This window comes from Variovorax sp. SG517, from assembly GCF_013376045.1.
Lineage (GTDB): Bacteria > Pseudomonadota > Gammaproteobacteria > Burkholderiales > Burkholderiaceae_C > Variovorax.
Window position 1 is genome coordinate 570,575 of the sequence record NZ_JABMJG010000001.1, and the last position, 447,787, is coordinate 1,018,361.

Annotated in this window: 432 protein-coding genes, 7 tRNA genes and 2 pseudogenes (2 of these 441 cut by a window edge); 202 read left to right on the top strand and 239 right to left on the bottom strand. The window is 68.0% G+C overall.

Annotated elements, in window-relative coordinates:
- Positions 1–300 carry the beginning of an isocitrate/isopropylmalate dehydrogenase family protein gene (locus FHT32_RS02545; RefSeq protein ID WP_176663068.1) on the bottom strand. It extends 732 nt beyond the left edge of the window, so 300 of the gene's 1,032 nt are visible here — the first part of the coding sequence; the start codon lies at positions 298–300; its stop codon lies off the left edge, out of view.
- Between the two features lie 178 nt (positions 301–478).
- Positions 479–1,150, bottom strand: a complete 672-nt coding sequence (locus FHT32_RS02550) for a hypothetical protein (RefSeq protein ID WP_176663069.1) — start codon at positions 1,148–1,150, stop codon at positions 479–481.
- Between the two features lie 292 nt (positions 1,151–1,442).
- Between FHT32_RS02550 and metG the strand changes: the two genes are divergently transcribed.
- Complete coding sequence (gene metG, locus FHT32_RS02555) at positions 1,443–3,539, top strand: methionine--tRNA ligase (protein WP_176663070.1); 2,097 nt, start codon at positions 1,443–1,445, stop codon at positions 3,537–3,539.
- Positions 3,540–3,562: 23 nt separating this feature from the next.
- Positions 3,563–3,769, top strand: coding sequence for a hypothetical protein (locus FHT32_RS02560; RefSeq protein WP_176663071.1), 207 nt, complete (start codon positions 3,563–3,565; stop codon positions 3,767–3,769).
- A gap of 14 nt (positions 3,770–3,783) precedes the next feature.
- On the opposite strand, the gene FHT32_RS02565 is transcribed toward FHT32_RS02560, so the two are convergent.
- Both FHT32_RS02565 and FHT32_RS02570 read right to left on the bottom strand, forming a co-directional pair.
- Positions 3,784–5,499 (bottom strand): enoyl-CoA hydratase-related protein, encoded by a 1,716-nt coding sequence (locus FHT32_RS02565; RefSeq protein WP_176663072.1) that lies wholly within the window; start codon positions 5,497–5,499, stop codon positions 3,784–3,786.
- A 101-nt stretch (positions 5,500–5,600) separates the two neighbouring features.
- Complete coding sequence (locus FHT32_RS02570) at positions 5,601–6,077, bottom strand: outer membrane protein assembly factor BamE (protein WP_176663073.1); 477 nt, start codon at positions 6,075–6,077, stop codon at positions 5,601–5,603.
- Between the two features lie 70 nt (positions 6,078–6,147).
- Between FHT32_RS02570 and FHT32_RS02575 the strand changes: the two genes are divergently transcribed.
- From FHT32_RS02575 to FHT32_RS02605, 7 genes are all read left to right on the top strand, one after another.
- Positions 6,148–6,354, top strand: a complete 207-nt coding sequence (locus FHT32_RS02575; RefSeq protein ID WP_176663074.1) for a DUF3460 family protein — start codon at positions 6,148–6,150, stop codon at positions 6,352–6,354.
- Positions 6,355–6,433: 79 nt separating this feature from the next.
- Complete coding sequence (locus tag FHT32_RS02580; RefSeq protein ID WP_176663075.1) at positions 6,434–7,270, top strand: ScpA family protein; 837 nt, start codon at positions 6,434–6,436, stop codon at positions 7,268–7,270.
- Between the two features lie 8 nt (positions 7,271–7,278).
- Positions 7,279–8,874, top strand: coding sequence for an L-aspartate oxidase (gene nadB, locus FHT32_RS02585; RefSeq protein ID WP_176663076.1), 1,596 nt, complete (start codon positions 7,279–7,281; stop codon positions 8,872–8,874).
- Positions 8,875–8,942: 68 nt separating this feature from the next.
- The gene (panB, locus tag FHT32_RS02590; protein WP_176663077.1) at positions 8,943–9,845 is read left to right on the top strand and encodes a 3-methyl-2-oxobutanoate hydroxymethyltransferase; all 903 of its coding nucleotides are present in this window, start codon (positions 8,943–8,945) and stop codon (positions 9,843–9,845) included.
- Between the two features lie 26 nt (positions 9,846–9,871).
- Positions 9,872–10,711 carry a pantoate--beta-alanine ligase gene (gene panC, locus FHT32_RS02595; RefSeq protein ID WP_176663078.1) on the top strand — a complete coding sequence of 280 codons (840 nt, stop codon included), beginning with the start codon at positions 9,872–9,874 and terminating at the stop codon, positions 10,709–10,711.
- On the top strand, positions 10,708–11,346 hold the full coding sequence (gene queE / locus FHT32_RS02600; RefSeq protein ID WP_176663079.1) for a 7-carboxy-7-deazaguanine synthase: 639 nt from the start codon (positions 10,708–10,710) through the stop codon (positions 11,344–11,346). Before panC ends, queE begins: the two co-directional genes overlap by 4 nt.
- A 38-nt stretch (positions 11,347–11,384) precedes the next feature.
- Positions 11,385–11,747, top strand: a complete 363-nt coding sequence (locus FHT32_RS02605) for a 6-carboxytetrahydropterin synthase (RefSeq protein WP_176663080.1) — start codon at positions 11,385–11,387, stop codon at positions 11,745–11,747.
- Positions 11,748–11,868: 121 nt separating this feature from the next.
- On the opposite strand, the gene nadA is transcribed toward FHT32_RS02605, so the two are convergent.
- The 6 genes from nadA to FHT32_RS02635 all read right to left on the bottom strand — a co-directional run bounded on the left by nadA (position 11,869) and on the right by FHT32_RS02635 (position 16,381).
- Positions 11,869–12,990 (bottom strand): quinolinate synthase NadA, encoded by a 1,122-nt coding sequence (nadA, locus tag FHT32_RS02610; protein WP_176663081.1) that lies wholly within the window; start codon positions 12,988–12,990, stop codon positions 11,869–11,871.
- 7 nt (positions 12,991–12,997) lie between these two features.
- On the bottom strand, positions 12,998–13,876 hold the full coding sequence (gene nadC / locus FHT32_RS02615; protein WP_176663082.1) for a carboxylating nicotinate-nucleotide diphosphorylase: 879 nt from the start codon (positions 13,874–13,876) through the stop codon (positions 12,998–13,000).
- 25 nt (positions 13,877–13,901) lie between these two features.
- Positions 13,902–14,963: an NAD(P)H-dependent glycerol-3-phosphate dehydrogenase gene (locus FHT32_RS02620; protein ID WP_176663083.1), complete on the bottom strand. Its 1,062-nt coding sequence runs from the start codon at positions 14,961–14,963 to the stop codon at positions 13,902–13,904.
- 34 nt (positions 14,964–14,997) lie between these two features.
- The gene (secB, locus tag FHT32_RS02625) at positions 14,998–15,462 is read right to left on the bottom strand and encodes a protein-export chaperone SecB (protein ID WP_093198195.1); all 465 of its coding nucleotides are present in this window, start codon (positions 15,460–15,462) and stop codon (positions 14,998–15,000) included.
- A 119-nt stretch (positions 15,463–15,581) separates the two neighbouring features.
- Complete coding sequence (grxC, locus tag FHT32_RS02630) at positions 15,582–15,842, bottom strand: glutaredoxin 3 (protein WP_126024726.1); 261 nt, start codon at positions 15,840–15,842, stop codon at positions 15,582–15,584.
- A 155-nt stretch (positions 15,843–15,997) separates the two neighbouring features.
- Positions 15,998–16,381, bottom strand: a complete 384-nt coding sequence (locus FHT32_RS02635; protein WP_218088087.1) for a rhodanese-like domain-containing protein — start codon at positions 16,379–16,381, stop codon at positions 15,998–16,000.
- Between the two features lie 105 nt (positions 16,382–16,486).
- Here FHT32_RS02635 and gpmA point away from each other — a divergent pair, with 105 nt between their 5' ends.
- The 3 genes from gpmA to FHT32_RS02650 all read left to right on the top strand — a co-directional run bounded on the left by gpmA (position 16,487) and on the right by FHT32_RS02650 (position 19,577).
- Complete coding sequence (gpmA, locus tag FHT32_RS02640; protein WP_093302311.1) at positions 16,487–17,230, top strand: 2,3-diphosphoglycerate-dependent phosphoglycerate mutase; 744 nt, start codon at positions 16,487–16,489, stop codon at positions 17,228–17,230.
- A 127-nt stretch (positions 17,231–17,357) separates the two neighbouring features.
- On the top strand, positions 17,358–18,800 hold the full coding sequence (locus FHT32_RS02645; RefSeq protein ID WP_176663598.1) for a S41 family peptidase: 1,443 nt from the start codon (positions 17,358–17,360) through the stop codon (positions 18,798–18,800).
- Between the two features lie 12 nt (positions 18,801–18,812).
- Complete coding sequence (locus tag FHT32_RS02650) at positions 18,813–19,577, top strand: molybdopterin-synthase adenylyltransferase MoeB (RefSeq protein WP_176663084.1); 765 nt, start codon at positions 18,813–18,815, stop codon at positions 19,575–19,577.
- On the opposite strand, the gene FHT32_RS02655 is transcribed toward FHT32_RS02650, so the two are convergent.
- Entirely contained in the window at positions 19,574–21,610 is a 2,037-nt protein-coding gene (locus FHT32_RS02655) for an AsmA family protein (RefSeq protein WP_176663085.1), read from the bottom strand. The two genes, FHT32_RS02650 and FHT32_RS02655, sit on opposite strands and share 4 nt — an antisense overlap.
- A gap of 238 nt (positions 21,611–21,848) precedes the next feature.
- On the opposite strand from FHT32_RS02655, the gene FHT32_RS02660 reads away from it, so the two are divergent.
- The gene (locus FHT32_RS02660) at positions 21,849–22,259 is read left to right on the top strand and encodes a response regulator (protein ID WP_176663086.1); all 411 of its coding nucleotides are present in this window, start codon (positions 21,849–21,851) and stop codon (positions 22,257–22,259) included.
- A gap of 40 nt (positions 22,260–22,299) precedes the next feature.
- Here FHT32_RS02660 and FHT32_RS02665 read toward each other — a convergent pair whose 3' ends face one another.
- Positions 22,300–22,932, bottom strand: coding sequence for a response regulator transcription factor (locus FHT32_RS02665; RefSeq protein WP_019656595.1), 633 nt, complete (start codon positions 22,930–22,932; stop codon positions 22,300–22,302).
- A 131-nt stretch (positions 22,933–23,063) separates the two neighbouring features.
- On the opposite strand from FHT32_RS02665, the gene FHT32_RS02670 reads away from it, so the two are divergent.
- The 6 genes from FHT32_RS02670 (at position 23,064) to FHT32_RS02695 (ending at position 26,774) form a co-directional block, all read left to right on the top strand.
- Positions 23,064–24,383, top strand: coding sequence for a CHASE3 domain-containing protein (locus FHT32_RS02670; RefSeq protein ID WP_176663087.1), 1,320 nt, complete (start codon positions 23,064–23,066; stop codon positions 24,381–24,383).
- A gap of 264 nt (positions 24,384–24,647) precedes the next feature.
- On the top strand, positions 24,648–24,812 hold the full coding sequence (locus FHT32_RS02675; protein ID WP_013543146.1) for a DUF1328 domain-containing protein: 165 nt from the start codon (positions 24,648–24,650) through the stop codon (positions 24,810–24,812).
- A gap of 54 nt (positions 24,813–24,866) precedes the next feature.
- Positions 24,867–25,244, top strand: a complete 378-nt coding sequence (locus FHT32_RS02680) for a hypothetical protein (RefSeq protein WP_176663088.1) — start codon at positions 24,867–24,869, stop codon at positions 25,242–25,244.
- 36 nt (positions 25,245–25,280) lie between these two features.
- Positions 25,281–25,661 (top strand): phage holin family protein, encoded by a 381-nt coding sequence (locus tag FHT32_RS02685; RefSeq protein ID WP_176663089.1) that lies wholly within the window; start codon positions 25,281–25,283, stop codon positions 25,659–25,661.
- Positions 25,651–26,205, top strand: a complete 555-nt coding sequence (locus FHT32_RS02690; RefSeq protein ID WP_176663090.1) for a hypothetical protein — start codon at positions 25,651–25,653, stop codon at positions 26,203–26,205. The genes FHT32_RS02685 and FHT32_RS02690 overlap by 11 nt, the downstream gene beginning before the upstream one ends.
- Positions 26,202–26,774 (top strand): bacterioferritin, encoded by a 573-nt coding sequence (locus tag FHT32_RS02695; protein ID WP_176663091.1) that lies wholly within the window; start codon positions 26,202–26,204, stop codon positions 26,772–26,774. The genes FHT32_RS02690 and FHT32_RS02695 overlap by 4 nt, the downstream gene beginning before the upstream one ends.
- A gap of 111 nt (positions 26,775–26,885) precedes the next feature.
- Here the strand turns inward: FHT32_RS02695 and FHT32_RS02700 are convergent, their stop codons facing one another.
- From FHT32_RS02700 to serA, 20 genes are all read right to left on the bottom strand, one after another.
- The gene (locus FHT32_RS02700) at positions 26,886–27,383 is read right to left on the bottom strand and encodes a BON domain-containing protein (protein ID WP_176663092.1); all 498 of its coding nucleotides are present in this window, start codon (positions 27,381–27,383) and stop codon (positions 26,886–26,888) included.
- A 95-nt stretch (positions 27,384–27,478) separates the two neighbouring features.
- Complete coding sequence (locus FHT32_RS02705; RefSeq protein ID WP_176663093.1) at positions 27,479–27,676, bottom strand: CsbD family protein; 198 nt, start codon at positions 27,674–27,676, stop codon at positions 27,479–27,481.
- 123 nt (positions 27,677–27,799) lie between these two features.
- Complete coding sequence (locus FHT32_RS02710; RefSeq protein WP_176663094.1) at positions 27,800–28,624, bottom strand: DUF429 domain-containing protein; 825 nt, start codon at positions 28,622–28,624, stop codon at positions 27,800–27,802.
- Positions 28,625–28,628: 4 nt separating this feature from the next.
- Entirely contained in the window at positions 28,629–29,510 is an 882-nt protein-coding gene (locus tag FHT32_RS02715) for a DMT family transporter (protein ID WP_176663095.1), read from the bottom strand.
- Positions 29,511–29,614: 104 nt separating this feature from the next.
- Entirely contained in the window at positions 29,615–30,037 is a 423-nt protein-coding gene (locus FHT32_RS02720; RefSeq protein WP_176663096.1) for a BLUF domain-containing protein, read from the bottom strand.
- A gap of 3 nt (positions 30,038–30,040) precedes the next feature.
- Complete coding sequence (folE, locus tag FHT32_RS02725) at positions 30,041–30,772, bottom strand: GTP cyclohydrolase I (RefSeq protein WP_176663097.1); 732 nt, start codon at positions 30,770–30,772, stop codon at positions 30,041–30,043.
- Between the two features lie 73 nt (positions 30,773–30,845).
- Entirely contained in the window at positions 30,846–31,613 is a 768-nt protein-coding gene (locus tag FHT32_RS02730) for an endonuclease/exonuclease/phosphatase family protein (RefSeq protein ID WP_176663098.1), read from the bottom strand.
- Entirely contained in the window at positions 31,610–32,086 is a 477-nt protein-coding gene (nudB, locus tag FHT32_RS02735) for a dihydroneopterin triphosphate diphosphatase (RefSeq protein ID WP_176663099.1), read from the bottom strand. The genes FHT32_RS02730 and nudB overlap by 4 nt, the downstream gene beginning before the upstream one ends.
- Positions 32,087–32,206: 120 nt before the next feature.
- Positions 32,207–34,015 carry an aspartate--tRNA ligase gene (aspS, locus tag FHT32_RS02740; RefSeq protein WP_176663100.1) on the bottom strand — a complete coding sequence of 603 codons (1,809 nt, stop codon included), beginning with the start codon at positions 34,013–34,015 and terminating at the stop codon, positions 32,207–32,209.
- Between the two features lie 40 nt (positions 34,016–34,055).
- Positions 34,056–34,688: a DUF502 domain-containing protein gene (locus FHT32_RS02745; protein WP_176663101.1), complete on the bottom strand. Its 633-nt coding sequence runs from the start codon at positions 34,686–34,688 to the stop codon at positions 34,056–34,058.
- A 15-nt stretch (positions 34,689–34,703) separates the two neighbouring features.
- On the bottom strand, positions 34,704–35,033 hold the full coding sequence (locus tag FHT32_RS02750) for an FmdB family zinc ribbon protein (RefSeq protein WP_176663102.1): 330 nt from the start codon (positions 35,031–35,033) through the stop codon (positions 34,704–34,706).
- Between the two features lie 105 nt (positions 35,034–35,138).
- Positions 35,139–36,590 carry a sodium:solute symporter family protein gene (locus tag FHT32_RS02755; RefSeq protein ID WP_176663103.1) on the bottom strand — a complete coding sequence of 484 codons (1,452 nt, stop codon included), beginning with the start codon at positions 36,588–36,590 and terminating at the stop codon, positions 35,139–35,141.
- 13 nt (positions 36,591–36,603) lie between these two features.
- Positions 36,604–38,169, bottom strand: coding sequence for a ubiquinone biosynthesis regulatory protein kinase UbiB (ubiB, locus tag FHT32_RS02760; RefSeq protein WP_176663104.1), 1,566 nt, complete (start codon positions 38,167–38,169; stop codon positions 36,604–36,606).
- Positions 38,166–38,735: an SCP2 domain-containing protein gene (locus FHT32_RS02765; protein WP_176663105.1), complete on the bottom strand. Its 570-nt coding sequence runs from the start codon at positions 38,733–38,735 to the stop codon at positions 38,166–38,168. The genes ubiB and FHT32_RS02765 overlap by 4 nt, the downstream gene beginning before the upstream one ends.
- Before the next feature lie 83 nt (positions 38,736–38,818).
- The gene (locus tag FHT32_RS02770) at positions 38,819–39,823 is read right to left on the bottom strand and encodes a Tim44 domain-containing protein (RefSeq protein WP_176663106.1); all 1,005 of its coding nucleotides are present in this window, start codon (positions 39,821–39,823) and stop codon (positions 38,819–38,821) included.
- Between the two features lie 34 nt (positions 39,824–39,857).
- A complete protein-coding gene (gene ubiE / locus FHT32_RS02775; RefSeq protein WP_176663107.1) occupies positions 39,858–40,589 on the bottom strand; it encodes a bifunctional demethylmenaquinone methyltransferase/2-methoxy-6-polyprenyl-1,4-benzoquinol methylase UbiE in 732 nt (243 codons plus the stop codon).
- 146 nt (positions 40,590–40,735) lie between these two features.
- Entirely contained in the window at positions 40,736–41,149 is a 414-nt protein-coding gene (locus tag FHT32_RS02780) for a gamma-butyrobetaine hydroxylase-like domain-containing protein (protein WP_176663108.1), read from the bottom strand.
- A complete protein-coding gene (locus tag FHT32_RS02785) occupies positions 41,149–41,592 on the bottom strand; it encodes an HIT family protein (RefSeq protein ID WP_176663109.1) in 444 nt (147 codons plus the stop codon). Before FHT32_RS02785 ends, FHT32_RS02780 begins: the two co-directional genes overlap by 1 nt.
- Positions 41,589–45,467, bottom strand: coding sequence for an FAD/FMN-binding oxidoreductase (locus tag FHT32_RS02790; protein WP_176663110.1), 3,879 nt, complete (start codon positions 45,465–45,467; stop codon positions 41,589–41,591). Before FHT32_RS02790 ends, FHT32_RS02785 begins: the two co-directional genes overlap by 4 nt.
- 159 nt (positions 45,468–45,626) lie before the next feature.
- Complete coding sequence (gene serA, locus FHT32_RS02795; RefSeq protein WP_176663111.1) at positions 45,627–46,859, bottom strand: phosphoglycerate dehydrogenase; 1,233 nt, start codon at positions 46,857–46,859, stop codon at positions 45,627–45,629.
- Positions 46,860–47,134: 275 nt separating this feature from the next.
- Between serA and ugpB the strand changes: the two genes are divergently transcribed.
- The 6 genes from ugpB to FHT32_RS02825 all read left to right on the top strand — a co-directional run bounded on the left by ugpB (position 47,135) and on the right by FHT32_RS02825 (position 54,565).
- The gene (gene ugpB / locus FHT32_RS02800; RefSeq protein ID WP_176663112.1) at positions 47,135–48,448 is read left to right on the top strand and encodes a sn-glycerol-3-phosphate ABC transporter substrate-binding protein UgpB; all 1,314 of its coding nucleotides are present in this window, start codon (positions 47,135–47,137) and stop codon (positions 48,446–48,448) included.
- 101 nt (positions 48,449–48,549) lie between these two features.
- Entirely contained in the window at positions 48,550–49,431 is an 882-nt protein-coding gene (ugpA, locus tag FHT32_RS02805) for a sn-glycerol-3-phosphate ABC transporter permease UgpA (RefSeq protein ID WP_176663113.1), read from the top strand.
- A gap of 1 nt (position 49,432) precedes the next feature.
- Complete coding sequence (ugpE, locus tag FHT32_RS02810; RefSeq protein ID WP_176663114.1) at positions 49,433–50,284, top strand: sn-glycerol-3-phosphate ABC transporter permease UgpE; 852 nt, start codon at positions 49,433–49,435, stop codon at positions 50,282–50,284.
- Between the two features lie 3 nt (positions 50,285–50,287).
- A complete protein-coding gene (ugpC, locus tag FHT32_RS02815; RefSeq protein WP_176663115.1) occupies positions 50,288–51,295 on the top strand; it encodes a sn-glycerol-3-phosphate ABC transporter ATP-binding protein UgpC in 1,008 nt (335 codons plus the stop codon).
- Between the two features lie 3 nt (positions 51,296–51,298).
- Positions 51,299–52,045, top strand: a complete 747-nt coding sequence (ugpQ, locus tag FHT32_RS02820) for a glycerophosphodiester phosphodiesterase (RefSeq protein WP_176663116.1) — start codon at positions 51,299–51,301, stop codon at positions 52,043–52,045.
- Between the two features lie 84 nt (positions 52,046–52,129).
- Entirely contained in the window at positions 52,130–54,565 is a 2,436-nt protein-coding gene (locus FHT32_RS02825) for a DUF3772 domain-containing protein (RefSeq protein WP_176663117.1), read from the top strand.
- A gap of 10 nt (positions 54,566–54,575) precedes the next feature.
- Here the strand turns inward: FHT32_RS02825 and FHT32_RS02830 are convergent, their stop codons facing one another.
- Positions 54,576–55,046 (bottom strand): Lrp/AsnC family transcriptional regulator, encoded by a 471-nt coding sequence (locus FHT32_RS02830; RefSeq protein ID WP_176663118.1) that lies wholly within the window; start codon positions 55,044–55,046, stop codon positions 54,576–54,578.
- Positions 55,047–55,310: 264 nt separating this feature from the next.
- On the opposite strand from FHT32_RS02830, the gene FHT32_RS02835 reads away from it, so the two are divergent.
- The 4 genes from FHT32_RS02835 to FHT32_RS02850 are packed head-to-tail and all read left to right on the top strand — an operon-like array spanning position 55,311 to position 58,461.
- Positions 55,311–56,237 carry an ABC transporter substrate-binding protein gene (locus tag FHT32_RS02835; protein ID WP_176663599.1) on the top strand — a complete coding sequence of 309 codons (927 nt, stop codon included), beginning with the start codon at positions 55,311–55,313 and terminating at the stop codon, positions 56,235–56,237.
- Between the two features lie 27 nt (positions 56,238–56,264).
- Complete coding sequence (locus FHT32_RS02840) at positions 56,265–57,161, top strand: ABC transporter permease (RefSeq protein ID WP_176663119.1); 897 nt, start codon at positions 56,265–56,267, stop codon at positions 57,159–57,161.
- Positions 57,161–57,955, top strand: coding sequence for an ABC transporter ATP-binding protein (locus tag FHT32_RS02845; protein WP_176663120.1), 795 nt, complete (start codon positions 57,161–57,163; stop codon positions 57,953–57,955). The genes FHT32_RS02840 and FHT32_RS02845 overlap by 1 nt, the downstream gene beginning before the upstream one ends.
- On the top strand, positions 57,955–58,461 hold the full coding sequence (locus FHT32_RS02850; protein WP_176663121.1) for a GNAT family N-acetyltransferase: 507 nt from the start codon (positions 57,955–57,957) through the stop codon (positions 58,459–58,461). Before FHT32_RS02845 ends, FHT32_RS02850 begins: the two co-directional genes overlap by 1 nt.
- 14 nt (positions 58,462–58,475) lie before the next feature.
- On the opposite strand, the gene FHT32_RS02855 is transcribed toward FHT32_RS02850, so the two are convergent.
- The gene (locus FHT32_RS02855; RefSeq protein WP_176663122.1) at positions 58,476–58,754 is read right to left on the bottom strand and encodes a hypothetical protein; all 279 of its coding nucleotides are present in this window, start codon (positions 58,752–58,754) and stop codon (positions 58,476–58,478) included.
- A gap of 113 nt (positions 58,755–58,867) precedes the next feature.
- Here FHT32_RS02855 and hemA point away from each other — a divergent pair, with 113 nt between their 5' ends.
- The 6 genes from hemA to FHT32_RS02885 all read left to right on the top strand — a co-directional run bounded on the left by hemA (position 58,868) and on the right by FHT32_RS02885 (position 64,428).
- Entirely contained in the window at positions 58,868–60,139 is a 1,272-nt protein-coding gene (gene hemA, locus FHT32_RS02860) for a glutamyl-tRNA reductase (protein ID WP_176663123.1), read from the top strand.
- Positions 60,140–60,236: 97 nt separating this feature from the next.
- Positions 60,237–61,325 (top strand): peptide chain release factor 1, encoded by a 1,089-nt coding sequence (prfA, locus tag FHT32_RS02865; RefSeq protein WP_176663124.1) that lies wholly within the window; start codon positions 60,237–60,239, stop codon positions 61,323–61,325.
- Positions 61,322–62,176 carry a peptide chain release factor N(5)-glutamine methyltransferase gene (gene prmC, locus FHT32_RS02870; RefSeq protein ID WP_176663125.1) on the top strand — a complete coding sequence of 285 codons (855 nt, stop codon included), beginning with the start codon at positions 61,322–61,324 and terminating at the stop codon, positions 62,174–62,176. Before prfA ends, prmC begins: the two co-directional genes overlap by 4 nt.
- A 30-nt stretch (positions 62,177–62,206) precedes the next feature.
- Entirely contained in the window at positions 62,207–62,536 is a 330-nt protein-coding gene (grxD, locus tag FHT32_RS02875) for a Grx4 family monothiol glutaredoxin (protein WP_176663126.1), read from the top strand.
- A 16-nt stretch (positions 62,537–62,552) separates the two neighbouring features.
- On the top strand, positions 62,553–63,062 hold the full coding sequence (locus FHT32_RS02880; RefSeq protein WP_176663127.1) for a cupin domain-containing protein: 510 nt from the start codon (positions 62,553–62,555) through the stop codon (positions 63,060–63,062).
- Between the two features lie 55 nt (positions 63,063–63,117).
- On the top strand, positions 63,118–64,428 hold the full coding sequence (locus tag FHT32_RS02885; protein ID WP_176663128.1) for a hemolysin family protein: 1,311 nt from the start codon (positions 63,118–63,120) through the stop codon (positions 64,426–64,428).
- 21 nt (positions 64,429–64,449) lie between these two features.
- Here the strand turns inward: FHT32_RS02885 and FHT32_RS02890 are convergent, their stop codons facing one another.
- Together FHT32_RS02890 and FHT32_RS02895 are read right to left on the bottom strand one after the other, a co-directional pair.
- Complete coding sequence (locus tag FHT32_RS02890; RefSeq protein ID WP_176663129.1) at positions 64,450–65,136, bottom strand: lytic transglycosylase domain-containing protein; 687 nt, start codon at positions 65,134–65,136, stop codon at positions 64,450–64,452.
- On the bottom strand, positions 65,133–66,878 hold the full coding sequence (locus FHT32_RS02895; protein WP_176663130.1) for a proline--tRNA ligase: 1,746 nt from the start codon (positions 66,876–66,878) through the stop codon (positions 65,133–65,135). Before FHT32_RS02895 ends, FHT32_RS02890 begins: the two co-directional genes overlap by 4 nt.
- A 146-nt stretch (positions 66,879–67,024) precedes the next feature.
- Here FHT32_RS02895 and FHT32_RS02900 point away from each other — a divergent pair, with 146 nt between their 5' ends.
- On the top strand, positions 67,025–67,696 hold the full coding sequence (locus FHT32_RS02900) for an RNA pyrophosphohydrolase (protein ID WP_176663600.1): 672 nt from the start codon (positions 67,025–67,027) through the stop codon (positions 67,694–67,696).
- Complete coding sequence (locus tag FHT32_RS02905; protein WP_176663131.1) at positions 67,641–68,237, top strand: CNP1-like family protein; 597 nt, start codon at positions 67,641–67,643, stop codon at positions 68,235–68,237. The genes FHT32_RS02900 and FHT32_RS02905 overlap by 56 nt, the downstream gene beginning before the upstream one ends.
- A gap of 64 nt (positions 68,238–68,301) precedes the next feature.
- On the opposite strand, the gene proB is transcribed toward FHT32_RS02905, so the two are convergent.
- From proB to rplU, 4 genes are all read right to left on the bottom strand, one after another.
- On the bottom strand, positions 68,302–69,444 hold the full coding sequence (gene proB, locus FHT32_RS02910) for a glutamate 5-kinase (RefSeq protein ID WP_126024682.1): 1,143 nt from the start codon (positions 69,442–69,444) through the stop codon (positions 68,302–68,304).
- An 89-nt stretch (positions 69,445–69,533) separates the two neighbouring features.
- Positions 69,534–70,610 carry an Obg family GTPase CgtA gene (gene cgtA, locus FHT32_RS02915; RefSeq protein ID WP_176663132.1) on the bottom strand — a complete coding sequence of 359 codons (1,077 nt, stop codon included), beginning with the start codon at positions 70,608–70,610 and terminating at the stop codon, positions 69,534–69,536.
- 71 nt (positions 70,611–70,681) lie between these two features.
- Positions 70,682–70,942 (bottom strand): 50S ribosomal protein L27, encoded by a 261-nt coding sequence (gene rpmA, locus FHT32_RS02920; protein ID WP_093057448.1) that lies wholly within the window; start codon positions 70,940–70,942, stop codon positions 70,682–70,684.
- 21 nt (positions 70,943–70,963) lie between these two features.
- Entirely contained in the window at positions 70,964–71,275 is a 312-nt protein-coding gene (gene rplU, locus FHT32_RS02925) for a 50S ribosomal protein L21 (protein ID WP_019656543.1), read from the bottom strand.
- 184 nt (positions 71,276–71,459) lie between these two features.
- Here rplU and FHT32_RS02930 point away from each other — a divergent pair, with 184 nt between their 5' ends.
- The 10 genes from FHT32_RS02930 to FHT32_RS02975 all read left to right on the top strand — a co-directional run bounded on the left by FHT32_RS02930 (position 71,460) and on the right by FHT32_RS02975 (position 81,024).
- Positions 71,460–72,452, top strand: a complete 993-nt coding sequence (locus FHT32_RS02930; RefSeq protein WP_176663133.1) for a polyprenyl synthetase family protein — start codon at positions 71,460–71,462, stop codon at positions 72,450–72,452.
- A 50-nt stretch (positions 72,453–72,502) separates the two neighbouring features.
- Positions 72,503–72,579, top strand: a tRNA-Pro gene (locus tag FHT32_RS02935).
- A gap of 117 nt (positions 72,580–72,696) precedes the next feature.
- Positions 72,697–74,430 carry a type IV-A pilus assembly ATPase PilB gene (pilB, locus tag FHT32_RS02940; protein ID WP_176663134.1) on the top strand — a complete coding sequence of 578 codons (1,734 nt, stop codon included), beginning with the start codon at positions 72,697–72,699 and terminating at the stop codon, positions 74,428–74,430.
- A gap of 26 nt (positions 74,431–74,456) precedes the next feature.
- Positions 74,457–75,686, top strand: coding sequence for a type II secretion system F family protein (locus FHT32_RS02945; RefSeq protein ID WP_176663135.1), 1,230 nt, complete (start codon positions 74,457–74,459; stop codon positions 75,684–75,686).
- Positions 75,686–76,651, top strand: a complete 966-nt coding sequence (locus FHT32_RS02950) for an A24 family peptidase (RefSeq protein WP_176663136.1) — start codon at positions 75,686–75,688, stop codon at positions 76,649–76,651. The genes FHT32_RS02945 and FHT32_RS02950 overlap by 1 nt, the downstream gene beginning before the upstream one ends.
- 7 nt (positions 76,652–76,658) lie before the next feature.
- Positions 76,659–77,270 carry a dephospho-CoA kinase gene (coaE, locus tag FHT32_RS02955; RefSeq protein WP_176663137.1) on the top strand — a complete coding sequence of 204 codons (612 nt, stop codon included), beginning with the start codon at positions 76,659–76,661 and terminating at the stop codon, positions 77,268–77,270.
- Between the two features lie 69 nt (positions 77,271–77,339).
- Positions 77,340–78,833 carry an MBOAT family protein gene (locus FHT32_RS02960; RefSeq protein WP_176663138.1) on the top strand — a complete coding sequence of 498 codons (1,494 nt, stop codon included), beginning with the start codon at positions 77,340–77,342 and terminating at the stop codon, positions 78,831–78,833.
- 161 nt (positions 78,834–78,994) lie between these two features.
- A complete protein-coding gene (locus FHT32_RS02965; RefSeq protein ID WP_176663139.1) occupies positions 78,995–80,029 on the top strand; it encodes a hypothetical protein in 1,035 nt (344 codons plus the stop codon).
- Between the two features lie 30 nt (positions 80,030–80,059).
- Complete coding sequence (gene zapD, locus FHT32_RS02970) at positions 80,060–80,815, top strand: cell division protein ZapD (protein ID WP_176663140.1); 756 nt, start codon at positions 80,060–80,062, stop codon at positions 80,813–80,815.
- The gene (locus FHT32_RS02975; RefSeq protein ID WP_176663141.1) at positions 80,812–81,024 is read left to right on the top strand and encodes a DNA gyrase inhibitor YacG; all 213 of its coding nucleotides are present in this window, start codon (positions 80,812–80,814) and stop codon (positions 81,022–81,024) included. The genes zapD and FHT32_RS02975 overlap by 4 nt, the downstream gene beginning before the upstream one ends.
- Positions 81,025–81,027: 3 nt before the next feature.
- Here FHT32_RS02975 and FHT32_RS02980 read toward each other — a convergent pair whose 3' ends face one another.
- The 6 genes from FHT32_RS02980 to secA are packed head-to-tail and all read right to left on the bottom strand — an operon-like array spanning position 81,028 to position 90,411.
- A complete protein-coding gene (locus tag FHT32_RS02980) occupies positions 81,028–82,998 on the bottom strand; it encodes an acyltransferase family protein (protein ID WP_176663142.1) in 1,971 nt (656 codons plus the stop codon).
- Positions 82,999–83,049: 51 nt separating this feature from the next.
- Positions 83,050–85,017, bottom strand: coding sequence for an acyltransferase family protein (locus FHT32_RS02985; protein ID WP_176663143.1), 1,968 nt, complete (start codon positions 85,015–85,017; stop codon positions 83,050–83,052).
- Positions 85,018–85,024: 7 nt separating this feature from the next.
- Positions 85,025–85,486, bottom strand: coding sequence for an NUDIX domain-containing protein (locus FHT32_RS02990; protein WP_176663144.1), 462 nt, complete (start codon positions 85,484–85,486; stop codon positions 85,025–85,027).
- Entirely contained in the window at positions 85,483–86,358 is an 876-nt protein-coding gene (locus FHT32_RS02995; protein ID WP_176663145.1) for an ATP-binding protein, read from the bottom strand. The genes FHT32_RS02990 and FHT32_RS02995 overlap by 4 nt, the downstream gene beginning before the upstream one ends.
- Positions 86,355–87,584 (bottom strand): bifunctional glutamate N-acetyltransferase/amino-acid acetyltransferase ArgJ, encoded by a 1,230-nt coding sequence (gene argJ / locus FHT32_RS03000; RefSeq protein WP_176663146.1) that lies wholly within the window; start codon positions 87,582–87,584, stop codon positions 86,355–86,357. The genes FHT32_RS02995 and argJ overlap by 4 nt, the downstream gene beginning before the upstream one ends.
- A 40-nt stretch (positions 87,585–87,624) precedes the next feature.
- Complete coding sequence (gene secA, locus FHT32_RS03005) at positions 87,625–90,411, bottom strand: preprotein translocase subunit SecA (protein WP_176663147.1); 2,787 nt, start codon at positions 90,409–90,411, stop codon at positions 87,625–87,627.
- 173 nt (positions 90,412–90,584) lie between these two features.
- On the opposite strand from secA, the gene FHT32_RS03010 reads away from it, so the two are divergent.
- Together FHT32_RS03010 and FHT32_RS03015 are read left to right on the top strand one after the other, a co-directional pair.
- Complete coding sequence (locus tag FHT32_RS03010) at positions 90,585–90,893, top strand: hypothetical protein (RefSeq protein WP_176663148.1); 309 nt, start codon at positions 90,585–90,587, stop codon at positions 90,891–90,893.
- A 60-nt stretch (positions 90,894–90,953) separates the two neighbouring features.
- Entirely contained in the window at positions 90,954–91,940 is a 987-nt protein-coding gene (locus tag FHT32_RS03015) for an ornithine cyclodeaminase family protein (RefSeq protein WP_176663149.1), read from the top strand.
- Positions 91,941–91,943: 3 nt separating this feature from the next.
- Here the strand turns inward: FHT32_RS03015 and FHT32_RS03020 are convergent, their stop codons facing one another.
- Entirely contained in the window at positions 91,944–93,080 is a 1,137-nt protein-coding gene (locus FHT32_RS03020; protein ID WP_176663150.1) for a pyridoxal-phosphate dependent enzyme, read from the bottom strand.
- 117 nt (positions 93,081–93,197) lie between these two features.
- Between FHT32_RS03020 and FHT32_RS03025 the strand changes: the two genes are divergently transcribed.
- Complete coding sequence (locus FHT32_RS03025) at positions 93,198–93,827, top strand: transcriptional regulator (RefSeq protein ID WP_176663151.1); 630 nt, start codon at positions 93,198–93,200, stop codon at positions 93,825–93,827.
- A gap of 12 nt (positions 93,828–93,839) precedes the next feature.
- On the opposite strand, the gene FHT32_RS03030 is transcribed toward FHT32_RS03025, so the two are convergent.
- A complete protein-coding gene (locus tag FHT32_RS03030) occupies positions 93,840–94,829 on the bottom strand; it encodes a tripartite tricarboxylate transporter substrate binding protein (RefSeq protein WP_176663152.1) in 990 nt (329 codons plus the stop codon).
- A 19-nt stretch (positions 94,830–94,848) separates the two neighbouring features.
- Positions 94,849–96,084: a pyridoxal-phosphate dependent enzyme gene (locus tag FHT32_RS03035; RefSeq protein ID WP_176663153.1), complete on the bottom strand. Its 1,236-nt coding sequence runs from the start codon at positions 96,082–96,084 to the stop codon at positions 94,849–94,851.
- Positions 96,085–96,177: 93 nt separating this feature from the next.
- Between FHT32_RS03035 and FHT32_RS03040 the strand changes: the two genes are divergently transcribed.
- Positions 96,178–97,098 carry a LysR substrate-binding domain-containing protein gene (locus FHT32_RS03040; RefSeq protein WP_176663154.1) on the top strand — a complete coding sequence of 307 codons (921 nt, stop codon included), beginning with the start codon at positions 96,178–96,180 and terminating at the stop codon, positions 97,096–97,098.
- Positions 97,099–97,111: 13 nt separating this feature from the next.
- Here FHT32_RS03040 and FHT32_RS03045 read toward each other — a convergent pair whose 3' ends face one another.
- The 3 genes from FHT32_RS03045 to FHT32_RS03055 all read right to left on the bottom strand — a co-directional run bounded on the left by FHT32_RS03045 (position 97,112) and on the right by FHT32_RS03055 (position 102,532).
- Entirely contained in the window at positions 97,112–97,834 is a 723-nt protein-coding gene (locus tag FHT32_RS03045; protein WP_256098849.1) for a hypothetical protein, read from the bottom strand.
- Between the two features lie 82 nt (positions 97,835–97,916).
- Positions 97,917–98,924, bottom strand: coding sequence for a response regulator transcription factor (locus tag FHT32_RS03050; RefSeq protein WP_176663155.1), 1,008 nt, complete (start codon positions 98,922–98,924; stop codon positions 97,917–97,919).
- Between the two features lie 20 nt (positions 98,925–98,944).
- Entirely contained in the window at positions 98,945–102,532 is a 3,588-nt protein-coding gene (locus tag FHT32_RS03055; RefSeq protein ID WP_176663156.1) for an ATP-binding protein, read from the bottom strand.
- Positions 102,533–102,636: 104 nt separating this feature from the next.
- Here FHT32_RS03055 and FHT32_RS03060 point away from each other — a divergent pair, with 104 nt between their 5' ends.
- From FHT32_RS03060 to ureG, 7 genes are all read left to right on the top strand, one after another.
- The gene (locus FHT32_RS03060; RefSeq protein WP_042578881.1) at positions 102,637–102,939 is read left to right on the top strand and encodes an urease subunit gamma; all 303 of its coding nucleotides are present in this window, start codon (positions 102,637–102,639) and stop codon (positions 102,937–102,939) included.
- 38 nt (positions 102,940–102,977) lie between these two features.
- A complete protein-coding gene (locus tag FHT32_RS03065; protein ID WP_176663157.1) occupies positions 102,978–103,577 on the top strand; it encodes a HupE/UreJ family protein in 600 nt (199 codons plus the stop codon).
- Between the two features lie 10 nt (positions 103,578–103,587).
- Entirely contained in the window at positions 103,588–103,893 is a 306-nt protein-coding gene (locus FHT32_RS03070; protein ID WP_176663158.1) for an urease subunit beta, read from the top strand.
- Positions 103,893–105,611, top strand: a complete 1,719-nt coding sequence (ureC, locus tag FHT32_RS03075) for an urease subunit alpha (protein WP_176663159.1) — start codon at positions 103,893–103,895, stop codon at positions 105,609–105,611. The genes FHT32_RS03070 and ureC overlap by 1 nt, the downstream gene beginning before the upstream one ends.
- 95 nt (positions 105,612–105,706) lie before the next feature.
- Positions 105,707–106,351 (top strand): urease accessory protein UreE, encoded by a 645-nt coding sequence (gene ureE / locus FHT32_RS03080; RefSeq protein WP_176663160.1) that lies wholly within the window; start codon positions 105,707–105,709, stop codon positions 106,349–106,351.
- Complete coding sequence (locus tag FHT32_RS03085; RefSeq protein ID WP_176663602.1) at positions 106,314–107,021, top strand: urease accessory protein UreF; 708 nt, start codon at positions 106,314–106,316, stop codon at positions 107,019–107,021. The genes ureE and FHT32_RS03085 overlap by 38 nt, the downstream gene beginning before the upstream one ends.
- A gap of 16 nt (positions 107,022–107,037) precedes the next feature.
- Positions 107,038–107,688, top strand: coding sequence for an urease accessory protein UreG (ureG, locus tag FHT32_RS03090; RefSeq protein ID WP_176663161.1), 651 nt, complete (start codon positions 107,038–107,040; stop codon positions 107,686–107,688).
- Positions 107,689–107,704: 16 nt separating this feature from the next.
- On the opposite strand, the gene FHT32_RS03095 is transcribed toward ureG, so the two are convergent.
- Positions 107,705–107,884: a DUF3606 domain-containing protein gene (locus FHT32_RS03095; RefSeq protein WP_176663162.1), complete on the bottom strand. Its 180-nt coding sequence runs from the start codon at positions 107,882–107,884 to the stop codon at positions 107,705–107,707.
- Positions 107,885–108,138: 254 nt separating this feature from the next.
- On the opposite strand from FHT32_RS03095, the gene FHT32_RS03100 reads away from it, so the two are divergent.
- Positions 108,139–109,620 (top strand): ATPase domain-containing protein, encoded by a 1,482-nt coding sequence (locus FHT32_RS03100; protein ID WP_176663163.1) that lies wholly within the window; start codon positions 108,139–108,141, stop codon positions 109,618–109,620.
- Complete coding sequence (locus tag FHT32_RS03105; RefSeq protein ID WP_371132119.1) at positions 109,617–111,197, top strand: ATP-binding protein; 1,581 nt, start codon at positions 109,617–109,619, stop codon at positions 111,195–111,197. The genes FHT32_RS03100 and FHT32_RS03105 overlap by 4 nt, the downstream gene beginning before the upstream one ends.
- 52 nt (positions 111,198–111,249) lie before the next feature.
- On the opposite strand, the gene FHT32_RS03110 is transcribed toward FHT32_RS03105, so the two are convergent.
- From FHT32_RS03110 to FHT32_RS03120, 3 genes are all read right to left on the bottom strand, one after another.
- On the bottom strand, positions 111,250–111,729 hold the full coding sequence (locus FHT32_RS03110; RefSeq protein WP_256098850.1) for a hypothetical protein: 480 nt from the start codon (positions 111,727–111,729) through the stop codon (positions 111,250–111,252).
- A gap of 208 nt (positions 111,730–111,937) precedes the next feature.
- Positions 111,938–112,549: an ATP-binding protein gene (locus FHT32_RS03115; protein ID WP_176663165.1), complete on the bottom strand. Its 612-nt coding sequence runs from the start codon at positions 112,547–112,549 to the stop codon at positions 111,938–111,940.
- Between the two features lie 343 nt (positions 112,550–112,892).
- Entirely contained in the window at positions 112,893–114,050 is a 1,158-nt protein-coding gene (locus FHT32_RS03120) for a porin (RefSeq protein WP_176663166.1), read from the bottom strand.
- A 201-nt stretch (positions 114,051–114,251) separates the two neighbouring features.
- Between FHT32_RS03120 and FHT32_RS03125 the strand changes: the two genes are divergently transcribed.
- Together FHT32_RS03125 and bamA are read left to right on the top strand one after the other, a co-directional pair.
- Positions 114,252–114,920: a nuclease-related domain-containing protein gene (locus FHT32_RS03125; RefSeq protein WP_176663167.1), complete on the top strand. Its 669-nt coding sequence runs from the start codon at positions 114,252–114,254 to the stop codon at positions 114,918–114,920.
- A gap of 87 nt (positions 114,921–115,007) precedes the next feature.
- Entirely contained in the window at positions 115,008–117,410 is a 2,403-nt protein-coding gene (bamA, locus tag FHT32_RS03130; protein WP_176663168.1) for an outer membrane protein assembly factor BamA, read from the top strand.
- Positions 117,411–117,494: 84 nt separating this feature from the next.
- On the opposite strand, the gene FHT32_RS03135 is transcribed toward bamA, so the two are convergent.
- Positions 117,495–117,668 carry a hypothetical protein gene (locus FHT32_RS03135; protein WP_256098851.1) on the bottom strand — a complete coding sequence of 58 codons (174 nt, stop codon included), beginning with the start codon at positions 117,666–117,668 and terminating at the stop codon, positions 117,495–117,497.
- Positions 117,669–117,828: 160 nt separating this feature from the next.
- On the opposite strand from FHT32_RS03135, the gene FHT32_RS03140 reads away from it, so the two are divergent.
- A complete protein-coding gene (locus FHT32_RS03140) occupies positions 117,829–119,451 on the top strand; it encodes an ATP-binding protein (RefSeq protein ID WP_176663169.1) in 1,623 nt (540 codons plus the stop codon).
- A complete protein-coding gene (locus FHT32_RS03145; RefSeq protein ID WP_176663170.1) occupies positions 119,448–120,140 on the top strand; it encodes a response regulator in 693 nt (230 codons plus the stop codon). Before FHT32_RS03140 ends, FHT32_RS03145 begins: the two co-directional genes overlap by 4 nt.
- Before the next feature lie 12 nt (positions 120,141–120,152).
- Here the strand turns inward: FHT32_RS03145 and FHT32_RS03150 are convergent, their stop codons facing one another.
- On the bottom strand, positions 120,153–120,992 hold the full coding sequence (locus tag FHT32_RS03150; RefSeq protein WP_176663171.1) for an AraC family transcriptional regulator: 840 nt from the start codon (positions 120,990–120,992) through the stop codon (positions 120,153–120,155).
- A 103-nt stretch (positions 120,993–121,095) separates the two neighbouring features.
- Here FHT32_RS03150 and FHT32_RS03155 point away from each other — a divergent pair, with 103 nt between their 5' ends.
- Positions 121,096–122,085, top strand: a complete 990-nt coding sequence (locus FHT32_RS03155; RefSeq protein ID WP_176663172.1) for a tripartite tricarboxylate transporter substrate binding protein — start codon at positions 121,096–121,098, stop codon at positions 122,083–122,085.
- A 2-nt stretch (positions 122,086–122,087) separates the two neighbouring features.
- The gene (locus FHT32_RS03160; RefSeq protein ID WP_176663173.1) at positions 122,088–123,410 is read left to right on the top strand and encodes a PhzF family phenazine biosynthesis isomerase; all 1,323 of its coding nucleotides are present in this window, start codon (positions 122,088–122,090) and stop codon (positions 123,408–123,410) included.
- Positions 123,411–123,441: 31 nt separating this feature from the next.
- Here the strand turns inward: FHT32_RS03160 and FHT32_RS03165 are convergent, their stop codons facing one another.
- Entirely contained in the window at positions 123,442–124,659 is a 1,218-nt protein-coding gene (locus FHT32_RS03165; RefSeq protein WP_176663174.1) for an acyl-CoA dehydrogenase family protein, read from the bottom strand.
- Between the two features lie 139 nt (positions 124,660–124,798).
- Between FHT32_RS03165 and FHT32_RS03170 the strand changes: the two genes are divergently transcribed.
- The 7 genes from FHT32_RS03170 to FHT32_RS03200 all read left to right on the top strand — a co-directional run bounded on the left by FHT32_RS03170 (position 124,799) and on the right by FHT32_RS03200 (position 134,849).
- Positions 124,799–126,121: an NUDIX domain-containing protein gene (locus FHT32_RS03170; protein ID WP_176663175.1), complete on the top strand. Its 1,323-nt coding sequence runs from the start codon at positions 124,799–124,801 to the stop codon at positions 126,119–126,121.
- A 64-nt stretch (positions 126,122–126,185) separates the two neighbouring features.
- On the top strand, positions 126,186–128,405 hold the full coding sequence (gene yccS, locus FHT32_RS03175; RefSeq protein ID WP_176663176.1) for a YccS family putative transporter: 2,220 nt from the start codon (positions 126,186–126,188) through the stop codon (positions 128,403–128,405).
- An 84-nt stretch (positions 128,406–128,489) separates the two neighbouring features.
- A complete protein-coding gene (locus tag FHT32_RS03180; protein ID WP_256098852.1) occupies positions 128,490–128,885 on the top strand; it encodes a hypothetical protein in 396 nt (131 codons plus the stop codon).
- 186 nt (positions 128,886–129,071) lie between these two features.
- Entirely contained in the window at positions 129,072–129,770 is a 699-nt protein-coding gene (locus tag FHT32_RS03185) for a Bax inhibitor-1/YccA family protein (RefSeq protein WP_176663177.1), read from the top strand.
- A gap of 31 nt (positions 129,771–129,801) precedes the next feature.
- Positions 129,802–130,344 (top strand): Rrf2 family transcriptional regulator, encoded by a 543-nt coding sequence (locus FHT32_RS03190; protein WP_176663178.1) that lies wholly within the window; start codon positions 129,802–129,804, stop codon positions 130,342–130,344.
- A gap of 232 nt (positions 130,345–130,576) precedes the next feature.
- On the top strand, positions 130,577–131,713 hold the full coding sequence (locus FHT32_RS03195; protein WP_176663179.1) for an efflux RND transporter periplasmic adaptor subunit: 1,137 nt from the start codon (positions 130,577–130,579) through the stop codon (positions 131,711–131,713).
- A gap of 10 nt (positions 131,714–131,723) precedes the next feature.
- Positions 131,724–134,849: an efflux RND transporter permease subunit gene (locus tag FHT32_RS03200; RefSeq protein ID WP_371132121.1), complete on the top strand. Its 3,126-nt coding sequence runs from the start codon at positions 131,724–131,726 to the stop codon at positions 134,847–134,849.
- A gap of 13 nt (positions 134,850–134,862) precedes the next feature.
- On the opposite strand, the gene FHT32_RS03205 is transcribed toward FHT32_RS03200, so the two are convergent.
- Positions 134,863–135,765, bottom strand: coding sequence for a DMT family transporter (locus FHT32_RS03205; RefSeq protein WP_176663180.1), 903 nt, complete (start codon positions 135,763–135,765; stop codon positions 134,863–134,865).
- 147 nt (positions 135,766–135,912) lie between these two features.
- Between FHT32_RS03205 and FHT32_RS03210 the strand changes: the two genes are divergently transcribed.
- The 3 genes from FHT32_RS03210 (at position 135,913) to FHT32_RS03220 (ending at position 137,789) form a co-directional block, all read left to right on the top strand.
- Positions 135,913–136,356 (top strand): Lrp/AsnC family transcriptional regulator, encoded by a 444-nt coding sequence (locus tag FHT32_RS03210; RefSeq protein WP_176663181.1) that lies wholly within the window; start codon positions 135,913–135,915, stop codon positions 136,354–136,356.
- A 182-nt stretch (positions 136,357–136,538) separates the two neighbouring features.
- The gene (locus tag FHT32_RS03215; protein ID WP_176663182.1) at positions 136,539–137,330 is read left to right on the top strand and encodes a fumarylacetoacetate hydrolase family protein; all 792 of its coding nucleotides are present in this window, start codon (positions 136,539–136,541) and stop codon (positions 137,328–137,330) included.
- A gap of 96 nt (positions 137,331–137,426) precedes the next feature.
- On the top strand, positions 137,427–137,789 hold the full coding sequence (locus FHT32_RS03220) for a hypothetical protein (protein WP_176663183.1): 363 nt from the start codon (positions 137,427–137,429) through the stop codon (positions 137,787–137,789).
- A gap of 52 nt (positions 137,790–137,841) precedes the next feature.
- Here FHT32_RS03220 and FHT32_RS03225 read toward each other — a convergent pair whose 3' ends face one another.
- From FHT32_RS03225 to FHT32_RS03250, 6 genes are all read right to left on the bottom strand, one after another.
- Entirely contained in the window at positions 137,842–138,201 is a 360-nt protein-coding gene (locus FHT32_RS03225) for a hypothetical protein (protein WP_176663184.1), read from the bottom strand.
- A 108-nt stretch (positions 138,202–138,309) separates the two neighbouring features.
- Complete coding sequence (locus FHT32_RS03230) at positions 138,310–138,693, bottom strand: roadblock/LC7 domain-containing protein (protein WP_176663185.1); 384 nt, start codon at positions 138,691–138,693, stop codon at positions 138,310–138,312.
- A 65-nt stretch (positions 138,694–138,758) separates the two neighbouring features.
- Entirely contained in the window at positions 138,759–139,277 is a 519-nt protein-coding gene (locus FHT32_RS03235) for an ATP/GTP-binding protein (RefSeq protein WP_371132133.1), read from the bottom strand.
- A 54-nt stretch (positions 139,278–139,331) separates the two neighbouring features.
- A complete protein-coding gene (locus FHT32_RS03240; protein ID WP_176663187.1) occupies positions 139,332–140,105 on the bottom strand; it encodes a hypothetical protein in 774 nt (257 codons plus the stop codon).
- 492 nt (positions 140,106–140,597) lie between these two features.
- Positions 140,598–142,694, bottom strand: coding sequence for a type IV pilus secretin PilQ (gene pilQ / locus FHT32_RS03245; protein ID WP_176663188.1), 2,097 nt, complete (start codon positions 142,692–142,694; stop codon positions 140,598–140,600).
- Positions 142,695–142,858: 164 nt separating this feature from the next.
- Positions 142,859–144,016, bottom strand: coding sequence for a porin (locus tag FHT32_RS03250; protein WP_176663166.1), 1,158 nt, complete (start codon positions 144,014–144,016; stop codon positions 142,859–142,861).
- Positions 144,017–144,235: 219 nt separating this feature from the next.
- Here FHT32_RS03250 and FHT32_RS03255 point away from each other — a divergent pair, with 219 nt between their 5' ends.
- From FHT32_RS03255 to FHT32_RS03265, 3 genes are read left to right on the top strand one after another with little or no spacing between them, the layout of a single operon-like run.
- Positions 144,236–145,285, top strand: coding sequence for a hypothetical protein (locus tag FHT32_RS03255; RefSeq protein ID WP_176663189.1), 1,050 nt, complete (start codon positions 144,236–144,238; stop codon positions 145,283–145,285).
- An 18-nt stretch (positions 145,286–145,303) separates the two neighbouring features.
- The gene (locus tag FHT32_RS03260; protein WP_176663190.1) at positions 145,304–146,068 is read left to right on the top strand and encodes a nuclease-related domain-containing protein; all 765 of its coding nucleotides are present in this window, start codon (positions 145,304–145,306) and stop codon (positions 146,066–146,068) included.
- Between the two features lie 4 nt (positions 146,069–146,072).
- Entirely contained in the window at positions 146,073–146,762 is a 690-nt protein-coding gene (locus tag FHT32_RS03265) for a response regulator (RefSeq protein ID WP_176663191.1), read from the top strand.
- A gap of 37 nt (positions 146,763–146,799) precedes the next feature.
- Here FHT32_RS03265 and FHT32_RS03270 read toward each other — a convergent pair whose 3' ends face one another.
- The 12 genes from FHT32_RS03270 to nac all read right to left on the bottom strand — a co-directional run bounded on the left by FHT32_RS03270 (position 146,800) and on the right by nac (position 156,593).
- Positions 146,800–147,642 (bottom strand): ABC transporter substrate-binding protein, encoded by an 843-nt coding sequence (locus FHT32_RS03270; protein WP_176663192.1) that lies wholly within the window; start codon positions 147,640–147,642, stop codon positions 146,800–146,802.
- 46 nt (positions 147,643–147,688) lie between these two features.
- On the bottom strand, positions 147,689–148,423 hold the full coding sequence (locus FHT32_RS03275) for an amino acid ABC transporter ATP-binding protein (RefSeq protein ID WP_176663193.1): 735 nt from the start codon (positions 148,421–148,423) through the stop codon (positions 147,689–147,691).
- 44 nt (positions 148,424–148,467) lie between these two features.
- The gene (locus tag FHT32_RS03280; protein WP_218088051.1) at positions 148,468–149,229 is read right to left on the bottom strand and encodes an amino acid ABC transporter permease; all 762 of its coding nucleotides are present in this window, start codon (positions 149,227–149,229) and stop codon (positions 148,468–148,470) included.
- A gap of 11 nt (positions 149,230–149,240) precedes the next feature.
- Complete coding sequence (locus FHT32_RS03285) at positions 149,241–149,942, bottom strand: amino acid ABC transporter permease (protein WP_176663194.1); 702 nt, start codon at positions 149,940–149,942, stop codon at positions 149,241–149,243.
- A gap of 37 nt (positions 149,943–149,979) precedes the next feature.
- The gene (locus FHT32_RS03290; RefSeq protein WP_176663195.1) at positions 149,980–150,732 is read right to left on the bottom strand and encodes an SDR family oxidoreductase; all 753 of its coding nucleotides are present in this window, start codon (positions 150,730–150,732) and stop codon (positions 149,980–149,982) included.
- A gap of 167 nt (positions 150,733–150,899) precedes the next feature.
- Positions 150,900–151,664, bottom strand: a complete 765-nt coding sequence (locus FHT32_RS03295) for a LamB/YcsF family protein (RefSeq protein ID WP_176663196.1) — start codon at positions 151,662–151,664, stop codon at positions 150,900–150,902.
- 22 nt (positions 151,665–151,686) lie between these two features.
- Entirely contained in the window at positions 151,687–152,070 is a 384-nt protein-coding gene (locus tag FHT32_RS03300; RefSeq protein ID WP_176663197.1) for an acetyl-CoA carboxylase biotin carboxyl carrier protein subunit, read from the bottom strand.
- Between the two features lie 5 nt (positions 152,071–152,075).
- Complete coding sequence (locus FHT32_RS03305) at positions 152,076–153,065, bottom strand: biotin-dependent carboxyltransferase family protein (protein ID WP_176663198.1); 990 nt, start codon at positions 153,063–153,065, stop codon at positions 152,076–152,078.
- Positions 153,062–153,718 carry a 5-oxoprolinase subunit PxpB gene (gene pxpB, locus FHT32_RS03310; RefSeq protein ID WP_176663199.1) on the bottom strand — a complete coding sequence of 219 codons (657 nt, stop codon included), beginning with the start codon at positions 153,716–153,718 and terminating at the stop codon, positions 153,062–153,064. The genes FHT32_RS03305 and pxpB (FHT32_RS03310) overlap by 4 nt, the downstream gene beginning before the upstream one ends.
- The gene (accC, locus tag FHT32_RS03315) at positions 153,715–155,070 is read right to left on the bottom strand and encodes an acetyl-CoA carboxylase biotin carboxylase subunit (protein WP_176663200.1); all 1,356 of its coding nucleotides are present in this window, start codon (positions 155,068–155,070) and stop codon (positions 153,715–153,717) included. The genes pxpB (FHT32_RS03310) and accC overlap by 4 nt, the downstream gene beginning before the upstream one ends.
- Before the next feature lie 13 nt (positions 155,071–155,083).
- The gene (locus FHT32_RS03320; RefSeq protein WP_176663201.1) at positions 155,084–155,521 is read right to left on the bottom strand and encodes an acetyl-CoA carboxylase biotin carboxyl carrier protein subunit; all 438 of its coding nucleotides are present in this window, start codon (positions 155,519–155,521) and stop codon (positions 155,084–155,086) included.
- Positions 155,522–155,654: 133 nt separating this feature from the next.
- On the bottom strand, positions 155,655–156,593 hold the full coding sequence (gene nac / locus FHT32_RS03325) for a nitrogen assimilation transcriptional regulator NAC (RefSeq protein WP_176663202.1): 939 nt from the start codon (positions 156,591–156,593) through the stop codon (positions 155,655–155,657).
- A gap of 143 nt (positions 156,594–156,736) precedes the next feature.
- Between nac and FHT32_RS03330 the strand changes: the two genes are divergently transcribed.
- Positions 156,737–157,975, top strand: a complete 1,239-nt coding sequence (locus FHT32_RS03330) for an aspartate transaminase (RefSeq protein ID WP_176663203.1) — start codon at positions 156,737–156,739, stop codon at positions 157,973–157,975.
- A 25-nt stretch (positions 157,976–158,000) separates the two neighbouring features.
- The gene (locus FHT32_RS03335) at positions 158,001–158,672 is read left to right on the top strand and encodes an RraA family protein (RefSeq protein ID WP_176663204.1); all 672 of its coding nucleotides are present in this window, start codon (positions 158,001–158,003) and stop codon (positions 158,670–158,672) included.
- A 113-nt stretch (positions 158,673–158,785) separates the two neighbouring features.
- Here FHT32_RS03335 and FHT32_RS03340 read toward each other — a convergent pair whose 3' ends face one another.
- Positions 158,786–159,721, bottom strand: coding sequence for a LysR family transcriptional regulator (locus tag FHT32_RS03340; RefSeq protein ID WP_176663205.1), 936 nt, complete (start codon positions 159,719–159,721; stop codon positions 158,786–158,788).
- 116 nt (positions 159,722–159,837) lie between these two features.
- On the opposite strand from FHT32_RS03340, the gene FHT32_RS03345 reads away from it, so the two are divergent.
- Genes FHT32_RS03345 through FHT32_RS03360 form a run of 4 tightly spaced genes read left to right on the top strand, consistent with a single transcriptional unit; the run spans position 159,838 to position 163,705 of the window.
- Positions 159,838–160,776: a dihydrodipicolinate synthase family protein gene (locus tag FHT32_RS03345; protein WP_176663206.1), complete on the top strand. Its 939-nt coding sequence runs from the start codon at positions 159,838–159,840 to the stop codon at positions 160,774–160,776.
- A 51-nt stretch (positions 160,777–160,827) separates the two neighbouring features.
- Positions 160,828–161,799 carry a tripartite tricarboxylate transporter substrate binding protein gene (locus tag FHT32_RS03350; RefSeq protein ID WP_176663207.1) on the top strand — a complete coding sequence of 324 codons (972 nt, stop codon included), beginning with the start codon at positions 160,828–160,830 and terminating at the stop codon, positions 161,797–161,799.
- On the top strand, positions 161,789–162,499 hold the full coding sequence (locus FHT32_RS03355; protein WP_176663208.1) for an SDR family NAD(P)-dependent oxidoreductase: 711 nt from the start codon (positions 161,789–161,791) through the stop codon (positions 162,497–162,499). The genes FHT32_RS03350 and FHT32_RS03355 overlap by 11 nt, the downstream gene beginning before the upstream one ends.
- A gap of 39 nt (positions 162,500–162,538) precedes the next feature.
- Entirely contained in the window at positions 162,539–163,705 is a 1,167-nt protein-coding gene (locus FHT32_RS03360; RefSeq protein ID WP_176663209.1) for a mandelate racemase/muconate lactonizing enzyme family protein, read from the top strand.
- A 125-nt stretch (positions 163,706–163,830) separates the two neighbouring features.
- Here FHT32_RS03360 and FHT32_RS03365 read toward each other — a convergent pair whose 3' ends face one another.
- Positions 163,831–164,817: a tripartite tricarboxylate transporter substrate-binding protein gene (locus tag FHT32_RS03365; protein WP_176663210.1), complete on the bottom strand. Its 987-nt coding sequence runs from the start codon at positions 164,815–164,817 to the stop codon at positions 163,831–163,833.
- A gap of 190 nt (positions 164,818–165,007) precedes the next feature.
- On the opposite strand from FHT32_RS03365, the gene FHT32_RS03370 reads away from it, so the two are divergent.
- Complete coding sequence (locus FHT32_RS03370) at positions 165,008–165,556, top strand: MarR family winged helix-turn-helix transcriptional regulator (protein WP_176663211.1); 549 nt, start codon at positions 165,008–165,010, stop codon at positions 165,554–165,556.
- Position 165,557: 1 nt separating this feature from the next.
- Here FHT32_RS03370 and FHT32_RS03375 read toward each other — a convergent pair whose 3' ends face one another.
- Entirely contained in the window at positions 165,558–165,902 is a 345-nt protein-coding gene (locus FHT32_RS03375) for a FlxA-like family protein (protein ID WP_176663212.1), read from the bottom strand.
- Between the two features lie 147 nt (positions 165,903–166,049).
- On the opposite strand from FHT32_RS03375, the gene FHT32_RS03380 reads away from it, so the two are divergent.
- Positions 166,050–166,496 (top strand): universal stress protein, encoded by a 447-nt coding sequence (locus FHT32_RS03380; RefSeq protein WP_176663213.1) that lies wholly within the window; start codon positions 166,050–166,052, stop codon positions 166,494–166,496.
- A 6-nt stretch (positions 166,497–166,502) separates the two neighbouring features.
- Here the strand turns inward: FHT32_RS03380 and arr are convergent, their stop codons facing one another.
- The 6 genes from arr to FHT32_RS03410 form a co-directional block, all read right to left on the bottom strand.
- Positions 166,503–166,898, bottom strand: a complete 396-nt coding sequence (arr, locus tag FHT32_RS03385; protein WP_176663214.1) for an NAD(+)--rifampin ADP-ribosyltransferase — start codon at positions 166,896–166,898, stop codon at positions 166,503–166,505.
- A 106-nt stretch (positions 166,899–167,004) separates the two neighbouring features.
- Positions 167,005–167,865 carry an oxaloacetate decarboxylase gene (locus FHT32_RS03390; RefSeq protein WP_176663215.1) on the bottom strand — a complete coding sequence of 287 codons (861 nt, stop codon included), beginning with the start codon at positions 167,863–167,865 and terminating at the stop codon, positions 167,005–167,007.
- Positions 167,866–167,881: 16 nt separating this feature from the next.
- The gene (gene prpF, locus FHT32_RS03395) at positions 167,882–169,072 is read right to left on the bottom strand and encodes a 2-methylaconitate cis-trans isomerase PrpF (protein WP_176663216.1); all 1,191 of its coding nucleotides are present in this window, start codon (positions 169,070–169,072) and stop codon (positions 167,882–167,884) included.
- A 27-nt stretch (positions 169,073–169,099) separates the two neighbouring features.
- Complete coding sequence (gene acnD, locus FHT32_RS03400) at positions 169,100–171,709, bottom strand: Fe/S-dependent 2-methylisocitrate dehydratase AcnD (protein WP_176663217.1); 2,610 nt, start codon at positions 171,707–171,709, stop codon at positions 169,100–169,102.
- Positions 171,710–171,738: 29 nt separating this feature from the next.
- Positions 171,739–172,902, bottom strand: coding sequence for a 2-methylcitrate synthase (gene prpC / locus FHT32_RS03405; RefSeq protein WP_176663218.1), 1,164 nt, complete (start codon positions 172,900–172,902; stop codon positions 171,739–171,741).
- A complete protein-coding gene (locus FHT32_RS03410) occupies positions 172,899–173,429 on the bottom strand; it encodes an acyl-CoA thioesterase (RefSeq protein ID WP_371132122.1) in 531 nt (176 codons plus the stop codon). The genes prpC and FHT32_RS03410 overlap by 4 nt, the downstream gene beginning before the upstream one ends.
- On the opposite strand from FHT32_RS03410, the gene FHT32_RS03415 reads away from it, so the two are divergent.
- Positions 173,413–174,834: a short-chain fatty acyl-CoA regulator family protein gene (locus tag FHT32_RS03415; RefSeq protein WP_176663219.1), complete on the top strand. Its 1,422-nt coding sequence runs from the start codon at positions 173,413–173,415 to the stop codon at positions 174,832–174,834. The genes FHT32_RS03410 and FHT32_RS03415 overlap by 17 nt on opposite strands.
- Here the strand turns inward: FHT32_RS03415 and FHT32_RS03420 are convergent.
- From FHT32_RS03420 to FHT32_RS03445, 6 genes are all read right to left on the bottom strand, one after another.
- Positions 174,806–175,780 (bottom strand): AraC family transcriptional regulator, encoded by a 975-nt coding sequence (locus FHT32_RS03420; protein WP_176663220.1) that lies wholly within the window; start codon positions 175,778–175,780, stop codon positions 174,806–174,808. The two genes, FHT32_RS03415 and FHT32_RS03420, sit on opposite strands and share 29 nt — an antisense overlap.
- Positions 175,781–175,899: 119 nt before the next feature.
- Positions 175,900–176,949 (bottom strand): ABC transporter ATP-binding protein, encoded by a 1,050-nt coding sequence (locus FHT32_RS03425; protein WP_176663221.1) that lies wholly within the window; start codon positions 176,947–176,949, stop codon positions 175,900–175,902.
- A 26-nt stretch (positions 176,950–176,975) separates the two neighbouring features.
- On the bottom strand, positions 176,976–179,213 hold the full coding sequence (locus FHT32_RS03430) for an iron ABC transporter permease (protein WP_176663222.1): 2,238 nt from the start codon (positions 179,211–179,213) through the stop codon (positions 176,976–176,978).
- A gap of 10 nt (positions 179,214–179,223) precedes the next feature.
- Positions 179,224–180,273 carry an ABC transporter substrate-binding protein gene (locus tag FHT32_RS03435; RefSeq protein WP_371132123.1) on the bottom strand — a complete coding sequence of 350 codons (1,050 nt, stop codon included), beginning with the start codon at positions 180,271–180,273 and terminating at the stop codon, positions 179,224–179,226.
- A gap of 144 nt (positions 180,274–180,417) precedes the next feature.
- Positions 180,418–181,764 (bottom strand): ATP-binding protein, encoded by a 1,347-nt coding sequence (locus tag FHT32_RS03440; RefSeq protein ID WP_176663223.1) that lies wholly within the window; start codon positions 181,762–181,764, stop codon positions 180,418–180,420.
- 1 nt (position 181,765) lies between these two features.
- Positions 181,766–182,452, bottom strand: coding sequence for a response regulator transcription factor (locus FHT32_RS03445; protein ID WP_176663224.1), 687 nt, complete (start codon positions 182,450–182,452; stop codon positions 181,766–181,768).
- 258 nt (positions 182,453–182,710) lie between these two features.
- Between FHT32_RS03445 and phnD the strand changes: the two genes are divergently transcribed.
- A complete protein-coding gene (gene phnD / locus FHT32_RS03450) occupies positions 182,711–183,721 on the top strand; it encodes a phosphate/phosphite/phosphonate ABC transporter substrate-binding protein (RefSeq protein WP_176663225.1) in 1,011 nt (336 codons plus the stop codon).
- A 45-nt stretch (positions 183,722–183,766) separates the two neighbouring features.
- Here the strand turns inward: phnD and FHT32_RS03455 are convergent, their stop codons facing one another.
- Complete coding sequence (locus FHT32_RS03455) at positions 183,767–185,317, bottom strand: amidase (protein WP_176663227.1); 1,551 nt, start codon at positions 185,315–185,317, stop codon at positions 183,767–183,769.
- Between the two features lie 149 nt (positions 185,318–185,466).
- Positions 185,467–186,459 (bottom strand): tripartite tricarboxylate transporter substrate binding protein, encoded by a 993-nt coding sequence (locus FHT32_RS03460; protein WP_176663228.1) that lies wholly within the window; start codon positions 186,457–186,459, stop codon positions 185,467–185,469.
- A 160-nt stretch (positions 186,460–186,619) separates the two neighbouring features.
- Here FHT32_RS03460 and FHT32_RS03465 point away from each other — a divergent pair, with 160 nt between their 5' ends.
- Entirely contained in the window at positions 186,620–187,534 is a 915-nt protein-coding gene (locus tag FHT32_RS03465; RefSeq protein WP_176663229.1) for a LysR family transcriptional regulator, read from the top strand.
- Between the two features lie 4 nt (positions 187,535–187,538).
- Here FHT32_RS03465 and FHT32_RS03470 read toward each other — a convergent pair whose 3' ends face one another.
- From FHT32_RS03470 to FHT32_RS03485, 5 genes and pseudogenes are all read right to left on the bottom strand, one after another.
- Complete coding sequence (locus tag FHT32_RS03470) at positions 187,539–188,780, bottom strand: dienelactone hydrolase family protein (RefSeq protein WP_176663230.1); 1,242 nt, start codon at positions 188,778–188,780, stop codon at positions 187,539–187,541.
- A gap of 46 nt (positions 188,781–188,826) precedes the next feature.
- Positions 188,827–189,351 (bottom strand): flavin reductase family protein, encoded by a 525-nt coding sequence (locus FHT32_RS34910; protein WP_256098885.1) that lies wholly within the window; start codon positions 189,349–189,351, stop codon positions 188,827–188,829.
- 459 nt (positions 189,352–189,810) lie between these two features.
- Positions 189,811–190,560: pseudogene (locus FHT32_RS35350) on the bottom strand (styrene monooxygenase/indole monooxygenase family protein); the annotation flags it as partial.
- 13 nt (positions 190,561–190,573) lie between these two features.
- The gene (locus FHT32_RS03480) at positions 190,574–191,812 is read right to left on the bottom strand and encodes a styrene monooxygenase/indole monooxygenase family protein (RefSeq protein WP_176663232.1); all 1,239 of its coding nucleotides are present in this window, start codon (positions 191,810–191,812) and stop codon (positions 190,574–190,576) included.
- Positions 191,813–191,845: 33 nt separating this feature from the next.
- Entirely contained in the window at positions 191,846–192,637 is a 792-nt protein-coding gene (locus FHT32_RS03485) for an SDR family oxidoreductase (RefSeq protein ID WP_176663233.1), read from the bottom strand.
- Positions 192,638–192,857: 220 nt separating this feature from the next.
- Here FHT32_RS03485 and FHT32_RS03490 point away from each other — a divergent pair, with 220 nt between their 5' ends.
- A complete protein-coding gene (locus FHT32_RS03490; RefSeq protein WP_176663234.1) occupies positions 192,858–193,871 on the top strand; it encodes an AraC family transcriptional regulator in 1,014 nt (337 codons plus the stop codon).
- 63 nt (positions 193,872–193,934) lie between these two features.
- Here FHT32_RS03490 and FHT32_RS03495 read toward each other — a convergent pair whose 3' ends face one another.
- The 7 genes from FHT32_RS03495 to FHT32_RS03525 form a co-directional block, all read right to left on the bottom strand.
- Positions 193,935–194,573: a Crp/Fnr family transcriptional regulator gene (locus FHT32_RS03495; RefSeq protein ID WP_256098855.1), complete on the bottom strand. Its 639-nt coding sequence runs from the start codon at positions 194,571–194,573 to the stop codon at positions 193,935–193,937.
- Positions 194,574–194,644: 71 nt separating this feature from the next.
- Complete coding sequence (locus tag FHT32_RS03500; protein ID WP_176663236.1) at positions 194,645–195,430, bottom strand: Crp/Fnr family transcriptional regulator; 786 nt, start codon at positions 195,428–195,430, stop codon at positions 194,645–194,647.
- Between the two features lie 99 nt (positions 195,431–195,529).
- On the bottom strand, positions 195,530–200,242 hold the full coding sequence (locus tag FHT32_RS03505) for an S-layer family protein (protein ID WP_176663237.1): 4,713 nt from the start codon (positions 200,240–200,242) through the stop codon (positions 195,530–195,532).
- Between the two features lie 102 nt (positions 200,243–200,344).
- Complete coding sequence (locus FHT32_RS03510) at positions 200,345–201,748, bottom strand: CsgG/HfaB family protein (protein ID WP_176663238.1); 1,404 nt, start codon at positions 201,746–201,748, stop codon at positions 200,345–200,347.
- 27 nt (positions 201,749–201,775) lie between these two features.
- Entirely contained in the window at positions 201,776–202,318 is a 543-nt protein-coding gene (locus tag FHT32_RS03515) for a hypothetical protein (RefSeq protein WP_256098856.1), read from the bottom strand.
- A gap of 52 nt (positions 202,319–202,370) precedes the next feature.
- The gene (locus FHT32_RS03520; RefSeq protein WP_176663239.1) at positions 202,371–202,655 is read right to left on the bottom strand and encodes a hypothetical protein; all 285 of its coding nucleotides are present in this window, start codon (positions 202,653–202,655) and stop codon (positions 202,371–202,373) included.
- A gap of 2 nt (positions 202,656–202,657) precedes the next feature.
- Entirely contained in the window at positions 202,658–204,085 is a 1,428-nt protein-coding gene (locus tag FHT32_RS03525; RefSeq protein ID WP_218088052.1) for an EAL domain-containing protein, read from the bottom strand.
- 439 nt (positions 204,086–204,524) lie between these two features.
- Here FHT32_RS03525 and FHT32_RS03530 point away from each other — a divergent pair, with 439 nt between their 5' ends.
- The 6 genes and pseudogenes from FHT32_RS03530 to FHT32_RS03545 all read left to right on the top strand — a co-directional run bounded on the left by FHT32_RS03530 (position 204,525) and on the right by FHT32_RS03545 (position 207,965).
- On the top strand, positions 204,525–204,788 hold the full coding sequence (locus FHT32_RS03530; RefSeq protein WP_176663240.1) for a hypothetical protein: 264 nt from the start codon (positions 204,525–204,527) through the stop codon (positions 204,786–204,788).
- 76 nt (positions 204,789–204,864) lie between these two features.
- Positions 204,865–205,341, top strand: a complete 477-nt coding sequence (locus tag FHT32_RS03535) for a hypothetical protein (protein ID WP_176663241.1) — start codon at positions 204,865–204,867, stop codon at positions 205,339–205,341.
- A 190-nt stretch (positions 205,342–205,531) separates the two neighbouring features.
- Positions 205,532–205,681, top strand: a pseudogene (locus FHT32_RS35355) (phage major tail tube protein); the annotation flags it as partial.
- A 61-nt stretch (positions 205,682–205,742) separates the two neighbouring features.
- On the top strand, positions 205,743–206,294 hold the full coding sequence (locus tag FHT32_RS34920; protein ID WP_256098857.1) for a hypothetical protein: 552 nt from the start codon (positions 205,743–205,745) through the stop codon (positions 206,292–206,294).
- A gap of 8 nt (positions 206,295–206,302) precedes the next feature.
- A complete protein-coding gene (locus FHT32_RS34925) occupies positions 206,303–206,794 on the top strand; it encodes a phage tail protein (RefSeq protein ID WP_256098858.1) in 492 nt (163 codons plus the stop codon).
- A 7-nt stretch (positions 206,795–206,801) separates the two neighbouring features.
- Positions 206,802–207,965 carry a contractile injection system protein, VgrG/Pvc8 family gene (locus FHT32_RS03545; protein ID WP_176663243.1) on the top strand — a complete coding sequence of 388 codons (1,164 nt, stop codon included), beginning with the start codon at positions 206,802–206,804 and terminating at the stop codon, positions 207,963–207,965.
- Between the two features lie 75 nt (positions 207,966–208,040).
- On the opposite strand, the gene FHT32_RS03550 is transcribed toward FHT32_RS03545, so the two are convergent.
- The 3 genes from FHT32_RS03550 to FHT32_RS03560 all read right to left on the bottom strand — a co-directional run bounded on the left by FHT32_RS03550 (position 208,041) and on the right by FHT32_RS03560 (position 210,626).
- On the bottom strand, positions 208,041–208,508 hold the full coding sequence (locus FHT32_RS03550; RefSeq protein ID WP_176663244.1) for a hypothetical protein: 468 nt from the start codon (positions 208,506–208,508) through the stop codon (positions 208,041–208,043).
- A gap of 70 nt (positions 208,509–208,578) precedes the next feature.
- The gene (locus FHT32_RS03555) at positions 208,579–208,932 is read right to left on the bottom strand and encodes a hypothetical protein (RefSeq protein ID WP_176663245.1); all 354 of its coding nucleotides are present in this window, start codon (positions 208,930–208,932) and stop codon (positions 208,579–208,581) included.
- A gap of 896 nt (positions 208,933–209,828) precedes the next feature.
- Positions 209,829–210,626: an AAA family ATPase gene (locus FHT32_RS03560; protein ID WP_176663246.1), complete on the bottom strand. Its 798-nt coding sequence runs from the start codon at positions 210,624–210,626 to the stop codon at positions 209,829–209,831.
- On the opposite strand from FHT32_RS03560, the gene FHT32_RS34930 reads away from it, so the two are divergent.
- The 3 genes from FHT32_RS34930 (at position 210,625) to FHT32_RS03575 (ending at position 212,936) form a co-directional block, all read left to right on the top strand.
- A complete protein-coding gene (locus FHT32_RS34930; protein WP_256098859.1) occupies positions 210,625–210,747 on the top strand; it encodes a DNA cytosine methyltransferase in 123 nt (40 codons plus the stop codon). The two genes, FHT32_RS03560 and FHT32_RS34930, sit on opposite strands and share 2 nt — an antisense overlap.
- Positions 210,744–210,935 carry an AlpA family transcriptional regulator gene (locus FHT32_RS03570; RefSeq protein ID WP_176663248.1) on the top strand — a complete coding sequence of 64 codons (192 nt, stop codon included), beginning with the start codon at positions 210,744–210,746 and terminating at the stop codon, positions 210,933–210,935. Before FHT32_RS34930 ends, FHT32_RS03570 begins: the two co-directional genes overlap by 4 nt.
- Positions 210,936–211,106: 171 nt before the next feature.
- Entirely contained in the window at positions 211,107–212,936 is a 1,830-nt protein-coding gene (locus tag FHT32_RS03575; RefSeq protein ID WP_176663249.1) for an NACHT domain-containing NTPase, read from the top strand.
- 26 nt (positions 212,937–212,962) lie between these two features.
- On the opposite strand, the gene FHT32_RS03580 is transcribed toward FHT32_RS03575, so the two are convergent.
- From FHT32_RS03580 to FHT32_RS03610, 7 genes are all read right to left on the bottom strand, one after another.
- A complete protein-coding gene (locus FHT32_RS03580; protein WP_176663250.1) occupies positions 212,963–214,120 on the bottom strand; it encodes an integrase arm-type DNA-binding domain-containing protein in 1,158 nt (385 codons plus the stop codon).
- 162 nt (positions 214,121–214,282) lie between these two features.
- Positions 214,283–214,367 (bottom strand) — tRNA-Ser (locus FHT32_RS03585).
- A 32-nt stretch (positions 214,368–214,399) separates the two neighbouring features.
- Positions 214,400–215,662 carry a radical SAM family heme chaperone HemW gene (gene hemW / locus FHT32_RS03590; protein ID WP_176663251.1) on the bottom strand — a complete coding sequence of 421 codons (1,263 nt, stop codon included), beginning with the start codon at positions 215,660–215,662 and terminating at the stop codon, positions 214,400–214,402.
- Positions 215,662–216,267: a non-canonical purine NTP pyrophosphatase gene (locus tag FHT32_RS03595; protein WP_176663252.1), complete on the bottom strand. Its 606-nt coding sequence runs from the start codon at positions 216,265–216,267 to the stop codon at positions 215,662–215,664. The genes hemW and FHT32_RS03595 overlap by 1 nt, the downstream gene beginning before the upstream one ends.
- 3 nt (positions 216,268–216,270) lie before the next feature.
- Complete coding sequence (rph, locus tag FHT32_RS03600) at positions 216,271–217,002, bottom strand: ribonuclease PH (RefSeq protein ID WP_176663253.1); 732 nt, start codon at positions 217,000–217,002, stop codon at positions 216,271–216,273.
- A 51-nt stretch (positions 217,003–217,053) separates the two neighbouring features.
- Positions 217,054–217,959 (bottom strand): PP2C family serine/threonine-protein phosphatase, encoded by a 906-nt coding sequence (locus FHT32_RS03605; protein ID WP_176663254.1) that lies wholly within the window; start codon positions 217,957–217,959, stop codon positions 217,054–217,056.
- 4 nt (positions 217,960–217,963) lie between these two features.
- A complete protein-coding gene (locus FHT32_RS03610) occupies positions 217,964–218,971 on the bottom strand; it encodes a serine/threonine-protein kinase (RefSeq protein WP_019656438.1) in 1,008 nt (335 codons plus the stop codon).
- A gap of 91 nt (positions 218,972–219,062) precedes the next feature.
- Here FHT32_RS03610 and FHT32_RS03615 point away from each other — a divergent pair, with 91 nt between their 5' ends.
- From FHT32_RS03615 to FHT32_RS03630, 4 genes are all read left to right on the top strand, one after another.
- A complete protein-coding gene (locus FHT32_RS03615; RefSeq protein ID WP_176663255.1) occupies positions 219,063–219,986 on the top strand; it encodes a YicC/YloC family endoribonuclease in 924 nt (307 codons plus the stop codon).
- A 23-nt stretch (positions 219,987–220,009) separates the two neighbouring features.
- Positions 220,010–220,630: a guanylate kinase gene (gene gmk, locus FHT32_RS03620; protein ID WP_093209718.1), complete on the top strand. Its 621-nt coding sequence runs from the start codon at positions 220,010–220,012 to the stop codon at positions 220,628–220,630.
- A gap of 44 nt (positions 220,631–220,674) precedes the next feature.
- Entirely contained in the window at positions 220,675–220,878 is a 204-nt protein-coding gene (gene rpoZ / locus FHT32_RS03625) for a DNA-directed RNA polymerase subunit omega (RefSeq protein WP_007835875.1), read from the top strand.
- A 93-nt stretch (positions 220,879–220,971) separates the two neighbouring features.
- Positions 220,972–223,227, top strand: coding sequence for a bifunctional (p)ppGpp synthetase/guanosine-3',5'-bis(diphosphate) 3'-pyrophosphohydrolase (locus FHT32_RS03630; RefSeq protein WP_176663256.1), 2,256 nt, complete (start codon positions 220,972–220,974; stop codon positions 223,225–223,227).
- 7 nt (positions 223,228–223,234) lie between these two features.
- On the opposite strand, the gene greB is transcribed toward FHT32_RS03630, so the two are convergent.
- The 5 genes from greB to hrcA all read right to left on the bottom strand — a co-directional run bounded on the left by greB (position 223,235) and on the right by hrcA (position 225,334).
- Entirely contained in the window at positions 223,235–223,810 is a 576-nt protein-coding gene (gene greB, locus FHT32_RS03635; protein WP_176663257.1) for a transcription elongation factor GreB, read from the bottom strand.
- 56 nt (positions 223,811–223,866) lie between these two features.
- Positions 223,867–223,943: transfer RNA gene (locus tag FHT32_RS03640), tRNA-Arg, on the bottom strand.
- Positions 223,944–224,060: 117 nt separating this feature from the next.
- Positions 224,061–224,137 (bottom strand) — tRNA-Arg (locus FHT32_RS03645).
- A gap of 81 nt (positions 224,138–224,218) precedes the next feature.
- Positions 224,219–224,295, bottom strand: a tRNA-Ile gene (locus tag FHT32_RS03650).
- A 31-nt stretch (positions 224,296–224,326) separates the two neighbouring features.
- Positions 224,327–225,334 (bottom strand): heat-inducible transcriptional repressor HrcA, encoded by a 1,008-nt coding sequence (hrcA, locus tag FHT32_RS03655; protein ID WP_176663258.1) that lies wholly within the window; start codon positions 225,332–225,334, stop codon positions 224,327–224,329.
- A gap of 31 nt (positions 225,335–225,365) precedes the next feature.
- Here hrcA and FHT32_RS03660 point away from each other — a divergent pair, with 31 nt between their 5' ends.
- From FHT32_RS03660 to rapZ, 3 genes are read left to right on the top strand one after another with little or no spacing between them, the layout of a single operon-like run.
- Entirely contained in the window at positions 225,366–226,277 is a 912-nt protein-coding gene (locus tag FHT32_RS03660; RefSeq protein ID WP_176663259.1) for an NAD kinase, read from the top strand.
- Position 226,278: 1 nt separating this feature from the next.
- Positions 226,279–227,961, top strand: coding sequence for a DNA repair protein RecN (recN, locus tag FHT32_RS03665; protein WP_176663260.1), 1,683 nt, complete (start codon positions 226,279–226,281; stop codon positions 227,959–227,961).
- The gene (gene rapZ, locus FHT32_RS03670) at positions 227,958–228,836 is read left to right on the top strand and encodes an RNase adapter RapZ (RefSeq protein WP_176663261.1); all 879 of its coding nucleotides are present in this window, start codon (positions 227,958–227,960) and stop codon (positions 228,834–228,836) included. Before recN ends, rapZ begins: the two co-directional genes overlap by 4 nt.
- A 12-nt stretch (positions 228,837–228,848) precedes the next feature.
- On the opposite strand, the gene mutY is transcribed toward rapZ, so the two are convergent.
- The 3 genes from mutY to mutM form a co-directional block, all read right to left on the bottom strand.
- Complete coding sequence (gene mutY, locus FHT32_RS03675) at positions 228,849–229,883, bottom strand: A/G-specific adenine glycosylase (RefSeq protein WP_176663262.1); 1,035 nt, start codon at positions 229,881–229,883, stop codon at positions 228,849–228,851.
- 40 nt (positions 229,884–229,923) lie between these two features.
- The gene (locus FHT32_RS03680) at positions 229,924–231,885 is read right to left on the bottom strand and encodes a dynamin family protein (RefSeq protein WP_176663263.1); all 1,962 of its coding nucleotides are present in this window, start codon (positions 231,883–231,885) and stop codon (positions 229,924–229,926) included.
- Between the two features lie 102 nt (positions 231,886–231,987).
- Positions 231,988–232,800, bottom strand: a complete 813-nt coding sequence (mutM, locus tag FHT32_RS03685; RefSeq protein ID WP_176663264.1) for a bifunctional DNA-formamidopyrimidine glycosylase/DNA-(apurinic or apyrimidinic site) lyase — start codon at positions 232,798–232,800, stop codon at positions 231,988–231,990.
- A gap of 81 nt (positions 232,801–232,881) precedes the next feature.
- Between mutM and FHT32_RS03690 the strand changes: the two genes are divergently transcribed.
- The 8 genes from FHT32_RS03690 (at position 232,882) to FHT32_RS03725 (ending at position 239,429) form a co-directional block, all read left to right on the top strand.
- Complete coding sequence (locus FHT32_RS03690; RefSeq protein ID WP_176663265.1) at positions 232,882–234,741, top strand: tetratricopeptide repeat protein; 1,860 nt, start codon at positions 232,882–232,884, stop codon at positions 234,739–234,741.
- A gap of 1 nt (position 234,742) precedes the next feature.
- Positions 234,743–235,279: a lipoprotein insertase outer membrane protein LolB gene (locus FHT32_RS03695; protein WP_176663266.1), complete on the top strand. Its 537-nt coding sequence runs from the start codon at positions 234,743–234,745 to the stop codon at positions 235,277–235,279.
- Positions 235,276–236,157: a 4-(cytidine 5'-diphospho)-2-C-methyl-D-erythritol kinase gene (ispE, locus tag FHT32_RS03700; RefSeq protein ID WP_176663267.1), complete on the top strand. Its 882-nt coding sequence runs from the start codon at positions 235,276–235,278 to the stop codon at positions 236,155–236,157. The genes FHT32_RS03695 and ispE overlap by 4 nt, the downstream gene beginning before the upstream one ends.
- Before the next feature lie 70 nt (positions 236,158–236,227).
- A tRNA-Gln gene (locus FHT32_RS03705) sits at positions 236,228–236,304 on the top strand.
- 138 nt (positions 236,305–236,442) lie between these two features.
- Positions 236,443–237,417 (top strand): ribose-phosphate pyrophosphokinase, encoded by a 975-nt coding sequence (locus tag FHT32_RS03710; RefSeq protein WP_081269883.1) that lies wholly within the window; start codon positions 236,443–236,445, stop codon positions 237,415–237,417.
- Between the two features lie 84 nt (positions 237,418–237,501).
- Positions 237,502–238,182, top strand: coding sequence for a 50S ribosomal protein L25/general stress protein Ctc (locus FHT32_RS03715; protein ID WP_176663268.1), 681 nt, complete (start codon positions 237,502–237,504; stop codon positions 238,180–238,182).
- Positions 238,183–238,268: 86 nt separating this feature from the next.
- A complete protein-coding gene (gene pth, locus FHT32_RS03720; RefSeq protein WP_176663269.1) occupies positions 238,269–238,904 on the top strand; it encodes an aminoacyl-tRNA hydrolase in 636 nt (211 codons plus the stop codon).
- A 36-nt stretch (positions 238,905–238,940) separates the two neighbouring features.
- On the top strand, positions 238,941–239,429 hold the full coding sequence (locus FHT32_RS03725) for a hypothetical protein (protein WP_176663270.1): 489 nt from the start codon (positions 238,941–238,943) through the stop codon (positions 239,427–239,429).
- On the opposite strand, the gene FHT32_RS03730 is transcribed toward FHT32_RS03725, so the two are convergent.
- Positions 239,426–239,713: a YfhL family 4Fe-4S dicluster ferredoxin gene (locus tag FHT32_RS03730; protein WP_176663271.1), complete on the bottom strand. Its 288-nt coding sequence runs from the start codon at positions 239,711–239,713 to the stop codon at positions 239,426–239,428. The genes FHT32_RS03725 and FHT32_RS03730 overlap by 4 nt on opposite strands.
- Before the next feature lie 104 nt (positions 239,714–239,817).
- On the opposite strand from FHT32_RS03730, the gene FHT32_RS03735 reads away from it, so the two are divergent.
- From FHT32_RS03735 to FHT32_RS03765, 7 genes are all read left to right on the top strand, one after another.
- Positions 239,818–240,768 (top strand): ABC transporter permease, encoded by a 951-nt coding sequence (locus FHT32_RS03735; protein ID WP_132754111.1) that lies wholly within the window; start codon positions 239,818–239,820, stop codon positions 240,766–240,768.
- Entirely contained in the window at positions 240,765–241,640 is an 876-nt protein-coding gene (locus FHT32_RS03740; RefSeq protein WP_176663272.1) for an ABC transporter permease, read from the top strand. Before FHT32_RS03735 ends, FHT32_RS03740 begins: the two co-directional genes overlap by 4 nt.
- A gap of 14 nt (positions 241,641–241,654) precedes the next feature.
- A complete protein-coding gene (locus FHT32_RS03745) occupies positions 241,655–242,644 on the top strand; it encodes an ABC transporter ATP-binding protein (RefSeq protein WP_176663273.1) in 990 nt (329 codons plus the stop codon).
- Positions 242,641–243,474 (top strand): ATP-binding cassette domain-containing protein, encoded by an 834-nt coding sequence (locus tag FHT32_RS03750; RefSeq protein ID WP_176663274.1) that lies wholly within the window; start codon positions 242,641–242,643, stop codon positions 243,472–243,474. Before FHT32_RS03745 ends, FHT32_RS03750 begins: the two co-directional genes overlap by 4 nt.
- Positions 243,475–243,589: 115 nt before the next feature.
- Complete coding sequence (locus FHT32_RS03755) at positions 243,590–245,083, top strand: ABC transporter substrate-binding protein (RefSeq protein WP_176663275.1); 1,494 nt, start codon at positions 243,590–243,592, stop codon at positions 245,081–245,083.
- Positions 245,084–245,320: 237 nt separating this feature from the next.
- Entirely contained in the window at positions 245,321–246,808 is a 1,488-nt protein-coding gene (locus FHT32_RS03760; RefSeq protein ID WP_176663276.1) for an ABC transporter substrate-binding protein, read from the top strand.
- Positions 246,809–246,976: 168 nt separating this feature from the next.
- Positions 246,977–248,389, top strand: a complete 1,413-nt coding sequence (locus FHT32_RS03765) for an amidase (RefSeq protein WP_176663277.1) — start codon at positions 246,977–246,979, stop codon at positions 248,387–248,389.
- Positions 248,390–248,398: 9 nt separating this feature from the next.
- On the opposite strand, the gene FHT32_RS03770 is transcribed toward FHT32_RS03765, so the two are convergent.
- Both FHT32_RS03770 and FHT32_RS03775 read right to left on the bottom strand, forming a co-directional pair.
- A complete protein-coding gene (locus FHT32_RS03770) occupies positions 248,399–249,025 on the bottom strand; it encodes a YitT family protein (protein ID WP_176663278.1) in 627 nt (208 codons plus the stop codon).
- A gap of 41 nt (positions 249,026–249,066) precedes the next feature.
- Positions 249,067–249,927, bottom strand: a complete 861-nt coding sequence (locus tag FHT32_RS03775) for a LysR family transcriptional regulator (protein ID WP_176663279.1) — start codon at positions 249,925–249,927, stop codon at positions 249,067–249,069.
- 112 nt (positions 249,928–250,039) lie between these two features.
- On the opposite strand from FHT32_RS03775, the gene FHT32_RS03780 reads away from it, so the two are divergent.
- The 3 genes from FHT32_RS03780 (at position 250,040) to FHT32_RS03790 (ending at position 253,743) form a co-directional block, all read left to right on the top strand.
- Positions 250,040–250,438, top strand: coding sequence for a 4-oxalocrotonate tautomerase (locus FHT32_RS03780; protein WP_176663280.1), 399 nt, complete (start codon positions 250,040–250,042; stop codon positions 250,436–250,438).
- A 195-nt stretch (positions 250,439–250,633) separates the two neighbouring features.
- A complete protein-coding gene (locus FHT32_RS03785; protein ID WP_176663281.1) occupies positions 250,634–252,004 on the top strand; it encodes a tetratricopeptide repeat protein in 1,371 nt (456 codons plus the stop codon).
- Between the two features lie 143 nt (positions 252,005–252,147).
- Positions 252,148–253,743, top strand: a complete 1,596-nt coding sequence (locus FHT32_RS03790; protein ID WP_176663282.1) for an amidohydrolase family protein — start codon at positions 252,148–252,150, stop codon at positions 253,741–253,743.
- Between the two features lie 19 nt (positions 253,744–253,762).
- Here the strand turns inward: FHT32_RS03790 and FHT32_RS03795 are convergent, their stop codons facing one another.
- Together FHT32_RS03795 and FHT32_RS03800 are read right to left on the bottom strand one after the other, a co-directional pair.
- Complete coding sequence (locus FHT32_RS03795) at positions 253,763–254,461, bottom strand: histidine phosphatase family protein (protein WP_176663283.1); 699 nt, start codon at positions 254,459–254,461, stop codon at positions 253,763–253,765.
- 31 nt (positions 254,462–254,492) lie between these two features.
- Positions 254,493–255,137, bottom strand: a complete 645-nt coding sequence (locus FHT32_RS03800; protein WP_176663284.1) for a Yip1 family protein — start codon at positions 255,135–255,137, stop codon at positions 254,493–254,495.
- A 125-nt stretch (positions 255,138–255,262) separates the two neighbouring features.
- Here FHT32_RS03800 and FHT32_RS03805 point away from each other — a divergent pair, with 125 nt between their 5' ends.
- Positions 255,263–255,970: an alpha/beta fold hydrolase gene (locus FHT32_RS03805; RefSeq protein ID WP_176663285.1), complete on the top strand. Its 708-nt coding sequence runs from the start codon at positions 255,263–255,265 to the stop codon at positions 255,968–255,970.
- 20 nt (positions 255,971–255,990) lie between these two features.
- On the opposite strand, the gene pcp is transcribed toward FHT32_RS03805, so the two are convergent.
- From pcp to FHT32_RS03840, 7 genes are read right to left on the bottom strand one after another with little or no spacing between them, the layout of a single operon-like run.
- A complete protein-coding gene (pcp, locus tag FHT32_RS03810) occupies positions 255,991–256,653 on the bottom strand; it encodes a pyroglutamyl-peptidase I (protein WP_176663286.1) in 663 nt (220 codons plus the stop codon).
- Positions 256,654–256,677: 24 nt separating this feature from the next.
- On the bottom strand, positions 256,678–257,418 hold the full coding sequence (pxpA, locus tag FHT32_RS03815; RefSeq protein ID WP_176663287.1) for a 5-oxoprolinase subunit PxpA: 741 nt from the start codon (positions 257,416–257,418) through the stop codon (positions 256,678–256,680).
- Between the two features lie 38 nt (positions 257,419–257,456).
- A complete protein-coding gene (locus FHT32_RS03820) occupies positions 257,457–258,455 on the bottom strand; it encodes a biotin-dependent carboxyltransferase family protein (protein WP_176663288.1) in 999 nt (332 codons plus the stop codon).
- A complete protein-coding gene (pxpB, locus tag FHT32_RS03825; protein WP_176663289.1) occupies positions 258,452–259,114 on the bottom strand; it encodes a 5-oxoprolinase subunit PxpB in 663 nt (220 codons plus the stop codon). Before pxpB (FHT32_RS03825) ends, FHT32_RS03820 begins: the two co-directional genes overlap by 4 nt.
- 6 nt (positions 259,115–259,120) lie before the next feature.
- Positions 259,121–259,624 (bottom strand): pantetheine-phosphate adenylyltransferase, encoded by a 504-nt coding sequence (gene coaD, locus FHT32_RS03830; protein ID WP_126025542.1) that lies wholly within the window; start codon positions 259,622–259,624, stop codon positions 259,121–259,123.
- Between the two features lie 43 nt (positions 259,625–259,667).
- Positions 259,668–260,345 (bottom strand): RsmD family RNA methyltransferase, encoded by a 678-nt coding sequence (locus FHT32_RS03835; protein WP_176663290.1) that lies wholly within the window; start codon positions 260,343–260,345, stop codon positions 259,668–259,670.
- 35 nt (positions 260,346–260,380) lie between these two features.
- Positions 260,381–261,019, bottom strand: coding sequence for a LysE/ArgO family amino acid transporter (locus tag FHT32_RS03840; RefSeq protein WP_176663291.1), 639 nt, complete (start codon positions 261,017–261,019; stop codon positions 260,381–260,383).
- 88 nt (positions 261,020–261,107) lie between these two features.
- On the opposite strand from FHT32_RS03840, the gene FHT32_RS03845 reads away from it, so the two are divergent.
- Positions 261,108–262,022: a LysR family transcriptional regulator ArgP gene (locus FHT32_RS03845; protein WP_176663292.1), complete on the top strand. Its 915-nt coding sequence runs from the start codon at positions 261,108–261,110 to the stop codon at positions 262,020–262,022.
- 4 nt (positions 262,023–262,026) lie between these two features.
- Here FHT32_RS03845 and FHT32_RS03850 read toward each other — a convergent pair whose 3' ends face one another.
- Both FHT32_RS03850 and FHT32_RS03855 read right to left on the bottom strand, forming a co-directional pair.
- Positions 262,027–263,403, bottom strand: a complete 1,377-nt coding sequence (locus tag FHT32_RS03850; RefSeq protein WP_176663293.1) for a pitrilysin family protein — start codon at positions 263,401–263,403, stop codon at positions 262,027–262,029.
- Positions 263,404–263,418: 15 nt separating this feature from the next.
- Positions 263,419–264,861 carry a pitrilysin family protein gene (locus FHT32_RS03855; RefSeq protein WP_176663294.1) on the bottom strand — a complete coding sequence of 481 codons (1,443 nt, stop codon included), beginning with the start codon at positions 264,859–264,861 and terminating at the stop codon, positions 263,419–263,421.
- Between the two features lie 29 nt (positions 264,862–264,890).
- Here FHT32_RS03855 and ftsY point away from each other — a divergent pair, with 29 nt between their 5' ends.
- Positions 264,891–266,162: a signal recognition particle-docking protein FtsY gene (gene ftsY, locus FHT32_RS03860; RefSeq protein WP_176663295.1), complete on the top strand. Its 1,272-nt coding sequence runs from the start codon at positions 264,891–264,893 to the stop codon at positions 266,160–266,162.
- Positions 266,163–266,387: 225 nt separating this feature from the next.
- Here the strand turns inward: ftsY and FHT32_RS03865 are convergent, their stop codons facing one another.
- On the bottom strand, positions 266,388–268,196 hold the full coding sequence (locus FHT32_RS03865) for a hybrid sensor histidine kinase/response regulator (protein ID WP_176663296.1): 1,809 nt from the start codon (positions 268,194–268,196) through the stop codon (positions 266,388–266,390).
- Positions 268,193–268,837 carry a LuxR C-terminal-related transcriptional regulator gene (locus FHT32_RS35360; RefSeq protein WP_371132125.1) on the bottom strand — a complete coding sequence of 215 codons (645 nt, stop codon included), beginning with the start codon at positions 268,835–268,837 and terminating at the stop codon, positions 268,193–268,195. Before FHT32_RS35360 ends, FHT32_RS03865 begins: the two co-directional genes overlap by 4 nt.
- A gap of 272 nt (positions 268,838–269,109) precedes the next feature.
- Here FHT32_RS35360 and FHT32_RS03875 point away from each other — a divergent pair, with 272 nt between their 5' ends.
- Together FHT32_RS03875 and rpoH are read left to right on the top strand one after the other, a co-directional pair.
- On the top strand, positions 269,110–269,574 hold the full coding sequence (locus FHT32_RS03875) for a DUF962 domain-containing protein (protein ID WP_176663298.1): 465 nt from the start codon (positions 269,110–269,112) through the stop codon (positions 269,572–269,574).
- Positions 269,575–269,672: 98 nt separating this feature from the next.
- Positions 269,673–270,614 carry an RNA polymerase sigma factor RpoH gene (rpoH, locus tag FHT32_RS03880; RefSeq protein WP_176663299.1) on the top strand — a complete coding sequence of 314 codons (942 nt, stop codon included), beginning with the start codon at positions 269,673–269,675 and terminating at the stop codon, positions 270,612–270,614.
- Between the two features lie 58 nt (positions 270,615–270,672).
- Here rpoH and FHT32_RS03885 read toward each other — a convergent pair whose 3' ends face one another.
- The 6 genes from FHT32_RS03885 to FHT32_RS03910 are packed head-to-tail and all read right to left on the bottom strand — an operon-like array spanning position 270,673 to position 275,816.
- Positions 270,673–271,497, bottom strand: coding sequence for a DNA alkylation repair protein (locus FHT32_RS03885; protein WP_176663300.1), 825 nt, complete (start codon positions 271,495–271,497; stop codon positions 270,673–270,675).
- Positions 271,498–271,513: 16 nt separating this feature from the next.
- Positions 271,514–272,131: an SCO family protein gene (locus FHT32_RS03890; RefSeq protein WP_176663301.1), complete on the bottom strand. Its 618-nt coding sequence runs from the start codon at positions 272,129–272,131 to the stop codon at positions 271,514–271,516.
- A 10-nt stretch (positions 272,132–272,141) separates the two neighbouring features.
- Positions 272,142–273,047: a heme o synthase gene (gene cyoE, locus FHT32_RS03895; RefSeq protein WP_176663302.1), complete on the bottom strand. Its 906-nt coding sequence runs from the start codon at positions 273,045–273,047 to the stop codon at positions 272,142–272,144.
- Complete coding sequence (locus FHT32_RS03900; RefSeq protein ID WP_176663303.1) at positions 273,044–274,267, bottom strand: heme A synthase; 1,224 nt, start codon at positions 274,265–274,267, stop codon at positions 273,044–273,046. Before FHT32_RS03900 ends, cyoE begins: the two co-directional genes overlap by 4 nt.
- A gap of 18 nt (positions 274,268–274,285) precedes the next feature.
- Positions 274,286–274,966 carry a hypothetical protein gene (locus tag FHT32_RS03905; RefSeq protein ID WP_176663304.1) on the bottom strand — a complete coding sequence of 227 codons (681 nt, stop codon included), beginning with the start codon at positions 274,964–274,966 and terminating at the stop codon, positions 274,286–274,288.
- Positions 274,953–275,816 (bottom strand): SURF1 family protein, encoded by an 864-nt coding sequence (locus FHT32_RS03910; RefSeq protein ID WP_176663305.1) that lies wholly within the window; start codon positions 275,814–275,816, stop codon positions 274,953–274,955. Before FHT32_RS03910 ends, FHT32_RS03905 begins: the two co-directional genes overlap by 14 nt.
- A gap of 27 nt (positions 275,817–275,843) precedes the next feature.
- On the opposite strand from FHT32_RS03910, the gene FHT32_RS03915 reads away from it, so the two are divergent.
- On the top strand, positions 275,844–276,074 hold the full coding sequence (locus FHT32_RS03915) for a twin transmembrane helix small protein (protein WP_176663306.1): 231 nt from the start codon (positions 275,844–275,846) through the stop codon (positions 276,072–276,074).
- Positions 276,075–276,151: 77 nt separating this feature from the next.
- On the opposite strand, the gene FHT32_RS03920 is transcribed toward FHT32_RS03915, so the two are convergent.
- The 8 genes from FHT32_RS03920 to FHT32_RS03950 all read right to left on the bottom strand — a co-directional run bounded on the left by FHT32_RS03920 (position 276,152) and on the right by FHT32_RS03950 (position 282,666).
- Positions 276,152–277,033, bottom strand: coding sequence for a cytochrome c oxidase subunit 3 (locus FHT32_RS03920; protein WP_176663307.1), 882 nt, complete (start codon positions 277,031–277,033; stop codon positions 276,152–276,154).
- Positions 277,034–277,105: 72 nt separating this feature from the next.
- Entirely contained in the window at positions 277,106–277,324 is a 219-nt protein-coding gene (locus FHT32_RS03925) for a DUF2970 domain-containing protein (RefSeq protein WP_176663308.1), read from the bottom strand.
- Positions 277,321–277,947, bottom strand: a complete 627-nt coding sequence (locus FHT32_RS03930; protein WP_176663309.1) for a cytochrome c oxidase assembly protein — start codon at positions 277,945–277,947, stop codon at positions 277,321–277,323. The genes FHT32_RS03925 and FHT32_RS03930 overlap by 4 nt, the downstream gene beginning before the upstream one ends.
- Positions 277,948–277,987: 40 nt before the next feature.
- Positions 277,988–278,101 (bottom strand): cytochrome oxidase small assembly protein, encoded by a 114-nt coding sequence (locus FHT32_RS34785; RefSeq protein WP_019656111.1) that lies wholly within the window; start codon positions 278,099–278,101, stop codon positions 277,988–277,990.
- 25 nt (positions 278,102–278,126) lie between these two features.
- Positions 278,127–279,767: a cytochrome c oxidase subunit I gene (gene ctaD, locus FHT32_RS03935; RefSeq protein WP_176663310.1), complete on the bottom strand. Its 1,641-nt coding sequence runs from the start codon at positions 279,765–279,767 to the stop codon at positions 278,127–278,129.
- Positions 279,768–279,810: 43 nt separating this feature from the next.
- A complete protein-coding gene (gene coxB, locus FHT32_RS03940; protein WP_176663311.1) occupies positions 279,811–280,989 on the bottom strand; it encodes a cytochrome c oxidase subunit II in 1,179 nt (392 codons plus the stop codon).
- 58 nt (positions 280,990–281,047) lie between these two features.
- Positions 281,048–281,524 (bottom strand): DUF2244 domain-containing protein, encoded by a 477-nt coding sequence (locus FHT32_RS03945; protein ID WP_126025562.1) that lies wholly within the window; start codon positions 281,522–281,524, stop codon positions 281,048–281,050.
- 224 nt (positions 281,525–281,748) lie between these two features.
- On the bottom strand, positions 281,749–282,666 hold the full coding sequence (locus tag FHT32_RS03950) for a biotin synthase (RefSeq protein ID WP_176663312.1): 918 nt from the start codon (positions 282,664–282,666) through the stop codon (positions 281,749–281,751).
- 41 nt (positions 282,667–282,707) lie between these two features.
- On the opposite strand from FHT32_RS03950, the gene FHT32_RS03955 reads away from it, so the two are divergent.
- From FHT32_RS03955 to FHT32_RS03965, 3 genes are all read left to right on the top strand, one after another.
- Complete coding sequence (locus FHT32_RS03955) at positions 282,708–283,433, top strand: ComF family protein (RefSeq protein WP_176663611.1); 726 nt, start codon at positions 282,708–282,710, stop codon at positions 283,431–283,433.
- A 32-nt stretch (positions 283,434–283,465) separates the two neighbouring features.
- On the top strand, positions 283,466–283,927 hold the full coding sequence (trmL, locus tag FHT32_RS03960) for a tRNA (uridine(34)/cytosine(34)/5-carboxymethylaminomethyluridine(34)-2'-O)-methyltransferase TrmL (RefSeq protein ID WP_176663313.1): 462 nt from the start codon (positions 283,466–283,468) through the stop codon (positions 283,925–283,927).
- Positions 283,928–284,054: 127 nt separating this feature from the next.
- The gene (locus FHT32_RS03965; protein WP_176663314.1) at positions 284,055–284,348 is read left to right on the top strand and encodes a DUF4148 domain-containing protein; all 294 of its coding nucleotides are present in this window, start codon (positions 284,055–284,057) and stop codon (positions 284,346–284,348) included.
- 39 nt (positions 284,349–284,387) lie between these two features.
- Here the strand turns inward: FHT32_RS03965 and FHT32_RS03970 are convergent, their stop codons facing one another.
- Both FHT32_RS03970 and FHT32_RS03975 read right to left on the bottom strand, forming a co-directional pair.
- Positions 284,388–284,858 (bottom strand): MaoC family dehydratase, encoded by a 471-nt coding sequence (locus FHT32_RS03970; RefSeq protein WP_093206665.1) that lies wholly within the window; start codon positions 284,856–284,858, stop codon positions 284,388–284,390.
- 78 nt (positions 284,859–284,936) lie between these two features.
- Positions 284,937–285,557, bottom strand: coding sequence for a ParA family protein (locus tag FHT32_RS03975; RefSeq protein WP_093304246.1), 621 nt, complete (start codon positions 285,555–285,557; stop codon positions 284,937–284,939).
- 101 nt (positions 285,558–285,658) lie between these two features.
- Here FHT32_RS03975 and FHT32_RS03980 point away from each other — a divergent pair, with 101 nt between their 5' ends.
- Positions 285,659–286,420 carry an NAD(P)H-dependent oxidoreductase gene (locus FHT32_RS03980; RefSeq protein ID WP_176663315.1) on the top strand — a complete coding sequence of 254 codons (762 nt, stop codon included), beginning with the start codon at positions 285,659–285,661 and terminating at the stop codon, positions 286,418–286,420.
- On the top strand, positions 286,421–288,289 hold the full coding sequence (gene kefC, locus FHT32_RS03985; protein WP_176663316.1) for a glutathione-regulated potassium-efflux system protein KefC: 1,869 nt from the start codon (positions 286,421–286,423) through the stop codon (positions 288,287–288,289).
- A gap of 19 nt (positions 288,290–288,308) precedes the next feature.
- Here kefC and FHT32_RS03990 read toward each other — a convergent pair whose 3' ends face one another.
- Positions 288,309–289,175 (bottom strand): amidohydrolase family protein, encoded by an 867-nt coding sequence (locus FHT32_RS03990; protein WP_176663317.1) that lies wholly within the window; start codon positions 289,173–289,175, stop codon positions 288,309–288,311.
- A gap of 102 nt (positions 289,176–289,277) precedes the next feature.
- Here FHT32_RS03990 and FHT32_RS03995 point away from each other — a divergent pair, with 102 nt between their 5' ends.
- From FHT32_RS03995 to FHT32_RS04020, 6 genes are read left to right on the top strand one after another with little or no spacing between them, the layout of a single operon-like run.
- Positions 289,278–290,051, top strand: a complete 774-nt coding sequence (locus FHT32_RS03995) for a crotonase/enoyl-CoA hydratase family protein (RefSeq protein WP_176663318.1) — start codon at positions 289,278–289,280, stop codon at positions 290,049–290,051.
- Positions 290,048–291,901, top strand: a complete 1,854-nt coding sequence (locus FHT32_RS04000) for a feruloyl-CoA synthase (protein ID WP_176663319.1) — start codon at positions 290,048–290,050, stop codon at positions 291,899–291,901. Before FHT32_RS03995 ends, FHT32_RS04000 begins: the two co-directional genes overlap by 4 nt.
- Before the next feature lie 32 nt (positions 291,902–291,933).
- Complete coding sequence (locus FHT32_RS04005) at positions 291,934–292,698, top strand: SDR family NAD(P)-dependent oxidoreductase (protein WP_176663320.1); 765 nt, start codon at positions 291,934–291,936, stop codon at positions 292,696–292,698.
- 41 nt (positions 292,699–292,739) lie between these two features.
- Positions 292,740–293,732, top strand: a complete 993-nt coding sequence (locus FHT32_RS04010) for a Bug family tripartite tricarboxylate transporter substrate binding protein (RefSeq protein WP_176663321.1) — start codon at positions 292,740–292,742, stop codon at positions 293,730–293,732.
- A gap of 27 nt (positions 293,733–293,759) precedes the next feature.
- Complete coding sequence (locus FHT32_RS04015; protein WP_176663322.1) at positions 293,760–295,508, top strand: acyl-CoA dehydrogenase family protein; 1,749 nt, start codon at positions 293,760–293,762, stop codon at positions 295,506–295,508.
- Positions 295,509–295,554: 46 nt separating this feature from the next.
- Positions 295,555–296,046, top strand: coding sequence for a MarR family winged helix-turn-helix transcriptional regulator (locus FHT32_RS04020; RefSeq protein WP_176663323.1), 492 nt, complete (start codon positions 295,555–295,557; stop codon positions 296,044–296,046).
- Between the two features lie 24 nt (positions 296,047–296,070).
- On the opposite strand, the gene FHT32_RS04025 is transcribed toward FHT32_RS04020, so the two are convergent.
- A complete protein-coding gene (locus tag FHT32_RS04025; protein ID WP_176663324.1) occupies positions 296,071–296,724 on the bottom strand; it encodes a TetR/AcrR family transcriptional regulator in 654 nt (217 codons plus the stop codon).
- A 135-nt stretch (positions 296,725–296,859) separates the two neighbouring features.
- Between FHT32_RS04025 and FHT32_RS04030 the strand changes: the two genes are divergently transcribed.
- The 5 genes from FHT32_RS04030 (at position 296,860) to FHT32_RS04050 (ending at position 300,235) form a co-directional block, all read left to right on the top strand.
- Entirely contained in the window at positions 296,860–297,297 is a 438-nt protein-coding gene (locus tag FHT32_RS04030; protein ID WP_176663325.1) for a VOC family protein, read from the top strand.
- Between the two features lie 41 nt (positions 297,298–297,338).
- Positions 297,339–297,866 carry an SRPBCC family protein gene (locus tag FHT32_RS04035; RefSeq protein ID WP_176663326.1) on the top strand — a complete coding sequence of 176 codons (528 nt, stop codon included), beginning with the start codon at positions 297,339–297,341 and terminating at the stop codon, positions 297,864–297,866.
- Between the two features lie 17 nt (positions 297,867–297,883).
- Positions 297,884–298,303, top strand: a complete 420-nt coding sequence (locus FHT32_RS04040) for a VOC family protein (RefSeq protein WP_176663327.1) — start codon at positions 297,884–297,886, stop codon at positions 298,301–298,303.
- Between the two features lie 35 nt (positions 298,304–298,338).
- Positions 298,339–299,805 carry a DHA2 family efflux MFS transporter permease subunit gene (locus FHT32_RS04045; RefSeq protein ID WP_176663328.1) on the top strand — a complete coding sequence of 489 codons (1,467 nt, stop codon included), beginning with the start codon at positions 298,339–298,341 and terminating at the stop codon, positions 299,803–299,805.
- Between the two features lie 70 nt (positions 299,806–299,875).
- The gene (locus tag FHT32_RS04050) at positions 299,876–300,235 is read left to right on the top strand and encodes a DUF1428 domain-containing protein (RefSeq protein ID WP_176663329.1); all 360 of its coding nucleotides are present in this window, start codon (positions 299,876–299,878) and stop codon (positions 300,233–300,235) included.
- A gap of 118 nt (positions 300,236–300,353) precedes the next feature.
- Here FHT32_RS04050 and FHT32_RS04055 read toward each other — a convergent pair whose 3' ends face one another.
- From FHT32_RS04055 to FHT32_RS04065, 3 genes are all read right to left on the bottom strand, one after another.
- A complete protein-coding gene (locus FHT32_RS04055; protein ID WP_176663330.1) occupies positions 300,354–301,112 on the bottom strand; it encodes a sulfite exporter TauE/SafE family protein in 759 nt (252 codons plus the stop codon).
- Positions 301,113–301,199: 87 nt separating this feature from the next.
- On the bottom strand, positions 301,200–302,045 hold the full coding sequence (locus FHT32_RS04060) for an intradiol ring-cleavage dioxygenase (RefSeq protein WP_176663331.1): 846 nt from the start codon (positions 302,043–302,045) through the stop codon (positions 301,200–301,202).
- A 135-nt stretch (positions 302,046–302,180) separates the two neighbouring features.
- The gene (locus FHT32_RS04065; RefSeq protein WP_176663332.1) at positions 302,181–303,782 is read right to left on the bottom strand and encodes a glycosyltransferase family 39 protein; all 1,602 of its coding nucleotides are present in this window, start codon (positions 303,780–303,782) and stop codon (positions 302,181–302,183) included.
- A gap of 201 nt (positions 303,783–303,983) precedes the next feature.
- Between FHT32_RS04065 and FHT32_RS04070 the strand changes: the two genes are divergently transcribed.
- Together FHT32_RS04070 and FHT32_RS04075 are read left to right on the top strand one after the other, a co-directional pair.
- A complete protein-coding gene (locus tag FHT32_RS04070; protein WP_176663333.1) occupies positions 303,984–304,913 on the top strand; it encodes a LysR family transcriptional regulator in 930 nt (309 codons plus the stop codon).
- A gap of 133 nt (positions 304,914–305,046) precedes the next feature.
- Entirely contained in the window at positions 305,047–305,520 is a 474-nt protein-coding gene (locus FHT32_RS04075; protein ID WP_176663334.1) for a DoxX family protein, read from the top strand.
- A gap of 117 nt (positions 305,521–305,637) precedes the next feature.
- Here the strand turns inward: FHT32_RS04075 and FHT32_RS04080 are convergent, their stop codons facing one another.
- Positions 305,638–306,351 (bottom strand): Crp/Fnr family transcriptional regulator, encoded by a 714-nt coding sequence (locus tag FHT32_RS04080; protein ID WP_176663335.1) that lies wholly within the window; start codon positions 306,349–306,351, stop codon positions 305,638–305,640.
- A 66-nt stretch (positions 306,352–306,417) separates the two neighbouring features.
- Between FHT32_RS04080 and FHT32_RS04085 the strand changes: the two genes are divergently transcribed.
- Positions 306,418–308,118, top strand: a complete 1,701-nt coding sequence (locus FHT32_RS04085) for an adenylate/guanylate cyclase domain-containing protein (RefSeq protein WP_176663336.1) — start codon at positions 306,418–306,420, stop codon at positions 308,116–308,118.
- 120 nt (positions 308,119–308,238) lie between these two features.
- On the top strand, positions 308,239–308,619 hold the full coding sequence (locus tag FHT32_RS04090; RefSeq protein ID WP_176663337.1) for an alpha/beta hydrolase: 381 nt from the start codon (positions 308,239–308,241) through the stop codon (positions 308,617–308,619).
- Between the two features lie 9 nt (positions 308,620–308,628).
- Here the strand turns inward: FHT32_RS04090 and FHT32_RS04095 are convergent, their stop codons facing one another.
- The 8 genes from FHT32_RS04095 to FHT32_RS04130 form a co-directional block, all read right to left on the bottom strand.
- On the bottom strand, positions 308,629–309,693 hold the full coding sequence (locus FHT32_RS04095) for a maleylacetate reductase (protein WP_176663338.1): 1,065 nt from the start codon (positions 309,691–309,693) through the stop codon (positions 308,629–308,631).
- A 172-nt stretch (positions 309,694–309,865) separates the two neighbouring features.
- Entirely contained in the window at positions 309,866–310,903 is a 1,038-nt protein-coding gene (gene rtcA, locus FHT32_RS04100; protein ID WP_176663339.1) for an RNA 3'-terminal phosphate cyclase, read from the bottom strand.
- Positions 310,896–311,750, bottom strand: a complete 855-nt coding sequence (locus FHT32_RS04105; RefSeq protein ID WP_176663340.1) for a nucleotidyltransferase domain-containing protein — start codon at positions 311,748–311,750, stop codon at positions 310,896–310,898. The genes rtcA and FHT32_RS04105 overlap by 8 nt, the downstream gene beginning before the upstream one ends.
- 29 nt (positions 311,751–311,779) lie before the next feature.
- The gene (locus FHT32_RS04110; RefSeq protein ID WP_256098860.1) at positions 311,780–312,733 is read right to left on the bottom strand and encodes a ribonuclease Z; all 954 of its coding nucleotides are present in this window, start codon (positions 312,731–312,733) and stop codon (positions 311,780–311,782) included.
- Positions 312,734–312,741: 8 nt separating this feature from the next.
- A complete protein-coding gene (locus FHT32_RS04115; RefSeq protein ID WP_176663342.1) occupies positions 312,742–313,392 on the bottom strand; it encodes a zinc-ribbon domain containing protein in 651 nt (216 codons plus the stop codon).
- A gap of 5 nt (positions 313,393–313,397) precedes the next feature.
- Entirely contained in the window at positions 313,398–313,937 is a 540-nt protein-coding gene (locus FHT32_RS04120; protein ID WP_176663343.1) for a hypothetical protein, read from the bottom strand.
- Between the two features lie 36 nt (positions 313,938–313,973).
- A complete protein-coding gene (locus tag FHT32_RS04125) occupies positions 313,974–315,203 on the bottom strand; it encodes an RtcB family protein (protein ID WP_176663344.1) in 1,230 nt (409 codons plus the stop codon).
- A 306-nt stretch (positions 315,204–315,509) separates the two neighbouring features.
- Positions 315,510–316,661, bottom strand: a complete 1,152-nt coding sequence (locus FHT32_RS04130) for a slipin family protein (RefSeq protein WP_176663345.1) — start codon at positions 316,659–316,661, stop codon at positions 315,510–315,512.
- A gap of 733 nt (positions 316,662–317,394) precedes the next feature.
- Here FHT32_RS04130 and rtcR point away from each other — a divergent pair.
- From rtcR to FHT32_RS04160, 6 genes are all read left to right on the top strand, one after another.
- Positions 317,395–318,999 carry an RNA repair transcriptional activator RtcR gene (gene rtcR, locus FHT32_RS04135; RefSeq protein ID WP_176663346.1) on the top strand — a complete coding sequence of 535 codons (1,605 nt, stop codon included), beginning with the start codon at positions 317,395–317,397 and terminating at the stop codon, positions 318,997–318,999.
- A 16-nt stretch (positions 319,000–319,015) separates the two neighbouring features.
- Positions 319,016–319,876, top strand: a complete 861-nt coding sequence (locus tag FHT32_RS35365) for a 2'-5' RNA ligase family protein (protein ID WP_176663347.1) — start codon at positions 319,016–319,018, stop codon at positions 319,874–319,876.
- Between the two features lie 4 nt (positions 319,877–319,880).
- Entirely contained in the window at positions 319,881–320,459 is a 579-nt protein-coding gene (locus FHT32_RS04145) for an exonuclease (RefSeq protein ID WP_176663348.1), read from the top strand.
- Positions 320,456–321,316 (top strand): alpha/beta hydrolase, encoded by an 861-nt coding sequence (locus FHT32_RS04150; RefSeq protein ID WP_176663349.1) that lies wholly within the window; start codon positions 320,456–320,458, stop codon positions 321,314–321,316. Before FHT32_RS04145 ends, FHT32_RS04150 begins: the two co-directional genes overlap by 4 nt.
- 10 nt (positions 321,317–321,326) lie before the next feature.
- Positions 321,327–322,265 carry an ornithine cyclodeaminase family protein gene (locus FHT32_RS04155; protein WP_176663350.1) on the top strand — a complete coding sequence of 313 codons (939 nt, stop codon included), beginning with the start codon at positions 321,327–321,329 and terminating at the stop codon, positions 322,263–322,265.
- Between the two features lie 130 nt (positions 322,266–322,395).
- Complete coding sequence (locus tag FHT32_RS04160) at positions 322,396–322,626, top strand: hypothetical protein (RefSeq protein WP_176663351.1); 231 nt, start codon at positions 322,396–322,398, stop codon at positions 322,624–322,626.
- 21 nt (positions 322,627–322,647) lie between these two features.
- Here the strand turns inward: FHT32_RS04160 and FHT32_RS04165 are convergent, their stop codons facing one another.
- Positions 322,648–323,010 (bottom strand): hypothetical protein, encoded by a 363-nt coding sequence (locus tag FHT32_RS04165; protein WP_176663352.1) that lies wholly within the window; start codon positions 323,008–323,010, stop codon positions 322,648–322,650.
- Positions 323,011–323,057: 47 nt separating this feature from the next.
- The gene (locus FHT32_RS04170; RefSeq protein ID WP_176663353.1) at positions 323,058–323,732 is read right to left on the bottom strand and encodes a TetR/AcrR family transcriptional regulator; all 675 of its coding nucleotides are present in this window, start codon (positions 323,730–323,732) and stop codon (positions 323,058–323,060) included.
- 102 nt (positions 323,733–323,834) lie between these two features.
- Between FHT32_RS04170 and FHT32_RS04175 the strand changes: the two genes are divergently transcribed.
- Positions 323,835–324,347 (top strand): DinB family protein, encoded by a 513-nt coding sequence (locus tag FHT32_RS04175; protein ID WP_176663354.1) that lies wholly within the window; start codon positions 323,835–323,837, stop codon positions 324,345–324,347.
- Positions 324,348–324,378: 31 nt separating this feature from the next.
- Here FHT32_RS04175 and FHT32_RS04180 read toward each other — a convergent pair whose 3' ends face one another.
- Positions 324,379–324,795: a hypothetical protein gene (locus FHT32_RS04180; RefSeq protein ID WP_176663355.1), complete on the bottom strand. Its 417-nt coding sequence runs from the start codon at positions 324,793–324,795 to the stop codon at positions 324,379–324,381.
- A gap of 371 nt (positions 324,796–325,166) precedes the next feature.
- Between FHT32_RS04180 and FHT32_RS04185 the strand changes: the two genes are divergently transcribed.
- Together FHT32_RS04185 and FHT32_RS04190 are read left to right on the top strand one after the other, a co-directional pair.
- A complete protein-coding gene (locus FHT32_RS04185; protein WP_176663356.1) occupies positions 325,167–325,745 on the top strand; it encodes a DJ-1/PfpI family protein in 579 nt (192 codons plus the stop codon).
- A 70-nt stretch (positions 325,746–325,815) separates the two neighbouring features.
- Positions 325,816–326,226: a ribbon-helix-helix domain-containing protein gene (locus FHT32_RS04190; RefSeq protein WP_176663357.1), complete on the top strand. Its 411-nt coding sequence runs from the start codon at positions 325,816–325,818 to the stop codon at positions 326,224–326,226.
- 9 nt (positions 326,227–326,235) lie between these two features.
- Here the strand turns inward: FHT32_RS04190 and FHT32_RS04195 are convergent, their stop codons facing one another.
- From FHT32_RS04195 to FHT32_RS04210, 4 genes are all read right to left on the bottom strand, one after another.
- Entirely contained in the window at positions 326,236–327,240 is a 1,005-nt protein-coding gene (locus FHT32_RS04195) for a tripartite tricarboxylate transporter substrate binding protein (RefSeq protein ID WP_176663358.1), read from the bottom strand.
- Positions 327,241–327,368: 128 nt separating this feature from the next.
- Positions 327,369–328,574 (bottom strand): 3-oxoadipyl-CoA thiolase, encoded by a 1,206-nt coding sequence (gene pcaF, locus FHT32_RS04200; protein ID WP_176663359.1) that lies wholly within the window; start codon positions 328,572–328,574, stop codon positions 327,369–327,371.
- Between the two features lie 31 nt (positions 328,575–328,605).
- Positions 328,606–329,259 carry a 3-oxoacid CoA-transferase subunit B gene (locus tag FHT32_RS04205; RefSeq protein ID WP_176663360.1) on the bottom strand — a complete coding sequence of 218 codons (654 nt, stop codon included), beginning with the start codon at positions 329,257–329,259 and terminating at the stop codon, positions 328,606–328,608.
- Complete coding sequence (locus FHT32_RS04210; RefSeq protein ID WP_019656175.1) at positions 329,256–329,957, bottom strand: 3-oxoacid CoA-transferase subunit A; 702 nt, start codon at positions 329,955–329,957, stop codon at positions 329,256–329,258. The genes FHT32_RS04205 and FHT32_RS04210 overlap by 4 nt, the downstream gene beginning before the upstream one ends.
- 138 nt (positions 329,958–330,095) lie before the next feature.
- Between FHT32_RS04210 and FHT32_RS04215 the strand changes: the two genes are divergently transcribed.
- Complete coding sequence (locus tag FHT32_RS04215) at positions 330,096–330,881, top strand: IclR family transcriptional regulator C-terminal domain-containing protein (protein ID WP_019656176.1); 786 nt, start codon at positions 330,096–330,098, stop codon at positions 330,879–330,881.
- Positions 330,882–331,003: 122 nt separating this feature from the next.
- Positions 331,004–332,476: an esterase-like activity of phytase family protein gene (locus tag FHT32_RS04220; protein ID WP_176663361.1), complete on the top strand. Its 1,473-nt coding sequence runs from the start codon at positions 331,004–331,006 to the stop codon at positions 332,474–332,476.
- Between the two features lie 15 nt (positions 332,477–332,491).
- Here FHT32_RS04220 and FHT32_RS04225 read toward each other — a convergent pair whose 3' ends face one another.
- The 11 genes from FHT32_RS04225 to FHT32_RS04275 all read right to left on the bottom strand — a co-directional run bounded on the left by FHT32_RS04225 (position 332,492) and on the right by FHT32_RS04275 (position 343,712).
- Positions 332,492–333,505 (bottom strand): tripartite tricarboxylate transporter substrate binding protein, encoded by a 1,014-nt coding sequence (locus FHT32_RS04225; protein WP_176663362.1) that lies wholly within the window; start codon positions 333,503–333,505, stop codon positions 332,492–332,494.
- Positions 333,506–333,604: 99 nt separating this feature from the next.
- The gene (locus FHT32_RS04230; RefSeq protein ID WP_176663363.1) at positions 333,605–334,645 is read right to left on the bottom strand and encodes a branched-chain amino acid ABC transporter permease; all 1,041 of its coding nucleotides are present in this window, start codon (positions 334,643–334,645) and stop codon (positions 333,605–333,607) included.
- Positions 334,642–335,505: a branched-chain amino acid ABC transporter permease gene (locus FHT32_RS04235; protein WP_176663364.1), complete on the bottom strand. Its 864-nt coding sequence runs from the start codon at positions 335,503–335,505 to the stop codon at positions 334,642–334,644. The genes FHT32_RS04230 and FHT32_RS04235 overlap by 4 nt, the downstream gene beginning before the upstream one ends.
- Entirely contained in the window at positions 335,498–336,226 is a 729-nt protein-coding gene (locus tag FHT32_RS04240; protein ID WP_176663365.1) for an ABC transporter ATP-binding protein, read from the bottom strand. The genes FHT32_RS04235 and FHT32_RS04240 overlap by 8 nt, the downstream gene beginning before the upstream one ends.
- Before the next feature lie 76 nt (positions 336,227–336,302).
- A complete protein-coding gene (locus FHT32_RS04245; protein WP_176663366.1) occupies positions 336,303–337,022 on the bottom strand; it encodes an ABC transporter ATP-binding protein in 720 nt (239 codons plus the stop codon).
- Position 337,023: 1 nt separating this feature from the next.
- A complete protein-coding gene (locus tag FHT32_RS04250) occupies positions 337,024–338,277 on the bottom strand; it encodes an ABC transporter substrate-binding protein (protein WP_176663367.1) in 1,254 nt (417 codons plus the stop codon).
- Between the two features lie 50 nt (positions 338,278–338,327).
- Positions 338,328–339,311, bottom strand: coding sequence for a tripartite tricarboxylate transporter substrate binding protein (locus FHT32_RS04255; protein WP_176663368.1), 984 nt, complete (start codon positions 339,309–339,311; stop codon positions 338,328–338,330).
- A gap of 66 nt (positions 339,312–339,377) precedes the next feature.
- On the bottom strand, positions 339,378–340,841 hold the full coding sequence (locus FHT32_RS04260) for an aldehyde dehydrogenase family protein (protein WP_176663612.1): 1,464 nt from the start codon (positions 340,839–340,841) through the stop codon (positions 339,378–339,380).
- Positions 340,842–340,975: 134 nt separating this feature from the next.
- Entirely contained in the window at positions 340,976–341,983 is a 1,008-nt protein-coding gene (locus tag FHT32_RS04265; RefSeq protein WP_176663369.1) for a hydroxyquinol 1,2-dioxygenase, read from the bottom strand.
- 28 nt (positions 341,984–342,011) lie between these two features.
- Positions 342,012–342,545 (bottom strand): hydroxyquinol 1,2-dioxygenase, encoded by a 534-nt coding sequence (locus FHT32_RS04270; RefSeq protein WP_176663370.1) that lies wholly within the window; start codon positions 342,543–342,545, stop codon positions 342,012–342,014.
- A 204-nt stretch (positions 342,546–342,749) separates the two neighbouring features.
- Complete coding sequence (locus FHT32_RS04275) at positions 342,750–343,712, bottom strand: LysR family transcriptional regulator (protein WP_176663371.1); 963 nt, start codon at positions 343,710–343,712, stop codon at positions 342,750–342,752.
- A gap of 159 nt (positions 343,713–343,871) precedes the next feature.
- On the opposite strand from FHT32_RS04275, the gene FHT32_RS04280 reads away from it, so the two are divergent.
- The 17 genes from FHT32_RS04280 to FHT32_RS04360 all read left to right on the top strand — a co-directional run bounded on the left by FHT32_RS04280 (position 343,872) and on the right by FHT32_RS04360 (position 361,040).
- Positions 343,872–344,975, top strand: a complete 1,104-nt coding sequence (locus tag FHT32_RS04280; RefSeq protein WP_176663372.1) for a nuclear transport factor 2 family protein — start codon at positions 343,872–343,874, stop codon at positions 344,973–344,975.
- The gene (locus FHT32_RS04285) at positions 344,942–346,471 is read left to right on the top strand and encodes a murein L,D-transpeptidase family protein (RefSeq protein WP_176663373.1); all 1,530 of its coding nucleotides are present in this window, start codon (positions 344,942–344,944) and stop codon (positions 346,469–346,471) included. Before FHT32_RS04280 ends, FHT32_RS04285 begins: the two co-directional genes overlap by 34 nt.
- A gap of 424 nt (positions 346,472–346,895) precedes the next feature.
- Entirely contained in the window at positions 346,896–347,084 is a 189-nt protein-coding gene (locus tag FHT32_RS04290; RefSeq protein WP_176663374.1) for a Flp family type IVb pilin, read from the top strand.
- A 99-nt stretch (positions 347,085–347,183) separates the two neighbouring features.
- Positions 347,184–347,366: a Flp family type IVb pilin gene (locus FHT32_RS04295; RefSeq protein WP_176663375.1), complete on the top strand. Its 183-nt coding sequence runs from the start codon at positions 347,184–347,186 to the stop codon at positions 347,364–347,366.
- A 15-nt stretch (positions 347,367–347,381) separates the two neighbouring features.
- A complete protein-coding gene (locus FHT32_RS04300; protein ID WP_176663376.1) occupies positions 347,382–347,903 on the top strand; it encodes a prepilin peptidase in 522 nt (173 codons plus the stop codon).
- An 81-nt stretch (positions 347,904–347,984) separates the two neighbouring features.
- The gene (gene cpaB / locus FHT32_RS04305; RefSeq protein ID WP_176663377.1) at positions 347,985–348,980 is read left to right on the top strand and encodes a Flp pilus assembly protein CpaB; all 996 of its coding nucleotides are present in this window, start codon (positions 347,985–347,987) and stop codon (positions 348,978–348,980) included.
- A gap of 49 nt (positions 348,981–349,029) precedes the next feature.
- A complete protein-coding gene (locus FHT32_RS04310; RefSeq protein WP_176663378.1) occupies positions 349,030–350,448 on the top strand; it encodes a type II and III secretion system protein family protein in 1,419 nt (472 codons plus the stop codon).
- Positions 350,449–350,495: 47 nt separating this feature from the next.
- Positions 350,496–351,779 (top strand): histidine kinase, encoded by a 1,284-nt coding sequence (locus tag FHT32_RS04315; RefSeq protein ID WP_176663379.1) that lies wholly within the window; start codon positions 350,496–350,498, stop codon positions 351,777–351,779.
- A 4-nt stretch (positions 351,780–351,783) separates the two neighbouring features.
- Complete coding sequence (locus FHT32_RS04320) at positions 351,784–353,106, top strand: CpaF family protein (protein ID WP_176663380.1); 1,323 nt, start codon at positions 351,784–351,786, stop codon at positions 353,104–353,106.
- Positions 353,099–354,103 (top strand): type II secretion system F family protein, encoded by a 1,005-nt coding sequence (locus FHT32_RS04325; protein ID WP_176663381.1) that lies wholly within the window; start codon positions 353,099–353,101, stop codon positions 354,101–354,103. Before FHT32_RS04320 ends, FHT32_RS04325 begins: the two co-directional genes overlap by 8 nt.
- Positions 354,100–355,062 carry a type II secretion system F family protein gene (locus tag FHT32_RS04330; RefSeq protein ID WP_176663382.1) on the top strand — a complete coding sequence of 321 codons (963 nt, stop codon included), beginning with the start codon at positions 354,100–354,102 and terminating at the stop codon, positions 355,060–355,062. Before FHT32_RS04325 ends, FHT32_RS04330 begins: the two co-directional genes overlap by 4 nt.
- The gene (locus FHT32_RS04335) at positions 355,059–356,033 is read left to right on the top strand and encodes a tetratricopeptide repeat protein (RefSeq protein ID WP_176663383.1); all 975 of its coding nucleotides are present in this window, start codon (positions 355,059–355,061) and stop codon (positions 356,031–356,033) included. The genes FHT32_RS04330 and FHT32_RS04335 overlap by 4 nt, the downstream gene beginning before the upstream one ends.
- Positions 356,030–356,509, top strand: coding sequence for a DUF3613 domain-containing protein (locus tag FHT32_RS04340; protein ID WP_176663384.1), 480 nt, complete (start codon positions 356,030–356,032; stop codon positions 356,507–356,509). Before FHT32_RS04335 ends, FHT32_RS04340 begins: the two co-directional genes overlap by 4 nt.
- 33 nt (positions 356,510–356,542) lie before the next feature.
- Positions 356,543–357,022: a TadE/TadG family type IV pilus assembly protein gene (locus tag FHT32_RS04345; RefSeq protein WP_176663385.1), complete on the top strand. Its 480-nt coding sequence runs from the start codon at positions 356,543–356,545 to the stop codon at positions 357,020–357,022.
- Complete coding sequence (locus FHT32_RS04350) at positions 357,019–357,510, top strand: TadE/TadG family type IV pilus assembly protein (RefSeq protein WP_371132127.1); 492 nt, start codon at positions 357,019–357,021, stop codon at positions 357,508–357,510. The genes FHT32_RS04345 and FHT32_RS04350 overlap by 4 nt, the downstream gene beginning before the upstream one ends.
- Before the next feature lie 14 nt (positions 357,511–357,524).
- Positions 357,525–359,591 (top strand): TadG family pilus assembly protein, encoded by a 2,067-nt coding sequence (locus tag FHT32_RS04355; RefSeq protein WP_176663386.1) that lies wholly within the window; start codon positions 357,525–357,527, stop codon positions 359,589–359,591.
- Positions 359,592–359,609: 18 nt separating this feature from the next.
- Entirely contained in the window at positions 359,610–361,040 is a 1,431-nt protein-coding gene (locus FHT32_RS04360) for a sigma 54-interacting transcriptional regulator (protein WP_176663387.1), read from the top strand.
- 122 nt (positions 361,041–361,162) lie between these two features.
- On the opposite strand, the gene FHT32_RS04365 is transcribed toward FHT32_RS04360, so the two are convergent.
- From FHT32_RS04365 to FHT32_RS04395, 7 genes are all read right to left on the bottom strand, one after another.
- Positions 361,163–362,773 (bottom strand): TolC family protein, encoded by a 1,611-nt coding sequence (locus FHT32_RS04365; protein WP_176663388.1) that lies wholly within the window; start codon positions 362,771–362,773, stop codon positions 361,163–361,165.
- Positions 362,770–364,086: an HlyD family type I secretion periplasmic adaptor subunit gene (locus FHT32_RS04370; protein WP_176663389.1), complete on the bottom strand. Its 1,317-nt coding sequence runs from the start codon at positions 364,084–364,086 to the stop codon at positions 362,770–362,772. The genes FHT32_RS04365 and FHT32_RS04370 overlap by 4 nt, the downstream gene beginning before the upstream one ends.
- A gap of 40 nt (positions 364,087–364,126) precedes the next feature.
- The gene (locus FHT32_RS04375; RefSeq protein WP_176663390.1) at positions 364,127–365,950 is read right to left on the bottom strand and encodes a peptidase domain-containing ABC transporter; all 1,824 of its coding nucleotides are present in this window, start codon (positions 365,948–365,950) and stop codon (positions 364,127–364,129) included.
- A 102-nt stretch (positions 365,951–366,052) separates the two neighbouring features.
- Positions 366,053–366,346 (bottom strand): hypothetical protein, encoded by a 294-nt coding sequence (locus FHT32_RS04380; protein WP_176663391.1) that lies wholly within the window; start codon positions 366,344–366,346, stop codon positions 366,053–366,055.
- The gene (locus tag FHT32_RS04385) at positions 366,343–369,429 is read right to left on the bottom strand and encodes a glutamate ligase domain-containing protein (protein WP_176663392.1); all 3,087 of its coding nucleotides are present in this window, start codon (positions 369,427–369,429) and stop codon (positions 366,343–366,345) included. Before FHT32_RS04385 ends, FHT32_RS04380 begins: the two co-directional genes overlap by 4 nt.
- A gap of 112 nt (positions 369,430–369,541) precedes the next feature.
- The gene (gene pal, locus FHT32_RS04390; RefSeq protein WP_176663393.1) at positions 369,542–370,045 is read right to left on the bottom strand and encodes a peptidoglycan-associated lipoprotein Pal; all 504 of its coding nucleotides are present in this window, start codon (positions 370,043–370,045) and stop codon (positions 369,542–369,544) included.
- A gap of 100 nt (positions 370,046–370,145) precedes the next feature.
- On the bottom strand, positions 370,146–374,870 hold the full coding sequence (locus FHT32_RS04395) for a hypothetical protein (RefSeq protein ID WP_256098862.1): 4,725 nt from the start codon (positions 374,868–374,870) through the stop codon (positions 370,146–370,148).
- Positions 374,871–375,184: 314 nt separating this feature from the next.
- Between FHT32_RS04395 and FHT32_RS04400 the strand changes: the two genes are divergently transcribed.
- A complete protein-coding gene (locus FHT32_RS04400; RefSeq protein ID WP_019656213.1) occupies positions 375,185–375,619 on the top strand; it encodes a DUF1841 family protein in 435 nt (144 codons plus the stop codon).
- Here the strand turns inward: FHT32_RS04400 and FHT32_RS04405 are convergent.
- Positions 375,616–376,608, bottom strand: a complete 993-nt coding sequence (locus tag FHT32_RS04405; protein WP_176663394.1) for a LysR substrate-binding domain-containing protein — start codon at positions 376,606–376,608, stop codon at positions 375,616–375,618. The two genes, FHT32_RS04400 and FHT32_RS04405, sit on opposite strands and share 4 nt — an antisense overlap.
- 118 nt (positions 376,609–376,726) lie before the next feature.
- On the opposite strand from FHT32_RS04405, the gene pcaH reads away from it, so the two are divergent.
- On the top strand, positions 376,727–377,461 hold the full coding sequence (pcaH, locus tag FHT32_RS04410) for a protocatechuate 3,4-dioxygenase subunit beta (RefSeq protein ID WP_176663395.1): 735 nt from the start codon (positions 376,727–376,729) through the stop codon (positions 377,459–377,461).
- 17 nt (positions 377,462–377,478) lie between these two features.
- Positions 377,479–378,087, top strand: a complete 609-nt coding sequence (pcaG, locus tag FHT32_RS04415; RefSeq protein ID WP_176663396.1) for a protocatechuate 3,4-dioxygenase subunit alpha — start codon at positions 377,479–377,481, stop codon at positions 378,085–378,087.
- Between the two features lie 91 nt (positions 378,088–378,178).
- On the opposite strand, the gene FHT32_RS04420 is transcribed toward pcaG, so the two are convergent.
- On the bottom strand, positions 378,179–378,871 hold the full coding sequence (locus FHT32_RS04420) for a cytochrome c (protein WP_176663397.1): 693 nt from the start codon (positions 378,869–378,871) through the stop codon (positions 378,179–378,181).
- Between the two features lie 161 nt (positions 378,872–379,032).
- On the opposite strand from FHT32_RS04420, the gene FHT32_RS04425 reads away from it, so the two are divergent.
- From FHT32_RS04425 to FHT32_RS04460, 8 genes are all read left to right on the top strand, one after another.
- Positions 379,033–379,887 carry a MoxR family ATPase gene (locus FHT32_RS04425; RefSeq protein ID WP_019656218.1) on the top strand — a complete coding sequence of 285 codons (855 nt, stop codon included), beginning with the start codon at positions 379,033–379,035 and terminating at the stop codon, positions 379,885–379,887.
- A gap of 4 nt (positions 379,888–379,891) precedes the next feature.
- Positions 379,892–380,137: a hypothetical protein gene (locus FHT32_RS04430; protein ID WP_019656219.1), complete on the top strand. Its 246-nt coding sequence runs from the start codon at positions 379,892–379,894 to the stop codon at positions 380,135–380,137.
- A 28-nt stretch (positions 380,138–380,165) separates the two neighbouring features.
- Positions 380,166–380,753 (top strand): GNAT family N-acetyltransferase, encoded by a 588-nt coding sequence (locus FHT32_RS04435; RefSeq protein WP_176663398.1) that lies wholly within the window; start codon positions 380,166–380,168, stop codon positions 380,751–380,753.
- Positions 380,754–380,829: 76 nt separating this feature from the next.
- Positions 380,830–381,696 (top strand): tetratricopeptide repeat protein, encoded by an 867-nt coding sequence (locus FHT32_RS04440; protein WP_176663399.1) that lies wholly within the window; start codon positions 380,830–380,832, stop codon positions 381,694–381,696.
- A 45-nt stretch (positions 381,697–381,741) separates the two neighbouring features.
- Positions 381,742–382,929 carry a VWA domain-containing protein gene (locus FHT32_RS04445; protein ID WP_176663400.1) on the top strand — a complete coding sequence of 396 codons (1,188 nt, stop codon included), beginning with the start codon at positions 381,742–381,744 and terminating at the stop codon, positions 382,927–382,929.
- Between the two features lie 63 nt (positions 382,930–382,992).
- Entirely contained in the window at positions 382,993–384,942 is a 1,950-nt protein-coding gene (locus FHT32_RS04450; RefSeq protein WP_176663401.1) for an autotransporter assembly complex family protein, read from the top strand.
- A 12-nt stretch (positions 384,943–384,954) separates the two neighbouring features.
- Complete coding sequence (locus FHT32_RS04455) at positions 384,955–389,025, top strand: translocation/assembly module TamB domain-containing protein (RefSeq protein WP_176663402.1); 4,071 nt, start codon at positions 384,955–384,957, stop codon at positions 389,023–389,025.
- A gap of 92 nt (positions 389,026–389,117) precedes the next feature.
- On the top strand, positions 389,118–389,426 hold the full coding sequence (locus tag FHT32_RS04460) for a hypothetical protein (RefSeq protein ID WP_176663403.1): 309 nt from the start codon (positions 389,118–389,120) through the stop codon (positions 389,424–389,426).
- On the opposite strand, the gene FHT32_RS04465 is transcribed toward FHT32_RS04460, so the two are convergent.
- The 7 genes from FHT32_RS04465 to oxlT all read right to left on the bottom strand — a co-directional run bounded on the left by FHT32_RS04465 (position 389,423) and on the right by oxlT (position 397,711).
- Complete coding sequence (locus FHT32_RS04465) at positions 389,423–389,728, bottom strand: formate dehydrogenase subunit delta (protein WP_176663404.1); 306 nt, start codon at positions 389,726–389,728, stop codon at positions 389,423–389,425. The two genes, FHT32_RS04460 and FHT32_RS04465, sit on opposite strands and share 4 nt — an antisense overlap.
- Before the next feature lie 40 nt (positions 389,729–389,768).
- On the bottom strand, positions 389,769–390,593 hold the full coding sequence (gene fdhD, locus FHT32_RS04470; protein WP_218088107.1) for a formate dehydrogenase accessory sulfurtransferase FdhD: 825 nt from the start codon (positions 390,591–390,593) through the stop codon (positions 389,769–389,771).
- A gap of 19 nt (positions 390,594–390,612) precedes the next feature.
- Complete coding sequence (gene fdhF / locus FHT32_RS04475; protein ID WP_176663406.1) at positions 390,613–393,483, bottom strand: formate dehydrogenase subunit alpha; 2,871 nt, start codon at positions 393,481–393,483, stop codon at positions 390,613–390,615.
- A 46-nt stretch (positions 393,484–393,529) separates the two neighbouring features.
- Positions 393,530–395,089 (bottom strand): NADH-quinone oxidoreductase subunit NuoF, encoded by a 1,560-nt coding sequence (locus FHT32_RS04480; RefSeq protein ID WP_176663407.1) that lies wholly within the window; start codon positions 395,087–395,089, stop codon positions 393,530–393,532.
- A complete protein-coding gene (locus FHT32_RS04485) occupies positions 395,086–395,595 on the bottom strand; it encodes a formate dehydrogenase subunit gamma (protein ID WP_176663408.1) in 510 nt (169 codons plus the stop codon). The genes FHT32_RS04480 and FHT32_RS04485 overlap by 4 nt, the downstream gene beginning before the upstream one ends.
- Before the next feature lie 241 nt (positions 395,596–395,836).
- Entirely contained in the window at positions 395,837–396,325 is a 489-nt protein-coding gene (locus FHT32_RS35370; protein ID WP_176663409.1) for a gamma carbonic anhydrase family protein, read from the bottom strand.
- Positions 396,326–396,430: 105 nt separating this feature from the next.
- A complete protein-coding gene (gene oxlT / locus FHT32_RS04495) occupies positions 396,431–397,711 on the bottom strand; it encodes an oxalate/formate MFS antiporter (RefSeq protein ID WP_371132134.1) in 1,281 nt (426 codons plus the stop codon).
- A 655-nt stretch (positions 397,712–398,366) separates the two neighbouring features.
- Here oxlT and FHT32_RS04500 point away from each other — a divergent pair.
- Positions 398,367–398,531 (top strand): hypothetical protein, encoded by a 165-nt coding sequence (locus FHT32_RS04500; protein ID WP_176663411.1) that lies wholly within the window; start codon positions 398,367–398,369, stop codon positions 398,529–398,531.
- A 78-nt stretch (positions 398,532–398,609) separates the two neighbouring features.
- Here the strand turns inward: FHT32_RS04500 and FHT32_RS04505 are convergent, their stop codons facing one another.
- The 11 genes from FHT32_RS04505 to oxc all read right to left on the bottom strand — a co-directional run bounded on the left by FHT32_RS04505 (position 398,610) and on the right by oxc (position 410,549).
- Entirely contained in the window at positions 398,610–399,533 is a 924-nt protein-coding gene (locus FHT32_RS04505) for a LysR family transcriptional regulator (RefSeq protein ID WP_176663412.1), read from the bottom strand.
- 21 nt (positions 399,534–399,554) lie between these two features.
- The gene (gene pyk / locus FHT32_RS04510) at positions 399,555–400,973 is read right to left on the bottom strand and encodes a pyruvate kinase (protein WP_176663413.1); all 1,419 of its coding nucleotides are present in this window, start codon (positions 400,971–400,973) and stop codon (positions 399,555–399,557) included.
- A gap of 3 nt (positions 400,974–400,976) precedes the next feature.
- On the bottom strand, positions 400,977–401,987 hold the full coding sequence (locus FHT32_RS04515; RefSeq protein ID WP_176663414.1) for a 2-dehydropantoate 2-reductase: 1,011 nt from the start codon (positions 401,985–401,987) through the stop codon (positions 400,977–400,979).
- A 49-nt stretch (positions 401,988–402,036) separates the two neighbouring features.
- Complete coding sequence (locus FHT32_RS04520) at positions 402,037–402,819, bottom strand: fumarylacetoacetate hydrolase family protein (protein ID WP_176663615.1); 783 nt, start codon at positions 402,817–402,819, stop codon at positions 402,037–402,039.
- 44 nt (positions 402,820–402,863) lie between these two features.
- Positions 402,864–403,763, bottom strand: a complete 900-nt coding sequence (gene sucD, locus FHT32_RS04525) for a succinate--CoA ligase subunit alpha (protein ID WP_176663415.1) — start codon at positions 403,761–403,763, stop codon at positions 402,864–402,866.
- Between the two features lie 34 nt (positions 403,764–403,797).
- On the bottom strand, positions 403,798–404,976 hold the full coding sequence (sucC, locus tag FHT32_RS04530; RefSeq protein ID WP_176663416.1) for an ADP-forming succinate--CoA ligase subunit beta: 1,179 nt from the start codon (positions 404,974–404,976) through the stop codon (positions 403,798–403,800).
- Positions 404,977–405,011: 35 nt separating this feature from the next.
- Complete coding sequence (locus FHT32_RS04535) at positions 405,012–405,329, bottom strand: hypothetical protein (RefSeq protein WP_176663417.1); 318 nt, start codon at positions 405,327–405,329, stop codon at positions 405,012–405,014.
- Between the two features lie 236 nt (positions 405,330–405,565).
- Positions 405,566–406,813, bottom strand: a complete 1,248-nt coding sequence (gene frc, locus FHT32_RS04540) for a formyl-CoA transferase (RefSeq protein ID WP_176663418.1) — start codon at positions 406,811–406,813, stop codon at positions 405,566–405,568.
- Positions 406,810–407,256, bottom strand: coding sequence for a PAS domain S-box protein (locus FHT32_RS04545; RefSeq protein WP_176663616.1), 447 nt, complete (start codon positions 407,254–407,256; stop codon positions 406,810–406,812). Before FHT32_RS04545 ends, frc (FHT32_RS04540) begins: the two co-directional genes overlap by 4 nt.
- 158 nt (positions 407,257–407,414) lie before the next feature.
- On the bottom strand, positions 407,415–408,686 hold the full coding sequence (gene frc / locus FHT32_RS04550) for a formyl-CoA transferase (RefSeq protein ID WP_176663419.1): 1,272 nt from the start codon (positions 408,684–408,686) through the stop codon (positions 407,415–407,417).
- A 33-nt stretch (positions 408,687–408,719) separates the two neighbouring features.
- Complete coding sequence (oxc, locus tag FHT32_RS04555) at positions 408,720–410,549, bottom strand: oxalyl-CoA decarboxylase (protein WP_176663420.1); 1,830 nt, start codon at positions 410,547–410,549, stop codon at positions 408,720–408,722.
- 151 nt (positions 410,550–410,700) lie between these two features.
- Between oxc and FHT32_RS04560 the strand changes: the two genes are divergently transcribed.
- The gene (locus FHT32_RS04560; protein WP_056595369.1) at positions 410,701–411,309 is read left to right on the top strand and encodes a Crp/Fnr family transcriptional regulator; all 609 of its coding nucleotides are present in this window, start codon (positions 410,701–410,703) and stop codon (positions 411,307–411,309) included.
- Positions 411,310–411,351: 42 nt separating this feature from the next.
- Here the strand turns inward: FHT32_RS04560 and FHT32_RS04565 are convergent, their stop codons facing one another.
- The 4 genes from FHT32_RS04565 to FHT32_RS04580 form a co-directional block, all read right to left on the bottom strand.
- The gene (locus tag FHT32_RS04565) at positions 411,352–412,188 is read right to left on the bottom strand and encodes a cytidylate kinase family protein (RefSeq protein ID WP_176663421.1); all 837 of its coding nucleotides are present in this window, start codon (positions 412,186–412,188) and stop codon (positions 411,352–411,354) included.
- Positions 412,189–412,204: 16 nt separating this feature from the next.
- Positions 412,205–413,737 (bottom strand): tripartite tricarboxylate transporter permease, encoded by a 1,533-nt coding sequence (locus FHT32_RS04570; RefSeq protein ID WP_176663422.1) that lies wholly within the window; start codon positions 413,735–413,737, stop codon positions 412,205–412,207.
- Positions 413,738–413,771: 34 nt separating this feature from the next.
- A complete protein-coding gene (locus tag FHT32_RS04575; RefSeq protein WP_176663423.1) occupies positions 413,772–414,293 on the bottom strand; it encodes a tripartite tricarboxylate transporter TctB family protein in 522 nt (173 codons plus the stop codon).
- A gap of 114 nt (positions 414,294–414,407) precedes the next feature.
- Positions 414,408–415,439, bottom strand: coding sequence for a tripartite tricarboxylate transporter substrate binding protein (locus FHT32_RS04580; RefSeq protein ID WP_176663424.1), 1,032 nt, complete (start codon positions 415,437–415,439; stop codon positions 414,408–414,410).
- 253 nt (positions 415,440–415,692) lie between these two features.
- On the opposite strand from FHT32_RS04580, the gene FHT32_RS04585 reads away from it, so the two are divergent.
- Together FHT32_RS04585 and FHT32_RS04590 are read left to right on the top strand one after the other, a co-directional pair.
- Positions 415,693–415,767: transfer RNA gene (locus tag FHT32_RS04585), tRNA-Arg, on the top strand.
- 653 nt (positions 415,768–416,420) lie between these two features.
- Entirely contained in the window at positions 416,421–419,246 is a 2,826-nt protein-coding gene (locus FHT32_RS04590; RefSeq protein WP_176663425.1) for a hypothetical protein, read from the top strand.
- Positions 419,247–419,526: 280 nt separating this feature from the next.
- Here the strand turns inward: FHT32_RS04590 and FHT32_RS04595 are convergent, their stop codons facing one another.
- The 7 genes from FHT32_RS04595 to FHT32_RS04625 all read right to left on the bottom strand — a co-directional run bounded on the left by FHT32_RS04595 (position 419,527) and on the right by FHT32_RS04625 (position 424,607).
- On the bottom strand, positions 419,527–419,856 hold the full coding sequence (locus FHT32_RS04595; RefSeq protein ID WP_176663426.1) for a hypothetical protein: 330 nt from the start codon (positions 419,854–419,856) through the stop codon (positions 419,527–419,529).
- Between the two features lie 60 nt (positions 419,857–419,916).
- Positions 419,917–420,663, bottom strand: a complete 747-nt coding sequence (locus FHT32_RS04600; protein WP_176663427.1) for a 1-acyl-sn-glycerol-3-phosphate acyltransferase — start codon at positions 420,661–420,663, stop codon at positions 419,917–419,919.
- Positions 420,664–420,679: 16 nt separating this feature from the next.
- On the bottom strand, positions 420,680–421,966 hold the full coding sequence (locus FHT32_RS04605) for a dihydroorotase (RefSeq protein ID WP_176663428.1): 1,287 nt from the start codon (positions 421,964–421,966) through the stop codon (positions 420,680–420,682).
- A gap of 139 nt (positions 421,967–422,105) precedes the next feature.
- Positions 422,106–423,068, bottom strand: coding sequence for an aspartate carbamoyltransferase catalytic subunit (locus tag FHT32_RS04610; RefSeq protein WP_019656265.1), 963 nt, complete (start codon positions 423,066–423,068; stop codon positions 422,106–422,108).
- Positions 423,068–423,565, bottom strand: a complete 498-nt coding sequence (gene pyrR, locus FHT32_RS04615; protein WP_176663429.1) for a bifunctional pyr operon transcriptional regulator/uracil phosphoribosyltransferase PyrR — start codon at positions 423,563–423,565, stop codon at positions 423,068–423,070. The genes FHT32_RS04610 and pyrR overlap by 1 nt, the downstream gene beginning before the upstream one ends.
- On the bottom strand, positions 423,562–423,996 hold the full coding sequence (ruvX, locus tag FHT32_RS04620) for a Holliday junction resolvase RuvX (protein ID WP_176663430.1): 435 nt from the start codon (positions 423,994–423,996) through the stop codon (positions 423,562–423,564). Before ruvX ends, pyrR begins: the two co-directional genes overlap by 4 nt.
- A gap of 11 nt (positions 423,997–424,007) precedes the next feature.
- Positions 424,008–424,607 carry a YqgE/AlgH family protein gene (locus FHT32_RS04625; protein WP_093205621.1) on the bottom strand — a complete coding sequence of 200 codons (600 nt, stop codon included), beginning with the start codon at positions 424,605–424,607 and terminating at the stop codon, positions 424,008–424,010.
- Here FHT32_RS04625 and FHT32_RS04630 point away from each other — a divergent pair, their 5' ends adjacent.
- Positions 424,608–426,107 carry a deoxyribodipyrimidine photo-lyase gene (locus FHT32_RS04630; RefSeq protein WP_176663431.1) on the top strand — a complete coding sequence of 500 codons (1,500 nt, stop codon included), beginning with the start codon at positions 424,608–424,610 and terminating at the stop codon, positions 426,105–426,107. It abuts the gene before it with no gap.
- A 70-nt stretch (positions 426,108–426,177) separates the two neighbouring features.
- Here FHT32_RS04630 and FHT32_RS04635 read toward each other — a convergent pair whose 3' ends face one another.
- The 6 genes from FHT32_RS04635 to FHT32_RS04660 form a co-directional block, all read right to left on the bottom strand.
- A complete protein-coding gene (locus FHT32_RS04635) occupies positions 426,178–432,369 on the bottom strand; it encodes an Hpt domain-containing protein (protein ID WP_176663432.1) in 6,192 nt (2,063 codons plus the stop codon).
- 186 nt (positions 432,370–432,555) lie between these two features.
- Entirely contained in the window at positions 432,556–434,862 is a 2,307-nt protein-coding gene (locus FHT32_RS04640; protein WP_176663433.1) for a methyl-accepting chemotaxis protein, read from the bottom strand.
- 45 nt (positions 434,863–434,907) lie between these two features.
- Positions 434,908–435,441 (bottom strand): chemotaxis protein CheW, encoded by a 534-nt coding sequence (locus FHT32_RS04645; protein WP_176663434.1) that lies wholly within the window; start codon positions 435,439–435,441, stop codon positions 434,908–434,910.
- Between the two features lie 19 nt (positions 435,442–435,460).
- A complete protein-coding gene (locus tag FHT32_RS04650; RefSeq protein ID WP_081271090.1) occupies positions 435,461–435,826 on the bottom strand; it encodes a response regulator transcription factor in 366 nt (121 codons plus the stop codon).
- Positions 435,826–436,224 (bottom strand): PleD family two-component system response regulator, encoded by a 399-nt coding sequence (locus FHT32_RS04655; protein WP_093205631.1) that lies wholly within the window; start codon positions 436,222–436,224, stop codon positions 435,826–435,828. Before FHT32_RS04655 ends, FHT32_RS04650 begins: the two co-directional genes overlap by 1 nt.
- Positions 436,225–436,308: 84 nt before the next feature.
- Positions 436,309–436,479 (bottom strand): rubredoxin, encoded by a 171-nt coding sequence (locus tag FHT32_RS04660; RefSeq protein WP_007838397.1) that lies wholly within the window; start codon positions 436,477–436,479, stop codon positions 436,309–436,311.
- A gap of 111 nt (positions 436,480–436,590) precedes the next feature.
- Here FHT32_RS04660 and FHT32_RS04665 point away from each other — a divergent pair, with 111 nt between their 5' ends.
- From FHT32_RS04665 to FHT32_RS04675, 3 genes are all read left to right on the top strand, one after another.
- A complete protein-coding gene (locus FHT32_RS04665) occupies positions 436,591–437,553 on the top strand; it encodes a bifunctional hydroxymethylpyrimidine kinase/phosphomethylpyrimidine kinase (protein ID WP_176663435.1) in 963 nt (320 codons plus the stop codon).
- Positions 437,554–437,649: 96 nt separating this feature from the next.
- Complete coding sequence (gene hemL, locus FHT32_RS04670; RefSeq protein WP_176663436.1) at positions 437,650–438,936, top strand: glutamate-1-semialdehyde 2,1-aminomutase; 1,287 nt, start codon at positions 437,650–437,652, stop codon at positions 438,934–438,936.
- A 5-nt stretch (positions 438,937–438,941) separates the two neighbouring features.
- The gene (locus tag FHT32_RS04675; protein WP_176663437.1) at positions 438,942–439,427 is read left to right on the top strand and encodes a hypothetical protein; all 486 of its coding nucleotides are present in this window, start codon (positions 438,942–438,944) and stop codon (positions 439,425–439,427) included.
- Positions 439,428–439,445: 18 nt separating this feature from the next.
- On the opposite strand, the gene FHT32_RS04680 is transcribed toward FHT32_RS04675, so the two are convergent.
- The gene (locus FHT32_RS04680) at positions 439,446–439,889 is read right to left on the bottom strand and encodes a hypothetical protein (protein ID WP_256098863.1); all 444 of its coding nucleotides are present in this window, start codon (positions 439,887–439,889) and stop codon (positions 439,446–439,448) included.
- A gap of 132 nt (positions 439,890–440,021) precedes the next feature.
- On the opposite strand from FHT32_RS04680, the gene FHT32_RS04685 reads away from it, so the two are divergent.
- Positions 440,022–440,744 (top strand): TetR/AcrR family transcriptional regulator, encoded by a 723-nt coding sequence (locus tag FHT32_RS04685; RefSeq protein ID WP_176663438.1) that lies wholly within the window; start codon positions 440,022–440,024, stop codon positions 440,742–440,744.
- 50 nt (positions 440,745–440,794) lie between these two features.
- On the opposite strand, the gene purH is transcribed toward FHT32_RS04685, so the two are convergent.
- From purH to dusB, 3 genes are read right to left on the bottom strand one after another with little or no spacing between them, the layout of a single operon-like run.
- Positions 440,795–442,402 carry a bifunctional phosphoribosylaminoimidazolecarboxamide formyltransferase/IMP cyclohydrolase gene (purH, locus tag FHT32_RS04690; RefSeq protein ID WP_176663439.1) on the bottom strand — a complete coding sequence of 536 codons (1,608 nt, stop codon included), beginning with the start codon at positions 442,400–442,402 and terminating at the stop codon, positions 440,795–440,797.
- Positions 442,403–442,418: 16 nt separating this feature from the next.
- A complete protein-coding gene (locus tag FHT32_RS04695; protein ID WP_093205644.1) occupies positions 442,419–442,655 on the bottom strand; it encodes a Fis family transcriptional regulator in 237 nt (78 codons plus the stop codon).
- Positions 442,656–442,671: 16 nt separating this feature from the next.
- Positions 442,672–443,736: a tRNA dihydrouridine synthase DusB gene (dusB, locus tag FHT32_RS04700; RefSeq protein WP_176663440.1), complete on the bottom strand. Its 1,065-nt coding sequence runs from the start codon at positions 443,734–443,736 to the stop codon at positions 442,672–442,674.
- A gap of 174 nt (positions 443,737–443,910) precedes the next feature.
- Between dusB and FHT32_RS04705 the strand changes: the two genes are divergently transcribed.
- A complete protein-coding gene (locus FHT32_RS04705) occupies positions 443,911–444,381 on the top strand; it encodes a YqaA family protein (protein ID WP_176663441.1) in 471 nt (156 codons plus the stop codon).
- Positions 444,382–444,396: 15 nt separating this feature from the next.
- On the opposite strand, the gene FHT32_RS04710 is transcribed toward FHT32_RS04705, so the two are convergent.
- Both FHT32_RS04710 and ychF read right to left on the bottom strand, forming a co-directional pair.
- On the bottom strand, positions 444,397–445,071 hold the full coding sequence (locus tag FHT32_RS04710; protein ID WP_176663442.1) for a glutathione S-transferase: 675 nt from the start codon (positions 445,069–445,071) through the stop codon (positions 444,397–444,399).
- Positions 445,072–445,249: 178 nt separating this feature from the next.
- Positions 445,250–446,341 (bottom strand): redox-regulated ATPase YchF, encoded by a 1,092-nt coding sequence (ychF, locus tag FHT32_RS04715; RefSeq protein WP_176663443.1) that lies wholly within the window; start codon positions 446,339–446,341, stop codon positions 445,250–445,252.
- 206 nt (positions 446,342–446,547) lie between these two features.
- Here ychF and FHT32_RS04720 point away from each other — a divergent pair, with 206 nt between their 5' ends.
- Positions 446,548–447,501, top strand: coding sequence for a sugar ABC transporter substrate-binding protein (locus FHT32_RS04720; RefSeq protein WP_176663444.1), 954 nt, complete (start codon positions 446,548–446,550; stop codon positions 447,499–447,501).
- A gap of 38 nt (positions 447,502–447,539) precedes the next feature.
- On the top strand, positions 447,540–447,787 hold the beginning of the coding sequence (locus tag FHT32_RS04725) for a sugar ABC transporter ATP-binding protein (RefSeq protein WP_176663445.1). Its footprint extends 1,354 nt past the window's final position; the window shows 248 of its 1,602 coding nt (coding positions 1–248); it begins with the start codon at positions 447,540–447,542; its stop codon lies off the right edge, out of view.

The window sequence follows — 447,787 nt, forward strand, 5'->3', positions numbered from 1 at the left end:
CGCGGGGCGCAGGTTGGCGTACAGCTGGAATTCCTCCCGCAGCCGCACGTTCGACGAGCGGTAGCCGCCGCCCGAGGGCGTTTCCAGCGGCCCCTTCAGGGCCAGCCGGGTCTTGCGGATGCTGTCGAGCGTGGCCTGCGGCAGCGGGTCGCCCGAAGCCTTGACGCCGCCCAGGCCGGCGATCTGCGTGTCCCAGGCGAAAGGCGCCTTCAGCGCGTCGAGCGCGGCCAGCGTGGCGTCGACGATTTCGGGGCCGATGCCGTCGCCGGGGATCAGGGTTGCGGGGATGGGAGTGGTCATGGTTGGGCGCTCAGGTCGATTGCGGAAATTCTTGCGGAAACCGGTCGCCCGGCGTGGTGCACATCGCTTGCCATCGGATGCGGCACGCCCGCGGGGCGATCTCCGGCGGGAATCATCCCACGGCAGGGCTCCGCGGCGTAACCAAAGCCTTATTCCCCATCGGCGTCCCGCCAGCGGCTCAACGCTCTTCCAGGCCGTCGAGTTCGTAGCTGAAGAGCGGCTCGCCCTTGGAGGTCTTCACCTGCATCTTGATGACGCCGTACTCCGGCGCGTACCAGGAGTCGACAGAATTGTCCGTTCCGCGCGAGCTCAGGTGGCAGACGTTCTCGAAGGTGCGGGGGTTGTAGTTCGGCTTCAGTTCAAGGTTCTCGAAGCCGACGAAGACATGCTCGGACTGGTACCTCTTGCCGAAGTCGAAAGCCTCGCTGCCGTCCTTCGTGGTCCTGGTGCCCTTGCCCGTCAGCTTGAAGGTGCCGCCCGGCTTGGCATCGGCCGGAACCTCGGGGAACGGCGCCGCGAAGACTTCCTTGATGACCACCTTGCTGGCGTCGCCGCCCAGGCCCGCGATGCCGTACTGCTCGGAACCCAGCCGCTGGCGGCCGGTCTCGTCGAAGTACTTCACGCTCTTGACGCCCTCGTCGATGCTCACCACGCCGATCGCTGCCTTGCCCGCAAACTGGCCCTTGACGATCCGGACCTTCGAGCGGTCGCTCAGCGTGTAGGCCACGCCGGGCTTGAGCTTGAAGCAATCGGCGAAAGACGATGCGGCGGCGATGGCGCTGCCGGTGGCCGCGGCTGCGACGGCCGTGCCCAGGATCGCCTTGAAAACGAATGACTTGTTGCTGTGCATGGGTTCCTCCCTGTTTTTGGAGCGCGGATGATGCCATGTACGCTCGACCGGTTTGTCAACTGAATGTGAGGCATCCGGCACCTTCTGGTCGAACAGCGAACCGCGGCTGACCGCACAGGCCGTGCCATAGCAACTCACCGGCCGCGATCACCGCGTGGGAGCCGATACGCCCCACTCGTTGCGGTGCGGCATGGGGTCGATGCCGCCACCGAACCCGCCCGGAAGCCGCGCGACCTAAAATGCCCGGTTCCCCCGTCAGCCACTCCCGACACTCCCGAAAGCGCCCTCCCCGATGTCCGCCCCGCGCAAGCTCTTCGTCACCACCGCCCTGCCGTATGCCAACGGCAAGTTCCATATCGGCCACATGATGGAATACATCCAGGCCGACATCTGGGTGCGGAACCAGCGAATGAACGGTGCCGACGTCAACTTCGTGTGCGCCGACGACGCCCACGGCGCGGCCATCACCATCGCGGCCGACAAGGCCGGCGTGACGCCGCAGGCCTTCGTGGCGGAGATCGCGGCCGGCCGCAAGCCGTACCTCGACGGCTACTACATCTCCTTCGACAACTGGCACTCGACCGACGCGCCCGAGAACCACCAGCTGGCGCAGGACATCTACCGCGACCTGCGCGCCAACGGCCTCATCAGCACCAGGAGCGTCGAGCAGTTCTACGACCCTGAAAAGGGCATGTTCCTGGCCGACCGCTTCATCAAGGGCGAGTGCCCCAACTGCCATTCGAAGGACCAGTACGGCGACAACTGCGAGGTGTGCGGCGCCGTGTACGCGCCCACCGAGCTGATCAACCCCTACTCGGCCCTCTCGGGCGCCAAGCCCGAGCTGCGCAGCTCCGAGCACTTCTTCTTCAAGCTGTCGGACCCGCGCTGCGAGGCCTACCTGAAGGAATGGACCGCCGCCGCCGGCCACGTGCAGCCCGAGGTGCAGAACAAGATCCGCGAGTGGCTCTACAAGGACGACGAGGGCAAGGGCGGCCTCGGCGACTGGGACATCAGCCGCGACGCGCCCTATTTCGGCATCGAGATTCCCGATGCGCCCGGCAAGTACTTCTACGTGTGGCTCGACGCCCCCGTGGGCTACCTGGCCTCGCTGAAGAACCTGCTGGACAAGCGCTGCATCGAACTCGGCGGCGACGGCATCTCGTACACCGAGTACATGGCCGACCCCGACCTGGAGCAGGTGCACTTCATCGGCAAGGACATCATCACCTTCCATACGCTCTTCTGGCCGGCGATGCTGCACTTCAGCGGCCGCAAGGCGCCCGACGCGGTGTACGTGCACGGCCACCTCACGGTGAGCGGCGAGAAGATGAGCAAGAGCCGCGGCACCGGCATCGACCCGCTCAAGTACCTGTCGATCGGCCTGGACCCCGAATGGCTGCGCTACTACATCGCCGCCAAGCTCAACGGCCGCAACGAAGACATCGACTTCAACCCCGAGGACTTCGTCGCGCGCGTCAACAGCGATCTCGTGGGCAAGTACATCAACATCGCCAGCCGCGCGGCGGGCTTCATCGGCAAGCGCTTCGGCGGCAAGCTGGGCGAGGTCTCGGCCGACGGCGACGCGCTGCTGTTCACGCTGCGCGACGCGGCCTCGCAGCTGCATTCGCTGTACGACGGCCGCGACTACGCCCGCGCGCTGCGCGAGGTGATGGCGCTGGCCGACAAGGTCAACGAGTACGTCGACCAGAACAAGCCCTGGGAGCTGGCCAAGAAGGAAGGCGCCGAGGCGCGCCTGCACGACGTGTGCACTGTGTGCATCGAGGCCTTCCGCCTGCTCACGCTGTACCTGAAGCCGGTGCTGCCGGCGCTGGCCGTGAACGTCGAAGCCTTCCTGAAGATCCAGCCGCTGGCCTGGGCCGACGCCGCGCAGCCGCTGCCCGTGGGCCACGCCATCGGCGAGTACAAGCACCTGATGCAGCGCGCCGATCCCAAGCTGGTCGACAAGCTGTTCGATGCGCCGGAACCAGCCGCTGTAGCTCCGGCTGCGGTGGAGGCCGCGGAGCTGCCGGGCGGCGAGGCCATCGCGCCCACCATCACCATCGACGACTTCACGAAGATCGACCTGCGCATTGCGAAGATCGTGGCCTGCGAGAAGGTCGAAGGCTCGACCAAGCTTCTTCGCCTGACGCTCGATGCGGGCGAGGGCAAGACCCGCAACGTGTTCAGCGGCATCGCCTCGGCCTACCAGCCCGAGCAGCTGGTGGGCAAGCTCACGGTGCTGGTCGCCAACCTCGCGCCGCGCAAGATGAAGTTCGGCGTGAGCGAAGGCATGGTGCTGGCCGCCAGCCACGGCGACGAGAAGGCACACCCGGGCATCCACGTGCTCGAACCCTGGCCGGGCGCAACGCCGGGCATGCGGGTTCGCTGATCGACTTAGAAGAAGGAATCGCCATGATCACCCTGCTGCGCCGCGCCCTCGTGCTCGCCTCGCTTTCAACACTGCTGGGCGGCTGCGCGGTGGTGACGGTGGCCGGCACGGCGGTAAGCGTTGGCGCCAGCGCGGTCGGGCTCGCGGCGGACGCGGCCATCGGCACCGCGCGCATCACGGGCAAGGCCGTGGGCGCGGCGGCCGACGCGGTGATTCCAGACAGCCAGTAAGGCTCTGGCGAAATTCAGCCCGCCATACCCAGGCGGGCTATGTGCGGCGGCGTGTGCAACGCCTTCTCCTTTCGCACGAACGCCGACCTGAGCCCCGCATGCGGCTCGCGCGCGTCGAAGAAGTTGCGGCGCATGTGGACGAGCTCCTCGTCGCGGTAGCGCTGCAGCGGCTTGATCGACTCGTCCTGCTCGCGCATCGCCTTCTTCCGCGCGATGCGATCGGCCAGCTCCGGCGATGCGGCCAGCTCCGCCGCCAGCCGGACCACTTCAGCCCCCAGTTCCTCCGGCGCGGCCTGCAGCACGCGCTGCGCCATGCCGAGCTCGACGGCGCGCCTGGCGCTCACCGGCAGCGCCGACTGCGTGAGCCGCAGCGCCTCGCTCTCGCCCACGCGGCGCGGGAGGATGTAGGTCCAGTATTCCGAGCCGTGCAGGCCCATCAGCCTGTAGTGCGGGTTGAGCAGGGCGCCGTCGCGGCACCAGACCTCGTCGGCCGCCAGCGCGAGCATCACGCCGCCGGCCGCTGCGTTGCCGCCCAGCGCCGACACGGTGAGCCGATCGGTGGTGGTGAGCACCGCCTCGACGAGGTCGTTCATCGCGTGGATGTTGGCCCACGACTCCTGGGCCGGATCTTCGGCCGCCTCGATCACGTTGAGATGGATGCCGTTGGAGAAGAAGTCGCGCACGCCGCCCAGCACCAGCACCGAGGTCGCGCGCGTGCAGGCGAAGCGATAGGCCTCGAGCAGCCGCCTGCACTGGGCGGTGCTCATCGCGCCGCCGGGAAAGGAAAAATTCAGCACGCCGACCGCGCCCTGCTCGCTGTAGCGGATGTCCGACCAGGTGCGGCGCTCGGCCGGCAGCTCGAGCGGCGCCGGCACCTCGGGCACGCCGGAAGGCAGCAGGTCGCCGAGCGCTTCGGCAGCGGGCAGCTTGTAGCTGGGCAGCCGCGAGCCGGGCTCGCGCCAGGGCCGCAGCTGCGCAATCCACACCGCGCCGTCGACGGTGGCGCGGCAGATGGCGCCGGCGCGGGTGGCGATCAGCTCGCCGGGATGGTCGCCACGCAGCTCGTCCTCGGGATGGCCGCCGTGCAGGTACCACTGCACGCCCAGCAGCTCGTCGAGCACGCCGGGCTGCGAATCGGCCGCGCGCAGTTGGCGCAGGATCGTCTCGGTGGAATCTGAAGCCCAGTCGATGCGCCGCTCGGCCTGCTTCATGAAGGGCCGCCAGCCGGCCGCCAGCGCCGCGGGCTCCTGCTTCTGCGGCTTGTGCCTGCCCGAGGCGAATCGCTCCACCGCGAGCAGCACCGCGTCGACCGCCGCGTCGGCCACCTCGCCGCGATAGAGGTCGCTCTTGCCGGCCACGGGCGGCACCTTCAGCGGCGACCACGCCCAGACATCGCCCGCGTCCATCTCGGCCACGGCTTCGAGCACGGTGACGCCCCAGCTTTCGGCGCCGCCTTGCAGCGTCCAGTCGAGCGACGATGGGCCCCGGTCGCCCGGCGGGCCTGGATGCACGATCAGGCAGGTGTGGGCACGCCAGATGTCCTCGGGGATCGCGCTGGTGAGCATCGGCGCCACGATGAGCTGGGGCGCCTGCACCCGCACGGCTTCACGCATTTCGTCGTCATTGCCGAGGGCCAGCACCACGCCGACGGTGTGGCCGCGATCCTGCAGCTCCGCCAGGACCCGTTGCGTCAGGCTGTTGAACGCGCTCGCGACAAGCAGGATGTGCATCGGACGGCCCCGGTAAGGTCGGTGACGAAATGTCAATGAATGTCAAAAATGTATCTGCATCCCCCGCTTCGGATAAGTTGACCGAAAGTTCGCACGGGTGGTCAGGGAGCCTCGGCGCCCCTGTCGGGCGAGGAACCGCTGCGCACCACGCGCTGGTCGTCGTCGAGCGTGGCGGTGAAGACCATGGCGGAGTTGGGCGGCTGCACCCAGCGCCATTCCCATTCGGTTTCGCGGCGCAGCGCATAGGGCGTGACCTTGGCGGGCTTGCCGAGCATCTTGCGCAGGTCTTCCATCATCATCCCGGGCTGCACCTTCGCGAAGTTCTCGGGCGTGAGCACCTGGCGCAGCGCGCTCATCTTTCCATCGGGGCCGATGGTGATCATGTAGTTCTTCTGGCCCGCGGGCTGGCGGTTGTACTCGAACACACGGCCGCGTCCGGGGGCGTCCCAGATGTTCTCGGGCTCACCGAAGCGCGCCCGCACATCGGCCTCGGTGGAGACGCCTTCCTCCAGCTCGCTGATGTTCTTCGAGTCGCATGCCGCGAGCCCGATTGCCGCCGCCAGGCACCCGATTGCCATGCCGATCCGCCATCCCCGAATTTGCTTCATGCCGTCCCCGGTAAAATTCGCGCCAACAAAGGTCCAGTCTATGTCCATCTTCCGCCGCCCCCACTACACCTCCGAGATCACGAACTTCATCGAGGAGATGAAGGAAAAGAAGCCGACGCTGGAGGCCGAACAGCGCGCCGGCCGCGCCCTCCTCTGGGACAAGCACCTCGACCGCGACCTGCTGCAGGAATACAGCGAAGCCCGCGTGGCCCAGCAGCCCTACGTCTACCAGACCCAGGGCAAGTAAGCCGTTCGCTGATGCCGAACTGGCAGCAAACAAGCGCCTGCGTTGCATCGGCAGCTACTGAAAAGATAGCATCACACCGATGAACGGAGACGAGGACAACGGCACGCTGGTGGTCGGCATGCCCGAGGTGGTCGACCAGGTCGCGCTCGCGAGGCTCTACGGAGAGCCGCTCTTCGCGATGCCGAAGGACCTGTACATCCCGCCCGAGGCGCTGCAGGTGTTCCTGGAAGCCTTCGAGGGCCCGCTCGACCTGCTGCTCTACCTGATCCGCAAGCAGAACTTCAACATCCTCGACATCCCGATGGCGGGGCTCACGCGGCAGTACCTGAGCTACGTCGACGAGATCCGCCAGACCAACCTCGAGCTTGCGGCCGAGTATCTGTTGATGGCCGCGATGCTGATCGAGATCAAGTCGCGCATGCTGCTGCCGCCCAAGAAGGTGGCCGACGGCGAAGAGGCCGAAGACCCGCGCGCCGAGCTCGTGCGCCGCCTGCTCGAATACGAGCAGACCAAGCTGCAGGCCGCCGCCATCAGCGCCATGCCGCAGTACGGGCGCGACTTCTGGAAGGCGCAGGTCTACATCGAGCAGTCGCTGAAGCCGCGCTTTCCCGACGTGAACGTGATCGAGCTGCGCGACGCGTGGGCCGACATCATGAAGCGCGCCAAGCTCGTGCAGCACCACAAGATCTCGCGCGAGGAGCTCAACGTGCGCGAGCACATGAGCATCGTGCTGCGCCACCTGCAGGGGCAGCGCTTCGTGGAGTTCGAGAAGCTCTTCGACGTGTCGCGCGGCGTGCCGGTGCTGATCGTCACCTTCATCGCGATGCTGGAGCTCGCGAAGGAGACGCTGATCGAGATCACGCAGGCGGAAGCCTTCGCGCCCATCTACGTCCGGCTGGCGTACTCCCCTTCCTGATTTACCCCGTGCGCGACTTCGACGTCCTCATCGTCGGCAGCGGACTGGCCGGCCTCTCCGCCGCGCTGCACCTGGCGCCCACGCACCGCGTGGCGGTGCTGACCAAGCGCGCGCTGAACGACGGCTCCAGCGCCTGGGCGCAGGGCGGCATCGCGGCCGTGCTGGCGGCGGGCGACAGCTTCGACGCGCACGTCGAAGACACGCTCATCGCCGGCGCCGGCCTGTGCGACCCCGAGGCCACGCGCTTCGTGGTGGAGCATGCGCCCGAGGCCATCGGCTGGCTGCGCGAACTGGGCGTGCCTTTCTCCGAAGAGTCCGAGGAGGCTGGCGGCGGCCTGCACCTGACGCGCGAAGGCGGCCACAGCCAGCGCCGCATCGTGCACGTGACCGACGCCACTGGCGCGGCGGTGCAGCAGGTGCTGATCGAGCGGGTGCGGCGCACGCCGAGCATCTCGCTCTTCGAGCACCACACGCTGGTCGACCTCATCACCGGCCCGAGGATCGGGCTCGACGACCCAGCCTGCCTGGGCCTGTACGCGCTCGACAGCGAAACCGACGAGGTGCTGGCCTTCCGCGCGCCGCACACCATCCTGGCGACCGGCGGTGCGGGCAAGGTGTATCTCTACACCACGAATCCCGATACGGCCACCGGCGACGGCATCGCCGCCGCCTGGCGCGCGGGCGCCCGGGTGTCGAACATGGAGTTCATCCAGTTCCACCCGACATGCCTGTACCACCCGCACGCGAGGTCCTTCCTCATCAGCGAGGCGGTGCGCGGCGAAGGCGGGCTGCTGAAGTTGCCTGAATCGGCGGGTGGCACGCGCTTCATGCCGAAGCACGACGAGCGCGCCGAGCTCGCGCCGCGCGACGTGGTGGCCCGCGCCATCGACTTCGAGATGAAGAAGCACGGCCTGGACTGCGTCTACCTCGACATCTCGCACCAGCCGGCCGCGTTCCTCAAGGAGCACTTCCCCAACATCCTGGCGCGCTGCCTGGAGCTGGGCATCGACATCACGCGCGAGCCGATTCCGGTGGTGCCGGCCGCGCACTACACCTGCGGCGGCGTGCTCAGCGACCTGAGCGGGCGCACCGACATCCCGGGCCTCTACGCCATCGGCGAGACCGCCTGCACCGGCCTGCATGGCGCGAACCGGCTGGCCAGCAACTCGCTGGTCGAATGCATGGTGTTCGCGCGCGCCGCGGCCGGCGCCATCGCCTCGGCGCCCGCGCGCGAGCTCGCCGAACTGCCCGCCTGGGACGACAGCCGCGTCACCGACGCCGACGAAGCCGTGGTGATCTCCCACAACTGGGACGAGCTGCGCCGCTTCATGTGGGACTACGTTGGCATCGTGCGCACCAACAAGCGCCTGGAGCGCGCGAGCCACCGCATCGCGCTGCTGCAGGCCGAGATCCAGGAGTTCTACGCGAACTTCCACGTCACGCGCGACCTGCTCGAGCTGCGCAACCTGGTGCAGGTGGCAGAGCTGATCGTGCGTTCCGCTCAGGCCCGCCACGAGAGCCGTGGCCTGCATTTCAGCCGCGACTACCCCTCGCTCGCCGAGCCCACCGCACCCACGGTGCTGGTGCCTCCGGCAGACCGATAACCCTCACCGTTCGTTTTTCTTCACCCAAGGATGCCCGGCCACCGACGCCCGCAGGGAGAAACCCAACCATGTCGAACATCACGCCCGCCCCCGCCGCCACCGAAGCACCGCCGGCCTCGCCCTACGGCACGCTGCCGCCGGCCTCCCCGCCCGCGTCGCGCAAGCCCGTGAGCCTGCCGCGCCTGGCCGACATGCATGCGCGCGGCGAGAAGATCGCGATGCTCACCGCCTACGACGCCACCTTCGGCGCCATGGCCGACGCGGCCGGCGTCGACTGCCTGCTGGTCGGCGACTCGCTCGGCATGGTCTGCCAGGGCCTGAACAGCACCGTGGGCGTGAGCCTGGACACCATGCGCTATCACACCGACAGCGTCTCGCGCGGCCTGCGCCGCGTGCAGGGCACGGCCTGGCTCATCGCCGACCTGCCCTTCGGCAGCTACCAGGAGTCGCGCGAACAGGCGCTGCGCAGCGCCACCGTGCTGATGCAGGCCGGCGCGCACATGGTCAAGCTCGAAGGCGGCGGCTGGACCACCGAGACCGTGCGCTTCCTGGTCGAGCGCGGCATTCCGGTGTGCGCCCACCTCGGCCTGACGCCGCAGACAGTGCATGCACTGGGCGGCTACCGCGTGCAGGGCAAGGGCGACACGGCCGGCGCGCTGCTGAAGCAGCAGGCCCATGAACTGCAGGACGCGGGCGCGGCGATGCTGGTGCTCGAGATGGTGCCGGCCGCGCTGGCCGCCGAGCTCACGGCCGAGCTGAAGCACTGCGCCACCATCGGCATCGGCGCGGGCAAGGCCACCGCCGGGCAGGTGCTCGTGCTGCACGACATGCTGGGCATCAACCTCGGGAAGATGCCGAAGTTCGTGCGCAACTTCATGGCCGACGCGCCGGGCGTGCTGCCTGCGCTCAAGGCCTACGTCCAGGCCGTCAAGGACGGCAGCTTCCCCGACGACCGCCTCCACGCCTGGTAGGCAGACAAGGAAAAGGAAACCAACCCATGTACATCGCGCACACCATCGACGACCTGCGCAGCCACCTGGCCGCCTTCGGGCGCCCCGCCTTCGTCCCCACCATGGGCAACCTGCACGACGGCCACCTGGCCCTGGTGAGGCAGGCGAAGCCGCTCGGCGACGTGACCGTGGCCAGCATCTTCGTGAACCGCCTGCAGTTCTTGCCCCACGAGGATTTCGACACCTACCCGCGCACCTGGGAGAGCGACTGCGAGAAGCTGCGAGCCGCCGGCTGCGACGTGCTCTTCGCGCCCGACGAGAAGGCGCTCTACCCCGAGCCCCAGACCTGCAAGGTGCACCCCGACCCGGCGCTGGCCGACATCCTCGAAGGCCACTTCCGGCCCGGCTTCTTCATCGGCGTTTGCACGGTGGTGATGAAGCTCTTCCAGTGCGTGCAGCCGCGCGTGGCGGTGTTCGGCAAGAAGGACTACCAGCAACTGATGATGATCCGCCACATGGTCCGGCAGTTCGCGCTGCCCATCGAGATCGTGGGCGGCGAGACCTTCCGCGCCGCCGACGGCCTGGCGCTCTCGTCGCGCAACGGCTACCTGAGCGAGAGCGAGCGCGCCGAGGCGGTGCAGCTGTCGAAGGCGCTGAAGGCGATGGCCGAGGCGGTGCGCTCGGGCGAGCGCGACCTGGGCGCCATCGAGGCGCGCGCCATGCGGACGCTGGCCGAGCGCAGCTGGCAGCCCGACTACCTGGTGCTGCGCCGCCGCTCCGACCTGCAAGCGCCCGCCGCCGGCGACGCGCTGGTGGCGCTGGCCGCCGCGCGCCTGGGCGCCACGCGGCTGATCGACAACCTCGAGATCGAGACGGCCGCCCCATGACCTACAGCGTCAAGGAAATCTTCTACACGCTGCAGGGCGAAGGCGGACAGGCCGGCATGCCCGCGGTATTCTGCCGCTTCGCGGGCTGCAACCTCTGGACGGGGCGCGAGGAAGACCGCGCCAGCGCCGTCTGCCGTTTCTGCGACACCGACTTCGTCGGCACCGACGGCACGCTGGGCGGCAAGTTCAAGACCGCCGACCTGCTCGCCGACACCATCGCCGCCCAATGGCCCGTCACCGATGCCGACCACCGGCTGGTGGTGCTGACCGGCGGCGAGCCGCTGCTTCAGGTGGACGCGGCGCTGGTCGAGGCGCTGCATGCGCGTCGCTTCCGCATCGCCGTCGAGAGCAACGGCACGGTCGAGGCGCCGGAGGGCATCGACTGGCTGTGCATCAGCCCCAAGGCCGGAGCTTCCTGGGCGCAGCAGCGCGGCCAGGAGCTGAAGCTGGTGTGGCCGCAGCCGGGCATCGACCTCGACGCCATGGCGCGCACCGGCGAATTCACGCACCGCTTCCTGCAGCCCATGGACGGGCCCGACCGCGTCGCGAACACCGAGCTGTGCATTGCCGAATGCATGAAGCAGCCCGTGTGGCGCCTGAGCGTGCAGACGCACAAGATCACCGGCATCCGCTGAGGCGGGCGCTCTTTTTTTCCGAGTTTTTCTTTTCGACGATGCGATTCACGATCAGCCAACGCTTCTTCTTCGATGCCGCCCACACGCTCAAGCGCGAGATCGAAGTGGAAGGCAGCCGCCGTATCCACGGCCACACTTACCACGCGGAGGTGTGGCTCACGGGCGAGCGCGACCCGGTGACGGGGATGGTGATCGACCTGGGCCTGCTGCGCCGCCGGCTGGAGGATGTGCGCGAGCAGCTCGACCATCACCTGCTGGACGACGTGGCTGGGCTGCATCCGCCGACGCTGGAGAACCTGTGCGTGTTCATTGCGGATGCGCTGTCGGATCTGCGGCCTTCGCTGGCGCGCGTGAAGGTGTGGCGCGAGGCGCTGGGGGACAGCTGTACCGTGGATTTCTAGGTTTTTCTCCCCCCCCCCCCCGCTGGGGGAGGGCCGGGGTGGGGGCAAGCGGCGTCAACATCGAGCGCTCTGCCTGCCCCCATCCCAACCTTCCCCCAGAGGGGGAAGGAGCAAGGCGGGGTCAGGCCGCGCCGATGCCGGCGACAAGACTCCCCGGCGCTTGCCCGTTCTTCAACCCGGCCGTGAACGCCAGCATCCGATCGATCGGCACCCGCGCCCGCAGCCCCAGCGCCGGATCGACGTGGATCTCCCCCGCGCCCGTCTCCAGCGCATTCGCCAGCTCCACCAGCCCGTTCATCGCCATCCACGGGCAATGCGCGCAGCTCTTGCAGGTGCCGCCGTTGCCGGCCGTGGGCGCCTCGATGAAGACCTTGCCGGGGTTCAGCGTGCGCAGCTTGTGCAGCATGCCGCTGTCGGTGGCGACGATGAACTCCTTGGCGTCCATGCGCTGCGCGGCGTTCAGGATGGCCGAGGTGGAGCCCACCGCATCGGCCAGCGCGATCACGTCCGAAGGCGACTCGGGGTGCACCAGCACCTTGGCCTTCGGGTACTCCTTCATGAGCAGCTCGAGCTCCAGGGCCTTGAACTCGTCGTGCACGATGCACGCGCCGTTCCAGCTGACCATGTCGGCGCCGGTCTGGCGGCGGATGTAGTCGCCCAGATGGCGATCGGGCCCCCACAGGATCTTCTGCCCCGCTGCATGCAGCGCGTTCACCACGTCGAGCGCGCAGCTGGAGGTGACGAGCCAGTCGGCGCGCGCCTTCACGGCCGCGCTGGTGTTGGCGTAGACGACCACGGTGCGGTCGGGATGCTGGTCGCAGAAGGCGCTGAACTGGTCGACCGGACAGCCCAGGTCGAGCGAGCAGTTCGCGTCGAGGTCGGGCATCAGCACGCGCTTCTCGGGCGACAGGATCTTCGAGGTCTCGCCCATGAAGCGCACGCCCGACACCACCAGCGTCTGCGCGGCGTGGTCGCGGCCGAAGCGCGCCATTTCGAGCGAATCGCTCACGATGCCCCCGGTTTCCTCGGCGAGGTCCTGCAGGTCGGGATGCACGTAGAAGTGCGAGACCATCACGGCATTGCGTTCGCGCAGCAGGCGGCGGATGCGCTCTTTCAGCGCGATGCGCTCGTCGGGCGATGGCTCGGGCGGCACGCGCGCCCAGGCGTGGCGGGTGTCGCAGACGGCGCCGGCCCTGGTTTCGGCGGGCTGCTCGTAGTCGACGTCGATGACCGTGGACGACATGGGCGGATCAGCCTTCCTGGAAACGCATCGAGTAGTCGATCGCCTTGACGTCCTTGGTCAGGGCACCGATGGAAATCCGGTCGACGCCGGTTTCGGCCAGGGCGCGCAAGCCGTCCAGCGTGACGCCGCCGGAGATCTCGAGCACCGCCTTGCGGCCTTCGCCGGCCTCGTCGTTGATGCGCACGGCCTCGCGCAGCGTGGGCAGGTCCATGTTGTCGAGCAGCACCATGCGCGCGCCGGCGTCGAGCGCCTCGCGCAGCTGGGCCAGCGTCTCGACCTCGACCTCGACGAATTCCGCCTTCGCGGCCGCGGGCGCCACGGCGCGCAGGGCCGCGGCCACGCCGCCGGCCGCGGCGATGTGGTTTTCCTTGATGAGCACCGCGTCGTACAAGCCGATGCGGTGGTTCAGGCCGCCGCCGGTGCGCACCGCGTACTTCTGCGCGAGGCGCAGGCCTGGAATGGTCTTGCGGGTGTCGACGATGCGCGCGCGGGTGCCGCGCACGGCGTCGGCGTAAAGCGCGGTCTTGGTGGCAACGGCGCTCAGCAGCTGCAGGAAGTTGAGCGAGGTGCGCTCGGCCGTCAGCAGCGCGCGGGCCGAGCCTTCGATCTCGAGCACGGTCTGGCCGGCCTCGCAGCGCTCGCCCTCGGCGCACAGCCATTCGATGCGCACCTGCGGATCGAGCTGCCGCAGCGTGGCCTCGACCCACGGGGCGCCGCACACGACGGCGGCTTCGCGCGCCAGCACGCGGGCGCGGGCGCGGCGGGCGGGGTCGACCAGCGAGGCGGTGAGGTCGCCGTCGGCGACGTCTTCCTGCAATGCGCGGGTGGCATCGGACAGGGCCAGCGCGGCCACGGCCGACGCTGAAAAATCAAAGCGAAGGCTCATGGCTCTCTTTGTCTCTGCGTTTTTCTCAGGAGGATTGACGGGGGGAAGCGGCTGCGGCACCCGGCTGCTGGAGCTGCACCGATTCCGGCACCGGCTCGCGGCCGACGAGGGCCGCCACGGCGTCCTGCGGGCTCACGCGGCCGTCGAGCAGCGCGACCACGCCTTCGGCGATGGGCATCTCGATGCCGAGGCCCCGGGCGCGCTGCACCACGGTGCGGGCGCAGTAGACGCCCTCGGCCACGTGGCCCAGCGAATCGACGGCCTGCGCCAGCGTGCGGCCCTGCGCGAGCAGCAGGCCGACCTTGCGATTGCGCGACAGGTCGCCGGTGGAAGTAAGGACCAGGTCGCCCAGGCCGGAAAGGCCCATGAAGGTCTCGGCGCGGGCACCCAGCGCGAGGCCGAAGCGCGTCATCTCGGCGAGGCCGCGCGTGATGAGCGCCGCCCGGGCGTTGAGCCCGAGCGCGAGGCCGTCGCACAGCCCGGTGGCGATGGCCAGCACGTTCTTGACCGCGCCGCCCACCTCCACGCCGACGATGTCCTCGTTGGCGTAGACGCGCAGCGCGGGGCCGTGGAAGGCGTCGACCAGCATGTCGCGCACGGCGGCATGCGGACTGGCGGCCACCAGTGCGGTCGGCCGCCCTTCGGCGACTTCCTGCGCGAAGCTGGGGCCGCTGAGCACGCCCGCTCTCAATTCAGGAACAACCTGGGCCCAGATCTCATGGGCCAGCAGGCCGAAGGATGCGGGGGAAGAGCTGTCGAGCGCGGGCTCGACGCCCTTGCACAGCCACGCCACCGCCGCAGTGGTGCCGGTGCCTCGCAGCGCCACGAGCTGCGCGCGCAAGGCCGCCATCGGCGTGGCCACGATGACGAGGTCGGCGCCGGCCTGTGCCTGGGCGATGTCGCCGGCGCGCACGGCCAGCGAGGCCGGCAGGGCCAGCCCGGGCAGGTAGCGGGAGTTTTCGCGCGCGGCCGACATGGCGTCGGCCTGGGCGGCGTCGCGCGCCCAGAGCGTGACTTCGTGGCGGGCCGCCGCGTTGACGGCGACCGCCGTGCCCCAGGCACCGGCGCCATGAACGCAGATCTTCATCGGCGTCGGTGGCTGCTACGGCTTCATGCCGCGATTACTGCGCCAGCGAGGGCGCAGCCTGGCCGGCGGCCTGGGCCTGCTGCTGCTCGTACATGGCCTGGAAGTTGATCTCGGCCAGGTGCACGGGCGGGAAGCCGCCGCGCTGGATCACGTCGGCGACGTTGCCGCGCAGGTAGGGGTAGACGATCTGCGGGCAGGCGATACCGAGGATGGCGCCCATCTGCTCTTCCGGCAGGTGGCGGATCTCGAAGATGCCGGCCTGCTTGGCCTCGACCAGGAACACGGTCTTGTCGCCGATCTTGGTCTGCACGGTGGCGGCCACGGTGATCTCGAAGATGCCTTCGGCCACGGGCTGGGCGTCCACGCCGAGCTGGATGTCGACGGTGGGCTGTTCCTGCTCCAGCAGGATCGCCGGCGAATTGGGCTGCTCGAGCGACAGGTCCTTGAGGTAGACGCGCTGGATCTGGAAGACGGGATCTTGGGCTTGCTGGTCGGCCATGGCTGAACTTTCGAGGATCAAAACAATGCCCGCCGGGGAGAGGGTCCCGCAGCGGGCTGCAGATGAGTGAACTGGCGATTATGGCCCGGCCGGAAGACGGCTCCGGGGCAGGGCCGGTTTCAGGCGCCCTGCAGCAGCGGAACCAGGCCGCCGCGGCTGTCGAGCGCCATCAGGTCGTCGCAGCCGCCCACGTGGGTGTCGCCGATGAAGATCTGCGGCACCGTGCGGCGCTGGGTGATCTCCATCATGGTGTTGCGGGCCTGGGGGTCGGTGTCGATGCGGATCTCCTCGATCTGCTCGACGCCCTTGGACTTCAGGATCTGTTTCGCGCGGATGCAGTAAGGGCAAACGGCGGTGGTGTACATCTTGACGGCTTGCATGCGCTCTACCTTGGGGAAAGTTTCATTTATTCAACTCGCTCACCGTCCCTTCGGGGAACGCCGCGGAACCGGCTTGGCCGGGCCACAGGCGTTGCCACGGCAGGGGGTCGGCGCAGCGCCACGGCGTGCGCGAAGCCTGGGGGCGAGTCCGATGTCTAGGCTTTTTCAACCGGCAGGTTAGCCTCTTTCCACGCCTTCAGTCCGCCGGAGACCGCTTGGGCCTGCTCGTAACCCAGCTTCTTGGCCATGGCCACGGCGCGCTGGGCGCGGGCGCCGGTGGCGCACACCAGCAGGAGCGGCACGTTCTTGTTCTTGACCGCGCCGGCGAGCTTTTCCTCCAGCTGGTTCAGGGGAACGTTCTTGGCGCCGATCATGTGGCCGGTGGCGAATTCCTCGGGTTCGCGCACGTCGACCAGCACCGCGCGCTCGCGGTTGATGAGCTGGACGGCGCCCTGGGCCGTGAGCGTTCCGCCGCCCGCTCCCCGCACCAGCGGCCAGGCCAGCATGGCGCCCGAGCTGAGCGCGATCAGGATCAGCATCCAGTTCGCGGTGACGAATTCGATCAATTTCACGGGGGTTCCTTGAATGGCAAACCGGGGATTTTAGAATGCGAGGTTTCGCAAGCGCAGCCAAAGGCCTCCCACATGCACAAACTGGTATTGATCCGTCACGGTGAATCGACCTGGAATCTGGAAAACCGCTTCACCGGATGGACCGACGTCGACCTGACCGAAACCGGCGTCGAACAGGCCAAGCAGGCCGGCCGGCTGCTCAAGGCCGAGGGCTACGACTTCGACGTCGCCTACACGAGCGTTCTCAAGCGCGCCACCCGCACCCTCTGGCACACCCTCGACGAACTCGACCGCACCTGGCTGCCCGTGGTGCATTCCTGGCGCCTCAACGAGCGCCACTACGGCGGCCTGCAGGGCCTGAACAAGGCCGAAACCGCCAAGAAATACGGCGACGAGCAGGTGCTGGTCTGGCGCCGCAGCTACAACACCCCCCCGCCGCCGCTGGAAGCCGACGACCCGCGCAGCGAGCGCGGCGACGTGCGCTACGCCAAGCTGTCGCCCGAGCAGATCCCGCTGACCGAGTGCCTGAAGGACACGGTGGCGCGCGTGCTGCCCTTCTGGAACGAATCGATGGCGCCGGCCATCCGCACCGGCCGCCGGCTGGTGGTGGCGGCCCACGGCAACTCGATCCGCGCCCTGGTGAAGTACCTCGACGGGATCTCCGACGACGACATCGTCGGGCTGAACATCCCCAACGGCATCCCGCTGGTGTACGAGCTCGACGACGACCTCAAGCCCCTGCGCCACTACTACCTCGGCGATGCCGCGGCCGCCGAAAAGGCCGCCGCCGCGGTGGCATCGCAGGGCAAGGGCTGAGAAGGCCCGCCAGGAGCGCCCTGAAAAAGCCCCCGTCCGGCGCTCCACCCGTGGAACCCCGGCAAACAATTTGCTTCCAAGCTGTGTATATTGGACTGACAGCCGCCGACAAGGACAACCACTCATGATGGGCCACAAACTCAAGATCACCGGCTGGGTCGCCGCCGGCGCCGTTGCAGGCGTCCTGACCACCGTCTCGCTGCAGACTGTCGCGCGCGGCTCGCTCGCGCCGCTGCCGCTCGAGGAATTGCAGCAGCTCGCCGCCGTCTTCGGGATGGTCAAGAGCGACTACGTGGAGCCGGTCGACGAGAAGAAGCTCATCTCCGACGCCATCTCCGGCATGGTCGCCGGGCTCGACCCGCATTCCCAGTACTTCGACAAGAAGTCCTTCAAGGAATTCAGGGAAGGCACCACCGGCCGCTTCGTCGGCGTGGGCATCGAGATTTCCCAGGAAGACGGCCTGATCAAGGTCGTCTCGCCCATCGAGGGCTCCCCCGCCTTCCGCGCAGGCCTCAAGCCCAACGACCTGATCACCAAGATCGACGACACCGCCGTGCGCGGCCTGTCGCTGAACGAGGCGGTCAAGCGCATGCGCGGCGAAGCCAACACCAAGGTGCTGCTGACGATCTTCCGCAAGGACGAGAGCCGCACCTTCCCCGTGACGATCGCGCGCGAGGAAATCCGCACGCAGTCGGTCCGCGGCAAGATGATCGAGCCGGGCTACGGCTGGATCCGCCTGTCGCAGTTCCAGGAACGCACCGTCGACGACTTCGTCAAGAAGATCGACGACCTGTACAAGGAAGACCCGAACCTCAAGGGCCTGGTGCTCGACCTGCGCAACGATCCGGGCGGCCTGCTCGATGCGGCCGTGGCGGTGTCGTCGGCCTTCCTGCCCGAGAACGTCACGGTGGTCACCACCGACGGCCAGCTGGCCGAGAGCAAGTCGGTCTACAAGGCGGCGCCGGAGTTCTACCAGCGCCGCTCGGGCAGCGACCCGCTGCGCAGCCTGCCGGCCGCGCTGAAGACCGTGCCGCTGGTGGTGCTGGTGAACGAAGGCTCGGCTTCCGCCAGCGAAATCGTCGCCGGCGCGCTGCAGGACCACAAGCGCGCCACCATCATGGGCAGCCAGACCTTCGGCAAGGGCTCGGTGCAGACGGTCCGCCCGCTCGGCCCCGACACCGGCCTGAAGATCACCACCGCGCGCTACTACACGCCCAGCGGCACCTCGATCCAGGCCAAGGGCATCGTGCCGAACGTGCTGGTCGACGAAAGCGCCGAGGGCAGCCCCTTCGCCGCCCTGCGCATGCGCGAGGCCGACCTCGAGAAGCACCTGGCCAGCGGCCAGGGTCCCGAAGTCAAGGACCCGGAACGCGAGAAGGCCCGCGACGAAGCCCGCAAGCGCCTCGAGGAAGAGGCCAAGAAGCCGCCGCAGGACCGCAAGGTGCCCGAGTTCGGCACCGACAAGGACTTCCCGCTCGTGCAGGCGCTCAACCGCCTGAAGGGCCAGCCGGTGCTCGTGAGCAAGACGCAGGTCATCGTCGACAACAAGGAAGAGAAGAAGGAAAACTGATCCCGGTGGCGCATGGAAGATAGCCAGCTGCTGCGCTATTCGCGCCACATCCTTCTCGAGGAATTCGGCATCGACGGGCAGGCCCGCGTCAGTGCCGGACGGGTTCTCGTCATAGGCGCCGGCGGACTGGGTTCGCCGGTGGCCCTGTACCTCGCTGCGGCGGGGGTCGGCCGCATCGTGCTGGTCGACGACGACGAGGTGGACCTCACCAATCTCCAGCGCCAGGTGGCGCATTCGCATGACCGGGTCGGTCTTCCCAAGGTGGAGTCGGCCGCACAGGCCATGCGCGCCATCAATCCCGACATCGCCATCGAAACCCACGCCCTGCGCGCCGACGAGGCCCTGCTGTCGCGCCTGGTCGCCGAGGCCGACGTGGTGGTCGACTGCTGCGACAACTTCGCCACCCGGCAGGCCGTCAACCGTGCCTGCGTCGCCCATTCGAAGCCGCTGGTGGCGGGCGCGGCGATCCGTTTCGACGGCCAGCTGAGCGTCTACGACACCCGCGACGACGCCTCGCCCTGCTACGCCTGCATCTTCCCGCCCGACGCGGACTTCGAGGAAACCCGTTGCGCGGTGCTCGGCGTGTTCGGCCCGGTGGTGGGAACCATCGGCACGCTGCAGGCCAGCGAGGCGCTGAAGCTGCTGGCCGGCATCGGCCCGTCGCTGGCGGGCAAGCTGCTGATGTTCGACGGGCGCAGCACCTCCTTCGACACGCTGCGCGTGGCACGCGACCCGCACTGCAGCGTCTGCGCGCAGCGCCATCGCCCCTCAAGCTAAGGCTGCTTCGCGCCCTTCGCCCGTGCGGCGCCCTTGGCAGCCGCCCCCGTGGGCTTATTCGCCTGCGCCACAACGCCCTGGCAGTTCGAATCCTCGCCCGGACCCGGCTCGATGGTCGCGGCCAGCGCCAGCAGCGGATTGACCGCACCCAGCGCCAGCGCGGCCAGCCCGCGCCCGGCCAGCGGACCGACTTCCAGGCCGCCCTTCGGATCGCCGAAGGTGCCGCTCACCACCAGCGGCGTGCGGATCGAGAGGATGTTCTTGCTCTTGGGCTCGGGGCGGATCACGAAATCCAGCCCCTCGGTCGCCAGGTTGGCCTGGCCGGTGGCGATGAAGACAGCGTTGGTCGTGTCCACCACGAGGGTGCGGCCGGTCATCAGGCCCTTGTTCACGTCGAACGCCAGGGCCGCGCAGCGCAGCTCGACGTTGCGATCGCCGCGCAGGATGAACTTGATGATGTCGCCGCCCACCAGCGTCGCGAACACCGGCAGCAGGTTGCCGAACTGCCCGCGTCCGGAGATGACCGCCACGTCGCCCGACGCGCCGCCCAGCCAGTTCGCCACGGTGCTGCCGGAGCCCGAGAGATTGATGCGCCCGTCCAGCCGGCCGACGCTGTTGCCGGTGGTTTCGAGCTTCGGGAACAGCCGCGCCAGCTGCATGGCCCGGGCGTCTAGCGATGCGCGGATGTCCGCCGGCTTCTTCGAACCGTCGATGCGGATCGCGCCGCTGAGCCTGCCGCCGGCCACGCCCAGGTCGAGCGGGTCGAGCGTGAGCACGCCCTCGACGAGCTTCACCTGCACGCTGCCGCGCTCCAGCGGCACATCGCGCACGTTGCGGATGCGATCGGCCGTGTATTTCACGTCGGCGTTCATGGCGCGCAGGCGCTCGAAGTCCAGCGGCGCCGTGGGCAGCACCTTGCCGCCCGGGCGCCTGACTTGGGTGACGGTGGGCGGCGGCGCCACGCCTTCCACGGTGGCGGCGGTGCGCGCCGTGGGCGGCAGGCCGATCAGCGGGCCCAGATCGTCCATGTCCATCACGTTGGAGCGCAGGTCGCCAGCCAGGTGCGGCAGCTTGCCGGACTGGTCGAAGCGCATGTCGCCCGCGATGTCGGACAGGCCCAGCCGGCCCTTGAGACCGGAGGCCTCCCAAAGCTTGCCGCGCTTGTCGAGCTTGCCGCTCAGGGTGTACGGCGATGTCTGCGGCAGCGCGATGCCCAGCAGCGGGAACAGGGCGCCCAGCGTCTGGCCCTTGATGTCGAACCTGGCATCGATGCCGTCCAGGTCCGACAGCCGGGCGACCGTGCCGGCCGCCTTCAGCTGCGTCTGGCCTGCGGCGGCACGGATCTCGATCGGGAAAGGCGGCGCGTTCGTGGTCTCGATCTGCAGCACGTTGCCGGTGCGCCCGCTGGCGGTCAGCGGCTGGCCCTTGTAGCGGCCCTTGATGCGGTAGTCCAGCGGCATCTCGCCGCGGCTGCTGTCGTAGCTCAGGTCGGCATGCACGTCGACGCCCAGGTGCTTGGCCAGGAAGTCGACCGCGCCGCTGTCGACCTGCACCTGGCCGATGGTGGGCACGGTGCCGCCTTCCGAGCTGTCCTTGCCTTCCTTGCCCAGCGCCCAGGTGCGGCGGCCGTCGGCTTCCATCTGCAGCCCCACCGTGGGCGAGGAAAGCGCCAGCCGCGGGATGACGATGCTGCTCGAGATCAGCGGCCAGAGGCGGATGTCGAAATCGGCGCGCTCGGCCTTCACCAGGTACGGATCGCGCGCCCACGGGGGATTGGCGAACTCGATGCCGTCGAGCCTGACGGTGGCCTGCCGCCACCCGAGCCCCACGTCGAGCCGCCGGGTGATCTCGAACTTGCGCCCGGTCTTCTCGCTGACGTAGCGGTTGACCGGCTCTCGCAGCACGTCCCACGGGAAGAAGGCGAGCCCCACGGCCAGCAGCGCGAAGAGCAGCACCAGGCCCGCCAGCAGCTTCTGCCAGAGCGGCCGGCCGCGCAGGATGCCGGCTTTGGTCGGTGCATTCGTCGTTGCCATGGGGCTCCTTTTAACTCGGGCGGTCGCTCGGCCGCGGTCAGCGGCAAGCCGTAGAAATCGTGAGGCATTGCCTACTGGAGGCGCCGGGAATGCGCGCGTCGGAACCCGCCTACAACCGCCAGCCGCCGAAGCTTGCATGATGCGTACAGGAGACGCAGCAAAGTCGCTCCGCAGGCAGTCGTTGCCAACGCAGGCGCGCTGAATGCGTCAGCCAACCTCAGAGGAAGAGTGGTTCGGCATGGATTCCAGATTGCAGACTTATGTTGTCGAAGACAACCTCACGATCCGTGAAAACCTCATTGGCACGCTGGAAGAACTCACCTGCACCACGGTCGTGGGCTTCGCCGAAACCGAAAGCGGCGCGCGCGCATGGCTGCTCGGACACGACGGCGAGTGGGACCTCGTCATCGTCGATCTCTTCCTCAAGCAGGGCAGCGGCCTGGGCGTGCTGCAGGCCTGCCAGGGCCGCAAGCCGGTACAGAAGGTGGTGGTGCTCAGCAACTATGCGACGCCCGACATACGGCGCCGCTGCGCGGAGTTCGGGGTCGACGCGGTGTTCGACAAGTCGAACGAGATCGACGCGCTGGTGGAGTTCTGCCTGGTGCAGGCCCGCGATCGAGCCTCGCGCGCCTCGTCCGGCGCGGGCTGAGGAAGCCGCCTTGGACCCCCTCCCTGCCCGCCGGCCGGCTTCAGTCGATCAGCTTGTTCTTCAGTGCGTAGTACGTGAGGTCGCTGTTGGAGGAGAGATTCATCTTCTCCATCAGCCGCGTGCGGTAGGTGCTCACGGTCTTCACCGACAGCGACAGCGTCTTGGCGATGTCGCCGGCGGTCTCGCCCTTGGCGAGCTTCAGGAACACCTGGAATTCGCGCTCCGAGAGCTGCTCGTGCGGGGCCGCGTCGTCCTTGCGGTCGAGCTGGCGGGCCAGCAGTTCGGCCACGGCGGGCGTGATGTAGCGCCGGCCCAGCGCGATGGTGCGGATGGCGTTGACGATCTCGATGGGATCGCACTCCTTGTTGAGGTAGCCGCTCGCGCCCTGGCGGATCAGGTTCATCGCGTAGTGCTCCTCGGGATAGCCGCTGAGGATCAGGATGCCCACGTCCGGCGCCTTGGCGCGGATCATGGCGAGTGCATCGATACCGCTTTGCCCGGGCATCGAAAGGTCCATGACCAGCACGTCCAGCTCCGTGGTGCGCACCAGTTCGATGGCTTCACGGCCGCTGGCTGCCTCGCCCGCCACGCGCAGGTCCACGTGCTCGGAGAAGAACTGCCGGAGGCCCGATCGCACGATGGCGTGGTCGTCCACAATTCCGATTTTGATCATTTGTTACTTTCGTCGTTGTGTTGCGCACCCGAGGGTCGCAACATGCCAGGTCCCTGATTGTTATCAATTATTCACGAACTTGCGCCACAAGCAGCCTTGAAAGTTTCATGCACTGGTTAGCCCCACCAAGAATGGCCGTGAGCCTGCTGCTCGCAGCACTGGCCGCGCTGGCCCTCGTCGGCATCAACGAGGCCGGCTACCGGCAGTCCACCCGCGCCCTGGCCGACATCGACGAGGCCCAGCAGGTGCGAGGCACGCTCAACAAGATCCTGCAGAACATGCTGGACGCCGAGACCGGCCAGCGGGGCTTCCTGCTGACCGGCGAGGCGAGCTACCGAAAACCCTACGACGAGGCGGTCAAGCAGGTCGACGGCCACCTCGCCACGCTGCGCCGGCTGTATGCCGACCGCCCGGCCGAACTCACCCGGCTGGCCGAGCTGTCGAAGCACGTGCTGCGCAAGGTCGCCGAGATGGACATGAGCGTGCGCCTGCGCCAGGACGGCAAGGACGACGCCTGGAAGTTCGTCATCACCACCGACGTGGGCCAGGAGGAGATGGAGGCCATCCGCGCCACGGCGGGCGAGCTGGTGAAGGCCAGCAACGCCACCCTGGGCCAGAGCCAGGCGCAGGTGCTGCGTTCGCTGCAGCTGGCGCGCATCGGTACCGCCATCGTGGCGCTGGCCGCACTCCTCGCCTTCTTCCTGTACCTGCGCCAGACGCACGTGCTGCGCTCCATCGGCGAGCGCCAGCAGGAGTCCCTGCAGCGCGAGCGCAACGCGCTGGAGGACGAGGTGCGCGAGCGCACCGCCTCGCTGGCCGAGCTGGCCACCCACCTGCAGGACGTGCGCGAGACCGAGCGCGGCTTCCTCGCGCGCGAGCTGCACGACGAGCTGGGCTCGCTGCTCACCGCGGCCAAGCTCGACGTGGCGCGGCTGAAGTCGCGGCTGGCGGACGCGCCCGACGCGATCCAGCGGCTGCAGCATCTGACCGAGCTGCTCAACAGCGGCATCGCGCTCAAGCGCCGCATCATCGAGGACCTGCGGCCCTCCTCGCTGGCCAACCTGGGGCTGGTCGCGTCGCTGGAGATCCTGGGGCGCGAGTTCGGGGAGCGCTCCGGCCTGCAGGTGGAGATGGTGCTGGAGCCCGTGACCATGGACGAGTCGCGCCAGCTCACCATCTACCGCATGGTGCAGGAGAGCCTCACCAACATCGGCAAGTACGCCGAGGCGAGCGAGGCCACCATCGTCCTCAAGAACTACGACAACCACGTGGTGGTGGAGGTGGCCGACAACGGCAAGGGCTTCGACACGCAGCGCGTGCGGCCCTCGACCCACGGCCTCGCGGGCATGCGGCACCGGGTGGAAGCCGCGCGCGGCAAGCTCACGATATGGTCCGCGCCGGGCAAGGGCACGCGGCTGAGCGCGATGCTTCCGATCGTCAAGCCGGCCTGATCGCCCTCTCGATCGTCGTCTCTCTGTCTCTCTTCTTCTCCTCTCTCTTCGCAGCCGTAGCGCAGCCGGAACTCCTGCACACCCTGCGCCGCGGCCGACTCGGCCATCTCCTACGCACCCCAACCCCGGCCGCTGACAGGTCCGGGACGGCCCCCCGCTTAAGGTTGACCCCGTGCCATCCGGTTCTTTCCCGTCGGGGGGTTGCTGGATGCGACGTTTGGACGTTTTTCAAAAACAGCGAGGCAAGCCTCGAAGGAGTTCCACATGCTGCATTACGCCGTGGTGTTTCTGGTCATCGCCCTGATCGCGGCCCTCTTCGGGTTCGGCGGCATCGCCGCCAGCGCGGTGGGCATCGCCAAGATCCTGTTCGTGATCTTCGCGGTCCTCGCGATCGCGAGCTTCCTTGCCGGCTTGCTACGACGCAAGTAGCGTCGTTACGATCAACAGGCTTGCGCATTTCACTTTTCCGGAAAGGACTTTCACATGAACACGACGACCAAGACTCCCTCGCAACTCGCCGACGAAGCGCGCCAGACCGCCCGTGACGCGGTCGAAACCACCCGCGCCTATGCTCAGAACGCGGTGAATGCGGCGGGCGAAAAGGTCCGCGACCTGCAGCGCGATTCCGAACCGGCCGTCGAGCAACTCGCAGCCCGCGTGCAGCAAGCCGTTCAGCGCGGCCTGGACGCCGCATCGACCACCAGTGCCCGCGCCCAGCGCCGCCTCGAACAGGCAGCCGACGTCACCGGCCGCTACATCTCCGACCAGCCCGTGCGCTCGGTGCTGCTCGCGGCCGCCGCCGGCGCCGCCATCACGGCGCTCATCGTGCTGGCAAGCCGCCGCAGCCGCGACGACTACTGATCCACGAAGCCTCCGTCGTCGACCGATCCCGGCACCATGCTCCATCCGATTTTTTCCACGGTGCTCGGGCATCCGGAACTCGTCGCTGAACACCTCGCCAACTACGCCGCCCTCCTTCGCCAGGAATCCGCGCAAGCGGGACGCGGCATCGCCGCTCGCATCGTCGCGGGCCTCCTGGCGGTGGCCAGCGCCACGCTGGCGCTCGGGCTGATCGGCGTGGCCGTGCTGCTCGGCGTGATGCACGGCAGCTTCCACTGGGTGCTGGTGGCCGTCCCGGCCGTGGCCGTGGTGATGGCGCTCATCTGCACTTGGTACGCGACGCGGCCTGCCAGCAGCTACAGCTTCGACGACCTGCGCTCCCAGCTCGACGCCGACCTGCAGGCGCTGCGCGAAGCCGGAGACCTCCATGGCCGCTGACCGCCATCCTCCTTCGCATCTCAGTCCGGTCCAGCGCCTGGCCCTCTCGCGCCGCGCGCTGGTGCGGCAGTTCAACCAGGACGCAGGCGCGCCGGCCGAAGACCAAGAACCGGACGACCTGGAATACGCGCAGTACGACGCGCAAGCCGCCTCCGCACAAGCGGATGACCTGCATCAGGACCACGCTCGAGGTAGAGGAGAACAAGGAGGAGCAAGAGGAGGAAGAAGAGAGAACGTGTGGCTCGCCGTGGGCCGCAGCGTGGCGGAACGCTGGTGGCGCAGGCACCCCGCGCATGCGGTCGGCCAGCTGGCGCGGCCGGTGCTCGAACACTACGCGCGCAAGGAGCCGGCCAAGCTCATGGCGGCCGCGGCCGCCACCGGCGCCCTGCTGGTGCTCGTCAGGCCCTGGCGGCTGCTCTCGGCCACCGCGGTGCTGGCGGCTGTACTGAAGACATCCGACGTGGCCGACCTCGTCACCACGCTGATGCGGAAGCCCCCGGGCTCCCCTCACCCATCCCGCTCCCCACGAAAGGACACTCCATGAAAACCGACGTTTCCTCTTCCTCCTCTGCTTCTCCTGCTTCCACCGCCCGCAAGCACCTGGAACTCGACCAGAGCGGACTCGACGCCGCGCGCAACAGCCTCGACGACGGCGCCGTCACCCCGAGCTACGGTCCCTGGCGCGACGACGTCGTCAAGCTGCTGAACGACGCGCTGGCCACCGAGCTGGTCTGCGTGCTGCGCTACAAGCGCCACTACTTCACCGCCAACGGCGTCGAGTCGCCCGCCATCGCCGACGAATTCCTCGTGCACGCCAACGAGGAATCGGCCCATGCCGACCGCATCGCCGAGCGCATCGTGCAGCTGGGCGGCGAACCCGACTTCGCGCCCTCGCGCCTGCTCGACCGCAGCCATGCGGCCTACGACGAATCGACCGACCTGCAGGCGATGGTGCGCGCCAACCTGATCGCCGAGCGCGTGGCGGTGGAGTCGTACCGCCAGATGATCGCGCTGATCGGCGACAAGGACCCGACCACGCGCCGCATGCTCGAGGACATCCTCTCCGACGAGGAAGAGCATGCGGACGAGCTGAAGGACTGGCTGGGCCACTGATTGACCCGACCCCGGGGCCGCATCGGCCCCGTGCTCCCATGAAAAAGCCCGGCGCGAACCGGGCTTTTTCATGGGTGAAGCGAAAACGCGACCGAGGCCGGGCGAAAGCGATCAGCCCTTCACCTGGAGCTGGTTGTCCACCGACGTCACGCCCTGCACGCCCTTGGCGATCTCCTCGGCGCGCGCCTTGGCGGCCGCCGTGGGCGCCGGGCCCTTCAGGCTGACCGCGCCGGCCTTGGTGTCGACGTCGATCTTGATGGCGCTCAGGTCCGGGTCCTTGGCAAGGCCCGCGGACACCGAAGCCGTGATGGCGGCGTCGTTCACCGTCGTGCTCACCGCGGCGCCGGCATCCTTGGCTGCCTCCTTCACCTCGGCGGTGGTATTGGACGACTCGATCTTCGCCTTGGCGTCCTTGACGGCCTCGCCGGTCTTGGCTGCCGCGGCGTCGGCGGCCTGCTCGGTCTTGGCCACGGCGCTGTCGAGCTTCTCGCCCGCGGTGCGGTTGTCGGACTTGTCGCAGGCAGCCAGCGTCAGCGCTGCGCCGGCCACGAGCACGGCAAGCCAGGCGCGCGAATGCGGCATGGCCGTCTGTTGGGTCGATCTGTTCATGGAATCCTCCTGTTGATCGGGGAAATCTCTGGAAATCCAGGGGAAATGAAAGGCAGGGAAGGCTGCCGGATCACCGGCAGCCGGCCTTGCGACGCTCACAGCTTGTCGGCGCCCGACTTGATCGCGTCCTTGGCCTTTTCCTTGAGGTCGCCGTAAGTCTTCTGCACCTTGCCGGCGGCCTGGTCGGCAACGCCCTCGCCTTCGAGCTTCTCGTTGCCGACGACCTTGCCGGCGACTTCCTTCAGCTTGCCCTTGGCTTCCTCGACGCGGCCTGCCACTTGATCCTTGTTCATGTTGCTTCCTTCCTGAGTTATGAAACGAATGCGTGAGCCGCAGCGGCCCACGCGTTCAATCTAGGTCCCTGCCCGGGCCGGCTCACGCCGACGGAAGCCCGAAGAGGTGTAGGACAAGGAAGCTCAGGCGCTGACGATCCATCCTTCAAGCGGATCGATGTCTTCCGGCAGGCCATGGCCCGGGCCGGGGCTTGCGGCGCGCAGGTGGCCCCAGGCGGCCTGCATCAGGCACAGCGCCGCGTCGATGTCGTCGCCGCGGGCATCCGCCAGCAGTTCCTTGCGCTGCGCCGGCGTGACGGCCAGCCCGAGTCCGAGGCGGGCCGAGCCGGCTTCCAGCGCCGCCAGCAGATCGGCGCGCGCGGTGCGGCGCTCCGGCGTCTGCTTCACGGGCTCGTCGCTCTTGTAGCTGCGGCGGCCGATCAGCTCCCGCGCCAGCAGGCCCGGATAAGCCTCCAGCGCGATGCGATCGCCGCCCTTGCCTGCGTGCAGCCCCGGAATGCGCGCACCGGCGGCCAGCAGGCGCGGCACGCCCGCATGGAGCATGTACGCCACCGGCGGGTTGACCCATTTCATCGAAGGGCTGGAGCCCGCAGGAGCGTCGGCCGCGCGATGCGCGAACTTGCCGCCCACCGGGCGCGCCGCGCAGAAGGCGGCGAAGGTCTCGCGGATCTCGGCGCGGCTCAGGCCGGCGTAGTGGGCCATCAGCGGCTCCCACTGCAGCGGCCACCGCAGGTGCTCGACGAGCTCGCGCGGCAGGCTGAACGGAAAGTCGAAGCCGCCGGTCCACGCAGGCGTGGCGATGAGCCATTCACCCCATGCGTCGAGCGTCGAGAAGCGCCGCAGGCCGTGCAGCACGACGCGGTCGGCGCCGGCCAGCTCGCCGGTCGCGATGACGATGGGCTTGCGTGCCGTTGGCGCGCTGGAGAAGTCGCAGCCGAACAGCAGCACGGCCTCAGCCCAGCGCGAGCGCCACCACGCCGGCGGCGATGAACATTGCGCCCAGCAGCCTCAGCAGCCGGTCGCCCTCGCGCAGCAGGTGGCCGCCGATGAGCGCGGCAAACAGCATCGAGACCTCGCGCGCGGGCGCCACGTGGGAGATGGGCGCCTGCTGCACCGCGTAGAGCACCAGCACGTACGACACCGGGCTGATCGCCGCCACCAGCAGCGCGTATTTCCACTGCTCGCGCCACATGCGCGCGGTGGTCGGGCGGTCCTGCAGCGCGGCGGGCATCAGCAACACGATGCGAACGAGGTTGCCCATGTAGTCGAGCAGGATCGGCGACATCAGGAGGAACTTGACCGCGTAGCTGTCAGCCACCGTGTAGGCCGCGATGAAGGTGCCGGTCAGCACGCCGTAGCGCATGCCCTTGTGCACCCGCGCGCGCTGCGCCGGGTCGTGCGCCTTCTGCCACAGGCGCGGACCGCCGGCGATGAGGAACACGCCGGCCACCACGCCCAGGATGCCGGCCACGCCGACGAGGCTGATCTTCTCGCCAAGGAAGAGCACCGCCACCAGCGACGACAGCAGCGGCCCGGAGCCGCGCGCCAGCGGGTAGACCACGGTGAGGTCCGACTTGCGGTAGCCGCGCAGCAGCACGATGAAATAGAAAACGTGCAGCACCCCGCTGAGCACGACGAAGCCCCACTCGGCCGCGCCCCAGCCCGGCACCACGTTCCAGCCCAGCACGATGCCCAGCGGAGCCCAGATGACCATGTTGAACACGCTGGTCTGGAAGCTGAAGCGTGCGTCGCCGTTCGCCTTCTTGGCGGCGATGTTCCAGCTGGCATGGATGATCCCGGCCAGCAGGATCAGCGCGAATGCGGAGAGCGGCACCTCGAGCTATGCGAGACCGAGCGCCGCCGGGCCGCCCCAAGGCGCGAGCGGCCCCCTCGGGGGGCAGCGAGGACACGAAGTGCCGAGCGTGGGGGCCACCACTTTCAGTGGCGGCCGACGATGGCTGCGGTGGCCATCAGCTCTTCCAGCAGCGCCAGCGAGACCTTGCCCGACACCGCGTACGGGTTGAGCTCTGGCTTCTCGGAATACTTCAGCAGCGTCGACGCGTTGAGCTTCGACAGGTTGACCTGCCCCATGGTCCAGCCGCCGAAGCGGCGCTCGGAGATCTCTTCGTAGTGCAGCAGCACCACGTCCTTGTGGCGCGCGTCGCGCTGGATGTGGCCGTACAGCTCGCTGATGGCCATGCGGCCGCCTTCGATGGCCTGCAGGAAGGTGCCCGCGCCGTAGCAGAGGATGCCGGTGATGCCGCAGGCGGTGTTGTGGCTGCGCGATTGCGCGAGGATCGACTCGATGGCCTCGGGGCTGGTGTCGACGGCGCGGCTGGCGTAGAGGAGTCGGACCAGCATGGCTCAGCCCTTTCTCGGCAGGAGGGACAGGAATTCGCGGCGCAGGCTCGGGTCTTTCAGGAACACGCCGCGCATCACGGAATTGATCATCTTGCTGTCCATTTCCTTCACGCCGCGCCAGGCCATGCAGAAGTGCTCGGCCTCCATGACGAGGGCGAGGCCGTCGGGCTGGGTCTTCTCCTGGATCAGGTCGGCCAGCTGCACCACGGCCTCTTCCTGGATCTGGGGCCGCCCCATGACCCACTCGGCCAGGCGCGCGTACTTCGACAGGCCGATCACGTTAGTGTGCTCGTTGGGCATCACGCCGATCCAGAGCTTGCCGATGATCGGGCAGAAGTGATGCGAGCAGGCGCTGCGCACGGTGATCGGGCCGACGATCATCAGCTCGTTCAGGTGCTCGGCGTTGGGAAACTCGGTGAGCGAAGGCGGGGCGACGTAGCGGCCGCGGAAGACCTCGTTGAGGTACATCTTGGCGACGCGGCGCGCGGTGTTGTCGGTGTTGTGGTCGTTCTCGACGTCGATCACCAGGCTGTGCAGCACGTCCTTCATCTTGACCTCGACCTCGTCGAGCAGCTTCTCGAGCTCGCCGGGCTCGATGAACTCGGAGATGTTGTCGTTGGCATTGAAGCGCTTGCGCGCGGCGGTGATGCGCTCGCGGATCTTCACGGAGACGGGCGTGCCCTCGTCATCGTCTTTTCGATCGGGGAGCGGTTCGACGTCGGTTTTCCTCAGCATGGCGGGGATCGTACCAGTGAATGGCTCCGGACATTCGGGGCCGCAACGCCCGTCCCTCCTTGGAGCAATGCTATCAATTAAGGAGCGTGAAATCAGCCACCAGCGGAAGGTGGTCGGACATGCGAGCCCAGATCGGGCCGCGCGGCACGTTGCAGGCCAGCGGTTCCAGGCCGCGTCCGTAGACGAAGTCGAGCTGCGCCACCGGCAGGCGCGAAGGGTAAGTGAGCGTGCGCGGGCCGCGCAGGTCGCTGGTGTCGCGCAGGCCCATGGCGTTCATGGCATAGCGCATGCGCGCGCCCCAGTCGTTGAAGTCGCCTGCCACCACCACCGCCTCGCCGGGCGGCACCTCGCGGTCGATGAATTCGCGCAGCCGCGCGATCTGCCGCACCCGGCTGCCCTTGATGAGCCCCAGGTGCACCACGATGGCGTGCACCCGCCGGCCTTCCACGTCGATCACCACGTGCAGCAGCCCGCGCTGCTCGAAGCGGTGGTCGGAAATGTCCTGGTGGTTGGTGCCCAGCACCGGCCAACGCGTGAGCAGCGCGTTGCCGTGCTCGCCATGGCGCGTGACGGCGTTGGTCTCGTAGACGGCGGTGTAGCCCTCGGGCGCCAGGAAGTCGGCCTGCGGCAGCTCGGGCCAGCGCGCGAAACGCGCGGCCGCCTGCCGGTTCATCTTTCGCACTTCCTGCAGGCAGACGATGTCGGCGTCGAGCTGCTCGATGGCATGGCCCAGGTTGTGGATCTCGAGCCGCCGCGCGGGGCCGATGCCCTGCACACCCTTGTGGATGTTGTAGGTGGCGACGCGGAGGTTCTGCACCGCTGCTGCTGCCGGCTGGTTCATCGGGCAAATTCTGGCAGCAACAGAATGGCTTCGGCATTCGACGGGGAAAAGCAGGCGTCCGCCGCCTCCCGGTACGGCAGCCAGCGCCAGTCGGTGTGCTCGCGGGGGTCGAGCGTGGGCACGATGCGTTCGGGCACGCGCAGGCCGAACAGGTGCTCGGTGTTGTGGGTGACGCCCGGCGCGTAGCGGGCGCGCCAGCGGGGGTAGATCTCGTAGACGTTGCGCAGCTGCCAGTCGACCAGCTGCGAGGCCAGCGCCGTGCCTTCGCCGCACAGGATGCCGGTTTCCTCGGCCACCTCGCGCGCCGCGGTGAGCGCGAGCGGCTCGTCGGCCACGTCCTTGCTGCCGGTGACCGACTGCCAGAAGTCGGTCTCGGCATCCGCACGCCGGATCAGCAGCACATCGAGCGCCGGCGTGTGGATCACGACCAGCACCGACTCCGGGATCTTCCAGGGCCGGGAGTCGGTCGTCATCGGGGGGTGCTCAGGCTTCTTCGCGAAACACCGAGGAACCGGCTTTGCCGGGCCTCTGGTGTTGCCCCCGGTAGGGGGTTGGCGAAGCGACACGAAGTGCGCGCAGCCTGGGGGCGAGCATCATGCTGCTGCCTGGGGATTGTTGCGCAGCTTGATGTGGAGCTCGCGCAGCTGCTTCTCGTCGACCGGGCTCGGCGCCTGCGTCAGCAGGTCTTGCGCGCGCTGGGTCTTCGGGAAGGCGATCACGTCGCGGATCGACTCCGCGCCGGTCATGAGCATGACCAGGCGGTCCAGGCCGATGGCGATGCCGCCGTGCGGCGGGGCGCCGTACTGCAGCGCGTCCAGCAGGAAGCCGAACTTGAGCTGCGCGTCCTCGGCGCTGATCTTCAGCGCGCGGAACACCTTGCTCTGCACCTCCTCGCGGTGGATACGCACCGAGCCGCCGCCCATCTCGATGCCGTTGAGCACCATGTCGTAGGCCTTGGCGATGCACTTCTCGGGAGCGGTGTCCATGAGGTCTTCATGGCCGTCCTTCGGCGCGGTGAACGGGTGGTGCACGGCGCTCCAGCGCTGGCCTTCCTCGTCGAACTCGAACATCGGGAAGTCCACCACCCACAGCGGTGCCCAGCGGTCGTCGAACAGGCCGCTCTTCTTGCCGAAGGCGCTGTGTCCGATCTTCACGCGCAGCGCGCCGATGGCGTCGTTGACGACCTTTTCCTTGTCGGCGCCGAAGAACAGGATGTCGCCGTTGCGTGCGCCCGTGCGGGCGATGATCTCGGCCAGCGCGTTGTCGTCGAGGTTCTTCACGATCGGGCTCTGCAGGCCGTCACGGCCGGCTTGCGCGTCGTTGACCTTGATGTAGGCCAGGCCCTTGGCGCCGTAGATCTTGACGAACTCCTGGTAGGCGTCGATCTCGCCGCGCGACAGGCCGCCTTCGGCACCGCCGCCGGGCACGCGCAGCGCGACCACGCGGCCACCGGCCATGGTGGCGGCGTTGGAGAACACCTTGAACTCGACGCGCTTCATCAGCTCGGTGAGCTCGGTGAACTCGAGCTTCACGCGCAGGTCGGGCTTGTCGGAGCCGTACTTGAACATCGCGTCCGCGTACGTCATGGTCGGGAACACCGGCAGGTCGATGCCCGCGGCGTTGCGGAACACGTTGCGGATCATGCCTTCGAACATCTCGCGGATCTCTTCCTCGGCGAGGAAGGAGGTCTCGATGTCGATCTGCGTGAATTCGGGCTGGCGGTCGGCGCGCAGGTCTTCGTCGCGGAAGCACTTCACGATCTGGTAGTAGCGGTCGTAGCCGGCCACCATCAGCAGCTGCTTGAAGAGCTGGGGCGACTGCGGCAGCGCGAAGAAGCTGCCGTCGTGCACGCGGCTGGGCACGAGGTAGTCGCGCGCGCCCTCGGGCGTGGACTTGCCGAGCATCGGCGTCTCGATGTCGATGAAGCCGTTGGCGTCGAGGAACTTGCGCGTTTCCATCGTCACCTTGTAGCGCAGCATCATGTTGCGCTGCATGGCCGGGCGGCGCAGGTCGAGCACGCGGTGCGTGAGGCGGGTGGTTTCCGACAGGTTGTCGTCGTCCAGCAGGAACGGGGGCGTGACCGAGGGGTTCAGTACCTTCAGCTCGTGGCACAGCACTTCGATCTTGCCGCTCTTGAGCTGGTCGTTGGTCGTGCCTTCGGGGCGCGCGCGCACCAGGCCGGTGACCTGCACGCAGTATTCGTTGCGCAGGCTCTCGGCCACGGCGAAAGTGGAGGCGCGGTCGGGGTCGCACACCACCTGCACGTAGCCTTCGCGGTCACGCACGTCGATGAAGATCACGCCGCCGTGGTCGCGGCGACGGTTGACCCAGCCGCAAAGGGTGACGGTCTGGCCCAGCAGGGCTTCGGTCACGAGACCGCAATATTGAGTACGCATGGCCATAGGGAATCCATTCCGGCGCCTCGAGGGCGCGTTCGTTCTTTTATGAGTTGGAAGACTTCACCGCCACCGTGGTGGGGCCGCCTGGAACGACCACCCCCATCGAGACGATGTACTTGAGCGCTTCGTCCACGCTCATCTTCAGTTCGATGCAGTCGCTGCGCTTGAGCATCACGAAGTAGCCGCCCGTGGGATTGGGCGTGGTCGGCACGTAGACGCTGAGGAACTCGCCCTCGCCGAGATGCGCGGCGACCTCGTTGCCGGGCGCCCCGGTCACGAAGGCGATGGTCCACACGCCCTCGCGCGGCCATTGCACCAGCACCGCGGTGCGGAAGGCATTGCCGTTCTCGGAGAACAGCGTGTCCGACACCTGCTTGACGCTGGAGTAGATCGAGCGCACCACCGGGATGCGCCGGACCACGGCATCGCCCCAGCCGAGCAGGCGCTTGCCGACGAAGTTGCTGGCCGTGGCGCCCACCACCAGCAGGATCGCCAGCGTGAGCAGCACGCCCAGGCCGCGCACCTTGTGCTCGCTCAGCCAGGTCTGCCACTGCTCGGGCAGCAGCCACAGCGTCTGGTCGAGCGTGCCGATGATCCAGTTCAGCACGCCGAGCGTGATGACCAGCGGCACGATGACCAGCAGGCCGGACAGCAACCATTTGCGCAGGGCGAGCATGGCGGTCGGAGGGCTTCAGTCGCCGCTGGCCGCGGCCGGCGCGGGAGCCGGTGCGGCGGGCGCCGGAGCGGGGCTCGGCGCGGCGGTCGTGGTGGAAGAAGAGGAAGAGGACGAAGATTCGCCGGAGGCGGTCGACGTGGCCGGCTCGGACTTCTTGCCGCCGCCGTCGCGGAAATCGGTCACGTACCAGCCGGAGCCCTTGAGCTGGAAGCCGGCGGCCGTGACCTGTTTTTCGAACGCACTCGCGCCGCACGCCGGGCACACCGTGAGGGGCGCGTCGGACATCTTCTGCAAAGCGTCCTTGGCGAAGCCGCAGGCGCTGCACTTGTAGGCGTAGATGGGCATGGGGAAATGGGGTCTAAAAAAGCGGCGCAACGGCCGCTCGCAAAGCCCTCGATTATAGGGGCGCCCCCGCCGAAGGGCGCCCGGCCCGGCCGCTGGCCCCAGGCTTCAGGCCGGCTCCGTGGCAAGCGGACGGTGCGGCGTGTGAGTGTTCGCCAACCATTGCGGCAGCAGCGAGCCGACCACCATGCCCGCGAAGGAGCACAGCACGCCCGCCAGTTGGGCCGGGAACACGGCGCCCCAGGACGAAACCCCCAGGAAGAGCAGCCAGACGCCGATGCCGAGAACGATCGAGGCCACCGCCCCCTGGGTGGTGGCCCGGCGCCAGTAGAGGCCGCAGACCAGCGGCACGAAGGCCCCCACCAGCGGCACCTGGTAGGCGCCCGACACCTGCTCGTAGATGGAAGTGCCCTGCATGCGGATCGCGTAGGCGAGCACGGCGGCGCTGAAGAGCAGCACCGTGATGCGCATGGTCATCAGGTTCTGGCGGTCGGTGCCGGCCGGGCGGAACTGGCGCCAGATGTTCTCGGTGAAGGTGACGCTGGGAGCCAGCAGCGTGGCCGAGGCGGTCGACTTGATGGCCGACAGCAGCGCGCCGAAGAACAGCACCTGCATCACGAAGGGCATCTTCTCGAGCACCAGCGTGGGCAGCACTTTCTGCGGGTCTTCCTTCAGCAGCGTGGAGGTCTGCTCCGGCATGATGAGCAGCGCGCTGGCCACCAGGAACATCGGCACGAAGGCGAACAGGATGTACGCCAGCCCGCCGATCACCGGGCCGCGCCGGGCCGCCTTGACGCTGTTGGCCGACATCACCCGCTGGAACACGTCCTGCTGCGGGATGGAGCCCAGCATCATCGTGATGGCGGCCGCGAAGAAGAACACGATGTCGTGCAGGCTCGGCTCGGGCCAGAACTTGAAGAGATCCTTGCTGACCGCGAAGGCCACCACCTTGTCGGCGCCGCCGGCCATGTTGCCCGCGAACATCGCGATCACGGCCAGGCCGACCACCAGGATGATCATCTGGATGAAGTCGGTGACGGCCACCGACCACATGCCGCCGAAGAGCGTGTAAGCCAGGATCGAGACCACCCCGATCACCATGCCCACCGGGATGCTGACCACGCCGCCCGAGAGCAGGTTGAACACCAGCCCCAGCGCCGTGACCTGCGCCGACACCCAGCCCAGGTAGCTCAGCATGATGATGAGCGAGCAGGCCACCTCCACGCCGCGGCCGTAGCGCTCGCGGTAGTAGTCGCTGATGGTCAGCAGCGTCATGCGATAGAGCTTGCCGGCAAAGAACAGGCCCACCAAGATCAGGCAGGTGCCGGCGCCGAAGGGGTCTTCCACCACGCCGTTGAGCCCGCCCTCGATGAACTTGGCCGGGATGCCGAGCACCGTTTCGGAGCCGAACCAGGTCGCGAAGGTGGTCGTGACGATCATGTAGAGCGGCAGGTGCCGCCCGGCGATGGCGAAGTCGGTGGTGTTCTTCACCCGCTTGGCGGCGTAGAGGCCGATCGCGATGGTGACAAGCAGATAGACGATGACCAGCGTCAACAACACGGTGGAGACTCCTCTAGAACAGACGCACGCGCACCAGCAATTGCATGGCGAGCAACCCCAATACAAAACCTATGCCACCGTAGACGATGGTCTGCAGCAACCGGTTGGTGCGCTTCTGTTCGGCCAGCAGTTCGAGCAGCTCGCGGCGGTTGTCGACCGGGCGATTTTCCAGGAAATCGTGCAGTAATCGAGGTAATTGGGGCAGCAATTTGGCGTACCGCGGCGCCTCGGCCTTGAGCTGCTGGAACAGCTTCTTCGGACCGATCTGGTCGACCATCCACTTCTCGAGGAAGGGCTTGGCGGTGGCCCAGAGGTCGAGTTCGGGGTCGATGTTGCGCCCCAGGCCCTCGATGTTGAGCAGCGTCTTCTGCAGCAGCACCAGCTGCGGCTGGATCTCTACGTGGAAGCGCCGCGAGGTCTGGAACAGGCGCATCAGCACCATGCCCAGCGAGATTTCCTTCAGCGGCCGATCGAAATACGGCTCGCACACGGTGCGGATGGCCGCCTCCAGCTCGTCGATGCGGGTGCCCACCGGCACCCAGCCGCTTTCGAGGTGCAGCTCGGCCACGCGCTTGTAGTCGCGCCGGAAGAAGGCCACGAAGTTCTGCGCGAGGTATTCCTTGTCCGACTCGGTCAGCGTGCCGATGATCCCGAAGTCCAGCGAGATGTAGCGCCCGAAAGTCTCGGGCTCCAGGCTCACCTGGATGTTGCCGGGGTGCATGTCGGCATGGAAGAAGCCGTCGCGGAACACCTGCGTGAAGAAGATCGTGACGCCGTCGCGCGCCAGCTTGGGAATGTCGACGCCGGCGGCGCGCAGGCGCTCCATCTGCGCGATAGGCACGCCCTTCATGCGCTCCATCACGATGACCTCGGGGTGGCAGAAGTCCCAGAACATCTCGGGAATCAGCACCAGGTCGAGCGCGGCCATGTTGCGGCGCAGCTGGGCCGCGTTGGCGGCCTCGCGCACCAGGTCGAGCTCGTCGTGCAGGTACTTGTCGAACTCCGCCACCACCTCGCGCGGCTTCAGGCGCTTGCCGTCTGCCGAGAGGTTCTCGAGCCAGCCGGCCATCATGGCCATCAGCGCCAGGTCTTTCTCGATCACGCCGCGCATGTTGGGGCGCAGTACCTTCACCGCCACCTCGCGCTCCTGGCCGTCATTGGTGCGGATGGTCGCGAAGTGCACCTGCGCGATCGAGGCGCTGGCGATGGGCGTCTCGTCGAACTGCACGAACACGTCGCTCACCGGACGGCGGAATGCGCGCTCGATGGTCGCGATGGCCACGGCAGAGGGAAACGGCGGTACCCGGTCCTGCAGGAAAGCCAGTTCGTCGGCGATGTCGGGCGGCAGCAGGTCGCGCCGGGTCGACAGCACCTGGCCGAACTTCACGAAGATCGGACCGAGGCTTTCGAGCGCCTCGCGCAGCCGCTGGCCGCGCGGCGCATCGAGGTTGCGCCCAAAGGAAAGAACGCGTGTGACCCCGCGCACCCAGGGCTTCTGGAAGCTCGAGAGCACCAGCTCGTCGAGGCCGTAGCGCAGCGCGACCCAGACGATGAAAAGGCCGCGGTAGAAGCGCCTCATTCGGCGTTGCCTGCCGGGCCGGCAGCCGAACCGCCCGCCTTGGCCGCGCGGTCGCCGACGAACTGGCGCAGCGCACCCGTCACGCGCCGCACGGCGTTGCCCAGCGTGTGCGCGGGCACGTCGCCGATCACGCGGGCGAGATCGTCCTCGATGTCCCAGCGCACGTGGTCGACCAGCCAGTTGACCTCGGCCGCCAGCTGCACGTCGCCGATGATCTGCACGGCGGGCTTGTCGCCGCGCAGCGCGGCGCGGGCGATGTCGAAGGGGGATTCATCGGTGACGGTGAGCGTCAGCTCGGGCACCGAGCCTGCCGGAGCCAGGTCGAGCAGGCCGGCCGGCGTAGCCACCAGCTCCATGGTCACGAAGCGCCACTGGAAGCGCACCACCCGCCCCTGCTGGCGCAGCAGCCGCTGCTGCGCCTCGGGCTCCTGCTGCAGCACGTGGTTCAGGAACAGGACCGCGCGGTTCTGTATCTCGTGGACCGCCCAGTCCGGGGGCTGCAGGCGCTCGCCAATGGTGTTGAAGAGGTCGCCTAGAAAAGAAAATGGGGACGATGGTGTGGCCATGTCCCCATTATCCCGCCTGTGTCGCGGCCCAGAGAGGGCCGGGCCGCGTTTCAGGTTTTTCCTGCCTAACCTGCCTGCGTGGCTTATTGCAGCGCCTGCACGCCTGCCACGAGCCAGCCGCTGTTGCCGCTGACGGGCTTGGTCATGTTCCACACTTCGCGGAACGGGCCTGGGCCCGCCGAGGCGTCTTCGCGGATCATGCCGGAGAACTCCACGCTGGCCATGTAGGCATCGGGCAGCTCCTCGATGCCGAGCAGCTTGGCGTCGAGCATCACGACTTCGGTCTTGTTCGAGGCACCGCCGGTGTGGCTGGCGCGGTCGGCCAGCTGCGAGCGGATCTCGTCGACCATGCCGTCGGTCATCATCGAACGCAGCGTCGACACGTCGGCGCGGTCCCACGCGTCCTGCAGGGTCACGAAGTTGCGCTTCGCAGCGCCGAGGAAGCCATCGACGTCGAAGCCTGCGGGGATGCCCCACGACTGCGAACCGCCGAGCGCCGAGCCGATCATGCTGCCACCTGCCGCTGCGCCAGCCGCCGAGAGGCTGCTGCCGTGCGGCGCGGCATCGAAGGCAGCGTTGTTGCGCTCCCACGGACGAGCCGATGCGTCGTTGCCCACGTTGTTCGGGCTGTACTGCGCCGGAGCGCTCGCGTTGCTCGGGCTGGCACCTGCCCCCTGGAAGGCGAAGCCGCCCTGGCGGTTGGCGACGGGCTGCGAGCGCGACTTGATCATGCGCCACACCACCACGCCTGCCAGCACGAGCAGGCCGATCAGCAGGATGTTGGCGAAACCGGCGCCGAGGCCCAGCGAACTCGCGAGCCACGCGAGGCCCAGGCCAGCGGCCAGGCCGCCGAGCATTGCGCCCCACGGGCGCTTCGGTGCTGCCGCTGCAGCAGGCGTCGCGGGCTTGGCCGCTGCCGCATTGGTCGCGTTCTGCTGCGCGGGCGCCGAGGGCGATGCGGCCTCGCGCTGCGTCACGTTGGACGACTGGCGCCCCACCGACTTGCCGCCACCCATGCGGGCAGCCTCGGCCTGGACGCTGACCAGCACCAATGCGGCTGCCAGGAACAAAGAACCCAAACTCTTCATATCGTCGTCTCCTCTCGAGCGAAAGATCGCTTCATCAACACTTGATTCCAACATGGAGGGCAGCGATTCCCCCAGTCATGTTGTGATAGTCCACATGTCCGAAACCGCCCTCTTTCATGAGGGTCTTGAGCTCCTCTTGCGAGGGGTGCATCCGGATCGATTCGGCGAGATAGCGATAGCTCGCGTCGTCGCCCGCCACGAGCTTGCCCAACCGGGGCAGCACGTTGAAGGAGTACCAGTCGTAAGCTTTCGCGAGCGGCTTCGCGACCTTCGAGAACTCCAGCACGAGCAGCTTGCCGCGCGGCTTGAGCACGCGGTTCATCTCCTTGAGCGCCGCGTCCTTGTGCGTCATGTTGCGCAGGCCGAAGGCCACGGTGACCACGTCGAAGTGGTTGTCGGGAAAGGGCAGCTTCTCCGCGTCGCAGACCATGGTGGGCAGCGCCACGCCCGCGTCGAGCAGGCGGTCGCGGCCGGTGCGCAGCATGGCCTCGTTGATGTCGGTGTGGACCACCTGGCCGCTGGCGCCGACCTTCTTCGCGAAGGCCAGTGCGAGGTCGCCGGTGCCGCCGGCGATGTCGAGGACGCGCGAGCCTTCGCCCACGTTCGCGACCATGACGGTGTATGCCTTCCAGGCGCGGTGCAGGCCGGCCGACATCAGGTCGTTCATGATGTCGTAGCGCGATGCGACCGAATCGAAGACACCGCGCACGCGGCGGGCCTTCTCGCTTTCGTCGACCGTTTCGTAGCCGAAGTGTGTGGTGCTCATGCGACCGATGTTAGGCCGGAAGCCTTCACATCAAGTCGACGACCCCGCGAGCACGGCGGACATTTGTTGCTTTTTCAGCCCCGCCCTTTCTGGGCGTAGGGCTATCTTTTCAATAGCACTCGCGGAGTTTCGGGCACTCCGCGAGCTCAGTGGCTGCCGCAGGCGTGGCCGCCCTTCTCGATCATCGGCGCGTCGCGATCGACGCCCGCCTCGGCCAGCCGGCGCTCGTAGTCGGCCCACAGCTCGGCCTGCTTCTCGCCCAGTTCGTAGAGCAGGTCCCACGAGTAGATGCCTGTGTTGTGGCCGTCGCTGAAGGTCGGCTGCACGGCGTAGTTGCCCACCGCCTCGAGATCGACGAGTTCGACCTCGCGCTTGCCGGTCTGCAGCACTTCCTGCCCGGGGCCGTGGCCCTGCACTTCTGCCGAGGGCGAATAGATGCGCATCAGCTCGAAGGGAATGCGGAAGGTCGCGCCGTCGGAGAAGCCGACTTCGAGCACGCGCGACTGGCCGTGCACGGTGATCGACTGCGGCGTCGGTGCGCCCGGTTTCAAGCCTGCCATCAGAAGCTCCTGTTGCCCAATCGCTCGATCATCGCAGCCTCGATGGCCGGCAGGCGCGCGGCGATGTCCGCCTCCAGCGCGACATTGCGCTCGCGCTGCACGGGCGCCCACACCGAGCCCGGGAAATGGCTGTCGTTCGAGAAGCGCGCGATCACATGCCAGTGCAGGTGCGCGACCATGTTGCCGAGCGCGGCGAGGTTGACCTTCGCCGGCTTCAGGTGCTCGCGAAGGCACTGCTCGACCACCGTCACCGCCTCCATGCACAGGACACGGTCGGCCGCGTCGAGGTCGGAGAACTCCGGCGCGTGCTCGCGCCACACCACGCGGTAGAAGGCCGGAAAGCCCGCCTCCTCGGCATGGATCACGCGCAGCTTCGCGCCCTCGAACACGAGGCGCCCGCCCGGGCCCTCGCACAGCACGCAACCCTGCACCTTCGCCGTCACACCAGCACCCGCTCGATGCCGCCGCGATTGGCGGCTTCCACGTAGTCGGGCATCCAGTCTTCGCCGAGGATCTTGTTGGCCATCTCGACCACGATGTAGTCGGCTTCGAGCAGGCCGTTGTTCAGGTCGTTGCCGTAGCGCGAGAGGCCCTGCAGGCAGCTCGGGCAGCTGGTGAGGATCTTCACGTTCTCCTTCTCGCCGACCTTGCCGGCTTCGCGCAGCGCGGCTTCGCCCTTCTTCAGCTCTTCTTCCTTGCGGAAGCGGATCTGCGTGGAGATGTCGGGCCGCGACACGCCCAGCGTGCCCGATTCGCCGCAGCAGCGATCGTTCTTGAGCACGTTGTCGCCCACCAGCGCCTTCACCGTCTTCATCGGGTCCTGCTGCTTCATCGGCGAATGGCAGGGGTCGTGGTAAAGGTAGCCGCCGCCGGCTGCATCGGCGAGCGTGATGCCCTTCTCGAGCAGGTACTCGTGGATGTCGACGATCCGGCAGCCCGGGAAAATCTTGTCGAACTGGTAGCCCTGCAGCTGGTCGTAGCAGGTGCCGCAGCTCACCACCACCGTCTTGATGTCGAGGTAGTTGAGCGTGTTGGCCACGCGGTGGAAGAGCACGCGGTTGTCCGTGATCATCTTCTCGGCCTTGTCGAACTGCCCGCTGCCGCGCTGCGGATAGCCGCAGCACAGGTAGCCCGGCGGCAGCACGGTCTGCACGCCCGCATGCCAGAGCATCGCCTGCGTCGCGAGCCCCACCTGCGAGAACAGCCGCTCCGACCCACAGCCCGGGAAGTAGAAGACCGCTTCCGTCTCGGAAGTGGTCGCCTTCGGGTTGCGGATGATCGGCACGTAGTCCGCGTCCTCGATGTCGAGCAGCGCGCGCGCCGTCTTCTTCGGCAGGTTGCCCGGCATCTTCTTGTTGATGAAGTGGATCACCTGCTCCTTGACGGGAGCCGGCCCCAGCGAGGCCGGCGGCGCCGAGGTCTGCTTCTTCGCGAGGCCGCGCAGCAGGTCGTTGGCCAGGCGCTGCGCCTTGAAGCCAACGCCCACCATGCCCGCGCGCACCGCCTTGATGGTCTGCGGATTGGTCGCGTTGAGGAAGAACATCGCGGCCGCGTTGCCCGGGCGGAAGCTCTTCTGGCCCATCTTGCGCAGCAGGTTGCGCATGTTCATCGACACGTCGCCGAAGTCGATCTTCACCGGGCAGGGCGTGAGGCACTTGTGGCACACCGTGCAGTGGTCGGCCACGTCCTCGAACTCCTCCCAGTGCTTGATGCTCACGCCGCGGCGCGTCTGCTCTTCATAGAGGAAGGCCTCCACCAGCAGCGAGGTCGCGAGGATCTTGTTGCGCGGGCTGTACAGCAGGTTGGCGCGGGGCACGTGCGTGGCGCACACGGGCTTGCACTTGCCGCAGCGCAGGCAGTCCTTCACGCTGTCGGCAATGGCGCCGATGTCGCTCTGCTGCATGATGAGCGACTCGTGCCCCATGAGGCCGAAGCTCGGCGTGTAGGCGTTGGTCAGGTCGGCGTGCAGCGTCTCGGGCTTGCCGGCAGGTGCGCGCAGCAGCTTGCCCTTGTTGAAGCGGCCCTCGGGGTCGACCTTGGCCTTGTACTCGGTGAAGGGGCGCAGCTCGTCGTCGCTCAGGAACTCGAGCTTGGTGATGCCGATGCCGTGCTCGCCCGAGATCACGCCGTCGAGGCTGCGCGCCAGCGCCATGATGCGCACCACCGCGGCATGCGCGGTCTGCAGCATGTCGTAGTTGTCGCTGTTCACGGGGATGTTGGTGTGCACGTTGCCGTCGCCCGCGTGCATGTGCAGCGCGACCCACACGCGGCCCTTGAGCACGCGCTTGTGGATGGCGGCGCACTCCGCCAGGATCGGCGCGAACTCCGCGCCCGTGAAGATGGCCTGCAGCGGCTGGCGCAGCTGGGTCTTCCAGCTCGCGCGCAGCGAGTGGTCCTGCAGCTGCGGGAACAGTGTGTCGACGTCCTTCAGCCAGCCGGCCCACAGCGCGCGCGTTTCCTGCACCAGCGCCACGGCCTGCGCGACGCGGTCTTCCAGCAGCTCGGCCGCGGGAATCTCGTGTGCGTCGTCGGTCTTGCCCAGCGGCAGGTTGCCGCGCGTGAGGAAGGCTTCGAGCTCGTCGGTGAGCGCGAGCTTGTTCTGCAGCGACAGCTCGATGTTGATGCGCTCGATGCCGTCGCTGTACTCGGCCATGCGCGGCAGCGGAATGACCACGTCCTCGTTGATCTTGAAGGCGTTGGTGTGGCGGCTGATGGCGGCCGTGCGCTTGCGGTCGAGCCAGAACTTCTTGCGCGCCTCGGGGCTGATGGCGATGAAGCCTTCACCGCTGCGCGAGTTGGCGATGCGCACCACTTCCGAGGTGACGCGCGCCACTTCGTTCGCGTCGTCGCCCGCGATGTCGCCGAACAGCACCATCTTGGGCAGGCCGCCGTGCGTCTTCGATTTGGTGGCGTAGCCCACGGCCTTGAGGTAGCGGTCGTCCAGGTGTTCGAGGCCGGCGAGCAGCACGCCCGAGCGCTTCTGCTCGGCGAACATGAAGTCCTTGATCTCGACGATGCTGGGCACGGCGTCCTTGGCGTTGCCGAAGAACTCCAGGCACACGGTGCGCGTGTGCGCCGGCATGCGGTGCACCACCCAGCGGCAGCTGGTGATGAGGCCGTCGCAGCCTTCCTTCTGGATGCCCGGCAGGCCCGAGAGGAACTTGTCGGTCACGTCCTTGCCCAGGCCTTCCTTGCGGAAGGTGCGGCCCGGGATCTCGAGGCGCTCGTTGCGCAGCTTCGTCCTGCCGTCGGCGGCGTAGTACTGCAGCTCGAACACGGCGCTGTCGACGTCGTGGATCTTGCCCAGGTTGTGGCCGATGCGCGTGACCTCGAGCCATTCGGCCTGCGGCGTGACCATGCGCCACGAGGCGAGGTTGTCGAGCGCCGTGCCCCACAGCACGGCCTTCTTGCCGCCCGCGTTCATGGCGACGTTGCCGCCCACGCACGAGGCCTCGGCGGAGGTCGGATCGACCGCGAAGACGAAGCCCGCGCGCTCGGCCGCATCGGCCACGCGCTGGGTGACCACGCCGGCTTCGGTCCAGATGGTGGGCACCGGGTCGGCCAGGCCGGGCAGCGGGACGTGCTCGACCTCGGTCATCACCTCCAGCTTCTCGGTGTTGATGACGACGCTGTTCCAGGTCAGCGGAATGGCGCCGCCGGTGTAGCCGGTGCCGCCTCCGCGCGGGATGATGGTCAGGCCCAGCTCGATGCAGCCCTTCACCAGCAGCGCCATCTCGGCCTCGGTGTCGGGGCACAGCACGACGAAGGGGTACTCCACGCGCCAGTCGGTGGCGTCGGTGACGTGGGCCACGCGCGAGAGGCCGTCGAACTTGATGTTGTCCTTGGCGGTGAGGCGGCCCAGCACGCGGGTGGCCTTGCGGCGCAGGGCGGCGACGTCGCGGAACTTGGTGTCGAAGGCGGCCACCGCGTCGCCCACCAGGGCGGTGAGCTCGCCCACGAGCTGGTCGCGCGGCAGGTCGCTGTCGGGGGTGCGGCGCTTCTGCACCTCGGCCAAGCGGTGCCTGAGGGCATCGACCAGCTGGCCGCGGCGGCGCGGGTTGTCGAGCAGGTCGTCGACGAGGTAGGGGTTGCGCTGGACCACCCAGATGTCGCCCAGCACCTCGTAGAGCATGCGCGCCGATCGGCCGGTGCGGCGCTCGGCGCGCAGGGTCTGGAGCAGTTCCCAGCCGCGTTCGCCCAGCAGGCGAATCACGATTTCTCGGTCGGAGAAGCTGGTGTAGTTGTAGGGGATCTCGCGCAGTCGTACCGGCTCTGCGGCCTGTGCCAATAGCGCGTTCAACGCGGTCGGAGCATTCATCGGGTGGGGCGCCTCGGCCGGGCGCTGCGCGCCCATAGCCGGGCTGGGGATTTTATTGCAGCGCCTGGGGTCTTGCCGCGTGGCGGTCGCTTCGGCCTTGTGGTAGGCGCGGTAGGCGCTGCTTCCGGGGAGCCCTTCCCCGGGGATCCCCGGAAAAACTCAGAACAGCACGCGGCTGCGGATGGTGCCGCCGACCTTCGCCAGCTTCTCCAGCGCCAGGTCGGAAGAAGCCGCGTCGATGTCCATCACCACGTAGCCGATCTTCTCGTTGGTCTGCAGGAACTGCGAGGAGATGTTGATGTGGTTGTCCGAGAAGATCTTGTTGATCTCCGACAACACGCCCGGCACGTTGCGGTGCACGTGCAGCAGGCGGTGCTTGCCCGGGTGCGCCGGCAGCGCCACCTCGGGGAAGTTGACCGACGAGGTCGAGGTGCCGTTGTCGCTGTACTTGACCAGCTTTTCCGCCACTTCCAGGCCGATGTTGGCCTGCGCCTCCATGGTCGAGCCGCCGATGTGGGGCGTGAGGATCACGTTGTCCAGGCCGCGCAGAGGCGACCGGAACTCGTCCTTGTTGCTGCGCGGCTCCACCGGGAACACGTCGACGGCGGCGCCCAGCAGCTTGCGGGCCTTCAGGGCCTCGGCCAGCGGCTCGATCTCGACCACCGTGCCGCGCGAGGCGTTGATGAGGATGGCTCCGGGCTTCATCGCCGCGATCTCGGCCGCGCCGATCATCCACTGGGTGGCCTGCGTCTCGGGCACGTGCAGCGTGACGATGTCGCTCTGGGCCAGCAGCTGGTGCAGCTCCCGCACCTGGCGCGCATTGCCCAGCGGCAGCTTGGTGACCACGTCGTAGAAGGCCACGTGCATGCCCAGCGCCTCGGCCAGCACCGACAGCTGCGCGCCGATCGAGCCGTAGCCCACGATGCCCAGCGTCTTGCCGCGGATTTCATACGCGTTCTCGGCCGACTTGAGCCAGCCGCCACGGTGCGCCACCGCGCTCTTCTCGGGCACGCCGCGCAGCAGCAGGATGGCTTCGGCCAGCACCAGCTCGGCCACCGAGCGGGTATTGGAGTACGGAGCGTTGAACACCGCCACGCCATGCTCGCGGGCGGCCTCGAGGTCGACCTGGTTGGTGCCGATGCAGAAGCAGCCTGCCGCCACCAGCTTGTGCGCCGCAGCGAACACCTCGGCGGTGAGCTGGGTGCGCGAGCGGATGCCCAGGAAGTGCACGTCGGCGATCTTTTCCTTCAGTTCGGCATCGGGCAGCGCGCCCGGCAGCGACTCGATGTTGGTGTAGCCGGCGGCGCGCAGCACCTCCACGGCCGAGGGGTGGATGCCTTCGAGCAAGAGGAACTTGATCCTGCTTTTGTCGAGGGAGGTTTTGCTGCTCATGGAGGTCTCTTGGAAGCCCCGGCCACGGCGACAGGCTAGGCCGAAAAAAGGGAGGGCGATGCTAGCATGGTGCAGCGCAGCAAGAGGGGCCGCACCCCGTGCCGGGCCTGCTGCGAACAGGGCCAAATCCAGGGGGAAAGACAAAGAGGAGCCGCTGGGTCCAAAGGGGTTTCCCCGATTGGAAGAAACCCGCCCCCCGTGCGCCAATGTGACGCGGCTGTGTCATGCACATGCCCTAGCATCCGCGCTTTCCATTTTTCCCTTCAGGAGTCTTCATGCGATTCAAGACGCTCGCCTTGGCATCGGCGTTGGCCGCCACCACGCTCTTCAACGTGGCACAGGCCCAGACCGAGATCCAGTGGTGGCATTCCATGACCGCCGTCAACAACGAGTGGGTCAACGACCTGGCCAGGCAGTTCAACGAGAGCCAGAAGGAATACAAGATCGTCCCGACCTTCAAGGGCACCTACGACGAATCGATGACGGCCTCCATCGCGGCCTTCCGCGCCGGCAACGCACCGCACATCCTGCAGGTGTTCGAGGTGGGCACCGCCACCATGATGGCCAGCAAGGGCGCCATCGTGCCGGTCGGCCAGGTCATGAAGGACGCGGGCGAGAAGTTCGACCCGGCAGCCTACATTCCCGCCGTGGCCGGCTACTACACCGCCCCCAACGGCCAGATGCTGAGCTTCCCGTTCAACAGCTCGACCACCATCTTCTATTTCAACAAGGACGCCTTCAAGGCCGCGGGCCTGCCCACCGACAAGGCGCCCGCCACCTGGCCCGAAGTGGTCGCCGCCGCCGCCAAGCTCAAGGCCAGCGGCCACAAGTGCCCGTTCACCACGGCATGGCAGAACTGGACGCAGGTCGAGAGCTTCTCGGCCTGGCACAACGTGGAGTTCGCCAGCAAGGCCAACGGCCTGCAGGGCCTGGACGCGCGCCTGAAGGTCAACTCGCCGCTGCACCAGCGCCACATCGAGAACCTGGCCAGCATGGCCAAGCAGGGTCTCTTCATCTACAAGGGCCGCGGCAACGTGCCCGAGGCCTCGTTCGTGTCGGGCGAGTGCGCCATGATCAACACCTCCTCGGGCTTCTACGGCAACGTGGCCAAGAACGCCAAGTTCGCCTACGGCCTGGCTCCCCTGCCCTACTACCCGGACGTGCCGGGCGCACCGCAGAACACCGTGATCGGCGGCGCCAGCCTGTGGGTCATGTCGGGCAAGAAGCCGGCCGAGTACAAGGGCGTGGCCAAGTTCTTCAGCTTCATCTCGACGCCTGAAGTGCAGTCCGCCAGCCACAAGCGCACGGGCTACCTGCCCGTGACCACGGCCTCCTACAAGCTCACCGAAGAGTCGGGCTTCTACAAGCAGAACCCTGGCACCGACGTGGCCGTGACGCAGATGATCCGCAAGGTCACCGACAAGAGCCGCGGCATCCGCCTGGGCAACTACGTGCAGATCCGCGCCATCGAGGACGAAGAGCTCGAACAGGTCTGGAACGGCAAGAAGACCGCCAAGGAAGCCCTCGACGCCATCGTGACCCGCGGCAACGAGCAGCTGGAACGCTTCCAGAAGGCCAACAAGAGCTGACGCCCGGCCGCCAGACGGCTTCCGTGTCCGGCTAATATCGCCCGCCCCCGTCGGCTCTTGCAAAAGAGCGGGCGCGGCGGGATTTTTTACGTAGAGGGTTCATGGAAAAACGCGTTTTCTTTCGCTCGGGCTGGCTGCCCTGGCTGCTGCTGGCGCCGCAGATGGCGGTGATCTTCGTGTTTTTCTTCTGGCCGGCGGGCCAGGCCCTGCTGCAGTCGCTGCAGCAGCAGGACGCCTTCGGCACCTCGGTCGATTTCGTCGGGCTGCAGAACTTCAAGGACCTCTTCGAGGACCCGGCCTATGGCGAGTCGTTCAAGACCACCGCCGTCTTCTCGGTGCTGGTGGCCACCATCGGCCTCAGCCTGTCGCTGACGCTGGCCGTGTTCGCCGACCGCATCGTGCGCGGCGGCATGTTCTACAAGACCATGCTGATCCTGCCGTACGCCGTGGCGCCCGCGGTGGCCGCCGTGCTGTGGGTCTTCATGTTCTCCCCCTCGCTGGGCGTGGTCGCCTATGCGCTGGGCAAGATCGGCATCGACTGGAACCATCTGCTCAACTCGAAGCACGCCATGACGCTGATCGTGATGGCCGCGGTGTGGAAGCAGATCTCCTACAACTTCCTGTTCTTCCTGGCCGGGCTGCAGTCCATCCCCAAGTCGCTGATCGAGGCGGCAGCCATCGACGGCGCGCGCCCGTGGCGCCGCTTCTGGACGGTGCAGTTCCCGCTGCTGTCGCCCACCACCTTCTTCCTGCTGGTGATGAACGTGGTCTATGCGTTCTTCGACACCTTCGCCATCGTGCACGCCGCCACCGAGGGCGGCCCCGGCAAGGACACGGAAATCCTCGTCTACAAGGTCTATCACGACGGCTTCAAGGCCCTGGACCTCGGCGGCTCGGCCGCGCAGTCGGTGGTGCTGATGGTGATCGTGATCGCGCTGACCATCGTGCAATTCCGCTACGTCGAAAAGAAGGTGCAGTACTGACATGGTTGAAAGAAGAAGCACCCAGGGCATCCTCGCCCACGTGGTGATGATCCTGGGCGTCCTGATCGTCGCCTTCCCCATCTACCTCGCGTTCGTGGCGTCCACCCACACCGCGCAGGAAATCGTGCAGCGGCCGATGCCGCTGCTGCCCGGCTCGAACATGCTCGACAGCTACAAGGGCGCGCTCTTCGGCCGCGCCAGCAGCGCGGGCTCCAACGCCCCGGTGGCCCACATGATGTGGGTGAGCCTGGTGACGGCACTGGTCATCGCCATCGGCAAGATCGCCATTTCGCTGCTGTCGGCCTTCGCCATCGTGTATTTCCGCTTCCCGTTCAAGAAGATCTGCTTCTGGGCCATCTTCGTCACGCTGATGCTGCCTGTGGAAGTGCGCATCCTGCCCACCTACAAGGTGCTGTCGGACCTGAGCATGCTCAACAGCTACGCGGGCCTCACGGTTCCGCTGATCGCCTCGGCCACCGCCACCTTCCTGTTCCGGCAGTTCTTCCTGACGGTGCCCGAGGAGCTCACCGAGGCCTCGCGCATGGACGGTGCGAGCCCGATGCGCTTCTTCTTCGACGTGCTGCTGCCGCTGTCGAAGACCAGCATCGCCGCGCTCTTCGTGATCCAGTTCATCTACGGCTGGAACCAGTACCTGTGGCCGCTGCTGGCGGTCACCAACGAGGACATGTACCCGATCGTGGTCGGCATCAAGCGGCTGATCGCCGGCGGTGACGGCCAGAACGAATGGAACGTGGTGATGGCGACCGCCATCCTCGCGATGCTGCCGCCCGCGCTGGTGGTGGTGCTGATGCAGAAGTGGTTCGTCAAGGGCCTCGTGGACACTGAAAAATAAGTTATGGCTTCCCTCTCCCTACGCAACGTCATCAAGCGCTACGGCCACGGGCCCAAGGCCAACCAGGTCATCCACGGCGTGAGCGCCGAGATCGCCGACCACGAGTTCATCGTCATCGTCGGGCCCTCGGGCTGCGGCAAGTCGACGCTGCTGCGCATGGTCGCCGGCCTGGAGGAAATCTCCGCCGGCGAGATCGCCATCGGCAACAAGGTCGTGAACCAGCTCGAACCCTCCGAGCGCGACATCGCCATGGTGTTCCAGAACTACGCGCTCTATCCGCACATGAGCGTGTTCGCGAACATGGCCTACGGCCTGAAGATCGCCAAGGTGCCGCCGGCCGAGATCAAGGTGCGCGTCGACAAGGCCGCGAAGATCCTGGAGCTGGGCCACCTGCTGGAGCGCAAGCCGCGCGAGCTCTCCGGCGGCCAGCGCCAGCGCGTGGCCATGGGCCGCGCCATCGTGCGCCAGCCGCAGGTGTTCCTGTTCGACGAGCCGCTGTCGAACCTGGACGCCAAGCTGCGCGCCCAGACGCGCTTCGAGATCCAGAAGCTGCACCGCGAGCTCGGCATCACCTCGCTGTTCGTCACGCACGACCAGGTCGAGGCCATGACGCTGGCGCAGCGCATCATCGTGATGAACGGCGGCGTGATGGACCAGTTCGCGACGCCCGAGGAGGTGTACAACCGCCCCGCCACCACCTTCGTGGCCAGCTTCATCGGCTCGCCGCCGATGAACCTGCTGAAGCACGCGCCGGGCGTGCGTCCGGGCCAGATCTTGGGCATCCGCCCCGAGCACCTGGTGCTCGACGAGAACGGCTGGTCGGTGCAGGTCGAGCACGTCGAGCTGCTGGGTGCCGAGCGGCTGGTGTACGGCCGCATCGGCGACGAGCAGATCATCATGCGCACAGACGAGGCCGACCATCCGCCCGTCGCCGGCGACACGGTGAAGATCGCGGCGCGCGAAGACAAGCTGCACTGGTTCGACGCGGGTTCCGGCAAACGTGCGGACTGATCGATGGCCGAGCTGAATCCCTGGCCCTACCCCCGCTGGGTCGCCCATCGCGGCGCCGGCAAGCTCGCCCCCGAGAACACGCTGGCCGCATTCCGGCTCGGCGCATCGCACGGCTATCGCATGTTCGAGTGCGATGCCAAGCTCAGCGCCGACGGCGTCGTCTTCCTGATGCACGACGCCACGCTCGAGCGCACCACCAGCGGCCACGGCACCGGCGGCGCCCAGCCCTGGAGCGCGCTGGCGCAGCTCGACGCGGGCGGCTGGCATTCGCGGGCGTACGCGGGCGAGCCGCTGCCCACGCTGGAAAACCTGGCGCGCTTCTGCCGGGCCAACGAGTACCTACTCAACATCGAGATCAAGCCCACGCCCGGCACCGAGCGTGAAACCGGCGAGGTGGTGGCGCGCGAAGCGGCCCGGCTTTGGCAGGGCGCGGCCGTGCCGCCGCTGCTCACCTCCTTTCAGGTCGAGTCGCTGAAGGGCGCGCAGGCCGTGCAGCCCGAACTGCCCCGGGGCCTGCTGCTCGACAAGCTCTGGGATGGCTGGCTCGAGGCCGCGCAGCAACTGGGCTGCGTCGCCATCGTCTGCAACCACGCGCTGTGGGACGCCGGCGTGGTGGCGCTGGTGCACGAAGCAGGCATGCGCGCGCTGAGCTACACGGTGAACGACGAGCAGGCCGCGCAACGGCTAATCGACCTGGGCACCGACGGCATCATCACCGACCGGGTCGACCTTTTCAGCCCTGCCGGCTGAGGCCGCGAAGGCCGGGCCGCGCAGGCTGCACTTGTGCACCTGCCTTACCGGTCTTTACGAAATGGCGGCTTCTATGATGCGGCCATGAGTTGGACCCTACGCTTCGCGAGCTTCTGCCTCGCGGCCCTGTTCATCTGCGGCGGCGCCCAGGCGCAGCCTGACCTCGGCACCGGCGGCAACAGCGCCGCCGCGGCCGCGGCAGCCCCTGCCCCCACGGTGGCCGAGCTGCGCGCGCAGTTCACCAAGCTCAGCACCGCCGCCGAGACCGACGAGGACGCGCGCAAGCTGCTCTCGCAGATCAACGACATCGGCGTGCAGGCCGACAAGTTCGTCGCCGCGCGAGCCGGCGATCTTGCCGACCTGAACGCCAAGCTCGGCGAGCTCGGCAACCCGCCCGCCGCCGGCGCCACCGAAGACCCGGACATCACCCGCCAGCGCGCCCGCCTGACCAAGGAGCGCAATGCGCTGGACGCCGACATCCGCCTCGCGCGCCTGCTGTCGGTCGATGTGCGGCAGCGCGGCACCGAGCTGGTCACGCAGCGCCGGGCGCTGTTCGAGGCGCAGCTCACCGAGCGCGCGGCCTCGCCGCTGACCAGCGAGTTCTGGAGCGACCTGCGCGAGGCCTGGCCCGACGACCTGGCCCGCCTGCAGGCGATGGCGTCCTCGGTGAACGACGGCCTGGTGGCCGCCACCCAGCCCGAGACCCGCCTGACGGTGATCGCCGCGCTGATCGGCGCGCTGCTGCTCGCGGTGTTCGGCAACTGGGCAGCCGAGGCCCTGCTCGTGAAGCTGGCCGCGCGCTTCCTGCCGGCGGGGCGGCTGCGGCGCTCGCTGCTGGTGATCGGCATCGTCGCGAGCCACATGCTGCTGGTGGCGGTGGCGGCACACGGCTTCGTCGAGGTGCTCAAGGAGTTCGCCACGTGGGAGCCGCAGGCGCGCAAGGTGCTGAATTCGACGGCGCAGGCGCTGGTGTTCATGGCCTTCGTGATCGGGCTGGGCCGTGGACTGCTGGCCACGAGCCGGCCTTCGTGGCGCCTGCCGCCGATTCCCGACGCCATGGCCACGCGGCTGGCCGCCCTGCCCTGGCTGGTTGCGCTGGTGGCCGTGCTCGCGTGGACGCCTGCCGAGGTCAATTCGCTGATCGACGCGAGCTTCGCGGCCGTGGTGGCCACGCACGTGCTCACCGCGCTGGTGCTGACGGCGCTGGTCGGCTCGGTGCTCTACCTCGTGAAGCCGCTGCGCGCCGACGCGCCCGAGGCCGGCCTGCCCGAGCGGCCGATGTGGGTTGGCCTGCTGGTGGCGCTGATCGGCATGCTGATGATCGCCATCTGGGTGCTGGTGGGCCTCGGCTACGTGGCGCTTGCGAGCTTCCTGGCCTCGCAGCTCGCCTGGAGCGGTATCGTGGCGGCCGCCTTCTACGTGCTCTTCAAGTTCGCGGACGACGTGTTCATGGCCACGGTGTCCTCGCGCGCCAGCTTCGGCCAGCGGCTGCAGAAGAGCTTCAACCTCGCGCCGCAGACGCTGGACCAGGTCGCCACGGTGCTGTCGGCGATCAGCCGGGTGGGTCTCTTCTTCTACATGCTGATCGCGCTGGCCGCGCCGCTGGGCACCGGGCCGGGCGAGGTGTTCCAGCGCAGCGGCAAGTTCGGCACCGGCGTGAAGGTGGGCGAATTCCAGCTGGTGCCCGGGGCGATCCTCAGCGCCATCGGCGTGGCCGTGGTGGGTTTCGTGGTGCTGCGCATCTTCAAGCGCTGGCTCGCGCACAGCTACCTGCCCAGCACGAAGTTCGAGCCGGGCATGCAGAGCTCCATCACCACGCTGCTGGGCTACGTGGGCGGCATCCTGGTGATCGCCTTCTCGCTGTCGGCGCTGGGCATCGGCATCGAGCGCATCGCGTGGGTGGCGAGCGCGCTGTCGGTGGGCATCGGCTTCGGCCTGCAGGCCATCGTGCAGAACTTCATCTCGGGGCTGATCCTGCTGGCCGAGCAGCCGGTGAAGGTGGGCGACTGGGTGGTGCTGGGCACCGCGGAGGGCGACGTGCGGCGCATCAACGTGCGCGCCACCGAGATCCAGCTGGGCGACCGCTCGACGCTGATCGTGCCGAACTCGGAGTTCATCACCAAGACCGTGCGCAACATGACGCTGGCCAACGCCGAGGGCCGCGTGCTGATCCGCCTGCCGATGCCGCTGACCACCGACGCGCAGCGCGTGCGCGAGCTGATCCTCGCGGCCTGCAAGGGGCACGAGGGCGTGCTGGAGACGCCGGCGCCCTCGCTCACGCTGGAGGGCATCGAGAACGGGCTCCTGATCTTCCAGGCGATCGCCTACGTGGCGAGCCCGCGGCTGGCGGGGGGCGTGCGCAGCGACCTGCTGTTCACCATCCTCGACGAACTCAAGAAGGCCTCGCTGCCGCTGGCAGTGCCAACGATGGTGATGGCCGCGGCGCCAGAAATGCCGGCACCGCCGGCGGCCGTGCCGTCGTCGCCCGCCTCGCCGATCCCCGGCGTGCCGCCGACCTGAGCGGCCCCGCTCACTCCAGCGGCAGCGCGGTGGTGAACTTGATCTCGTTGAGGCACACGCTGGAACGCACCGCCGATACGCCCGGCATGTGCATCAGCGTGTGCATCAGGAACTGCGAGAGCGACTCCAGGTCCTGCGCGACGACCTTGAGCACGTAGTCGAAGTCGCCGGTCACCGAGTAGCACTCCAGGATCTGCTTCATGTCGGCGATCAGGTCCTGGAACTTGGGCAGTTCGTCGACGTGGCCGCGCGCCATGGTCACGTGGATGAAGGCGGTCACGCCCAGCCCGATGTGGCGCGCGTTCAGCCGCGCCGCGTAGCCGTGGATCAGCCCCAGTTCCTCCAGCCGCCGGTGGCGCCGCAGGCACTGCGCGGGAGAGAGATTGGCCGCTTCCGCCAGCTCCAGGTTGGTGGCCCGGCCGTGGGCCTGCAGGTGCTCGAGAATTTTCCGGTCGATCCGGTCGAGGGCGATGTCATGCAATTTCTTCTCCCAATGCACCAAGTCGATGCAATTTTATGGCGCAAAGCGGGGTAAGCCCGAGGCTTTGATGCACCTTAATTGTGCAAAGTACGATCTAGACTCCCTGGCGCCCGGACCGCACGACGCGATGTCCAGCCGCTGAATACCCCGCCGCCGGCACCCGCCTGCGGCTTCAGACGCATCCAAATCCCCACCCGGAGACCCTTTCCCGTGAAAAACGCTTTGCTTCGCACCCCCTTCAGCGCAGTGGCCCTGGCCCTCGGCATGCTGGCCGCCGCGCCTTCGTTCGCGGCCGACACCAAGTCTGTGGCCGTGACCGCCATCGTCGAGCACCCGGCGCTGGACGCGGTGCGCGACGGCGTGAAGGCCGAGCTGAAGGCTTCGGGCTACGAGGAAGGCAAGAACCTCAAGTTCACCTACCAGAGCGCACAGGGCAACGTGGGCACCGCCGCCCAGATCGCCCGCAAGTACGTGGGCGACCAGCCCGATGCGATCGTCGCCATCGCCACGCCGTCGGCGCAGGCCGTGGTGGCTGCCACCAAGAGCATCCCGGTGGTGTATTCGGCGGTCACCGACCCGGTGGCGGCCAAGCTGGTGAAGAGCTGGGAGCCCACGGGCACCAACGTGACGGGCGTGTCCGATCTGTCGCCGCTGGAAAAGCACATCGCCCTCATCAAGCAGGTGGTGCCCGCCGCCAAGCGCATCGGCGTGATCTACAGCCCCGGCGAAGCCAATTCGGTGGCCATCGTCGAGTCGCTCAAGAAGGCCGCATCGGCCGCCGGCATGACCGTGGTGGAAGCAGCCGCCGCCCGCACGGTGGACGTGCCGACCGCCGCGCAGAGCCTGGTCGGCAAGGCCGACGTGATCTACACGCCCACCGACAACAACGTGGTCTCGGCCTTCGAGGGCATCGTGAAGGTGGCGCAGCAGGGCAAGCTGCCGGTGGTGGCGGCCGACACCGCCACCGTCGAGCGCGGCGCCGTGGCCGCGCTGGGCCTGAACTACACCGACATCGGCCGCCAGACCGGCAAGGTCGTGGTGCGCATCCTCAAGGGCGAGAAGCCCGGGGCGATCGCCTCGCAGACCAGCGCCAACTTCGAACTGGTGGTGAACCCCGGCGCGGCCAAGCTGCAGGGCGTGACGCTGTCCGACGAGCTGCTGAAGACCGCCAAGGTCGTGAGCACGAAGTAAGAAGCGGCCGGCTTTCCTCTTTTACCCATGTCGCTCATCGCTTCGCTGGGCGCCATCGAGATCGGCCTGATATTCGGGCTGGTCGCGCTGGGCGTCTTCCTGTCGTTTCGCATCATCAACTTCCCCGACCTCACGGTGGACGGCAGCTTCCCGCTGGGCGCTGCCGTGGCCGCGACGCTCATCGTCGCGGGCTGGAACCCGGTCGCCGCCACCGCGGTGGCCTGCGTGGCCGGCGCCGCCTCGGGCTGGGTCACGGCCTGGCTCAACGTGAAGCTGAAGATCATGCAGCTGCTGGCGAGCATCCTGGTGATGATCGCGCTGTACTCCATCAACCTGCGCGTGATGGGCAAGCCCAACGTGGCGCTCATCACCGAGCCCACGGTGTTCAGCATGGCCAGCTTCGGCGGCATGCCCGAGCAGTGGGCCAAGCCGCTGTTGCTGCTCCTGATCGTGGCCGTCGCGAAGATCGTGGTCGACATGTTCTTCGCTTCCGAGGCCGGCCTGGCGATGCGCGCCACCGGCGGCAACGCGCGCATGGCGCGGGCGCAGGGCATTTCCACCGACTTCCACACCATGGCGGGCCTGGCGCTGTCGAACGCGCTGGTGGCGCTGGCTGGCGCGCTGTTCGCGCAGAGCCAGGGCACGGCCGACATCTCGATGGGCGTGGGCACGATCGTGATCGGCCTGGCCGCGGTCATCATCGGCGAGACGCTGATTCCCGCGCGCAGCATGGTCATCACCACGCTGGCCTGCATCGTCGGTGCGCTGCTCTACCGCTTCTTCATCGCGATGGCGCTGAACACCGACTTCATGGGCCTGCAGGCGCAGGACCTGAACCTGGTGACCGCCGTGCTGGTGGCCTTCGCGCTGCTGGTGCCCGCCTACAAGCGCAGGCTGGGTGGCCTGTTCAAGGGGAAGAACTGATGCTGCGCGCCCAACAACTCGAAATGACCTTCAACCCGGGCACGCCGATCGAGAACCGCGTGCTGCGCGGCCTGAGCCTGGAGATTCCCACCGGCCAGTTCGTCACCGTGATCGGATCGAACGGCGCTGGCAAGTCGACCTTTTTGAATGCGGTGAGCGGCGACCTGATCGTCGACAAGGGCCGCATCGAGATCGACGGCAAGGACGTGACGCGCATGAACGCCTGGCAGCGCTCGGGCATGGTGGCGCGCGTGTTCCAGGATCCGATGGCCGGCACCAGCGAGGCGCTGACCATCGAGGAGAACATGGCGCTGGCCTGGAAGCGCGGCGAGCGCCGGGCCTTCGGCTTCGCGCTCAACCGCAACCTGCGCGAGCTGTTCCGCGAGAAGTTGTCGATCCTGAAGCTGGGGCTGGAGAACCGCCTGGCCGACCGCATCGGCCTGCTCTCGGGCGGCCAGCGGCAGGCGGTGAGCCTGCTGATGGCCTCGCTCAAGCCCTCGCGCATCCTGCTGCTCGACGAGCACACGGCCGCGCTCGACCCCAAGACCGCCGCCTTCGTGCTGGAGCTGACCGCGAAGATCGTCGAGGCCGGCCAGCTCACCGCGATGATGGTCACGCACAGCATGCGACAGGCGCTGGACTACGGTTCGCGCACGGTGATGCTGCACGAGGGCCAGGTGATCCTCGACGTGGCCGGGCCGCAGCGCTCGGGCCTCGACGTGCCCGACCTGCTGCGCATGTTCGAGCAGACCCGCGGCGAGAAGCTGGACGACGACAAGCTGCTGCTGGCCTGATGACGACGCCTTCCGTGCGCGGCATGCGCGCCGCCGACCTCGACGCGGTGCTGGCGATCCAGCTCGCCTGCTACGGTGCGGTCTTCGTGGAAGACGGTGCGCTGATCGCGAGACGCCTTGCCGCCGCGCCGCACACCGGATGGGTGGCGGAGCACGAAGGCGCCGTGCGGGCCTACCTGGCGGGCTATCCGTCGGTGGCGGGCAAGCTGACGCCGCTGCACGGCGAGTTCGAGGTGGCGCAGCGGCCCGATTCGCTCTACCTGCACGACCTGGCTGTGCATCCGGACGCCTCGGGCCTGGGGCTGGGGCCGCTGCTGGTGCGCCATGCCTGGGCCCATGCGATGCAGGCCGGCTGGCGGCAATCGACGCTGGTGTCGGTGCAATCGTCGGTGGGCTTCTGGCAGCGGCAGGGCTATGAGGCCACACAGCCCGATGGCCCGGGGCAAAAGGCCCGTCTTGCCACCTATCCGGGCGAATCGGTCTACATGATCCGCCGGCTGGGCTGAATGAAGACCGGCCTTCAGCGGCGCCAGCCGCGCATCGCCAGCCACTGGACCGTGCCGCAGACCACCACCAGCGCGGCATAGGTCACCATCGCCCCGTCGCGCCCGAACGCCACGAGCCCGGCAACCAGCACCCCGACGCCGGCCGCGAAGGTCAGCGCGAACTGCACCCACCAGCGCGGGACGCCGGCGCGCGCTCCGCCCAGGAATCGCCCGGCAAAGGCCAGCACCAGGGCCAGAAAAGCCGAGGGTGCTACAAAATTAAGCAGGTGGTTGAGAAGGGCCGGCAGGTCCATCGGTAGGGGGTTGCGCGGGGGCCGGAACATGCGGCTGGGGTTATGGCTGTCATAGGGAAAGCCATTTGTCCCCTGGCCAGCCTCGTGCGGCTGCTGATTTTATAATCATGGGCATGTCAGTCTGGGCCCTCGGCTTGAACCATACGACCGCGCCGCTCGATCTGCGCGGTCGTTTCGCGTTCGCGCTCGACCAGATCGCCCCCACGCTGCAGAGCCTGCGCAGTTCCTTCGCCTCCGGCCGCCATCCCCAGGTCGAGGCCGCGATCATCTCCACCTGCAACCGTACCGAGATCTACTGCGCCTCGGAACACGCCGCGCTGGACCATACCTTCGGCTGGCTGGCCCAGAGCGGCGGCGTGGCCCCTGCCCTGCTGCGCTCGCACGCCTACACCCTGCATGACGGCGAAGCCGCCCGCCACGCCTTCCGCGTGGCCAGCGGGCTCGATTCGATGGTGCTGGGCGAAGCGCAGATCCTCGGCCAGATGAAGGACGCCGTGCGCGCCGCCGAAACGGCCGGCGCCCTTGGCAGCACGCTCAACCAGCTGTTCCAGCGCTCCTTCGCGGTGGCCAAGGAAGTGCGTACCGCCACCGAGATCGGCGCCCACTCCATCAGCATGGCCGCCGCCGCGGTGCGGCTGGCCGGCCAGCTCTTCGAAGACCTGCGCAAGACGCGCGTGCTCTTCGTCGGCGCGGGCGAGATGATCGACCTCGCGGCCACGCACTTCGCCGCGAAGGAGCCCAAGTCGATCGCCATCGCCAACCGCACGCTGGAGCGCGGCGAGAAGCTGGCCTCGCGCTTCGGCGGCGAGGCGATGCGGCTGGCCGACCTGCCTTCCCGGCTGGCGGAGTTCGACATCGTCGTGAGCTGCACCGCGAGCACGCTGCCGATCATCGGCCTGGGCGCTGTCGAACGCGCGCTCAAGGCGCGCAAGCACCGCCCGATGTTCATGGTCGACCTGGCCGTGCCGCGCGACATCGAGCCCGAGGTGAAGGCTCTGGAAGACATCTATCTCTACACCGTCGACGACCTCGCCCAGGTCGTGCAGCAGGGCCAGGCCAACCGCCAGGCCGCCGTGGCGCAGGCCGAGGTGATCATCGACGCCGGGGTGCAGAACTTCATGCACTGGCTGGGCCAGCGCGGCACGGTGCCGCTGATCCAGCAGCTCAACGCGCAGGCCGACGAGTGGCGCGCCGCCGAGATGGCGCGTGCGCGCAAGCTGCTGGCCAAGGGCGAATCGGTCGAGGCCGTGCTCGAGGCCATGTCGCGCGGGCTCACGCAGAAGATGATGCACGGCGCCATGGCCGAGCTGCATGCGGGCGATGCCGCCTCGCGCGAGCAGACGGCGCAGACGATCTCGCGCCTGTTCCTGCGCAAAGAGCGTTAGCGGCGCTCGTCGGCAGCCCGGCCTGAACGGCTGCGGCTTTCATGCGCCCTGCCCTCGCACGGCAGCACCCTCCCATTTTTTTGAACCTCTTTCCCCCGTGAAATCCTTTCTGCGCCATCAACTCGAACGCTACGCCCAGCGCCTGGGCGAGCTCGACTTCCTGCTCTCGCGCGAAGACATCATGAGCGACATGGCACAGTACCGCACCATCTCGCGCGAGCACGCCGAGGTCACGCAGATCGCAGGCCGCTACGAGCGCTACAGGCAGCGCGAGTCCGACATCGCCGCCGCGAAGGAAATGCTGGACGACCCCGACATGGCCGAGATGGCGAAGGAAGAAATCGCCGGCGCCGAGGCCGAGCTGGTGCAGCTCGAAGAAGAATTGCAGCGCCTGCTGCTGCCCAAGGACCCCGACGACGCGCGCAACGCCTTCCTCGAAATCCGCGCGGGCACGGGCGGCGACGAGTCGGCCCTGTTCGCGGGCGACCTGCTGCGCATGTACACGCGCTACTGCGAGCGCGCCGGCTGGCGCTGCGAGATCGTCAGCGAGAGCGAGAGCGAGCTCGGCGGCTACAAGGAAGTGGTGGTGCGCATCGTGGGCGACGACGTGTTCGGCCACCTGCGCTTCGAATCGGGCGGCCACCGCGTGCAGCGCGTGCCGGCCACCGAGACGCAGGGCCGCATCCACACCAGTGCCTGCACGGTCGCCGTGCTGGCCGAGCCCGACGAGACGGTGGCCGTGCAGATCAACCCTGCCGACCTGCGCATCGACACCTACCGCGCCAGCGGCGCCGGCGGCCAGCACATCAACAAGACCGACTCGGCCGTGCGCATCACGCACATTCCGACCGGCATCGTCGCCGAGTGCCAGGACGACCGCAGCCAGCACCGCAACAAGGCCAAGGCGCTGCAGGTGCTGTCGGCGCGAATCCAGGAGAAGGAGCGCAGCGAGCGCGCCGCCAAGGACGCCGCCATGCGCAAGGGGCTGATCGGCAGCGGCGACCGCTCCGACCGCATCCGCACCTACAACTTCCCGCAGGGCCGGCTCACCGACCACCGCATCAACCTCACGCTCTACAAGCTGCTCGCCATCATGGAAGGCGACCTCGGCGACGTGCTGGACGCGCTGCGCGCCGCGCGCGAGGCCGAGCAGCTGGCCGAGCTGGAATCGGGCCTGCCGGCATGACCACCATCGAGAACCCGCGGCCGGCCACCGTGGCACAGGCGCTGGCCGCGTCGATCGCACTGGGCGTGGACCGGCTCGATGCCCAGCTGCTGCTGCTGCATGCGCTGGGCCGCGCGCCGCACGACCGGGCCTGGCTGCTGGCGCACGATACCGATGCGATGCCCGACGCGGCATGGTCCGCGCTCGCCGCGCAACTGTCGCGCCGCCGGGCCGGAGAGCCTGTCGCCTACCTGCTGGGCGAAAAGGAATTTCATGGCCTCAGCCTGCAGGTCGACTCTCGCGTGCTCGTGCCGCGCCCCGACACGGAAACGCTGGTCGAATGGGCGCTGCAGTGCCTCGAAGGCCGGGCAGCCCCTCGCGTGCTCGACCTGGGCACCGGCAGCGGCGCGATCGCCCTTGCACTGCAGCATGCCCGGCCCGACGCGCAGGTCGATGCGGTCGATGCCAGCGCCGATGCGCTCGCCGTCGCCGCGGCCAACGCTGCGCGGCTCGGGCTGCCCGTGCGCTTCGCCCAGGCGGACTGGCTGGACGGTGCCGGCACCGGCTACGCGGTCATCGCCAGCAATCCACCGTACATCGCCGCTGGCGACCCGCACCTGCCCGCCCTGCGCCACGAGCCTTCCTCCGCGCTGGTTTCGGGCGCGGACGGCCTCGACGACATCCGCCGCATCGTGCAGGACGCCCCCGTCCACCTCGCCGAGGGCGGCTGGCTGCTGCTGGAGCACGGCCACGACCAGGCCGCGGCCGTGCGCGAGCTGCTCGCCGCGCGCGGCTTCGCCGAAGTGCAAAGCCGCGACGACCTCGCCGGCATCCAGCGCTGCTCCGGCGGAATCTGGCGCACGGTGAAATAATCCCCTCAGCCTATTTTTTCAGGAGTCCCCATGTCCGACGCCCAGCAACGCATCGACGACCTCGTCAAGACCAACGACCTCGTGCTCTTCATGAAGGGCAATGCAAGCTTCCCGATGTGCGGCTTCTCGGGCCGCGCGATCCAGATCCTGAAGGCGGTCGGCGTCGACACCAAGACGCTGAAGACCGTCAACGTGCTCGACGACGACAGCATCCGCCAGGGCATCAAGGAATACAGCAACTGGCCCACGATCCCGCAGCTCTACGTGAAGGGCGAGTTCATCGGCGGCTCGGACATCATGATGGAGATGTACGAATCGGGCGAGCTGCAGCAGGTGGTGAACGGCGGCGCCTCCGCCTGAGAACCCGGGAGCGGTCATGAGCCACGATCACGCGGACCACGACCACTCCCACGATGACGGCGAGACCACGGCCTGGAAGCACGACGGCGTGCGCGTGATCCCGGCCGACCGGCTCGACGCCAACACCGCCCAGACGCCCGGCATGAACCGGGCAGCGGCCATCAACTTCGCCCGCGTGGGCGCGCAGAAGCTCTGGGCCGGCACGGTGACCATCCATGCCGACGCCAAGACCGGCGCCCACCATCACGGGCACCTCGAATCGGTGATCTACGTCGTGCGCGGCCGAGCCCGCATGCGCTGGGGCGAGAAGCTCGAATTCACGGCCGAGGCCGGCCCGGGCGACTTCATCTACGTGCCGCCCTACGTGCCGCACCAGGAAATCAACGCCAGCGCGACCGAGACGCTCGAATGCGTGCTGTGCCGCAGCGACGGCGAGGCGGTGGCCGTGAACCTCGACATCGAGCCCGTCGAGAAGCCCGAATCGGTGCTGTGGGTCGACCCCACGCATCCCCGCGGCGGCGTCTGAACGCTTTCCGGGTGCCGAGTCATGGCACCATGGTGGCCGTCTTCGACGTGCCAACATGACCCTCACCCAAAGCCTGCTCATCATCGCGCTGCTGATCGCGCTGAGCGCCTTCTTCTCCCTCGCCGAAATCACCCTGGCCGCCTCGCGCCGCCTGCGCCTGCGCCAGATGGCCGACGAGGGCGATCCACGGGCCGAGAAGGTGCTGCGGGTGCAGGAGCAGCCGGGCCACTACTTCACCGTGGTGCAGATCGGCCTCAACGCGGTGGCGATCCTCGGCGGCGTGGTCGGCGAGGGCTCGCTCAGCCCGTACTTCGCGCTCGTCTTCGAGAAGTGGCTCAGCCCGGAGGCTTCGGCGAGCGCGGCCTTCCTGTGCTCGTTCGTGATCATCATCGCGGTGTTCCTGGTGTTCGCCGACCTGTTCCCCAAGCGGCTGGGCATGAGCAACCCCGAGCGGCTGGCGATACGGATGGTCGGCCCGATGCTGCTGCTGATCACCACCTTCAAGCCGCTGGTGTGGTTCTTCACGCGCTGCACCGACCTGCTGTTCAAGGCGCTAGGCATGCCGCTGGCGCGCGACGACAAGATCACCTCGGCCGACATCCTGGCCATGACCGAGGCCGGCGCGCAGGCCGGCGTGCTCGCGGTGCGCGAGCAGCAGGTGATCGCCAACGTGTTCGAGCTCGACACGCGCCTGGTCAGCAGCGTGATGACGGTGCGCGACAACATCGCCTGGTTCCTGCACGACGACCCGGAGTCGGTGCTGCGCGCGCGCATCATCGCCGAGCCCTTCTCGGCCTACCCGGTGTGCGACGGCGACATCGACCACGTGCTGGGCTACGTCGACGCCAAGGACATGTTCCAGCGCGTCCTCAGCGGCCAGCCGCTGGCCTTCGACCAGGGCCTGCCACTGCACAAGGCGCTGGTCGTCCCGGACCGGCTCTCGCTCACCGAAGTGCTCGAGCAGTTCCGGCAGGCGCACGAAGACTTCGCGATCATCGTCAACGAATACAGCCTGGTGGTGGGCGTGATCACGCTGAACGACGTGATGAGCACGGTGATGGGCGACCTGGTGTCCGCGCCCGACGAGGAGCAGATCGTTCGGCGCGACGAGAACTCATGGCTGATCGACGGAGTCACGCCCATCCAGGACGTGCAGCGCGCGCTGCACATCGACGAGCTGCCGCACTCGGAGGAATACGAGACGCTGGCCGGCTTCCTGATGGTGATGCTGCGCCGCGTACCCAAGCGCACCGACAGCGTGAGCTGGGGCGGCTACACCTTCGAGGTGATGGACGTGGACAGCTACCGCATCGACCAGGTGATGGTCACCAAGGGCTCGGGCACCGCGAAGGCGCCTGCGAACTGAGCAGGCAGAAGAAGGAAGGCGTCAGGCCGCCGAGCGGTCCTTATCCTTTTCCTTTTCTTTTTCGCGTTCCCTGTCGTTGAACACCCAGAGCCGCTGGTTGGCGAACACGGCGTTCGGATACGGCGACTTGCCGCGGCTGCCGTTGTAGCGACCGAGCGTCATGAACAGGTCGCCGTTCTCGCGGTCGAGGTAGTGGCGAAGGATGACGCAACCGAAGCGCAGGTTGGTCTGCATGTGGAAGAGCTTGGCCGGGTCGCTGTCGCCGATCACGCGTGTCCAGAACGGCATGACCTGCATGTAGCCGCGCGCGCCGGCGCTCGACACCGCGAACTTGCGGAAGTTGCTCTCGACCTGGACCAGCCCCAGCACCAGGCTCACCTCCAGCCCCGAGCGCTTGGCTTCGTACCAGGCGGTCTGCAGGAACTCGATGCGCGAAGGGGCGTCGGCGATCTTCTTCTTGAGCCGCTCGCTCATCTCGCCCAGCCAGCGCAGGTAGGCCAGCCGGGCCTCGGTGTTCGCGAACTGCGGCACCGGCGGCGCCTTGTTGTGGATGGCGGAGCTCAGCGCGGTGCGCACCGAGTCGATCAGCGGCTCCTCGATCTGCGCGCCGGCCATGGCGGCCCGCGGCAGCGACAGCACGGTGAGGGCGCCTGCGGTCACGGCGCCGCCCAGGCACTGGCGTCGCGAGAGGCCGCCCTCCAGGCTCATTTGGCGAGCTTGCCGGCGATGAAGTCGGCGATGCCCGCCGCGGGCACCTTGGTGGCGGCCGTGTCGCGCCGGCCCTGGTATTCGAGCTGGCCTTCCTTGAGACCGCGGTCGGAGATGACGACGCGGTGCGGCACGCCTATCAGCTCCCAGTCGGCGAACATCGCGCCGGGGCGCTCGCCCCGGTCGTCGAGCAGCACGTCGACGCCCTTGGCGAGCAGCTCTTCGTAGAGCGCCTCGGCAGCCGCCTTGACCTCGGCGCTGCGGTCCATGCCGATCGGGCAGACCACCACGGTGAAGGGGGCGATGGCGTCAGGCCAGATGATGCCGCGCTCGTCGTGGTTCTGTTCGATGGCGGCGGCCGGCAGGCGGGTGATGCCGATGCCGTAGCAGCCCATCTCGAGGAACTGCGGCTTGCCGGCCTCGTCGAGGTAGGTGGCGTTCATGTCCTTGCTGTACTTGGTGCCCAGCACGAACACGTGGCCCACCTCGATGCCGCGCTCGATGGCCAGCACGCCCTTGCCGTCGGGAGACGGGTCGCCCGCGACGACGTTGCGGATGTCTGCCACCAGGTCGGGCTCGGGCAGGTCGCGGCCCCAGTTGACGCCGGTCATGTGGAAGTCGACTTCATTGGCGCCGGTGATCCAGTCGGCCAGCACGGCGGCTTCGCGGTCGGCCACGAGCTTCACGGGCTTCTTGAGGTTCAGCGGGCCCAGGTAGCCGGGCTTGCAGCCGAAGTGGTCCTCGATCTCGGCCAGGGTCGCGAAGCGGAAGCCCTGGTTCAGGCCCGGCAGCTTGCCGACCTTGATCTCATTCATGTCGTGGTCGCCGCGCAGCAGCAGCAGCCAGACCTGCGAGCCCTTGATGTCGCCGGCCTCGTCGAGGACGTCGGTGGCCAGCACCAGCGACTTGATGGTGGTGGAAAGCGGCACGCCGAGCAGCTCGGCCACGTCGGCGCAGGTGCTCTTGCCGGGGGTCGGGGTCTTCTCGAGCGCCTTGGCGGCGGCCGGGCGCGGGCCGGCCGGGGCCAGGGCCTCGGCCTTCTCCATGTTGGCGGCGTAGTCGCTGTCGGGGCAGTAGACGATGGCGTCCTCGCCGGTGGCGGCGATCACCTGGAACTCCTCGCTCAGGTCGCCGCCGATGGCGCCGCTGTCGGCCGCCACGGCGCGATAGCGCAGGCCGAAGCGGTCGAAGATGTTGCGATAGGCCTGCGCCATGACCTGGTAGCTCGCCTTGGCGGCGTCGAGGTCGCGGTCGAAGCTGTAGGCGTCCTTCATGATGAACTCGCGCCCGCGCATCAGGCCGAAGCGCGGACGGCGCTCGTCGCGGAACTTGGTCTGGATCTGGTAGAAGTTCTTCGGCAGCTGCTTGTAGCTGCGGATCTCCTGGCGGGCGATGTCGGTCACCACTTCTTCGCTGGTCGGCTGGACCACATAGTCGCGGTCGTGGCGGTCCTTGATGCGCAGCAGCTCGGGGCCCATCTTGTCGAACCGGCCGGTCTCCTGCCAGAGCTCGGCGGGCTGCACCACGGGCATGGTCATCTCGACTGCGCCGGCGCGGTTCATCTCTTCACGGACGATGGCTTCCACCTTGCGGATCACGCGCAGGCCCATGGGCATGTAGGTGTAGATGCCCGTGCCGAGCTTCTTGATCATGCCGGCCCGCATCATGAGACGGTGGCTCGCCACTTCGGCGTCAGCAGGCGCTTCCTTGAGGGTGGAGACGAAAAAACGGGAAGCTTTCATCGGGATTGCGGTGACGGTTCGCTGGATTCGAGGTTCGGAAGTGGGGAACTGCTCCCCCGGAGAGACCCTGAGAGCCTGGCATCGGCAGCTTGCCGAGGGCACCCCGGCATGCATAATCGACTCAGTTCAAAAATTGGGGTTTGATTATGCTCGACCGGGACGGCTTCAGGCCCAACGTCGGCATCATCCTGCTCAACCAGAGAAACCAGGTTTTCTGGGGCAAACGCATACGCACGCACTCCTGGCAGTTTCCGCAAGGCGGCATCGACCGCGGCGAAAGTCCCGAGCAGGCCATGTACCGGGAACTGCACGAGGAAGTGGGGCTCCACCCGGAGCATGTGCGCATCGTGGCCCGTACCCGCGACTGGTTGCGCTACGAGGTGCCGGATCGGTTCATCCGCCGTGACGCACGGGGCCACTACAAGGGCCAGAAACAAATCTGGTATCTGCTGCAACTCATCGGCCACGACTGGGATCTCAACCTGCGTGCAACCGACCATCCCGAATTCGACGCCTGGCGCTGGCATGACTACTGGGTGCCGCTCGACGTCGTCGTCGAGTTCAAGCGCGGCGTCTACGAGATGGCGCTCACCGAGCTCGCTCGCTACCTGCCGAGGCAGGACTTCCGCAACCGCTTCCTGCGCAGCAACGTGCGCGCCCGAGAATTCGAGCGCCATTCGCCGGACGCCGGGGCTCCGCCCGGACTGGATCTGCCGCCCGGCGGCAGTTTCGATCCGCATCCCGACATTCCTTCCGCGAGCAATGAACCTCCTGTCCAAGACAACAAGGCCCCCCCGCACCTTCCGACGCAGCGCTGAGCGCGTCCTCCTGCTGGCCTGCTTCGGCGTACTCGCCGGATGCGCCTCGGGCCCGCACGACACCGACAACCCCGACTGGGCACAGGCCGGCATGCCGCCGCCGCCCAAGCGGTACGAGACGGACAAGGAGTGGGAGGAAACGGCCACCCCGCCACCGCCGGCCTTCAGCGAAAGCCGCCTGCTGCCGATCGAAATGCCGCCCTACATGAGCCTGAAGTTCGGCATCGATCCGCAGACGATCGCGATCACGGGCGACGGCATCGTCCGCTACGTGGTGGTGGCCCAGAACCGCAGCGGCGGCGCGACCAACGCCTTCTACGAGGGCATCCGCTGCTCCACGGCCGAGATGAAGAGCTACGCGCGCTACAACAACGGCGCGTGGCAGGACGTGGCGAAGCCCGAATGGAAGAAGCTCGGCGACATGAACTCCAGCTACACCCGCAAGCTGGCCACGCAGGCCCTGTGCCGCGGCAACGCACCGCGGCCATCGGTGGGCGACATGGTCCAGAACATCCGCAATCCGGTGCGCGAAGTCCAGTAGGCGATCCGCGCTGAAGGATGAAAAACGGGGCCCGCGCGGGCCCCGTTTTATTTCCCGTGGCCTCTCAGCCCGGCATCAGCACCATGTTGTCGCGGTGGACCATTTCCGGCTCCGCCACGTAGCCCAGCAGGCGCTCGAATTCGGACGAGGGCTTGCGGCACAGCAGGCGCGCCTCCACGCTCGAGTAGTTGGCAAGACCGCGGGCCAGTTCGACGCCGTCGGCGTCGCGCACCGCGATCACGTCGCCGCGCGAGAACTCGCCCGAGACGCCGGTCATGCCGATCGGCAGCAGGCTCTTGCCCTCGGCCCGCACCTTGGCGGCCGCGCCCGCGTCGACTACGACAGACCCGCGCAGTTGCAGATGGTCGGCCATCCAGCGCTTGCGGGCCTGGTGCTTGGCGGTCTGCGCCACCAGCAGCGTGCCGATGGACTCGCCCTTCGCCAGCCGCAGCAACGCGTCGGCTTCGCGGCCCCAGGCGATGACCGTGGAGGCGCCCGAGCCGGCGGCGCGCTTGGCCGCGAGGATCTTGGTGATCATGCCGCCCTTGCCGATGCTCGAGCCCGCGCCGCCGGCCATCGCCTCGAGCGCCGGGTCGCCAGCGGCGGCCTCGTGCACGAACTTCGCGTCCGGGTCCTTACGCGGGTCGGCCGTATACAGGCCCTTCTGGTCGGTGAGGATGACCAGCGCATCGGCTTCGACCAGGTTGGCCACGAGGGCGCCGAGCGTGTCGTTGTCGCCAAACTTGATCTCGTCGTTGACGACCGTGTCGTTCTCGTTGATGACCGGCACCACGCCCAGCTTGAGCAGCGTGACCAGCGTCGATCGGGCATTGAGATAGCGCTCTCGGTCCGCCAGGTCGGCATGGGTCAGCAGCACCTGGGCACTGCCGATCTCGTTCTCGCGCAGCTTGGTCTCGTACATCTGGGCCAGGCCCATCTGGCCGACGGCGGCAGCGGCCTGGAGCTCGTTGATCTCATGCGGCCGGGTGCGCCAGCCGAGACGCTTCATGCCCTCGGCGATCGCGCCGCTCGACACCATCACCACCTCGCGCCCGTCGCGCACCAGCGCGGCCAGCTGCCGGCACCACTCGCCGATGGCGGCCTCGTCGAGACCGCGCCCCTCGTTGGTCACGAGGCTGGAGCCCACCTTCACGACGATACGGCGGGCATCCCGCAAGGCAGTGGATCCGGAGTTCGACGAGGTCATTTGGGGTGTTACGGTCTTTGGATGCTGCTCGGGTTGCTGTCTTCGGCCCGTCTCGGGCCGGCCGTCGATGCTGCTGCGGCAGGTGCCGCTCAGGAGCCTTCGGGAGGCAGAGGCACGAAGCGCGGATCGACCTCGACCGTCTGGTGCTCGGCCACCTGCTCCGCCTTGACCTGCTGGTAGATGGCCTGCACCAGGTGCTCGCAACCTTCGCGCGTGAGCGCGGAAATCTCGAACACCGGGCCCTTGAAGCGCAGGCGCTTCACAAAGTCCTTGATGCGCGCGGCGCGCTCGTCGGCGGGCACCATGTCGAGCTTGTTCAACACGAGCCAGCGCGGCTTCTCGTAGAGATCGGCGTCGTATTTCTTCAGCTCGCCCACGATGGCCTTGGCCTGCGCGACCGGATCGACGCTGTCGTCGAACGGAGCCATGTCGACCACGTGCAGCAGCAGGCGGGTGCGCTGCAGATGCCGCAGGAAGAGATGGCCGAGGCCGGCGCCTTCGGATGCGCCTTCGATCAGACCGGGCAGGTCTGCGACCACGAAGCTCTGCTCGGGACCGACACGCACGACGCCCAGGTTCGGGTGCAGCGTGGTGAACGGGTAGTCCGCGATGCGCGGCCGGGCATTCGAGATGGCGCTGATCAGCGTCGACTTGCCGGCATTGGGCATGCCGAGCAGGCCCACATCGGCCAGCACCTTGAGTTCGAGCTTGAGGCTGCGCTTCTCGCCGGGCCAACCGGGGGTCTTCTGGCGCGGGGCGCGGTTGATCGCGCTCTTGAAACGCATGTTGCCGAAGCCACCGTCGCCACCCTTGGCGATGGTGATGACCTCGCCCTCTTTCAGGAGCTCGAACAGCACTTCGCCGGTCTCGGCGTCGGAAATGATGGTTCCGACCGGCATCTTGAGCGTGATGTCGTCGCCAGCGGCGCCGAACATGTCGGAGCCCATGCCGTGCTCGCCCCGCTTGGCCTCATGGCGGCGCGAATAGCGGAAATCGACCAGGGTGTTGAGGTTGGAATCGGCCACCGCGTAGACGTGGCCGCCACGGCCGCCGTCGCCGCCGTTGGGGCCGCCGAATTCCTTGTACTTCTCATGACGGAACGACACGCAGCCGTTCCCGCCATCGCCCGCGGCGATGTCGATGAAGGCTTCGTCGACGAACTTCATGGGGGGTGTAGTTTACAAATGAAGAAGCCCCGGCAATGCGGGGCCTCTGAATGGTCGAATGGACTCGGGGCTTAAGCCGCGGGAGTCACGTTGACCGTGTGCTTGTTCAGCGCACCCTTGGTACCGAACGACACGTGGCCGTCGACCAGGGCGAACAGCGTGTGGTCCTTGCCCACGCCGACGTTGACGCCGGGGTGGAACTGGGTGCCGCGCTGGCGCACGATGATCGAGCCTGCGCTGATCAGTTCGCCGCCGAAAGCCTTCACGCCGAGCATCTTGGGCTTGGAATCGCGCCCGTTTCGCGTAGAGCCGCCGCCTTTTTTCTGTGCCATGGAATCTGCTCCTGTGCCGTATTAAGCAGCGATCGCGCCGATTTGCAGTTCGGTGAACTGCTGGCGATGGCCTTGACGTTTCTGATAGTGCTTGCGACGGCGCATCTTGAAGATGCGAACCTTGTCGTGCTTGCCGTGCGACAGTACCGTGACCGTCACCGTTGCACCGGACACCAGGGGCGTGCCAACCTTGATTTCAGCGCCGTTGCCGACAGCCAGAACCTGGTCGATCACGATTTCCTGGCCTACGTCCGCAGCAATCTGTTCTACTTTGATTTTCTCGCCGGAAGCAACGCGATATTGCTTGCCACCGGTTTTTATGACCGCGTACATGTAAACCTCTTAGAAATGAGTCTCCGCAGCGAATTCCGCAGAGCCCAAGATTATAGCGCGGTTTGCGCCCGCTAACCACCCTTGGCGCCAAACGGCCCCGGCAAACCACGCCGGCTCCCTATAATTTGCGCCTTCCGGCCCGTTTCCTGACTGGGCTGCCCTTATCTTCAGCAGCGCCTTCGCCTTGCCAGTTCCCGCCGCCGACACCTCCCCCACCGCCACCGTGCTGGACCTGATTGCCGGCGACATGGTCGAAGTCGACCGTGTGATCGCCCGCCGCCTCGACACGGGCGTGCCGCTGGTCAGCCAGGTTTCCAGATACATCATTTCCGCCGGCGGCAAGCGCCTGCGGCCGGCGCTCCTGCTGCTGATGTCGGGTGCCCTGGGCTATACGGGCGAGCAGCGGTTCAATCTGGCGGCCGTCGTGGAATTCATCCATACGGCCACGCTCCTGCACGACGACGTGGTCGACGAATCGACCCTGCGGCGCGGCCGGGCGACCGCCAACGAATCCTTCGGCAATCCGGCCAGCGTGCTGGTCGGCGACTTCCTGTACTCGCGCGCATTCCAGATGATGTTGGATGCCAACAACATGCGCGTGATGCAGATCCTGGCCGAAGCCACCAACGTGATCGCCGAGGGCGAAGTGCTTCAGCTGATGAACATGCACGACGCATCGCTGGACGAAGCAGCCTACCTGCGCGTGATCCGGTCGAAGACCGCCAAGCTCTTCGAGGCCAGCACGCGCCTCGCCGCCGTGCTGGCGGATGCCACGCCGGAAGTCGAAGAGGCCTGCGCCACCTACGGCCAGGCGCTCGGCACCGCCTTCCAGGTGATCGACGACGTGCTGGACTACGCAGGCGACATCAACGAGACAGGCAAGAACGTCGGCGACGACCTGCGCGAAGGCAAGACCACGCTGCCGCTCATCTTCGCGATGCAGCGAGGCACCCCTGCCCAGAGCGACCTGGTGCGAGCCGCCATCGAGGCCGGCGATACCGCCCAACTGGGCAGGGTCGTCGAGATCGTTCGTGAAACCGGAGCGCTGGATGCCTCGCGTGCCGCCGCCGCCGCCGAGGCGCAACGTGCGATTCACGCATTAAAAGATCTGCCGTCCAATTTGCACGCTTCAGGTTTGCTACAATTAGCGGCTCAGTTGCTTGAGCGACGTGCCTGAACACCTCTTTGAGTTGGCATCTAGGACGACTTCTTCTTTCTTGCAACCATCGGGGTGTAGCTTAGCCTGGTAGAGCGCTACGTTCGGGACGTAGAGGCCGGAGGTTCGAATCCTCTCACCCCGACCAGCCTTTGGCTGGCATAAATAGTCAAATGGCCATGCCTGTTGCTGTGTAGCGATTTACAGCACAGGAGTGTTCAGCGATGATCGTGAAGCAATTTTTCACATCTTTTTCACTCGCTGAATGGCCGCTGCCGAACTTCCTGTTAAAGAACCCTCGCAGATTGCCCTCCCAGGGCTTGCTCGCGCCCTGGTTTCGGCCGGCAAGCTTCCTGCCAAGGCAGCCGAGGACATCTACCAGAAGTCCCTCAGCGGCCGTACCAGCTTCATCGCGGAGCTGACCGGCTCCGGCGCCGTCTCGGCGGCCGACCTCGCCCACACCCTGTCCACGGCCTTCGGCGCCCCGCTGCTCGACCTGGACGCCATCGACCCTCAGCGCCTGCCGAAGGATCTGGTCGACCAGAAGCTGTGCCATGCGTACCGCATCGTCGTCCTCAGCAAGCGCAACAACCGTCTGATCGTTGCAACAGCCGATCCGTCCGACCAGCAGGCGGCGGAGAAGATCAAGTTCGCCTCCCAGATGGGCGTCGACTGGGTCATCGCCGAATACGACAAGCTGTCGCGAATGATCGAGGCCGCGGCCGTCAGCGCGGCGGAAACCATCAACAGCATCGTCGGCAGCGAGTTCGAGTTCGACGATGTCTCGGCCGAAACCCCGAGCGACAGCAACGACCAGGCGATCGCCGAAGTCGAGGACGCGCCGGTCGTTCGCTTCCTGCACAAGATGCTGCTGGACGCCGTCAGCATGCGGGCCTCGGACATCCACTTCGAACCGTACGAACACAACTACCGCGTGCGCTTCCGCGTCGACGGCGAGTTGCGCGAGGTCGCGAGCCCGCCCACCGTCATCAAGGACAAGCTGGCCTCGCGCATCAAGGTCATTTCCCGGCTCGACATCTCCGAGAAACGCGTGCCGCAGGACGGCCGCATGAAGCTCAAGATCGGGCCCGACCGCGTGATCGACTTTCGCGTGAGTACCCTGCCCACGCTGTTCGGCGAAAAGATCGTCGTCCGTATTCTCGATCCGAGCAGCGCGCGCCTTGGCATCGACGCCCTCGGCTACGACGCGGACGAGAAGGCACGGCTGCTGCACGCCATCGGCCGTCCCTACGGCATGGTGCTGGTCACCGGTCCCACGGGCTCCGGCAAGACGGTGTCGCTCTACACCTGCCTGAACCTGCTGAACCAGCCAGGCGTCAACATCGCGACGGCGGAAGATCCGTCGGAAATCAACCTGCCCGGCGTCAACCAGGTCAACGTCAACGAACGCGCGGGCCTGACCTTCGCGGCCGCGCTGCGCGCCTTCCTGCGCCAGGATCCCGACATCATCATGGTCGGCGAAATCCGCGACCTCGAAACCGCCGACATCTCGATCAAGGCCGCGCAGACCGGCCACCTCGTGCTCTCCACGCTGCACACCAACGACGCGCCGACCACGCTCACGCGGATGCGCAACATGGGCATCGCGCCGTTCAACATCGCCTCGAGCGTGATCCTGATCACGGCGCAGCGCCTCGCGCGCCGCCTGTGCACCGTCTGCAAGCTCCCGGCCGACATTCCGCGCGAAACGCTGCTCGAAGCAGGCTTCAAGGAAGAAGAACTGGACGGCTCCTGGAAGCCCTACCGCCCCGTCGGCTGCTCTGCCTGCAGCAGCGGCTACAAGGGCCGCGTCGGCATCTACCAGGTGATGCCGATCTCGGAGGCCATCCAGGAAATCATCCTGCGCGACGGCAGCGCACTCGACATCGCCGCGCAGTCGGAAGCCGAAGGCGTGCGCTCGCTGCGCCAGTCCGGCCTGCGCAAGGTCATGCAAGGCCTCACTTCTCTGGAAGAAGTGGTGGCCTGCACCAACGAATAACGAACATACCGAACACCGGAGATCGAATGGCTACAGTGGCATCCCCCCGCACCCAGCCCACACACAAGGAATTTGTCTTCGAATGGGAAGGCAAGGACCGCAACGGCAAGCTGGTACGCGGCGAACTTCGTGCCGCCGGCGAGAACCAGGTGCAGGCCGCACTGCGCCGCCAGGGCGTGCTCGCCTCCAAGATCAAGAAGCGCCGCATGCGCTCGGGCAAGGCGATCAAGCCCAAAGACATCGCGATCTTCACGCGGCAGCTCGCCACCATGATGAAGGCCGGCGTGCCGCTGATGCAGTCCTTCGACATTGTCGGCCGTGGCAATGCGAACCCAAGCGTGGCCAAGCTGCTCAACGACATCCGCAGCGACGTGGAAACCGGCAGTTCGCTGTCGTCCGCATTCCGCAAGTTTCCGAAGTACTTCGACAACCTCTACTGCAACCTGGTGGAGGCTGGCGAAGCGGCCGGTATTCTCGAAGAACTGCTGGACCGGCTCGCCACCTACATGGAGAAGACCGAGGCGATCAAGTCGAAGATCAAGTCGGCGTTGATGTACCCTATCTCGGTGATCGTGGTGGCATTCATCGTGATCGCCATCATCATGATTTTCGTGATTCCCGCGTTCAAGGAGGTGTTCACGTCTTTTGGCGCCGACCTGCCTGCACCAACGCTGATCGTGATCAGCATCAGCGAGTTCTTCGTTTCCTATTGGTGGCTGATCTTCGGCGGCATCGGTGGGGGGCTCTATTTCTTCATGCAGGCCTGGAAACGCAACGAGCGCGTGCAAAGAACCATGGACCGCCTCCTGCTGAGAATCCCGGTCTTCGGCGTACTGATCGAAAAATCCTGCGTCGCCCGCTGGACCCGCACGCTGGCAACCATGTTCGCCGCCGGCGTCCCGCTGGTCGAGGCCCTCGACTCGGTGGGCGGCGCCTCCGGCAACACCGTCTACGGCGACGCCACCGCGAAGATCCAGCAGGAGGTCTCCACCGGCACCAGCCTCACGTCGGCCATGACAAATGCCAACCTGTTCCCGTCCATGGTGATCCAGATGACCGCCATCGGCGAGGAATCCGGCTCCATCGACCACATGCTGGGCAAGGCCGCCGACTTCTACGAATCCGAAGTCGACGACATGGTCGCCGGCCTCTCCAGCCTGATGGAGCCGATCATCATCGTGTTCCTCGGCACCATCATCGGCGGCATCGTGGTGTCGATGTACCTGCCCATCTTCAAGCTCGGCCAAGTCGTTTGATGCTCGTTTCGCGGGAGTTCGACACCGTCTTCGCCGGTGTCCTGGGGCTATTGATCGGCAGCTTCATGAATGTCGTCATCTACCGCACGCCGGTGATGATGTATCGCGAATGGCTCGCCGACGCCATCGCCAACCTCATGTCGTCGAAGGACGCGCCCTCGCTGTGGTCGCTGGCCTTCGGACCCAAGGTCGCGGCGCCAGCTGGGCTGGAGGCGGCGGCAGACAAGGCGGCCGAGGTCCTCGAGAAGCAGCCGCCCTTCGACCTGACGCGCCCCGCATCGCGCTGTGGTGCGTGCGGCCACAAGATCCGCTGGTACGAGAACATCCCCGTGCTGAGCTACGCCGTGCTGCGCGGGCGCTGCTCGTCTTGCAAGACCACGATCAGCCCGCGCTACCCGCTGGTCGAGCTGATCACCGGCGGCCTTTTCGCCTTGTGCGCCTGGCGCTTCGGCATCACGCCCGCCGGGGCGCTGTGGGCCGCGTTCGGCGCCCTCCTGGTCTGCCAGTTCCTGATCGACTTCGACACCCAGTTCCTGCCCGACTCGCTCAACTACCCCCTGCTTTGGCTGGGCCTGATCGGCGCGGCCATGGGCTGGACCGGCGTTTCGCTGAGCTCCGCCGTCTGGGGCGCCGTGTTCGGCTACCTGAGCCTCTGGCTTGTGTACCATGCCTTTCGCCTGGTCACGGGCAAGGAAGGCATGGGCTATGGAGACTTCAAGCTGCTGGCTGCGCTGGGTGCATGGCTCGGCGCCGACTACCTCATCGCGATCATCCTCGTCTCCTCGCTGGTGGGCGCGGTGATCGGCATCTCTTTGCGCATCGCCGGCAAGCTGGCGCACAAGGACATCCCGATCGCCTTCGGCCCCTTCCTGGCCGGCGCGGGCCTCGTCTGCCTGGTGGCGGGCCCCGAAGTCGTGAGGCAGTGGATTCCGTTCGCCTTTCCCCTGGGCGCGCTGATCCACTGACATCCGCATGGTGGTGCGGCGCATCGGCCTGACGGGCGGCATTGGCAGCGGCAAGAGCACCGTCGCCGGCCTCCTCGTGGCCCAGGGAGCGGTTCTTGTGGACACGGACGCCATCGCGCGGTCCATCGCGCTGCCGGGCGGCATCGCGATGCCCGCGCTGGAGGCCGCCTTCGGCTCCGGCGTCATCGACGCGGCCGGCGGCCTGGATCGTGCAGCCATGCGGCAGATCGTCTTCGCGGACGCAGGCGCCAAGGCCCGCCTCGAATCCATCCTCCATCCCCTGATCGGCGCTGAAACCCAGCGCCAGGCCACTGCGGCCGGCGAGGATGCGGTCGTCGTGTTCGACGTTCCCCTGCTGGTCGAATCCGGGCGCTGGCGTGCCATCGTCGACCGGGTGCTGGTGGTCGACGCCACCGAGGAAACCCAGTTGAAACGCGTCGTCGCACGCTCCGGCTGGGCGCCGGAGGCGGTCGAGGCGGTGATCGCCCAGCAGGCCCCGCGACGGGCGCGCCGGGCCGCGGCGGATGCCGTGATCTACAACGAGTCCCTGACCCTGGAGGAACTCGCTCAGGAGGTCCGGGGTTTCTGGGAACAGTGGGCTAAGTCGGGCACGCGATAATTTGGGGTTGACGCCGCGACGGCAAAAGGACGATCACGTCAAACGGCGCATGCCCAAGCGCCCCTCACGATGCTTTTCAATTCGTACCCCTTCATCTTCGTTTTCTTCCCGCTGGTCCTGATCGGCTTCTTCCTGATCGGTGCGCGCAGCCCCCGGTCGGCGGCGGGGTTCCTGGCACTGGCTTCCCTCTTCTTCTACGGGTGGTGGAGCGTCAAGGCGCTGCCCCTGCTGCTGGGGTCGATCTGCGTCAACTACTGGTTCGGGCTGCGCCTCACCCCCTCCCCGGGCCGGGAGGACAAGCACCGCAAGACGCTGCTGATCATCGCGCTGGTGGTCAACCTGGGCGTGCTGGCCGTCTTCAAGTACGCCAACTTCTTCCTCGAGAACGTCGACGCCGGGCTGGCAGCCGCGGGCCTGCCGCAGATCGACCTGGTGCACATCGTGCTGCCGATCGGCATCTCGTTCTACACCTTCACCCAGATCGCCTTCCTGGTCGACTGCTGGCAGGGCAAGGTGCACGAGCGCAGCTTCATCCACTACGTGCTGTTCGTGACCTACTTCCCGCACCTGATCGCGGGCCCCGTGCTGCATCACGCGCAGATGATGCCGCAGTTCAACAACCCGGCCACCTACCGGATCAACGCCAACAACATCGCGCTGGGCCTGGGCATCTTCGTCTTCGGCCTGGCCAAGAAGATGCTGATCGCGGACCCGATGGGCCAGTACGCCGACATGATGTTCAAGGGCGTGCACGAAGGCGTGATGCCCTCGCTGTACACGGCCTGGTTCGGGGTGCTGGCCTATACGCTGCAGATCTATTTCGACTTCTCGGGCTATTCCGACATGGCCGTCGGCCTGTCGCTGTGCGTGGGCGTGCAGCTGCCGCTCAACTTCAGGTCGCCCTACAAGTCGACCAACATGATCGAGTTCTGGCGCCGCTGGCACATCTCGCTGTCGACCTTCCTGCGCGACTACCTCTACGTGCCGCTGGGCGGCAACCGCAAGGGCCCGGCGCGGCGCTACATCAACCTGTTCCTGACGATGCTGCTGGGCGGCCTTTGGCACGGCGCCGCCTGGACCTTCGTGATCTGGGGCGCGCTGCACGGCTTCTACCTGATGGTCAACCACTTCTGGAACGCCAAGGTGCGGCGCGGCCGGACCGAAACCACCTGGTACGGCCGCGTGGCCGGCTGGTTCATCACATTCCTGTGCGTGATGATCGCCTGGGTGGTGTTCCGCGCCGACAGCATGGCGGCCGCCATCGAGATCTACAAGGGCATGCTGGGCATGCATGGCGCGCCCGTGTCGGCCTTCAGCGAATTCCGCGTGCCGTTCCGCAAGCCCGAGTTCTTCCAGACGCTCCTGGTCGGCATCGTGATCTGCCTGGCGCTGCCGCCCACCATCACGCTCGACCGCTGGATTCCCGCCGTCGCCGGCCTGGCAGGACGCCCGCGCCTGCAGCGCCTGGCGACCTGGGTCACCGGCCTGGGCTGCGTCTATCTCTTCGGTCTGTGCGTGTCGAAGTTCGGCAGCTACAGCCCCTTCCTCTATTTCCAGTTCTGAAATGAAATTCCCCCAGGCTTCGCGCACTTCGTGTCGCTTCTCCAACCCCCTCGCCGGGGGCGACGCCGGCGGCCCGGCAAAGCCGGTTCCACGGCGTCCCGCGAGTGGAGCGCGCTCGATTCATGCAGCGCAGATCAGGCGGAGCGCGGCGGGGGGCTGAGATGGAAGACACGAAATCGGCCAGGACCTGGCTTCGCATCTTCGCCGCGGGCTACCTGGTGTGCTGCGCGCTGCTGCTCGTCAGCCTGTTCACGCCCATTCCGTATGGCGACCTGACCCGCATCGGGCGCATCTCCGAGCGTGAATTCGGCTGGCACGAGCCGCCTCCGCCCATTCCCGACGCCGACGTCAAGACCTGGCCTATCACCGAATCCGACATCCTCGTGATCGGCGACAGCTTCTCGGTGCGCTACGCATGGCAGTCAAAGCTGGTGGGCGCAGGCTACAAGGTCACGACCACGCACTGGGACAACCTGGGCGGCGTGGTCTGCGACGACTTCTCCGGCTGGCTCCAGAAGTCGGGCTTCAAGGGCAAGGTGGTGATCGTCGAGAGCATCGAGCGCCTGCTGTACGACCGCATCGAGAAATCGCAGTCGTGCAAGACCATGAAGCACGCCTTCAAGCCGACGCCGCCGCCGTTCGAGAATCCGTCCAGGCCGGCCCCCGGCTTCCAGCTCAACTGGGACGCTCAACTGCTCAGCGGCTGGTTGACATATCAAAACACGAAGGAGATCCTGGCCTCCGACAGCTGGACCAACACGCCCGATCGCTGGGGCCCGCTGATCGACGCCCGCGTGGTGCCCGAGGGCTGCAAGCAGTTCAGCCACCGCGCCTGCGACAAGCTGCTCATGACCGCCGAAGACCGGGTCAATCCGGCGCTCACGGCCGAGTCCGCGCAGTTCATGAAGCGCTTCGAGAGCACTGCCGCGCCCTACAAGGTGGTGTGGATGGTGGTGCCGAACAAGACCAGCGTGTATTTGCAACAAAACCATGCCGATGCGTTCCGCGCAGCGTTCAACCCGCAAAATATCGGGCCTGACCTGTTCGCCCTGGCGGAACAGAACCGCTTCAAGATGAAGGATCTTTTCCCCGCCAACGAGACCCACGTGTCCACCCGGGGTTACATTCTTTTCGGGCAGCGTATGCTGGAGGCTGTGCGCGAGGTATTCCCGCCACCGGCCCCCAAGGCGCAATGAGCCCGAACCCGACGTGAAAAACCGATACGCGTGATCCTCTACGAGTACCCCTTCAACGAGCGCATCCGCACGTACCTGCGGCTCGAGCACCTGTTTCGCCGCCTCGGCGAGCTGGTGCCGGCCGAGTCCCCGCTGTCCCACCACTACGCCCTGGTCACGATCTTCGAGATCATGGACGTCGCCGCCCGCGCCGACCTCAAGGCCGACGTGCTGCGCGACCTGGACAAGCACAAGAACGTCTTCAACAGCTACCGCGGCAATCCGGCCATCGCCGAAGCCGTGCTCGACCAGGTCGTCGGCCAGCTCGAAGGCAACTTCGCCACCCTCAACAGCGTGTCCGGCAAGGCGGGCCAGGCGCTGACCGAGAACGAGTGGCTCATGAGCATCCGCAGCCGCGCCGGCATTCCGGGCGGCACCTGCGAGTTCGACCTGCCCGCCTACTACGCGTGGCAGCACCGCCCCGCCGCCAGCCGCCGCGCCGACCTCGAGCGCTGGTCGAACACGCTCTCGCCCCTGGCCTCGTCGATCTACCTGCTGCTCAAGCTGCTGCGCGACGCCGACGTGCCCTACAAGGTGATCGCCGTCAACGGCCAGTTCCAGCAGAACCTGCCCCAGGGCCGCAGCTTCCAGCTGCTGCGCCTGCGCATCGACCCCAAGCTGGGGCTCATTCCTGAAATCAGCGGCAACCGCCTCATGGTCTCGGTGCGCCTGATGCGCCACGACAAGGACGACCGCCTGCACCAGAGCTCGGAAGACGCGCCCTTCGAGCTGACCCTTTGCGCATGACGACGCCGGTGAACAGCAAGGGCGAGCGCATCGTCCGCTGCCCCACCTGTGGGGGCGACAGTGTCTACGCACCGAGCAACGCCTACCGGCCGTTCTGCAGCGCCCGCTGCAAGGGCATCGACCTGGGCGCCTGGGCCAGTGAGGAATTCCGCATGCCCGCCGAGGCGCCGCCGGACGACGAACCCTTCGGCGATCCCAAGATCCAGTAGCGGCTACTTTCCGCCCGGGCTGGCGTCGAGCAGCGCCGGGTCGATGTACGTCGCGAAGCTGCGCGCATAACGGGGCCGGAGATGGCCGATATCCTTGTACGCCGGCGAACCGTCGTCGGGCATGCTGCGAAGGCAGCGGCCGTCGGAGCACAGGCTGGCGAAGGGCTCGATGACCCGCGCGCCATTGGCCAGCGCCACCTGCTTCAACCGCTCGTTGAACCGCGCCTGGTCTTCCGGCATCGGCGCCCCGGCCTGCCCGGAGGCGGCCGTCATCCTGCCCAGCCGGCTGCCCTGGATCTGCCCGAGCGGGTCGAAATCCATGCCCACCGGGTTGCCGAGCACCAGGTAGACCGTCTTCTTCGCCGAGAGGCGCTTGAGCACCTCGCCGAGCGACCTGAGCGACTGGTCGATGCCGTCCCCGCCGATGAACGGGTGCACGGCTTTTCGGTCGTCGACGAAGAAGTTCACCGTCGGCCCTGCGCCGGTGAAGTAGCAGCTCCAGCAGGCGCCCAGCACCACGGAATCGATTTCCGGCTTCAGCGCCAGTTCGAGCACCGCCTTGCGCCGCTCGTCGCAGCCGGTGTCCAGGCTGCTGAACAGGCCGGGCACGGGCGGGCACGAGCCCTTGGTCGCGAAGTACACGGTGCGTGCCTTGTCGGGTTGCGTGCGCACGAGTTCGAGCGCGCGCGGCGCGTACTGCTCGACGTGGCTGTCACCGATCAGCAGCACGTTGTGCTTGCCGCTGCCGGCACGGTAGACGAACTGGTTGCCCAGCGCGGACTCCTCGAAGCCGTCGTAGTAGTTGTCTTCGCGGGTGGCGTCGGCCACCGCCTGCAGCGCCGGGCTGTCGTGGCGCGGCGATGGCGTGCCCAGGAAGACCAGCACCCCGGCCAGTGCCAGCGCCGCGCCCGCGCCAGCCAGCCCGCGCAGGATCGCCTGCGAGAGGTGCAGCTTCACGAAGCGCTCCAGGAAGCGATACGTGGCCCAGGCCAGCACCACCGACGCCGCCACCAGCGCGATGCGCAATTGCAGCGGCGGCTCGCCACCGGCCACGATGCGCGCGTAGGACAGCAGCGGCCAGTGCCAGAGGTACAGCGGGTAGCTGATGAGCCCGATCCACACCATCACCCGGTTCGACAGCAGGTACTTGTTGAGCACCCCGTTCGGCCCCGCGGCGATGCAGCTCACCGCGCCCAGCACCGGCAACAGCGCCCACCAGCCCGGAAACGCCTTCGTGCTGCGCGTCATGACCAGGCCGAGCACCAGCAGGGCCATGCCGGCGATCGACTGCAGGTGCTTCGTCCACGGACGCGAACCGGCCGCGCCCGAAGCGGCGGCCTGCAGCCGCATCGCCGCCAGCAGCCCGCCCGCCATCAGCTCCCAGGCACGCGACAGCGGCGAGTAGAACGCCGCCGCGCGGTGCGCCTGCACCGTCAGCACGTTGACGAGGAACGAGATCACGGCCACCGCCAGCACCACGCGCAGCATCGGCCAGCGCCTGCGCCAGGCCAGCCCCAGCATCAGCGGCCAGAAGATGTAGAACTGCTCCTCGATGCCCAGCGACCATAGGTGCAGCAGCGGCTTGGTCTCGGCCGTGGCGTCGAAGTAGCCGGCCTCGCCCAGGAAGACGAGGTTGGCGAAGAAGGCCGCGCCGCCCGTGGTCTGCTTGCCCAGCTGCGAGAACTCGCCCGGCAGCAGCACGTACCAGCCGAAGGCCAGCGTCGCCAGCAGCACCAGCACCAGCGCCGGGAAGATCCGCCGGATGCGCCGCGCGTAGAAATCGCGATAGCTGAAGTCGCCCGCCGCCAGGCTCTGCAAAAGGATGGTCGTGATCAGGAAGCCCGAGATCACGAAGAAGATGTCGACGCCGATGAAGCCGCCCGGCAGCAGGCTCGGAAAGGCGTGGTACGCCAGCACCGAGCCGACCGCGATGGCTCGCAGGCCGTCGATGTCCGGGCGGTACTTGGGATGCATGGTCGCTGCGTCTTCTTCGATCGATCGGTCGGTCGGCTGGCGAACGGCCGCTCAGCGCGACGGCTGCTGCGCCGGCGCGCTGCGCACGGTGCGGTCGAAGTAGCTCGCCTCTTCGCGCGTGTAGCGCGGGCGCAGGTGGTCGGCGTCCTTGTATGCGGGAGCGCCGTCGGGCAGCGTGACCAGGCAATGGGCACCGTCCCTGCACAGCACCGCCATCGCGTCGATCGGCTCCGCCCCGCTCGCCTCGGCGATGGCGCGCAGCCGGTCGTTGAGCTGCTTCTGGTCCGCCGGCAGCGGAACCGTCGGCGAGGAGGTCATCGCCTCCATGTGCGTGAGGCGGCTGCCTTCGATCAGGCGCTTGGGCGTGAATTCGGGACCGCCGGGGTTGTCGAGCAGCAGGAACACCTTCTTGTGCCGCGCCAGCTCGCGCAGCGTGGCTTCCAGCGAGGCCAGCGAACGCTCGATGCCGTCGCCGCCCTGGAACGGATGGACATTGTTGTCGGCGCCGCGGAAGTAGTACTCCAGCGCGCCGTGGCCGACGAAGTAGCAGTTCCAGCAGCCACCGACGACGACCGAGTCGACCTCCGGGCCCATCGCATAGGCCAGCATCGCGTCGCGGCGTTCGGCGCAGCCGATGTTCTTGTCGACCTGCACGCCCGGCACCGCCGGGCAGGCGCCCTGGGTCACGAACCAGGCCGACTTGTCGGGCATCGACAGCGTGCGGGACAGCTCCATGATGCGCGGCGCGTACTGCTGCACGTGGCTGTCGCCCACGAACAGCACGCGCTTCGGGCCGCTGCCGGTCTTGTAGACCAGCTGCTCGCCGATCTGGTCGAGCTTGAAGCCGGCGTAGTAGTCGGCGTCCAGCGTGGCGTTGGCGACGACCTGCAGCCGGTCGCTGTTGTTCCGTGGGCCGGGCACGCCGAAGAAGATCGCGGTGCCCAGCGCGGCGACCACCACCATGCCCGCGCCCAGCGTCTTGAGGACGCCCGTGCCGGGTCGGCTCCTGGTGTGGCGCTCCACGAACCGGTACGTGCCCCATGCCAGCAGCACGGCGGCCACCATCGCGCCCGCGCGGTAGACCGGCGACGGATGCAGCGGGTCGGCCTCCACGATGCGCACGAAGGCCAGCAGCGGCCAATGCCACAGGTACAGCGGATAGCTGATGAGCCCGATCCACACTATCACCCGGTTCGACAGCAGGTACTTGTTGAGCACGCCGTTCGGCCCCGCGGCGATGCAGCTGACGGCGCCCAGCGTGGGCAGCAGCGCCCACCAGCCCGGGAAGGCCTTGTTGCTGCGGATCATCACCAGCCCGAGCACGATCAGCCCCACGCCCACCACCGACTGCAAATGGCTGCGCCAGACGCTCGGCGCCGGCGGCTTCAGCCGCATGCAGGCCAGGATGCCGCCCACCATCAGCTCCCAGAAACGGGAAGCCGGCGAGTAGAACGACGCGGCCGGCAGCGGATGCACCGTGGTCACGTTCACGACGAACGAGACCGCCGCCACCGCCAGCACCACGCGCACGATCGGCCAGCCCTTGCGCCAGGCGAGGCCCAGCAGCAGCGGCCAGAAGATGTAGAACTGCTCCTCGATGCCCAGCGACCACAGGTGCAGCAGCGGCTTGGTCTCGGCGGCCGTGTCGAAGTAGCCCGACTCGCCCCAGAACACGAAGTTGGCGACGAAGGCCGCGCCGCCCACGGTCTGCTTGCCGAGCTCGGCGAACTCGTCGGACAGCAGCAGGTACCAGCCCGCGCAGAGCGTGGCGAACAGCACCACGATCAGCGCCGGGAAGATCCGCCGGATGCGCCGCGCGTAGAAGTCGCGGTAGCTGAAGTCGCCCGCCGCGAGGCTCTGGAGAATGATGGTCGTGATCAGGAAGCCCGAGATCACGAAGAAGATGTCGACGCCGACGAAGCCGCCCATCAGCGCCGTCGGGAACGCGTGATAGACCAGTACCGAGCCCACGGCGATTGCACGCAGGCCGTCGATGTCCGGACGGTACTTGGGATGCATCAAGCGATCAGCCGGCCGGCGCGTCGGCAGGCGCGACCACCGGCGGCGCCACGAATGGCAGGCCGCGCTCTTCCGACAGCCACTGCAGCACCGGGAACGCGCCCGGCAGCACCGGCGTCACCTCCAGCGGCAGCTGCTGCCAGGCCATGCGCTGGCCTTCGCGCATCTCGAATTCGCCGCTCCAGGCCGTGACCTTGCACCAGTGCAGGCGCACCAGCGCGTGCGGGTAGTCGTGCTCGGTCACCTTCCAGACCTCGGCGCCGTCGATGGTGATGCCGAGCTCTTCCTGAAGCTCGCGCCGCAGCGCTTCTTCGACCGTCTCGCCCGCCTCGATCTTGCCGCCGGGAAACTCCCAGAAGCCCGCGTAGGCCTTGCCTTCGGGCCGCGTGGAAAGCAGCAGGGCATCGTCGGACAGGCGGATCAGCACGCCGACCGCGACCTCCGTGTGCTTGCGCGTTTGCTCGCTCACGCCTTGCTCCGCCCCGCGTAGTCGCGCGCGAACTGGTAGGCCACGCGGCCGCTGCGCGAGCCGCGTTCCAGCGCCCACACGAGCGCCTCGGGCCGCGCCGCCGCGATGGCCGCATCGTCCACGCCGAACGACGAGAGCCACTGGCCCACGATCGTCAGGTACTCGTTCTGGCTGAAGGGATAGAAGCTCACCCAGAGGCCGAAGCGCTCCGACAGCGAGATCTTTTCCTCGATCACCTCGCCGGGGTGGACTTCGCCGTCCTCGGTGTGGGTGTACGAGAGATTGTCCTTCATGTACTCGGGCAGCAGGTGGCGCCGGTTGCTGGTCGCGTAGATCAGCACGTTGGGCGTCGAGGCGGCGATGGAGCCGTCGAGGATCGACTTCAGCGCCTTGTAGCCCGGCTCGCCCTCGTCGAAGCTCAGGTCGTCGCTGAACACGATGAATTTCTCGGGCCGCTGCGACACCACCTCGACGATGTCGGGCAGGTCGGTGAGCTCGGCCTTGTCTACCTCGATCAGGCGCAGCCCCTGCGGCGCATAGGCCTGCAGGCAGGCGCGGATCAGCGAGGACTTGCCCGTGCCGCGCGCACCCGTCAGCAGCACGTTGTTGGCAGGCTTGCCTTCGACGAACTGCTGCGTGTTGCGCGCGATCTTTTCCTTCTGGACGTCGATTTCCTTCAGCGAATCGAGCGACATCGCCGCCACGTGCTTCACCGGCTCGAGCACGCCGTGGCCCGAACTGCGGCGGCGGTAGCGCCAGGCGATGGACGCGTTCCAGTCGGCGGGCTCCGCCAGCGGTTGCGGAAGGATCGATTCGATGCGCCCGATGAGCTGCTCGGCCCGCTCGATCAGCCTCTGGAACTGCTCATTCATGACCGGTAGTCGGCATTGATGGTCACGTACTCGTGGCTGAAGTCGCAGGTCCAAACGGTTTCGCTGGCATTGCCGCGGCCCAGGCCGATGCGCACGGTGATCTCGCTCTGCTTCATCACGCGCTGGCCGTCTTCCTCGCGGTACGACGGGTTGCGCCCGCCCTTGACCGCCACGTGCACGTCGTCGAGGAACAGGTCGATGCCGGTCTGGTCGAGGTCGGCGATGCCCGCGTAGCCCACGGCCGCCAGGATGCGGCCCAGGTTCGGGTCGCTGGCGTAGAAGGCCGTCTTGACCAGCGGCGAATGCGCCACGGCGTAGGCCACCTGCCTGCACTCCGCGGCGTCCTTGCCGCCTTCGACCTGCACGGTGATGAACTTGGTCGCGCCCTCGCCGTCGCGCACGATGGCCTGCGCCAGCTTGCGCGCCACTTCCTGCATGGCGGTCACGAGCGCCTTGCCCTCGGCCGAGTCGAGCGAGGTGATGGTCGCGTGCGCGGCCTTCTGCGTCGCGATGACCACGAACGAATCGTTGGTCGAGGTGTCGCCGTCGATGGTCACCCGGTTGAACGAGGCGTCGGCCAACTGCCTGGCCAGCGGCTGGATCAGCGAGGGATCGATCTTCGCGTCGGTCGCCAGGAAGCCCAGCATGGTCGCCATGTTCGGGCGGATCATGCCGGCGCCCTTGCTGATGCCGGTGATGGTGACGGTGGCGCCGCCGACCTGCACCCGCTGGCTGAACGCCTTGGGGATGGTGTCGGTGGTCATGATGCCTTCGGCCGCGCGCGCCCAGTTGTCTTCCTTGGCGTCGGCCAGGGCTGCGGGAAGGCCGGCCTCGATGCGGTCGACGGGCAGCGGCTCCATGATCACGCCGGTGGAGAACGGCAGGATCTGCTCGGGCGAGATCTCCAGCTTGCGCGCCAGCGCGATGCAGGTGGAGCGGGTGCGCATCAGCCCGTCTTCACCGGTGCCTGCATTGGCGTTGCCGGTGTTGATGACCATCGCGCGGATGCCGTGGTTCGCGGCCAGGTGGTCGCGGCAGACCTGCACCGGCGCTGCACAGAAGCGGTTCTGCGTGAAAACGCCGCCGACGGCCGAACCCTCGTCGATCAGCACGACCGTCAGGTCCTTGCGATTGGCCTTGCGCACGCCCGCTTCGGCCACGCCGATGCGGACGCCGGGCACCGCGAACAGGGCGGCAGGATCGGGGGCTGACAGGTTCACGGGCATGGAGTTCTCTCTCTGGATGAGGTTGTGGCGGACGACGGCTTCAGGTCAGCTTGCCGTGGCACTGCTTGTATTTCTTGCCGCTGCCGCAGGGGCACGGGTCGTTGCGGCCGACGCGGGCGAAGGCCGCAGCCTCCGCGCTGAGCGCGCCCAGGCCCGCGGCCGCGATGCGGCGCTGGCTCTCCTCGTCGACGCGCACCTCGACCTCGCCCGTCTCGGTCGGCGCCGAGTAGGTGATGTTCGAGACGTTCTCGCCGCGGCTTTCCATCGCTTCGGCAGCCTCCTCGAGCTGCTCGCTCGACTGCACGCGCACCGTCATGAGCTGGCGCGTGACTTCGTTCTTGACCGAGTCGAGCAGCTGGCCGAAGAGTTCGAAGGCTTCGCGCTTGTATTCCTGCTTGGGCTGCTTCTGCGCGTAGCCGCGCAGGTGGATGCCCTGGCGCAGGTAGTCGAGCGAGGCCAGGTGTTCGCGCCAGTGGGTGTCGATGCTCTGCAGCAGCACCATGCGCTCGAACTGGGTGAAGTTCTCCTGGCCGATCAGCGCGACCTTGGCATCGAAGGTTTCGTTGGCGGCCTTGAGCACCTTCTCGACGATGTCCTCGTCGGAGACGGCCTCGGAGGCCTCGACTTCCTTCTTGAGCGGCATGTCGATGCCCCACTCGTTGAAGAGCGTCTTCTCCAGGCCTTCCAGGTCCCACTGCTCCTCGACCGATTCGGCCGGCACGTACTGACGCACGAGGTCGGTGAAGCAGCCTTCGCGCAGCGCGGCGATCTGCGCGGTGAGCTCGCCCGCGTCGAGGATGTCGTTGCGCTGCTGGTAGATCACCTTGCGCTGGTCGTTCGACACGTCGTCGTACTCGAGCAGCTGCTTGCGGATGTCGAAGTTGCGCGCCTCGACCTTGCGCTGCGCGCTCTCGATGCTGCGCGTGACGATGCCGGCCTCGATGGCCTCGCCATCGGGCATCTTCAGGCGGTCCATGATCGCCTTCACGCGGTCGCCCGCGAAGATGCGCATCAGCGGATCGTCCAGGCTCAGGTAGAAGCGCGAGGAGCCCGGGTCGCCCTGGCGGCCCGAACGGCCGCGCAGCTGGTTGTCGATGCGGCGCGACTCGTGGCGTTCGGTGGCGATGATGCGCAGGCCGCCGAGCGACTTCACGAACTCGTGGTCCTTGTTCCACTCGGCGCGGATGTGGGCGATGTCGGCCTGCTTGGCCGCCTCGTCGCGGCCTTCGTCGTTCTCGATGGCCTCGATCATCTTCTCGATGTTGCCGCCCAGCACGATGTCGGTGCCGCGGCCGGCCATGTTGGTCGCGATGGTGATCATCTTCGTGCGGCCGGCCTGCGCCACGATGTCGGCCTCGCGGGCGTGCTGCTTGGCGTTGAGCACCTGGTGCGGCAGGCCCGCCTGGGTGAGCAGGCCGTCGATGATCTCGGAGTTCTCGATGGACGATGTGCCCACCAGCACCGGCTGGCCGCGCTCGTAGCACTCGCGGATGTCCTGGATGGCCGCCTCGTACTTCTCGCGCGTGGTCTTGTAGACGCGGTCGAGCTGGTCCTCGCGCTTGCTCACGCGGTTGGGCGGGATGATGACGGTCTCGAGGCCGTAGATCTCCTGGAACTCGTAGGCCTCGGTGTCGGCCGTGCCGGTCATGCCGGCGAGCTTGGAATACAGGCGGAAATAGTTCTGGAAGGTGATGGAGGCCAGCGTCTGGTTCTCGGCCTGGATCTCAACGCCTTCCTTGGCTTCCACTGCCTGGTGCAGGCCATCGCTCCAGCGGCGCCCGCTCATGAGGCGGCCGGTGAATTCGTCGACGATCACCACTTCGCCCTGCTGCACCACGTAGTGCTGGTCGCGGTGGTAGAGGTGACGTGCACGCAGCGCCGCGTTCAGGTGGTGCATCAGCGTGATGTTGGCCGGGTCGTAGAGCGACGCGCCCTCGGGCAGCAGCTTGAATTCGCTCAGCAGGCGCTCGGCGTTCTCGTGGCCGTCTTCGGTCAGAAACACCTGGTGCGTCTTCTCGTCGACCGTGAAGTCGCCGGGCACCGTGACGCCCTCGCCCGTGCGCGGATCGGCTTCGCCTTCCTGCTTCTTGAGCAGCGGCACGACCTTGTTGATGGCGAGGTAGAGGTCGGTGTGGTCTTCGGCCTGGCCGCTGATGATCAGCGGGGTGCGGGCCTCGTCGATCAGGATGGAGTCCACCTCGTCGACGATCGCGAAGTTCAGGCCACGCTGCACCCGGTCGCCCGGCTCGTAGACCATGTTGTCGCGCAGGTAGTCGAAACCGTACTCGTTGTTCGTGCCGTACGTGATGTCGCTGCCGTAGGCCTGCTGCTTCTCCTCGCGCGGCATCTGCGGCAGGTTGATGCCCACGGAGAGGCCGAGGAAGTTGTAGAGGCGGCCCATCCAGGTCGCGTCGCGGTTGGCCAGGTAGTCGTTCACCGTGACCACGTGCACGCCCTTGCCCGACAGCGCATTCAGGTACACCGGCAGCGTGGCCGTCAACGTCTTGCCTTCGCCGGTGCGCATTTCGGAGATCTTGCCGTTGTGCAGCGCCATGCCGCCGAGCAGCTGGACGTCGAAGTGGCGCATCTTCATGACGCGCTTGGAGCCTTCGCGCACCGTGGCGAAGGCTTCGGGCAACAGGGCATCGAGGGTTTCGCCCTTGGCGATGCGGTCCTTGAACTCCTGGGTCTTGGCGCGCAGTGCGTCGTCGCTGAGCTTCTCGAACTCGGGTTCGAGCGCATTGATGCGTTCCACCGTCTTGCGATACTGCTTGAGCAGCCGGTCGTTGCGACTGCCGAAAATCTGGGTCAGGAAGTTGGTTGCCATGGGTGGAGATGGGCGGGCGCCTGGTGAGATACGGCAGGCACTTCGACCGGATTCCCTAAGATATGGTGAAAGCAGTTGGGCGCGCTTTCAACGAAAGCAAGCGGCCTTTTTCCGGCGCGAGCGCCGGCAAACCGGGCATTTTAGCTGTCTTGTTTCTGACCCCTGTATTACCCATGTATCGCCGACTCCCCCCCGCCATTTCGCTGCAGGAAGCCGCTGAAGGCGCCCCCACGCTCGGCAGCCTGATGGCGCGCGCGCGCGACACCACCGAGCGCCTGAAGGCCGTCGAAGGGCTGATCCCGCCGGCCATGCGCGCGGCCGTGCAGGCCGGGCCGGCCGAGGGCGACGTCTGGTGCCTGCTGGTCAAGGGCAGCGCGGCGGCGGCCAAGCTGCGCCAGCTGGCGCCCATGCTCGTCACCCGGCTCAGGAACCGGGGCTGGGACGTGGCGACGATACGTATCAAGGTGCACACGGGCCGCTGAGGGCAGCAGCCCGCGGGGTCAGATTTTGATTTTTTGTCTGGAGATAGATAATATTTCCAGATGACATCCTCCACCGCGCCCGCCGACGCCCGGCTCCTGCTGCTCGACAAGACCCAGGTCGACGCCCTCCTCTCACCCGACGAAGTGCTCCGCGCCGTGCGCGAGGCCTTCGTGCTGCACAGCGAGCGCGAGGGCCGCGTGTTTCCCGTCGTGCGCGAGCCGCTCGCCACGGGGGGCGTGTTCGGCATCAAGTCCGGCGACGTGCAGGCCCAGGGCCTGCTCGGCTTCAAGGCCGCCGGCTTCTGGCCGGCCAACCGGCAGCGCGGCGGCGAGCCCCATCAGGCGACGATCATGCTGATCGACCCGGCCACCGGCCGGCCGCTGTGCCTCATCGACGGCAACACGGTGACGACCGTGCGCACCGGCGCGGCCGGGGGGCTGGGGCTGCAGCAGCTCGCGCGGGCCGACAGCACGCGGCTGTGCATCTTCGGCATCGGCGTGCAGGCCCGCATCCAGCTCGACTTCGCGCTGCGGCTGCTGCCCTCGCTGCGCGAGGTTCTATATATCAGTGCGAGCGGCGAGCCCAATGCCGCCTTCGAAGCCCATTTCGCAGAACGCTGCCGCATCGCGCCGGCCGGCGACCGCAACACGGCCGTGGCCCGCAGCGACATCGTGATCACCGCCACGCCCGGCGGCGGCGCGCTGTTCGACCTCGATGCCGTCCAGCCCGGCACCCACCTGAACTGCGTCGGCGCCGACACCCGCGGCAAGCGCGAACTCCCCGAAGGCCTGCTGCAGCGGGCACGGCTCGTGGTCGACGACCGGACGCAGGCGCAGCAGATCGGCGAAACGCAGTGGGCGCCCGGCACCTCGTGCATCGAACTGGGCGACCTGCTCGGCGGCAAGGCGACTTTCGAGCGAGCCCCCGGCGACATCACGGTCTTCGACATGACAGGCCTCGCACTGCAGGACCTGACCGTCGCGCGCCTGCTCCACCTGCGCGCAAACGAAACGGGAACGGGCACACGCATTGCGTGGCCTTGGTAGGGTTCAGCCGGCGCCGAACAGCTCGGTCATGAACTGCGTCGACTTCAGCCCGGTGCCTGTCAGCAGCGCCACCGTCGTTTCCGTCGCCCTGATGTCACCGCGCTGCGCCAGCACGTCGATGGCCGCCGCGGCCGATGCGGAAGTCGGCTCCGCATAGAGGCCGCAGGCCGCGAGCCGCCGCACCGCCGCCGCGATCTGCTCTTCGGCCAGCGCCACGGTCCGGCCGTTCGTCTCGCGCAGCGCCTGCATGATTTCCGGCAGCCGCACCGGCCGCTTGATCGCCGTGCCTTCGGCGATGGTCGGCTGCACGGCGCGCTCCACCAGCGTGTCGACGCCAGCGGTGAAGCTCGCGTCGATCGGCGAGCAGTTCAGCGGCTGCGCGACGAAGATGCGCGGCAGCTTCGCGATCTGCCCCGCCGCCAGCAGCTCCTTGAAGCCGATCCAGCAGCCGAGCACGTTGCTGCCCGCACCGGTCGGGATCACGACGTTGTCCGGCGCCACGAAGCCCAGGTCTTCCCACAGCTCGTACGCCAGCGTCTTCGTGCCCTGCAGGAAGAACGGATGCCAGTTGTGGCTCGCATAGAAGATCGATTCCGACTGCCGCACCGCCTCGTATTCCGACTCCTCGCGCGGCCCCGGCACCAGCTGCACCTCGGCACCGAAGGCGCGGATCTGCGCCACCTTCGGCGCGGGCGTGTAGCTGGGCGCGAGCACCTTCACGCGCATGCCGGCCGCGGCGCCCGCGGCCGCGATGGCGGCACCGCCGTTGCCCGAACTGTCTTCCAGCACCGCGTCGACGCCGATCTGGCGCAGGAAGGACATCATCACCGCCGCGCCGCGGTCCTTGAAACTGCAGGTCGGGTTGAACCATTCGAGCTTGAAATACGGCTCGAACCCGCCCCAGCGCTTCTGCACGAGCGGCGTGCAGCCCTCGCCCATGCTCGCGGGACGGTCGATGGCCACCGGCAACGCCGCGCGATAGCGCCACAGCGAGCGCGTGCGCGAATCGATGTCGTCGCGCCCGATGCCCGGCAGCGGCGTGACCAGCATCGGGTTGCCGTCGTCCGAACGCCAGCGGCGTTCCGACAGCTCATGGTGCCTGCCGGTTCGGGGATCGACGTAGCGTGCGCGTTCAGTCATTCCTGGCTCCTGGATCATCAAATCGAACAAGATTGGATAATACATCCAACACTGTACATTTCGTACAAATCAGATTGTTCGTCCAGATCTGGATACGTACCCGATACATTCCCCCGTATGAAGAAGAAGCCGAACAAGCAGCTGCTCGACATGCTCAGCAACGTGGCCGAGGGCCTGGGCCAGACCTTCGCGCCCTTCTGCGAGGTGGTGGTGCACGACCTGAGCAATCCCAAGAACGCGATCCATGCGATCGAGAACAGCCTGAGCGGCCGCGAGGTCGGCGATTCGGTCACCGAGCTGGGCCTCGCGCGCATACGCGACCCGGAGTTCCCGGCGGTGATCGCGAACTACGCCAACACCTTTCCCGACGGCCGCAAGGTCAAGAGCACCTCCATCGGCATCAAGGACGAGAGCGGCGAGTACGTGGCCGCGCTGTGCCTGAACGTCGACCTGACGCTGTTCCAGAGCTTCCAGGGCGCGATCTCGCAGTTCACGCGCATCGACGACAAGGAAGTGCACGAGCACCTCGAAGCCGGCGGCGGCAGCCATTCCGACCGCATCCACGCGCGCATCGACGAGTTCGCCGCCGCGCGCGCGACCACGCCGCGCTCGCTGAAGCCGGCCGACCGCAAGCAGCTGGTGCAGGAACTCAAGAAGGCCGGGATGCTGGAAGTCCGCCGCGGCGCCGAGATCGCGGCGGCGCACATGGGCGTGTCGCGCGCCACCGTCTACAGCGACGCGAAATAGCCCTGCCGGGGCTTACTGCGGCTGCAGCCCGATCTCGTGCGCGGCCTTCTGCCAGCGCGCGGCCTCCGAGCGCAGGAAGGCGCGCAGCTCGGTCGGCGTCGACCCCTTCATCTGCACGCCGAGCACCGACAGCCGCTCCTTCACCGACGGATGCTCCAGCGCCGCGACGGCCTCGCGGCGCAGCTTCTCGATCACGTCCAGCGGCGTGGTGGCCGGCGCCACCAGGGCCCACCACTGGTCGATCTCCAGGCCCCTGAGGCCGTTCTCCGCGAGCGCCGGCACGTTCTGCAGGCCGGGCAGGTTCACGCGCTGCGTGCTGGTCACCAGCAGCGGCCGGATGCGATTGGCGCCAAGCAGGCTGGAGCCGCTGGCCAGCGTCGCGAAGTGGCCCGCCACGGTGCCTGCCGCCACGTCGGTGAGCGCGGGCGCCGAGCCGCGGTACGGAACCATGTTGAACCCGATCTTCGTGCGGCTCGCCAGCAGCTCGGCCGCGAGGTGGCTCACGGTGCCCGCGCCGCTGTGCGCGATGGCCGGCGGCGCGCCCTTCGCCGCGGCCGCCGCCGTCTTCAGGAAGGTCTTGAAGTCCTTGCTGCCCTCGTCCATGCCCGCGAAGAACACCAGCGGCGAGGTGCCGATCATCGTCACCGGCGTGAAGTCGCGCAGCAGGTCGTAGGGAAGCTTCGCCGTCACCGCCGGCGCAATGGCGTGCGGCAGCTCGACGATGGCAAGCGTGTAGCCGTCGGGCACGGCCTTGGCCACGGCGTCGGTGCCGATCATGCCGGCGGCGCCAGGCCGGTTGTCCACGATCACCGGGCTGCCGATGGTCTGGCTCATGCGCTGCGCCATGGCGCGGGCGATGGCGTCGGTGCTGCCGCCGGCCGCCCACGGCACGACGAGCTTCACGGGCCTGTCGGGATAGGCGGCCCACGCGGGGGTGACGGAAGACGCGAGCAGGGCTGTAGAGCCGGTGGCCAAAAAGGCCCGGCGATTCATCGTCGGCATGTTGGATTCCTGGAAGGGTTTAGGTCGCGCGATCGGGCCAGCTCGGGTCGCCGGTCGCATTGGCCGTCAGCATCAGCACCACGTGCGCGTCCGCAGCGATGGAGTTGCTTTCTCGCAGTTGGCGCAGCGCGGCAAGGCCGCCGGCCGCGCACAGCTCGGCGCTCACGCCGGCTGCCGTGAGCACGCGCCGTGCGGCGCGGGCTTCGTCGTCGTCCACGACCACGGCGCCGCCGCCGGTGGCCGTCGCGGCCTGCCATTGCAGGTATGTCACCGTGGCCCCCGCGGTGGAGAACTGCGCCGTGTGGCCCGGGTAGCTGCCGTTGATGGCGCCCCCCGCGAACACGCGGGCAAGGCGCGGGAACGGCTCCACCAGCCAGAGTTTCGGCAGGCGCGCGATGCGCCCGGCCGCCAGCAGATCGCGGAAGCCCGCATAGATGCCCCACGCCAGGTCGCCGCGTGCGGTGGGAATCACGACGTGGTCGGGCAGCCCGCCTTCGTTCACGCATTCGAGCGCGATCGGCTTGTAGCCCTCGATCGCCAGCGGCGCGCTGCCCAGCGCGGGCAGGCGGTAGTTGGTGAGCGCGAAATAGCCGGGGTGCTGCGAGCGCTCGCGCACGAAGGCCCAGCGGCCGGCGTTGTCGGAGAACACGTAGCGCCGCGCGCCCAGCGCGTCGAGCTGCCGCGCGTAGGTGGCCGGCATGCCCTCGTAGGTTGCGACCTCGCAGCCCAGGCCTGCCGCCCAGGCGTAATGCGCAGCGGAGACGGCCGCGTTGCCCGAGGAAGCCAGCACCAGCGTGTGGGCGTCGAAGTCGAGCGCCTGCGCCACGCCCACCGCGGTCATGCGGTCCTTGTGCGAGCCGGTGGGGTTGCACGACTCGTCCTTGATGGCGAGGCGCGCCACGCCGAACTGGCGGGCCAGCTCGGGCATGTCCTGCAGCGGCGTCTGCCCTTCGCCCAGCGCGAAGCTGGAGGTGTAGGGCATGGGCATCAGCTCGGCGCTGTCGGGCAGGTAGCTGGCGCGCAGGGCCACGTGGATGCCTTCGCGCCGGCATGCCGGGCAGCCGTCGTGCGTCAGCGTGACCGGGTAGAGCGCATCGCAGCGCAGGCACTGCAGGCCGCGCAGGTTCGGATTGCGCACGGGCTTGGGGGTGCGGTCGCGAACCAGCCCGAGGGGATGGGCCAGGGCCGGGGAATGGCCGGGCTCATCTTGCGGAGGAGCGGCGAACTTGAAGTCCAGAACGGGCGATGTCGTCACGGGTCTGCGTCTGATGAAGTTGTGACTAAATCTTATTCAATCGGAAATAAAATTATGCAGCCCCAGATACTCAACCGATAACGAGACTTATCGATGCGATTCGGCGAGATCGAAACCTTCCGGGCGCTCATGCGCAGCAGTTCCACCCGCAAGGCCGCTGCCCTGCTGCATGTGACGCAGCCCGCCATCAGCCAGTCGCTCAAGCGGCTCGAGGCGCAGGCCGGCATGCTGCTGTTCCAGCGCACCGGCGGGCGGCTGGTGCCCACGCCCGAGGCACGCGCGCTGTGGGTGGAGGTGGAACGGGTCTTCATCGGCATGGAGGCCATCGAGCACCGGGTGCGCAGCCTGCGCGACTTCGGCGTGAGCCAGCTCGAACTCAGCTGCTTCCCGGCCTACGGCCTGGGCTTCATGCCGCGCGCGCTGGCGCGGCTGAAGGCGCACCGCGGCGCGAGCCCCTGGCCGCAGGTGTCGCTGCAGGTGCTCAGCTCCAAGGACGTGCGCGACCGCGTGGCCATGGGCATCTCCGACTTCGGGCTGATGGCCGACGAGCTCTCGCTCGAGGGCATCGACCATTCCACCTTCTCGCGCTTTCCCGGCGTGGTGGTGATGCCTCCGGGCCACGCGCTGGAGCGCTTCAAGACGATCAAGCCCGAGCAGCTCGCCGAGGCCCCCTTCATCTCGCTGAACCCCGAAGACCCCTCGCACCAGCGGCTCGAAGCCGCGCTGGCGCCGCACGGCGTGGCGCTGCGCGTGCTGGTGCAGACGCCCTACGCGGCCAGCGTGTGCGAGATGGCGCTGCGCGGCCTGGGCGTGGGGCTGGTCAACCCGATCACTGCGCTCGACTACGTGGAACGCGGGCTGGTGGTGCGCCGGTTCTCGGTCGACGTGCATTTCACCTGCCTGCTGGCGCTGCCGGCGGGCAAGGTGCTTTCGGCCACCGCCCGCGACTTCATCTCGCTCATGCGCCAGCAGCTGGCCGAGGACGAGAAGCGCATCCAGCGCCACCTGCGCTAGGGTGAATCGACATTCACTTCCAGCTGAACTCGTGGTTCAGCCCTATCGCGAAGCCGCGCACGCCTTGCGGCCCGGTGCGCGATGCGCTCACGTCGACGCTGATCAGCGGCGTGATGCTGAAGCGCCCGCCCACGCGCGAGGTCCAGACGTTCGACGCGCGGTTGCGCTCGGCGATGAGCGACACCGTGTCGTTCAGCGCCCACTCCACGCCGACGCCGCCGCGCGGCGTGCGCACGCCGGTTCCGGTCGCCCAGTCGGCGCCGACGTTGGCGTGGACCTGCAGGCTGTCGAGCGGCCGCCAGGTGACGGGAACGACGAACTGCCCGCCCGCGCGGCCGCCGCGCTTGAAGTCGAACACCGCGCCCATCGACACCGCCGCGCTGAAGGGCGCATCGGCCGCCTGGCCGTAGAAGTTCCACTTGAGCTGCGGCCCGCCGGTGACCGAATGGACGCCGTCCACCGAGCTGCGGTCGAGGTTCAGGCCCAGCTCGAAGGGCCCGACGCGGCAGGCCGGCCCGAAGTGGAAACCCGTGACGGGTTCGACGCCGGTGCGGCCCCACCAGGTCTCGTACTGGCACTGGCCGGGGTCGAGCGTGCTGGCGTCATCCACGTCGAAATGGCCTGCCGCGTGGGCGCCTTGCCCCGCGAGCAGTCCCGCTCCGAAGCAGGAAGCCGCCAGCATCCAGCCGCGCGACGTCGGTCGGATCCTTGTTCTGCTGTGCCTGGTGTTCTTCATCGCTCGCGTCCCCGGGGCCTCGAACCATTCTAGGGACGCGGAAAGCAGGCGCCATGACACGGCGCCGCGCGGTGGGTACCCTTCAGATCTCGAACTGGGGCTGCAGCTCGCGGATGCGCTTGATGGCCACGCCCGCCGCCGCGGTGCGCGTCTCCACGCCCAGCTTCACGTACACCCGCTCCAGGTGCTTCTTGGCCGTGGCCGGGCTGCTGCCGAGGATCTCGCCGATGTCCTTGTTGGTCTTGCCCTTGACCACCCAGTACAGCACCTCGGCCTCGCGCGCGGTGAGCTTCAGGCTCAGGCTCATGGCCTCGATGACCGCCGTGTCGGACACCTCGCGCATGATGATCATCCACTCGTCGCCGTCGTCGTCGCCGCCGGTCTGCTGGTGCAGCCGCAGCGTGAGGCTGCCGGCGCCCTGCACGATGGAAAGCGCCGGCGGCTCGATGCCGCGCTCGCGCGCATCGGGCGTGTGGCTGCGCAGCCATTCGAGCACCGCCGGCGGCGTCTCTGGCGCGCGCGTGTCGCAGTAGCGCTGCAGCAGGTCGCGCGCGAGCGCCGTCTGCCAGATCAGCCGGCCCTCGGGCAGCCGCACCGTGATGCTGGCGTAGCCGAAGGCGTCGAGCGCATTGCGCGCCTGGCCGGCCTGCCGCGCGTCCTGCCTCGCGCGGCGCGCGCCCTGCAGGTGCACGTTCATGCGCGCCAGCACTTCCTTCGGCTTGATGGGCTTGGTGACATAGTCGACGCCGCCGGCCTCCAGCGCCGCCACCAGGTGCTCTGTCTCGGTGAGACCCGTCATGAACACGATCGGGATATGCGCCGTCGCGGCATCGGCCTTGAGCCGCCGCGCGACCTCGAAGCCGTCGATGCCCGGCATCATCGCGTCGAGCAGCACGATGTCGGGCTTGGCCTGCACCGCACGCTGCAGCGCCTGCTCGCCGTTGGTGGCGATGAGCACGGTGTAGCCCGATTCGTCGAGCGCATCGTGCAGCACCGCGAGGTTGTCGGGCACGTCGTCCACGATGAGCACGAGGTCGCTGTTGGCGCCCTGCTGTTCGCGCAGGATCCTGGCGAGCGATGAGGTTTCCATGGCTGCGGATGGCTTCGTGGTCATGCTGCGCTTTCGACGGCCTCGGCCAGCGCGCAGCTCATGGCTTCGAACTGGAACTGGCGAGCGAGCACGCGCTGCGCTTCGGTCCATGCCGCGCACTCGGGCTGCGCGGCGTCGATGTCGTCGAGCTGGTTCATGATGCCCCGGAAGTAGCCCAGGCCCACCGCCTCCTCCAGCGCGCGCAGGCGGGCCAGCGAGGGCGCCAGCATCGCGCGCGGCGCGGCGACGGGAGCGGGCTTCGCGGCGGTCTCGGTCCAGCGCAGGCCGAGCCTGCGTTCGAGCCAGTCGAGCAGCTCGGTGTGGCGCACGGGCTTGACGAAGAAGTCCTCGGGCGCAATGCCCACGTCGTTGTCCAGCCCCTTGTCGAAGGCGTTGGCCGAGACGATGGCCACGGCGGCCTCGGTCAGTCCCAGCTTGCGCGCACGGCGGATGGTCTCCCAGCCGTCGATGCCGGGCATGGCGAGGTCGACGAACATCGCGTCGGGCCGGTAGCCGGCGGCGACGAGATCGAGCGCGTCGTGGCCGCTGGCGGCGCTGCGCAGCTCGAAGCCCAGCGGTGCGAGCAGATGGCCGAGCAGGTCGCGGTCGGCCTCCTCGTTGTCGACCACCAGAAGGCGTCGGCGCGGCCCCTCGTAGCCGCGCCGCGCGCGCGAAACGGGCAGCGCGCGCCCGGCACCGGCCACGGTGTCGTGCACGCGCGGCAGGAACAGGCGCACGCAGAAGAGCGACCCCACGCCCGGCGTGCTGCTCACCTTCATCTCGCCGCCCATCAGGTCGGTGAGCATCTTGGCGATGGTCAGGCCCAGCCCCGCGCCCGGCGCGGCGGCCGTGCCCATGGCGTTGCCGCGCGCGAAGGGCTCGAAGATGCGCTCGATGTCCCCGGCCGGCATGCCGGGGCCCGTGTCCTCGATCTCGATGGAAGCGAACTCGCGCGCATAGGCCAGCCGCAGCGTGACCTGCCCCGCGGCCGTGAACTTGATCGCGTTGCCCAGGAGGTTGATGAGGATCTGGCACACGCGCTTCTCGTCGGCGCGCACCACCTCGGGCAGCTGCCCCGCGGCCTCGAAGCGGAACTGCAGGCCCTTCTCGGCCGCCTGCAGCTCGAACATGTCGGCCAGCTCGCGCAGCGTGTCGGCAAAGCGCATTGGCCGCGCGTGCAGCGTGAGCTTGCCGGCCTCGATGTGCGCGATGGCCAGCGTGCCCTCGATGAGCGACAGCAGGTGCTCCCCGCCGCGCTTGATGACCGCCACCGCCTGCTGCCGGTGCGGCGGCACGGAATGGTCTTCGCCCATGAGCTGCGCGTAGCCCAGGATGCTGTTGAGCGGCGTGCGCAGCTCGTGGCTGATGGCGCTGATGTAGCGGCTCTTGGCCTGGTTGGCCTGGTCGGCGGCCTGCTTGGCGAGTTCGGCAGCGAGCTTGGCCTGCTCCGCGATCTCGCGCGCCTCGTCGGCCGACTGCTTGGCGGCCTGCAGCGCGCGGTCGGTCTCGCGGTGCAGCTCGATCTCTCGCACCAGCAGGTGGGTCTGTCGGTTCGACTCCTCCTGCGCCACCTTGCGGCTCTGGTGCGCCAGCACCAGCCACCACGCGACGATGCCCGCGATGACCAGCAGCGCCATGTACGCCTTGAGGAAGCCCGAGCGCAGCGAAGCCTTCTGCACGCCCGCGAGCGCGGCCGCCGCGTCGGGCTCGGTCGCCAGCTCCAGCGCGCCTTCGGCGAAGGCGCGCAGCTCCTGCTGGTAGAGCACGCCGAACACCACCGCCAGCAACGGCACGATCACCAGCATCAGCAGCAGGAAGTGCCCCAGCCCCGTGTCGAGGTAGCGCCAGCTGCGCCGCGGCAGCAGCCAGCGCAGCACCGCCGACCACTGGGACGACAGGCTCGCGTGCGGCTTGCACAGGTCGCCGCAGCGCGCATCCAGCGTGCAGCACAGCGAGCAGATCGGGCCCTGGTAGGCGGGGCAGTGGGCCATGTCCGGCCCCTCGTACTCGCGTTCGCAGATCACGCAGTGCTGCACCTTCAGGCGCTGGTAGCTGCCCTCGTGCTCGACCCTGGCCCAGCGCACCGCGCCGGCCCCGGATGAAGGCACGCCGCGCGCCAGGTAGTACTTGCCGCCGGTGGCCCAGGCCAGCAGCGGCGAGGCCACCAGCGCCGTGCCCAGCGCGATCAGCGCCGAGAAGGCCTGCGCCAGCGGACCGAAAACGCCCAGATGCGCGGTGATCGACAGCCCCGAAGCCAGCGCCATCGCGCCCACGCCCACCGGGTTGATGTCCCACAGGTGCGCGCGCTTGAACTCGATGCCCGGCGGCGAGAGGCCCAGCGGCTTGTTGATGACCAGATCGGCCACCACGGCCATCATCCAGGCGATGGCGATGTTGGCGAACAGGCCCAGCACGTCGCCCAGCGCCTCGAACACGTTCATCTCCATCAGCATGAAGGCGATGAGCGCGTTGAACACCACCCACACCACCCGCCCCGGATGGCTGTGCGCCACGCGCGAGAAGAAGTTGCTCCAGGCCAAAGAGCCCGCATAGGCGTTGGTCACGTTGATCTTGAGCTGCGAGATCACCACGAACAGCGCCGTGGCCGCCACCGCCCAGCCGTAGTGCGGAAACACGTACTCGTAGGCCGCCAGGTACATCTGGTTGGGGTCGACCGCCCGGTCGGCCGGCACCATGTGCGTGATCGCGAGGTAAGCCAGCAGCGCGCCGCCCAGCATCTTGAGCACGCCCAGCACCACCCAGCCCGGGCCGCCGGCCAGAACCCCGGCCCACCAGCGCCGCGCCGTGGCCGCCGTGCGCGCGGGCATGAAGCGCAGGTAGTCGGCCTGCTCGCCCATCTGGGTGATGAGCGCGATGCCGACCGTGAGTGCTGCGCCAAACAGGTGCAGATCGAAGCCCTTCGTGCCCGAGCGCACGCCGTTGTAGTGCACGATGCCCGCAAACGCACCAGGATCGCGCACGAGCACGTAGGCGAAGGGCACCACCAGCATCAGCAGCCACAGCGGCTGGGTCCACAGCTGGAGCCGGCTGATGGCCGACACCCCGTGCGTGACCAGCGGAATCACCACCAGCGCGCACACCAGATAGCCCCAGACCGGCGGGATGCCCAGCGCCAGTTCCAGCGCATAGGCCATCACCGCAGCCTCCAGCGCGAAGAAGATGAAGGTGAAGCTCGCGTAGATCAGCGAGGTGAGCGTCGAGCCGATGTAGCCGAAGCCGGCACCGCGCGTGAGCAGGTCCATGTCGACGCCGTAGCGCGCCGCGTACACGCTGATCGGCACGCCCGCCAGGAAGATGATGAGCCCCGTCGCCAGGATCGCCCAGAAGGCGTTGGCGAAGCCGTACTGCACCAGCAGCGTCGCACCCACCGCCTCCAGGATCAGGAACGAGGCCGCCCCGAAAGCCGTGTTGGCCACCCGCCATTCGGACCATTTGCGGAAGCGCTGCGGCGTGTAGCGCAGGGCGTAGTCTTCCAGCGTCTCGCTGGCCACCCAGCTGTTGTAGTCGCGCCGCACCTTGACGATGCGCTGCGGGGCGTCGTCCGAGCTGATGGGGGCGGCTTCAGGGTTCACACCGTTTCGGTGCATCTTCCGTGCCATCCATACGGCTTTTGGCGGACAAGGCACGACTGTTGCAAACAAGCCGGCTTGCCCATAATGGCCGCCTCCTCCCGCCACCCGATGCCGATCCCATGGAACTGACCCCGCGCGAAAAAGACAAGCTGCTGATCTTCACCGCGGCACTCCTGGCCGAACGCCGCAAGGCCCGCGGCCTCAAGCTCAACTATCCCGAAGCCGTCGCCCTGATCTCCGCCGCCGTCATGGAAGGCGCGCGCGACGGCAAGAGCGTCGCCGAACTCATGAGCGAGGGGCGCAGCGTGCTCACCCGCGCCGACGTGATGGACGGCATCGCCGAGATGATTCCCGACATCCAGGTCGAAGCCACCTTCCCCGACGGCACCAAGCTGGTCACCGTCCATCAGCCCATCGTCTGAGATTCGAAGAACAAGAGAAAGAACAGAAGGACTTTTCCATGCGCCACAGCACCTCCAAGACCCTTGCCCTGATCGCCCTCCTGCTGCCGCTCGCGGCCAGCGCCCACACCGGCGTCGACGGCGGCATGCACCACGGCTTCGTCACCGGCTTCATGCATCCGCTGACCGGCGCCGACCACCTCGCGGCGATGGTCGCTGTCGGCCTGTGGAGCGCGCTGGCCGCGCGCCGCGCCTGGCCCGACCTGCTCTGGGCGCCGCTGGCCTTCGCCGGCATGCTGCTCGCGGGCGCGCTGGCGGGGCTGGCGGGCGTGCAGCTGCCGGCGGTCGAGCCGATGATCGCGGCCTCGCTGCTGGTGCTGGGCCTGCTGGTGGTCACGCGCGTGCGCCTGCCGGCGGTGGCGGCGATGGTGGTGGTGGGCGTGTTCGCCGTCTTCCACGGCGTGGCCCACGGCTACGAGCTGGCGAGCGAGCAAGGCGCCGCCCTCACGCTGGCCGGCATGGTCTGCGCGACCGTGCTGCTGCACGCCGCGGGCATCGCGATCGGCTGGGCGCTGCGCAATGCCAACGCGTGGCTGCCGCGCGTGGCCGGCGCCGCGGTCGTCGGCCTGGGCGCAACGCTGCTGGCTCAGGCCATCTGAGGCGGCCGGCATGATCCCCGGAGAACTCTTCACCGACGAGGGCGAGCACGCGCTCAACCCCGGCCGCCGCACCCTCACGCTCGTGGTGCAGAACACCGCCGACCGGCCGATCCAGGTCGGCTCGCACTATCACTTCGCCGAGACCAACGGCGCGCTCGGCTTCGACCGCGAGGCCGCGCGCGGCATGCGGCTGAACATTGCCTCGGGCGCCGCGGTGCGCTTCGAGCCGGGCCAGCAGCGCACGGTCGAGCTGGTCGACTTTTCGGGCGATCGCATCGTCTACGGCTTTCGCGGCCTGGTTCAAGGGAAGCTCTGATGGCGACCATTTCAAGGCGTGCCTACGCCGAAATCTTCGGCCCCACGGTGGGCGACCGCGTCCGTCTCGCGGACACCGAGCTCGTCATCGAGGTCGAGGCCGACTACACGCTGCGCGCCGGCGGCTACGGCGAAGAGGTGAAGTTCGGCGGCGGCAAGACGATCCGCGATGGCATGGCGCAATCGCAGCGCACCAGGGCGCAGGGCGCGGTCGACACGGTGCTGACCAACGCGCTCATCCTCGACCACTGGGGCATCGTCAAGGCCGACATCGGCCTGAAGGACGGCCGCATCGCCGCCATCGGCAAGGCCGGCAACCCCGACGTGCAACCGGGCGTGGACATCGTCATCGGCCCGGGCACCGAGATCATCAGCTGCGAAGGCAACATCGTCACCGCCGGCGGCATCGACAGCCACATCCACTTCATCTGCCCGCAGCAGATCGAGGAGGCGCTGTGTTCCGGCGTGACCACCATGCTCGGCGGCGGCACCGGCCCGGCCACCGGCACCTTCGCCACCACCTCCACGCCCGGCCCCTGGCACATCGAGCGCATGCTGCAGGCGGCCGACGCCTTCCCGATGAACCTGGGCTTCCTCGGCAAGGGCAACGCCAGCCTGCCGCACGCGCTGCACGAGCAGATCGAGGCCGGCGTCATCGGCCTGAAGCTGCACGAAGACTGGGGCACCACGCCCGCGGCCATCAGCAACTGCATGGACGTGGCCGACGCCACCGACACGCAGGTGGCCATCCACAGCGACACGCTCAACGAATCGGGCTTCGTCGAGAACACCATCGCCGCCGTGGGCGGGCGCGGCATCTGCGCCTTCCACACCGAGGGCGCGGGCGGCGGCCATGCGCCCGACATCCTGCGCGTGGTGGGCGAAGAGAACTTCCTGCCGTCGTCGACCAACCCGACGATGCCCTACACCGTGAACACGCTCGACGAACACGTCGACATGCTCATGGTGTGCCACCACCTCGACGCCGGCATCGCCGAAGACCTGGCCTTCGCCGAGTCGCGCATCCGCAAGGAGACCATCGCCGCCGAGGACGTGCTGCACGACCTGGGCGCGATCAGCATGTTCAGCTCCGACAGCCAGGCCATGGGCCGCGTCGGCGAGGTGGTCATCCGCACCTGGCAGACCGCGCACAAGATGAAGCTGCAGCGCGGCACCCTGCCCGAGGACAGCGCGCGCAACGACAACTTCCGCGCCAAGCGCTACGTCGCCAAGTACACGATCAACCCGGCCCTCGCGCACGGCATCGCGCACGAGGTGGGCTCGCTCGAGGTCGGCAAGTGGGCCGACATCGTGATCTGGAAGCCGGCCTTCTTCGGCGTGAAGCCCTTCACCATCATCAAGGGCGGCAGCATTGCGCTGGCGGCCATGGGCGACCCGAACGCCTCGATCCCCACGCCGCAGCCGGTGCACTACCGCCAGATGTTCGGCGCCTACGGCGGCTCGCTCGCTAAGAGCTCGCTCACCTTCGTCTCGCAGGCCGGCCTGGCCGCGGGCGTGGGCGAGCGCTACGGCCTGAAGAAGCAGCTCAGCGCGGTGAAGAACGTGCGCGGCGTGCGCAAGAAGGACCTGATCCACAACGGCTACGCGCCGAGGATGGAGATCGACGCCCAGACCTACGCGGTGCGCGCCGACGGCAACCTGCTGACCTGCGAGCCGGCGAAGCTGCTGCCGATGGCGCAGCGGTATTTCCTGTTCTGAAGAAGCCCCAGGGAACGCGCCTGCTTGACAGGCTGCGTATCCTCGAAGGTATTCATCCAGCCAGCGGGCGCTCTCCGGGGCGCTCCATTTGCACCATGCTCACCGCCAACAAACTCATGCCCCAGGGCCGCGGCCTCGCGCCCGTGCTGCTCAAGCGCGCCGCCACCATCGAACTCGACTGGGACGTCCGCCAGAAGAGCCGCTTCGACGCCACCGACTCGCAGGGCCGCCAGATCGGCGTGTTCCTGCCGCGCGGCACGCTGGTGCGCGGCGGCGACGTGCTGGTGGCCGAAGACGGCTCGCTGGTGCGCGTGATCGCCGCGCCGCAGCCGGTGCTTCGCATCACGCACTGCACCGCGCACGGCACGCCCTTCGACCTGACGCGCGCGGCCTACCACCTGGGCAACCGGCACGTGCCGATCGAGCTGAAGCCCGACCACCTGAAGATCGAGCCCGACCACGTGCTGGCCGACATGCTGCGCTCGATGCACCTGATCGTCGTGTCGGTGGAGGAAGCCTTCGAACCCGAAGGCGGTGCGTACGGGTCGCACGAGCATTCGCATGGCGGTCACGGCCACAACCATGACCATGGGCACTCCCATGACCATGGCCATTCGCACGGAAGCAGCGGCGGGCAGAAGCCGCTGGTGCTCGCGCCGGAACTGCTCGACGGCCACGATGGTCACGACCACTCGCACGGCCATGACCATGGCCACGGACATCACGGCCACTCCCACTGACGTGTCTGCCCAAAGCCTCCTGCAGCTGATCTGGCTCGCCTCCCCGGCGCTGCCCGTGGGCGGCTTCTCGTATTCCGAAGGCGTCGAGGCCGCCGTCGAATGGGCCGGCGTCGATTCAGAAGCGCGCGCGGCCGAATGGCTCTCCGACCAGCTCCACCTGAGCTTCGCCCGCGGCGACCTCGCCGTCTGCGCGCAGGCCATCATGGCCTGGCAGGCCGGCGACATGCCGCGTATCCGCCAGCTCAACCGCTGGGTGATGGCCACGCGCGAATCGGCCGAGTTCCTTTTGCAGACCGAGCAGATGGGCCGTTCCTTCGTCGAATGGCTGAAGCTGCACCACGCGGACACGGCGGAAGTGTTCGCCGATCTGGGCGCGAGCTACCCCGTCGCATTCGCCTTCGCGGCCGGCCGCGCCGGCGCCACGGTGCACGACGGCAGCCTGGCCTTCGCCTTCGGCTGGGCCGAGAACATGGTCGGCGCCGCGGTCAAGGCCGTGCCGCTGGGCCAGAGCGCGGGCCAGCGCATCCTGGGGCGGCTGGCGCAGGAGATTCCCGATGCCGTGACCCGCGCCATGGCCCTCGGCGACGACGAGCGCCAGGCCTTCGCGCCCCTGCTGGCGGTGCTGTCGGCCCGCCATGAAACACAATATTCCCGCCTTTTCCGAAGCTGAACCGGACACCACTGCCATGACTTCCGCCCTCCACCACATTCCCAACCGCACCAAGAGACTTCCGCCGCTGCGCGTGGGCATCGGCGGCCCGGTCGGCTCGGGCAAGACCACGCTGCTGGAGATGCTGTGCAAGGCGATGCGCGACAAGTACGACCTGATCGCCATCACCAACGACATCTACACCAAGGAAGACCAGCGCCTGCTGACGGTGGCCGGCGCGCTGCCGGCCGAGCGCATCATGGGCGTGGAGACGGGCGGCTGCCCGCACACCGCGATCCGCGAAGACGCCTCGATCAACCTCGAGGCCATCGACCGCATGCTGGAAGACTTTCCGGACGCCGACGTGGTGTTCGTGGAATCGGGCGGCGACAACCTCGCGGCCACCTTCAGCCCCGAGCTGTCGGACCTCACGATCTACGTCATCGACGTGGCGGCCGGCGAGAAGATCCCGCGCAAGGGCGGCCCCGGCATCACCAAGAGCGACCTCTTCGTGATCAACAAGACCGACCTCGCGCCCTACGTGGGCGCCAACCTCGACGTGATGGAGCAGGACACGCAGCGCATGCGCCGCCAGCGCCCCTACGTGATGACGAACCTCAAGACGCTCTCGGGCGTGGCCGACGTGGTCGCGTTCATCGAGGAAAAGGGCATGCTGGCCGCGGCCTGAGGCCGGGCCCGGAAGATCAGGGCAAGCCGAGGTAGACCCGCAGGTCGTCCTTCATCGTGCCGGCCGAAGCCACGGCGGTGCGCAGGCGCTCCTCGCTCACGCCGAACCATTGGGTCCAGTAGTCGACCTCCTTGAGGTCCGTGACGTCGATCCGCTCATCGTCCCGTGGAATGCGGATCTCGGTGTCTGCGCGCATCGTCTTCTCCTGAAGAGCCAGAAATTGGTTGACCGGTTGGTCGATTGACTGAATGAAGGGCCGGGGCTTCGGGGGCCGGTGAGGCAGTTTCTCCGCGCGCCCCGCCGGGGCGGCCGGACGAATCCGCTCCCCCGTGCAGGACAACTTCCATAGTCACGCGCGGCCGCGTGCCATGCGGTGCCGTCCTGCAAGCCTGCCCCCGGCTTCGATGCTTGAATTCGGCCGTGACCTTATTCATTCGCGGAGAAGCGACCATGGAACCTCATAACCAGCGGCTGCTGAGCATGGGCGTGCCGGGCCTCGACGACGTGCTCGGCGGCGGCCTCGAGCCAAACCGGCTCTATCTTTTCGAAGGCACGCCAGGTGCCGGCAAGACGACCATCGCGATGCAGTTCCTGCTCGAAGGCGTGACGCGCGGCGAGTCCGTGCTGTACGTGACGCTGTCCGAGACCGAGCCCGAACTGCGCGGCGTTGCCGACTCGCACGGCTGGGACATTTCCAGAATTCACGTGCGGGAGATGCTACCCACCCAGGACAGCCTGCAGCCCGAGGAGCAATACACCATGTTCCACCCTTCCGAGGTGGAGCTGAGCGAAACCACGCTGCGCATCCTGAACGACGTGGAGGCCCTCAAGCCTTCGCGCATCGTGTTCGATTCGCTGTCCGAGCTGCGGCTGCTTTCGGGCACATCGCTGCGCTACCGCCGGCAGATCCTGGCGCTCAAGCAGTTCTTCGCGGGGCGCCAGTGCACCGTGCTGCTGCTGGACGACATGACCGCCACCGAGCACGACCTCCAGGTGCAGAGCATCGCGCACGCTGTGGTGCGGCTGGAGCAGTCCAACTCCGACTACGGCGCCGCCCGCCGCCGCCTGCTGGTCGTCAAGTACCGTGGCCAGTCGTTCCGCGGCGGCTACCACGACTACAAGATCGACCGCGGCGGCCTGCAGGTGTTTCCGCGGCTGGTGGCGGCCGAACACATCAGCGACGTCGCTCTGACCAACCTGCCCAGCGGCATCGAGGCGCTCGACGCGCTGCTGGGCGGTGGCCTCGAGAAGGGCACCAGCACCCTGCTCGTCGGCTCGCCGGGCACCGGCAAATCGTCGGTGGCGCTGCAGTTCGCCATTGCGGCGGCCGAGCGCGGCGAGGCTGCCGCGCTCTTCATCTTCGACGAGAGCATCAACACCCTGCGCAGCCGCAGCGCCGGCCTGAGCATGAAGCTGGAGCCCCATCTTCAATCGGGCCGCATCCGCATCAAGCAGGTCGACCCGGCCGAGCTCTCCCCCGGCGAGCTGGTGCACGAGATCCGCCAGGCCGTGACCCGGCACGGCGCGAAGGTCGTCGTCATCGACAGCCTGAACGGGTATCTCAACGCGATGCCCGACGAGCGCTTTCTCATCGTGCAGTTGCACGAGCTGCTCACCTACCTCGGGCAGTCGGGCGTGGCCACGCTGCTGGTCGGTGCGCAGCACGGGCTCATCGGCACGCAGATGCAGACTTCCGTGGACGCCAGCTACCTTGCCGACGCCGTGGTGCTGCTGCGCTACTACGAGGCCGAAGGCGAGGTGCGCCAGGCCATCTCGGTGCTCAAGAAGCGCGGCGGCGCGCACGAGCGCTCCATCCGTGCGTTCTCGATGGACCGGCGCGGCCTGCACGTGGGAGATCCGCTGCACCGCTTCAGGGGCATCCTGACCGGCGTGCCCGTGCCGATCGACGGCGTTTCCAAGCCCCCGCCGTGACCGAGGGCCCGACAATCCAGCTGCCGCAGCTGCAAGACCCGCAGCTGCGCGTGCTCATGAGGCCGGCCACCCCGAAGGACGCCGCGATGACCGCCGCCGTGCTCCTGCGCGCCGGCATCGAGACACACACCTGCGCCGATCTTCCCGAGCTGCTGCGCGAAATGGGCCAGGGCGCCGGCGCGCTGCTGGTGGCCGAGGAACTGCTCACAGGCAGCGGCGCCGCCCAGCTCGCTGCGGCGGTGGCGGCCCAGCCTCCGTGGTCCGATCTGCCGGTGCTGATACTCGCGCGGCAAGGCGCCGACTCGCGCGCCATCACCACCGCCATGGAGGGCATGGCCAACGTCACCGTGCTGGAGCGCCCGCTGCGCGTGGCCTCGCTGGTGAGCGCATTGCGCAGCGCGCTGCGCGCGCGGCGGCGCCAGTACGAACTGCGCCGCATGCTCGAGGAGCTCAACGAGGCCGACCGGCGCAAGACCGAGTTCCTGGCCACCCTCGCCCACGAACTGCGCAACCCGATGGCACCGCTGAGCACCGCGCTGGCCATCCTCAAGCGCAAGCCGCTGACGTCGGAAGCCGCGCTGCCCTACTACGAACTCATGGGCCGCCAGCTCGACCACATGGTGCGGCTGGTGAACGACCTGATGGAGGTCTCGCGCATCACGCGCGGCAAGATCGAGCTGAAGCTGGAAGAACTCGAGCTGGACAAGGTGATCCGCGGCGCGGTGGAACTCAGCCGCCCGCTGATGGACGCCGGCCGCCACACCCTCGAGGTCCACATCGCCGACACCTCGCTGGCCGTGAGGGGCGACAGCGTGCGCCTCACGCAGGTGTTCGCGAACCTGCTGAACAACGCCGCCAAGTACACGCCCGAAGGTGGACGCATCGACGTGTTCCTCGAGCAGGACGGCCATGGCCGTGCGGTGGTGCGCGTGAAGGACAGCGGCAGCGGCATTCCGGCCGCCATGCTGGACGCGATCTTCGACATGTTCGTGCAAGTCAGCGGCACCGCGCGCGCCGCGCAGGGCGGCCTGGGCATCGGCCTCACGCTGGTGAAGAGCATCGTGGAGCTGCACGGCGGCACGGTTGCCGCCCGCAGCGAGGGGACGGACCGGGGCAGCGAGTTCACGGTGTCCCTGCCCCTGCTCGACCACGGCGTGGACGCCGGCGCGCAGACCGGAGCGTCCGAGGCCACGATCGCGGTGCACCACCGCATCCTGGTGGTGGACGACAACCGCGACGCGGCCGAGTCGCTGGAGGCTCTGCTGGATCTGCTCGGCGCGCAAGTCGCGGTGGCGTTCAGCGGCCTGGATGCGCTGGCGAAGGCCGAGCACTTCGAGCCTTCGATCGCCATCCTGGACATCGGCATGCCCGGCATGGACGGCTGCGAGCTGGCGCGCCGCCTGCGCGCGCATCCGCGGCTTCATGACATCGGCCTGATCGCGGTCACGGGCTGGGGCCAGCCCGACGACCGGCTGCGCATCGCGCGGGCCGGCTTCGACCATCACCTGCTGAAGCCGGTCGATGTAGACGAACTGGCGGCGGCGCTGCAGAAGCTCGAACGGCGCGGCGCGGGCTGAGGCGAAGGAAGGGCTCAGGCAGCCCTTCTGTCTTCTTTCTTTTCTCTCTTCCTCAGAGCTCGCTGCCGTCGCGCAGCTGCCGCGCCTTGTAGACCAGCCGCACGCTCGCCCGGCGCGGATCGCCCGACTGCTGCTGCACGTAGATGTCGGTGTCGTTGCTCACCCATGCGGCATACGCGCTGCCGGGGTCGCGCGACGACAGCTCGCTGCCGAACGCGCCTCGGCCCCATTGCACCAGCGCCGTGAAGGCCGATGAGCCGGCGTCAGGCGTGGATTGCGCGGAGGCCACGTACTCGACGCGCCGCAGCTCTGAAGCCGCGAAGAAGAAGGTCGGCTCGAACAGCAGGCCCGCCATCTCGACCGGCGCCGCGCGCCATGAGCCCACGAGGCCGCCGCTCAGGCGCTGCGGCCTCTGCACCCGCTCGGCGGCGGGCAGCGCGGCCTGAAGTTCCTCCGCCGACATGCCGAGCCGCACGCCGGGCGGCAGGGCCTGCGCGTGCACGGCTGCCGCAGCGAAAAGAGCAGCGCTCATGGCGAGCGCACGAAGAAGGATCGAGGGAGAAGGAAGTCGCACGTCGGGCATCGGGAGGAAGGAAGGCGGCGGCAGCGTGGGACCGCAAGTATCGCGCGGAGTTCCGATGCGCCGCCGCGCCCGTCCATCAGTCCTCGATGAAGACCTCTTCATGGAGGCGCGGCCGCTTCATTACCGTTCGTCCATGTTGGATTGCCGGGCGCCAGGCTCAGGCCAGCAGCGGCAGCCGCAGCGTGAGCCCCAGCACGCCGCCCTCGCGGGGCGCCGAGTAGATGCGCCCGCCGTGGTGTCCCGCGATGCGCTCGCAGGCCCTGGCACTGGCCGCCACGGCTGCGGAGAGCTTGCTGTCGAAGAACCTTGCGAGCGGCGGATGCGCGTCGACGGCGTCGAGGTCGCGCCAGTGGATCACCGCCTGCTGGCCGTCGGCATGCGCCGAGACCTGAAGCGTCGAGCCGGTGCGCATCACGCTGGCCGCGTAGGCCGTGACCTTCGCGAGCAGTTCGCGCAATTCGGCCTCGATCGCGAACACGCGCACCGCTTCCTGCGGCAGCCGGATGTCGACGCGGATGGTCTTGGCATCGGCCCCGGCCTCGGCGAAAGCCGCATCGAGCAGCGACCGAATGTCCTGCGCCCGGCTCTCGACCAGGCGCTGCCGCGCTTCCTCGCGCGCCTGCTGCGCGGACTCGCGAGCCTTCGCGCCCTGGCGCAGGTTGGCGACGAACAGCGAGAACATCGTGCCGACCACGCCGCCGAGCCCCAGCAGGATCACCCCGGCGATGACGGCCCCGAGGTTGCCCGATTGCAACTGCGCCCCGCTCATCAGCGCGCTCCCGGAGGCTGCGGTCCGGGTTCGCCCGGCACCCCGCGCGCGCAGCTTTGCGGCACGGGGGCACCCTCGGCGGGGCACATGCCCCATCCGGGAGGCGGCGGCCTGCGGGCGTCGCCGAAGAGCATCGGCGGGGGCGGACGATAGGGCATGGGTGACGGGGGAAGCACGATGCAGCCGGTCAGCCCGAAGGACGCCAGTGCGCCCGCGAGGAGTCGGATTCGGTTCATTGGTCGAGGTTCGATGCTGGATGAATGAAGGCGTGGAAAGCGAAAAAGCCGCGCGGAAGAAAAAGGGCAGCGCATGCCCCTTCCTCCCGCGCGGCGCGCGTCCGTCGTCAGAACGCGTGGCGGATACCGAAGTCGTAGCCGGTGGAAGAACGCGGCAGGCCCGTGTAGCCCGTGCCCGTGCTGCCGTAGCCCGTCGTGCTCGCCGACACCAGGCTGCCCGTGTAGTTCGCGTCGTTGCGGTTGTTCACCCGCGCCACCGTCGCATACAGCGCCGTGCGCTTGGACAGGTTGTGCACGTAGCCGATCGCGAACTTGCGCGCCAGCGGGTCCTCGCCCGTGATGCCCGCCCCGCCCTCGTTGTAGCGAACCTGCGAGTACGACGCGCGGATCAGCCCCGCGCCCACCGGCACGGTCGCGCCGATCAGGTAGCCGTTGTAGCTGTCGTGCGTGTTGCCCAGCGCCGTGTCGAACTTGTTCTTCACGTTCGACAGCTCCCCGAACAGCTTCACCGGACCGAAGTCGTACGAAGCACCCAGGTTGATGGTCTGCACCTTGCGCTCCAGCGTGGTGGTGTCCGCCGCGATGCTCTGGCCCACGCCCAGGGCGACGTCCAGCGGGCCGTTGGCGTAGCCGAAGCGACCGCCGACGTAGCGGCCTGCACTGCTGCTGGTGGCAGCCGTGGTGCTGGTCGCGTCCGTGCTGGTGTTCTCGTGCAGCGCGTACTGGAACTGGCCATAGAAGCCGCCCAGGTTCGGCGGCAGGAAGTAGCCGATCGAGTTGCTCGCGCGCACGTAGTTGGTGTTGTTGATGGTGGCGTTGCCGCTGACGGTGCTGATGACGTTGGTGCCCGAGCCGTTGGTGCCGAACGGGTCGAAGACGGTGTCGTTCCAGAAGGTGGGCGTGTAGTCGCGGCCCAGGCGCAGCTCGCCGAAGCCACCCGACAGGCTCACGGTGGAGCGGCGCGCGAAGGTGGAGATGCCGGTGGCGCCGTCGTCGTTGGTGATGGGCGCTTCGAGCCAGAAGCTCGCTGCAAGCCCGCCGCCGAGGTCTTCGGTGCCGCGAAAGCCGATGCGGCTGGAGTTGTAGGCGGAGTTGCCCAGGCTGGTCTTGCTTTGCTTGACGGACGCTCCGGTGATGGCGTCGCGCGAGGTCGTCGACTGGTAGGTCAGGCCGGCGTCCACGACGCCGAACAACGTGACTGACGATTGGGCAGAAGCCAGGCCGCAGACGGCCAGGGCGGCGAATGCCGTGAGGGTTTTCTTCATTCAGGGTTCTCCGGTTGCAGCGGCTCTCCATCGAGCAGCCGACACGCATGGTCCCGTTCAAATTCGGAGGAATCTTGTGGTTGCCCACTGCCTTGCGAGAACTGTTGTTTGCACGCAAACCGCATGCACCACCGAAGGAAACACCTCGCACAAGAAGTCTCCGAAAAGCCGCGCGATGCTCGGCGGCCGAAGGAGCCTTCCATGACCATTGCCCTGCCAAGCAATACCGCCACAACGCTGGGTGTGCAGCAACTCGCCAACGCGTTCGGCCCCACCTTTTCGTACCTGCGCATTCTTCGCAACCTCATCATCCCGATGCCAGAGGGGCACACGGTGCCCACGGCGCGCATCGACGCGGTGCTCGTGTGCGAGACCGGCGTGTATCTCTTCGAGATCAAGGCATGGCGCAATGCGTTCGTCTACCGAAAGAAGGCGGAGCAGTCGCCGCCGCGCTGGTTTCTGCGCCTGCATGGCGACAAGAGTGCGCGCGAGGTGAAAGACCCCGCGTGGCAGGGCGGACGCAAGACCTCGCAGCTGCGCGCCCTGCTGTGCGACGAGTTGCGGCTGCAGTACTTCGTGCTCCTGCCCTGCGAGGGCATCGAGCTCGAGGGCGTGATGCCGGCGGCCGTGATCACGCAGCAGGACCTGCCCTACATCGCGCGCCTTGTGCGCAACAACGGCCGCCTCGCGCGCAACTACCCGCTGCTGGACGAACGCGCCGTCGACCGCACGGTGGAGCGCCTGCTCGAGATACAGGGCGACCTGAGGATCGACGACCACCTGCGCAACTGCCGCGAAAGAAGCGCCCAGTTGCCGGAAGCCGTCGCGATGCCGGCATGGGCTGCTCCCAACGCAATGGGGTTGCAGTAGGCAAGGCCGAGGCAAAGACCCCGAGCGTGCCGGGGCGGGCGGGGAAAAGTCCCAAATTTCTCCGACATTGGCGGGAACCATGCGCCGATGCAGTTTCCCAAGTCACTCGCAGCTGCAGCCGCGCTGCTTGCCTCCATTGCCGCTTCTCCCGCCTGGGCATTCGATCCGTTCACCATCGGGGACATCCGGCTCGAGGGCCTGCAGCGCGTCGAACCCGGCACCGTCTTCGCCACCATGGGCCTGCGGGCCGGCGACACCTACAGCGACGAGCGCGGCAGCGCCGCCATCCGCGAGCTGTTCAAGCTCGGGCTCTTCAAGGACGTACGCATCGACGTAAACGGCAACGTGCTGGTCGTGGTCGTGGAAGAACGCCCGAGCATCGCCGAGGTCGACTTCGCGGGCACCAAGGAATTCGACAAGGCCGCGCTGCAGAAGGCGCTGCGCGAGATCGGGCTGGCCGAGGGGCAGGCCTACGACAAGGCGCTGGCCGACCGCGCCGAGCAGGAGCTCAAGCGGCAGTACATCGGCCGCAGCCTCTACAACGCCGAGGTCGTCACCACCGTCACGCCGCTGGAGAAGAATCGCGTGAACCTGACCTTCACGGTGACGGAGGGCGAGCCCGCGCGCATCAAGGAAGTGCACGTGGTCGGCAACAGGGCCTTCAGCGAGAGCACGCTGCTGGACCTGTTCGACCAGGACACGGGCGGCTGGCTCGACTGGTACACCAAGTCCAACCAGTACTCGCGCACCAAATTCAACGGCGACCTGGAGACGCTGCGCTCCTACTACATCACGCGCGGCTACCTGGAGTTCCGCATCGACTCGACGCAGGTCGCCATTTCGCCCGACCGGCAGACGCTGACTCTCACGATCAACATCACCGAAGGCGAGAAGTTCGTGGTGGCCGGCGTGAAGCTCGCGGGCGACTACATGGGCCGCGAGGACGAGTTCAAGACGCTCGTGACCATCCGCCCCGGCAGGCCCTACAACGGCGAGGACGTGGCCGCCACCACCAAGGCCTTCACCGACTACTTCGGCACCTTCGGCTATGCCTTCGCGCGCGTGAAGGCCGAGCCGGAGATCGACCGGCAGAACAACCGCGTGACGCTGGTGCTCAGGGCGGAGGCCTCGCGCCGCGCCTACGTGCGGCGCATCAACATCGGCGGCAACGCCAGGACGCGCGACGAGGTGATCCGCCGCGAGTTCCGCCAGTACGAGGGCGCCTGGTACGACGGCAACAAGATCCGCGCCTCGCGCGACCGCGTGGACCGCCTGGGCTTCTTCACCGACGTGAGCGTCGATACCGTCGACGTGCCCGGCTCGCCCGACCAGGTCGACCTGGCGGTGACCGTGGCCGAGAAGCCGACCGGCTCGCTGCAGCTGGGCGCGGGCTACTCCTCCACCGACAAGGTCTCGCTGACCTTCGGCATCACGCAGGAGAACGTGTTCGGCAGCGGCAACTACCTGGGGCTGAACGTGAACACCAGCTCGTACAACCGCACCATCTCGCTGACGGCCACCGACCCGTACTTCACGAAAGACGGCATCTCGCGCACGCTGAACGTGTTCCACACCACCACGCGCCCCTACTACGAGGCCGACGGCAACTACAAGCTCGCAAGCGACGGCGGCTCGGTGCGCTTCGGCTTCCCGGTGGGCGAGCAGGACACGGTGTTCCTGGGCATCGGGCTGGAGCGCTGGTCGTTCACGCCGGGCACCAACGGCACCTACACGCTGGTCGACGGCTCGTACGTGTACACCGCCACGCCACAGGCCTACCTCGACTACTTCAAGTGCACGGGCACCGCGCCGAGCGTGAGCTGCGCCAAGTCGAGCATGATCGCCATCCCCGCCACGCTGGGCTGGTCGCGCGACGACCGCGACAGCGCGCTGGTGCCCACGCGCGGCCGCCTGCAGAGCGCCAACCTCGAGATGGGCGTGGGCAGCGAGCTGCGCTACCTGAAGACCAACTACCAGTACCAGCAGTATTTCCCGCTGTCCAAGCAGTACACGCTGGCCATCAACGGGCAGCTCGGCTATGCGCGCGCGCTGGGCGGCAGCACCTATCCGATCTTCAAGAACTTCTACGCCGGCGGCCTGGGCTCGATCCGCGGCTTCGAGCAGAACTCGCTGGGCCCGGCCGACTCGGTGACGGGCGGCGCGCTCGGCGGCACGCGCAAGGCGATCTTCAACATGGAGTTCAGCACGCCCTTCCCGGGTGCGGGCAACGACAAGACGCTGCGCCTGTACACCTTCCTCGACGCGGGCAACGTGTTCGCCGACCGCACCGCGAGCATGACGGACGCGCAGTGGAAGGCGCAGAACCGCCTGCGCGCCTCGGCGGGCATCGGCATCAGCTGGATCTCGCCGCTGGGACCGCTGCGGCTGGCCTACGCCGTGCCGCTGGTCTACCAGAAGGCCGACACCGCGAACAACATCGCGGCCGACCGCACCCAGCGCTTCCAGTTCCAGATCGGAACCTCGTTCTGAGCCTCGGGAGTCCTGGCCGCGGCCTGCGCGGTCAGCGGCAGCAGGCCGCTGCGCCGGCAAGTGCCGGGGAATCGGCGCGAGCCGTCATGGATTGCGCTGTTCCTTTTCTTCCGCCGCATCAGGCGGCGAGGGCGGCGAGGGCCGCGTGGCCCGGCCTTCCGCCCAGAAGACGATCAGCGCCCAGGCCTGGGCGAGCAGCCAGAAAAACACCGTGATCGCCAGCAGCAGCGGCAGGGGCAGGTCCATGTGCGCAGTCATGGGTCGCATCGTGCGGGCCGATCGCGGAGAAATGATGGAGAACATTTCTCCCAGATTCCTCCACATTCGGCCGCGATGATCGGCTGCCGACCCACCCGGCCTCTCCCTCGCCCGTCCCGCCATGCATGCCGCAGAATGCGGCAATGCCTGCCCCGAGCCCATGCCTCACCTGACCCTTTCCAGAAAGATCTTCCTCGCGCTGGCCGCGCTGTTGATCGTGCTGCTGATCAGTTTCGCGGGCCTGTCGATCATCGCGCTGCAGCGCGGCCTGGGCTCCTACGTGGCCGAGATCGAGATCCGGCGCATGGACTGGCTCGCGCAGCAGCTGCAGAAGTACCACGCCGCCAACGGCGACTGGAAGGGCCTGCACGACAACGACGACGCGTGGCACCGCCTGCAGATGGGCCGGATGGCCGCGGCGCTCGACAACGCGAGCGGCAGCGGCGACGAACGGCGGCTGCCGCCCTGGTACGAGTACCGCACCATGCGCGGGAATCCGCCGCCGGAAGGCGGCGCGGGCGCGGGCGACGGCGGCGCCGAGGGCGGCAGGCCGCCGCCCCCTCCACCGCCGCCGGACTCGGCGCTTTCGTCGCCCCAGCTCGAGCTGACGCCGCGCCGGCTGCCGACCATGCCTCCGCCGTGGTTCTTCCGCGATCCGCGCGACATGCCGGACTCCATCTTCCAGCGGCTGGCCCTGCTCGACGCGCACGGCGTACGCGTGGTGGGCGCCGAAGTCGACCTCGCGAACGCCGCGCGCACGCCGATCCGCCGCGACCGCACCGTCATCGGCTACCTGGCGCTCACGCCCGTGCAGGGCCTGGAGAGCGAGGCCGACCGGGCCTTCGTCGCGCGGCAGTCCGGTGTGATCGTGCTCACCGGGCTGTGTGGCCTCGGCTTCGCGCTGGTGCTCTCGTGGCTGCTGGCGCGCCGCTGGTTCAAGCCCATCGACGAGCTCACCCAGGCCGCGCAGGACGTGGCGCGCGGCCGGCTCTCCACCCGCGTCGCGGTGCAGGGCTCGGACGAACTGGCGCTGCTGGGCCGCACCTTCAACGACATGGCACAGCGGCTGAACACGATGGAGGCATCGCGCCGCGCCTGGCTGGCCGACGCGGCCCACGAGCTGCGCACGCCGCTGGCCGCCATGCGCGCGGAGATCGAGGCGCTGCAGGACGGCGTGCGCACCTTCGACGAACGCACCGCCCTGCGGCTGCACCGCCAGGTGATCCGCCTGGGCCAGCTGGTCGACGACCTGCGCAGCAGCATGCGCGAGCCGCATAACGACTTGCCCACGGCCACCGTGTTTCCGCTGTCGCTGCTGAAGGAGGCGCTCGACCACACGCGCGACCGCTTCACGGCGCGCGGCATCACGGTGGACCGCCGCGCCATCGACCGCATCGGCGCGTCCGCGCAGCCCGCTGTCGAGGGCGACGCGCACCGGCTGCACCAGGTCTTCATGAACCTGCTGGAGAACACGCTGGCCTACACCGACCAGGGCGGCGAGCTGCACATCGACCTCATGGTCGAGGGCGCGTGGACCGGCAACCGCCTCACGCTGGTGTTCGACGACAGCGCGCCGGGCGTGCCCGAGGCCGAGCTGCCGCGCCTCTTCGACCGGCTGTTCCGCGGCGAGACCTCGCGCAGCCGCGAGCTCGGCGGCTCGGGGCTGGGGCTTTCCATCTGCCGCGCGACCATCGAGGCGCACGGCGGCACGATCGACGCGTCGCCCTCGCCCCTGGGCGGCCTGCGCCTGACCATCACCCTTCCACTGGCAGCATCGCCATGACACGCATCGTCATCGTCGAAGACGAAACCGACATCGCCTCGGTGGTGCAGGACTACCTGCGCCACGCGGGCTACGAAACCGAGCACTTCGCCGACGGGCAGAGCGCGCTCGAAAGCATCGTCGGCACGCCGCCCGACCTCACGCTGCTGGACATCATGCTGCCGCGGCTCGACGGCATCGAGGTGCTGCGCCGCGCGCGCGAGCACACGGCGCACCCGATCATCATGCTGACCGCGCGCATCGAGGAGGTCGACCGGCTGCTGGGCCTGGAACTCGGCGCCGACGACTACGTGTGCAAGCCCTTCTCGCCGCGCGAACTGGTGGCGCGCGTTCGCGCGGTGCTGCGCCGCACCGCGCCGGGCCCGTCGCAGGGCCCGGGCTCGCAGAACGACGCACCGGGGCTGGTACTCGACGACGTGCACTGGCGTGCGTCGCTCGAAGGCACGCCGCTGAACCTCACGCGGCGCGAGTTCGGGCTGCTGCAGGTGCTCTCGCGGCACCCCGGGCGCATCTTCTCGCGCGCCCGCCTGCTCGAGCTGGCCTACGACGACACGGTGGACGTGACGGAACGCGCCATCGACAGCCACGTGAAGAACCTGCGCCGCAAGCTCGGCGCGGTGACGCCGGGGCACGACTGGATACGGTCGGTGTACGGCGTGGGCTTCGCGTGGGAGGCGCCGGCCGGTTAGGGCCTGTTCACACTATTTCCGGTCCTGCACGGGCCCCGAGGCGCGGATCTGCGTCGCGGTCTTCGCCCAGGTCTTCTCCAGCATCCGCGACAGGTACGAGCCCGATTCCCAGCCCACCTGAAGCGCGATGGAAAGCACCGAGTCGCGCGTGTTCCTCAGCAGGAACTCCGCGCGCTCCAGGCGCCGGCGCTGCAGGTAGGCCAGCGGCGACACGCCGTACTTCGCGCGGAAGACGCGCTCCACCTGGCGGCGCGAAAGACGGTGCTGCTGCGCGAAGGCCTCCAGCGACAGCGGCCGGGAAAGATCGGCTTCGATGGTTTCCGCCAGCAGTTCGGCCACCAGCAGGGCCGAGGCGGGATCGCCGTCCGACAGCGGCTGGCCGCTGAGCCGCGCAGCCTCCATGACGAGCGCGCCGCACAGCGCATAGTTCTCCGCGGTGCCGGTCCTGGCCGACTCGAACATCCGCTGCGACAGCGCACGCAGCGCCGTGCTGCCGGCGCGCATGCCCTGCGACGGAGTCGAAACGCCCTGCGCCTGCAGCGCGGTGGCCCACAGCGCGGGGTCCACATAGACCGCGACGTGCGTCTGCCCCGCCGTGAGCGTGGTGGTCGAATGCGCGCTGCCGGCCGCGAACCAGAGGAAGTGCCCGGGGCCCAGGGTCTGCGCGCCGCCTTGCGCGTCGCCAACGCTGAAGCGCCCCGCCAGTGGCACGAACAGCATGTCGCAGTCGTGCACGTGCGTGTCGGTGGCGTAGCGCTCGCGGGCGTTCGCGACCATGGTGGCGTGGTGCGACAGCCGCTCGACGAACAGCGACTGGCGCGGCGCCGGTATGCGGGTGTTCGTCAGGTGCATGGCCACTCCTTGTCGCAATTGAACTCGTGCATGTCGCAATCGGCCGCGCGCGTCCGCGCACGCTCAACAGAATCGGGAAACACCACTCCCGCAAGCAAGAAGCATGAAACCCCAAGCACTGCGCCGCCGCGCGCTCCTCGGGCTGGCAGCCGCCGGCCTCCTGTACGGCCCTGCCGCCTCATGGTCGGCTCCGGAAACGGCCTACCCGGCCAAGCCGGTGACGATCATCGTACCCTTCCCCGCCGGCGGCGGCACCGACGTCATCTTCCGCTCGGTGCAGCAGCGGCTGCAGGCCGCCCTCGGCGTGTCGGTGATCATCGACAACCGCTCCGGCGCCGGCGGCACCGTGGGCACGGGCTTCGGCGCGAAGGCGAACCCCGACGGCTACACGCTGGTGGCGGCCACCACCTCGACCATCGCATCCGCCGATGCGGTGTACCCCAAGCTGCCCTACGACCCCATCAAGGACCTCGTGCCCATCGGCACCATCGGCACCACGCCCTTCGTGCTGGTGGTGACGCCGTCGCTCGCGGCGCGCGACGTGAAGGGCTTCGTCGACTACGCCAAGGCCCATCCGCAGGCGCTCAACTACGGCAGCATCGGCAACGGCAGCCTGAGCCACCTGGCGGGCGAGCTCTTCAAGCAGCGCACCGGCATCGAGATGACCCATGTGCCCTACCGCGGCGCGGCGCCCGCGCAGGCCGACCTGATGGCGGGGCAGATCCAGGCGCTGTTCGACAACCCGCCTGCGCTGCTCGCGCAGGTGCGCGGCGGCCGCATGCGGGCGCTGGCGATCAGCGAACCCTCGGCCGGCTTCGAAGGCCTGCCGACCTTCGAGCAGGCCGGCATCAAGAACTTCAGGCCGCAGCTCTGGTACGGCCTGATGGCGCCGGCTGCCACGCCGCAGCCGGTGGTGCAGCGCCTGCGCGCCGCGCTCGACACGGCCATGCGCGATGCGGCGCTGCGCACCGACATGCAGTCCAAGGGCGTGACGCCGTGGATCGTGACGCCCGATGCATTCCAGGCACAGATACGCAGCGACATCCAGCTCTGGGGCGGCATCGCCCGGTCGGTGAATGCAAAGGCCGAATGACGATGACGACGACCCACCCTCCGCACGCCCACAACATCCGCGTCTTCGTGGGGTCCGACCCGAGCATCGGCGGCAACCCCGCACCGGTCTGGCTAGATGCCGACGCGCTCTCCACCGCGCAGATGCAGGAATACACGCGGCGCAGCGGTCATGAATCGGTCTTCGTGCTGAAGCCCGCAACGCCCGCGCACGCCCTGCGCATGCGCTACTTCGTGCCCAACCACGAAATGGAGATGTGCGGCCACGCCACCGTCGGCGCGCTCTGGCTGCTGCACCGGCGCGGCGAATGGGACGGCTCGCCCGTGGCCATCGAGACGCTGAGCGGCACCGTGACCGGCCGCCGCGTCGACGGCACGGTACAGATCAGCCAGCCGCGCGCGGTGGTGGAGGAAGTGACGCAGCAGGCGCTGGTCGAGGAGATCGCGCGCTGCCTGGGCATCGATGCGGCGAACATCGTCGGGCCCGTGCTCAACGCCGCGACCAGCCGCGTGAAGACGCTGGTGCGGCTGGCGGATACGAAGCAGCTCCACGGCCTGCGCGTGGATTTCGCGCGCGTCGAGTCGCTGTGCGAGCGGCTGGGCTCGACCGGGCTGTATCCGTACGCGCTGTCGGAAGGCGAAGTCTGCACGGTCAGCGCGCGGCAGTTTCCGAAATCCTCCGGCTATCCCGAAGATGCGGCCACGGGCATCGCCGCGGCGGCGCTCGCATGGGGCCTGCGCCGCCTGGGCCTGGTCGGCACGGACGCGCTCGCGGTGACGGTGCGGCAGGGTGAAGCCATGGGGTCGCCTTCCGCCATCCATGTCGGCTTGCCGTCGGAAGCGATGGGGCAGGAAGGCTGCAGGATCGGCGGCGAATGCTGCGAAGAGCCGCCGGAGGATCTGCGCCTGGAGGTGCTCTGCCCGCCGGAAGCGGCGCGTGCGAGCCCTTCCGGAACCTATGCCACCTTCTCGAAGGCGGGCAGCCTGTGGCAATCGAGCGGCGTCGTCGGGCGCGAGAACGGCGAAGTCGTTGCCGGGCCGCTGCGGGGGCCGGACGACGTGGCGCGCGGCCAGCGCGCGGCGGTGGCTGCAGTCGCCGCGCTGCTGCGCTCCGCGCGCGAAGAACTTGGCAGCCTCTCGCGCGTCGCCCGCGTCGTCGCGCTGAACGGATACCTCCAGACAGGCGCCGATTTCGCGGAGCACGCGAAGGTGATGGACGCGGCCTCGGAACTGCTGCGGCAGGTCTTTCCGGAGGCACCGCTGCCGGCCCGCACGACCATCGGCGTCGCGTCGCTTCCGCGTGGCGGCGCGGCCGAGGTGTCGTTGACGCTGGAAGTACGCGACTGAGCGGCGCGGCGCGCCGCCTTGCTCTTTTCTTCTACTGGTAAGCCGCCAGCTCCTGCTTGGCGATCGCGTTGCGATGCACCTCGTCGGGACCGTCCGCCACGCGCAGGTGCCGCTCGTAGGCGTAGAAGTTCGTGAGCAGCGTGTCCTGGCTCAGCCCCATGGCGCCGTAGGCCTGCATGGCCCAGTCGATCACCTTCACGCAGTTGTTCGGCGTGAGCACCTTGATCATCGCGATCTCCTTGGCGGCGACCTTGTTGCCCACGGTGTCCATGCGGTAGGCGGCGTTGAGCACCATCCAGCGCGACTGCTCGATGAGCATGCGCGACTCGGCGATGCGCTCGCGCCACACGCCCTGCTCCGACAGCGGCTTGTGGAAGGCGGTGCGCGACACCAGGCGCTGGCACATCATCTCCAGCGCGGCCTCGGCCATGCCGATGGCGCGCATGCAGTGGTGGATGCGGCCGGGGCCGAGACGGCCCTGTGCGATCTCGAAGCCGCGGCCTTCGCCGAGCAGGATGTTCTCGACCGGCACGCGCACGTTCTCGAACACGATCTCCGGATGGCCGAAGGGCGGGTCGTACACGCCGAGCAGCGCCATGTCGCGCACGATGGTCACGCCGGGCGTGTTCTTCGGCACGAGGATCATCGACTGCTGCCTGTGGCGGTCGGCGTTGTCGGGGTCGGTCTTGCCCATGAGCACGAAGATCTCGCAGCGCTCGTTCATCGCGCCGGTGATGTACCACTTGCGGCCGTTGATGACGTACTCGTCGCCCTCGCGGCGGATGCTGCAGCGGATGTTGGTGGCGTCGCTCGAAGCCACCTCGGGCTCGGTCATGGCGAAGGAGGAGCGGATCTCGCCGGCCAGCAGCGGCTTCAGCCAGCGCTCCTGCTGCGCCTTGGTGCCGTAGCGCGCGAGCACTTCCATGTTGCCGGTGTCGGGCGCGGAGCAGTTGAAGATCTCCGAGCACCAGTAGCGCCGGCCCATGATCTCGCACAGCGGGGCGTATTCGACGTTGCTCAGGCCCGGGCCGTGCTCCGACTCGGGCAGGAACAGGTTCCACAGCCCGCGCTCGCGCGCCTTGGCCTTGAGGCCGGCCATCATCGGCAACTCGGCATACGGCCGGCCCGCGCGGGCGTTGGCGGCCAGCTCCTCTTCATGGCGCTTCTCGTTGGGGTAGACGTACTCGTCCATGAACCTGAGCAGTTCCTCGCGCAGCGCGATCACCCGGGGCGTGAATTCGAAATGCATGGTGCGTCCTTCGGCAAGAGTCGATGTGTAGGTGTGGCTTGAAGGTACGTCGCACGCGGCGTTTCGCACGGTCTTCCGGGTGACAGCGGGGCCCTCGTGCTGTCACCTTCGCAGCAGTGGCCGGCGCGACAATGCGGGCATGACCGCCAGCCCCACGGACGTTTCTTCTTCTCCCACCTCGCCGCGCCCCGTGCGCATGGCGGCCACGCTCATCGTCGTGCGCGACGGTCGCGCCGGTCTCGAGGTGCTGATGCTGCGGCGGGCCGAGAAGGCCAACGACCAGAACAGCGGCGCGAGCGTGTTCCCGGGCGGCGTGATCGACGCGCACGACCGCGGCCTGCACGGCTGCTGCAGCGGCATCGACGACCGTGCCGCAAGCGCACGGCTCGAAGTGCCCGAAGGCGGCCTCGACTACTACGCGGCAGCGATCCGCGAATGCTTCGAGGAAGCCGGCCTGCTGTTCGCGACCGATTCCGCCGGACGGCCGGTGACGCTCGACGGCCTGCCTGCCGGCCAGCTCGCCGAGATGCGCCATGCAGCGGAGCAAGGCACCGACGCGCTGCTCTCGCTGTGCGCGCAGCACGGCTGGAAGCTCGCGGCCGACCGGCTCGCGTACTTCTCGCACTGGCTCACGCCGCCGGGCATGCCGCGCCGCTTCGACACGCGCTTCTTTCTCGCCGCCATGCCCGAAGCACAGAGCGTGCAGCCCGACGGCCGCGAGACGGTCGAGCACATGTGGTTGCGCCCCGCCGATGCGGTGGACCCGGCGCGCGGGCTCAAGCTGATGAACGTGACGCGCCGCATCCTGCTGGAGCTCGCGCGATTCCAAAGCGTGCAAGAGCTCATGGCGCATGCGCGCAGCCTGAAGCACATTCCCCGCGTGATGCCCCGGCTGGCGGACGGTCCCAAGGGGCGGCGGCCTGTGAACATGGAGGAGCATTCGTACGAGGAAGTCGGCTTCGTCGATCCGCACGGCGAAGGCGGTGGGCGCTATGCGCACGAGGCCGGGCTGGCGATGCGGCTTTCGGCGCGGGTGCTGCGGGTGACCGGGGAAGCCGGCGACGGATCGGGCACGCTGGTGCACAGCTATTTCGTGGGAACGGCGGACGGAGATTGCGCGCTGATCGACGCATCGCCCGCAGGCCCCGCGCATGCCGAGGCGCTTGCCGCCGCGGCGCCGGGGCGGGTGCGATGGCTTCTGTCGACGCAGGCTGGCCCCGAAGAAGCACTGCGCGAGTTCTGGCCGGATGCGGCCGCCGCGGTGCTGGCACTGGGCGAGCAGATCCGAATCGGCGATGCCACGCTGCGCGTGCTGCCAGGCGATGGCGATGCGCGATCGCGGCGGTTCCTGCTGGTCGAGGAAGCAATCCTGTTCACGGGCGCGTCAGATGCGCCGATGACCGGCGAAGAGCAGGTTCGCTGGATCGCGCCGCGCCACGGCTTCCTGCGCAGCCGGCGCTGACCACCCCCGCAGCACCTCGTCGCGCCACGCGGCCGTGGCATGCATCGTGCAAGATCGGCCCATCATGCTTCCCCTGTCCCCGGACGCGCTGCGCCAGCAGCTGCGGTCATTCGCTTCGCGCGCGCAGCCCGTGCGCATTCTTCTCACGCTCGGCAGTCTCATGGCGGCTTGCGCCTGGACCGGCCACACCGATGCGGTGATTCCCCTCTTCCTCGGCGCCATCGCCAGCGCGCTGGCCGAAACCGACGACAGCTGGCGCGGCCGGCTGCGCGCGCAGCTGGTCACGCTGGGCTGCTTCGCGGGCATCGCGTTCGCGGTGGAGGCAGCTTTCGGCATGCCGCTGCTGTTCATCGCCGGCCTTGCGCTCGCGGCCTTCTGGCTCACGATGCTCGGCGCGGTGGAGGCGCGCTACAAGGCGATCGCGTATGCGACGCTGATCCTGGCGATGTACGCCACGCTCGGCATCGAGAACATGGGTGCGCATGGCGTGGCGCATCGCGGACGCGAGCCCTTGCTGCTCGTGGCCGGCGCGGCCTGGTACGGTGTGTTCTCCGTGCTGTGGTGCGCGGCCTTTCCGGCGCAGCCGGTGCAGGCGCGGCTGGTGACGCTCTTCACGGTGCTGGGCAACTACGTGCGCTACAAGGCGTCGCTGTTCGAGCCGCTGCGCGGCATCGACATCGAGCGCAAGCGGCTCGCGCTCGCGCAGCTCAACGCGGAAGTGGTGACCGAGCTCAACGCGGCCAAGGAAAGCATCTTCCGCCGCATCGGCGCGCGGGCGCCGACGGGGCGCATCTCGCGCTACCGCGGGCTCTACCTGATCGCGCAGGACGTGCACGAGCGCGCGAGCTCCTCGCACGACGACTACAACGCGCTGGCCGACGCCTTCTTCCACAGCGACCTGCTCTACCGCTGCCAGCGCGTGCTGGGCCTGCAGGGGCTGGCCTGCCAGCGGCTGGCCGAGTCGGTCGCGCGGCGCGAGCCTTTCGAGGTGGGCCCGGAAACCGTGCAGGCGCTGGCCGACCTGCGCAGCGCCATCGAGCACGAGCGCGCGCGGGCAGATACCCCCGCGCGGCTTGCGCTGCTGGCCTCGGTGGAGGCGCTGGCGCGCAACCTCGCGCTGCTCGACGGCCAGCTCGCGGGCGCCAGCCAGCCCTCGGCGCGCGCTGGCCGCACGGAGATGGGCCTGTTCGACCGCTCGCCGCGCTCCTGGCGCGACGCCCTCGAGCGCGTGCGGCGCCAGCTCACCGTGCGATCGCCGCTCTTCCGCCATGCGCTGCGGCTGTCGATCGCGCTGGTGGCGGGCTATGGCGTGATGCAGCTCATCCACCCGGCGCAGGGCTACTGGATCCTGCTGACCACGCTCTTCGTCTGCCAGCAGAGCTATGGCGACACCATCGCGCGCATGGGGCAGCGCATTGCCGGCACCGCGCTCGGCGTGGTGGCGGGCTGGGCGCTGCTGCAGCTCTTTCCGCAGCCGCTGGTGCAGTCGGTGCTCGCGGTGATCGCCGGGGTGCTGTTCTTCGCGACCCGCACCACGCGCTACCTGCTGGCCACGGCTTCGATGACGCTGCTGGTGCTGATGTGCTTCAACCAGGTCGGCGACAGCGGCGTGCTGCTGGTGCCGCGGCTGGTCGACACCGCCATCGGCAGCGCGATCGCCGGGCTGGCGGTGCTGCTGGTGCTGCCGCACTGGCAGGCGCGGCGCATCAACGAACTGGCCGCGGCCGCCATGCGCGGCCATGCGGGCTACCTGCGGCAGATCGTCGTGCAATACCGCACCGGCGCGCGCGACCACCTCGACTACCGGCTGGCGCGGCGCAACGACCACAACGCGGACGCGGCGCTGTCGACCGCGGTGTCGGACATGTTCCGCGAGCCGGGCTACGTGCGGCGGCGCGCGGGGGTGGCGCTGCGCTTTCTGATCCGCTCGCACACGCTGCTGAGCTACCTCTCGGCACTGGGTGCCCACCGTTCGGCGCTGCCCGATTCGGCGCAGATGGCGGTGCTGCACGCCTCGGCCGAAGGCGCGATCGCGGCGCTGGAAGCGCTGGCGGCCGGGCTGGAAAGAGGCACTGCAGATGTAACAGGCGGGCTGGAAGCCGAATCGGCCGCACGCGCCGCGCTCGCGCAGGCCGCCGCCGACGGCGGCGACGACGACGACGCCCAGGCGCGAACTTTCCATACCGAACTCGGTCTGATCTGGCTGCAGATAGACGCCCTGCGCCTCCACGCACGCGAATGGCTGCAGCCCGAAGGCGGCGAAAACACGACCGCGCCGGCCTGAGGGCGAGTGAACATCCGTGCGATCCGGTCGGTTGAAAGCGCCGTCGCGAGCACCCCTTCGCGCGGAAGGTAAAATTACCCCTACATGTCCCGCTGGTTTGCCGCCACTGTCCTCGCCATCATGTTGTCCTGCTACGGCTTTGCCGTGCTTGCCCACAACATGCTCGGTGCCGGCCATTCGCACGCCGAACCGCAGACCGCCCAGGCGACCCAGACGCTGATTGTCAGCGTCGCCTTCTCGGACCTCTCCGATCTTTCCGATGCCAGGAAGCCGGCAGGCGATGCCGACAAGGCCTCGGACGACACCCTCTCCATCGACGAAGCCGGCTCCGAACACGCCGAGCTGGTCGACGCCCGCAACGGCGCGCCCGCGCTGCTGCGCTTCACTGAACAGCCGCCGAAACTCGGCCTGACCACCATCGTCTCGCCGTTCCTGGCGCGACCCAAGCGGCCACCCCGCGCCGCTTCCTTCGTCGCCTAGGCCCCGGGGCCTTCGCGACCGGGAGCCGCCATGGCTCCCGCCCCCCTTGCGATCCGGCACGGCCGCCATCCGGCGGCGCCCGCATCGCACCGCTGCCACTCGCTCTCTCTCATTCACGGCCCTGTGCCCCATTGCGCGCGCCATCGCACGCAGCCGGCATCGGTCCAGCTTCAAGGAATCAACACAATGAACAACAGCCCTACCGCCTATCACGACAGCATCGAGCTGCCGATCGCCTCGCCGCAGGAGCGCAACCGCGTCCTGCGCAACACCTACCTGCTGCTCGCGCTGTCGATGGTGCCCACCGTCCTGGGCGCCTGGATCGGCGTCTCCACCGGCCTCTCGCGCGCGATGTCGCCGGGCATCGGCCTGATGGTCTTCCTGGGCGGCGCCTTCGGCTTCATGTACGCCATCGAGAAGACCAAGGAGTCGGCCGCCGGCGTGCCGGTGCTGCTGGCCTTCACCTTCTTCATGGGCCTGATGCTGTCGCGCCTGGTCGGCACCGTGCTCGGCCTGGCCAACGGCGCCAGCCTGGTGATGACGGCCTTCGCCGGCACCGGCGCGATCTTCCTCGGCATGGCCACGCTGTCGTCGGTCATCAAGCGCGACCTGTCGGCCATGGGCAAGTGGCTCTTCATCGGCGCCATCCTGCTGCTGGTGGCGGGCATCGCCAACTTCTTCATCAAGTCGAGCGCGCTGATGATGACGCTGTCGGTGCTGGCCATCGGCATCTTCTCGGCCTTCATCCTGCACGACCTCAAGCGCGTGAAGGACGGCCTGGAGACCAACTACATCTCCGCCACGCTGGGTGTGTACCTCAGCATCTACAACGTCTTCCAGTCGCTGCTGGCCCTGCTGGGCATCGCCGGCGGCCGGGACGAGTGATTCATTCCCCACGAAGGAAGGAAAACATCCCATGCGTCTCACCACCAAGGGCCGCTTCGCGGTCACCGCGATGATCGACATCGCCCTGCACGGCCGTTCGGGCCCCGTCACGCTGGCTTCGATCAGCCTGCGCCAGCGCGTGTCGCTGTCTTACCTGGAGCTGCTGTTCGGCAAGCTGCGCCGCGCCAGCCTGGTCGAATCGACCCGCGGGCCGGGCGGCGGATATTCTCTGAGCCGCAAGGCGGCCGAGATTTCCGTGGCCGACATCGTCCTCTCGATCGAGGAACACGATGCCGAAACCACCCGCCGGCGCGATGCTGACGCGCCGGGTGAAGCGGGCCGCTGCGAGATCGACGAGCTCTGGGCCACCGTGAACCTGCGGGCGGTCGAGTTCCTCAAGTCGATCTCGCTGCAAAGCCTTGTCGACGAACAGAAGGCCAAGGGCGTACAGGCCGCGGTGCGGACCGAGACCCGGCGCACGCCGGCCGGCCAGCCGGCCACGCGCAAGCCTTTCGTCGTCGATGCGCCGAACTCGGTGTTCGCACTGGGACGGCGCCAGCAAAGCGCCAGCTAGCTCCGAGCCAGCCAGCCGACCGGCCCACGCGGCAGGGCCCGCCGTCACGGATCGACGTGGCGGCGGGCGCCTGCCTGCGTGGGCTTTTTCGTTGGTTCTTATCCCTCGGAAGCCACAGGAATCCTTCATGTTGCGACGCAACACGGCAGGCACAATGCACCATAACAGTGCAAAACAAGCATGCGCGACCCGGACGACTCCGGCTCGCGCCGCATCGCGTTCCCGGACAGCCATGACTCTCAAGCTCCTGTTCCCCCTTTCCCTGCTCGTGCTCGCCGCCTGCGGCGCCCGGCAGGCGCCAGACACCGAAGCAGCGCCGCCCGAAGTCGGCGTGATGGCGCTGCACGCGGGCGACGTGCCCGTGCACACCGAGCTCTCGGGCCGCACGGCCGCGTTCCGCGTGTCGGAGGTGCGCCCGCAGGTCAACGGCATCGTGCGCAAGCGCCTGTTCGAGGAAGGCAGCATGGTCCGCGCGGGCCAGGTGCTGTACGAGATCGAGCCCGGCCCCTTCGAGGCGGCGCACGAGCAGGCGCAGGCCACGCTTGCAACTGCCCAGGCGAGCATCGCGAGCCTGCGCGGCAAGGCCGAGCGCTTCGGCGAACTGGTGAAGGCCAATGCCGTGAGCCGGCAGGAGCACGAGGAAGCGCAGGCCGCGCTCGTGCAGGCCGAAGCCGGCGTGAAGGCCGCGAAGGCGGCGTTGAAGGCAGCGCGCATCAACCTCGAATTCACCCGCATCGAGGCGCCCATCTCGGGCCGAATCGGCCGCTCCAGCGTGACCGAGGGCGCGCTGGTGGCGCCGGGCCAGGCCACGGCGCTGGCGACCATCCAGCGCATCGATCCGATCTACGTCGACGTGGTGCAGTCCAGCCTCGAGCTCACGCGGCTCAAGCGCCGCTTCATCTCGGGCGACATGGCGCCCGCGAGCACGCGCGTGAGCCTGCGCATGGAAGACGGCCTGCCGTACCCGCATGCCGGCACGCTGAAGTTCACGGAAGTGGCGGTCGACACCGCGACCGGCTCGGTCACGCTGCGCGCGGAGTTTCCGAACCCGCAGGGGCTGCTGCTGCCCGGCATGTACGTGCGGGCGCAGGTCGAATCCGGCGTCGAACGGCAGGCCGTGCTCGCGCCGCAGCGCGGCGTGTCGCGCAACGAGAAGGGCGAGCCGACCGCGCTCGTGGTCGGCGCGGGCGACAAGGTCGAGCTGCGCACGCTCGAAGTGCGCAGTGCGTCGGGCGACCAGTGGATCGTGACCGGCGGCCTGCACGAAGGCGACCGGCTCGTGGTCGACGGCCTGCAGCGCGCGCACCCGGGCGACAAGGTGAAGCCGGTGCCGGTATCGGCCGCGGCATCACCTTCCTCGGCAGATTGAGACAACGCAAGTGATCGCCAATTTCTTCATCCAGCGGCCCGTCTTCGCATGGGTCATCGCCATCCTGATCATGCTGGCCGGCGGCGTGGCTATCCGCACGCTGCCGGTGTCGCAGTACCCGGACATCGCGCCGCCCACCGTCGTGGTCTCGGCCAACTACCCCGGCGCCTCGGCGCAGGCGGTGGAAAACAGCGTCACGCAGGTACTCGAGCAGCAGCTCAAGGGCATCGACGGGCTGCTGTATTTCAAATCGACCAGCAGCTCGGCCGGCTGGGCCGAGATCAGCGTCACCTTCCGCCAGGGCATCAACCCCGACACCGCCCAGGTGCAGGTGCAGAACAAGGTCAGCCAGGCCACCAGCCGGCTGCCGCAGGCGGTCCAGCAGCAGGGCGTGACGGTCGCGAAGTCGCAGAACAACTTCCTGCTGATCGTGGCGCTCTACGACGAGACCGGCCGCCGCACCGACACCGACGTGGCCGACTGGATGGCCAGCAACCTGCGCGACCCCATCAGCCGCATCGACGGCGTGGGCTCGGTGCAGGCCTTCGGCGCTTCTTATGCGATGCGAATCTGGCTCGACCCGCACCGGCTCGCGAGCTACCAGCTGATGCCCTCCGACGTGACCGCCGCCATCGCCGCGCAGAACACGCAGGTGTCGGTGGGCGAGATCGGCGCCCGGCCTTCGCCCGCGAAGCAGCAGCTCAACGCCACCGTGACGGCGCTGTCGCGGCTGCAGACGCCCGAGCAGTTCCGCGACATCGTGCTGAAGACGCAGGCCGACGGCGCCGTGGTGCGCCTGGGCGACGTGGCGCGCGTGGAGATGGGCAGCGAGTCGTACGCCGAGACCACGCGGCTGAACGGCCACCCCGCCGCCGGCGCGGCCGTCATGCTGGCGCCCGGCGCCAACGCGCTGACCACCGCCAGCGCGGTGAAGGCGCGCATGGCCGAGATGGAGCCCTCGCTGCCCCCCGGCCTGCGCGTGGCCTACGCGGAGGACACCACGCGCTTCGTGAAGATCTCGATCAGGTCGGTCATCAAGACGCTGCTGGAGGCCATCGCGCTGGTGGTGGTCGTGATGTACCTGTTCCTGCAGAACTGGCGCGCCACGGTCATCCCGGCCATCACGGTGCCGGTGGTGCTGCTGGGCACCTTCGGCGTGCTCGCGGCCTTCGGCTATTCGATCAACGTGCTCACGCTGTTCGGCATGGTGCTGGCCATCGGCCTGTTGGTGGACGACGCGATCGTGGTGGTGGAGAACGTCGAGCGCGTGATGCACGAGGAAGGACTCGACCCGAAGGCCGCCACCATCAGGTCGATGAAGGAGATCACCGGCGCGCTGGTGGGCATCGCGGTGGTGGTGTCGGCGGTGTTCCTGCCGATGGCCTTCTTCGGCGGCTCGGTGGGCGTGATCTACCGGCAGTTCTCCGTGACCATCATCGCGTCGATGGCGCTGTCGGTGGTGGTGGCGATCGTGCTCATACCGGCGCTGTGCGCGCGCTTCCTGCGGGCCAGCGACGCGCCGCGCACGCGCGGCTTCCTGGGCGCATTCAACCGCAGCTTCGACGCGGCGCAGGGCCGCTACGTGGGCCTGCTGGGGCGCATGCTGCGCAAGCCGCTGCGCTTCACGGCCGTGTACGCGGCCATCGTGGCAGGCATGGGCGCGCTCTACCTGGCCCTGCCGGGCGGCTTCCTGCCCGAGGAGGACCAGGGCAGCGCGATGGTGCAGCTCACGCTGCCGGCAGGCTCCACGATCAGCCGCACCGACGCGGTGAACCGCATGGTCGAGAAGCACTTCCTCGAAACCGAGAGGGACACGACCGACACCATCTTCACGCTTTCGGGCTGGAGCTACGGCGGCTCGGGTCAGAACATGGGCATGGCCTTCGTCTCGCTGAAGGACTGGTCCGAGCGCGGCCGTGCCGACCAGCGCGCGCAGGCCATCGTCGAGCGTGCCGGCACCGTGCTGGGCAAGCAGCAGCGCGACGCCGAGGTCTACGGCATGGTGCCGCCGCCCATCGAGGGGCTGGGGCAATCCAACGGCTTCGAGTTCTGGCTGCAGGACACCTCGGGCATGGGCCCGCAGAAGCTGGTGCAGGCACGCGAGTCGCTGCTGCGCGACGCGGGCAAGGACGCGCGGCTGCAGTCGGTGCGCGCCAACGGCGTGGCCGGCACGCCGCAGCTGCAGATCGACATCGACCAGCTCAAGGCCTCGGCGCTGCGCCTGTCGCTGGACGACGTGAACACCACGCTGGGCATCGCCTGGGGCGGCAGCTACGTCAACGACTTCATCGACCGCGGCCGCGTCAAGCGCGTGTACGTGCAGGCCGACGCACCCTACCGCTCCGACCCGGACGACATCCGCCAGTGGTTCGTGCGCGGCGCCACCGGCGCGATGACGCCGTTCTCGGCCTTCGCCACCACGCGCTGGTCGCAGGGCGCGCCGCAGCTGGAGCGCTACAACGGCCTGCCGGCGGTGCAGATTCAGGGCGCGGCCTCGCACGGCACGAGCTCGGGCACGGCGATGGCCGCCGTCGAAGCCATCGCGAAGAAGCAGCGCGGCACCGGCCACGCATGGAGCGGCCTCTCCTACCAGGAGCGCCTCTCGGGCGGGCAGGCGCCGCTGCTGTTCGCGCTGTCGATCCTCGTCGTGTTCCTGTGCCTGGCGGCGCTGTACGAGAGTTGGTCGGTGCCGTTCTCGGTGATGCTGGTGATTCCACTGGGCGTGCTCGGCGCGGTGATCGCGGCGTCGCTGCGCGGCCTCTCGAACGACATCTACTTCCAGGTCGGCCTGCTCGCGACCATCGGGCTGTCGGCGAAGAACGCGATCCTGATCATCGAGTTCGCGGAAGCGGCGCTGCGCCGCGGCATGCCGCTGCTCGACGCAGTGGCCGAAGGCGCGCGCCTGCGGCTGCGGCCGATCCTGATGACCTCGCTGGCCTTCCTGGCCGGCGTGGTGCCGCTGGCACTGGCCACCGGCGCGGGTTCGGCGAGCCAGGTCGCCATCGGCACCGGCGTGTTCGGCGGGGTGCTGGCCGCTACGGCGCTGGGGATCTTCTTCGTGCCGCTTTTCTATCTGCTGGTGAAGCGGCTGGCAGCCCGGTTCTACAAGCGCAGCGGCGTCGCGGCGGCGTCCTGAGGAGCCGTCGCCGTCAGCTCTTTCCGGCGGCGGGCGCGCGTCGCGGCAGGCCCGGCAGGGTCCATCCGAAGGTCATGCCCGCCGCGGCGATCAGGATGGCCGCCGCGCCCACCACCTGCAATGCGCCCAGCCGCTGGCCGAAGGCGACGTAGTCGACGCCGATGGCCACCAGCGGATAGATGAACGACAAGGCGCCCGCCACCGGCGTGGAGAGCTTCTGCAGCGCCCCGTACAGCAGCACGAACACCAGCCCCGTGTAGATCACGCCCATCGCGAGGTGCACACCCCACGTGGCCGCGTCGGCCGGCAGCGACTTCAGGTTCGCGAATGGCGCGAGCATCACGATGCCCACGCACACCTGTATGAGCGCGATCAGATGCGGCGCGATGCCGTCGAGCTTCTTCGCGACCAGAGCCGCCACCGCGTAGCAGAAGGCCGCGCCCAGCGCCATCAGCACGCCGATGAAATAGGACGAACCGCCGGCGCCTCCGCCTGATTTGGCTTGCGCCACCAGCACCACCCCGGCGAAGGCGATGCACAGCCAGATCGCCTTCATCGCGGTCAGCCGCTCCGAGAGCAGCAGCGCGCCGAGCGCGACCAGCATGAAGGGCTGCGTGTTGTAGACCGCCGTGGCAATCGAGATCGACGCGTGCGAGAACGAGGCGAAGATCAGCACCCAGTTGACGACCAGCGCCACGCCGCCAAACGCGGCCAGCGCGAATTGGCGCAGCGTCAGGCCGCGCCGCAGCAGCCCCAGCGCGAAGCACACGACCAGCAGCGTCGCCGCGCCGAACACGCAGCGCCAGAACAGCAGGTCGGGCAGCGGCTGGCCGGAGCGCACGACGAACCACCCGATGGTTCCGGAAATCACCATGGCCGCGCTCATTTCCAGCGCGCCGCGAAGCTGCGTCTGCATCTCTGTTCGTTGCCTTCTCTGTTCGCTCTGTTCGGGGAAACAAGAGTGCCATGTATTGCGTCGCCTGGATATGCTTCGAACAAGGCCAGAACCGCCAACAGCCTTCGAAAATTAGCCAGCAAGGCCCATTCACCGGAGAACCCTCAAATGCTCGACGCAACGGACGAAGCCATCGTGCTGGCCCTCGCGGACAACGCGCGCATGTCGCTGAAGGAACTGGCCCATCACGTGGGGCTGTCTTCTCCCAGCGTGTCCGAGCGGCTGCGCCGGCTCGAGGAGCGCGACGTGATACGCGGCTACACGCTCCAGGTGAACCCGAAGGCGCTGGGCTACCAGTTCCAGGCCATCGTGCGCATCCGCCCGCTGCCGGGGCAGCTGCAGGCGGTGCAGGAACTGATCGTGGGCACGCCCGAGTTCTGCGAGTGCGACAAGATCACCGGAGAAGACTGCTTCGTCGCGCGGCTGTTCCTGCAGTCGCTGGAGCAGCTCGACGGCATCCTCGACCGCATCGCGCAGAAGGCCGAGACCAACACCTCCATCGTCAAGGCGCAGACGATCCCCCGGCGGCTGCCGCCCTTCGTGGCGCGGTGAAGCGCGCGGGCCGGTCGCAGGCACCGCTTCGCAAGGGAAAGGCCGGTGGCCTGTGGAGCGCCCCGCATGGGTTGCGTCCTGTTTTTGCGTAGATGCGTACGGTGGCCCGCTCGCCCTGCATCCCAGAATCGAGCGGCCGTGAGAGGCACGGCGCACGCATTCCACAAGACCAAGGAGACTTCATGATCACTTCCCGCCGCGGCCTGCTGGCCGGTTCCGCCGCCATGGCCACGGGCGCCATCGCCGGCTGCGCGCTGCCCGCCGGGGCCGCTCGCGCGCAGGCCACGCCGTTCGATGTCGCCGCATCGACCATTCCGATCGTCGGCAGCGAGCAGGTCTATCCGGTGCGCCGCATCTACTGCATCGGGCGCAACTACGAGGCCCATGCGCGCGAGATGGGCTCGGACCCGAGCCGCGAGCCGCCCTTCTTCTTCCAGAAGCCGGCCGACGCGATCCAGGTCGTGACGCCCGGCACGGTGGCCGACCATCCCTACCCCACGCTCACGAAGAACTACCACTATGAGGTGGAACTGGTGGTGGCGCTCGGAAAGGGCGGGCGCAACATCCCGGCGAGCTCGGCGCTCGACCACGTCTACGGCTACTCGCTGGGCCTGGACATGACGCGGCGCGACCTGCAGCGCGAGATGGGCGACCAGAAGAAGCCCTGGGAAATCGGCAAGAGCTTCGACCATTCGGCGCCCGTGGGGCCGATCCATCCGGTGGCGAAGGTCGGCCACTTCACCGACGGCGCGATCTGGCTCAAGGTGAACGGGCAGACGAAGCAGAACGCCACCCTCAGGCACATGATCTGGTCGGTGGCCGAGCAGATCAGCCGGCTGTCGCAGGCCTTCGAGCTGAAGCCGGGCGACATCATCTACTCGGGCACGCCCGAGAACGTGGGGCCGGTGGTGCGCGGCGACCTCATAGAGATCCACATCGACCGGCTGCCCGAGCTCTCGGTGCGGATCGTCTGAAGAAGGCTTCGGGGATGCGGGGGCGCGGGGGGCGCGGCGGGGGCACCGTCGCGGCCGTCCAATTTTTCTCCCCCTTTGAAGTCCACGATGCCGGTCATGACGACTCTCCGGCATCGCAACTCGCACGACGCATTCCGAGCGTTTCGCCTCGACGGCTTCACCCCGGAACCCACCGTTAGCGTCCGGGGCAGCGGCAGGGAGCAGTCCATCTCCCGCGCGTTGCCGCACCACCGCAAGTCCGCGTGGCCGCAGCGTCTTGCGGGGCTGCTGGCCTTCGGTGCGCTGGCAGCCGGCATCTTCCTGGCGGGCACCGACACGTGCGCACAACGCGGCACGGCGGCAAGCGGCAACTACGGCCGCTCGACGCTCGCGCCGATCACGGCAACCGGCTCCGGCCCTCGCGCGGGCAGCTGCAAGCGCGCGCCCGGCGGATCGAACCGGCCGAAGACGACGCGCTGAAGCGCTCGGGTCCGGTCCGCTTTCATGGAGCCCGAGCCGACGGCTCGCCGTGTCAGACCGCGAGCGCCTGCCCCACGTCCTGCGTCTTGCGGCGCGCGAGCGCGAGGTTGGACTTCGACTTGTCGAGCACCAGGTAGACGAACAGGCCCTCGTGCTTCTGCAGCGGGCGGATGATGTGGTACTGGCGGCCGAGCGTGATCAGGATGTCCTCGATCACGTCGTTCAGGCCGAGCGCGTTCATGGTCTTGTGCTTGGCGCGCACTACCTCGGTATTGCCCGCGGCGGCAACTTCCAGGTCCACGCCCGAGCCGACCTGCCCCAGGATCATGCCGCTGCCGGAATCGACCAGCGCGGCGCACAGCGCACCGTCGATCGTCATCAGTTCGTCCATGGATTGCTTGATATTTGCCATCGAAGTCTTTCGTAGTGCATCGCCCTGAGAATCGGCCGCCACCCGGGCGAGTGATGAGCGGCGGCCGCTTTTTGAAAAGGCTGAGGACGCGTTCGGGCGCTCGGGCTCTCAGGCGCGCTGCAGGGCGAGCGTCGCCTGCTTGGAGAAGTACAGGACCTGGCCGATCAACGCGTCCTTGCCCGTCACCACGCTCACGATCAGGTCGGCCTCTGCGTTGCGGGCCTGCAGCATCAGGATGTGGCCGAGCGCGGTCTCTATCGCCACGTTCTCGCACTGCCCCAGCCCGCTCTCCTCGCCGGCCACGGCGCCGAGCGCGGCCAGCGAGCTCGCGATGGCCGACAGGCGCGCGACCTGCGCGTTGTTCTCGGTGCGCGCAGCCAGCTCCAGGCCGTCTTCCGTCGCGATCACCACGGCCTTGGCGCCCTTGATCTCGCGCATGAGCGTGTCCACGGCGGTCTCGGCGGCGTCCTTGATGCGGGGGGAGATGTTCATGTGGCTCGGGTCCGGCGAAGGAAGAAAGGAAAAGGAAAAAGGAAGGAGAAGAGGCGGCGCGGTGGTCAGGCTTCCAGCTGCAGCAGCAGCAACTCGAGCAGCTGCACCACCTGCTGCGGATCGGTCACGTTGGCCGGCAGCACGGGGCTCAGCACGCCCTTGTCCTGCATGCGCTGGGCGTAGGCGTCGAGCCCTGGCTCGGGGTGGGTCTCGGTGCGGCCCACCGCGACCACGCAGGCGGTCCTGTCGATGAGTTCGGAGAAGCCGTCGAGGTACACCTCGAGGTCGGCCAGCGGATCGGGGCGGCTGTTGTCGACCAGGATCACGAGGCCCAGCGCGCCGCGCGCGAGGATGCGCCACATGAAGTCGAAGCGCATCTGCCCCGGCGTGCCGTACAGGCGCAGCTTCTCTCCGTTGTCCAGCGTGAGTTCGCCGTAGTCCAGGCCGACGGTGGTCGTGGCCTTGGCGACCGAGGTGTCGCTGTTGCGAACCTCCGTGCGCACCGGCGCGATCTCGCTCACGGCCGCGATGGCGGTGGTCTTGCCCGCACCCATGGTGCCGGTGAAAAGTATCTTGTGCTCCACGCTCATTCAGGGTCGGTCGATGTCGTCGATGTCATGTAGCGCAGGCTCATCGCTTCAGGCCCTCGGTCCGGAGGCCAGCAGCCCGAGGCGGCTGCGGATGCGCGCGAGCAGGCCCGGCTGCACGGTGTCGCGCGCCACCGCAGGAACATGGGACGCATCGCTGCCCGCCGAGGCCTGCGAATCGGGCCAGATCGACTCGGGCGCGCGGCTGGCCGCGAAGCCGGTGCCGTCGCTCCTGCTGCTGCTGTTGCTGTTGCTGGCCGTGACGAATCCCGCCTTCTCGAGCGCCGCGATGAAATCCGCGCACTCCTGGGCACTGGCGCCCGATCTCTGCTGAAGCGCCTGCAGCGACGCCGGCCGGCTCGCGAGCAGCGTGGCGAGCTTCATGCGCATGGTGGTCTCCAGCAGCGCGAGCGAAGGCCAGCGCAGCAGCCGGTATTCCTCGCCGCGCTCGGCGGCGCGGTCGCGGGACGCGGCAAGGCCGAGTTCGCGGGCATGGATCACCATCGCACCGAGCCGGTTGAGCATGGTCTCGAGCGCATCGGCATGCAGCGGCAGGCGCAGGAAGGGGCCGCGCGACGGCGGGTTCTCGCCGATCGTCAGCAGCGGCGCCGAGCGGTCGTCGGCTTCGGCGGGCGGCTCCGGAAGCCGGTCGCCCACCACCCGCAGGTCGGCGCCCTCGACCTGCCAGGCCCAGTGCTGCTGGGTGCGGTGATCGAGCAGCCGGACGAGGGATTTGAAGAGGAGTTCGTCGCGGGCGGGCAGACCTTCGACGCTGAAGCTCAGCAACGGCCGGCGGCCGCGCGGCAAGGTGGCTGGCGAGCTCATCGGCGGCTCGGGCGTAGCCATGCGGTGACCAGCGCCGAGCGCACCAACCTGGGGCTTTCTTGCGGTTTGAACTGCAATTCCGGAGCTCCCATCGGAAAGGCACCCTGCGGAAAGCCTTTACGGCCCGCCTCCAATCGAATGCCTAAGTGTTAAATGATTGTTTCTGGGAAAATATAACACTCGTTGCAATTAAAAACACTAGATTACAAAACCCGACTGAGGCCTACGGGAATCGGTAGCGACGAGCTCCGGCCGCTGCCGCCGCCCGCGCTGGCGCCTGCCGAAAAGGGGTTGTTCGGGCACCTCGTGGAGGGCCATTGGCTGCGGGCCCGGCGGCCCATGGCGCCGGGAGGCATCGGGTGGAGCAGGAGGATCCGGGCACCCGAGATCCGGGTCCAGTGGCAACCGGAGGCGGCGACGAAGGCCCGGAACCACAAGACGGCCATGAAGCGCCTGTAGCGCGCGGGGCTGGCCGGCAGCCTCGCGCCGGCATCAACGCAGCGCAGTCCGGTCGGTGATCATCTTCGGCGTGATGAAGACCAGCAGCTCCGTCTTGTTGTACGTGCGGCTGCGCGAGCGGAACAGCGCCCCGACCACCGGTATCTCGCCCAGCACCGGAACGCGCGACTCGTCGACGTTGTCGGTCAGCTCGAAGATCCCGCCGATCACGACGGTGCCTCCGTTCTCGACCAGCACTTCGGTCTGCACGTGCTTCGTGTTGATCGCATAGCCCGCGCTCGTCGACTGGCCGACCGAGTCCTTGTTCACGTCGAGCGTCAGGATGATGTTGCCCTCGGGCGTGATCTGCGGCGTGACTTCGAGCTTCAGGTTGGCCTTGCGGAACGACACCGAAGTGGCGCCGCTGGATGTCGCCGCCTGGTAGGGCAGCTCGGTGCCCTGCTCGATCAGCGCCTTGGTCTGGTCCGCGGTCACCACGCGCGGGCTGGCCACCACCTTGCCCTTGCCTTCGTCCTCCAGCGCCGAGATCTCGAGGTTCAGGATCTTCGACAGGCTGGAGTTGTACAGCGACACGGCGAAGGTGCCGACGCTCGATCCGCTCGAGCTGGTGGCGGGCAGGTTGATGAAGTTGCTGGTCGAGTTGCCGGAGAAGGTGGTGGTGCCGTCGCTCGAGGTGGTCGGCTGCGTGCCGATGGAACTGTTGCTGCCCTTGACCGAGCCGCCGAGCTTCACGCCCAGCGACTTGCTGAAGGTGTCCGACGCTTCGACGATGCGGGCCTCGATCAGCACCTGGCGCACAGAGACGTCCAGCTTCTGGATCAGCTCCGCCACTTGCACCAGGCGCGACGGAATGTCCGACACGAAGAGCTGGTTGGTGCGCGGCTCGGCAATCACGCTGCCGCGCGCGCTCAGGATGCGGGTTGCCGACCCGCCGGCTCCGCCCGTCGACGAACCGGTGCCGGTCAGGCTCTGTGCGATGGCCGGCGCCTTCGCGTAGTTGAGCTGGAAGGAGCGTGTCTGCACGGGCTCCAGGTTCTGGATCGCCGCCTGCGATTCGAACCTGAGCTTCTCCTTGGCGTTGAGCTCGTCCTCGGGCGCGATGCGCAGCACGCTGCCGTTCTTGCGCATGCCGAGGTTCTTCGCCTCCAGGATGATGTCCAGCGCCTGGTCCCAGGGCACGTCCTTCAGCCGCAGCGTGAGCGTGCCGTTGACCGAGTCGGAGGTGACGATGTTGAAGTTGGTGAAGTCCGCGATCACCTGCAGCAGCGAGCGGATCTCGATGTTCTGGAAGTTCAGCGACAGCTTCTCGCCGTTGTAGCCGACGCCCTGCGTCAGCTTGGTCGGGTCGACCTTGCGCGGTCGCACCTCCACCACGAACTGGCTGTTGCTCTGGTAGGCGCTGTGCTCCCAGTCGCCGCGCGGCTCGATCAGCATGCGCACGCGATCGCCCGCCTGCTGCAGGCTCACGGCCTGCACGGGCGTGCCGAAGTCGGACACGTCGAGCCGGCGGTTCAGCCCCTCGGGCAGCGACGACTTCGTGAACTCGACCACGAGGCCCTTGCCCTGCTGGCGGATGTCGACGCCGACCTGGTCGTTGGGCAGCGACACGATCACGCGGCCGGTGCCTTCGGCGCCCAGGCGGAAGTCGACGTCGCGCAGCGGCAGCACGTCGCGGTTGCGGTTCTCCGCAAAGGTGGCCGACGCGGACGCCGCCAGCGCCGGGCCCGCGGCGGGCTGCAGCGTCACGAGCAGCGACTTGCCGCGCACCTCGCTCCTGTAGGCGGTCGCCTGTCTCAGGTTGATGACCAGGCGCGCGCGCTCGCCGGCCTGCACCACGTTGACCGAACGCAGGTTGCCCTGGCTCACGTCGATGGGCTCGCGGCCGAGGCCGCTGGCCATGCCCGGAAAGTCGAGTGCGATGCGCGGGGGCGACTGGATGGCGAAGCCGCTGGGCTCGGCGGCCAGTGGTTCGGAGAAGTCGACACGCAGCACTTCGCTGCCTGCCTGCATGGAACCCGTGACCGATTCGATCCTGTTCTGCGCCTGCGCCGCCGCGAGCGAGCCGAGCGCGAGGAGCAGGAAGGCGCACGCGCGCAACCAGCGCGCGGGCGCGAATGTCTGTTTGTTCATTTCACCTGCCTTGAAACTGCGGCACCTTCTCCTCGCTGCGCCGAGTTCCCTCCCGGGTGCAGCGTGTTCCGGAGTCCGCGCAAGCCGTTGCGCGACCGGAACGGGCAGCGCGGCGCCTTTGCGGCGGCCGCGCTGCCCCGTCACATCCTCATGCGGTCAGAGGATCAGAACGCGTGGCGGATGCCGAAGTCGTAGCCGGTGGAAGAACGCGGCAGGCCCGTGTAGCCCGTGCCCGTGCTGCCGTAGCCGGTGGTGCTCGCCGACACCAGGCTGCCCGTGTAGTTCGCGTCGTTGCGGTTGTTCACCCGCGCCACCGTCGCATACAGCGCCGTGCGCTTGGACAGGTTGTGCACGTAGCCGATCGCGAACTTGCGCGCCAGCGGGTCCTCGCCCGTGATGCCCGCCCCGCCCTCGTTGTAGCGAACCTGCGAGTACGACGCGCGGATCAGCCCCGCGCCCACCGGCACGGTCGCGCCGATCAGGTAGCCGTTGTAGCTGTCGTGCGTGTTGCCCAGCGCCGTGTCGAACTTGTTCTTCACGTTCGACAGCTCCCCGAACAGCTTCACCGGACCGAAGTCGTACGAAGCACCCAGGTTGATGGTCTGCACCTTGCGCTCCAGCGTGGTGGTGTCCGCCGCGATGCTCTGGCCCACGCCCAGGGCGACGTCCAGCGGGCCGTTGGCGTAGCCGAAGCGACCGCCGACGTAGCGGCCTGCACTGCTGCTGGTGGCAGCCGTGGTGCTGGTCGCGTCCGTGCTGGTGTTCTCGTGCAGCGCGTACTGGAACTGGCCATAGAAGCCGCCCAGGTTCGGCGGCAGGAAGTAGCCGATCGAGTTGCTCGCGCGCACGTAGTTGGTGTTGTTGATGGTGGCGTTGCCGCTGACGGTGCTGATGACGTTGGTGCCCGAGCCGTTGGTGCCGAACGGGTCGAAGACGGTGTCGTTCCAGAAGGTGGGCGTGTAGTCGCGGCCCAGGCGCAGCTCGCCGAAGCCACCCGACAGGCTCACGGTGGAGCGGCGCGCGAAGGTGGAGATGCCGGTGGCGCCGTCGTCGTTGGTGATGGGCGCTTCGAGCCAGAAGCTCGCTGCAAGCCCGCCGCCGAGGTCTTCGGTGCCGCGAAAGCCGATGCGGCTGGAGTTGTAGGCGGAGTTGCCCAGGCTGGTCTTGCTTTGCTTGACGGACGCTCCGGTGATGGCGTCGCGCGAGGTCGTCGACTGGTAGGTCAGGCCGGCGTCCACGACGCCGAACAACGTGACTGACGATTGGGCAGAAGCCAGGCCGCAGACGGCCAGGGCGGCGAATGCCGTGAGGGTTTTCTTCATTCAGGGTTCTCCAGTTTCAGGTCTGATGCGGCCGTTCGGTATCGACCGGCTGTACGCATCGTTTCGTCCAATTCAGGAGGAATTTGGTGGTTCGGCTTTGCGCCGCATCGAGTGTTGTGCGCGCACATCACACCTGTGCGCGGGGCTGTTTCACTGCCACTCAAATTTCTCCCAGATCGCCTGAAAAGATGCGCTCATGACGAAGCTGGAAACTCTGGCGTGAAGCGCTCAAGAATGCTGGCGGCAGCGATGTGCGGCACGCTGGCCATCGCGTGCGCCGGTACGAGCATCGCGATGGTGCGCTCGACCTCCGTGCTCGCCGCAGGCATGTTCGTCGATCGCGGCGAAGCACGCACTCGCGCCCGCATGGAGCCGCAGTCGTGGTGGGTCGGGTTCGAAGACCCCGCGATGAACAGGCTGATGGCCGCATCGCATGGAGGCAACGCAGAAGCGGGCATTGCCGCAACATACATCGCGCTGAAGGTGAAGACGCTGGAGCTCGTCTACCTCGAGAACACGCGCGCGGCCGTCTCGCGGCAGGCGGCGCTCATCAAGAACAGCGCGCTTCCGCACGACGACTTCGCGAAGCAGCTCGCGCAACGGCGCTCCGCCGCGCAAACCGCCATCGAGAAACTGCAGGCCCAGCGCGCGAGCTACATCGCCTACCTGGCCAGGCTGTGCCGCACGTCGGAAGCCGCGCTCGAGGAAATGCTCGCCGACGCGCTGCAGAGCAAGCAGTTGCCCCGCTTCGCGGCCGATGTGCCGCGCGAGCTGCCGATGGCGGTGCTCGCCAACAGGAACGACATCAACCTCGCCGCCGCGCTCTACGGCGCGGATCCATCGGCGATGCCCGAGGGCACCATCGACGCCGCGGCCGACGAGGCACGCGACATAGAGATGCCCGGCAAGCCCCTCTACGCCCACGCGGTCGCGCAGGCGCGCGAGCAGGTGGCCGAGGCGCTGCAACGGCTGCGGATGCAAAGCGACATCGCCAACGCCGCATACGCGCACGTCGTGAATGCGCGGGAGGCCTTCGAGGCGTCGAAACTGCGCCGCGACCGGGGCGAAATCTCCGAAGTGCAGCTCATGGAGGACTACCAGGGCCTGCTGCTCGACCTGCACGTGCTGGCCGCAGCCAACGGAGAGCTTGCGCTCGCGTGGGTCGTCTTCATGGGAAGCATCGGAAGCGGTGCATCCATCGACACCGTCGCTGACCTGCAGCAGATGCCGCTTCTGCACAAAGTCTCCCGAAAGTTGCGCAATCCTTGAGATCCGAAGGAGCTCCACATGACCACTGCCCTGCACAAAGTTCCGCCCCGCCCCGTGCTCACGCTGGCCGGCCACGGGCACAAGAAGCCGGACCCCGCCGCGCCCGCGCACCGCATCTGCTCTCCTGAAGGCGAATCCGCGAGCAGCGCGGCAACCACGCTGGCCATCCGGCAGCTCGCCGCCACCTTCCAGCCGACCTTCGGGCGCATGCACGTGCTGCGCGACCTCGTCATTCCGATGTACGAAGGCAGCGCCGTTCCCACGGCGCGCTTCGATGTCGCGCTGGTGTGCGAGGCTGGCCTGTACCTTTTCGAGGTGAAGGGATGGCGCAACGCAGTGGTGTACCGCAAGACCTCGGCCCACGCGGTGCCGCGCTGGTTCCTGCGCCAGCATGGTCACTCGCTGGCGCGCGAGGTGAAGGACCCGGCCTGGCAGTGCGGCCGCAAGACCACGCACCTGCGCAGCCTGCTGCCGTCCGAGCTGCGGGTGCAGTACTTCGTGCTGCTGCCCTTCGATGGCGTGGAGCTCGAAGGCGTGATGCCCAGCGTCGTCGTCACGCCGCAGGACCTGCCCTACATCGCCCGCGTGGCGCGCAACAACGGCCGCAGCGAGCAGGGCTACCCCATGCTCGACGCCGCCGCCATCGACCGCACGCTGCAGCTGCTGACCGACCTGCAGGGCGACCTGACGGTGGACGACCACATGCGCAACTGCCGCGACCGCAACACGCACGCACCCGCACCAGTCAGGCAGGCGCACCCCGGTTCGCTGAAGCTGCAATGACGCGATGAGCCGCATCCTGCTGGTGGAGGAAGGCGAAGGCGCCGCATCGGTCCTGCTGGACGAGTTGCGCCGCGCCGGGCACGAGGCCGAGCACATCGAGGACGGCGCGGTCGCGCTGCACCGCATGCTGACTTCGCCGCCCGCGCTCACCCTGCTCGGCGTGGAGTTGCCGCGCGTGAGCGGCCTGCAGATCCTGGAGAAGATCCGCGCGCGCAGCGACCACCCGATCATCATGCTGACGGCGCGCGCGCAGGAGTCCGACCGGCTGCGCGGCTTCGATCTCGGCGCGGACGACTACGTGTGCAAGCCCTTCTCGCCGAGGGAAGTGGTGGTGCGCATCCACACCGTGCTGCGCCGCTGCTCACAGCGCCGCCACGTGGCCCGCCCTTCGATGCCGATCACCTTCGGGACCGTGCGCGGCTGCGCGATTCTCGACGGGCACTACCTGCCGCTGACGCGCCGCGAGTCGCTGCTGCTGCGCGCGCTCTCGCAGGAGCCGGGTCGCGTGCTCACGCGCTCGAAGCTGCTCGAGGCCGCGTTCCCGGAGGCGCTGGACGTCAACGAGCGCGTCGTCGACACGCACATCAAGAACCTCAGGAAGAAGCTGGCCACCGTCTCGGCCGCGCACGACTGGATCCGCTCGGTCTACGGCGTGGGCTTCGCATGGGAATCTCGGGCCAGGCAGGACGCCTGAGCCGGTCGAGAAAATCCCGCCGCGCGGCGCCGGCGGTTCAGGGCAGCATCTCGAACTTGAGCTCGGCCAGCGGCGTGACCTTCTCCTCGCGCACCATCTTGTATTCGGTGTTCGGGCCCAGCCACTTGGCCCAGATGCGGTCGAGCTCGCCCGACTTCTCCAGCGCATAGAGGGCGGCGTTCACCTTCGACAGCAGCACTGGCTCGTCCTTCTTCATGCCGATGCCCACGGGCTGCAGCACCATCGGCTCCTTGATCATCTTCAGCGCCACGCCTTCGGTCTTCGACTGGTTGACCAGCTTGGTGATGGTCATGGTGTTGGCGACCATGCCGACCGACTTGTTCTGCTGCACCGCCATGAAGGCCGAGCCCGTGTCCTGGAAGGTGACGGGCTCGGAGCCGTTCATCTTGATCGACAGCTCGGAGGTCGAGCCCTTGGTCGAGCTCAGCCGCTTGCCCTTGAAGTCGGCCTTGGCGGCGCCGGGGTCGGAGGCCTTCACGGCCAGCATTTCCTTGGCCACGTAGTACGGGTCGCTGAACTGGATCTGCTCGCCGCGGCTCTTCGTGTAGGCCAGGTTGGCCACGGTCACGTCGACGCGGCCGAGCTTCACCTCGGGCACGCGCGCTTCCACAGACAGCGGCGTGACCTTGGCGGCGAGGCCCAGCTCCTTGGCCAGGGCGTTGCACAGGTCGACGTCGTGGCCCACCATCTCGCGCGTCTTGGGGTCCGGCGCGGCGAAGGGCGGAACGTCAGCGAAGGTGCCGCACCTGAGTTCCTTGCGCTGGCTGATGTCGCTCCACTGGTCGGCATGCGCGAGCAGCGAGGCCATGCCAAGGCAGGTGCCGATGGCGGCGAGGCGGAAGACGGTTTCTTTCGACATGGTGGACTCCTGGGAGATTGCGGGAACTGGACGAAGGAAGACGGATTCAGTGAGCGCGCAGGTCCGACAGGAAGCGCTGCGCGCGCGGATGCTGCGGACTGCCGAAGAAGGTGGCGGGGTCGGCCTTCTCGAGGATGCGACCCGCGTCCATGAACCAGATGCGGTCGGCCACCTCGCGGGCGAAGTTCATCTCGTGCGTGACGCACATCATGGTCATGCCGTCGTTGGCGAGCCCGCGCATCACCGACAGCACCTCGCCCACCATCTCGGGATCGAGCGCACTGGTGGGCTCGTCGAACAGCATGGCCGGCGGCTCCATCGCCAGCGCGCGGGCGATGGCCACGCGCTGCTGCTGGCCGCCCGAGAGCTGCGCGGGATACGCGCCCGCCTTGTTCGACAGCCCCACGCGCTCCAGCAGCTGCCCGGCCTTGGCCTTCGCGTCGGCGCGCTTCACGCCCAGCACGCGCATCGGCGACAGCATGATGTTCTCCATCACCGACAGGTGCGGGAACAGGTTGAAGCTCTGGAACACGAAGCCGATGCGGCTGCGCAGCTTGTTCAGCGCCGCGCCGCGCATCGGCGCGTGGATGTCCTGGCCGTCGAACAGCAGCTGGCCAGACTTCACTTCCTCCAGCCGGTTCACGGTGCGGATCAGCGTGGACTTGCCGGAGCCCGAGGGCCCGCAGACCACCACCACCTCGCCCTTCTTCACCTCGGCGTTGATGTCGGCCAGCGCCTGGTAGTCGCCGTACCACTTGTTGATGTTGGAGAACAGGATCATGGTGTCGTCCCTGGCGGGCGATGGGTGTGGAACGGACGTGGAGGTCATGGCTGGGGCGCCGCCACCGAAGGCAGCGGCGTGCCGTCTCCGGCCGCGGGTTGCGCCTGCGCCGTGCCGAGCCGCCTGTGCGCGATGCGCCGCTCCAGCCATTGCGTGAGCTGCGTCAGGCTGAAGCAGACCACGTAGTAGGTCATCGCGAGGATGAAGAACACCTGGAAGGGCTTGGTCAGCAGCTGGTTGTTGATCTGGTTGGCCGCGAAGGTGAGTTCCTGCACGTTGATCACGTAGCCCAGCGTGGTCTCCTTGATGGTGGAGATGAACTGGCTCAGCATGCTGGGCAGCATGTTGTAGAGCGCCTGCGGCAGGATCACGAACCACATGGTGCCCAGGTGGCTGTGGCCCAGTGCGCGCGCCGCTTCGGCCTGCCCCTTGGGCAGGGCCTGGATGCCCGCGCGCACCACCTCGGAGAGATAGGCGCCCTCGTAGATCACCAGCGTGCACAGCATGGTGGTGAAGCCCGACACATCGCGCCCGATGAGCAGCGGCACCAGAAAGTAGACCCACAGGATCACCATCAGGAGCGGCACGCCGCGCACCGCGTACACCAGCACGGTGGCGGGCCAGCGCAGCACGCGCCAGGGCGACAGCCGCGCCAGCGCGAGCAGCACCGACAGCGGAAAGGCCAGCACGATGCCCAGCACCGAGAGGATCAGCGTGGCGACGATGCCGCCGAGCGGGCCGTTGGGGTACTGACCGACCAGCAGCAGCAGCCAGTTGTCGCGCAGGATTTCGTAGACGCCGTACATGCGATTCCCGCTTACCTTGCACCCGCGATGCGGTAGCGCCGCGACAGCCATCCGCCCACGGCCATGATGAGCAGCGAGCACACCAGGTACAGCACGGTGGCCACGCTGTAGGCCTCGAAGGTGCGGAAGCTCTGGCTCTCGATCTCCTTCACCGCGTGCGTGAGTTCGGCCACGCCGATGGCCATGGCCAGGCTGCTGTTCTTGAAGAGCGACACGCTGTGGTTGACCAGCGCCGGCACTGCGTTGCGGATGGCCTGCGGCAGCATCACGTGGCGCATGGAGCCGATGTAGCCGTGGCCGAGCGCGCGCGCCGCCTCGGCCTGGCCCACCGGGATGGCACGCAGGCCCGAGCGCATGTCCTCGCTGAAGTAGGCCGCCTGGCACAGCCCGAGCGCGACGATGGACAGCAGCCGCTCCGCGTTGTTGGCCGACAGCCAGCCCTGCAGCGCGTCGGGCAGCAGGCTGAAGATGCCGAAATACCAGAACATGAGCTGCACCAGCGTCGGCACGTTGCGGTGGTAGGAGATGTAGCCGGCCACCACGCGCCCGGCGACGCGGCTCGGCGTGAGCCGCACCACCAGCAGCACGACGGCCATGGTCATCGCCAGCAGCCAGGAGCCGGCCGCGATCCGCAGCGTCTCCAGCATGCCGTGCAGCAGCATGTCGCCGAACTCGGGTTTCAGCAGGATCGCCAGCAGGTCGAAGTCCTTCATGCGCTGTTCCTTTGGCTGGCGTGCATCGGCCCGGTGCTCAGCCGCGCGGCGTTTCGGGACGGGTGGTCGAGAGGCCGCCGGGCACCTGCAGCGTGGGCGTGATCTCCATGTGGCCCACGTTCACCGCGATGGGTGCCGAGATGGCGAAGGCGATGGCGTTCGCGATGTCCTCGGCCTGCGGCAGCTCGAAGCCCTCGACGAAGCGCTTGTAGGTGTCCTCGGAGTCGCCGTGCACGTGCGCGAAGATGTCGGTGGCCACGCGGCCCGGGCAGATCTCGGTGACGCGCACGCGCTTGCCGAAGCAGTCGATGCGCAGCTGGCGCGACAGCATGCTCACCGCCGCCTTGGTCGCGTGGTAGGTGCTGTTGCCGCCGAAGTTGTAGGCGCCCGCGATGGAGCTGATGTTGACCACGTGCCCGCGGTCGCGCGCCGCCATGCCGGGCACCACGAGCCGGCACAGGTGCAGCACGGCGCGCAGGTTCACGTCCACCAGCAGGTCGATGCCTTCGGCGTCCGCCTTGAGGATGGAACCCGGGCGGTCCACGCCAGCGTTGTTGACCAGCACGTCGAACTCGACTTCCTGCGCGAGCCGGGTGATGCCCGCGATGTCGCTCACGTCGATGGCGTGCGGAATGCAGCCGGTGCGCGCGGCGAGGTCGGCCAGCTTGTCGGCGCTGCGCGCGAGCGCGTGCACCTTCAGCCCTTCCTTGCTCAGGCGCTCGACGACGGCGGCGCCGATGCCCGATGAGGCCCCGGTCACCAGTGCGGTCTTGTAGTCGGAAAACGGCATGTTCGGTTCTTTCGGTTGGGGCAGATGACTGCCTGGATTTCACTGTAGCCAGCGCCTGCCGGCGGCGCCAAGACGGATTGGCTGTGGAGCGATAAGCCCCCCTTATGTCGCCCGCGATCCGTGCATATGACCAAGGGTAAGCACCATGTTCGTGCCCTGGTCGTCGATCAGCTCGCCTGCCTGGAGATCGGCACCACGCGCCCCGCCTGCTCGACCACGCCGCGCACGGCGCGCGCCAGCTCGACGGCGCCGGGCGTGTCGCCGTGCAGCAGGATCGAGTGCACGCGCATCGGGATCTTCCGGCCGGTGACGCTGGTGACGGTGCCGTCGTCCAGCAGCTGGCGCACGCGCGCCAGCACCGCCTCGCGCTCGTGGATCACCGCGCCGGGCAGCTTGCGCGGCACCAGCAGGCCATCGTCGCCGCAGGCGCGGTCGGCCAGGAAGGTCCTGCGCACGCGCAGGCCGCAGCGTTCGGCCGCGTCCTCGATGGCCCGGCTCGCGGAGGTGCTGACGGTGAGCGAAGGATCGAAGTCGGCCACCGCGCGCACCAGCGGCCCGGCCAGCGCGGCATCGGCCGCGGCCATGTTGCCGAGCGCGCCATGGAAGCTCATGTGCGTCATGCGGTGGCCCGCCGTGCGAGCCATGCCGTCGAGCGCGGCGAGCTGGTAGAGCACGTAGGCCGCCAGCTCCTTCGTCTCGATCTGCATCTGCCGGCGGCCGAATCCCATCAGGTCGGGAAAGCCCACGTGCGCGCCCACGTCCACGCCGCGCTGGCGCGCCATGCGCACCGTGCGGTCCATGATGACCGGGTCGCCCGCATGGAAGCCGCAGGCCACGTTGGCGGAGGAGACGATGTCGAGCAGGGCTTCGTCCTCGCCCATGCGCCAGGGGCCGAAGCCTTCGCCGAGGTCCGCGTTCAAGTCGATGTCCATCGGGGTGTCCTTCTCTTGATCGTCAGAGCGGGTGCAGGTCGAGCAGTGGCGTGCCGTATCCGACGGCAACACCGTCGGCCACGTGGATGCCGTCGACGACGCCCGCCCGCGGCGCCGTCACCGGCAGCAGCAGCGGGCCGATCTTCAGCAGGCCGAGGGCCTGGCCGGCTTCCACGCGAGCGCCGGTGCGCGCCAGCGGCGCCGTTGCGAGCGGGCGGCCGTGCAGGAAGACGCCGAGCGAGGGGGCCTTGATCGGCACCGGCTCGATCTCTTCTTCGTCCTGCGGCAGCTCGACGATTTCATCGCCCTGCCGAGCGAGGCGCAGCGTGCCTTCCGGCGTGCGCAGTTCCAGCAGGCCTATGTCGGTGCCTGCCAGCCAGGCGACGAGTCGGGAAACGTCCTGCATGCGGGTCAGTTCCTCGCGGCGGGCGCGCCGCGATGCAATCCCACCATGCGCGCCACCTTGTCGAGCCAGGCGCGCACCTCGTCGAGGGCATCCAGCGCCTCGTCCCAGGTGGTCTCGATGAAGCGGATGCGGCTGCCGATGGGCGCCTGCCCGAGGCGCCACATGTCGGCCTCGATCACGGTGCCGAACTTGGGATAGCCGCCCGAAGGCTGGGCGTCGCGCATCTGGATGATCGGCTGACCGCTGTGCGGCACCTGGATCACGCCGGGCACGATGCCGTGCGAGCGCAGCTCCATCGGCGCGATGGGCCGCAGCGCCTCGCCTTCGAGCCGGTAGCCGTAGCGGTCGCTCTGCGGCGTGATCTTCCATTCGCCGGCCCAGAAGGCGTCGCGCGAGGCAGGCTCGAAAGCCGTGTACTCGGCCGCGGGCAGCACGCGCACGGCCATCGCGCCATTGCGCTCCAGCGGCAGCGCGAGCGCGGGCGGCACCAGGCCGAAGCCGGTGCGGCATGCATTGCCCGCACCCGCCGCACGCAGCAGGTCGCCCTTGCGCAGCGCGCGTCCCTCATGGCCGCCGAAGGCGCCGCGCAGCTGCGTGCTGCGCGAGCCCAGCACCTCGGGCACGTCGATGCCGCCGGCCACGCACAGCACCGCGCGGCTGCCGCGCTGCGTGCCGCCCTGCGGCAGGCCCAGCGTGAGCACCTGTCCGGCGCGCGCCTGGTGCACCCACCACGGCAACAGGTGCTGGTCGTCGAGCCTGGCGGCGCAATCGGCGCCGGTGAGCGCGAAGGCGCAGTCCTCGTCGAAGAGCACCTTGAACGGGAACACCGGCACCTCTACGGCGGCCGCGCCGAGCGCGTTGCCCAGCAGCAGGTTGCCGGCGGCCAGCGCGAGGTTGTCCATGGCACCCGAGGTGCCCACGCCCCAACGCAGGCTGCCGGTGCGGCCCAGGTCCTGCACGGTGGCGAGCGCGGCGGAGGAAAGAATCTCGATCATCGGACGATGCCCTCCACGCGGAAGCGGATCATGTCGCCCGGCTGCAGCGCCGCGGGCGGGTCTTTCGCCGGGTCGAAGAACACCATCGAGGTGCTGCCGATGGTGTTCCAGCCGCTGGGGCCGGCCGATGCCGACACGCCCGTCTGCGCCCCGCCGATCGACACCGCGCCGCCCGGGATGCTCAGCACCGGCACCTTGCGCCGGGGCGTGGCGATGCGCGGATCCATGCCGCCCAGGTAGCAGTAGCCAGGGTGGCTGCCCAAGGCATACACCGGATAGAGCGGCGCGCTGTGCAGCTCGACGATGGCGTCGATGCCCAGGCCGGTGTGCGCCATCACGTCCGCCATGTGCGGGCCGCCCTCGCCGCCGTAGACCACCGGCAGCTCGACGATGCGGCCTTCGCGCCGCATGGCGGTGGCCGCGTCCCAGGCGTCGCACAGGCGCTCGCGCAGCGCGTCGAGGTGGCGCGGCGCACGGGTGAAGGTGAGCATCAGGTTGTTCATGCCCGGCACCGCCTCGCGTACCTCGGGCCAGCGCTCGGCTTCGTGCGCCAGGGCCCAGATGCGCTGCTGCGAGGGCAGGTTCATGGGGCCGGGTGCCTCGAACAGCAGCGCGGTGGTGCCCAGCAGGCTGATGGATGGTGCCGTGCTCACGCCGCGCTCCTTTGCTGCAGCCAGCGTTCCAGGTGATGGATGTCGACGCCGCCCGCGGCGAAGCCCGCGTCGCGCAGCAGCTCGCGGTGCAGCGGCACGTTGGTGTCGATGCCCTCCACGCGCGTCTCGGCCAGCGCCAGGCGCATGCGGTCGAGCGCATCGTCGCGGCTCGCGCCATGCACGATGAGCTTGGCGATCATCGAGTCGTAGTACGGCGGCACGCGGTAGCCCGCGCCCGCATGCGAATCGACACGCACGCCGAACCCGCCGGGCATCTGCCAGCCCGTGATGCGGCCCGGCGCCGGCGCGAAGGTGTCGGGGTTCTCGGCATTGATGCGGCACTCGATCGCATGGCCCTGGCAGCGCACGTCGGCCTGCGCGATCGACAGGCGCTCGCCGCGCGCCACGCGCAACTGCTGCTGCACGATGTCGATGCCGGCGGTCATCTCGGTCACGGGGTGCTCCACCTGCAGGCGCGTGTTCATCTCGATGAAATAGAAGGCACCCTTCTCGTAGAGGAACTCAAAGGTGCCTACGCCGCAGTAGCCGATCTGCCTGCACGCGGCCGCGCAGCGCTCGCCCACTTCGGCCAGCAGCGCCTCGTCGATGCCGGGCGCGGGCGCTTCCTCGATCACCTTCTGGTGGCGCCGCTGCAGCGAGCAGTCGCGGCTGCCCAGCCACACGGCGTTGCCGTGGTCGTCGGCCAGCACCTGGATCTCGACATGGCGCGGGTGCAGCAGGAACTTCTCGATGTAGACCTCGGGGTTGCCGAAGGCCTGTCGCGCCTCCTCGCGCGTGAGTGCGATGGCATCGGGCAGCGCGGCCTCGTCGTGCACCACGCGCATGCCGCGACCGCCTCCGCCGCCCGCGGCCTTGACGATGACGGGAAAGCCGATCCCGCGCGCCAGCGCCTGCACGGCGGAGGCATCGTCCGGCAGCGCCTCGTCGGGGCCGGGCACGCATGGCACGCCGGCCTTGCGCATTGCGCGCTTGGCCGAGACCTTGTCGCCCATGGTGCGGATGCATGCGGCGCTGGGGCCGATGAAGACCAGGCCGGCTTCTTCGCAGCGCTGCGCGAAGCCCGCGTTCTCCGAAAGGAAGCCGTAGCCGGGATGGATCGCCTGCGCGCCGCTCACTTCGGCGGCGAAGAGGATGGCGGCCTGGTCGAGGTAGCTCAGGCCCGGCGCGGCGGGGCCGATGCACAGCGCCTGGTCGGCCTGCGCGACGTACGTCGCGTCGCGGTCGGCCTCCGAGTGCACGGCCACGGTACGCAGGCCGAGTCCGCGGCAGGCGCGCTGGATGCGCAGCGCGATCTCGCCGCGGTTGGCGATGAGGACGGTGTCGAACGGCATGGCGGGCGCCTCCTCATGCGAAGCGGAACAGGGGCTGCCCCGCTTCCACTTCCTGGCCCGACCGCACGAGCACCTGCCGCACGGCGCCTGCGCGGTCGGCGCGGACTTCGTTGAACATCTTCATCGCCTCGATCACGCACAGCATCTGGCCGGCTTCCACAGCCTGCCCTTGCTGCACGAAAGGCGGCTCGCCCGGCGCCGGCTGCAGGTGCACCACGCCGTGCAGCGGTGCGAAGCACTCGTCGCCGGCAGGCGCCGCTGCTGCCGCCTGCTGCGCAACCGCTTCGGGCCGCGCGCTGCGGAAGGCGCCCGGCCTGCGCGCGGAGGGCGCGGCGCCCAGCGCCGCCAGCTTCACCAGCCGCAGCGTGCTGCCGTTCTCGCTGAATTCCAGTTCCGCCAGGTCCGATGCGGCCAAAGCGTCGATGAGCGTCTTGATCTGTTCCTGCTTCATGCCGGGGCTTCGATGGCCGACGCGTTCCGCGAACGCGTGACGGCATGCATGAAAGGTAGCGGGCCCCGGGCCCGAAGCCAAAGACGGATTGGCTGTGCCGGGATAAGGGCGCCTTATGACGCCCGTTCCGGCTTCACGGCAGGGCGGCGATCTCGGGCTCGGGCGTCGACGCGACGGTATTGGCCAGGTCGGCCACCAGTTCGAGCAGGATGTCCTTCACCGCCTGCGCCGGCTCCGACAGCGGCAGGTGGTCGGACTGGCACAGCGCCAGCGGCGCCTCGATGACCGGATCGACGATGGGGAACTGCCAGGCGCCGCAGCTCGCCACCACCTCGCGCGCCATCGACGCCGGCAGGATGGTGGCGCCCAGCCCGTCGGCAATGGCCGCCGTGAGGGTGAAGGCCGATTCGATCTCCGCCACCACGCGCGGCGCCATGCCCGCGCGCACGAAGGCCGCGTCCACCAGCTTGCGCACCACGTTGTAGGGGCGCGGCAGGAAGAGTTCGATGTCGCGCAGGTCGGCCAGCTTCACCGGCTGCGAGGGCGCGGGCATGGACGCGGGCCCGACCAGGAAGAGCGGCTCCTTGAGCAGCGGCAGGAAGCTCAGCCCGTGGATGGCCTTGTCGCCATACAGCACGGCCAGGTCCATGCGGCCGTTCATGATGAGCTCGCTCAGCGTGGTGCCGTAGTTCTCGTTCAGGTAGAGCAGGATGCCCGGGTGCCGCGCACGAACGGTGCGAAGGAGCGGCAGCGAAAGCGCCGAGGCCGCCGTGCCCGGCGCGAGCCCCACCGACACCTGGCCCGAGAGCCCCTCGCCGGCGGCTTCCATGTCGACGCGTGCCTGCTCGCACTGGCGCAGGATGATCTGCGCATGGCGGTACAGCACCTTGCCGGCTTCGGTGGGCGTCACGCCGCGCTTGGTGCGCACCAGCAGCTGCTGGCGCACTTCGCCCTCGAGCGTGGCCAGCTGCTGGCTCAGCGCGGGCTGGGCGATGAAAAGAACCTCGGCCGCCTGCGTGAGGCTTCCGATGTCCACGATCTTCACGAAATATTTGAGGCGTCGCAGGTTCACGCCTTGTCCCCAAGCAAAAGCCAAGCCTAGCACCGGCCCCGCGCGGCGGATATGGGTGCTCACCATGAGCCATAAGCTGCGCCTATACGACCAGTGCAATCTCGTCTTGGCCTCGCGGGATCGATGTGCGTACCGTTCGGTCCATGCAAGCCACTACCTCCAGCGCTGACTCCAACGTTGCCTCCCGCATTGCCGCCCGCGTGCGGCGCATCAAGCCCTCGCCCAGCACCTCGGCGGCCGACCGCGCCAACGAGCTGCGCAGGCAGGGCAAGTCGATCGTGAACCTCGTGGTGGGCGAGCCCGACTTCGACACGCCCGCCCACATCCGCCAGGCCGCGACCGCCGCCATCGAGCGCGGCGCCACGCGCTACACGCTGATGGCCGGCACGGTGGAGCTGCGCGAAGCCATCGTCGCCAAGCTGCAGCGAGAGAACGGGCTGAGCTACGCGATGAACGAGATCATCGCCACCAGCGGCGCGAAGAGCGCCATCTACAACGCCTTCGCGGTCACGCTGGAGCCGGGCGACGAGGTGATCATCCCGGCGCCCTACTGGGTGTCGTATCCCGACATGGTGCTGGCCTGCGAGGGCACGCCCGTCACCGTGGCCTGCCCCGAGGCCAACGGCTTCAAGCTGACGCCCGCGCAGCTCGATGTGGCCATCACGCCGCGCACGCGCTGGCTGCTGATCAACTCACCGAGCAACCCCACCGGCGCGAGCTACACCGCCGCCGAATACCGCGCGCTGGCCGAGGTGCTGGAACGCCATCCGCAGGTGATGGTGATGACCGACGAGATCTACGAGCACATCCGCTTCGGCAGCGAGCCGCTGCCGCACATCCTGGCGGTGGCGCCGTCGCTGCGCGACCGTACGCTCATCGTGAACGGCGTGTCCAAGACCTATGCGATGACGGGCTGGCGCATCGGCTACGCAGCCGGGCCGGCGGACCTGATCAAGGCGCTGGATACGCTGCTTTCGCAATCCACGGGCAACTGCTGCTCGGTGAGCCAGGCGGCGGCGGCCGCCGCGCTGAACGGCGACCAGCGCTTCGTGGCCGAGAGCGTGGCCGTCTACCGGCAGCGGCGCGACCGCACGCTGGCGCTCGTCAACGAGATTCCCGGCCTGAGTTGCGCCACGCCGCCCGGCGCCTTCTACCTGTACATCGACTGCGGCGGGCTCATCGGCAAGACCACGCCCGAAGGCAAGCGGCTGCAGGAAGACGGCGACGTGGTGATGTACCTGCTCGAAAGCGAGGGCGTCGCGGTAGTGGCGGGCACGGCCTACGGACTCTCTCCCTACTTCCGGCTTTCCATTGCCACATTGCTCGAGACGCTGGAAGAAGGCTGCCGGCGCATCGCGCGCGCCGTGGCCGCGCTGCGCTGAAGACTTCAAGACCAGGACGCATCCCATGCCCTACAAAGCCATCCGCAAGAACCCCTCGGCCCCGCAGGCGGCGCCGCACATCATCGCCGCGCTGCACGACATCCCGGTGGCCGCGCTCAGCGACAACATGCACCGCAACATCGGCAGCGTGGGCCTGCAGCCCTACCACCGCCCCGGCCACAAGACCATGGCGGGCACGGCCGTGACCGTGAAGACGCGCGGCGGCGACAACCTCACGCCCATGCGCGCCTTCGAGTTCTGCCGGCCCGGCGACGTGCTGGTGATCGATGCGGGCGGCGATGTCACCAACGCGGTCATCGGCGGCATCCTGTCGTTCTATGCCGCGACCATCGGCACCGTGGGCCTGGTGCTCGACGGCGCCATCCGCGACGTGGCCGAGATCCGCGAGCGCGACTACCCGGTGTACGCGCGCGGCGTGAACCACCGCGGACCGTACAAGGACGGCCCCGGCGAAATCAACGTGCCGGTGTCGGTGGGCGGCATGATCGTGAACCCCGGCGACATCGTGGTGGGCGACCAGGACGGCCTGATGGCCTTCGCGCCCGCCGATGCGCAATGGCTGATCGAGAAGGCCCGCGCGCACCTGGAGACGGAAGCGCGCACCATCCAGGCGATGAAGGAAGGCCGCTGGGACCGCAGCTTCCTCGATGCGCTGGAAGCGCGCTGCGCGAACTAGACCACCCCCAGGCTTCGCGCACTTCGTGTCGCTGCGCCAGCCCCCTCACCGGGGGCGACACCTGCGGCCCGGCAAAGCCGGTTCCGCGGTGTCCCACGAACAAACCGTGCCAGTCAGGCGACCGAAGAGCTTTCGCTGACCAGCTTCCACAACGCCTCCGCCACCGGCGCCATCTGCGCCTGCTGGCGGTACAGGCGTATGTCCACCGGCACGCGCCAGCCGCCCGCGCCGGCATCGGCCAGCGCGCCGCCGCGCAGGTCGTCGGCCACCAGGCTCATCGGCAGCCATGCGAGGCCTCGGCCTTCGAGCGCCATAGTGCGCAGCAGCGCGGCATGGTGGGCGGTGAAGACGACCGAAAGCGACGCGCCGAAGTCCTTGCCGAATTCGCTGTCCTGCATCGCCCGCATGATCCGGCCGAGCCCCGAGGCTTCGCTGTAGGCGAGCACGGAGGGCGAGCGGCCCTCGCCCAGCGCATGCTGCAGCGCGCCCCTTGCGTCGGGTGCGCTCACGGGCACGAGCACGTCCTCGCTCAGGCGCAGCACGGGGTACTGCGCCTCGTCGAGCCGGCCCGGCGCATCGGCGTGGCCGTGGCACAGCACGAACTGCACGCGGCGCTGCAGCATCAGGTCTTCGCAGGCGTAGGAGCTGTCGGAGATGGTCTGGATCGGCCCCATGCTCAGCCGCGATTCGACGCTCGCCAGCCAGCGCGGAAAGAAGGTCAGCGAGAGCACGTGCGTGGCCGCGAAGCTCAGGCTGGCCGCGGCCAGGTCGTGCGCGGCGCGGGCCTTGATGCGCGCGGCCTCCAGGCCCGCAAGCACTTCGTGCAGCAGCGGCTGGAAGCGCTTGCCCGCGGCGGTGAGCGCGGTGGGATGCGCGCTGCGGTCGAACAGGTCGACGCCCACCCATTCCTCCAGCGAGCGGATGTGGCGGCTGAAGGCGGGCTGTGCGATGGAGCGCGCCTGCGCGGCGCGCGAGAAGTTGCCGGTCTCGGCAAGGGCCAGGAAGTCTTCCAGCCATTCGAGGTCGAGCGGTCGGTTGCCGGGGCCCATGCGCTGCGCGATCGGTCGGGTTGAATAGTTGTATGCGATTCGAGTATTGGACGGCCCGCACCCCGCCGGCAAAAGATGCACCCATTCCTGCACCTTGAACCACACGGAGACACAGCATGCCTTCCATCGCGAATTATCGCGGGATCATTCCCGCCATTTCCTGCCCCTTCACCAGCGACCACCGCATCGACGAACCGGCGCTGCGCAAGCTGGCCTCGTGGCTCGCCGGCCATGACGGCGTGGTGGCGATCATGACCAACGGCCACACCGGCGAGGTGTTCTCGCTCACGCCGTCGGAGCGCGCCGAGGTGACGCGCATCGTCGCCGACGAGTTGCGCGGCCGCACGCCGGTGATCTCGTCGATCGTCTGCGAGGGCCTGGCCGAGGCCGCCGAGCACGCCCGCGCCGCGCAGGCCGCCGGCGCGGTGGCGCTGGACGTGATGCCGCCGCACCACTGGCTGCGCTTCGGCTTCACGCCCGGCCACGCGCTGCAGTACTTCGATGCCATCCACCGCGCCGCGCCCGAGCTGGACCTGGTCTGCCACGTGTACCCGGCCTGGACCCGCGCCTCCTACTCGTCGCAGCTGCTGGCCGAGCTGGCGCGCCTGCCCTACCTGCAGGCCTTCAAGGTGGGCCAGCGCGACATGAACAAGTACGCCCGCGACATCCAGGCGATCCGCGAGGCCGATGCCTCCAAGGCCATCCTCACCTGCCACGACGAGTACCTGCTGGCCTCGATGGTGCAGGGCGTCGACGGCGCGCTGGTCGGCTTCGCGACCTTCATCCCGCAACTCATCATCGACCTGTGGAACGCGGTGAAGGCCGGCGACCTGAAGAAGGCGATGGCGGTGCAGGCGCTCATCACGCCGCTGAAGGACGCGGTGTACGGCGGCGGCGAACCCACCGGCGAGGCCCATGCGCGCATGAAGGGCGGCATGTACCTGGCCGGCGTGCTCGACAACGCCACCGTGCGCCCGCCCACCGAGGCGCCGAACGCGCGCGAGATGGACGCGCTGCGCGCCGCCGTCGAGCAGGCCGGCCTGTCGAAGCGCTGACCGCCGGGGGCCGCCGCGCCCCCGCCAAAAGAACACAAGGAGACAAGAGACATGCAACGCAAGCACTTCCTGCGCGCCACCCTGGCCGCGCTCGCGCTGGCCGCCGTATCGACGGCCGGCCTCGCCCAGAACTGGCCCGCCCGGCCGGTGCGCATGGTGATTCCCTTCCCGCCCGGCGGCACGCTCGACACCATCGGCCGCCTGCTGGCGCAGAAGCTCGGCGAGCAGACGGGCCAGACGTTCATCGTGGAGAACCGCCCCGGCGGCAACGGCGTGATCGGCGCCGACGTGGTGTCGAAGGCGCCGGCCGACGGCTACACGCTGCTGTTCAACGCATCGACCTTCACGACCGCGCCGATGACCATGAAGTCGGTGCCCTACGACGTGGTGAAGGACTTCACGCCGGTGGCGCTGGTGGCCAAGGCCCCGCTGTCGGTGGCGGTCAACAAGAACCTGCCGGTGAACGACGTGAAGTCGCTCATCGCCTACGCCAAGGCGCACCCCGGCAAGATGACCTTCGCGGTGGGCTCGATCGGCTCGGCCGGGCACCTGTCGACCGAGCTGCTCAAGCGCGCGGGCGGCGGGCTCGACTACCTGATCGTGCCGTACAAGGGCACGGCGCCAGCCTTCCAGGACCTGATCGGCGGGCAGATCGACGGCTTCATCGACCCGATCCTCGGCTCGCTGCAGTACCACAAGAGCGGCATGCTGAAGGTGATTGCCGTGACCTCGGCCACGCGCGCGACAAGCCTGCCGAACGTGCCCACGGTGGGCGAGAGCATCCCCGGCTACGAGTTCTACAGCTGGTACGGCCTGTGGGGCCCGGCGAAGCTGCCGGCCGCCATCACGCAGCGGCTGAATGCGGAGGTCAACAAGGCGCTGGGCACCGACATGCGCGAGACGCTGGGCGCGCAGGGCCTGCTGCTGACGCCGGGCAGCGTCGAGGACTTCGCGAAGTTCCAGGCCGAGGACATGGCGCGCTCGAAGAAGATCATCACCGAGGGCAACATCCATGTCGAATGAAGCCCAGGGGCTCCCGCATGCCGTGGTGACGGGCAGCAGCGGCGGCATCGGCCGCGCCATCGCCTCGCACCTGCTGCAGTCGGGCTGGCGCGTGAGCGGGCTGGACCTGGCCGCGCCCACGCTGTCTTCCCACGCCGGCTTCACGCATGTGGCGGTGGACCTGAGCGACGCCGCCGCCATCGCGCGCACCGCCCCGACGCTGCAGGACGCGAGCGCACTGGTGCACGCGGCCGGCGTGCTGCGCGTCGGCCCGCTGGGCGAACTCGATCACGCGAGCGGCGAGCTGATGTGGCGCCTGCACGTGGACGCGGCCACGCGCCTGGCCGACGCGCTCGTGCCGGCGATGGCCGCGCGCGGCAACGGCCGCGTGGTGTTCGTCGGCAGTCGCGTCGCGCAGGGGCTGCCCGGGCGCGGGCAGTACGCCGCCACCAAGGCCGCGCTGATAGCGCTCGCGCGAAGCTGGGCCGCGGAAGTCGCGGCGCGCGGCGTGACCGTGAACGTGGTGTCGCCCGGCGCAACGCAGACCTCGATGCTGCAGGACCCGGCCCGCGCGGGCAGCGCGCCGCGCCTGCCGCCCATCGGCCGGCTGATCCAGCCCGAGGAGATCGCCGCGCTCACCGGCTTTCTTCTTTCGCCATCGGCGGCGGCCATCACCGGGCAGGACATCCCGATCTGCGGCGGTTCCTCGCTGCATCTCTGACCCTCTTTCGCTTCCCTTCCTTCCACCCGGAACCCGACCATGAAAATCGTCAACATCCTCGAATCCACCCGCCCCATCAAGTCGGACATCCGCAACGCCTACATCGACTTCTCGAAGATGACGCTGAGCCTCGTCGCGGTGGTCACCGACGTGATCCGCGACGGCCGGCCCGTCGTCGGCTACGGCTTCAATTCCAACGGCCGCTACGGCCAGGGCGGCCTGATCCGCGAGCGCTTCCTGCCGCGCCTGCTGGAGGCCGAGCCGGCCTCGCTGCTCGACGAGACCGGCGACAACCTCGATCCGCACAAGATCTGGGCCCGCATGATGATCAACGAGAAGCCCGGCGGCCACGGCGAGCGCTCGGTGGCCGTGGGCACCATCGACATGGCCGTGTGGGACGCCACCGCCAAGATCGCAGGCAAGCCGCTCCATCAACTGCTGGCCGAGCGCTACGGCACCGGCAAGCCGGACCCGCGCGTGTTCGTCTATGCGGCCGGCGGCTACTACTACCCCGGCAAGGGCCTCGAAGGCCTGCAGCGCGAGATGACCAGCTACCTGGAGCGCGGCTACTCGGTGGTCAAGATGAAGATCGGCGGCGCCACGCTGGCCGAAGACTGCGAGCGCATCGAGTCGGTGCTGAAGATCCTCGGCCCCGGCCAGCAGCTGGCGGTGGACGCCAACGGCCGCTTCGACCTGCCCACCGCCATCGACTACGGCCGCGCCCTCTCGCAATACCCGCTCTTCTGGTACGAGGAAGCCGGCGACCCGCTCGACTACGAGCTGCAGGCCAAGCTCGGCGAGGTGTACGCCGGCCCGATGGCCACGGGCGAGAACCTGTTCTCCATGCAGGACGCGCGCAACCTCATCCGCCACGGCGGCATGCGCCCCGACCGCGACTGGCTGCAGTTCGACTGCGCGCTGAGCTACGGCCTCGTCGAATACCTGCGCACGCTCGACATGCTCAAGGAGAACGGCTGGTCGCCCTCGCGCTGCATCCCGCACGGCGGCCACCAGATGTCCCTGGCCATCGCCGCCGGCCTCGGCCTCGGCGGCAACGAAAGCTACCCCGACCTCTTCCAGCCCTACGGCGGCTTCCCCGACGGCGTGAAGGTCGACAACGGCTACGTCACCCTGCCGCCGCTGCCCGGCATCGGATTCGAAGGCAAGGCCGACCTGATCGCAGAGATGCGCGCACTAGCAGCCTGAAAGCAAGCACGGCCCATCCGCAGGACGCCGCGGAACCGGCTTTGCCGGGCCGCAGGCGTCGCCCCCCGGCGAGGGGGGTTGGCGAAGCGACACGAAGTGCGCGAAGCCTGGGGGAAGTACCAGGTTCATGGATGAAAACCGGAGCGGCGCACCACCGGCTCCCACTGCGCACGGTAGGTCTTCAGCATCTGCGTCGTTTCCGCCGCATTGCTCGCCACCGGCGTGATGAAGAGCGACTCCGCCACCTTGTGCAGGCTCGGGTCCTTCATCACGTCGCGGATCGAGTTGGCCAGCAGCTGCACCTTGGCGGGCGGCATGGCGGACGGCGCGAAGAAGGTGTTCCAGCCGTCGGCGTCGATCTTCATGCCGGCCTCGCTGAAGGTCGGGATGTTGGGCGCGAAGCCCGCGCGCTTCTTGCCCGAGGTGGCGAGGATGCGGATCTTGCCGGCCACGTGCTGCGGGTAGAGCGAATCGAGCGTGTCGATGGCAATCGGCAGACTGCCGTTGACCAGGTCGGCCGCCAGCGGCGCGGAGCCGCCATAGCCCTTGATCTGCGGCTGCACGCTCAGCGCGTCGCCCACCATCAGGCCGAAGAAGTGCGGCAGGCTGCCGGTGGCGGGCACGCCGAAAATGGCCTCCTCGGGGTGCGCCCACAGGCGGCCCACCAGGAACATCGCGCGGTCGAGCTGGAGCTTGCTGCCCACGGCCAGCGCGAAGTCGTAGCTGCTGACCTGGGAGACGGGCACGAAGTCCTTGTCGGGGTCGTAGCCGGCGTCCTTGATGACCAGCGGCGCGACCACCATCACGGCCGGGTTGCCGAGCATCAGCACGTTCTGGCCGGCTGGCGCGCGCTTAACTTCCTTGGCCGCGAGGCGGCCGCCCTCGCCGGGACGGTTTTCCACGCTCACCTGCACGCCGAGCTTCGGCGTAAGCCGCTCGGCGATCAGCCGCGCGATGCGATCGGTGCTGCCGCCGGGCGCGTAGCCGACCACGAGGGTGAGCGGACCGCCGTCCAGCGCGGCGGGCGCCTGGGCTTGGGCCAGGGGAGCGCAAGCGGCGAGGGCCATGCCCCCTGCCATGATGAGCTTGCGCCTGGAAAGAAATGCGGGCATCGGGGATCTCCTGCGGACATTGGTCGTGAACGGGAAGGCGCGGGTTTCACGGCGAAAATCGCGCGTCAAGACTGTTTCCGCTCGTTCAAATTTGTTACTGGTTTATACGTATGGGCAAACAGTTGATCTAATCAATCAACTACCCGCCGAGGCGGGCGAACCACACTCACCGCGCCTTTCCGCCACCCGTATGCAACAAGTTTTTCCCGACGCAGAAGCCTTGCGCGCGCCCCATTCCCTGGACGACCTGCTGCTCTATCGCATGACCCGCGCCGTTCGCGCGGGCAGCGGCATGGCCACCCGGCTGGTCGAGGGCGGCTTCGGCATCACGCGCCGCGAGTGGGGAATGATCGCCACGCTCGCGCAGGAGGGCGAGATGACCTCGTCGGCCCTCGCCGCGCTGCTGCACCTGGACCGGGTGCGCACCTCGCGCGGGCTGCGCAGCCTGGTCGAGAAGAAGCTGGTGCACCGGCGCCAGAACGCGGAGGACCGGCGCGAAGTGCACGTGCGGCTGAGCGCCTCGGGCCAGCAGCTGTTCGGCCGACTCTTCCCGCGCATCGCGGGGCTGAACACCGAGCTGCTGGGCGGCATCGCGCCCGAGGACCTGGACGCCTTCCTGCGCTGCCTGCAGCACCTGGAGCAGCGCGGCGAACAGCTTCTCGCGCAGGGGATGGTGGCGGAGAAGGCCGACCGGCGATCCGGGGGCACGCGGCACCGGTGGCCGGAGCGCGGCGGCTGACTCAGGCCTGCACGTCCACGTTGCCGCCGATCAGGCCGCCGCGGCTGCCGCCGGTGCGCGGCGCGGCGGTGGCGCTTTCCTCCATCGACGCCATGGCGCTCTTCTGGAGGGCGCCCATGCGCAGCGCGTTCATCTGCTGCTGCAGCATGGCGAGCTGGACCGCCAGCGCCTCGAGCTGCTGCTGGATCAGCTTGCGCGCCTCGCCCTCGGGCGTTTTGAGCAGCAAGCCCTGCGTTTCCTCGATCTGCTTCTGCGTCGCCGTGATCTGGCGCTGGATCTTCGCGATCTCGACGTTCGCGTCGGCTCCGCTCCTCGCGCTGCCGGCCGCACCGATGGCATTCACCATTTCGATCCTCCTTGGTCGTGTTCGAACAGGGGTTATCGGCAGCCGGCGCGAAAAATGAAGGGTAGCCGCCCCGCCTTGCATGGCCGCGTTCGCGAACTAGACTGAAGCATGAGGGCACCCGCGGTGCCGGGGGCCAAGGAGCCTGCCATGTACAAGCGTGTTCTTGTGGCAACCGACGGCTCGGCGCTGTCGGAGCAAGCGGTCAAGGCCGCGATCGACCTGGCCCTTCTGACCAACGCGGACCTCGTGGGCGTCACCGTCGCGCACATCGAGCCGGTCGGCTACTTCGAGGGCTCGATGATGCTGAGCCAGCGCGACATCCAGGAATCGCAGGCGCACACCGACCGGGCAGCGCAGCAGCTGGTCGACAAGGTGGCCTCCACCGCGCTCGCCAGGGGCGTGCGCAGCGCGCAGGCCATCGTCATGCGCTCGAACCAGGTGGCCGAGGCCATCATCACCACCGCGAAGAACCAGCAGTGCGACCTGATCGTGATGGCCTCGCACGGGCGGCGCAGCCTGGCGCGCCTGCTGATGGGCAGCGAGACGCTGCACGTGCTGACGCACTCGCACATTCCCGTGCTGGTGCTGCGCTGACGGGAGTCAGTTGATGATCTCTCCCATGCCGACGCGCACGCGCTCCCTGAGCTGGCGGATGTACTCCTCGTCGAAGGGTTCCCAGGCCTCCAGCTCGCCGACGATCCGCAGCGGCTCCCGGCTTCGGTAGGAGCGCGTGGGATTGCCCGGGAACTTCTTGTCGGTGACGTTGGGGTCGTCCTCGTAGGCGCCCGTGGGTTCGACGATGTAGACGCGGCAACGGCCCTCGCCCTTCGCCATTTCTGCAGCCAGCCCGGCCCCCTTGGGCCAGGCGGTGAAGTAGATGTGGTTCATGACGACGCGGCCGTCGTAGTTCGACCTGAAGCCGGCCGTGAGCAGGTCTCCCGGCTGAAGATCCGCGCGCGTGCCGTGGAAGAAGGGTCCTGCGTCCGGGATTGCCATCGCGGGTTGCTCCTCTGCGGAAAGGAAAAGCCGCGGAGTCTACCCGTGCCCTTCGTCGCGGAGGCCGTCCGGAAAGCAGGCCTGCACACCCCGGCGCCCGTCTCCGTCAGGTGTACCGCTTCTCCAGCGCATCCCACTCGGGCTTGCCCACCAGCCGCTGCCGCTCCGCGAAGGGCGCGACCAGCCCGCTGGACTCCTGCACTTCCTTCTCGTCGCGCAGCACGGTCAGCGCCTTCTGCATGCCCGCCACCGCGCCTTGCAGCGCGGCGTTGGCATACAGGACGATGCCGTAGCCCAGCTCGCCGAGTTCGGTGGCGTTGAAGATCGGCGTCCTGCCGCCGATCACCATGTTCATGAGCTGCGGCGCATCCAGGCGCTTCGGCAGCGCCCGCACCTCTTCCTCCTTCGTCACGGCCTCGACGAAAAGAATGTCTGCGCCGGCCTCGGCGAACTTCTGCGCACGCTCGACCGCGGCCTCGAAGCCGTGGACGGCGGCCGCGTCGGTACGGGCCATGATCAGCAGGTCCTGGTCCTGGCGGGCGTCGACGGCCGCCTTGATCTTGCTCACGGCCTCTTCCGTGGAGATCACCTCCTTGCCCGAGAAATGGCCGCAGCGCTTGGGCGCCACCTGGTCCTCGAACTGGATGCAGTCGGCGCCGGCGCGCTCCAGCGTGCGCACCGTGTGGCGCACGTTCAGCGCATTGCCGAAGCCGGTGTCGGCATCGACGAGCAGCGGCACCGAGACCGCGTCGCGGATGCGCGCGGTGTGGTCTGCTATTTCCGCGAGCCCCATGAAGCCCTGGTCGGGCATGCCGAACCACATGTTGGTGACGCCCGCGCCGGTGATGTAGATCGCCTCAAAGCCCAGGTCTTCGATGACCCGGGCGGACAAGGCGTTGAAGGCGCCGGGAACGATCAGGCCGCGGCGGGCCTGCGCGAGGGACTTGAGTTGCTTGCGGGTGGACATTCGGAAAACACTCCAATCAGAAACTGTCGCCGGGCACGCGCACCCAGCCTTCCATCAGCACACGGGCGCTGCGGCTCATCAAAGCCTTCGTCACCACCCATTCGCCGCCGCTCTTGCGGGCCTCGGCGCCGACACGCAGCGTGCCCGAGGGATGGCCGAAGCGCACCGCCGCGCGTTCACCGCCGCCGGCCGCGAGATTGACCAGCGTACCCGGAATGGCCGCCGCCGTGCCTATGGCTACCGCGGCCGTGCCCATCATGGCGTGGTGCAGCTTGCCCATCGACAGCGCACGCACGAGCAGGTCGACCTCCGCCGCGCGCACGGCCTTGCCGCTGGAAGCCGTGTAGTCCTTCGGCGGCGCGACGAAGGCCACCTTGGGCGTGTGCTGGCGGGTGGCCGCTTCAGCGATGCTCTCGATGAGGCCCATCTTCAGCGCGCCGTGCGCGCGGATCGCCTCGAACATCGCGAGCGCCCTGGCGTCGCCGTTGATGGCGTCCTGCAGCTCGGTGCCGGTGTAGCCGATGGCTTGCGCTTCCACGAAGACGGTCGGGATGCCCGCGTTGATCATCGTCGCGCGCAGCCTGCCGACGCCGGGCACCTCGAGCTCGTCGACGAGATTGCCGGTCGGGAACATCGCGCCGCCTGCGCCCTCCTCTTCCGCCGCCGGGTCCATGAATTCGAGCTGCACCTCCGCGGCCGGGAAGGTCACGCCGTCGAGCTCGAAGCCGCCGGTTTCCTGCACCGCGCCGCCGGCCATCGGCACCTGCGCGACGATGGTCTTGCCGATGTTGGCCTGCCAGATGCGCACCACCGCCACGCCGTCGCGCGGCACGCGGGCCGCATCGACCAGGCCGTTGGAAATCGCGAAGGGGCCGACCGCCGCCGAGAGATTGCCGCAGTTGCCGCTCCAGTCGACGAAGGGCTGATCGATCGACACCTGGCCGAAGAGGTAGTCCACGTCGTGGCCGGGCCTGTCGCTCTTCGAAAGAATCACCGCCTTGCTCGTGCTGGAGGTGGCGGCGCCCATGCCGTCGATCTGCTTGCCGTAGGGGTCGGGGCTGCCGATGACGCGCAGCAGCAGCGCGTCGCGCGCCTTGCCGGGCAATTGCGCGGCCTCGGGCAGGTCCTGCAGGCGGAAGAACACGCCCTTGCTGGTGCCGCCGCGCATGTAGGTGGCGGGAATCCTGATCTGTGGTGCGAAGGCCATGGTCTTGCGATTGTCGGGATTGTCGATTCAGGCGGCCACGGGCGCTGCCGATGCGTTCGTGGCAAGGAAGTCCTGTGCGAAGCGCTGCAGCACGCCGCCGGCCTCGTAGATCGACACCTCCTCTGCCGTGTCGAGGCGGCAGGTCATCGGCACTTCGAGCCGCTCGCCGTTGCGGCGGTGGATGACCAGCGTCACATCGGCGCGCGGCTCGCGCGCGCCGCTCACGTCGTAGGTCTCGGTGCCGTCCAGGTCCAGCGTCAGGCGATTGGTGCCGGGCTTGAACTCCAGCGGCAGCACGCCCATGCCGATCAGGTTGGTGCGGTGGATGCGCTCGAAGCCCTCGGCCGCGATGGCCTCCACGCCCGCCAGCCGCACGCCCTTGGCGGCCCAGTCGCGCGAGGAGCCCTGGCCGTAGTCGGCGCCCGCCACGATGATCAGCGGCTGCCTGCGCAGCATGTAGGTCTCGATGGCCTCCCACATGCGCATGACCTTCCCTTCGGGCTCCACGCGCGCCAGCGAGCCGGCGCGCACGCTGCCGTCTTCCTTGCGCACCATCTCGTTGCGCAGCGTGGGGTTGGCGAAGGTGGCGCGCTGCGCGGTGAGATGGTCGCCGCGATGGGTGGCGTAGGAGTTGAAGTCCTCCTCGGGCAGGCCCATCCTGTGGAGGTACTCGCCGGCCGCGCTGTCCATCAGGATCGCGTTGGAGGGCGAGAGATGGTCGGTCGTGATGTTGTCCGGCAGGATCGCCAGCGGCCGCATGCCCCTGAGCGTGCGCTCTCCGGCCAGCGCGCCCTCCCAGTACGGCGGGCGGCGGATGTAGGTGGAGGCGGCACGCCACTCGTACAGCGGTGCGACCTTCTCGCCGGTGTCGGGCCGGATGGCGAACATCGGCTCGTACACCTGCCGGAAGTGCTCGGGCTTCACGCTCGACTTCACGATGGCATCGATCTCCGCGTCGTCGGGCCAGATGTCCTTCAGCCGCACTTCCCTGCCATCGACCACGGCCAGCACGTCGCGCTCGATGTCGAAGCGCACGGTGCCGGCAATGGCATAGGCCACCACCAGCGGCGGCGATGCAAGAAAGGCCTGCTTCGCATGCGGATGGATGCGGCCGTCGAAATTGCGGTTGCCCGAGAGCACCGCCGTCGCGTAGAGGTCGCGCTCGACGATCTCCCGCTGGATCGCCGGGTCCAGCGCGCCCGACATGCCGTTGCACGAGGTGCAGGCGTAGGCCACCACACCGAAGCCGAGCTTCTCGAGCTCGCCCACCAGGCCGGCTTCCTGCAGGTACAGCGTCACGGCCTTGGAACCCGGCGCCAGCGACGACTTGACCCACGGCTTGCGCGCGAGGCCCAGCCGGTTGGCGTTGCGCGCCAGCAGCCCTGCGGCGATCACGTTGCGCGGGTTGCTGGTGTTGGTGCAGCTGGTGATGGCCGCGATGATGACCGCGCCGTCGGGCATGCGGCCCGGCTCTTCGCGCCATGGCGCCGCGATGCCGCGCGCAGCGAGTTCGGTGGTGGCCACGCGCGCATGCGGGTTCGACGGGCCGGCCATGTTGCGCACCACCGTCGACAGGTCGAACTGCAGCACGCGCTCGTACTCCGCGTCCTTCAGCGTGTCGGCCCACAGGCCGGCGTGCCTTGCGTAGGTTTCGACCAGCCGCACCTGCTCGTCGCTGCGGCCGGTGAGCCGCAGGTAGTCGATGGTCTGCGAGTCGATCGCGAACATCGCGGCCGTGGCGCCGTACTCGGGTGCCATGTTCGAGACGGTCGCGCGGTCGCCGAGCGTGAGGCTGGCCGCGCCCTCGCCATGGAACTCGAGGTACGCGCCCACCACCTTCGACTGGCGCAGGAACTCGGTCAGCGCCAGCACCACGTCGGTGGCGGTGATGCCCGGTCGCGGCCGGCCCGAGAGCTTCACGCCGACGATGACGGGCAGGCGCATCCACGAGGCGCGGCCCAGCATCACGTTCTCTGCCTCCAGCCCGCCCACGCCGATGGCGACGACGCCCAGCGCATCGACGTGCGGCGTGTGGCTGTCGGTGCCGACCAGCGTGTCGGGGTAGGCCACGCCGTCCTGCGCGTGCACCACCGGCGACATCCGCTCCAGGTTGATCTGATGCATGATCCCGTTGCCCGGCGGGATCACCTCCACGTTCCTGAAGGCCCGCTTCGTCCAGTCGATGAAGTGGAAGCGGTCTTCGTTGCGCCGGTCTTCTATGGCGCGGTTCTTCGCGAAGGCATCGGGGTCGAATCCTCCGCACTCCACCGCCAGCGAATGGTCGACGATGAGCTGCACCGGCACCACCGGGTTCACCTGCGCCGGGTCGCCGCCCTGCTCGGCGATGGCATCGCGCAGGCCGGCCAGGTCGACCAGCGCGGTCTGGCCCAGGATGTCGTGGCACACCACGCGCGCCGGAAACCACGGAAAGTCGTGCTCCCTCTTTCCCTCGACGATCTGCCGCAGGCTGCGTTCGAGGATGGCCGGGTCGCAGCGGCGCACCAGGTTCTCGGCATGCACGCGCGAGGTGTAGGGCAGCTTGGCCCAGGCGCCGGGGCGGATGGCTTCGACGGCTTCATGCGCGTCGAAATAGTCCAGCGAAGTGCCGGGGAGATTCTTGCGGTACTGGGTATTCATGGGGCGGCGCTCGGCCTCTTCTTCGCTTTTTACTTCCGATCCTCGATCGGCGCGAACTCCAGATCTTCCGGGCCCGTGTAGTTGGCGCTCGGCCGGATGATCTTGTTGTCGATGCGCTGTTCGATGATGTGCGCCGCCCAGCCCGAGGTGCGCGCGATCACGAAGAGCGGTGTGAACATGGCCGTGGGCACGCCCATCATGTGATAGCTCACCGCGCTGAACCAGTCGAGGTTGGGAAACATCTTCTTCACCTCCCACATCACGCCTTCGAGCCGCTCGGCGATGTCGAACATCTTGGTCGAGCCGGCCTGCTGCGAGAGCGACTTCGCCACGCCCTTGATGACCACGTTGCGCGGATCGCTCACGGTGTAGACGGGGTGGCCGAAGCCGATCACGACCTCCTTCGCCTCGACCCGGCGGCGGATGTCGGCCTCGGCCTCGTCGGGGGAGTCGTAGCGCTTCTGGATCTCGAAGGCCACCTCGTTGGCGCCGCCGTGCTTGGGCCCGCGCAGCGCGCCGATGGCGCCGGTGATGGCCGAGTACATGTCGGAGCCGGTGCCCGCCACCACGCGCGCGGTGAAGGTCGATGCGTTGAACTCGTGCTCGGCGTAGAGGTTGAGCGAGGTGTGCATCGCGCGCACCCAGGCCTCGGAAGGCTTGCGGCCGTGCAGCAGGTGGAGGAAGTGGCCGCCGATGGAGTCGTCGTCGGTCTCCACGTCGATGCGCTTTCCCTGCGTGGACCAGTGGTACCAGTACAGCAGCATCGAGCCCAGAGAAGCCATCAGCCGGTCGGCGATGTCGCGTGCGCCCGGCAGGTTGTGGTCTTCCTTCTCGGGGAGCATGCAGCCCAGCGACGACACGCCGGTGCGCATCACGTCCATCGGGTGCGCACCGGCGGGCAGCTGCTCCAGCGCCTCCTTCAGGCTCGCGGGCAGGCCGCGCATCGACCTGAGCTTCGCCTTGTAGGCGCGCAGCTCCGCCGCCGTGGGCAGCTTGCCGTGCACCAGCAGGTGCGCGATCTCCTCGAACTCGCAGACTTCTGCGATGTCGAGGATGTCGTAGCCGCGGTAGTGCAGGTCGTTGCCGGTGCGTCCTACCGTGCACAGCGCGGTGTTGCCGGCGGTCACGCCGGACAGGGCCACGGATTTCTTGGCCCTGAAGCCGGGAGCCGTGGGGGTTGCGGTGTCGTTCATGCTTCTTCCTTCTCTCGATGCAGATAAGCGCCGGAAATGCGCGCGGGCCGGCCGTTGCCATCGACGGCGACCATCTCGAACCAGGACCGCAGTACCGCCCGAGGCTCGCGCCCGAGCTGCTGCGCGGTGCCGCTGACGCACACCGTCAGTGAACTGCGGCCGACGCGGCTGATGGAGCCGCGCAGACGCAGCACGCTGCCCACCGGCACCGGCGCGAGGAACTGCGCGTCACCGCAGCGGGCCATCACCACGTCGGCCTTCGCAAACGCCCGCGCACACAGGAAGGCCGCCTTGGACATCAGCATCAGCGCGTTGCCGCCGAAGAGCGTGCCGTAGTGGTTGGCGTGCTCGGGAAACACGATTTCCGTGAGTTCGAACGCGGTGTTCTCGTCAGTCATGGATTCGCAATTTACGCAAATGCGTTGCCATAATGAAGGACTGAAACAGCCAATCATTGCGAATGGAAAACGCGAGATTTGCGAATATTGCAAATACGCAAGGAGCCGCACGATGAGCAAGACCTTCATGGGCGTGCGCCTGCGCAAGCTGCGCGCGGAGCGCGGCATGACGCAGGTGGCGCTGGCCCAGGCGCTGGGGCTTTCGCCCAGCTACCTCAACCAGATCGAACAGAACCAGCGGCCGCTGACCGTGGCCGTGCTGCTCAGGATCAGCCGCACGCTCGGCGTCGACGTGCAGCAGTTCTCCGAGGACGAGGAAGCCCGCCTCGTCTCGAGCATGCGCGACGCGCTGGCCGACAACCCCGGCGGCGAAGCCGTCGCGCTGCCGGAGCTGCGCGAGGTGGCCTCGCAGATGCCGGCGGTGGCGCGCGCGCTGCTCGCGCTGCATCGCCGCCACCAGGAAGCCATGGAGCGGCTCGAGATCATGGCCGCCGGGCTGGGCGACGGACGCGGCGAGCTCACGAGCGCGCGCCCCATGCCCTTCGAGGCCGTGCGCGACTTCTTCTTCGCCCACCAGAACCACTTCGAGGAACTGGACCAGCGCGCCGAGAGGCTCGCCGAAGAAGCGCGCGGCCACGGCGGCCCGCTGTCCGAATGGCTGCAGCGGCGGCTGCTGGAGCAGCACGGCGTGCGCGTGGTGCCCACCGACGACGACGCCATCGAGAGCCAGCGCCGCTACGACCCCGCCAGCCGCGTGCTGCGCCTGTCGGGCAGCCTGGAGCCGGGCCAGCAGTCGTTTCAGCTCGCGACCCAGCTGGCGCTGCTGGAGCAGACGAGGCTGATCGAATCGCTGCTCGAAGGCGCAGGCTTCGACGACGCCCCGACGCACGCGCTGGCCCGCATAGGGCTGGCGAACTATTTCGCCAGCGCGGTGCTGCTGCCCTACGAGCTCTTCCTGAAGGCTGCGGAAGCCCTGCGCTACGACATCGACCTGCTGGGGCGCCGCTTCGGCGTGGGCTTCGAGACGGTGTGCCATCGCCTGAGCTCGATGCAGCGGCCCGGCGCGCCCGGCGTGCCCTTCTTCTTCATCCGCGTGGACCGCGCGGGCAACATCTCGAAGCGGCAGTCGGCCACGCACTTCCACTTCTCGAAGACCGGCGGCACCTGCCCGCTGTGGAACGTGTACGAGGCCTTCGCGCAGCCCGGGCGCGTGCTGCGGCAGCTCGCGCGCATGCCCGACGGGCGCACCTACCTGTGGGTGGCGCGCACGGTGTCGCACGGGCAGCGCGGGTTCGGCTCACCGAGCAAGGCCTTCGCCATCGGCCTGGGCTGCGACATCCGGCATGCGCCGAGGCTGGTCTATTCCAAGGGACTCGACCTGGCCGACCAGGACGTGCCCACGCCCATCGGCATGGGCTGCAAGGTGTGCGAGCGCACCGCCTGCCCGCAGCGGGCGTTCCCCTTCATCGGGCGGGCGCTGGACGTGAACGAGAACGAAAGCAGGTTCACGCCGTATGCGGTGGCGGATGCCTAGGCTCCACCCAACCGGCGGCATCTGGCGCGCCGCAAACATCCTCCCTTCGCCGGCCCGGATCGCCGAGCGCCCTGTACTCGGTCGGCGTCAGGCCCTTGCGCTTGAGGAACTGCCTGTTGAAGTTCGAAATGTTGTTGAAGCCGACCGCGTAGCAGATGGCGCTGATCTGCCGGTCGCCATGAAGGAGCAACTGGCAGGCCCTGGTCACCCGCAGCTCCGTGACGAAGGAGGTGAACGTGGTGCCGGTGAGCTTTCGGAACTGCCGCGACAGCGCTGCCTCCTGCATTCCGAACTTGGCGCTGATCTCGGGCAGGCTGAATTCCTGCATGTAGTTCGTCCGCAGGTAGTCGAGCACCGCGTAGATCTTTCCCCATCGGCAGTGGGCCAGGGGCTGCGCCTGCTCGTAGTTCAGCCTCGTGAGAACGCGCGTGTCCTTCCATCGCGCGAGTTCGTTCAGAAGCGCCGCGAAAGCCGCGAAGCGCTCCAGCCCGCGGCTCTGCGCGATCCTCGTCAGGTAGCTCGCCGCGGCCTCCCGGAATCCGACGAACTCGACGCCCTGGCGGGCCCTGTCCAGGAGGGCTTCGGCCTCGCGCAGGTCCGGCAGCAAGGCCATGCTGTTGCGCAAGGGCGCCTCGGCGAACCGCAGCACCGGGTTCATCGCCGCGCATGCATCGTCGGCCGGGCCCGAGAACCGGAAGTTGTGCGGCAGGCGCGGACCGATCAGCACGACGTTGCCCGGCGCGAAGCTGTGGATCTCGTCGCCCACGAAGGCGCGCGCGAACGGGGCGCCTATCGCATGGAGCTCGAAATCCTGGGGATAGCGCAGCCGCCCGGGCAGCCACGGCACGCCGCGCTCCGAAAAGGACAGGCACGAGTTCATGTCTATCGGCGATCCGCGGCGCTGCGGCTGCGCCGGCTGGCCGTGCTCGAATTCGGGCAGCTGCAAGAGGGAACAGCCATCGTCCGCGCTGCCGGAAAACGCCGGCTCTCGCAATCTCGTCTGCATGGTCTGGAGGCTGCCCCGCCCGAGTCGCATCGTCGTCCGGCAAGGGCAGCGGGCGTGGCCTAGTTCACGGAGGAAACGATGGACACGCCATGGTCGGCCAGGTGCAGGCTCACCGGCGCGCCATGGGCCAGGGTCTGCCTGACCTCGGGCGACACCACGAAGATTTCGCCGAGCTCGCTGGAGAAGGTGTACTCGACGGTACTGCCGACGTAGGTCCTCTTGATCACCCGCGCCGCGAGGCCGTCGTTGGCCACGGGCCTGATGACCCAGGCTTCCGGTCGCACGGCGACCTTCACCGGTCCCGGGCCGATTCCGGCGGGTGTCGCGATGCTCAGGGATCCCAGGCGAACGCGCTGCTGCCCGTCGCAAAGTCCGTCGAACAGCATGGCCTCGCCCATGAAGCCCGCCACGAACTCCGACTGCGGCGATTCGTACAGCTCATGGGGTTCCCCGCGCTGCGCGATCACGCCCTGGTCCATCACGATGATGTGGTCGCTGACCGCCAGCGCCTCGCTCTGGTCGTGCGTCACATAGGCCACCGTCAGCGAAAGGCGCTGCTGCAGCGAGCGGATCTCCTCGCGCATGGAACGCCGCAGGCGGGCGTCCAGGTTGGACAGGGGCTCGTCGAACAGCAGCACCGCGGGCTCCAGCGCAAGCGCACGCGCGAGCGCAACGCGTTGCTGCTGGCCGCCGGAGAGCTCGCTCGGCATGCGCTCGTTCATTCCCTTCAGCCCGACGGTCTCGAGCATCAGCCCCGCCTTCTCCCTGGCCTGGGGCTTCGGCAGGCCCGACATGCGCAGCCCGTAGGACACGTTCTCGATCACGCTCATGTGCGGGAACAGCGCATAGCTCTGGAAGACCAAGCTCACGTTGCGCTGCGCCGCGCCGAGCGTGGTGACGTCCACGCCGTCGATGAAGATGCGGCCCGAGCTTGGGCTCTCCAGGCCCGCGATCATCCGCAGCGTCGTGGTCTTTCCGCACCCCGAGGGGCCGAGGATGGTGGTCAGCGTCCCCTTGGGCACGCCGAAGCTGATGTCCCTGACGACCATCGGCGCGCCGGCGCCGGTGCCGTAGCTCTTGGAGACGTTCTTGAATTCGATGCCGTACATGGTTTTCTCTCGATGGAAGATGGGGATCATGGCGATGCCGTTGCCGCTGGGCTTCGGGCTGGGCTTCTGTTCACGCCGGGCGTGCCGCCGGCAGGTGCTGCCGGCGCGGGAGTCCTTCTGCCCAGGCGGCGATTGCCGATCCACCACTGCACACAGCCCGTGACCAGCGCCATCAGGACGATGAGGGCCGTGCTGTACGCCAGGGCGACGCCGTAGTCGCCCTGGCCCACGCGCCCGATGATGAAGGTCGTCGCCAGCTCGGTCTCCGCCGTCACGAGGAAGATCACGGCGGACACGGTGGTCATCGACCGCACGAAACTGTAGATGAGCGAAGCGGCCAGCGCGGGCTTGAGCAGCGGCAGCGTGACCGACCAGAGCGTGCGCGCCGTCGAGGCGCGAAGCATCAGAGAGGCCTCGTCGAGCGACTTGTCGAGCTGCTTGAACGCAGCGGCGCCGGCGCGCACGCCCACCGGAAGATTCCGGAAAATGAAGCACATCACGATGATCAGGCCGGTGCCGGTCATCTCCAGCGGCGGCACGTTGAACGCGAGCACGTAGCTCACGCCCAGGACCGTTCCCGGAATCGCAAAGGCCATGAGGGCCGAGAACTCGAACGCGCCCTGCGCGCGAAACTGGACGCGGGCCAGCAGCCAGGCGATCAACAGGCCCAGGCCCGCCGTGAGCGGTGCCGCGAGCGCCGCCAGGCGCACCGTCGTGAAGAGCGAATCCCAGGCAACGCCGATCCATTGCACGGCGCCACCATCGATCGCGAAATCGAAGGCCGTGCGGAAGTGGGCAAGGGTCGGCGAATAGTTGCGGCCCCAGGTCTGCACGAAGCCGCCACAGAATGCGAACACATAGACGACCAGCGTGAAGACCAGCCAGGGCACCACCACGCACAGCGCCGCGCGCCGAAGCCCGTCGGGCAGGCGCATCGAGAGGCCCGCGTCGCCCTTGCCCGAGACGGTGGTGAAGTTCTTCCGGCCGAGAACGCGGCGCTGCAGCGCGAAGACGCCCAGTGCGAACACGCTGAGGATGAGGGCGAGCGCGGCCGCCCTGCCCTGGTCGAACTGGGCGCCGACGATGGCGAAGAAGATCTCCGTGGACAGCACCGAGAACTGGCCGCCGACGATGATCGGGTTGCCGAAGTCCGCGATGCTCTCGATGAAGCCGACGAGGAACGCATTGGTGAGGCCCGGCAGCATCAGCGGGAAGGTCACGTACAGGAAGGTGCGCCAGCCGCCCGCGCGCAGGGTCTGCGAGGCCTCCTCCAGCGAAGGGCTGATGCCTTCGATGACACCGCGCACGATCAGGAAGGCGATCGGGGTGAAAGCGAACAGCTGCGCAAGCCACACGCCGAACCAGCCATAGAACCAGCGCGTGGGCTCCACGCCGAAGGCCCATTCGACCAGTTGGTTGACGAGGCCCGCGCGGCCGAACAGGAGGATGAGGCCCAGCCCCACCACGAACGGAGGCGTGATGATGGGCAGGGGCGCGAGGAACCGCAGCGCGTTGCGGATCCGGGAGTCGCTGCGGTTCTCGACCAGTGCCAGGAGCGTGCCGAGCACCGTCGTCGTGATGCCGGTCAGCGTGGCCAGCGCCAGCGTGTTCCACGCGACGCCGCAGCTTTGCGCCGAATACACGCAGCCGACGCCCCAGATACGCTCGCTCGCGATGCGTGCGAGCCAGGCTGCCACGCTGGGCTGGCCGCTGTCGTCGAGGAAGGCGCCGTACAGCGACCTGAAGACCGGGAAGGCGACGAAGGTGACCAGCAGGCCGCTGACGCCGACGACCGCCGCCGCCACGAACAGGTCGCCGCGGAACGCACCGGTGCGCGCCATGCCGAAGGCAGTCAGCATCAGCAGCGAGCACAGCACCAGCATGGCGCCCCAGCCGAAGCCGGGCTGGCTTGCGCCGGCGATCAGGCCGGTGCCAGGCAATCCGATGGCAAAGCCCTGCAGCAGCACGCCAGCGGCACCCAGCGCGCCGCACCAGGCAAGAAGGCGGCCCTGCGCCCTGCCCGGTGCCATGCGCAGGGCCGCCAGGGCGGCGACCATCGGCCAGAGCCCCAGTGCCAGCCAGGGGCGCCGATGCAGCAATGTCTGGGCGAGCGCGCTGGAGCTGTCGTGCCCCGCGAGCAATTCGCCGATGCCCTGCAGGCCGGACAGGCCCTCGGGCAGCGCGTACCAGGGAAGGACGCAGAACGCGACGAGGCCGATGATCGACCAGACCGCGATCGGTCGGTTGTTGTCGTTGAGTTTCATGCCGGAACGATCAGCGTTGCTGGGAATTGACCTCGCGCTCCCAGCGTTCGATCAGGCGCTTGCGCTCTGCCGACTGCCCGTACTTCGCGTAGTCGTAGTCGATGAGGCGGATCTTGCGGAAATCGGGAATGTGGCTGTCCAGGCTGGCCGACTTGTTCGCGGGCAGCTGGTACTGGTGCGCCGCGGCAGCCAACTGCTGTGCCGCCGGGGTCAGCGCCCATTCATAGAACTTCCTGGCGTTGTCGAGGTTGCGTGCGCCCTTGACGATCGACATCGATCCGATCTCCGCGCCCGTTCCCTCGCAGGGTGTCGCGGTCGCGATCGGGAAGCCCTGCATCTGCTCGCTGGGCGCGTCATGGACGAAGCTGATGGAAACCGTCGTCTCGCCTCGGGCCGCCGCCTTGATCGGCCCCGTGCCGGAGCGCGCGTACTGCCCGACGTTCCTGTGCAGCGCCTTCATGTACTCGAAGGCCTTGTCCTCGCCCATCAGCTGCACCAGGGTCGCGATCATGGTGTAGGCGGTACCCGAACTCGCCGGATTGGCGACCTGGATCTCGCCGCGCAGCGCCGGCGAGAGCAGGTCCTTCCAGCACTTGGGCTCCGGCAGCTTCTTCTTCGCAAGCAGCTCGGTGTTGAATGCGAAGCCCAGCGGCCCTGAATACACGCCCACGGTCCGCCATTTCGATTGCTCGGCCTGCGCCTGCGACCATGCGTGAAGCTGCGGCAGCGACGGCGACTTGTATTCGAGCGTCAGATCCTGCTCGGCCGCCTGCAGGTGGGGATCGCCCGTCCCGCCGAACCACACGTCGGTCTTTGGATTGCTGCGCTCCGCCAGCAGCTGCGCCAGCGCCTCGCCGCTGCCGCGCTTCAGCACGTTGACCTTGATGCCGGAACTGCGGGCGAAGGTCGTGCTCATGAGCGAGCACCATTCGTCCTGCACGGAGCAGATGACGTTCAGCTGGCCGGCACCCTGGGCATGGGCGGCAGGAACGCCGGCCACGCCTGCCACACCTGCCATGGCGAGGGCAGCAATCGCGGCGAGCGCGTTTTTCTTCTTCATGTTCGTCTCCTTGACGGTTGGATCGAGAGATTTTTCGAAAGCACTGCCCCCGCCACGCGAATCCACGCGAAGGCTGCGAAAAGGCACGGTTCGGAAAGCGCGGACAACAGGCGCAGCGACGCGGCATCGCTGCACCGCGGGCGGTCAGGGCCCCTGGCTCCAGCGAACGACGGCGTCGACCCCGATGACGCGGCCACCGTCGACCCGGTTGTGGATCTCCATGCTCGCGCCCATGGCCTCCGCGATCTGGCGGCAGATGGACAGGCCGAGCCCGACACCGCCCTTGGTTGCGGAGAACGCCTGGAACAGCCGCGGGCGCAGCGCGTCGTCCACGCCGGGCCCGCCGTCCCACACCACCAGCTCCACCGTCGCGGCGTAGGCGCGCACCAGGATGCCAAGGCGGCCGCCGTCGGGCGTGTGATGTATCGCGTTCGCAAGCAGGTTGCGAAGCAGCTCGCCGAGCATGAGCGGATCGCCGGTGGCGCCCAGTGTGTCGTCGCCTTCGAGGGCGAAGTCCAGGCGCTTGGCCGCGATGAGCGGTGCGAGCTCCATCACCGCGTCCAGCGCCACGGCATGCAGCAGCACCGTCTGCAGCCGGCCCGCGCGCTTGATCTGCTCGAGCTTGCTCAGGCTGAGCAGCTGGTTGGCCATGTCCGTCGCGCGATCCACCGTGTGCAGCATCTGCGGCAGGACCTCGGTGGCCGGCACGTCGCCCGCGATGGCCGACTGCAGCTGGGTGCGAAGCACCGACATCGGGGTGCGCAGCTGGTGCGACGCGTCGGCGAGGAAACGGCGCTGCTCTTCCACCCACTCGCGCTGCCGCAGATGGAGTTCATGCATGCGCGCCATCGCCGGGCGAAGCTCGGACGGCCCGTCGTAGAGCTCCATATCGAGTTGCGGTGCATCGAGGGCCTGGCGTGCGCGCTCCAGCCAGCGCGAGGTCAGGACCACTCCCGAGATCACCACCAGCGACATGCCGACCGCGGCCGTGCCGATCCATCCGAGCAACCCCAAGGGAAGCTCGTGCCAGACGTCGAAGCGCACATGCATGGGCTCGGCGAACTGGACGACCACTTTCCGGCCAGGATCCCCCGCGTCCTTGCGCAGGGCCGCCACGGCCCGCACCGACACGTTGCCTCGCTGGCTCACGTAGAAGCGGGGCTCGCCGGACTCGGGCAAGGTCGATATCCAGGGGAAGGCCTCGAGCTGCGGATCGCCCGCGATCCGGCTCCCGTCGACGGACCCGAGCCGATAGAACAGCGGCACCGGCGGCAGCGGACCTTGGGCGCCCTGCATCTCCCCGCCCACGGTATCGATCTGCCCGAGCTTCGCCGCAAGGCGGGCATCCTGCTCGCGCGCCAGTGCGACCAGGGCCGCCACCAAGTGGACGAGCACGATGCACGCGGTCAGCAGCCACAGCCCGCCGAGCAGCCACAGGAGCAGGAAGCGCCTCAGCGACGTGGGGCGCGGCGATCGAAGCGGCGGCGTCATGTCAGGCCGAAGGACGCTGCGCCGCCGCCGAGGCGTCGTCGCACAACAGGTAGCCGACGCCACGCAGGTTCAGCACTTCGACATTCGCGCCGACCAGCTTCTTCCTGAGCCTGTGCACGACGACATCGATGGCGTCCGCCTGCGCCGCGTCCGCGCCGAACACCGCCTCCCTCAATACCTCCCTGGGGACGACGTGCTCGACGCGTGACATCAGCTTTTTCAAAAGATCGGCCTCGCGCTGCGAAAGATCGAGCGGGCTCTGGTCCTTGTAGAAGACATTGGCCGACGCCTCGTAGCGCAGCCGCCCGCACCGGAACTGCCCGTCGCGTCCGAAGCGGCGGGTCAATGCGCCGATGCGCGCGATCATCTCCTCCAGGTCGAACGGCTTGGCCAGATAGTCGTCCGCCCCGGCGTTCAGTCCCGCGATCCGGTCGCCGACCGCGCCCCTGGCGGTCAGCACGAGTACCGGCGTCGTGTTCCCGTCGCCTCGCAGGCGATGCAGCAGCTCGAGCCCGTCGAGCCCCGGAAGCGACAGGTCGAGCACGATGATGTCGAAGCTCTTCTTGCGGGCCGCAGCCAGGGCCTCGATGCCATCGCTGCAGCACAGAAGCTCGAAGCCGCGCGATGACAGGCTGCGGGAGAGCACCCCCGACAGGTCAAAGTCGTCTTCCACGAGCAAAAGCTTCATGCCCGAATGGTGCCAGCAAGGGCCTTTCCAGGGACTGGGGCTTGCACCACGCATCGGCGAAAGGCAGTCGAAAGAAAGGACGAGAGAAAGGCCTCCCGGGCGAAGTCTTTCAACATGCTTTCGCACAGCCACCGTGCTTTTCCTCTCGGCCGCGCCGCGCGGCGACTCAATCATGAGTTCGGGGCCGCGCACCCGGCTGCTCGGTGCGCGCCTCCCTGCCCACCAACGACACATGCTGGAAAAGCATCAGGAGACAAAGTGAGAAGACGCGATTTCTTGATAGGTGCCGGTGCCGCCGGATGGACGTCCGTCTGGGCGCAAGGCACGCTCCAGGCCCCGAAACCACCCGGATCCCAGCCCGCCACCCGGCTGGCCTTCGGACTCATCAGTCCCCGGGATCCGGAGGTGATGCTGAAAAACTGGAATCCCTTCCTCGACCGGATGGCGCTTGCAACGGGCAGCTCCATGGATCGGCGCGTGTTCGGCACCGCCGACGAGATCGTGAAGGAATTCGCCGCGGGACGGATGGACGTGGCCTGGCTCGGCAATGCGGCGGCGCTCGATGTCGTCGAGATGGGCGCCGGCAGCGTATTCGCCACCATGGTGAACCAGGGCAAGACCTCCTATCGTTCGATCCTCATCGTGCCGCGGGACAGCAGGCTGCGCGATCTCGACGACCTGCTCCGTACCGCGCCGCAGCTGCGTTTTGGCGACGGAGACGAAAAAAGCGCTTCGGGACATCTTGTCCCGATGTACTTCGCATTCGTCAAGAAAGGCGTGAACGACCCGGCCCGCCTGTTCAAGGAGGTCCGGCGCGCCAGCCACGAAGCCAACCTGCTGGCCGTTGCCAGGGGCGAGGTCGATGTCGCCACCAACAACACTTCGGAGCTGGACAACCTTCGCGCCCGGAGCCCGGCCGAGGCCGCGAAGATCCGCGTGATCTGGGAATCGCCGGACATTCCCGAATCCCCGATGGTCTGGCGCACGGAACTGCCGCAGCAGCTCAAGCAGAAGATTGCCTCGTTCACCTACGGATTCGGCACCAGGGACGCGGAGGAGAAAAAGATCCTGTGGGACATCAACAGGCTGACCGGCTGGCGCCAGTCCTCGAACCGGCAGCTCATCACCATCGCCAACCTGGAAATGTTCAAGGCGAGCCAGCAGATCATGCGCGACCCCGGGCTGAGCGAAGCGCAGCGCCTGCAGCAGGTCGGCGCGGTCATGCAACGCGGCTCGAAACTGGAGCAGCTGCTGCGATCCGCCGGCTAGCGGGGGCGACGTCCAGCGGCGCGGGCCCGACGTCCAGCGGCCGTATCAGACGACCGACACGGCGGCCGACGCGGCAGCACGGCCGTCGCCGAAGACAGGCGGCGTCCTGACGATCGAAGTCAGCGCAGGCTCGGCTGCGCGCAACGCGGCCAGGTCGGGACGCGGCCGCCGCAGCTCGGGGTTCGACGAAAACGCCGCCTCCATCGCATGCGCCGCGCCCAGCACCTGGTGGTCGGCCCTGAATCCGCCCACCACCTGCAGCCCGAAGGGCATGCCCGCATGGTCGAGGCCGCAGGGCAGCGCGATCGCGGGGTGCGTGGTCAGCGTGACCACGTAGGTCAGCGCCAGCCAGCGGTAATAGTTGGCCTGCGGCTCGCCGTTGATGGCGGCGGCGTAGAGCTGCGTCCACGGGAAGGGCGAGACCGGCGTGGTCGGCGACAGCACGAGGTCGTAGTCGGCGAAGGTGGCCTGGAAGCGCTTCAGCAGCCGCGTCTGCTCGGCCTGCGCCCAGGCGCTGTCGAGCAGGCTCATCTTCGCGCCCATCTCGTAGTTGGCGCGCGGGTTGGGGCCGAGGCTGTCGGGGTCGCGCTCGTAGGCAGCCTGCATGCCAGCCACGAAGGCCTCGGCGCGCAGCACGTCGAAGCAGCGGTGCGCCTCGCCCATGTCGAAGTCGACCTTGTCGCAGCGGCCGAAGAGGTGCCGCATGGCTTCGATCTTGCGGCGGAAGGTGGCGCGGATGCCGTCGTCCACGGCGCAGATGCCGAAGTCCTCGGTCCATGCCACGCGCAGCCGGCCCAGATCGACCGAAGGCGGCACGAGAAAGGACATCGGGTCGAGCGGATAGCTCAGCGGGTCGCCCGCGCACATGCCGGCCGATGCAGCCAGCTGCAGGCAGGCCTCCTCCACGGTGCGGCCCATGGGGCCGACGACCGAGATCGGCGTCCAGCCCAGCGGCTTGCGCACGCTGGGCACCACGCCCGGCGAGGGCCTGAAGCCCACCACGCCGCACTTGGCCGCGGGAATGCGCAGCGAGCCGCCGGTGTCGGAGCCGGTGCACACGGGCAGCATGTCGCAGGCCAGCGCGGCCGCCGAGCCGCCCGAGGAGCCGCCCGCGTTGAGGTTCGGGTTGAACGGGTTGCCCGTGGCGCCCCACACGTCGTTGCGCGAGTTGGCGCCCGCGCCCATCTCGGGCACGTTGGTCTTGCCCGCGACGATGGCGCCCGCGCGGCGCAGGCGCGCCACGAGCTCGATGTCCTCCGTCGGCACGTGGTCGCGGTAGATGGGCGAGCCCCAGGTGGTGAGCAGGCCCTCGGTGGGCTCAAGGTCCTTCACGCCCATCGGCAGGCCGTGCAGCAGGCCCAGCGCGTCGCCGCGCATCACTGCGCCTTCGGCCGACTTGGCTTCAGCGCGCGCTCGCTCGAAGCAGGTGGCGGTGACGGCATTGACGAAGGGATTCACGCGCTCGATGCGCGCGATGCATGCCTCCAGCAGCTCGACGGGCGAGAGCTGCTTGCTGCCGATGAGGCGGCGCAGTTCGACGGCGGATTTCTCGACGAGTTCGGTGGCTGGATCGTGGGTTGTTTTGGCAGAGGTCATCGATGTCTCTTGTTCTGAGTTGTTCTGAGTGTTGGCGCTGCGCATTCGCAGGACACCACGGAACCGGCTTCGCCGGGCCGTAGGTGTCGCCCCCCGGCGAGGGGGTGGCGCAGCGACACGAAGTGCGCGAAGCCTGGGGGAGAACCAATTCAATCGGCGGTGATGTTGGCTCTTGCGGCGATCGCACGCATCACGGGCAGTTCGCGGTTGATCAGCTCGACGCTCGCCGCGGCGCTGCTGTAGCTCGGCTCCAGCCCTACGGCCAGCAGCTTCGCCTTGGTCTCCGGATCGGCGATGGTCGCGGCCAGCGCCTTCTCCAGCTTCGCCTTCACGTCGGCGGGCACGCCCTTGGGGGCGGCGAGCATGAGCCAGGAATCCATGTCGACCTCGGGATAGCCGCTCTCGGCGAAGGTGGGCACGTCGGGCAGCAGCGCCGAGCGCTTCGCGGTGGTCAGCGCGATGGCCTTGATCTTTCCGCTCTTGAGCTGCGGGACGGCCGCGCTCACGGTGTCGATGCTGAACGGGATCTGCCCGCCCATCAGGTCGGTCATGGCCGGCGCGCTGCCCTTGTAGGGCACGTGCGTCATCTTCAGGCCGGTGGCGCGCAGCATGGTTTCGCCTGCGAACTGGGCGGTGGTGCCGGTGCCGAAGGAGCCGTACGAATACTTGTCCGGCGCGGCCTTCACGTAGTCGACGAACTGCTTGACGGTCTGCACCGGCACTTCGCTGTTGGCCAGCAGGATCAGCGCCACGCGCCCGGCAATGCCGATCGGCTCGAAGCTCTTCACCGGGTCGTAGGGCAGGTTGCTGCGGATCGCGGGGTTGACGGTGAAGGTGGAGCCCGAACTCAGCAGCAGCGTGTAGCCGTCGGGCGTGGACTTCGCCACGTAGCTCGCGCCCACCACCGTGCCGGCGCCGCCGCGGTTCTCGATCACCACCGGCTGGCCCAGCTCCTTGCCGAGCTTCTGCGCGATCACGCGGCCGTTGACGTCGGTGGCGCCACCGGGCGGGAAGGGAATCACCAGCGTGACCGGCCGCGCGGGAAAACCCGTCTCGGCGGCAAGCGAGGTCAGCGGCACGGCGCCAAATCCTAGGCTGCAGCACAGCAATGCCATGCGCGCCACGAGAGGGAGACGGTTCATCGGGACTCCTGGAATTTCGACTGGATGACTGGGGGTTCGAGGGTGCGAACGAGTTCATCCTAGGATCGTCATGCCGGTGTCACAAGCGCAATGTTTAGAATTCTGCGTTGCCGAATCGGCAATCTTCAGCAACCGTCCGAACCACGTGCAGGAGCGATCCATGGCGCCTCGTGCCTTGCAGGAAACAGCGGTGCGCTACTTTCTCGAGGTCGTGAAGACCGGCTCGGTGAAGGAAGCCGCACTCAAGCTCAACGTCGCGCCCTCGGCCGTGAGCCGGCAGGTGGCGCGGCTGGAGCGCGAGCTCGACACCCTGCTCTTCGAACGCCATGCGCGCGGCATGGTGCCCAACGCCGCGGGCGAACTGCTGGCGGCGCACGCCAAGCGGGCGCAGCAGGACATCGAGCGCGTGGCGAACGAGATCGCCGGGCTGCGCGGACTGCGCAGCGGCTACGTCCGCGTGGCGAGCACCGAGGGCTTCGCCTTCGACTTCATTCCCCGGCTGATCGCGCAGTTCCGCCTCAAGCACGCGGGCATCCGCTTCCATCTGGAGGTCTGCGCGCCCGCCGACATCTCGCGGCTGGTGCGCGACGGCGAGGCCGACGTGGGCATCACGCTCAGCGCCCTGCCCGAGCCGGGCATCGAAGTGGAGCTGCGGCATCCGAGCCCCATCCTCGCGGTCATGGCGGTGGACCATCCGCTCGCGCGGCAGCGGCAGCTCTCGCTTCGCCAGGTGGTGGCCTATCCGCTGGGACTGCCGCAGGAGGACAGCTCCATCCGCCGCCTGCTCGATGCGAGCTGCTCGCGGCAAGAGCTGCGCTACCAGTTGGCGATGTCGAGCAACCATGCGAATGCGCTGCTGAGCTTCGCGGCCGCGGGCGGCGGCAGCATCGCCTTCTACGGGCCGCTGTCGATCCGCGCGCTGCTGGAGAGCAAGGCGCTGGTCGCCATTCCATTGAAAGACCGCGAGATGCACGAGCGGCACCTCGCCATAGAGACCATGGCGGGCCGCTCGCTGCCCGATGCGGCGAAGGCCTTCGTGCGCTTCCTGGTGGATGCGGTGAAGGCCTCGGACTAAGGCTTCAGCGCTGCATCAGTGTGTTCGACGGCAGCGTCTCGTCCAGCAGCTTGCGCGCCGTCTCGATGCCGGCCACCGGCAGCAGCTTGGGGTCGAGCAGCCCCACCTGCACCAGCACGCTGGCCTGGTCCCAGTAGATGTGCTCGTGATAGAGCTTGTCGCCGCGGAACTTGATGACCGCCAGCAGCGGGATCTCCACGCGCTTACCGGTGGGTGCCACGCCCGGAAGCATCCACGGGATCTCGGTGGTGTGGGTGAAGCAGAACAGCATCTCGTCGACCACCTGCGTGGCGCCGATGGTGCGCGAGATCGGCACCAGCGAGGTGTCGGGCGGGTTGCTGTTGACGAAGTGATTCGAATAGAAGGCGTGCAGGTTCTTGTAGCCCACGCCGCCGGTCATGGTCGGGATGTGGTTGACGTAGGGCTCGGCCACCATGGTCGACATGGTGTCGTCGACGTTGCGGGTGCCGAACTCGTACTCGCAGTGCTTGTCCCACAGCGCAGAGAGGTCGTAGTGCGGGCCGATGGCGTCCTTCAGCGTGGCGATGCTGCGCTCGTGCGCCATCAGCGCCGAGGGCTTGTGGAAATGCTCGCCGCCCAGGCGCGCGAAGGCGTGGTCCATGCCCGGGTACACGTGCAGCGAGACGCCGGGGCGACCCTTGAGCGCCGCGACGATGCGCTCGCGCGCCTCGGGCGGGCAGAACTTGTCGAGTTCGGCGATGTGCAGCGTGAGCGGGCGCTTGATGTTGTCGGCCTCGTCGAGGGCGGCATCGATGCCCACGCCGTAGTAGCCGACGGCCACGTCGGCGTCGGTGCGGCAGGCCGCGAGGTAGGCCAGCTTGCCGCCGAGGCAGAAGCCGAGCACGCCGACCTTGGCGTCCTGCACCTCGGGCCGCTCGCGCAGGGCGGTGATGGCGGCCTGCATGTCCTCCATGCCCTTGGCCTCGTCGAAGCCCTGGTAGAAGCCGAAGGCGCGCTGCCAGTCCTCGGGCGTGTAGCCGAGTTCGACGTCGGGCTGCTGGCGCCAGAACAGGTCGGGCACGAGCACCACGTAGCCTTCTTCCGCGTAGTAGTCGGCCACCTCGCGCATCGTGTCGTTCACGCCGAAGATCTCCTGCGCGATGACCAGGCCGGGCCCGGTGCCCGAGGCAGGCAGTGCCAGGTAGCCGCTGAAGCTGCCGCTTGCGTCGGTGGCCTCGATGCGGATGCGCTGTGGTGCTGCGGCTTGGGATGCTTTCTGCTGCATGTGTGTTGCTCCGTTCATGGGGTGGTGGTTGATGCGGGCCGCGCGCTCATTGCATGCATTCCGGATGTCTTGTCGTCACCTGGTAGTAGCCCGAATGAAAGACCAGCGGCTCGCCGTCGAAGCGGTCGTAGCGCTCGACCTCGCCGATGAAGATGAGGTGGTCGCCGCCATCGTACTGCCTGACGTTGCGGCAGACGAATCGTGCGATCGTGCCGTTGAGCAGCGGCACGCCGGCCGTGCCCTCGCAGCAGTCCACGCCGCCGAACTTGTCGGCCTGCGGCGTGGAGAACTGCCGCGACAGGTGATGCTGGTTCGCCGCCAGCACGTTGATCGCGAAATGGCTGGCGCCGGTGAAGTCGCCCACGCTGGGCGCCTGGCGCGCAAGGCTCCACAGCACCAGCGGCGGATCGAGCGAGACCGAGGAGAACGAGTTGGCCGTCATGCCTACGCGCCGGCCGTCCATCGCGCGGGTGGTGATGACGGTCACGCCGGTGCTGAACTGCCCGAGCGCCTTGCGGAAATCGCGCCGGTCGAAGCGGTCGACCGCCGCCTCGCGCGCACGCTCCTCCAGGAAGCGGTCCGCCTGCGCGGCGTCGAACCACCAGGGCGCGAACGCGCGCGGGTCGTCGAAGCCGTTCACGATGGTGCTCGCCACCGCAGGCATCTGCGTGGCGCTTTGCAGCAGCTTCTGCAGATGGGGCCTGGGCGGCGCGAGCAGGCTGTTGGTCCAGTCCGTGGCCCAGCGGGCATAGCCTTCCCAGTAGCGGTCGAAGGTATGCTGCATCCATTCGGCGTCGAAGGGCGCGTCACCGTTCTCGAGGATCCGCTTCAGGTAGATGTCTGCGCACTTGGCTGCGTTGTTGGAGCCCTGTCCGGTGATCGGGTCGTTGAGCACGATCGCGTCGGCCAGGCCCAGCACCTTGCGCCCCGATGGCAGTGTCGCCACCGGCTTGCGCACCGTCGGCGTGAAGCGGCCCGAGAGGATGCCGTTGTCGTCGGTGAGCTCGATGTGACTGCAGCGCTCGGCCTCCCAGGGCAGGAAGGTTTCGAGGATCCACTTGCTGCGCGCGAGATGTTCCTGCGGCGCCTTCACGTCGGCCCAGCAATCCATCGGGCCGCCGGGCACGCCTTCGAACACCATGATCTCGCAGGGGCCGGTCGTCGTCAGCGCCGGAAACACGAAGTACTCGCCCACGCCGGGAATCAGGTTGAAGCACACCGCCGAGTGCGGTTCGCGCGGCTTCATGCCCTTCACGTAGGTCAGCGCGAGCGCGCGCTGCGGCTGCTCGTAGGGCGACCGCTCGTCGTCGCGATCGAAGAGCGTCGATATCTCGCCCTTGCCGCTCGCGACGACCACCAGGTCGTTCATCTGCGCGCAGGCCTCCAGGTCGTCGATGCCCACGTCCTGCAGCACCAGCGTGCCGCCGCGCTTCTCGAACTCGGCCATCCACGCGGGTATCTTGAGCCGCTGGTCCACCGACTGCGCGGGGCCGTCGAGCTTCGCGCTCCATTCGACGGCCTTGCCGCCTTCAGGATTGCGCACCGCGACGGCGATGCCTTCCACCGCCGGGCATTCGTCGGTCCACCAGTCGAGCCCGAGTTCGCGCTCGGTCTGCAGCGCGGTCTCGAACATGCACTGGCTGGACATCACCGGCCCCTCGGCGATCTCACGCGCGCTGCGGTTGGAGAACACCGTCACCTGATGACCTGCGGTCTGGAGGCCGAGCGCGAGCTGCATGCCGGACTGGCCGGCGCCGACGATGGCCACGCATCGCTTCATGGTGCCGCTCCCGCTACGCGACGGCCGCGCAGGTGTCGATGAAGCGCTGCGACTCGGTCGCGTCCGCGAACCACGGGAAGAAGGTGCGCGGATCGTCGAAGCCGTTGGCGAATGCGCTGGCCAGCGGCGGCATCGCGCCCGCGGCGCCGAGCAGGTTGAGCACGTGTGGCGGCGGCGGAGCGAGCAGCATGTTGGTCCACTGCGTGACCCACTGCGCGTAGCCGAACCAGTAGCGGTCGAAGGTCTGCTGCATCCAGGCCGCATCGGCAGGGCCGTCGCCGCGCGCGAGGATGCTCTTGAGATACGTGTCGGCGCACTTGGCCGCGTTGTTGGAGCCCTGCCCGGTTATCGGATCGTTGAGCACCACCACGTCGGCCAGGCCCAGCACCTTGCGCCCCGATGGCAGCGTCGCCACCGGCTTGCGCACCGTGGGCGCGAAGCGGCCGGCGAGGATGCCGTTGTCGTCGGTCAGCTCGATGTCGCGGCAGCGCTCGGCTTCCCACGGCGTGAAGGTGTCGACGATCCACTTGCTGCGCGCCAGATGCTCCTCGGGCGTCTTCACCTCGGCCCAGCAGTCCATCGGGCCTCCAGGCACGCCTTCGAACACCATGATCTCGCACGGCCCCGTGGTGGTCAGCGCCGGGAACACGAAGTACTCGCCGACGCCCGGAATCAGGTTGAAGCACACGGCCGAGTGCGGCTCGCGAGGCTTCATGCCCTTCACGTAAGTCAGTGCGAGCGCGCGCTGCGGCTTGTCGTAGGTGGACTTGTGGGCGTCGCGCTCGAAAAGCTTGGAGATCTCGCCCTTGCCGCTGGCCACCAGCGTGAGGTCGTGGGTCTGCGTGCAGGTCTCGAGCTCGTCGATGCCCGCGTCCTTGAAGACGAGCTCGCCGCCCTTCTTCCTGAACTCGTCCATCCACGCCGGGATCTTCACGCGCTGGTCGACCGACTGCGCGCTCGAATTGAGCCGCGCGACCCAATCGATGGCCTTCGCGCCCTTCTGCTCGGGGTGAGGCACGGCCAGGCCGATGCCGTCCACCGTGGGGCATTCGTTCGCCCAATGATCGAGCCCCAGGTCGCGTTCGATCTGCAGCGATGTGTGGAACATGCACTGGCTCGACATGACCTTGCCCTGGCGGATGTCCTCTCCCGTGCGGTTGCTGAACATCGTGACCTCGTAGCCCGCGGCAAGCAGGCCGAGTCCCAGTTGCAGGCCCGACTGGCCTGCGCCGACGATGGCGATTCGCTTCATTTGCTGCTCCTTCGATGCTCCGGCTGGAGCGGTTCAGTCCATCAATTTGGGAATGGCGGGAACGGCCTGCTCGGGGCCCATGGCGGAGTAGCCGCCGTCCACCGCGTAGTCGGCGCCGGTCACGAAGCTGGCGTGATCGGAACACAGGAACAGCACCACCTGCGCCACTTCGTCGGGGTCGCCGACTCGGCCGAGCAGGTGGAAAGGCGCGGCCACGCGGTCGGTCTTGGCGCGGTCGCCGTTGGTGAGCTGGTTCATCACGGCCGACCAGGTCCAGCCCGGCGACACGCTGTTCACGCGGATGCGGTCGGGCGCGAGGTCCATCGCCATGTTGCGGGTGAGCTGCGCCATCGCGGCCTTGCTCACCGGATAGAGCCAGCGGCCCGTCTGCGCCACGCTCGACGAGATGCTCGTGAAGTTGACCACCGCCCCGCCGCCGGCCGCCACCATGTGCGGGTGCACGGCCTGCAGCATGGCCACGGCGCTGGCCACGTTCACGTTGAACGAGGTGAGCCAGTCGGCGCGCGGCGACTTGAAGCCGTCGTCCACGTACGAGCACGCCAGGTTGACGAGGAAGTGCACCCCGCCGTGATGCTCGGCCGCCTGCGCCACGCAGGCCTTCACCTGCGCGTCGTCGGTGATGTCGGTGCGCACGAAGCGCACGCCGGCGCCCAGCGAATCGGCCAGCGGCTGGCCGTTGGCGGCATCGATGTCGGCGATGACGACCTTCACGCCGGCCGCGTGCAGCGCACGCACCACGGCGGCGCCTATCAGCGTGGAACCTCCGGTGACGATGGCGCTCCTGCCTTCGAGTCCCTTGAACATGACGCTTGCTCTCCTCGGTTGATCGAACATCGGGCACAGGCCGGGCGGCCTGTGGAGCGAACGTTATGGCGGGGAGGGGCCGCGGCGGATCCCGCAAACGCAGGCCGTGTCCCTGGCGCGCAGTTTTCTGGCCCCGGGGAGCGCTCCGGGGAAGGCCCCGGGGGGCCGGGACGGTCCGAATTGTGGGCAGGAGCGGTTTTTGCTACGGTGCCTTCGCCCCATGGAAACCGCCGCGAACCCACAGCTGCCGCTGCAGCGCTACCGGCTCTTCGAGAGCCACGACGTGGACGAAGCCCGCGAAAGCGTGGCACGCGTGTTCTGCCCGCACGGCCTGGTCACCCTGCGCCCCCGCGCCGACCTCGACGCCTGCCACCACAGCGCGCGGCTGCACCGGGACGTGAGCCTCAACTACGTGCAGTACGGCCCCGGCGTGCAGATCGACCCCGGCTACCTGCAGGACTTCTTCCTGTTGCAGATTCCGTTGCGCGGCGGCGCCGAAATCCGCTGCGGCGCGCAGCAGGTGGAGGCCACGCCCCGCCTCGCGTCGCTGCCCTCGCCCACCGAGCTGCTGTCGATGCGCTGGGCCGACGACAGCCCGCACCTGATCGTGCGGCTGGCGCGCCCCGCCCTGCTCTCACGGCTCGAATCGCTGCTGCAGGCGCCCGTCAGGCAGCACCTGGTGTTCGACCTCGGCGTGCCGCTGGACAACCCCGCGCTCGCGCCGCTGGTGCATTTCATCGACTACCTGCGGCTCACGCTCGACGCCGGCAACGCCCTGCAGTCCGGCAGCCCGCTGGCCGAGCACGCCGAGGCGTACCTGATGGCCAGCCTGCTGATGTCGGCCGGACACAACCACTCCCGCGCCCTCGCCGGCGACACCCAGCGGCGCAGCCTGCTGCCGCGCGTGGTCCGCAGGGCGCAGGAGTACATGGAAGCGCACGCCGACCAGCCGCTGTCGCTGGCCGACGTCTGCCGCGAGGTCGGCTGCAGCGCGCGAGCCCTGCAGCTGGCGTTCCGCCAGCATGCGGGACAGGGTCCGATGGAGTTCCTGCGCGAGACCCGGCTCGAGAAGGTGCGCTCCGAACTGCGGGCGTCGGCCGGGGCCAGCGGAGCCGGCGTGCGCGAAGTGGCGCAGAAGTACGGCTTTCTTCATCTGGGGCATTTCGCGGCGCAGTACCGTGCGCGCTTCGGGGAGCGGCCTTCCGAGACGCTGGCGGAAGAACGCCGAGGCTGACTCGCGGCCGCGCTCGCTGCCCGTTCGAAGCGCCGGGCGCGAGGGCCGGAACCACTCAAGACACTACGCAAAATCGGTAGCGACGAAATCCTCGGCCACATGCACGCCGTCTTCGTCGCGACGCACGAGGCCGCGGCTTTCCATGGCGCGCATGATCTTGTTGACCATCTCCCGGGACAGTCCCGAGTACGAGGCGATCACCGACTGCGTGATGCGCTTGTCGTACCCGTCCGGGCCTATGGGTGCGAGGCGGGTGAGCTCGTGCAGCACGCGCAGCACCAGGTCTTCGGCGGGCAGCACGGAGATGCGGCGGAACTGGTCGCGCAGCACGTTCATGCGCTTCATCGTGAGCCCGAGCAGGCCCAGCGCCACTTCGGGACGGCGCACGCAGAGGCCGCGCATCTTCGCGATGGGCACGACGAACACGGACGAAGGCAATGTGGCGATCAAGGTCTGCTTCGTCCGGTAGCTGTCTTCCCTGATCGAGAGATCGAAGAAGAAGTCGTTCGGGCCGATGAGCTCGGTCGTCATCTCGCTGCCTTCGGCATGGCCCGGCGTGACCACGCGCAGCAGGCCGCTCGCCACGCAATAGATCTGGTCGGTGGTATCGCCGGCTGCCAGCAGGACCTCGTTGCGCTTGTAGGAACGGGGCCGGCTGCATTCGGCGAGCGCCTCACGTTCCGCTGGCGGAAGTCCCGCCATCAGGGGATGCAGATACATCACCGCATGATGCGCATCCGTGCCCGCCGGCGAAACCCATGAACATGGGGGGCTCAGTCGCTTCCGGAGTCGCTCGCCCTGCGCATGCGCAGCGAATCGAGCGGCTGCGGCGGCAGCAGCGGAGCGTCCTGCTGCTGCGCCGGCTCGCCTGAAAGGCCCGGCTCGGCGGGTCGCAGCTCGCCGAAGTCGGTGGCGGCGAAGTCGGGCGACACGTGCACGCCGTCTTCGTCCCTGCGGACCAGGCCGCGGTTCTCCATCGCGCGCATGGTCTTGTTGACCACTTCGCGCGAAAGGCCCGAGTAGGAGGCGATCACCGATTGGGTGATGCGCTTGTCGTATCCGCCCGCGCTCGCCGGCGCGAGCAGCGTGAGCTGGTGCAGCACGCGGCTCACCAGGTCTTCGGCCGACAGCGCCGAGATGCGGCGCAGCTGGCCCCTGACCACGGCCATGCGCTTCATCGCGAGCCCGAGCAGGCCGATGGCCACCTCCGGATGCGCGGCGCACAGGCGCCGCATGGCGGCCACGGGCACCAGGTAGACGGCCGAGGGCAGCGCCGCGATCAGCGTCTGCGTGGCCTGGTAGCCGTCCTGCGCAAGGGACGGTCCCATGAAGAAATCGTCCCGCCGGATGAAGTCGGTCGTGACGTCGGTGTCTTGCGCGCTGCCCTTGCCGTGGACGACCACGCGCAGCAGGCCGCTGGCCACGCAATAGATCCGGTCGGTCCGGCTATCGGCGGCGAGCACCGTCTCGTTGCGCCTGAAGGAACGCAGCTCGCAGCTCTGGACGAGCGCCTCGCGCTCGGCCGGAGGCACATTGGCAATGAGGGGATGCAGGTACATGGCTCGTGAACAACCGGCCGTGCAGCCATGCACGCCGCGCCGGAGGAAAAAGCCCCGGCGGGCGCACTGGCGCTCGCCGGGGCATGGATGGCGCGCCGCTCAGCGCGCCGAGGCGATGGTCGACACGGCGGAGTTGCCCACCGCGGTCGCCGTCACCTGGTTGCCGGCCGCGCGCAGCGTGCTGCCGGTGGTGGCGCCGGTGATGCCCGTGCCGTAGTTCACGCCGGTCGCCGTCGCGACGATGGCGCCGCTGTTGGTCTGGTAGTTCGCCACCGCCACGGTCGGGCGGTTCGCCACCGTGGCCGCGACGGTCACGGCGTTGGTCGCCGTGTTGCCGTAGGCCTGCGCCGCGACGGTGTTGTCCGTCAGCGCGGCGGTGCCGTTCGTCAGGCCGGCAGCGGTGCCCCCGGTCACGCCGTTGAGCGCGACCTGGTACGCGCCCGTGGCGCTGGCCGACACGCTGCCGCTGTTGCTCTGCGTGTTGAGCAATGCTGCCGTGGCCTGCGTGACGCCGCCCGAGGTGCTGCCCGCGACCGGCGCCGCAGCGGCATAGCCGCTGCCCGCCGACACGTTCAGCACGTTGGTGGCCGCGTTGCCGCGTGCCAGCGCCGTGGTGCTGTTGCCGTCGACCGTGATGCCGCTGTTCAGAGCCGCCGGCGTGGCCGGGCTGGTGCCTTCGAGCTTGAACGTGGCCGAGGTCGAGGCGCTGGCCGTCACGGCCGCGCTGCTGAGCTGCAGGTTGTTCAGGCCCGCGCTCGCGCCCTGTGCCGCGGTGCCGTTGAGCGCCACGCTGTTGTCGGCACGGTTGGCCGAGGCTTCGGCGGTCGTGCTGTTGCCGCTGATCGTCGCGGTGCTGTTGACCAGGCCCGTCGTGGCCGAGGCCGTCTGGTCCTGGTTGTACAGGCGCGTGGTGGCGGTGCTGCTCACCGAGGTGGACGCGAACTGTGCGTTGTTCAGCATGTGGTCGCCGGTGGCCGAGCCGGACACCAGCATCGCGTTGCTCGTGGCGCCGGCAGGCGTCAGGTTGGAGGCCTTCACGCTCAGGGTGTTGGTCACGTCGTTGATCACGCCCAGCGAGGTGTTCTTGTTGCGCGACAGGTCCACCGACGATGCCGAGACCGCGCCCGGCGCGTACAGATCGAGATCCGAGGCCGCCGAGACGGCCGCGTTGCCCGACTGCGCCGACGCCAGCGCCGAGGTGCTCGCGACGTTGGTGCCGCTCAGGCTCAGGCTGTTGGCCGCAGTGTTCGCCACGGCGGTGCCGCGCTGGCTGTTGTCGGAAACGCTCAGCGCGGAGCCCGAGATGGCTGCGCCCGCGGCAGCGTCGACGGCGAAGGTGCCGTAGACGCTGGTCGACAGCGCCTGCCCGCCCGTGACCTGCTGCACATTCGACACCGTGTGGTCGGCCAGCGCACCGGTGGTTCCGCCGGCCAGGCCACTCGCGCTGGCCGTGGTCGCGCCGCCCGAGGCGATGGTGTTGCCGGTGACCGAGGCGCTGTTGGTGGCGCTGTTGCCGGTGACGGCGGCGCTGCTGCCGTTGCCTGTCACGGCGAGCTGCGAGCCGGTGACGTTGCCGGCCACGGCCACGCTCACGCCGCCGCGGTTCGCAATCGCGGCCACGGCCGGCGTGCCCGGGATGGTGGCGTCGAACGGCACCGCGGAGCCGGTCTGCAGCTGGCTGTAGGTCGCGACCGAGACCGGGCCCAGGATGGACGCGGGCGCGGTCAGCATGCCGGCCGTGTTGCCGCTGCCGGCGCTCCAGCCGTTGGCGGTCAGGTAGTTGATCTGGGCCTGCGTGAGGCTGGCGATCTGCACGCCCAGTTCGCCGCTGGTGATCGTCGTGGTGTTGCCGACGGTGTTGCCGCCGAGCACGTCGGTGTCGATCACGTGCGCGCTGTAGCTGAAGGGCGCCGAGGGCGACGCGGGCGTGCCCGGCGTTCCGGCCTGGCCCGCCAGTGCCTCGATGGCCGCGCTGGTCGTCTGCACGTTCTGCACCGCGCTGGAGGTCGACAGGCTGTTGCCCGCGAGCGTCAGGCCGTTGGCGGCGCTGTTGCTCGTGGCTGCGGCGCTGGCGCTGTTGCCGTTCGACACCACGCTGGAGCCGGTGACGTCGCCACCGATCTGCGTGCGGATCTGCGAGGCGCCCACGCCCTGGACGGAGCCGTCGCGCAGCGAGGCGCTCAGGCTGCCCGAACCGTTCTGCACGCTCTGCACGCTGAAGGCCGCATCGGTCGTCGCGTTGATGCCGACGGCCACGGCGCGCGGCTGTTCGGTGACGGTGGCCAGCGTGTTGCCCGACACGTCGAGGGTGTTGCCGCTCGCGCGGTTGCCGTAGGCCAGGGCCTGCAGCTGGTTGCCGGAGGTCGCGACCGTCGATGCCACGAGGTTGTCCTCGATCGCCGTGGAGACCACGTTGCCGCCCGGCACCGATGCGGTGATGGCCGAGCCGTTCACGTTCTGCACGCTGGTCACGTTGCCCACCGATGCCGCACCGGCCACCGTGGCGCCGGTGCCCAGCGCCAGCTTGGCGGCGTTGGAGGCATCGTTGCCGTAGGCGGCGCCGACGAAGGCATTGCCCTGGTTCGAGACGGTGCTGCGGGTGACGTTGCCTTCGATCAGCACCGTCTGCGCGCCGACCGGCCCGACACCGCGGCCGTCCGCCACTGCCGAGACGTCACCGGACACTGACTGGTTGCTCAGCACGCCGTAGGCGGCATTGACGCTGGCCGTGCCGGCCGCGGGCGTCGCTACCGAGGCGGGTGTCTCCGACAGCGGAACACTCGCGCTGTTGGCCGACACGTTCAGGCTGCTCGCGCCCGAGTTGCCGTACGCCACCGCGCGCTGCAGGTTGTTCGTCAGCGCGACGGCGCTGTCGGTGGTGTGGGTGCCGAGGTAGGCGCCCGCCACCGAGCCCGCCAGGACCGCGTTGACCGGCGAGTTCTGGTCCACGACCTGCACGCTCGCCACGCCTGCGCCCGAGCCGACGGTGGTGCCGGTCAGCGACAGCGCGTTGTTCGCGCCGTTGCTCACCGCCACGGCTTCCTGCGTGTTGCTGCCCACGGTGAAGCTGCTGCCGTGGATGGTGTCGCCGCCGGTGCCGCGCGAATCGGCCGCCAGGCCGACGATGGAGCCCACGGTCTGGGCGCTGACGGGGGCGGAGTAGCTGCCCTGCAGGTTCGTCACCGTGGCCGCGCCGGCGGCCGTGACGTTCCCGTCGGGCAGGCTGCCGCCGGCGAGCGTGACGTTGGCACCGGACAGCGGCAGCGCGTTCGCCTGGAGCGCGAGGCTCTGGCTCGCGCTGCTGCCGTAGGCCGTCGCAGCCGATCGGTTGCCCGTCACGGAGACCGTGCTGGCGTTGTTGGTGCCGTCCTCGCTGCCGGTGATTGCGGCGATCACGTTCGGGCCCGCAATGGCGTTCACGCCGCCGTTGTAGTTGCTCTGCTGGTTGGCCAGTGCCGCGGTGGCGGTGAACGAGGCGGCGTCCTTGCCGCCGAGGATCGCGCTCGACGCGGCATTGCCGGTCGCCGAGGCGGTGGTCGCGTTGTTCGCGACGGTGACGGCGCCGCCGTCGACCGACTGCACGCCCGCGATGATGCCCGAGGCCTGCGTGGCCGCGCTGAGCGAGACGCCCACGTTGCCCTGGCTGTTCGACACGAGCAGGTCGGCCGCGACGGTGCTCGACAGGCTGCCCGCGTTGTAGGTGCTGGTGTTGGAGACGGCGCCGCCCGAGCCGGCGACCGACACGCCGTCGGCCAGCACGATGCGGTTGCCGGCCGTGCCGGTGGTGGTGCCGAGGGCTTCGTTGCCGGTGGCGCTGCTGGAGATGGTGTTGCCCTGCACGGACAGCCCGCCTTGCAGCGTGTTGGTGCTGCCCGCGGCGTCGCTGCCGACGGAAGCGATGACGGAGTTGCCGTTGGCCGAGGCCGTGTGCGTGACGGAGGTGGCCGACTGGTTCAGCTGCTGGTTCGCGACGACGGCCGAGCCGGTGAAGGCCGGCGCGCCGCCGGCCTGGATGCTGGCCGTGCTGTTGGCCGCGTTGCCCTTGAGCGTTGCGGAGACCGTGTTGCCGTCGAGCGCCGGTGCGGCGTCGACCGCGTTGGTGCCGGGTGCCGTCAGCGTGAGCGCCAGGTTGTTGCCGCTGGCCGACGCGGACGAAGCCGCGCCGGTGGCCTGCTGCACGGAGCTGACGACCAGGCTGCCCTGGGCCGTCGCGCTGCCGCCGGCGGGCGTGTAGGCCAGCGAGACCGAGCCCGGGCTGGCAGAGGCGTAGTCGACCGGCACCGCGCCCGAGATGGTCGACGAGCCGCTGTTGAGCGTGGTGCTTGCTGCGATCGTGTTGTTGGTGTTGGCGGCGCCGCCGCTCGAGAAGCCGTCGAGATCGACCGTCACCGTGTTGCCGGTGGCGAGGCTGGAAACGGCGCCGCTGTTGGTCTGCACGCCGAGCGAGGCCGCGCCCTCGGCGGGCGTCGCGCCCGTGCCGCCGGCCAGCGAGAGGTCGACCGCGTTGACGAAGGCGTTGCCCGTGGCGCTTGCCTTCACCGCGTTCTGCGTGACGGTGTTGCTGTTGCCGGTCTGCGGGCCGGCGGTCGTGATGTCAATGGTGGTGCCGGCGGCCGTAGCGGTCACCGGCTGCGTCTTGTCCTGCACCGACTGCACGCTCTGGTAGGCCGTGGTGTTGGCGGCCACAGGCGTGACGACCGTTTCGGCGGCCTGCGCGCCGCTGGCCACGAGCGTGGCCAGCACGGCCATGCCGATGCTGTTGAGCGGTGCGCCGTTGGCGCGGCGGCCCGGGTTCTTGCGATTCTTCTGCATGACGTTCCTTTGATGGATCTGAAAGTAGGACTGACTGACTGGATGGATTGCGGATCGGCGGATTGCCGTTGTTTGCTGCGATGAAGGCCTTGTGTGTCCCGGTTACTTCCCTTCGGTTGCGTTCTCCTCACGGACCGGACGGGCCGGTCCACCCCTCACCGCACCCTGGACACGGAGCTTTGCGATCTCCTGCAGGCCGGGGCCGTCGCGATGAATCGACGTATCCGCCTTGTCCGGGCGCCATGTGACGCTGATGCCGCCGGGCGCCAGGCCGCGCGACGCGAGCGCTGTGGTGACCACGCCGATGCGCTGGTCGGTCAGCATGTCGCGCTTGCCGGCGTCCCAGTTCTCGGTGTCGCGCGCGACCAGCACGACCTCGGTGGGCGCCTTGGCGGCGGCCGCCGCGATCTGGTCGAGGAGATTCAGCGTGCCGCCCGTGAGCGCGGCCGCGCCGAACTCGAAGGGGATCTGAACGCTCGAGCCCGTGAGGCTCGCGCCGGTCTGGCTGGCCGCGTTGACGGCTTCGCCCTGGAGCACGACGGCGCCGGCCGAATCGACGAGCGGGTTGGACACCTTACGCAACTCCGCGGCGGGCGTGAGGCGCAGGTCCTCCGTCATGCGCATGCCCAGGCAGGGGTTGGGGTCGACCTTGGAGACCGCGGCCACCAGGCGCACCACGCCCTCTTCCAGCGCGGCGCGCACGCCCATCTGCACCGGCTCCTGGCCCTTCGCGCCGACGTCGATGTCGTAGAGCTTGCTGCCGAAGAAGCGGAAGACGTTGAAGCCGACCTCGTAGCCGTTGAACTGCTTCGTGAGGCTGACGGTCTTCACGATCATCAGCGTCTTGGTGTCGACGATGCGCAGATCGATGCCCACCGACTGGCTGAAGGTGCGCGCCTTCACGCCCACCTGGTTCACGCCGATCTCGGCGCCGCCGGAGTTGATGTTGTAGTTGAGCTCGGTGATGCCGCCGACGATGAAGTAGTCGGACTTGTTGATGGTGCCGCCGAAGTACGGCAGCCACGGCACGGCCTGCCCGCCGCCCGGACCGGCGAGCTGGTGCGTGCGGCCGTCGCCGAGCTGGCGGCGGTCCGCATAGCCCAGCTCGCGCTCGGCGATGACCGGGTCGAAGCGCTCGGCCACCTGCACCGCGCCGCCGAGCTTGCCCAGTGCCGAATACACCATCAGCGCGCCGCCCTGCGTGATGGCGTTGCCTTCGTTGATGCTGTATTTGCCGGTGTAGTCCTTCACGTCGCCCACGGTGATGACGAATGGCGGGCGCTGGGTGGCGGCCACGTGGTCGCCGAAGCAGGCGAGCACCGCCTCCATGGGCGTGACGTTCTGGCGCACGGCCGGGCCGAGCACCACCGGTGCCTCCTTGGGCGCCATCTGCTGCTGCGGCGCGACGACGCAGCCTGCCAGGCTCATGACGGCGGCGGACGCGGCCAGTGCGCGCGATGCGGCTTTTCCGCGCGGCAGCGCGCGGATCGATTCGAATGTGGTCATTCCCTTGCTTCTCTGTCGGTTGAGTGGTCAGTTGAGCGCGCCGAAGGCGCAGGCCGAGCTGCCGCTGATGCTTGCGCTCTGGCTGCCGGTGTTGGTCTGGTTGGAATTCAGGGCCTGGCTCGACCAGCCCTGCACGTTGCTGGTGGTGGAGCCGATCACGGCCGAGCCGACCGTGCCGCTGTTGGCCTGGCCGGTGCTCACCGTGCCCGTGCCGCCGATGCCGGTGCTCGAGTTGCCGGTGGAGTTGGCTGACGCGCCGCTGGTGCCGGGCGAGTTGGCCGTGGTGCTGTTGGTGCCCTGGTTGCCCTGCGCGGTCGAGGTGACGTCGCAGTTGTACTGGCGGCCGACGTAGTTGTTGGTGGTGTAGTTGGCCGCGCCGTAGGAGCCGGCCTTCTTGCGCTGGATCATGTCCTGCACCGCTGCCTGGTTGGCCTTGTCGGCGGAGGTCTGGAACTGCCACGCGGCGTTCTCTCCGACGTTGTTGGCCAGCGCGCATGCGCCGGTGGCGGCGAGCAGGCCGAACAGCGTGGCGCGCGTGGTCCTGGAAACCCGGGTGATCTGGATAAGCATGAAAGTCCTACGAAACGAAATGGGAGAAGTTCGGGCCCGATGCGCGACGCGGTCACGCGCGCATCGCCGCCCTTCGCATGGGCGCCGGCTCGGTGAAGCCGGGCCACGCGAGCAGCTCGGCGCCTTCCTCGGCGGCTGGCCTGGCCGGTCTGTCGGGTGCGTGCAGCGCGGCCTCCAGCGCGCGGTACTGGGCGGCGGCGATCAGGTCGCCCTCGCTCATGCCGGGAGGCTGCGGGGCGCACTCGTGCATCAGCTCCTGCACTGCGCGCTGCAGCAGGAGAAGGTCGGTGCTCAGGCGCGCGAGGCGCAGCTGGATGTCGGTGGTCAGCGGGCTCATGGTCAGTCCGCCTCCGTGCGGCCACAGGCGCTGCCGCCAACGGGAGAGCTGACGCGCGCGTGCCTCTCCGCACCTCGCACGCCGAAGCCCTGCATCCACTGCGCGCCGGCCTGCGACGCGATGTGCAGGTCGTCGTCGCGCTCGATACCGTCGACGACCACGTGCGGCGCGAGATGCGCGCACAGCGACAGCATGTCGCGCAGGCTCTCGCGGCCGAATGCGCTCCCGCGTGCGCGGCGCAGCAGAGCTGCATCGAGCTTGACGATGTCCGGCCTGCAGGCCCGGACGGCCGCGAGGTTGTCGGCGCCGCTGCCGAAGCCGCGGATGGCGATGCGGCAGCCGCGCAGCTGAAGCTGCACGCAGAAGTCGCGCGCGGCCTCGAAGTCAGGCAGCGCTGCGCTGTCGACGATCTCGATCACCAGCCGCGAAGCCAGCGCGGGCTCCTTGTCGAGCACCGCGAGCAGCGAGGCCCACCAGTGGTCGACCCGCACGCCCTGCGCCGAGATGCTCACGCCGACGTGCGCGGAAGGCTGCATCCGCAATGCGGCGACGGCATGCCGCATGACCGTGCGGTCGAACGCGCGCGTGAGGCCCAGCCGCTGCAGGCAGGGCATGAACACGTCGGGCTCGAGCAGGCCCGCTTCGCCCTGGCCCGACGCGATGCGCGCGCGGCCTTCGCGATAGAGCACTGTCGCGGCGCTGCCCGGCTGCACGACCGCCCGCCACGAGAACGACAGCTCCTCGGCACGCATGGCCTCGCTCAGGCGCACGGCCACGTCCATGTCGGCCCTGTAGAGCTGGCGCCAGCCGTCGGCGCGGGTCTCGTGCGCCTCGGGAAAGGGCTGGGCGGTCCACAGCGCCAGTTCGATCTCGGAGGAACCGAGCTGGCCGGGCGGGCATACGTCGATCCAGTCCGCGTGCAGCTGCACCAGCGCGGCGATGCCGCCGGCACGCACGGGCTCGGCGCCCAGCACCGCGAGCAAGGCCTCGATGGAGCGGCTCGCGCGCCGCATCGTGCGGGGAAACTCGCCCGGCGCACGGCCTTCGAAGACCCCACACTCGAAGGCTTCGTTGCGCCAGAGCAGAAAGCAATCGTCCCGCAGCCTGGCCATGTCGGACGACGGGGACACGACGAAGTTGGCGCAGAGCCGACGCTGGATCTCCAGGCTCGCGGCCGACGCGAAATCCTGTCCGTATGCTTCCGCGAGGAGCGGAAGGTTCGCGACGAACACGAAGGCGCAGGCCCTGCGCGCCGCCGCGCGGCCCACGGGCGCGGCGAAGGCTTGCGCGACGCTCGCGACGCTCGCGGCGCCCGTGGCGGGCTCGGCGCGCGAGTCGTGCAGGCACACCCCCGTCGAAGCACGCGGGGCCCGCGCGGCGGGCCGGTGCGCGCCTGAGGGCCAGGCGGTCAGTGCTGAGATAGCAGCCATTGCATCCTCGATCGAAAAATCATCTCGAACCCAGTAAGGGAGGACCGGCCGCTCGTGTTGCGGCAACGGTTCTCCATCTCGCGCCGCGGCGCGAGACAAAAAAGTCGAAATCCGGAAGCCAGCGCACGAGCGCAAGCCGCCATGCACGAGCCCTCGCAAGGGTCATCGGCAAGCAGTTGTCGGGGCGCTGGAGGCAGTCGCACGGTTCGCGGCGGATCTCCACGGATCGCCGCGATGCGCGTCACTGCAACGAGAAAACTAGGAGTCGGGCTTCATGGTCGCGGCCTTCGATGTGACGGGGCCACGCGCTCGTGCGGCATGCCCACGAACCGCATCGAGCGGCTCGTACGTTCGGAAGAACGAGGGTATGCGGGTCATCACGTGCAAGCTCCGTAGTACGTCTTTGAAACAAAATGAATACTACGGATTGCAGTAGCTCTTGGCATTCGCTTTCGGTTCGCGGATGTGTGCCAGTTCACATTTGTCAGCAGCTGGTGCGAAAGATGCGACTACTGCTCACATCAATATGGGAGGTGCGCAGCGCGCTTACGTGTCGGTGACTGAGGCGAGCGAAGCCGACCTGACTAAAGAAGGAGTCATCTTGGCAACGCGCTGGGTCAAAGCCTATGACACGGCCAGGACTGCAGGCTACCGGGATCTCGGTGACACCCAAGAGGCGTACTTCGAAGTTAGGGCGATCTGACCAGGAGAGTCATTGATACTTGGCCGGCGGCCAAACAAATCGACAGGCCGCATCCCACACAACCGTCGCACTTCTCATGATGAGCCCTTTACATGCAGGAGCCATTGCGCTCTTAACTCTTTGCACAACGCTCGGCTCGGTTGCGGCCACCGCATCACCCATCCAGCTAAGCTGTTCTGTCAATGGCACATCCATCATTGACGGTGACGAGCATCCAATATCAGAAACAGTCGAAGTGGTGGTGACTGAGAGGGAATGGTTAGACATCGATCTCGCCGGCCCCAGCATGAACCACTTCTTGTCCGGGCGCGACCTCAAAACAAAGAGTGGCTTCGTCATAACGCCGAGCAACACGAGCAGTGGCGATGTCTGGGAACTGAGCAACAAGGTCAAGAACCCCAACAACCGAGGCGCAAATGAGACCTCCGTGCGAATAAATAGGCTCAGCGGCTCATTCTGGTTCTTCAAGGATGGGCGGCTCTCCTCGGGACAATCGATACGCACGAAAGTAACCGGGACCTGCGCCAAACAGAGCTCCCAGCGGCAGTTTTGAGTGCATTTTTCGAGAACTTGAACAACTCCGACGCGGCATAGTCGATCACTACCTCTGCAAGCCGCCCTCGAGGCGGCTTTTTCATGGACGCTCAACGGGCCACAGCCCGGCCTTGCGCATGAGGAGCACGAAGGCCTGATAAGTCTCTGGGTCTGGCGGCGCGTCGGGAAAGAGTGCGTGACGGCTCCCGTTGCAGCGCCTGCACCCCAACGAGGCCAGGGCCGGCGATGACAACGAACACGAGTTCGCCATTGCCGCCAGCTACTACAAGCTCACCGTCAACGCCCAGGAGCTTCTCGAGATCGACGTGCCCGGCATAGTGCTCCGCGTGGGCGGCACCGACCAGTACGACGCCAACTGGTCGCCCCCCCGGCCTGTTCTATCGGGCCTTCGCGGGCGTCATGCAGTGGTTCGGCATCGAACTGCCGGCCAAGTTCACGACCTTCGGCGCGCAGATGATGCAGGGCCTGGTCAATGGCATCACCAGCGGTCTCGGCGCCGTGCAGAACGCCATCAGCGGCGCGGCCGACTCCACCGTCGGCTGGTCCAAGGAAAAGCTCGGCATTCGCAGCCCCTCGCGCGTGTTCATGCAGGCCGGCGAGAACATCGTCGAAGGCGCCGCCATCGGCATCGACCGCACCCGGCCGCTGCTGCGCGCCGCGGCGCTGGGCCTGGCCGGCGCCACGGCCGTGGCCATGCCCGGCATGGCGGCAGAGTTCCCACGCGCCCCCGGCAACTTCGACACCCGCGCGCCGCTCGCAGCCGCGCCGGCCGGCCGCGCCGCCGGCGGCATCGTCGTGCAGGGCGACACCATCACCATCCACATCACCGCAGCGCCCGGCGCCGATGCCGCGCACCTGGCGCGCGCCATTCGCGCCGAGCTGGACAAGCGCGACGCCGACAAGCGCGCCCGCGCCCGCGCCCGCGGCGCCTTCATCGACTACGACAACTGACACCCGCCATGCTCTGCCTCGGCCTCTTCGTCTTCACGCTCGACACACTGAGCTACCAGGAACTGCAGCGGCGCAGCAGCTGGAAGCACGCCTCGCAGCCGCTCGTGGGCGCGCGCAACGCCTCGCAGTACCTCGGGCCGGGCGACGACATCATCACGCTCAATGGCCTCGTCGTGCCCGAATTCGCGGGCACCGCGGCCAGCCTCTCGGTGCTGCGCCTCATGGCCGACCAGGGCGCCGCATGGGTGCTGGTGGAAGGCACCGGCACCATCTACGGCGCCTTCGTCATCACCGAGCTACAGGAAACCCGAACCCTTTTTTTCGAGACCGGCGAAGCGCGCCGCATCGAGTTCACCCTCACGCTGCAGCGCGTCGACCAGGACGCCCAGGAAACCGCCGAGCGGCTCATCGCCGACAGCATGGGCGACCTGGGTGCCCTGCTGCAGGATGCGGCGGACAACATGGGTCTCTCGCTGGGCGTTGGCGCCAGCGTGGTTTGAACAGACCATGTCCGACGTAGACGCCATCACCGCCACGCTGCCGACCGTCAACGTCAGCGCCAACAGCTGCAGACGCGACACCCGCCGCGCCGCGGCGCACCTCACGCCCATCTGGCGCATCACCGTCAACGGCGCCAACGTGTCCGATCGCATCCTGCCGCGCTTCGTTCGCCTCACCATCACCGATGACCGGCAGAACGATGCCGATGAGGTTGAGCTCGTCGTGAGCGACCACGATGGCGCCGTAGAGCTGCCCGACACGGGCGACACCGTCGAGGTGGTCATCGGCTGGCTCGCCGAGCCCAACGCCGCGCCCTATCGCCAGCTCACCACCGAAGAGATGGGCTTCCCCGTCGGCCTGGTCGAGAAAGGCGCATACACCGTGCAGGCGGTGGAGTACGCCGGCACGCCGGACGAGATCACCATCCGCGCACGCGCCGCCAACCTGCTCGACAGCCTGCGCACCCTGCGCGACGAGTCATGGCACAAGACCACCGTCGGCGCCATCGTCAACAGCGTGGCCAGGCGCAACCGCATCGAGGCCGTCGTCGCCAAGGAAATCGCCTCGCGCACGGTCAAGCATGCGGACCAGCTCGGCGAATCGGATGCGTCCTTTCTTCGCCGGCTTGCGCAGACCTACGACTGCCTGTGCACCGTGAAGAACGGCAAGCTCCTGTTCAGCCAGGCGCGCGCCGCGCGCACGCCCAGCGGCAAGGTGCTGCCGCCTGTAGTCATCACGCGGCAAGACGGCGATAGCTACCGCTGGAGCCGCGCAGACCGCGACGCGTACAGCGGCGTGAAGGCATGGTGGAACAACATCAAGACCGGCCGCCGCAAAAGCGCCATCGCCGGCCTGAGCGGGCGCGCGAAGGAACTGCGCACGACCTTCGCCAGCGAGGCCGACGCCCTGGCCGCGGCACGTGCCGAGTGGCTGCGCATTCAGCGCGGGATCTTCGATTTCGAGATCACCCTCGCCTACGGGCGCGCGGACATCACACCGCAGCGGCCTGCGCGCGTGGCCGGCTACAAGAGGAAGATCGACGAGACGCCATGGATCGTCGGTAGCGTGCGGCACACGATCGACCAGGCGGGCTACGTCAGCCAACTCACGCTTGAGACCGAGCAAGCTGCGGGGGTAGAGGGACAAGAAGGCGTAAGTGAAGACTTCTAACGTTGACCCTTAGCAGCGTGATCGGACATCTAGCCGCGCAGCCCGCTCGATGACACGTTCCCGCCCTCGAACTCACTACTTTTCAAACAGCACTTCGCACCACCCATCCAATACTGGGGCTTCTGTTTCCAATGTCTGACTAATCAGCACGCGATACACACCGCTCTTTCCGAATATCTTCTTCCAAGCGCCACTGGAGCCTACAGCGAGTTCGATGCCTTTGGCACTATTCGCGTTGATCACCAGCGTTTTCTGCGACCTTAGAGCTTGCTCAGTAATCGGCGGTATGTGCTTAGGCGCAGAAGCAGATGGACGGAAGGAAAGAAAAAAATACCGTCCGACCGGGTCGACAATTGCAACATCTGGCCCATAATTTTCAGGAAGATGAACAGTGAACGATTGATTTGAGCGAACACTGGTCGGAGAGCAAACCATCGTCCCTTGCTGCACGCTCCGTGTTACTTTCCGTGAAACACCATCGCCGTCCGCAAAAGCGCTCCCCACTGCGAACAATACGACCCCCAAAACAAAGGCTGCTCTCATCGTATTAGCTCCTACTTGATTGCGCCTTCGCGCCTGCATTCAGCTTAGATGACATGGACTGGCGCATGATTCACGGTTTCCGTTTTGAAGTATCACGCCCCGACGCGCCAAACTGAAGATGTATGTGAGGTGGCTTTTTTTCAACTATCGCGCTGCCCCCCAGCTTTTTCGCAAGCTCGACTATTTTGCGAACCGTTGATTCCGACAGTCCCCTGAGGCTCACGTCAGCCGCTGTATCGGTAAGATGTTGGGATATATATATTCCCTCGCTCATTTGCCGCTCGATAATGACGGCCATTGCATTTTCTATTTGCTCTCGCGAACGCCCACTATCAGGCTTTTCAAATTCCCGTCGAATCTGAAGGTAAGCGGTTTGATTTCGGTATAGGCTTGGTTTGTCGCCGAGGATGAACTTATCGAACATGGCCTTGGCTTGCTTTTGCGCCGAGCGTTTTCCACTCGACACAGTTAAGGGTTGACCTACTATGTTCGCGATTTGAACCAGATTCGCACGGGTTGTAGCCGACAATTCCAAGTTTTCTACCGTCAATAAATTTGTCATGCCACTGGGCGAGGTTGTCGATTGCGGCTGCGATGGCAGGCTAGGGTTTGTAGACTTCGACGGCAGTGACGGAGGAGTTGACGAAGGCGCTTCGGCAGTGCCGCCAGACTGGCCGTCCGGCCGCTCAGGGCGGCCAATGTTCGGCGGCCGCGACGGGCCGCTTCTCGATCCAGTTGAGTTCGGTGAGGGTGAGGGTGAACTGCTTTTTGGTGAACCCTGCTGCCCTGTTCGCGCTATCGGCGGCGGAGCCTGCGTGGGTGGGGCAGGATTTGCTCTGGGGATCGTGGATGGTGTGGCATCAGGGACAATGTTGATACCGTCGCTTCGCCTCTCGATGTGAAAACCATCGGGCACCACAAGATATTTTCCATCCACCATCTCGGTATGGGTTCCAGGAGGTAATCCTGGGCCACTAGCCGCGGTATTCGTCGGCGCCTGGTTGCTTGTATTTGGGGCAGTTTTATCTGGATTCCTATCTAGCCCGAAGCCTGGCCGGTCGAACCCGCCGCCTGCACCGCCTTGGTCGCCAGGCATTAGGACATCCCCTCCACGAAGAAGGATCAATTGCCTGGGCACCGAGGGTTTCTCTCCGCTGGTGCTGCAGCCGGCAATCGTGATGGCCGCCATCAAAAGCAATACAGGGAGGAAATGCATAGGCTCTCCACAGCTATTTGATGCGTGAGAAGGCGGGGAGGATTGCATGTCTTCCTCATAGTCGACGGATGAGCCATGGGCCTGAATCTGGCCAATGGTGCCTTCTACTTCCGCCTCGCTTGGACGATGTCAGCACGAGCCACAACAGACGCTCGCCAGGCTTCGAGCTTGTTGATGTCCTCCAGCAGTTCGTCTGGATGAGGGGTGGGAATCTGAGCCGCCATCGCAGGGTCATGGCCTGAAAATTTCGAACTCTTGGTCATGCCAGCGTTAATCGCGTCCACGTCTCCATCCTCCACGACGACTCCCTTAAGGCGCAGAGTCGAGACACCTTCATCAAACCGCGTCACCGTGCTTTGCAGGAGTACTTCTTCTACGCCTCGCTCCCATGCCATGCGCAAATGCGAGTAGGCCTCGCGCGTGAGCCGCATCGCCTCAGCCGCATCCCCTTCCTTGTGCACCTTTGCCAGATGATCACGCATGCCCCGAAGCGCCTTGACTCGCTTCGACGTGCTCAGGGTGTCAAAGGGCAAACGATCGGCTTGGACTCCGAAGCCGGCAGGTCCACGCCCGATGCATTGGGTGGACGCAGTCGCATGCGCCAAATCGGCTTGCTGCTGGATGATGCATAAGAAGTAGATGTCATGCGTAAAGATGATCACCTGTCGCGTTTTGGACTCCTCTACCAAGCGTGCGGCGACATGCCAACGGTGGCGATGGTCGAGGGACGAGACCGGATCGTCGAAGACGACGCCGCCGCGCCCCTTTCCAAGCTTCACCTCTGCCAGGAAGGACGCGATCGCTATTCCGCGCTGCTCACCCTCGCTGAGAATGGCTGACGGCGTGCCACCTCCTGGCAGTTGTAGCCTCAGCTTGCGGGCGGATGAAGCACGGGCCGCCATGGGGTTCCCTACAAACTACAAGCTCCCGCGGCTGCACAAGGCCGCAATGCACATGCTCGGCAACGCCGTATGCCCGCCAGTTGCCCGGAATCTCATCACTAGCATCCTAGAGACAATATGAACGAAAAACTTTTGATCCCTGCCGTCGAAGCTGCGGAAATGCTGTCGATGGGGCGCTCCACCTTCTGGAACAAGGTAAGGGAGAAGAAGCTGCCACAGCCGGCGAAGGTTGCAGGCCTGACTCGCTGGCGAGTCTCGGATCTACGCAGCTTTGTGGATGCGACGTGCCGCCTCGATCCCCCCGCATAGAGCGAATGAATGCCGGGAGCTGCTAAAGGTCAGGGTGACCGCTCCCAGCGCTTTTGTTCTGTAAGAATATGCAACCATAAACCAGCCCAAGCTCGGATATAGGCCTGGCAAAACATCCACCGAAGATTGGGCGGGAGCTTCAAATCTTCCTTAACAGGTGACCTTCCAAACATGCTTGAATTTGTGGTCCAAAAAATATTCGACACCGCAATTAAGGGGGCGGGCTCCATTCTTTCCGACGCCGTAAAGCGAAAAAATAAAGAGCAGCTAATAAAATATGAGCAAACTCGAGAAAAAGACCGCAAAAACTCGAAGCCAAAACCTATTTCCGCAAAATTCAAAGAACCCCTGCCACTTGTGCTAAACGCCCTTCAAGAGCACGTTCAAGAAGTTCAGAAATGGTCAAAAGTCTTGAAGTTTAGCGATCTCCAAGGGGTAAAAACCGTAGCCCAGGTCTACGTGGAATTAGATACGTACTTGATGCCCCTGAACACTCAGGCCAGCGAGATCGAAAAAAGCCATCTAAAGCCGCTGCTTCAAGCGATAAAGGACTCATCATCACATTGCGTCATCTTGGGAACAGCTGGCGCCGGGAAAACTACATCTCTGCAAAAAATATGCGCGGACGGATTTTCGAACGGAAAGATTTTTGTTAACAACAATTTCCCGCTACTCATCAAACTTAGAACATTGGCAGACAGCTCAGAGCGCGCCCCTCTTACCGCTGAAATATGCAGAATCTTAGCTCTGCACACAGAATTTATTGGCGACGACGAAACGAAGCTTGAGGAAGGTTTTCTTCAAGATGTCAAACAAAGAACGTTGATTCGGTATATTGATGATTTGAATGCTGCAATCTTGCTCGACGGCTTCGATGAACTACCAAGCGAATCACTGAAGGCAAATGTTGAGAGAGAAATTGCCTATCTGCTAGAAAACTTAAAAAACAGCAAAATCCTCATCACCTCAAGAAGCAGTGATTTTCGCTACAAATTTGCCGAACTACCGAAATACGAAATCGCCCCCCTTAAGCGGGAGCAAATACAGGTTTTTGCCGAACGGTGGATTCAATCCAAGGAAAAGGCATCGGATTTTCTTAAAAAAGTCTTTTCCAGCCCGTTTGCCGATGCAGCGATGCGGCCGCTGACCGTCGCCCACCTTTGCGCAATATATGAGCGAATTCAAGACATTCCCGAAAAGCCGAAAAGCGTATATCGCCGCGTGGTTCAATTGCTACTAGAGGACTGGGACTCTCAACGGCAAATAAAGCGCCCCTCAGCATACGCTAATTTTGATACCGACCGAAAATTCGAAGTCCTGGCCCATTTGGCGTACTACCTGACAGCCGACCTACACCAACTTCGTTTTTCCCATGAATCATTAAGAAAAGCGTACATTGACATACACAAAGATCATGGCCTTCCCGAGGCTCAAGGCGTTCAGGTCGTAGGAGAGCTGGAATCTCATAGCGGCCTAATACTGGAAAGCGGCCACGGTCATTTTGAATTTGCCCATAAGTCCATTCAGGAATACTTGGCCGCAGACTATATAGTGAGACTTCCTTCGCTTTCTCTAATCGAGGAAAAAGCCCACCTTCTCCCTAACGAGCTTGCCATCGCCACATCACTATCTTCGCGGCCTGCCAGCTTCCTGGTCGAGCTTTTTTTAAAGGTCGTAGACCTAGAAAAAAAATCATCCGAATGGCTAGCAACCTACCTGCTGCGACTTGCACAAGAAAAGCCCGACCTTCAAATCGGAAAATCCACGTACTCAGCCATCGTGGTCCTGCACTTGATCAGCAGATCGGATGCTCCAAATGAATTGGCAAAGCTACTCTCGCCCGCGCTACCGCCCGATACGTTGAAACTGATCAGCATCTACTATCACCACGTCGGCAAAGATGTTCAGTACTCCAGCTTCCGCAGGTCGGGCAGCTCTCGCCACTACAGGCTTCCTGATCAACTGCGTATCCCCACCTCGCTATTTCAATTGCTGAGCTAATATCAATGGACCAGCTGAAACGTGAGTCAACCTTCCAGCGCCAGCGGCTTCGACTGTGATGCCCTCTCAAGCCAATCAGACCACCACTGCATAAGATCACGGCGCTGCGTGAGATATTCCGCACGGTTGTACGCCGCCCGAACGGCGTCTGTTTCCTTGTGCGCGAGCTGTCGCTCGATCACGTCATGCGGGAAGCCCGACCGCTCATTGAGCACTGTCGAAGCCAAGGCGCGGAACCCGTGAGCCGTCATTCGCCCACGGTAGCCAAGGCGATACAGCGCAAAGAGAAAGGTGTTCTCCGAAAGCGGGTGCCCCGGATGAATGGGCGAATCCAGCACGAGCGCACCATCGCCGCTCATTTCGCGCAGTTTTGCAAGGATCGATTGCGCCTGTCGCGAGAGAGGCACGACATGCGGCATGCGCATCTTCATGCGCGTCTCGGGAACGACCCACACCGCCCCGCCTTCCTTCAGCTCTCCCCACAGCATCCCTCGCAACTCACCGACGCGGACGAAGGTGTGCGCGAGCAGTAGCAGCCCAAGCCGGGTTACCGAGTCGTCGTAGCCATCAATGGCACGCATCAGCGCTCCGGCCTCTTCCGGCGGAATGCTTGCCATCGGCTTCTTTGTCTTGCGCGCGACGAGCACGCGCGTGAGGCCCGCCGCGCCGTGCTGCTCTATCAGCCCGGTGTCCTGTGCGTAGTCGAAAACCGCTGAAATCCGGCTCGCGACGCGATGCCCCGTTTCGATCTTTCCGCCCGCCTGGGCAGCGCGTACCACCTTCACCAGCTCTGATCTCGGAATCGCGTCGATAGGCAGCTTGCCGAGAAAAGGCAGCGCATAACGCTCCAAGGTGTTCGCGACCTGAATCTGATGCTTGCCGTTGGAAAGAGTCGGCAGCTTCGCCCTCAGCCAATCGCGCATGACCGCCTCGAACGTCGGCGCGACCTTTGGCGCCGGAGCATCTTCACGCACTGCCAGGTGGGCTTTTCGCGCCTCGGCCAGGCTCACTCCAGGGTAGAGGCCGTACGTCCGCGTCTTCTGCTTTCCGGCAGCCGTGTAGTTGGCACGCCAACTCTTTGCACCCTTGGGCGAAACGTAGAGGTAGAGGCCATTGGCATCCGCCAACTTGTACGCCTTCTCTCGCGGCTTGGCCGCATCAACAGCTTTAACGGTAAGTGTCATGGTATCCGCAGGAAAATACCATGACTAATGCCATGTTGGGAGCCGGGCTGGGGAAGACTCGCGCCAGACTCTTCGAGACTTAAAAGGACCAAACCTCCAATGAAAAAGTCCCGTCGCAGGGACTGCGCGGGACTTTCAAAAACTGCCAGAGATTGGTTCCGGCGGAGAGTGTGAGATTCGAACTCACGGACGCTTTCACGTCGGCAGTTTTCAAGACTGCTGGTTTAAACCACTCACCCAACTCTCCGAAGCCTGCGATTTTAAGCCGACCGCGCGGCCCTATTCCTCGTCGGGAAGGAACATCGCCTGCAGGTCGCTCAGGAAGTCCAGTCCGCGCTCGGTCGGCCACACGCGGAACAGGTCGCGCGCGACGAGTCCCTTGCGCTCCGCTTCCTCGAGGCCGCGCTGGATGGAGGTCATCGCCAGGCCGGTGCGCTCGCTGAACTGCGGCAGCGTGAAGCCCTGCTTCAGCCGCAGCGCGTTGAGCATGAACTCGAACGGCAGGTCTGCCAGCGCCACTTCGTCGCTCTGCGACACCGCGGCGCCCGCGCGGGCGTTGGCCATGTACAGGCGCGGCTCGCGAAAGCGCACCTGGCGCACGATGCGGTGCGCGAAGCTCAGCTTGCTGTGCGCGCCCGCGCCGATGCCGAGGTAGTCGCCGAACTGCCAGTAGTTGAGGTTGTGCGCGCACTGGTGCCCTTCGCGCGCATAGGCGGACACCTCATAGCGCGACATGCCCTTCGCGCCGGTGCGCTCGGTGATGCGGTCGAGCATGGCGTAGGCGATGTCGTCCTCGGGCAGCGTGGGCGGGAACTTGGCGAACCAGGTGTTGGGCTCGATGGTCAGGTGGTACACCGAGAGGTGCGGCGGCGCGAGCGCCAGCGCCTGCGACAGGTCGGCGTCGAGGCCTTCCAGGGTCTGGCCCGGCAGCGCGTACATCAGGTCGAGGTTGAAGGTGTCGAAGGTGGCGGCGGCCTCTTCGAGGGCTGCGATGGCCTGCGCGCGGTCGTGCACGCGGCCCAGGGCCTTCAGGTGTTCGTCGTCGAAGCTCTGCACGCCTACCGACAGGCGCGTGACGCCGGCGGAACGGTAGGCTCGGAAGCGGTTGCGCTCGAAGGTGCCGGGGTTGGCCTCGAGCGTGATCTCGCAGTCGGGCGCGAGCTTCAGGCGTGCGCGCATGTCGCTCAGCAGGCGGTCGATGGCCTGAGGGGAGAACAGGCTGGGCGTGCCGCCGCCGATGAAGATGGTGTGGACGGTGCGGCCCCAGATGAGCGGCAGCGCGGCGTCGAGGTCTGCCACCAGCGCGTCGATGTACGCCGCTTCGGGAATGCCGTCGATGTCCGCCTCGCTGGCGGCGCGCCATTCGTGCGAGTTGAAGTCGCAATACGGGCACTTGCGCAGGCACCACGGCAGATGGATGTACAGCGACAGCGGCGGCAGCGCGCTGAGCTGCAACGGGCCGGGCCGCATCCAGTGCAGCACGTCGTTGGCGTGCGCAGCGCCGGCGGGCTGCGCCGGCTTGATCGGGAAGGTGGTGGCCATCAGGACTGCAGCCAGCGCTCGCGCATCAGCGCGAGCATGGCTTGCGCCGCGCGGCCGCGGTGGCTGTTCGCGTTCTTCACTTCGGGCGGCAGTTGCGCGAAGGTCTTGCCGAAGGCCGGCAGGTACATGACAGGGTCGAAGCCGAAGCCGTTGTCACCGATGGGCGCGGGCGCGATCTCGCCGACCACGCGGCCCACCGCGATGAGCGGCTCGGGGTCGTCGTGGCTGCGCAGCGCGACCAGCGTGCTCACCAGCGCCGCACGGCGATTCGCGACGCCATCCAGCTGCTCGAGCAGCGCCTTCACGTTGTTGGCATCGCCCTTGGCGTAGCCGAACTGCGTGGCGTAGTAGGCGGTGTCGACGCCCGGCAGGCCGCCGAAGGCGTCCACGCACAGGCCCGCGTCGTCGGCCATGGCCGGCAGGCCGGTGGCGGCGCTGGCATGGCGGGCCTTGGTGAGAGCGTTCTCGACGAAGGTACGGAAGGGCTCCTCGGCCTCGCCAACGCCCAGCGCCGATTGCGCAACGAGGGTGACGGCCAGCTCGGCAAAGAGTTGCTGCAGCTCGGCGAGCTTGCCCGCGTTGTTGGAGGCCAGGACCAGCTTCATGGATCAGCCCGCGAGCAGTGCCTGCTTCTGCAACACCACGAGCTCGCCGATGCCCTTCTCGGCCAGGCCGAGCAGGCTGTTCATTTCCTCGCGCGTGAAGGCCACGCCTTCGGCCGTGCCCTGCACTTCGACGAAGTGGCCAGCGCCGGTCATGACGACGTTCATGTCGGTGTCGCAGGCGGAGTCTTCGGTGTATTCGAGGTCGAGCAGCGGCGTGCCGCCGACGATGCCCACCGAGATGGCGGCCACGTGACCCTTGATGGGCGAGGTGGCGATGGCGCCGGAGGCCAGCAGCTTGTTGACGGCGTCCTGCGCGGCGACGAAGGCGCCGGTGATGGCCGCCGTGCGCGTGCCGCCGTCGGCCTGCAGCACGTCGCAGTCGAGGTGGATGGTGCGTTCGCCGAGCGCGGCAAGGTCGAACACGGCGCGCATCGAACGGCCGATGAGGCGCTGGATTTCCTGCGTGCGCCCGGTCTGCTTGCCCTTGGCGGCCTCGCGGCTGCTGCGGGTGTGCGTTGCGCGCGGCAGCATGCCGTATTCGGCCGTCACCCAGCCTTCGCCGCTGCCCTTCTTGTGCGGCGGCACTTTCTCCTCGACGGAGGCGGTGCACAGCACGCGGGTCTGGCCGAACTCGATGAGCACCGAGCCCTCGGCATGGATGGTGAAACCGCGGGTGATGCGCACCGGGCGCAGCTGGTCGGCGGCGCGGCCGCCGCTTCGTGTGAAAGCAGTCATTGTCGAATCCAAAAAAGAAAAAAGTCGGCCGCTATTGCGCGGCCCGTTCAGCTAGCTCTTGCGCGCTGCCGATCGGCGGATGGCCTCGTTGATCTCGGCGATGGAGCGCTCGATGGCGTCTTCGTCGAGATCGTCGATCTCGTTGTCCGCGGGCATGCCGGCCTGGATGGTCGAGGCGAACACGCCGTCCTCGATGGTCTCGGTGGAAACGCCGCTGCGGTCGTCCGCGCTGTCGGGCATTTCCCATTCGAGCGCGATGAGCGTGACGTTGTCGCTGTGGCTTCCGCCCTTGCGCAGGGCCATCTCGGCGAGGTCGGGCGCAGCGTCGGACACGGGCTTGCCGGAGGAAAGCGTGTGCACGATGAGTTCGTCGTCGAGCACGCCCCAGACGCCGTCGGAGCACAGCATGATGCGGTCGCCGCGCTGCAGCTGCAGCGGCGCCGAGACGTCGAAGAGCGGCGTGGTCGGCGAGCCGAGGCAGGTCAGCAGCAGGTTGCGGTTGACGGGCATGTCGGAGCCGTGCGGCTTCGGGCGCTCGGCATGCGAATGGTCGCGCGTGCGCACCAGCAGGCGGCCGTCGCGCACGACGTACAGGCGCGAGTCGCCGCAGTGCATCCATGTGGCGGTGTTGCCCTGGAGCACCGCCGCGACGACGGTGGTGCGCGGGGTGTCGAGCATGGCCTTGTGGCTCGCGTAGCGCATGATCTGCTGGTGCGCGGCCATGGCCGATTCGGCCAGGAACGACTTCACGTCCTTCACCGTGGGGCGCGCCTCGCGCTGGTAGAGCGCGGCGATGGTCTGCAGCGCGAGCTGCGCCGCCACCTCGCCTTCCGGGTGGCCGCCCATGCCGTCGGCGAGCACGAACAACCCCGATTCCCGCGTGTAGCAATAGCCCATGCGGTCTTCGTTCTTGAGACGCCCGCCCTTGCGGCTGACCTGGAAGACGGAGAATTTCATGATGTCATGCGGGGCGCGTGGTGGGCGCTGCAGCCTTGGGCAGACCCTTCTTGTCGAAGGAGCGGATGTTGTCGATCGACAGGCGCACCTTCTCGCCCACCGTGAGCTTCGTATAACGGCGCTCGCCCTCGCGGCTGAGCTCCTTCTGCAGCGCGAAGACCGATTGCGGGCGCGACAGCGGGTCGAGCGACATGCACCACTCGACCACCTCGATCAGGTTGTCCGAATACACGCCGCGAAGGCGCGACAGCGACAGGCTGAGGCGGTCTTTTTCGATGCGCCGGGGCGCGTCGTTGGGCGGATAGCCCTGCATGCAGGCGTAGATGCAGGCGCCGATGGCGTAGATGTCGGTCCACGGGCCCATGGACGAATCGCGCCGGTACATCTCGGGGGCCGCGAAGCCGGGGGTGTACATCGGGCGGATGAAGATGCCTTCCTTGCTGAGCACCTCGCGCGCGGCGCCGAAGTCGATCAGCACGGCGCGGTCGTCGTCGGTGACGAAGATGTTGGCCGGCTTGATGTCCAGGTGCAGCATCTTGTACTGGTGGACGATGCGCAGGCCGCGCAGGATCTCGTCGAAGAGCGAGCGGATGGTCGACTCGCGGAACACCTTCTGCTTCTTCAGGTCGCGCGCGGTGACCACGAAGTCCTGCAGGGTCGCGCCCTCCAGGTAGTTCATGACCATGTAGACGGTCTCGTTCTCGCGGAAGAAGTTGAGCACGCTCACCACCGATGCGTGCGAGATCTGTGCCAGCGAGCGCCCTTCCTCGAAGAAGCTCTTGAGGCCCAGCCGGTAGAGCGACAGCTTCTCCGGCGGCACCTGCGGCGCAAGCTCGCCCGGCCCCCGGGTGGCGAGCGACGACGGCAGATATTCCTTGATGGCAACCTGCTGTCCGCTGGAATCGATGGCGAGATAGACGACACCGAATCCACCCGCGGAAAGCCGGCGTACAACGCGGTAACCACCAATGACCGTATCGGGCGGCAGGGGCGTAGGCTTGACCTTTGACATAATCCGGGAGTTTCGCCCGAAGGCGATGGTGCGGCAAGCGAACGCCGTGCCGACGCCTCGGTGCATGCAAGCAAAACCACAGTGAGGCGCAATGCCAGTTTACAGCATGACCGGCTACGCCAGCGGCCAGAACGGGTCCGCAGGCAGCCACTCCGAAGCCGAGGCACGGCCTTCCGCCACGGGCCGGCTCGGGGTTGAAATCCGCTCGGTCAACAGCCGCTTCCTCGATCTGACCTTCAAGCTGCCGGAAGAGCTCCGCCAGCATGAAACCGCGCTGCGCGAGCTGCTCACGGGCAAGCTCAAGCGCGGCAAGGTCGAAGTTCGCGCCGCCATCGAAAGCGCGGCCCAGGGAGGCGTGGTCGAGCCCTCCGTCAAGCTGCTGCAGCGGCTCAACGGCGTGCAGGACAGCATCAAGGCATGGCTGCCCAGCGCACGCGAGCTCAGCGTGGCCGACGTGCTTCGCCTGGCCGGGGGCGACAGCGCTACCCGGGGCGACTGGGGCCCCGACCTGCTCGAAGTGACGGGCAAGGCGCTCGAAGGCCTGGTGTCGGCCCGCCAGCGCGAAGGCGCACGGCTGGCCAAGATGCTCGAAGACCACCTCGCCCAGCTGCGCACCCTGGTGCAGCAGGCCGGCCCGCTGGTGCCGCAACTGGTCGAGCAGCAGCGCACCCGCTTCCTGGAGCGCTGGCAGGAGGCCATGGGCCTGACCGCCGGCACGGGCGGCACGCTGCCCGAAGCCGCCCAGGACCGCGCGCTGACCGAGGCCACGGCCTTCGCGATCCGCATCGACGTGGCCGAGGAACTCACCCGGCTGAACTCGCATCTTGACGAAATCGAGCGGCTGCTCAAGAAGGGCGGCGAGATCGGCAAGCGCCTCGATTTCCTGATCCAGGAGCTTCACCGCGAGGCCAACACCCTGGGCTCGAAGTCCGCGGCGCTGGAACTCACGCGCATCGGCGTGGACATGAAGGTCCTGATCGAGCAGATGCGCGAGCAGGTCCAGAACATCGAATGACGACGACGAAGACGAGCGAAAGAATGGATTACCCCGGCAATATCTTCGTGGTGGCGGCACCCAGCGGCGCGGGCAAGTCGAGCCTGGTCAAGGCGCTGATGGAGCTCGATTCGGCTGTCCAGCCCTCGGTTTCCCACACGACCCGGTCGCCGCGCGGACAGGAAAAGCACGGCCGCGAGTACTTCTTCGCTTCGCCGACGGAGTTCGACGCGATGATCGCGGCCGACGGCTTCGTGGAATGGGCCCACGTGCACGGCCACCGCTACGGCACCTCCAAGAAGGCGGTCGAGGATCGCATCGCCCAGGGGGCCGACGTCATCCTCGAGATCGACTTCCAGGGCGCGCTGCAGATCCGCAAGACCTTTGCCAACGCGGTCATGATCTTCATCCTGCCGCCCAGCTGGGAAGAACTGCGCTCCCGGCTCGAACGGCGCGGGGAAGACAGTGCCTCGGTCATCGAACTGCGCCTGAAGAATGCGGCCGAAGAGATGGCCCAGGCGGGGCAATTCGACTTCGTTATAATCAACGAGTTATTTGAGCGGGCACTTTTCGATCTCAAGGCGATTGTCCACGCTCAGCGGCTCCGGTATTCCGCGCAGCGCCGAGCGCGTGCCGACACCTTCGCCGCACTGAACATCCCCTGATTTCCGAGCCCATCCGCTCCCAGACCGACCGAAAGATCCTCATCATGGCCCGCATCACCGTCGAAGATTGTCTCGTCAACATTCCGAACCGCTTCCAGCTCGTCCTGGCCGCTACCTACCGTGCGCGGATGCTGAGCCAGGGCCACGCCCCCAAGATCGAGAGCAAGAACAAGCCCGCCGTGACCGCCCTGCGCGAGATCGCCGAAGGCAAGATCGGCCTCGAAATGCTCAAGAAGGTGCCGGGCTGATCTGACGCTGCCCTGCAACGAAAAGGCACCGCAAAGCGGTGCTTTTTTTATGGCCGGAGGCGTCCACACATCGGTCACGCTAAAGTGATAGGCATGAGCGCGGTCGCCAAATCTCAGTCCCATGCCCCCAAAGGCACGCCGAAGCCGAGCCCGGCGGCGCTGAATGCGGCCGCCGCGAGCTTTGCCGCGCTGACCGCGCGGCTGGACTACCTGAGCCCCGAAGACACCGAGCTGGTCCGCCGCGCCTACCGCTTCGCCGACGAGGCGCACCTGGGGCAGCTGCGCAACAGCGGCGAGCCGTACATCACCCACCCCATCGCCGTGGCGGCGCAATGCGCCGAGTGGAAGCTCGACGCGCAGGCGCTGATGGCCGCCCTGCTGCACGACGCGATCGAGGACTGCGGCGTCACCAAACCCGAGCTCATCGAGCGCTTCGGAGCACCGGTTGCCGAACTGGTCGACGGGCTCACCAAGCTCGACAAGCTGCAGTTCAACACCCGCGAAGAAAACCAGGCCGAGTCGTTCCGCAAGATGCTGCTGGCCATGGCGCGCGACGTGCGCGTCATCTTGGTCAAGCTGGCTGACCGCACGCACAACATGCGCACGCTGGCCGACGCGCCCCGCGAGAAATGGGGCCGGATCTCGCGCGAGACGCTGGACATCTACGCGCCCATCGCCCACCGGCTGGGGCTGAACCAGACCTATCGCGAGCTGCAGGAACTTTCTTTCCGCCATCTGAAACCGTGGCGCTATGCCACGCTGTCGAAGGCCGTGGCCAAGGCGCGCGGCCGCCGGCGAGACCTGATCCAGAAGGTGCAGAAGGAGGTCGAGGCCGCCTTTTCCGCAGCCGGCATGACGCTGCGGATCGCCGGACGCGAGAAGACGCTCTATTCCATCTACCGCAAGATGGAGGAAAAGCACCTGAGCTTCGCCCAGGTGACCGACATCTACGGTTTCCGGCTGATCGTGCCGAACGTGATCGCCTGCTACACCGGCCTCGGCATCCTGCACCAGATGTACAAGCCCCTGCCGGGCAAGTTCAAGGACCACATCGCGATCGCCAAGCTCAACGGCTACCAGTCGCTGCACACCACGCTCGTGGGGCCGGCCGGCGTGAGCGTGGAATTCCAGCTGCGGACCGAGGCGATGCACGTGGTGGCCGAATCGGGCGTTGCTGCGCACTGGCTGTACAAGGCCGCCGAGCCCAACGCCGCCAGCAACGACCGGCTGGGCACCAAGTGGCTGCAGTCGCTGCTCGACATCCAGGACGAGACGCGCGACGCCGCCGAGTTCTGGGACCACGTCAAGGTCGACCTGTTCCCCGACGCGGTGTACGTGTTCACGCCCAAGAGCCAGATCATGGCGCTGCCCCGCGGCGCCACGGTGGTCGACTTCGCCTACGCCATCCACAGCAACATCGGCGACCACACCTCGGCCGCGCGCATCAACGGCGACCAGGTGCCGCTGCGCACCGAACTCAAGAACGGCGACGTGGTCGAGGTGATCACGGCGCCGGTGTCGACGCCCAACCCGGCCTGGCTGGGCTTCGTGCGAACCGGCCGGGCGCGCTCCAAGATCCGCCACTACCTGAAGACGCTGGCGCATGCCGAGTCCGAAGGCCTGGGCGAGAAGCTGCTCGCGCAGGCTTTGCGGGCCGAAGGCCTGAGCAAGCTGCCCGAGGACGACGAGGAGCATCAAGCCCTGTGGGAGAAGCTCCTGCGCTTCACCGGCAACCGCACCCGCTCCGAGCTGCTGACCGACATCGGCCTGGGCAAGCGCATCGCGAGCATCGTCGCGAAGCGGCTGGTGTCGATGCTTTCCGAGCTGGGCGAGCGACCTGACGCATTGCTGCTGAGCCGCGAGCGCTTCATCTCGCACGAAACGGTGTCGCAGGGCGCGGTCACTTTGGACGGCAGCGAGAACTCTTCAGTGCGCTTCGCGCTGTGCTGCCGGCCGATTCCCGGCGACCCTATCGTCGGCTATCTCGGCCACGGCGAAGGCTTGGTGGTGCACACCGAAGACTGCGGTGTCGGCCAGCGGCTGCGCCACAAGGACAGCGAACGCTTCTTCGCCGTCGAATGGGCGGACGAGCCGACGCGCGCCTTCGAGACCGGCGTGGTCATCACCGTGCGCAATGACAAGGGTGTGCTGGCGCGCGTCGCAGCCACGCTGGCCGATGCGGAAGCCGACATCACGCACGTGGAGATGGCCGACGAAACTCCGCAGGATTCGACCGACCTGCGCTTCGTGATCGCCGTGCGCGACCGCGCGCATCTGGATGCGGTGCTGCGAGCGGCGCGGCGCACGGCATCGGTGCTGACCGCCTCCAGGACGGTTCCCGCGCCCTGAGCTGCCGTCAGTCAGTGGCCGAGCGCGGCGCCGGATAGCTCACGGACAGGATCTCGACCTCGTGCGCCCCGCCCGGGGTGACGAGCTTCACGACGTCCCCTTCGCGCGCCTTCAGCAACGCCCGCGCGATCGGCGAGATCCAGCTGACCTGCGACTTCGCGCTCTCCGCCTCGTCGATGCCCAGGATGGTGACGCTGCGCTCCTCGCCGGCCTCGTCGGCATAGAGGACCGTGGCACCGAAGAAGACCTGGTCGCGGCCATGGTGCACCGACGGATCGGTGACCTCCGCGATCTCGAGGCGCTTGGTGAGGAAGCGGATGCGGCGATCGATCTCGCGCAGGCGCTTCTTGCCGTAGAGGTAGTCGCCGTTTTCCGAGCGGTCGCCGTTCTTGGCGGCCCAATGGACGGTCTCGACGATCTTCGGGCGCTCCTCATCCATCAGGTGCAGCAACTCGTCGCGCAGGCGCGCGTAGCCATCGGGGGTGATGTAGTTCTTGCCGCCCGCGGGAATCGGTGGCAGGGCGCCATCCGCGCCGTCGTCGTCTCCGTCGGAATCCGTTTCCTTGGTGAATGCCTTGTTCACGCTGATCCTCCGAAAAGAAAAAAGCCCGCAACTCGCGTTGCGGGCTTTCTTTATAGTGGTGCGGCTGGCAGGAATCGAACCCACGACCCCTTGGTTCGTAGCCAAGTACTCTATCCAGCTGAGCTACAGCCGCACAGCTTGCAATTATAGCCCGCTTTGGAGCCCTCTCTCGAACTATTCGGGCAAATTGAAGAAATCGAGACCCGAAAAAGAAAATGCCCGGAAGACGAATCTCCCGGGCATTTCAAGATGGTGCGGCTGGCAGGAATCGAACCCACGACCCCTTGGTTCGTAGCCAAGTACTCTATCCAGCTGAGCTACAGCCGCTAAGCCCTCGATTATAGCCTGTTTTTGGCTGCTCCCCGAAAGCGTGACGAAAGATGCGGGATCGAATCGTCAAGGGAGTGGTGGTAGGCCGTGCTGGGCTTGAACCAGCGACCAACGGATTATGAGTCCGCTGCTCTAACCAACTGAGCTAACGGCCCACGCGCAACGATTCTATGCGCGCCGACGGGCCTACTTGCGATGGCTCAGTGCGTTGGTCACGAGGCGCGACGTGATGTCGACGATCTGGATCATGCGGTCGTAAGGCATGCGCGTCGGCCCGATCACGCCCAACGTGCCCACGACCTCCCCGTCGACCTCGTAGTTCGCGCTGACGATCGAGAGCTCCTCGAACGGCACCACCTGGCTTTCGCCGCCGATGAAGATGCGCACGCCTTCGGCCTTGCTCGACACGTCGAGCAGCCGCATCAGCTGGGCCTTCTGCTCGAAGAGCTCGAAGGCACGGCGCAGCTGCCCCATGTCGCTGGAGAAGTCGCTCACCGACAGCAGGTTGCGCTCGCCGGAAATAACGACGTCGTCCTCCTTGGCCTCGGTCAGCACTTCCGAGCTGACCTGCACCGCCGCCTGCATCAGCGTGGCGATCTCGCCGCGCAGCTTCTCGATCTCGGACTGCAGCCGGTCGCGCACCTGCTCGATGGTCAGCCCGGCGTAGTTCGCGTTGATGTAGTTCGAGGCCTCGACCAGTTGCGACTGCGAATAGTCGGCCTCCGGAAAGATCACCCTGTTCTGCACGTCGCCATCAGGCGAGACGATGATCACCAGCAGCCTGCGCTCCGACAGCCGCAGGAACTCGATCTGCTTGAACACCGAGGCGCGACGCGGCGCCATCACCACGCCGACGAACTGCGACATGTTCGACAGCAGGTGCGCCGCATTGGCGATCACCTTCTGCGGCTGGTCGGGCGCAAGGCTCGGGGCGGTCATCTGCTCGCGCTGCGCGGTCAGCATGGTGTCGACGAAAAGCCGATATCCGCGGTGCGTCGGAACGCGGCCGGCCGAGGTGTGCGGGCTGGCGATCAGCCCCAGCGCCTCGAGGTCGGACATGACGTTGCGGATGGTTGCCGGCGACAGATCGAGCCCCGACGAACGCGAAAGCGTCCGCGATCCCACGGGTTGCCCGTCAGCGATGTAGCGCTCGACGAGCGTCTTGAGCAGCAACTTGGCACGGTCGTCCAGCATTGCAAGATTTTAGTGTTGTAATTTGTGAGATATGACCTCTCGCTTTCGTCACGTAGCCCTGATCGGCAAATACCAGGCTTCCGGCGCCCGGGCGCAAGCCGATGCGCGCGACAGCGTCATGGAGGACATCGGCGCCTTCCTCGAATCCCAGGGCTGCACGGTGTTCGTCGAACGCTCGACGTGCGAGGAAGCCGATGAAGCCCCCCCCGCCCATCCGCGCTACCAGGCCCTCACCGTCGAGGAAATCGGCCAGCGCTGCGACCTCGGCCTCGTGGTCGGCGGCGACGGCACCATGCTCGGCATCGGCCGGCAGCTCGCGAGCTACGGCATCCCGCTGATCGGCATCAACCGCGGCCGGCTCGGCTTCATCACCGACATCCCGCTCGACAACTACCAGTCAACACTGATCCCGATGCTGGCCGGCGAGTACGAGGAAGACCACCGCAGCCTGATGCAGGCCAGGGTCATGCGCGACGGCGCCTCGGTGTTCGATGCCTTCGCCATGAACGACGTGGTCGTCAACCGCGGCGCCACCTCGGGCATGGTCGAGCTTCGCGTCTCCGTGGGCCGCCATTTCGTGGCCAACCAGCGCGCCGACGGGCTGATCATCGCCACGCCCACGGGCTCGACCGCCTATGCGCTGTCTGCCGGCGGGCCGCTGCTGCACCCCGCGGTGCCGGGCTGGGTCCTGGTGCCGATTGCGCCACACACGCTGTCGAACCGGCCTGTGCTGTTGCCCGATGCCGACGAGATCGTGATCGAGCTGGTCGGCGGACGCGACGCCAGCGCCAATTTCGACATGCAGTCGCTCGCCTCGCTCGCCATCGGCGACCGCGTGGTGGTGCGGCGCTCCGACTTCCGCGTGCGCTTCCTGCATCCACGCGGCTGGAGCTATTTCGACACACTGCGCAAGAAACTTCATTGGAACGAGGGAGGCTCCTGAAATGGCGCTGCGACGCATCGCACTGCGCGACTTCGTGATCGTGCGATCACTCGAACTCGACCTGTCCGGCGGCTTCACTGTGCTGACCGGTGAAACGGGCGCGGGCAAATCCATCCTGATCGACGCGCTTCAGCTGGCGCTGGGCAACCGGGCCGATGCGGGCGCGGTGCGCGAAGGGGCCGAGCGTCTCGATGTGAGCGCCGAATTCGACGCCGACCCGGCGCTGGACGGCTGGCTCGACGAGGGCGGCTTCGAGCCGGGAGACGCGCTGCTGCTGCGCCGCACGGTCGACCTGCAGGGCCGCAGCCGCGGCTGGATCAACGGCAGCCCCGCCACCGCGACCCAGCTGCGCGAGCTCGGCGACCGCCTGCTCGACATCCACGGCCAGCACGCCTGGCAGAGCCTGACGCGGCCCGAGGCGGTGCGCGGCCTGCTCGACGCCTACGCGGGCGCACGCACCGATGCGCTGGACGCCGCATGGCAAGCCTGGCGGCAGGCACTCTCCGCGCTCGAGCACGCCCGCTCGGCGCAAGACTCGCTGCAGCGCGAACGCGAACGGCTGCAATGGCAGATATCCGAAGTCGCGAAGCTCGCGCCGGGCGCCGACGAGTGGGAAGAGCTCTCCACCAACCACTCGCGCATCTCCAATGCGCAGGCGCTGATCGACGCGGCCCAGGGCGCCAGCCAGGCGCTGGAAGACGATGACAACGGCGCCCTCTCCGCGCTCCAGCGTGCGGTCGCGCTGCTGCAGAACTGCGAGCACATCGAGCCCGAGTTCCGTTCGCTGGGCGAGGTGCTCGCCTCCTGCGTGGCCCAAGCCTCCGACGCGGCGCACACGCTGCACGGCTACCTGCGCGATGCCGACACCGACCCTCAGACCCTGGCCGAACTCGACGAGCGCATGGGCCTGTGGATGTCGCTCGCGCGCCGCTACAAGCGCCCGCCGGCCGAGCTGCCGGCGCTGCTGGCCGGCTGGCAGGCCGAGTTGCAGGCGCTCGACGCCCAAAGCGACCTCGAAGGCCTGGAGCGTGCCGAAGAGGCCGCGCAGCAGGCCTACATGAAGGAAGCCAAGGCGCTGGGCAAGATCCGCAAGCAGGCGGCCCCCCGCCTCTCGCAGGCCGTCACCGACGCGATGCAGGGCCTGGGCATGCAGGGCGGGCGCTTCGAGGTCGAACTGCAGTCGCTCGCGCAGCCCAGCCGCGCCGGCCTCGAAGACGTGGCCTTCCTCGTCGCAGGCCACACCGGCAGCACGCCGCGGGCCATCGGCAAGGTGGCTTCGGGCGGCGAACTATCGCGCATCGCGCTGGCCATCGCAGTCACCACCAGCCAGCTCGGCGCGGCGCAGACGCTGATCTTCGACGAGGTCGATTCCGGCGTGGGCGGTGCGGTGGCGGAAACCGTCGGCCGGCTGATGAAGCAGCTCGGCCGCGATCGCCAGGTGCTCGCCGTGACCCACCTGCCGCAGGTTGCAGCGTGCGCCGACCACCACCTGGTGGTGGCCAAGCGCCAGACGGCGGCGACCGGCAGCGACGGCCCCCGCACAGAAAGCGGCGTGTCGCGCCTGGACGACGACAGCCGCGCCAGGGAAATCGCCCGCATGCTGGGCGGCGAGAAGGTCTCGCAGACCTCGCTCGCCCATGCGCGCGAGATGCTCGGCCACAAGACCTCGGCAGCCTTGCAATGACCCTCGATCTCGTGCTCATCACGGGCATGTCGGGTTCCGGCAAGTCGGTGGCCCTGCATGCGCTGGAAGACGCGGGCTACTACTGCGTCGACAACCTGCCGCCCGAGCTGCTGACCTCGTTCATCGCGCTGCAGCACGAGCAGCAGGCCACGCGCGTGGCCATTGCCATGGACGTGCGCAGCGGCGTCTCGCTGCCCATCGTTCCGCAGCAGCTGGAGGCGCTGCGCCGCGACGGCGGCATCTCGCTGCGCTCGCTGTTCCTCGACGCGACCACCGACGCCCTGCTGCGCCGCTATTCGGAAACCCGCCGCCGCCACCCGCTCTCACGCCAGGAAGGCCGCACCGACGTGCCCGAGCAGCACCGCGTGCTGACCCAGGCAATCGAACTCGAGCGCGAGCTGCTGGCCGACCTGCGCGACGGCGCCGACGTGATCGACACCAGCCTGATCCGCCCGGCGCAGCTGCAGAGCTACATCAAGTCGCTGATCTCCGCGCCGCAGACGCCGCTCACGCTGGTGTTCGAATCCTTCGCCTTCAAGCGCGGCGTGCCGCTGGACGCCGACTACGTGTTCGACGTGCGCATGCTGCCCAATCCGCACTACGTGCCGGCGCTGCGTCCGCTCACGGGCCGCGACGAGCCGGTGATCGAATGGCTGCGCGAGCACGACGACGTGGCGCGCATGTACGACGACATCGAGCAGTTCCTGGCGCACTGGCTCGACGCGCTGGCGCGCGACCACCGCAGCTACGTGACCGTGGCCATCGGATGCACCGGCGGGCAGCACCGCTCGGTGTTCCTGGTCGAGCAGCTGGCGCGCTCGTTCGGTGCGCGTTGGGGTGCGCTGAAGCGGCACCGCGAGCTCGACGCGATCTGATCCGCTGGCGGGCTAGCTTTCGCCGCCTTCCAGCATCTTGCGCATCGGGGCGGGCAGGCCAAGCCGGCTCCATTCCTCAGCCTCGAACCATCGCGCGGCATCGCCCTGCGGCTGGCCGCCGTCGATCTGCACCGGATGCAGATGTAGGTCCTTGTGGGTCAGCACGTGCACGAAGGCCGGCAGGTCATGGGCGCCGCGCCGCGCGGCCGCGGGCACGGCTTCAAGAAGCTCCTCGCGGCTGTCGAACACCGGCAGGCAGTAAAGACCGGCCCAGATGCCCTTCGCCGGCCGCTTCTCCAGCCACACACGGCCCTGGGCATCGCGCGCCAGCAGCACCCACAGCGACTGCGCGCTGCGCTTGAGCTTGCGCGTCTTGACCGGGTAGCGCTCGGGCGCGCCTTCGCGCAGGGCGACGCAGCTCTGCTGCACCGGGCAGATCATGCAGCTCGGCTTGCGCGGCAGGCACACCGTGGCGCCCATGTCCATCACGCCCTGCGTGTAGGACGCGATGGCTTCCTTGTCGTTCGCAGGCGGAAGCAGCTGCGTTGCCAGGTCCCACAAGGCGCGCTCCTGCGCCGTGGAAGACATGTCGCCCGCGAAGCCGAGCACGCGCGTGAGCACGCGCTTGACGTTGCCGTCGAGGATCGCCACGCGCTCGCCGAAGCAGAAGGCCGCGATGGCCGCCGAGGTCGAGCGGCCGATGCCCGGCAGCGTGACCAGCTCCGCAGCCGTGCGCGGAAACTCGCCGCCGAATCGCGCGACGACTTCCTGCGCGCAGCGGTGCATGTTGCGCGCGCGACTGTAGTAGCCCAGTCCGCTCCAGAGGCCGAACACCTCGTCCTCGGTGCCGGCGGCCAGCGCCTTCACGTCGGGAAAGCGCTCCAGAAAGCGAGCGAAGTAGCCGAGCACCGTCGACACCTGCGTCTGCTGCAGCATCACCTCCGACAGCCAAACGCGGTACGGATCGCGCGTGTTCTGCCACGGCAGCTGGCTGCGGCCGTGGCTGCGCTGCCAGCTCACGATCTGCGCTGCGAAATCCGGAGGCAATGACAGGGTTTCAGTCGCCGCCGCCTTGGAGGCGGAATCCTCAGGCCGCACGCAGTTCGCCGATGGTGGCCGCTGGCTGCGGCTTTCCGTGCTGCGCGATCAGCGAAGTGAATTCGCGCAGTTGCACATGGAGTTCGGTGAGGTTGCTCTCCTGCGCGGCCAGTTCGACCAGCCGTTCGTCGAGGTTGCCCGCCGCGCTCTGGATGCGTTCGATCGCCTCGATGCGCTTGCTGAAGTTGCGGCGGCGCTCCTTGAGCTGCGCATCGATCTGCGCGCTCGCGCCCTTGCTCCAGCGCTCGACCTCGGTCATGGCCGCCTCGTTGACCAGCCGCAGCCGGCTGGCGAGCGCGCGGACCAGCTTGTCGCAGAAGTCGGCCTGCGCGAGCTTCAGCAGATTGCCCACGCCCAGGTAATGGATGTGGCTGCGCTCGATCTGCGCGAGCTCCTGCTCGAAGCCCGTGAGGTCGGGTTCGGCCGGCGCCTGCAGGGTGAAGCCCTGCTCGGCATTGAGCTGGCGGAAGGTGGCGTGCAGCATCGACTGGATCTCGGCCGTGGTCGCCTGCACTTCGCGCAGGTTGTTGCGCAGCGAGTCGAATGTCTCGGCGTACACCTTGCGCACGTTGAACTTGACGCCGGGACGCTTGAGCGCGGCCGACAGCTTCACCATGTCGGCCTTCAGCGCGGTGCGCCCGAGCACCGCATACACCTCGCGCAGCAGCTTGCCCTGCACCGAGCGCAGCGCCAGGATGCGCGTGTTGCTGCCCTCGAACTCGGCATGCTCCTGGTCGATGCGCGCGCGCATGTGGCGGATCACCGAGACGTTCTTGCCGCGCAGCCCCTGCAGCTCGAGCGCCTGCTCGGACAGGTCGCGCTGGCGCACCTTCAGGATGCGCTCGGCCTCGGCGCGCAGCGCGGTCATGCCCGCGTCGACCGCAAGCCGCAGCATGGTTTCGCGCTTGCCCAGAACGCCTTCGGCCAGCAGCGATTCGAGCGCCGGCAGGCGGCTGGCCTGCAGCAGCTGGCCGTCGTGCTGGATCTTGGCCTGCAGGCCCTTCTGCGCGGACACGGGCAGCACCTGCGCCAGCGGCACTTCGAGCAGGCGGGCCGCGCCGTCGCGCTGGCGCTCGATCTGCAGTTCGATCTGCGCGGGCGTGCTGAGCGTGTCCCACATGGTGTCGATCTTGTTGAGCACCACGAAGCGCGTGTCGTTGCCCTCGTCTTCGGTGATCAGATGCTCGCGCCAGATGGAAAGGTCGGAGCGCGTCACGCCGGTCTCAGCGCCGAGGATGAAGACCACCGCGTGCGCCTGCGGAATCAGGCTCACCGTGAGTTCGGGTTCGGCGCCGATCGCGTTCAGGCCCGGCGTGTCGAGGATCACCAGCCCCTGCTCCAGCAGCGGGTGCGGCATGTTCAGCACCGCATGGCGCCAGCGCGGAATTTCCACGCGGCCTTCGGCGTCCTGCACCGGGTTGTCGTCGGGCGTTTCGTCGTTCCAGAAGCCCAGCGTGCGGGCTTCGTCCTTGCTGACCCAGCGCACCTCGGCCACCTTGCCCATGGCCTGCGCCAGCTGCTCGGCATTGCCGACGTCGATGGCGATCTCGGTCCAGCGGGTGGGCTTGTCGCGCCAGTGAGCCAGCGAATGGGGCTCCAGCCGGGTCTCGATGGGCAGCAGGCGCAGCTTGGGCGCATGCGCGGCGTCGTAGCCCAGCTCGGTCGGGCACATCGTGGTGCGGCCGGCGCTCGCGGGCATGATCCGCCGCCCGTAGCCGGCGAAGAAGATGGCGTTGATCAGCTCCGACTTGCCGCGCGAGAACTCGGCCACGAAGGCGACCATGACCTTGCTGGTGCGGATCTGCGTCTCGAGCCCGCGCAGGCGCTCGGCCACCGCCTGGTCGAGCAGCTCGTTCTCGGTCAGCCAGCGGGACAGCCACTGCAGCCGGTGGGCGAAATTGCTCCGCCACGCACCGTGCTGATCGAGTTGTTGATTGAAGGAGCGGCTCAAGGGGAATATGTAAGAAACAATTTACAAATATACATCGGCGGGCGGGGCACCGTCGTTTCTAGATTGTTTCTATTTTTCTGTTTCCATCGCGCGAGCCCGCGCCTACTTCTGGCAATTGGGGCAGTAATAGGTGGAGCGCTGCCCCTGGCGCAACAGCCGGATCGGCGTTGCGCAAACCCGACAGGGCTCGCCCGCCCGGCCGTAGACGGTCGCTTCAAGCTGGAAATAGCCGTTCTGCCCGTCGATGTTGGAGAAATCGCGCAGCGTGCTGCCGCCCTTCTCCACCGCCCGCGCCAGGATCTCGCGCACCGCCGCATGCAGCTTCGCCGCCCGCGGCCGGCTGATGCGCGCCGCCGAAAGCGTCGGCCGGATGCCCGCCTGGAACAGCGCCTCCGACGCGTAGATGTTGCCCACGCCCACCACCACGTCGCCCGCCAGCAGCACCTGCTTGACCGCCGTCTTGCGCTTCTTGAGGCCGGCATGGAAGGCATCGAGGTCGAACCCGTCGTCCAGCGGCTCCATGCCAAGGCCGCCCAGCAGCTTGATCGCCCACGGGGCGGACTCGTCTTCCACGTAAACAACTGCGCCGAAACGGCGCGGGTCGTTGAGCCTGAGCGTGCCGAGGTTGGTAACAAGATCGAAGTGATCGTGCGGGCCGGGCGGCGGCAGCGCGGCATCGAAGCGCAGGCTGCCCGACATGCCCAGGTGCAGCAGCAGGATGCCGCGATCGAGATCGATCAGCAGGTACTTGCCGCGCCGGCGCACCTCGCGCACCTGCCGGCCGACCAGCGCCTCGGGCAGCACCATCAGCGCCCATCGCAGAGGCTTGCCGATGCGCACTGCTTCGATGCGTCCGCCTGCGATGCGGTCGGCGAACCCACGGCGGGTGACTTCGACTTCGGGTAGCTCAGGCATGAAAGGTAAATCTTCGGCAAACGCCTGCGGCGGCGAAGCCCCACGCGATGCTCGTTCAAAAGGCTGGATTATTATGGTCAGATGAATCTTTCGCCCCGCCGACACCGCCTTGCGGCGGCCGCGTCTCTCGCCTTGCTGGCCTGCGCCGCCAACGCGCAATCTTCCGATCCGGCAGCCCCCGTCAGCCCCATTCCCGCCATCGAACGGCCGGCGCAGTCGAGGCCCGCAGCCAGGCCCCGTCCGGCCGCGGCGAAGGAAGCCGCCGAGCCGGCGCCGCTGCAGTCCGCACTGACGGCAGACCTGTTCTACGAGATCCTGATGGGCGAAATGACGGCCCGTTCCGGCGACCCCGGCTCCGGCTATGCGCTCGTGCTCGACGCCGCGCGGCGGCTGCGCGACGGCAAGCTGTTCCAGCGCGCGGTCGAGATCGCGCTGCAGTCGCGCTCCGGCGATGCGGCGCTCGCCGCGGCACGGGCATGGCAGGAGAGCCTGCCGAATTCGCGCGACGCACGCCGCATCGAACTGCAGATCCTGATCGCGCTCAACCGCATCAGCGAAACCGTCGAGCCGCTGCGCGCCGAAGTGGCGGCCACCTCGCAGATCGAGCGCCCGCTGCTGATGGCCGTGATCGCGCGCAATTACTCGCGCGCATCCGACAAGAAGCTGGCCGCCTCGGTGGTCGAGCAGGCGCTGGTCGACGAGCTGAAGAGCCCCACCACCGGCGGACTGGCCTGGGCCACCGTCGGCCGGCTGCGTCTCAACGCGGGCGATGCCTCCGGCGCGCTGGAAGCCGCGCGCAAGGGCCAGGAGATCGACCCGGCCTCCGACGCGCCCCCGGCGCTGGCGCTCGAGATGATCGACCCCGGCCAGCCGCTGGCCGAACCGATCGTCACCCGCTTCCTGAACAACAACCCGAAGGGGTCGCCCGACCTGCGTGTCGCCTATGCACGCGTGCTGGTCGAGAACCGGCGCTACAGCGACGCCTCCGCGCAGCTCCAGGCGCTGACCACCTCGCGCCCCGAACTCGCGGAACCATGGCTGCTGCTGGGCAGCCTGCAGATGCAGGCCCGGCAGGATGCCGCGGCCGAGACTTCGATCAAGCGCTTCATCGAGCTGTCGGGCAATCCGAAGAGTGGCGGCAGCAAGGATGCCGACGATGCGGCCGACCGCAAGCGCGGCGTGTCGCAGGCGTACTTCGCGCTGTCGCAGCTGGCCGAGCGGCGCAAGGACTATGCGGCGGCCGAGCGCTGGCTCTCGCGCGTCGACGGCCCCGACGAACTGGTGGCCGCGCAGACCCGCCGCGCCACGCTGCTGGCGCGCCAGGGCAAGCTGCCGCAGGCCCGCGAGATCATCCGCGGCCTGCCCGAGCGCACGGCCGACGACAAGAAGCAGAAGTTCCTCGCCGAAGTGCAGCTGCTGCGCGACGCGAAGCAGTTCCAGGCGGCCTACGACATGCTCGCCCAGGCTTCTGCGGCATCGCCGGACGACGGCGACCTCGTCTACGACCAGGCCATGGTCGCCGAGAAGCTCAACCGCCTCGACGACATGGAGCGCCTGCTGCGCCGCCTCATCGAGCTCAAGCCCCAGAACCAGAACGCGTACAACGCCCTGGGCTACTCGCTGGCCGATCGCAAGATCAGGCTGGAAGAGGCTCGCACGCTGATCCAGAAGGCCGTGCAGCTGGCACCGGAAGACCCGTTCATCGCCGACAGCCTGGGCTGGGTCGAGTTCAGGCTCGGCAACACGGCAGAGGCCATCCGCATCCTCGAGGCCGCCTACAAGACGCGGCCCGATCCCGAGATCGGCGCGCACTTCGGCGAAGTCCTGTGGACTTCCGGCCAGAAGGACCGCGCGGTCACGATCTGGAAGGAAGCCCTGCTGAGCGACGCCGAGAACGAGACCCTGCAGGAAACGCTCAAGCGCCTGCGAGTGAAGCCCTGAGATGGCGCAGGCAGGAGCACTCGCGCCGATGCAGGCCGGCCGCCACGGTCGTCGCGCATTTCTGGCGGCAGGTGGCGCAGCGGCCCTGCTGGCCAGCGGCTGCGCGCAGCTGTCCGGCGGCCCCGGCGCGCCGAAGACCACGGAGAGCTGGAGCGGCCGCATGTCGCTGCGCATCGAGAGCGAGCCCGTGCAGACTTTTGCCGCGCTGTTCGAACTGCGCGGCTCGGCCGAGGCCGGCGACCTCACGCTCACGACGCCCATCGGCAGCACCCTGGCCCAGTTGCATTGGGCCCCTGGCGAGGCGCTGTTGAAGGACGGCAACAGGACCCGGCGCTTCGATTCCGTCGACGAGCTGATCGAAGCCGCCACGGGCGCGGCCATTCCGGTCGGCGCCCTCTTCGGCTGGCTGGCCGGCCGCAACGAGCCCGTGCCCGGCTGGAAAGCCGACCTCGCGCAATTGGGCGCCGGGCGGCTGAACGCCGTGCGCGAATCGCCGAGCCCGCGGGCCGACCTGCGCATCGTGTTCGAGCGGTCATGAAGGCGATCTACGACCTTCCCGCGCCGGCCAAGCTCAATCTCTTTCTCCACATCACCGGCCGGCGCGACGACGGCTATCACCTGTTGCAGTCGGTGTTCATGCTGATCGACTGGTGCGACACGCTGCACGTCGAACTGCGGCGCGACGGCCAGCTCAGCCGCGAGGACCTGACGACGGAGCTGCCCGCGGACGACCTGATCCTGCGCGCCGCGCGTGCCCTGCAGCCGTTCGCTGCGCCCGGCCAGGGCGCGCACATCGGCGTTGCCAAGCATGTACCGGCGCAGGCGGGCATGGGCGGGGGCTCGTCGGACGCCGCCACCTGCCTGCTCGCGCTGAACCGCCTTTGGGGGCTGAACCTGCCGCTGTCTCGCCTGGCCCACATCGGCCTGAAGCTGGGTGCCGACGTTCCTTTCTTCCTTGGCGGGCGCAATGCGTGGGTGGAAGGCGTCGGGGAGGAAATCACACCGGTTACACTCCCATCCGCGCGCTTCGTGGTGGTCAAACCACCCGAGGGACTCGATACCCGATTAATTTTTTCGGACTCAGGCCTTCAACGCGCTACGCCTGTTGCTATAATCTCAGGCTTTGCTGCAGACAGCGAATCGTCGGAAGCGACAAACTTGGGAAACCAGGTTTTCAACTTCGGCCACAACGACCTGCAGCCGGTTGCCCAGCGACTTTGTCCCGCGGTCACCGACGCCATCGAATGGCTCGGCACCCAGGGATTGAAGGCCCGGATGACCGGCTCCGGAAGTTCGGTATTCGCAAGGCTGCCGCAATCGCCGCATGAAGCGGAACTGCTCAAGGCCCCCAAAGGCTGGCAGGTTCGCCAATGCAGCAACCTGAAAGTCCATCCGCTCTTGGGATGGGCAACCTGAAGATGATCGGACCGTTCATTCGGTTCGATGCGACATATATCGGTTGATGGCGAAAGCCGTCGACCCGTGTAGGGGAGTCGCCAAGCTGGTTAAGGCACTGGATTTTGATTCCAGCATGCAAAGGTTCGAATCCTTTCTCCCCTGCCAAATCTTCACGACTGCGGCCCGAGGGCCGCAGTCTTCATTTGCAGCCCACCCGCTGCAATAATCGGCGGCTCACCGGCCGCCACGCATACGAACCTTTTGGCGGCTTCCTAAGCCCACTTGCACTGCCGGGACGCGCTCATGCAGGCTAATCACCCTGACTTCATGGTTTTCACCGGCAACGCCAATCCGGGCCTTGCTGCAGAAATCGCGCACAACCTCGGCACTTCGCTGGGCGCTGCCCGCGTCGGCCGCTTCTCCGACGGCGAAGTCACCGTCGAGATCAATCAGAACGTCCGGGCGCGCGACGTGTTCGTCGTTCAGTCGACCTGCGCTCCGACGAACGAAAACCTGATGGAACTGCTGATCATGGTCGACGCGCTCAAGCGCGCCTCGGCCGAACGCATCAGCGCCGTGATCCCCTACTTCGGCTATGCCCGCCAGGACCGCCGCCCGCGCTCCAGCCGCGTGCCGATCTCGGCCAAGGTGGTGGCCAACCTGCTGGAAACCGTCGGCGTCGAGCGCGTGCTCACCATGGACCTGCACGCTGACCAGATCCAGGGCTTCTTCGACATTCCCGTCGACAACATCTACGCCTCGCCGGTGCTGCTGGGCGACCTGCGCGCCAAGAACTACGAAGACCTGATCGTGGTCTCGCCCGACGTGGGCGGCGTGGTCCGCGCCCGTGCACTGGCCAAGCAGCTGAACTGCGACCTCGCCATCATCGACAAGCGCCGCCCGAAGGCGAACGTCAGCGAAGTGATGAACGTGATCGGCGAGATCGACGGCCGCAACTGCGTGATCATGGACGACATGATCGACACCGCCGGCACGCTGGTCAAAGCAGCCGAAGTGCTGAAGGAGCGCGGCGCCAAGAGCGTGTACGCCTACTGCACGCACCCGATCTTCTCGGGCCCGGCCATCGAGCGCATCACGCAGGGCTCGGCCCTCGACGAAGTGGTCGTGACCAACACCATTCCCCTTTCCGACGGCGCCAATGCCTGCGGAAAGATCCGCCAGCTCTCCGTGGCACCGCTGATCGCCGAAACGATCCAGCGCATTGCCAAGGGCGAGTCGGTGATGAGTTTGTTCTCGGATCAGGACAACCTGTTCTGACCTGGGCAAAAAGCGGGCTTCACCCCTGAAGCCTTTTTGAACCGGAGTCGCACTGGTCGCGGTGGACTCTTACTGGAGCTAGTTATGAAATTCGTCGCTTATGAGCGCGCAAAGCAGGGCACGGGTGCGAGCCGCCGTCTCCGCATCTCGGGCAAGACCCCCGGCATCGTCTATGGTGGCGACACCCAGCCGCAACTGATCGAGATCGATCACAACGCGCTGTGGCACGCCCTGAAGAAGGAAGCCTTCCACTCGAGCGTTCTCGAGATGGAACTGGGCGGCAACGTCAGCAAGGTTCTGCTGCGCGACGTGCAATACCACCCCTTCCGCCAGCTGGTGCAGCACATCGACTTCCAGCGCGTGGACGCCAAGACCCGCATGACCCTGAAGGTGCCCGTGCACTTCAAGGGCGAGGAAGAGTCCGACGCCGTCAAGCTCGACCACAACCTGGTCAACCACGTCACGACCGAACTGGAAGTGAACTGCCTGCCGACCGACCTGCCCGAGTTCATCGAAGTCGACCTGTCGGGCCTGAAGAAGAACGGCACCGTCACGCTGAAGGACATCAAGCTGCCCCGCGGCGTGAAGTGGGTCAGCCACGGCAAGCCGAACCCGGTGCTGGCTTCGGCCGTGACGCCGGCTGCTGAAGAAGAAGCGCCCGCCGAAGGCGCAGCCGCTGCCGACGCAGCAGCCGCCGCTCCGGCCGGCAAGGGTGGCAAGGCCGCGGCCAAGACGCCCGCTGCCAAGGCACCCGCCAAGAAGTAATCCGCTTCTTCGCGATCGTTGCTTCTCGATGAAGGCCCGCCTCGTGCGGGCCTTCTGCTTTTGCGGCGACCGGATAATCCACGACCATGATCAAGCTGTTTGTCGGCCTCGGAAACCCGGGCCCCGAGTACGAAGCCACGCGGCACAACGCGGGCTTCTGGTGGATCGACGCCCTTGCGCGCGAATGGAAGCTCAACCTCGTGCCCGAGCGCAGCTATCACGGCCTGGCCGCGCGCACGAGCATCGGCGGCCAGAGCATCTGGCTGCTGGAGCCGCAGACCTTCATGAACCTGTCGGGCAAGTCGGTGGCTGCGCTGGCGCGCTTCTTCAAGATCGCGCCGGAAGAAATCCTCGTGGTGCACGACGAGCTCGACGTGGTCCCGGGCCAGGTCAAGCTCAAGTTCGGCGGCAGCCATGCCGGCCACAACGGGCTGCGCGACATCCATGCGCAGCTGGGCACCGGCGACTACTGGCGGTTGCGCCTGGGCATCGGGCATCCCGGCGTGAAGTCGGAGGTCGTCAACTGGGTGCTCAAGAAGCCGCTCAAGGAACAGCGCGAAGCGATCGACGACGCCATCACTCGCACGCTCCATGCGATTCCCGCGCTGGTCGCGGGCGAGATGGAAAAGGCGACGCTGGTCATTCACACGAGCAAACCGCCGCGGCCCAAACCGCCTCGGAGGGAGCCCGGCGAAGGGGGCACGACGCCTGCCGCCACCTAGCCGGCCATTGAAGTGCAGGGAGGGAGAGAAATAAAAATGAGCGAGAAGAAGAGAAAGAAGGACGGAAAGACGGTTTCGAAAACCGCGGCCGCTATCCTTTCAGTAGCAATCGGCGTCTGCTGGACGGGCGCTGCCGCCCAAGGGGCGAACACCTGGCGATGCGGCAACACCTATTCCGACCGGCCCTGCGAAGGCGGGCGAACGATGAAGGTCGACGACCGCCGCAGCGACGAGGACCGCCGTGCCGCCGATGCGGGCACCCGCAGCGCCCAAACCCAGGCCGACCACATGGAGCGCAGCCGCCTGTCGCTGGAAAAGGCCGCATATGACCGCGACCAGCGCGCCGCGCGGGAGGCAAGAAGCGCGGCCCTGGCGGAGAGGCGGCTCGCCATGGCCGAGCAGAGGGAGCGCGACCGCGCCCGCAAGGAAGCCAATGCGCCCCGCAAATCGAGCCTGAGCTTCAGCAGCGGCTCGGGCGCCGACGCACCGGAGCGCAAGAAAAAGAAGCGGAAGTCGGCCGACTAGGCGCCGGACGAGGCCGCCGCTGCAGCGGCAGTCACCTTGATCGCCGTGAGACGCTGGTACTTCTGCATCAGCGTCTCGCGGCTTTCCACGTGCTCGGGGTTCACGGGAATGCAGGCTACCGGGCAGATCTGCACGCACTGCGGTTCATCGAAATGGCCCACGCACTCGGTGCACTTGTGCGGATCGATCTCGTAGAACGCCTCGCCCATGTAGATGGCGTCGTTCGGGCACTCGGGCTCGCAGACATCGCAATTGATGCATTCGTCGGTGATCATGAGGGCCATAGCCTCGATTATCGCGGCTCGGGCGGGACGGGCCGCCGGTGAATGACAAAGGCCACATTCGCGGCACATTTGTTGCGGGAGTCAGTTATGCTGCGCCCCGCCCCATGAGCCTGTTCCTAGTCAAGCGCCTCGCCACGCTGATCGGCACCCTGATCGGCGCCTCGGTCATCGTCTTCCTCGTGCTCGAGATCCTGCCCGGCAACGCCGCGCAGATGCTCATGGGCCCCGACGCCTCGCCCGAGGCCGTCGCCGCCCTGGCCACCAAGCTCGGCCTCGACCAGCCCGCCTGGACCCGCTACTGGCACTGGATCGGCGGCCTGCTCACCGGCAACCTCGGCGACAGCTACGCCTACAGCTCGCCGGTGCTCGACCTCATCCTCGAACGCCTCGCGCTGACCGTGCCCCTGGCCGTGCTGGCGATGGCCTTCACCGTCGTGATCGCGCTGCTGGTGGGCGTGACCGCCGCGGCCCGCCACAACAAGCTCGGCGACGTCGGCCTCATGGGCATGGCCCAGGTCGGCATCGCCATTCCGAACTTCTGGTTCGCCATCCTGCTGATCCTGGTGTTCTCGGTGCAGCTGCAGTGGTTCTCCGCCGGCGGCTTCGAAGGATGGGGCGAAGGGATCTTCGCGGGGATCAAGTCGCTGCTGCTGCCTGCCCTTTCGCTGGCGGTGGTGCAGGCGGCGATCCTGGCACGCATCACGCGCTCGGCGGTGCTCGAGGTGATGCGCGAGGATTTCGTGCGCACCGCGCGCGCCAAGGGTGTGTCGCAGCGCATGGTGCTTTGGACGCACGTGCTGCGCAACGCGATGATCCCGGTCATCACGGTGATGGGCATGCAGTTCTCGGAACTGCTGGCCGGCACGATCGTGGTGGAGAACGTGTTCTATCTTCCCGGCCTGGGCCGGCTGATCTTCCAGGCCATCAGCAACCGCGACCTGATCGTGGTGCGCAACTGCGTGATGCTGCTGGCGGCCATGGTGGTCATCGTGAACTTCGTGGTCGACGTGCTCTATGCCGTGATCGATCCGCGCATCAAGGCCAGCGACATATGAGCACCGTCACCGCTCCCAGCGCGGCCGCGCTCAGGGTGCCGGGATTCTGGCGCCGCGCATTGCACCACCGCAGCTTCGTCATCGGCGGCACGCTCACGCTGCTCCTGCTGCTGGCCGCAGCCGTCTCGCTGGTGTGGACACCATGGTCGCCCTACGAGATGGACATGGCCAGCAAGCTGAAGCCGCCGTCAGGCGCGCACTGGCTGGGCACCGACACCTATGGACGCGACGTGGCTTCGCTGCTGCTCGTCGGCGCGCGCGCATCCATCCTGGTGGGCGTGATCGCGGTCGGCATCGGCCTCGTGGTCGGCACTGCGCTCGGTTTGCTCGCGGCAGCGAAGCGTGGCTGGGTTGAAGAAGCCATCATGCGGCTCACCGACTTCTCGCTGGCCTTTCCGGCGATCCTCTCGGCCATCATGATGACGGCCGTGTTCGGCGCAGGCATCGTCAACGCGATCATCGCGATCGGCATCTACAACATCCCGACCTTCGCGCGCATCACGCGCGCCTCGGCCAACGCCATCTGGTCGCGCGAGTACGTCGCCGCCGCACGCGCCTGCGGCAAGGGATCGTTCTCGATCACGATGCAGCACGTGCTGCCGAACATCTCGGCCGTGCTGATCGTGCAGATCACCATCCGCTTCGCCATCGCGATCCTCGCCGAAGCGGCCCTCTCCTACCTGGGCCTCGGCACGCAGCCGCCGCAGCCTTCATGGGGCCGCATGCTCAGCGAGGCCCAGACGATGATGTTCCAGGCGCCGCTGCTCGCGGTGTTTCCCGGCATGGCGATCGCGTTCGCGGTGCTGGGCCTCAACCTGCTCGGCGACGGCCTGCGCGACCTGCTCGATCCGCGGCTGGCCCGCGCGAGGTAGGCGAGGTAAGCAAGATGCCCCTGCTCGAAGTCAAGGATCTCCACATCGGCCTGCAGACGCAGCGCGGCCCCGCCGAGGCCGTGCGCGGCATCTCGTTCTCGCTGGAGCGCGGCGAGACGCTGGGCATCGTCGGGGAATCGGGCTGCGGCAAGTCGATCACCGTGATGTCGCTCATGGGCCTGCTGCCATCGACTGCGAAGGTCGGTGGCAGCATCCGCTTCGACGGCACCGAGCTCGTGGGGCTGCCCGAGAAAAAGATGTGCGAAATCCGCGGCAACCGCATCGGCATGATCTTCCAGGAGCCGATGACTGCCCTGAACCCGGTGCACACCATCGCGCGCCAGGTCGGCGAGCCGTTGCGGCTGCATCGCGGGCTCTCGAAGGCCGACGCGCGCAAGGAAGTGCTCGCGCTGCTGGAGCGCGTGGGTATTCCCGATGCGGCCTCGCGCCTCGATGCGTATCCGCACCAGTTCTCCGGCGGCCAGCGGCAGCGCATCGGCATCGCGATGGCGCTCGCGTGCGGGCCCGACCTGCTGATCGCCGACGAGCCGACCACCGCGCTCGACGTGACCATCCAGAAGCAGATCCTCGAGCTGATCAAGAGCCTGGTGGCCGAACGCGGCATGGCGCTGATCCTGATCTCGCACGACCTCGGCGTGATCGCGCAGACGGTGTCGAAGATGCTCGTGATGTACGGCGGCAGCGTGGTCGAGAGCGGGCCGACCGAAGCGGTGTTCGCGCGGCGCGCGCACCCGTACACGCAGGGCCTTTTCGCCGCGCGCCCGGTCATCGGTGCGCCGCGCGGCGTTCGGCTCGCCACCATCAAGGGCAGCGTGCCCGAGCTGGTCGACCTGCCGAAGGGCTGTCCCTTCGCGGGCCGCTGCAGCTACACCATCGACGCCTGCAGGACCACGCCGCCGCCGGCCACCATGCTGCCGCACGAGCACGCGGTGCGATGCATCCGGCTGGAGGAGATCGCCGCTGAAGGAGCCATCGCACCATGAGCGCGAGCGCCACCGCTTCTTCGCCACTGCTGCAGGTCACCGATCTCGTGCGCCACTACGCGCTGCCGCGCGAGAGGCTCTTCGGCCCGCCACCCACCGTGAAGGCGCTCAACGGCGTGAGCTTCGAAGTGCAGGCCGGCCAGAGCGTGGGCATCGTCGGCGAATCGGGCTCCGGCAAGTCGACCATCGCCCGGCTCGTGATGGCGCTCGATACGCCGACCTCGGGCACCGTCTCGCTCGAAGGCCGCAACCTGCATTCGCTCTCGAAGGAAGAGTTGCGCGTGGCGCGCCGCGACTTCCAGATGGTGTTCCAGGACCCGTACGGCTCGCTCGATCCGCGCCAGACGGTGGCACGCATCGTCGCCGAGCCGCTCGAAGCCCTCGCGGCCACCACTCGGGCCGAGCAGCGCGAGCGCGCCGCCGAAACGCTCGCCGCCGTGGGCCTTCGCACCACCGACCTTGACAAGTACCCGCACGAGTTCTCCGGCGGCCAGCGCCAGCGCATCGCCATCGCGCGAGCACTCATCACGCGCCCCAAGCTCATCGTGGCCGACGAGCCCGTGAGCGCGCTCGACGTGTCGGTGCAGGCGCAGGTGCTCAACCTCATGCAGGACCTCCAGCAACAGTTCGGCATCAGCTACCTGCTCATCAGCCACGACCTCGCGGTGGTCAACCATCTCTGCGACAACGTGTGCGTGGTCTTCAAGGGACGCATCGTGGAACAGGGAGCGCCCGCCGAGCTCTTCCAGCATGCGCGGCACGAGTACACGCGCACGCTGCTCGACGCGGTGCCGCGAACGCCCGCCGGCGGCACGCTGCTGCCGGGCTGAGCTGACATCGAAGCGTCGCCCACTCCGCTTAGGATGAGTGGGTCATAAGCATCTGGTTGCGCACGTGCGCGCCGTCGCGGATGATGCTTGCCCCCTGTTTCGAGGACTCCGCTTCATGCTCAAACGACGCACCCTGCTCGCCACCGGCGCCGCAGCCCTGACACCGCTGGCCCTGCCGACGCTCGCGCTGGCGCAGAAGAGAAAGGATGCGCTGGTCATCGGCCTCACGCTGGAGCCCACGGGCCTCGACCCCACGGCCAAGGCGGGCGCCGAGATCGCCGAGGTGGTGCTCTACACCGTCTTCGAGACCCTCACCAAGATCAACTCCGACGGCAGCGTCACGCCGCTGCTGGCCGAGAGCTGGGAGGTCTCGCCCGACCTGAAGACGCTCACCTTCAAGCTGCGCCGCGGCGTGAAGTTCCAGAACGGCGAGCCCTTCAACGCGCAGAGCGTGAAGTTCTCGTTCGACCGCGCGGCCGCGGCCAACAGCACCAACAAGGACAAGCGCACCTTCACCAACATCGCGACGCAGGTGGTCGACGATCACACGGTGGTGCTGATCACCAAGGAGATCGAGCCCGACCTGCTGTTCCTGCTCGGGCAGGCCTCGGCCATCATCGTCGAGCCGAAGACGGTGGAGACCAATGCGACCAAGCCCGTGGGCACCGGCCCCTACAGGCTCGACAACTGGGCCAAGGGCTCGAGCATCGTGCTCGCCAAGTGGGACGGCTGGCGCGGCGCCGACACGGTGCAGATCCGCAAGGCCAGCTTCCGCTTCATCTCGGAACCGGCCGCGCAGACCACGGCGCTGCTCTCGGGCGACGTCGACCTGTTCCCCCACGCATCGGTGTCGCGCAGCCTGCCGCAGTTCCAGAACGACAAGCGCTTCCAGGTGGTGTTCAACGCATCGCGCGGCAAGACCATCCTTGCCATCAACAACAGGCGCAAGCCGCTGGACGACGTGCGCGTGCGCCGCGCGATCTCTGCGGCCATCGACCGCAAGGCGGTGATCGAGGCCGCCATCGACGGCCGGGGCATCCCCATCGGCAGCCACTACGTGCCGGGCGCGCCGGGGTACATCGACACCACCGGCATCAACCCCTACGACGTGGAGAAGGCGAAGAAGCTGCTGGCCGAGGCCGGCGTGAAGACGCCGCTCGAACTGGAGCTGGTGCTGCCGCCCCCGCCCTACGCGCGCCAGGGCGGCGAGCTCATTGCCGCGCAGCTCGCCAAGGTGGGCATCGTCGCGAAGATCCAGAACGTCGAATGGGCGCAGTGGATCAGCGGCACCTACGGCAACAAGAACTACGACCTCTCGCTGATCCTGCACGTCGAGCCCTTCGATCTCGTCAACTACACCAAGCCGGAGTACTACTGGGGATACCAGTCGCCGAAGTTCAACGAGATCTTCGAGAAGGCACGCAACGCGGCACGCCCCGCCGACCGCCTGCGCTACCTGGGCGACGCGCAGCGGCTGCTGGCCGAGGACGCGGCCAACGTCTTCCTGTTCCAGCCGCAGTTCATCACCGTGGCGGCGCGCAACCTGCGCGGACTGTGGAAGGACGCGCCGATCTTCGTGAACGACATCGCGTCCCTGTCCTGGGCCTGATCCTCTGGGCCTGATCCCAGCCGGGCGTTCCCGCATACGGGAACGTCCCGAGTAAAAACCGCCCCGCAGGCCGCGCGGCGGCGCGCCCTCTGCATCAAAATGGCCGGTCGCGCAGGTGGCATCTTTCGTGCTGCGTGCCGTGTCTTTCGCGGCGCCGCGCCTCCCTTCGGGGCACGGCGTGCGCCGCAGCAGTCGTCCGCCATTCGAACCTGGCATGTTTTTCCGGAGATCACACGTATGCTGAACCGTCGCACCCTCCTTGCCACCGCCGGCGCCACCGTGGCACTGGCCATCCCGCTCGCCGCCGTGGCGCAGGGCAGGAAGGACGCCATCGTGATCGGCATGGCGCTCGAGCCGCCGGGGCTGGACCCGACCACCGGCGCCGCGGCCGCCATCGCCGAGGTGGTGCAGTACAACATCCTCGAGACGCTCACCAAGATCAATTCCGACGGCAGCGTCACCCCGCTGCTGGCCGAGAGCTGGGAGATCTCCCCCGACCTCAAGACCTACACCTTCAAGCTGAAGCGCGGCGTGAAGTACCAGAACGGCGAGCCCTTCAACGCGGCCACCGTGAAGTTCTCGTTCGACCGCGCGGGCAGCGAGAAGAGCACCAACAAGGACAAGCGCACCTTCGCCAACCTGAGCACCCAGGTGGTCGACGACTACACGGTGGTCATCATCAACAAGGAGATCGACCCTGACCTGCCCTTCGTGCTGGGCCAGGCCACGGCCGTGATCGTCGAGCCCAAGAGCGCCGATGGCAACGCCACCAAGCCGGTCGGCACCGGCCCCTACAAGCTCGACAACTGGGCCAAGGGCTCGTCGATCACGCTGAGCAAGTGGGAGGGCTTCCGCAGCCCGGCGACCGCGAAGATCAACAAGGTCACCTTCCGCTTCATCTCCGACACGGCCGCGCAGGCCGCGGCCATGCTCTCGGGCGACATCGACGTGTTCCCGCGCATTGGCACGCGCGTGGTGCAGCAGTTCAAGATGAACCCGCAGTTCCAGGTGATCCTGGCCGGTTCGCGCGCCAAGACCATCCTGTCGATCAACAACAAGAAGAAGCCGCTGGACGACGTGCGCGTGCGCCGCGCCATCCTCGCGGCCATCGACCGCAAGGCCTTCATCGAAGGCGCGGCCGACGGCTTCGGCGTGCCCATCGGCAGCCACTACGTGCCGGGCGCGGCGGGCTATGTCGACACCACCGGCATCAACCCCTTCGACATCGAGAAGGCCAAGAAGCTGCTGGCCGAGGCCGGCGTGAAGACGCCGCTCGAGCTGAAGATGACGCTGCCGCCGCCGCCCTACGCCCGCCAGGGCGGCGAGGTGATCGTGGCCCAGCTGGCCAAGATCGGCATCGTGGTGAAGGTGCAGAACGTCGAGTGGGCCCAGTGGCTCAGCGGCACCTACGGCAACAAGGACTACGACCTGTCGATCGTGTCGCACGTGGAGCCCTTCGACCTCGGCAACTACGCCAAGGCCGACTACTACTGGGGCTACCAGTCGAAAGCCTTCGACGCGCTGTTCGACAAGATCAAGACCACCGCCAGCGCCACCGAGCGCAACAAGCTGCTGGGCGACGCGCAGAAGATGCTGGCCACGGATGCAGCCAACGGCTTCCTGTACCAGCCGCAGTTCCCGACGGTCGCGAAGAAGAGCGTGAAGGGCATCTGGAAGGAAAACCCGATCTTCGTGAACGACCTCTCCGCGCTCTCGTGGAGTTGATGAGGCTCGCCCCCAGGCTTCGCGCACTTCGTGTCGCTTCGCCAATCCCCTACCGAGGGCAACACCGGTGGCCCGGCAAAGCCGGTTCCACGGTGTTTCCCGAAGGGACCGTGGTCATCTCGTGCGCCGTGAATCACGCGAGGTGCGGTTAGGCACGTGAGTGAAGCAATGTCCGATGCCGCCTTGCTGAGCAGTCTTTCCGCGCAGGAGCTTGCGGTCGCCTACCGCGACCGCAAGCTCTCGCCGGTCGAGGTCACGCAGGCCGTGATCGCACAGGTGGAGCGCTGGGAGCCGCACCTGCAGGCCACCTGGCTCTTCAGGCCCGAGGCTGCGCTCGAACAGGCGCGCGCTTCGGAGGCGCGCTGGCTGCACGGCGATGCTCGCGGGCCGCTGGACGGCGTGCCGGCCACCATCAAGGAAAACATCGCAACGCGCGGCGACCCGATGCCCGCAGGCACCGCCGCCGTCGACCTGAAGCCCGCGGCTGCGGATGCACCGCCGGCCGCGCGCCTGAAGGAAGCCGGCGCGGTGATCGTGAGCAAGACCACGATGCCGGACTACGGCATGCTGTCTTCGGGGCTCTCCAGCTTCCACACGCTGGCGCGCAACCCATGGGACCTGCGCCTGACGCCTGGCGGCTCGAGCGCAGGTGCCGGCGCGGCTGCAGCGGCCGGCTACGGCCCGCTGCACCTGGGCACCGACATCGGCGGCTCGCTGCGCCTGCCCGCGAGCTGGTGCGGCATCTTCACGCTCAAGCCCAGCCTGGGGCGCATTCCCATCGATCCGCCCTACATGGGCCGCGCGGCCGGGCCGATGACGCGCACCGTGGGCGACGCCGCGCTGCTGATGCAGGCGCTGGCCAAGCCCGACGCGCGCGACAGCATGGCCCTGCCGCCGCAGGACATCGATTGGGCCGGCTTCGACGTGCCGCCCGACCATCTGCGCGGCCTGCGCTTCGGTCTGCTGCTCGACGCGGGCTGCGGGCTGGCGGTGGAGCCCGAGATACAGGCGGCGGTCGAGCAGGCCGCGCGCCTGCTGGAGAAGGCCGGCGCCGTCATCGAGCCGATGCAGCCCTTCATGTCGCAGGCGATGCTCGACGGCATGGACCACTTCTGGCGCATGCGCTCGCTGGTGGACATGAAGAGCCTGCGCGCCGACCAGCGCTCGAAGGTGCTGCCCTACATCCGCGAATGGGCCGAGAGCGCGGCGGAGTTCAGCGGCGAGCACGTGTTCCGCGGCTTCAGCCAGTTCCATGCGACGCGCGCGGCCGCCGTGAGCGCCTGCGCGCGCTTCGACTACGTGATCTCGCCCGTGTCGCCCAACATGCCGGCCGCGGCCGAGGCGCCCTCGCCCACCAACGACCCGCTGCGGCCGCTGGAGCACATCGGCTTCACGGTGCCGTTCAACATGTCGGAGCAGCCGGCCGCCTCGGTGAACTGCGGGTACTCGGCGTCGGGCCTGCCGATAGGGCTGCAGATCGCCGGCCAGCGCTTCGACGATCTCGGCGTGCTGCGCGTGGCGCGCGCCTTCGAGCAGATCCGTGCGCCGCAGCGGCCCTGGCCATCGCCGCCCGGCCGCTAGCGGGGCACCTCAGGTCGCCGCATAGCGACCGGGCTTGTGGTTGATCCAGAGAAAGAGCCCCATCACCACCGCGGCCAGCACCGACCAACCCACCCGCTGCGGCGGGATCACGCACAGGGCGAGCAGCACCACCGTGCAGTCGATGCCGATCTGCACCTTGCCGGCAGGCCAGCCGCGCTTTTCCTGCAGGTAGAGCGTCAGCACGGTTGCACCGCCCAGGCTGGCGCGGTGACGGGCGAGGAACAGGCAGCCGGTGCCCAGCAGCAGGCCACCGAGTACGGCCGCGAAGGCCGGGTGCAGCGAATCGATCGACAGGTAGCGCGGCGCCAGGTCGGTCATCACCGAGAGCAGCGCGATGGCCGAGAAGGTCTTGAGCGTGAACGCCCGGCCCATGTGGCGCCAGGCGAACCAGTAGAACGGCAGGTTGACCAGGAAGAACAGCTTTCCGAAGCTCGCGCCGGTGGCGTAGTGCAGCAGGAAGGCGACGCCGGCCGTGCCGCCCGTGAGCAGGCCGGCCTGGCCGAACAGCATCATCGCGATGGCGACGAAGAGCGTGCCCGAGAAGATCGCCTGGGCGTCGTCGAAGCGGGAGTGGCGTAGCCAGTCTGGCGGGGTGGTGGGAGGTGGCGCGTCCATGGTTGTCCTGACGCAAATCCCGCGCCACCCCGGCGCCCGGCTCACACCAGATGGGTGGCCAGCAGTTCCCGGGCCCGGGTCACGAATGCGGTTTCGCCCCGGCGGCCGGGCAGGAACTCGAAGGCGACGCGCGGCAGCGCCGGCAGCCCGTGGGGCGTGGCGAGCCGCGTTACCCCATCGCTGATCGCCGACTCGTTGAGGCAGGCCACGCCCAGCCCCGCCGCCAGCGCCGACTGCAGCCCCGCCACGCCCGACGCCACATGCGCCAGCGCATAGGGCACGCGCCTGCGCCGCAGCAGCGCCACCGTGAACTGGTGCAGCGAACAGGTGTCGGGCAGCGCCAGCAGGCGCACCGGCTCGCCGCGCACCAGCCGCATGCCGGCCGCGCCCAACCACACCAGCGATTCGCGCCGGATCACCGACGCCCGCGACTGCGCGGCGGAAACACCGGCGATGTTCATTGCCACCGCCACGTCGAAGTCGCCGCGCGCATAGGCGGCGCGCAGATCGTCGCTCTTCAGGATGGTGACGTGCAGCCGAACCTGCGGATAGCTCTCACCGAGCCGCCCCAGGAGCCGGGTCAGGTCGCCGGGCCGGAAATAGTCGGTGACGGCGAGCCGCAGCTCGCCCTGCAGCGTCTCGCCGTGCAGGTCGCGGAAGGCCTCGTCGCTCAGCGCCAGGATGCGCCGCGCATAGCCCAGCAGCCGCACGCCCGCCTCGGTGGGCGTAGCGCCGGCCTTGCTGCGCGTGAGCAGCGACTGCCCCGCGCGCTCTTCCAGCTTGCGGATCTGCTCGCTCACCGACGACTGCGAGAGGAAGACGCGCGGCGCGGCCGCGGTGAGGCTGCCCGCGTCGACGACGGCGGCCAGCGTGCGCAATTGCTCCAGGTCGAATCCCTGCATGGTTCATCCATCCGTTTATCCGATGGAAAGAATCATATCTTCCCGCTTTTCCAATTGCATGCCGGTTCCCACAATCACCCCATCGACAACCCGTTCATCCAAGGAGTCCGCCATGCCCCACATCGTCGTCCACCTCTCCGGCCAACCCGACGCCGACCTCACCGGCAAGACCGTCGACGCCGTCGCCGAGCTCACGCAGAGCGTGCTCGGCAAGCAGCTGCCGGTGATCGCCATCACCGTGCAGTACATCGCCGCCGACGCCTGGTTCATCGGCGGCCAATCGCTGGCCTCGCTGGGCAAGTCGGCCTTCCACCTCGACATCAGCATCACCGACGAGACCAACACCAAGGCCGAGAAGGCGCGCTACCTGCGCGAAGTGCACGCCGCCATGGCGAAGATCAGGCCCGACCTGCACGAGGTGTCGTACATCCACGTGATCGACGCGCGCGGCGCCGCCTACGGCTACGGCGGCAAGACGCAGGAGTACCGGCACCAGCAGGCCGGCGTATAGATTCACCCCCAGGCTTCGCGCACTTCGTGTCGCTTCTCCCCACCTCGCCGGGGGCAACACCAGCGGCCCGGCAAAGCCGGTTCCGCGGTGTTCCTGGCCTTGGCAGTCGAAACTTCCTGCGTTGCGGGCCCGTCAATGGCGCGGTAGAGAAACAGTGCGGCGCTGAAGCATTCCGGGGCATGGCACCATGCCGTCATGCCATCCGCAAATTCCCTCGCCGACAGCCTCGGCAACCCGCTCACCCTCGACGATGCCGCCAGCCTGCCGCTGGTCGACGACTTCGTCATGGGCTTCATTTCCAGCGAGGCCCGCGCGGTCAACCTGCTCGCGGTGGCCGATGCCGACGCGAGCCCCATCGTGCAGGCCTACTGCGCCACGCTGCACCTGTTCGCCGAATCGCGCGAAGCCGTGGCCAACGCGCGGCCCTTCCTTGAGAAAGCCCGCGCCGGCGCAGCACGCGCAACGCCGCGCGAGCAGCGCTACATCGCAGCCATCGAAGCCTGGGCCGAGGGCGACATCGACCGTGCGATTGCGCTGCATGCCGAGCAGGCCCGCGAGCATCCGCGCGACCTGGTGTCGGTCAAGCTCGGCCAGTACCACTGCTTCAACACCGGCGACTGCCCCGGCATGCTGAAGCTCGCGCTGGCGGTGCTGCCGCATGCGGCCGACGTGCCCTACGTGCACGGCATGGCGGCCTTCGGCTACGAGCAGTGCCACCTGATGCGCGAGGCCGAGGCGAGCGCGCGCTGCGCCATCGCCATGTGCCGCAAGGAGCCGTGGGCGCACCATGCGCTGGCGCACGTGATGCTCACCGAGGGCCGGCTCGCGGAGGGGCTGGCGTTCATGGAGAGCGTGAGCGACACCTGGATCGGTCTCAACTCGTTCATGGTCACGCACAACTGGTGGCACATGGCGCTGTTCCTCATCGACCTGGGCCGCGATGCCGAGGCGCTCGCGGTGTACGACGAGCATGCCTGGGGCGTGGTGAAGGACTACTCGCAGGACCAGATCGGCGCCGTCTCTCTGCTCGCGCGGCTGGAGCTCGCGGGCATCGACGTGGGCCGGCGCTGGGAGGACGTGGCCGACCACCTGCGCCAGCGGCAGGCCGACCACGTGCTGCCCTTCCTCGACCTGCAGTACCTCTACGGCCTGGCGCGTGCCGGCCGCCCCGAGGCCGATGTGCTGCTGCGCAACATCGCAGCCTTCGCGCCCCACGCGCCGGCGTCGACGCGCGCGGCATGGCAGCGCGTGTGCGTGCCGGCGGCGCACGGGCTGGTGGCGCATGCGCGCGGCAATCTCGCTGCGGCAATCGAAGGGCTGGGCACGGCCCTGCCGCGCATGATCGAGATCGGCGGCAGCCATGCGCAGCGCGACCTGTTCGAGCAGGTGTATCTCGACGCGCTGGTGCGCAGCGGCACGCAGGCTTCGCTGTCGGCGGCCCAGGGCATCCTGCAGCAGCAGCTCAACGGACAGCCCGAGTCGCTGCGCCTGCGCCGGCAGACGGCTGGCGTGTATGCCCGGCTCGGCCTCGGACAGCTGGCCGGAGGCACCACCGGCCTCGCCTGAACAGGCCGGTGCAGGCGCCCGGCAGCCCATGCCTTCAGGTCATGGGACATGGTGCAAAAGGAATTGGCGACAGCGTGCGAGCGGCTCCTAGACTGGCCGCTCCATTCATGCAGACAACACGCCCTTTGCGGGCCAGGCCTTCCATGCACAAGTCCTTCGCCACACTGGCCGTTCTCTCGGCCCTCGCGCCCTTCGCTCCTCTACTCCATGCGGCCGACGGCGCCCCGGTCGCGCTCGACCTGCTGCTGCGCGGCGGCACGGTCTTCACCGGCGATTCGGACACGCCGGTGGTGGGCGACGTGGGCATCGCGGGCGACCGCATCGTGTTCGCGGGCAAGGCGGTGCCGGCACAGTTCACCGCGAAGCGCGTCATCGACGCCACGGGCATGGTCGTGGCGCCGGGCTTCATCGACGCGCACACGCATGCCGACGCCGACCTGCATTCCAGCGACCCGAAGAAACGGCTGAACATCCCCTTCGTCACGCAGGGCGTGACCACCGCGGTGATCGGCAACGACGGCTTCGGCGGCTTCGACATCGCGGCGCAGACGCAGAAGCTGCGCGCCGCGCCGGTGGGCACCAACGTGGCCATGTACGTGGGCTTCGGCCCGGTGCGCATGAGCGAACTCGGCGAGGCCAACCGCGCGCCGACGCCCGAGCAGCTGGAGGCGATGAAGAAGCGCGTGAGCCAGGGCATGTGCGAGGGCGCGCTGGGCCTTTCCACCGGCCTCTTCTACACGCCGCAGAACTTCTCGAAGACCGAGGAGGTCATCGAGCTCGCGAAGGTGGCGGCGCGGCACGGCGGCCTCTACGACAGCCACATCCGCGACGAGTCCATGTACAACATCGGCCTGAAGGGCTCCATCGACGAGGTGATCCGCATCGGCCACGAGGCGAAGCTGCCGGTGCACGTGGCGCACATCAAGGCGCTGGGCGTCGACGTGCAGGGCCAGAGCGGCGACATCATCAGGCGCATCGAGAAGGAGCGCGCGGGCGGGCTGGACATCACGGCCGACCACTATCCGTGGACCGCGTCGAGCACTCGCTTCTCGGCCGCGCTGCTGCCGCCCTGGGCCAACGAAGGCGGCCGCGCGGCGACGCTGCAGCGCTTCGACGACGCCTCGCAGCAGGAGCGCCTGCGCAAGGACATGCGCGAGAACCTGCGGCTGCGCGGCGGCCCCGAGGCCATCCTGTTCTCGGCCGGCAGCACGAAGTACGTGGGCAAGACGCTGGCCGACGTGGCCAAGGCATCGAACGCCGATCCGGTGGACGCCGCCATCGCGGTGCTGCGCGACGGCGACCTGATGATCGCCTCCTTCAACCAGAGCGACGACGACGTGCGCGCCTTCATGAAGCGGCCGTGGGTCATGACCTCGTCGGATTCGTCGCTCGGCCATCCGCGCGCCTACGGCACCTTCGCGCGCAAGTACGACCAGTACGTGGTGAAGGAGCACACGATCTCGCTGGCGCAGTTCATCCGCAGCAGCTCGTCACTCACGGCCGACACCCTGGGGCTGAAGCAGCGCGGCCACCTGCGCCCGGGCTACTACGCCGACGTGGTGGTTTTCGACCCGGCCCGCTATGCCGCCAGGGCCACCTACACGCAGCCGACGCTGCTGTCGGAAGGCGTGAGCACGGTGCTGGTGAACGGCCAGCTGGCGGTCGACGGCGGCAAGCCCACGGGCGTGGGCGCCGGCCAGCCGCTGCTGCGCACGCCGAAGGCCGGCAGCTGCGGCTGAGCAGGGAATAGGGGCTTGCTCAGCCCTTGTTCTTCAGGTGCCGCGTCTGGTCGTAGGTCGGCTGCGGCGGCAGGTCGGCCAGGTGGCGCGTGTCGGCCCATTCGACGATCTCGATGTCGTCGGGCCGCGAGGGATCGGCGATGCGGATGCGGTTGAAGCCCGCGTTGGGAATGTCGCTGCGGCGCGGGCCGCTCAGGCTCAGGCCTTTGGCGGTGCGCCACACCATGTCGAGCACGCCGCCGTGGGTGACGACGATCAGGTGCCGGCCCCGGTGTTCCGAGGCGATGCCGCCCAGCGCCGCGATGATGCGCGCGTGGAACTCGCGCGCCGTCTCGCCCTCGGGCATGGCATGGTCCTCGCGGAACTCCAGCCACTCTTCCCAGGCACGCGGATGCAGGCTCTGGATCTCCTCGGAGCGCATGCCCTCGACCACGCCGAAGAACTGCTCGCGCAGCGCCGCCGAGGTGACCACCGGCAGCGACAGCTGTTGCGCCCCGGGCGCCGCCGTCTGCTGCGCGCGCATGAGGTCGCTGCTGACGATGTGCTGCACCGCCGTCTCGCTGGCCAGCCTCAGTCCGATGCGGCGAGCCTGCTCGTGGCCGATGTCGTTGAGCGGAACGTCGGCATGCCCCTGGAAGCGGAGCTCGCGGTTCCAGGCGGTCTCGCCGTGGCGGATGAGGATCAGGTCGGTGGTGGTTTCGGGCTTGGGCGTTGGCATTGCCGCCCATTTTCCACCGTGCGCGTGACGCTCAGGTATTCGCCCGCACCGCCTGTTGCAGCACCGCCACCACGGTGTCGGCCACGGGCGCCGCGCCGAGTCGCATCGGCGACGGCGTGAGCAGCGCCAGCACCCAGGCGATCACCACGCCGCCGACGATGGCGCAGACCACCACCACGGCGGTGTACGCGACGGCCTTGTCGGGCGGGCATTTCATGAGCACCGGCAGGCCGGTGTAGAGCAGGTAGATGCCGTACAGCGCCGCCAGCGCACCCAGCACCGACAGCGAAGGCAGCAGGCTGAACACGCCGCCCACGAAGGCGGCCGTGCTCGCATAGGCCGAGAGCTTGAGCGCGCCGATCTGGCTCTTCGTGCCCTCGAAGGTGGGCGCCATCGCGTCGATGATGAGCGCGAGCACGAACACCATCACCAGCGACAGCACGTAGCCCACGACCATGTTCGCGAGCCCCGACGCCAGCGGCACGCGAAAGCTCACGCCGAAGGCGCCGATGCCGATCAGCGACAGGCCGATGAAGCTGGCCAGCGCCGGGATCAGCGCGAGGATCATCACGTAGTTCTTGTAGAGCGATGCGGCGTCGGCCGGCTCTGCGTCGATCTCGGGCCAGGTGGCCTTCGGCTTGAGCAGGATGGCTTGGACGCGTTCGACAAGATTCATTGCGGGGTTCCTCTGCATTGCCTGCGAGTGTGCCGAGGCATGCGCGCGATGGCTGCTGGCCATGAGGCCTATGCCGCGACCTATGCCGCTGCGCCGCGGGCCGCAATCGCGCAGAATCCCTGCCCATGCCCAATCTGATCCTGCTGCCCGGTCTCGCCTGCGACGAGCGCATCTGGGAAGCCCAGCTGCCCGCCCTTCCCCCTGCCTTCGGCGCCCGCGTGAGCGACGTCCAGCGGCACAACGACACCATCGAGGGCATGGCCGCGGCCGTGCTGCGCGACAACGAGGGTCCGCTGGTGCTGTGCGGCGCCTCGATGGGTGGCATGGTCGCCATGGAAGCCGCCCGCCAGGCGCCGCAGCGCATCGCCGGCCTGGCGCTGCTGGGCACCAGCGCGCGGCCCGAGACGCCCGAGATGTTCACGCTGCGCGAAGGCGCCATCGAGTACTTCGAGCGCGGCGAGCTGCGCGACGTGATCGAGCCCAACGTCTACTTCGCCTTCCACCCCGCGCAGGCCGCCGACGAGGCGCTGGTGCAGCGCTACCTCGACATCGTGCTGGGCGCGGGCGCGCAGCAGCTCATCACCCAGAACCGCGCGGTCATGCGCCGGCCCGACGCGCGCCTGCACCTCGCATCGGTGCGCGCGCCGGTGCTGCTGATGTGCGGCAACGAGGACAAGCTCGCGCCCCCCGAATGCACGACCGAGATGGCGGCGCTGCTGCCGCAGGCCGAGGTGGTGTGGGTACCCGACTGCGGCCACATGCTGACGATGGAGAAGCCCGGCATCGTCAACGCCGCGCTCAATCGCTGGCTGGCGAAGCACTTCCCCGCCTGAGCCCGGACGCCCGCGGCCGCTCAGTGCAGCTGGCCGCCCGTTTCGGCGATGTCGTGCTCCACCGCCAGCGAGGTGGTCACCGCGATGCGCAGCGCCTTGACCATCGTCTCCAGCGACATGCTCGGCGCCCCCGGAAACCGCGCCGCCTGCTCCGGCAGGTAGGGAATGTGGATGAAGCCCCCGCGCAGCCCCGCCACCGGCTGCGTCGCGATGCGGTGCATCAGCCCGTAGAAGAGGTGGTTGCACACGAAAGTGCCCGCGCTGTTCGACACCGAGGCCGGCACGCCTGCCGCGCGCAGCTCGCGCACCATCGCCTTGATCGGCAGCGTCGAGAAGTACGCCGCGGGCCCGCCCGGCACCACTGGCACGTCGATCGGCTCCCGGCCCTTGTTGTCGGCCGTACGCGCATCGTCGATGTTGATGGCGACGCGCTCCGGCGTGAACTCCGCGCGCCCGCCGGCCTGCCCTATGCACAGCACCAGCTGCGGCTTGAGATCGTCCATGGCCGCCAGCAAGGCGTCTATGGCATCGCCGAAGACGCAGGGCGCCAGCCGGGCGTGCACCGTCGCACGGCCGACCTTCCAGCCATCGAGCGCACGCACGGCGTCCCAGGAGGGATTGCGCGCCTCCTGCTCGAAAGGCTCGAAGCCGGTGAGCAGGACTTTGACGGCCTTGGCTGCCACGGCACGGCTCGCGCGTTCGGGCCGTCAGGCCATGGCCCCTACGGCTATTCCTTCCTGCTCCAGCCGCTCGCGGATGCGGCGCGCAAAAGCCAGCGCATGGGCGCCGTCGCCGTGCAGGCAGACGGTCTGCGCATTGACGGGCACCACGCTGCCGTCGATGGCGGTCACGCGGCGGTCGCGCACCAGCGAGAGGGTCTGCGCGAGGGACTGCTCCTCGCTCTCGATCAGCGCGCCGGGCTGGCTGCGCGGAACGAGGCTGCCGTCGGGCATGTAGCCGCGGTCGGCGAACACTTCCTCCACGGGCTCCAGGCCGGCGCGGCGGGCCGCGTCGATCATGTTGCTGCCCGCGAGCCCGAAGAACCTGAGCGAAGGGTCGAAGCGGCGCACGGCCTCGCACAGCGCGTCGGCGAGTTCGGGCTCCTTCACGGCCTGGTTGTAGAGCTGGCCATGGGCCTTCACGTGCGAGAGCCTGCCGCCCTCGGCCTTCACGATGGCCGCGAGCGCGCCCACCTGGTAGAGCACGTTGGCGACGATCTCATCGGGCGGCAGGTGCATGGTGCTGCGGCCGAAGTTCTCGCGGTCGGGAAAGCTGGGGTGCGCGCCGATGGCCACGCCGTTGCGCATGGCCCAGCGCACGCACTGCTGCATGGTCTTCGCATCGCCCGCGTGCCAGCCGCAGGCGATGTTGGCGGAACTCACCAGCGCGAGCAGCGCTTCGTCGTTGCCGGCGCCTTCGCCGAGGTCGGCGTTGAGGTCGATCTGCATGGTGGGGCTTCCTTTCTTTCTCTCGGTTTCCGGCCAGTCTATGCCGCGACCGGCCAGCCCGCAGCCGCAAGGCCTTGCGCCACCTGTGAGAGGTAGCGCTGCTGGCCGGCCCATGCGGCCAGCGCCTGCGGCTGGTCGACCTGCACGAGGCGCAGCCTGCCGTTGAGCGGCGCCTGCGCGAGCCTCCAGAGGTCGGCGCGGATGACCACGCCGATGCGCGGATAGCCGCCGGTGGTCTGCGCGTCGCCCATCAGGATGATCGGCTGGCCCGAAGGCGGCACCTGGATCGTGCCGGGGATCACGCCCGAGGAAAGCATGTCGCCGCTGCGCTTGCGCTTGAGCTCGGCGCCTTCGAGGCGGCTGCCCATGCGGTTGCTCTGCGGCGTGATGCGCCAGCGCTCGCCCCAGAGCTGCTCGCGCGCGGCCAGCGTGAACAGTTCGAACTCGGGGCCGGGCAGCACGCGCAGCGCGATCGCGCCGTCGCCTTCGGGCTGGCCCCAGTCGGGGCCGCGGATGCCGAAGGGCCGGCGTTCGCGTTGCGTGGCATCGAGCATCGAAACGCCCGTCGGCAGCCGGTCGCCCTTGCGCAGCGCTCGGCCCTCGTGTCCGCCGAAGCCGGCCTTCAGGTCGGTGCTGCGCGAACCGAGGACCGGCGGCACGTCGATGCCGCCCGCCACCGCGAGCCAGCTGCGCACGCCGGGCTTCTTCGTGCCGCCGGCGTTGGCGCCTGCGAGCCTGAGCGTCTGCCCGGCAGCGACCGGCACGCTCCAAAAGGGCCACAGCGGCGCGCCGTCGAGGGTGGCGCCGAAGTCGTCGCCGGTGAAGGCAATGCGCGTATCGGCCTCGAACTGCAGCTCGCAGCCGCCCATGGTGAGCTCCAGCCCCGCCGCGCGATCGGCATTGCCCACCAGCCGGTTGGCCAGCGTGAGCGCGAGCACATCGAGCGCGCCGCCCGGGCAGATGCCGAGCTGGCGATGGCCGTGGCGGCCCAGATCCTGCACCGAGGCGAGCACGCCGGGTTTGCGGATGGCGATCATGCCTGCACGCTCTCGGCGACGAAGCGCACCCGGTCGCCGGGACGCAGCAGCGTCGGCGGCTCGGCTGCGGGATCGAACAGTTCCAGCGGCGTGCGGCCGATCAGCTGCCAGCCGCCCGGCGACACCAGCGGATAGATGCCGGTCTGCTCGCCGCCGATGCCGACCGATCGCGCGGGCACCGCAAGACGCGGTTCGGCACGGCGCGGCGTGGCGAGTTCGGGCGGCAGTCCGCCCATGAAACTGAAGCCGGGCAGGAAGCCCAGCAGGTAGACGACGTACTCCGCGCCGGTATGGCGCCGCACCACCTCGGCCGGCGTGAGGCCGGTGTGCGCCGCGACGTCGGCCAGGTCGGGCCCGTGCTCGCCGCCATAGGCGACCGGGATCTCGACCAGCCGGCCGCTGACAGCGCCAGCGGACAGCTTCGGCCAGGCCTCGAGCACCTGCGCGGTCAGCGTGTCCAGATCGACGACCACAGGGTCGAAGGTGAGCGTGAGGTTGTTCATGCCCGGCAGCGTCTCGCCGACGCCGGGCCACTCCCGCGCATGCTCGGCCAGGGCCCAGATGCGCTGCTGCTGCGCCAGCGTGGCGGGTGCGGGGAGGTCGCACAGCAGAGCTGCATCGCCCAGCAGATGCAGGCGGGGCGGTGGGAAGCCGCTCATTGCGGCTTATTCACGTCCGAGGCTGCGGACTTTTGCCGCCAGTTGCTGCTCCACGTTGGGAGAGACGAACTTGTGGACCTCGCCGCCGAGCATCGCGATCTCGCGCACGAAGGTGCTGGAGATGAACTGGTACTTGTCGCTGGGAGTCAGGAAGACGGTCTCGACGTCGGGCATCAGCGAGCGGTTCATGCCGGCGAGCTGGAACTCGTAGTCGAAGTCGGTCACGGCGCGCAGGCCGCGCACCATGGCCTTGCCGCCGCGCGCGACGACGAAGTCGCGCAGGAGGCCCGAGAAGCTCTCGACGGAAACCTGGTCGCTGTAGGGCTTGACGGCCTCGCGGGCCATGTCCATGCGTTCGGACAGCGTGAACAGCGCCTTCTTGTGATGGCCCGCCGCCACCGCGACGATCACCTTCGAAAAGAGCTGGGTGGCACGGCGCACCACGTCCTCGTGACCGAGGGTGATGGGGTCGAAAGTGCCGGGATAAACCGCGATGACGTTGCTAGCCATGGTTGCTTCTTCCTCATGCTGCCGGTGCGGCTTGTCCGGCGGATTATGCAGTCCCCTGCGCGGCGGGCCTCAGCAGATGTGCATGCACGGCGCCGGCCTTCAGGTAGCGGAACTCGGCGAGGCCCAGGGCCGCGAGCTCTTCGCCGTTCCAGCGGCGCGGCGCCTCCAGGTACACCGAGCCCTCGGGGCGCAGCGCACGCGCAGCGGCGCGAAGCGCGGGCTCGTAGAGCGCGAGGTTGTCGAAAGGCGGATCGAGGAAGACGACGTCGAGGCTGCCCGCGGGCACGCGTTCGAGCGCGGTGACGCCGTTGCCGCGCTCGATGCGAACGGCCTCGGCTTCAAGCTTGGTCTTGATCGCCTGCATCTGCGCGACGAGCGCGGCGTCCTGCTCGCACAGCAGCACGCTGGCCGCACCGCGCGAGGCGGCCTCGAAACCCAGCGCGCCGGTGCCCGCGAAGGCATCCACGCACTGCCAGCCTGGCAGCTCGCCGCCACCGGCGCCGGCCAGGCTCGCGAGCCAGTTGAAGAGCGTCTCGCGCACGCGGTCGGGTGTGGGGCGCAGGCCAGGCTTGTCGGCCACGGCGAGGCGGGTGCGTTTCCATTCGCCGCCGATGATGCGCACCTCGCTGGGTTTGGAGGGGCGCTTCACCGCCGGCTTGGGCTTGCTGCCGGCTGGCGCGGATCGGGAGGCGGATGCGGCTTTCTTCTGGTGCTGGGGCATGCGGCGAGCTTAACGCCGCCAAATCCGCGGGACTCTCAAGCCCCTGCCAACGCGCGCCGCAGCAGCATTGCCGCCAGCACGAGCATGGTGCCGCCGATCAGCGCATCGAGCATCTGCCAGGCGCGGGGCCGGGCGAACACCGGTGCGAGCAGCCGCGCGCCGAAACCCAGCGAGGTGAACCACAGCACGCTCGCCATGGAAGCGCCGACCACGAACCAGAGCTTGAGCATGCCCGCGTACTGCGCGCCCGCGCTGCCCACGAGCAGCACCGTGTCGAGGTAGACGTGCGGATTCAACAGCGTGAAGCCGGCGGCCTGAGCCACCACCGCCGCGCGCGACAGCGAGGAAGCGCCCTGCGCCGAGGCCTGCAGCGCCGCCGGCTGCCGCGAGCGCCACAGCGCCCTGAGCCCGTAGGCGCACAGGAAGGCCGCCCCCAACGCCGCGAGCACCGTGGCCAGCATCGGCCGCCCGTTCAGCGCCTGCGCCATGCCGGCCACGCCGGCGCTGATCAGCACCGCGTCGCCGGCCGCGCAGAACAGCACCACCGCACCCACGTGCTCGCGGCGCAGGCCCTGGCGCAGCACGTAGGCGTTCTGCGCACCGATGGCGACGATGAGGACCAGGCTCATGAAGAACCCGTTGGCGAGGGCGGTGGTGACTTGTACGGCTTGCATGCTTCGAGGATGCCGTCCGCATCGGATTAACTCAAACTAAACTTTCTTAAGCCGATTCAGTTTTTCTTCATTCTTCGAAACTCATCCCATGCTCGACTACGCCGCCCTGAACGCCCTCGCCGCCGTGGTGCGCGAAGGCAGCTTCGAACGCGCCGCGCGCGCGTTGCACGTCACGCCTTCCGCGGTGTCGCAGCGCATCAGGCAGCTGGAGGAACGTACCGGCGGCGCGCTGCTGGTGCGCGGCCAGCCCTGCGTGGCGACCGAGGCCGGCCAGCAGCTGTGCCGGCACGTCGAGCGCGTGGGCATGCTGGAGCACGAGCTGCGCGACGCCCTGCCCGCCCTGGGCATGGGCGGCGACGAAGCCGGCGGCGAGCGTGTCACGATCCGCGTGGCGGTCAATGCCGACACGCTCGCGACCTGGTTCGTCGCCGCCGCGTCGGCCTTCGCCGCGCAGGAGCCGGGCGCGCTGCTAGATCTCACGGTGGACGACCAGGACCACACGGCCGAGCGGCTGCGCAGCGGCGCGGTGCTCGCGGCGGTGACGGCGCTGGCCCAGCCGGTGGCCGGCTGCAACAGCGAGGCGCTGGGCACCATGCACTACGTGGCGGCGGCCAGCCCGGAGTTCGTGCGCGAACATTTCGCAAAAGGCGTAGGCGCCCGCACGCTGGCGGAAGCGCCGAGCCTGGTGTTCGATCGGAAAGACCGGCTGCAGGCGCGCTGGGTACGGCGCATCTGCCACCGCAATGTCGAGACGCCCAGGCACTGGATTCCCTCGCCCAATGCCTTCGTCGAGGCGGCCTGCTCGGGGATGGGCTGGGGCATGCACCCGGTCAGCATGGTGGCCGGGGCGCTGAAGGAGGGAAGGCTGGTCGAACTGGTGCCCGACTCGATGCTGCCCGTGCCGCTCTACTGGCAGCACGCGCGCGCAGCGCCGAAGCTGCTGGAGCGGCTCGGCGCCGCGGTGCGCGCGGCCGCTACGAGCGGCCCGCACGCACTCCAATAGGCTGCTACTGCTGCGCCTTGGCGGTCCTGGCGTCCTTGCCGCCCACCACCACCGTCACCATGCGCTCGGGCTGCAGCTTGCGCTGGAAGGCGGCCTTCACGTCGGCGGCCGTGACCGCGTTCATGCGCGCGGTCCAGGTGTCGAGGTAGTCCAGCGGCAGATCGTGCCAGGCGATGTTGGCTACGTTGCCGATCAGCTTGCGGTTGCTGTCCAGCAGCAGCGGGAAGCCGCCGATCAGGTTGTCCTTGGCGGCCTTCAGCTCGGCTGCGGTCGGCCCCTCGGCGACGAACTTCGCGAGCACCTCGCGCGACACCTTCACGGCCTCCTCGGCCTGGTCGGGCCGCGTCTGGAAGCCGACGCGGAACGCGCCCGCCTCGAGCCCCGGCGCGAAGCCGCTGTAGATGCTGTAGGTGAGGCCGCGCTTCTCGCGCACCTCGTTCATCAGGCGCGAGACGAAACCACCGCCGCCCAGCACGTAGTTGCCCAGCGTGAGCGCGAAGTGGTCCGGGTCCTTGCGCGGATAGCCGGGCTGGCCGATGAGCACATGGGCCTGCGCCGAGTCGAAGGCGATGCGATCGTCCTTCGGCGCGGTCAGCGCGGCCACCGGCGCAATGGCCGGCAACGGCGTGCAGGCCTCGGGGCCGGGCAGGCGCGACAGCAGCGTGTTCGCGATGCTCTCGGCCTCCGCGCGCGTAACGGCGCCGACGATGCTGAGCTTGGCGCGGCACGGCACGATGAGCTGCTGGTAGCGCTGGCGCATGGCGGCGGTGTCGATGCGCGCGAGCGTTTCCTCCTTCACTTCCTGGCCGTAGGGATGCACGCCGTAGACGTCGGCCGCGAAAGCACGGCCGGCCACGGTGGCGGGCTTGGTGTTGGCCTCCTTGATGGCGGCGTTGATGCGCTCGCGCTCGCGCTGCCACACGTCGTCGGGGAAGGAGGGCTCGCCGATCTCGCGCGCGGCCAACGCCACCGCCTTGTTCAGCAGCGCCGGATCGGACAGCGAGCGCAGCGAATAGCTGGTGCGGTCGGTGCCCGCGCTCACGTCGAAGCTCGCGCCCAGATCGGCCCAGGCTTCGCCCAGGGCGTTCTGGTCGAGCGCGGGCTCGCCGTTCCTGCCGGCCCGAACGCCCTTCTCGACCATGGTCGCGGTCACGCTGGCCAAGCCGGCCTGCGCGGCAGGGTCGCGGCGGCTGCCGGCGTCGAAGTCGAGCTGCGCATCGACGATCGGCAGCGCGTTGGTCGACACCAGGTAGATCCTGGCGCCGTTGGCCAGCGTCCAGTGCTGGATGGGCAGCGCGGCCTGCGCGTCGGTGATGCCCGCCACGGCGATGGCGCCGGCGAGCAGCGCGCGTCGCGCGGTCTTGATGAAAGTCTTCTGCATGGGAATGGTGACCTTTCAGCGCATTTCGCCCGCGGGAGCGGCGAAACCGCGGCCGCGCGGCTTGGACTCGGGCGGCAGGGGACGCAGCGTGGCGACGGTGAGCTGGTCGTCGCCGAAGTACTTCGCGGCCACGGCCTGCACCTGGGCCGCCGTGACGGATTGCAGCCGCGCGACGATGCGCTCGCTGGCGTCCAGCGGCAGGCCCTGGATCCAGTTGCTGCCGAGCTCGCGCGCCTGGGCCATCACCGAGTCGCGCTTGTAGGTCTCGCTCGCCACCCACTGGGTCTTGACGCGGGCCAGTTCGGCCTCGCCCACGCCGTCCTTGGCGATGCGCGCGACCTGGGCACGCAAAGCGGCTTCCACCACCTCGGCGCTCTTGCCGGCAGCCGGAACGCCGTCGAGCACGAAGAGCTGCGGGCCGCGCCCGATGAAGCCCGAATACGCACCGGCCGAATCGGCGACTCGGTCGGGGCCCTGGGTCAGCGCGCGGTCGAGCCGGGCGCCGGAATAGCCGTCGAGCACGGCCGAGAGCACCACCAGCGCCCAGGCGTCGCTGTTCACGTCGTCGATATTGGCGAGCTGCGGCACGCGGAACGCGAGCGACACGTAAGCCTGCTCGGCGGGAGCCTTCAGCTCGATGCGGCGGATGCCGCGCTGTGCCGGCTCGATGCGCGGCTTGCGCGCGGGCACGGCGCGCGAGGGGATGCGGCCGTAGTACTTCTCGGCCATGGCTCGAACCTGCGCCACGTCGACGTCGCCGGCCACCACCAGCACGGCGTTGGCGGGCACGTACCACTGCCTGAAGAAGGCGCGCGCGTCCTCGGGCGTCATGGCGTCGAGGTCGCTCATCCAGCCGACCACGGGGCGGTGATAGGGAGAGGCGGTGAAGACGGCGGCGTTCTGCTGCTCGCCCAGCAGGGCGCGCGGCTGGTCTTCGGTGCGCAGGCGGCGCTCTTCCTTGACCACCTCGATCTCGCGCTTGAACTCGTCGTCGGGCCACTGGTTGTTGGCGAAGCGGTCCGATTCGAGTTTCATCACCTGCTCGAGGCTGCCGACCGGGATCTGCTGGTAGTAGCCGGTGTAGTCGCGGGTGGTGAAGGCGTTTTCCTGGCCGCCCAGGGCGGCCACGCGGCGCGAGAACTCGCCGGGCTTGATGTCCTTGGTGCCCTTGAACATCATGTGCTCGAGCGCATGGGCCACACCGGAGGTGCCGTCGACCTCGTCGATGGAGCCCACGCGGACCCAGACCATCTGCACCGCCGTGGGCGAGCGCCGGTCGGGCTGCACGATCAGCGTCATCCCGTTGGCGAGGGTGAATTGCTGGGGGCCGGGCGCCGCGGCTGCTGCGGCGGCGGAAGACGGATTGGACTGGGCCTGCGCAGGCATGGCCCACGGCGCCAGAAGCGCCATCGCCAGCACCGCACCAGACGCAGCACGGCGTGGCGGGAGGTGTTTCATAGAATGGCTCGGATTGTAAAAAGCTCCCGATGTTCAGTTTCTTCAAGAAAAAACCGCCTGCCGAAACCCCCGATGCGCCGGCGTCCAGCCCGCCGGCCCCGGCAGCGCCTGCTCCGGAACCTGCACCGGCACCGGCACCGGCACGCTCGGTGTTTTCGCCCTCGAGCTGGTTCGGCTCGAAGCCGGCGGCGGAAGAAGCGCCTGCCCCGCCACCCGCGCCAGCACCCGCCCCTGTTGCCGCTCCTGCACCAGCGCCCGCGCCAGTTCCAGCGCCGCCCCCCGCACCGGCTGCGTCGCCCGCCCCGGCCCCCATTCCCGCTCCTCCAATCGCAGCTCCCGTTCCAGCGCCGGTCGCAGCCCCAGTTCCAGCGCCGGCCGCCGAGCCCGCCGCCATCGCCACCGAGCGCAAGGGCTGGTTCGACAAGCTCAAGACCGGCCTGCGCAAGACCGGCACCGGCATCCAGGCCGTGTTCGTCAACGCGAAGATCGACGAAGAGCTCTACGAGGAACTCGAATCCGCGCTGCTGATGGCCGACACCGGCGTGAAGGCGACCGAGTACCTGCTCGACGACCTGCGCGGGCGCGTCAAGCGCCAGATGGCCACCGACGCCTCGCAAGTCAAGGCGCTGCTGGCCGAGACCGTGGCCGACCTGCTGAAGCCGCTCGAGAAGCCACTGGTCATCGGCCAGTTCACGCCCACCGTGATCATGGTGGCCGGCGTCAACGGCGCGGGCAAGACCACCTCCATCGGCAAGCTCACCAAGCACCTGGCCGACGAAGGCGCCTCGGTGCTGCTGGCAGCGGCCGACACCTTCCGGGCGGCGGCGCGTGAGCAGCTGCTGGTCTGGGCCGACCGCAACACGGTCGAGATCGTGAGCCAGGAAGGCGGCGACCCGTCGGCCGTGAGCTTCGACGCGGTGAACGCCGGCAAGGCCCGCGGCAAGGACGTGGTGCTGGTCGACACGGCCGGCCGCCTGCCGACGCAGCTGCACCTGATGGACGAACTCAAGAAGATCAAGCGCGTCGTCACCAAGGCCGACGGCACCGCGCCGCACGAGGTGCTGCTGGTAATCGACGGCAACACCGGCCAGAACGCGCTGGCGCAGGTCAAGGCCTTCGACGAGACGCTGGGCCTCACGGGCCTCGTCGTGACCAAGCTCGACGGCACGGCCAAGGGCGGCGTGCTGTGCGCCATCGCACGGGAAAGGCCGATTCCGGTCTATTTCATCGGCGTGGGCGAGAAGCTGGAAGACCTGGAAACCTTCAACGCCCGCGAGTTCGCGCAGGCGCTGCTCGGATAAGAAAAAAAACGGCCCCGGCTTGCGCCGGGGCCGCTCACTTTTTCTCTCTCCCCTACCTACTCCTGTCGCGGGAACGCGATGCAGTGAAGATAGGCCACGGCGCAGGTGTTCACCAGTGCCGAAAGTCATGGGAAGCGCAGAAGACGACGTCTACACATCGCTTCTGGCGTCAAAAATAATACAAACGAATTCAACTTCAGACTGGCCAGCTGAGGCCGGCGCCAGCTATCTGGCGACCGTGAGCTCGGCCATCGCCAGCAGCAGCTGGTCGGCCACCACCGGCTTGAAGAGCACGGGCACCTGCGACTCGCGCACGCGCTGCAGCCGGTCGGGCGAGGTCTCGCCGGTGATGAGCAGCAGCGGCATCGCCGCGCCGCCCGACTGGCTCAGGCGCAGGCCGGCATCGAGCCCGTCAACGCCGTCGGCCAGCCGGTAGTCGCACATCAGCAGGTCGAAGGGCCGGCCTTCGCGCGCGGCGTGGCGCAGGGCTGCATCGGCGGCGGCCTCGCTGGCCACGGCATGGGCGTCGATGGAATGGGAGCGCAGCAGGCCCATCATGGCCTCGCGGATCTCCAGTTCATCGTCGAGCAGCAGCACGCGGCCGGGCAGTGCCAGCGCCGACGCGCTGCGCTCATCGGCGGCGCTCGCCTCGGCCAAGGAGGCGGGCGGCAGTCCCGCCGGCGCCCGCTCGAGGGTGCTCGCGATGGGAACCACCACGCGGAAATGCGTGCCCCGCCCCGGACGCGAGTGCATCTGCACCGGATGACCCAGCAGCCGCGACAGCCGCTGCACGATCGACAGCCCGATGCCCAGCCCCCGCGAGCGGTCGCGGCCCGGATTGTTGATCTGGTAGAACTCCTCGAAGATCCGGCCCGACTGCTCGGGCGCGATGCCGATGCCGGTGTCGCGCACCTCGATCCACACCGACTCGCCGCGCTCACGCGCCGTGACGCTCACGCCGCCGCGCATCGTGTACTTGAGGGCGTTGTCCATCAGGTTCGACAACATGCGGTGCAGCAGTTGCGGATCGCTGTGCACCCACAGGCCGCTGGCCCGCACGCGCAGCTGGAGCTCCTTCTGTTCGGCGCGTGCCGCGAAGGTGTGGTTGAGCGGCAGGAAGAGCGCGTCGAGCTGCACCGGCTGGGGCGCGGGCGTGATTACCCCGGCGTCCAGGCGCGAGACGTCGAGCATGGTGTCGAGCGAGGCGCCCAGCGCGTTCACCGCGCGCATCAGCCGCTCGGCATTGCGGCCTTCGGGACGGTCGCGCAGCTCGTTCTCGAGCGCGGCGCCGAAAAGCGCGATGGCGTGCAACGGCTGGCGCAGGTCGTGGCTGGCGGTGCCGAGGAAGCGCGTCTTCTCCTCGCTCGCGCGCTCGGTGGCGGCGATCTGCTCGCCCAGGCGCGCGGCGAGCGCCTCGTTCTCGAAGCGCAGCATCAACGATTCGGTCAGCAGCTTGTGCTGGCCGATGCCGGCATAGAGCGTCAGCAGCAGGTAGGCCGCTCCGGCGGCCGCCAGGAACAGGTGCAGCCCGTCGCCCTGCCACGCCAGCGCGGTGATCATCCCGAGCGACATCGGCATGGTGTAGCCGAAGAGCGCCGGCTTCAGCGGCCACAGCGACTGCGCCGCCCGCGCGCAGCTGCCGACGATCACCGCCATCAGCAGCGAGGTCATCGGCAGGTTGTTGTGCGGCACGATGAGCCAGGGCACCACCGCCGTGACCATGCTCACCAGCGTGACCACGCGCGAGATCTTGCGCGCCCAGTAGGCGCTTTCGCGCACGGGCCGCGACGGGGTCCAGCGCGGCGTGAAGAACACGTAGATGTCTGCCATCAGCAGGCCGGCCAGCCAGAACAGCAGGCTCGGGTCCTTCAGCTGCGAATAGATGATGCTGCCGAACACGACCACGAAGGCCATGTGCGTGAGCGTCGAGACGCTGTAGGTGCTGTAGACCGAGGCGACGTGCTCGCGCAGCACCCGCTGGCCGAGTTCGTGGTCGGCGACGGGGTTGCTCGGCGCGGCGGGCTGCACGCTCAATGCAGGGTGCTGATCAACTGGGCGCGCGAACGCATGCCGAACAGCAGCAGGATGGTCGAGACATGGTTCTTCACCGTGCCTTCGCTCAGGTTCGCGAGCTGGGCGATTTCCTTGTTGGCCTTGCCTTCGAGCACCCACTGCAGCACCTGCATCTGCCGCGGCGTGAGTTCCTGCCAGGCGCTGGCGTGGGCGAACTCGGCATAGCCGGTGAGCGCCCTGGGTACTGGCTGGGTCGGCGCAGCCTGTTGCGGCTGCAACGACGCGTCGGCGCCGCCGTCGAGCAAGCCGCAGGCGCGGATGAAGCTCACGACCTCCTTCAGGTCGGCCGATTTCGGCAGGAAGGCGGCTGCGCCGAGCGCGAGCACGCCCTGCGCCAGCGTGCTGTTGCCCGTGCCTGAGAGCACGACGATCCGCGCGTCGGGAAAGCGCATCCGGAACTCGGCCAAGCCGCTCAGGCCGTGGGTGTCGGGCAGCGCCAGGTCGAGCAGCACGAGGCCGATGGAAGCCTGGTGGGCCTCGTACAGCCTGAGCGCATCGGCGACGTTGCTGGCCTCGAAGACTTCGATCTTGGCGCCCGAGGGGCTCGCCTGGGCCTGGACCAGGGCGCAGACGCCCAGGCGCAGCAGGTCGTGGTCGTCCACGACGAGAATCGACCGAGGTGCGCGGACGGCCGTACCGGTCTGCGTGACCGGCGACCGGGAAGCGGGTGGAGAGTCGAAGGGAGGCACCTGCCGATCTTAGCGATGTAACCTTCTGGTGACAGTGTAGAAAGTCACGCCAAGCTCCGTGGCTGTAGTGCTTTATGCTACTTATTTAATAGCAATTTCACATGGCATCCGTGCTTGCCATCGGGCTTCTCTGTCGGCACCATGGAAAGTCTCGCCGCATCGCACGGCGCCCACGGAGACTTGCCATGACGCACACCGCCGCCGCCCCTCTGGAATCGAGCGACCGCAAGGTCGACCGGCTGCTCGCCCACTACGAGGAGAGTCACCGCAATCCGACCAACGAGCTGATCCATTTCGTGGCCATCCCGGCCATCATGCTGAGCATCGTCGGGCTGCTGTTCGCGATCCATCCCTGGGTGGCCTACGCCTTCGTGGCCGCCAGCCTCGTCTACTACGTGCTGCTGCGCGCCCCGGCCTTCCTGGTGGCCATGCTCGTCCTGACCGCCCTGGCGCTGGTGCTGGTGCATGCGATGGGGGGACTTGTATTGCCGGTTTCCGCCGCTATCTTTGTAGTGGCCTGGATCTTCCAGTTCGTGGGCCACAAGATCGAGGGCAAGAAGCCGTCGTTCTTCGAAGACATTCAATATCTCTGGGTCGGTCCCCTGTTCGTCTTGTCCAAGCTCTTCCTAAGACTTGGTATCCGCTGGTAGCCTTTGGCTATTCCAGCGATAGAAATTCAAGGGAACCCTTGGATTAGCACTCCCTCTAACCGAGTGCTAATATGGCCAACACAAAGGAGTTCCCCCTGATGACAACGCTGTCTGGAGTCTCTGCCAACCAGCTGGCCGTCGCCAACCCGTGGTCGATGGTTCCCCCGCTGGGCAACCTGGACGCCTATATTTCGGCCGCCAACCGCCTGCCGATGCTCACTCTTGAAGAAGAGCAGGGCTACGCACGCAAGCTGCGCGACCACAACGATCTCGAAGCCGCCGGCGCGCTGGTGCTCTCTCACCTGCGCCTCGTGGTTTCCATTTCCCGCCAGTACCTGGGCTACGGGCTGCCGCACGGCGACCTGATCCAGGAAGGCAACGTCGGTCTCATGAAGGCCGTGAAGCGCTTCGACCCCGACCAGGGCGTGCGGCTCGTGAGCTACGCCATGCACTGGATCAAGGCCGAGATCCACGAGTACATCCTGAAGAACTGGCGCATGGTCAAGGTCGCGACGACCAAGGCCCAGCGCAAGCTGTTCTTCAACCTGCGCTCGATGAAGCAGGGCTTCAAGGCCGACTCGGCCATTGCCGACACCGGCACGCACCGTGAAACGCTGAGCCCCGACGAGGTTTCGCAGATGGCGACCCGCCTGAACGTGAAGCCCGAGGAAGTGCTCGAGATGGAAACCCGTCTCTCGGGCGGCGACGTGATGCTCGATCCGGGCCCGACGGACGACGGCGACGAAGCCTTCGGCCCGATCGCCTACCTGGCCGACGCCTCGCAGGAACCCACCGCCCTGCTCGAATCGCAGCAGCGCGACCGCCTGTCGAGCGACGGCATCGCGACCGCGCTCGAAGCCCTGGACGACCGCAGCCGCCGCATCGTCGAAGAGCGCTGGCTCAAGGTCAACGACGACGGTTCGGGCGGCATGACGCTGCACGACCTGGCTGCCGTGTACGGCGTGAGCGCCGAGCGCATCCGCCAGATCGAAGTGGCGGCCATGAAGAAGATGAAGAAGGCGCTCGCGGAATACGCGTAAGCCTTTCCTTCTTCCCTCCTGCCCATCACGAACGAAGCCCGGCACCGCCGGGCTTTTTTCATTTCGAGAGCGTTCGCAGCGCCCGCTTCGCGATGTAGCGGGTTTCGGCCGCGTCCGACTCCGCCAGCCACCGCGCGCAGAGCTTGTCGACCCACTCGGGCTGGCTCTTGCTCGCGTCATTGAGCCAGTTCGCCACCGAGTTCTGCACGTAGCGGCTGGTGTCGGCGCGCAGCGGCTCGAGCAGCGGAAGCGCGCGCCAGGGCTCGGCCTTGAGCGCCTCGATCTGCGCGCACCACACGCCGCGCGGCCGCGTGAGTTCGCTGGCGAAGCGGCGGATGTTGGGGTCGGCATCGAGCACCCAGGGCTGCAGCAGCACGATCGCTTCGTCGAGCGACCCGACCACCGCGTCGCGCACCGCCATCCACGCGATCTCGCGCACGCCGAAGTGCGGGTCGGCGGCGAAGCGGCGCACCGACTCCAGCTGCGCCGCCAGCGGCAGGCCCGAGAGCGTGACCCACTGCGCCGCCCAGCAGCGCGCCACGTCGCTCGCATGCGTGGCCAGCCGGTGGGCAACGGCGTCGCGTTCGCCGTGCAGCGCGGCCAGGTCGTAGAGCGCGCGTGCGATGTGACCATGCCGCTGCATCGGCTTGAAGGCGCCCAGCATCGCGATGGTGTCGGCCAGCCGCTCGCTCTCGCCATCGAGCCCGATGTGCCCCGCCACGCTGCGCGCCAGCCGGGGCAGCTCGAGCGCGAGGAACTCGTTGAGATTGACAGTTTCGATCAGCCCGTCGTTGAGGGCATCGAGAACCTCGGGCGGAATCAGCGCGATGCGGAAGGCGCCCTTGCGCCCTTTCAGGTGCCCGAGCGGATCGATGGCGGACATCGGGCAGCGGCCGCTTTCAGGAAGCCAGCAGCGTCTTCAAGTCGGACACCATCGGCGCCACGCCCGCGCCGTAGCGCGCGTAGAGCCGCAGCCGGCCGTGCGTGTCGTAGACGTAGCTGGCGGCGGAGTGGTCCATCGAGTAGCTGGTCGGCGTCTTGCCGTCGACCTTCTTGTAGTAGACCTTGTAGTCCTTTGCGACGGCAGCGAGCTCATCGGCCGTGGGAATCAGCGCGACGAAGCTCGGGTCGAACGCGCCCATGTAGGCCTTGAGCACCTCGGGCGTGTCGCGCGCCGGGTCGACGGTGATGAACAGCACCTGCAGCTTGTCGCCGTCCTTGCCGAGCTGCTGCTTGACCTGCGCCATCTCGGTCATAGTGGTCGGGCAGACGTCGGGGCACTGCGCGTAGCCGAAGAACAGCACGACCAGCTTGCCCTTGAAGTCGGCCAGCGTGCGGACCTTGCCGTCCGCGTCCTTCAGCGAGAAGTCCTTGGCGTAGTCGGCACCGGTGATGTCGACGGCATTGAAGCTCTGTTTGGTCTCGCTGCAGGCCGCGAGGCCCAGGCCGAGGGTGGCGCCGACGCCCACCCAGCCGGCGCCGGCGGCCATCAGTCGAAGAGCGTTGCGCTTGTTCATGGAAACGAGGTCAGTGAATGTAGTGATCGACCAGCAGCGCGAGGAACAGCACGCTCAGGTGAATCAGCGAGAAGCGGAAGGTCTTGCGCGCCAGCGCGTCGGAATAGCTGCGCCACAGCGCGAAGGCATAGCCCGTGAAGCCGACGCTCACCGCCACGGCCACCGCAAGATAGAGCCAGCCGCTCATGCCGTAGATGAAGGGCATCAGGCAGGCCGCGAACAGGATGAAGGTGTAGAGCAGCACCTGCAGCCGCGTGAACTCGTTGCCGTGCGTGACGGGCAGCATCGGCAAGCCGGCCTTGCGGTAGTCCTCGACGCGGTAGAGCGCCAGCGCCCAGAAGTGCGGCGGCGTCCACAGGAAGATGATGAGAAAGAGGATCCAAGCCCCCGGATCGAGGCTGCCCGTCATCGCGGCCCAGCCCAGCACCGGCGGCATCGCGCCCGAGGCACCGCCGATCACGATGTTCTGCGGCGTGAGCGGCTTGAGGATCACGGTGTAGATCACCGCATAGCCCACGAAGGTGGCGAAGGTCAGCCACATGGTGAGCGGGTTGACCATGAACCACAGCAGCGCCGAGCCCGCCGCGCACAGCAGCGCCGAGAAAACCAGGGTCTGCCTGTCGCTGAGCTCACCGCGCGCGGTGGGGCGCCAGGCGGTGCGCTTCATCTTCGCGTCGATGCCCTTCTCGACGAGGCAGTTGAACGCCGCGGCCGCGCCGGCCACCAGCCAGATGCCGATGCAGGCCACCGCCGCGAGCTTCACCTCGCCCCACGACGGCAGCCCCGGAATGGCCAGCACCATGCCGATCAGCGCGCAGAACACGATCAGCTGCACCACGCGCGGCTTGGTCAGCGCGTAGAACTGGCGCAGCACGTTGGTGCTGGCGGTTTGCTGAACGGAAATCGGGGTGCTCACGCGGCGGCCTTCCTCGGACTCTGACTGTTGTTGTGACCTGCCGTATTTTCACCGGCATGCGCAGGCTGCGCTGCCGGGGCGCGCCGGCTCTCGCACAGCGCCCAGGTGAGCACGACGGCGAGCGCCGCGGCGCCGCCTGTATGAAGCACGGCCGCGGCCAGCGGCCAGCCGAGCAGCACGTTGCCCAGCCCGGTGGCAAGCTGGAGCAGCGCCAGGCCCGCGAGCCATCGGGCCTGCGGGCGCAGCGCCTCGATGCGGCGCATGCGCCAGGCCAGCACGCCGAGCGCGACGAACACTGCATAGGCCATCAGCCGGTGCGCATAGTGGATGGCGGTGAGCGCCGAGAAATCGAGCGGCTGGCCTTCGCCGGTCACGCCCAGGTGGCGCCAGATCTCGAAGCCCTGCGCGAAGTTCATGGGCGGCCACCAGCTGTCCTGGCAGGTCGGGAATTGCGTGCAGGCCAGCACCGCGTAGTTGGTGCTGACCCAGCCGCCCAGCGCGATCTGAAGCACGAGCAGCACCGAGGTCGCGATGAGGCCGTTGCGCAGCGCGGGCGACACGGGCGTGGGCAGCCGGTCGGCGGCCGCCTGCCGGTAGCGCACTGCCTGGATGCACAGCAGCGCCAGCAGCACCACGGCACCGAGCAGGTGCAGCGTGACAATCGCGGGGAAAAGCTTCCAGGTCACGGTGAGCGCGCCGAACGCACCCTGCAGGCACACCCACGCCAGCGTGAAGGCGGGCCACCAGGCGCTCAGCGTGGCATGGTGCCCGGCAGCCTCCGCAGGCGGAATACGGCTCTGCCGGCGTCGCACGATCCAGGTGGCGACCGCAAGCGTGAGGATCAGCACGCCGACGCCGGTGGCCAGGTAGCGGTGGACCATCTCGACCCAGGCCTTGCTGTGCGTCACCGGCCCGGTCGGCTGCGCCGACTGCGCCATCGCGATCTCGTGGCGCGCGCCGTGCGGGCTGGCGTTGCCGTAGCAGCCCGGCCAGTCGGGGCAGCCGAGGCCCGAATCGGTGAGCCGCGTGAAGGCGCCGAACAGCGTGAGGTCGAAGGTGAGGAACAGCGTGAGCACCGTGAGCGCATGCAGCCGTCGCGCGGGGCCGCTGCCCGCATTGCGGCGCCACACCCACACCAGCGGCCCAAGCGCGATCAGCATGCCGACCGCCATGAGCCAGGCGATGGGCGTCAGATCGTAGAGAGAGCTCGTGGTGTCCATGCTGCGTTGCGTATCTCTTCAGCGGCCCGGTTCGTCCCACGACGCCGAGGCGCGCAGCAGGCGGTCGAGGTCGCGCTTGGCGCGGCTGGCGCCGGCGGCGTCCATGCGGGCGGGAAAACGCATCATCCAGTTGCCCATGGGGTCGACCACGTACAGATGCTCGGCCAGCGAGTGGCCCTGCGCGGGCGCGAGCCACTTCGCCAGCTGCTCGGCGGGCACGCGCAGCACGGTCGCGCCGTGCAGGCCGTTGTTCAGGCGCTCCGGCACGGGAGCGGCGTCGCTCACGAGCCAGACGCGGTCCATGCGGTCCTTCTCGCGGCCCAGGCTCTCGCGCAACTGGCGCGCCAGGTAGAGCTGCTGCTCGCACAGCGTGTCGCAAGCTGCATCGGCCACCGTCACCAGCAGCCACTGGCCCTTGAGCGTGGCGAGATCGACCGGCGCGCCGCCGCGGTCGGTGGCGACGAGCTTCGGCAGTTCGCGCTGCGGATCGATCAGCTCGCCATAGACGCTGCGCCCCTCGGGCCGGATCACGTAGTAAGTGAAGTAGGAGGCGATGACCGGCGAGGCGCACATCAGCATCACCGCGATCATCTTCCAGCGTCCGATGGCCGTGCGCCGCCCCTCCGCGCCGTCGAGCGCCTGGTTGGGCGACGGCATCGAGTGCACCGTCAGGCCCAGCGGCTCGTCAGAAGCGGCCATCGCGTGCGCGGCGCCTTGCGCGGCGGAGGGGCGTGATGAATTGGAACCAGACATAGAGGATGACGACGAGGGCCGACAGGCCGAACCACTGGAATGCGTAACCGTAGTGCCTCTCGAGGCCCAGCGCCGGCGCCGGCCAGTCGCGCTGCAGGCCCTCGGAAGCCGGCCCGGCCTGCTGCAATGACACGTCGGTGCGCAATGGCAGCTTGGTCTCGGCGCGGAAGGCCTCGAGGTCGAGATTCTGCCGGATGGGCGAATACCCTTCGGCGACCGGTGCCGCAGCGGCCGGGGCTGCCGCAGCGGAAGCGGCTTCGGCAGGCGCGGAGGCCGCCGGCGCGGGCGCTGGCGCGGCGGCGGAGCCCAGCTCCAGCAGATGGCTGGGCGGCGGCTCGATCAGGCCCGTGACCTCGACAATGCCGGCCGGCGTCTCGACCGCGCCCAGCTTCGTGCGGTCGACGAAATTGCGCTGGATCCAGCCGCGCTGGACCATCACCGTCTGCTCGGTGCCTTCGAGGGCAAATGGCGTCAGCACGTAGAAGCCCGGTACGCCGTGCATCTGGCGGTTGTCGAGGTACACGGTCTGCGGCGTGAGCCACAGGCCTCGCAGGCGCACCGCGCGGTGCATGGCGTCGGAGGCCTTGCCGAGCGCGAGGAACTCCGCCTGGGTCAGCGGCGGCTTCAGCTTCTCGGCGTCGATGCTGGCCTGCAGCGCTTCTTTCTGCGCAGCGCGCGAGAGCTGCCAGCGGCCAAGGGAAACGGTGGCCGACACGGTCAGCGCGGCGGCGATGGTGAGCACCCAGAAGCGGCCTCGCCGGAGGCGCTTCTCGGGATACAGGGGTTCTGGGGTCACTGGAGGGGACGGGGCGTGCGGCCGATAATGCGGTTCATGAAATACTTCGTCGCCCTGGTGTTCGTGGGCATCTTCGCGAGCCTCGCGTTTGCCCTGTACTTCATGCTGAAGGACGGGCGCAACGGGCGCGCCAAGAGCGGCGGCATGGCGCGCGCGCTCACCGTTCGGATCGGCCTCTCGGTGTTTTTGTTCCTCTGCATGCTGCTCGCCTGGAAGTTCGGATACATCCAGCCAACCGGGCTCCCGCTCGGCAAGTAGATGGTGCTCGTGCCAGGAGAACCAAGAAAAAGGCGCCTTCCGGCGCCTTTTTCTTGTCATGCCGCGAGGTTCTTCGCTCAAAGCCAATAGACCAGCAGATAAAGGCCGAGCCAGACGACGTCCACGAAGTGCCAGTACCAGGCTGCGCCCTCGAAGCCGAAGTGGCGCTCGGGCGTGAAGTGGCCCTTGCGCAGGCGCAGCGTGATGAACAGCAGCATCAGCATGCCGATGAACACGTGCAGGCCGTGGAAGCCGGTCAGCATGAAGAAGGTGGAGCCGTAGGTGCCCGAGCTGAGCTTGAGGTTCAGTTCGGTGTACAGGTGGTGATATTCGTAGCCCTGCACGCCAAGGAAGATCACGCCGAGCAGCACGGTGAGCCACATGAAGCGGATGGTCTGGGCACGGTGCCCAGCGCGCAGCGCATGGTGGGCGATGGTCAGCGTGACACCCGAGCTCAGCAGCAGCGCGGTGTTGATCGTGGGCAGCCAGAACGGGCCGACGGTCTGGAAGGGCTCGACGATGCCAGCCGGCGAGGCGGTGGCACCGGCCGCGACGCTCGGCCACACGGCCTTGAAGTCGGGCCACAGCAGCGCGTTGTCCAGGCTGCCCAGCGAAGGCAGCGCATGGGTGCGAGCCCACCACAGCGCGGTGAAGAACGCGCCAAAGAACATCACTTCGGAGAAGATGAACCAGCTCATGCTCCAGCGGAACGAGAGGTCCACCTTGTGGCCGTACTGGCCGCTCTCGCTCTCACCGATGGCGGCGCGGAACCACACGAAGAGCGTGCCGAGCCAGATCACCATGCCGGCCAGCAGCGACCAGGCGCCCCACGCATGCCCGTTGATCCATTGCGCGGCACCCAGGATCACGAAGAACAGGCCGATCGCGGCCGAGACCGGATAGGACGAAGGTCCGGGCACGAAGTAGTAGGGCGTGGTTCCGTGGGTGGTTGAACTCATTTCTTCAGCTCCTGGCTTTCTTTCTTCTCTCGATTCAATGGATTCTGCTTGTCGCGGAAGGCTTCTCTTCCGTCAGGCCCCGGCCGACGCGACCACATGGCGCACCAGCAGCACCAGCGCGACCACGAAGACGACGACCGCAACGAACGCCACCGCGATGATGTGCAGCGGATTCAGCTTGCGCAGATCGTCCTGGTAGGCGCTGTTCTTGCGCACGCCGAAGAACGACCAGCCCACCGCCTTCACCGTGTCCCACAGCGAAGCCTTCGGCCGGTTCGAGGGATCGGTCACGAGCGCGGCTCATTCGCGGAGCTGGTAACGGCGGCCACCGGGGCCGCGGGCGTCTTGCCGCCCACCTCGAAGAAGGTGTACGACAGCGTGATGGTCTTCACGTCCTTGGAAATCTTCGGGTCGATCACGAACGCGACCGGCCACTGCTTCTTCTCGCCCGGATCGAGCGTGTACTGGTTGAAGCAGAAGCACTCGAGCTTGTTGAAGTACGGCGCAGCCTGCTGCGGCGCGTAGCTCGGAATGGCCTGTGCGGCCATGCGGCGGTTCTGCACGTTCTGGAACTCGTACATCACCGTGTTGAGTTCGCCCGGGTGCACCTGGATGGTCCGCTCCGCGGGCTTGAAGTCCCACAGGCCGCCGCGCACGTTGGAATCGAACTCGACCGTGATGGTGCGGGTCTTGTCGACCTGCGTGTTGTCGGGCACGCGCACGTTCTTGCCGCCGCTCGCGCCGCCGGGCACCTCGAGCTCGGACAGCGCGAGGATGTTGATGCCGGTCATCTCGCAGATCGCGCGGTACATCGGCACCAGCGCGTAGCCGAAGGCGAACATGCCGCAGGCCACGACGGCCAGCTTGCCGACCATGCGGACGTTGGCGCGGCGGATGCGAGGACCGAGGCTCATGCGCGTGTGCTCCCGTTCGTTGCCTGCTCGAATGCCCGGTTCAGCGGCCGCTGAACCAGACCATGCGGACGATGAAGCCGATGAAGAACACCACGGCGATGGAGGCCAGCGTGAGCCCCATGCGGCGGTTGTTCCTTTTCTGCTCGGGCGTCATCGTGCTGCGTAGGCTGACAGTGCGTTCAACCGATCACCTTGGTGGCGGTCGCGTCGAGCTTGGGCGGGTTCTCGAAGGTGTGGAACGGTGCCGGCGAAGGCACTTCCCATTCGAGGCCCTCGGCAGCTTCCCACGGCTTCTGGGCAGCCTTCTCGCCCTTGCCGCGCATCGTGGGCAGCACGATGAACAGGAAGAAATACACCTGGGCGAAACCGAAGAAGAACGCACCGACAGACGCGACGGCGTTGAAGTCGGCGAACTGCATCGGGTAGTCGGCATAGCGTCGCGGCATGCCGGCCAGGCCCAGGAAGTGCATCGGGAAGAAGGTCACGTTGAACGAGATCAGCGACCACCAGAAGTGCACCTTGCCGCGCGTCTCGTTGTACATCACGCCGGTCCACTTCGGAGCCCAGTAGTAGAAGCCCGAGAACATGGCGAACAGCGAGCCGGCCACCAGCACGTAGTGGAAGTGGGCCACCACGTAGTAGGTGTCCTGCAGTTGCGTGTCGATGGGGGCGACAGCCAGGATCAGGCCGGTGAAGCCGCCCATGGTGAACACGAAGATGAAGCCGACGGCGAACAGCATGGGCGTCTCGAAGGTCATCGAGCCCTGCCACATGGTGGCGATCCAGTTGAAGATCTTCACGGCCGTGGGCACGGCGATCAGCATGGTCGCGTACATGAAGAACAGCTGGCCGGTCAGGGGCATGCCGGTCGTGAACATGTGGTGCGCCCACACGATGAACGACAGGATGGCGATCGACGAGGTGGCGTACACCATCGAGGCATAGCCGAAGAGCTTCTTGCGGGCGAAGGCCGGCACCACCTGGCTGATGATGCCGAAGGCCGGCAGGATCATGATGTAGACCTCGGGGTGGCCGAAGAACCAGAAGATGTGCTGGTACATCACCGGGTCGCCGCCGCCGGCGGGGTTGAAGAAACTGGTGCCGAAGTGGCGGTCGGTCAGCGTCATCGTGATGGCGCCTGCGAGCACGGGCATCACGGCGATCAGCAGGTAGGCGGTGATGAGCCAGGTCCAGCAGAACATCGGCATCTTCATCAGCGTCATGCCGGGGGCGCGCATGTTGAGGATGGTCACGATGATGTTGATCGAGCCCATGATCGACGAGGCGCCCATGATGTGCATCGCGAAGATGCCGGCGTCCATCGAGGGGCCCATCTGCAGCGTGAGCGGCGCGTACAGCGTCCAGCCCGCGGCGGGCGCGCCGCCGGGCATGAAGAACGAGCCCACCAGCATCAGCGCCGCCGGGATCAGCAGCCAGAAGCTGAAGTTGTTCATGCGCGCGAACGCCATGTCGGAGGCGCCCACCTGCAGCGGGATCATCCAGTTCGCGAAGCCCACGAAGGCCGGCATGATGGCGCCGAACACCATGATCAGGCCGTGCATGGTGGTGAACTGGTTGAAGAGTTCGGGGTTCACCAGCTGCAGCCCGGGCTGGAACAGCTCGGCGCGGATCAGCAGCGCGAGCACGCCGCCCACCATCAGCATCGTGAAGCTGAACAGCAGGTAGAGCGTGCCGATGTCCTTGTGGTTGGTGGCGAACACCCAGCGGCGCCAGCCGGTGGGCGCGTGGTGGTCGTGATGATCGTCGTGTGCGTGATCGCCGTGGGCTGCGTGACCGTGGGGGTCGAGAACTGCGCTCATTTCGTTGTTCCTTGCAATTTCTTCGTCGCGGTGCGCTCGCGCATCACTTGGCGCGCAGGGCCAGCACTTCGGCCGGCTGCACCAGCTGGCCCGTCTTATTCGACCAGCTGTTCTTGGTGTACGTGGCCACGGCCGCGAGGTCGGTATCGCTCAGTTGCTTCCAGGAGGGCATCGCGCCGTTGTTCTGCCCGTTGAGCAGCACCGTCAGCTGGATCTTGTGGTCGGCGTCGGTCACCTTGGCGGAGCCGTCGAGCGGCTTGATCGGGCCGGCGCCCTTGCCGTTGGCCTGGTGGCAGGCCGCGCAGTTGGCGGCATAGACCTTCTCGCCGCGCGCGAGCATGTCGGGCAGGGTCCAGACCTTGGTCGGGTCGTCGAGCTTGGCGGCGGCTTCCTTGCGCTTGGCGGCGACCCAGGTCGTGTAGTCGGCGGCCGAGACCACCTTCACGTGGATCGGCATGTACGCGTGTTCCTTGCCGCACAGCTCCTGGCACTGGCCGTAGTAGTCGCCCACGGTCTCGGCGCGGAACCAGGTGTCGCGCACGAAGCCGGGAATGGCGTCCTGCTTGAGGCCCAACTGCGGCACGGCGAAGGCGTGGATCACGTCGTTCGCGGTGGTGATGATGCGGACCTTCTTGTTGACCGGCACCACCAGCGGGTTGTCGACCTTGAGCAGGTAGTCGTCGGGCATCTGGCCCTTGGCGCCCGCGTCGGACATGGCACGCTGCGAGCTGTCGAGCGTGGAGATGAAGGCCAGGCCCTCGCCTTCGCCGTTCAGGTAGTCGTAGCCCCACTTCCACTGGTAGCCGGTGGTCTTGATCGTGAGGTCGGCGTTGGTGGTGTCCTTCTGGGCCACCAGCACCTTGGTGGCGGGCAGCGCCATGACGATGACGATGAGGAAGGGCACGATGGTCCAGATGACCTCGACCACCACCGATTCATGGAAGTTGGCGGCCTTGTGGCCCACCGACTTGCGGTGCTTCCAGATGGAATAGAACATCACCGCGAACACGCCGACGAAGATGACCGTGCACAGGATCATCATGATCGTGTGGAGCAGATGCTGCTCCTGAGCGATCTTGGTCACGCCTACCGGAAGATTCAACTGGCGCACCGAGGGGCCGCCGGGGAGATCGTTGACTGCGTGCGCCGCGCTGCTGAAAGCCGCGCCGGCCGCCAGCAACAGATTCGCCGGCCTGTACTTATTGCGCCAAATGCTCTTCATCGTGTTCACGTTTCTTCAATTTTTCGACAACCAACCGTGCAGCACTGCGCGAGCCCCCTCAGGCGCCGCGTAACGCCATTCGAATCTCGCGGGCCAAGGCCGCACGCAACTCCGGGCGTACATAGCGCCCCACCCTGACCGATCGACCCTGCCCCGAGACCTCGATCAGCGAGCGATCGCCGGTCTGGGGTTCGATCCGCACCTGGTGCGGAAGAAATTCCGTGCGCTCGTAATGCCCGCCGTTCTCGAGCTCCACGACGAGCCGTCCCTCCTGCAGCGCGATCTTTTCGCCGTCGGTCGCATGCCGTGCATAGACCATGAACGCAAACCCGACAGCGGCCAGTTCGAGCCAGGCAAAAGGCAGCACCATGGGCGCACCGTGCAGCCAGAACAGGGTGCCGATGCCGAGCGATACCACGCACAGCGAGGCGTAGAGCCAGCCCAGCTGGCTCGGCGTCACCGAGCAGTTGCGCTTCAGGAACCAGTGGATGCTCTGGCCTGAAACGGTGGCAAATCGAAACACGGAATTCGACACGGGCGAGTTCAGCAAATCGGTGCGTCGACGGTCGCCAAACCCCTCGTACAAACAGGATTCGACACCCCTCGATCGCGGGACAATACCCGCGAGTTTCACGCAACGGCGGATTGTAGCGGGTAGATACCAGCGCCCGAGTGCCCTGTGGGACGCCTACGGGTCACTACTAGTAGGCAAGAAACGCCCTGTGCGACAGGCGTTTTCGCCGAGTCGCCGGCAAGCGATCAGGCGCCCGGTCGGCCCCGTTGCAGCATCGATCGCATCTCGCGCAGCGACACCGCGCTTTCGGCCGACAGCGACACGCGCGGCACCGGCTTGAACGCGTGGCCGTAGACGACTTCGAAGGTCAGCGCGATGCGGCCACCGCCGTCCTCGGCCGGTGCCAGTTCGGGCAGCGCCTTCTTCAGCTCCTGCAGCCAACCCTTGCCGCGCAATGCGGGAAAGCGCGCCGGATGCAGGTTGCGGCCCAGCGTGCGCAGCTCCGCAAGAGCGGCCTCGGGCGTGGCCCAGGTCAGCACGATGCGCTCCATGTCCATCACCGGTTCGGCGAAGCCGGCGTGCACCAGCATGTCGCCCCAGTCGTGCATGTCGGTGTACTCGTGGCCCGCGGCGGGCCAGCCCATGCGGGCATGCAACGCACGCAGCTCGCGCACGGTGTCGGGGCCGAGGCAGGAGAACATGAGGAAGCCGTCGGTCGCCACCAGCTTGTGCCAGTGCGCGATCAGCGCCTCGGGGTCGGCCGCCATGTGCAGCGACATGTTGGCCCAGAGCAGGTCGACGCCGTCCTCGGGCGGTGCCTCGAAGCGCGCCTTGCCGGCCTGCCAGCGACGCGCGCTCCACCACGGCGCGGCCAGCGCCTGGCCGGTGGCCGCGGCGAGCGCGCTCTCGGGTTCGATCACATAGGAAGCCGCGTCCTTGTAGCGGCGCGCGACGAGTTCATGCGCCTCGAGCCCGCTGCGCAGCGGCGCCCAGTCGGCCCAGCTGCGGGGCTGGGCCTTGATCCATTGCAGCCGGTCTTCCATGCGGCGGCCGATTTCCTCGTGCAGCCAGGGAGAGGCGCCGTCGGCGGGCGCGAGCCGGCGCCAGCGGGCGGCCGCCGTGGCATCGATGGTCGGCGGTCGTCTTGAGGGGTCGGTGGCCATGGGGCCGTGAGTATATTGAGGCGATGCTCAGCCAACGGGCCATGTGGCCTTTCCCGCCTTCTGGGCCTGCCGGCCTCTTCACCTCGCTGCTCGCGCGGCTGCCCAGCCAGTGCGCGGTCTGCCGCGCCTGGCCTTCGCGCCCCGTGTGCGACGCCTGCGTGGCCCGCTTCGCAACCCCCGCTCCTCGCTGCAGCGGCTGCGCCCTGCGCTTGCCCGAAGGCGTCGACCGCTGCGGCGAGTGCGTGAAGAACCCGCCGCCGCTGGATGCCTGCCTCGCGGCCTGCACCTACGCGTGGCCCTGGCCGGACGCCATCGCGGCCTTCAAGTTCCGCGGCGAGGCCGGCTGGGCCGGGCCCTTCGCCACGCTCTTGCGCAGCGCGCCCTGGGTGGAGCCGGCCCTCGAAGCCGGCGACGTCGTGCTGCCGATGCCGCTCGCGCCTGGCCGGCTGCGCGAGCGCGGCTTCAACCAGGCACACGAGCTGGCGCGGCGGCTTGCACCATCGAAGACCGACGCCACCCTGCTCCTGCGCACGCGCGAGACGCCGGCCCAGAGCGGCCTTTCGCGCGCCGACCGCCTGCGCAACCTGCACGGCGTCTTCGCGGTGGAGCCGCTGCGCGCCGACGAACTGCGCGGCCGCCGCCTCGTGCTGATCGACGACGTGATGACCAGCGGAGCCTCGCTGTTCGCCGCCGCCACGGTGCTGCGGCAGGCCGGTGCCGCGCACATCACCGCCATCGTGCTGGCCCGGACCGATCCGCCGCGCTGAGCCGGTTGCGCCGGCCCGCCGACAATCGGCGCATGTTCAATATCGTCCTGGTCCACCCCGAAATCCCGCCGAACACCGGCAACGTGATCCGGCTCGCGGCCAACACCGGCTGCAAGCTGCACCTCGTGGAGCCGCTGGGTTTCTCGATGGACGACCGCCTGCTGCGCCGCGCCGGCCTCGACTACCACGAGTACGCCGAAGTCAAGCGCCATGCCGACTGGCAGGCCCTGCTCGCGGCCGAGCAGCCCGCCGCCGACCGCATGTTCGCGCTCACCACGCGCGGTTCGCGTCCGGTGCACGAAGTGTGCTTCCAGCCCGGCGACTGGCTGGTGTTCGGCTCGGAAACCAGCGGCCTGCCGCCCACGCTGCGCGACGGCTTTCCCGAGTCTCAGCGGCTGCGGCTGCCGATGCGCGAGGGCCAGCGCAGCCTGAATCTCTCGAACGCGGTGGCGGTGACGGTGTTCGAGGCCTGGCGGCAGAACGGCTTCGCCTGAGGCGGCCGCCCCTTCCGGCAGCAGGGGCAGGACACATCCATTCGGCGAATCGCGTCGTATGGAAGACATGCCGGCCGCAAGCCGGTCCGGCATTCATCCCGTCCACCCTGTACCAAGGAGTCCCGCCATGAACGCCAAGCCGATCGCTCTCGCCGCCCTCGCAACGCTCGCCTTCGCCGGCAGCGCGCAGGCCTTCCAGGGAGAGCAGAACCCGCTGCCGCCCGCACCGTTCCAGTCGACGCTGTCCCGCGCGCAAGTGCAGGCCGACGCGCGCCAGCCGCTTCGCATCGGCAACGGCGGCACCGGCGCGATGCAGGCCAGGAGCGGCGACATCGACCGCGACGCGGTGCGCGCCAGCGCACGGAGCATCACCCGCCAGGGCGCAGCCACCTACGGCGAAGTGACCGACCGCAGGATGTAAGAAGAAAGAAAAAGAAGGAAGAAGGCCGCGGCCGCCGCTTCAGCGGTAGCGGCGCACCACCGACTCGGCCACGCAGGCCGGCTTGGCAGCGCCTTCGAGCTCGATGGTGGTTTCCCAGGTCATCTGGAAACCGTCATCGGCAATGGGCTCCGCCGTCAGCAGCTTCATGCGCGCGCGCAGGCGCTTGCCCACCGGCACCGGCGACATGAAGCGCACCTTGTTCAGGCCGTAGTTCACGCCCATGCGCGACTCGACCACGTCGAGCGCCGTCTCGTAGAAGCGCGGCAGCAGCGACAGCGTGAGGAAGCCGTGCGCGATCGGCCCGCCGAAAGGGCCGGCCTTGGCCCGCTCGATGTCGACGTGGATCCACTGGTGGTCGCCCGTCGCCTCGGCGAACTGGTTGACCTGCTCCTGCGTGATGGCGATCCAGTCGCTCACGGCGACTTCCTGGCCGACGCAGGCGGCGAGATCCTGAAGGGTCTGGAATGTCTTCTTGGTCATGCGGGGCATTCTGGCGTCTGGGGTCGCCGTGGGGCTGTCGGCCTTGCGACAACCGGGCTCAGGGTAAACCGGGAGCCGCCGCGCGGCTCAGGCATCGAGCCATTCGCAGATCGGCTGCCACTGCTCCAGGTCGCGCTGCACGCGGCCGGGCGCGATGTCGAACAGCGTGAGCCCGCGCGCTGCGAGTTGCACGTAGTTCTGCGTGTCGCGCAGCTCGCCGATCACCGGCACGCCCAGCCCCGCGATGAACTCGTGCAGCCGGTCGGCCGCCAGCGTGCGGGCGTTCACGCGCATGCCGACGAGGCCGATCTTCGTCTTCTCGGCGCGGCGGTTCTCCTGCAGCCGGTCGAGGAAGTCGCGGGTCGCGTAGATGTCGAAGATGCTGGGCTGCAGCGGCACGATCACGCGGTCGGCCAGCGCCAGCACTTCCTTGAAGCGCCAGCCGTGCAGGCCGGCGGGGGTGTCGAGCACCGCGTGCGTGGTGCCGCGCGGCGGGCGCACCACAGTGCTCTCGCCGGTGGCTTCCCAGGTGGAGATGGTCCGGGCCATCGGCGGACGCAGGCCCAGCCAGAGCCGGGAGGATTGCTGGCGGTCCACGTCGCCCAGCATCACGGCATGGCCTCGGCTTGCGAAGTAGCCCGCGACGTTCGTCGCGATCGTCGACTTGCCCACGCCTCCCTTGGGATTGGCGACCAGAACCACCGGCATAGATGCACTCCTCCAGAACGGCAATAGCGGGGATGTTAGTCGCTGGCGCGTTTTTGCCCGGCGAAACGCCCGCCAGCGTGCTCTTGAGATATGTTCGCGGGATGACGACAACAACATCCACGGGAACCCCCGCCGCGCGCACCGACGGCGGCTCCGGCGGCATCTACGTGCTGGCCGCCCACCCCCACTGGCGCGACTCGCGCGTCAACCGCCGCATGCTCGCCGCCGCTCGCGCCGTGCCCGGCGTCGACGTCAACGACCTCTACGGCACCTACCCCGACTTCGCCATCGACGTCGAGGCCGAGCAGGCCCGGCTCGCCAGGGCCAGCCTGGTGGTGCTGGTGCATCCGATCCACTGGTACTCGATGCCCGCGCTGCAGAAGCTCTGGGTCGACGACGTGCTGGCCTACGGCTGGGCCTACGGCCCCGGCGGCACCGCCCTGCAGGGCAAGGACCTCTGGCTGGTCGCCACCACCGGCAGCCCCGAGGCCAGCTACCACCCGCAGAACTACCACCGCTACTTCTTCGACGCCTTCCTGCCGCCCTACGAGCAGACCGCCGCGCTGTGCGGCATGCGCTTTTTGCCGCCGATGATCTTCTACGGCGCGCGCAGCGCCGGCGAAGCGGCGGTGAAGGCGCACGTCGAGACCTTCGCCCAACGCCTGGGCAGCTACCCCGAGTGGCCCGAGATCGAGGAGATCGACGCCTGCGTCGCCTGCCCCGTGCCAGAGAGCGACCGGCCGGCCGACAGCGACGAGGTCGGCAAGGTGGTCTCCGACGCATTCCGCGCGGCGATGGCCCACGGGCTGGCCAGCACCACAGCCTCCACCGCATCCACGGACGGCAACGGGAAGGCGGCCTGAATGGAACACGCACCCGCCTGGCTGACCAACAGCCTGATCTACCTGAGCGCCGCCGTGCTGGTGGTGCCGCTGTCGAAAGCCCTGGGCCTGGGCTCGATCATCGGCTACCTCGTGGCCGGCATCGCCATCGGGCCCTGGGGGCTGGGGCTGGTCTCCAGCGTCGAGGACGTGCTGCACTTCGCCGAGTTCGGCGTGGTGCTGATGCTCTTCCTCGTGGGCCTGGAGCTCGAACCCAAGCGCCTGTGGAACCTGCGCCGCCCCATCTTCGGCTGGGGCACGGCGCAGGTGCTGAGCTGCGCCGCCGTGCTGTTCGCAGTCGGCTGCGCCGTGGGCGCCAGCTGGCGCGTGTCGCTGGTGGCCGCGCTGGGCCTGGCGCTGTCGTCCACCGCCATCGCGCTGCAGGTGTTCGGCGAGCGCAACCTGCTGAAGACGCCCAGCGGGCAGGCCGGCTTCTCGATCCTGCTGTTCCAGGACGTGGCGGCCATCCCGATCCTCGCGCTGCTGCCGCTGCTGGCCGGCGCCACCGCGGCCGAGCAGTCGATCACCGGGCTGGAGCGCGCGCTGGAAGCGGCCAAGATCATCGGCGTGATCGGCGGCATCATCCTCGGCGGCCGGCTGCTGCTGCGCCCCATCCTGCGCTGGATCGCGCGCAGCGACACGCCCGAGATCTTCACCGCCGCCGCGCTGCTGCTGGTGGTGGCCATCGCGGCGCTGATGCAGCTGGTGGGCCTGTCCATGGCGCTGGGCGCCTTCCTCGCCGGCGTGCTGCTGGCCGAGAGCGAATACCGGCGCGAGCTCGAGACCGACATCGAGCCCTTCAAGGGGCTGCTGCTGGGGCTGTTCTTCATCGCGGTGGGCATGTCGATCAACTTCGGCGTGCTGATCGCGAGCCCCTGGATCATGGCGATGCTGGTGGTCGGCTTCGTGGCCATCAAGCTGGTGGTGATCTACGCGCTCGCCAAGGCGATGGGCATCGCCTACCAGGAGCGGCCGGTGTTCACGCTGCTGCTCGCGCAGGGCGGCGAGTTCGCCTTCGTGGTGTTCCAGGCGGCCGGGCCCGACGTGCTGCCGCCCGAGGTCACCTCGCTGCTGATCGGCGCGGTGGCGCTGTCGATGCTGCTGTCGCCGCTGCTGCTGGTGCTGCTCGACCGGTTCGTGCTGCCGCGCTACAGCCGCAACACGGGCACGAAGCTCGAAGAGATCTCGGAGCAGCAGGACGCCAAGGTGCTGATCTGCGGCTTCGGCCGCTACGGCCAGATCGTCGGGCGCATGCTGATGTCGCAGGGCCTGCGCGTGACGGTGCTCGACCACGACGCCGACACCGTCGAAGGCCTGCGGCAGTTCGGCTTTCGCGTGTTCTACGGCGACGCGACGCGGCTCGACCTGCTGCGCACCGCGGGCGCGGGAACGGCCAAGGTGATCGTGGTGGCGGTGGACGACATCGAGCAGTCGCTGGAGATCGTTGACCTGGTGAAGGAGAACTTCCCGCAGGCCCGCATCATCGCCAGGGCGCGAAACGTGACGCACCTGTTCCAGCTGCGCGACCGCGGCGTGACGGAGGTGGAGCGCGAGGTGTTCGAGTCGTCGCTGCGCAGCGCGCGCGCCACGCTGGAGGCGCTGGGCTGGCCGGCGCACGAGGCGCGCGAATCGGCGATGCGCTTCCGCCACCGCAACATCGAGCTCAGCAACGAGATCTACCCGCACTACAAGGATCGCGCCAAACTGATCGCCGCCAACAAGGCGGGCCGGCAGCAGTTCGAGGAACAGATGGCGCGCGAGCGCGAGGAGCGGCAGCGCCGGCTGGGGCGCGACTGGGACAAGCTCGACGACGACGAAGAAACCGCGCCGAAGGAAGAGGCGGACGCCTGACGGCCCGCCGCCCGCGCCGTCAGGCCGCCAGCTTCAGCAGCCTGACCGCGTTGCCCTTGAGGATGCCGGGCATCACCTCCGGCTTGAAGCCCGCGTTCTCGAAATCGCGCATCCAGCGGTCGGGCGTGATCAGCGGGTAGTCGCTGCCGAACAGGATGCGGTCCTTCAGCAGCGTGTTGGCGTACTGCACGAGCTGCTTCGGGAAGTACTTGGGGCTCCAGCCCGACAGGTCGATCCACACGTTGGGCTTGTGCGTGGCCACGCTCAGCGCCTCGTCCTGCCAGGGGAAGCTGGGGTGGGCCATGACGATCTGCATGTCGGGGAAGTCGATGGCCACGTCGTCCAGGTGCATCGGGTTGCTGTATTCGAGCCGCAGCCCGCCGCCGCAGCGCATGCCCGAGCCGATGCCGCTGTGGCCGGTATGGAAGATGGCCGGCAGGCCGTATTCGGCGATCACTTCATAGATGGGCCAGGCCATGCGGTCGTAGGGGTGGTAGCCCTGCACCGTCGGGTGGAACTTGAAGCCCTTCACGCCATGCTCCTCGATGAGCCGGCGTGCCTCGCGCGCGCCCATCTTTCCCTTGTGCGGATCGACGCTGCCGAAGGCGATCATGATGTCGCTGTTGTTCTTCGCGGCCTCGGCGATCTCCTCGTTGGGGATGCGGCGGCGGCCCATGTTCGATTCGGCGTCGACCATGAACATCACCAGGCCGATCTTCCTTTCGCGGTAGTACGCCACGCTCTCGGCGATGGTGGGCCGGCCGCTGGAGCCGAAGTACTTGTCGGCGGCGCGGTCGTATTCCTCGCCGTAGTTGTCGAACGGGTTCCAGCAGCTGACTTCTGCGTGGGTGTGGATGTCGATCGCGATCAGGTTCTGATGGTCCATGCCTTGTCTCCGGTACGGGTAAATCCCTAGGTCTCTGGGGCTCCAAATTCCTTGAATTGATTATTTCCCATAACCATAATTCGACGCAACCCCGGACTCATCATGACCCATCCAGACCTCCAACTCGACATCCGCGACGAAGTCGCCATCGTCCGCCTCACGCGCGGCTCCAAGCGCAATGCGCTGTCCGACGGACTGATCCTCGCGCTGCGCGACACCTTCGAGCAACTGCCCTCCAGCGTGCGCGCAGCCGTGATCGACGGCGAAGGACCGCACTTCTGCGCCGGCCTCGACCTGAGCGAGCTGAAGGAGCGCGACGCCGGCCAGGGCATGCAGCACTCGCGCATGTGGCACGCCGCGCTCGACCTGATCCAGCACGGCCCGGTGCCGGTGATCGCGGCGCTGCACGGTGCGGTGGTCGGCGGCGGGCTGGAGCTGGCCAGCGCCTGCCACATCCGCGTGGCCGACAGCACCACCTTCTATGCGCTGCCCGAGGGCTCGCGCGGCATCTTCGTGGGCGGCGGCGGCTCGGTGCGCATTCCCAAGCTGATCGGCGTGGCCCGCATGACCGACATGATGATGACCGGCCGCGTCTACAACGCCGAAGACGGCGAGCGCGCCAACTTCGCGCAGTACCTCGTCGACGAGGGGCAGGCCTTCGACAAGGCCTTCGAACTCGCCAAGCGCATCGCCACCAACGCGCCGCTCACCAACTACGCGCTGATGCACGCCCTGCCGCGCATTGCCGAGCAGTCTGCCGACCACGGCTTCTTCACCGAGGCGCTGATCTCCGGCATCACGCAGGCCGCGCCCGAAGCCAAGCAGCGCGTGCGCGACTTCCTCGAAGGGCGCGGCGCGAAAGTGAGCAAGGGATGAGCGCCATCCGATACCGCCCGCTGGTCTTCGGCGTGACGCGCGCCGTGCTGCGCGACGGCGCGCCGGGCACGCAGTACCTGACGGCCGAAACGCAGCTCGAGCCCTACCGCGAGCGCATGACCGACCGCCTCGCCTACTGGGCGGAGCGCACGCCCGACCACACCTTCATCGCCCGCCGCGAACGCCTGGCCGACGGCAGCACCGGCGACTGGCTGCGCGTGAGCTACGCACAGGCGCTGAAGGAAGCACGCGGTATCGGACAGGCCCTGCTGGACCGCGGCCTGAACGCCGACCGCCCGGTGGCCATCCTCAGCGAGAACGGCATCGAGCACGCACTGATGGCGCTGGGCTGCCTCTACGCCGGCGTGCCCTACTGCCCCGTGTCGCCGCCCTACTCGCTGGTGAGCCAGGACTTCGAGAAGCTGCGCCACGTCTTCGACACGCTCACGCCCGGCCTCGTGTTCGCGAGCGACGCGGCGCGCTTCGCCAAGGCGATCGCGGCGGTCGTGCCGGCGGACACCGAAGTCGTGCTGGCCCAAGGCACGCTGGAGGGCCGGCCCGTCACCGCGTTCGACGCACTGGCCTCGACGCCCGCCACGCCCGCCATCGACGCGGCGATGCGCGCCACTGGCCCCGACACCATCACCAAGTTCCTCTTCACCTCGGGCTCCACCAAGATGCCCAAGGCCGTCATCAACACGCACCGCATGTGGTGCGCCAACCAGCAGCAGCTGCGCCAGTCGATCCCCGCCCTGGGCGACGAGCCGCCCGTGCTGGTCGACTGGCTGCCCTGGAACCACACCTTCGGCGGCAACCACAACGTGGGCATCGTGCTGGACAACGGCGGCACGCTCTATATCGACGACGGCAAGCCCACCCCCGCCGGCATGGCCGAAACGCTGCGCAACCTGCGCGAGATCGCGCCCACCATCTACTTCAACGTGCCCACCGGCTTCGAGGCCATCGCACAGGCGATGGAAACCGACGCGGTGCTGCGCCGCAACCTGCTGTCGCGCGTGAAGATGTTCTTCTACTCGGGCGCGGCGCTCTCGCAGCCCGTGTGGGACAGCCTGCACCGCACGCAGGAGTCGGAGGTCGGCGAGCGCATCGTGATGGGCACGGGCCTCGGCATGACCGAATCGGGTCCCTTCGCGCTCTACGTGACCGGTCCCGACGTGAAGTCGGGCGACGTGGGCCTGCCCGCGCCGGGCATCGAGCTCAAGCTGATCGAGGTCGACGGCAAGACCGAGGTGCGCTACCGCGGCCCCAACATCACGCCCGGCTACTGGCGCGCGCCCGAGGCCACGGCGGAGGCCTTCGACGAGGAAGGCTTCTTCTCCACCGGCGACGCGGTGAAGTGGATCGACGAGGGCAACATCCACCGCGGCCTGCGCTTCGACGGCCGCATCGCGGAAGACTTCAAGCTCGCCACCGGCACCTTCGTGAGCGTGGGCCCGATGCGCGCGAAGATCATCGCGGCCGGCGCGCCCTACGTGCAGGACGCGGTGCTGACCGGCATCAACCTGAAGGAAGTGGGCGCGCTCGTCTTCCCGACGCAGAAGGTGCGCGAGCTCGCTGGCCTGCCGGCCGGCGCCACCATGCGCGAGGTGCTCGAGAGCGCGCCTGTGCAAGCGCACTTCCAGCAGGTGGTCGACACGCTGGCCGCCAGCGCCACCGGCAGCGCCAACCGCATCGCGCGGCTGCACCTGATGGCCGAGCCGCCGTCCATCGACAAGGGCGAGGTCACCGACAAGGGCTCCATCAACCAGCGCTCCGTGCTCAAGCACCGCGCCGCGCTGGCGGAGGCCATGCACGACGGCAGCCTGCCCTTCACCCTGAAGCCGCGCTGAGCTTCATTCCGAACATTCCTGGAGACGAACAAATGAAGATCGAAGGACAAGCCGCACTGGTCACGGGCGGCGCATCGGGCCTGGGCGAAGCCACCGCGCGCGAGCTCGCGCGGCTGGGCGCGAAGGTCGCGGTGCTCGACCGCAACGCCGAACTCGCCGCAAAGGTGGCGGCGGACATCGGCGGCGTCGCCTGCGCCTGCGACATCACCGACACCGACAGCGTGGTCGCCGCGCTCGACAAGGCCGAGGCCGCGCACGGCCCCGCGCGCATCCTGATGAACGTGGCCGGCATCGGCAGCGCCAAGCGCATCGTCGGCAAGGACGGCAGCCCCGCGCCGCTGGAAGACTTCGTGCGCGTGGTCAACATCAACCTGATCGGCGGCTACAACATGGCGCGCCTATTCGCCGCGCGCTGCGCGAAGCTCGACGCGCTCGACAACGGCGAGAAGGGCGTGATGCTCTTCACCGCCTCGGTCGCCGCCTTCGACGGCCAGGTGGGCCAGCAGGCCTACAGCGCCTCCAAGGGCGGGCTGGTCGGCATGACGCTGCCGATGGCGCGCGACCTCGCGCAGCACGCCATCCGCGTGTGCACCGTGGCGCCGGGCATCTTCGCCACGCCGCTGCTGCTGGAGCTGCCCGAGCCGGTGCAGCAGTCGCTGGCCGCGGCGATCCCCTTCCCGCCGCGCCTGGGCAAGCCCTCGGAGTTCGCCGAGCTGGCCTGCCACATCGTCACCAACGGCCACCTCAATGGCGAGGTGATCCGCATCGACGGCGCGCTGCGCATGGCGCCGCGCTGATCCAGATTCCAGTCAGCCACCGCAAACCAGGAGACAAGACCATGACCAACAGACGCCATTTCGTGGCGGCGCTCGGCGGCACCGCCGCCATCGCCGCCCTGCATCCCTTCGCCGCGCTCGCCCAGGCGGTGCAGCAGGTAGTGAAGATCTACTACGGCTTCCCGGCCGGCAGCGCCGGCGACAGCGTGGCGCGCCGCGTGGCCGAGAAGCTCGGCGACACGCCCTTCACGAAGGTCAACCCGGTGGTCGAGAACAAGCCGGGCGCCGGCGGGCGCATCGCGCTCGACACGCTCAAGAGCTCGGCGGCCGACGGCTCGGTGCTGTGCCTCGCGCAGGCTTCGGCGCTGTCGATCTACCCGCACATCTACACCAAGCTGGGCTACGGCATGGCCGACTTCGCGCCGATCTCCATCGGCGCCGTGATGACGCACGCGCTGACCGTCGGCCCGGCCGTGCCCGCCAGCGTGAAGACGCTGAAGGACTTCATCGCATGGGCCAAGGCCAACCCCGGCCAGGCCAGCTACGGCTCGCCGGGCGCGGGTTCCACGCCGCACTTCCTTGGCGCGCTGCTGGGCCTGAACAGCGGCACCGACCTGCGCCACGTGCCCTACCGCGGCTCGCTGCCGGCCATCAACGACGTGGTGGGCGGCCAGATCGCCTCGAGCATGACACCCGCCGGCGACGCCATTCCCTTCGCCAAGGCCGGCAAGCTGCGCGTGCTCGCCATGTCGGGCTCGCAGCGCGCGGCCTACCTGCCCGATGTGCCGACCTTCACCGAACAGGGCTTCCCCGAGATCGTGGCCGACGAATGGTTCGGCTTCTTCGCGCCGGCGAAGACGCCCACGGCCGTCATCACGGCCGCGAGCGCGGCGATCCAGACCGCGCTGAAGGACAAGTCCGTGGCCGACGGCCTGCTGTCGGTCGGGCTTCTCGCCCAGGGTTCCTCGCCGGAAGACATGCGCAAGTCGCTGCAGTCCGAATACGAACGCTGGGGCCCGCTGGTCAAGAAGATCGGCTTCACGGCCGAGTCCTGATTCACTTTCCCTGGTTTCGCTGCCCCGATGGATTACAAGCCCCGCCCCGAAGACGTCCGGTTCATCCTGAACGAAGTGCTCGACGCGCCCGCGCGCCTGGCCGCCCTCGCCCCCTTCGCGGAGGTCGACGAGTCGCTGCAGTCGCAGGTGCTCGAGGAAGCCGGGCGCTTCGTCGGCGAGGTGGTGGCGCCCATCAACCGTGGCGGCGATGAAACCGGCTGCCGCTTCGCCGATGGCGAGGTCGCCTCGCCGCCGGGCTTTCGCGAGGCGTACCAGGCCTTCGTCGACGGCGGCTGGCCCGCTCTCTCGGCCGCGCCGGAAGACGGCGGCCAGGGCCTGCCGGCGGTGCTCGAGGCCGTGCTCTATGAGTGGCTGGCCGCGGCCAACCATGGCCTCACGATGGCGCCGGGGCTGCTGCACGGCGCGTACGCCTGCCTCAAGCACCACGGCAGCGAGGAACTGAAGCAACGCTATCTGCAGAAGATCGCGACCGGCGAATGGCTGGCCACCATGTGCCTTACCGAAGCCCACGCGGGCAGCGACCTGGGCCAGGTGCGCACGCGTGCCGTGCCCCAGGCCGACGGCAGCCTGCGCGTGAGCGGCGGCAAGATCTTCATCTCGGGCGGCGAGCACGACCTGACGCCGAACATCGTCCACCTCGTGCTGTGCCGCCTGCCCGATGCGCCCGCCGGCCCCAAGGGCCTGTCGCTGGTGCTGGTGCCCAAGCTGCTGCCCGACGGCACGCGCAACGCGGTGCACTGCGAGCGCATCGAGGAAAAGATGGGCCTGCACGGCAGCCCGACCTGCACTATGCGCTTCGACGAGGCCACCGGCTGGCTGGTGGGCGAACCCGGCCGCGGGCTGGCCGCGATGTTCGTGATGATGAATTCGGCTCGGCTGCACGTGGCGCTGCAGGGCATCGGCCTGCTCGACGCCGCCTGGCAGAAGGCCGACGCCTATGCCGCCGAACGCCGCCAGATGCGCGCGCCGGGCCCGGTGCCCGCTAGCCGCGGCGGCGAGAGCGCCGACCTGATCGCCGAGCATCCCGCGGTGCGCCGCATCCTCGACACGCAGCGCGCCTGGATCGACGGCGCGCGCACCGTCGCCTACCGCAGCGCGCTGATGCTCGACGTGGCCGCGCACGACGCCGACCCCAAGGCCCGCGAACGCGCGCAGCGCTGGTGCTCGCTGGTCACGCCGGTGCTCAAGGCCGCATGCACGCACCAGGCGTTTCACGGCGCGAGCGAATGCCTGCAGGTGTTCGGCGGCCACGGCTACGTGCGCGAGTGGGGCATCGAGCAGATCGTGCGCGACTCGCGCGTGACCATGATCTACGAGGGCACCAACGAGATCCAGGCCATCGACCTGCTGGTGCGCAAGGTGCTGCCCGACGCCGGCGCAGCCATGTCGGGCGTACTGCTGGAGCTGCGCGACACGCTGGACGCCTCTCGCGAGGCGGATGCCGACGTGCAGCGCCGGCTGGCGCAGTTGCGCTACATGGGCACCACCGTCGCAATGGCGGCGCATGCCAACCCGGTGCTGCCCTACGAGGTGGCCGACGACTACCTGCGCGCGACCATGCTCGCGATGATGGCGTGGGCCTGGGCGCGCATCGAGGCGGCATCGCCCGGCAACGCGGAAAAGGCGCGCGTTGCGGCCGCCTTCCGGCGCTGGGTGCTTCCGGAATTCGAGATGCGCATGGGCATCGTCAAGAAGGCCTGCGAAACCGTCGCCCTGACGCATGCGGCCGCGCCCGCCGGCGCTGTCTCCAACTAGCCACTCGAAGCTCTCGTTGCAGCGCGGCCGCGGTTACGCTCGGGCCATGGCCTCCAACCCGAAATCCGCCTCCGCAAAAGGCGAGCAGGCTGCGGCGCCGCAAGGCAAGCCGGAGCGGCTCGACGCACGCATGCTCGAAACCCTGGTCGGCTACAACGCCCGCAGGGCCTGGCTGATCGTCAGCGCCTTCTTTGCCGAGCGCATGGCGCCCTACGGGCTCAAGCAGATCGATTTCTCGGTGCTGTCGCTGCTGGCGCACAACCCGGGCGCCACCTCGCGGCAGCTGTGCAATGCGCTGGACATCCTGCCGCCCAACCTGGTGAGCCTGGTGGCCACGCTCGACAGCCGGGGACTGATCGAGCGCCGCCCTCATCCGCACGACGGGCGTGCCGTCGGGCTGCATCTCACTGCCGCCGGAGAGGCACTGATCCGCGAAGCGGAGCAGACCGTAACCCAGCTGGAGGCCGATGCCAGCGCCAAGCTCACCGCGCGGGAGCGCGAGACGCTGATACGGCTGCTGCAGAAGATCTATCTGTAGAAGCAGTCTGTAGCGGCACCGGTCTCAGAGGCCCCGCTCGACCATGTCGATGAGCTGCTGGCCCAGTTTGTAGGCCGCATCGGGCGGGATCTCGCGCAGCGGCCCGTCGATGATGAGCAGCGCCAGCCCATGCACCGCGCTCCAGGCGCAGTACTCCGCATTCGGGCGCCGCGCCGGGTCGAGCACGCCGGCGTCCACCAGCCGGTCGACGGCCTTGCCCAGCAGCTGGAACGGATCGAGCCCGCTCTCGCCGGCCTTGCCGGGGCCCAGTTCGCCGCGGCCCTCGTCGGAGATCACGAAGGCGGTGCGGAAGAGGCCCGGCTCGGCCTGGGCGAAGCGCAGGTAGGCGGTGCCGATGGCGCGCAACTGCCCGCGCGCGAAGTCGGCGGGAGGCTGGTCGCAGGGCTGGGCCGCCAGTTCCTTTTCCATCGCCTGCGCGGCTGCGGCCAGTGCCGCCTCGCGCACCGCGAGCAGCAGCTCCTGCCGGCTGCCGAAATGCCGATACGCCGCATTGGGCACCACGCCGACACGCCGGGTGGCCTCGCGCAACACGACCGCGTCGGGACCGCCGTCGCGGGCCAGTTCGATGCCTGCTTCCAGCAACGCACGGCGCAGATCGCCGTGGCGATAAGTGCTGCGCGCGGGCGGCAGGCTGTCGGGGACGTTGTTGAGCTTCATTTCTTCATTCCCATGTGGACACTGTCCATTATCCCTGTTATTCTTTGTGGACGGTGTACACAAAGTAATCCGATTGTTTGCGGCCCATGACACCGGCGGGCCTCCGAGTCACCTCACCAATCCAAAGGAATCGTCATGAAAGTCCAGTCGTATCTCTCGTTCGAAGGCCGCTGCGATGAAGCGCTCGGCTTCTACAAGAAGGCGCTCGGCGCCGAGGTCACGCAGCTCATGCGCTACAAGGAAGCGCCCGCGGGCGCCCCTTCGGAGAACGGGGAAGCCGGCTGCGCCGGCGGCATGCCCGATGCCGAGAAAGTGATGCACGCGGTGTTCCGCATCGGCGAGACCGAGCTGATGGCCTCCGACGGCCGCTGCTCGGGCCAGCCGAAGTTCGAAGGCGTCATGCTCGCCCTCACCGCCAACACCGACACCGAGGTCGTCAAGTGGTTCAACGCGCTGGCCGAAGGCGGCCAGGTCATGCAGCCGCTGATCCCGACCTTCTTCACCTCCAACTTCGGCATGCTGACCGACCGCTTCGGCGTAGGCTGGCTGCTGGTCGTCGCGCAGCCGGGCTGACCGGCCTTTCCATCGCCCCGATCTCCAGAGAAAGCTCCCCCATGCTCAAGAAAATCGCCCTCGTCGTCTTGCTCGCGATCGCCGCGCTGCTGATCTACGCGGCCACCCGGCCCGACACCTTCCGCGTCGAACGCACCGCGCGCATCGAGGCGCCGGCCGAGAAGATCTTTCCGCTGATCGACGACTTCCACCGCTGGGGCGCCTGGTCGCCCTACGAGAAGCTCGACCCCGCCATGAAGCGCAGCTTCGGCGGCAGCGCGAGCGGCAAGGGCGCGACCTATGCGTGGGAAGGCAACGACAAGGCGGGCGCGGGCCGCATGGAGATCGTGGAGTCGGCGCCTTCGTCGAAGGTCGCGATCAAGCTCGACTTCATCAAGCCCTTCGAGGGCCACAACACCGCTGAATTCACGCTGCAGCCCCAGGGCGGCGCGACGCAGGTCACCTGGGCCATGCATGGCCCGAGCCCGTACGTCGCCAAGCTCATGGGCATCTTCTTCAACATGGACCAGATGATCGGCAAGGACTTCGAGACGGGTCTTGCCAACCTGAAGGCCGCCACCGAAAAGTAACCGCTAAAGGAAAGACCATGCCCAACATCCACGCCTACCTCACCTTCGACGGCAACGCAGCCGAGGCCATGCGCTTCTACGAGAAGACGCTGGGCGGCACCATGCAGATGATGATGACCGTCGGCGAAGCGCCCGACACCGAACAGTTCCCGCCCGAGGCGAAGAAGCGCCTCATGCATGCCTCGCTCGCCTACGGCAGCGGCATCCTGATGGCCTCCGACTCCATGCCCGGCCAGCCTTACGAAGGCATGAAGGGCTTCGGCGTTGCGCTGACCATCGAGACCGTGGCCGAGGCCCGGCGCGTCTTCGACGCCTTCGCCGAGGGCGGCCATGTCGGCATGCCCTTCGAGAAGACCTTCTGGGTCGAAGGCTTCGGCATGGTGACCGACCGCTTCGGCACCCCGTGGCTCATCAACGGCGGCAAGCCGCTGGTCTGAGCCGTTCCCTCCTTCCAAAAGAAACCTCGCTTCCCATGACCAACCAACTCGACAGCCGCAAGCGCTGGCTCGCATTGATGGTGCTGTGCCTCGGCGTCCTGATGATCGTGCTCGACACCACCATCGTGAACGTGGCGCTGCCCTCGATCCGCACCGACCTGGGCTTCACCGAGACCTCGCTGGTCTGGGTGGTGAACGCCTACATGCTGACCTTCGGCGGCTTCCTGCTGCTCGGAGGCCGGCTCGGCGACCTGTACGGCCACCGCCGCGTGTTCCTCGCGGGCCTGGTGCTGTTCACGCTGGCATCGCTGGCCTGCGGGGTCTCGACCTCGCAGGGCCTTCTGGTGGCGGCGCGCGCGGTGCAGGGCCTGGGCGGCGCTGTGGTGTCGGCCGTTTCGCTCTCGCTCATCATGAACCTCTTCACCGAGCCGGCCGACCGCGCCAAGGCGATGGGCGTGTACGGCTTCGTGTGCGCCGGCGGCGGCAGCATCGGCGTGCTGCTGGGCGGCCTGCTCACGAGCACGCTGAGCTGGCACTGGATCTTCCTGGTGAACCTGCCGATCGGCGTGGCGGTGTATGCGCTGTGCGTGGCGCTGCTGCCCAGCGCGCGCGGCCATGCGCACGGCGAGAAGCTCGACGTGGCGGGCGCCATCACCGTCACGCTGTCGCTGATGCTCGCGGTGTACGGCGTCGTCAACGGCAACGAGGCCGGCTGGGGCTCCACGCAGACGCTGGGCCTGCTGGGCGCGGCCGTGGTGCTGCTGGTGATCTTCATCGCCATCGAGGCGCGCGTGCAGCATCCGCTGATGCCGCTGGGCCTGTTCAAGCTGCGCAGCGTGTCGGTGGCCAACGTGGTCGGCGTGCTGTGGGCGGCGGCCATGTTCGCGTGGTTCTTCATCTCGGCGCTCTACATGCAGCTGGTGCTGAACTACACGCCGATGCAGATCGGCCTGGCCTTCCTGCCGGCCAACATCATCATGGCGGTGTTCTCGCTGGGCCTCTCGGCGAAGATCGTCATGCGCTTCGGCATCCGCAAGCCGCTGGCGGCGGGGCTCTGGCTCGCGGCCATCGGGCTGGCGTTGTTCGCGCGCGCGCCGGTCAACGGCAGCTTCGTGGTCGACGTGCTGCCCGGCATGATGCTGCTGGGCCTGGGCGCGGGCATGGCCTTCAACCCCGTGCTGCTGGCCGCGATGAGCGAGGTGAGCCCCACCGACTCGGGCCTGGCCTCGGGCGTGGTGAACACCTCGTTCATGATGGGTGGCGCGCTGGGCCTGGCCGTGCTGGCCAGCGCCGCGGCCGCGCGCTCCGCGTCGATGGAAGCTGCCGGCGCGCAGCTGCCGCTGGCACTCACCGGCGGCTACAACCTCGCGTTCCTCGTCGGTGCCGTGTTCGCGGCGGTGGCGGGCCTGCTCGGTGCCTTGCTGCTTCGCTCCGCCATGCCGGGGCAGACGCAGAACAACGAAGAAACAGCGGCACCCCAGGGAACGGCGGCATCGCAATGAGCGGCAACGCGCCATGCAACCGCCGGTCTTCTTTCTTCAACGGTTCCACAGACTATTCAGGAGAACAACCATGGCTCGCTATGTAGACGGCTTCATCATCGCCATCCCCACGGCCAACGTCGAGGCCTACCGCAAGCTCGCGCGCAAGGCCGGCAAGGTGTGGATGGAATACGGCGCGCTCGAATACGTGGAGTGCATCGCAGACGACGTGAAGCCGGGCAAGCTCACTTCATTTCCGCAGAGCGTGAAGCAGAAGCCCGACGAGACCGTCGCCTTCTCGTGGATCGTCTACAAGTCGCGCAAGCACCGCGACACCGTCAACGCGAAGGTCATGGCCGACCCGCGAATCGCGGGGATGGACCCAAAGACCATGCCCTTCGACGGCAAGCGGATGATCTTCGGCGGCTTCAAGAGCATCGTCGAGTTCTAGGCTCGCCCCCAGGCTTCGCGCACTTCGTGTCGCTATGCCACCCCCTACCGGGGGCAACACCTGCGGCCCGGCAAAGCCGGTTCCGCGGTGTTCGCGAAAAGGCCTCGCTTCGCCGGCCTCAGGCCAGGAAGCCGTCATAGACGAGCTTGAGGCCTGTCAGGAACATGCCCAGATAGACGAAGCGATAGAACCATGTCGCATCGATGCGCCGCGCGATGCGGATGCCGACCCACACGCCGAAGGGCGCGATCGGCATCAGCACCAGCGAGGTGGCGAGCGTGCGGAAGTCGAGCAGGCCAAGCCACGCGTAGGGAATCCACTTGCTGAGATTCACCACGAAGAAGAAATAGGCCATGGTGGCCGTGAAGATCACCGGCGAGAGCCGCAGCGGAATGACGTAGGCGTTGATCGGCGGCCCGCCGGCGTGCGCGATGAAGCTGGTGAAGCCCGAGACCGTCGTCAGCACCGCGCCGACGCCGCGCGAGGGCAACGGATCGTCGGGCTTGGGTGGAAAGAGCAGCCGCTGCGCCAAAAACAGCAGCGTGAACACGCCGACGATGCCCGCCACCGTGTGCGCCGGGAGCACGCGAAACAGCAGCGTGCCGATCACCGTGCCCAGCAGCCCGAACGGAATCAGGAACTTCAGCAGCGAGCGGTCGAAGTCGCGCCGGAACGCCGCGAGGCCCAGCACGTCCATCAGCAGCAGCAACGGCATCAGGATGGCGGCCGCCTGCGGCACGGTGACGGCCAGCGCCATCATCGGCACCGCCAGCGAGCCGAAGCCCGCGCCGAAGCCGCTCTTGCTGATGCCGAGCAGGAGCACGGCGGGAATGGCGACCGCGTAGAAGTACGGGTCGGTGATCAGGGGAAAAGCCATGGGGAAGGAAGGCAAGAGAAAACCCGCCTGAGGGGCGGGCTTGCCTTCCGAGCGTAGCAGGATGGCACGGGGCGTGCCCGCTACGGGCTACCGGTGAGCCGGCTGCTTCAGCGGATTGAGCACGAAGTCGAAGTCCAGCCGCCAGCGGCCGTTGTCCTGCTTCTTCCACGGCGCGACCAGCGACTGGCGCACCGCGAACACCGCGTCCGAATCGAGGTACTCGTCGCCCTCGCGGAACACGTGCGTGATGAGCCGCTCGTAGCCCGGTGCCTCGATCTTGAAATGCAGGTGCGCGGGCCGCCACGGATGACGCTTCGTCGCGCGCAGCAGGTCGCCCACCGGCCCGTCGACGGGGATCGGGTACGCCACCGCCACCACGCTGCGGAAATGCAGCGAGCCGTCGGGCCCGGTGCGCAGCGTGCCGCGGTTCTCCGCGTGGTCGAGCCCGGCGTGCTGCACGTCGTAGTGGCCGCCCGCGTCGGCCTGCCACACGTCGACGACCGCATCAGCCACAGGCTCGCCGTCGAGGCCGCGCACCGTGGCGAACACGTCGCAGGGCTCGCCCTCGGCGCCGTTCGCCACGTCGTCGCCGTGCTCGTACTCGGGCGCGCCCTCGAAGTAGAACGGGCCGAACACGGTGGCCTCGGTGCAGCCGGCCGGCTTGTCGTTGTTCATCGCGATGGTGAGCATCGACAAGCCCAGCACGTCCGACAGCAGGATGAACTCCTGCCGCTTGTCGTCGCATTTCTGGCCAGTGGCCGTGAGGTACTGGATGCCCTGGAACCACTCGTCCTCGGTGAGCTTCACCTCGCGCGCGAAGGCGTGAAGGTGCTGCACCAGGCTGGTCAGGATCTCGCGTAGGCGCGGGTCGGGCGTGTCGGCGAAGCGCGCGAGCACGGCCTGGGTGATGTTGTCCTGGTTGAGGTTGCGCATCGTGGCTGTCTCCGTGTTGTCCGGTCGAGGATCGACCGGACAGAACTGTAGGGCGGGCGACACGGCGCTTGAAGCGCCACGGTGCAAATGATTTTTCCGTGCAGCGGAAAGGTCGGGCGCCGGGCCCGGGCCCCGTCAAGGCGAAGCCGGCGGCAGGCAGCTGCGCAGCTCTTCCTGCACATCGCTGCCAGGCAGGATCCCCCAGCGGACCCGCACGCTGCGCGCGTCGTCCTCGCCCGCCCAGGGCAGGCGCAGGCTGCCGGTGCAGCTGGCGGTGGCAAGCAGCGGCTCCAGCAGCGCGCCCTCGGAGCGGAACTCCGGCGTGTCGAGGATCAGCACCATGCCGCCTTCGCGCAGCAGCGCATCTGGCGGCAGCCATGGCGAGGTGCGCGGGTCGCCGTCGATCAGCAGCTGCACGTCCGGGTCCATGTGCAGCACCACCGCGCCGGTGAACCAGGTGTCGCCCACCATGAGCCGCAGCGGGCGGTCGCCTGCGCGCTCGCGCCATACGGCTTCGACCGCCTCGGCGATCTGCCCCGAGGGCAGGTTGGCGCGCGTGATGTAGCCGTTGCGCGCGCTCCAGACACCGTCGATCCAGGCCTGGCCGAACGAGCCGGCAACGTGCAGCACGGCGGCCGCCACGAGCGTGCCGACCCATCGGCGGCGCGTCCAGCGCTCGGCCTCGAGGCCCGGCACGGCCATCACCGCCCACACGGCGACCGGCAGGAAGAAGGTGCTGAGCCACGAAGCTACGAGGCGCATGTTGAAGAGCACCGACATCGCCAGCACCAGGCACACCGGCCCGAAGGTCGCCCAGGCGAGGAAGCGCCGGTCGAAGCCGCCGTGCGCCGTCTTCTGCTCCTGCGCCGCGCCGCGTTCACGCGTGAACCAGGCCCAGGCCACGAAGAGGAGCATCGGCGACAGCCGCGCGACCTGCACCAGCAGGATCCGAAGCGGCCGCGGATGCACGTGCTTGAGCAGCGGGCCCGACGGATGCATCGAATGCCGCGCATAGCCGATGGTCTGGTCGCCGTGCTGCAGCAGCCATGCGAGGTGCGGCGCCATCAGCAGCAGCGCCACGCCGGCGGCACGCAGCAGGTCGCGGCGCACGCGCGCATCGCGCCACGAACCCTCCCACGCGATGAAGCCCGCACCCACCGCGAACTGCACCAGGGCGCTGTACTTGGTGAGCATCGACAGCGCCGCGAACACGCCGAGCCAGAGCCAGTCGAAGCGGCCGCCCGCCGAAGGCGTGCGCAGCACGCGCCAGAGCATCCACCAGTAGCCCGCCATCGGCAGCAGCTGCACCGTGTTGTGGTTGAAGATGGTGGCGCGCTGCACGTGGTAGGTCACCAGCGAGCCGAGCAACACCGCCAGCGCCGCCCGCATCGGCGGCATCATGCCCAGCGACCAGCGCCACATGATGTAGAGCGCGCCCACGCCGCAGCCCACGCCCGCCGCATAGGTCAGCCAGGGCTGGCGGCCGGCCAGCAGGACCGGCAGGCCCATCAGCCAGCTCGGCAGCGGCGGGTGCTTGTAGTAGCCCCATTGCATGCTGCCGCCCCAGAAGAGCTCCTCGACGTTGTCCCAAGGCGGCGTCTCGTAGAAGCCGGCCATGGGCAGCGTCCAGAGCGCGACCAGCGCCAGCAGCGCGATGACGACCGCGCCGTTCAGGGAAAGATGCCGCGCGAGAGCGGACGCCGGACGGGCGCCGGGAAGGAAGGGCCGGGAATTCATTACCTGCCTTTGTAAAGCTTCCGGCCTAACGGCACCTGACTGGAACCGGCTTTCGCCCAGCACTCGGCCCGGCACCGCCCGCCCGGTGCGCGCCACATAGAATCGCCAGCCTGCCCGCCCGCAGGCGTCCGGGGCCCGGTTCAGCCCCGCGATCGGTCCGGCGTGAACCGCGCACGGCAGGCAAGCCCGGAGACAAACCCCATGGACCGCTGGACCGAAATCGCCCTGCTCGTGCACATCGCCGATGCCGGCAGCCTGAGCCGCGCGGCCGAGGCGCTGGGCCTCTCGAACGCGGCCGCGAGCCGCCACCTGAGCGCGCTGGAAGAACGGCTGGGCGCGCGGCTGGTCGAGCGCAACACGCGGCGGCTCTACCTCACCGACACCGGCCGCGAGTTCTGCGGCCGCGCCCGCACCATCCTGGCCGACCTGTCGGACGCCGAATCGGCGGTGAACGCCACCGCGCTCAACCCCACGGGCACGCTGCGCGTGACGGCCTCGCTGTCGTTCTCGATCCACCACATCGCGCCGCTGCTGCGCGAGTACACGCAGCGCTATCCGGGCGTGACGGTGCACGTGGAGGCGGCCAACCGCTACTTCGACCTAATCGACAACAACATCGACGTGGCGATCCGCACCCGCGAGTTCGAGCCCGACTCGAACGTGACCATCCGCCGGCTCGGCGAGACGCGGCGCATCCTGGCGGCCTCGCCGCGCTACTTCGCGCAGCACGGCTTTCCGAAGACGCTGGAAGAGCTGAAGCGGCACAAGCTGCTGATCTACACCCACGCCAACAACCCGAACGAGCTGCGCTTTCGCCGCGGGGAGGAAACGCAGACGGTGTCGGTCACGGGCCTGCTGGAGTCGAACGACGGGCAGGTGCTGCGCGCGGCCGCGCTCGACGGCATGGGCATCCTGGTGCAGCCCACCTACATCGTCTACGACGACATCGTGGCCGGCCGGCTGGTGCCCACGCTGGACGACTGGGACCTGCCGCACCTGACCATCAACCTCGCCTACCCCAGCCGCAAGCACCTGTCGGCCAAGGTGCGCAGCTTCATCGACTTCATGGCGGCGCATTTCCAGAAGATGGAATACGAGCGCAAGTGGACGGCGCACTTCGGCTCCCACTGATCAGCCCCCGGGGGCTTTTTGGCCAAAACATGTGCGTAAACGCACATTCCCCGTTTCCGCAGCCCCGCACACTGGAACCGCAACCGTCGCATCCCGCGGCGGACCCACCGCTTCCACCCTGCAAGGATCTGCCATGAACACCCAGGCCACCGCCGCCAACACCCCGCGTGCGCCGATCGCGTCGCCGCTGTCCGCCCTCTCCCCCTCCACGCTGGACGATTCAGGCAAGCTGCTGATCCGCGTGACGGTCGGCTTCCTGGTGCTGCTGCACGGCATCTTCAAGATCTCGGCCGGCGTGGGCTTCATCGCCGGCATGCTGGCCAAGTCCGGCCTGCCGGGCGGCATCGCCTACCTGGTGTACGTCGGCGAGATCGTCGCGCCGCTGCTGATGATCGCGGGCCTCTATACCCGTGCCGCCGCGGGCGTGGTGGTCATCAACATGCTGGTGGCCTTCGGCCTGGTGCACATGGCCGACCTGTTCGCGATGACCAAGCAGGGCGGCTGGGCGCTGGAACTGCAGGGCCTGTACCTGTTCGGCGCGCTGACCGTGGTGCTGCTGGGCGCCGGCCGCTTCTCGCTGGGCGGCATCAAGGGCCGCTGGAACTGAGCAAGCCGGCGAATCATTCGTGGAACACCGCGGAACCGGCTTTGCCGGGCCGCAGGTGTTGCCCCCGGAAGGGGGTTGGCGCAGCGACACGAAGTGCGCGAAGCCTGGGGGAGAGCTTCAATCGCCTCTGACTTGCGAGACCATCGCTTCCAGGCGGGCCACGTCGGCGACCAGCAGGGCCTTGTCGTCCTTGCGCAGCACGCCGCTGCGCGCCAGCACGTTGAGTTCGCGGGTCACCTGCTCGCGGTTGGTGCTGATCTGGCTGGCCAGCGCCGCATGCTTGGGCGCCGGATCGAGCCGGGCCTGGTTGCCCTCCACGCCGGCAGCGCGGGCCAGGCGCAGCAGCTCGGCATGCAGCCGGTTCTGCACGCCCAGGGTGCTCAGGTCGATCACCCGCTCCGAGAGCTGCCGCACCAGCGTCGCCAGCCGCAGCATCACCCGGCCGGCCACCAGGGGCTCGTCGCGCAGCAGGGCCATGAAGGAGGCGCGGTCGAGGCTCGCGACCACGCTGGGCTCCAGCGTGACCACGTCGGCGGAGCGCGGGCCGCCGTCGATGGCCGAGATGTCTCCGAAGTGCTCGCCGGCCTCGGAATCGCGGAAGGTCACCTGCCGGCCGTTGGCCGAGTAGGTCGTCACCCTCACCCGGCCCGAGACCAGCAGGAACACCTCGCCCTGCTGCTCGGCGCGCAGCAGCAGGGGCTTGCCGGCCTCCACGCTGTGCCACAGGCATTGCCGGGCCAGCAGGTCCAGCCGCTGGTCTGAAAGGCCTTCGAGCAGCGCGATCTGGCGCAGCGCAAGGCTGGAACGGGGGGTAGGTTCGGGTCTGGCCATGCCGGGGTCGGTGGTCAACGGGGATGGGCGCGCGGATTATGCTCGGGTGCCGCTTCGAACCCGTTCATGGCCAGACGTTCCCCTGAAGCCCCCTCCGACGCCTCCCCCGCCGCCGCGATTTCGCTGAGACCGCCCACGCGGCGCAATCTGCGCTGGGCCAGCGGGCTGGTGCTGATGGCCTACGTCACGCTGCACCTGCTGAATCATTCGCTGGGCATCTATTCGTTTGCCGCCGCCGAGACCATGCTGCGCGGCGTGCAGGCGTTCTGGCACACCATCGCGGGCACCGCCCTGCTCTATGGCGCGGCCGCCACGCACCTGGCGCTGGCGGTGGTCGCCCTGTGGGAACGGCGCACCCTGCGCATGCCCCCGCTAGAAGGCCTGCGCGTGGCGCTGGGTTTCGCGCTGCCGCTGCTGCTGGCCACGCACCTCACCGCCATGCGCGGCGCCTTCCAGGCCTACGGCATCGAGGGCTCCTACGTGCGCGTGGTCTGGGGGCTGTGGGACTGGCAGGGCGCCGCCGCGCAACTGCTGATGCTGCTCGCGGCCTGGACCCACGGCTGCCTGGGCCTGCACTTCGCGCTGCGGGCCAAGCCGGCATGGCGGCGCTTCTCGCACCTGCTGCTGGCCGTGGCGGTGGTACTGCCGCTGACCGCCGCGATGGGCTTCGTCTCGATGGGGCGCGAGTTCCAGTGGACCGGCGTGCCGCCGGCCACGCTGCCCACGGCCGAGCAGTCCAAGGCGCTGGGTACGGCCGAGAACGCGATCAAGTGGGGCTACGGCCTGGCGCTGATCGCGCTGCTGGCGGCGCGCTGGGGCCGCAACGGCTTCTCGCGATGGGCGCGCCAGCCGCAGGTGGCGCTGCGCTACCCTGGCCGCACGGTGCAGGTCCCGCGCGGCTGGAGCGTGCTGGAGGCGAGCCGCTCCCACGGCATCGACCACGTCTCGATCTGCGGCGGGCGTGCGCGCTGCTCCACCTGCCGCGTGCGCGTGGCCGGCCCCGCCGAGCACATCGGCGAGGTGGGGCGCGACGAGCGGCGCACGCTCGACCGGGTGCGCGCGCCGGCCGACGTGCGGCTGGCCTGCCAGCTGCGCCCGCGCGGCGACATCGAAGTCACACCGCTGTTCGCGCCGCTGCCCAACGAGGGACGGCCGGCGCCGGTGGGCAGCTTCGGGCGCGAGCGCGACGTGGCGATCCTCTTCGTCGACCTGCGGCGCTGGTCGGGCCTGTCGGAGCGGCAGTGGCCCTTCGACCTGGCCTACGTGCTCGACCGCTACTTCGCCACCGTGGGTGCAGCGGTGCGCGAAAGCGGCGGCGTGCCCAACCAGTTCATCGGCGACAGCGTGATGGCGATCTTCGGCCTCGACTGCGACCTGCCCACCGCCTGCAGGCAGGCGATGCGGGCGACGGAGCTGATCGGCCAGCGCATGGATGCATGGAGCGAAGGCTTCGAGGCGCAGTTCGGCCAGCGGCTGGAGTTCGGCATGGGCCTGCACGCGGGCCGCGCGGCGGTGGGCGAGGTGGGCTACCTGGAGACGACCACCTTCACCGCCATCGGCGAAGTGGTCAACACCGCGAGCCGGCTGCAGGACCACTCGAAGACCGCGGCCTCGCGCCTCGTGGTGTCGCTCTTCGCGGCCGAGCAGGCCGGCGTGGCGCACGCCATGGGCGAGGCCGAGGTGCTGAAGGTGCGGGGCCGCTCGGAGCCCCTGGCGGTGCTGTACGCGCCGCAAGCGACAGCGACAACGATGGCGGCCTCCCTCTAGCTGCCAATTGGCGAAAGCGGTGCGCAAACGCACATCGCGAACCACGATGCGGTTTCACACTGCATCCCGTGGCAACGACGAATGTCCGCCGCCCACACAGTCAGCAAAGGGACTCGCATCATGAACACCAAGCAACGCATCGCCGCTCTCTCCGCCATCGCATTCGCCATGCTCGGCGCAGCGGGCGCGGTCCACGCCGAAACCTATGAGGGCGTGCAGCCCCTCACCTCTTCCGCCAGCCGCGGCGACGTGAAGGCCGAAGCCGTGGCCGCGACGCGCGAAGGCAACCGCTATTCGGACGCCGCAGCCGAAGGCGCCGTGGCCTTCAGCTCCACGCTCGACCGCGCCACCGTGCGCGAGCAGGCCGTGGCCGCCGCCAACAACCCGCTGCAGAGCCTGGACCGTCGCGCCTTCTACCGCGACGAAGTGCCCGCGGCCTACAAGAAGCCCGGCGTTTCGTTCACGCGGCAGGCCAGCCTGCCGAGCGCGGCACGCCCCTGACGCAAGGGCTCAGGGCAGTACGCCTTCCCAGGCGTTCTGCAGCAGCGCGCGGATCGCCGCGCGCTCCAGCGGGCGCGGGTTGGGGTACTGGTTCTTGAGCGCGTGCTCGCAGGCCAGGTCGAGATCGGACTCCTTCATGCCGATATCGCGCAGCGCGACCGGCGCGCCGTTGTCGCGCGCCAAGTCGTACACGGCCTGAGCGGCGCTGCCGCTTCCCGCCAGCGCCTTCGAGATCTTCGCCATGGCCTCGGGCGCCGCCGCAGCGTTGTAGGCCAGCGCATGCGGCAGCACGATGGTGTGGGTCTCGGCATGCGGCAGGTTGAAGCTGCCGCCCAGCGTGTGGCACAGCTTGTGGTGAAGCGCCATGCCCACATTGCCCAGCACCGTGCCGCACAGCCATGCGCCGTAGAGCGCGTCGCTGCGGGCGGTGAGGTCCTTGGGCGTGGCGCGGATGGCCGGCAGCGCGCGGCCCAGCGCGGCGATGCCCTCCTGCGCCATCAGGTCCATGATCGGGTTCGAATCGACCGCGTAGAGCCCTTCAGCCGCGTGCGCGATGGCGTTGATGCCGCTGGTCACGCTCATGCCCACGGGCAGGCCGAGCGAGAGCTCGGGGTCGTAGATCACGGTGCGCGGCAGCACGCGGGCGTCCTTGCCCGTCTTCTTCATGCCGGCTTCGGTGATGCCGTAGATCGGCGTCATCTCGGAGCCCGCATAAGTGGTCGGGATGGCAAGGATCGGCAGGCCCGAATCGAGCGCGATGGCCTTGCCCAGCCCGGTGGTGGAGCCGCCGCCGATGGCCACGGCGCAGTCGGCGCCGAGCTTGGCGGCCACCTCCCTCGCCTCGCGCGCGGTCTCTATGGGCACGTGCATCACGGCGCGGTCGAACACCCCCGCCGCATGCGCGCCGAGCATGTCGGCCACGCGCTCGGCCTGCGGGCGCTGCTCGGGCGTGGAGAGCACCAGGGCTCGGCGCGCGCCTAGCGCATCGATCTCGCGGGCCAGGTGCTGCAGCGAACCTGCGCCGAAAACCACCCGCTGGGGTGCGCTGGTGTAGATGAACGAGGGTGTGGTCATGGCTTGGTGCCCGTATCTCCGGTGTCTCCGGTATCTCCGATGTCTGCCTGGACGAATCTGTCCGCCCCCGGCCCGTGCCGGGCCACCACGATACGCCGGCTCGCCCGCCGTTCAATGGCGGAAAACGGAAAGGAGTTTTCCGCCAGCCGCGGACACCGGCCTCGCACTCGCCTCAGGCCGGCGCGACTCGCACCGTGCAGGCCTGGCGGCTCTCGGCGATCGAGAAGCGCACCGGCAGGAAGCGCTCGATCACCGCGCAGTTGGTGCGCGTGTGCTCGGTCACCTCGCTGCAGGTGAAGGCGCATTCCTTCCTGCCCTGCCACGCCGCGAGCGCCAGCAGCAGCGCCAGCTGGACGGCCAGATGCGGTCCCACGGCCGCCTCGCTCTTCTGGAACGAGCGCAGCTCCTTCACCAGCCCGTGCGCTACCTGCTCGGCGCTCAGCGACTTCTCGCCGAAGGCGGTGAACACCTCGGTTACGTGCTCGTAGGCCAGCGTGGCAAGCAGCGCATTGCCCGGACCTTCGTTCTGGCGCACCGAGCCGAAGCGCAGCTGCTCGCCCGACCAGCCCATCGCGCCACCCAGCGTTTCGAGCTCGCGCGTCGGCACATGGCGCGGAATGCCGGGCGCCAGGCATTCGGCGTAGTTCGACTGGTGCGCACCGCGCGTCATCAGGTCGAAGGGCTGCAGCGCACCGGCTGCCGGCACGATGACCACCTCGACCTCGCCACCACCGGCCGGATAGAAGCCGCAGCGGCGCAGCGTCAGCTGCAGATCGGCACCCAGTCGGCGCACCAGCGGGGCAAACGCACGCTCCAGGAAATGGAACGGCGGCGCCATCGGGTTGTGCGTGCCGCCGCTCAGGTGCACGCGGCTCTGCGAACCGGCGAGCAGCAGCGGCGGCAGCACCGTCTGCAGCACCAGCATGCAGCTGCCCGCGCCCGAGATCGCGAAGCGGTACTCGCCCGCGCGCACCGGGCCGGGCACGAAACGCAGCGACTGCGAACCGAGCTCGGCACCATCGACTTCCGCGCCGCTGATGGCAGCGGCCGCGTTCACGCAGGCGAGGTGCTGTCGCATCAGGCCCGGCTTGGCACGGCCTGCGCGGATCTTCTCGATGGCCATCGGCTGGCCCGTGACCATCGACAGCGCGAGGCTGGTGCGCAGGATCTGGCCGCCGCCCTCGCCCTGGGAGCCGTCGAGTTCAACCATGCGGGGCCTCCTCCTGCTTCTTCTGCTGCTCGAAACGCAGCACGGTCTCGTAGAGGAACGCATCGAGTCCTGCCTCCTCGGCGCGCGGCAGCGGCGTCACCTGCTCCGCCGCGTTGGCCGCCAGCTCGGATTCGATGAACGCATGGATGCCGCTCCAACGCGGACTGGTCGCGGCCTCGCCGGCGCGCATCTTCACCTCGAGCAGCGCGTTGATCTCGGCGATCAGCGCGGCGTCGCGCACCGGGTCGAGCGTGCGCTGCGCCAGTTCGGCGAAGCGCATCGGCGGCACGCCGGGCTGCGTGCGGATCCAGCGCGCGGCCAGCAGCGGACGCAGCACGTAGAGGTACTTCTTGTAGCGCACCTCGTCGGCCTGCAGGTGCTCGCGGAAGTTCTTCTTCGCCATCGAGGCGTAGTGATGCCAGGCGCGTGCGTTGGAGAACACCGTCTCCGACAGTTCGCGAAAGCGCGGCATCGCGGTCGCGTCGTCGCGGTACACGACGGGCGAGCGCAGCCATTCGAGCAGCGTCGGGTTCGACTCGCGCATCAGGCCCAGGGCCTTGCGCAGGTCCCAGCCGTTGATGTCGAGGTCGCCGCTGATCGGCACCTCGATCACGTCGCGGCGCGGCATCACCGTGAGATACCACGGCAGGCGATTCACGTAGATGAAGCGCACGTCGTAGTCGCTATCGGGCGAGGCAAAGCCCCAGCCGCGGCTGCCGGATTCGCAGGCGAAGAGCACGGTCACGTCGTGCTTCGCCTCGATGTCGCGCAGAGCCTCCATGATCTGCGCGCGCATGGCGGGCTCGATCGGGTGGGCGGAGCGCAGGAATTCTTCTTCGGTACTCATCTTCGGTTCTTCTTTCTTCTTTTCTCTCGTCAGGCCCGCGTGACAGTCACCTCGCCGGCACTGTCGAGCTCGTAGACGTCCAGGTCGTTGGCCAGGAACGCATTCCCGCGGTAGTGCGCCTGCGTCTCGGCCATCAGCGCCGCCATGCCTTGCTCGTTCTGGTGACGCGCGCTGAAGTGCGTGAGGATCAGGTTCGGCATTTCGACCGACTGCGCAAACTCGGCCAGCAGGCGCGCCGAACTGTGCATCGGGCCGGGGCCGACCTTGTCGAGCGCGTCTTGCGTGAAGGTGGCTTCGTGCACCAGCAACTGCACGCCCTGGCAGGCATCGCGCAGCAACGCGGGCTCTGCGTTGTCGCCGCCGACGAGCACGCTGGCCGTGTCGACCTGCGTCTCGGTGAAGTCGGCGCTGCGCAGCACGTCGCCATTGAAGGACACGTCTTCACCGCTCTGCAATGCACGCCACGCAGGGCCGGGAGGTAGGCCGACCGCACGCAGCGCATCCGCCTTCAGCCGCACGCGCCGCGTCTCGACCTGCACGCGGTAGGCATGGCTGGGCACGCGATGCAGCAGCGCGTGGCGCTCGATGCGCACGCCGGGCGCCTCGTACACCAGTTGCTGCGCATCGAGATCCACATGCTCGACTTCGTAGGGCAGATGCAGGTCCGTCAGCGTGCGCGTGGCCTCGAACCACTGCCACACCGGCAGCGGTGCGATCAGCTTCAGCGGCTTGGTGCGCTTGCCCATGCCCGCGCTCGCGAGCAGCCCCGGCAGCCCATAGCAATGGTCGCCGTGCACATGCGTGATGCAGACGGCAGCCAGGTCGTTCAGCGACAGCGGCGTTTGCAGCACGCGATGCTGCGTGCCTTCGCCGCAATCGACCAGGAACCAGTCGGCGCCGAGCACCGTCTGCACCGCGAGACCGGAGACGTTGCGGTGGCGCGTGGGGGTGCCGGAAGAGGTCCCCAGGAAAGTCAGTTTCATCATCGTCGTCAAGGCCATCGCTCCCTGTTCATCAGCGCACTCTTCGCCGCATCCGCGGCAACGCGCTCCCAGGCAAAGTATCGGCGACCGCCTGCGGGGCGGGCCGTCATCAGTTCATGCAGCTTCGCGAGGTTGGATTCGCCGCCCCATCGCGCCATGGTCTGGATCGCCACGACGCGCAGGCTCCACCATTTGCTTTCGAGCGCGGCCTCGACTTCGGCCACGGCTCGTGCATTCGGCTTCGTTGCACCCAACGCGCGAAGACGATCTGTCTGCTCGCCCAGGAGGTTCGCACCCGGCCCTGTATTCCGCAGATGCTCCCGCCGCGCACGACGACATGCCAGGCATCGAACGGCTCGGCTATCGATATGTCCGTGCACGACCTCGTACCACCACTTCTGCTGCTCGGCCGTCCACAGCTCCTCGGCGCCGCAGTCGCGGCAGGTGAAGGGGCGGGCTACATAAAACGCAGGCAGCACACCATAGGTGTTGTTGTATTGCGCCAGGACGAACCGATCAGCCGGCACGCAACCGAGCGCGAATCCGAAATCGGGCTGCGGCAGGCGGACATCCTTCGCACGCAGGCGCGCGGCCGATGCTGCGGCGCGCTCGAGGCGACGCGCCTTGATTTCGGCGCGGCGTTGCTTGTTGCTCTTCATGACTCTCAGCCTCGCTTTATCTTGTCTTGCTCGATGGCATGCAACATCCGTCGTGCTCGACCCCCAGTCCAACGATCCTTGCGGGTCGAGATCTCGCGAACGCGAGCGGCGAACTCATCGTCCGCCCATCGAACAGCAAGCCGGCAATCGTGACAAAACCGTCCTGTAGAAGGCCTGCGTGTCAACGACGTCAACAGACTCCTCAACACGCTGCTGCGTTCCTGTTCGGATAGATCGCTCTGCTTCAGCAGATGGCACAGTCGATCGCGCAGGTAGCCGGATCGGAAAAACCGCGGCCCCATTTCGATGTAAAGAATGGCCGATTCGCGCCATGCTCCCTTGCCTTGGAGAACCCCTTCCCGCGCCTCATCACTCCACAACTCGAACACAGGGCTCTCATAGCTGCGAAAGCGTTCGGCTGCCACCTTCCAGGCAGTCCATGCCGATACGGAACGTCCGCGTTGCGTGAAGGCCTCTTGCAACGCCAGCTCCCGACGCTTCAGTTCAGCTTCAGTTTGTCGAGTGCACCTGTGATCGATCTTCATCTTGGCCCTCCTGCGCCGGCCTCGATGGACGGCCGGCTATCCCTTCACGCATACGACCTGCTTGAGCGTGTAGACCACCTCCACCAGGTCCTTCTGCGCATCCATCACCGCGTCGATGTCCTTGTAGGCCATCGGGATCTCGTCGATCACGTCGGCGTCCTTTCGGCATTCCACGCCTTCGGTCGCGGCGATCTGGTCGGCCACCGTGTAGAGCTTCTTCGCCTTGGTACGGCTCATCTTTCGACCGGCGCCGTGGCTGCAGCTCATGAAGCTCTCGGGGTTGCCCTTTCCGCGCACGATGTAGCTCTTGGCGCCCATGCTTCCGGGAATGATCCCCAGCTCGCCGGCCTTGGCGCTCACCGCGCCCTTGCGGGTCACGAGCACGTCTTCACCGAAGTGCGTCTCGCGGCTCACGTAGTTGTGGTGGCAGTTCACCGCTTCCACGTGCGCCTCGAAGGGCTTGGTGATGACCTTGCGCGCGGCCGCGACCACGCGCTGCATCATCACTTCGCGGTTCGCTCGCGCGAACTTCTGGGCCCAGCCCACCGCGCGCACGTAGTCGCCGAAGTACTTGGCGCCCTCTTCGAAGTACGCCAGGTCCTGGTCGGGCAGGTTGCGCTGGTGCTGCTCGGCATCCTTCTTCGCGAGTTCGATGAAGTGCGTGCCGATGGCATTGCCCACGCCGCGCGAACCCGAGTGCAGCATGAACCACACGGAGCCGGCTTCGTCCAGGCACACCTCGATGAAGTGGTTGCCCGTACCCAGCGTTCCCAGGTGCTTGTGGTTGTTGGTGTTCTTCAGGCGCGGGTAGTCCTCGCAGATCGCGTCGAACTCGTCCACCAGCCCGGCCCAGGCCACGTCGGTCTCGTTGGGAGGGGTCTCCCACGAGCCCTTGTCGCGGCCCATGCGCTTGGGGTTGGATCCGTGCGGCACGGCCTTCTCGATCGCCGAGCGCAGCGGCGCCAGGTTGTCGGGCAGATCGTTGGCATGCAGCGTGGTCTTGCACGCCATCATTCCGCAGCCGATGTCCACGCCCACCGCGGCCGGGATGATGGCCTTGAAGGTCGGGATCACCGAGCCCACCGTCGCGCCGATGCCGTAGTGCACGTCGGGCATGGCCGCGATGTGCTTGAACACGATGGGCAGGCGGGCTGCGTTCTCGAGCTGCTTCTGCGCCTCGTCCTCCACGGGCACGCCGCGGGTCCACATCTTCACGGGAACGCCGTTGGCGACTTCGTGCAGGTTGTAGTTCTTGCTCTGTTCCATTTTTCTTTCTCTCTCTCTTTGGCTATCTATCCATTCATTCTTCACGAACGTCTGGTGGACACGGCGGGATTCGAACCCGCATCAATACGGCGACCGCGGTGTTTCAATCCAGCGGCCCAGTCGACGATTGGAAACGCGCGCCAGTGACAGACCCGTCATCGGAGCCAGCACCTGCATCCTCAACCTTGCTCGTCGACCGACTTGCCCGCCGTACCTGGTCTTACCCAGGCTGCCGGCAATATCAACATTTTTGGCAGTGGCGCTCCCTTCTGTGCCTGCGTGCCCGTATCCCTTTCTTCCCGTCGCTCAGGAGCCGTTCGGCCGCAGCGTCACCAGCCCGTTGAGCACCTGGTCCAGACCGCCGACCACCGAGATCTTGTCGATCCGCTCGGCCACGCGTTCCAGCGTTTCGAGTTCCTTCATCCGCAATGCGACGGGGTTGCCCTCCATCACCTTGGCGGTGTTCAGCAGCGAACGCGTGGCCGCGGTTTCCTCGCGGCGACGGATCACGTTGGCCTGGGCCGACTTCTCGGCCTCCACCACCTGGGCGAGGATGGTCTTCATCTCGCCCGGCAGGATGATGTCCTTCACGCCCACGCTCTCCAGCGCGATGCCAGTGCCTTCCAGTCGCTCGCGCACCTGCGCCAGCACCGTCTGGTCGATCGCCGCCTTGTTTTCCAACAGGGCATCGAGCGTCTGTTCGCCGACCGCGGCACGCAGACCGAACTGCAGCTCGCGATACACATGCTCGGCGGGCTTGGGCATCTGCGCCATGGCCTGGCGCACATCGGTGAAGCGCCACACCGCCGACATGTTCAAACGCAGGCCCACCTTGTCGCGGGTCAGTATTTCCTGCCCGCTCACTTCGGCGATCTGCGAGCGCAAATCCACGCAGCTCACTGCCACTTGGCGATTGAAGCGCCAGAAACCGTGGTTCCCCGGCGGCAGCAAGGCCTGCATCTGTCCTTCGAGCGTCAACACGCCGGCATGGAACTCCGGCACCTGCACCAGCAGTACGCCTTCGAGCCCCTGCACCGCACGCGGACGCAGCGCCACGCTCTGCAGCTTTGCCAGCAACTCGGCCGGCAGGCGCGCATCTGCGGCCAGGTCGATCACATCGATGCGCTGCTCGCGCAGGCCGCGCCAATACAGCTTTCGCGTCGCGGGCGGCAGGATCTGCACGAGCACGCCGTCTTCATGGCGCAGGCCGACCTGGGTCTCGCCCAGCGCCACCTGCACGAACTCGCGCTCGACCAGCTCGGGCTCGCGCGCCAGGAAGTAGTCGGCCAGCTCATGCTCGAACACCGGCTCGGCAAGCGAGAAGCGCTGCAGCTGGACGGCATCGAAGCCCGCGAACACGCGGTGCTTTCCCGGGCCGAGTAACCGCTCGAAATCGCCGTTTCGCAGCAGCAGCGCGCGTTCGTTCTTCTTGATGGTGTATTGGTTGAAACCCAGCATTTTTTCTTCTCCTCTGTTGTTCGGTCCGGCTGTTCGTTCGGTTCGTTCCTTCGTTCGCTCAGCCAGTCAATCGGTCATCACTTCATCAATCAATCGAGGCCCTCGAAGGGCAGGCGGCGGACACTGCGGCAGCCAAGGCCTGACATGCAGCGGTCGCGCGGTCCGATCAGTGCCTCCCTCGTTGCATGCGCAACGCCGTCACTTCCCTCGCCGTCGATGGCCACACGCAGTTCCTTGCCACGCACGCGGTGCGCAAGCCGCCTGCGCTTGGCACGGTGTCGCGCGCCGCAGGGTTCGAGCCCTGCGCCATCGCTCCGGTGTGCCGGGGCGGGGGGCTTTCGCCCCATCAGATGGCGGTGCGAGCACCGCCAGGGTTTTTCGCGGGAATCGAACCCACAACGCCGTGTGGTTAGCACGGTGCTCAACCATGAGCAGAACTGAATCAAGTTCAGTTGCCAGCCAGTTCAACAGCGGCATACCGCGAGCCCAAGACAGGATCTGGCCTGCGGCACCGGGCCGCTTTCACGCGGCACCTGCGAGCGGATGAACTGCATCCGACGGGTTGTCTATTGCAGCCAGCGTGCCAGGCGACGGGAAGAGAAGCAAAAAAGCGCTCGAAACTCATGCAAGCCATTGATATGAATAGATAAATTCTTTTTCCTCGCTCGACTCGCGCCTTGTTCAATCTGCTAGCATTCAGAAAATTTCTATAAATTCAGCTAGCTTTTTATTCATGAAGCCCATCGTCGTCATCGGCTTCCTCGGCACCCAGCTCGACGCCGGCCAGGGCGCCGGCCGCTGGAACAAGTGGCGCCCCACCGTCTCGCTCGCGCAGCACGAGGACATGGTCGTCTCGCGCATGGAGCTGCTCTATACGCCGCGGCACAAGGCGCTGGCCGAGGTGGTGAAGGCCGACATCGCCACCGTCTCGCCCGAAACCACGGTCAACCTCGTACAGCTCGACCTCGCCGACCCGTGGGACTTCGGCGAGGTCTACACGCGCCTGTACGACTGGGCGCGCGGCTACAGCTTCGACACCGAGCGCGAGCAGTACTGGACGCACATCACCACCGGCACGCACGTCGCGCAGATCTGCATGTTCCTGCTGTCCGAATCGCGCGTGGTGCCCGGCGTGCTCGCGCAGACGTCGCCGCCGAAGAAGCAGCGCGAGGGCGAAGCCGGCAAGTGCACGCTGATCGATCTCGACCTCTCGCGCTACGACGTGATCGCGCGGCGCTTCGACGCGGAGCAGCGCGACGCGGTCGCCTTCCTCAAGAGCGGCATCGCCACGCGCAACGCGCGCTTCAACGCGCTGATCGACGAGATCGAGCGCGTGGCGGTGCGCTCGCGCGCGCCCATCCTGCTGGTGGGGCCGACGGGCGCGGGCAAGTCCTTCCTGGCGCGGCGCATGTTCGAGCTGAAGCAGTCGCGCCACCAGATGACCGGGCCCTTCGTCGAAGTGAACTGCGCGACGCTACGCGGCGACGGGGCTGCATCGACGCTCTTCGGCCACAAGAAGGGCTCCTTCACCGGCGCCGCCGCCGACCGCGCGGGCCTGCTGCGCACCGCGCACCAGGGCGCACTCTTCCTCGACGAGATCGGCGAACTCGGCCTCGACGAGCAAGCGATGCTGCTGAAGGCGATCGAGGAGAAGCGCTTCTTCCCCGTGGGCGCCGACAAGGAAGTGGAAAGCGACTTCCAGCTGATCGCCGGCACCAACCGCGACCTGCGCAGCGACGTCGCTCAGGGCCGCTTCCGCGAAGACCTCTTCGCGCGCATCAACCTCTGGACCTACGACCTGCCCGGCCTCGCGCAGCGGCCGGAGGACATCGAGCCCAACGTCGACCACCTGCTGGCCCTCCACGCCGCCGAGAACAACCGCGTGGTGCGCTTCAACGCCGAGGCACGTGCCGCCTACCTGCGCTTCGCGCAAAGCGGCGAGGCGATCTGGAGCGGCAACTTCCGCGACCTCTCGGCCAGCGTGACGCGGCTGGCCACATTGGCCGACGGCGGGCGCATTCCGGTCGCGCTGGTGGAGGCCGAGATCGCACGGCTGCGCTGGCTGTGGAAGCACGCGGGCGCCGCACCGCCCGCTGGCGAAGGCGTGGACCTCGATGCCCTGCTCGGCGAAGAACGCAGCGCCGCGCTCGACCTGTTCGATCGCCTGCAGCTCGAAGCGGTGGTGCGGGTCTGCCGTCAGTCGCGCAGCCTCTCGGACGCGGGCCGCCAGCTCTTCCAGGCTTCGCGCGCACAACGCAGCGTGGTGAACGACGCCGACCGGCTGCGCAAGTACCTCGCCAAGCATGGCCTGGAATGGGGCCGGATCGCGAACGCCTGAGCTATCCTCCGCCGCGATGGCCATCTCCGCATTCGCCGTGAAAGTCCCCGCAGCCGAGCCCCTGGTCGCAGACCTGCGGCATCGCTACGACGCGACGGCGGCACAGGGAGTGCCGGCGCACATCACGGTGCTCGTTCCCTTCATGGACCCCTCGCTGATCAGCGCCGACGTGCTGCAACGCGCGCAGCAGGCACTGGGCAGGACGCCGGCATTCGACTTCACCCTGCGCGAGGTCGGACGCTTTCCCGAAACCGCCTACCTTGCGCCGGAGCCCGCCGCGCCCTTCATCGAGATGACTCTGGCGCTGGCGGAGGCATTTCCCGGCTTCCCTCCTTACGGCGGCGAGCACGAGGGCGTCGTCCCGCACCTGACGGTGGCGCACGGCAGTGCGGCCGACGCGGGCGCGGCCGCCATCGAGCTCCAGTCGCGCCTCGTCGCATCAGCCACCGTGCGCGCGGCATGCACGGAAGTCACGCTGATGGAGAACTCATCGGGCAACTGGCGCGACATGCACGTCTTCCAGCTGCCTCAAGCCCCCGAACGCCCCATGCGCAACGTCCTCTTCATCTGCAGTCGCAACCAATGGCGCAGCCCGACGGCGGAGCAGCTCTGGCGCCGGCATCCGCTGGTCTCCGCGCGCTCCGCCGGCACCAGTCCGAATGCGCGGCACCGGGTCTCCGTCGACGACATCGAATGGGCCGACGTGATCCTGGTGATGGAAGAGAAGCACAAGTCGCGGCTCGCGGCCGAGTTCTCGCGGATGCTGGCGCACAAGCCCGTCCACGTGCTCGACATTCCCGACGAATACAAATACATGGACCCCGAACTGATAGAAGAACTCCAACGCTCGGTCGGGTCCATCCTCGAAATCGATTGAACCCATGCCAGAAATCTACATAAGCACCGACGTCGAATCCGACGGCCCCATTCCCGGCCCGAACTCGATGCTCAGCTTCGGCTCGGCCGCCTACACGGCCGACAAGCAGCTCGTTTCCACCTTCAGCGCCAACCTGCACACGCTGCCCGGCGCGGAGCCCGACCCCAAGACCGCCGCGTGGTGGAAGACCCAGCCCGAGGCCTGGGCCGCATGCCGCGCCGACCTGCAGGAGCCGGCCCACGCCATGAAGAGCTACGTGAGCTGGCTCAAGGGCCTGCATGCGCGGCCGGTGTTCGTCGCGTATCCGGCGGGCTTCGACTTCCTGTTCGTCTACTGGTACCTGATGCGCTTCGCGGGCGAGAGCCCGTTCAGCCACTCGGCGCTCGACGTGAAGTCGTTCGCGATGGCGATGCTCAGGCTCGACTACCGCGACAGCACCAAGCGCGCGATGCCGCGCCGCTGGTTCGACGCCGGCCTGCCGCACTCGCACGTGGCGCTGGACGACGCCATCGAGCAAGGCGCGCTCTTCTGCAACATGCTCGCGGAAAACCGCGCGGCAGTCGCCAGCGGGAAGCCCGCATGAAGGGCGGCGCTGTGCGGCGCTGGCTCGGACGACTGGCGATGTGCACGCTGCCGTTCGTGCTCGGCGGCTGCGTGCAGTCGATGTTCTATTACCCCGACAACGTGCGCTACGAGACGCCCGACGCACTGGGCATGCGCTACGAGAGCGTGCAGTTCACCAGTGCCGACGGCACGCGCCTGAGCGGCTGGTTCCTGCCGGCGGAGAACCGCCAGAACCCGAAGGAAGCCAAGGGCACGGTGGTGCACTTTCACGGCAACGCGCAGAACATGAGCACGCACTGGCGCTTCGTGGCCTGGCTGCCCAAGCGCGACTACAACGTGTTCGTCTTCGACTACCGCGGCTACGGCCAGTCCGAAGGAAAGCCGGAGCCCAAGGGCGTGTTCGAGGACTCCAACGCCGCGCTGAACTACGTGCGCTCGCGCGGCGACATCGACCCCGAGCGGCTGTTCGTCTTCGGCCAGAGCCTGGGCGGCACGAACGCCATCGCGGTGATGGGCGCGGGCAACCGCGCGGGCGTGAAGGCGGCGGCCATCGAGTCGACCTTCTATTCCTATTCGTCGATCGCCAACGACAAGCTCAAGGGCGCCGGCCTTCTGGTGAGCGACGAGTACGCGGCGTCGAGGTACGTCGCTGCCGTGTCGCCCATTCCGCTGCTGCTGATCCACGGCACGGCCGACCAGGTGATCCCGCTCGCGCATTCGAAGCGCCTGCTGGCCGATGCACGCGAGCCCAAGCGGCTGATCGAAGTGCCGGGCGCGGCGCACCTCGAGCCGATGACGGCGCTGCGCTACGGCGCCGCCTACCGCAAGGCGCTGACCGAGTTCTTCGAGTCGGCGCAGCATCCGATGCAGCAGTGACGACACAGCCATGAAGCATTTCGACGAAGCCGCCACCCGCGCGCCGCTGGGTTTCGATCGGCTGGTGCCCGCGCTGCGCGCGGCCTTCGCGGCCGGAGCCCAGGTGCCGCCGCGCCATGTGCACGCCATCGAAGCCGACGGGAGCAAGGGCACCGTGCTCATCATGCCGGCCTGGAGCGACGCGGGCTTCCTGGGCATCAAGACCATCAACATCTTTCCCGGCAACAGCGCGCAGGGCCTGCCCGGCCTGCATGCGACCTATGTGCTGTACGACGCCCGCACCGGCGTGCCGCTGGCGATGATGGACGGCAACGAGATCACCGCTCGCCGCACGGCGGCGGCCTCGGCGCTGGGCGCGTCCTTCCTGGCGCGGCCGGATTCGCGCAGGCTGCTGGTGCTGGGCACCGGACGCATCGCGCGCATGCTGCCCGCGGCGCACGCGAGCGTGCGCCCCATCGACGAACTGTGGGTGTGGAACCATCGGCCGGAAGGCGCGGAGGCCCTGGCGGCGCAATGGCGCGCCGAGGGCTGGAACGCCCGGGCGGCCACCGACCTGGAAGCCGCCGTGCGGGAGGCCGACATCGTGAGCTGCGCCACGCTGGCCACCGCGCCGCTGGTGCGCGGTGAATGGCTGGCACCGGGCTCGCACCTGGACCTGATCGGCAGCTTCACCCCCGCCATGCGCGAGGCCGACGTGCACTGCTTCGCGAGCGCGCACGTCTGTATCGACACCGAAGAGGCACTGCAGAAATCCGGCGACCTGCTCGACGCGATGGCTGCCGGCACGCTGCGTGCCGAGGATGTCCGGGGCACGCTCGCCACGCTATGCCGCCCGGAACAGCCCGGCCGACCGAACGAGCCCGCGCGCACGGTATTCAAGGCCGTCGGGAGCGCCCTGGAGGACCTGACCGCCGCCACGCTGGTGTGGCAGTCGAGCGACATCGACTAATCCTTATGGCCTAGTTTGAATCCCTCCGGAGCGGGTTTTCCTACATCTGGATACGTCGTGTAGCCAATAGCGCACAGGGCGCATCGCGCGTACCGTGGCACCTGACACCATCGACTCGGGGGGTCGCCACATGCTCAGCACCGAACACAAAGCCAACATCCTGCGCAAGGCCGGCTACGCCGTGCCGGCCCGGCCGGGCGATGCCGACAGCGCCTATCAGACGATCCAGTGCTGGCAGAAGGCCGTCGACACGCTCTACGTGACGTACGCCGCCAGCCGCGCCGCCAAGAGCCTGCGCGATGCGGAGGAGGCGCGGATGCTGGCCCTGCTGCAGCTTCGGTCGGCCAAGGCCTACGCCTGAGAACCCTTCGGCGGTCGTTCCTCAGGGCTTCTTCTGCTTTTCCGGCGCGTCGTTGCTGCCGCCGCGCGACAGCTGGCCCGCCTTCATCGCCTCGCGGTTCGCCGCACGGCGCTTGGCCGCGGCGGCTCGGCGTTCTTCCCTCGACAGCTTTGGCGCCGTGGTCGCGCGAACTTCGCCTTCCTGCATCTGCGGGCCCCGTGCGGCCGCGGCGCCGTCCACGCGACGTTCCTTGCGCGCCTCGGCGCGCTCCGCCCTGGTGGTAGGCGCCGTGGGCCGCGCCTTTCCTTGTGCGGGGTCCGCTTCGCCGGAAGACTGCGCGGACGCCACCGACACGACCATCATCTGAGCCAGGGCCAGGCAAACCGGCACGAGCATTTTTTTCATTGCGACGACCTTTCAGGACGAGTGAAGAAACTCGGCGGGCATTGTGGTCAGGGACAGGGCGCACTGTCCACTCCGGCCGGCGGGTTGCCGGCGCGCCCTCGGCCTGCCTGCCGGCGATCGCGCAGATAGGCCAGCACCAGCCTGACAAGTTCGCTCCTGAGCACGGACGAGCCCAGGTCGCCACGGCGCGCCGCCGCATGGACGACCCCTTCGACCGCGGAAGACAGCATGCGAGCGGCCGCCTCGTCTTCAGTGCCGTCGTCGCCTTCGCCGGTGGCCGTGCCCGATGCGACCAGCGCCCGGTAGCGACGCTGGTATTCCGCCTCGAACTCGGGATAGCTGGAGCGCGCGGCAAGCGGCACTTCGTCGACCAGCACGCGATGCAGCGCCTGGTCGACCGAGTGGGCGGCGATGACGCCATCGACGAAGCGCTCCACCCGCCGGTCGAGCGCGACGGCTTCGCCGCCTTCATCTTCTTCTTTCTCTTGCGGACCAGACAGCGCCGCGAGCACCTCGTGGAGATGGCGCTCCCGGATCGCCTCGGCAATGGCCAGCTTGTCCGGGAAGTACTGGTAGAGCGAGCCGACGCTGACGCCGGCGACCGCCGCGATCTCGTTGGTGGTGAAGCGGGCCCATCCGCGGCGCGCCAGAACGCGAGTTGCGGCCTCGACGATGGCGTCCACCGTGACGCGCGAACGCTGCTGCCGGGGCGCTTTGCGCATGGTCCTGCGCTGTGGGGGAATGCGAGTACCCAAGTTCGAGGCTCCACTCAAGAATAGGACGGCACGCAAGGCGTGCGTTCAACCGCTCAAGGGGAGATTGTGATGAGTACGCAGACGCTTCTGGCCTCGCTGTTCCGCTACAAGGCCTGGGCCGACGAGGGCCTGCTGGCAAGCCTGGCCGAGCTTGCGGCCACTGGGCCGGCCGACGAATACCGTACGGCGGCGCGCGTGTTCAACCACGCGTGCATCGTCGACCGCATCTTCGTCGCGAACCTGCAGCGCATGGCGCACGGCCAAACCGCGACGGGCGCGCCAGAGCCACCGCCGCTGCAAGCGCTGGCCGAAGCCGTGCGAGAAACCGACCGCTGGTACATCGACTACATCGCGCGCCTGGGACCGCAGGCGCTGGTGGAGAACATCGATTTCACGTTCACCGATGGAGCGCCGGGCCGGATGTCGCGCGAGGAGATGCTGGCCCATGTGGCGACCCATGCGGGCTATCACCGCGGAGAAATCGGCCGGATCCTGACCCGGCTCACGGGCTCGTCGCCGCCCGACACCTTCACCGGCTTTCTGCATCAAGCCGAGCCCGGGCGCCGCGCACGCAACGAGTAGCGGCGGCGTCCTCGGGCAACGGCCAGCCGGCTTACTTGCCCTGGGCCGACTTCAGCACGGGGTTCTGCATGGTCGAGACGACCTTGCTGTTGACGCGCGAGCCGCTGGTCACGTTTTGATCAGGCGCCGCGGCGGTGGCCATGGCTTCCTGGTAGACCTGCGCCGGGTCGCGGCTCGAGGTGAACGGGTCCGCGCCACGCGAGCCGCGCGTCACGTTCTGGTTGGGCGCATGGGCCGTTTCGACAGCCTGCTTGTACACGGCTTCGGCATCGGCCGTGGAGGTGAACGGATCGGCGCCGCGCGAACCGCGCGTGACGTTCTGGTCCTTGGCGTGGGCGGCGGCAACGGCTTCGGCTTCGACGGCTTCGCGGGTGCGCTGCTGGGCGTTGGCGGAAGCGAGGGAGAGCACGGCGAGTGCTGCGGCAAGGGCGAGTCGGGAGGTCTTCATGATGATTCGGGTCTTTTCTGTGAGTGGTCGGTCCGATGAGGCTTCCCCGGGGATGCGGGAAAACCCTGAACGAGGCTATTCAGGGCAAAAGGCAGATCGATGACGCCCCCGCCGCGCGGCCCGGCTCTTCGAGGCGCCGTGCAACCTCTGCGAACTTCTGTTAGCCCGAACGGCCTGGACTGCCCTGCCGACGCGCTTCGCGTTTGCGCGCTGCGTGAGCCCGAGGATCATCTGACGCCCATCGCATCGCACCGGGCCGCGGTCACAGCCGGCTGCTACCCGCTGCGCCCCGCCCCTTCGAATAATCCGGCGACGGCCTGCGCGCTCCCGTGCAGGGCCGTGTTCCAACCCATTCGAAGGAGACAAGAGACATGGCGCGCAAGATCCTGATGCTGTGCGGCGACTACGCCGAAGACTACGAAACCATGGTGCCCTTCCAGACCCTGCTGGCCGTAGGCCACACGGTCCATGCGGTGGCGCCGGACAAGAAGGCCGGCGACTGGGTCCACACCGCCATCCACGACTTCGAGGGCGCGCAGACCTACAGCGAGAAGCCGGGCCACCGCTTCACGCTGAACGCCAACTTCGCCGACGTGCGCCCCGAGGCGTACGACGCACTCGTCATCCCCGGCGGCCGCGCGCCCGAGTACCTGCGCATGAACACCCGCGTGGTGGAGATCGCGCGGCACTTCCTGGCCGCCGACAAGCCGCTGGCCGCCGTGTGCCATGGCGCGCAACTGCTCGCGGCCACCGGCCTGCTCAAGGGCCGCAGGGTGTCGGCCTATCCGGCCTGCCAGGTGGAAGTGGAACTCGCAGGCGCCGAGTACATGAACATTCCGGTCGACCAGGCCGTGACCGACCGCAACCTGGTCACCGCGCCCGCTTGGCCCGCGCATCCGGCATGGCTCGCGCAGTTCCTCGGGGTGCTGGGCACGCGCATCGCGCATTGACCTTCGGATGGACGGGCGGCGCTACAGTGCGGCGTCGCCCACCTTCCTTCAAGCAAAGGAGACAGCCACCATGTGCGAAGTCTTCATCAGTGCCGATCCGCAGAGCTACGACGCGCGCACGCGCTCGGTGCGGCTGCACGGCGTGGTCACCAGCATCCGGCTGGAGAACCTGTTCTGGCAGGTGCTGGAGGAAATCGCGCGACGCGACGGCATGGTCGTGGTGCAGCTCATCGAGCGGCTCTACGACGAGCTGGTGGCCGCGCGCGGCGAGGTCGGCAACTTCGCCTCGTTCCTGCGGGTGAGCGCCCTGCGCTACGAGGCGCTGCTGGCGCAGGGACGGATTCCGGCGGACAACTCGGTGGCGATCCGCTCGCTCGACGCGAAAGCGGTGCTGCACGAGCTGCCCGAGGGCTGGGGCGGCCCTCTGCCCGAGCAGGCCCGCGTGCACACGCTGCACGTGGCAGCGCGGCGGCAGGCTTAGCCGGTTCGATCAGTCGAGTGAAATGTTCGCCTTGCGGATCACGTCGGTGAAGCGCTTGGTCTCGCTCGCCACGAACTCGTCGAACTGAGGGCGCGTGGTCGGGAAGGGCTCGTAGCCGAAGCTCTTGAACTTCTCCAGCACGTCGGGCTCGGCCAGGCCCTTCTCGATGTCGCGCTTGATCTTCTCGGTGACCGAGGCGGGCAGTCCCTTGGGCACGGCGATGGCGTTCCAGCCGATGACCTCGAAGCCCTTCGGGCCGCCCGATTCACCGACCGTCGGCACGTCGGGGAAGGCGGCCACGCGCTGCGGCGCCGCGGCCGCCAGGAAGCGCAGCTTGTTCGCGCGCTGCAGCGGGCCGGCGGTGGCGCTGCTGCCCAGCGCGAAGGCCAGTTCGCCTGTCGCCACCGAGGTGTACAGCTGCGTGGTTTCCTTGTAGACGATGTGCTCCATCTGCGTGCCGGTGGCCGACTCGAAGAGCTCCGAGCCCAGGTGCACCGGGTTGCCCACGGACCACGAGCCGTAGTCCAGCTTGCCCGGATTCGCCTTGGCGTCGGCGATCAGATCGCCGATGGTCTTGTACTTGCTGTTGGTGGCGACGGTGAAGAAGAAGTAGGTCTTGAACAGCGGCAGCAGCGCGTCGAAGTCCTTGTTCGTGTCGTAGGGCAGCTTCTTGAAGAGCGCCGGGTATGCGGCGAGGTGCACGTTGTCGAGCACGATGATGTCGTGGCCGTCCTTCGCGCCGCGCTTGAAGGCATCGATGGCAATGAAGCCGTTGCCGCCGGGGCGGTTCTCGACCACCACGGGCTGTCCCCAGGCGCGCGAGAGCTTGTCCGCCACCAGGCGCGCCACGCCGTCGGGGCCGCCGCCCACGGGGAACGGCGTGATGATCCGCACGGGTTTGCTGGGAAAGGCCTGCTGCGCAGGAGCGGCTGCGGGCAGCAGCGCCACGGCGGCCAGTGCGAGCGCGGCAATGCCGGCGCCACGGCGCGTTGTCTTCGTCGACGTGTGGTTCATCCTCTGATCCTTCTTTCTCTCTGTCTTCTTGGGTTGAAAAAATGCCATCGGGCCGCTGTTGCCGCGGCTGCCGATGGCCTTGTCTTCTTGCTTCTCTGGTTGTTCTTCGTTTTGCCGCGGTCCGGTCGTCAGACGCGTTCGAGGATCACCGCGATGCCCTGCCCCACGCCGATGCACATCGTGCAAAGCGCGTAGCGGCCGCCGCCCTTGTGGAGCTGGTTGACCGCGGTGGTGGCCAGGCGCGCGCCGCTGGCGCCCAGCGGATGGCCCAGCGCGATGGCGCCGCCGTTGATGTTGACGCGCGCGTCGTCGTCCTTCAGGCCCAGCAGGCGCAGCACGGCGAGGCCCTGCGCGGCGAAGGCTTCGTTGAGTTCGATGACGTCGATCTGGTCGAGCTTCAGGCCGGTGAGCGCCAGCACCTTCTGCGTGGCGGGCGCGGGGCCGATGCCCATCACGCGCGGTGCGACGCCGGCGGTGGCCATGCCGACCACGCGTGCGCGCGGCGTGAGGCCGTGCTTTGCAGCGCTGGCTTCGTCGGCCAGCAGCAGCGCGCAGGCGCCGTCGTTCACGCCGCTGGCATTGCCGGCAGTGACGGTGCCGTCGGGGCGCACCACGCCCTTGAGCTTGGCCAGCGATTCGAGGCTGGTTTCGCGCGGATGCTCGTCCTTGTTGACGACGATGGGGTCGCCCTTCTTCTGCGGCACGGTCACGGGCACGATCTCGGCGTCGAAGAAGCCCGACTTCTGCGAGGCCACGGCGCGCAGCTGCGAGTTGAGCGCCATCAGGTCCTGCGCCTCGCGCTCGATCTTGTAGTCGGTGGCCACGTTCTCGGCCGTCTCGGGCATGGAGTCGACGCCGTACTGCGCCTTCATGAGCTTGTTGACGAAGCGCCAGCCGATGGTGGTGTCGTACACCGCGTTGTTGCGGCTGAAGGCGCTTTCGGCCTTGGGCATGACGAAGGGCGCGCGGCTCATGCTCTCGACGCCGCCGGCGATCATCAGCCCCGCTTCGCCGGCGCGGATGGCGCGCGCGGCGGTGCCCACGGCATCGAGGCCCGAACCGCACAGGCGGTTGATGGTGGCGCCGCCGAGTTCGAGCGGCAGGCCCGCCAGCAGCGCCGACATGCGCGCGACGTTGCGGTTGTCCTCGCCGGCCTGGTTGGCGCAGCCGTAGAGCACGTCGCTCACGGCCTGCCAGTCGACGTTCTTGTTGCGCTCCATCAGCGCCTTCAGCGGCACCGCGCCGAGGTCGTCGGCGCGCACGCTGCTGAGCGAGCCGCCGTAGCGGCCGAAGGGAGTGCGAACGGCGTCGCAGATGAAGGCTTGGTTGGTCATGTCTGTCTCTCTTTGATGGCTTGGAAGGGGGTCAGGCTGCGATCGGGAGTCCGACGAGCTTCTCGAGTTCTTCGCGGCTCAGGCCGTCGACGAGGTCGACGAGCTTCAGGCCCTGCGGCGTGCATTCGAGCGTGGCGAGGTCGGAGTACACGCGCTTGACGCAGCCGATGCCGGTCAGCGGATAGGTGCATTCCTTCACCAGCTTGCTCACGCCCTGTTTGGTGAGCAGGTCCATCATGACCCAGGTCTGCTTGGCGCCGATGGCGAGATCCATCGCGCCGCCGACGGCGGGAATCGCGTCCTTCTCGCCGGTGTGCCAGTTGGCGAGGTCGCCGGTGGCCGACACCTGGAACGCGCCGAGCACGCAGATGTCGAGGTGGCCGCCGCGCATCATCGCGAAGCTGTCGGAGTGATGGAAGAACGAGCCGCCCGGCAGCAGCGTGACGGGCTGCTTGCCTGCGTTGATGAGGTCGTAGTCTTCCTCGCCGGCCTCGGGCGCGGGGCCCATGCCGAGGATGCCGTTCTCGCTCTGCAGGATGACCTCGCGGCCCTGGGGCAGATGGTTGGCCACCAGCGTGGGCTGGCCGATGCCGAGGTTGACGACTGCCCCGTCGAAGATGTCCTGCGCCACGCGGGCGGCGAGCTGGTCCTTGGTGCGGCGTGTGTAGTTCGTGCTCATGGTCATGCTGCCTTCTTGAAGCCGCCGGCCTGGGTGGCCACGCGTTCGATGCGCACCACCTGGTGCACGAAGATGCCGGGGGTGACGATGGTCTCGGGGTCGAGGGTGCCGAGCTCGGCGATGTCGTGCACGGTGGCGATGGTCTTCTTCGCGGCCATGGCCATCACCGGGCCGAAGTTGCGCGCCGCCTTGCGGTAGACCAGGTTGCCCCAGCGGTCGCCGCGCTCCGCCTTGATGAGCGCCACGTCGCCGTGGATGGGGTACTCGAGCACGTACTGCTTGCCGTCGATCTCGCGGGTCTCGCGGTTGCCGGCCAGCTGCGTGCCGTAGCCCGTGGGGCAGAAGAAGGCGCCGATGCCGGCGCCCGCGGCGCGGATGCGCTCGGCCAGGTTGCCCTGGGGCACGAGTTCGAGCTCGATCTTGCCGCTGCGGTAGAGCCCGTCGAACACCTGGCTGTCGGCCTGGCGCGGGAAGCTGCAGATGATCTTGCGCACGCGCCCGGCCTTCAGCAGCGCTGCGAGGCCGGTCTCGCCGTTGCCCGCGTTGTTGTTGACGACCGTGAGGTCCTTGGCGCCCTGCTCGACGAGGCCGTCGATGAGCTCGTTGGGAATGCCGGCGGTGCCGAAACCGCCGATGAGAACCGTGGCGCCGTCGGGGATGCCAGCGAGGGCATCGGCGACCGAGCGCGCGATCTTGTTGATCATGAAGCCTGTCTCCGGAAGTGAGGAAAGGGAACGAAGAAACGAATCCGCCTGAACGCGCCGACCGATTCTGCGAACCGCCGATTTGTTCGTCTAAAGAACATTTGTTCGTATAATGAATTCTAGAGAGGAAGACGAACCATGGCAACCCACGCGTCACAACCCGAGACACCGGCCCCCGGCGACAGCTACGTGCAGTCCTTCGCGCGCGGCCTGCAGGTGATCCGCTCGTTCAGCGCCAATGCGCCGCACCAGACGCTCAGCGAGGTGGCCGCCGGCAGCGGGCTGACGCGCGCGGGGGCGCGGCGCATCCTGCTCACGCTGCAGACGCTGGGCTACGTGGTGACCGACGGCAAGCTCTTCACGCTCACGCCGCGCATCCTCGACCTGGGCTTCGCGTATCTCTCGTCGATGCCGATCTGGAACCGCGCCGAGCCGGTGATGGAGGCGCTGGTGCAGCAGGTGCAGGAGTCGTGCTCCGCCGCCGTGCTCGATGCCACCGACATCGTCTACGTGCTGCGCGTGCCGACCAAGAAGATCATGCACATCAACCTGGGCGTGGGCTCGCGCCTGCCGGCCTACTGCACGTCGCTGGGCCGGCTGCTGCTGGCGGACCTCGACGACGACGAAGTGCGCGCGCGGCTCGAAGCCTCGAACATCGAGGCGCTGACCAGGCACACCATCACCGACATCGACGCGCTCATGGCCAAGGTCGCGCAGGCGCGCAAGCAGCAGTGGTGCCTGGTGAACCAGGAACTCGAGGAAGGCCTGATCTCGGTGGCCGCGCCCGTGGTCGACCGGCAGGGCCGCATGGTGGCAGCGCTCAACATCAGTGGCCAGGCGAACCGCACCAGCGCGAAGGCGATGCAGGAGACCATGCTGCCCGCGCTGCGCGAAGCGGCGGACCGGGTCTCGCGGATGCTCTGATCACGGCCGATCCGCACTGAACAAAAACGAAAGACGAGAGCGAAAGGCGAAAGGACATTCACGGACAGGTCACATCGACTTCCTAGATTGCACCCCTCACAACAACACCGGAGGGTCCGATCATGTCCAGTCGTTTCATCTCGCTCAGCCTGCCGCGCCATATTGCAATCGCGGCCGTTGCATCCGCAGTCCTCACCGCATGCGGGGGCGGCGGCAACGGAAACGGCATCGTCCTTCCGCCCGTGGCGGGCACGCCTGCTCCTTCGCCTGCTCCCGCGCCCGCCCCTGCTCCCGCTCCCCAGCCGTCGCCGGATCCTTCCGCGGGCCTGCCGCACAAGCTCACCGGCTGGGCCTCGCTGCCCGCCACGTTCCGCCAGCCCGGGCCGACGACCGGCCAGTTCATCACCGCCGCGCTCGGCGTGACGCCGCCCTTCGTCGACGGCCAGCCGCTGCCCGGGTTCTCGGCGCTGCTGAAGAACGACGACGGCACCTGGACCGCCATGCCCGACAACGGCTACGGCAGCAAGAGCAACTCCGGCGACTTCGTGGTCGGCTTCTACAACGTGAGCATCGATTTCCGCACCGCGTCGAACGGAACGACCGTGCCCGGCACCGTGAAGGTCAACAGCCATGTGGCGTTCAACGACGCCAAGGGCTACCTGAAGGACGGCAAGGGCGTGGACCTGAAGATCACCGCCGACTTCGCCAACTACCAGACAGTCTCGGGCAACAACCTCGTCGACAGCGGCAAGCCCGTGGACCCGCGCATCGTCAGCGGCAGGCTGCTGACGGGCTTCGATCTCGACGTCGAGTCGATCGCCCGCGCGAAGGACGGCACGTACTTCGTGGGCGAGGAGTTCGGCCCCTACATCCTGCACTTCGACAAGGACGGCACGCTGATGAGCGACCCGGTGCCGCATCCCTTCCTGCGCAGCCCGTCCAACCCACTGGTGATGAACGAGGGCGCCACCGCGACTTCGCTCTCCAGCCGCGGCTTCGAGAGCCTCGCCTTCAACGCCGACAAGACCCGCCTCTACGCGGTGCCCGAAGCGGCGCCTTCGCTGGCATCGCTTCGCCCGGTGGCCGACGACGAGCGCTACCTGAACTTCTTCGAGTTCGATCCCGCCTCGATGCTCTACACCGGCAAGAACCCGGTCTACAGGAAGGACGGCCCCGCCAAGGACAACCAGATCGTCATCGGCGACATGACCAACATCGGGGGCAACAGGTTCGTGCTGATCGAGCGCGACAGCCTCTACGGCTCCAAGGCCGTGGTCAAGCGCCTCTACATGGTCGACCTCGACGTGAAGGACGCCGACGGCGTGCTCAGGAAGACGCTGCTGGTCGACCTGCTGAACATCTCCGACCCGGACGACATCGGCGGCCCGCTGGCCAACGTCGCGAACGGCAAGTTCAGCATGCCCTTCGACTCGATCGAGAGCGTCGAGGTGGTGGACGACTACACGCTCGCCGTCGCGATCGACACCAACTATCCGACGGAAGACGGCCGCGTGCCCGGCAAGCCGGACGACACCGAGATCATCACGATCCGCTTCGAGCAGCCGCTCTTCAAGCGCGGCACGCCAAAGACCTGAAGAGCCCAGAAGGCATCAGCCCTCCGAGTGGATCCCCTTCATGATGATCACGCCGCCCAGGCGCGTGGTGTCGGCGCGCATGCGCTTGGCCAGCGTGTCGGGCGAGCCGGGCTGGGCCTGCCAGCCCGTCTTCAGCAGCGCCTGGCTCACGTCGGGCGAGCTGATGACTTCGACCAGCGCCGCATTGAGCTTGGCGATGGCCGCCGGTTTCATGCTCGCAGGCGCAGCCAGCGCGGTCCAGATCTCGAGGTCGGCTCCGCGCACGTCGGCGTCGCGGATGGTGGGCAGCTCGCCCGCCAGCGGGCTGCGCTCGGGCGAGGTCACGCCGATGGCCTTGATCTTTCCCGACTTGATGTGCGGCAGCGCGAGGCCCGGCGGCAGCAGCGACAGCTGGATCTCGTTGGCCAGCAGGCCAGCGATGACCTGCGGATTGCCGGTGTAGGGCTTGTGCTGCGCGGTGATGGCCGCGCGGCTCTTGATGAGCTCCATGCCCAGGTGGCCCACGGTGCCCACGCCCGGCGTGCCGTACTTGGCGCCGCTGCCGAGGTTGCGCACCCACAGCAGCTGCTCGGCCGAGGTCTTGCCCGCGGCGCTGCCCGACACGGCCAGCACCAGCGGCGCGGTGCCGATCAGGCCGACCGGCGCGAAGTCCTTCTCCGGGTCGAAGGGCAGCGACGGATTGAGCAGCTTCGCGATCGTCAGGTTGCCGTTGATGAGCGCGCCGATGGTGTGGTCGTCGGTGGCCTTCGCCACCTGGTCGGCCACAGTGTTGCCGCTGGCGCCGGGCTTGTTCTCGACGACCACCGGCTGGCGCAGGATCTTCGACAGCGGCTCCGCGATGGCGCGCGCCGCGAGGTCGGGCGATGCGCCTGCGGGAAAGCCCACGAGGATGTGGACGGGCTTGGTCGGCCAGGCCGCGTCGGCGGTGCCGCTGTTGCGTTGCTGCTGGGCCCACGAAGTCTTCGCAAGCAGCGAAGCGGCAATGGCTGCCGCGCCGCCTTCGAGCAGGCGGCGTTTGGTGATCGTCAAGATGACTCCAGAGAGTGAAGAGAACGGGAACTGATTACATTGTGTTTACACAACGTTACAGGACGACGATGCTTTTCGCAAGTCCGAAGTGCCTTCCCGTCAGGGTCTCTGGTGTAGGAAAGTAGTATTTCCAGCCGATGTTCCCAGCAGTTTTCGCTGCGTGGGGAACAACGACCAGCCCCAGCGCTGCTGCGCGAATCCCCACAGCCCCTGCTTGAAGAACAGCGTGACGAGGATCGCGAGCAGCCCCAGCCCCAGCAGGTACCAGGTGCCGTAGTCGCTCAGGAACTTGTTCAGCGCCCAGAAGATGAGCGCGCCCACCAGCGGCCCCTCGATGCGCCCGATGCCGCCGATGACCACCATGAAGATGGCGAAGGCCGTCCAGTTGACGCTGAAAGCCGCATCGGGACTGATGCGCAGGTTGCCCACGAAGTACAGCGCCCCCGCGAGCCCCGCGCCGAAGGCCGCGACCACGTACACCGCGAGCTTCATGCGCGCCACCGGAATGCCCTGCGACTCGGCGGCCACCTCGTTGTCGCGTATCGCCAGCAACGCCAGGCCGCGCTTGCTGCGAAGGAACAAATACACCAGCACGATCGCCGCGACCACGCAAGCCAGCGCCATCCAGTAGGTGGTGCTCTCGCGCGTCGCCTTGTCGATGCCGCGCAGCGCGGTCAGCGTGGTGCCCGAGCCGCCGCCCACCACAGACGCGTTGGCGAAGCTCAGCCTGAACACCTCCGCGATGACCCAGGTGCCGATGGCGAAGTAGCCGCCCGACAGCCGGAACGCGACGAAGGACACGGGCACCGCCACCAGCCCCGCGGCCAGCGCGCCCATCGGTATCGCCACGAAGGGGTTCACGCCCGCGAAGTTGCCGAGCATCAGCATCACGTAGCCGCCGAAGCCGAAGAAGGCCTGCTGTCCGATGCTCACCATGCCGCCGTAGCCGGCGAGCAGGTTCCACATCATCGCGAAGATGAAGTAGCAGGCGATCTCGACGAACTCGCGCATCCAGCTCGACTCGCCCCAGAACGGCAGGCTCGCCGCGACGAGAACGATGGCGATGCCGGCGAACAGCGCCGCGCGGCTCGCGGCCGTCGCGCGTTCGACCGCGACGATGGAAGGAGGCATGCTGGTCATCCGCGCGTCCTTGGAAAGAGCCCCTGCGGCCGCAGCACCAGCACGGCGAGGAACACGATGTGCCCGAACCAGATGCCCCAGCCCGGGTCCAGCCTGAAGCCGATCTGCTGGGTGACGCCGAGGATCATCGCACCCGCCAGCGTGCCCCAGAAGGAGCCCATGCCGCCGATGATCACCGCCTCGAAGGCGAAGAGCAGCAGCAGCGGCCCGTCCGAAGGCGACACCGTCGTGCGCATGCCCTGCAGCGCGCCGGCGATGGCGATCAGCACGAAGGCGATGGCGGTCGCGAGCGCGTAGACCTTCTTCGCGTTCAGCCCCATCAGCTCGGCGATCTCGCGGTCGTCCGACACCGCGCGAAACGACCGCCCCAGCGCCGTGCGCGCGAAGAGCCACTGCAGCGCGCCCGTCGCCGCGAGCGCGACGGCCAGCACGACCAGCGGCAGCACGCCCAGCGACATCGCGTCGCCCAGCGCGATGCCCTGCGTGCTGAGCCCGCCCGTCTCGATGGCGCGCGGATCGGCCGAGAACAATTCGAGCAGCAGGTTCTGGATCACGATCGACAGGCCGAAGGTGACGACCAGCGAGGGCAGCGGGTCCTTGCCGAGCGTGCCGTTGAGCACGAAGCGCTGCAGCACATAGCCGAAGCCGAAGGCCACCGGCAGCACCGCGAGCGCCACCAGCCATGGCGCTTCGCCGCCCGTCAGCGACATGCCCGCGATGACCGCGAACGCGCCGAGGATGATGAAGTCGCCTTGCGCCGTATTGGTCAGCCGCATCACGCCGAACATCAGCGACTGGCCCAGCGCGAAGAGCGTGTAGAGGCCGCCGAGCAGCAGGCCCTGGACGAGGGTCTCAAGCATGGGCCGCCTCCGAGGCCTCGGAGAGGCCGAAGTAGGCCTGCGAGATCTGCTCGCGCGTGAGTTCGGCCGAGCGCCCTTCGAGCGACACGCGGCCCTCCTGGAAGCAGTAGACGCGCTGCGAAACCTGCCGCGCCATGGTCACGTCCTGCTCGACGATGACCACCGTCATGCCCTCCGCCGTGATCGCTGGCATGGCGGCGTAGATCTCCCGGATGACGATGGGCGCGAGCCCCAGCGAGAGCTCGTCGCACAGCAGCACCTCGGGGTTGCTCATGAGCGCGCGGCCGAGCGCGACCATCTGCTGCTGCCCGCCGGAGAGCGAGGTGCCCGGCTGGCCGCGCTTCTCGGCGAGGATGGGAAAGAGCGCGTACAGCCGCTGCAGGTTCCAGGGCCCCTTGCGCGACGGCGTGGCGCCCATCAACAGGTTCTCCTCGACGCTGAGGCTCGGAAAGAGCCGGCGGCCCTCGGGCACCATGGCGAGCCCGCGGCGCACGATGTCGCCCGGCGGCAGGCCGCCGATGGGTTCGCCCTTGAAGCGGATCGCATCGAGCGGCGCGCGCACCAGGCCGGTGAGGCTCTTGAGGAAGGTCGTCTTGCCCGCGCCGTTGGCGCCGATGATGGCCACCAGCTCGCCGCGCTCCAGAGAGAAGTCGATGCCGAAGAGGGCCTGGGCGTCGCCGTAGAAGGCCTTGAGGGCGTGGGTCGTGAGCAGCGTGTTCATGGTGTTTGCTCCCTCGGGTCTTGCCCCCTCTCCCGCTTGCGGGAGAGGGAACAAGTCCGAAGACAGGCGTTTGCGCTCATGCCTCCATCCCCATGTAGACCCGCCTCACCTCCGGATCCCCCATCACCGCCCGCGGCGCCCCTTCCGCCAGCTTCTGCCCGAAGTTGATGACGAACAGCCGGTCCGCCAGCGACAGCAGCGCATGCACCACGTGCTCGATCCAGATCATCGTCATGCCGCGCGCCTTGATGCGCTTGAGTTCGCCGACCAGCACGGCGGCCTCGGGCTCCGTGAGGCCGCCCGCGATCTCGTCGAGCAGCAGCAGCTTGGGCCGCGTGGCCAGCGCGCGCGCCAGTTCCAGTCGCTTGCGGTCGAGCAGGGTCAGGCCGCCCGCAGGCTTGTTGGCATGCGCCATCAGGCCCGTCTGTTCCAGCACCTCCTGCGCGGTGTGCCAGGCATCGCGCTCGGTCTGTTGCCCGCCGAAGCAGGCAGCCGTCACGAGGTTCTCGAACACGCTCATGTTGCCGAAGGGCTGCGGCACCTGGTAGCTGCGGCCGATGCCGGCGTGGCAGCGCTGGTGGGGCTTCAGCCGCGTCACGTCGCGGCCGGCGTATTCCACGCGTCCGGCGTCGACGCGCACGTCGCCCGAGATCAGGTTGAAGAGCGTCGTCTTGCCCGCGCCGTTGGGCCCGAGGATGCCCAGCGTCTCGCCCTCGGCCACCGCGAGCGTGATGCCGTCGGTGACCTTGAGCGCGCCGTAGGACTTGCTCACGGCATGCAGTGCCAGCAGCGTCATGTCAGAGCAAGCGCAGCTTGCCGCCAGCGGGAATGTTCGTGGCTGCCTCGTTGTTCACGATGGTCAGCTCCACCTTGTACTTGGTGCCCTTGCCCCACTGGCCCAGCACCAGCGGCGTCTTGCTGACGTTCTTGAACGGCCCCTGGCCGCCCCACCTCACCGGGCCGACCACCGAGTTGATGGAGGTCGACGCCACCGCGTCGCGCACGTCCGAAGCCTTCAGCGACTTGGCGCGCCCCAGCGCATTCGCCGCCACTTCGAACAGCGCATGCGCGAAGCCGATGGGCTGCGTCCACTGCTTCTTCGTGCCGGTCTCGTAGGCCTCGGCCAGCGCCTTCGCGCTCTGCTGCGTGAGGCTCGAGGTGAAGGGATGCGAAGGGCTCCACCACACCTCGGTGGAAAGACCATCGCCCAGGTCGCCCAGCGCCTCGATGGCGCCGGGGAACAGCAGCGCCTTGCCCAGCGTGATGACCTTGGGCTTGAAGCCCTGCTGCCGCGCCTGCGTGAGGAAGGTCTTTGCGTCCGGCGGAATCACCACGCCGGTGACGATCTCCACGCCGTCCTTCTTGAAGGCCGCGATCTGCGCGCTGAAATCCTGCGTGCCGTTCTGGAAGCGGCCCGGGTCGGTGAGCGTGAAGCCCATCTGCGAGAGCGGCTTGGGGAAGCCCAGCTCCTTGTCGCCCCACGCGTTGCCGTCGCCGTCGTTGGGAAACAGGCCGCCCACCTTCTTGTTGGTGGCGAGCGTCTTCCAGCCGTTGGTGAAGTTGGCGATGACGTCTTCCAGGCCCCAGAACATGTGGTAAGTCCAGTTGAAGCCCTTGGCCGGATCGCCCTTGCGGCCGAAGAACCACGGCTGCCACGGCACCACGCTGGAGATGCAGGGCACCTCGTTGAGCTCGCAGGCGTCGCTCACCGGATTGGCGGTCTCGGGCGTGCCTGCGGTGAGCACCAGCGCCACCTTGTCCTTCAGGATCAGGTCGTTCGCCACCTCGCCTGCGCGGTTGGGGTTCGACTGGCTGTCCTTCAGCACGATCTGCACCGCGTACTTCTTGCCGCCGACCGTGATGCCGTCCTTGAAGGCCGCCTTCATCTGGTCGATGACCCACTTGTCGGCCTCGCCGAAAGGCGCGAGCGGCCCGGTCTGCGGCGACACGTAGCCGATCTTCAGCGTGTCGGCCGCGAACACCAGCGGTGCCGCGCCCGATGCCACCAGCGCGGCCGTGGCCTGCGTGAACTGCCTGCGATTGATTGCCATGTTTGTCTCCTTCTGTCGTCCTGTCGTCGGACTCTGCGTCGCTTCCACTGCTACTCCAGGCTCAGCTGGCGCTCTCGCACCAGCCGGGCCCACTTGTCCTGCTCGGTGCGCAGCACCGCCGCGAACTGCTCGGGTGTGCCAGCGATGCCCGTCAGGCCCTGCTCCTGCAGGCGCGCGGCGAAGGCGGGGTCGGCAACGATCTTCTTCACCTCGGCCTGGAGCCGGTCGATCACGGGGCGCGGCGTTCCCGCGGGCGCCAGCAGGCCCACCCATGAATTGACTTCGAAGCCGGGATAGCCGCTCTCGGCGACGGTCGGCGTGTCGGGGTAGGCGGTCGCGCGCTGCAGGCCGGTCTGGGCCAGCGCGCGCAGGCGGCCCGACTTGACGTGCGGCTGCGCCAGCACGGCGGAGAGGAACATCATCTCGACCTGCCCGCCGAGCAGGTCCTGCTGCGCCGGGCCGCCGCCGCGGTAGGGAATGTGCGTGACGAAGGTGCCGCTCACCGCCTTGAAGTATTCGGCCGTGAGATGGTTGCTCGACCCCGGCCCGACGCTCGCGTAGTTGAGGCGCCCGGGCTGCGACTTGAGCAGGCTCACGAAGCTCCTGAGGTCGCGCGCGTCCACCTTCGGGTTGACCAGCAGCACCAGCGGATTGCTGACGATCTGCGTCACCGGCTGCAGGTCGCGCGCGATGTCGAAGCTGAGCTTGGGGTAGACCAGCGGATAGGTGGCGTAGCTGTCGAACACCATCAGCAGCGTGTGGCCGTCGGGCGCGGCCTTGGCCACTTCGGCCGCCGCCAGCGTGCCGCCGGCACCGCCGCGGTTGTCGACGATCACCGGCTGGCCGAGCGCGGCCTGCAGGCGCGGCTGGAGCTGGCGCGCCACCGTGTCGACGATGCCGCCGGGCGGAAAGCCGATGACGACGCGCACCGGCTTCGCGGGCCAGGCCTGCGCGGCGGCAGGCGAAGCGGCGGCGATGAACAGCGCACCGGCAGCGGCGAGGCTCGCGACGAGGCGGGCGGTGATCGAAGGCATCTCTTCTGTCTCCTCGTTCTCTGTCTTGGTCTTGCTCTTCTCTGTTCTTCTTGATCGACCGCTTCGTCAGCGCACGAAGTGCGGCGGTATCTGCGCGTCGACGTTCACCCACACGCTCTTGACCTGCGTGTATTCGCGCATCGCATCGAACCCCATCTCGCGGCCGTAGCCGCTCTGGCCCACGCCGCCGAAGGGCGAGCCGGGGTTCACGCGCTTGTAGCTGTTGATCCACACCATGCCGGCGTGCAGGTCGCGAGCCACCTTGTGGGCGCGCTGCAGGTCGCGGGTCCACAGGCCGCTGCCCAGGCCGTAGTCGGTGCCGTTGGCGATCTGCATCGCCTCCTCGTCGGACTTGAAGGTGAGCACGGTGACGAAGGGGCCGAACACCTCTTCCTGCGCGACGCGGTCCTTGTACGACCTGGCGCGCATCACCGTCGGTTCGACGTAGCAGCCTTTCGCCAGATCACCGCCGGGCGACCTGCCGCCCGCGAGCAGTTCGCCGCCCTCGCCCTGCGCCACGTCGACGTAGCTGAGCACGCGCTCGCGGTGCTGCGCGCTGGTGAGCGGGCCCATCTCCGTCGCGTCGTCGAGCGGATTGCCCAGGCGGATCGACTTCGCGAGCGGGATGAACTGCGCGAGGAATTCGTCGGCGATCTTCTCGTGCAGCATCAGCCGCGAGCCCGCGATGCAGGCCTGCCCCTGGTTGTGGAAGATGGCCCACGCGCTGCCGTTGACGGCCGCCTGCAGGTTCGCGTCCTCGAACACGATGTTCGGGCCCTTGCCGCCGAGTTCGAGCTGCACCTTCTTCAGGTTGCCCGCGCTGGCCTGCACGATGCGCCGGCCGGTGGCGGTGCTTCCGGTGAAGGCGATCTTGGCGATCTCCGGGTGCTCGGCGATGTACTGCCCCGCCACGCTGCCCAGGCCCGGCAGCATGTTGACGACGCCGGGCGGCAGGCCGGCCTCGGCCATCAGCTCGGCGATGCGAAGCGAACTCAGCGGCGTGATCTCCGCCGGCTTCATCACGATGCAGTTGCCGGCCGCGAGCGCGGGCGCCATCTTCCAGCTGGTGAACATCAGCGGGAAGTTCCACGGCACCACCTGCCCGACGATGCCGACGGGCTCGCGCAGCGTGTAGTTGAGAAAACCCTCCTCCACCGGGATGGTCTCGCCCTGGAACTTGTCGGCCATGCCGCCGAAGTAGCGGAAGCACGCTGCGGTGCGCGGCACGTCGAGCCGGCGCGAGTCGCGGATCGGGTGGCCGGTGTCGAGCGATTCGAGGCGCGCGAGTTCTTCGGCATTGGCCTCGATGAGGTCGGCGAGCTTCAGCAGGATGCGGCCACGGTCGGCGGCGGCCATGCGGCTCCACTTGGGAAAAGCGCGCTTCGCGGCGGCCACGGCCTTGTCGACGTCGGCCTTGCCGGCGAGCGCCACGTCGACGATGGGCGTGTTGTCGTGCGGGTTCAGCGTGGCGAGGGTCTCGCCGGACTCGGCGTCGACGAAGCGGCCGTCGATGAAGAGCTGGTGGCGGATGGAAGAAATAGGCATGAGCGTTCCTCTCCCTCCCCCGCTGGGGGAGGGTTGGGGTGGGGGCTTCTTCAAGGAGGGCGCGGGCTCGAAGAGCCCCCACCCCTGCCCTCCCCCAGAGGGGGAGGGAGAAAGTCAGTTCAGAACTGCACCGGGATCTCGGGCGACTCGCCCTTCTGGATCTCGTAGACCAGGCTCGGCGACCCGTTCTCCCACACCAGCAGCATCGAGCGCTTGGGGCTGAAGCCCTGGTGGCGGCAGTAGGCGGGCATGGCGGCCATGTCGCCGGCCTTCATGATCACGCGGGCCATCGGCCTGCCGGTGTTCTTGTCGCCGCAGTCCCAGTGGATCTCGTCGGTCATCTGGAAGAACCACTCGACGCGGTCATTGCCGTGGATGATCGGCAGGATGTGCTCCTCGGTTGTCGGGCACATGTAGCTGTGCTTCACCACCGAGGTGAAGCTCGGGTTCCAGGTGACCTGCGAACGGCTCAGGAAGCCGAAGAGATTGAAGGCATGCACCTCGTTCTCGAAGCCGGGCTCGGGGTGCAGCTCGGGCTGGCCCTGCGGCACGTCGGCGAAGGCGCGGTTGACGGGTGCCCCGCGCTCGTCGCTGCGCAGGTCGAGGTCGCCCTTCAGGCCCACGCAGCGCTTGGCGAGCTCGCGCGCCCTGGTGATCTTGGCGGTGTTGTTGCCGTTCTTGCGGCCGTAGGGCGAGCCGGTTTCCTGCGGCGCGGAAAAGGGGTCGAAGCTCTCGTTGGTCCAGTCGTCGAGCATGGCCTCGAAGGTGGCTCGGATCTGCGCTGTCGGGAAGTTCTCCAGCAGGTCGATGCCGGCCTCCTTCATGGTGCCGTTGAAGCTGCCGGCGTACAGGTCGACCGACTCGTAGTGGTTGACCGTGCCGAACACGTCGTCGAAGTTGACCCAGCCGTAGAAGAAGCCCCAGGCCACGTCGCGCATCAGCGCGCGCAGGTAGTTGCCGGCGTCCATGGTGTGGCTCATGGGACGGCCGTCGCGGGTCTTCCAGCCGATGTGCACGAAGTATTCGTCGCGGCGGAAGCTGAAGCTGCCGAGCGAGAAGTCCTTGTAGCCGAGCGTGGCGTCTGGCTGCGACGCGATCACCTTGGCGAGTTCTGCGGGTGCGTTCATGGTGTGTGGCTCCTGGGTTCGGGTGCGGTCAATGCGCCTGGCAGATTTCTGCCCACTTCTCTACAGAAAGATCGCCCTTGCAGCTCTGCAGCACGATCACGCCCGGCTCGCCGGCATTGCGGAACTGGTAGGCGGTGTTCTTCGGCAGCAGGCCCTGGTGGCCGCGCGAGAGCTTCATCCAGCCCATCTTCCTGCCCCTGGGCTCGCCCTTCACGAGCACGGCGCCGTTCTTGTCCTTGTCGGCCACCGTCTGGCTCTCGTCGAGCTGCACGAGGTGCACTTCGACGTCGCCGTCCATCACGAGCGCGAACTCGTCGTGCGCGCAGGTGTACCAGGGCGAGGTGCCTTCGGCGCGCAGCGTCTCCAGCACGTAGATCTGGTTCTGGCCGAACACGACCTTCTCGTAGGGCTTGCTGATGCTCGCAATCTCGAAGCAGTTGGAGAAGGCGTAGTGGCGCACGTCGTCGTCGATGGGCTCGACGTGCCCCTTCTCGAAGTGCTTGAGGGAACCGAAGCGCGTCTTGTAGGTGGCGTCCGGGGCGGTCGAAGTGGTGGCTGGCATGGCTTGTCTCCTTGGATGAGCGAACTCTAGGAGCCATGCGGCGGCACCGGTAGGGACCAGTTTGGAAGAGGATTATTCGGAGCTTCCGAATAATCGCTGGGGTTTACCCCCTGTCGGACCATCGCTCCGGGCCGCCGGCGTCGCCCCCGGCGAGGGGGTTGGCGAAGCGACACGAAGTGCGCGAAGCCTGGGGGAGTGCTCACCTCATCCGCTGGTGCGGCTGAACTCGATGAGCTCGGCCGGGATCAGGCCTCGTTCGATCAGCGTCGCATCCCACGGCGGCACGCGCGTGAAGCGGGTGGCGATGTGCTCGATGAACAGGCGCAGCTTCAGCGCATTGCGCGAGGTGCCCGCGTACACCGCACTCAGCGAGAACGACGACAGCTGGTGGTCGGCCAGCACCACGCTGAGCTCGCCGCGCGCGATTGCATCGCCCGCGACCAGCGTCGGCAGGCAGACGATGCCCGCGTGCTCCAGCGCGTATTCGCGCAGCAGATGCACGCTGTTGGTCAGGAGCGCCGCCGCGAGATAGATGGTGGTCTGCTCGCCGCCGTGGTGGAAGGTCCAGCGGTCGCGCGTGGGGTAGCCCGAGTACAGGCCCAGCTTGTGGCGGTGCAATTCGCGCGGCGTGGCCGGCGTGCCGTGCGCCTTCAGGTACGCCGGCGTGGCGCACAGCACCCGCCGCACCGGAAAGAGCGGCCTGGCCACCAGCTCCTGCGAGGCCGCGGGAAAGATCTGCAGGGCGCAGTCGACGCCGGCCTTCACCGGGTCGGCCACCGCGTCGCTCACGATCAGCTCGAGGTGGATGTCGGGGTAGGTCGTCTGGAACTCGCGCAGCAGCGAGGCGAAGCGCCCCAGCACCATGCCGGTCAGCGCATGCACGCGCAGCGTGCCAGAGGGCGTGCCGCGCGCATCGCGCATCTGGTCGACGATGCTGTCGGCGCGCGCCACCAGCTCGGTGCAATCGCGCAGGAAGGCCTGCCCCATGTCGCTGAGCCGCACCACGCGCGTGCTGCGGTGGAAGAGCGGTGCGCCGAGGAACTCCTCGAGCTGCTTGACCCGCGTGGTGACGACCGAGTTGGCCACGCGCAGCTGCCTTGCGGCTTCAGCGAAGCTCTGGGTCTGCGCTACGCGAACGAAAGTTTCAATGCTTTGGAGGCGGTCCACGGCGGCACTGTACTGCGGGGCCGTGCGGCGCGGGGGCTTCCGGCGGCGTTGCGGGCAAGCCTAAAGGCCGCGAAAGGCCTGTCATCCCTGTATCGGGGGGTTACCCGCCCCACTTACAATCCCTGCCGCATCACCCACCCCTACGAGGTCTTGTCCGCAATGCCCAAGAGCCCCAGGCCACGCGCCCGTTTCAGCTTCTCCCCCACCGTGCGCGCCCTGCTCCTGGCCGCGGCCACCTGTGGCGTCGCGCTTCCGGCGCTGGCGGCCATCGAGCACGAGGAAGTCGACAAGCTCATGCAGGCCGGCAAGCTCGACGAGGCCATGGTCAAGGCCGAGGCCTTCCTGAAGGACAAGCCGCGCGATCCGCAGATGCGCTTCCTCAAGGGCGTGATCCAGCTCGACACCGGCAAGCGCAACGAAGCCATCGCCGCCTTCACGCAGCTCACGCTCGACGCGCCCGAGCTGCCCGAGCCCTACAACAACCTCGCGGTGATCTACGCGAGCCAGAACCAGTTCGACAAGGCCCGCGCCGCGCTCGAAAGCGCGATCCGCACCAACCCCAGCTACGCCACCGCCCAGGAGAACCTGGGCGACGTGTACGCCCGGCTCGCGAGCCAGGCCTACAGCAAGGCGCTGCAGCTCGACCAGAACAACACGGCCGTGCAGCCGAAGCTCGCCGTGATCCGCACGCTCTTCACGCCGACGCCGCCGGGCGGCAAGCCGACCGCGCTGATCGCCGCTGCTGCGCCTGCTCCTGCCGCCAAGGCCGCGCCCGCACCTGCGCCGGCACCCACTCCCGCCGCACCGCCGCCGCCTGCCAAGGTCGCGGCAGCTCCCGCACCGGTGGCCGCCGCGCCCAAGGCACCTGAAGCAGCTCCAGCTCCCGCGCCCGCTCCTGCGCCCGCGGCGGCAAGCAACACCGCCGCCAATGCCGAAGTCGAATCGGCCGTGCGCGCCTGGGCCTCGGCCTGGGCCAGCCAGGACATGGACCGCTACCTCGCGGCCTACGGCTCCGACTTCGCGCCCGCCGGCGGCCAGAGCCGCAAGAGCTGGGAAGAAGACCGCCGTGCACGCATCGTCGGCAAGTCGAGCATCAGCGTGAACATCGAGAACCTCGCGATCAAGGTCGACGGCCAGAACGCGACGGCCAAGTTCCGCCAGGTCTATCGCGCGGACAACCTGAACGTTTCGAGCCGCAAGACGCTGGAGATGCAGCGCTCCGGCAATCAATGGCACATTCGCAAGGAAAGCGTCGGCGGCTAGTGGCAGACATCGTCCGGCAGGGCCGGCTCCAGACTCCTCCGTTCCGTCTGCGCGGCGGGCAACAGTTCGTTGCGGCACTGATGACCGCGTCGGCGCTGATGCTCGCGGCGCCCGGTGCCGCGCTCGCATCGAACGGCTCCGGCAAGGCTGGCGCAGGCGCCCACAAGGAAAAGGCGGAAAAGGCCAAGGCGAAGGCTTCCGCAGGCAATGCACGCGCCGCGGCACGAGCCGGCGCGGCCGGCCGCCCTTCTTCCATCAAGGAAGCCAGGGAATCCCGCGGGGCCCGAGGCCGGAAGGGTGTCGCCGCGGCAGCAGCGACTTCGGCGACCGTGGCAACGGCGGCGAGGGCCGGGCGCAAGCCCGCTTCGACGGGCGCCATCCAGGAAGCCAGCAACGCCGAGGCACGCCTGATCGCGGTCTATGAGATGTTCGGCCGCGGCCAGACCCGTCCCGCGCTGGCCAAGGCGCGCGACCTGGTGCGCGACTATCCGAACTTCCAGCTCGCGCAGCTCGTCTACGGCGACCTGCTCGCGGCGCAGGTGCCGCCTTCGAACGCCCTGCCCGACACCGCCAGCATCGCGAAGATGCGCGGCAACCCGGCCATGGCCGAGCTGCACGAGGAATCGAAGCGCCGCCTGCAGGCGCTGCGCGAACGCCCACCGGCCAACACCGTGCCGTCGCAGTTCCTGGCGCTGTCCACCCGCAGCCGGTACGCCATTGCAGTGGACGCCTCGCGCTCGCGGCTGTACCTGTTCGAGAACTCGGACAAGGGCCTGAAGCTCACGGCCGACTACTACATCTCCGTCGGCAAGTCGGGTACCGACAAGGTCACCGAGGGCGATGCGCGCACCCCGCTGGGCGTGTACTACATCACCAGCAGCCTCGACCCGAAGTCGCTGAAGGACTTCTACGGGGCGGGCGCCCTGCCCATCAACTACCCCAACCCGTACGACGTGCGGCGCGGCAAGACCGGCGGCGGCATCTGGCTGCACGGCACGCCGCCGCAGCAGTTCGCCCGGGCGCCGCTGGCCAGCGACGGCTGCGTGGTCATGGCAAACCCCGACCTCAAGCAGCTTTTGCGAAAAGTGCAAATCGGCGCCACCCCGGTCGTGACCGCGCGCAGCCTGCAATGGATTTCGCAACCGCAGGCGGAAAAAGAAGCACAGTCAATTACAAGCGCTATCACCGGCTGGAAAGATGCGCGTGCCAGCGGAAATGAAGCGCAATTGAAGAAATTCTATTTGCCCGATTTCCAGCGCAGCAGCAAAAAGACAACCGAGGGAATTTCGGTCGTCGACGACGAAGTGAAATACGCGCAGGGCAAGCGCGTGCAGTTCAAGGACCTGTCGTACCTCCACTGGAAGGACGGCGACGACACCATGGTCGTTACCTTCGGCGAAGTGTTCGAAGGCGAGAAGAGCGGACGTTCCCGGCGCCAGTACTGGTTACGCCAGGGTACCGACTGGAAGCTCTTCCACGAAGAAATCCTGGGCTGACGCCCGGGCCGAAGCCCTCCCGCCAACGCGGTCACCCCCTTCAACTTGTGACTTTTTGCTCACGAGCTGGGCCTTTTTTGACCGTTACATCTAGGGCTCGGGACCGCGTGCTACGTAACACGTAACGCGTTTGTTCCCGTAACACCCCCGCCGCGCGCGTTCCCCGCGCCGTTACGCCACATCCCCCCTTCATGGGAGGCGCCATGTGGCCTACAGAGGGAAAAATTCACTTCCGAATCGTTAACTAGCTGGCCAGGCTGCTCCTGGCTCCGGCTGGCGAGAGGCTGGCCGCCATCCTGCTTTACCCCTTTTGGCTAGCACACCCTGACGAAAGTCTTGCGGGTTTGCCTTGTTGATACACGGAGTTACGCTGTATAACATCCACATCGCAAGCCTTTGTTAACACTTCCTGAAAGGGGAAATCATGCATAGCTCAATAAAGCGTTTTTTGCACGATGAGGAAGGCGCGACCGCAATTGAATATGGAATTATTGCGGGCCTTATTTCAATTGCGATCGTCACGGTTCTTTCCGGAAGCACGGGTCTGGGCGGCAAGCTTTCGGACGTCTTCACCTATATCACGAACAAGCTGGCTGCTATCTCGATGACCTGAGCGACACGATAGTTCTCACGACTTTCCATCGACTCTTGAAATCACGTTCCGGCATTTCCCCTGTTGTTTTTCGAACGTCACTCCTTGAAAGGTCTCATCATGCGTAACTCCATCATCCGCTTCCTCCGCGACGAAGAAGGCGCCACCGCCATCGAGTACGGGATCATCGCGGGGCTGATCTCCATCGCGATCGTCACCGTTCTCTCCGGTAACACCGGCCTCGGCGCGAAGCTCGCGAGCGTCTTCACCTACATCACAGGCAAGCTGGTTGTCCCCTCCTGAGCACCCGAACCAGTGATGCGATCGGCGTGTTTGCTGTGGTTGCTGTTCGTTGCCGTGTATGACTTCCGTCAACGCCGCGTCCCCAACTGGCTCGTGCTTGCCGGCGCCGCAGTCGCGCTGGCGGCACTTGCGCTCGGGATGCAGCCCTTCGGCCTCGACTGGACCACTGCACTCACGGGCGCAGCCGTCGGCTTCGGCTGCCTGCTGCTCATCTACGCCGCCGGCTACATGGGAGCCGGAGACGTGAAATTCGCAGGCGCGCTCGGACTCTGGGTCGGCCTGCCCGCGCTGTTGCCGATCTGGGTCGGCGCCAGCCTTCTGGCCGGACTCCACAGCGCACTCTGGCTCGCGCTGCAACGCTGGCCCTTCTCTCCCCGGCTTGCGCTGATGCTGCACGGCCCCGCCTCTTCAGGCTCTTCTTCTTCCGCCGTCGAAACCGACGGCGGCGCCGCGCCGAAGCGCAGGCGCATCGTTCCCTACGCGGCTTATCTCGCCATGGCCACAGCGGTCTGGATGGTCTGGGGGCGACAGAGTTAGCAGTTCACTGCCTCTGTCACTGCGGGTCATCCATCTCTCAATCCACACGATCGCTTGCCCCCACTCTTTCATCCGCCGCCCATGATCAACATCACGAAAATCATCGCCGCCGTCCTCGTGCTCCTGGCCATCGCGCTGGGAGGCTATGCATGGATGCTGAGCCGGCAGGCCCCCGCTCCGGCCGTGGCGGCGGCGAACCCGGCCACCGCCCCCACCAAGGTGCGCGAAGTGCTGGTCTATCCGGTGGTGGTGGCGGCAAAGTCCCTGCCCGCGGGCGAGGCGATTCCCGCCGATGCGCTGCGGGTGGAGCGCCTCACGATCAACCCGGTCGGTGCCTACCAGGACGTGAACGCCGCCGTGGGCCGCGTGCCGGTGCTGGACCTTGCCGAAGGCACTCCCGTGATGGAAAACCAGCTGGTGTCGGGCCTTGCCACGCGCATCGACGAAGGCGAGCGCGCCGTCGCGATCAAGGCCGACGAAGTCATGGGCGTGGGCAACAAGATCCAGCCCGGCGATTTCGTCGACGTGTTCATCACCCTCAAGTCGGACGGCAAGGACGTGGACCGCAGCCAGGCCCGCCTGCTGCTCGCGCGCAAGCGGGTGCTGGCCTTCGGCAACGCCTCGGTCGACGGCCTTCCGTCGAAGGCGCCGGACAAGGCGGCCCAGCAGGCCCAGCGCAATGACCAAGCCCGTACTGCCGTGCTCGCAGTGCCCATCGACGAAGTGAACCGCCTGACCATCGGCGACGCCAGCGGCCGCCTGATGCTCGCGCTGCGCAACCCGGCCGACAAGTCTGAGCCCGATCCCAAGCTGTTCGCCGAACTGCCCACGGCCCTGCAGCCCGCCCAGGCCAAGGCCGGCGAGGCGCGCCGCGGCCCGCTGGAAGGACTGGACCTCGCACAGGCCGGGCTGACCACCGCCGATCTGGTCACCGGCGGCAAGGGCCCCTCCGTGCGACCGATGGCCACAGAGGCCCGCGCAGTTTCGACCAGCCCGCACGCCGCAAAGCCAGCGCGCAGCGGCGGGCTCCAGGTCGAGGTCATTCGCGGCAACCGCAGCGAAACCGTGAACTACTGAGCCCGAGCCGGCAAGCAGCCACCAGACACAGGTCACCCAGGAAAATCAAATGCATCACATGCCCCGCGAGTCGTCGACCCGTGCCGCTCGCAGTTCCACAGACGTGAAGGATGTCGCGCCGAGGCTGCTGCGCTCATCGCTGATGGCCGCGCTCGCGATGTCGCAGGCCGTCTGGCCGCTGGCCGCAACCGCCGCCGATGCGCAAGGAACGGGCACACGGCCGCAATTCCAGCCGCAGCGCCCGATGGCAATCACCGTCGGCTCGCAGCGGGAACTGCTGGTCGGCAAGGGCATCGACCGCATGGCCATCGGCGACGAAGCCATCGCCACCGTCGCCATCACCCGCCAGACACCGAACTCGCCTGCCGCGCGGCTGATCGTGACGGGCAAGACCGTCGGACACACCACCCTGATGGTCTGGGAAAAGGGCAGCACCGCCGCAACCACCTATGCGATCGAAGTGCGCCGCGCCACGGCCAACGTGACCGGTACCATGGACAACATGGCCGCGCACCAGGCGCAGCGGACCGCGGCGCTGGCCAGCCTGCCACCCGGCGCCGAGAAAACCGACCTCATCGACCGCTCGGTGGTGAACGTGCGCAGCAGCACCGTGCAGGTCGAGGTGAAAGTCGTCGAGTTCAACCGCAGCGTGCTCAAGCAGGCGGGCCTGAACATCTTCAGCACCCGCCCCAACGCGAACGGATTCAGCTTCGGGGTATTCGCACCGTCATCGCTCCAGAAGGCCACGTTCAACACCAACGGCCAGATGAGCTACGAGTACAACAACCCGGTGACACAGGCCTTCAGCCTGCTGCTCAACTTCAGCAAGGCCGGCATCGGCCTGGACGTCGGCTTCCTCGAAGGCAACGGCATGGCCCGCGTGCTCGCCGAGCCCACGCTGGTGGCCTTGTCGGGACAGAGCGCGAGCTTCCTGGCCGGCGGCGAGCTGCCGATTCCGGTGCCGCAAGGCCTGGGCACCACCAGCATCGAATACAAGCCCTTCGGCATCGGCCTCACGCTGACGCCCACGGTGCTGTCGAACGAGCGCATCGTGCTCAAGGTGGCGCCCGAAGCCAGCGACCTCGACTACACCAACGCCCTGAGCCTCAACGGCGTCGCCGTGCCCGCGATCAGCACGCGCCGCGCAGACACCACGGTGGAGCTGGGCGACGGTGAGAGCTTCATCATCGGCGGCCTCGTGAGCCGCACCACCACCTCCAACGCCGACAAGGTGCCGCTGCTGGGCGACCTGCCGATCCTGGGTGCCTTCTTCAGCAAGAACAACTACCAGATGAAGGAGAAGGAGCTGGTGATCCTGGTCACGCCGCACCTGGTCAAGCCCATCGCGCGCGGCACCGATCTCACGCCCTACCTTCCCGGCACCGCCGAGCAGCGCGACGGCGCCGTGTGGCGCTCCTATTTCCTGGGCGGCGCGATCGACACGCCCGTGCCCGGCTTCTCCCGCTGACCGACCCGACAACCGATGACACGGACCATGCATCGCAGGCTGGCACCATGAACGCACCACGCGACAGCATTCCAGAAACAGGCAGCGAGACCTATCTCTTCGCGTCGACCAACGGCGGCCACATCACGTGGCTGACCGACGCGCTCGGCACCCTCGGCTCCGTGGTGGTCCTGCCGCCGGACACGAAGTCGATCGACGAACGCATCGCCCTGCTGGGGCCGGTGGCGGTCTTCATCGACTTCTCGCCCGACCAGGGCGCCACCGCCAGCCAGCTCCACCAGCGCCTGAAGCGCGACTGGCCCACGCTGCCGGTGCTCGCCACCGGCGTGTCGGCCGAGCCCGCCGCGATGCTCTCGGCCCTGCGCGCGGGCGTGGACGACTTCATCGACATGGCCGCGCCGCCCACCGACGCGGTGGTCACGCTGCGCACCTTGCTCGAGCGCCGCAGCACGCTGCAGGGCGGCACGCGCGGCAGCACGCTGGCGCTGCTGGGCGCGCGCGCCGGCCTCGGCGTGACCACGCTGGCCACCAGCCTGTCGCTCGCGCTCAACGACCAGCTCACGCAGGCGCCGCAGCGCCCGCCGGGGCGCAGCTCGCGCCACGGCGTTGCGCTGCTGGACCTGGGCCTGCCCGCGCGCGACGGCCTGCTCTACCTCGACACGCAAAGCGGCTTCAGCTTCGTCGACGGCGTGCGCAACCTGCGCCGGCTCGACCAGACGCTGCTGCACACCGCGCTCGCGCATCACACCAGCGGCGTGGCCATCCTGCCGCTGCCCGCGAGCCTCGCGCAGGTGCGCGAGATCTCGCATGCCGACTCGGTCTCGCTCATCAAGCGCCTGGCCGACTTCTTCGACTTCCAGATCGCGGACCTCGGCGGCTTCTCGACCATCGACTTCATGGCGCAGACCGTGCGCGAGGCCCAGCAGGCGTGGGTGGTGTGCGACCAGAGCATCGGCGGCATCGTCTCCACGGCCAACATGCTCAAGGAACTGCGCGCGCGCAACGTCGAGACCGAGCGCCTGTCGCTGGTGGTGAACAAGTTCGACAGCCACGTGGGCCTGTCGGCCAAGGACATCGCCGAGCGGCTGGAGCTGCCGCTGCGGCACGTGCTGCCCGCGCGCAGCGCGCAACTGCTCGCCGCCGCCAGCCGCGGCGAGATGCTGGTGCGCACCGCGCGCAGCGACCCCTATTCGCAGGCCGTGGCGGGACTCGCCCGCAGCCTGCACCAGGAATACATGTCTGCCACGGGCCAGCCACCGGCCAAGGATCCACGCTGGGTCGCGCTCATGTCGCAGGTCACCGGCCTCTGGAAGAGTTCACACGAAGGTTGAGCCCATGTCCACCGATATCGAATTCGCCGACGACGACCAGGCGTTCATCAACTCCCAGCAGTTCCAGGACATCAAGAGCTGGACGCACGACCACCTGCTCAGCCGCATCGAGGAGCTGGGCGCGGAGTTCGGCCGCTGGTCGCGCGCGTCGATCCAGCAGTTCGTCGAACTGGAGGTCGACAGCTTCGTGCGCCTGCGCCGCGTGCCGATCAACGACCGCGAGATGCAGCTCATCTCCGACGCGCTCACCAAGGAGCTCGCGGGCTTCGGGCCGCTGGAAGACCTGCTCAACGACCCGGCCGTGGAAGACATCCTGATCAACGGCTACCAGAACGTGTACGTGTCGCGCCACGGCGTGCTGGAGCGCGAGACGGTGCGCTTCGCCGATTCCGAGCACGTGATGCGCATCGTGCGGCGCATCCTCGCGCCGCTGGGACGCCGGCTCGACGAATCGAACCCGATGGTCGACGCGCGCCTGCCCGACGGCGGGCGCATCAACGTGATCATCGAGCCGCTGGCCATCGACGGCCTCTCGGTGTCGATCCGCAAGTTCCGCAAGGAGCCGCTCACGCCGGCCGACCTGGTGAAGCTGGGCACCTTCGACGCGGGCATGGCGCAGCTGCTCGAAATCGCGGTGCGCGCGCGCTGCAACGTCCTCGTGAGCGGCGGTACCAGCTCGGGCAAGACATCGCTGCTCAATGCGCTCGCCAGCTTCATCCCGGCGCGCGAACGGGTGATCACCATCGAGGACACGGCCGAACTGTCGCTGGGCACCAGCCACGTGGTGCGGCTCGAAAGCCGCCCCGGCGGCTTCGACGGCCAGGGCGTGGTGTCGATCCGCGACCTGCTGCGCAACAGCCTGCGCATGCGGCCCGACCGCATCATCGTGGGCGAAGTGCGCGGCGCCGAAGTCATCGAGATGATGCAGGCCATGAACACCGGCCACGAAGGCTCGATGGGCACCATCCACGCGAGCTCGCCACGCGAATGCCTCTACCGCCTGGAGATGCTCGCGGGCTTCGCCGGCTACCAGGGCAGCGAGGTGAGCCTGCGCCGGCAGATCGCCAACGCGATCGACTTCATCGTGCAGATCGGGCGCCTCTCGAACGGACAGCGCCGCATCATCTCGCTGAGCGAGGTCACAGGCGTCAACGACAACGTGGTGGCGATGCAGGAGCTCTACCGCTACGAGCCCATCGTCTCGCCCGACGGCGAGGAGCGCGACCGCTGGGTGTCCCTGGGCATCGCGCCGCACTCGCCGAAGATCACGCGCTTCCGCCAGTCGCTGCAGCGTGCGGCGCAGCACGGAGGAGACGGCCGTGCATGAGGCCCTGCTCGTCGCGCTCTGCATCGCGCTGCTGATGGCGGCCGCAGGGCTGCTGCTGTGGCAGTGGGCGAAGAACCGGCAGGTACGGCTGGCGACGGAGCGGCACCTCGACCAGCAGATCCAGGCCACTGCGGCGGCCTCGGCCACCGATGCGACGCCGATACCGATGCCGCTGCGGGACCTCGCCAGCGACGGCCTCGCCTCCGGCCTCACCACCGACCCGTGGCTCGGCACCGAGGCAGCGGCCGTCGCCCCCGTGCGCACCAGCCTGATCGAACGCGCCATTCCGGGCTGGATGGTGGGCGTGGTCGAGCCGCGCACCATCGTCTTCGCGCTGGGCATCATCGCGGGCATCTGCCTGCTGGTCGGCGTTCTGGTCGGAGGGCTCGCCGCACTGGGCGTGCTGTTCCTGCTGGTGCTGATGACGAGCTTCGCACTGTGGCTGCAGCTGCAGAAGTTCCGCCGCAAGCTGATCCGCCAGCTGCCCGGGTACATCGATGCGATGGTGCGGCTGATCACCATCGGCAACTCCACGCAGGCCGCCTTCCAGCTCGCCATCGCCACCACCCAGGCACCGCTGCGCGGCCACCTGGAGCGCTCCGCGGCGCTGGTGCGCGCGGGCGTGGATCTCGACCGCGCGCTGCAACAGACAGCGGAGAACGTGCGCATCGAGGAGATGTACCTGCTCGCCTCCATCCTGGGCCTGGGCGTGCGATACGGCGGCCGCGCCGACCTGCTGCTGGAACGCGTGAGCAACTTCATGCGCGACCGCGAGCAGGCGGAGCAGGAACTGATCGCGCTGTCTTCGGAGACGCGTCTTTCGGCCTGGATCCTCGGCCTGCTGCCGGTGGGCGTGGGGGCCTTCCTGATCCTCACCAACCCAGGTTATTTCATGGGGATGTGGAACGACGACACGGGCCGCATCCTGATCTTTTCCGCGGTGGGCCTGCAGCTGACGGGCGCGGCGCTGCTCTACCGGTTGGCGAGGCTGGCATGACGTTGACGCCCAACCTGCTCGCCATCGCCAGCCTCGTGCTGCTTGCGCTGGGCCTGCTGGTCGGCGCCGGAGCGCTCGTCGCGGCCGAGCTGCGCCGCACGCGCAGCGGGCAGGCCATCGGCCGCGCCATCCGGCAGGCAGCCGCCATGCCCGATCTCAAGTCCGCCGTCGAAGCTCCGGCGGACCCCGATGCACCCTTCAAGCCCGAACTCGACCTGCCGTTCCATTGGCTCGATTCGCGCATCGGCCGAGCCCTCGTGGCGGACGAGGACCGCAACCTCATCGACCAGTGCGGGCTGCCGTCGAAGCGGGCCCAGCTGGTGTTCCTCGTCGCGCGGGTCTCGCTCGCATTCCTGCTCCCGTTGCTGGCGTACCTGTTCTGGAGCGGCGGGCACACGCGCAGCACGGTCACCATCGTGCTCGCGGCGGCGGCGGCCATCGGATTCATGGCGCCCAAGTGGGTGCTGGGCCGGATCGCCGCGGGCCGGCGCGAGCGCGCGGCGCGGGAGCTCCCGCTGTTCGTCGACCTGCTTCGGCTGCTGCAGGGCGTGGGCCTGAGCCTGGACCAGAGCCTGCAGATCATGGCGACCGACTTCTCGCACGTGCTGCGCGTGCTGGGCTACGAACTGGGCATCGCCAACGCGCAGTACAGCCAGGGGCGCACCCGCGAGCATTCGCTGCATCGCCTGGCAACGCTGCACAAGAACGAGAACATGCGCGGCCTCGTCTCGCTGCTGGTGCAGGTCGACCGGCACGGCGGCGCGGTGCAGGAGCCGCTGCGCGTGTTCAGCGACCGGCTGCGCGAAAGCCGCCGCTCCGAGCTGAAGGAGCGCATCGGCAAGATCACCGTGAAGATGACCGGCGTCATGGTGACCACGCTGCTGCCGGCACTGGTCATCGTTACCGCGGGCCCGGGCTTCATCGCGATATTCCGTTCACTGGGAGGCATCATCAAGTGAAAACCGAAAACCTTCCCGCATGCACGCCCCGCGCCAGCCGCCTGCTGGCATGCGCGGTCGCCGCCATCGCCATCACCGGCTGCGGTGCGCTCAAGGACCAGTACGCCGCGGCTGCCGATGCCCAGCAGCGCGCCTCCGCCGAAGCGAACGCCGACACTAAGGCCGGCGCCGCCATCGACACCAAGGCCACCTACCTCAGGCTCGTGGAGCAGATGCAGAAGGAAGGCCTGTGGTTCGCCTCGCTGGCCCACATCGACGCGCTCGAGCAGCGCTGGGGCGTGTCGCCCGAGTCCACGCGCATGCGCGCCGACGCCCTGCGCCAGACCGGTCAGGCCGAAGCGGGCGAGCAGGCCTACAAGCGCCTGATCGGCACGCCGCTCGAAAGCGCCGGCTACCGCGGACTCGGCCTGCTGGCCGGCGCGCGCGGCAGCTACGCCGAGGCGGCCCAGCTGCTCAGGCAGGCCCAGCGCCTGACGCCCACCGACGCGGCCCTGCTCAGCGACCTGGGCTATGCAAGCCTGCGCGCCGGACAGGTCGCCGATGCCCGGCTGCCGCTGATGCAGGCGCTGCAGCTGCGCCCCGACAGCGCGCAGGCCCAGTCCAACCTGGCGCTGTATTTCGAGGTCACCGACCAGGGCGAGCAGGCCAACAGGCTGATGGAGGCCAATCGCATGTCGCCTGCCGCTCGCGCGGCGGTACGCGAGGCAGCGCAGCAGCTTCGCGCGGGCGGCATCGCACCGGCGGCCACCGGCATCCCGCCTGCTCCCGTGGCCGTGCGGCCGCTGCCGAATACAGCGGCACTCGCGCGCGAAGACGCGGCTGCGGCGCCGCTGATGCTCAAGGCCTCGCGCTGGTCGGGCAACGGCGGCATCCGTACCGCCAGCCAGCTCAATCCCGCCGCCGCGGACGCCAATTCGAACGCCGCCGCGGTCTCCCTTTCGCCGAACTCGACTTCCCGAGGCACCCCATGAGAAAAACACCCACGGCCCGTCTTGTCGCGCTCTGCGCCTCCGGTCTCGCCGCCACGCTGATGGTGGCCGCGCCCATGGCGCTCGCGCAGCAGCAGCAGCAGCAGCAGCAGCAGCAGCCGTCCGGCCCGGCCAAGGCGCAAGAGCCGGCAGCCCCTGCAGCCCCCACAGCAGGCGCACCGGCACCTGCCGCCGCCGCGGCGGCGCCGCAACAGGGCCAGGAAGAAATGGTGGGGGACGGCGAGTACGTCTACGAGCGGCCGCAGGTGGGCGACGCCACGCAGAGCCTGTTCGCCTGGCAGCGCGGGGGAGAGATCTCGTCCGCCACGCCCAGGACCATTGCGGGCGACGTCGCCAACCGCAGCTACCAGCGCTACCTGAAGAGCTTCGAGTACCCGATCCCGGAGCGCATGACGTCCAGCGTCAAGGCGACATCGGGCGGCGGCGGCTCCGGCGCCGGCGGCGACGCGCCGAAGTAGGCGAGCCGGGCACGCACAGGACCGGACATCGCAATGGCGACGCCACGTCTTCTCACCCGCACGCGCGCGCATGCCCAGCGCGGCGCGTACGCGGTCGAGTTCGCCCTGGTGTTCCTGATCTTCTTCTCGCTGCTCTACGGGATCATCAGCTACGGAATGCTGTTCGCGTTCCGGCTCGGGCTGCAGAACGCGGCGGAAGACGGCGCGCGCGCCGCGCTGCGCTACCAGTCGACCTTCGCGGCGCGCGCCACCCAGGCCCAGACGACGGCAGCGGCCAGCAGCAACTGGATGCCGCCGGTGGTCACACGCAGCGTCAGTGCCACCGTGTGCGGCGTGGTCAGCAACAACTGCACGGCTCCCGCCTGCGGCACCACCTGGGACACGCGTTGCCAGATGGTGGTGACCGTGACGGCAAGCAACCTGCAGGCGCTGCTTCCGCCGTTTCCCAGCTTCGCCATGCCCACCACCATCGTCGGCAAGGCCAGCATGTTGCTCGACGGGAGGACGCCGTGAGCGGCAACAGGAGAACCCGCACGCGCAGGCCGGCTCGCGAGCGCGGCGTGGCCGCCATCGAATTCGCGCTGGTCTTCAGCGTGCTGTTCAGCGTGCTGTACGCGCTCGCCACGTTCGGCGCGGTGCTCTACACGCAGCAGGCAGTGACGCGCGCCGCGGAAGAAGGCGCCCGCACCGCAGGTCTCATCACGTCGCCCGTCGCAGGTGACGGGCGAGTCAAGGACGCTGTCTACGCCGCCCTGGCCAATTCACTCGTCGTCCCTGTTTCGGCAAACGCCGACGTGACCAGCAGGCGCAACTGGATCGTGTCCAACGTGACCGTCGACCCCGTCACCAGCGGCGCCGGAGCATCTGCCAGCTACGTGGTGACGGTGAGCTACCCCTACAGCGCGAACCGCCTGCTGCCATCCATACCGTTCCTCGACATCAGCACGTGGATGCCCAATCAATTGCGGAGTCGCTCGACCATCGCACTTCGATCGTCCTGAGGAGTTCCATTGCAATGAACGCAACACTCCATCACCTCTCCAGTCGCAGGCGAATCCGCGGATCGGTCCTGATCAATACGGCCATTGCGCTGAGCCTGATCGTCATCACCCTGCTCGGCACGCAGCTCGGCTATCTCTTCTTCATCAAGCGCGAGCTTCAGAAGACTGCAGACCTCGCAGCGCTGTCGGGGGCCCAGTCGCTTCAGCCGTTTCTCTGCGCCGATGCGAAGACCGCAGCGGTGACGAACGCCGCTCAGAACATGCCGCCCCTGCTGCCTGCCCTCACGCAGGCGGACGTGGAATGCGGAAACTGGGACCCAGGCAATCCCACGCGAACGGCACCTCAGTACTTCGGTACACCCGGCACCGGCCAGGCCTTCAATGCCGTGCGGGTCACCATCACGAGGACTCCGGCACTGCTCCTGCCGGGAATTTCCGGCAGTCCGGCAGCCACCATCAGCGTGCAGGCACTTGCCGCACAGCGGCAGCCGCTCGCTTCCCTGGCCATTCGAAGCACGCTGGTGAGCATCGACTCCAGCCAGTCGGCCTTGCTGAACGCCCTGTTCGGCGGCCTGCTGGGCGGTTCGCTGTCGGTCCAGGCCGTGGGCTGGCAGGGGCTGCTCAACACCGACATCCAGTTGTTGAGCTTTCTCGATCAACTCAAGATCGCCCTGAACATCAGCGCCGCCAACTACGACCAGGTGCTCGCTACGAATGTGGACGCGGGTGTCCTGCTCCAGGCCATGATCTCCGTCATGGAACGCAGCGGCAACACTGCCGCAGCCACCATCCAGGCGTTGCGCGACCTGCTCGTCACTGTCCAGGCGTCGCCGTTCACCCTCAAGCTCGCCGATCTGCTGAACGTGGCGAGCGGAACGGACGCTGCCGGCCTCAATACCAATCTGCAGCTCTTCCAGCTCGTCCAGGGAATGATCCAGGTCGCGAACGGCAAGAACGGCCTCGCGGCCACCGTGCCGATCAACGTCCCCGGCATTGCCAGCGTCACGGCGAAGGTGCAGGTCGTCGAGCCGCCGCAGGTCTCGGCCGTGGGAAATCCGATGCTCATCAATCCGGCACTCGGGGTTAATGATCCGAACAGGATTTACGTCCGCACTGCACAGGTCCGCATGCTGCTGTCCGTCAATCTCGACGGGATCACAAATCTTCTTTCGAACTTGCTTTCCACGGTGACTGGTGCGCTGTCTCCGCTTATCAATTTTCTCGATAGCGTTGCAACTTTGAATCTCGGAACGATTGTGTCCGACTTGGTTGCAACAGTCGTCTGCAGCGGCAACTGCCTAGTGACCAAGGTTATTTACGCACAAGCTCTCCCCGCACCCATTGAAATTGGTCTCAGTGCTGGCAATGGTGCGGGACTGGTTACAGGCCATACATGCAACAGCTCTGATAGCAAATCATTGAATGTCCAAGCCAGCACTAGTGTGGCTCGGTTGAATGTCGGCAAGGTTTCGAACATCTTTTCGTCTTCTGTGCCGGCAACAGCCGCTCCTGTAGGCATCGTCGAAATCGGCTATCGCGAAGCCAAGTTCGACTGGTGTCTTCTGTCGCTGATCTGTAGCCCCAAAAAATGGAAAGCTGCGAACGGCACGTATGTGACTGACATGGGGCTTGCCCAGAAAACTGTCATCTCCGGACTCGGCCTTGTCGTCAACTCGGACGTCGGCGGAAGCGCAAGTGGCACCGCACTGACTTATGTTGCTCCAGCTCCGGCAAACCTACCAGAGATCGATGCCGCGCCATATGACGGCACAGGCAAAGATCCATCATTCAAGCCCATTAGCTCCACGTCGCTTGTGCAAAGCCTGGGATCCACGCTAGGTGGAATCCAGATTCAGCCCTACTCGAGCGACAGCAGCGGTGTCCTCGGAGGCCTGCTGAACGGCACCTTCAGCCTGATCAGCAATCTCCTGAACACTCTGCAGACGGTGGTGACGAACGCACTCGGTCCCCTGCTCGACCCCGCCGTCAATGCACTACTGAACCTCCTGGGAATCGACCTTGCGCAAGCGCAGGTCGGCGCTCGCCTCTCGTGCAATCGAGGTGCCCAGCTGGTCTATTGATATGCGCGTATTTCCAACATGAGCTCACCCGCCGCCAATTTCGACGAACTCGACCTCTTTGTCTGGGAAGGCAAGGCAGACATCCTCGACCGCATCGCGCGGTGCATGGCGAGCTTCGACGTGGAGGTCATCCGGGCCGACGGCATGCCGCCTCCGCATCAGGAGCAGGGCGTCGCGCTGCGGCCTTCGGTGGCGATCATCAGCGTCACGGTCATCGACGGCGGCGGGCTGGCGCATGCGACCGAGCTGCTGCAGGGCATGCCGGTGATCTGGGTGGCGGCGGGCTCGCGCGAGCGCGACTCGCGGACCTATCCGCCCGAGTACCTGCATGTGCTGCCGTACGACTTCACCTGCGCCGAGTTGCGCACGATGGTCGCGAAGCTGGTGCGGCAGCTGCGCGCGCGCGAGGTGGCGCCGCAGCCGCCGGACGTGCTGGTGGCGCACTCCGACGCGATGAAGGCGCTGCTGGCCGAGGTGAACGCTTTTTCCGACTGCGACCACAGCGTGCTGGTGCGCGGCGAGACGGGCGTGGGCAAGGAGCGCATCGCGCAGCAGCTGCACCTGGGCCACCAGCGCTACGGCAAGGGCGCGTTCGTGGCGGTGAACTGCGGCGCGATTCCCGACGGGCTCTTCGAGTCGCTCTTCTTCGGCCACACCAAGGGCTCGTTCACGGGCGCGGTGCATGCGCACCGCGGCTACTTCGAGCAGGCCACGGGCGGTACGCTGTTCCTCGACGAGATCGGCGACCTGCCGCGCTACCAGCAGGTGAAGCTGCTGCGCGTGCTGGAGGACAACGCGGTCACGCGGCTGGGCGCGACGGCGCCGGTGCGGGTGGACTTCCGGCTGGTGGCGGCCACCAACCGCAACCTGCGCGAGATGGTGGCCAGCGGCGAGTTCCGCGCCGACCTGTTCTACCGGCTCGCGGTGATCGAGCTGCACGTGCCCAGCCTGGAGGAGCGCGGAGAGATCGACAAGATCGCGATCTTCAAGGCGCTGCTGACCAACGTGCTCGGCGACGAGCTCGAGGCACTGGGCGAGACGCCGCACTGGCTCAGCGACGCGGTGGCCGAGACCTACTTCCCCGGCAACGTACGCCAGCTGCGCAACCTCGCCGAGCGCGTGGGCGTGATCGCGCGGCAGCTGCACAGCTGGGACCAGAACCTGATCCAGCGCGCCATCGCGCTCACGCGCGGCACGCCGGCGCCGGCTGCATCTGCCGGCAACGGGATGAACGGCAGCGGTGGCGGCGTCGGCTCGATCGACGGCAGCGCGGACCGCAAGGGCTGGAACAGCAGCGAGCGCAACCGCATCATCGCGGCGCTGGAGATCAACGACTGGAAGCGCCAGGACACGGCGCAGCACCTGGGCATCAGCCGCAAGGTGCTGTGGGAGAAGATGCGCAAGTACCAGATCCTCGACGGGGAGCCTGGCATCCCCGAAGAGCAATAGGTTCTCCCCCAGGCTGCGCGGCACTTCGTGTCCGCTTCGCCAACCCCCTTCCGGGGGCAACACCTGAGGCCCGGCAAAGCCGGTTCCTCGGTGTTCCCGAAATGGCTTCGCTTGCCTCGTGTTCAGGGGATGGAGAGGCGTTGCGCTCTGCGCAAGGTTGGCAGGGCGCCGGCTGCTCCGGTTGCGCGTTCGCTTACCACCGGTTCGCTGGCGCAGGCGGTGTTGCTCGAGATGCAGAGCGTGCCGAGCAGGCCGTCTTCCGTGAGCACCTGGCGCCTGGGTGCGCCGAAGAGGCCGTCGATCCAGCCGTTGGGGCCGAGGGGGTCGATGCGCAGTTCGCCGGTGGTGCGCGCCAGGCGCAGCTCGGAGATGCGCAGGTCGAAGACGCCGTCGACGTAGTCGAACAGCAGCGTGTAGTAGTCGAGCTGGGCGTCGAGCACCTTGGGCAGGGTCTCGCGGCCGAATTCCATCAGGCGGCGGCGGCCGCGGAAGGCCTGGCCCGAGGTGCTGACGGCTTCCATCAGCTGCTTCTCGCGCTCGCGGCCGGAGACGGTGCGCGACCACGATGCGGCCGTGAGCTCGAACAGGTTGAGCTTCACGCCTTCGAGCTTGGCTTCCTGGTTGGCGACTTCGGCCAGCGCCGACTTCAGGCGCAGCTGCCGGTCGAAGCCGTTGCCGAAGTTCCAGTTGAGTTCGAAGGCCGCGCGCGTCGGGTCCTGCGGCGACACGCCGCGCGGGTCCCGGCTCTTCACGAGCACGGCGTCGAGCGTGGGGTAGAGGCTCGCGTCCTGCTGGTCGGCCAGCGCCCTCGCGCGCTCGATGCGGCCCTGCGCCTCGGCGATCTCGGTGCTGCGCGCCTCGGCGCGGCGCAGCGCCTCTTCCTGCGTGGTGATGCGCCATTGCGTGGGCGCCGCGAGCACGGGCAGCGACTCGGCATTGGGCGAGAACTTGAAGTAGTTGCGGAACTTGGCGATCGCCTCGTCGCGCTGGGCCTCGAAGTCGGACTCGCGCGCAGCCACCAGCGCGCGGCGCGACGCGGCCATGTTGAGGTCGTTGTCGCCGCTCACGCCCAGCGCCACGCGGCGGGCCTCGGCCTTCGAGAGTTCGGCCACCACCTCGGTGGCCTTGTGCGCGATCTGCTTCTTCAGGTCGAAGCGCTGCACCTGCAGGTAGGCGGTGAGCGCGTCCAGCACCACCTTCTGCGAGGTGGTGACGACGGCCTCGTCGTCGGCCTGGTTGCCGGCCTCGGCGGCGCGCTGCGCGGCGCTCATGGCGCCGCCGTCGAGCAGGCTCACCCGCGCCTCGGCGGTGAGCACCGTGTAGCTCTGCGTCTTGGCGTTGGCCGCGCCGCTGTTGTAGCTGCCGGACGAGGTGCCGACCTTGAACTTCGGGTAGCGCGCCTGCTTCGCGGCATCCACACCGTAGCTGCTGGTGTTGGCCGCGGCCTGCGCGGTCTGCACCTCGGGGTATTCCTGCGACAGCGCGATCAGCGCCTGCTTCACCTGCTGCGCGTAGCTGGCGGCGCCCAGCGAAGGCGCGGAGAGCCTGCGCGCAACCGTGAGCCTGGTGGCACTTTCCATCTCCTGCTGCTGCAGGAGATGCTCCGGCAACGGCTGCGGCTGTTGTGGTTCCTGGGCGAAGGCGGCGGGCGGCAGCGCGAAGCCGGCGCACAAGGCCGCGCAGACGGCGCCGGTGCCCACGCGGCGCAGATCGACCGGTTTGCGGTACTTCATGGTTCGCGGAAGGCTTCGCGGCGAAGCTTGAGCACGGGTCGCAGGATATACCAGATGAACGGGTCGGTGCCCACGCGCAGGTCCACTTCTGACTCCATGCCGGCGGTGATGCGGTTCTCGTCGCGGCCCACGTGAGACTGCGACATGCTGATGAGCAGCCGGTAGTACGGCGCGCCGTTGGAGATGGCCGGGTCGCGGTCGGCGTCGGCCGCCACCAGCTTGACCTTGCCGTCGACCGCGCCGTAGCGCAGGTAGTCGTAGGCGGTGATCTTCACGCGCGCCTGCTGGCCCACCTCGATGAAGCCGCGGTCGTTGGGATTGAGCCGCGCCTCGACCATGATCTCGTCCTCGTCGGGCACCACTTCGAGAATCGATTCGCCCGGCTTCACCACCCAACCCGGGCTGGAGTTGCGCAGGCCCTTCACGATGCCGTCCGACGGCGCCTTCACCACGGTGCGCGAGCGCTGGGTGCGTGCGCGCGCCAGGTCTTCGGCCAGGCTCGCGAACTGGCGCTCGACGGTGGCCAGCTCGTCCGACGCGCGGCGGCGGAAGCGCCCCTCGGCCTCGGCCATCTTGGCCTGCGCCTCGGTGATGGAGGCGTTGGCCGAAACCACGCCCTGGCGCGCCACCGCGAGCTCGCTGCGCACGCTCTCGGCCTGGCGGCGCTTCTCCAGCACTTCCACCTGGCCGACCAGCTTCTCGCTGAGCAGCTGCTCGGAGATCTCCAGTTCCTTCTGCATCAGCGCCAGCCGGTCGCTCAGGCCCTTGACCTTGGCCTCCTGCTCCAGCTTCTTGCTGCGCGCCTGCTCCAGGCCCGACACGGCGCCTGCCATCACGCCGCGCTGCTCGAGCGCGCGCGCCTGGTAGGCGCCGGTCTCGCCCTCGAGCACGCCCTCGTCGATGTCGGGCGCGAAGGACGCGCGCGTGAGCGGCTGGCCGCGGCTCTCGGCCATGAGCCGCACGCGCGTGGCCTGCGTGGCGGCGTAGCGGGCCGTGAGCTCCTCGAGGTTGAGGCCGCTGCCGCCCAGGTCGATCTCGACCAGCGACTGGCCCTGCTTGACCTTCTCGCCTTCCTTCACCAGCACGTTGCTGACGATGCCGCCTTCCAGATGCTGGATGGACTTGACGCGGTCCGACGGGATCACGCGCCCCGGCGCAACAACCACCGTCTCCATCGGGAAGCCCAGGCCGACCAGCGCGAGCAGGCCGATCGCACCGCCGATGATCCACTGGCGCCGCCGGCCCTGCGGCGAGGTCTGTGCCGCGCGCTTGTCGTTCTCGTCCTGAAGAATCTGCGGCAGGTCTATTTTCAAATCGCGTCCCCGGTCACTCTTCGTTCATCGCTGCTGCGCGTCACGCCATCGAGCGGGAGGCCGGCGTGGCTCCCGCCGCGCCGTCTTCCGCATCGCCCAGCGCCACCAGCGGTTTCTTCACGCCGAACAGCTTCGGCACCATCACCGCGGCCGTGCCCTGCTCCACGTTGCCCTGGCCGGTGACGTGGTAGACCACGTTGGCGGCCGAGACGATGCGCAGCGAGTGCGTGACGACCACCACGGTGCGCACCTTGGCGACCGCGAGCAGCGTGGCGAGCAGGTTGCGCTCGCTCTGGAAATCGAGGTCGTTGCTGGGCTCGTCGAGCACCAGCACCGAGGGCTTGCGCAGGAAGCTCATGGCCAGCGCCAGCTTGCGCCGCTCGCCCACCGACACGCCGGTGCCGCCTTCGCCCACCATGGTGCGATAGCCGTCGGGCAGCCGCGAGATGAAGTCGTGCGCGCCCGAGAGCTTGCAGGCCGCGACGATCTGCTCGTCGCTCTGGCCCGGCGCATTGCGGCGCATCACGTCGATGAGCGAGCCGCCGAACCAGTAGACCTCCTGCGAGAGGTAGCTGATCCAGCGCGAGAGTTCTTCGCGGCCGAACTGCGAGAGGTCGTACTCGCCGATGCTCACGATGCCGCGCGTGGGCGTGTAAAGGCCCGACAGCAGCTTCACCAGCGTGGACTTGCCCGCGCCGTTGCGCCCGACGATCACGTGCAGGCCGCCCGGGCCGATGTCGAGGTCGACGTTCTCCAGCACCGGCTGCTGCGCGGTCTCGGTGAAGCTGAAGCTCACGTCCTTCAGCGTGATGCGGCCCAGCGGCTGGGGAAGCGTCATGCCGGTGGGCGGCTTCTCGACCGGCTCGCGCAGCACGGTCTCCAGCCGCTTGGCGGCTTCCTTGGCGGTGGCCAGCGAGCGCCAGTTGGACACCAGCCCGGCCACCGGCTGCAGCGCCTTCAGCGCCAGCATGTTCGATGCGACCAGGCCGCCCACCGTCATCCACTGCTCCATCACCGACACCGCGCCCACGGTCACGACGACGACGGAGAACACGGTGAGCAGCACGGTGGTGCCGTCGCGCGCGGTCTCGATCTGGCCGTTCTTGCTGAAGCTCTCGGCGAGCCAAGCGTTGTAGGTCTGGCGCCACATCTCGATGGTGGGGCCGTCGTTGGCCTGGGCCTTGAGCGTTTCGCGCGCGTTGCAGATCTCGGCGGTCACGCGCTCCAGGCCGCGCCCGCGCTGCACTTCCTCGACGCGGCCGGAGCGCACCTCGTCGGCCCACCACCACGCCAGGAAGGACATGATCGCGAGGAACAGCACCACCACCGGCAACACCGGCAGCGCGACGATGCCGATGACCACCAGCGCGAAGACGGCCATGGGCAGGTCGAAGATGGATTGGGCCAGCCCGCCGGTGATAGTGCCGCGCACCGAGGCCACGTCGCGGAAGTACAGGTGCCACACCGACGCGGGCCGGGCCTCCAGCGCGCGCAGCGGGCGGCCCAGCATCGAGTTCAGCAGCGCGCCCGAGACGCCGTGGTCGACGATGGCGCCCGCGTTGCGCAGCAGGCGCGAGCGGCGCGTGCGCAGCCAGAACTCGATGCACAGGAAGAACAGGATGCCGCTGACCAGCGCGGCCAGCGTCGAGGTGCCGCTGCGCGAGAGCACGCGGTCATACACCTGCAGCAGGAAGATCGAAGGCAGCAGCCCGAACAGGCTGATGGGCAGCGAGCGCCACGCGGCGCTCTTCACGAGCGGATAGGCGGCGCGGAACGCGGCGTTCAGCGCGCCCGCGTAGGGACTGGCACCGGGCTCGTCCGGAGTCTCGGCAACCAGTTGGCTGGGCAGGAGGAACTTGATCATTGGAAAGAGCCGGTTCGTCGTCCAGTGACGCCTGCCTCATTATCAACTGTTACCCAGCTGTTACAAGGCAAATATTCACTCGCGGTGCGCTTCAAACACACATCAGCACGACAGCCTCTGCCCCTTCGCCACATCGGCCCTGATCCCGTGAACCGGCACCGGTTGCGCGGCGCTTCCCGTTACCGCGCAACCGGCCGGCCTCCCTGCACTGACCTCTCCCTTTCGCCCTGACAAATCCTGCGCGAACACCAGCGCGATGTTGGCGCACAGCAGCATGCACAGCACCCATGCGCAAAGCAGCTGCAGCCACCCCAGCCACCAGCGGCGCGCGGGCTGCTGTCGCGTGGCGGGGGCCTCGTATCCGAAGGCCGAATGCAGGAGTGCGTTGAATCTCATGGCAGTGCTTTCAAAACCCGGGCAAGCCGTGACAGGCCGATGCCCGCGGAACTCTTCGCCAACACCCAGTCGCCGGGCTGCAGCAGCCCGCCGAGCGCGGTCGACAGGTCGGATACGTCGACGAACCAGTGCGAATGGACCTTGGTGCGGATGCGCGCATGCAGCGCGCGCATCAGCGGTCCGCACAGCAGCACGCGGTCGGGCTGCGATGCGAGCAGCTCGGCCTCCAGGTCGAGGTGGTGGCGTTGCGCGGCGGGGCCGAGCTCCTGCATGTCGCCGAGGATCGCCACGCGCCGCGCCGGCTCGCAGGGCGCCTGCGAGAGCAGCTCCAGCGCAGCGCGCATCGAGCTCGGGTTGGCGTCGTAGGTCTCGTCGATCAGCTTGAAGCTGCCGCCGCCGATGTGGATGGTGTGCAGCGCGCCGCGTCCGCCCGGCGGCTCGAAGTGCGCGAAGGGCTCGACGGCGGCCGCCAGCGGCAGGCGCATCGCCTGCAGTGCCGCGAGCGCCGCGATGGCGCTCGCGCCCATGTGGCGGCCCGGCGCGTTCAGCCGCAGCTGGAAGGGCTCGCCCGCCACCAGCGCCTGCACCTCGCCGTGGTCGAAGGCGAGCAGGCGCACGTCGGCGTCCCTGTGCTCGCCGCAGGTCACGATCTGCAGCTGCTGCGCCATCGCCGCTTCGGCGAAGGTCGCGAACTCGGCCATGTCGCGGTTGAGCACCACGCTGTCGCCCGGCGCCATCGCCTGGAAGATCCGGCTGTCGAGCCGCGCGGCCGCTTCCGAGGGGCCGCGGTGCTTCTGCGACGCGATCGAGAGCCCCGTCACCACCATCAGCGAAGGCCGCACCAGCTGCGCGGACGCCGGCATGTGCGAGGTGCCCATCTCCAGCACCCAGTAGGCCGCATGGCGCGGCATGCAGGTCATGTTCCAGGCAATGCCCGACGGCAGGCTCACGTTGCCTTCGGGCTGGCCGACCTCGCCCCACACGGTGAGGGCGCCGGCCAGCATCGCGGCCACGGTGCCGCTGCCCGCGCCGCTGCCGAGCACGCCGCACACGCGGCCCGCGAATTCGGCGCGCGCATGGTCGCCAAGCTCGAGCACGGCCTGCAGCACGTTCGGCACCTTGAGCACGGGCACGCGCTTGTCGAGGTGCGGCTTGGGGTCGGAGCACAGCACGGCCGCGGCGGGCTGCAGCACGCCCTTGAGCGTGACCGCCGCCAGCGGCGTCTTCGAGGGCCGCGTCTGGTGGTCGAACACCACGCGCCCCTTGCGCATGAAGGAGCGCTGCGCCACGCCGGCGGCGCGCCATCCGTCCTCGGGCTTGACCACCCATTCGCCGCCGGTGACGCGCGCCATCTCGCTGGCGGTCCACACGGCGCCGTCGTCGCGCGCGCCGCCGGAGCCGGTGCCCGCGCCGCCCGGCGCGGCGCGGCGCTCCACCAGGTAGCGGTGGTAGGCGGCGAAGCCCGAGAGGTACTGCTCGACGTCGTCGATGCGCACGCGGAACGAGTGGTGGCGAATGAAGAACGAGCCCACCACGGTCGACGGCCGGCGGAAGTACATCGCCATCTCGGGCCAGAAGAAGCCGTTGAGCAGGTAGTGCGCGCGGTAGTCGAGCGCGCGGTAGAACTTCTCGGTGTCGAGCTCGTCCAGAAGGTGCCGCATCGCGGGCATGCCTTCGAGCCGCTGGAGCATCTGCTGCGCGGCCAGCATGAGTTCGAGCAGCGTCGGGAAGGTGGTCTTCCGGTCGAGCACGAAGTCGAGATACCCCGCCACGTTCTGCAGGCCGAAGCGGAAATACTTCTCCTGCGGACTCCAGTGCGTGAGTTCGTGCACGCAGCAGCTGAGCCAGTGGTCGTGTGCCTGCCAGTGCTGGCTGGCGATGAAATGGTCGAAGGCCTTCTCCACCACCGCGAGCCATTGCGGCTCGCGCGTGAGCGAGTACAGGCGCATGAGGGCGTAGGCCGCCTCTCCGTCGTAGTAGATGACGCGCGAGGCCTGCTTGACCGTGAGGTCGGACGCGTGCAGCACGTGGTTGAAGCGGCCGCTGGCCGGATCCTGCAGCGAGGCGATGCCCACCGCGAGCCTCTCCAGCAGCGGCAACCAGCGGCGCGTTTCCATCAGCTCGCAGTACTTCACCAGCGCGAGCACGCAGGCCGCGTTGCCGCCGAGCTTGATCTCGCCGCCGGTGTCGACCAGGAAGGCCGCGGCGCGGCCGTCGAGCAGCGTGTAGTCGCGGATCAGCGCGCCGGTGAGATGGTCCAGCGCCCGGTCGATGGCCGCGCGCAGCGTCTCGTCGCGCGTGAGCTCCCACGACTCGAGCATCGCGTACACCGCGCTCGCGTGGCGCATCGCGTCGTAAGTCGGGATGCGGCGGTCGAAGCACGGGAAGTAGCCGTACACGAAGAGGCCGTCGCCCTGCACCTGGCGCGCCAGGTACGACGAGCCGCTGCGCACGAGGTCGAGCACCGATTGCGGGTTGAGCGCCGGCAGCTGCCGGCGGCCCGCGTCGAGCCCCGTGCCCACGAGCTTGTGCACCACGCCGTCGGGCTGGCAGAACACGCCCACGGTCGCCAGCAGGTAGACCGGCTGGTCCGAGGACATGTCCAGCGGCGGCGAGCGCTCGAAGCGCGCCTGGCTGTAGACCTCGAAGTTGCGCGCGTTCACCACCGAGTGCGGGATGGTCGAATCGCCGCACAGCATCGCGTTGGCGTTGAGCTCCTGCTCGGTGAAGGCCATCGAGAAGTCCTTGTCGAAGGCCAGCCCGAGGCGGAAGTAGTTGCGCTTGACGGCGGTGAGCTGGGTCTTGAACTGGGCCCAGTCCATCGGGCTCGCGCCCTCGACCCAGTCGATGCGCAGCCACGGCGACACGATGCCGCGCTCGCGCACCCAGCTCTCCATGCGCCCGGCGCCCTCGCGCCAGGCGGTCTCGAAATCGGCGGCCCGCGCGTGCACCACGTGCGCCCGTTGCGCGCCGTCGCTCACGGAGAAGAACAGCGTGAAGGCCGGATACGGGGCCGGCAGCGCCGCGCACACCGACACAAGGCGTTCGTGGCAGGCGTGGAGCTGGTCTGGGAAGGACATCATTCGGCCCCGTTCGGATGCGGGAAACCGGCCACGCCCGTCATCTGCTTTCGCTCTGGTGACGTGTGCGCGGTCCGGGAACTGACACGACCGAAGTCATCGCGGTGATCCGGCTTCAGCGATAGCTGAATTCGGCTCTGCGATTGAGCTGATAGCCCTCCTCCGTGGTTTCGTTCGATGCGGGCTTTTCCAGCCCCCAGCTGATGGACTCGATGCGCTCGGCGGGCACGCCAAGCTGCGTGAGCGCGCGCTGCACCGAGTCGGCACGGCGCTGGCCCAGCGCCAGGTTGTATTCGCGGCCGCCGCGCTGGTCGGTGTGGCCCTCGATCACGACCTTGCTCTGCGGCCGGTTGCGCAGGTAGCTCGCATGAGCCTCCACGATGTTCCGGTCGGCGGGCCTGATGTTGTATTTGTCGAAGTCGAAGTAGACGATCTTCGGCACGCCCGCCGGTCCGTTCTGCACCGGCGCCGGCGGTGCCGGCTCCACCTTCGGCACAGCGGTGGCGGCCTTGTTGGAGTAGTAGTAGGTCGCATCGTCACGGCCGGTCTTGGGGGCCGCGCAGCCCACGAGTGCTGCGCCGAGCGCGACGATGGCCAGTGTCTGGAAATTCTTTTTCATATCGGTCCTTTCGCGGGACAGGCCGGTGGCGGCCTGTCCCTGGTGCTGCAGCAAGCTCCCTCGCCCCACTTCCTTCTGTTGTCTGTTTCCGGACGATCGATCAGCCCAGCAGGCCGTGCAGGATGTTCGTCACGGGCGACACGGTGTGCTCGACCAGGCTGGTGATCGGCGTCACGACTTCCGTCACCAGCGGGGTGGCGGCGTGTTCGACGCCGCTCACCGCGCTGCTGACGGCATCCGCCACCGGAGCGGCAGCCGTCGTGGCGCCGGCCAGGATGTCGGTCACCGGTGCGGTCACGTCGTGCGCCGCGCTGGTGGCGGTCGACACGACCGGGGCCGCGGTCTCGGTCAGGCTGCCGGCGACGTCGGTCACCGGCTGCAGGATGTTCGCCACCGCGCCGTCGCTGCCGGTCAGGCCGCCGAGCAGGCCGCCCACCAGGCCGTCGTGGCCCAGGAGGCTGCCGACGAGGCCGTCGTTGCCGAGCACGCCGTCCAGCAGGCCACCCGTGCCGCCACCGGTCACGCCGCCGAGGAGACCGTCGCTGCCGAGCACGCCGTCCAGCAGGCCGCCAGCATCACCGCCGGTCACACCACCGAGCACGCCGCCGAGGAGGCCATCGCTGCCGAGCACGCCGTCGAGCAGGCCGCCAGCGTCGCCACCGGTCACACCACCCAGCACGCCGCCGAGGAGGCCGTCGCTGCCGAGCACGCCATCCAGCAGGCCGCCAGCGTCGCCGCCGGTCACGCCACCGAGCACGCCGCCGAGGAGGCCGTCGCTGCCGAGCACGCCGTCCAGCAGGCCGCCAGCATCGCCACCGGTCACGCCACCGAGCACGCCGCCGAGGAGGCCGTCGCTGCCGAGCACGCCGTCCAGCAGGCCACCGGCATCGCCGCCGGTCAGACCACCGAGCAGGCCGCCAACCAGACCGTCGTCGCCGAGCACGCCATCGAGCAGGCCGCCAGCATCGCCGCCAGTCAGGCCACCGAGCAGGCCGCCAACCAGACCGTCGTCGCCGAGGACACCGTCGAGCAAGCCACCAGCATCGCCGCCCGTCAGGCCACCCAGCAAACCGCCGACGAGGCCGTCGTCGCCGAGGACGCCACCGAGCAGGCCCCCGTCACCGCCGAGCACGCCGCCCAGCAGGCCGCCGTCGCCACCCACGAGGTTGGCCACGCCGTCGGTCAGGTAATCGACCTGCGTGTCGACCTGATCCAGCAGGGCGCCGGTTGCACCCGCGCCGAGCAGCTGGTCGGCCAGCGGGCTCAGCAGGCCGCCCACGCCATCCGTCACCTGGTCCACGAGGCCGTCGGCCGGGTCGAGCACGTTGGGATCGTTCGGCAGGAAGCCGGTACCGAGCACCGGGCCCAGCAGGCCGTCGACCGTGTCGGTCAGGCCGTCGGTGACGCCGACCACCGGGGCCAGCGCATCGCCGAGGCCCAGGCTGCCGAGCAGGCCATTGTTCAGGCTGTTCGCCAGGCCGCCGACCACGTTGTCGGCCGGGTCCAGCAGGGCCTGCGCGCCGGTGCCGGGAGAAGTGCCGCCACCGATGCCGCCGAGCAGTCCGCCCAGCAGGCCGTCTTCGCCGAGCACACCACCGAGCAGGCCACCGTCACCGCCGAGCACGCCGCCCAGCAGACCGTCGTCACCCAGCACGCCGCCAAGCAGGCCGCCGTCGCCGCCGAGCACACCGCCCAGCAGGCCGTCGTCACCCAGCACACCACCGAGCAGGCCACCGTCGCCGCCGAGCACACCGCCCAGCAGGCCGTCGTCACCCAGCACGCCACCGAGCAGGCCACCGTCGCCGCCGAGCACACCGCCCAGCAGGCCGTCGTCGCCCAGCACACCACCGAGCAGGCCGCCGTCGCCACCGAGCACACCGCCCAGCAGGCCGTCGTCGCCCAGCACGCCGCCGAGCAGGCCGCCGTCGCCGCCGAGAACACCGCCCAGCAGGCCGTCGTCACCCAGCACGCCGCCAAGCAGGCCGCCGTCGCCGCCGAGAACACCGCCCAGCAGGCCGTCGCCAGACAGGACGTTGGCCACGCCGTCGGTCAGGTAGTCGACTTGCGCCGTGACGCCGTTCAGCAGCGCGGCCGTCGTGTTCGTGCCGAGCACCTGGTCGGTCAGCGGGCTCAGCAGGCCGGAGGCACCGCTCGCCACCTGGCCGACGATGCCGTCGACCGGGTCGAGCACGTTGGGGTCGTTTTCCGAGAAGCTGGTGCCGAGCACCGGGCCCAGCAGGCCGCCGACCGTGTCGGTCAGGCCGTCGGCGACGCCGACCACCGGTCCGAGCACATTGGTCAGGCCGAGCCCGCCCAGCGCGCCCTGGCCCAGGCCGTCCACCAGGTTGCCGAGCACGCCGTCGGCCGGGTCGAGCAGCGCCGCGCCGGTACCGGGGGTGCCGCCATCGCCGATGCCGTCCAGCAGACCGCCGAGCAGGCCGCCGACGATGCCGTCTTCACCCAGCAGGCCACCGACCGGGCCCTCTTCGCCCAGCACGCCGCCGACCAGGCCGCCAGGCCCGAACAGGCCGCCGGCGATGCCGCCGTCGCCGAGCACGCCGCCCAGCAGGCCGTCGTCACCGAGCAGGCCGCCGACAAGACCGTCGCCGCCGAGCAGGCCACCCACGAGGCCGTCGCCGCCCAGCAGGCCACCGACCAGGCCGTCATCGCCCAGCACGCCGCCCAGGAGGCCATCGCCACCGAGCAGCCCACCGGCGAGTCCGTCGTCACCCAGCACGCCACCGAGCAGGCCGTCATTGCCGAGCACGCCGCCCAGCAAGCCGTCGCCGCCCAGGACACCGCCGAGCAGGCCGTCGCTGCGGAGCACGCCGCCGACGAGGCCGTCGTCACCCAGCAGGCCGCCGACCAGGCCGTCGTCGCCGAGCACGCCATCGAGCGCACCGCCAAGCAGGCCGCCTTCGCCACCGAGCAGGCCGCCCAGCGGGCTGTCGGCGAGGATGCCGGAGATGGCGCCGTCCTGGCCGAGCAGGCTGTCGACCAGGCCGCCGTGGCCCAGCAGTTCGCCGGTGAGGCCACCGCTGCCGAGCACGTTCGAAAGGGTGCCGTCGCCGCCCAGCAGGCCGCCGACCAGGCCGTCGTTGCCGAGCAGGCCACCCACCGCGCTGCCGTCGCCGAGCAGGCCGCCCAGCAGGCCGTCGTCGCCCAGCAGGCCGCCGGTCAGGCCGCCCACGGCGCCGTCGCCGAGCAGGCCGCCCACGAGGCCGTCGCTGCCCAGCACGTTGCCGAGCACGCCGCCCAGGGCGCTGTCTTCACCGAGCAGGCCGCCGACGACGCCGTCGTCGCCAAGCAGGCCGCCGACCAGGCCATCATCGGCCAGCAGGCCGTTCACGAGGCTGCCTTCGCCAAGCACGTTGTCGAGCACGCCGCCCAGCAGGCCGTCGTTGCCCACGAGCTGGTCGGTGAGGCCGCCGAGTCCGAGGGCGTCGGTCAGGCCGCTGATGATGCCGTGGTCGCCGACGAGGTTGGTCAGGCCGTTGTCCAGCGCGTCGGTCAGGTAGTCGACCTGGCCCGCCACCGTGCCGAGGATGGCGCCGGTCGCGCCCTGGCCCAGCAGGTTGTCGAGCGTCGGGCTCAGCGAGTCGCCCAGCAGGTCGGTGACGCCACTCACGGTGTTGTCGATCGGGTCGAACTGGTTGGGATCGTTCGGCGTGAACTCGCTGCCGACCAGCGGAGCCAGCACGTCGTCGAGCGTGTCGGTCAGGCCGTCGACCACGTTGTTGGCCGGCGAGAGCGAGTCGCCCAGGCCGAGCGCGCCGCCGAGGCTGTCGGTGACGTGGTTGACGAGGCTGTCGCCTGGGTTGAGGAGGGCGTCGCCGTCTGCGTCTGCGTCTGCGTCTGCGTCTGCGTCTGCGTCGGCATCTGCGTCGGCGTCGGCATCTGCGTCGGCGTCGGCATCTGCGTCGGCGTCGGCATCTGCGTCGGCGTCGGCATCGGCGTCGGCATCTGCGTCGGCATCTGCGTCGGCGTCGGCATCGGCATCGGCATCTGCGTCGGCATCGGCGTCGGCATCTGCGTCGGCGTCGGCATCGGCGTCGGCATCGGCATCGGCATCGGCATCGGCATCGGCATCGGCATCGGCGTCTGCATCTGCATCTGCATCGGCGTCTGCGTCGGCATCACCATCCGCATCCGCGTCGGCATCGGCGTCCGCATCCGAGTCGGCATCCGCGTCGGAATCGCCGGGGTTGCTCGGGTTGCCCGAACCGACGAGCAGCGGGAACGCGCTGTCGCTGCCGCCGCCACCGCCGCTGAGCGCGGCGCCCAGGGCAGCGGCGCCGAGCGCGCCGAGTGCGAACTCACCCAGCCCGATGCCGCTGCCGGCAGCGAGCTTCTTGGTGACGGCCAGGGCAGCGGCGTCGGCGTCGCTGTCGGGCGGGGTCACCTGCAGGTCGCCCGAGGCGACATCCACATTCACTTGTTCGAGGCCGCCGGGCAGCTTGGTCGAGCCGATGGTGGCGTCGGTGCCGCCGGTGAACACACCAGCGAGCGGGGCCTTGTTGGTGGCCGATCCGGGGAAGAGGACATTGGCGTGGCCGTCCTGCGGAACGATCACGCGGTCGCCGGCCATCAGCGTCTGATTGCCATCGACGGGAATGCGGACACCGTCGCGCATCACCGCGACGCCGGGCGTGGCATTCGATAATGTGCCGATGCCGGCGGGGGCCGCGGTTGCGGCGGGAGCCGCCGAACTCACCATGCCCGGAGTGCCGAGCGGTGTAACGGTAGCCTGGGCGATGACCACAGGAGCAGCGCCAGCGGCGGCAAGTCCCTCGGTCGTATTGGTCGATGCTTGTTGAGCGGTCATGGCAGCCTTCTGTGACAAAAGATGCCTACTCAGGGGCAACTAGCGTGCCGCTTTTCCCGAGCCCCGTGCCAAAGCGGCCCAGAGCATCGCAAGCTGTTGATTCGTATGGAAAATTTTCTTTTCGAGGGGCCTCGGGCAGGCTGTGGAAACAGCTCGTAAGGAGGTCAATCGGCGAATCGTTACGTAACGAAGTAACGTCGCGTACCCGGAACGTCCGACACATCCGAGGGGCGGCGGACACACCTGCAAACGCACCCGCGAACGCACCCGCGAACACCGCACCCACTCTTCTTTTTCTCACCCTCTATATAGATATGTTCAACCCCTCCCAGGAAGACGTGCGCCGCTTCTTCTGCGACGTCTACGCCAAGCACCGGCAGGGCCTGCCGATGGAAGCGCTCGAGACCATCGCCGCCGGCTGGATCGACCAGCACCCCGAGTACCACGAGGACCTGGCCGACGCCGACGCGGCGGTGGCACGGGTGTACGACGGCTCGAACGGGCGCGAGAACCCGTTCCTGCATCTGTCGATGCACCTGTCGATCAGCGAGCAGTGCTCCATCGACCAGCCGCGCGGCATCCGCCAGGCGGTCGAGCTGCTGGCAGCGCGGCGCGGCTCGCTGCTGCATGCGCATCACGAGGCGATGGAGTGCCTGGGCCAGATGATGTGGGAGAGCCAGCGCGCGGGCCGGCCGCCGGATGGCGAGGGTTATGTGGCCTGCGTGCAGCGCCGGGCGACGAAGGACTAGCCGCCGCGCTTCCTCTTGGCCGTGGGCGGGACCGCTCCCTGCTGCTTCGCCGCTTCACGCAGCAGCGCGGCCATGGCAGCGCGCAGTGCCGAGGGCTCGGCGTCGCTGCGCTGCAGCAGGCCGACCGGCTCTTCCGTGCCGGCCGTCTCGATGCGCAGCCGCACGAGGCGCCCATCGTCCAGCTCGCCGCGCGCTGCCCCCAGCGGCGTGATCCACACCGCGTCGGACACCGCCACCAGCGCGCGCGCCACCGCCACATCGAGCGTCTGCAGCGCGTTGGCCGGCAGCACGAGGCCACGCGCCGACAGGAAGCTCTCGGTGTTGTGGCGCGGGATCGTGCCCTCGCCGTACACCACCAGCGGATAGGCCAGCACCGCCTGCACCGACACCGCCTTGTGCGCCAGCGGATGGCCCGCGCGCACCGCGAACACCAGCGCCTCGGTGTGCAGCAGCTCGAAGCTCAGGCCGCCCATGAGGCGCGGATCGCTCATGCGGCCCACCACCAGGTCGAGCTCGCCGGCGCGCAGCTCGTCGAGCAGCGCGGCGTTGGCGGCGCTCTTCACCACGATCTGCACCGAGGGCCTGCTGTCGCGCAGCCGCGCCAGCGCCGGCGGCAGCAGGGCCGGCGCCACGCTGGGCAGCGCGCCGATGCGCAGCCGCTCGATGCGCTCGCCGGCCACTGGCGCCACGGCCTGCGCGCTGGCGTCGAGCGCCTCCAGCACGCGCAGCGCATGCGCGAGCAGCTGCTCGCCGGCGGCCGTGAGGCCCTGCACGCCGCGCCGGCCGGCGTTGCTGCGCTCGACCAGCCGCGTGCCGGCAATGGCCTCGAGCTCGGAGAGCGTCTTCGACACCGCCGGCTGGCTCAGCGCCAGGCGCTCGGCGGCGCGCGCGAGATGGCGCTCCTGCGCCACCGTGACGAAGCAGCGCAGGTGCCGCAGCTGCACGTTGCGCACGAAGTCCTGGCGAAGATCGGTGAGGGGGTCTTTCAAGGGTGGGCTTTCAATTCCTTCTGGTTATTGAAAACGTAGCAATCTTCAATTTACATCATCGGATGCCGCTTCTACAGTGGCGGCTTCCGGATTCGTCCCACGACAGGAGACAACGTTCATGCCGACCAATACCAAGGGCGCTCAGGGCCCCTCGCCCATCCTCACGCCGCGCGACTGGGATGCCCACCCCAGCTACATCTACCCCGGCTACAAGTCCACCGTGAAGCGCGGCCCGCAGAAGCCGCTCATTCCGCTGAAGGCCTCGCTCGGCGAACTGCAGCAGCCGGTGTACGGCCACGACAGCATCGGCGAGTTCGACCACGACCTCACGCGCAACGCGCGCAAGAACGGCGAGCCGCTGGGCGAGCGCATGATCCTCACGGGCCGCGTGCTCGACGACCGCCGCCGCCCGGTGGCCAACACGCTGGTCGAGCTGTGGCAGGCCAACGCCGCCGGCCGCTACGTGCACAAGGTCGACCAGCACGACGCCCCGCTCGACCCCAACTTCCTCGGCGCCGGCCGCTGCCTGACCGACAGCGAAGGCCGCTACCGCTTCCTCACCATCAAGCCCGGCGCCTACCCCTGGGGCAACCACCCGAACGCCTGGCGTCCGCAGCACATCCACCTGTCGCTGTTCGGCCAGAGCTTCGCGAGCCGCCTGGTCACGCAGATGTACTTCCCCGGCGACCCGCTGCACCAGTACGACCCGATGATCACCGGCACCCCCGAGCGCTACCGCAACCGCCTCATCGCCGACTTCAGCCTCGACATCACCGAGGACGGCTACGCGCTGGGCTACCAGTTCGACATCGTGCTGCGCGGCGCAGACGAAACCCCCTTCGAGAACCGCTGAGCCAGGAGACACAAACCATGCTGATGACCGCACTGGAAGCCGACTTCGGCCAGACCCCCTCGCAGACCGTGGGCCCCTACTTCGCCTACGGCCTCACCGCCACGCAGTACGGCTACGACTTCGACCAGCCCTTCGACGCGGTGCTCGCGCTCGACAACGCCAAGGGCCAGCGCATCCGCCTCGAAGGCCGCGTGCTCGACGCCGACGGCAACCCGATCAACGACGCGATGGTCGAGATCAGCCAGCCCGACGGCGAAGGCCGCTACCCGCAGACGCCGGAAGAAGCGCGCGCCATGGGCTTTCGCGCCTTCGGCCGCGTCGGCACCGGCACGCACGAGGGCAACCGCTTCGTGTTCCACACGGTGAAGCCCGGCGCCGAGTCGCCCGGCGAGGCACCGCACATCAACGCGATCGTGCTGATGCGCGGCCTGCTGCTGCATGCCTTCACACGCATCTACTTCAGCGACGAGGCCGAAGCCAACGCGAAGGACGCGGTGCTGCAGAGCGTGCCCGCCGAGCGCCGCCACACGCTGATCGCCGAGCGCGTGGAGCAAGGCGGTGCCGTCACCTACCGCTTCGACATCCGCATGCAGGGTGCAGACGAAACGGCGTTCTTCGACGTCTGATCCACCTGATCTCTCAGGGAAATCCCGGACATGAAAAAGCCCGCATCAGCGGGCTTTTTCGTTTTGGTCGTTTCGGAAGTGCTCGGCTTGCTTATTCGGCACCGTGGTGGATGCGCGATTCCGGCACCGTCTTCAGCTCGCCCGGCAGCGAGCTGATGTAGCTGGCCAGCGTCTTGAGCTCGGCGTTGGTGAACTTCTTCTCCTCGACCTGCTGGCCCATCACCGCGTTCGAACGGCCCAGGTGCGAGTTGTTCTTCACGCGGTACGACTTGAGCGCGACGAAGAGGTAGTCGGCATGCTGGCCGGCCAGCTTGGGCACGGTGCCGTCGTTCGGCGTATTGAAGTTGGCGCCGTGGCACTTGGTACAGCTGTTGTCGGCGTTGCGGGTGATGAGCGCCTCGACGTTGGCCGGCGTGGCCTTGGCCAGCGTGGCCGGAGGTGCGCTGCCGTCCTTCAGGCCGAGCTGGCTGTAGTAGGCAGCGATGTCGGCGATGTCCTGGTCGGTGAGCGTGTCCGCGATGGCGCGCATGGTGGGATGCTTGCGGTCGCCGCCCTTGTACGCGGTGAGCGCTGCCGTGATGTAGGTGGCACTCTGGCCAGCGATCATCGGCACCTTGTGGATCTCCGGAAAACTGGCCTGGTAGCCGATGATGCCGTGGCAGCCCACGCACATCTGTACCTTCTTTGCTCCGTCCTGGGCCTTGCCAGTGACTTGTTGGGCTTCAGCCGAGACCGTCACGGAAGCGACAGCAAGGGCAAACATCGTGGTCAACAACTTGTTCATTTTGCGCGCACAATCTCGTGGAGAGTACAGTTTTTCGGATCAACATTCGATTATATGCAGGGGTCCCCTGGAACCCTGTGCAGGCCAACCCTGAGGCTGCACGACGCACATCGGGTGTGTTCTTTTCTCCACCCCAGCCTCCGTCCCACTTCTCATCACTCATGAAATTCCAGGGCTCAGACAACTACGTCGCCACTCAGGACCTGATGCTCGCGGTCAACGCGGCCATCACGCTCAAGCGCCCGCTGCTCGTCAAGGGCGAACCCGGCACCGGCAAGACCATGCTCGCGGAGGAAGTGGCCCAGTCGCTGGGCTTGCCGCTGCTGCAGTGGCACATCAAGTCGACCACCAAGGCGCAGCAGGGCCTCTATGAATACGACGCGGTGAGCCGCCTGCGCGACTCGCAGCTGAAAGACCTGGACGGCGGCGAGCGCGTGAGCGACATCAACAACTACATCGTCAAGGGCGTGCTCTGGCAGGCCTTCACGGCCGACCAGCCGGTGGCGCTGCTGATCGACGAGATCGACAAGGCTGACATCGAATTCCCGAACGACCTGCTGCGCGAGATCGACCGCATGGAGTTCTACTGCTACGAGACGCGCGAGCTCATCCGCGCCAAGCACCGTCCGGTGGTGTTCATCACCTCCAACAACGAGAAGGAACTGCCCGACGCCTTCCTGCGCCGCTGCTTCTTCCATTACATCAAGTTCCCCGATGCCGAGACGATGAAGCACATCGTCGGCGTGCACTTCCCCGGCCTCAAGCAGGAGCTGCTCGCGGCCGCGATGAAGACCTTCTACGACGTGCGCAACCTGCCCGGCCTGAAGAAGAAGCCCTCGACCTCCGAGCTGCTCGACTGGCTCAAGCTGCTGGTGGCCGAGGACATTCCGCTCGAGGCGCTGCAGAGCAAGGACGACAAGGTCGCCGTGCCGCCGCTGGTGGGCGCGCTGCTCAAGAACGAACAGGACGTGACGCTCTTCGAGAAGCTCGTCTTCATGCAGCGCAACAACCGCTGAAGCCATGAGCAGCCAGAAACACTCCACCAGGCAACTCATGAAGCTGGGCATTGCCCAGGCCGTGATGTTCATGGTGGGCGCGCTGCTGGGCCGCGGGCTCGGGCTGCTGCTGGGCCTCGATGCTTTCGGCAGCGGCGAATACAACAAGCGAGAGCTCATCGGCATCGCGCTGATCGGCCTGGGCGGCGGCGCAGGCGCGCAGGCCGCGCGCGTCTGGTACACGGGCAAGTACGGCGACCCGCGCGGCTGAGGCCCGCGAGCGCGGAGGAAAAAGACAGATGGCATTCGTCGAACCCGTCACGCTGAAGGCCCGCGGCATCGCACTGGTGCCGCTCGCGCTCGCGCATGAAGAAGGCCTGCGCGCCGCGGCCGCCGACGGCGAGCTGTGGAAGCTGCGCGTCACCTCCGTGCCCGAGCCGGAGAACACCCGCGCCTACATCGAGACCGCGCTCAAGACCGCCGACCGCTTCGCCTTCGCCGTGACCGACGAGGCCACCGGCACCGCGCTCGGCACCACCAGCTTCCACGACATCCTTCCCGCGGTGAAGCGCGTGGAGATCGGCTACACGTGGTACGCCGCGCGCTGCCAGCGCACGCACGTCAACACCACCTGCAAGCTGCTGCTGCTCGGGCACGCCTTCGACGCGCTGGGCTGCAACACCGTGGGCTGGCGCACCGACAACTTCAACTTCGCCTCGCAGCGCGCCATCGAGCGCCTCGGCGCGAAGAAGGACGGCGTGATCCGCGGCCACGCGATGCGCCGCGACGGCACCATCCGCGACACCGTCATGTACAGCCTGCGCGCGGGCGAATGGCCCGAGGTGAAGGCACAGTTGCTGTACCTGCTCGACAAGCCGCGCGGCTGAAGAGGAAGCGACATCTCCTGGAGTCGCTTCGATCAACAGCAGTTCTGCTCCGCTCATTCTCCCCACGACCGTCCTCATGCCGAATTCATCCCGCTACGCCAATCTCAGACGATTCGCTCTGACGTTTGCTTTCGGCTGGGTGTTTTCGCAGTACACACTTGCGCAGAGCTTGTCTCCAGACATTGCCACGCAGTACCACCAGATCATGGGGAACGCGGGCATCGCCAGCAGTCAATTCCTGGCCGCCGTAACAGCGCCGAGCGCCGCGCAAAAGGAGGCTTGGTATGAAAAAGCCGCTGGGAAGGGGAAAGAGGAAGCCATAGGCAATCTCGCCATGCTTTTGTACTGTGGCGATGAGCGCCCGAAAGATACGCAGCGCGCATTTGAATTGCTGCGCCAGTTGAGCGACCTGGGATCTGCCCCTGCGCCGTGGCTCATCGGCATTGCATACTATTTTGGCGACGGCGTTCCCCAAAGCTACGAAAAAAGCCTCCCATGGCTGGAGCTGTCCGCCCGGCGAGCAAACCCTCATGCGGTCAAGCTGGTAACGGAGATGTACGGCAGGGGCCTCGGAGTACCAAAGTCTGAATCGAAGAATACGTGGTGGCTGGAGTTCGCTGCGACACACGGCGATAAGGGAGCACAGTTGCAACTCGCCGAACGAGTACGTCGCAAGGCAGCTAGCGAAGACGATTTCATTGCCGCCTATTACTGGTTGCTAGGCGCCAAGAGCCAAGGCGCCAACGTTGACGAAACGACCGCAACGCTGATTGAATCGAAAATCGATTCAAAAAAACTCGCAATCATCAAAGAGGCCGATGCAAATTTCGGCCCATTTCGTTGGTCGAGGTGGAATGATGAATCCGTCATAGGCGCCTACATCTTTCCATGCGTGAGACATCTTCAGGCCCCCGTGCTGGCACAGATGCGCTTCGCACGTTGACTTGCGCCCCAAGTCAACTCCGAAGACTCAATTAGGACCCGCCCCATGCTCATCGACTTCTTCTACACCCTGCGCTCGGCCAAGCTGCCGGTGTCGGTCAAGGAATACCTCACGCTGCTGGAGGCCCTGCAGGCCGACGTGGTGGGCCCCAACTCCGACGGCGCCTATGGCATCGACGACTTCTACTACCTCTCTCGCACCGCGCTCGTGAAGGACGAGAAGCACTACGACAAGTTCGACCGCGCCTTCGCCGCCTACTTCAAGGGCGTGGAGATGCTGACCGACTTCACCAAGGAAGTGCCGCTCGACTGGCTGCGCAAGACGCTGGAGCGCGAGTTCACGGCGGAAGAAAAAGCCAAGATCGAGAAGATGGGCTGGGATGAGCTCATGGAAACGCTCAAGAAGCGCTTCGAGGAGCAGAAGGAGCGCCACGAGGGTGGCAGCAAGTGGATCGGCACGGGCGGCACCTCGCCCTTCGGCAACGGCGGCTACAACCCGCAGGGCATCCGTATCGGCGGCGCGGGCAAGAACAGGAGCGCCGTGAAGGTGTGGGACCAGCGCGCCTACAAGGACTACGACGACACGCAGGAACTGGGCACGCGCAACATCAAGGTCGCGCTGCGCCGGCTGCGCAAGTTCGCGCGCGAGGGCCATGACGAGGAGCTCGACCTCGACGACACCATCCACTCCACCGCGGCCAACGCCGGCTTCCTCGACATCAAGATGCGGCCCGAGCGCCACAACAACGTCAAGGTGCTGCTGCTGATGGACGTGGGCGGCACGATGGACGAGCACATCCAGCGCGTGGAGGAGCTGTTCTCGGCCGTGAAGACCGAGTTCAAGCACCTGGAGTTCTTCTACTTCCACAACTGCGTGTACGACTTCATGTGGAAGAACAACAAGCGCCGCTTCTCCGAGAAGTTCGCCACCTGGGACATCCTGCGCAAGTACAACAAGGACTACAAGCTCATCTTCGTCGGCGACGCGACCATGAGCCCCTACGAGATCCTGCAGCCCGGCGGCAGCGTCGAATACAACAACGAGGAAGCCGGCGCCGAGTGGATCCAGCGCCTCACGCACACCTTCCCGAAGTTCGCGTGGATCAACCCCGAGCCCCAGGGCGTGTGGCAGTACCGCCAGAGCATCGCGGTGATGCAGCAGCTGATGTCCAACCGCATGTACCCCCTCACGCTGCGGGGCCTCGAGGACGCGATGCGCATGCTGTCCAAGTAGGACGATGCCGGCGATCCGGCCGGGCCTTCAGGAACCGGCCGGGCTTGCTGTCAGAATCCGCCCATGGTCAGGGCGGTTCCTGTTTCTTCGCCGGCGTGGTGGCCGGCTTTGTTTTTGTTCGGCGTCCTGCTCTTGCAAGGCTGCAGCCTGCTGCCGAAAAAGGAATCCGCCGAAGAAAACAAACCCGTGACGGGCCTCGTGCGCAGCGGCGCGGCGGGTGCAGGCGCCACCGAATCCGGCAAGGACGAGAAGGAAGACGGCGACAAGAAGGCGTCCGACAAGCGCGACGCCTTCACCGTCGACGTGCGCGGCCCCGAGGCCGTGCGCGACTACCTCAAGCTCCATCTTGAAATCCAGCGCTACCGCGAGCTCGACGACCTGGGCGCGACCGAGATATCGCGCCTCATGGTGGCCGCCGAGGCCAATGCCCGCGAGCTGCTCGGCACGCTCGGCTACTTCACGCCCACGCTGACGCTCGAACTCAACGAAACGCCGCAGGGCGAGAAGGCCCCGCGCGAGATCGTCATCAGCGTGTCGCCGGGCGAACTCACCAAGGTGAGCAACGTGCAGATCAGCTATGCCGGGCCCATCGCCGACGACCCGGCCGCCGAGTCGCAGCGCGACACCATCCGCACCGCCTGGGCCCTGCGCGCCGGCCAGCCCTTCTCCCAGCAGGCCTGGGACGACGCCAAGACCACCGCGCTGCGCAGCCTCACGGGCAAGCGCTTTCCCACCGGCAGCATCGCGATCAGCCGCGCCGAGGTGGACGCGGACCGCAGCGAGGCGCGACTGAGCGTCACCTACCAGTCGGGCCCGGCGTACAAGTTCGGGCCGCTGGTGCTGCGCGGCATCCAGCGCTACGACCCCGACGGCGCGCGCCGCATCGCGCGCCTGCCCAGCGGCCAGGACTACGACCAGCAGAAGCTGCTCGACGCCCAGCAGCGCCTGGCCAGCAGCGGCTACTACGACTCGGTGTTCCTCACGCTCGACACCGACAGCGGCAACCCGCTGGCCGCGCCCGTCATCGCGCAGCTGCGCGAGGCGCCGCTGCAGAAGGTGGTGCTGGGCGTGGGCTTCACCACCGACAACGGCCCGCGCCTTTCGGTCGACCACATCCACAACCAGGTGCCGCTGCTGGGCTGGCGCGCCGTCTCGCGGCTGTCGGTGGACAACGACATCAAGTCGCTGTCGACCGAGCTGAAGGCCATTCCCGACGACCACGGCTGGCGCTGGTTCTCCGGCGCCGAGCTCAAGAGCGAGCAGTCGGGCAGCTACGTGGTCGACAGCGGGCGGCTGCGCGGCGGGCGCAGCAAGTCGGGCGACCACATCGACCGCAGCTACTTCCTGCAGTACGACTACGCGCAGAACCGGGGCACCAATGCGCCGCCCTCGGCCTCGGCAGTGACGGCCAACTGGGGCTGGACCGGGCGCTACTTCGACGACAACTCGGCGCCCTCGCGCGGCTACGGCCTCGCGCTGGAGGTGGCGGCGGGCTACACGCTCACCGGCGAGCAGGTGCCCTTCACCCGCACCTACGCGCGCTGGCTCGGCGTGCTGCCGCTGGGCTCGGCCGAGGACAAGGAGCTGCGCGCGCGCCGCAGCCGCCTCCAGCTGCGCGTGGAGGCCGGCGCCGTGTCGGCGAAGGACAGCGCGCAGATTCCCTCCACGCTGATGTTCCTGACCGGCGGCGACACCACCGTGCGCGGCTACAGCTACAAGCAGATCGGCACCGTGCGCGCCGACGGCACCACCGTGGCCGGCCGCTACCTCGGCGTGGCCAGCGTGGAGTGGCAGCGCCCCTTCGTCTACAACAACAAGCTCACCGAATGGGAGAGCGTGGTGTTCGTCGACGCCGGCGCCGTGGCCGACAAGCCCGGCGAGCTCAAGCCCAAGGTGGGTGTGGGCGTGGGCGCGCGCTGGCGCAGCCCGGTCGGGCCGGTGCAGGCCGACCTGGCCTACGGCGTGGACTCGAAGAAGTTCCGCCTGCACTTCCGCCTCGGCTTCACCTTCTGACGCTACCGCCAGATGCAGACCGACGACGACAAATCCACGCCGACGACGCAGCCCCCTCGCCGCTCGCGCGCGCGGCGTGCGATGCGCGCCCTCGTCTGGACCATCGCCGGCCTGCTGCTCGCAGTGGCACTGCTGGTCGCAGGCGCATGGTGGTGGCTGGGCTCGGACACCTCGCTCGCCTTCGCGCTCGCGCAGGCGGCGCAGCGCCTGCCGGCCGGCCAGACGCTCGAAAGCCGCGACGTGAGCGGCTCGCTGCGCACCGGCGGCCGCATCGGCTGGCTCAAATACCAGAGCGAGAGCATCGCCGTGGAGGTGAACGACGCCACCATCGGCTGGCAGCTCGCGCCGCTGCTGAAGCGCAGGGTGCAGCTCGGCGAGGTGCATGCGAAGCAGGTGCTGATCGAGAAGCGCGGCCCGCCGAGCGACAAGCCCACCGAGCCGCTCGAACAGCTCGCGCTGCCGGTGGAGGTCGAGCTGCCCTTCCGCATCGACGAACTGCGCTGGGCCGGTCCGCCCGTTCTGCAGGCGCTGAACCTCTCGGGCAGCTACAGCTACAAGTCCGCCGAGCACGCGCTGGAGGTCAAGGGCGTGGACATCGCCAGCGGCCACTACAGCGCCCGCGTGAAGCTGCAGGGCCCCGCGCCGATGGCGATCGACGCGGCACTCGACGGCCGCGTGAAGGCGCCCGTGGCCGAGGACCACGACATCGACGTGCTGGCCGCCGCCACCGTCAAGGGCACGCTCGCCGGCGCCGGTGCACGCCTGCAGGTGGCGGCCGAGCTGAAGCCCACCGAGGAGAACACCGACGCGCCGATGGAAGCCGGCCTGCAGGCGCAGATCGCGCCCTGGCTGCCCCAGCCTGTGATCGACGCGAAGGCCGATCTGCGCAACGTCGATGCATCCAGCCTCTGGCCCGGCGCGCCCGAAACGCGGCTCACCGGCACCGTCGAGCTGCAGCCCGATGCCGACACCGGCCCCGCCGCGTGGAAGGCCTCCGCCGACATCCGCAATGCCGTGCCCGGCCCGTGGGACAAGGAGAAGCTGCCGCTCGAACAGCTGCTGGCCAGGGTCGGCTTCGACGGCACGAGCTGGACCATCTCCGAAGCCACCGTGCGCGCCGGCGGCGGGCGCATCGACGCGGCCGGCAAGTGGAGCCCGGCGCCCTCGCCCTGGCAGGCGCAGGCCACGGTGCGCGGCGTGCGGCCCGCGGCGCTCTACAGCGAGCTTTCGGGCGCGCCGGTCAGCGGCCAGCTCAAGGCCGAGCAGAAGGACAGCACCATCGCCTTCGACGCCAGCCTGCGCGCCGAAGGCGGCGGCGCGGGCAGCAAGGCCCTGCCCGGCTTCGCGCTCGACCGCGCGCTGGCCCAGGGCCAGTGGAAGGACCAGGTGCTCGACCTGCGCACGCTGCGCATCGATGCGCAGCGCGCCAGCGTCGACGGCCGCCTGCAGGTGCGCGTGGCCGAGCAGGCCGCGAGCGGCAAGCTGGCCCTCGCGTTGCCCGGCGGCAGCGCGCAAATCGAAGGCCGCATCGCGCCCGATTCGGGCGGCGGCGAGGTCAAGGCCGCCATCGACGACGCGGACACCGTGCGGCGCTGGCTGCAAGGCCTGCCTGGACTGTCGAAGGTGTTCGCGAATGCGGGCGCCAAGGGCTCTGCGAAGCTCGACGCCAGCTGGCAGGGCGGCTGGCGGACCATCCAGCGCCGGCTGGAGAACCCCAATGCACCCGCCCCGCGCGGCGTCGCCGAACCGAGCCTCAAGGCCGCGCTCTCGGTGCCGCGCCTCGACCTCACCCTGCCCTCCGAGCAGCCCGGCGCAACTAACACCGACATCCAGCTGCGCAACCTGCAGGCCGACCTGGCCGGCAGCCTCGCGCAGGCCACGCTTGCGCTGAAGGGCGAGGCCGCCACCGGCACGCAGAAGTTCGACATCGACACCCGCGCCAGTGGCGGCATCGCTGGTGCCGGCCAGTGGCGCGCGGCGCTGGCCAGCCTGAAGCTGCAGGCGCAGGACAGCGCCCGCCCCGGCGCGCCATGGGTGCTGGAACTGGGCCGCGAAGTCACCGCGACCATCCGGACCGCGGGCGGCAACGCGCCGCGCCTCGACGTGGAAGCCTCCGCCGCCTCGGCCACGCTGCGCGGCCCCGTGCCCGGCACGGTGCGCATAGACTGGCAGCCGCTGCGCTTCAGCCAGAGCGGCGCCGCGCCCAACCGCGTGTTCCGCGTGCAGTCCAAGGGCCAGCTGCAGGGCCTGCCGATGGCCTGGGCCGGCGCGTTCGGCGCCAATACCACGCTCGGCGAATACGGCATCAGCGGCGACCTGATGTTCAACGGCGACTGGGACATCGACGCTGGCGACACGCTGCACGCCAAGGCCCGCCTCGCGCGCCAGAGCGGCGACATCCGCGTGCAGGCCGGCGAGGCCGCGCTGGTCACGCGTATCACCAGCACCGGCACGGGCACCGCGAGCGAGCGCACGATGAACGCTGCATCGGCCAGCGGCGACGCGCCCAGCACGCCGGCCGGCCTGCGCCAGGCCGAGCTGCGCCTCGATGCCGACGGCGACGCGGTGCGCGCGGTTCTCGCCTGGGACAGCGAGCGCGCCGGCAAGATCGACGCCGACATGAACACCCGCGTGCAGCAGCGCGCCGGCGGCTGGCAGTGGGCGCCTGATGCGCCGCTGGGCGGCACCATCAAGGCCGCGCTGCCCAACCTGGGCGTGTGGTCGATGCTCGCGCCGCCGGGCTGGCGCATCGCCGGCACGCTGGACGCCAACGCCACGCTCTCGGGCAACCGCGCCGCGCCGCGATGGAACGGCACGCTGGGCGCCGACAAGCTCGCGCTGCGCGCGCCCGTCGAAGGGCTGGACCTGCGCGACGGCCGGCTGCGCGCCACGCTCACCGGCGAGCGCGTGCAGATCACCGAATTCACGCTCAAGGGCGGCGCCGGCAGCACCGCGCGTATCGGCGGCCAGAGCGGCAACCGCAGCACCGCCGCCAGCGAGGCCCGCACCGACGGCGGCACCCTCTCGGCCAGCGGCGAACTCGCCTGGGGCCCGGCCAGCGGCTCGGCCTCCGGCATCCGCATGGCGGTGCAGGGCCAGCTGCGCGCGCTGCGCGTGCTGGTGCGCACCGACCGGCAGGTCACGCTCTCGGGCGACCTGCAGGCGCGGCTGGACAACGGCCAGTTCACCGTGCGCGGCAAGCTCAGGACCGACCGCGCCGTCATCATCCTGCCCGACGAGACCGCGCCCAGCCTGGGCAGCGACGTCGTCGTGCGCTCCGCCGCCAAGGACCGCGAGGCCGCCGAGGCGGCCCAGCGCGAATCCGCCCGCGCCGACGCGCAGGCCGCGAAACCGCAAACGGCCAAGCCGCCGGACATCACCGTCGAGTTCGACCTGGGCGACGACTTCGCGGTGCAGGGCCGCGGCATCACCACGCGCCTCGAAGGCAACCTCGAGATCCGCAGCACGCGGCTCGATGCGCCACCGCGCATCACCGGCGAGGTGAAGACGGTGAAGGGCCAGTACCGCGCCTACGGCCAGCAGCTCGACGTCGAGACCGGCATCGCGCGCTTCAACGGTCCCTTCGACAATCCGGCGCTCGACATCCTCGCCATCCGCCCCAACCTCTCGCAGCGCGCGGGCGTGCAGATCACCGGCACCGCGCAGTCGCCGCGCGTGAAGCTGTACTCGGAACCGGCGCTGTCCGATGCCGAGACGCTCTCGTGGGTCGTGCTGGGCCGCGCCTCGGCCACCAGCGGCGGCGAATCGGCGCTGCTGCAGCAGGCCGCGCTGTCGCTGCTCGGCAAGATCGGCGGCGCCTCCACCGGCGGCAGCCTCGCCAGCCGCTTCGGCCTCGACGAACTCGGCTTCAAGGGCCCCGGCAGCGGCGGCGACCTGCGCGAATCCGCGGTGACCCTGGGCAAGCGCCTCTCGAAGGACTTCTACATCACCTACGAACGCAGCATCGGCGGCACCTTCGGCACGCTCTTCATCTTCTACGACCTGACCACTCGCCTCACGCTGCGCGGCCAGGCGGGGCAGACCAGCGGGCTCGACCTGATCTACACCGTGAAGTACGACTGAGCCGGAACCGGTCTCCAAGACCAAGGGACTGCGATCTTGACCGGCCCGGATGCGCGGTTAAGAATCATCGACGCCTTCACCGAGGAGCGACGATGAAAAATGATGGAGACAAGGGCGACCGCCACAGCCCGAATCCGGTATCGCACCTTCAGTCGCACGATGCGCCGGCCTCCCCGCGGATCACGCTCGTGCGCAACGCGCTGCATGCGGTGATCGCGGCCATCGCCCTCCTCGCCATCGCCACCTCGATCCCCCATTGGGGCGGCAGCAACTTCCCCGTGCTGAGCCTGGTGATCTACGTGGCGGGCATGGTGTTCATCGCCATGCCGCTGTGCCTGTTCTACGAAGCGCTGCTTCAGTCGCAGCAGCGGGGCATCGGAAACCGCGGCGTCGGCGTCTAGCCCGCGTCGCCCCCGCCCTGCGGAAACTGTTCCTTCGCATCGGCCGCCTCGCGCGCTCCGCCCGGCATCAGGTTCTCGCGGTGGCTGCGAACCGCCGACGCGACGATCGGCAGCAGGTGCGTGGCCTTGCCTGCCTCGAGCGCGCGGATCAGCTGCACGCGCATGCTCGGCGCCCAGAAAGACTTCAGGTGCGCCGCAATCGCATTCGTGGCCAGGGTCGCGTCGCTCGGCGACTGCGCCTGGAAGAAGGTGCCGATCTGGTTGGCCATCTTGACCAGTTGTGCCGAGTGATCGTGTTCCATGGGGCTTTCGAAGAAGGGTTGCTCGGTCGAGAAGAAAACGTCAGCCGAGCCGCTGCGGATGGCTGTAGACCCCAAGGTCCTGCTGCCGCACGAAGCCCACCAGCGTGAGGCCCGCGCGCTGGGCGGTGGTCACAGCGAACGAGGTCGGCGCCGACACCGCGGCGAGCAGCGGCGCGCCGGCCATCGCGGCCTTCTGAACCATCTCGAAGCTCGCACGGCTGGTCACGGCGATGAAGCCGGCGGATGCGTCGACGTCGTTGGCCGCGAGCGCGCCCACCAGCTTGTCGAGCGCGTTGTGGCGGCCGACGTCTTCGCGCAGCCACATCACCTCGCCGTCGGCCGAGCACCATGCCGCCGCGTGCACCGCCCCGGTGGCCTCCTGCAAGGTCTGCTGCGAGGGCAGCTGCGACATCGCGCGGGCGATGGCCTCGCGATCGAAGCGCACTGCCGCATCGTCGCGCAGCACGGGGATCTCGCGCGACACCTGCGTCAGGCTCTCGGTGCCGCACAGGCCGCAGCCGGTGCGCCCGGCCATCGAGCGGCGGCGCTGCTTGAGGCGCGCGAAGGCGGCGCTCGACACCTGCATGTGCACCGTGAAGCCCAGCGCCGACTGCTCCGCTTCCACCGAATAGAGCTCGTGCGCCGCACCGAGGATGCCCTCGCTCAGCGAGAAGCCGAGCGCGAAGTCTTCGAGGTCCAGCGGCGTCGCGAGCATCACGGCGTGCGAGATGCCGTTGTATTCGAGCGCGACCGGCACCTCCTCGGCCACCCAGTCCTGCACGTCGAAGGGCCGGCCGCCGCGCACGCCGTGCACGGGCAGCAGCTGCGCGCCTTCGCAGAAGCGGACGGTGTCGGCGGCCTGCATGGTCATGCGAGATGCGTCCTCACTTGGCCGGCACCGTCTCGTTGCTCTGATGCGAGGCGGCGGCGAGCAGGTCGTTCTGCGTCTGGTTGAAGCGGCTGTACTCCTGCTGCCAGGCGGAAGGCTGCATCACCGGCGTCACCTGCACCGCCGTCACCTTGTACTCGGGGCAGTTGGTGGCCCAGTCGGAGTTGTCGGTGGTGATCACGTTCGCGCCCGACTCGGGGAAGTGGAAGGTGGTGTAGACCACGCCCGGCGGCATGCGCTCCGACACCGTGGCGCGCAGCACCGTCTCGCCCGCGCGGCTCTGGATGCCGACCCAGTCGCCTTCCTTCACGCCGCGCTCCTCGGCGTCGTGCGGATGGATCTCCAGGCGGTCCTCGCTGTGCCACTGGTTGTTCTCGGTGCGCCGCGTCTGCGCGCCCACGTTGTACTGCGAGAGGATGCGCCCGGTGGTCAGGAGCAGCGGGAAGCGGCGCGTGACCTTCTCGTCGGTCGCCACGTACTGCGTGACGATGAACCTGCCCTTGCCACGTACGAAGCGGTCGATGTGCATGGTGGGCGTGCCTTCGGGTGCGTTCTCGTTGCAGGGCCACTGGATGCTGCCGAGCTCGTCGAGGCGCTTGTAGCTCACGCCGCGGAAGGTGGGCGTGAGCGCGGCGATCTCGTCCATGATCTCCTCGGGGCTCCTGTAGTCCATCGGATAGCCGAGGGCCTGCGCGAGCTTCACCGTCACCTCCCAGTCCGCAAGGCCGGCCTTGGGCGGCATCACCTTGCGAACACGCGAGATGCGGCGCTCGGCGTTGGTGAAGGTGCCGTCCTTCTCCAGGAAGGAGGAGCCCGGCAGGAACACGTGGGCGTACTTGGCGGTCTCGTTGAGGAAGATGTCCTGCACCACCACGCATTCCATGGCCATCATCGCGGCGGCCACGTGCTGCGTGTTCGGGTCGGACTGCACGATGTCCTCGCCCTCGCAGTAGAGGCCCTTGAAGCTGCCGCCGATGGCGGCGTCAAACATGTTGGGAATGCGCAGGCCCGGTTCGGGGTCGATCGGCACGCCCCATGCGGCCTCGAACGCGGAGCGCGTGGTGCTGTCCGACACGTGGCGGTAGCCCGGCAGCTCGTGCGGGAAGGAACCCATGTCGCAGGAGCCCTGCACGTTGTTCTGGCCGCGCAGCGGGTTCACGCCCACGCCCTCGCGGCCGACGTTGCCGGTGACCATCGCGAGGTTGGCGATGCCCATCACGGTCGTCGAGCCCTGGCTGTGCTCGGTCACGCCCAGGCCGTAGTAGATGGCGGCATTGCCGCCCGTGGCGAAGAGCCGTGCGGCCGCGCGCATCTCGGCGGCCGGCACGCCGGTCACCGCCTCGGTGGCCTCGGGCGACTGTTCGGGGCGTTCCACGTACGACTTCCACTCCTTGAAAGAAACGGTGTCGCAGCGCTCGGCCACGAACTCGTCGGCCATCAACCCTTCGGTCACGATGACGTGCGCCAGCGCCGTGACCACTGCCACGTTGGTGCCGGGGCGCAGCTGCAGGTGGTGCGCCGCCTGGATGTGCGGCGACTTCACGATGTCGATGCGGCGCGGGTCGACCACGATCAGCTTCGCGCCCTGGCGCAGCCGCTTCTTCATGCGCGATGCGAACACCGGGTGGCCGTCGGTCGGATTGGCACCGATCACCATGATCACGTCGGCCTTGTCGACCGAGGCGAAGGTCTGCGTGCCCGCAGATTCGCCCAGCGTCTGCTTCAGGCCGTAGCCCGTGGGCGAATGGCACACGCGCGCGCAGGTGTCGACGTTGTTGTTGCCGAAGGCGGCGCGCACCAGCTTCTGCACGAGATAGGTTTCCTCGTTGGTGCAGCGCGAGGAGGTGATGCCGCCGATGGAGTCGCGGCCGTACTTGGCCTGCAAGCGCTTGAACTCGCTGGCCGCGTAGTTGAGCGCGGTGTCCCAGCTCACCTCCTGCCACGGGTCGCTGATGTTCTTGCGGATCATCGGCTTGAGCATGCGGTCCTGGTGCGTCGCGTAGCCCCAGGCGAAGCGGCCCTTCACGCAGGAGTGGCCCTCGTTGGCCTTGCCGTCCTTCCACGGCACCATGCGCACGACCTCGTTGCCCTTCATCTCTGCCTTGAACGAGCAGCCCACGCCGCAGTAGGCGCAGGTGGTGATCACGCTGTGCTCGGGCTGGCCGAGCCAGATCACCGACTTCTCCTGCAGCGTGGCCGTGGGGCAGGCCTCGACGCAGGCGCCGCAGCTCACGCATTCCGAGTCCATGAAGGCCTCGTCCTGCCCCGGCGACACGCGCGACTCGAAACCGCGGCCGCTGATGGTCAGCGCGAAGGTGCCCTGCGTCTCCTCGCAGGCGCGCACGCAGCGGTTGCACACGATGCACTTCGAGGGGTCGTAGCTGAAGTACGGGTTCGACTCGTCCTTCTCGCTCTTCAGGTGATTGGCGCCGTCGAAGCCGTAGCGCACGTTGCGCAGCCCGGTCACGCCCGCCATGTCCTGCAGCTCGCAGTTGCCGTTGGCCGAGCAGGTGAGGCAGTCGAGCGGGTGGTCGGAGATGTAGAGCTCCATCACGCCCTTGCGCAGCTCCTGCAGCTTCGGCGTCTGCGTGCGCACCTTCATGCCGGCTTCGGCGGGCGTGGTGCACGAGGCCGGAAAGCCCCGCCGCCCCTCGATCTCGACCAGGCACAGCCGGCACGAGCCGAAGGGCTCCAGGCTGTCGGTGGCGCAGAGCTTGGGCACCTGGATGCCTGCATCCACCGCCGCGCGCATCAGCGAAGTGCCCGCGGGCACTGTCACTTCATTGCCGTCGATCTCCAGCGTCACCTCGCGCTCGGATTCGCGCTTGGGGGTGCCGTAGTCGATTTCCTTGAGATGGTCCAACATGTCTGTCTAGCCTTGCTGATTGCTTCTCTGGATGCGGCCCGGGGGCTCAGGCTGCCTTGCGGTCGGGGGCTTCGATGCCGAAGTCCTGCGGGAAATGATCGAGCGCCGACAGCACCGGGAACGGCGTCATGCCGCCCATGGCGCACAGCGAGCCGTGGACCATCGTGTCGCACAGGTCGCGCAGCAGCATCACCTGCTGCGGGCGGTTCTGGTTGCCGCGGATCTTGTCGATGACCTCGACGCCGCGCGTCGAACCAATGCGGCAGGGCGTGCACTTGCCGCAGGATTCGAGCGCGCAGAACTCCATGGCGTAGCGCGCGAGCTTCGAGAGGTCGGCCGTGTCGTCGTGCACCACGATGCCGCCGTGGCCCACGGTGCCACCGACGGCTGCGTAGGCCTCGTAGTCGAGCGGCAGGTCCCACTTCGACTCCGGCAGGTAGGCGCCCAGCGGCCCGCCGACCTGCACCGCCTTGATCGGCCGGCCCGAGGCCGAGCCGCCCCCGTAGTCGTACAGCAGTTCGCGCAGCGTGACGCCGAAGGCCTTCTCGACCAGGCCGCCGTACTTGATGTTGCCGGCCAGCTGCATCGGCAGCGTGCCGCGCGAACGGCCCACGCCGTAGTCGCGGTAGAAGGCCGCGCCGCGCGCCAGGATCAGCGGCACGCTGGCCAGCGTGATGACGTTGTTGATGAGCGTGGGCTGCCCAAACAGCCCCTCGATGGCCGGCAGCGGCGGCTTGGCGCGCACGATGCCGCGCTTGCCTTCGAGGCTCTCGAGCAGCGCCGTCTCTTCGCCGCACACGTACGAGCCCGCACCCTTGCGCACTTCGAGCGAGAAGCGTTTGCCCGAACGCAGGATGTTGTCGCCGAGGAAGCCCGCGGCCTCCGCCACGCGGATGGCCTCGTTCAGCGTCGCGATCGCATGCGGGTACTCCGAGCGCACGTAGATGTAGCCCTGCGTGGCACCGGTGGCGAGGCCCGCGATGGTCATGCCCTCGATCAGCATGAAGGGGTCGCCCTCCATGGTCATGCGGTCGGAGAAGGTGCCCGAGTCGCCCTCGTCGGCATTGCAGACGATGTACTTCTGCGCCGCCCCCGTGCCCAGCACCGTCTTCCACTTGATGCCCGCCGGGAAGGCCGCGCCGCCACGTCCGCGCAGGCCCGAGTCGAGCACCTGCTGCACGATGTCCTCGGGCGCGAGTGCCAGCGCGCGGCGCAGGCCGGCGAAGCCCTCGTAGGCCTGGTAGTCGGTGAGCGACACCGGATCGGTGATGCCCATGCGCGAGAAGGTCAGGCGCTCCTGCTTCTTCAGGTACGGAATGTCCTCGGTAGGGCCTAGCGCGAGCGGGTGCCTGCCGCCGGTGAGGAAGCCCGCGTCGAACAGGCCCGCCACGTCGTCGGGCGTCACCGGTCCGTAGGCCATGCGGCCGGCCGGCGTGCTCACCTCGACCAGCGGCTCGAGCCAGAACATGCCGCGCGAACCGTTGCGCACCAGCTCGAGCATCAGGCCGCGCGCCGCGGCCTCCTTCGCGATGCATCGGGCCACGCGGTCGGCGCCGGCGGCGAGCGCGGCCGAGTCGCGCGGAACGTAGACGGTGATCGTGCTCATGCGCGGCCTCCGTCGGCCTGCGCGACCAGCGCATCGAAGCCCTTGGCGGTCATGCGCGCATACGGCTGTTCGTCCAGCGTCATCGCGGGCGACGAGGCGCAAAGGCCGAGGCAGAACGCCGGCTCCAGCGTGAAGGCGCCGTCCTTCGTGGTGCCGTGCGCGCTGCAGCCCAGGCGCAGCTCGGCGTGCGCGAGCAAAGCGTCCGCCCCCATCGACTGGCATGCCTCGGCACGGCAGATCTGGATCACGTGCCGGCCCGCGGGCTGGCTGCGGAAGTGGTGGTAGTAGGTGACCACGCCGTGCACCTCGGCGCGCGAGAGGCTCTGCGCTTCGGCGATCACCGCCACCGTGTGCGCGGGGACGTAGCCGAGCGCGTCCTGCACGTCGTGCAGTATCGGCAGCAGCGCGCCGGGCTCGTTCTCGTGCGCCTGCAGGATGCGCTGCACGGCGGCGAGTTCGTTCGCCTCGTGCCCTGGCTGCGCCTGCTGAACGTTTTCTTGTTTCATGGTCCGTCCGATCTGCTCCGTTGCCATCAGCTTGCAAGCGGAGCTGTTCTTCATCGTGGTTCTGTCACGGGTTCGACGTCGTGAGATTCGACGCGAATCCCGTGGTCATCCGCTTGGGATCAATGTCGATGAATCGCGCGTCGGGGGCCTTGACACAAGTCAATTTCCGCCGAAACAAGCACGGTGCCAATGCGCACAAACCCTGCGGGCGCGCAGGGTTTCGGAAGGACCGGAAAGACCGCTACCGGGTGGACGCTTCGCGCGCCCTGCGCAGCTGCGCCTCGGCCTGCGCGTCGTCGACTTCGCCGACCACCTTCGCGGGGCGGCCCGCGATGCGCGAACGGTCGGGAAAGACCTTGCCCTCGGTCAGCAGCGAACCCGTCTCGACGACGCACCCGCGCCCCACCACCGAGCCGTTGAGCGCGATGGTGTGCTCGCCGATCACCGCGCCGTCGCCCACGGTGCAGCCGTGCAGCATCACGTGCGGCTCCACCGTCACGTCGGCGCCGATGGTCAGCGGATAGCCGGGGTCCGCATGCAGCATCACGCCCGCCTGCACCTGGCTGCCGCGGCCGACGGTGATGGGCTCGTTGTCGCCGCGCAGCACCGAGTGCGCGCCGATGCTGCTGCCGGGCGCGAGCACGACTTGGCCGATCACGCTGGCGCTCTCGGCCACGCGGGCGCTGGCGTCGATGTCCGGTTCATGCGCATCAAGTCGGTAGATCGTCACTGCGGGGGCTCCTGTTCATCGGCAAAAAGCCCCGCCATCTTCATGGCGGGGCTGTGTGGGGAAGGAATATCCGGATGGTACCGGCGATGGCGGCCCGGAGTTGTTCTATTCGGTACGGCTCGCCTCGATGTGCTTGCGGCGCATCGGCCGCAGCACGAACCACGCCATCAGCGCCGCGAGCGCATTGACCGCGCTGGCCGCGATGAAGACGGCCTGCCAGCTGCCGGTGGCGGCGGCCAGCATGCTCGACAGCGGCACCAGCAGCGAGGCCGTGCCCTTGGCGGTGTAGAGCATGCCGGCGTTCGATGCCGCGTACTTCGATCCGAAGGTGTCGGCGCAGGTGGAGGGGAACAGGCTGTAGATCTCGCCCCAGGCGAAGAACACGATGCCGGTGAGGATCACGAACAGCAGCGGGTTCTGGCCGTAGTGATAGAGCATCAGGATGCCGACCGACTCGATCGCGAAGGCGATGAACATGGTCTGCTCGCGGCCGATCTTGTCTGACACCCATCCGAAGAAGGGCCGGGTGAGGCCATTGAGCACGCGGTCGATGGCCAGGGCGAAGGTCAGCGCGGGCAGCACCAGGCCCATGATGTTGACCGGCACGTCGATGATCTTGAAGTCCTTGGCAATGGGCGCGAGCTGCGCGGTGGCCATCAGGCCGCCGGCCGCCACCATCACGAACATCGCGTACATCACCCAGAACACCGGCGAGCGCAGCACCTCGGAAGGCGCGTAGTCGCGGCCCGCCTGCTGCACGTTGCGGCTGTTCGACGCCTTGGCATGGTTGGGTGCGCGGGTCAGGAGCCATGCGAGCAGGAACACGATGAGTCCCTGCCCGATCCCAAAATACAGGAACGCTGCCTCGTAGCCGCTGGACTTGATCATCGCGGAGATCGGGATGATCGTGAGCGCCGAGCCCGCGCCGAAGCCGGCCGCCGTCATGCCCGCCGCAAGGCCTCGCCGGTCGGGGAACCACTTGAGCGCATTGCCCACGCAGGTGCCGTAGACCGCGCCGGCGCCGACGCCGCCGATGGCCGCCGCAACGTACAGCAGCGCGAGCGAATCGGCGAACGAGTTGAGCACCCAGCCCAGGCCGCACAGCACGCCGCCCACCAGCACCACCGGACGCGGGCCGAAGCGGTCGACGAGATAGCCCTCGATGGGCACGAGCCAGGTTTCGGTGAGGACGAAGATGGTGAACGCGACCTGGATCGCCGCGCGGCTCCAGCCGTGCTTGTCGGCGATCGGATTGACGAAGAGCGTCCAGCCGTACTGCAGGTTGGCGATCATCGCCATGCAGACGATGCCTATGAGCAATTGGCCCCATCGGTACGCCTCGGATCGGGTCGCGCTGGCGCCGTAGGTTTCGGACGGGGGATACATCGCGGGGTTGGAACCTGCGATCGTGGAGGTGGGCCGAGTCATGGAGTTGTCCTTGGTGTTTTCGTTGAAATCCGACGGGCTGCAAAAGCAGAGCAATCAGTCGAGCGAACTGTGCGCATCGACGGGCGACGAGGCTTCGTTGACATCGATACACGGCATTGGGATCACCAGTTTTCTGCGCGTGAATGACTGTCGGACCGAGCGACCCAAAAACTCTTGACCTCAGTCAAGTTCACACGAATCGCGCTCTCGCGGAACCCCCGAGGTATCCCTATGAAATTGCGCTTCGTTCGAGGCGTGAAGAGAAGGCTTTGCGAGACGCATCGGGCGATGCCTTCGCGGTGCATGAAGGAAGAGAAATCGATGGAGGAATTTCGATGATTCCTGCGTGATGCTTGCGCGACGAATGCGGCACCACATGCGACGTTCTTCGATGGATCCGCGGTGCGCCTCGCGCTCGCCCGCCGCGCTTTCGAACGGCTCTGGCAGCGGAACTTCCGGCGTATCCGCAGAACCTGTCGGACGGGGAAAAATTGACCTAGGTCAAGAAACGCAAAAATCGCGTTTGCCCTCGTCTAGGGTAAACCCTAAAATTCAGGGTAATCCCTTCGGACTTTCCGATTCAGTTTCAGATTCTTTTTTTTTGGAGCACTCAATGAGCCACGCCACCCTCGATTCCAACGCACTGCGCGCACCCGCCTCTTCCTCGACCGCCGGCAACATCATGCGTGAGCTGTTCGCCGTGATGCCCATCGTGATCGTCTACAAGGCAGCCCGCACCGCGTTGATGCAGCGCCGTTCGGCGCCCGTGCAGCGTTGAGCCGCAACGCCGCATTCACTCCTCCCGAAGAGCGCGCGCGAATCGATCGCCGCGCTCTTTTTTCATCGAGCTTTCTTTCTAGCCCTCGAAGGGCACGATCTGCGAGATCAGCGACGACCCGTCGCTCAGCAGGAAGTCCTTGAAGGCCTGCGCCACGGGCGGCAGCCGCTTGCTGCGGCGATGCACCACGTACCAGTTGAGCATCAGCGGAAAGCCTTCGACGTCGAGCACGCGAAGGCTGCCCGCGCGAAGCTCCTGGCTCACGGTGTGCGCCGACACGAAGCTCACGCCCATGCCCGCGATCACTGCCTGCTTGATGGTCTCGGTGCTGCGGATTTCCATCGCGACGTTGATGCCGCTGAGGTCGCCGCCGAACCCGTCTTCCATCGAATGCCAGGTGTCGGACGCCTTCTCTCGCACCACGAAGGGCTCGCGCATCAGGCGTTGCACCGCGATCCGTTTCTCGCCCACCAGCGGATGGCGCGGCGCCGCGACGATCACGTAGGGATGCGGCGCGAAAGGCTGGTTGATGGTGTCGAGGTCAGTGGGCGGCCGCACCATGATCGCGAGGTCGGTGCGGTTCTCGGCGATGTGGCTCAGCAGCTCCGCGCGGTTGTGCACGGTGAAGTTCAGCGTCACGCCCTGGTGGCGGCTCGCGAACTCGACCAGCAGGCGCGGAAAGAAGTAGTCGCCCGCGCTGATCACGCCCACGTTGAGCCTGCCGCCGGAGACGCCCTTGAACTGCATCATCGCGTTCTCGGCCGCCTCGAACTGCTGGATGATCGCGCGGCTGATCTGCAGCAGTTCGCTGCCCGCGGCCGTGAGGTACACCTTCTTGCCGAACTGCTCGAAGAGCGCATTGCCCGCATGCTCCTCGAGCTTGCGCACCTGCGTGGAGACGGCGGGCTGCGTGAGATGCAGTTCCTCGGCCGCGCGCGAGAAGCTCAGCAGCCGCGCCACCGCCTCGAAGACCTTCAGCTGGCGCAAGGTCGCATGCTTCATCGCAGCCGCCTGCAGCAGCGCTCAGCGCGGTATGCGGGCCACGTGCAGCAGGTTGGTGGTGCCCGACTGCCCGAAGGGCAGGCCTGCCACCACCACCACGTCGTCGCCCTCGTTCGCGAAACCTTCGGCGCGCGCCGTGCGGCAGGCGCAGTCGATCATCTCGCCCACGTCGTGCACGTCGTCGACCAGCACCGCGTGCACGCCCCAGACCATCGCCATGCGCCGCGCCGCGGCGATGTCTGGCGTGAGGCTCAGGATGGGCACGGCCGGGCGCTCGCGCGCGGCGCGCAGGCTGGTGAAGCCGGAAGAGGTGTAGGTCACGGTGGCCGCCGGCGCGAGCAGCGAGGCCACCTGGCGCAGCGAGGCGCACACCGCATCGGCCGTGGTCGACAGCGCCGCTTCGTGCGTGGCGTCGATGCCCGTGCGGTACGACGGGTCGGACTCCACGCGCGCGATGATGCGGTCCATCATCGCGACCGCCTCGAACGGGTACCTGCCCGAGGCCGATTCGGCCGAGAGCATCACCGCATCGACGCCGTCATACACCGCGGTCGCCACGTCCGACACTTCCGCGCGCGTGGGCACCGGCGAGGCAATCATCGATTCGAGCATCTGCGTGGCCACCACCACCGGCTTGCCGCGCTTGCGGCAGGCGCGCACGATCAGCCGCTGAAGCTCGGGCACCTGCTCCGGCGGCAGCTCCACGCCGAGGTCGCCGCGCGCCACCATGATGCCGTCGCACAGTTCCACGATCGCATCCAGGTGCTCGATGGCGGCCGGCTTCTCCAGCTTGGCCATGATCCACGCGCGCGAGCCGATGATGGCGCGCGCCTCCTCGATGTCCTCCGGCCGCTGCACGAAGGAGAGCGCGACCCAGTCCACGCCCATCGACAGGCCGAAGGCCAGGTCGTCGCGGTCCTTCGGCGTGAGCGGCGAGATCGGCAGCAGCACGCTGGGCACGTTGACGCCCTTGCGGTCGGAGATGGCGCCGCCGACCAGCACCGTGGTCTCGGCGAAGTCGGGGCCGTGGCTGTCCACGCGAAGCCGCAGCTTGCCGTCGTCAAGTAGCAGCTCGGTGCCGTCCTGCAGCGCCGCGAAGATTTCCGGATGCGGCAGCGGCGCGCGTCGTGCGCTGCCGCTGGCCTTGTCCATGTCGAGCCTGAAGCGCGCGCCCGCCTCCAGCTGCGCCCGGCCGCCCTCGAAGGTGCCCAGCCGCAGCTTGGGCCCCTGCAGATCCAGCAGGACGCCGATGGGCCGGCCGAACTCCCTCTCCAGGCGGCGGATGGTTTCCAGGCGCCGCGCATGGTCATGCTGCGTGCCGTGGCTGAAGTTGAGCCTGAACACGTCCACGCCGCGCTCGAACAGCGCGCGGATGGCCGGCTCCTCGGTGGTGGCCGGGCCGAGGGTGGCGACGATCCTGGCGCTGCGCGTGCGTCTCATGGTTCACGCCATCTCGTGCAGCTTCACCCGACCGCGCTGGTCTTCCATGGTGCGCGCGAGCAGCTTCACGAGGCTGTAGACGGTGTCGATGTGCGGCGTGGGCGTCTCGGTGAGCCGGGCCAGTTCGACCACGGCGCCTACCAGTGCGTCGATCTCGGGCGCGCGGCCCGCTTCCACGTCCTGCAGCATCGAGGTCTTGTGCTTGCCGACCTTCTCCGCGCCCGCGATGCGCTTTTCGAGCGTCACGCGGAACTCGATGCCGAGCTTGTGCGCGACGGCCTGGGCCTCGCGCATCATCGCGGCAGCCAGCTCGCGCGAAGGCGGGTACTGGCAGATGTCCACGAGCGTGGAATGCGAGAGGCTGCTGATCGGGTTGAACGTCAGGTTGCCCCACAGCTTGAGCCAGATCTCGGCGCGGATGTTGTCGAGCACCGGCGCCTTGAAGCCCGCGCCGGTGAAGCAGGCCGACACGCGCTCAACGCGCTCGCTGGCAGAGCCGTCGAGCTCGCCCACCGGGAAGCGGTCGCCCTCGATGTGCTTGACCACGCCCGGCGCGATGAGCTCCGACGCGGGGTAGACGACGCAGCCGATCACTCGCTGCGCGGGAATCTTCGCCGCAAGCGTTCCAGAAGGGTCGACGCTGCGCACCGGCGTGCCTTCAAGCGCGCCGCCGTGCTTGTGGAAGTACCAGTACGGGATGCCGTTCTGCATGGTCACGACCACCGTGTCGGGCCCGAAGAGCTTCGGCACGTCGCTGGCCACGGCCTCGACCTGATGGGCCTTCATCGCGAGCACGACGATGTCCTGCGGGCCCGCTTCGTCGTAGCGGTCGGTGGCCTTCACGTTGCGCGCGACCTGCTCCTCGCCTTCGGCCGAGACCAGCCTGATGCCGTTGCGCGATATGGCGTCGAGGTTGGCGCCGCGCACGATGAACGTGACGTCCTCGCCGGCCAGCGCGAGCTTCGCGCCGACCAGCCCGCCGATGGCGCCTGCGCCGATGATTGCAATCTTCATGTCGTCGATCCCCAAGAGTTGAAATCCTTGCGCGACCTTTTGGCTGCGTTCAGCCGAAGCGGTTGCTGAGTTTTCCGATGCTGCCGATCTCGATCTCCACGAGGCTGCCGGGCTTCATGGAGCCGACGCCGACCGAGGTGCCGCAGAGGATCACGTCGCCGCGGTGCAGCGTCATGTCCTGCGAAATGAGGCTCACGAGCTGCTGCACCGAAAAGCGCATGTCGCTGATCGGATAGTCCTGGCGCACCTCGCCGTTGAGCAGCGTGGTCACGGTGAGCGTGGCGGGGTCGAGGCCGGTGGCGACCACCGGGCCCATCGGGCAGAAGGTGTCGAAACCCTTGGCGCGCACCCACTGCGCGAAGGAGGCGTCGCGATGGAGGATGTCGGCCACCGTCACGTCGTTGGCGCAGGTGTAGCCGAACACATGGCCCAGCGCATCGGCTTCCGAGACGGCGGTGGCGGTCTTGCCGATGACGATGCCGAGCTCGCCCTCGAACACCACCTTGCCGTCGCACAGCGGCTTGCGGATGGGCGCGCCGGGCGCAAGATACGAATTGGGCGTCTTCAGCAGGTACAGCGGCTCGGCGGGCACCGGCAGGTTCAGCTTGGCGCCCAGCGCATGGAAGTTGTTCCACAGCGCGATCACCTTGGTGGGTTCGGTCGGCGTGAGCAGCTGCAGCCCCGCCAGCGCGAACACGCGGCCCGTGGGCTCGGAGCTGCCGAACATGTCGCCCTGCCGCTCGTGCACCGCATCGCCTTCGAGCGTGCCGAAGCCGATGCCGCCTGCGTGCTCGAAGCGGACCCATTTCTTCATCTGCTGCTGCTGTTCCATGTTGTTGTCGTCTTTCTGGATGTTGAGGATCGGGTCCGCCGCGGTCAATCGAACGGCAGGTAGTCGGGTATCACGAGCGAGGCGAGCAGCTTCCCCATCTCCGCCGGGTTGCGCGTGACGTGGATGCCGCATTCCTTCATCACCGCGAGCTTTTCCTGCGCGGTGCCGCGGCCGCCCGAGACGATGGCGCCCGCATGGCCCATGCGCTTGCCGGGCGGCGCGCTGGCGCCTGCGATGAAGCCGACCACGGGCTTGGTCATGTGATCGCGGATCCAGCGCGCGCATTGCTCCTCGGCATCGCCGCCGATCTCGCCGACCATGATCACGGCGTCGGTGCGCGGGTCGTCGTTGAACATCTTCAGCACGTCGATGTGCCGCAGCCCGCCCACCGGGTCGCCGCCGATGCCCACCACCGTCGACTGCCCGATGCCGAAGCTCGCGAGCTGGCTCGCGGCCTCGTAGGTCAGCGTGCCCGAGCGCGAGACCACGCCGATGCGCCCGCGCTGGTGGATGTGGCCGGGCATGATGCCGATCTTGATCTCGCCGGGCGTGATGAGCCCCGGGCAGTTGGGGCCCAGCAGCAGCGTCTTGCGGCCCTGCATGCGGTGGCGCGTGCGGATCATGTCGCGCACCGGGATGCCTTCGGTGATGCAGATGACGAGGTCGAGCTCCGCATCCACCGCCTCGTCGATGGCGGCTGCGGCGAAGGCCGGCGGCACGTAGATCACGGAGACGGTCGCGCCGGTCTCTGCCTTGGCCTCCTTCACCGTGCCGAAGATCGGGATGCCGGCCATCGACTGGCCGCCCTTCATCGGATTCACGCCCGCCACGAAGCAGTGCCTGCCGTTGCCGTACTCGAGGCAGGCCTGGGTGTGGAACTGGCCCGTCCTGCCGGTGATGCCCTGCGTGATGACGCGGGTGTGCTTGTTGATCAGGATGGACATGCTGCAAGCTCCATCGACTTCGGAGATGAGCGCTTCATCGCGGTCGCTCCCAGTTGCTGGCCGCGCCGACGGCGCGCTGCGCGGCCTCGGCCATGTCGTCGGCGTTGATGATCGACAGGCCCGACTGCGCGAGGATGGTCCGGCCCAGGTCCTCGTTGGTGCCCTTCATGCGCACGATCAGCGGCACCCTGAGGCCGGTCTCGCGCACCGCGTCGACCACGCCGTGCGCGATGACGTCGCACTTCATGATCCCGCCGAAGATGTTGACCAGCACGGCCTTGAGCCTGGGGTTGCGCAGCATCAGCCGCACGGCCTCGGCCACCTTGTCGGCCGTCGCGCCGCCGCCCACGTCGAGGAAGTTGGCGGGCTCGCCGCCGTAGAGCTTGATGGCGTCCATGGTCGCCATCGCGAGGCCGGCGCCGTTCACGAGGCAGCCGATGTCGCCCTCGAGCGCGATGTACGAGAGGTCGAACTTCGAGGCCTCGACCTCGATCGGGTCTTCCTCGTCGGTGTCGCGCATGGCCGCGATCTCCGGCTGGCGGAAGAGTGCGTTGGCGTCGAAGTCGAACTTCGCGTCGAGTGCGATCACGCGGTTGTCGCGCGTCAGCACCAGCGGGTTGATCTCGGCCAGCGAGGCATCGCTGCCGTCGAAGGCCTTGTAGAGGTTCTGCATGAACAAGCGCGCCTGCACCAGCGAACGATCGGTGATGCCGATGCGGCGCGCCATGCCGTCCGCCTCGGCGATGCGCAGGCCGGCGTCCGGGTCGATGAAGAGCTTGTGGATCTTCTCGGGCGTGCGCGCGGCCACTTCCTCGATGTCCATGCCGCCTTCGCTGGAGGCCATCAGCGCCACGCGCTGCGAATTGCGGTCGACCACGAAGCCCAGGTAGAGCTCCTTGTCGATCTCCACGCTCTCCTCCACCAGCAGTAGCCTCACCACGCGGCCCTCGGGACCGGTCTGCGGCGTCTTCAGCGTCATGCCGAGCATCTGGGCGGCGTGGCGCCGCACCTCGTCCACCGACCAGGCCGGCTTCACGCCGCCGCCCTTGCCGCGCCCGCCCGCATGGATCTGCGCCTTGACCACCCAGGCCCGGCCGCCGATGCGGGCAGCGGCATCGGCCGCCTCGTCGGGCGAGCGGCAGACGAATCCACGAGGGGTTGCCACGCCGTATTGGCGCAGCACGTCCTTGCCCTGGTATTCGTGGATGTTCATGGCTGGAGAGCGTTGTTCATCTGAATTGGAAAAATTCAGGCACCGAGCTCGACGCCGTGACTTTCGGCCCAATTGAAATAGCTCGATGAAGCCATTTCCCGCTTTCTGTGAATTTCCTTCTTCTGCTCGATGGCGAGCGCCAGGAATTCGGCGTCGTAGGCCTTCAGCAGATGTGGTTGGTGCGTCTTCAGGTAATGGCCGATACGCTCGTTTGCGTCCTGGCCAAGGCCCATCAGGCGGTCGTAGGTCTCGCCATCCCAGTGCCAGCGCAATCCCAATTCGAAGAATGCGGCGTTGTAGGCATTGCGCTCGATTTCGTCGCGCCAATATTGGACGGGCGAATGGTTTTCCATGATCTTCTCCTTGAATGAATGCCGAAGAGGTTGAATTGATCGAGAAATTCCGGCGAGTTCAAAATGTAGGATCGATGGACGATAAATAAAAATTAAATCAATTTATAAAAACCATTCACCATGAGTTATGGAGTGCGGGCGCTCGATTTCGCGGGCGCAGCAACCCTCCGCGCCGCCCGCGGGCGGCGCTGTCGCAAGACTCGAAGATGAAAGAAAAGGCGGGCCTGCGCCGCGCCTCAGATCACGCGCTCGGCCCGCAGGGTTGCCAGGGCATCCGCGTCGTAACCGAGCTGCCTGAGCACTTCCTCGGTGTGTTCACCGAGCAATGGCGAACGCGTCACCACCGTCGGGCTGTCGGACATCTTGATGGGGTTGCCCACCGTCAGGTACTTGCCGCGCACCGGGTGGTCCACCTCGACGATGGTGCCGGTCTCGCGCAGCGATTCGTCCGCGGCGATCTCCTTCATCGAGAGGATCGGCCCGCAGGGAATGTCGTACTCGTTGAGGATGTCCATGGCCTCGAACTTGGTCTTGGTCATGGTCCACTGCTCGATGCGCGCGAAGATCGGTTTCAGGTGCAGCAGCCGCGCCGCCGGCGTGGCGTAGGCCTCGTCGGTGATCCAGCCTTCCTCGCCGATCACCTTGCACACCGCCGGCCACACCGCCGCCTGCGTGATGAAGTAGATGTAGGCGTTCGGGTCGGTCTCCCAGCCCTTGCACTTGAGGATGGAGCCGGGCTGGCCGCCGCCCGACGCGTTGCCCGCGCGCGGCACCGCGTCGCCGAACTTGCCGTCGGGGTACTGCGGGTACTCGTGCATGGTGCCGGTGCGCTCCAGCCGCTGCTGGTCGCGCATCTTCACGCGGCAGAGGTTGAGCACCGCGTCCTGCATCGGCGCGAGCACCTGCTGGCCGCGCCCGGTGCTGTTGCGCTGGAAGAGCGCCGCCAGGATGCCGAGCGCCAGGTGGAGGCCAGTGCCGCTGTCGCCGATCTGCGCGCCGGTCACCAGCGGCGGGCCGTCCTCGAAGCCGGTGGTGGAAGCCGCGCCGCCCGCGCACTGGGCCACGTTCTCGTAGACCTTGCAGTGCTCGTACTTGCCGGGGCCGAAGCCCTTGACCGAGGCCACGATCATGCGCGGGTTGAGCTTCTGGATGTGGGCCCAGGTGATGCCCATGCGGTCGAGCGCGCCGGGCGCGAAGTTCTCGACCAGCACGTCGCAGGTCTTGATCAGGCTGTCGAGAACCTCCTTGCCCTTGGGGTTCTTGGTGTCCAGCGTGATCGAGCGCTTGTTGTGGTTCAGCATCGTGAAGTAGAGGCTGTCCGCGCCGGGAATGTCGCGCAGCTGGCCGCGCGTGGCGTCGCCTTCTCCGGCGCGCTCGACCTTGATCACGTCGGCGCCGAACCAGGCCAGCAGCTGGGTGCAGGTGGGGCCCGACTGCACGTGGGTGAAGTCGAGGATCCTGATGCCCTCGAGTGCTTTGCTCATTGACTGTCTCCTGCTTTGATCGTGGTGGCTTCGACTTCTACCAGACGTGCGCGAAGTTTGCGCTCCTCGGCGAAGCGGGCTGTCTCGTCGCGCACGATGGCGACGATGCCGGTGACCTCGTGATCGGCGGAGAACAGCATCGACACCGTGAAGGCGATCGACAGCGTGCGCCCGTCCTTGTGCAGCGCGGGAACGCGCAGCAGGTCGGCGCCGTACTTGGTGACGCCGGTTTCCATGGTCTTGTGGTAGCCCTCCCAGTGCCGCTGACGTTGGCGCTGGGGAATGATCAGGTCGAGCGACCTGCCGAGGGCCTCGGCCTCGCTGAAGCCGAAGATGCGTTCGGCCGCGCGGTTCCACAGCGTGATCGCGCCCATCGCGTCGCACACCATGATCGCATCGCCGGCGCCTTCGACGAGCTGCTTGAAATCGACATTCGCTTGCATGTACACCTCCGGCGCTTCTTTCGATCCAGGCCACGCTCCTGCAGCAGCCTCCCCCACTTCCAGGGACACCGCGGAACCGGCTCCGCCGGGCCGCAGGTGTCGCCCCCTTGAGGGGGTTGGCGCTGCCACACGAAGTGGGCAAGCCTGGGGGTGGGCTTCTACACTGCCTTGGCCGCGTGCAGGCTTTCGATCTGGTCCTTGCTGTAGCCCAGTTCCGCCAGCACTTCGTCGGTGTGCTCGCCCAGGAGGGGCGAGGCGGTGACTTCGGGCTTGAGGTCCGAGAACTTGATCGGGCTGCCGATGGTCCAGTAGGTGCCGCGCTCCTTGTGCGGCACTTCGACGATCGAGCCGCTCTTGCGCAGCGACTCGTCGTGCAGCAGTTCCTTCATCGACAGCACCGGGGCGCAGGGAATGTCGTGCTTGCGGAAGATGTCCACCGCCTCGAACTTGGTCTTGTCCTTGATGAAGTCCTCGATGGTGGCGAAGATCTGCTCGATGTGCGGCTGGCGGGCCTTGGCCGTCATGTAGTCGGGGTCGGTCTTCCACTCGGGCCTGCCCAGCGCATCGCAGATCGGTTCCCAGGCGTGGCCCTGCACCGTGAAGTAGATATACGCGTTGGGGTCGGTCTGCCAGCCCTTGCACTTCAGGATCCAGCCCGGCTGGCCGCCGCCGCCGGCATTGCCGCCGCGCGGCACGACCTTGTCGGCGAACGCGCTCATCTCGTGCGGGTACTGCGGGTATTCCTCGAGGTAGCCCACGCTGTCCAGGCGCTGCTGGTCGCGCATCTTCACGCGACACAGGTTGAGCACGGCGTCCTGCATCGAGCAGGCCACCTTCTGGCCCTTGCCGGTCTGCTCGCGCCCGATGATCGCCGTCAGGATGCCGATCGCCAGGTGCATGCCGGTGTTGGAGTCGCCCAGCGCCGCGGCCGAGATCGTCGGCACCGAGTTCCCCCCCTTCCACCAGCCGGTGGTGGAGGCGGCGCCGCCGGCGCACTGCGCCACGTTCTCGTACACCTTCAGGTCCTCGTAGTGGTGGCCTTCGCTGAAGCCCTTGACCGAGGCGACGATCATCTTGGGATTCAACTCCTGGATGCGCTCCCAGGTGAAGCCCATGCGGTCCAGCGCGCCGGGGCCGAAGTTCTCCACCAGCACGTCGGATTCGCGGATCAGCTTCTCCAGCACGGCCTTGCCCTCGGGCTTCTTCGTGTCCAGCGTGATCGAGCGCTTGTTGCTGTTGAGCATGGTGAAGTAGAGCGCGTCGACGTCCGGAATGTCGCGCAGCTGCGAGCGCGTGACGTCGCCCGCGCCGGGGCGCTCCACCTTGATCACGTCGGCGCCGAACCAGGCCAGCAACTGCGTGCACGCGGGACCGGCCTGCACGTGCGTGAAGTCGATGATCTTGATGCCGTTGAGGGGCTTGTTGCTCATTGGGATATCTCCTTGAATGAAACGGAATGCGGGTTACTTCTTCTTCGCCGCGGCGGGGTTCAGGCTCGTGATGCGGCCGCTCTCGGTGCCCGCCGTCTCGTCGATCACGGCGTTGATGAGGGTCGGGCGGCCCGAGGCGACGGCCTCGGCCAGGGCCTTCTGCAGCTCGTCGGCGGTGGTGGCGTGCACGCCGACGCCGCCGAAGGCTTCCATCAGCTTGTCGTAGCGCGCGTTCTTGACGAACACCGTGGGCGCCACGTCGGGCGTGCCGCTGGGGTTCACGTCGGTGCCGCGGTAGACGCCGTTGTTGTTGAAGACGATCACGCAGACCGGCAGGTTGTAGCGGCAGATGGTTTCCACCTCCATGCCGCTGAAGCCGAAGGCGCTGTCGCCCTCGATGGCGATCACCGGCTTGCCCGTGACCACGGCGGCGGCCACGGAGAAGCCCATGCCGATGCCCATGATCCCCCAGGTGCCCACGTCCAGGCGCTTGCGCGGCTCGTACATGTCGACGATGCTGCGCGCGAAGTCCAGCGTGTTGGCGCCCTCGTTCACCACGATGGCGTCGGGCCGGGCCTTCACCTGGTCGCGGATCACGCTGAGCGCGCTGTGGAAGTTCATCGGCGAGGGCCGCGCGGCCAGCGTGGCGGCCATCTTCGACAGGTTCTTGTCCTTGCGCTCGGCGATGGCGCCGGTCCACTCGGCCGGGGGCTTGGCCCACTTGGCGTCGATGCCGGCCAGCAGCGCTGCCACGCAGGAGCCGATGTCGCCGATCACCGGCGCCTCGATGGCGACGTTGCTGTCGATCTCGGTCGGCGCAATGTCGATCTGGATGAAGCGCTTGGCGCCCTTCTCCTGCGCCCAGGTCTTGCCCTTGCCGTGCGAGAGCAGCCAGTTCAGGCGCGCACCGACCAGCACCACCACGTCGGCTTCCTGCAGCACATAGGAACGCGCCGCCGCCGCCGACTGCGCGTGCGTGTCGGGCAGCAGGCCCTTGGCCATCGACATCGGCAGGTAGGGAATACCCGTCTTCTCGACCAGCGCGCGGATGTCGGCGTCGGCCTGCGCGTAGGCAGCGCCCTTGCCGAGCAGGATCAGCGGACGCTTGGCGCCCTTGAGCAGTTCGAGGGCGCGGTTCACCGCGTCGGCAGCGGGAATCTGGCGCGGCGCGGCATCGACCACCTTGATGAGCGAGGCCTTGCCGGCCGCGGCATCCATGGTCTGTGCGAACAGCTTGGCCGGCAGGTCGAGGTACACGCCGCCCGGGCGGCCCGAGAGCGCGGCGCGGATGGCGCGCGCGATGCCCACGCCGATGTCCTGCGCATGCAGCACGCGGAAGGCGGCCTTGCACAGCGGCTTGGCGATGGCGAGCTGGTCCATCTCCTCGTAGTCGCCCTGCTGCAGGTCGACGATCTCGCGCTCGCTGGAGCCGCTGATGAGGATCATCGGGAAGCAGTTGGTGGTGGCGTTGGCCAGCGCGGTGAGGCCGTTGAGGAAGCCGGGCGCCGACACCGTCAGGCAGATGCCGGGCTTCTGCGTGAGGAAGCCCGCTGCTGCGGCCGCGTTGCCGGCGTGCTGCTCGTGGCGGAAGGAAATGACGCGCAGGCCTTCGGCCTGGGCCATGCGGGTGAGGTCGGTGATCGGGATGCCGGGCAGGCCGAAGATGGTGTCGATGCCGTTGAGCTTGAGGGCATCGATGACGAGATGGAAGCCGTCGATGGTCTCGCCCGCGGGCGCGTTGTCTTCCGTCACGCTCTTGAGCGCGCGCACCACCGCATCGCCGTCGGCGTCACGGGTTTTCGCGGACTTGAGGGCTTCGCTCAGCGTGGTGGCCGCCTCTTTCTCTGTTCTGACTGAAGACATGTCTCTCCTTCTGCATGGGTGAATGGCCTAGGCCCGAGCCGCGACTATGATTCGGGCCAAACTTTCGGCCGTTGACCTCGGTCAACTTTCCCGAAAACGGCGCAGCCCCCGATGAGCGGCGCCGGCAGCGAACTCGAGCAAGACGGTGACCATGACGTTGTTGGAAAACCATCCGGAGAAGAACATCATTCGCGCCCAGCTGCGGCAGAACGTGCTTCTCAAGGACCTGAGCGAAGCCGACCGCGCCGAGCTGGAAGCCCACCTGGTCATCGTGGACGGCAACAAGGGCGAGTTCCTGCTGCACCAGGGCGTGCGGGAGATGGAGCAGTACTTCATCCTCGACGGCATCCTCAAGCGGGTGGTGAGCAACCCGGAGGGCAAGGAAATGATCCTTCGCTTCGCCGACGAGAACGACATGGAGACGAGCTACGCCGCGCTGCGGCTGGGCACGCCCACGCCCTACGGCATCGTCTGCGTGACCAAGGCGCGGGTGGCGAGCCTGCCGCTGAAGGAGTGGATCGCCTTCCTGAACAAGCATCCCGAGACCAAGGAGCTGTTCGAGTTCCTGGTGATGCGCGGCATGAGCGAGATCATGGCGCACACGATCACGCTGCACCTGCTCGATGCCGCGGGGCGCGTGCACCGGTTCATGCGCAAGCACCCGGAGCTGGAAGACCGGATTCCGAGCAAGGAGCTGGCTTCGTATCTGAATCTGTCAGCGGAAACCCTTAGCCGGCTTCGCAAGCGCGGGAAGATCTGACCCTGTCTTGCTCCCTCCCCCTCTGGGGGAAGGAGCAAAAACCTAGGTCTGCTTCGCCGAAGCAAACCGCCGCGTGCTAGCCATCAGCCTCAGCTGGTTGTGCACCCCGCTCACACCCCGCACTTCCGCAGCCACAGCCTCTGCCTGCGCCCGCTCGTCCGAGTCCAGCACGATGCCGCGCAGCAGCAGCTCACCCTGGTTCGCGGTGATCGTCACGTTGATATCGCGCGTCGCCTCGTGCTCCTTCAGCGCCGCGCGCACGCGCGCCTCCAGCGCCATGTTGGCGAGCAGCGCGCGCGAGGCCGGCGTTTCCGCGAACTCGGGGCGGTTCACCATCAGCCGGATCTGCTCGACGCAGCTTTCCACCGACAGCCGGTCGGTGTTGAGCACCAGGTCGTAGAGCACCGGGTCGCCCCAGGTCACGCCGAACTGCGCATGCATGCGCGCGGCGTGCGCCTGGTCGCTGCGGCGGATCTCGGCTTCGGCGAACTCGGCGTCGTCGGTCTCGAGGTCGGCCATCAGCCATTCGACGCGCTTCTTCATCGAGCGCGTGATGCGTACGCACACCACGTGCGGCACCGGCCGCAGCAGGCAGGTGGCGCCCCAGCCGCGCAGCACCACGTTGCCGCGGTCGGCCAGCGCGAAGAGCTCTTCGGCGGTGTAGAGCGCCACGCTGCGTTTGTCGGTGGTCAGGCGCTCCACCAGGCCCGCCTTGCCGCTGCGCAGCCGGCCGATGAGGCTGGTGGAGACCTGCATCCGGTCGGCCACGTGCTCGATGATCTCGTGGCGCATCACGGCGAGGCCGAGGGTTTCGGCGAGCTTGAGCGAAACATCCTTCGCGAGGGAACCCATCTCCTGGGTCAGTGCAATCACTGGCATGTGCTGGCCTCCTCGTTCAATCCACCGGCCGCTCGACGGCGAACTCGTCGGCCTTCTTCGGCTTCTTCACGAAGGCCAGCGCCTTGGAGATCAGCGGCCAGAACAGCAGCACCAGCGCGAGCGTGGTGATGGTGCCCACCAGCGGGTTCGAGAACATCACCATCACGTCGCCCTGCGACACCAGCATGGCCTGGCGGAACGAGTCTTCCGCCTTGTCGCCGAGCACCAGCGCCAGCACCAGCGGCGCCAGCGGAAAGTCGAGCTTCTTGAAGAGGTAGCCCAGCACGCCGAAGCCCAGCATGAACCAGATGTCGAGCATCGCGTTGTGCACCGTGTAGGCGCCGATCGCGCAGATCACGATGATCACCGGCGCGATGATCGAGAACGGAATGCGCAGGATCGACGCGAAGAGCGGCACGGTGCTCAGCACCACGATCAGCCCGACGATGTTGCCCAGGTACATGCTCGCGATGAGGCCCCAGACGAAGTCCTTCTGCTCGACGAAGAGCAGCGGCCCGGGCTGCAGGCCCCAGATCAGCAGGCCGCCGAGAAGCACCGCGGCGGTGGGCGAGCCGGGAATGCCCAGCGCGAGCATCGGCAGCAGCGCGCTGGTGCCGGCCGCGTGCGCTGCGGTCTCGGGCGCGACCACGCCTTCGGTCTCGCCGGTGCCGAACTTCGCGCCCTTCTTCGACATCTTCTTGGCGAGGCCGTAGGCCATGAAAGAGGCCGGCGTGGCCCCGCCGGGCGTGATGCCCATCCATATGCCGATCAGCGAGCTGCGGATGGATGTCATCCAGTAGCGCGGCAACTGCTTCCATGTCTGCCACACCACCCTGGGGTCGATCTTCGCGCTCTTGCCCGAGAACTTCAGGCCCTCCTCCATCGACAGCAGGATCTCGCCGATGCCGAACAGGCCGATCACCGCGATCAGGAAGTCGAAGCCGCGCATCAGCTCGGGCTGGCCGAAGGTCAGGCGCAGCTGGCCGGTGACGGTGTCCATGCCCACGCTGGCGAGCGCGAAGCCCAGCGCCATCGACGCGAGGATCTTGAAGGGCGAGCCCTTGCCCATGCCGACGAAGCTGCAGAAGGTCAGCAGGTACACCGCGAAGAACTCGGGCGAGCCGAACTTGAGCGCGAACTTCGCGACCAGCGGCGCGAGGAAGGTGATCATCACCACCGCGAGGAAGGCGCCCACGAAGGACGAAGTGAACGCGGTGGTGAGCGCCGCGCCGGCGTGCCCGTTCTGCGCCATCGGATAGCCGTCGAAGGTGGTGGCCACCGACCAGGGCTCGCCCGGTATGTTGAACAGGATCGAGGTGATGGCCCCGCCGAAGAGCGCACCCCAGTAGATGCACGACAGCATGATGATGGCCGAGGTCGGCGACATCGTGAAGGTGAGCGGCAAGAGGATCGCCACGCCGTTGGCGCCGCCGAGCCCCGGCAGCACGCCGATGAGAACGCCGAGGATGATGCCGAGGAACATCAGGCCGATGTTCATCGGCGAGAGGATCACCGAGAAGCCCTGCATCAGGGCACTGATTTCTTCCATTTCGCTTGTGCTCCGTGAGTGTTGGGTTCGGTCGTCAGTAGCCGAGGAATCGAAGCGGATCGAGCGCGCCCTTGAAGAGCGGCACCTTGAACCAGACCTCGAACATGCAGAAGAAGAGCGTGTTGACGGCCAGCGCGGCGAACACGCTCTTGAACCACGCGTACTTGCCCAGCACCATCATGAAGAGCGCGATGTAGATCGCCGATGCCACGTAGATGCCGACGATGGCGATGGCCAGCACGTAGACCGTGGCCGGCACCAGCACCGAGAGCACGCGCCTGAGCTGCACCGAGTCGACGAAGACCGCCGTGTTGCGGCTCTTGCCCAGCAGCGACTGGTAGAGGATGCCGGCGCCCGAGATCGTGATGATCACGCCGATGAAGAACGGGAAGTAGCCGGCGCCGGGGCCGTCGGTGGTCCAGCCGGCGCCGAGCTTGCGCGCCTCGAAGACCACCACCAGGCCGATGACCAGCAGCGCCACCGCGACCGCCGCCTCTACGAGGTGGGTGGAGATGCCCGTGCGCGCCGGGCCCTCGGATGTTTCGTCGTGCTCCATGGAGCCCCCATCGTGGTTGTTTGGAAGAAGGAAATCGGCGTGCGCTCCTGGCACACGCGCCCGCTGCCGCACGCCGTGCGCGGCAGTCGTCGCAGCCGGCTGGCCCGCGCCGGCCTACTTGTTGCTCGCGAGGAAGCCCGCGTCGGACATCAGCGTGCGGTGCGTGGCCTCGGCCTCGGTGAGCCACTTCGCGAAGGCATCGCCGGTCAGGAAGGTCGGGTTGAAGGCGCCCTTCTCCATGTACTCCTTCCACTCCGGCGTGGCGGCCACCTTGGTCAGCAGGTCCTTGTAGAAGGCGAGCTGGTCGGGCGTGACGCCCGGCGGCATGAAGATGCCGCGCAGCATCGTGTACCTGGTGGGCACGCCCGCTTCCTTGCAGGTGGGGATGTCGTTCCACGACTGCGTGTCGGTGACCTTGGCCTTGAAGGGCATGCGCTCGTCGTCGAACACGCACAGCGCGCGCAGCTTGCCCGCGCGCCACTGCGCCACCGCCTCGATCGGGTTGTTCACCGTCGACTGCACGTGCCCGCCCACCAGTTGCACCGCCACCTCGCCGCCGCCCTTGAAGGGCACGTAGATGAACTTGGTGCCCGTGGCTTTCTCCAGCGCGACCGTGATGATCTGGTCTTCCTGCTTCGAGCCGGTGCCGGCCATCTTGAACTTGTTCGGCCCCGCGGCCTTCACCGCGCCGATGTAGTCGCCGGCGCTCTTGTAGGGCTCGGAGGCATTGGTCCACAGCACGAACTGGTCGAGCGCCAGCATCGCGACCGGCGTCATGTCCTTCCAGTTGAAGGGCACGCCGGTGGCCATCGGCGTGGTGAACAGGTTCGACAGCGAGATGACGATCTTGTGCGGATCGCCCTTCGCCTCCTTCACGGCCAGGAAGCCCTCGGCGCCCGCGCCGCCGGACTTGTTGACGACGATCAACGGCTCCTTCATCAGCTTGTACTTGATGACGATGCCCTGCAGCAGCCGGCCCATCTGGTCGGCGCCCCCGCCGGTGCCGGCGGGAATCACGAACTCCACCGGCTTGGTGGGTTCCCATGCGAAGGCGGGCGCGGCGCCGGTGGCCAGCGCCGCAGCAGCGGCAGTGGTGGCGAGGACGGCAGTCGCGCGGCTCAGAACGTTCGAGGCGATCTTCTTCATCAGGGTGTCTCCTGTGTAGTGATTTCGCTCTTTTTTGTTCTTGAATCTGAGCAGAGATGCGAACGGGCACGATGGTGCGCGCCGCCGATTCGAGGCGGCTTGATCGCGGTCAACTTTTCGAAGATTTCGTATTCGGGTTAGCCCGCGCTGGCGATGCGCACGGGGTTGCCGGTGGCCCCGGCCGGGACTGTCATCGCGAACCCTATAAAATCGCGTGCGCACCGCGGCTCGCGCCCCCGTGCATCCCCATCCGGTCTTCGTAGTTCAATGGATAGAACGGGGTCCTCCTAAGACTCAGATACAGGTTCGATTCCTGTCGAAGGCACCAGCAAGCCGTTGATGTTCAACGGCTTTTTTTTGGCTGGGACAAGGCCGGGACACGGTTCAAGAACAGACTGCGAAGGCGGCCATGGACACGTGCCTCTTCTGCGATTGCGACCTCACGCCCGGCAGCGAGGAACACGTCTTTCTTTCAATGAGCAGGCCCGGCGCCGCATATCGAACGAGCTGCGCAAGCTATCCGGTACGGCGCCCCATCCATAGAGAATTTCGCCGGCCGGGATTTCAGCGACTGAAGCAGCGGGGGACGATCCAGCCCGCCGGCAGAGCGCCATCGAAAGCTTCGTAGGGCAACTGGCCGTGATCGAACACGGCGGGTCGTGGTCCACCGAGCTGGAACCCGTGTTCGACGAAGACGCCGGCGCCTTGCGCGGACCCAGGAGCTGAAGCTCTCGCCGGGCTGCCGCGACAACCGGTCCGCGCAGGCGCTTGTTACGGGCCGGGCATGTAGCAACGCTACGTAACAAGCGCCGAAGCGCGCCCGCCGGAAGGCCTTCCGCTCGACCTCCCAGACCCCTTGCCCGTCAAAAATCCGCAGGCAAATCAACAACTTGCACGCAAACGGACGCATCACTGCCGGTTGCACAAAAAAGCGGCACACAAGTTGCCCCGTCAACCAGTCCAACCATCGAGGAGGCTGCCATGACGGATGCCAACACAACGATTTCTTCGACCGCCGGAGGCGCCGACAGCGGGGTCGCGCCGGTGATCCTCGCGCAATCGACAGTCAGGCCCGTCGCTCCCATGGGCGCGGCCAGCACCGCCACGGCAGCAGCACCGGCCGCGCCGGCCGGTGTCGGCTCGCTGTCCAACGCCACGCCCGGCACGGTCGTCATGCGCGACGGGGTGGCGATTCCCGTCTCGGGCAGCCAGACGCTGATGGCCGGGGACCGCGTGATCGTTCCGCAGGACGGCCACGCCAACGTCCTCTTCCCCGGATCGGCCACCAACAAGGCGCCGCTGGCCGGCGTGTTCACCGGCGGCACCGACGCCACCATCAGTTCGACCAAGCTGGCCAGCGGGCTCGAACAGGTGAACGTGGACGTGGCTTCCGGCGACCTCGAAGTGACCGCGCCCGACAGCGACGCCGAAGCCGCCGCGCTCGCGGTGAGCAAGAAGACCGCCGCCGGCAGCGGCATCGGGCTGGGCGAGTTCGCGCTCGGCGCGCTGGGCGCCATCGGGCTCGCGGCCGCGCTGGGCGGAGGGGGCGGCGGCAGCGACAGCGCGGTTCCCTTCTTCGTTCCAGGCATCGGCGAAAGCGATGCCGATGCAGACTCCGACGCGGATGCGGACGCCGATGCCGACGCAGATGCGGATGCCGACGCGGACTCCGATGCAGATGCCGACTCGGACTCGGACTCGGATTCGGATTCGGATTCCGACTCGGATTCCGATTCGGACTCGGATTCCGACGCGGATTCGGACGCAGACGCCGACGCCGACCACCTGCTCGATCCGGGCGACGGCGCCGTCGGGCATCTGGTCGGCTCCCTCGACAACCTGCTCGGCCTGGGCGGCGGCGGTACGGCAGCCGCAGCGCGCAGCGCCGCGGTCACGCACTCCGCGGGCACGCTGGGCTCGCTGCTGCCCACGACCGACGGCCTCACCGACCTGGTCGACAACGTGCTCTCGCCCATCGCCGGCAACGAGTTCAGGCCCAACGATCCGAACGGGTTCGACCCGCTGGACAACACCGTCGACAACATCACCGCCGACCTCGGCGGCGTGCTCACCCCCGTTGTCGACGGCCTGCTGGGCAACGGATTGACCGGCGCGCTCGTCGGGTCGCTCAACGGCCAGGTCGACTACCTGACCGATGCGCTCAACAACATCCTCGGGAACGTGCTCGGCAGCGGCGGCCTGCTCGGCGGCGTGACCACCGGCCTGGGCATCGACGGCTTGGTGGACGGCCTGGTCGGCGACGACGGCGTGGTCGGCCAGGTGCTCGAGGGCCTGCTGGGCGACGGCAGCCTGGTGGGCAGCGTGCTCGGCGAAGACGGGCTGGTCGGGCAGCTGCTGGGGGATGGCGGACTGCTCGGCGGCGTACTGGGCGGCGATGGTGGTTTGCTCGGTGGCGTGTTGGGAGATGACGGCCTGCTGGGCGGCCTGCTTGGTGGCGACGGTGGTCTGCTCGGTGGCGTCCTGGGCGACGACGGCCTGCTGGGCGGCGTTCTCGGCGGCGATGGTGGTCTGCTCGGCGGCGTGCTGGGAGACGGCGGTCTGCTGGGCGGCGTTCTCGGCGGCGATGGAGGCCTGCTTGGCGGCGTACTGGGCGACGATGGTCTGCTGGGCGGCCTGCTCGGCGGTGACGACGGTCTGCTCGGAGGCGTGCTCGGCGGCGACGGCTCGCTCGCCGGCCTGTTGGGCAGCGACGGTCTCACCGGCGGTTTGCTCGGCGAAGGAGGGCTGGCCGACAGCGTGCTCGGACCCGATGGCGTGGTCGGCGAGCTGCTGGGCGCCACCCCCTTGGGCGGCCTGCTCGGCGGCGAAGACGGATTGTTGAGCGGCGTACTCGGCGACAACGGCCTGATCGGCGGCCTCCTTGGCGGAGACGGCTTGCTTGGCGGTGTTCTGGGAGACGACGGCCTGCTGGGCGCCGCTGGTCCGCTGGGCAGCCTGCTCGGTGGTGTCCTGGGCGGCGACGGTCTGCTGGGTGGCGTGCTCGGTGGTGACGGTGGCTTGCTCGGTGGCGTGCTGGGTGACGACGGTCTGCTGGGCGGTGTCCTCGGCGGCGATGGCGGCCTGCTCGGCGGCGTGCTGGGGGACGACGGCCTCGTTGGTGGCCTGCTCGGTAGCGTCACCAACGGCGACGCCGGTGCCCTCGTCGGAGGTCTGCTCGGCGAAGACGGCCTCGTCGGTGGCCTGCTCGGCAGCGTCACCAACGGCGATGCCGGTGGCCTGGTCGGAGGTCTGCTTGGCGAGGACGGCCTCGTGGGCGGCCTGCTCGGCAGCGTCACCAACGGCGACGCCGGCGGCCTGGTCGGAGGTCTGCTGGGCGAGGACGGCCTTGTGGGCGGCCTGCTCGGTGGCGTGACCGGCGGCGGCAGCACCGGCGGCCTGCTGGGCGGCGTGCTCGGCGAAGACGGTGTCGTGAGCAACCTTCTCGGCGATGAAGGACTCGTCGGCAGCGTGCTGGGTGCGGACGGCCTCGTCGGACACCTGCTCGGCTCGCTCGGTGGCGACGACGGCCCGCTGGCCAACGTGCTGCAGTCGGCAACGAGCGAGGCGACCGCTCCGGCGGCCCACGCGGCCTCCACTGCCGCGGCTCCGGCCACAGACATCCTGGCGGGCACCAGCGGCACCGTGGCGCCGGTGGTCGAGACGGTGGCGCACGTGGCCGAAAGCGCGGCCGGTGCCGTCGCCGCGGGCGTGGGCGAAGTCGTGGCGCCGATCACCAGCCAGGTCGAGCAGACGGTGAGCCATGTCGTGAGCCCGGTCACCAACATCCTGCACGGCCTGCTGGGCTGAGCGGAGCGACCTGCCCGCCCGCACGCGGGCACGCAGGTCCGCGAGGACGGTGATGCTGTAGGCAGGCGCTCACGTACTTGCCTTGCCCTGTCCCGCATGAGCGGGCGGCGCGCGGAGTCAATGTGGAGGTTCAGTGGATTTCGGTTCCGGTTCCTCCTCGCGGCGCATTCGTGCGCCGTTAAGCGCTCCCTCGAGGAGCGCTTTTTTTGCCTGGCTTGCGCTCCATCCGCGCAGCAGCAGCAACACCAACAGCCGGCACGGCCAACCCGCGGCCGCCGCCTCAGCGGATCAGGCTCATCGGCGCGACCTGCGGCGTGACCTTCGCCTCGGTCGCCGTCAGCAGCTGGCCGTTCGATTCCTTCCAGCACATGAGGTTGGTGATGCCCGATCCGGCCGGGCCCGGGGCCTGTATCGACACCGCCTTCCACCCCTTGCACGCGCCGCCGACGGTGGTGGGCCTGTCGAGGAACACGTAGTCGGTGCCGGCGTCGATGCGCATCACGCCGGCCACGCCGGGCGGCAAAGGCTTGCGCGCCTGGGCGGCGGCCGCGCATGCGGCCGTGATCATGACGATGCCCAGGAAGAAGGAACAGATATCGGTGAGCCTCACGCGTCGCGCTCCGATCCTGCTGCCGGGCTGGACATCATTCGCGAGCCGGCCCATGCTGCGTCAGTGCGTCTCGCGCCTCAGCTGCTGCACGTCTTCATGCAGCGACTGCGCCCACGCACGGCGGTCGCGGCCGTGCGGGTCCTGCGGCTCGCCGAAGCGCACGATGGCCAGGAGCGGCGGCGCGCGCAGCGTGTTCCACAGCGAGACGACGAGGTTGTCGTCGTCGATGTAGCGCGGCGCCTGGCTGGTCTCGCCGGTGGCGGCATCGGCGAAGCGCAGCGCGGCGGGCAGCACGGGCGCGCCCGAGGAGATCGACGCCTGCAGCAGGTTGGCATGGAAGGGCAGCAGGCCCCGGCCGTCGCTGGTCGTGCCTTCGGGGAACACGCCGATCAGGTCGCCGCTGCGCAGCGCGTCGGTCATGTGGTGCACCACGCGCAGTGCGTCGCGGCGGCGTTCGCGCTCGATGTAGAGCGTGCCCGAGCCGGTGGACAGCGTGCCGATCAGCGGCCAGCCCTTCACGTCCGACTTGGACACGAAGCGCACGTGCCGCGCGGCGTGGATGGTGGTGATGTCCAGCCACGAGAGGTGGTTGCAGATCAGCAGCATCGGCCCCTTGGCAGGCGGCGTCCCCTGCACCACCAGCGTGATGCCCATCAGCTCCAGCATGCGCCGCGACCACGCCTGCACGCGCGCGTTGCGCTCGGGCTGCGAGAGCTTCGGGAAGGTGAAGCGGATCGTCCACCAGCCCGAGGCCGCGTGCGCCACCGCGCGCAGCAGGCGCCAGCCGGCTTTCAGCGAATGAAGCATCGGCGCGCCGGCCCTCTCATCCGTGGACGATGCGGCCGGCGACGAGCGTGTGCCGCGCGCGGCCCTGCAGCGGATAGCCGGCGAACGGCGTGTGCTTGCCCTGGCTCCTGAGCGCGCCGGGCTCCACCTGCCATTCGAGCGCCGGATCGGCGATGCACAGGTCGGCCACGCCGCCTGGCTGCAGGCGGCCGATGCCGGTGGCCGCGTGGTCGGCGCCCAGCAGGCGCGCAGGCGCGGCGGTGACCACCTCGATGGCGCGCGCGATGCCGGCGCCGCTTCGCTCGCCCCAGCGCAGCGCGAGCGGCAGCAGCAGTTCGAGGCCGGTGGCGCCCGCCTCGGCTTCGGCGAAGGGCAGCGTCTTGGCGTCGGCCTCGACCGGCGTGTGGTCGGACACCAGCGCATCGATGGTGCCGTCGGCCAGCGCGGCGGAGAGCGCGTCGCGGTCGCCCTGCTGGCGCAGCGGCGGGTTCAGGCGGGCGCGGCTGTCGAAGTAGCCGATGTCGGTGTCGGCCAGGTGCAGCGAGTTGATGCTCACGTCGCAGGTGATCGGCAGGCCCTGCGCCTTGGCCTGGCGCACCAGCTCCACGCCGCGGGCGCTGGAGATGCGGCACAGGTGCACGCGCGCGCCGGTGCTCTTCATGAGCTCGACGATGGTGAAGATGGCGATGGTCTCGGCCGACACCGGCACGCCCCCCAGCCCCAGCCGCGTGGCGAGCGGGCCGCTGGCGGCCACGCCCTTGCCGAGGTCGCGATCCTGTGGCCGCAGCCACACTGTGTAGCCGAAGGTGCTGGCGTAGGAGAGCGCGCGCTGCAGCACCTGCGTGTCGGCCAGCGGCACCTCGGCCTGGCCGAAGCCGATGCAGCCGGCCTCGGTGAGCTCGGCCATCTCGGTGAGCACGCCGCCGGCGAGGCCGCGCGTGAGCGCGCCCTGCGGGAACAGGCGCGCGGCCTGCAGTTTCTCGGCGCGGAACTTGAGCATCTCGACCAGGCCGGGCTCGTCGAGCACCGGGTCGGTGTCGGGCGGGCACACGAGGCTGGTCACGCCGCCGGCGATGGCCGCGGCCATCTCGCTTTCGAGCATGCCCTCGTGCTCGTAGCCGGGCTCGCGCAGCCGCGCGGCCAGGTCGACGAGGCCCGGCGCGACGATGCAGCCGGTGGCGTCGATGGTGCGCCCGGCCTTGAAGCCAGCGGGAATGCCGTTGCCGATGCCGGCGATCTTTCCGTCGGCGATGGCGATGTCGGCCTTTTCATCGATGCCCGACGCGGGGTCGACAACGCGGCCATTGGTGATGTGGATGTTCATGCGTCTGTACTTCCGGTGACGGTCATGGCCTTTTCGGGAAACACCGTGGAACCGGCTTCGCCGGGCCACCGGTGTTGCCCCCGGCAGGGGGTTGGCGAAGCGACACCAAGTGCGCGAAGACTGGGGGCGAGCAACATTTCTATGCCTCGTTCCCCGCCACGATGCTCATCACCGCCATGCGCACGGCGATGCCGAAGGTCACCTGCGGAAGGATCACGCTCTGCTTGCCGTCGACCACGGCGGAGTCGATCTCCACGCCGCGGTTGATGGGGCCCGGGTGCATCACGATGGCGTCGGGCTTGGCCAGCTGCAGCTTTTCCTGCGTGAGGCCGAAGGTCTTGAAGAACTCCTGCGACGAGGGCAGCAGCGCGCCGCTCATGCGTTCGTTCTGCAGGCGCAGCATGATGACCACGTCGCAGTCCTTGATGCCCTCTTCGAGCGTGTGGCACACGCGCACGCCCATGCCGGCCATGTCGCCGGGCACCAGAGTCTTCGGGCCGACCACGCGCACCTCGGCGCAGCCCAGCGTGGTGAGCGCGTGGATGTCGGAGCGCGCCACACGCGAATGCAGCACGTCGCCGACGATGGCGACCGTGAGATTCGAGAAATCCTTCTTGTAGTGGCGGATCGTGTACATGTCGAGCAGCCCCTGCGTCGGGTGCGCGTGGCGGCCGTCGCCGGCGTTCACCACGTGCACGTGCGGCGCCACATGCTGCGCGATCAGGTAGGGCGCGCCCGACTCGCTGTGGCGCACCACGAACAGGTCGGCGGCCATGGCGCTCAGGTTGGCGATGGTGTCCAGCAGCGACTCGCCCTTGGTGGCCGAGGAGCGCGCAATGTCGAGGTTGATCACGTCGGCGCTCAGGCGCTTGGCGGCGATCTCGAAGGTGGTGCGCGTGCGCGTGCTGTTCTCGAAGAACAGGTTGAACACGCTCTTGCCGCGCAGCAGCGGCACCTTCTTCACCTCGCGGTCGCTCACGCTCGTGAAGTTGGCGGCCGTGTCGAGGATGTGCGTGACGATGTCCTTGGGCAGGCCCTCGATCGACAGCAGGTGGATCAGCTCGCCGTTCTTGTTGAGCTGGGGGTTTCGCTTGTAGAGCATTACTTGCTTTCCTCCAGCTTCAGGCTGAATGCGCCGTCGGCAGCGCGGGCCAGGGCCAACAGTTGGGAGTTCGGCAGCGTGAGCGTCGTCGCGGCAAAGTCGGCGGCCACGGGCAGTTCGCGGCCGCCACGGTCCACCAGCACCGCCAGGCGCACGCTGGCCGGGCGGCCGAAGTCGAACAGCTCGTTGAGCACCGCGCGGATGGTGCGGCCGGTGTAGAGCACGTCGTCGAGCAGCAGCACGTCGGCGCCGTTCACGTCGAAGGGCAGCGAGGTCTGCGCGCTGGCCGACAGGCCGCGGCGCGCGAAGTCGTCGCGGTGCATGGCCGAGGAGATGACGCCGGGCGCGCCGGGCAGGCCCAGGTCCTTCTGCAGCCGCTCGACCAGCCATGCGCCGCCGGAGGTGATGCCAACCAGCCTGGTGTCGAGGCGCATCAACGGCTTCACGCCGGCCAGCAGCTTCGTGTAGAGCGCTTCGGCATCGGGAATTGAACTCACGAAAGACTCCTTAGAAATTGCTCCAGGATGATGCAGGCCGATGCGGCATCGGCGTCGCGGGCGCCTGACGACAACGCCTCGGTCGTGCTGTAGCGCTCGTCGACTTCGAACACCTGGAGATTGAAACGGCCGCGCAGCTGGCGCGCGAACTTCTGCGCGCGGCGGGTGTTCTCGTGCGCGGCGCCGTCGGGGTGGTACGGCACGCCGATCACCAGCGCGTCGGGCTGCCATTCCTTGATGCGCGCCTCGACCTGCGCGAAGCGGGCGTCGCCCTCGGCCTTGATGGTCGGCTGGGGCGTGGCGGTGCGCAGCAGCCGGTTGCCGCTGGCCACGCCCGTGCGCTTGAGGCCGAAATCGAAGGCCAGGAAGCTCTGGAAATGGACGGGAACAGGAACGGAAGAAGAAGCGGTGGGAGCGGGAGCGTCCGGCATGGCGGCTGGGCTCAAGCGTGTCCGGCGTCGGGCGAGAGCTTCCAGGCCTCCAGGCCCAGCAGCATCAGCGCCTTGTCGTAGCGCTGCTCGATCGGGGTGTCGAAGATCACGGCCGGGTCGGCGCCCACGGTGAGCCAGCTGTTCTCGGCCAGCTCGGATTCGAGCTGCCCTTCGCCCCAGGCCGCGTAGCCCAGGGAAACCAGCACCTTGCGCGGGCCCGCGCCGGTGGCCAGGGCCTCCAGCACGTCCTTGGAGGTAGTCATCTCGAGCCCGCCGGGGATGGTCATGGTCGAGGCGTAGACGGATTCCTCGGGCTTCTCGGCCTGGGTGAAGACCGGCTCGTGCAGCACGAAGCCGCGCTCGGTCTGTACCGGGCCGCCCTGGAAGACGGGGGCTTCGCCCAGTTCGGGGCGGGCCAGGTGCAGCTCGATCTTCTCGAAGAGCACCTTGAGGTTGATGTCGCTGGGTTTGTTGATCACCAGGCCGAGCGCGCCGCGCTCGCTGTGTTCGCAGAGGTACACGACGCTGCGGTTGAAAGTTTTGTCTTCCATCCCGGGCATCGCTATCAAAAAGTGATGCGTGAGGTTCATCGGGGCAGAATCGGCGGCCATATGCCCCCGATTTTACTGGCCGTCGACAAGACCTATCCCAAAGGGCTCATGTGGTTCCGCCGCGACCTGCGCGTGGACGACAACGCCGCCCTCTACCGTGCGCTTCGGGCCTGCCGGCAGGTGCTGTGCGTGTTCGTGTTCGACAAGGCGATCCTGGACGCCCTGCCCACGGTCGACCGCCGGGTGGAGTTCATCCGCGAATCGCTGGTGGAGCTCGAGGCCGGGCTGCGCGCCCTGGGTGGCGGGCTGATCGTGCGGCACGCAGTGGCGGCGCAGGAGATCCCGGCGCTGGCCCGCGAACTGGGTGTGCAGGCGGTGTTCGCCAACCGCGACGACGAGCCCGACGCGCTGGAGCGCGACGCCAAGGTCTTCGGCGCCCTGGCCAACGCGGGCGTGACCTTCCACACCTACAAGGACTCGACCGTCTTCGACCGCGACGAGGTCATGACCAAGACCGGCCAGCCCTACACGGTGTTCACGCCCTACAAGCGGGCCTGGCTGGCCAAGCTCGACTCCTTCTTCCTCAAGCCGTACCCGGTACGCAACCACGCCGATGCGCTCGCCCCCTCGCCCCAGGCCTACGGCGAGCCGGTGCCCGCGCTGCGCGAGATCGGCTTCGAGAAGAGCAACCTGTCGACGCTGGAGATCCCCACCGGCACCAGCGGCGCCGGCAAGCTCTTCGAGGACTTCTTCGAGCGCATCGACCGCTACGACCAGGCACGCGACTTCCCCGCCGTGCGCGGCCCCAGCTACATGGGCATCCACCTGCGCTTCGGCACGGTGTCGATCCGGCAGATGGCGAGCCTGTCGCACCAGCTCTCGCTGCAGGGCAACACGGGCGCGGCGACCTGGCTGAGCGAGCTGATCTGGCGGGAGTTCTATTTCCAGATCCTGGCGCACTTCCCGCACGTGCACAAAGGCGGCGAGTCCAAGAGCTTCCGCCCCGAGTACGACAAGATCCAGTGGCACCACGGCAAGCACGCCGACCAGCTCTTCGACGCCTGGTGCAACGGCCGCACCGGCTATCCGCTGGTGGACGCCGCCATGCTGCAGATCAACCAGAGCGGCTACATGCACAACCGCCTGCGCATGGTGGCCGCGAGCTTCCTGTGCAAGGACCTGGGGCTGGACTGGCGCCGCGGCGAGGCCTACTTCGCGCTGCACCTCAACGACTTCGAGCTGGCCTCGAACAACGGCGGCTGGCAGTGGGCCAGCTCCAGCGGCTGCGACGCCCAGCCCTACTTCCGCATCTTCAACCCGGTGACCCAGAGCGAGCGCTTCGACCCCGAGGGCAAGTTCATCCGCCGCTACCTGCCGCAGCTCGCGGGACTGTCGAACACGGCGATCCACGCGCCCTGGCTGGCCTCGCCGGTAGAGCTCGAAGCCGCCGGCATCAAGCTCGGCGAAAACTATCCGAAGCCGGTGGTCGACCACGCCGAGGCCCGCGAGAAGACGCTGCAGCGCTACGGCGTGGCGCGCGCGAAGGCGCTGCAGAAATAGGAAGCGCAGGAACCGGAAAAGAAAAAGGGCCACATGGGCCCTTTTTCGATGGAGCGGCAGGCCAGGCGCGTCAGGCCGCGACCGCCAGCGCCGACTCGCTCGTGTACGCACGCACCAGGCGCAGCAGTTCCTCTTCCGAGTACGGCTTGCCGAGGTAGTGGTTCACGCCCAGCGTGCGCGCGTAGTCGCGGTGCTTCTCGGCGATGCGCGAGGTGATCATGATGATCGGCAGTTCGGCCAGGGCCGCGTCGGCGCGGATGTTGCGGGCCAGGTCGAAGCCGTCCATGCGCGGCATCTCGATGTCCGACAGCACCACCGCCGGGCGCTCCTGCTGCAGCCGCTCCAGCGCCTGCAGGCCGTCGGCCGCGAGCGACACCCGATAGCCTTCGCGCTGCAGCAGGCGCTGCGTGACGCGGCGCACGGTGATGGAGTCGTCCACCACCAGCACCAGCGGAATCTGCGGCACCGCCGGGGCCAGCGTCTGCAACGGCTCCTGCGGCGCGCCCTGGTCGGCCACGGCGGCCGAGGCCTGCACCGCGGGCGCCGCGAGCGCGGCGGCCTGGCGCTCGCGCGCCTGTTCGCCGTGCACCGCCGCCAGCGCCACCGGGTTGTAGATCAGCGCCACCGCGCCCGAGGCCAGCACCGAGATGCCGGCCAGTCCGGGCAGCCGCGCCAGCTGCGGGCCGAGGTTCTTCACCACGACTTCCTGGTTGCCCAGAACTTCGTCCACGTGCAGGGCCACGCGCTGCGCCGCGCTTCGCACGACCACGATGGTGTTGTTCTTGGCCAGGCCCTGTCCGCTGCGGGTGGAAGCCTGCAGCAGCGCGCCGGTCCAGTAGAACGGCACCTGCTCGCTGCCGAAGGGGTGGCTGTTGTGCAGGTAGGCGGCCTCGAGGTCGGCCGCGCCCACGCGCTGCACCAGTTCCACCAGGTTCGACGGCACGCCGATGGACACCTCGCCCGCGCGCAGCATCACCACGTGCGTCACGGCGGTGGTCAGCGGCAGCACCAGCTTGAAGATGGTGCCCTGGCCCGGCGTGCTGTGCGTCTCGATGCGGCCGCCGAGCGCGGCGATCTGCGCGCGCACCACGTCCATGCCGATGCCGCGGCCGGCGAGTTCGGAAACCTGCCCCGCCGTCGAGAAGCCGGGCTTGAAGATCAGCTCGGTGGCCTCCTCGGGCGTGAGCTCCTGGTCGGCGCCCAGCAGGCCCAGCGTGCGGGCACGCTCGGCGATGCGCTTGTGGTCGAGGCCGGCGCCGTCGTCGCGGAAGCTCACCGACACGTCGTTGCCCTCGTGGTGCAGGTCGATGACGATCAGGCCGCTGGCGTCCTTGCCGGCCTTCTCGCGCACCGCCGCATCCTCGATGCCGTGGGCCACGCAGTTGCGCAGCAGGTGCTCGAAGGCGGGCGTCATCCGGTCGAGCACGCCGCGGTCCATTTCGATGGAGCCGCCGACGATGTCCAGGCGCACCTGCTTGCCGGTGTCCTTCGAAGCCTGGCGCACCACGCGATAGAGGCGGTCGGAGATGCCCTCGAACTCCACCATTCGCGTGCGCAGCAGGCCGCGCTGCAGTTCGCGTGTCTGGCGCGCCTGCACGCTGAGGTCGTCTTCCGTCGCCTGCACCGTCTTCTGCAGGGTGCGCTGCACGGTGGCCACGTCGTTCACCGACTCGGCCATCATGCGCGTGAGCTCCTGCACGCGGGTGAAGCGGTCGAACTCCAGCGGGTCGAAGCTCTGCTGCGAGTCCTTGGCCTGTGCGAGGCGCGACTGCATCTGGCTTTCGGCCTGCACCTCGATGTCGCGCAGCTGCTGGCGCAGGCGGTCCAGGTTGCCCGTGAGATCGGACAGCGAGCCGCGCAGTTGGCCGAGTTCGGCCTCCAGGCGCGAACGCGTGATGATGACCTCGCCGGTCTGCGCGACCAGGCGGTCGAGCAGCTGGGTGCGGATGCGCACGGCCTGGCCGGTCGCGGCGCGCAGCGGTGCCACCAGGGCGGCCGGCGCGGGGCGCGGCTGCAGCGTGGCGGGTGCCGCGTCGGTTGCCGTTGCCGCCGGCGCCGTTTCGGCGGCGGGCTCGTCGTCGAGGCTCGCCGCGGGCGCGACGGTTTCGTCGTTCGCCGGCACGCCGGCTTCGGGCGCCTGGGAAGCGACGGCGACGGGCGCCGCCGAAGTGGCCGCGGCCACGATCTGGGCCAGCTCGACCTGCGTGGCGTCGTCGGCCGCGCGCAGCGCGTCGAAGGTGGCCTGCAGGGTGTCGAGGCGGGCCAGCAGCTTCTCGATGTCGGCCCGCTCGGCGCCCTGGGAACCCAGGACTTCGATCTCGGACTCCATGCGGTGCGCGCGCTCGCCCAGGCGCATGGCGCCGGCCAGCCGCGCGCTGCCCTTGAGCGTGTGCAGCGTGCGCAGCACCGAGGCGCGCGGCGCGCTGTCGTCGGGGTGGTGCGCCCACTGGCGCAGCGCTTCGCCGAGCTGGGGCAGCAGTTCGGCCGCCTCTTCCTCGAAGATGGGGAACAGGTCGACGTCGACCGCGTCGGCCAGGTCGATGGCGTCTTCGGAGTCGTCCAGCGCCACGTCGGCGACGGGCTCGCTGACCACCACCTGCGGCAGCGGCCGGGCTTCGGCGCGCATGGCGGCTTCGGTGGGCATCGGCGAATTGGCGATGTCGCGCAGCGCCTGCAGCGTGCCTTCGGCGGGATCGCGCAGCAGGCCGACCGCGAACTGGTGCAGCAGGCGGCGCAGCTCGTCGGCCGCGGCCACCAGCACCATGCCCTGCTCGCGGGTGCCGCTGCCCTGCATCTGCAGGTGCTGCAGCGCGGCCTCGAACAGGCGGGCCATGCCCGAAAGGCTGTGGAAGCCGACGGTGGCGGAGCTGCCGGCCAGCGAATGGGCCAGCGCGACGGTCGAGTCGGACAGGCGCTTATGCGACTCGAGCGCCCATTCGCCCACGTCGGTGGCGAGCTGGCGGGACCATTCGTCGGCCTCGTTGAGGTAGACGTTGTAGAGCTGGATGCCGATGCGCAGCGGGCCGATCACCTTGACCTGGTCCTCGGCGCTTTCCTGCGGCGCCGCGGCGGGTGCCGCGGCCACGACCGGCTCGGGAGCGGCGTCGGCGACGAGGATCTGCGCTTCCTCGGGCTCGGCGGGTGCCTCGAAGATGGGCGCGACCACTTCCTCGGCGGCCACCGGGGCGGGTTCGGGTTCGGGTTCGGGTTCGGGTTCAGCTTCGGCAGCCGGCTGCGGCGCGGCCTCGGCGACCGGCTCTTCCAAATGCAGCGCATGCAGCGGCTCGGGCGCGGCCTCGACCGTCTCCGGTTCCACGGCGGGCTCGATGACGGGTTCGGCGGCGGCCTGCACGGGCAGCGGCTCGGGCTCCCATTGCAGGTCGGGCAGGCCGGCCGTGGTGGGCACGGAGCTGACGATGGATTCGGGTTCGGCAGCGGGAGCCAGCGGTTCGGCGGGCTCCGACTTCAGTTCCACGACGGCCGGCGTCCTGGCGGGCGGCGCCAGGAAGTCGAACATCTCGCCGCTCGGCAGCACCAGCGGCGGCGGGGGTTCGTCGGTCTGCTTGGCCTCGAAGTCGATGAAGTCGGTCGAGGCGAAATCGTCGTCGGCCTCGGGCGTCGCGGGGGCCTTCGCGGGCTCCGGCTCCTGCCAGGCCAGGGTTTCGAACGGGGCTTCGGGAACCGCGGGAGCTTCCGGAGCTGCGGCGGCAGGTGCCGGCGCGAGGGCTTCGGCCGTCAGGGACAGGTCCGGCAGGTCGGGCAGCTGGAGCGGGGGCAGCTCCGCCGCCACGGGGGCCGCAACCTCGAGGGGTGCAGGCTCAGGCGTAGAAACGGGCGGCTCGGCCGCGATGTGGCGCGCGGCCACCGCGAGGGCTTCGGCATCGGCCACGCGCACCGGCGGGGGCACGGGCTCGCCCGCCAGCAGTGCGTTGGCCACGCGGCTGAACGGGGCGGACTTCCAGCCATGGGCGGAACCCGAGGCGATGGCCTCGACCCACTCGCCGAACTCCTTCATCGTGCGTTCGGTGCCTGCCAGCAGTTCGGGCGTGGCGGCGCGCTGGTCGGCCAGCCAGGTGTTGAGCACCTGTTCGAGCGACCAGGCGGCATCGCCGAACTCGGTGAGGCCGACCATGCGCGAGCTGCCCTTGAGCGTGTGGAAGGCGCGGCGCAGGATCGTGAGTTCCTCGGTGTCGTCCGGGTAGCTGGCGAGTTCCTCGATGGCGGCCAAGCCGTTCTGCACGACCTCGCGAGCCTCCTCGAGGAAGATGTTCTGCAGGTCGTCTTCTTCGAGCTCGGTGACTTCGGTGTCGGGCAGCGCGGCCGGACCGGAGATCTTGTGGGTCCAGCTGTCGGCCTTGCTGCTGAACTCCTCGATCGGCGAGGGCTTGGCCTTGGGCGCGGCGAGCGCCGCGAGCTTCGAGGCGATCTGGGCGTCGACTTCCTCGATGCTGAGCACCGGAGCGGCCGGTGCCTGGCTGGGCGCGGCACCCTCGCCGGCGGTGGCGTCGGCGGCCTGGCGGCCCATCAGCGGCTTGAGTTCGCCGGCGTCGGCGTCGAACACGAACAGGCGCTTGGCCAGCGCCGGCTGGTAGCCCAGCATGTCGATCAGGAAGCCGAGCGCACCGAGGTTGTTGCCCAGCGCGTCGAAGCCGGCCATTTCCTCGGCCGGCGAGGTGCTGACGAGCATCGCCTCGACGTCCTCGCGCATGCGCTGCACGGTGAGGGCGGCCTGGTCGAGGCCGAGCACGGAGAACACGCCGCGCATCTGCAGGAGTTGCGTCGGCACGGTGCGCAGCAGGCCCTTTTCGGCGGGGCGGCGGAAATACTGGTCGAGCGACTTCTCGAGTTCGGCCAGGTGGCTGCGCAGCTCGTCGACCACGGTGCCCATGGTCTGGCGGTCGCTCACGCGGCGGTAGAGGTCCTCCATCCACGGCTCGAGCGGCTCGGAATGGCCGCCGGCGCGCACGCGCTCGATGCGGCCCGCCAGCTGCAGCGTGCGGGCGGTGAGCTGCGGATCGCTCGGGTCGAGGTCTTCGAGGGCGGCTTCCAGGTAGAGCACCGAGGTGGCGACTTCCATCGCGAGCTCGGTGCCCGGCGCCTGGCCGGAACGCACGGAAGCCTCGACCGCGTGGGTCAGGGCCTGCACCATCGGCAGGCTCGGCGGATGCAGTTTCTGCAGCGATTCGCCCAGCTGCGCGAAGGTGTCGGCCACCTGGCGCGTGCGGGTGATGTCGCCGCCCGAGAGCGCCGACCACATTTCCTTGGCGGTCTCGATGCGCTTGCGCGCCTGCTGCAGCACCAGCGGATCGAAGCGGCCGAACTGCTCGACGTTGTAGTCGACGTACTGTTCGCTGGCGATGCCCCAGGCGAGGCGCACGGTGCGCAGCGTGGCGGCGTCGTCGCCTGCCGCGGGCACGGCCTGCGCACAGAAGAAGAGCAGATCCTGGCCCAGGCGGTCGGACACGACGCTGTCGCCGCGCGCGAGCGTCGCGTACTGCAGCAGCACGCGCGAGGCGGCGCGCTTGACGTAGGCGTCGGGCGTGATCAGCCCGGTGGCCAGGGCCTCGAAGAAGCCGGCGGCCAGCGTCCAGAAGCTCGCGACGCGGGGCAGCAGCGCGCCGCGGCCGAGGCCCAGGCACAGCGCGTGCAGCCGGCGCGCGGCCTGCGTGTCGCCGCTCTTGATGAGCTGCAGCACCTCGCGGTCGAGCCGCGAGCGCACGGACGGGTCGTAGGCGATGGCCGCCTGCGTGAGCGCCGGCTTGATCTCGACCCAGCGCCAGGCGGTGCTCCAGAGGTCGGCCGGATGCACGCGCTCGTTGCCGACGAGCTCCAGCACGTCACGGTATTGGGGAAAGAGCGCCACCGACGAGACCGGCTTGCCGGCCAGCAGCGCGCCGAGGAAGTCGGTGACGGCGAAGCCGGCACGCTCGATCTTGTTCACTGCCGCTTCGGTGCAGCGCTGCGGCTCGGCGATGAAGCCCTGCACCGCGAACTCGATGGCGCCCAGCACCAGCGCGGGCGAGGAATGCCCCACCATCTGGAGCGCGCCGACGGCCTGGTGCAGCTGCTGGCGGGCCATCTGCAGCGGGCCGGCCTCGGGCTCGCTCGCGGCGTCCACTTCGCGCACGAAGCGCCGCAACGACTTGCCTACACCGTCGAGGGATTTCTGGATTTCTCCCAGCACCCAGGCCAGCGGCCCGAGGTCTTCGGTGACCGGCGCGTTGCCGGCGTGAGGGGCCGTGGCAGGGGTTTGAATCGACACGTTGGATGCTCGCCGTTTCTTTTGACTGTCAGTTTTTCAATGGGCGCAAAGCGCCCCTAATGCAGGAGGCCGTCGCAGCCGCTTCAGGGAACACCGCGCAACCGGCTTCGCCGGGCCGCAGGTGTTGCCCCCGGAAGGGGGTTGCCGAAGCGACACGAAGTGCGCGAAGGCCGGGGGAGAGCTTCATCACGCAATCTTGAAACGGGCCACGGAACGGCGCAGTTCTTCGGCCATCTGCGAGAGTTCGCGCACCTGCTGTGCCGTGGTACGCGTACCTTCTCCGGTCTGTTCCGTCACCGCGAAGATGTGCTGGATGTTCGCGGCCACCACGTTCGCCGAATCGGCTTCGCGGGAGGCGGATTGCGAAATCTGCTCGATCAGGTCGGCGAGTCGGCGCGACACGCGGTCGATCTCGGACAGCGCGGTACCCGCGTTGTCGGACAGCTTGGCCCCTTCGACCACACCCTGCGTGGAACGCTCCATGGCGCCCACCGCGTCCTGCGTGTCGGTCTGAATCGCCTTCACCAGCGCCGAGATCTGGCGCGTGGCGTCCGCGGAGCGTTCGGCCAGTCGCTGAACTTCTTCCGCCACCACCGAGAAGCCTCGGCCGGCTTCACCGGCGGACGCTGCCTGGATGGCTGCGTTCAGGGCCAGCACGTTCGTCTGTTCGGTAATGTCCGAGATCAGTTCGGTGATTTCACCGATCTCCTGCGACGATTCGCCCAGGCGCTTGATCCGCTTGGAGGTTTCCTGGATCTGGTCGCGGATGGAGTTCATACCGCCGATGGCGTTCTGCACGGCCTGCAGACCCGACGATGCGGCTTGCAGCGACTGGCGCGCCACAGTGGCGGACTCTTGCGCCTGGGTGGACACGCCGTTGATTCGCTCCGCCATGGTCAGCACCGACTGGCCGGTTTCGCGAATCTCGCGCAGCTGTTCGGTGGAAGCCGCCAGCAGTTCAGTCGAGGTGCTTTCCACCTGCGACGTCGTCTGCGCCACGCGGGTTGCCGTGTTCTGCACGTTGCCCACCAGCAGCCGCAGTTCTTCCACCGTGTAGTTCACCGAGTCGGCGATGGCGCCGGTGATGTCCTCGGTCACGGTCGCTTCCTGCGTCAGGTCGCCTTCGGCCACTGTCTGCAGTTCGTTCATCAGGCGAAGAATGGCGGCCTGGTTGGCGTTGTTCACGCGGCTGGCCTCGTCGGAAGCCTGTTCGGCGGCCAGACGCTCGCGTTCGGCGATGGCGGCGCGTTCGCGGCCTTCGCGCACCTGCACGAAACCGATGGCGCCTGCGAGTGCCAGGGCGGCCAGCGACAGCACGAACAGCAGCACGATGGTGCCGGCGCCCAGGCCGGTGCGGGCGGAGAGCTTTTCCTGCAGGTCGCCCAGTGACTTACGCAGCGGCTCGCTGTCGGTCAGGATGGATGCCTGCGCTTCGCGCGCCGCCACCAGGCCCTGCAGGTTGCCCAGAATGGCCGAAGCCTGCGTGCGCATCTGTTCGTAGGTCTTCAGGATGGCCTCGAGCTGCTGGCGCGTCTGCGGGTCCTTCGAGCCGGGGAATCGCTGCTGCGCATTGCCGTCGAGCAGGCCGCGGGTGGTTTCCTGGAAGGTGTTCAGGTCCTTGCCCAGCAGGAACACGGCGTCGGGGTTCACGCCCTCGACCGTGAAGAACTCGTTGGTCGACTTGCCGATGCGCTGCGTCAGCATCACGAGCTGGCCGGCGGCCGAGATCTCGGGCAGCGTGGCGTTCTGCTGCATCTTCAGCGATGCGACGGTTTCCGTCATCTCGAGCAGCGTGGACGACTGCTGGTTGATGTCGCGCAAGGCGGCGCCCACCTGCGTCAGGATCTGGCGCTGGGCCAGCACGGCCTTGGCGCTGGCCTCGGCGCGGGTGACGAGCGGATTGATCTTGCCCATCTCCTCGTCGTACTGGTTGCCGACGGCTTCCAGGCGCAGGGAGTCGTCGCCGTTGGTCAGGCCGTGCACGCGGCGCGAGAGGTCGTCGGCGGCGTCCTTCACTTCGACGAAGGCCGAGGGGCTGCCCACGAGGGCCTGCGAGATCGACTTGGCGAGGCGCTGCGACTGCATCAGCGACTGGCCGGTGGCCGCCACCTGCTGCGCGAGGCGTTCGGCGCGAAGAATGGAGGAGCCGGCGACCAGCAGCAGCAACAGCACCACGACCGCCAGCAGGATGGCCAGGATACGCTGCTGCTTCGCGGGGCTGGAGCCCGCACGGCCGCCGGTGGCGTCGGGCAGGGCCTCGACGTCCGCCGCGCCGGGCTCGTTGGCGGCATCTCCGCCGCCGGGCAGGTCGACATCGCCGAAGCTGGTGTCGGGCGCGGCGCCCTTCTTTGCGAGGCGCACGGTCTTTTCGTCCGGAACCTGGACGGTGTCGACATCGTCGATCGATATCGAACCGGAGCCATCGACGCGGGCCTTGTCGTTGCCGTTGGTCACGGGCAGTAATTTCTTGAACTTGTCGGCGATCGAGCTCACGGTCGGTCCTTCAGGTGGTTTCCGGTACGGCGTGCGGGGGCACTGCTACGCACCAATACTCAAAAACTGGGGTTGCTGCGAAAGCGCCTGCAGGTTGACTTCCTGCCAGCGCTCCCCCGCTGCATCGGTAAACAGATGCCCGTGCCAGGCAGGTGCTTCTGCGCCAGGAGGTTCGGACGCCGTGAAGGCCTCCGCCCCCCGCAACCCCGCCAGTCGATCGACCAGCAATGCGCAGTTGACTTCGAGCAGCTCGTTGAAAGCAACGAGCCGCGACTGGATGCGCGCCGCCTCGGTGGCGGCCAGCGCGGTAGGAACGCCGGTGGCGAACGCCGAAAGCTGCACGACGCCGTAGAGGCCGCCGCGCAGGTTGGCGACGCCGAGGAACCACGGCTCCGTGTAGGGCACGGGCTGCGGCGGCGTCCAGGGAAAGATCTCGCCGGCGTGTCCCAGCGGAAAGAGGTATTTGCCCTCGCCCGCCTCGACCGCCAGCCACGTGGCGGCCACGCCCGTCGTGCGAGCGGCCTGCAGCCGGCTCGCCAGCCGGGACTGGAAGGCTCTCAGAGCATCGCGATTCGCCATGGACTCGGCAGGCTTTCGCTCAGTTCAGCGCGCTGATCTTGGACATCAGGTCGGCTGCGTTGACCGGCTTCACGATGTAGTCGCGCGCGCCCTGGCGCATGCCCCAGACGCGGTCGGTCTCCTGGTTCTTGCTGGTGCACAGGATGATCGGGATGGCGGCGTACTTCGGGTCGCGGGCGATGGCGCGCGTGAGCTGGAAGCCGTTCTGGCCGGGCATGACCACGTCCATGAGGATCAGGTCGGGGTGCTCTTCCTCGAGGCGGCGCATGGCGTCGTCGGCGTTTTCGGCCGTCTTGACGGCAAAGCCGTTCTTCTGGAGGAGGTCGGTCAGGAACACCAGTTCCGTCTTGGAGTCGTCGACGACGAGGATTTTGCGAATAGGCATTACTGCACTTCCTGTTGAACGGTGCCAAACTGCTGCACGGCCTGCAGCAGCTGGTCTTTGGTGAAAGGCTTGGTCAGGTAGTCTTGCGATCCGACCATTCGGCCGCGCGCCTTGTCGAATACACCGTCTTTCGACGACAGCATGACGACCGGGACGTTGGAAAAGTGGGCGTTGCGCTTGATGATGGCGCAGGTCTGGTAGCCGTCCAGGCGCGGCATGAGGATGTCGCAGAAAATCAGATGCGGCTTGTGGTCGTTAACCTTGGAGAGCGCGTCGAAGCCGTCTTCCGCGAGAAGAACCTCGTGCCCACCCTGCTTCAAAAAAATCTCGGCACTGCGCCGGATGGTGTTGCTGTCGTCAATGACCAGCACTTTGTAACCAGATCCATTCGGGCCCATTGCAAACGCTCCTGCTCATGAGACTCGGAAGCCCGCCGCGCCGAACATCGACGCAGACCGCGTAGCTCTATCTATGCCATGCTTTCAGATTTCAACCATTTCGAAGTCTTCCTTGCGCGCACCGCACTCAGGACAGGTCCAGTTCATCGGCACATCGGCCCAGGCCGTGCCTGCCGCGATGCCGTCCTCCGGTACACCAACCGCTTCGTCATAGATCCACCCACAAATCAGGCACATCCAAGTTTTCGTATTCATCGGAGCTTAAAGTCCTTGTTCATTAAATGCAACGAGTGTATCTATGCGTATCTCACTGGCAGACGATAAACGTCGCGCCTATGCCACCATCCAGGGGATTCCGCACGGCGTATGACCATCTTCTTACTTCCAGCAGACAGCGCCCGCAAACCGGGCGATCTTAACGACCCCTCGCAGGACGGCGGCGAACTGGCCGAACGCGACCTGAATCCCCCCTGCGTACTGGTGTTCAACGCCAGCGATCCCAGCGGGGCGGGCGGCCTGGGGGCCGACGCCCTGGCCATGGGGTCGGTAGGCGCACACATCCTGCCGGTAGTCACGGGTGCCTATGCCCGCGACACGGCTGAGATTTTCGATCACTTCCCCTTCGACGAGGAAGCCATCGCGGAGCAGGCGCGCGCCATCCTGGAGGACGTGGAGGTGCAACTGATCAAGGTCGGCTTCGCCGGCACCACCGAGGCGCTCAGCACCATCGCGGAAACCGCCGCCGACTATCCGGAGGTGCCCGTGGTGGCCTACATGCCCAACCTTTCGTGGTGGGACGAGAACCTCATCGAGCCCTATCTGGACGCTTTTCGCGAACTCGTCCTGCCCCAGACGACAGTGTTGGTTGGAAACCACAGCACCCTGTGGCGCTGGCTGCTTCCGGACTGGAACGGCGACCGGCCGCCCGGCGCGCGCGACATCGCCAAGGCCGCCGGCGAGTTCGGCGTGGCCTACACGCTGGTCACCGGGCTGATGCTGCCGGACCAGTACATCGACAACGTGCTGGCCTCGCCGCAGACGGTGCTCGCCAGCGAGAAATACGAGCGGCTCGAGGCTGTCTTCGCCGGCGCCGGCGACACGCTCTCGGCCGCGCTGGCCGCCCTGCTCGCCAGCGGCACCGACCTGGTGGCGGCGACCACCGAAGCCCTGGCCTATATGGACCGCTGCCTCGACGCCGGCTTCCGCCCCGGCATGGGCCACGTGCTGCCCGATCGCCTGTTCTGGGCCGAACCCGAGGATGAGGAAGGCGGCGAAGACCCCGACACGCCGCCCGACTTCGCCCTCCCTCCCCACGACACCCGACACTGAAATGTTGCTCGCCCCCAGGCTGCGCGCACTTCGTGTCGCTTCGCCAACCCCTGCTAGGGGCGGGGCGGCCCCACTGAAAACCCCTGCTGAGTCCCGATGCCAAATACCGATCGCAACGACATTCTTTTCGAGCGCGCCCGCGCCGTGATTCCCGGGGGCGTCAATTCGCCCGTGCGCGCCTTCAAGGCCGTGGGCGGCACGCCCCGCTTCATCCAGCGCGCCCAGGGCGCCTATTTCTGGGACGCCAACGACAAGCGCTACATCGACTACATCGGCTCCTGGGGCCCGATGATCCTGGGCCATGGCCACCCCGCCGTGGTCGAGGCCGTGCAGAAGGCCGTGCTCGAGGGCTTCTCGTACGGCGCGCCGACCGAGCGCGAGATCGAACTGGCCGAAGCCATCCTCGCGCTGGTGCCGTCGATGGAAATGGTGCGCCTGGTCAGCTCCGGCACCGAGGCCGCCATGAGCGCGCTGCGCCTGGCGCGCGGCGCCACCGGCCGCAAGAGCATCGTCAAGTTCGAGGGCTGCTACCACGGCCACGCCGACGCGCTGCTCGTGAAGGCCGGCTCCGGCCTCGCCACCTTCGGCAACCCCACCTCCGCGGGCGTGCCGCCCGAGGTGGTGCAGCACACCATCGTGCTCGAGTACAACAACCTGCAGCAGCTGGAAGAAGCCTTCGCGCTGCACGGCAAGGACATCGCCTGCCTGATGATCGAGGCGATCGCCGGCAACATGAACTTCGTGCGCGCCACGCCCGAGTTCGCTCGCCGCTGCCGCGAGCTCTGCACGCAGCACGGCGCCCTGCTGGTCTTCGACGAGGTGATGACGGGCTTTCGCGTGGGCCTGCACGGCGCGCAGGGCGTGCTGGGCATCAAGCCCGACCTCACGGTGCTCGGCAAGGTCATCGGTGGCGGCATGCCTCTCGCGGCCTTCGGCGGGCCGCGCGCGATCATGGAGCAGCTCGCGCCGCTGGGGCCGGTCTACCAGGCCGGCACGCTGTCGGGCAATCCGGTGGCCACGGCCTGCGGACTCGCCACGCTGAAGGAGATCGCGAAGCCCGGTTTCTACGAAGCGCTGGGCAAGAAGACGCGCTCGCTCGTCGACGGGCTCAAGGCCGCTGCCGCAGCCGAAGGCCAGCCCTTCAGCGCCGACAGCGAAGGCGGCATGTTCGGCTTCTTCCTGATGAAGGAACTGCCGCAGAACTATGCCACCGTGATGACAACCGACAACGCGAAGTTCAATGCGTTGTTTCACGGTCTGCTGGATCGCGGCGTGTATATTGCGCCCGCGCTTTACGAAGCAGGCTTCGTGAGCGCGGCCCACAGCGACGAAGACATCGCCGCAACCATCGAAGCCGCACGACAAATCTTCAGGACACCCTAGCCACCATGAATCCCCTGCGCACGCTGCCGGCCCTGAGCATCGCTCTTCTCGTTCCCGGCTTCGCGGCGGCGCAGGAGTCGTCCTTCGATCCGAAGAACATCTGGATCAACCCCGGCTTCTATTCGGCCCACTTCGACAGCGGCAAGGGGCTGGAGAACGTCAACCAGGGGCTGGGCTTCGAGTACCCGCTGAACGACACCTTCCGCGTGACGGCGGGCACCTTCCGCAACAGCGACCGCCGGCAGTCGAACTACGTGGGGCTGTACGCCCTGCCCTTCGATTTCTACGGCGTGAAGTTCGGCGCGGTGGTGGGCGGTTTCGACGGCTACCCCAACTACCGCAACGGCAACTGGTTCCCGGCCATCCTTCCGGTGGCCGCCATCGAGGGCAAGAACTGGGGCCTCAACATCGCCTACGTGCCGACGATCAAGAACCGGCTGTACGGCGCCGTGACCTTCCAGCTGAAGTACCGCTTCGGCACGCACGAGTAAGCCGGACCTTCGGCTTGTCTATCGGGTCGTGACTTTCACGAGCCTGGTCACCGGCTTGCCGTCCACCAGGACAGGCCTGTGGTGGTCGTCGGCCAGCAGGATGCCGATCACGTGCTCTCCCGTCGGCGACGGGCATGGACCGAAGCGCGCCTTGATCAGCTCCCCGCCGAAATCGCTGTTCATGCTGTTGTAGGGACGGCCCGGCAGGTTGCAGCTGTCGCCTTCGGGATCGATCTTCATGTGGATGTGGCCACAACGCTTGTCGCCGCCGCATTGACCGGCGGCGAGCAGCCTGTAGTTGCTCTGCACGACCACGCCGATGGCGCGCTCGGCATCGCTGCCCAGTTGCACGACAGCCCCTTCGGGCGGCCAGACGATCTGCAATGTCGGCGCGGATTCCTGGGCCGATGCCGCGCCTGCCCAAAGGGCCGCGGCGAACAGAAAAGCAAGACGGATGCGCATGAGAACTCCAGTCGGAACGATGGATGGAAATGGTTCGGATACCGCATATGTAATCAATGCATACATCGCGGCGAGGCGCAGTCTAGCGCAAAATAAGCAGCGCTTACATCGAATGCAGCAAGCTCCGTCCCCATGGCCACCCGCACCCCCTCTCCGCCCGCTCCCGAACCCCGCGCCTATCACCACGGCAACCTGCGCGAGGCGCTGATCGAGGCGGCCGTCGAGCTGATCGAGCGCGACGGCCTCGACAAGCTCAGCGTGCGCGAAGCGGCCAAGCGCGCGGGCGTGTCGCCGGGCGCGCCGTTCCGTCATTTCGCAACCAAGACCGCGCTGCTGACGGCCGTGGCCGAGCAGGCGACGCAGCGCCTTCGCGCGCATGTGGAAGAAGCCGTGGCGGCCGCCGCCGAAGCACCACCGCTGGCGCGCTTCGGCGCCATCGGCCATGCCTACATCGAATGGGCACGCTCGAACCCGACGCACTTTCGCGTCATCAGCGAACGCTCGCTGATCGACTACGACGATTCGCCGAGCCTGCGCAGCGACAACGACACGATCCGCGCGCAAATGCGCAAGCTGTTCGACGAGGCATTCGCGCAAAGCGGCAGCACGACGAATGCCACCGATGCCGCGCACGCGCAGATCGCCGCGCGCGCACTGGTCTATGGCCTGGCACGCATGGCCGTGGACGGACACTTTCCTGAATGGAGCCTTTCGCGCCGGTCGACCGCGAAGACGATGGCGGGCACGCTGGATTTCTTCATGTCGCTGCTCGCGGGCGCAGCGGAGTCCAGTGCCGAAACGGCAGCATCACCCCAAAACAAAAAGGCCGGGTCGCGCACGCCAGCGAAGAGCTAGCGGACGGCCCGGCCGCGCCCTGGCACGGGCGCCGGTCGATCAGTGCGGGGTCAGTGACGGAAGTGCCGCACGCCCGACAGCACCATCACCACGCCGCGCTCGTCCGCAGCGTCGATGACTTCCTGGTCGCGCATCGAGCCGCCCGGCTGGATCACGCAGCTCGCGCCCGCATCGACCACCACGTCGAGGCCGTCGCGGAACGGGAAGAAAGCGTCGCTGGCCACAGCCGTGTCCTTCAGCGAGAGGCCGGCATGCTCCGCCTTGATGCTGGCGATGCGCGCCGAATCGAGGCGGCTCATCTGGCCGGCGCCCACGCCCATGGTCATGCCGTTGGCGCAGAACACGATCGCATTGCTCTTCACGTACTTGGCGACCTTCCAGGCGAACAGCAGGTCTTGCAGCTGCTGCGGCGTGGGCTGCTTCTTGCTGACCACCTTGAGGTCGCTGGCGGCGAGCTCGTGGTTGTCGGCCGTCTGGATCAGCAGGCCCGAGCCGACGCGCTTGACGTCCATGGCATTGCGGCCGTTGTCCCAGTCGGTGGCACCACCCTTGGGCAGCGCGATCTCGAGCACGCGCACGTTCAGCTTGGCCTTGGTGGCCTGGAACACCTCGAGCGCCTCGGGCGTGTAGCCGGGCGCCATCAGCACCTCGACGAACTGCTTGGCGATCTCCTGCGCGGTCGCGCCGTCCACCGGACGGTTGAAGGCGATGATGCCGCCGAAGGCCGAGGTCGGGTCGGTCTTGAAGGCCTTGGAATAGGCCTCGGCCGCGTCCTTGCCGATGGCCACGCCGCAGGGGTTGGCGTGCTTCACGATCACGCAGGCGGGCACGTCGAAGCTCTTCACGCATTCCCATGCCGCGTCGGCGTCGGCGATGTTGTTGTAGCTCAGTTCCTTGCCCTGCAGCTGCTTCGCCGAAACGAGCGAGCCGGGCGCCGGATGCAGGTCGCGGTAGAACGCGGCCTGCTGGTGCGGGTTCTCGCCGTAGCGCAGGTCCTGCACCTTCACGAAGCGGCCGTTGCTCTGCGCCGGGAACAGCGAGCGCTTGGGCGCGGGCTGGCCGATGCTGGCGTCGAAGTCGATGGCCGAGAGGTAGTCGCTGATCGCGCCGTCGTAGTCGGCGATGCGGTTGAACGCGGCCACCGAGAACGCGAACTTGGTCTTGTCGCTGAGCTTGCCGTTCGCCTTAAGTTCGGCCAGCGCCACCGCGTACTGCGACGAGTCGGTGAGCACGCCCACGTCCTTCCAGTTCTTGGCCGCGCTGCGCACCATGGCCGGACCGCCGATGTCGATGTTCTCGATCGCGTCTTCCAGCGTGCAGCCGGGCTTGGCCACCGTGGCCTCGAACGGGTACAGGTTGACCACCAGCAGGTCGATGGTGTCGATGCCGTGTTCCTTGATGGCGGCCACGTGCGCGGGCAGGTCGCGGCGCGCGAGCAGGCCGCCGTGGATCTTCGGATGCAGCGTCTTCACGCGGCCGTCGAGCATTTCGGGAAAGCCGGTGTGGTCGGCCACCTCGGTGACGGGCAGGCCGGCATCGGCCAGCAGCTTGGCGGTGCCGCCGGTGGACAGCAGCTTGATGCCCAGCGCATGCAGCGCCTGGGCGAATTCGAGGATGCCGGTCTTGTCGGAAACGGAGATGAGTGCAGTCTGGGCCATTGGATATGCCGTGGAGTTATTTCAAAAGTTTGTGCTCGACCAATTTCTTGCGGAGCGTGTTGCGATTCAGGCCCAGCCATTGCGCGGCCTTCGACTGGTTGCCCTCGGCGCGCGTCATCACGACATCGAGCAGGGGTTTCTCGACCACGCGCACGAGCATGTCGTACATGCCGTCGGGTTCGGTGCCGCGCAGATCGCGAAAGTAGCTGTCCAGACTGGTGCGCACGCAGTCCTCGATGTGTTTCTTGCTCATTGCTTCTTCTCTTTTTTCAATCGACGGCGCAGGCCGTCTCCTCTTCACCTGGCAACGCCTCTTCGTCCACCAGGTGCTGCACGGGCATGCGGTCCATGCGGTCCGCGAGCCCGTCGAAATAGTCGCCGACCGCGCGCAGCTGCTCGGCACAGTCCTCGATGATGTTCATGCGTGCGCGGAACGCTTCGCCGTCGGGCAGCGTGCGCACGTACCAGCCGATGTGCTTGCGCGCCGTGCGCACACCGCTGTAGTCGCCGTAGAGCGCATAGTGCTCCACCAGGTGGTCGAGCAGCAAGCGGCGCACCTCCGCCACCAGCGGCGGCGCGCGGTGGGTGCCGGTTTCCAGGAAGTGCGCGATCTCGCGGAAGATCCACGGGCGGCCCTGCGCGGCGCGGCCGACCATCACGGCGTCGGCGCCGGTGGCCGCGAGCACGTCGCGCGCCTTCTCGGGCGAGCGGATGTCGCCGTTGGCCACCACCGGGATGCGCACCGCTGCCTTCACGGCGGCGATGGTGTCGTACTCTGCGAAGCCCTTGTAGCCCTGCTCGCGCGTGCGTCCGTGAACGGTGAGCATCTGCACGCCGGCCGATTCGAAGTCGCGCGCCAGCTTCACCGCGTTGCGGTGCTCCTGGCTCCAGCCGGTGCGCATCTTGAGCGTGACCGGCACGCCGAAGGGCTGCGCGGCATCGACCACGGCCTGCACGATCTCCAGCGCCAGCGGCTCGTCGCGCATGAGCGCCGAACCCGCCCACTTGTTGCAGACCTTCTTGGCCGGGCAGCCCATGTTGATGTCGATGATCTGCGCGCCGCGCTCGATGTTGTAGACCGCGGCCTCGGCCATCATGGCCGCGTCGGTGCCGGCGATCTGCACCGCAATGGGGCCCGGCTCGCCGTCGTGGTTGGCACGGCGCGACGTCTTGAGCGAACCCCAGAGCTCCTTGCGCGAGGTGACCATCTCGCTGACCGCGTAGCCCGCGCCGAGCGCGCGGCACAGCATGCGGAAAGGCCGGTCCGTCACGCCGGCCATGGGCGCGACGAACAGGCGGTTTTCCAGCGTGTGGTTGCCGATCTGCAAGGTCATTTGGAAGGGGGAGCTGCGCGTTCGGCTGCTGAAAAATGAGGCACGATTGTAGCCACGCCGCATTTCAGCGACTGAAACGATTTGCGCCTCGGTACCCCGTACAAATACCGGTGCGCGCCGGGGCTTTCTCCCACGCGTCGGCGGTGTCCGCGCTGCCTATACTGCGCCGACCCTATGCAAGCCTGGCTCGACTCTCTCCTTGCGCTGCTGGCGCTGCCGCAGTACGGACTCTCCACGCTCTTCGTGGCGGCCTTCGTCTCGGCGACGCTTCTGCCGGTGGGCTCCGAGCCATTTCTCTTCGGCCTGCTCAAGCTCAATCCCGACATGTTCTGGCCCGCCATCGCAGTGGCGACCGTGGGCAACACGCTGGGCGGCGCGGTCGACTGGTGGATGGGCTACGGCGCGCACAAGGTCGCCGACAAATACTCGCACTCGAAACATCATGTGCGCGTTCTGGGCTGGCTCGAGAAACTCGGCCCCAAGGCCTGCCTGCTGAGCTGGCTGCCGCTGGTGGGCGATCCGCTGTGCGCGGTGGCGGGCTGGCTCAAGCTGCCGTTCTGGCCCTGCGTGGCCTACATGGCGATCGGGAAGTTCCTGCGCTACATCACGATGACGGTCGCGCTGCTGCACGTGTTTCCATCCTGAAGCCGCCGCCGCGGCTCAGTTCAGCAAGGCGTAAGGCCCGCCGCGCTCCAGCGCTCGCTTGTAGGCGGGACGCGCATGGATGCGCTCCAGGTACGCCATCAGCTTCGGCCTCTTCGCATCGAGCCCGCCGCGCGCCCGCGCGGCCTCGACCACGAAGCTCATCTGGATGTCCGCGCCGGTGAACGCGTCGCCCGCGAACCACTCGCTCCTGCCGAGCTCGGCCTCCATGTAGTTCAGGTGGCTCGCGATGTTCGGATTGATGAACGCCGACTTCGTCTTCGCCGCGATCGCCTTGGCCACCGGCCTCGCGAAGAAAGGCATCTTGCCGGTCTCGATACGGTCGAAGATCAGCTTCAGCAGCAGCGGAGACATGGCCGTGCCTTCCGCGAAATGCAGCCAGTAGCGATAGCGCACCGCCTCCGCAGAGCCCGCGGCGGGCGCAAGCCGGCCATTGCCGTAGCGCTCGATCACCGTCTCGATGATCGCACCCGACTCCGCGAGCGTCAGTCCGTCATCCGTCGTGACGACCGGCGACTTTCCCAGCGGATGAACGGCCCGCAGCGAAGCGGGCGCCAACATGGTCTGCGGATCGCGCTGGTAGTGCACGATCTCGTAGGGCAGCTCCAGCTCCTCGAGCAGCCAGAGAACGCGCTGCGAGCGGGAGTTGTTGAGGTGGTGGACGGTGAGCATGGGGCTGGCCTTGGGAGGAGAGAAAGGGCGCGCGGAGTCTATCCAACAACGCCCTCGAAAACCCAAGGAGCCTTTTCGCGAAACACCGAGGAACCGGCTTTGCCGGGCCTCAGGTGTTGCCCCCGGAAGGGGGTTGGCGCAGCGACACGAAGTGCGCGCAGCCTGGGGGTGAGCCTTGTTATGAGCTGAACAGGAAGTTCATCACGTCGCCATCCTTCACGACGTATTCCTTGCCTTCCGAACGCATCTTCCCCGCGTCCTTCGCGCCCTGCTCGCCCTTGAAGGCGATGTAGTCCTCGAACGCGATGGTCTGGGCGCGGATGTAGCCCTTCTCGAAGTCGCCGTGGATCACGCCGGCGGCCTGCGGGCCGGTGTCGCCGATGTGGATGGTCCAGGCGCGCACTTCCTTCACGCCGGCGGTGAAGTAGGTCTGCAGGCCCAGCAGCTTGAAGGCCGCGCGGATCAGGCGGTTCAGGCCCGGCTCTTCCTGGCCGATCTCGGCGAGGAACATCTTCTTGTCCTCGTCGTCCATCTCGGCCAGGTCGGCTTCGATCTTGGCGCAGATGGCGACCACGGGCGCGTTCTGCTTGGCGGCGTATTCGCGCAGGCGGTCGAGGTAGGAGTTGTTCTCGAAGCCGTCTTCCGCCACGTTGCCCACGAACATCGCGGGCTTGGCGGTGATCAGCGTGAAGCTCTTGACCAGCGGCTGCTCTTCCTTGGTGAACTCGAGCGCGCGCACCGGCGTGTTCTCGTTCAGCGCGGCCTGGCAGCGCTCGAGCAGGCCGACGAGCTTCTGCGCGTCCTTGTCGCCCGAACGAGCCACCTTGGTGTGGCGGTGCAGCGCCTTCTCGACCGTGGCGAGGTCGGCCAGGCAGAGTTCGGTCTGGATCACCTCGATGTCGGAGATCGGGTCGACCTTGCCGGCCACGTGCACCACGTTCTCGTCGTCGAAGCAGCGCACCACGTTCACGGTGGCGTCGGTCTCGCGGATGTGGGCCAGGAACTTGTTGCCCAGGCCTTCGCCGGTGCTGGCGCCGGCCACCAGGCCGGCGATGTCGACGAACTCGACGATGGCGGGCACCACGCGCTCGGGCTTGACGATCTCGGCGAGCTGGTCGAGGCGGGGGTCGGGCACTTCCACCACGCCCACGTTGGGCTCGATGGTGCAGAAGGGATAGTTTTCCGCCGCGATGCCGGCCTTGGTCAGCGCATTGAAAAGGGTGGATTTACCGACGTTGGGCAGGCCGACGATGCCGCATTGCAAACTCATGGGAGGTCCTCTTGGGTAACCCGCAATTTTAGGCGAGCATGTCCGGATGCCCATCCGACAGGTCTTCGAGCCGCCGCGAGCCGTCTTTCGCGATCAGGGTTAGCACCGATTCGCAAACGTTTGCGCAAACGTTTCCCTCAGTTAACATCGGCGCCCCGGCCAAGACCGGCGCACCGTTCCGATCAACCATCCCAGGAGACATCCACATGAAGTTCACCCGCCGTACCCTGCAAAGCGCTGCCGCCCTGACGCTGCTGGGCGCCTTGGCCGGAACGTCCGCATTCGCGCAGGACAAGCCGAAGGTCGCACTGGTCATGAAGTCGCTGGCCAACGAATTCTTCCGCACCATGGAAGACGGCGCCAAGGCGCACCAGAAGGCCAACGCCTCCAAGTACACGCTGGTGGCCAACGGCATCAAGGACGAGACCGACACCGCCGCGCAGATCAAGATGGTCGAGCAGATGGTGGCACAGAAGATCAACGCGCTGGTCATCGCGCCGGCCGATTCGAAGGCCCTCGTGCCCGCGATCAAGGCGGCCATCGACAAGGGCATCCTGGTGGTCAACATCGACAACCAGCTCGACGCCGCCGCGCTCAAGGAAAAGGGCATCCAGGTTCCGTTCGTGGGCCCCGACAACCGCGCCGGCGCCAAGCTGGTGGGCGATGCGCTCGCCAAGGAGCTGAAGTCGGGCGACAAGGTCGGCATCATCGAAGGCGTGTCGACCACCTTCAATGCGCAGCAGCGCACGCTGGGCTACCAGGACGCGATGAAGGCCGCCGGCGTGACGGTGGTGGGCGTGCAGTCGGGCCAGTGGGAAATCGACAAGGGCAACACCGTGGCCGCCGGCATGATGCGCGAGCATCCCGACCTGAAGGCGCTGCTCGCGGGCAACGACAGCATGGCGCTGGGCGCCGTGGCCGCCGTCAAGGCCGCCGGCAAGACCGGCAAGGTGCTGGTGGTCGGCTACGACAACATCGGCGCCATCAAGCCGATGCTGAAGGACGGCCGCGTGCTCGCCACCGCCGACCAGTTCGCCGCCAAGCAGGCGGTGTTCGGCATCGAGACCGCGCTGAAGGCCTTGGCCGAAAACAAGAAGCAGGCCGACATGCCAGTCGAAGTGAAGACCGACGTGGTCCTGGTCACCAAAGACTCCAAGTAAGAAACCGGAAAGAGCAGACGTTGACAGCATCCGCCGCCATGAATCTCACAACGGCCCTGCCCGTGCTCTCCCTGAGCGCCATGGGCAAGGACTACGCGGCGCCGGTGCTGGACGACGTCTCGCTCGTGCTCAACCCCGGCGAAGTGCTGGCCCTCACGGGCGAGAACGGCGCCGGCAAGAGCACGCTGTCGAAGATCGTCTGCGGCCTGGTGCAGCCCACGCGCGGCCAGATGCTGCTCGACGGCAAGCCCTTCGCGCCTGCCTCGCGCCGCGACGCCGAACGCCT

Bases quoted from the DNA above. Each gene is read 5' to 3' on its own strand.
- FHT32_RS03580 (WP_176663250.1), bottom strand. From the start codon at position 214,120: ATGACACTTACCGTTAAAGCTGTTGATGCGGCCAAGCCGCGAGAGAAG.
- FHT32_RS02690 (WP_176663090.1), top strand. From the start codon at position 25,651: ATGGCCGCTGACCGCCATCCTCCTTCGCATCTCAGTCCGGTCCAGCGC.
- FHT32_RS03965 (WP_176663314.1), top strand. From the start codon at position 284,055: ATGAACGCCAAGCCGATCGCTCTCGCCGCCCTCGCAACGCTCGCCTTC.
- grxC (WP_126024726.1), bottom strand. From the start codon at position 15,842: ATGCAAGCCGTCAAGATGTACACCACCGCCGTTTGCCCTTACTGCATC.
- ychF (WP_176663443.1), bottom strand. From the start codon at position 446,341: ATGAGTTTGCAATGCGGCATCGTCGGCCTGCCCAACGTCGGTAAATCC.
- ubiE (WP_176663107.1), bottom strand. From the start codon at position 40,589: ATGAGCACCACACACTTCGGCTACGAAACGGTCGACGAAAGCGAGAAG.
- prpF (WP_176663216.1), bottom strand. From the start codon at position 169,072: ATGGCCTTCGCACCACAGATCAGGATTCCCGCCACCTACATGCGCGGC.
- FHT32_RS04180 (WP_176663355.1), bottom strand. From the start codon at position 324,795: ATGAAGACCTCCCGACTCGCCCTTGCCGCAGCACTCGCCGTGCTCTCC.
- FHT32_RS03900 (WP_176663303.1), bottom strand. From the start codon at position 274,267: ATGGACACCACGAGCTCTCTCTACGATCTGACGCCCATCGCCTGGCTC.
- FHT32_RS03850 (WP_176663293.1), bottom strand. From the start codon at position 263,403: ATGCAGAAGACTTTCATCAAGACCGCGCGACGCGCGCTGCTCGCCGGC.
- FHT32_RS04340 (WP_176663384.1), top strand. From the start codon at position 356,030: ATGAGAAAAACACCCACGGCCCGTCTTGTCGCGCTCTGCGCCTCCGGT.
- FHT32_RS03550 (WP_176663244.1), bottom strand. From the start codon at position 208,508: ATGAGAGCAGCCTTTGTTTTGGGGGTCGTATTGTTCGCAGTGGGGAGC.
- FHT32_RS04365 (WP_176663388.1), bottom strand. From the start codon at position 362,773: ATGAAGTACCGCAAACCGGTCGATCTGCGCCGCGTGGGCACCGGCGCC.
- FHT32_RS04010 (WP_176663321.1), top strand. From the start codon at position 292,740: ATGACCAACAGACGCCATTTCGTGGCGGCGCTCGGCGGCACCGCCGCC.
- FHT32_RS04515 (WP_176663414.1), bottom strand. From the start codon at position 401,987: ATGAAGATTGCAATCATCGGCGCAGGCGCCATCGGCGGGCTGGTCGGC.
- FHT32_RS02965 (WP_176663139.1), top strand. From the start codon at position 78,995: ATGGAAGACACGAAATCGGCCAGGACCTGGCTTCGCATCTTCGCCGCG.
- FHT32_RS04020 (WP_176663323.1), top strand. From the start codon at position 295,555: ATGGCCTCCAACCCGAAATCCGCCTCCGCAAAAGGCGAGCAGGCTGCG.
- argJ (WP_176663146.1), bottom strand. From the start codon at position 87,584: ATGCCCGTGAACCTGTCAGCCCCCGATCCTGCCGCCCTGTTCGCGGTG.
- FHT32_RS04255 (WP_176663368.1), bottom strand. From the start codon at position 339,311: ATGCCTTCGATCACCGCCCGCCTCGTCGCGAGCCTCGCCGCTGCCGGT.
- FHT32_RS03370 (WP_176663211.1), top strand. From the start codon at position 165,008: ATGCAACAAGTTTTTCCCGACGCAGAAGCCTTGCGCGCGCCCCATTCC.
- pcaF (WP_176663359.1), bottom strand. From the start codon at position 328,574: ATGACCAACCAAGCCTTCATCTGCGACGCCGTTCGCACTCCCTTCGGC.
- FHT32_RS02835 (WP_176663599.1), top strand. From the start codon at position 55,311: ATGCTGGCCGCCGCGCCTTCGTTCGCGGCCGACACCAAGTCTGTGGCC.
- FHT32_RS03520 (WP_176663239.1), bottom strand. From the start codon at position 202,655: ATGAGCCCGCTGACCACCGACATCCAGCTGCGCCTCGCGCGCCTGAGC.
- FHT32_RS03535 (WP_176663241.1), top strand. From the start codon at position 204,865: ATGATGAGCCCTTTACATGCAGGAGCCATTGCGCTCTTAACTCTTTGC.
- FHT32_RS03185 (WP_176663177.1), top strand. From the start codon at position 129,072: ATGAACAACAGCCCTACCGCCTATCACGACAGCATCGAGCTGCCGATC.
- hemW (WP_176663251.1), bottom strand. From the start codon at position 215,662: ATGGCCACCACCTTCCCGATCAAGCCGGCGCAGCCCGCCGGCGCTGCG.
- FHT32_RS03055 (WP_176663156.1), bottom strand. From the start codon at position 102,532: ATGCACCGAAACGGTGTGAACCCTGAAGCCGCCCCCATCAGCTCGGAC.
- FHT32_RS03970 (WP_093206665.1), bottom strand. From the start codon at position 284,858: ATGCCCCGCATGACCAAGAAGACATTCCAGACCCTTCAGGATCTCGCC.
- FHT32_RS04435 (WP_176663398.1), top strand. From the start codon at position 380,166: ATGGCATTCGTCGAACCCGTCACGCTGAAGGCCCGCGGCATCGCACTG.
- FHT32_RS02605 (WP_176663080.1), top strand. From the start codon at position 11,385: ATGCGATTCACGATCAGCCAACGCTTCTTCTTCGATGCCGCCCACACG.
- FHT32_RS03480 (WP_176663232.1), bottom strand. From the start codon at position 191,812: ATGAAGCGAATCGCCATCGTCGGCGCAGGCCAGTCGGGCCTGCAACTG.
- FHT32_RS04080 (WP_176663335.1), bottom strand. From the start codon at position 306,351: ATGGCCAGACCCGAACCTACCCCCCGTTCCAGCCTTGCGCTGCGCCAG.
- FHT32_RS03205 (WP_176663180.1), bottom strand. From the start codon at position 135,765: ATGCAGACGCAGCTTCGCGGCGCGCTGGAAATGAGCGCGGCCATGGTG.
- FHT32_RS04060 (WP_176663331.1), bottom strand. From the start codon at position 302,045: ATGCGCAACCTCAACCAGGACAACATCACCCAGGCCGTGCTCGCGCGC.
- FHT32_RS03820 (WP_176663288.1), bottom strand. From the start codon at position 258,455: ATGATCGCCATCCGCAAACCCGGCGTGCTCGCCTCGGTGCAGGATCTG.
- rpoZ (WP_007835875.1), top strand. From the start codon at position 220,675: ATGGCCCGCATCACCGTCGAAGATTGTCTCGTCAACATTCCGAACCGC.
- pal (WP_176663393.1), bottom strand. From the start codon at position 370,045: ATGAAAAAGAATTTCCAGACACTGGCCATCGTCGCGCTCGGCGCAGCA.
- FHT32_RS03615 (WP_176663255.1), top strand. From the start codon at position 219,063: ATGCCAGTTTACAGCATGACCGGCTACGCCAGCGGCCAGAACGGGTCC.
- FHT32_RS03780 (WP_176663280.1), top strand. From the start codon at position 250,040: ATGCCCCACATCGTCGTCCACCTCTCCGGCCAACCCGACGCCGACCTC.
- FHT32_RS04165 (WP_176663352.1), bottom strand. From the start codon at position 323,010: ATGAAAAAAATGCTCGTGCCGGTTTGCCTGGCCCTGGCTCAGATGATG.
- FHT32_RS03215 (WP_176663182.1), top strand. From the start codon at position 136,539: ATGATCACTTCCCGCCGCGGCCTGCTGGCCGGTTCCGCCGCCATGGCC.
- FHT32_RS34925 (WP_256098858.1), top strand. From the start codon at position 206,303: ATGCTCTGCCTCGGCCTCTTCGTCTTCACGCTCGACACACTGAGCTAC.
- ureG (WP_176663161.1), top strand. From the start codon at position 107,038: ATGACTTCCGCCCTCCACCACATTCCCAACCGCACCAAGAGACTTCCG.
- FHT32_RS02900 (WP_176663600.1), top strand. From the start codon at position 67,025: ATGCTCGACCGGGACGGCTTCAGGCCCAACGTCGGCATCATCCTGCTC.
- FHT32_RS03695 (WP_176663266.1), top strand. From the start codon at position 234,743: ATGGCGCAGGCAGGAGCACTCGCGCCGATGCAGGCCGGCCGCCACGGT.
- FHT32_RS04705 (WP_176663441.1), top strand. From the start codon at position 443,911: ATGCAAGCCTGGCTCGACTCTCTCCTTGCGCTGCTGGCGCTGCCGCAG.
- FHT32_RS04505 (WP_176663412.1), bottom strand. From the start codon at position 399,533: ATGAAGCATGCGACCTTGCGCCAGCTGAAGGTCTTCGAGGCGGTGGCG.
- ugpQ (WP_176663116.1), top strand. From the start codon at position 51,299: ATGGCCGAGCTGAATCCCTGGCCCTACCCCCGCTGGGTCGCCCATCGC.
- FHT32_RS03355 (WP_176663208.1), top strand. From the start codon at position 161,789: ATGTCGAATGAAGCCCAGGGGCTCCCGCATGCCGTGGTGACGGGCAGC.
- FHT32_RS03210 (WP_176663181.1), top strand. From the start codon at position 135,913: ATGCTCGACGCAACGGACGAAGCCATCGTGCTGGCCCTCGCGGACAAC.
- FHT32_RS02850 (WP_176663121.1), top strand. From the start codon at position 57,955: ATGACGACGCCTTCCGTGCGCGGCATGCGCGCCGCCGACCTCGACGCG.
- FHT32_RS04075 (WP_176663334.1), top strand. From the start codon at position 305,047: ATGAACACCCAGGCCACCGCCGCCAACACCCCGCGTGCGCCGATCGCG.
- FHT32_RS04445 (WP_176663400.1), top strand. From the start codon at position 381,742: ATGCTCATCGACTTCTTCTACACCCTGCGCTCGGCCAAGCTGCCGGTG.
- FHT32_RS02885 (WP_176663128.1), top strand. From the start codon at position 63,118: ATGACCCTCACCCAAAGCCTGCTCATCATCGCGCTGCTGATCGCGCTG.
- FHT32_RS04245 (WP_176663366.1), bottom strand. From the start codon at position 337,022: ATGACGCTGCTGGCACTGCATGCCGTGAGCAAGTCCTACGGCGCGCTC.
- FHT32_RS04050 (WP_176663329.1), top strand. From the start codon at position 299,876: ATGGCTCGCTATGTAGACGGCTTCATCATCGCCATCCCCACGGCCAAC.
- FHT32_RS03190 (WP_176663178.1), top strand. From the start codon at position 129,802: ATGCGTCTCACCACCAAGGGCCGCTTCGCGGTCACCGCGATGATCGAC.
- FHT32_RS03610 (WP_019656438.1), bottom strand. From the start codon at position 218,971: ATGTCAAAGGTCAAGCCTACGCCCCTGCCGCCCGATACGGTCATTGGT.
- FHT32_RS03070 (WP_176663158.1), top strand. From the start codon at position 103,588: ATGATCCCCGGAGAACTCTTCACCGACGAGGGCGAGCACGCGCTCAAC.
- FHT32_RS03455 (WP_176663227.1), bottom strand. From the start codon at position 185,317: ATGACCTCTGCCAAAACAACCCACGATCCAGCCACCGAACTCGTCGAG.
- FHT32_RS04420 (WP_176663397.1), bottom strand. From the start codon at position 378,871: ATGAACAAGTTGTTGACCACGATGTTTGCCCTTGCTGTCGCTTCCGTG.
- FHT32_RS04570 (WP_176663422.1), bottom strand. From the start codon at position 413,737: ATGGAAGAAATCAGTGCCCTGATGCAGGGCTTCTCGGTGATCCTCTCG.
- rtcR (WP_176663346.1), top strand. From the start codon at position 317,395: ATGAAGCCCATCGTCGTCATCGGCTTCCTCGGCACCCAGCTCGACGCC.
- FHT32_RS03805 (WP_176663285.1), top strand. From the start codon at position 255,263: ATGCCCAATCTGATCCTGCTGCCCGGTCTCGCCTGCGACGAGCGCATC.
- FHT32_RS03265 (WP_176663191.1), top strand. From the start codon at position 146,073: ATGAGCCGCATCCTGCTGGTGGAGGAAGGCGAAGGCGCCGCATCGGTC.
- oxc (WP_176663420.1), bottom strand. From the start codon at position 410,549: ATGTCTTCAGTCAGAACAGAGAAAGAGGCGGCCACCACGCTGAGCGAA.
- FHT32_RS03300 (WP_176663197.1), bottom strand. From the start codon at position 152,070: ATGCAGGACGTTTCCCGACTCGTCGCCTGGCTGGCAGGCACCGACATA.
- FHT32_RS02620 (WP_176663083.1), bottom strand. From the start codon at position 14,963: ATGAAGATCTGCGTTCATGGCGCCGGTGCCTGGGGCACGGCGGTCGCC.
- FHT32_RS04425 (WP_019656218.1), top strand. From the start codon at position 379,033: ATGAAATTCCAGGGCTCAGACAACTACGTCGCCACTCAGGACCTGATG.
- FHT32_RS03905 (WP_176663304.1), bottom strand. From the start codon at position 274,966: ATGGCCGCTTCTGACGAGCCGCTGGGCCTGACGGTGCACTCGATGCCG.
- FHT32_RS04145 (WP_176663348.1), top strand. From the start codon at position 319,881: ATGCCAGAAATCTACATAAGCACCGACGTCGAATCCGACGGCCCCATT.
- FHT32_RS03510 (WP_176663238.1), bottom strand. From the start codon at position 201,748: ATGACCACATTCGAATCGATCCGCGCGCTGCCGCGCGGAAAAGCCGCA.
- FHT32_RS03920 (WP_176663307.1), bottom strand. From the start codon at position 277,033: ATGAGTTCAACCACCCACGGAACCACGCCCTACTACTTCGTGCCCGGA.
- FHT32_RS02765 (WP_176663105.1), bottom strand. From the start codon at position 38,735: ATGGCCACACCATCGTCCCCATTTTCTTTTCTAGGCGACCTCTTCAAC.
- FHT32_RS02825 (WP_176663117.1), top strand. From the start codon at position 52,130: ATGAGTTGGACCCTACGCTTCGCGAGCTTCTGCCTCGCGGCCCTGTTC.
- FHT32_RS03240 (WP_176663187.1), bottom strand. From the start codon at position 140,105: ATGAGCTCGCCAGCCACCTTGCCGCGCGGCCGCCGGCCGTTGCTGAGC.
- FHT32_RS03715 (WP_176663268.1), top strand. From the start codon at position 237,502: ATGAAATTCGTCGCTTATGAGCGCGCAAAGCAGGGCACGGGTGCGAGC.
- FHT32_RS03490 (WP_176663234.1), top strand. From the start codon at position 192,858: ATGGAAACCGCCGCGAACCCACAGCTGCCGCTGCAGCGCTACCGGCTC.
- oxlT (WP_371132134.1), bottom strand. From the start codon at position 397,711: ATGTATCCCCCGTCCGAAACCTACGGCGCCAGCGCGACCCGATCCGAG.
- FHT32_RS03280 (WP_218088051.1), bottom strand. From the start codon at position 149,229: ATGTACGGCGTCTACGAAATCCTGCGCGACAACTGGCTGCTGCTGCTG.
- FHT32_RS04155 (WP_176663350.1), top strand. From the start codon at position 321,327: ATGAAGCATTTCGACGAAGCCGCCACCCGCGCGCCGCTGGGTTTCGAT.
- trmL (WP_176663313.1), top strand. From the start codon at position 283,466: ATGTTCAATATCGTCCTGGTCCACCCCGAAATCCCGCCGAACACCGGC.
- FHT32_RS04565 (WP_176663421.1), bottom strand. From the start codon at position 412,188: ATGCCAGTGATTGCACTGACCCAGGAGATGGGTTCCCTCGCGAAGGAT.
- FHT32_RS03145 (WP_176663170.1), top strand. From the start codon at position 119,448: ATGACACGCATCGTCATCGTCGAAGACGAAACCGACATCGCCTCGGTG.
- FHT32_RS04590 (WP_176663425.1), top strand. From the start codon at position 416,421: ATGACGGATGCCAACACAACGATTTCTTCGACCGCCGGAGGCGCCGAC.
- FHT32_RS03135 (WP_256098851.1), bottom strand. From the start codon at position 117,668: ATGACTGCGCACATGGACCTGCCCCTGCCGCTGCTGCTGGCGATCACG.
- FHT32_RS03415 (WP_176663219.1), top strand. From the start codon at position 173,413: ATGAGCAAGACCTTCATGGGCGTGCGCCTGCGCAAGCTGCGCGCGGAG.
- pth (WP_176663269.1), top strand. From the start codon at position 238,269: ATGATCAAGCTGTTTGTCGGCCTCGGAAACCCGGGCCCCGAGTACGAA.
- FHT32_RS03345 (WP_176663206.1), top strand. From the start codon at position 159,838: ATGCCTTCCATCGCGAATTATCGCGGGATCATTCCCGCCATTTCCTGC.
- FHT32_RS03750 (WP_176663274.1), top strand. From the start codon at position 242,641: ATGAGCGCGAGCGCCACCGCTTCTTCGCCACTGCTGCAGGTCACCGAT.
- FHT32_RS04360 (WP_176663387.1), top strand. From the start codon at position 359,610: ATGAGCTCACCCGCCGCCAATTTCGACGAACTCGACCTCTTTGTCTGG.
- FHT32_RS03975 (WP_093304246.1), bottom strand. From the start codon at position 285,557: ATGCCGGTGGTTCTGGTCGCCAATCCCAAGGGAGGCGTGGGCAAGTCG.
- FHT32_RS03065 (WP_176663157.1), top strand. From the start codon at position 102,978: ATGCGCCACAGCACCTCCAAGACCCTTGCCCTGATCGCCCTCCTGCTG.
- panB (WP_176663077.1), top strand. From the start codon at position 8,943: ATGTCGAACATCACGCCCGCCCCCGCCGCCACCGAAGCACCGCCGGCC.
- ureE (WP_176663160.1), top strand. From the start codon at position 105,707: ATGCTCACCGCCAACAAACTCATGCCCCAGGGCCGCGGCCTCGCGCCC.
- FHT32_RS03115 (WP_176663165.1), bottom strand. From the start codon at position 112,549: ATGAGCGGGGCGCAGTTGCAATCGGGCAACCTCGGGGCCGTCATCGCC.
- FHT32_RS03990 (WP_176663317.1), bottom strand. From the start codon at position 289,175: ATGGACCATCAGAACCTGATCGCGATCGACATCCACACCCACGCAGAA.
- FHT32_RS02750 (WP_176663102.1), bottom strand. From the start codon at position 35,033: ATGCCCATCTACGCCTACAAGTGCAGCGCCTGCGGCTTCGCCAAGGAC.
- FHT32_RS04035 (WP_176663326.1), top strand. From the start codon at position 297,339: ATGCTCAAGAAAATCGCCCTCGTCGTCTTGCTCGCGATCGCCGCGCTG.
- FHT32_RS02560 (WP_176663071.1), top strand. From the start codon at position 3,563: ATGATCACCCTGCTGCGCCGCGCCCTCGTGCTCGCCTCGCTTTCAACA.
- FHT32_RS03180 (WP_256098852.1), top strand. From the start codon at position 128,490: ATGTCCCGCTGGTTTGCCGCCACTGTCCTCGCCATCATGTTGTCCTGC.
- acnD (WP_176663217.1), bottom strand. From the start codon at position 171,709: ATGAATACCCAGTACCGCAAGAATCTCCCCGGCACTTCGCTGGACTAT.
- FHT32_RS34930 (WP_256098859.1), top strand. From the start codon at position 210,625: ATGGGGTTCCCTACAAACTACAAGCTCCCGCGGCTGCACAAGGCCGCA.
- FHT32_RS04665 (WP_176663435.1), top strand. From the start codon at position 436,591: ATGACCATCTTCTTACTTCCAGCAGACAGCGCCCGCAAACCGGGCGAT.
- FHT32_RS04575 (WP_176663423.1), bottom strand. From the start codon at position 414,293: ATGGAGCACGACGAAACATCCGAGGGCCCGGCGCGCACGGGCATCTCC.
- FHT32_RS03320 (WP_176663201.1), bottom strand. From the start codon at position 155,521: ATGAAGCAGGAACAGATCAAGACGCTCATCGACGCTTTGGCCGCATCG.
- FHT32_RS02570 (WP_176663073.1), bottom strand. From the start codon at position 6,077: ATGGCAATCGGGTGCCTGGCGGCGGCAATCGGGCTCGCGGCATGCGAC.
- accC (WP_176663200.1), bottom strand. From the start codon at position 155,070: ATGCCGTTCGACACCGTCCTCATCGCCAACCGCGGCGAGATCGCGCTG.
- hrcA (WP_176663258.1), bottom strand. From the start codon at position 225,334: ATGCTGGACGACCGTGCCAAGTTGCTGCTCAAGACGCTCGTCGAGCGC.
- pilB (WP_176663134.1), top strand. From the start codon at position 72,697: ATGGCCGCTGCCGAACTTCCTGTTAAAGAACCCTCGCAGATTGCCCTC.
- rtcA (WP_176663339.1), bottom strand. From the start codon at position 310,903: ATGGTTGAACTCGACGGCTCCCAGGGCGAGGGCGGCGGCCAGATCCTG.
- FHT32_RS03835 (WP_176663290.1), bottom strand. From the start codon at position 260,345: ATGCCCCAGCACCAGAAGAAAGCCGCATCCGCCTCCCGATCCGCGCCA.
- FHT32_RS03360 (WP_176663209.1), top strand. From the start codon at position 162,539: ATGAAAATCGTCAACATCCTCGAATCCACCCGCCCCATCAAGTCGGAC.
- FHT32_RS03755 (WP_176663275.1), top strand. From the start codon at position 243,590: ATGCTCAAACGACGCACCCTGCTCGCCACCGGCGCCGCAGCCCTGACA.
- FHT32_RS03160 (WP_176663173.1), top strand. From the start codon at position 122,088: ATGACGACGACCCACCCTCCGCACGCCCACAACATCCGCGTCTTCGTG.
- FHT32_RS04485 (WP_176663408.1), bottom strand. From the start codon at position 395,595: ATGAAACAAGAAAACGTTCAGCAGGCGCAGCCAGGGCACGAGGCGAAC.
- FHT32_RS04000 (WP_176663319.1), top strand. From the start codon at position 290,048: ATGAGCGCCATCCGATACCGCCCGCTGGTCTTCGGCGTGACGCGCGCC.
- FHT32_RS03195 (WP_176663179.1), top strand. From the start codon at position 130,577: ATGACTCTCAAGCTCCTGTTCCCCCTTTCCCTGCTCGTGCTCGCCGCC.
- FHT32_RS03020 (WP_176663150.1), bottom strand. From the start codon at position 93,080: ATGACTGAACGCGCACGCTACGTCGATCCCCGAACCGGCAGGCACCAT.
- FHT32_RS04660 (WP_007838397.1), bottom strand. From the start codon at position 436,479: ATGAATACGAAAACTTGGATGTGCCTGATTTGTGGGTGGATCTATGAC.
- ispE (WP_176663267.1), top strand. From the start codon at position 235,276: ATGAAGGCGATCTACGACCTTCCCGCGCCGGCCAAGCTCAATCTCTTT.
- FHT32_RS04610 (WP_019656265.1), bottom strand. From the start codon at position 423,068: ATGCTCTACAAGCGAAACCCCCAGCTCAACAAGAACGGCGAGCTGATC.
- FHT32_RS03560 (WP_176663246.1), bottom strand. From the start codon at position 210,626: ATGGCGGCCCGTGCTTCATCCGCCCGCAAGCTGAGGCTACAACTGCCA.
- arr (WP_176663214.1), bottom strand. From the start codon at position 166,898: ATGGCAATCCCGGACGCAGGACCCTTCTTCCACGGCACGCGCGCGGAT.
- purH (WP_176663439.1), bottom strand. From the start codon at position 442,402: ATGGCCCAGACTGCACTCATCTCCGTTTCCGACAAGACCGGCATCCTC.
- frc (WP_176663419.1), bottom strand. From the start codon at position 408,686: ATGAGCAACAAGCCCCTCAACGGCATCAAGATCATCGACTTCACGCAC.
- FHT32_RS03230 (WP_176663185.1), bottom strand. From the start codon at position 138,693: ATGAACATCTCCCCCCGCATCAAGGACGCCGCCGAGACCGCCGTGGAC.
- pcaH (WP_176663395.1), top strand. From the start codon at position 376,727: ATGCCGACCAATACCAAGGGCGCTCAGGGCCCCTCGCCCATCCTCACG.
- FHT32_RS04450 (WP_176663401.1), top strand. From the start codon at position 382,993: ATGGTCAGGGCGGTTCCTGTTTCTTCGCCGGCGTGGTGGCCGGCTTTG.
- ugpE (WP_176663114.1), top strand. From the start codon at position 49,433: ATGGTTGAAAGAAGAAGCACCCAGGGCATCCTCGCCCACGTGGTGATG.
- dusB (WP_176663440.1), bottom strand. From the start codon at position 443,736: ATGACCTTGCAGATCGGCAACCACACGCTGGAAAACCGCCTGTTCGTC.
- FHT32_RS03010 (WP_176663148.1), top strand. From the start codon at position 90,585: ATGTATCGCCGACTCCCCCCCGCCATTTCGCTGCAGGAAGCCGCTGAA.
- FHT32_RS04455 (WP_176663402.1), top strand. From the start codon at position 384,955: ATGCAGACCGACGACGACAAATCCACGCCGACGACGCAGCCCCCTCGC.
- FHT32_RS03125 (WP_176663167.1), top strand. From the start codon at position 114,252: ATGACCATTGCCCTGCCAAGCAATACCGCCACAACGCTGGGTGTGCAG.
- FHT32_RS04625 (WP_093205621.1), bottom strand. From the start codon at position 424,607: ATGGCCGCCGATTCTGCCCCGATGAACCTCACGCATCACTTTTTGATA.
- FHT32_RS03485 (WP_176663233.1), bottom strand. From the start codon at position 192,637: ATGTTCAAGGGACTCGAAGGCAGGAGCGCCATCGTCACCGGAGGTTCC.
- bamA (WP_176663168.1), top strand. From the start codon at position 115,008: ATGCAGTTTCCCAAGTCACTCGCAGCTGCAGCCGCGCTGCTTGCCTCC.
- FHT32_RS03795 (WP_176663283.1), bottom strand. From the start codon at position 254,461: ATGCCAACGCCCAAGCCCGAAACCACCACCGACCTGATCCTCATCCGC.
- FHT32_RS03440 (WP_176663223.1), bottom strand. From the start codon at position 181,764: ATGACGCCGCCGCTTCGATCGCCGCGCCCCACGTCGCTGAGGCGCTTC.
- FHT32_RS02720 (WP_176663096.1), bottom strand. From the start codon at position 30,037: ATGCTGGTCCGACTCCTCTACGCCAGCCGCGCCGTCGACACCAGCCCC.
- FHT32_RS04650 (WP_081271090.1), bottom strand. From the start codon at position 435,826: ATGCCTATTCGCAAAATCCTCGTCGTCGACGACTCCAAGACGGAACTG.
- FHT32_RS03745 (WP_176663273.1), top strand. From the start codon at position 241,655: ATGCCCCTGCTCGAAGTCAAGGATCTCCACATCGGCCTGCAGACGCAG.
- FHT32_RS03760 (WP_176663276.1), top strand. From the start codon at position 245,321: ATGCTGAACCGTCGCACCCTCCTTGCCACCGCCGGCGCCACCGTGGCA.
- FHT32_RS04005 (WP_176663320.1), top strand. From the start codon at position 291,934: ATGAAGATCGAAGGACAAGCCGCACTGGTCACGGGCGGCGCATCGGGC.
- FHT32_RS34920 (WP_256098857.1), top strand. From the start codon at position 205,743: ATGCAGTGGTTCGGCATCGAACTGCCGGCCAAGTTCACGACCTTCGGC.
- FHT32_RS04160 (WP_176663351.1), top strand. From the start codon at position 322,396: ATGCTCAGCACCGAACACAAAGCCAACATCCTGCGCAAGGCCGGCTAC.
- FHT32_RS03220 (WP_176663183.1), top strand. From the start codon at position 137,427: ATGACGACTCTCCGGCATCGCAACTCGCACGACGCATTCCGAGCGTTT.
- FHT32_RS04680 (WP_256098863.1), bottom strand. From the start codon at position 439,889: ATGCGCATCCGTCTTGCTTTTCTGTTCGCCGCGGCCCTTTGGGCAGGC.
- panC (WP_176663078.1), top strand. From the start codon at position 9,872: ATGTACATCGCGCACACCATCGACGACCTGCGCAGCCACCTGGCCGCC.
- fdhF (WP_176663406.1), bottom strand. From the start codon at position 393,483: ATGTTGGACCATCTCAAGGAAATCGACTACGGCACCCCCAAGCGCGAA.
- FHT32_RS03365 (WP_176663210.1), bottom strand. From the start codon at position 164,817: ATGCCCGCATTTCTTTCCAGGCGCAAGCTCATCATGGCAGGGGGCATG.
- FHT32_RS02580 (WP_176663075.1), top strand. From the start codon at position 6,434: ATGAACGGAGACGAGGACAACGGCACGCTGGTGGTCGGCATGCCCGAG.
- FHT32_RS04220 (WP_176663361.1), top strand. From the start codon at position 331,004: ATGTCCAGTCGTTTCATCTCGCTCAGCCTGCCGCGCCATATTGCAATC.
- pyk (WP_176663413.1), bottom strand. From the start codon at position 400,973: ATGAGACGCACGCGCAGCGCCAGGATCGTCGCCACCCTCGGCCCGGCC.
- FHT32_RS03525 (WP_218088052.1), bottom strand. From the start codon at position 204,085: ATGGCTGCTATCTCAGCACTGACCGCCTGGCCCTCAGGCGCGCACCGG.
- FHT32_RS04440 (WP_176663399.1), top strand. From the start codon at position 380,830: ATGCCGAATTCATCCCGCTACGCCAATCTCAGACGATTCGCTCTGACG.
- FHT32_RS03855 (WP_176663294.1), bottom strand. From the start codon at position 264,861: ATGAAACACCTCCCGCCACGCCGTGCTGCGTCTGGTGCGGTGCTGGCG.
- FHT32_RS03155 (WP_176663172.1), top strand. From the start codon at position 121,096: ATGAAACCCCAAGCACTGCGCCGCCGCGCGCTCCTCGGGCTGGCAGCC.
- coaD (WP_126025542.1), bottom strand. From the start codon at position 259,624: ATGGCTAGCAACGTCATCGCGGTTTATCCCGGCACTTTCGACCCCATC.
- FHT32_RS04105 (WP_176663340.1), bottom strand. From the start codon at position 311,750: ATGAGTACCGAAGAAGAATTCCTGCGCTCCGCCCACCCGATCGAGCCC.
- aspS (WP_176663100.1), bottom strand. From the start codon at position 34,015: ATGGCCATGCGTACTCAATATTGCGGTCTCGTGACCGAAGCCCTGCTG.
- FHT32_RS03100 (WP_176663163.1), top strand. From the start codon at position 108,139: ATGGAACCTCATAACCAGCGGCTGCTGAGCATGGGCGTGCCGGGCCTC.
- FHT32_RS35365 (WP_176663347.1), top strand. From the start codon at position 319,016: ATGGCCATCTCCGCATTCGCCGTGAAAGTCCCCGCAGCCGAGCCCCTG.
- FHT32_RS03060 (WP_042578881.1), top strand. From the start codon at position 102,637: ATGGAACTGACCCCGCGCGAAAAAGACAAGCTGCTGATCTTCACCGCG.
- FHT32_RS04095 (WP_176663338.1), bottom strand. From the start codon at position 309,693: ATGACCACACCCTCGTTCATCTACACCAGCGCACCCCAGCGGGTGGTT.
- FHT32_RS03660 (WP_176663259.1), top strand. From the start codon at position 225,366: ATGACCTCTCGCTTTCGTCACGTAGCCCTGATCGGCAAATACCAGGCT.
- FHT32_RS04500 (WP_176663411.1), top strand. From the start codon at position 398,367: ATGAGCCACGCCACCCTCGATTCCAACGCACTGCGCGCACCCGCCTCT.
- FHT32_RS02685 (WP_176663089.1), top strand. From the start codon at position 25,281: ATGCTCCATCCGATTTTTTCCACGGTGCTCGGGCATCCGGAACTCGTC.
- queE (WP_176663079.1), top strand. From the start codon at position 10,708: ATGACCTACAGCGTCAAGGAAATCTTCTACACGCTGCAGGGCGAAGGC.
- FHT32_RS03495 (WP_256098855.1), bottom strand. From the start codon at position 194,573: ATGGCGGGACTTCCGCCAGCGGAACGTGAGGCGCTCGCCGAATGCAGC.
- prpC (WP_176663218.1), bottom strand. From the start codon at position 172,902: ATGAACGACACCGCAACCCCCACGGCTCCCGGCTTCAGGGCCAAGAAA.
- FHT32_RS03845 (WP_176663292.1), top strand. From the start codon at position 261,108: ATGCTCGACTACGCCGCCCTGAACGCCCTCGCCGCCGTGGTGCGCGAA.
- fdhD (WP_218088107.1), bottom strand. From the start codon at position 390,593: ATGCAGGCCGCCGACACCGTCCGCTTCTGCGAAGGCGCGCAGCTGCTG.
- FHT32_RS03110 (WP_256098850.1), bottom strand. From the start codon at position 111,729: ATGAGCGCTGCTCTTTTCGCTGCGGCAGCCGTGCACGCGCAGGCCCTG.
- FHT32_RS04125 (WP_176663344.1), bottom strand. From the start codon at position 315,203: ATGGAACAGAGCAAGAACTACAACCTGCACGAAGTCGCCAACGGCGTT.
- FHT32_RS02950 (WP_176663136.1), top strand. From the start codon at position 75,686: ATGCTCGTTTCGCGGGAGTTCGACACCGTCTTCGCCGGTGTCCTGGGG.
- FHT32_RS04195 (WP_176663358.1), bottom strand. From the start codon at position 327,240: ATGAACCACACGTCGACGAAGACAACGCGCCGTGGCGCCGGCATTGCC.
- grxD (WP_176663126.1), top strand. From the start codon at position 62,207: ATGTCCGACGCCCAGCAACGCATCGACGACCTCGTCAAGACCAACGAC.
- FHT32_RS03025 (WP_176663151.1), top strand. From the start codon at position 93,198: ATGAAGAAGAAGCCGAACAAGCAGCTGCTCGACATGCTCAGCAACGTG.
- FHT32_RS34785 (WP_019656111.1), bottom strand. From the start codon at position 278,101: ATGACGCCCGAGCAGAAAAGGAACAACCGCCGCATGGGGCTCACGCTG.
- FHT32_RS03890 (WP_176663301.1), bottom strand. From the start codon at position 272,131: ATGAACAAGCGCAACGCTCTTCGACTGATGGCCGCCGGCGCCGGCTGG.
- sucC (WP_176663416.1), bottom strand. From the start codon at position 404,976: ATGAACATCCACGAATACCAGGGCAAGGACGTGCTGCGCCAATACGGC.
- FHT32_RS03270 (WP_176663192.1), bottom strand. From the start codon at position 147,642: ATGTCGAAAGAAACCGTCTTCCGCCTCGCCGCCATCGGCACCTGCCTT.
- FHT32_RS03730 (WP_176663271.1), bottom strand. From the start codon at position 239,713: ATGGCCCTCATGATCACCGACGAATGCATCAATTGCGATGTCTGCGAG.
- FHT32_RS02880 (WP_176663127.1), top strand. From the start codon at position 62,553: ATGAGCCACGATCACGCGGACCACGACCACTCCCACGATGACGGCGAG.
- FHT32_RS02575 (WP_176663074.1), top strand. From the start codon at position 6,148: ATGTCCATCTTCCGCCGCCCCCACTACACCTCCGAGATCACGAACTTC.
- ugpC (WP_176663115.1), top strand. From the start codon at position 50,288: ATGGCTTCCCTCTCCCTACGCAACGTCATCAAGCGCTACGGCCACGGG.
- FHT32_RS04395 (WP_256098862.1), bottom strand. From the start codon at position 374,870: ATGACCGCTCAACAAGCATCGACCAATACGACCGAGGGACTTGCCGCC.
- FHT32_RS04430 (WP_019656219.1), top strand. From the start codon at position 379,892: ATGAGCAGCCAGAAACACTCCACCAGGCAACTCATGAAGCTGGGCATT.
- FHT32_RS02680 (WP_176663088.1), top strand. From the start codon at position 24,867: ATGAACACGACGACCAAGACTCCCTCGCAACTCGCCGACGAAGCGCGC.
- FHT32_RS02650 (WP_176663084.1), top strand. From the start codon at position 18,813: ATGGAAGATAGCCAGCTGCTGCGCTATTCGCGCCACATCCTTCTCGAG.
- FHT32_RS04605 (WP_176663428.1), bottom strand. From the start codon at position 421,966: ATGAACATCCACATCACCAATGGCCGCGTTGTCGACCCCGCGTCGGGC.
- FHT32_RS02790 (WP_176663110.1), bottom strand. From the start codon at position 45,467: ATGAATGCTCCGACCGCGTTGAACGCGCTATTGGCACAGGCCGCAGAG.
- FHT32_RS04345 (WP_176663385.1), top strand. From the start codon at position 356,543: ATGGCGACGCCACGTCTTCTCACCCGCACGCGCGCGCATGCCCAGCGC.
- FHT32_RS04025 (WP_176663324.1), bottom strand. From the start codon at position 296,724: ATGAAGCTCAACAACGTCCCCGACAGCCTGCCGCCCGCGCGCAGCACT.
- FHT32_RS02780 (WP_176663108.1), bottom strand. From the start codon at position 41,149: ATGGCAGGCTTGAAACCGGGCGCACCGACGCCGCAGTCGATCACCGTG.
- FHT32_RS03120 (WP_176663166.1), bottom strand. From the start codon at position 114,050: ATGAAGAAAACCCTCACGGCATTCGCCGCCCTGGCCGTCTGCGGCCTG.
- FHT32_RS03500 (WP_176663236.1), bottom strand. From the start codon at position 195,430: ATGTACCTGCATCCCCTCATTGCCAATGTGCCTCCGGCCGAGCGCGAG.
- FHT32_RS03305 (WP_176663198.1), bottom strand. From the start codon at position 153,065: ATGATCGAGATTCTTTCCTCCGCCGCGCTCGCCACCGTGCAGGACCTG.
- FHT32_RS02670 (WP_176663087.1), top strand. From the start codon at position 23,064: ATGGCCGTGAGCCTGCTGCTCGCAGCACTGGCCGCGCTGGCCCTCGTC.
- ctaD (WP_176663310.1), bottom strand. From the start codon at position 279,767: ATGAGCGCAGTTCTCGACCCCCACGGTCACGCAGCCCACGGCGATCAC.
- FHT32_RS04205 (WP_176663360.1), bottom strand. From the start codon at position 329,259: ATGACCATGAGCACGAACTACACACGCCGCACCAAGGACCAGCTCGCC.
- FHT32_RS04070 (WP_176663333.1), top strand. From the start codon at position 303,984: ATGGACCGCTGGACCGAAATCGCCCTGCTCGTGCACATCGCCGATGCC.
- FHT32_RS03775 (WP_176663279.1), bottom strand. From the start codon at position 249,927: ATGCAGGGATTCGACCTGGAGCAATTGCGCACGCTGGCCGCCGTCGTC.
- FHT32_RS03295 (WP_176663196.1), bottom strand. From the start codon at position 151,664: ATGGACATCGACTTGAACGCGGACCTCGGCGAAGGCTTCGGCCCCTGG.
- FHT32_RS04065 (WP_176663332.1), bottom strand. From the start codon at position 303,782: ATGAATTCCCGGCCCTTCCTTCCCGGCGCCCGTCCGGCGTCCGCTCTC.
- ugpA (WP_176663113.1), top strand. From the start codon at position 48,550: ATGGAAAAACGCGTTTTCTTTCGCTCGGGCTGGCTGCCCTGGCTGCTG.
- FHT32_RS02635 (WP_218088087.1), bottom strand. From the start codon at position 16,381: ATGCTGATCCTGATCGCGCTCAGCTCGGGCGCCATGCTGGCCTGGCCG.
- FHT32_RS02905 (WP_176663131.1), top strand. From the start codon at position 67,641: ATGAACCTCCTGTCCAAGACAACAAGGCCCCCCCGCACCTTCCGACGC.
- FHT32_RS03165 (WP_176663174.1), bottom strand. From the start codon at position 124,659: ATGCATTTCGAATTCACGCCCCGGGTGATCGCGCTGCGCGAGGAACTG.
- metG (WP_176663070.1), top strand. From the start codon at position 1,443: ATGTCCGCCCCGCGCAAGCTCTTCGTCACCACCGCCCTGCCGTATGCC.
- FHT32_RS03740 (WP_176663272.1), top strand. From the start codon at position 240,765: ATGAGCACCGTCACCGCTCCCAGCGCGGCCGCGCTCAGGGTGCCGGGA.
- coxB (WP_176663311.1), bottom strand. From the start codon at position 280,989: ATGAAGAGCATTTGGCGCAATAAGTACAGGCCGGCGAATCTGTTGCTG.
- FHT32_RS04600 (WP_176663427.1), bottom strand. From the start codon at position 420,663: ATGCTTCATTCGCTGAAAGCCGGCTGGCGCCTGCTGCGCGCGGTGGCG.
- sucD (WP_176663415.1), bottom strand. From the start codon at position 403,763: ATGTCCATCCTGATCAACAAGCACACCCGCGTCATCACGCAGGGCATC.
- FHT32_RS04630 (WP_176663431.1), top strand. From the start codon at position 424,608: ATGCCCCCGATTTTACTGGCCGTCGACAAGACCTATCCCAAAGGGCTC.
- FHT32_RS04030 (WP_176663325.1), top strand. From the start codon at position 296,860: ATGAAAGTCCAGTCGTATCTCTCGTTCGAAGGCCGCTGCGATGAAGCG.
- FHT32_RS02960 (WP_176663138.1), top strand. From the start codon at position 77,340: ATGCTTTTCAATTCGTACCCCTTCATCTTCGTTTTCTTCCCGCTGGTC.
- FHT32_RS04235 (WP_176663364.1), bottom strand. From the start codon at position 335,505: ATGCTTGAGACCCTCGTCCAGGGCCTGCTGCTCGGCGGCCTCTACACG.
- FHT32_RS04330 (WP_176663382.1), top strand. From the start codon at position 354,100: ATGACGTTGACGCCCAACCTGCTCGCCATCGCCAGCCTCGTGCTGCTT.
- FHT32_RS04295 (WP_176663375.1), top strand. From the start codon at position 347,184: ATGCGTAACTCCATCATCCGCTTCCTCCGCGACGAAGAAGGCGCCACC.
- pxpB (WP_176663289.1), bottom strand. From the start codon at position 259,114: ATGAGCGGCTTCCCACCGCCCCGCCTGCATCTGCTGGGCGATGCAGCT.
- FHT32_RS02645 (WP_176663598.1), top strand. From the start codon at position 17,358: ATGGGCCACAAACTCAAGATCACCGGCTGGGTCGCCGCCGGCGCCGTT.
- nudB (WP_176663099.1), bottom strand. From the start codon at position 32,086: ATGACGACCGACTCCCGGCCCTGGAAGATCCCGGAGTCGGTGCTGGTC.
- FHT32_RS03050 (WP_176663155.1), bottom strand. From the start codon at position 98,924: ATGGAAACCTCATCGCTCGCCAGGATCCTGCGCGAACAGCAGGGCGCC.
- FHT32_RS04645 (WP_176663434.1), bottom strand. From the start codon at position 435,441: ATGGCGAATCGCGATGCTCTGAGAGCCTTCCAGTCCCGGCTGGCGAGC.
- FHT32_RS02665 (WP_019656595.1), bottom strand. From the start codon at position 22,932: ATGATCAAAATCGGAATTGTGGACGACCACGCCATCGTGCGATCGGGC.
- cpaB (WP_176663377.1), top strand. From the start codon at position 347,985: ATGATCAACATCACGAAAATCATCGCCGCCGTCCTCGTGCTCCTGGCC.
- FHT32_RS03435 (WP_371132123.1), bottom strand. From the start codon at position 180,273: ATGAAGAAGAAAAACGCGCTCGCCGCGATTGCTGCCCTCGCCATGGCA.
- FHT32_RS03465 (WP_176663229.1), top strand. From the start codon at position 186,620: ATGGCGCCTCGTGCCTTGCAGGAAACAGCGGTGCGCTACTTTCTCGAG.
- folE (WP_176663097.1), bottom strand. From the start codon at position 30,772: ATGCTGAGGAAAACCGACGTCGAACCGCTCCCCGATCGAAAAGACGAT.
- FHT32_RS02705 (WP_176663093.1), bottom strand. From the start codon at position 27,676: ATGAACAAGGATCAAGTGGCAGGCCGCGTCGAGGAAGCCAAGGGCAAG.
- FHT32_RS02845 (WP_176663120.1), top strand. From the start codon at position 57,161: ATGCTGCGCGCCCAACAACTCGAAATGACCTTCAACCCGGGCACGCCG.
- mutM (WP_176663264.1), bottom strand. From the start codon at position 232,800: ATGCCTGAGCTACCCGAAGTCGAAGTCACCCGCCGTGGGTTCGCCGAC.
- FHT32_RS02655 (WP_176663085.1), bottom strand. From the start codon at position 21,610: ATGGCAACGACGAATGCACCGACCAAAGCCGGCATCCTGCGCGGCCGG.
- FHT32_RS03915 (WP_176663306.1), top strand. From the start codon at position 275,844: ATGCGGTTCATGAAATACTTCGTCGCCCTGGTGTTCGTGGGCATCTTC.
- FHT32_RS03765 (WP_176663277.1), top strand. From the start codon at position 246,977: ATGTCCGATGCCGCCTTGCTGAGCAGTCTTTCCGCGCAGGAGCTTGCG.
- FHT32_RS04185 (WP_176663356.1), top strand. From the start codon at position 325,167: ATGGCGCGCAAGATCCTGATGCTGTGCGGCGACTACGCCGAAGACTAC.
- FHT32_RS02985 (WP_176663143.1), bottom strand. From the start codon at position 85,017: ATGCATCCCAAGTACCGTCCGGACATCGACGGCCTGCGTGCAATCGCC.
- rplU (WP_019656543.1), bottom strand. From the start codon at position 71,275: ATGTACGCGGTCATAAAAACCGGTGGCAAGCAATATCGCGTTGCTTCC.
- FHT32_RS03425 (WP_176663221.1), bottom strand. From the start codon at position 176,949: ATGTACGGCATCGAATTCAAGAACGTCTCCAAGAGCTACGGCACCGGC.
- FHT32_RS02550 (WP_176663069.1), bottom strand. From the start codon at position 1,150: ATGCACAGCAACAAGTCATTCGTTTTCAAGGCGATCCTGGGCACGGCC.
- FHT32_RS02730 (WP_176663098.1), bottom strand. From the start codon at position 31,613: ATGAACCAGCCGGCAGCAGCAGCGGTGCAGAACCTCCGCGTCGCCACC.
- FHT32_RS04285 (WP_176663373.1), top strand. From the start codon at position 344,942: ATGGCACATTCGCAAGGAAAGCGTCGGCGGCTAGTGGCAGACATCGTC.
- FHT32_RS03545 (WP_176663243.1), top strand. From the start codon at position 206,802: ATGTCCGACGTAGACGCCATCACCGCCACGCTGCCGACCGTCAACGTC.
- FHT32_RS03885 (WP_176663300.1), bottom strand. From the start codon at position 271,497: ATGTCCGCCATCGATCCGCTCGGGCACCTGAAAGGGCGCAAGGGCGCC.
- FHT32_RS04150 (WP_176663349.1), top strand. From the start codon at position 320,456: ATGAAGGGCGGCGCTGTGCGGCGCTGGCTCGGACGACTGGCGATGTGC.
- FHT32_RS03735 (WP_132754111.1), top strand. From the start codon at position 239,818: ATGAGCCTGTTCCTAGTCAAGCGCCTCGCCACGCTGATCGGCACCCTG.
- nadC (WP_176663082.1), bottom strand. From the start codon at position 13,876: ATGAGCCTTCGCTTTGATTTTTCAGCGTCGGCCGTGGCCGCGCTGGCC.
- FHT32_RS03260 (WP_176663190.1), top strand. From the start codon at position 145,304: ATGACCACTGCCCTGCACAAAGTTCCGCCCCGCCCCGTGCTCACGCTG.
- FHT32_RS03710 (WP_081269883.1), top strand. From the start codon at position 236,443: ATGCAGGCTAATCACCCTGACTTCATGGTTTTCACCGGCAACGCCAAT.
- FHT32_RS04055 (WP_176663330.1), bottom strand. From the start codon at position 301,112: ATGGCTTTTCCCCTGATCACCGACCCGTACTTCTACGCGGTCGCCATT.
- FHT32_RS03390 (WP_176663215.1), bottom strand. From the start codon at position 167,865: ATGTCCACCCGCAAGCAACTCAAGTCCCTCGCGCAGGCCCGCCGCGGC.
- FHT32_RS04240 (WP_176663365.1), bottom strand. From the start codon at position 336,226: ATGAACACGCTGCTCACGACCCACGCCCTCAAGGCCTTCTACGGCGAC.
- rpmA (WP_093057448.1), bottom strand. From the start codon at position 70,942: ATGGCACAGAAAAAAGGCGGCGGCTCTACGCGAAACGGGCGCGATTCC.
- FHT32_RS04230 (WP_176663363.1), bottom strand. From the start codon at position 334,645: ATGACCAGCATGCCTCCTTCCATCGTCGCGGTCGAACGCGCGACGGCC.
- FHT32_RS02995 (WP_176663145.1), bottom strand. From the start codon at position 86,358: ATGAATGAGCAGTTCCAGAGGCTGATCGAGCGGGCCGAGCAGCTCATC.
- frc (WP_176663418.1), bottom strand. From the start codon at position 406,813: ATGAGCAAAGCACTCGAGGGCATCAGGATCCTCGACTTCACCCACGTG.
- FHT32_RS03930 (WP_176663309.1), bottom strand. From the start codon at position 277,947: ATGAGCCTCGGTCCTCGCATCCGCCGCGCCAACGTCCGCATGGTCGGC.
- FHT32_RS03410 (WP_371132122.1), bottom strand. From the start codon at position 173,429: ATGAAGGTCTTGCTCATCGTGCGGCTCCTTGCGTATTTGCAATATTCG.
- FHT32_RS04355 (WP_176663386.1), top strand. From the start codon at position 357,525: ATGAACGCAACACTCCATCACCTCTCCAGTCGCAGGCGAATCCGCGGA.
- FHT32_RS04170 (WP_176663353.1), bottom strand. From the start codon at position 323,732: ATGCGCAAAGCGCCCCGGCAGCAGCGTTCGCGCGTCACGGTGGACGCC.
- FHT32_RS03505 (WP_176663237.1), bottom strand. From the start codon at position 200,242: ATGCAGAAGAATCGCAAGAACCCGGGCCGCCGCGCCAACGGCGCACCG.
- FHT32_RS03575 (WP_176663249.1), top strand. From the start codon at position 211,107: ATGCTTGAATTTGTGGTCCAAAAAATATTCGACACCGCAATTAAGGGG.
- rph (WP_176663253.1), bottom strand. From the start codon at position 217,002: ATGACTGCTTTCACACGAAGCGGCGGCCGCGCCGCCGACCAGCTGCGC.
- FHT32_RS04115 (WP_176663342.1), bottom strand. From the start codon at position 313,392: ATGAAGAGCAACAAGCAACGCCGCGCCGAAATCAAGGCGCGTCGCCTC.
- FHT32_RS04675 (WP_176663437.1), top strand. From the start codon at position 438,942: ATGAATCCCCTGCGCACGCTGCCGGCCCTGAGCATCGCTCTTCTCGTT.
- FHT32_RS04320 (WP_176663380.1), top strand. From the start codon at position 351,784: ATGTCCACCGATATCGAATTCGCCGACGACGACCAGGCGTTCATCAAC.
- FHT32_RS04190 (WP_176663357.1), top strand. From the start codon at position 325,816: ATGTGCGAAGTCTTCATCAGTGCCGATCCGCAGAGCTACGACGCGCGC.
- FHT32_RS03375 (WP_176663212.1), bottom strand. From the start codon at position 165,902: ATGGTGAATGCCATCGGTGCGGCCGGCAGCGCGAGGAGCGGAGCCGAC.
- FHT32_RS03630 (WP_176663256.1), top strand. From the start codon at position 220,972: ATGAGCGCGGTCGCCAAATCTCAGTCCCATGCCCCCAAAGGCACGCCG.
- FHT32_RS02890 (WP_176663129.1), bottom strand. From the start codon at position 65,136: ATGAGCCTGGAGGGCGGCCTCTCGCGACGCCAGTGCCTGGGCGGCGCC.
- FHT32_RS04250 (WP_176663367.1), bottom strand. From the start codon at position 338,277: ATGGCAATCAATCGCAGGCAGTTCACGCAGGCCACGGCCGCGCTGGTG.
- FHT32_RS03170 (WP_176663175.1), top strand. From the start codon at position 124,799: ATGACCGCCAGCCCCACGGACGTTTCTTCTTCTCCCACCTCGCCGCGC.
- FHT32_RS04215 (WP_019656176.1), top strand. From the start codon at position 330,096: ATGGCAACCCACGCGTCACAACCCGAGACACCGGCCCCCGGCGACAGC.
- FHT32_RS04265 (WP_176663369.1), bottom strand. From the start codon at position 341,983: ATGAACGCACCCGCAGAACTCGCCAAGGTGATCGCGTCGCAGCCAGAC.
- FHT32_RS04175 (WP_176663354.1), top strand. From the start codon at position 323,835: ATGAGTACGCAGACGCTTCTGGCCTCGCTGTTCCGCTACAAGGCCTGG.
- FHT32_RS03555 (WP_176663245.1), bottom strand. From the start codon at position 208,932: ATGTTCGATAAGTTCATCCTCGGCGACAAACCAAGCCTATACCGAAAT.
- FHT32_RS04085 (WP_176663336.1), top strand. From the start codon at position 306,418: ATGGCCAGACGTTCCCCTGAAGCCCCCTCCGACGCCTCCCCCGCCGCC.
- FHT32_RS02945 (WP_176663135.1), top strand. From the start codon at position 74,457: ATGGCTACAGTGGCATCCCCCCGCACCCAGCCCACACACAAGGAATTT.
- FHT32_RS04375 (WP_176663390.1), bottom strand. From the start codon at position 365,950: ATGATCAAGTTCCTCCTGCCCAGCCAACTGGTTGCCGAGACTCCGGAC.
- FHT32_RS02565 (WP_176663072.1), bottom strand. From the start codon at position 5,499: ATGCACATCCTGCTTGTCGCGAGCGCGTTCAACAGCCTGACGCAACGG.
- FHT32_RS04560 (WP_056595369.1), top strand. From the start codon at position 410,701: ATGACGTTGTTGGAAAACCATCCGGAGAAGAACATCATTCGCGCCCAG.
- kefC (WP_176663316.1), top strand. From the start codon at position 286,421: ATGGAACACGCACCCGCCTGGCTGACCAACAGCCTGATCTACCTGAGC.
- FHT32_RS03335 (WP_176663204.1), top strand. From the start codon at position 158,001: ATGCCCTACAAAGCCATCCGCAAGAACCCCTCGGCCCCGCAGGCGGCG.
- FHT32_RS03980 (WP_176663315.1), top strand. From the start codon at position 285,659: ATGACGACAACAACATCCACGGGAACCCCCGCCGCGCGCACCGACGGC.
- FHT32_RS02660 (WP_176663086.1), top strand. From the start codon at position 21,849: ATGGATTCCAGATTGCAGACTTATGTTGTCGAAGACAACCTCACGATC.
- secA (WP_176663147.1), bottom strand. From the start codon at position 90,411: ATGGCAACCAACTTCCTGACCCAGATTTTCGGCAGTCGCAACGACCGG.
- FHT32_RS03250 (WP_176663166.1), bottom strand. From the start codon at position 144,016: ATGAAGAAAACCCTCACGGCATTCGCCGCCCTGGCCGTCTGCGGCCTG.
- cgtA (WP_176663132.1), bottom strand. From the start codon at position 70,610: ATGAAGTTCGTCGACGAAGCCTTCATCGACATCGCCGCGGGCGATGGC.
- FHT32_RS02675 (WP_013543146.1), top strand. From the start codon at position 24,648: ATGCTGCATTACGCCGTGGTGTTTCTGGTCATCGCCCTGATCGCGGCC.
- FHT32_RS03380 (WP_176663213.1), top strand. From the start codon at position 166,050: ATGTACAAGCGTGTTCTTGTGGCAACCGACGGCTCGGCGCTGTCGGAG.
- prmC (WP_176663125.1), top strand. From the start codon at position 61,322: ATGACCACCATCGAGAACCCGCGGCCGGCCACCGTGGCACAGGCGCTG.
- FHT32_RS04465 (WP_176663404.1), bottom strand. From the start codon at position 389,728: ATGGAACACGATCACTCGGCACAACTGGTCAAGATGGCCAACCAGATC.
- rpoH (WP_176663299.1), top strand. From the start codon at position 269,673: ATGACAACGCTGTCTGGAGTCTCTGCCAACCAGCTGGCCGTCGCCAAC.
- ugpB (WP_176663112.1), top strand. From the start codon at position 47,135: ATGCGATTCAAGACGCTCGCCTTGGCATCGGCGTTGGCCGCCACCACG.
- ureC (WP_176663159.1), top strand. From the start codon at position 103,893: ATGGCGACCATTTCAAGGCGTGCCTACGCCGAAATCTTCGGCCCCACG.
- FHT32_RS04290 (WP_176663374.1), top strand. From the start codon at position 346,896: ATGCATAGCTCAATAAAGCGTTTTTTGCACGATGAGGAAGGCGCGACC.
- FHT32_RS04710 (WP_176663442.1), bottom strand. From the start codon at position 445,071: ATGCTCACCGTCCACCACCTCAACAACTCCCGCTCGCAGCGCGTTCTC.
- hemL (WP_176663436.1), top strand. From the start codon at position 437,650: ATGCCAAATACCGATCGCAACGACATTCTTTTCGAGCGCGCCCGCGCC.
- hemA (WP_176663123.1), top strand. From the start codon at position 58,868: ATGTCAGTCTGGGCCCTCGGCTTGAACCATACGACCGCGCCGCTCGAT.
- FHT32_RS04655 (WP_093205631.1), bottom strand. From the start codon at position 436,224: ATGGGCCCGAATGGATCTGGTTACAAAGTGCTGGTCATTGACGACAGC.
- FHT32_RS03350 (WP_176663207.1), top strand. From the start codon at position 160,828: ATGCAACGCAAGCACTTCCTGCGCGCCACCCTGGCCGCGCTCGCGCTG.
- FHT32_RS03595 (WP_176663252.1), bottom strand. From the start codon at position 216,267: ATGAAGCTGGTCCTGGCCTCCAACAACGCGGGCAAGCTCGCCGAGCTG.
- ruvX (WP_176663430.1), bottom strand. From the start codon at position 423,996: ATGCCGGACGCTCCCGCTCCCACCGCTTCTTCTTCCGTTCCTGTTCCC.
- FHT32_RS03140 (WP_176663169.1), top strand. From the start codon at position 117,829: ATGCCTCACCTGACCCTTTCCAGAAAGATCTTCCTCGCGCTGGCCGCG.
- gpmA (WP_093302311.1), top strand. From the start codon at position 16,487: ATGCACAAACTGGTATTGATCCGTCACGGTGAATCGACCTGGAATCTG.
- FHT32_RS03285 (WP_176663194.1), bottom strand. From the start codon at position 149,942: ATGAAGGACTTCGACCTGCTGGCGATCCTGCTGAAACCCGAGTTCGGC.
- FHT32_RS04090 (WP_176663337.1), top strand. From the start codon at position 308,239: ATGAACACCAAGCAACGCATCGCCGCTCTCTCCGCCATCGCATTCGCC.
- FHT32_RS03840 (WP_176663291.1), bottom strand. From the start codon at position 261,019: ATGCAAGCCGTACAAGTCACCACCGCCCTCGCCAACGGGTTCTTCATG.
- pcaG (WP_176663396.1), top strand. From the start codon at position 377,479: ATGCTGATGACCGCACTGGAAGCCGACTTCGGCCAGACCCCCTCGCAG.
- FHT32_RS04685 (WP_176663438.1), top strand. From the start codon at position 440,022: ATGGCCACCCGCACCCCCTCTCCGCCCGCTCCCGAACCCCGCGCCTAT.
- secB (WP_093198195.1), bottom strand. From the start codon at position 15,462: ATGGCCGACCAGCAAGCCCAAGATCCCGTCTTCCAGATCCAGCGCGTC.
- FHT32_RS03095 (WP_176663162.1), bottom strand. From the start codon at position 107,884: ATGCGCGCAGACACCGAGATCCGCATTCCACGGGACGATGAGCGGATC.
- FHT32_RS04400 (WP_019656213.1), top strand. From the start codon at position 375,185: ATGTTCAACCCCTCCCAGGAAGACGTGCGCCGCTTCTTCTGCGACGTC.
- FHT32_RS04695 (WP_093205644.1), bottom strand. From the start codon at position 442,655: ATGAGCAAGAAACACATCGAGGACTGCGTGCGCACCAGTCTGGACAGC.
- FHT32_RS04120 (WP_176663343.1), bottom strand. From the start codon at position 313,937: ATGAAGATCGATCACAGGTGCACTCGACAAACTGAAGCTGAACTGAAG.
- FHT32_RS03085 (WP_176663602.1), top strand. From the start codon at position 106,314: ATGACCATGGCCACGGACATCACGGCCACTCCCACTGACGTGTCTGCC.
- FHT32_RS03340 (WP_176663205.1), bottom strand. From the start codon at position 159,721: ATGGGCCCCGGCAACCGACCGCTCGACCTCGAATGGCTGGAAGACTTC.
- FHT32_RS02840 (WP_176663119.1), top strand. From the start codon at position 56,265: ATGTCGCTCATCGCTTCGCTGGGCGCCATCGAGATCGGCCTGATATTC.
- FHT32_RS04210 (WP_019656175.1), bottom strand. From the start codon at position 329,957: ATGATCAACAAGATCGCGCGCTCGGTCGCCGATGCCCTCGCTGGCATC.
- FHT32_RS04040 (WP_176663327.1), top strand. From the start codon at position 297,884: ATGCCCAACATCCACGCCTACCTCACCTTCGACGGCAACGCAGCCGAG.
- FHT32_RS03470 (WP_176663230.1), bottom strand. From the start codon at position 188,780: ATGCAGCAGAAAGCATCCCAAGCCGCAGCACCACAGCGCATCCGCATC.
- FHT32_RS03950 (WP_176663312.1), bottom strand. From the start codon at position 282,666: ATGGCCACCGACCCCTCAAGACGACCGCCGACCATCGATGCCACGGCG.
- proB (WP_126024682.1), bottom strand. From the start codon at position 69,444: ATGACCTCGTCGAACTCCGGATCCACTGCCTTGCGGGATGCCCGCCGT.
- gmk (WP_093209718.1), top strand. From the start codon at position 220,010: ATGGATTACCCCGGCAATATCTTCGTGGTGGCGGCACCCAGCGGCGCG.
- FHT32_RS03955 (WP_176663611.1), top strand. From the start codon at position 282,708: ATGTGGCCTTTCCCGCCTTCTGGGCCTGCCGGCCTCTTCACCTCGCTG.
- FHT32_RS03770 (WP_176663278.1), bottom strand. From the start codon at position 249,025: ATGGACGCGCCACCTCCCACCACCCCGCCAGACTGGCTACGCCACTCC.
- FHT32_RS04460 (WP_176663403.1), top strand. From the start codon at position 389,118: ATGAAAAATGATGGAGACAAGGGCGACCGCCACAGCCCGAATCCGGTA.
- FHT32_RS03045 (WP_256098849.1), bottom strand. From the start codon at position 97,834: ATGAAGAACACCAGGCACAGCAGAACAAGGATCCGACCGACGTCGCGC.
- ubiB (WP_176663104.1), bottom strand. From the start codon at position 38,169: ATGAGGCGCTTCTACCGCGGCCTTTTCATCGTCTGGGTCGCGCTGCGC.
- FHT32_RS04300 (WP_176663376.1), top strand. From the start codon at position 347,382: ATGCGATCGGCGTGTTTGCTGTGGTTGCTGTTCGTTGCCGTGTATGAC.
- ftsY (WP_176663295.1), top strand. From the start codon at position 264,891: ATGTTCAGTTTCTTCAAGAAAAAACCGCCTGCCGAAACCCCCGATGCG.
- FHT32_RS03225 (WP_176663184.1), bottom strand. From the start codon at position 138,201: ATGGCAAATATCAAGCAATCCATGGACGAACTGATGACGATCGACGGT.
- FHT32_RS04110 (WP_256098860.1), bottom strand. From the start codon at position 312,733: ATGAAACTGACTTTCCTGGGGACCTCTTCCGGCACCCCCACGCGCCAC.
- FHT32_RS02695 (WP_176663091.1), top strand. From the start codon at position 26,202: ATGAAAACCGACGTTTCCTCTTCCTCCTCTGCTTCTCCTGCTTCCACC.
- FHT32_RS03605 (WP_176663254.1), bottom strand. From the start codon at position 217,959: ATGAAATTCTCCGTCTTCCAGGTCAGCCGCAAGGGCGGGCGTCTCAAG.
- FHT32_RS03875 (WP_176663298.1), top strand. From the start codon at position 269,110: ATGACGCACACCGCCGCCGCCCCTCTGGAATCGAGCGACCGCAAGGTC.
- FHT32_RS03515 (WP_256098856.1), bottom strand. From the start codon at position 202,318: ATGCTTATCCAGATCACCCGGGTTTCCAGGACCACGCGCGCCACGCTG.
- rapZ (WP_176663261.1), top strand. From the start codon at position 227,958: ATGACCCTCGATCTCGTGCTCATCACGGGCATGTCGGGTTCCGGCAAG.
- FHT32_RS04520 (WP_176663615.1), bottom strand. From the start codon at position 402,819: ATGGAACAGCAGCAGCAGATGAAGAAATGGGTCCGCTTCGAGCACGCA.
- FHT32_RS04280 (WP_176663372.1), top strand. From the start codon at position 343,872: ATGCCCAAGAGCCCCAGGCCACGCGCCCGTTTCAGCTTCTCCCCCACC.
- FHT32_RS03430 (WP_176663222.1), bottom strand. From the start codon at position 179,213: ATGAAACTCAACGACAACAACCGACCGATCGCGGTCTGGTCGATCATC.
- FHT32_RS04130 (WP_176663345.1), bottom strand. From the start codon at position 316,661: ATGCTGGGTTTCAACCAATACACCATCAAGAAGAACGAACGCGCGCTG.
- FHT32_RS03040 (WP_176663154.1), top strand. From the start codon at position 96,178: ATGCGATTCGGCGAGATCGAAACCTTCCGGGCGCTCATGCGCAGCAGT.
- FHT32_RS03725 (WP_176663270.1), top strand. From the start codon at position 238,941: ATGAGCGAGAAGAAGAGAAAGAAGGACGGAAAGACGGTTTCGAAAACC.
- FHT32_RS02895 (WP_176663130.1), bottom strand. From the start codon at position 66,878: ATGAAAGCTTCCCGTTTTTTCGTCTCCACCCTCAAGGAAGCGCCTGCT.
- FHT32_RS02770 (WP_176663106.1), bottom strand. From the start codon at position 39,823: ATGAAGAGTTTGGGTTCTTTGTTCCTGGCAGCCGCATTGGTGCTGGTC.
- FHT32_RS04720 (WP_176663444.1), top strand. From the start codon at position 446,548: ATGAAGTTCACCCGCCGTACCCTGCAAAGCGCTGCCGCCCTGACGCTG.
- recN (WP_176663260.1), top strand. From the start codon at position 226,279: ATGGCGCTGCGACGCATCGCACTGCGCGACTTCGTGATCGTGCGATCA.
- FHT32_RS03290 (WP_176663195.1), bottom strand. From the start codon at position 150,732: ATGCCGTTTTCCGACTACAAGACCGCACTGGTGACCGGGGCCTCATCG.
- FHT32_RS04580 (WP_176663424.1), bottom strand. From the start codon at position 415,439: ATGAAGAAGATCGCCTCGAACGTTCTGAGCCGCGCGACTGCCGTCCTC.
- FHT32_RS03460 (WP_176663228.1), bottom strand. From the start codon at position 186,459: ATGAACCGTCTCCCTCTCGTGGCGCGCATGGCATTGCTGTGCTGCAGC.
- FHT32_RS03330 (WP_176663203.1), top strand. From the start codon at position 156,737: ATGCAAGCCACTACCTCCAGCGCTGACTCCAACGTTGCCTCCCGCATT.
- FHT32_RS02980 (WP_176663142.1), bottom strand. From the start codon at position 82,998: ATGCATCCCAAGTACCGCCCGGACATCGACGGCCTGCGAGCCATCGCG.
- FHT32_RS04480 (WP_176663407.1), bottom strand. From the start codon at position 395,089: ATGAGCACGATCACCGTCTACGTTCCGCGCGACTCGGCCGCGCTCGCC.
- FHT32_RS04270 (WP_176663370.1), bottom strand. From the start codon at position 342,545: ATGCCAGCCACCACTTCGACCGCCCCGGACGCCACCTACAAGACGCGC.
- yccS (WP_176663176.1), top strand. From the start codon at position 126,186: ATGCTTCCCCTGTCCCCGGACGCGCTGCGCCAGCAGCTGCGGTCATTC.
- FHT32_RS03275 (WP_176663193.1), bottom strand. From the start codon at position 148,423: ATGATCCTGTTCTCCAACATCAACAAGTGGTACGGCGACTACCAGGCG.
- FHT32_RS04545 (WP_176663616.1), bottom strand. From the start codon at position 407,256: ATGCAAGCGAATGTCGATTTCAAGCAGCTCGTCGAAGGCGCCGGCGAT.
- FHT32_RS03690 (WP_176663265.1), top strand. From the start codon at position 232,882: ATGAATCTTTCGCCCCGCCGACACCGCCTTGCGGCGGCCGCGTCTCTC.
- FHT32_RS04315 (WP_176663379.1), top strand. From the start codon at position 350,496: ATGAACGCACCACGCGACAGCATTCCAGAAACAGGCAGCGAGACCTAT.
- FHT32_RS02855 (WP_176663122.1), bottom strand. From the start codon at position 58,754: ATGGACCTGCCGGCCCTTCTCAACCACCTGCTTAATTTTGTAGCACCC.
- serA (WP_176663111.1), bottom strand. From the start codon at position 46,859: ATGAGCAGCAAAACCTCCCTCGACAAAAGCAGGATCAAGTTCCTCTTG.
- FHT32_RS02745 (WP_176663101.1), bottom strand. From the start codon at position 34,688: ATGCTCGCCCTGCGCAAATGGTTGCTGTCCGGCCTGCTGGTCATCGTG.
- nadA (WP_176663081.1), bottom strand. From the start codon at position 12,990: ATGTCGTCCACGGTCATCGACGTCGACTACGAGCAGCCCGCCGAAACC.
- FHT32_RS04015 (WP_176663322.1), top strand. From the start codon at position 293,760: ATGGATTACAAGCCCCGCCCCGAAGACGTCCGGTTCATCCTGAACGAA.
- FHT32_RS03790 (WP_176663282.1), top strand. From the start codon at position 252,148: ATGCACAAGTCCTTCGCCACACTGGCCGTTCTCTCGGCCCTCGCGCCC.
- FHT32_RS03995 (WP_176663318.1), top strand. From the start codon at position 289,278: ATGACCCATCCAGACCTCCAACTCGACATCCGCGACGAAGTCGCCATC.
- coaE (WP_176663137.1), top strand. From the start codon at position 76,659: ATGGTGGTGCGGCGCATCGGCCTGACGGGCGGCATTGGCAGCGGCAAG.
- FHT32_RS03800 (WP_176663284.1), bottom strand. From the start codon at position 255,137: ATGAATCTTGTCGAACGCGTCCAAGCCATCCTGCTCAAGCCGAAGGCC.
- FHT32_RS02700 (WP_176663092.1), bottom strand. From the start codon at position 27,383: ATGAACAGATCGACCCAACAGACGGCCATGCCGCATTCGCGCGCCTGG.
- FHT32_RS04535 (WP_176663417.1), bottom strand. From the start codon at position 405,329: ATGGAAAACCATTCGCCCGTCCAATATTGGCGCGACGAAATCGAGCGC.
- FHT32_RS03445 (WP_176663224.1), bottom strand. From the start codon at position 182,452: ATGAAGCTTTTGCTCGTGGAAGACGACTTTGACCTGTCGGGGGTGCTC.
- FHT32_RS04380 (WP_176663391.1), bottom strand. From the start codon at position 366,346: ATGAGATTCAACGCACTCCTGCATTCGGCCTTCGGATACGAGGCCCCC.
- pxpA (WP_176663287.1), bottom strand. From the start codon at position 257,418: ATGCAGATCGACCTCAACGCCGACCTCGGCGAAGGCGCCGGCAACGAC.
- FHT32_RS03015 (WP_176663149.1), top strand. From the start codon at position 90,954: ATGACATCCTCCACCGCGCCCGCCGACGCCCGGCTCCTGCTGCTCGAC.
- pilQ (WP_176663188.1), bottom strand. From the start codon at position 142,694: ATGAACAAACAGACATTCGCGCCCGCGCGCTGGTTGCGCGCGTGCGCC.
- FHT32_RS04045 (WP_176663328.1), top strand. From the start codon at position 298,339: ATGACCAACCAACTCGACAGCCGCAAGCGCTGGCTCGCATTGATGGTG.
- FHT32_RS03030 (WP_176663152.1), bottom strand. From the start codon at position 94,829: ATGCCGACGATGAATCGCCGGGCCTTTTTGGCCACCGGCTCTACAGCC.
- FHT32_RS03785 (WP_176663281.1), top strand. From the start codon at position 250,634: ATGCCATCCGCAAATTCCCTCGCCGACAGCCTCGGCAACCCGCTCACC.
- FHT32_RS04385 (WP_176663392.1), bottom strand. From the start codon at position 369,429: ATGATGTCCTTCCCAGACCAGCTCCACGCCTGCCACGAACGCCTTGTG.
- FHT32_RS02975 (WP_176663141.1), top strand. From the start codon at position 80,812: ATGACGACGCCGGTGAACAGCAAGGGCGAGCGCATCGTCCGCTGCCCC.
- FHT32_RS03570 (WP_176663248.1), top strand. From the start codon at position 210,744: ATGAACGAAAAACTTTTGATCCCTGCCGTCGAAGCTGCGGAAATGCTG.
- FHT32_RS04310 (WP_176663378.1), top strand. From the start codon at position 349,030: ATGCATCACATGCCCCGCGAGTCGTCGACCCGTGCCGCTCGCAGTTCC.
- FHT32_RS03150 (WP_176663171.1), bottom strand. From the start codon at position 120,992: ATGCACCTGACGAACACCCGCATACCGGCGCCGCGCCAGTCGCTGTTC.